This is a genomic window from Devosia sp. J20-27, from assembly GCF_055808595.1.
Map to the genome: position 1 here is coordinate 625,928 of NZ_CM147875.1, position 445,049 is coordinate 1,070,976.

Consider the following 445,049-nt stretch of genomic DNA (forward strand, 5'->3'; position numbering starts at 1 on the left):
CGCAGCAGCAGCACGGCGAACGGCACTGAGAACCCGATATAGGCGAGGATCAGCCCGGTATAGGTGTTCATCAGGCCTAGGCTCTGGATGAAGAAATAGATCGGGAAGACGCGGGTGATGCCGGGGATGAGATTGGTGAGCAGGATCAACACAAGGATGAACGTGGCGCCGGGAAAGCGAAAGCGAGCCAGCACATAGGCGGCCGATGCAGCGATGGCCGTCGAGATCACCGCAGCAGTGATTGAGACGAACAGCGAGTTTGCCAGATAGCGCCAGACCGGAATGAGCTTGTTGGCCGTGTCATAGGGGGTGAGTGTCGGGGCGACCGGGGCCCAGAGCGGCGGCACGGCGCGGATTTCCGGTGTCGGCTGGAAGGAGCTTTTGAGCATCCAGTAGACCGGCAGCAGAACGTAGACGAGGACCAGTGCCGACAGCACGAAGGCGACGAGACGCGTCATCATGTCGGCGGGCGACATGGAGCTGATGCGGCGGCGAAGACCGAGAATGGCGGACGTCATTTACTGGACTTTCTGGATCTGGCTGCGGATGTAGAAGACGCAGACCAGACCGGTCAGGATCAGGATCACGCCGCTTGCGGCCGAGGCGAGGTCGAAGCGGTAGAACGAGAAGGCCTGTTGGTAGGAATAGACCGCCATGATGTTGGTCAGGTTCTGTGGCCCGCCGCCGGTCATGATATAGTTGATCTCGAACGACCCCAGGCCGCCGATGATGAGCAGCGTGGTGAGGATCGCCAGCACGGGCTTGAGCATGGGCAGCGTGATGTACCAGAAGCGCTGTAGCAGCGAGGCGCCATCCATTTCGGCGGCCTCGTAGAGGCTCTTGGGGATCGACTGCAGGGCTGCGAGAATGAAGATAATGGCAAAGGGCAGGCCGTTCCAGACACGTACGGCGGCAATCGCCAGCATGGGGATGCTGATCGGTCCCCAGGTCGCGGTGTCGGTCAGGAATTTGATGTTGCCAGTGATCCAACCCATGTCGCGCAGCAGGAAGTTGATCGGGCTACGGTCGGTGTTGAGCAGCCACATCCAGATGGCGGAGGCCACCGCAGGCGGCACGAACCAGGGCACGCAGAACAGCATGCGCAGCGCCGTGCGCCCCCGGAAATTAGCATTGAGCAGCTGCGAGATAAGCAGTCCTATCGCGAGAACTGCGGCTACGGCAATGCCGGTAAAAAGCACCGTGTTGACCAGCGTCTGAACAAACTTGGGGTCGGCGAAGACGTGAATGTAATTGTCGAGGCCGACGAAAGGCGTGCCGAACTCCTGGATGCGGAGCAGGTCATATTCAACAAAGCCCATCCACAACGAGTAGACCATCGGATAAATGCCCAGCGCGATCGTCAGGATCAGGGCGGGCGTCAGCATGAGATAGCAGAACAGCAGTTTTTGACGGTTCATCCGGGCGATCCGTTGTCGGGATAGGCAAGGGATGGCCGGCACCGAGGCGCCGGCCATGCGATCTAGTTGGCGCTGCGGGCGCGGTCGAGTTCTTCCTGCAGGCGAGCCTGTGCCTTGACGACGGCGGCGTCGATGTCCTCGCGAGCGATGACGGTCGAGTAGACGAGGTCATAGAGCACCGCGCCCGGCTCGGGCGAGGCAAGTGCGCCCCAGACCGAGGTCGCATGCTGTGAGGTATGGCCATAGTTGAGGGTCTCGGCCACGGCCTGCTCCCACTGGGAGTCGGCCCAAGAGGCCGAGCTCATGACCGACCGACGCGGGCTTGCGGCGCCTGTGGATTCGCTCAGCAACTGCATGTTGTCTTCGCGCGACAGGAACTTGATCCAGGACACGCACTGCTCGACCTTGTCGGTGCCGCGCAACACGCCCCAGTAGCCGGCGCCGCTGTAGGAATCGCGGTTGACCGGGCCCTTGGCGTTGATGGCCATGGCCCATTTGCCGTCAAGTTCCGGATACTCGCGGCTGAGCTGTGCGGCCCAGGCATTGGGGGTGCTGCCGATCATGGCCACGGTGCCCGAGGCGAAGCTCTCCTGCGGATTGTAGCTCTTTTCAAAGATCTCGGGCGAGGTGATCTCGTGAACCCAGACAAGATCCTGCAGGAACTTCAGAGCCGTGCGCATCGCCTCGTTATCAATATTGGCCTGGGTGCCATCCTCGCTGAGGATCAGGCCGCCGGCCTGCCAGTAGTAGGGCAGCATGGCCTGGGCAGGGTTGTTCACGCCGGGAGCAAAGCCCCAACGCGTCACGTTGCCGTTGGCATCGCGAACCGTCAGCTTCTTACCCTGCTCGATAATCTCGTCCCAGGTGTCGGGCGGTGCGGCAATGCCGGCTTCGGCAAGGGCGTCGGTGTTGTACATGATCGGGCGGATATCGACGCGCCATGGAATGCCGTAGAAGTCCCCCTTCCACTGCACGTCCTGCAGGCTGCCGGTATAGAAGTCGTCTTCGAGCGTCGGCCACTGGTCGCGGTACTCGTTGATCGGCATGGGGCCGTATTTGTCGCCGCCAATGCCGGAATACGAATGCAGCCAGTACATTTCGGCGCAATCGGGTGCCGCGCCACCCTGGGCGACGGTCAGCCACGTGTTGAAGGCAACCGACCAGTTGATGATCTCGACGTTCACGTCGATACCGGACTCCTGCTTGAACTCACCGGCGAGCTTGGCCATCAGGTCCTGATAGGCGAGCAGTTCCCCTTGAGGCTGGCTCCAGAACGAAATGGACTCGGCCTGTGTGCTGGCACCGGCAAGCCCGACAAACGCCGTCGACAGCAGCGCAAGTTTCAAGCGACGCAGTCCATTGGCCGTGGCACCGGCCTTCGATGTAGAAATCATGTTTCCCTCCTCCTTGAGGCAGCCGTCTCGATGCAGGGGCTGACATCCACGCCTTTGCCTCGGCAGCACATGCGCACCCCATCCACCAATTAATGCATTCATTATAGCCTACGTCAACAGTCGTTTTTTAGGCGCGGTTTCTGCCGGTTTCGCTGAGATTTTATGCAAAAGGCAAAGGCATTCCGGCCTCTTTTTGCGAATTTCGGCAGGTCCTTGGGTGACTTGCGAAACAATATCTTTTCAATTATGCATGCGTTACAGCAGCCACAACCGGGATATCACGTGCTCCAGTCCAGTCTCACACAACTCCGCACCATGGGCTCTGACCTGAACCGGCCGGAATGCGTGCTCAGCCATGAGTCGGGCATGCTGTTCTGCTCGGACTGGCAGGGGACGGGTGGCGTGGCCGTGGTCTCGCCGACCGGCGTGGTGGGGCGCATCCAGATTGCCGACATCGAGGGCGGGTTGCGTCCCAACGGTATTGCGCTCGAGCCCGAGGGCAGCCTGCTGATGGCCCACCTGGGCCAGGAGACCGGCGGCATCTATCGGCTGTTCGCCGATGGCAGCACGCAGGCGGTCTGCACCGAGCTTGATGACCAACCCCTGCCCCCCTGCAATTTCGTCATCGCCGATCCCATGGGGCGAATCTGGTTCACGGTGTCGACGCGCAAGGTGCCGCGGGCGGACGACTACCGGCCGGATGCCGATAGCGGCTTTATCGGCCTGATCGAAGACGGCCGGGCCCGCATCGTCGCCGACCATCTGGGATATACCAATGAACTGGCGTTCTCGGCGGATGGCAGCCAGGCCTATGTCAACGAGACCTTTGCCCGGCGCGTGAGCCGCTTTGCCGTGGACCGCGATGGCACGCTCTCGGACAAGACGACGGTCGCCCAGCTGGGGAGCGGAGACTTCCCCGATGGCCTGGTACTCGACGAACTTGGCGGACTGTGGATCACAAGCATTGTCTCCAACCGGGTCATACGGGTGGACGGCCAGCAGCGCGACGTGCTGCTGGAGGAAAGCGATCCCGTACATCTGGCGGCGGTCGAAGCGGCCTTTTGGGAAAACCGGATGGCGCGCGAGCACCTCGATGGCTCACCTGCAACCACTCTGCGCAATATCTCCTCGCTGGCTTTTGGCGGGCCGGACATGAAGACTGTCTTCCTCGGTTGCCTGCTGGGTGACCGCATCATCGCAGCCGAAGCCCCGGTCAAAGGGCAGCGGCCGCTCCATTACGGGGCCGATATCGCCCCCCTACTTTCAGCGCTGGAATTGTAATGACGAGCAAGTCGCACTTTGAAATTGCGGTCCTCCCGGGCGACGGGATCGGTGTCGAGGTCATTGCGCCGACCGTCGACCTGCTGGGCAAGCTGCAGCAGCGGCTCGGCGGTTTCACCCTCAGCTTCAACCACTGCGATGCCGGCGCGCTGCATTATCAGAAGACCGGCGACGCGCTGCCGACCGAGACCATGGAAACCTGCCGGGCGTCGGACGCCATCCTGCTGGGCGCCATGGGATGGCCGGAGCTTCGCTACGAAGACGGCACCGAGATCGCGCCGCAACTCGACATCCGCACCGAATTCCAGCTCTTCGCCGGCGTGCGGCCGATCCGCTCGATACCTGGCGTACCCAGTGCATTGCGCGACCCGCGCGGCGAAAAGATCGACTTCGTGCTGATCCGCGAATCCGTCGAGGGACTCTTTGCCCTGCGCAATGAAGGCATGGTGGTCGACAATCGCGAAGCGCGCGACACGATGGTCATCACCCGAGAAATCAGCGAGCAACTGTTCGATTTTGCCTATAACTACACGCGGGATCGCAAGGCGAATGGCAGCCGCGGGCGCCTCACCTGCGTGGACAAGGCCAATGTGTTCGCCAGCCTCGCCTTCTTCCGCAAGATCTTCGAGGAACGCGGCGCCGCCTTCCCCGATATCATCGCCGACAGTGCCTATGTGGATGCTACGGCACTCAACCTCGTCAAGCGGCCCTGGGATTTCGACGTCATGGTCACCGAGAACATGTTCGGCGACATCCTCTCCGATCTCGGTGCCGGGCTGATGGGCGGCATGGGGTTTGCGCCGTCGGCCGATATCGGCATCGATCATGCGGTCTTCCAGCCCAGCCATGGCTCGGCACCCGATATTGCCGGCAAGGGCATGGCCAATCCGACGGCTGCCATCCTCTCGGGCGCGATGATGCTCGACTGGCTGGGTAGCCGGTATCAAAATCAGACGGCCCGTGACGCCAGCCGGCAGTTGAGCGCTGCGGTCGATCTTGCCTTCTCGCGCGGACTGGTGCCATTCGAGATCGGCGGCACGGATGGTACCGCCGCGATCACCGCCGCTGTAGACGCGGCACTGGAACACCAATACGCATGACCCCGGCCCTGCGCGTCGCCACTGTCGGAAACGGCTATTTCAGCCAGTTCCACCATCGTGCCTGGTGCCGCGTGCCCGACGTCCAGCTGATAGCCACCTGCGATCTCGATCTGGGGCGGGCGCGTGAGACCGCGGCCACTTACAACATCCCGTCTGCCTATGGTGACCTCGGGCGGATGCTGGACGAAACTCGGCCCGCGCTGCTCGACATCATCGCGCCGCCGGCAGCCCACCTGACGGCCATCGAGGCGGCCGCCAGCCGCGGCATCGACGTTATCTGCCAGAAACCGTTCTGCGGCGATCTCGCAACCGCGGAGTCGGCAGTTGCTCTTGCAGAAGCAGCGGGCATCCAGCTCTTCGTGCACGAGAATTTCCGCTTCCAGCCCTGGTATGGTGAGATCGCGCGGCTGCTGGCCAGCGGTGAACTGGGGGCGGTCTACGGCGCGACGTTTCGGCTGCGGCCGGGCGATGGCGGCGGGCCTGACGCCTATCTGGCGCGGCAACCCTATTTCCGCGGGATGCGCCGCTTCATGGTGAACGAGACCGGCATCCATTTCGTCGATGTCTTCCGCTACCTGTTCGGCGAGGTGCACTCGGTATCGGCCCGGCTGCGACGCCTGAACCCGGTGATCGCGGGCGAGGACGCCGGCATCGTGACGCTTGAAATGGACAATGGGGTTCTGGCCGTGTTGGACGCCAACCGGCTCGCCGATCATCCGGCCGAGAACCGGCGCCTGACGCTGGGCGAGATGCTCATCGAGGCCGAGAAGGGCAGCCTTTCGCTCTCCGGCAACGGCGAGATCCGCGTGCGCTATCTTGGGCAGAACGAACCGATAGACGTCGACTTCGATTGGCGAAACGAAGACTTTGGGGGAGACTGCGTGTATCGAACGCAGCAAGCCATTGTCGACGGGATCCTTGGCAGGACACCGCCGGTCAGTCTGGCGAGGCCATATCTCAACAACCTCCGGATTGAGGACGCCATCTATGAGTCAGACCATCAGCAAGGCCGAGCGATCGACATTGTCGCGGCCTGACGCTGCCTCAAAGACTGCCGATCGGGGGAGCCAGGCCGACCAGGCCTATGTTCAGCTCAAGCAGCTCATTCTCGATGGCACCCTGCCTGCCGGCGCGCAGATGCTCGAACTGGAGGCCGCCGCCCGTCTCAACATGAGCCGCACGCCGGTGCGCGAAGCCATGGTGCGGCTGCGCCAGGAAGGCATTGTCGAGATCCGCCCGCGCCACGGCATGCGCGTGCTGCCGATCTCGGCCGACGACATGCGCGACATCTACGAGATCATGACGGCGCTCGAAGGGACCGCTGCAGAGTCGGTGGCGCGGCGCGGCGTGACCGCGCGGCAGATTTCGTCCCTGCAGGGCGCCGTGCACGATATGGACAAGGCACTCGAGCAGCAGGACCTGCAGGCCTGGGCCACTGCCGATGAGCGCTTTCACCTGACTCTGGTTGAACTGAGCGGCAACCAGCGGCTGATCCAGATGGTCGCCCAGCTCTGGGACCAAGCGCACCGGGCCCGGTTGCTCACCTTGCGCCTCCGGCCGGCGCCAACCGACTCCAACCGCGACCACGAAGCCGTGGTTCAGGCCATCATCGACGGCAAACCCGACGAGGCGCGTCGCATTCATGAGAACCACCGACGGCGTGCCGGCAAGATGCTGGTCGAACTGGTCGAGCGCCTCGGACTGACGCAGATCTAGCCCTGACGCTCAGGCCGGGAACCGGCGCTGCAACTCGGCGACCTGCGCCGCATCCAGATGTCGCTGGGGCATGCCGCGCATCATGAAGACGAGCCTGGCCGTCTCTTCAAGTTCCTCGGCGGCGTAGACTGTCGCGGCCAGCGATTTTCCTGCCACGATCGGGCCGTGATTGGCCAGCAATACGGCGGCATGCTTGCCCTCGAGTGCGCGGATCAGGTTGCCCGACTGCGGATCGCCGGGTGGCACGTACTCCACCATCCGGACTTGGCCGACGCGCATCACCACATAGGGGGTAATGGAGGGGATGCAGTCGGCAGGGTCCGTTTCGGCCAGGCACGAGAGTGCCGTCGCGTAGGTCGAGTGCAGATGCACCACCGCGCCCGTCCCGGGCCGGCTGTCGTAGAAGGCGCGATGCAGGAACACCTCCTTGGAAGGGGCGTCGCCATCGACATGCCGCCAGTCGGCATCGAGATAGGAGATGGTCTCCGCCTGCAACCGGCCAAGGCAGCTGTTGGTCGGCGTCACCAGATAGCCGCCGTCCACAGCCACGCTGATATTGCCGGACGAGCCGACCGAGTAGCCGCGGTCGAACAATGATCGCGCGAGTTCGACAAGCTGTCGGCGCATTTCGGCCTGAGTCATGCGTCCATCATCTCCAGCGCGCGTGCGAAAAAGTCGTCGCCGCCAAAGTTTCCTGACTTGAGCGCCAGCGCAAGAGGTGGATCGCCCGGGGCGTAAAGAAGCGGCACGCCGGGAGCGATTTCGGGACCGATCCCCACGCTGCTCCTGCCGATTGCCGACGCAACGGCGCCCGAGGTTTCGCCTCCGGCCACCACAAGCCGGGTCACGCCATCCTCGATCAGCAGCCGGGCGGCATCGGCAAAGAAGCGGTCAAAGCGCTCGGCGAGGCGCGCCGCACCGAACCGGGCCTGCAGTTCGGCAAGCACTGCGGGCTCGACCGAGGAGTAGATCAGCGGCGCGTCCGGCGCGTGAAGGCGTGCGAAGGCGACGACGTCGTCCGGCGCGAGCTTGCCGCTCATGGTGTCGGTGGCATCGAGAAAGAGCGATGCATGTGCATTTTGATACGCAGCGATCTGACGCCGCGTGGCCGCCGAACAGCTGCCGGCCAGCACAATTGCTCGCCCTCCAACGCGCATAATCCGCGCCGTCGCGGGTCCACCGGCACCCGCTTCCAGAGCCAGCCCCGCCAGTCCTCCCGCTATGGCCGAGCCGCCGGTCACCAAGGGGGCCGCAACTGCCGCGCGCGCCAGTTGATCGAGATCGCCCTCATTGATCGCGTCGGCGATCACCAGCACCTCGCCCGCGGCGGCCGCCCGCTGCAGCGCCTCGGAAATGGCCGTTGCACCGCCAGCAACAGTCTGGTGCGGCACGAGACCCACCGGCGACCGCGTCTGCAGTGCCAGCCAGCGCGGCAGATACGCGTCGGTCATGGGGTTGAGCGGATGGTTTTCGAGGCCGGACTCGTTGAGCAGCCGGCCATTGACGAAGAGGTGACCCTGGTAGACCGTTCGGTCATTCGCCGGAAAGGATGGACAGGCCAGCACGCCCCTGGCGCCCAAAGCGGCCGCCAGTGCCTCACCGACCGGGCCGATATTGCCGGCCGGCGTCGAGTCGAATGTCGAGCAGTACTTGTAGATGATCTGCGTGGCGCCCTGCGCCTGCAACCAGGCGAGCGCCGCAAGGGCCTGGGCGACGGCATCCGCGGCCGGCACCGAGCGGAATTTCATCGACAGGACCGCGGCGTCGACGTCGGGCGCATCTCCGGCGGGAGGAAGGCCGAAATACTGTACGACGCGAAGCGCGCGGTCCTGAAGCGTGGCACGGGCAATGACATTGCCAATGTCGCTGGCACCGGTGAAGTCATCGGCGATGACGCCAAGCCGCATGACTAGGCCAATCCGCCCAGCCGCGTGGCCGTCGTGACGGTCTTGCTCAGCACCATGGTCGCCGTCGCGCGGTCAAACTCCAGGAAGTGCGGCGTGCGCAAGTGAGCGGCAAAGGCCTCAGCGCTATCATAGACCTCGTAGAGCAGGACCGCGGCGCTGTTGTCCCGGACCACGGACACATCGAACTGCCGACAGCCGGCCTCGTTACGCAACGAGGCCGCTGCATTGGCCTGCATCAACGGCAAGAACTCGTCCTTCCGTTCCGGTGCAACGCTCAGTTGCACCAGAACCACATGACCATCGGTCTGCGTCATTTGCCGGTGACCCGCTTGAGCAGCCCGAAGAAGCCCTTCTTGCGATCGGTTGAGATCGACCAGTCGACAGGCAGGGACTGGTAGCCGTACTCGTAGCCCTCGCGGCTCATGCGATAATCGAAATAGCCCCAGGATGCATGCATCTGGATGGCAGCCAGCATGTTGTTGTCGGGCATGTCGAAATCGAAGTGGTCGTCCTCGTTGAAGACCAGCGGCTGGCCGCGATAGGCGGGGTTGGCGCGGTAGCGCGTCACCAGCAGGCGGACGCTGTCGGGATGGTGAGTGGCATTGCCATGCAGAAGCAGGAAGTCGGCGCATTCCATCATTGCGTCGATCGGCTGGTTGGGGAACGCCAGGCTGGTGCTGACCAGCAGTCGCTTGCTCGGCGTCTCGAAGCGGCCTTCCGAACGCGACTGCGCCAGCTTGATCAGTTCGTCGCCGCGGGCAGCCTCGATGATGTCGAACGAGAACTTGAGATCGACTTCGTTGCCGATTTCCATGAGCACGTTGCGGGCACCCCGCTCGGCCAGCCAGTCGACGGTGTTGGTCACTGCATTCTTCACCGCATTCTCGTCAGCGAAGACGCGCGTCTGCTTCCAGTAGAAGAGGCCGAGAATGACGACCATGCCCAGTTCGTCACAGGCGGTAATGATCCGGTCGAGGCGCTCCAGCCATTCGGGCTTGATCGAGCCGTCGGCACGGAAGGCGCAGATTTCCCAGGGCTGGACCCAGCTGTAGCCCTGCGGACTGCCGCCCTGCATGTTGATGCAGACAGCATCGAGGCCATGGCGATGGTACTCGGGCAGTTGCGCGATGAACTCGCTGACATTGCGCTCGGCACTAAACGGACCATCCTTGTAAGCCCAGACGCCGCGCGTGGAGGGGTTCTCGTCGTCGGACATGGCGTTGGCCATGCGCGAATTGAACAGCAGACCCTCGATACTATGGCCGTTGTAGCTCTTGCCCTCGTGCAGGACCTTGCCATTGATCAGGAACTTCTCGCCCTCGATCGAGACGACCGTCTTCGTCATCGCCATTCGCATACCCTCCATTTATTGCTACATTAACGCATGCAATAAACGACGCGTTGAGCCGAGTCAACGTGTCCATCGTGCGGATCGAACGTGTTTTCGAAACTGCATTGGAGCGCTGCGGCCGACCCGGCCTGGAGACGTAGGGCGCCGGCCGTCGAAGCTCTGTCAGCCGGGCGTCGGGGCGTCCGGATCGATCAGCCCGGCAGTCCGCAGGTCGTCCCAGTAGGCGGCAGGAATGGGCTGCTGCAGGAAGCCGAGATTACTCGTCACTTCCTCCGGTCGGGCGCCGCCAGGGATGATCGACACCACTGCTGGATGGGCGAGCGGGAACTGCAGGGCGGCGGCCGGCAGGGCGACGCCGTGGGCGTGGCCGATCTCGTCGATGCGCCGGGTCTTCTGCATGATCTCGTCGGTCGCCGGCCGATAGCGATAGCGGGCGTTCTCCACTGCACCGGTGACCAGGATGCCGGAGGCGTAGGGCGCGCCGATGATGACGGAAATGTTTTCATCGACGCAGCGCTGCATGCCGCTGTGCAGCGCCTGCTGGTCGAGCAGCGTATAGGGCATGGCGACGATGCAGAAATCGAGCGGCACCAGCGGCGCGATCTCGGCGAGCGAGGCGGCGGCATTGAGCCCCATGCCGATGGCCTTGATCTGGCCTGAACGCTTGAGCTCCTCGAGGGCCCTGATGCCGCTGGCGGTAAGGTCGGCCAGGCTTGGCCCGCCCGGGCTTGCCGCCTGCTCGGGATCATGGATGAGCAGCGCATCGACCGTATCGAGACCGAGCCGCACGAGGCTCTGCTCATAGGCGCGCATGATGCCGTCATAGGAATAGTCCCAGACGATCTCCATGTTGAGCCCGCCCTGCCACGGGGTGCGGTCGAAGGTCGCCGGATCGGCCGGGCGGCGGAAATAGCGCCCGACCTTGGTGGTGATCAGAAACGCATCGCGCGGCCGGTCGATCAGGAAGTCGCCGACGCGGTGCTCGCTGAGACCGCGGCCGTAATAGGGCGCCGTATCGAAATAGCGGATGCCGCCATCCCAGGCCGCTTGCAGCGTGGCGTGCGCGATCTCGCCGGGCACCCGGCCGAACATGCCGCCCAGATGCGCTGCGCCGAAGCCGAAGGGCGGCAAGGCCAGTGTTGTCGCGCCCACCTGGCGCCGGTCGGAAAGCTGCAGAGGCATGAAGGTGCCCTTCGCATATCAGGAGGTCGGATCAGCCGCCGGCAGTGCCGGCCGGCATGAGCGTCAGATTGCCATCGCCTCGATGGCTTTCATCGACAGGCCATGGCCGAAGCCGGGCTCGTCGCTGACCACAACATTGCCGTTTTCGGGCACGGCCATGCCGGGATAGTTGTTGGTTTCCTTGAGCGGCTGGCCGGGTGCGCCGCCCACGAAGAACTCGCCCCACCGGCTATTGGTGGAAGCATAGGTGAAGTGCTGGCCATAGGGCGTGTTCATGCCGGCATGACAGATCAGTTCGAGCCCGGCCGAATCCGCGATCGCGGCGATCTTCTGGCAGGCGGTGAAGCCGCCGACCCAATGGATGTCGGCCTGGAAGATATCGACCACGCGATCCTTTGCCGCCTCGAAGAAGGTGTAGGGCGTGTACCAGTGCTCACCGGTCGCCAGCGTCTGCCACGGCAGGCGCTCGCGCAGCGCGCGATGCGAGGTGTGGTCTTCCGGGATGAGGCAGTCCTCGATCCACTTCAGATTGAACGGCCGCAGCCGGTGCGCCAGCCGCACCGCGAACTCGACATCGAAAGCCATCCAGCAGTCGAGCATCAGTTCGACATGCGGACCGATCAGTTCTCGGGCCTTGCCGACGAAGGCCTCGTTCTTGTCGAGCGCCTCAAGTCCGTCGGCGGTGCCGTAGGGACAGGCCAGCTTGGTCGCCTTGAACCCCAGTTCCATGTGCCAGTCGGTGTCATTGCCGGTGGCGTAGCAGAACTGGCTGTCGCGTGCGGCGCCGCCGGCCAGTTCGTAGACCGGCAGCTTGAGCACCCTGCCCTTGAGATCCCAGAGCGCCAGATCGATGCCCGAGATCGCATAGGAGGCGAGACCGGACGGCGAGTAGGGCGATGTGATGCGCATCATCATGTCGTAGAGTTTTTCGGTGGCGAGGGCGTTCTCGCCTTCCAGCAACGGCGCGATGTGATCGTTGATCAGGCTGATCGTCGGCTGGCCGTAACCGGTGGTGCCGAAACCCCATGAACCATCGTCGGCGGTGACAATGACGCCGACAGCCGGGAACTTGGCGTTCCAGCTGGCGCGCAGGGCCTTGTAGCGCGGATAGCGCGACATCGGATTGGCCACCTCGGCGTCCTTGGTCCAGGGCGGACGGCGCGCCGTGCCCCGCTGCTTGGCCTCCTCATAGGTGCCCCCGGCGATCGGGTTGGTAATGGCAAAGGCGCGGATGCTCTTGATCTTCACGACTGTCTCCCTCTGTCGTCGTCTGCTGCAGCGCTGGGGTCGGCCGCCATCGGTCGTGCACAAATCCCGGCCCGGGCGGAACAGCAGTTCCACCGGTGCGACCACCGTCCTCGCAACAATCCGCGCGGTGTTCCACATATGGAGTGATGTGTTCCAACAGTGATTTTGGTGACGCACCGAGTCAACGCCACCGTCGTTAGACTTTGGACGGCGTTGGCCACGACCTATGCGCCCGCAGGAACTGCACGTCGCAGGTCGCACCCAGCGCGGAGGGCCGACTGTCGATCAGGCAGCGGTGTCCTGCGCCAGGGCGAGCATCTGCTGGCGCAGAATGCCGAGACCCTCGCGGAGAATCTCGTCGGAGGCCGTCAGTGGCGCGAGGAAGCGGATGACATTGCCGCGCACACCGCACGAGAGGATGATCAGCCCGGCAGCGGCGCAACGATTGACCAGTGCCTTGGTAAAGGCCGCGGCGGGTCTCTCGGCGTCGCCACCTTCGACCAGTTCCATCGAGACCATGGCGCCCAGCCCGCGCACGTCGCCGATGGTCTGCCGCAACTCGTTGCTCTGCTGCATGTCGCGCAGCGCCGCAACCATCAGGTCACCCTGATGATTGGCGCGGGCGCAGAGCTCTTCGTCCTCGATGACGTCGAGCACCGCATGCGCCGCCGCGCAGCCCACCGGCGAACCACCATAGGTGCCGCCAAGCCCGCCCGGTTCGGCGGCGTCCATGATCGCCGCCTTGCCTGTCACCGCCGACAACGGGTAGCCACCGGCAAGGCTCTTGGCCAGCGTCATCAGGTCCGGCTCGATGTCGGCATGCTCGCTGGCGAACATCTTGCCGGTGCGGGCAAAGCCGGTCTGGATTTCGTCGGCAATCAGCAGGATGCCATGCTGGTCGCAGAGTGCGCGCAGCTGGCGCAGGAACTCGGGCGGCGCGATGTAGAAACCGCCCTCCCCCTGCACCGGTTCGATGATGATGGCCGCCACACTCGCCGGATCGATGTCGGCCTTGAACAGCGTGGCCAGCGCCGCCATCGACATCTCGGGCGTGACGCCGTGATACGCCACGGGAAACGGCAGGTGATAGACGGCGCCAGGGAACGGGCCGAAGCCGGTCTTGTATGGCGCCACCTTGCCGGTCAGCGCCATGCCCATCATGGTGCGGCCATGGAAGGCTCCCGAGAACGCGATGACCCCGGGACGCTTGGTGTGGGCCCGCGCGATCTTGATGGCGTTCTCGACCGCCTCGGCGCCGGTGGTGAGCAGGATGGTCTTCTTGGGCGTCCTGCCGGGCGCCAGTCGATTGAGCCGGTCGGCCAGGCGGACGTAGCTCTCGTAGGGCGTGATCTGGAACGCCGAGTGCGAGAAATTTTCCAGCTGCTCGCGCACCGCGGCGGTGACGCGCGGATGCATATGGCCGGTATTGAGCACGGCAATGCCGGAGCCGAAGTCGATGTAGCGCTTGCCTTCGACATCCCACAACTCGGCATTGCTGGCCCGCGCGGCGAACACCGGGAGCATGGTCGCCACGCCACGCGGCACGGCCGCCTCGCGCAGGGCCTGAAGGTCGGAATTGGTCACTTGATCCGTCATCGCCTGCACCTTGCGCGGTCAGAGGTCTCTGTTCGTCCGGAGGCTACTACAGGCAATCCGGCGCCGTCGATCAGATAGATTTGGCGCGCACTCGCGAACGCACAAGGATCGGCGCAAAGACCGCGACGAAGAGACCGAAGGCCAGCAGCCAGGATGCCCCACTGATCTCAAGCAACAGGTGATAGTGCGACGGAAACAGTTCGGCGAGTGGCCGTACGATGGCCGACAGCAACAGGATCAGCAAGGCAATCGACAGGGCCGGCGATGCCACCATCGGCCGGCCGGTATGGCCGAGGCTGGCGCGTGCCATGACCGTGAAGGTCATGTTGCCGATGGCGCCGACGACGAGGATATGCAGGGCCGAAGGGGCAGCGATCCAGTCGATGGCGGCCAGCGCGATGCCGAATAGGCCGAGCGGAATGAAACCATAGGCCAGATGCAGCGCCACCAGCAGCGGCTCCTCCAGCGTCTGCCAGCCCCGCCAGCGCCAGAGGCGGACGGCATTGAGACTGCCGGCAACGATGGTTAGCCCGGCTGTGACAATGCCGCTTGGCTCGGCCACCCAGGTGATCAGAGCAAAAAGCAGAAGCGACATCGCCACGATATCGAAGCGGTCGAAGGGCGCCGGCAGACTGACAGTGCCGTTGCCGCGCTTGACCAGCCAGTTGCGCGTAAAGCTTGGAATGATACGCCCGCCGACGAGGGCGATCAGCATGATGTAGACGGCGACGGCGGGGCGCGCCGCATCGCTGGCCGACCCCGTCAGTGCCATCATCACGGCGAACCAGACATTGGCCAGAGACAGTGCCGCCAGCCCGGCAAGAATCTTGAGGTTCTTCCAGTTCCGGCCGGCGGCGATCTCGATGCCGGCGATCAGGGCCAGCAATGGCAGGAAGCTCGCATCCACAAGCAGGCTCAGCGTTTCTCCAAGAATGTCGGGAAATGCCATCACCAGCCGGCCCGCCAGCCAGAGCAGCAGCAGCGCGAGCAGCGGGCGGCCCGATACCGGCAGGCGGCCGGTCCAGTTGGGAATGGCCGTCAGCATGAACCCGGCCAGTACCGCGCTGGCATAACCGAACAGCATCTCGTGGGCATGCCAGGCCAGCATGCCGGCCTCGCCGCCAAGGCTCCAGCCCATGCTCAGTGCGCCGATCCAGGTCGCCATGGCGACAAACGCGTAGAGAGCGGCGAGAAGGAAGAACGGGCGAAAGCCATAGGAGAGAAGTGCCGGTCCCGTCGTCGCGATGCCACGCGGAACCGGCTTGCGGGTGAGTGTTGTGAGTCCGACTTCGGTTTGCATGCTCAAGGCCTCCAATTGTGTGGACTGGCATGCCCGTTCGCTGCGCTTCCGTCTTTGCTGGTGCGCAAAGACCGCGTGACCTGGTGGCTCTAGGCTGGCCACACATCGGAGTGCTGGCCTTGCCAAAACCGGATCTGCTCGACCTCAGCATTGGTGAAATCATGGGCCGCTGGCCCTCGACCATCCGGCTGGTGATCGAGCATCACATGCACTGTGTCGGCTGCCCGATCTCGCCCTTTCACACTCTGGTCGAGGCAGCGGAGGAGCACGGACTGCCGGTCGACACACTGGTTGCTGAGGTCGCGGCAGTGGTGGCGGAGGACGAAGCGCGCGCTAAAGGTGGCCGGGCTTGAGGCCATCGGCGATCAGCAGCAACTGGTGGGCATCCTTGACCAGCAGCTTCTGTCGCCCGCCCTGCACCAGTTGGTGATGCTCCCAGGCCGTCAGGATGCGTGACACTGTGTGCAGTGTGGTGCCGGTCATCTCGGCGATGTCCTGCTTGGAAATCGGAAAATCGATCCGGATGCCGTCCGCTTCCTTGCGCCCGGCCTGGTTGGCGAGACGCAGCACGGCATGAGCGACGCGCCGCTCCACTTCCTCGGTCGAGAGTTCACGCAGGCGCTGCTGCGCCTCCAGCAGGCGACCGCCCATGGTCTGCATGGCGTTGACGGCCAAAGCCGGGTGGTTCGCCAGCAGACCGCTCCAGCTCGACATCGGCCAGGCGATGGCGACGCTCTCGGCGGCCGCGGTCGCCGTGCCGGGATAGGTGTCGCGCTGCAGGGCCTTGGCAATGCCGAAGAGATCGCCGGGATTGACCATGCGGATGACCACCTGCTGGCCCTCGCTGGTGACCTGGGTAACCCGCAGACGGCCGAACAGCAGCAGGAAGAACTGGTCGGCCGTCTGCCCCTGCTCGAACACCACATCACCCGACCCATAGCGCCGGCTCGCCGCCGTCAGCAGGACGTCGTCGATCTCGGCGGCATCCATGGCCTCAAACAGCGGCAGGTGCTGCACCGTCACCCGATTGATCTGAGATTGCATCTTTGCCCCATCCGCCGTCCCAGAGCCTGTGCTTTGTTCTGAACGAGACGCATGCATGCACCATGGCGGGGCATGGGCCTTTGACCAGGATCAAGCCCAGGGCTACCGCGATGCGGGCCGGGAAAGAGTGGCGAGAAGCAAGCGTAGATTTGTTTGCGCCGGATCAAAGTAGCGGCGTCCACTCCGCCCTAGTTACTGCAGCGAACCGGGACAACAGCTGTACCGGAGCATTGCGAGGACGGAAAATGGACGGCACCGAAGAGATCAACGTATCGCGGCGGGCACTGCTTGCGGGAGCGGCATTTGCGGGCGTAATCACGACAGTACTGGCGGCCACTCCGGGCCTTGCCCAGGAAGAAGCGCCGGAAATGGGCCCGGCCCCGGACCTCTCGGCGCTGCCGCGCCAGAAGGTGGAACTGGTTCCCCCGCCCTTCGTGCATGCGCACGACTATATTGCGGTCGGCGGCCCGAAAGTGGTCGAGTTCACGCTGACCATCGAGGAAAAGGAAATGGTGATCGACGAGTACGGCACGACCGTACAGGCGATGACCTTCAACGGCTCGGTCCCGGGCCCGCTGATGGTGGTGCACCAGGATGACTATGTCGAACTGACGCTGATCAACCCGGACACCAACTCGATGCAGCACAATATCGACTTCCACGCCTCGACCGGGGCGCTGGGCGGCGGCGCGCTGACCCTGATCAATCCGGGCGAGCAGGTGAAGCTGCGGTTCCGGGCGACCCGCACCGGCACCTTCGTCTATCACTGCGCACCCGGGGGCCCGATGATCCCCTGGCACGTGGTGTCGGGCATGAACGGCGCCATCATGGTGCTGCCGCGTGACGGGCTCAAGGACGGCAACGGCAAGCCGCTCAGCTACGACCGGGTCTACTATGTCGGCGAGCAGGACTACTACGTCCCGCGCGACGACGAGGGCAACTTCAAGACCTATGAATCGGCCGGCGACGGCTATGACGACATGCTCAAGGTGATGCGTACGCTGACTCCGAGCCACGTCGTGTTCAATGGCGCGGTCGGTGCCCTGACCGGCGAGAACGCCCTGACCGCCAAGGTCGGCGAAACCGTGCTGATCGTCCACTCGCAGGCCAACCGTGACACCCGCCCGCACCTGATCGGCGGACACGGGGACTATGTCTGGCAGAGCGGCAAGTTCGCCAACGCGCCTGACCTCGATCTCGAAACCTGGTTCGTGGCCGGCGGCTCGGCCGCATCGGCGCTCTACACGTTCCTGCAGCCGGGCATCTACGCCTACGTCAATCACAACCTCATTGAGGCGGTGGAACTTGGCGCGACCGCCCACTTCAAGGTCGAAGGCAACTGGGACGACGATCTGATGACCCAGGTTCAGGCCCCCACGCCGATCGGCGGCTAGGTCGGCCTGTTGCGGCGGCCCGACATGCACGGGCCGCCGAGTTCACCGCATTCCGGGAGGCCGTCGCAATGTCACACGCTGCTGTGCCAAAGACGCATCTGGCAAGCCTGTTGTTGCCGGCGGTACTCCTTGCCGGTCTGGTCGGCTACATGGGCGTCGAGACCGGTCTGGTGCACCTGCCGACCCCGCAGCCCGCAATTGCCGGGCCGGAGACCGTCACCATCGCGCCGCGCCGCTACAGCTATCGCGCCAGCGGCGAATATGTTCGCGGCACCACCAGCATTGACGGGCCGTTGATCACCGAGGATCACCCGACGCCCTTGCAGATCATGACCTACCAGGTCAGCGCCGCCGACTATGCCGACTGCGTTGCCGATGGCGCCTGCGAAAAGGCCGACCCCAAGCGCAGGGGCACAGGCAACGTGCCGGTCACCGGCGTGAGCTTTCGCGATGCGACCGACTATGCCGCCTGGCTCAGTCAGCGGACCGGCGCCACCTGGCGCCTGCCGACGATTGCCGAATGGACATTTGCCGCCGGCAGCAAGGCGGTCGATCAGGCCGTCGGTGTCGAAGGCAGCAATCCCGCCGATCGCTGGCTGGCCAATTATGAAAAGCAGGCCGCGCTGGGGAGCAATGCGCTGAGCACCCCCGGGCCGCTCGGGAGCTTCGGCGTCAACGAGTTCGGTGTCGCCGACCTCTCGGGCCCCGTATGGGAATGGACCAGCAGCTGTGGCGGACGGACCACGCTGGACGCGCAGGGCAATGTCACCTCACGGCTTGAATCGTGCGGGGTCCGCTATCTCGAGGGACAGCACCGCACGGCAATGAGCAGCTTTGTGCGCGATGCCGTCGGCGGCGGCTGTTCGGTTGGCGCGCCACCCGACAATCTCGGCTTCCGGCTGGTGCGCGAGTAGCGCGCTACCCTTAGTCGCGCGTCGGCCGCTCCGCCGACAGACCTTTCGCAATCGCACCGAAGAGCGGCGTTTCGGCGATCTCCTCGATCGGCAGGCGGAGTTTGCGCTGCCAGTTGGGGTAGCTCATGTAGGTCCCGGGCAGGTTGACCGGCTCGCGCTCGCCGCCCATGTCCTCGATCCGCGCTGCCAGCAGTCGCGACGGCGTCCGGGCGATGTAGCGGTGCAATCCGACAAGCAGATCGACGGGCAGGTCGCTGTCGGCGTCGCTGGCCAGCCGAAGCGCCGTGTCGGCGCTCGCCTGTGACAGCAGGTCCCCCGGCAGCAGCACGGCGAGGAGTTGCTCGCGCTCGTGCACGCGCTGCTCGAGCTGCCGGCCGGCCGAGTCCGGATCGATCAGATCGTGCTGCTGGCGCAGGCGGATGTCATCTCCTCGCCACCAGCCCTCGAACGTGGGCAGGTCGTGCGTCGAGATGCAGGCCATGGCATCGGCCGGGTAGTCCCAGGGTGCTGCAAAACCGCTATCGTGTCGCTCGAAATAGAGGATGCGGTACGAAAGGATCGCCGCGGCCGACATGGTGTCCCGGAAGCCCTCCGGCACATTGCCGAGGTCCTCACCGATCAGCACCGTCTGGCAATCATGCGAGACCGAAGCCAGTGCGCCAGCCATGCGCCCAATCGGATAGCGAACATAGGTGCCTTCCGCTGCCGGCCGGCCGGCCGGGATGAGAAAGAGCTGGCGCAGCCCCATGGCATGGTCGACGCGCAGGGCGCCGGCATAGCGCATCGACTCGCGCACGGTGGCGCGGTAGGCCTCGATGCCGTCTTCCATGAGCGCTGCCGGCGAGAGCGGCGCCAGCGCCCAGTCCTGACCCGTGGTGCTGAAATAGTCGGGCGGCGCACCGATATGGACGCCACGCATCGACAGCAGCGGCTCGCCCCAGGTGGCCGATCCATCCGGCGACTCTCCCACCGCGAAGTCGAGATAGAGGCCGATCCGCATTCGCGCCTCATGCCCCGCATCGCGCGCCGCCAGGAGCTGCACGCTGGCGAGCCACTGCAGCCACATGTGGAAGCGGATCTCGTCGGCGTGGTCGAGGGCGAACGCCTTCACCTCTGCGCTATCGGCCGAGCGGTATTTCTCCGGCCAGCTGTCCCAGTTGCTGTAGTAACCGTCGGCCACAAGCTGCAGCGACAGCACATCGAACAGCGCATGGCGCTGCAGTGCCTGCCCCTGCGCGTCGCAGAATGTCTGGAACGGCTCATGGGCATATTGGTAGGGCAGGTCGCCAGCTGCCTTCCACGTCGGCCAGAGCCGGCGCAATGCATCGAGCTTGAGCCGGGTGACGGCAGCATAGTCCACGAACTCGGTGTCACGCGCCGCGGCAATCGCATCGGCATCGGCCATCTCGGGGGTGAAGCCGGGGATGGCATCGACGGCGATATAGAGCGGATTGAGGAAGCGCCGGTTCGATGGCGAGAACGGGCTGCGGCGATCCGGCTCGGAGAGGAATGTCGCATGCAAGGGATTGGTGCCGATGAAGTCGGCGCCATGCGCAGCGGCCGTCCGCGTGAACGCGGCCAGATCGACGAAATCGCCGATGCCCCAGTTGCGGGCCGAACGCAGCGCGTAGAGCTGGATGGCGATGCCCCAGGTCCGCGCTTTCCCGAACCACTCCGGCTCGTAGCAGCGGATGCCGTGCATCTCGTCTTCACCCGCTGCCACTGGATGGACCACAGCCGCCAGACTGGCGACAATGGCGTCCTCGTCATGCGCCGGCACGTTCATGGCAGCGAGAATGCTGACCTTGGTCTCGTCGCTGACCTCGTGGAACTGGCCATCCAGGCCGTAATAGGACGTGGCGATGCCGTAGGCCTTGGCGAGTTGATCGAGCTTTTCGGACATTCAATGGAATCCTGGTCGTGGTAGTCTGCAGATGACAGCAGGCAGGACGGAAACACCAGTATCAGAATGGAGCTTTCCGACCGCCCCGCCGTTGAGGGGACAGTCAGGCAAAGGAACGGCAAGATGGTGCATGTGACGTATGAAGTGGTGCAGCACGACGGGGGATGGGCCTACAAGGTGGGCGACGTCTTCTCGGAGACCTTCGCAACCCATGAGGCGGCTCACGCTGCGGCGGCGGAGGCGGCGGCCCGGCAGCAGGTGGGCGGCGAGACCGATGCCATCGAGTACGAGGACCGGGACGGCACCTGGCACTCCGAACTGTCTCCCGGCGGCGACCGGCCAGAGACCAGCGTCGAGGACGACTGACGCGGTCACATCAAAGTCCCATGACGCGTTCGGAGACGGCGGAAGTTTTCTCACGCGTCACCCAAGCGCCATTGCTCCATTCGCGGACGGTCACCGAGATGCGGCCGTCGGCGATGTCGATGAGGTTGTAGGCATTGCTGTCGCCGCGCAGTCGCGTCGAGATGGTCGATGACGCCTGCGCCACGAGGATCGGCGCGCTTTGCGCCTGACGCAGGCCTTCGGGTGTGCCCTCGCTGATGCCGTGTTCGCGCACGTAGGACAGATGGAAATGTCCAGACAGCACCAGCCGCACGCCGAGCTTTGAAAACGTCTGCAACGCCAGATTGGCCCGCCTGACCAGCCGCATCGGCTTGAGGACGTCGCCATCGGGCTGCATCAGCGGATGGTGCGCCACCACGATGCGCAAGGCATCCTTGCTGGTGTTTTCAAGCCGCGCCTCTAGCCGCCGCAACTGCCCCCTGCTGATCGACCCGTGCGCCCAGTTGAGTTCGGCGCGGGCCCGCCGCGACGTGCGCAGGCCGGCCACAACGACGTCACCCAGATCGAGGAACGGTTCGAGGTCCTCGGCAATGTAGTGGCGGTAGAGCCCGTAGGGATTGATGAAGCGCTGCAGGAGATTGCGCGCCGGCATGTCGTGATTGCCGGGCACGGAGAACACCGGCGTCTGCAGGGTGTCGAGGAAGGCCCGTGCAGCGCGGAACTCGGTCTCTGTGCCCAGCTGCGTGAAATCGCCGCTGACAATGACGAGGTCCGGGTTCTGCGCCGTCACGTCATCGGCAAGCCCCTCTGCAAGGCTTTCGTCGTGATGACCGAAGTGCAGGTCGGAGAGATGGCAAATACGCATTATCAGTGGGTAGCGGCCTCTTTTTCGTCAGTTTCAGTCGCCGCTTCGGGCGGTGGCGGTGCCAGCACCCTAAGCGCCTGCGGCACGGAACGAAAGCCGAGCGGGCCGGGCAGCATTTCGACTTCGCCATCTAGCATCACCCGCACGTGCCGGCTGCGGGTACGAATGACCAATGAGTGAACGTTGCCGATCTCGAGAACCTCGTCCTGACGCCAGCGTCCCAACAGCATCTCCACGCCCAGCCTGAACGCATCCACGGCGCTGAGGTGGTGCAGCAGATAGACGCTGAGCGTGCCGCGATCGAGGCGCGAGCGCGAAAAGAAGCGGCCCGCTCCCTCGTCGTAGTCATTGTTGGCAACGGCGATCGACTGGACGCGCTCGATATGCGGCTCGCCATGACCGGGGGTGATTTCTGCCGCGAAGCGGCGCACCCGCGACATGCGGCGCACGAAATGCGCGAGGAAACCGATCTTGGCGCCGATATCCTTGCGGCCACGCAATTGTTCGCGCGCCGCCGCAATGCCCGGAATGGCCCCGATCACCACCTTGTGGAGAAACATGCGGCCATTGACCTCGCCGACATCGATCTTGCGGCTGACCAGCCCGTCATAGCTGGCGAACCAGTCGTCGAGCACGAGCGGGATCGCGAGGTCGCGCGCCAACAGGTTGGCGGTACCGAGCGGGATGATTGCAAGGGTCTTGCCGGACTGGATGGCGGCCTCGGCCAGGGCGGTGACCGTACCGTCGCCACCCGCGGCCACGAGAATGGGCGCGGCGCTTTCGCGAGCTGTCTGCAAGCGCTCGGCAAACGGCTTGCTGGAGTCGGCATCGATGCTCACGGTGTGACCGAGCCCGGCAAAGCGCTGCATCAGTTCGGCCGCGGTGACGCCCTTGTCGGCGGCCGTGCCGAAACTGGAGTTGAGCACGATATGATGAGATGTCTCGAGCACGATGGACGCCTTTCGCCTGTTGCAACGGCGGAAGGCGCAAAATGGTTACATTGGGCGGCGAACTTTGTTCCTGTCCGGTGCGTTAGGTCGCGAGGAGCGTCAACTCATGCCATTTCTGCCCGCCAATCGCCGCGTCCCCTATATCCTTGCCGGCATCACCGCCGTGTTGCTCTGGGGCTTCGCCTCGGTGGCCGACGAGGTGCTCGAGGGCGACACCCTCACCGTCGACAACCTGATCATCTCGTGGTTTCGCGAACCCGGTCAGCCGAACGAACTCTGGGGGCCGAGTTGGGTCGAGGAGACGGTCCGCGATCTGACCTCGCTGGGCAGCATCATCATCCTGAGCATCGTCGTCGTCGCCACGGTGCTGTTCCTCGTGTTCTCGGGAAAGCGACGCAGCGCCCTTTTCGTGCTCGCCTCGGTGATCGGCGGCACGATCCTCTCGACCGCGTTCAAGGCCCTGTTCGACCGGCCGCGTCCGGACTTCGCTGCGGCAGCGAGAGTATTCAGCGCCAGCTTTCCCAGCGGTCACGCGACCGTGTCCGCGGTGGTCTATCTGACCCTGGGCCTGCTGCTGGCCGAGGCGGCGGGGAAGCGGCGGCTCAAGGCCTATTTCATCGGGCTGGGCATCGTCCTCACCGTGGCCATTGGCATCTCCCGCATCTATCTGGGGGTACACTACCCCACCGACGTGCTGGCCGGCTGGTCGCTGGGCGCCGCCTGGGCCATCGCCTGCTGGATTGTCTACTCGATGTTCTTTGTCGACCAGAAGATCGACCGCTCCTCCACCCTCCAATAGACCCTTTGCGGAACCGGCGGTCGCGGCTAGCTTGGGGCCATGCCCTCCAAGCTCACCCCCTATCGCCAGAAGCGTGACTTCACCCGGACTGCCGAGCCCGCCGGCTCGGACGAGGCCGAGGGCGGCAGCCGCTTCGTCGTCCACAAGCACTCGGCCACCGCCGATCACTACGACCTGCGGCTCGAACTCGATGGCGTGCTCAAGAGCTGGGCGGTGCCGAAGGGTCCGTCGCTCAACCCGGCAGACAAGCGGTTCGCCGCCGCCACCGAAGACCATCCGATCGACTATATCGACTTCGAGGGGGTCATTCCCGAGGGAGAGTATGGCGGCGGGCCGATGATCGTCTGGGACACCGGCGACTGGGCCCCGATGGGTGACCCGCAGGCGGACCTCCGCAAGGGGGCCTTCAAGTTCAGGCTCTGGGGCGAAAAGCTGAAGGGCGGCTGGATGCTGACCCGGCTCAAGGGCAAGCCCGAGGATCGCGGCAAGGAAGGCTGGCTGCTGTTCAAGGAACACGACACGGCCATGGACACCGAGACCGACATTCTCGAGGCGCGTCCGGAAAGCGTCAAGAGCGGCCGTCGCATCGAGGACCTCGTCGCGCCGGTCGAGCCGGCCAAACCCGTGCGCGCCGTCAGGCTGCAGCCCGGCAGGCTCGCCGGCGCCGTCAAGGCTCCGATGCCGGACCGGATCGACCTGCAACTGGCCAGTCCGAGCACCGAGCCGCCGAAATCCGCCGGCTGGGTGCATGAGATCAAGTTCGATGGCTACCGCACCCTGGCGATGGTGGACGGCGGTGCAACGCGGCTCGTCACCCGCGGCGGACTGGACTGGACCAGGCGCTATGGCGACCTGCCGCAGGCCTTTGCCGACCTCAAGTGCCGCGAGGCGGTGATCGATGGCGAGATCGTCGTTCTCGACGCCAGGGGGATCAGTCGCTTTGCCGACCTGCAGGAGGCGCTCTCCAGCGGCGCTGGCAGCCGGCTGGTGTTCTACGCCTTCGACCTGCTGCATCTCGATGGCTATGACCTGCGGCAGGTGCCGCTGCTCAAGCGCAAGGACATGCTGTCGCGCCTGCTCGCCGGGCACCTGACCGGACGCTCGGCCATCCAGTTCAGCGATCATGTCGAGGGCGACGGCGATGCGCTCTACCAGCGCGCTTCGGAGATCGGACTCGAAGGCATCATTTCCAAGCGGGCGGACGGTGCCTATGTCGGCGGCCGCTCACAGGCGTGGCTGAAGTCCAAGTCGCTCAAGCTCGGCGACTTCGTGATCGCCGGCTATTCTGCCTCGCGGGCGGCAGGCGGCATCGGTGCCCTGGCCGTGGCCGAGTGGGTGGATGGCGAACTCGAGTATCGCGGCAAGGTGGGGACCGGCCTTGACGGCGCCACCATGGATGCGCTGCTGGAGCGGCTGGAGCAGCTGCGGATCGACGAGCGGATCGACGGGCTGCCCAAGGACATCCTGCCGGTGCGCCCGTCGCTTACCGCGCGCGTCCAGTATGCGACGCGCACCGCCGACAACGCGCTGCGCCACGCCGTTTTCAAGGGCCTGCGCGAAGCCGAGCTGTCGACGCCGCTCAAGACCCGGCGCAAGCGCCTGATTTCGGACGCCGATCTGGCCGGCATCTGGGTCACCAATCCGACGCGGCGGCTGTTCGGGCGGTCGGGCCCGACCAAGCTCGACATCGCCGTCTACTACGCGGCCATCGGCGACTACATGCTGCCGCATCTGTTCAACCGGCCGGTGTCGCTGTTCCGCTGCCCGACCGGCAAGCCGGCCGACTGCTTCTTCCAGCGCCACGCCTTTACCGGCATGCCGCCGACGCTGAAGGTCTTCGAAACGAAGAACTCGGACGAGGAGCTGAAGTCCTATCTGACGATCGAGGATGCCAAGGGCTTTCTGGCTCTGGCGCAGTTCGGCGTGGTCGAGTTCCACGCCTGGGGCACGCATGAGAGCCATCTCGACAAGCCCGACCGGGTGATCTTCGATCTCGACCCCGGTGAAGGCATGGAGTGGCGCGAGATCGTCACGGCCGCCGTACACCTCCGCACCGAACTGGAAGCCATGGGGCTGGTGCCCTTCGTCAAGACGACCGGCGGCAAGGGCCTCCACATCGTGGTGCCGATCAAACCCAGGCTGGTGTGGAAGCAGGTGCATGCCGCCACCTCGGCGATCGCCACAAAACTGGCCGCCACAGGGCGCGATACCTTTGTCACGGTGATGGGCGAGCAGAACCGCAAGAGGCGGATCTTCATCGATTTTCACCGCAATGCCCGCTCGGCGACGGCAGTTGCCGCCTACTCGCTGCGGGCCCGGCCGCACCTGCCGGCGTCAACCCCGGTGGCCTGGGCCGACCTTGAATCCATCGACTCTCCGGAGGATCTCAACTATTCTTCGCTTCCGGGTTTGTTAACCACGACGGGCGATCCGTGGGCAGAGATTAACCAGTCCGCACGGTTTCTTCCGGCATGATTTCCTGAGTTCTGTCAGTTGTTTCGCGCGTATGGAGGCGAATGTGGCCCCGAGGGCAAGTTGGAAGGGACATCTGCGGCTGAGCCTCGTGAGTTGTCCGGTGAAACTGTTTCCGGCAACGAGTTCGGCTGAGCGCATCAGCTTTAACCAGCTGCACAAGGATACGCACAACCGCATCAACATGAAGCCGGTCGACCCCGAGCTGGGTCTGGTCGAGCGCTCCGATCTGGTGCGCGGCTACCAGTACGAAGACAATCAGTACATTGTCATCGAGGACTCCGATCTCGAATCCGTCCGCATCGAGTCCAGCCACACGCTCAACATCGAAGCCTTTGTCGACGAAGACGAAGTCGACGTCATCTATCAGGACGCGCCCTATTACCTGGCGCCCGATGGCGCCATGGCCGAGGAAACCTTCGTGGTGCTGCGCGACGCGATGCGGGCGAGCGGCAAACTTGCCATTGCCCGTCTGGTGATGACCAGCCGCGAACGGGTCGTCACCATCGGCGCGCGCGACAAGGGCATGTTCGTCTGCACGTTGCGCAATCCCAGCGAAGTGCGCGGCACGGCCGAGTATTTCGACAATATCCCGGTCGGCAAGCCGGACCCGGAAATGCTCGACCTGGCGCAGAAACTGATCGAGCAGAAGGTCACTGCCTTCAATCCCAAGGATTACGAAGACCGCTACGAGCAGGCCCTGATGGCGATGATCAAGGAAAAGCTCAAGGGCCACCAGCCGATCATCGCGGCGGCGCCGGAACGCGGCAATGTCATCAACCTGATGGATGCGCTCAAGGCCTCGCTGGGCGACGCCAAGCCTGCGGCCAAGAGCAAGGCCAAGCCGGCGCCTGCCAAGGAGAGCGCGGCCAAGGTGTCGCTGAAGGCAGCCGTGGCGGCCTCCAAGGCAGCCAGCAGCAAGCCCGGCGCCAAGAAAAAGGCCTGAGCTGATCCATGCCCATCCGCGGCCAGAGCATCGGGGTGTTGGGAGCGCTCAGCGCCTTCCCGCTCCGGCTGGCCGTCAAGCGGGTTGCGGAAATGGGCGGTCGCCTGCATCGCGGCACGACGCGGCGCACCACCCAGGTGGTGCTCGGCCGGTCCCTGCTGGTCAAGCAGAGCGAGGCGCAGATCGAGGCCCGCGTCGAGGCGGCTCGCGCGGCCGATCTTCCCGTGCACAGCGAGGCCGGATTTCTGCGCCAGATCGACGGCACCACCGATGCCGGGCCGGCGGACATGCCGCGACAGGCCTTGGTCGAGCAGTCGCGGCTGGATGGCCGGACGCTCGATTACCTGGCGCTGTTCGATGCCTTCGAGCACGACCACGAGCCATTCTCGTTCCGTGATCTGATCCTGGCCCGCAAATATGCCGGGCTGGTGGCCAGCGGGGCCAGCTGGAGCGACATCGCCCGCTCGGTGCACGCCATCGGACCCGTCGCCTCGCTCACTGCCCTGACGTTGCAATCGTCCACACATGGCAGGATCGTCTCGCGCGATGCGCATTCGCTGGCCGAGCTCGACGGCCAGCGCATCCTTGCTCTCGACGATACCGGCGAGGACAGCGAAGACTATTTCGGCCTCGCCGAGGCGGCCGAGGATGCCGGCCTCTTCGCGGAGGCGGCAACGCTCTACCGGCAGTGCCTGGCGCTCGACCCGAGCGACGCGACCGCCGCCTTCAACCTGGGCAATTGCGAGCGGGCCGGCGGCGATCCCGACGCGGCCATCCACGCCTATTCCACCGCCATCAAGCGCGACCCCGAATTCGTCGAGGCGTGGTTCAACCTGGGCGGCCTGTTCCGCGACCTAGGGCGCACCGACGCCGCCCGCAAGCACCTCTCGCACGCCGTCGCACTCGATGGCGACTATGCCGATGCGATCTACAATCTGGGCGCGCTGGAATACGACGCCGGCGCGCTGCAGCCGGCCCGCGCCTGGTGGCTCCGCTATCTCGAGCTCGACGCCGGTTCCGAGTGGTCCAGACGGGCCAGAGCCGGCATCGCGGTGATTGACCGGCAGTTGCGGAAGTTCGTCGGCTGATGGCCACATCCTTTCTGTTCGACGGCCCGGACGACGCGCGCGGCACTGTGCTGCTTGCCCATGGCGCCGGTGCAGCCATGGACTCGCCGTCGATGACAGCGACTGCCAGGGCACTGGCTGCTGCAGGCTTTCGCGTCGCCCGCTTCGAGTTCGGCTACATGGCCAGCCGCCGGACTGCAGCGGGACGCCGGCCGCCGCCGCGGGCGGAGAAGGTGATGCCCGAATTCATCGCGGCGGTGGACGACCTCGGACCGACCAGCGGACCGCTGTTGATCGGCGGCAAGTCGATGGGCGGACGCGTCGCCAGCATGGTGGCCGACGCGCTGTTCGACGCCGGCCGCATCGCGGGGCTGATCTGCCTCGGCTATCCCTTCCATCCACCTGGCAAGCCGACACAGCTGCGCACCGCGCATCTTGCACATCTGCGGACGCCGGCGCTGATCTGCCACGGCACGCGCGACGAGTTCGGCTCCCCCGACGAAATCGCCGGCTACGAGCTGGCCGGAAGCATCGAACTGTTTTTCGTCGAGGATGGCGATCATGACCTCAAGCCGCGCAAGTCGGTGACCGGGCTCAACCAGGCGGGTGCACTCGAGGTGATTGCCGGCAAGGTCAGCGATTGGGCGGGACGGCTCGCGACCTGATGCGATGAAGATCGCGACCTTCAACATCAACGGCATCAATCGCCGTCTCGACACTCTCATGGCCTGGCTCGCCGATGCAGCGCCCGATGTCGTCTGCCTGCAGGAGCTCAAGGCCAGCGACCGGCAGTTCCCGGCGACCGCCCTGGCCGACGCCGGCTACGGCGCTGTGTGGTCGGGCGAGAGCAGCTGGAACGGTGTCGCCATCCTGGCGCGCGGCGCCGAACCGATCCTCACCCGCGATGCCCTGCCCGGCGCTGCCGACGACCGGCAGGCCCGCTACATTGAAGCGGCCGTCAACGGCGTGCTCATCGCCTCGCTCTATGCCCCCAACGGCAATCCGCGCCCGGGGCCGAAATTCGACTACAAGCTGGCCTGGACGGCCCGGCTCGTCGCGCATGCGGCAGACCTCTTCGGGGCCGGTGTGCCGGTGGTGCTGGCGGGCGACTACAATATCGTGCCCGAGCCGCGCGACATCTACGTCACCACCTCGTACCGCGACAATGCGCTGGTGCAACCGGAAAGCCGGGCGCTGTTCGCCGAGCTGCTGGCCCAGGGCTGGACCGATGCCGTGCGCAGGATCCATCCCGACGAGACTGTCTACACCTTCTGGGACTACATGCGGAACCGCTGGCCGCGCGATGCCGGGCTGCGCATCGATCATCTGCTGCTGAGCAAGCAATTGCGCCGCAAGCTGGTCGACGCCGGTGTGGATCGTGAAGTGCGCGGCGCGGCGGGCGCCAGCGATCACGCGCCGGTCTGGATCAGCCTCAAGACCTAGTCGGCGAAGCGTCCGACCGGAACGCCGCGCACTGGCGCGGGCAGCGCGATGACGGCGCCGCAGAGCGGATGCCGCTCGAGGTCGGCGGCCGAGACGCCCGAACTGAGGCTGGTGACATAGAGCGTCATCAGATCAGGCCCGCCAAAGCAGGGCATGGTGGGCCGGAACACCGGCAGGTCGATCCAGTCGAGCAGCTTGCCATCCGCCGAGAACCGGTTCAGCCGGCCGGCGGATATTCCGGCCGACCAATAGCAGCCTTCGACATCGCAGGCGCCACCGTCCGGCCGGCCCGTGGCTTCATCGAGGTCAATGAGGCGGCGGCGGTTCGTGGCGGTTCCCGTGGCAGGATCGAGATCGAGCGCATCCAGCCAGGGGCCGCGCGAGTCCGAGTGATACATCCGCCTGCCATCGGCACTGAACGCCAGTCCGTTCGAGACCCGCAGGCCGGTGGTGACACTCTCCACGCGGCCATCGGCGCTGACTCGGTAGAGCACGCCTTGCGGATCGTCGGCGCCGCTGCCGTCTCCCGACCCGACCCAGAAGGCGCCGTCCGGCCCGACCTTGCCGTCATTGAAGCGCATGCCGGATCTGCCGTGCGCGACGCTGGCAAGGGGCGAGCGCTGTCCGGTCTGGCGATCGAACAGCACCACGTCGCGGGTCAGGGCCACCACCAGCCGGCCGCTGTCGCAAAGCCCGAAGCAGCCCACCGGCTCGCCGAACGACCACTGCCGCAAGGCCCCGGTCTGTACGTCAAGTTCACGGATCTCGCCACGCGGAATATCAGTCCAGAGCAGGCAGCCGCTGCGATCGTCCCACACCGGGCCCTCGCCGACCTCGAAGCGCCCGGCGGCAATGACGGTGATCTCTGGTGTCTTCACTTCGGCAACTCCTGCGCCAGGCTCCATTCGCGATAGCGGCGGCGTCCGCCTTCGAGGTGCCGGCGCATGGCGGTCCGCGCCAGGTCGGGCTTGCGATCGCTGATGGCATCAAAGATCAGCCGGTGCTCGCGTTGAATGACGTCGAGAAACTCGTTCCTGCTCCTGTCATCGGCAAAACTGGCCCCCAGCGCCCGACGCGGGATCAGGCGCTCGCCCATCTCGTCGACGAAGAGCCGGAAGCGCGCGTTGTTGGTGGCGTCGGCGATGGCTCGGTGAAAGGCCCGGTCGGCATCGGAGGCGAGGCCGTTCTCGTCGAAGCTGCGGCCGAACAGCGTCATGGCCTGCTCCATGCGCACCAGGTTGGTTTCGGTGCGGCGCTCGGCGGCGAGCGCTGCGGCCTCGGTCTCGACGCTGATGCGGAACTCCATCAGATCGAGGACGTCGCCGATCTCCTGGGGCGCCGACATGAACAGCGACAGCCCGTTCAGCTTTGCGGAGGGCTCTTCCACATAGACGCCGCTGCCGCGCAGCGAGCGCAGGCGGCCTTCGGCCTTGAGGCTGGCAATCGCCTCGCGCACCACCGTGCGGCTGACCGAAAACAGTTCGCACAGCCGTTCGGCCGGCGGCAGCTTGTCGCCCGGCCGCAGGTTCTGGGCCTCCATGAACCGCACCAGATCGTGCTTGACCCGGTCGGTCAGTCCGGTTCCCTCGATTGTCGACATCGTTTGACGCTCTCTCCGTCGCTCAAGCACCAGCCATACCGCCTCGACCCCTGTCGCAGCCAGCGCCGATCCGGCCAAACCCCGACATTCACTTGCTCGCCGGCACAATCTATCATACTGCTTTCAAGAAGTCATAGAACACATCAGGGAGATGGGCCATGTATGTCGGCACGCAGATGGGCGGAAGCCAGTTGGTCAATGCCGGGGGAGACCGCTACCTGCGCCAGCTGGCACAGCTTGGCCTCAAGCATGTCTGCATCGATCCGGAAGGCAGCGCCTACGACTGGACGCGCGACAGCTTCGCCCGCCATATCGAGCGGATCGAGAAGGCCGGCCTCATCCTCGACATGATCCAGTTGCCGCTGGAGTCGTCGGGCATCGAGAGCAATCGCTCCAAGGGCATCATGATGGGCATTCCCGAGCAGCGCGACCGCGAGATCGAGGGGATCTGCAAGCTCATCGAGATGCTGGCCTCGCTGGGCGTCAAATCGGCCAAGTACAATCTCAACCTGGTGGGCATTCCGCGCACCACCTCCGAGCTGGGGCGCGGCGGCGCCGAGCTCTCCACCTTCCGGCATGACAAGACCACCGACGACGAGGTCATGACCATGGCCGGCCGCGTCGATGCCGACACGTTCTGGGAACGCATCACCTACTTCCTCGAGCGCGTCGTGCCGGTGGCCGAGGCCAACAAGTTCCGTCTCGCCTGTCACCCGCATGATCCGATCACCCGCCCCGGCTATCGCGGCGTCGATCGCGTTCTGGGCACCGTGGACGGGCTCAAGAAGTTCGTCTCGATTGCCGAGAGCCCCTATCACGGGCTCAACTTCTGCCAGGGCACGATCGCCGAAAGTCTCGAGAATCCGCGCGAGGAAATCGGTGACATCATCCGCTGGTTCGGCAGCCGCAAGAAGATCTTCAACGTCCACTTCCGCAACATCAAGGGCAAGAAGTTCTCGTTCACCGAGGTGTTCCCCGACGAGGGCGACATGAACATGGCCGAAGCCTTCAAGATCTATCACGAGGTCGGCTATGACGGGATGATCATGCCCGACCATGTGCCCCATATCGATGGCGGCGCACCGATGGAAACGGCGTTCTCGTTCTGCTTCGGCTACATCATCGCGCTGTTCCAGGCCAATGGCTGGGACCCGTACGGCGCCTGAGATTTTCACTCAATGAGAAAGGGCCCGGATCGCGAGATCCGGGCCCTTCTCTTTTGCGACTGGACGTAGCCTTCAGCTGTTGGCGTCGATCAGCGCCTTGAGCGTCGCGCGCTCGCTGGCATCGAGTTCGGTCAGCGGCGTGCGCACCTTGCCGGCCGAGCGGCCGACGAGGTCGGCACCGGCCTTGATCATCGAGACGGCATAGCCCTTCTTGCGATCGCGCAGGTCGATCAGCGGCAGGTAGAACGACTTCATCAGGGCGTTGATGGTCTGGGTGTCGTGCTCGCGCACGGCCTTGTAGAAGCGCAGCGCCAGCTCGGGTACGAAGTTGAAGACGGCAGACGAATAGGTGGTGACGCCCATTTCGAGATAGGGCTGGGCAAACACTTCGGCGGTGGGCAGGCCACCGATATGCACGAGGCGATCGCCAAGCCGGCTGGAGATGCGCTGCATCAGCTGCACGTCGCCGATACCGTCCTTGTAGCCGATGAAATTGGGGCAGGTCTCGGCCAGCTTCTCGAGGCCGGCAGGCGACAGCCTGGTGTTGTCGCGGGCGTAGTAGATGATGCCGATGCCGACCGCATTGCAGATCGCCGTCATATGGGCGAGCACACCGGCCTCTTCGGCAAACATCAGATAATGCGGCAGGACCAGAACCGCTGCGGCGCCGGCCGCCTCGGCGCGTTTGGCGAGGTCGACGGCCATGCGCGTGCCATAGCCGATACCGGCCAGCACCGGCACGTCGGCCGCGCTGTTCTCGACGGCGGTCCGGATGACGCGATCATATTCGTCATAGCCGATGGAGAAGAACTCGCCGGTACCGCCGGCGGCGAACAGGCCCGCCGCATCATAGGACGAGAGCCACTGCAGCCGCTTGGCGTAGGACGCTTCGTCGAACTCGCCATCGGCGGCGAAATCGGTGATCGGGAACGACAGCAGGCCTGAGCCGATCTTGCGCTTGATCTGTTCCAAGTCCATGGGCTGCAGCCTCCAAATTAGTATGACTACTTCGGCTACCACCCCGCGCCAGGCCTGTCAACGACGCCGGACGCGGCGTGGCCGGCATCGACACAGGGTTGGCCTGCGGCAGGAACCTGTCGCCGGGCGGCGAGTTGCTCTCTCGCGAGCGGGGAGATGCATGAAGACGTGCTGGTTCATAGTCATAAGGACGCCGTCGGCCTGGTGGGTCGACTGCGAGGGGAAGGCCTATGGCCCGTTCGTCTCCCGCAAGGAGGCGGCGGAGAATGCCGTGCATCTGGCCCAGGCCTTCGGCGACCCCGGTCGCCGGTCCGACGTCTACGTCCCCGACGATGACGGCACACAGATTCTGGCGTGGTCCTCCAGTCAGCCCACTCCCGGTCGCCAGACTTAAGTCGCTAGACTTAATAAGTGTTAGTGCGGCCACCGCGACGAGGCCTCACCCTGAGCGTAAACAAGCGTGGAGACTATGATGATGCCGGAATCCCCGCGGCGTCGGGCCATGCGCGCCGACGTCGCGCAGAAACGACAGGCCATTGCGGCCCTGGGTCCGATCAGCGAGCGGATCGGGCCGTGGCAGACCAAGACGGCACGTCTTCTCGCCCAGGCCCGGAAATTGCGGGCCAGCGGCGGCCATGAACCCGGACTGGTGCAGGAAGCCGAGGCGCTGAACAGCGCCGTCGCCCGGCATCAGGAGATGCTGCTGCAGATGATGCAGGAACTGCCGCCCGACGTGGCGGCCGATACGCGCGTGCTCGATACGGCACGGGCGCTGAATTCGCTGGCGGCAAGTCTGGACGAGGCGCTCGTCCTGATGCGGCAGCGGCTGCAGTAGGGACGGGCCGGCTGCTGCCGGCCCGAACCGATCAGGGCATTAACTGCCCGCCATTGACTTCCAGCGTCTGGCCGATGACGTAGCCGGAGAGCGCCTCGGAGGCGAGGAAGAGGAAGGCGCCGACGCAATCCTCGGAGACGCCGAGCCGTCCCTGCGGCACCTGGGCCAGCATGGCCTTGAGCTGGGCTTCGGTGGAATAGCGCTCATGGAACGGCGTATCGATGACGCCCGGTGCCACGGCGTTGACGCGGATGCCGAAGGGGATCAGTTCCTTGGCCATGCCGCGTGTCACGTTGCCGACAAAGGCTTTGGACGAGCCATAGAGCCCGGCGCCGCCACCGGCGCCGTTGCGGGCGGCGATCGAGGTGGTGTTGATGATGAAGCCGCCGCCGGCGCTTTTGAGGTGCGGGATGGCGGCATGCGAGGCGGCGAGCACCGACCGCGCATTGAGGTCCATCACCTGGTCGTAGAGCTCTTCGGTGTACTCCTGATAGGGCTGCCGGGCGACCATGCCGCCGGCGTTGTTGATCAGCCCGTCGAGCCGGCCGAAGGCCTTGACGGTCGCTTCCACGGCGGCGCGGATTTCATCCGACTTGGTCGCGTCGGCCTTGATCAGCGTCGCGGTGCCACCCGCATCGGCGATTTCCTTGGCAAGCTTTTCGGCGGCGTCCTTGCTCGAGTTGTAGTGGAGGCCGACCTTGGCCCCCTGTGCGGCAAAGGCGCGGGCGAGCGCGGCGCCGATGCCGGTCGATGCGCCGGTGATCAGGACAACCTTGTCCTTGAGATCGGGGATCACGAGATTGGCCACTTGTATTCCTCCAGTTGTTTCTTCGGCTTCGGGCCGATTATGCAGATCAGAAGCCGGTGACGACCAGCGGCTTGTAGGGCGCCTCGAGCTCTGCCACGTCGTCGGCACTCAGCTTGAGGTCGATCGAGGCGATGGCATCTTCAAGGTGCTGCAGCTTGCTGACGCCGACGATCGGCGAGGTGATGCCGGGCTTGGAGAGCAGCCAGGCCATGGCGACCTGCGCCATCGGCTTGCCCTTGGCCTTGGCGACAGCCTCGAGCGCGTCGACCACCGGCTTGGCACCGTCCTGGTTGTACATCTCCTTGCCCCAGCGATCGGTCTGGGCGCGGGCGCTGCCGGTTTCGCCCCACGGGCGGGTGAGCTTGCCGCCGCCCAGCGGGCTCCAGGGCAGCACGCCAATGCCGGTGTCGCGGCAGAGCGGCAGCATCTCGCGCTCTTCCTCGCGATAGACCAGACTGACCTGATCCTGCATCGACACGAACTGCGTCCAGCCATTGCGCTCGGCGGCATGCTGGTACTTGGCGAACTGCCAGGCCCACATCGACGAGGCGCCGATGTAGCGGGCCTTGCCGGCACGGACGACGTCGTGCAGCGCTTCCATGGTTTCCTCGACCGGCACGTTCGGGTCGAAGCGATGGATCTGGTAGAGGTCGAGATAGTCGGTGCCGAGGCGTTTGAGGCTGTTGTCGATCTCGGAGAGGATTGCCTTGCGTGACAGTCCCATGCCGTTCGGACCGGGGCGCATGCGGCCATTGACCTTGCTGGCCAGCACGATCTCGTCGCGCGGCGCCAGTTCCTTGATCAGGGTGCCGGTGATCTCCTCGCTGGTGCCCTCGGCATAGACATTGGCGGTATCGAAGAAGTTGATGCCGGCGTCCCAAGCGCGCCGGTACATCGGCCGCGCCTCTTCGAGACCCAGCACCCAGGGCCGGTTCTCGGTCGGCTTGCCGAACGACATACAGCCAAAGCAGATGCGGCTGACTTCAAGGCCGGTGCGGCCCAGGCGTAGATAATCCATCGATGCTCTCCTCGGAATTCCGTCAGGTCGTATTATCGATAAAGCGACCAGAGTCCAAACGAGCTCACGCCGCCGCAGTTCAAGGCTGAAAAAACAGAAGGCGGCCCCTGCGGACCGCCCTCTCGCATTCTATCGGCAGCGTCAGTTGACGCGATTGCCGTCCTTGCCGAACAGGTGGATCGTCGCCAGATCCGGCGTCACCTTGAGGGTTTCGCCCGGACGGGCCGCGATACGCTCGCGGAAGATGCCGACCACGGTCTGCTTGCCGATGCGCATCACCACCTGGGTTTCCGAGCCGGTCGGCTCGACCACCACGACGACGGCCGGGATGCCGTTCTCGGGATCGAGAATCAGGTGCTCGGGACGCACGCCGTAAGTGGTGGCGTCGACCTGATCCTTCTGCAGCGGCAGCATGATGCCGTCCGAGGTCTTGAAGCCATCGGGGCCGACTGCACCCTCGATGAAGTTCATCGAGGGCGAACCGATAAAGCCGGCGACGAAGGTGTTGACCGGACGATCGTAGAGATCGAGCGGCGAGCCCATCTGCTCGATGATGCCGTCGCGCATGACGACGATCTTGTCAGCCATGGTCATGGCTTCGATCTGGTCGTGCGTCACGTAAATGGTGGTGGTCTTGAGCCGCTGATGCAGTTCCTTGATTTCCGAGCGCATCTGCACGCGCAGCTTGGCGTCGAGGTTGGACAGCGGTTCGTCGAACAGGAACACCTGCGGGTCACGCACGATGGCGCGGCCCATGGCGACGCGCTGGCGCTGACCACCGGAGAGCTGACGCGGCTGACGGGCGAGCAGGCTCTCGAGCCCGAGGATCTCGGCGGCGCGGTTCACCTTCTCGTTGATCTCGGCCTTGGGCACGCCCTTAAGCTTGAGCGAGAAGGCCATGTTCTGCGCCACGGTCATGTGCGGATAGAGCGCGTAGTTCTGGAACACCATGGCGATGTCGCGTTCCTTGGGCGGCAGGTCGTTGACGACGCGGTCGCCGATCTCGATCTCGCCCGAGCTGATGTCTTCAAGGCCGGCAATCATGCGCAGCAGCGTGGACTTGCCGCAGCCCGAGGGGCCGACAAGGATGACGAACTCGCCGTCGGCGATGTCGAACGAAACGCCCTTGAGGGCCTCAAACGAGCCGTAGTGTTTGCCCGCCTTGTTGATGGTTACGCTGGCCAAGTGGTGTGTCTCCTCACTCCGGGCGGCACCTGCCACCCCTGTTGCCACGCACATTCGAGGCGATTGGCCTCGACGTCAATCCGCCCGCCTACAACTAAAGTATCAGAAAATACTCATACCAAAGTCGCATACGGCGGCGCGAGCCGGTTCAGCGTGCCGTCCAGCCGCCGTCGATCAGCAGGGTATGGCCGGTGATCATGGCCGCCGCCTCCGAGGCGAGGAACACCACGGCGCCGGACACTTCCTTGGGCTCGCCGACGCGATGCAAGGCGGCGATGCGCTCGATGACATCGGCCTTGAAGTCAGGATCGCCCAGGGCGGCGGCCGTGCCGTCGGTGCGGAAGAATGTCGGCGCGACGCAGTTCACCCGCACATTGGACTTGCCCCATTCGACGGCGAAGCACTTGGTCATATGGCTGACGGCAGCCTTGGCCAGGCAGTAGATCGCCTCCCCCGGCAGCGCCACGGCGCCGGCCTGCGATCCCATGTTGATGATGGTGCCCGATTTCCGAGCCAGCATGTGGCGCCCGACATATTGCGACACGAAGAAGGTCGATTTGACCGAGAAATCGATGGTCCAGTCGAACTCCTCCTCGGTGAAGTTTTCGACCGGCCCCTGGGTGCCGCCGCCGACATTGTTGACCAGGATGTCGAGCTGGCCGAACTCTGCAATCGCCTCGTCGATGGCCGCATAGGCCTGCTCGAGATCGAGAACGTCCATCTGCAGCTTGAGGGCGCGGCGGCCCATGGCCGTGATTTCTTCAGCCAGGCCGCCATCGGCATTGGTGTCACGCAGTCCCAGCGCCACGTCGGCGCCGGCATTGGCCAGCGCCAGAGCGATGGAGCGGCCGAGGCCGCGTCCGGTGCCGGTCACCAGTGCCGTCTTTCCGGCCAGCGAGAAACTCGATAGTTCGGTCATGTCTTCCTCTTGGTTTTGCAGGCCTACGGCCAATTGCTGATCTCACCCTAGCCGAATCCGACTGGCAGGCCGCCGCCTAAAGCGCTAGACGCTGACATGTTACCGAGTTTCGAAGGGGATGGAGCACATGAACCAGATTGATCTCAAGGACCAGGTCGCCGTCATTACCGGGGGCGCGCAAGGCATCGGCTTTGCTATCGCCAGACGCCTGGTCGCTTCCGGCGCCAAGGTCTGCCTCTGGGACATGAATGCCGAACTGCTCGAGAGCGCCAAGCGCGACCTGGGCGCCGCTGCCTCCTCCGTCGTGGTCAATGTCAGCAATTACGACCAGGTCGCCGCAGCAGTGGCCGAGACTGAAAAAAGCCTGGGCAGCCTCGACATCCTGGTGCATTCGGCCGGCATCGCCGGCAAGAACGCGCCGCTCGACGAATACGAGCTCGACGAATGGCGTCGGGTCATCGACATCGATCTCAATGGCGCCTTCTACGTCAATCGCGCCGTCCTGCCCGGCATGAAGGCGCGGAACTACGGACGCATCGTCAACATCGCCTCTATCGCCGGCAAGGAAGGCAATCCCAACGCAGCGGCCTATGCCGCGGCCAAGGCCGGCGTCATCGGCATGACCAAGGCCGTCGGCAAGGAATGCGCGAAATACGACATCGCCATCAACGCCATCACCCCGGCCACCGCCAAGACCCGCATTCTCGATGAGCTCAAGCCCGAATTCATCGACTACATGCTCTCGCGCATTCCGCGCGGCCGCTTCCTCGAGGTGGACGAGGCAGCAAATATGGTGGCCTGGCTGGTGTCGAAGGAAAACTCCTTCACCACCGCCTCGGTCTTCGACCTCTCCGGTGGACGGGCGACCTACTAGGCCGGACCTCGCCGCCTCGAACCACAAGGAAAGCCAGCGTGAGCATCCGCCACATCGTTCTGTGCAAGTTCAAGGCCTCGATCGATGAGGCGGAGCGGCAGGAGATCTTTGCCGCGCTCGCCTCGCTGCGCGGCCATCTGAGCGGCATTACCGACATGAGCTTTGGCCGCAGCGTCAGCCCCGAGGGGCTGGAGCAGGGCTTCATGCACGGGTTCACCATCGATTTTGCCGATGCGGCGGCGCGGGACGCCTATCTCGCAGACGAGGGACACAAGAAGGCCGGCGCGCGCTTCGTTGCCGCGCTAGAGGGCGGCTTCGACGGCCTCGTCGTCTGCGATATCGAGGTCTAGCTGAAGCGGCCGATCCCGTAGGCTGCAAAGGTCTCGTCGGCGGCGTCGCCGATGATGGCGGTGATCAGGCCCGCGGTCCGCGCCGAGAGGCTGAGGCCGTAGTGCCCGTGACCCACGGCGTAGAACACCGCCGGTGTCCTGCCGGACCGTGAGATCACCGGCACGGAATCGGGCATGGACGGCCGGTGCCCCATCCATTCACTGGCCGGCGCCCCCTGCAGGTCGGGCAACACGGCGTCGGTGATTTCCCGCATGCGCTTCCAGCGGCTCGGGTTGGGAGGCAACTCGGTGCCGCCCAGCTCGGTCCAGCCGCCCAGCCGCAGTCCCGGCTCAAGCGGCGAGACGACCACGCCGCGATCGGCCAGCACCAGCGGCCGTTCGATCAGTCCGGCGCGGCCGGGATAGGTGAGGTTGTAGCCACGCTCGGCTTCCACCGGCAGATAGTCGCCGAGACTGCGGGCCAGCTGTTTCGACCAGGCACCGGCGGCGATCAAGGCTGCATCGAAGGTGCGGGCCGTGCCGTTGGCGCTGACCGTCACCAGATCCCCATGCGGCGCCAATCCATCGACCCTGGCGCGTTCATGAACGACGCCGCGCGCGAGGGCTGCCTGGAACAGGCCGGTGACCACCTCGAACGGGTCGGTCACCACGCCGTATTCGTAGCTGATGACGCCGCGCGGAAAGATCGGTGCGAGGCCGGGTTCGAGTTCGCCAATGTCGCGCGCGTCGACATGGGTACATTGCAGCCCCACCTCGGCGCGCTTGTCCCAGTGGCCCACCGAGGCGCTGTAGCTTTGCTCGCTCTCATAAAGGTAGAGCGCCGGATCGCGCCGCAGCATGCGGCCGATGCCGGCCCGGGCCCAGAGCCGTTCAGCCTCGTCCACTGCGCCGCGACTGAGTTCGACCAGTGCGGCCACGCCGCGTTCATGGGCCGGCCGCTGGCCGGCCCGCCAGAAGCGCCAGAGCCAAGGTGCTATGGCGGCATAATAGGCGGGTGGAATCTTCAGCGGCGCGTCCGGATCGAGCAGCATCTTGAGTGCGGAAAAGCCGATGCCCGGTTCGGCCAGCGGGAAAATGCCGGAGCCCACGACATGACCGCCATTGCCACGCGAGGGTCCGGTCGAACCCGCCTGCGCACGATCATAGAGCGTCACCTTGAAGCCGCGTTCGGCGAGGGCGAAGGCCGCACTCGTGCCAATGATACCTGCACCGATCACCGCAATCGAAGATCCGCGGGGAAGAGGCCGATGCCTCGTCTGGTTTACGCTCACTGCCGCCGCTCCGCACTGGCCGCAACCTAGCGAAGCGCGCCAGTGTGCGCTAGGCTCAGTCTCGCGGCAGTTGGAAGAATGCCATCCGGGAGAAACTCATGGCCTGCGCGCGCCTTGTCATCGCCGTCCTTGCGTCGCTCACATCGATCTCCGCGGTCCTCGCCGATGCTGCCCCGATGGACATGGCCAGCGACAGTGCCTGCCGTCTCGACCGGGTCCGCGAAATCATCGCCGGCGCCGAAAAGAGCTCGGTCGATGCAGAAGAGGCGAACCGGCTGATTGTCGAGAATACGGCCGACTGGCTCCCCGACTACAATGGCTTCGCCACCAGCATGGAAGCGGCGGACCTCTCGACCGCCATTGCTGATCTCTCGGGCAAGCCATCGCGCGCGGCCTGCCGTCAGCTGCTGCCGTTCGCGGCTATCTCGGCCTCCGCGGCGAGAATCTCGCAGGCTGGCGGCGAGGTGACGCCAGGCGCCGTGCTCATCGAATGCGAGGGCGGTGACGGCCTCTGCGTCCCGCCGGCCACGCAGCACATCATCGATCAGTGCGGCGTCGCCCTGTTCAGTCTGCCGTTGCGCTCGACCTGCTGATCGTCTCGGTCAGCAGCGCCGCCATCCGCGTGCCCGGCACGCCCATATCGCGCATGATTGTCATGTGATCGAGGCCGGGCACGGTGATCCGCTCCATGGCCACGCCACGCCGCCGTGCGGCGAAGGCCAGATCCTGCGCCTGGAGATGGAAGGGCTCGGTCTCGTCCTTGCCGACCACGAGGGTCACTGCCGTATCCGGCGCGGGACTGGCTTCGAACGGCGACCATTCATTGACCTCCTCCTCGGTCAGACCCAGTTCGGGCTGCAGGAAGCTGCCGGTGATCGGCCGCAGGTCGTAGATGCCGCTCACCAGGAGCAGCGCCCCGGGACGGACGGGCGGCATGCCGTGCTCATGTGGCGCCAGCGCCGCCAGATACGATGCCAGATGCGCCCCGGCCGAATGCCCGCTCGCCGAAATCCGGGCCGGATCGCCGCCATGCTCGCCGATATGGGCGCCGACCCAGGCCGTCGCCTGACGTACCTCCGCCACCAGTTGCGCCATCCGCGCGCCAGGCATCAGCGTATACTCGACGATCACCGCGATCGCCCCTGCCGCGGCCACGGTCTCGGCGACGAAGTGATAGTTTTCGCGGTCATTGGCGCGCCAGTAGCCACCGTGAATGAAGATGTGAACCGGGGCCGGTTCGGTCATCGCCGGCGGAAAGAACAGGTCGAGCCGCTGCCGCGGCGCCGTACCATAGGCAATGTCGAGCGTATGCCGAAGCCGCTGCCGCGTCACGGTGCTCGCCTGCCGGTAGCCGCTGTTGACGGCATCGAAATCGGGCACGATGTCGCGAATCTTGAACGGATCAACGCTCATGTCGGTGTCCCCCTCCGGGCGATCCTAGCGGCTCGAACCGCGGGGCGCGAGAAAAAGCCTAGCCAAGGGGCAATTCCGACTGCGCCGGCACGGTATCGGCAATGGCACGCGCCATCGCGGTTTCCAGCAGTTTCAGGTCCTGCGGCCGCGAGAGCCGGTGATCGCCGTCGGGCACCAGGGTGAACGTTACCGGATCGACAAGCAGGTGCTGCGCCAGCCGCAGGGCATGTTCCTTGGGCACGTCCGGGTCGCGGCCGCCCTGCAGGATGGTGACGGGACAGCCGGTGTCGATGCCGCGTGCACCGAGCAGCAGATGGTTGCGCCCGTCCTCGATCAGGGCCCGGGTGATCGGATAGGGCTGGTCGGAATAAGCCGATGGCTGGTCGACGCGTCCGACGTCGGCCATGGCCCGCCGCTCGGCCTCTGTAAAACCGGCTTCCATGAGTTCGGAGGTCATGTCGACGGCCGGGGCAATCAGGATCAGCGCCTTGACCCGGTCGCTGCCGGCAAGGCGCAGGGCGCGATTGAGCAGCAAGGCCAGCCAGCCGCCCATCGACGAGCCGATGACGATCTGCGGTCCGGTCGTGGTGGCAAACACCGCCAGCGACTCATCGAGCCAGCGCGAGATCGTGCCGTCGAGGAAATCGCCGCCCGACTGTCCATGCCCGGAATAGTCGAAGCGGGTCACCGCCAACCCTCGCGCGGCGCCGAAGGCATGTATGGCGGAGGCCTTCGATCCGGTCATTTCCGATCGATAGCCGCCCATCCAGAACAGGCCCGGACTCATGCCGGGCCGGCGCAGCACGGCGATGTCGCGTGCCTCGGCGGCGGTTCCGACGCCAATCATTTCGGGCATATGTGACTTCCCTTGGTTTGCGCGGCCTTTTCATGCAATAATGGCTCTACGGTCGCAACCAGCCAGCAGATCGCAAGTTGAGTGCAATTCTAGCGAGTTGTGGCGCTTGTGCCTGTTGACTTATGGGCTGCCGGCCCCGATTTTATGTGACTTCCGCCACTTCGGTAACAATTGAAGGATCGTCTGCCATTCGTCGTCCCATGAGACCCGTTGCGCCCCAGAAAGATGGGCCGCAGTCCAATGAAGATATTTCCAGCCCTGACGTCCAGCTCATCGATGCTGAAGGCGAAAACAAGGGCGCCGTGCCCACGCGCGAGGCCATGAGCATGGCGAAGGAGCTTGGGCTCGACCTGGTGATCATCTCTCCCAATTCGAACCCGCCCGTCGCCAAGATCCTGGATCTGGGCCGCTTCAAGTTTGCCGCGCAGAAAAAAGCTGCCGAGGCGCGCAAGAAGCAGAAGGTCATCGAGGTCAAGGAAATCCAGCTGCGGCCGAATATCGACGACCACGACTACCAGACCAAGATGAAGGCCGTGCACCGGTTCCTCGACGATGGTGACCGGGTGAAGGTGACCATGCGTTTCCGCGGTCGCGAAATGGCGCACCAGGACATCGGCATGCAGCTGCTGATCAAGGTGCAGAACGAACTGGCCGAACGGGCGAAGGTGGAATCGTCGCCACGCTCGGAAGGCCGGCAGATGGTCATGGTGCTGGCGCCCAAGTAAGGCGCCACACTTTCACCGATCGACCAGGGGCGCCGCGAGGCGCCCTTTTCGTTTGAACTGCTCTACATCATTGTATTGTCTGCAGTCTTTACTGCCCGGCGCACAGCCTAATAGCAATAATAGAATGTTAAATCGGTGCCGCTACCCTACTTCACGAACACGTATGTTCGGGAGGATTGCTGATGTTGGCGCGGATGACCATTGCCCAGCGGATCTACGGGGCTTTCGCAGCGATGATCGCGCTGCTGATTTGTGTGGCGGCCGCAGGCTATCTCGGGGCCCAGTCAACACACGGAATCTTCGCCGATTACAAGGTTGCCGCCAACCAGACACTGGCGATCGGCGATATGGTCGGCAAGGTCTCGCACCTGCGCCTGATCGACACGCATTACCGCGCAGACGGCAGCGCCGATACAGCCGCCAAGTTCGAGCCGGCCGTTGCCGAGGCCATCGCCGCCAGCGACCTGGCAAAGGCGGCCTTTGCCTCAGATGCCCAGGCACTCGCCACCCTCGACACGCTGCGCCAGCATATTGACGGCTTCGGTGCCGCCCTTTCCCGCAGCACCGAACTGCATGAGCAGCGCACTGCCCTGCTGGCGAGCATGCTGGCGCATGCCAGCGCCGCTCGCGCCGCCGCCGAAGAGGTATTGTCGGCCTCCTCGACTGCCGGCCATACCGCATCGGTGGTGCAGGCCGGCCAGGCATCGGAAGCCATCCTGCAGATGCTGCTCAACGCCGAGCGCTATCGGGTCGACGGCAAGGAAGCCGACTTTGCCGAGATCGGCGTGCAGGGCAACAAGGCCATGGACGCGCTCAACGGACTGATTGCCGTACTCAACATGTTCCGGCCCGCACTGGCGGCAACCGCCGACAAGGCCGTGGCCGGCATCGCCCCCTATCTGGCAACCGCCGACGAGCTCAAGACCTCCACTATCGAACGCGCGGCACTGCGCAGCGACGAACTCGATGCCCGGGGCGACGAGATGGAAGCGCTGCTCGCGGACCTGCAGCGCGGCGTGGTGACCCGCCAGGAAGCAGCGGGCGACGCCGGCACCGCGCAGGTCGAGACCACCAGCGCCCTGGTGGTTGGCGCCGGCGCCGTGGCGGTCCTCCTGGGCCTCGCCGCTGCAGTGGTCATCGGTCGCGGCCTTTCCCGCGCCATCCGGCGCATGGTGGGCAGCATGCGCGAACTCTCCGAAGGCAATCTCGACCTCGCCATTGTCGGCGCCGAGCAGCGCAATGAACTGGGCCAGATGGCCAAGGCGCTCGAGGTGTTCCGCACCAATGGCCAGGCCGTGCGGGCGCTGGACGAGGAGAAATCGCATGCCGCCGCGGCCGAGGCCCAGCGCCGCGCCGTCAATGACGAGTTGCTCAGCGAAGTGCAGGCACTGGTGGCAGCGGCCGTGGACGGCGATTTCAGCCAGCGCATCACCCGCAGTTTCGACCTGCCCGAACTCCAGGCTTTCGCGTCCGGCATCAACGAGCTCGTCGCCACGGTCGACCGCGGCCTGGGCGAGACCGGGCATGTGCTTGGCGCCTTCGCCCGTGCCGACCTGACGCAGCGGATGAACGGCGACTACCGCGGGGCCTTCGGGGCGCTCAAGGACGATCTCAACCGCGCCGCCGACCGCTTCTCGGACATGGTCAGCCAGCTCAAGTCGACGTCGCGCGCACTGCGCTCGGCCACCGGCGAAATCCTCTCGGGCGCCAACGACCTGAGCGAGCGCACCACCCGGCAGGCCGCTACCATCGAGGAAACCAGCGCCGCCATCGAGCAACTCGCCAACACGGTGCGCACCAATGCGGCCAAGGCCGAAGAAGCCTCGACCAAGACCCGGGCCGCCTCCAGCATGGCCGATGAGGGTGGCCAGGCCATGACCGAAGCCACCCAGGCGATGAGCCGGATCACCGCCTCGTCGGACAAGATTTCCAACATCATCGGGCTGATCGACGATATCGCCTTCCAGACCAACCTCCTGGCCCTCAACGCCTCGGTGGAAGCGGCGCGGGCCGGCGAGGCGGGCAAGGGCTTTGCCGTAGTGGCCGTGGAGGTCCGTCGTCTGGCCCAGTCCGCCGCCGAGGCCTCAAGCGACGTGAAGGCGCTGATCGACCAGAGCGCCCAGGAGGTCAGCGGCGGCTCGCGGCTGGTGGAAACCGCCGCGGCCAAGCTTTCGGCGATCCTCGAAGCGGTGCGCGAGAACTCGTCGCTGATGCAGTCGATCTCGTCGGCCGGGCGCGACCAGGCGGAATCGATCGGCGAAGTCACCCTGGCAGTGCGGCAGATGGACGAAATGACCCAGCACAATGCCGCCCTGGTCGAGGAAACCAATGCCGCGATCGAGCAGACCGAGGCCCAGGCTGCCGACCTCGACCGCATCGTCGACAGCTTCCAGATCGATGAAACACCCCGCCGCCTGCCTGCGGCGGCGTAAACCATGCCAGTGAAATTCTTGCGTCATGGCGGCGCATTAGGACTAAATAAACCATCCTCAACGGTGGGTTCTGAAACGTGCAGACGGCTCTGCAAACGGCGAGCAGCTACCTTCGCGGCATTCTCGATCGCGAACGCGTCGACGATTCCGCGGATTCACCGCTGCGCCAGCTGACGCCGCGCGTCGAAAAGATCGCGAGGGCCTGGGCCGGCAAGCATCTGCTCGAGGTCGTCCCCTCGGGGGCGTTCGAGAAGGGCATGGCCAATGCCTCAGGGATGCGGATCGACTTCCTCGCCTCGATCAACCCGGCCGCGCCGTTCTCGTCGCGCGAGATCTACGAGTCGCTCTATCACTCGCTCGATAAGATGGGGCTCAGGCCGCAGGCGCGTAACGTTTCGATCGGCCTCAATGTCGGCGGGCTGACCATCGACATCATCCCGGCGCGCCGGGACAATCCGCAGACGGACGAGCACTGGCTCTATAGCGGGCTGAGCGGCAAGTCTTTCATCACCGACCTCAACCGGCATGTGCTCGATGCGATCAAGGCCAACCGCCGTGACGAGGTGCGCGTCCTCAAACTCTGGCGCGACAAGAACCGGCTGAGCTTTCCCAGCTTCTATCTCGAAATGACCGTCGTCGCGGCGCTGCGCAGCAAGGCGCGCGAGCTCTCGGACAATGTGTGGAGCGTCTTTGGCTATCTGGAGGATCACTTCGTGGCGCGCAGCGTCCTCGATCCGGCCAATGCCCACAACATCATCTCCGAAGAGCTCGACATCCGCGAGAAGGCTCGCATCCGCACCGTCGCCAAGATCACCCGGGCGAGCAAGTCCTGGCAGGACATCCTCGTCTGACGCCCGCCATTCCGGCGCAGCACACAACATGTTATGCTTGGCGGCATGTTCGACCACAAACAGACCCTGGCCTATGTCTCGGCCCATCTGGCTCGCATCCTTGCCAACCGCATGCGCGAGGCGCTGGCACCGCTTGGCCTGCTGCCGGCGCAGTTCACCGCCATTGCCGAGATCGCCCGCGACGAGGGCCAGACCCAGAAGCAATTGGTTGAAACCCTCGATCTCGAGCAGCCCGGGGTAGCCCGCACGCTGGCAACCCTCGAGAAGGAAGGCTGGATCGAGCGCCGTGCCAACGGCAACCAGCAGGGACTCTACCTCACCGAACGGGCCGAGACGGTGCTGCCGCGGGCCCTTGGCGCCATCCAGCACCTCAATGCCGATGCGCTGCGCGACACCAGCCGGACCGAGCGCGATCAGCTGATGGATGCGCTGGACGAGGCCATCGAGGCGGCGCGCAAGCGCTAGCGTCCTGCCATCGCCGCTAAAACCGCGCTGGCACGGGCAGTTTGGGGTTGCACTCGGCCCCTGCCCCTTGTATGTAACCGCCTTCCAAACCGCCCGGCCAAAAAGGCATGCCGTGGCGGTTTTTGATGCGCGGGCGCAAGCCCCCTTGAATATCGAAGGAAGCAAAATGCCAAAGATGAAGACTAAATCGGGCGCTAAGAAGCGCTTCAAGATGACTGCGAGCGGCCGCGTCAAAGCCGGCGTTGCAGGCAAGCGTCACCGGTTGTCCAGCCACGACGCAGACTACATCCGTTCCCACCGCGGCACCAAGGTGCTGTCGAAGGGGGATGAAGGTCTGGTCAAGTGGTATATGCCCTACAACCGTTAAGGAGCCGAGCTCATGGCACGCGTTAAAAGAGGCGTAACCGCTCACGCCCGTCACAAGAAAGTTCTGAAGCAGGCCGAAGGTTTTTACGGCCGCCGCAAGAATACCATCCGCACGGCCAAGGCCGCGGTGGACAAGGCCGGTCAGTATGCCTATCGCGACCGCCGCAACAAGAAGCGCAACTTCCGCGCCCTGTGGATCCAGCGTATCAATGCTGCCGTCCGCGAGCATGGCCTGACCTATGGTCGATTTATCGACGGCCTCAGCAAGGCTGAGATTGCCGTCGACCGTAAGGTGCTTTCCGATCTCGCGATCACCGAGCCCGCAGCGTTCGCTGCTCTCGTGGTGCAGTCGAAGAAGGCGCTGGACTATCTCGGGTCGGTCGAAAAGACCACGCACGAGCGCGTCACCGCCTAATCTCCCCAGCTTTGCTGAGGTCAAAATAGCGCCTTGCGCCGCCCTTTGGGCTGGCGCGGGGCGTTTTGTTTTGGTCTATAGCGGCCAATGCCACGACAACCCCGTGAGACCTCATGGTGAGCTTGTCGAACCACGAGGTCGGACGCGCCGAACGTGCCACGCCCTCGTCCTTCGACAGGCCCGCAATCAGGGCTACTCAAAGACGAGCGAAACCAGAATGTCCCTCGACGAACAGATCTCGACCCTGCGGACCGACCTCTCGGCAGCCATTGCGGCGGCGGACAGCGAACAGGCGCTCGACACCGTCCGCGTCGCGGCCCTTGGCAAGAAGGGTTCGGTCTCGGCCCTGCTCGCCTCGCTGGGCAGCATGGCCCCGGAAGACCGCAAGACCGCCGGCCCGGCAATCAATGGTCTCAAGCTCGAAATTGCCGGGCTGATCGAAGCCAGGGGCAGCGACCTGAAGCAGGCGGCGCTCGACGCCCGCCTCGCCGGCGAGCGCGTCGACATCACGCTGCCGCTGCGGCCGGCGCCGACCGCGGAAGGCCGTATCCATCCGGTCAGCCAGGTGATCGACGAAATCACCGCGATCTTCTCGGACATGGGGTTCTCGATCGCCGAAGGGCCCGACATCGAGACCGACTACTACAATTTCACCGCGCTGAATTTCCCCGAGGGACACCCGGCGCGTGAAATGCACGACACGTTCTTCATGGCGCCCTCGCCGGACGGGGTGAAGCGGGTGCTGCGCACGCATACCTCGCCGGTGCAGATCCGGGTGATGCAGCAGTCCAACGAGCCGCCCGCCGCCGGCTATCTGACGCAGCCGATCGAACCGCCGATCCGTGTCGTCATGCCGGGCCGCACCTACCGCCATGACTCGGACCAGACGCATACGCCGATGTTCCATCAGGTCGAAGGCCTCGTCATCGACAAGTCGAGCCATATCGGCCAGCTGCGCTGGGTGCTGGAGGAATTCCTCAAGGCGTTCTTCGAAGTCGACAACGTTACGCTGCGCTTCCGCCCGAGCTTTTTCCCGTTCACCGAACCGTCGATGGAAGTCGATGTGCAGTGCGATCGCTCCGGCGCCGAGGTGAAGATCGGCGAAGGCAGCGACTGGCTGGAAATCCTCGGCTGCGGCATGGTGCATCCCAACGTGCTGCGCAATTGCGGCCTCGACCCCGATGTCTATCAGGGCTTTGCCTGGGGCATGGGGATCGACCGGATCGCCATGCTCAAATACGGCATGAACGATCTGCGCGCCTTCTTTGACGCCGACAAGCGCTGGCTCGACCATTACGGCTTCCGGCCGCTGGACCTGCCGACCCTGTTTGGCGGCCTCTCGAGCTGACCGATACCGCTGCACTCTTCCTGATCCGAGAGGCCAAGGCCCGGATCGACCCGATCGAAAGCATGACGACATGAAGTTCACCCTCGACTGGCTCAAGGAACATCTGGAGACAACGGCCACGGCCGACGAGATCTCGCGGGCACTGACGATGATCGGCCTCGAGGTCGAAAGCGTCGAGGAACAGGGCAAGGCATTGCGGCCGTTCGTGGTGGCGCAGGTGGCGCATGCCGAACCGCATCCCAATTCCGACCACCTCAATCTCTGCAAGGTCGATGCCGGCACCGGCACGCTGATCGATGTGGTCTGCGGCGCGCCCAATGTCGTCACCGGCATGAAATCGGTCTTCGCGGCCCCGGGCACCTGGATTCCGGGCAAGGATTTCGAGCTCAAGGCCGGCGTGGTCATTCGCGGCGCGCCGTCCAACGGCATGCTCTGCTCGGCCGCCGAACTGGAGCTTTCCAACGACCATGACGGCATCATCCGGCTGCCCGACGATGCGCCGGTGGGTGTGCCCTATGTCGACTATGCCGGGATCAACGGCGTGGTCTTCGATATCTCGATCACCCCCAACCGCGGCGACGCCACGGGCGTCTATGGCGTGGCGCGCGATCTTGCCGCCTTCGGTCTCGGCACACTGAAAGCCACCGATATGTCGCCGGTCGCCTCCACCGGCCCGACGCCGATCGCGCCGCTGCCGCATCAGTTTGCCGCTGGCGAACCCAAGGCGATCCGCAAGTTTGCCGGGCGCTACATCAAGGGCATCAGGAATGGCCCGTCGCCCGACTGGCTGCAGCAGCGGCTGCGCGCCGTGGGCCTGCGCCCGATCAATACCGTGGTCGACATCACCAACCTCGTTTCGCTCGGCTGGGGCCGGCCGCTGCACGCCTATGATCCGGACAAGATCGTCGGCCAGCCGGTGCTGCGCAACGCCAGGCCCGGCGAAGAGTTCGATGCGCTCGACAACCGCGTCTACAAGCTCGACGACACCATGACGGTGATCGCCGACGACCAGGGCCCGCTCTGCATCGGCGGCATCATGGGCGGCATCCGCTCGGGCTGCACCGAGACGACGGTCAACGTCTTCATGGAATGCGCCAGCTGGGACCCCGACCTGATCGCCCAGACCGGCCGCAAGACCGGCATCGTCTCGGATGCCCGGTATCGCCTCGAGCGGTCCGTCGATCCGGCCCTGACCGAACCAGGACTCGAACTGGCGACCCGTCTCGTCCTCGAACTCTGCGGCGGCGAGCCGCTGGAGCGCTCGATCTCGGGCGAGGATGTTTTCCCCAACACCGTCGTCGATTTCCCGTTCGGCGAAGTCGAGCGCCTCACCGGCCTGCGCACGCCGACCCCGGAAGTCGAGCGTATCCTGAGCCAGCTCGGCTTCGTGCTCGAAGGCGTCACCGACACCCGTCGCGTCCTGGTGCCGTCCTGGCGTCCGGACGTCACACAGAAGGCCGATCTCGCCGAAGAAGTGATGCGCATGGTCGGCGTCGACAACGTGCCGGTCGAGCCGCTTCCGCGTCTCAGCCACGTGGCGCCGCGCATGCTGACCAGCATCCAGAACCGTCGTCGCCTGTCGCGCCGCGCCCTCGCTGCCAGGGGGCTCGACGAGGCCGTTAATTGGTCGTTCATCTCGGAGGCCGAAGCGCGGCTTTTTGGCGGCGGACAGGACGAGCTCAAGCTCGCCAACCCCATCGCTTCCGAGCTGACATCGATGCGTCCGTCGCTGCTGCCGGGCCTGCTCGGCGCGGCTCGTCGCAACGGCAATCGCGGCTTTGACGACCTCAAGCTGTTCGAAGTCGGTCAGGTCTTTCTCTCGGTCCAGCCGGACGGCCAGCACACCTACGCCAGCGGCATCCGCACCGGCACGGCCTCCGTGGCCGGCGCCGGCCGGCATTGGGAGAGTGCGGCCAGGAAGGCGGGCGTGTTCGACGCCAAGGCCGATATCGGCGCCCTGCTCGATGTCCTGGGCCTTGATATCGATAAGGTTCAGGTCATTGCCGAGCCGCCGTCATGGAGCCATCCGGGGCGCGGCGGCCGGCTGCAGCTCGGCCCGAAAGTCATCCTCGGCTGGTTCGGTGAAGTGCATCCGTCGGTGCTCGCAGCATTCGATCTGGACGGTCCGGTCGCCGCATTCGAGCTCGATCTCGATGCCCTGCCCGAGCCACGCAAGAAGGCGTCGAAGTCGAAGCCGGCTCTGATCCTCTCGGACCTGATGCCGGTGTCGCGCGACTTCGCTTTCGTCGTCGACCAGTCCGTTGCCGCCGCCACAATCCTCCGGGCCGCCAAAGGCGCCGAAAAATCCCTGATCACCTCCGTCGACGTCTTCGATGTCTTCGAAGGAACAGGGGTGGGCGAGGGCAAGAAATCGGTGGCCATCGAGGTCACGCTGCAGCCGCTGCAGAAGACGTTGACCGACGAGGACATCGAAAAGATTTCGTCGGCAATCGTCGGCGCAGTGAGCAAGGCGACCGGCGGGGTGCTGCGCACGTGACCGACCTGCCGGTCATCTGCTCGTTCTGGCACGGGCCGTTCGGCTGGCTTGAGCAGCTCTCGGTGCGCTCGTTTCTCCGCAACGGCCACCCGGTGCATGTCTACGCCTACGAGCCGATCGAGGGGCTGCCGGAGGGCGCCGAGTGGCGGGACCTCAATGAGCTGATCCCGCGCGAGCGGATGTTCTACTACAAGGGCAAGGGCACGGTCGGGGTGTTCTCCGACCTCGTGCGCATGACCCTGCTGCGCCACCAGCGCGGCATCTGGGCGGACTGCGATGTCTACTCGGTCCGGCCGATCCCGCGCACCGACGGCTATCTGATGGCCTATGAGCGGCCGGGCTCGGTCAACGGCGCCGTGCTGCACATCCAGCATGATGCACCGCTGCTCGACGACCTGCTCGGCATTTTCGAGGATGGCAAGCGCCCGCTGCTAGAGCCGCATCTGCCGCTCGGACGCCGTCTCGAAGTTGCCGCCAAGCGGCTGGCCGGCATCAAGGTGCCGGCCGAATACATGCAATATGGCGCCACCGGCCCGTTTGCCCTGACCCACTACGTCAAGAAGCATGATCTGCTCAGCCAGGTGCTGCCCAGCGAAGTCCTCTATCCGGTGCCCTATGAGCGCATTCCGGGGCTGATGAAGGCCGGCAGTTCGATCAACACGTCGATCACCGAGCGGACGCTTTGCGTCCACCTCTGGTCGAGCCAGCTCACGCGCCGCGGCCGCGAGGCGATGCAAGTGCCCGAGCCGGACAGTGCACTGGCGGCGCTCTGCGCCAGCGAAGGCGTGGCTATTTCCGGCCGATAAGCTTGTTCCAGCGCTTCAGCCAGAAGCGCTTCCAGCGATGCCGCATGTAGCGATAGAACAGCTCGTTGGTCATCACGTGCCGGTAGGAGCGGCGGTAGGCGACATTGGCGTAGATCAGCCACGGCCGCGCCCGGCCGGTATAGTGGAGGATGTAGGGATCCATCGCCTGATGCGCCACCTGCGGATCGGTGACGTTGAAGCGCCAGGGCAGCTTGGTCCAGTTGTCCTTGAAGATCAGGTTGAGCATGTCCTGATCGAAATAGAGCTTTTCCAGAATCCCGCGCGACCTGAATTCCTCGATCCGTCCCGGAATGTCGGCAGCAGCATATTTGGGCAGGTCGATCAGCATGACGCCGGAATTGAAATAGTCCTGCGCCGGATCGAAAATGCCGGTCTTGGTGCGAATGTCGCGGCCCAGCATGTTGAGCTGGCGGATCGGGTCGCTGACCCCGGCAACCGGCTTGCCGTGCATGTCCTGTTCGAACAGCTTCTCGATGGGTGAGACGGCAAAGGTGTCGCAGTCGAGATAGATCACGCGTTCGATGCCGGCGGGCAGGATGGCGTCGATCAGAAGGCGCGCGTACATGACCGTATGCAGGCGATTGTCGACCGGCAGGTTGCGGCAGACTTCGTTGAAACGGGCGTTCTCGGAGAGTTCGTAGTGGTTGACCGTGACGCCGAACTCGCTGCGCAGCTTGTCGAAATCGGCCAGCCGTTCCGGCTTCAATCCGTCATGCAGCAGGTGGAACACCAGATCGCGGCGCGTCGTGCAGAGGCAGATCGAGCGCGATACGGCAAAGGCCGGCGCCCAGAAATTGTCGTCAAAGGTCAGGACGATATGGATCGGGCCGGTCATACTCTGCCTGCAGTTGCTGCGATTGCCGGTCCTAGTAGCACAAGTCGGGCGACCCGCCAGCGCCTTGCGACACCTGCCCGCGATTTCGGCTGGCATGCCTGCGACGCGGCCGTTACACACTTGGGTTACAGCATCCAGAGCCGGGACCCATGAACAGCGTCACTCCTGCAAGCGTGCCGAACGTGATCGGCACCGGCCTCGTTTGGCTGGTGCTCATCCTCGAACTGGTGGTTTCCCCGACCCTCGGAAGTGCCAGCAGCGTGCTGGCACTGCTCCTCAGCCTGCCGCTCCTGGCGCTGCTCTGGCGCCCCGGCAGCCTGACGGCCCTGCGACAGGCGCCGGCGCAGCTGATCTTTGCCGGCGTGGTCCTCGTGCTGACGGCGCTCTACACCATCACCGCCCGCCAGCCCACCGATGTGCTGTTCTTTGCCAATTTCCTCGGCATGCTGCTGTCAGCGGTCGTCTACCTCATCGCCCTGCAGCAGCGAGGTCGCGATACGGCTATCCTGCTGCTGCGCCTTTGCGTCCTCGGAACGCTGGTCGGGCTGGGTTCGGCGCTGTTCGATGTCTTTGGTCTCGGGCTGACCCGGGCGCAGGGGCTGATCGGCAATCCCAACCTGATGCCGCGGATTGCCCTGCCCCTCGGCTTCGTCGCCCTCGCGGGCCTCTTCGTCGATAGCGGCTGGAAGCGCTGGATGTACCTGATCGCACCTGCGGCTGCGATCATGACCACCATTCTTTGCGCCTCCCGCGGGGCAGCGCTAGCCATTCCGGCAATGGCGCTCATTGCCGTAGTGTTTCTCTGGCAGGACCGGCAGGCGCGGCGGCTGGTTATCGCCGGCAGTGCCCTGCTCGTGGTCGGACTGGCAGCCGGGATTGCGCTTGAGGGGCCGGACCTGTTCGGCCGCTTTGGCAGCATCGTCGACACCATCAGCACCGTGATGCAGAGCGGCAATGCCGGCTCGGACGGCGCGACCCAGGACCGGCTCGACATGTACGAGGCGGGCCTTGCGGCCTTCCAGCAGTCGCCCTGGATCGGCTGGGGCTGGGCCAATCTGGGCAATGCAGCGGCCGAGATCAATCCGCCGAGGTTCGCGGATGCCGCGGGGACCGCGTTTCTCTTTCACAATGACTGGGTCAACTTTGGCGTTGCCGCCGGCATTATCGGCTTTGTCTGCCTCGCCGCCCTGCTGGTGGCGCCCATCGCCGGAGCTCTGGCCGCACCGCGCGACCGGTACTTTTCGGTGCGGCTCTATGCATGTCTCGTCCTGAGCGCCGGCTACGCCATCTTCGGGCTCACCGACTCGACCCTCGGCTATGATGCGCCGACCACGCTCTATGCCTATCTGACGGCACTGGTGATCGGCGCGCTTCGCGAGGCTTAGAATTTCGGCCGGTTATCCAGCAGACCATCCTTGGTAGCGGCATCTATGGCCTTGACCTCGGCCGGCGTCAGGCGCGGCGCGCCGACCGCCCCAAGGCAGTCCTTGAGCTGTTCGAGCGTCCGCACGCCGATCAGCGCTGAGGTCATCTCGGGACGGCGCAGCACCCAGGACAGCGCCAGTTGCACCATGGTCTGCTTACGCTTCTTGGCAATGGTGCCCAGCGCCTTGACCGCCTTGAGAACACGCGGTTCGATGTTCTTGGCCGACAGCGAGACATTCTCGGCGGCGCGGGTGCCGGTCAGGTCCGACTTTTCGAGCTTGTTGTACTTGCCCGACAGCATGCCTTGCGCCAGCGGCGAAAAGGCGATCACGCCAATGCCCAGGTCACCGCATGCCTCGATGGTCTTGTCGTCCTCAATCCAGCGATTGAGGATCGAGTAGCTCGGTTGATGGATGGTGCAGGGGACACCCATTTCCTTAAGGATGCGGTGCGCATCGCGCGTCTGCTGCTCGGGATAGGAAGAGATGCCGACATAGAGCGCCTTACCCTGCCGGTGTAGATGCGCCAGCGCGCCCATGGTCTCCTCGAGCGGCGTGTTCGGGTCATAGCGGTGCGAATAGAAAATATCGACATAGTCGAGGCCCATGCGCTTGAGGCTCTGGTCGCATGAGGCCAGCAGATACTTGCGACTGCCCCACTCGCCATAGGGGCCCTTCCACATGTTGTAGCCGGCCTTGGAGGAGATGATCATCTCGTCGCGATAGGGACGGAAGTCGCGGGCCATGATGTCGCCGAACAGCTCCTCGGCCGCGCCGGGCGGCGGGCCGTAATTGTTGGCCAGATCGAAATGCGTGACGCCGTGATCAAAGGCATAGGAGAGGATTTCGAGCGCCGACGGATAATCGCGCGTGCCGCCGAAATTCTGCCAGAGGCCGAGCGAGATGACCGGCAACTTCAGCCCGGAGCGGCCGCTATATCGATATTCCATGCTGTCATAGCGGGTGTCGCTCGCCCGGTAGGTCATGAGTGTTCTCCCAACATGTCGAAGTTGCCGGAGGCCGCTGAGCGGTGCTAAACCGCCGCCATGTCCGGCCCTGATGATGTCCTCGCCTCCAGTTTGCAGCAACGCTCCGATCCCTACAAGGTTCTGGCGTTCTACAAGTTTGCCGAGCTGCCCGATTGCGCCACCCTCAAGAGCGACCTGGCGCTGTTCTGCTGCGCGCGCGGCATCCGCGGCACATTCATCATCGCGCCCGAGGGGCTCAACGGCACCGTAGCCGGCAGCGAAGCGGCGATCGACGACTTGTCGGCCTATCTCTATTCCGGCCCGTTCGGGACGCGGCTGATCGGCGCCGAGGCCAAGATCTCGTGGGCGGCGCAGATGCCGTTCCTGCGCATGAAGGTCCGGCTCAAATCCGAGATCGTGACGCTGCGGGCGCCAGAAGCCAATCCCGCCCGGCTGGTCGGCACCTATGTCGATCCCGCTGACTGGAACGAGGTCATCGGCCAGGACGACGTGATGCTGATCGACACGCGCAATGACTATGAAGCAGCGATCGGCACGTTCGAGGGCGCCGTCGACCCAGGCACCAAGAGCTTCACCGAATTCAAGGACTACGTCGCGCAGCATCTCAACCCGACCCGGCAGAAGAAAGTGGCGATGTTCTGCACCGGCGGCATTCGCTGCGAGAAGGCCTCGAGCTACCTGCTGGCGCAAGGCTTCGAGGAAGTGTTTCACCTCAAGGGCGGCATCCTCAAATATCTCGAAATGGTGCCGGAAGCGCAGAGCCGGTTCCGCGGCGAATGCTTCGTCTTTGACGAGCGCGTCGCGGTCGGACACGGCCTGAAGCAGGGTGAGGCGCAGTTGTGCCGGGCCTGCCGTAATCCGCTGCAACCCCATGCGCTGATCGATGGCATCTGCGCCGATTGCCGCGCAACCGACCGGGCCGAAGGGGCGCTGGAACGCGACCGCCAGATGGCGCTGGCGCAGGCGCGCGGCGAGGCCCATCTGGGCGAGGATGCCTTGACGACAGCGGCCCGCAACAGGGCGCGCAAGCAGAAACTCCGGCAGCAGGGCGCCGGCTGAAGCTAGGCCATCAGGCCCGCCTCGCGCACTCTTTCGAGATAGCTGCGGCTGACAGGCAGACGCTTGCCGTCACGTGTCTCGACCAGCAACTTGCCATCGACGCGCACTGTCCGCGCCACGGCATCGAGCGCGACCCAATGTGATCGATGGATCTGCAAGCCCGGTGTGGGCCGCGCTTCCTTGATCGCATCGGACAGACGCATCAGCACGAGGGCGTGGCCCTTGGTCGTGGTGACATCGACATAGTGATCCTCGACCGACAGGCAGACGAGCGCCCCCCGCTGCGGCAAGGGAAGCCGTTCGAGCAATGCAGGCCGGCCATCCGGGGTGTCCTGCAGGGCTGGCCGAGGCGAGCGCTTGAGGATGATCGAGAACGTCATCACGCCCATGGCGACGAGGGTTGTATCCACCCAGAGGGTGAAGAGGTCGATGGCAGTCCAGCCTGCTGCCCCGAAGGCCAGGCGGTTGATCACCACGACGGCAGCGGTGACCGGCAGACCGCTCAGGCCGCCGAGCACCAGCACCCGCAGGGCCGGCTGACGCAAGCGATCGTAGATGGCATGGCCAAGCAGGACGCCGAAGGCAAAGCCGATGCCGTAGGTGGCAAGCACAATGGTCGCCCAATAGACAATTCGAGGTGCCGTCCCGAGAACCTCGAACGTGCCGAAGGGACCGGAGAGGCCGAGCAGCACGGCGACGATGGCCATGCCTGCAAGAACACGAGGATCCGAAAAGTGCCGGCGTATTTCACGAAGCGCGGATTGCAGTCGGCTGCTGTTCACGAAGTTTCTCCCCCTGCCGCGCACACGAACTTGAGGCAAGCCGGTCCGCAGACAAGCCTGTGGGGCAAGGCGCGTTGAGCGCCATCCACCATGTCCAAGGTTTCTACAGATGTCACTCGCTCCCATGCTCGCCGCCCCACTCGCCGTCCAGATCCATGCCATTTCTGCCATTCTGGCGGTGCTACTGGGCGCCATGGTGCTCTTCCGCCGCAAGGGGACACCCACGCACAAGTTTCTCGGACGTGTGTGGGCGCTGCTCATGCTGGTGGTCGCCACCAGCGCGATCTTTGTCAACGAGATCCGCATCATCGGCCCCTTCAGCCCGATCCACCTGTTCACGATCTTTACCTATGCCGGTATCGCACAGGGCATCTGGCAGATCCGCCAGGGCAATGTGCGCGGCCACCGGGCCGCCATGCGGGCCGTCTACTTCCAGGCCCTCGGCCTTGCCGGCGCCTTCACGCTACTGCCGGACCGCCGCCTGAACCAGATGCTCTTCGGCAGCAACGCCGGCTGGACGCCGTCGCTGATCGCGGTCGGCACGGTTCTGGCACTGGTCGGCTGGTTCTATATTCGCACCCGCCAGCCTATGCGCCGACGCGCCGCTGCGGCATAGTTTGCCAATGGACAATGCCACCATCGACCTGCAGCACGCCTTCTACGACATGCTCATGCAGAGCCAGTACTGGTCACCCGAGCGCATGCGCGACTATCAGCGCAGCCAGCTCACCCAGTTACTGCGGCACGCGAAAAAGAACGTGCCGTTCTACGAGAACCGCCTCGACGCCGTCATGCAGCCGAACGGCGACATCGACTGGGAGCGCTGGAACGAGATCCCGATCGTCAAGCGCAGCGACCTGATCGAGCACCGCGACGCCATGCAGGCAAGAGAGTTGCCGCCGGGGCATGGGCAGGTAAGTACCATCTCAAGTTCGGGGTCGACCGGCCTACCGGTCACTCTATCGTTCAACTCTCTAGGACCATTGGCCAATCAGGTTGCTGGCTGGCGTGCTCAAGTGTGGCACTCGATTGACTGGTCCCAGACTGCTTTTAGCTGGAAAGGCACTCGACCTGAGGCTGCCGGACCCACTGCGTGCAACTTTGGTGCGTGGGGTCCTCCATGGGTACAGGGCGGCGACACCTTTGAACTAAACTACCTCGTTCCAGTCTCCGCGGTGTTGCAGGAGCTGTCGCGGCTGGGCCCGAGATACCTCAAAACGACTCCCAAGAGCGCCTTCACGCTCGCCCTGGAGTTTGATCGCATGGGCGTCGATATTTCAATCGACACAATTATCTCTTTTGGAGCCAAGCCTGAGGAAAACGAAAAGAAGACAGCATTGCAGATCTTCGGATGCAGCTTCCTCGAACTCTACAGTTCTAAAGAGGGGCAGTATATGGCGCATCAGAATGCCACAGGCACGGGACTAAGTGTAAACGCTGAGTTGGTCTACCTTGAGATCGTTGATGATTTCGATCGTCAGTGCGGACTGGGCGACCAGGGTAGGGTGATTGCCACACCGTTCTACAACACTGCTCAGCCACTAGTTCGTTACGACACGGGCGACCTGGCACGTTGGAGCGGAGTGCCGGACAACCACAACCTATTGCCCGTTCTTTCGGGGGTGGAAGGGCGAGTGAGACATATGTTCTCGCATCCAGACGGTAGAAGAATCTCGAAGCAAATTCCTGAAAGCGCGCGAAATCTCATAGGGGCTCTGAAGTGGCAGTTTGCTCAGGTGGGCGAGAGGCAGTTTGAGGTTCGGTATGTACCGAGCTCTCACGTTCAACCCGACGAACATGCGTTCGCCGACATATTTCGACAATGGACATATTCGGATGCAACATTGCGTTTCAAGCAAGTTGCCGACCTACCTCTCAATGCTGAGGGCAAGTTCATAGAATATGTAAACGAGTTTGACTGAACGTCAGGATCACCCTCGCGATCTTACGATGATTCGACTGGAAGCGTTGGCGTCGTCGGCGTCGGTGCCGTCTTGTACAGCTGGCTCCCCGCAGCCCCGAAGAAATCGATGGCCCGATCGGGGGGATCGTCCTGGCGGTGGCGGTCCATGAGCGACTTGTCCGGGTCGCCGAAGTAGTGCTTGAGTCCGATGGTGGCGATCACGCTGCCGTCCTGGCCGAAGCGGCCCTCGCCGGTCACCGAGAACGGGAAGTCGAGGCTGGTGACCTGGTATTCGGCGGCGAGGCGCAGCTGGTTGAAACCGAGGACATGGCTGCCGCCGATGCTCAGGCGCAGGTCCGGATTGACGTAATAGGCGAGGTCGGCAATGGCAAAGACGCCTGTCGCGTCGCTCAGCAGCACGTCGTCGTAGTTGAGGTTGGCGACGCCAACCCAGGCCTCGAGCGTCACGTCGCCCATATAGAGTTCGGCTTCCGGGCCGATGCCCATCAGCGTTGCGCCGGGAACGCGCACGGCAGCGGCGGTAACGCCGAGCAGATAGGAACTGGGGTCACGGGTAAACGCATGGATGGCCCCGGACAGGCCAATTCCGGACGGTGTGTTGTAGAGCGCCAGATCGCCCTGCACGCCGAACCGGTCGGTGACCGGCAGACTGAGCGATCCGTTGACCCGCGCATGGCCGATGGTCGTGCCCGGGGTCCGCAGGAAGCCGCCGGCAACCTCGAGCTTGCCATTGATGCCGGATACGGCAGGCAGCATGAAGTCGGTGTTCTGCTCGGCGACCGGCTGGGGCGAATAGAGGATGAGGTCGGCAGCGCGCGCCGACAGGGCCAGAGGAAGCGTGAACACCGTGCCAAGCAGCAGCGATCGCAAGAAACGAACTTGACCCATGACGCACTTCCTCTTTTCCCAATGGCATTAGTGAATATGCATTTCTCCCATCAGGCGAGTCACATACGGGATATGTGCAAGAGTTTGTTAAGGAGTGTGACAAGCCGGTCACAGGCTTGCATTTCGGGCGTTTCCTGCCGTCAAGTCGCCTTGCAATTGATCCGGCGCGATCCATTTGCGCGCTCGAAACGTCCACTGCGATGCGTGATGGGAGTTGGAAGCACGTCCGATTAGTGGCAGATCGGCAGTTAATGGCATGGCGCGAGGCCTTGCTGAACTCTTGCGCGTCAAATGCGGCGGACCATGAATGCTGATCGAGACCGTTGATCTACCCGAACTTGTTGCCATCGGACTGCCGATCGAGGGCACCGCCGCCGAGCTGGAGCGCGACCTGCCGGTTGCGTGGCGCCGGCTGTTCGAGATGGACACTGGCGCGCGTGCCTTCCTGAAGATCGGCCTGCCGGCCGAAAACGACGTCGACCGTGCACTTGTCGGCTTTCTCGCGGCCCGCAAGACCGAGGTGCCGGCGGGCATGACCCGGATCATCGTGCCGGCGCAACGCTATCTGCGCGCCCTGCATGACGGCGCGCAAGCCGACATTCCTGAGAGCCTCGAACGCCTGCATGTGCACGCCGCCATGCATGGCCTCAAATCCACCGGATTCATGCTCGATTTCGGCTATCTGCCGGGTGAAACGGCCGGACGACACGAACTGCATCTGTCACTGGACACCACTACAGGGCTGCTCGGCCATGTATGAGACCGCACATTTTCGGGACGACGATTTGGCAGCACAGCAGGCGCTGATCATGGCCAGCCCGCTCGGGCTGCTGATCTCCGCGGGCCCCGATGGCCTTCTCGCCAATCCGATCCCGTTCCTGCTCTATGCCGATGAGGGCGCACGTGGCACCTTGCGCTGCCATGTGGCGAAGGCCAACGCGCAGTGGCAGGCCCTCACCGAGACGCCGGCGGCGCTGGTCGTCTTCCAGAGCAGCCAGAGCTATATTTCGCCGAACTGGTACGCCACCAAGGCCGAAACCGGCAAGGTGGTACCCACCTGGAACTATGCCATGGTGCAGGCGCGTGGCAGTGCGCGCGTCATCCACGATGCGGATTGGCTCCATGCCAATGTCACGGCGTTGACCGACCGACACGAGAGCCGGCAGCACAAACCCTGGGCAGTAACCGACGCCCCCGAACCGTTCATTGCCGCGCAGCTCAAGGGCATTGTCGGGATCGAAATCCCGATCGACACGATCTCGGGCAAGTTCAAGGCCAGCCAGAACCGGCCGATGGATGACCGGCTCGGCGTTGCCGCCGGGCTGGCGGCAGAAGGCGAAATGGAGATGCAGGCGCTGGTGCGCCAGCGGGGCGGCTTCTAGCCGACGTGCAGCGGTTCGATCTGCCGGCCTTTGCCGTCGAAGTTCGACGGGTCGAGCCAGCGCTCGAAGCCGGCCTTGCGGATCGGCCATTCGCTGTCGAGCATCGAGAACCAGGCGGTATCGCGGCTCGCGCCCTTGACGATCATGTGCTGGCGGAAGATGCCCTCGAAGGTGAAGCCGAAGCGTTCCGCCGCCCGCTTGCTGGGTGCGTTGCGATCATTGCACTTCCACTCGAAGCGGCGATAGCCGAGATCCTCGAAGACGTGGCGGGCAAGCAGGAACAAGGCCTCGGTCGCCAGCCGCGTCCGCGCCACTGCCGGCCCCCAGTAGACGTAGCCGACTTCGATGACGCCGTGCTGCGGCTCGATCCGCATCAGCTGCTGCCAGCCGCCTGCGCGGCCGCTGGCCGTGTCGACCACCGCGAAGACCAGCGGGTCGGCGACGCCCTGCTGCCCGGCGATCCAGTTTCGCACCACCTCGATCGAGGCCGGCGGGTCTGATGGCAGATAGGCAAAACGTTCGGTCGCGTCGGGCACGTTGGCAGCCGCAAAAAGGTCGGCCGCGTGCTGGGGCCCCAGAGGCTCGAGCCGCGTATATCGGCCCTCCAGCACCAGACGCGCGGGTGGGGAGGCAGGCTTGAGCGTCGTCATGCGTGCTGTCCGTGAATGGCGGCGAGGCCGTGGCGATAGGTGGGGTAGAGCAGATCGATGCCGAGCGCCTGCTTGATCGCCGCGTTGGAAACCCGCTTGTTGTCGGAATAGAAGCTGCGCGCCATGGCGGTCATCTCCGCCTCGGCAAACGGCACCTCGGGCGGCGGCGACACCCCCAGCATGGCGGCCGCATGGGTCACGAGGTCCTGCGGCGGCGCCGGCTCGTCGTCCGCCAGGTTGAAAGTGCCGGCAAGCTTGCGCATCGCCGCCAGCGCGGTCACCCGGCCGATATCCTCAACATGGATGCGGTTGAACACCTGGTTTGGCTTGACGATGCGCCGTGCCGTGCCATCGCGCAGCTTGTCGAAGGTTGACCGTCCGGGGCCATAGATGCCAGCCAGCCGCAGGATCAGCAGCGGAACGCCACGCGCCGCGGCGTAGTCGCGCCAGTGCTGTTCGACCTCGACGCGGTGCTGCGAACGCCGGTTGATCGGGTTGGTCGCAGCGGTCTCGTCGATCCACGCACCGTCGGCGTTGCCATAGACGCCCACCGTGGAAAAATAGCAGAGCCATTCCAGCCCCTGCGCCGCGTCCAGTTCCCGGCGGCAGAGATTGAGCACCGCATCACCCTGCTCCTCGGGCGGGATGGACTGGATGACATCCGTGGCCTTCGTCAGGTCTTGGCCCAGCGTCGGCCCGGCCGTCTCGCCGTCGAAGACATGGATATTGTAGGCGCTGTCGGCGAGCGGCGCGGCGCGCTCCTCGCTGCGGGTGGTTCCGGCAATCGGCACGGTGTTGCCGGCCAGCTGGTGGATGGCGCGGGCGCTGGCCATCGAGGAGTAGCCCATGCCGAAAAAGAAGACGTTCATGGCACCCCTAAGCTGCTGACGCAGGCTGGTTGTCCGCCTGCCATTCCGACCGGACGTCCATGTCCGCCTCGGCGTCCAAAAAGGCAAGCGCCAATGTCCTTGCGCGCTCGGCCGACACCAGTCGGCGCGTCGCCCAGACGGCGGCGCCGCGGATCAGCGGATCGGGATCGCGGAGACGGTCTTCGGCCAATGGCGCCAGCCTCGTATCGCCCGAATTGCCGAGGGCGATCAGGACATTGCGCAGGAAGCGCGGATGGCCAAGGCGCTTGACCGGCGAGCCGGCAAACAGCGCGCGGAAGCCCTGGTCATCGAGCTGCACCAGGTCGGCCAGCGAGGGCGAGCGCAGCTCGTCGCGGGCCTGCAGTTTCGTCTCGCGTGTCACGCTGGCAAACTTGTTCCACGGGCAGACCGCGAGGCAATCGTCGCAGCCATAGATGCGGTTGCCCATGGCGATGCGATACTCGTGCGGGATCGGACCCTTGTGCTCGATATTGAGATAGGCAAGGCATTTGCGCGCGTCGAGCTGGAACGGCGCCGGAAAGGCATTGGTGGGGCAGATATCGAGACAGCGCGTGCAGGTGCCGCAGCTCTCCTCATGTGGTGCGTCGGCGGGCAGGTCGGCATCTGTCAGGATGGCACCCAGGAACAGCCAGGAGCCAAAGGCACGACTCACCAGCACAGTGTGCTTGCCCTGCCAGCCGATCCCGGCGGCTTCCGCCAGCGGCTTTTCCATCAGCGGTGCGGTATCGACGAACACCTTGACCGCGGCGCCGCTGCGGCGCGACAGCAGTCCGGCCAGTTCCTTGAGCTTGCCCTTGATGATGTCGTGATAATCGCGGTTGCGGGCATAGACCGAGATATTGCCGATGCCGCGCTGCTCGAGCTGGGCCAGCGGGTCGGTATCCGGGCCGTAGTTGACGCCCAGCATGATCACCGACCGGGCCTCCGGCCAGAGCGCCGTCGGCGCGCCGCGTCTCTGGGCGGTCTCGGCCATCCAGTCCATGTCGCCATGCCAGCCCTGCGCCAGCGCAGCACTGAGCCTCTTGGGCAGGTCGGGGCGGGCGTCGGCGGCCGCAATGCCGAAGGCATCAAAGCCGAGGGCTTTGGCACGGCTGCGCAATTCGGCGATCAGGGTTTCGGGTTTCACCCTCCGACACTATCAAAAATCGAGGTCGGTGTAGCCCTTGGCGGCCGGCATGCCGGCAATCCGGTCGTTGAGCAGGGTGCGGAAGGCCGGGCGCGACTTGATCCGGGCGTACCACTGCCGGGTTTCGGCCGAGGTATCCCAGGCGACATCGCCAAGATAGTCGAGGCTGGAGAGGTGCGCGGCGAGCGCGAAATCGGCCAGCGTCAGCGAGTCGCCGGCCACCCAGTGCCGGGTGGCGAACAGCCAGTTGAAATAGAGCATGTGCTCGACGAGATTGGCCTTGGCCACCCGCAGCACGCCGGGCTCTGGTGTGGCGCCGCGCTTGTCGCGCTTGACAATCTTTTCCTCGATGACATAGCGCGTCACCTCGTCGTGGAACTTCATCAGCACCCATTCGAGCAGGCGCCACATCTCGGCGCGCTCGCGCGACTGGGCCGGGAACAGCCCGGCCACGGCAGTCGGCGCAAATCGCTCCTCGATGGCGTGGATGGCGCCCAGCACACCGACCACCGGCGCCTCGCCGGCATCGAGCAGGATGCAGCCGGTGGCGGCCGGATTGATCTCCAGCAGCGCGGGGTCGCGAGCCCAGGGTTTGATGTCATCGAGATCGAGCGGTACGCCATATTCGGCGCACATCAGGCGAACAAGTCTGGCGGCGGGGTCGAGGCGGTGTTGCAGCAGCCTGGGCATAAGAACGGTGATCCTTGGCGCGCTCCGGCAAATCGGTCTACAAGCGGCGCGCTTCATGACGTCAGAATTGACTAGGGGATCAGATGAACGCCGATCAAGGTCTTTTTGTGCATCTGCTCCTCGGGATTCTCGAGGGGGTTACCGAATTCCTCCCGGTATCGTCCACCGGCCACCTGCTTCTCGTCGAACACTTCCTCGGCTTTGACAGCCCGGGACGGGTATTCGAGGTGCTGATCCAGCTCGGCGCCATCCTCGCGATTGCCGTCATCTACTTCCAGCGGCTGGTCGGCATTGCCCGCGACGCCTTCGCCCGCAAGCCTGGGGCGCTACGCTTCATTCTCGGCGTCTTCCTCGCCTCGGCACCGGCCGCCTTGGCCGGCGTGCTGCTGCACGATTTCATCAAGACGGTGATCTACGAGACGCCGATCGTCATCTGCGTCATGCTGATCGTGGGCGGAATCATCCTGCTCTATGTCGACCAGCTCAAGCTCGAGCCCAAATATACCGACATCTACAACTACCCGCCGCTGCTCTGCCTCTATATCGGCCTGTTCCAGATGCTGGCCCTGGTGCCGGGCGTGTCACGTTCGGGCGCCACCATTGTGGGGTCGCTGCTGATGGGCACGGACAAGCGCTCGGCGGCGGAATTCACCTTCTTCATCGCCATGCCGATCATGGGCGGCGCCTTCGTCTACGATTTCTGGAAGAGCAAGGACCTGATCACCACCGAGCTGGGCCTCGGCATTGCCGTGGCCTTTGCAGCAGCCTTCATCACCGCCTTTTTCGTGGTGCGCTACCTGCTCGACTTCATCTCGCGCAACGGCTTTGCCATCTTCGCCTACTGGAGGATCTTCGTCGGCGCCCTCGGCCTCTGGGGCATCCTGCTGTTCAAGTAGGCCTGCGACCGCGGCAGCAGCGCCGCCGGCCCGCTATGCCGGCTGGCGGTCGAACTGGCCGTTCTTGCGGAAACGCCACATGTAGCCGGGCAGGATGGCCTCCATCGGCGTCGGCGTGACGCCGAAGGCGGCCAGCGTGCGCTTGTCCTTGATGGCCTCGTCCGACACCACATTGTCGGTCTGCAGCAGATCGACCTGGTCGCTGGTCAGCAGCGGCGGAAACGGCAGGATGGCGAATGGCAGGGCCATCAGCTTGGCAATGCCGGCCGGCAGCGGCAGCAGCGGATTGCTGCGCCGCGTCTCGTGCAGCACCCGCTCGAGAATCTCGCGATGCGTCACCACTTCCGGGCCGCCAAGCTCATAGATCCGACCCGGCTTGACCTTCCCCTCGATGGCCGCCACCAGCGCCTCGGCAACATCGCCGACATAGATCGGCTGGAAGCGGGTCTTGCCGCCGACCAGCGGCAGCACCGGCAGCATGCGGGCCAGCGAGCCATACATGTTGAAGAAATCATCGTCCGGTCCGAACATGACCGACGGCCGGACGATCACCGCCTGCGGGAAGGCGGCAAGGGTTTCCGCCTCGCCCAGCGCCTTGGTGCGGGCATAGGTGCTGACGCTCTGGTCGTCGGCGCCCAGCGCCGAGACCTGCACCAGGCTGGTGGCGCCGGCGCGTTGCGCGGCCTCGGCCACGGTGCGGGCGCCCATGGCGTGCACGGCGCGGAAGCGCTGGCGGCCGCGCTCGTAGCGGATGGCCACCAGATTGACGACGATCTGGCTGCCCTTGACGGCGCGCATCACCGAGTCGGCATTGCGGATATTGGCCTGGATCGGCTGGATCTGCCCGACGGCGCCGAGCGGCTTCAGATGCCCGGCCAGATCGGGGCGGCGCACGGCGACGCGGATGCGATAGCCTTGCCGCGCCAGCAACTGCACCAGCTGGGTCCCGAGGAACCCGGAGCCACCGAAAATTGTGACCAGTTTGTTGGTGCGATCCATGATGGGCGAGGCCTCCGAAATTCCATGCGCGGGAAGGAGTTTTGCTTCTAGCGTGCAGCCTCCCTGCTGTCGAGGCGTCCAAATGGCTCACCGCCCCGGCTTTTTGCCGATCTTCGGGCCCTTTGCCGGCCACCGGCCGGTCTGCCCGCGCCAGGACACTCCGCCCAGCCGGGTCGAACCGGCCGCAGGTCCGTCCCGCCCGATTTGGCCGTTGACAGGCCCGGGCCCATGCCCTAGGGAACGGCGCCCATCGGTTTGCCCTGGTGGCGGAATTGGTAGACGCGCACGGTTCAGGTCCGTGTGTTTAACGACGTGGAGGTTCGAGTCCTCTCCAGGGCACCATTTTTTCTGGACTACCAACCAGAAAGACCGAAGCGCACTTCCCACGACCCTACGCCAGAAAGCTCTGCCTGACGCCGTCGTTGGCCCGGGCTTACGCCGTCGTCATGTAGATCTCGGTCACCAGGTCCGCTTCGGCGGTGGTTTCCGGATCGCTGACGTAGACCTCCCAGGACATGGGGCCCATGGTCATCCCCTTGGCCTTGAAGTCGGCCTCGATTTCGCCGTAGGTGGCGCGGAGGTTTTCGTAGGAGCCCTTGTGGATCGTCTTGATGGCGGGGACCGCGGGGGTCTCGCCGGCGCGGATCGGGCCGGCTGCCTTGGCCAGGACGGCGGCCGGGACCGGGAAGCCGACATCCATGGTCATGCCCGCGGCGGAATAGTCGTGGTAGATGGCCAGCGGCGGTCCGGCGACATCGATGCCGTGCTCGTTGATAAAGGCACCCAGCGTCTGGAAGGCCTCGCCGATCTTCCGGCCGATCTCGCCGGACTCCATGCTGGTCTGGTGGCGCACGTAGATCATGGGCTGCGACTGCGTCTGGACGGTCTCGGTGTGCATGACGGTTCCTCGCTCTTGCCGAAAACCCAAGCCTATCCCGCGCATGGCGTCAGGATATTGATCCGCGTCAATCTGCTGGCCCGCCCTCCGGGCGCTTACCCTCGGGCAGCTGCTATTCGCAGAGCGCCTCCAGCGCATCGATATCGAGAATGTCGATATCGCTGACCGAATGCAGCCGGATCAGGCCGCGTTCGCGGAAGGTGCGCAGGATGCGCGAGACGGTCTCGAAAGTGATCCCCAGGTAGTCGGCGATGTCGTTGCGCTGCATCGGCAGATGCACGCGCTGGTCGTCGCCCTGGCGCTCGGCAAGGTCGAGCAGCAGCGAGGCGAAGCGTTCGCTGGCGGTGCGGCGGCCGAGCACCATCAGGTGCTGCTGGGTACGCGCGAGGCTCCTCAGCGCCAGCAGCAGCAGGCTGCCGGTCGGCTGCTCACCGGCTACCGGACGCAGCACCCTGACGCCGGCAGCATCGATGGCCTCGGCGCTGGAGCTGTGGAAGCCGTCGGCCTCGAAGCCGAAGACGTCGCCGGCGGTATGGAACGAGGTGATCTGGCGCCGTCCGTCAGCAGACACGCGGGCGATACGGATGGTGCCGAACTCGACCAGATAAAGCGGACCGGCAACGTCGCCGTCATTGTAGATGGTGGTGTCGGCAGCATAGAGGGTGATCGCCGTCGGGCGCATGGCCCCCAGCAGTGCCGAATTATCGCGATCGCTCTGGATGGCGCCGGTTTCGACAAGGCCGGCCCGGAAACTGGATTGAATATGCATCGCCTACATCCTCCATTCTGATGCTGAGAGGATGCCGCACGGCGGGCGGGCGGAAAATTCCGGTTCGCGCCTCAGGGACTCTACTTAGTGCGCTTGCGGGTCAGACGGCGACCGAGTGTCGCCCCGCCCCGCCCGAGAGGTAGGTATCGAAGGTCGCGGCGATGGAGCGCACGAAGGGTCGACCGCGCTCGGTCACGGCAAAGCTGTCGGCGCCCAGGCTCACCAGGTCGTCGCCATCGCAGAGCGCGGCATAGCGCATCTCCTCGATCACTGTCTCGGCGTCGACGCCGAACTCTTCCAGCATCTCGGCAATCGGAACGGAGAAATTGCACATCAGTTGCTCGATCACCCAGCCGCGCAGCCGGTCCTCGGCGTCGAGGGCAATGCCCCGTGCAATGGCCAGCGAATTGGCCGTGATGCCGCGGATATACTCGCCGGTGGCGGTGACGTTCTGCACATAGCCTTGCGGCAGGCGGCCGATGGCCGAGGCGCCAAAGCCGATCAGAGCGGGCGCGCGGTCGGTGGTGTAGCCCTGGAAATTCCGGTGCAGCCGTCCGCTGCCGGCGGCAATGGCCAGCGAATCGCCGGGCCGGGCGAAGTGGTCGATGCCGATGGCGACATAGCCGGCGGCGATGATGCGCTCGGCGGCGGCCTGCGACTGGCTGAACCGTTCGGCCACGCCCGGCAGCGCGGCCTCGTCGATCATCTTCTGGTGCGTCTTCATCCACGGCACGTGGGCATAGCCGAACAGCGCCAGCCGGTCGGGCTGCATGTCGAGCGCCAGATCGATGGTCCGGTTGATCGTCTCGATGGTCTGGTGCGGCAGGCCATAGAGGATGTCGAGGTTGACCGAGCCAACGCCGCGCGTCCGCATGCCCTCGACCACGGCACGGGTCAATTCCACGCTCTGCTCGCGATTGATGGCGCGCTGCACCTTGGGGTCGAAATCCTGCACACCGATGCTGATCCGGTTGACGCCCGCCGCGGCGAAGGCGTCGTAGCGGTCCTCGGTCATGTCATTGGGGTCGATCTCGATGCTGAACTCGAGATCGTCTCCTGTGCCGAAATTCTGACGCACGGCGGCGGCAATGGCCGCGAGGTCGTCGGGCTTGAGCATCGATGGCGAGCCGCCGCCCAGATGCAGCGCCGTCACCTGCCCGCGTCCGCCCAGATGCCCGGCCACGGTCTGCATTTCGCTGAGCACCGAGGGCAGATAGGCGGCGATCGGGTCGTAGCGCAGCACCTGCTTGGTGTGGCAGCCACAGAACCAGCACAGCCGATCGCAGAACGGCACGTGCAGATAGAGCGAGATCGGCGTGGCGGGCGGCAGTTCGGCCAGCCAGCCGGCATAGGTGGCGTTGTCCACCCCGGCATGGAAGTGCGGTGCAGTGGGGTAGCTGGTGTAGCGCGGCACCGGCTTGGCGTAACGGCGGATCAGTTCATCGGACATGGAGCGTGGGACCTTTCGTCTTCTCGATGGCAGCGTTCCAGTCCCGGCTCCTTGATCAGGATCAATTGTTGCGCCGAGCGCCATGCGAGAAGGGGCCAACTGCTTGCGGAGGTTAATCTTGAACGTTCTCAGCGTCGGGGCGGGGCTTCCCGTCGCCTGTACCGAGTGCCAGTCGCGCCGCCAGGGCATATGCTCCGTGCTGACGCCGGACGAGTTCGCCCAGCTGGCCGCCCACACCCGCCACACATTTCACGCGCCGGGCGAAGCTCTCACCCTGGAGGGCGACGAGGTCACCGGCTATGCCAACGTCATCGAGGGCGTCATCAAGCTGTCGCGCGTGCTGCGCGACGGGCGCCAGCAGCTGGTGGGGCTGCAGTTTGCGGCGGACCTGCTCGGCCGGCTGTTCGCCAGGGAAAGCCCGCTGACGGCCGAGGCGGTATCCGAGGTCGAACTCTGCCGCATGCCCAAGGTGCTGCTGGAAAATCTGGTCGGTGGCAGCGCAGCGCTCAAGCAACGGCTGCTCGATCAGTCGCTCGAGGATCTGGACCAGGCGCGGGAGTGGATGGTGACGCTGGGGCGCAAGACCGCCTCGGAGCGTATCGCCAGCCTGTTGCTGCTGCTCGCCATTCGCACGGTGGGCAGAGGCGAGGCGCTGAGCGGTCGGGTGGCATTCGAACTGCCGCTGGTGCGGGCCGACATGGCCGATTTCCTGGGGCTCACCATCGAGACGGTGTCGCGGCAGATCAGCAAGCTTCGGCACGAGGGAATCATCGAAGTCACGGGGCACCGCCACATCGAGGTGCCTGACATCGATTGTCTGCGGGCCCGCACCGGCTGAGCTCAGTCGTCCTCATCGAGGATGCGCTGGCTGGCGCCGTCCATATCCTCGTACTGCCCGGAGCGCAGGGCCCAGAGGAAGGTGACAAGCGCCAGCAGCCCCAGGGCTATGGCGATCGGAATCAGGACCAGCAGCCCGCTCACGCCGGTTTCTCCACATGCACTGCCTGAGGCTCGCCGGCACTGGCCCGACGCGTCCCGCCCAGCCGCAGGCGCATGGCGTTGAGCACCACCACCAGCGACGAGCTCGACATGGCGATGGCCGCGATCATCGGCGTCACGTGGCCCAGGACGGCCAGCGGCACGGCAATGGCATTATAGCCGATGGCGATGACAAGGTTTTCCCGCACGATGGCCGCTGCGCGCCGCGCGATGGAGAGCGTGAACGGCACACTGCCCAGGTCTTCACCGGTAAAGACGAAATCGGCGGCATTGCGCCCGATATCTGCGGCGGAGGTCGGTGCCATGGATACATAGGCGGCACGCAGGGCCGGAGCGTCATTGACGCCATCGCCCACCATCATGGTGTGGCCGGCGGAAACTGCAGCTACTTTCTGCTCCGGCAACAGTCCGCCCTGGGCGTCGACGATGCCGATGGCATCTGCCAGCTTCCGGACAACCTGCGGCCGGTCGCCCGAAAGCAGCGCCACGGGCAGGCCGAGGCGGCCGATCTCTGCGATGGTTGCTCCGGCATCGGTCCGCAGTTCGTCATCGAAGCGGTAGGAGGCTTGCACACGGCCATCGCGAGTCAGCCAGACCTCGGAATTGAGGGACGCCACGTCGGCAGGGACGCCGCACCAGGCGGCGCTGCCCAGCCGCCAGACGGTCTCGCCCGCCACACCCTCGATGCCCAACCCGGCGGTCTCGCGGATGGCACCGTCAAAGCTCCGTTCCGGCCCCAGGAACTCGGTCAGTGCCCGCGACAGCGGATGCGTACTGGCGGTGGCCAGTGCGGCAGCCACACGGCGGGCCGAAGCGTCGGCCTCGTGATGCGACACCACCCGCGGCCGGCCGAGGGTGAGGGTGCCGGTCTTGTCGAAGGCGACGCGATCGGCTTCGGCCGCGCGCTCGAGCGCTGCGCCATCCTTCATCAGGATGCCGCGCTCGAACAGCCGCCCGGCCGTCACCACGTGGACGATCGGCACGGCCAGCGCCAGGGCGCAGGGACAGGTGATGATCAGCACCGCAACCGCATTGAGCAATGCGGCGTGCCAGTCGCCGCTCAGCAAGCCCCAGCCCAGAAACGTCGCGATGGCGATGGTATGGACCAGCGGCGCATAGACCGCGGCGGCCTTGTCGGCGATACGGCGCGGCCTGGTGCGGGCGTTCTCGGCCGCCTCCATCATCGCCGCCATGCGCGACAGGAACGAATCGACCGAGGCCTTCTGCGCCCGGATCTGCAGCGGCCCGGAGAGATTGGCGGCGCCGGCGACAATGGCTTCGCCATCGGCGATCGAGTGCGGCGCGGCCTCGCCGGTGATGATCGAGTAGTCGAATACGGCCCCGGCACCCGTCAGCACGCTGTCGACCGGCACCCGCTCGCCGGCCTTCAATTCGAGCAGCATGCCCGGCGTGATCTCGTCGAGCGTCACATACTCGCGCCGGCCATCCTCGAGAATCTGCGTGGCGCCACGCGGCTGCAGTCGCGCCAGGTTGGTGATGGCGCTGCGCGCCCGTTCGCGCATCAGATGATCGAGGGTGCGCCCCGCCAGCAGGAAGAACAGCAACGTCGTGGAGGCATCGAAATAGGCATGCTCCCCCGACATCACCGTCTCGAACAGGCTTAGTGCAGTAGCCAGCAGGATGCCGATCGAGATCGGCACGTCCATGTTGGTCTTGCCCACTGACACCGCGCGCCAGGCCGACCGGAAGAACAGCCGGCCCGAATAGGCGATCGCCGGCAAAGCGATGATCGCCGAAAGCCAGTGGAAGAGGTCGCGGGTGGCGGCGTCGGCACCTGACCAAACCGAAACCGAAAACAGCATGATGTTGGCTGCGGCAAAGCCCGCCACACCTAGAGAGCGGACCAGTTCGGCCAGCACCGGATCACCGGTGTCGTCCTGACTGGGATCGAGAACATAGGTGTGATAGCCGGAGCGGCGGATGACAGGTGCGAGTTCGGCCGGTGCACCGCGCTCGGGATCAAAGACCACCCGCACGCGCCGCCGCGTGAGATTGACGCGCGCCGACCGCACCATGGGCAGGGCGGCGAGGCCGGATTCGATCGACCGGATGCAGGCGGCGCAGTGTGCATCGGGCACCGCGAACTCAAGCTGTCGGGTGCCGTCGCCCAGGCGCCGGCTCAGTGCCAGCAGCGCCTCGCTGTCGGCTTCGACGCTGTTGGCATCCACATCGACAATGGCATGCTCGCCCGGAACGCAGCAGGTCACCTCAGTCTCCCGTGGTGCTGAACCGCTCGTGCAGTTCATAGGGCCCCAGCTCGGTCGCAGGGGCGCTGAGCCGAGCCTCCCACACGCCGGACTTGAGGGCCAGCGGAACCCGGTAGGTGCCGTCAGCGCCGCGTTCCAGCACCAGGCGCTGGTCGTCATGGCCGCCCACCGGGCGGTTGATCATGAGGGTGACGGTGACAAGGTCGACCGGCCGGCCGGCCGCGTCGTCGACCCTGAGGGTGGCCAGTCCGTCCGCATGGGTGAACACCGAGGCCCATCCGGCGGCGCTCTGCGCCTCGCGGGCGAGGCGCTTGTCCTCGAACTCCTGGCTGGCGACGTAGGAGTTGGTGACCACCAGACCGGTCCAGCTGGTCGAGGAGACCACGGCCATGCCGATGTTGACCGCAAAGACCACGGCAAAGAAACTGAAGATCAGCACGAACATGTGCCGGCCGGTGAATTCACCCTGGGGTGTACGTGCGTTGCTCATTTGCCGCTCTCGGGGACTTCGAAGGTGGTCTCGGTGGAGGTCCGGCTGACACCGTCGGGGGTTGCGATGACGATATTGAACCGCGTCTTTTCCGTCGGCCGGCTGTCGGCATCGACGCGGATGTAGAGCCGCAGTGGCAGCACCTTGTCCGGTTGGAGATCGATGTCGAGGACCGGCGTGGTCGTATCGCCGCTGTCGGCCAGGGCCAGCTCTCCACCCGGCAGGCCGTCAAGGCTGAGCCGGACCGTGCGCGGGGCCGGGGTCATGTTCAGAATCTTGACGTCGTAGCCGTTGCGGATCGAGCCGTCGCGCAGCTCGACATAGAGCGGGTTGCGGTCATGCAGCACGTTCAGCGAGATCGGCGAACGCAGGGCGAGGACCGTGAGCATGGCCAGGCCGATCACGGCCCAGGCGAGAAAATAGGCGATCGTCCGGGGGCGGATAATCGATCGCCAGTTGGTGTGCTTGATGGCATCGACGAGCTTGCCGGTCACCCTGTCACGGACATTGGCCGGAGCCACGTTGCGACCGTCGCCGATGGCCAGGCGCATGTTGGAATTGTAATCGTTGAGCGTCGCATACGAGATCAGACCGCGCTCTTTTCCCAGTCTGGTCATGACGTCGTCGCAGGCGTCGATGCAGAGGGCGCAGGTGATGCACTCGAGCTGCTGCCCGTCGCGGATATCGATGCCCATCGGGCAGACCACCACGCAGGCATTGCAGTCGACGCAGTCGCCGACCTCCCTGCCTTCGGCTGCCGCTTTCTTGGCGTGCCGGTTGCGCGGCTCGCCCCGCCACTCGTTATAGGTGACGGTGAGGGAGTTCTCGTCGAGCATGGCGCCCTGGATACGCGGCCAGGGGCACATGTAGGTGCAGACCTGCTCCCGCATCAGACCGCCGAAGACATAGGTCGTGGCGGTGAGGAGCGCGATGGTGAAATAGGCGACGGCGGGAGCCTGGAAGGTGACGACGTCCAGCAGCAGCGACGGGGCATCGGCAAAATAGAAGATCCAGGCGCCGCCGGTGGCGATGCCGATCAGTATCCAGATGGCGTGCTTGCTGATGCGCTTGGCCAGCTTGCCGGCCGTATAGGGCGCAGCGTCGAGCTTGATGCGGGCGTTGCGGTCGCCCTCGATGGCGCGTTCGACCCAGAGATAGAGATCAACCCATACCGTCTGCGGGCAGGCATAGCCGCACCAGGCGCGCCCCACCGTCGAGGTCACGAGGAACAGTCCGATGCCGGCCATCACCAGCATGCCGGCGACGTAGTAGAATTCCTGCGGCCAGATCTCGATCATGAAGAAATAGAAGCGCCGGTTGGCGAGATCGACGAGCACGGCCTGGTCGGGCGCAAACGGGCCGCGATCCCAGCGGATCCACGGCGTGACGTAGTAGATCGCCAGGGTGATTGCCATCACCAGCCACTTGAACCGCCGGAAGCTGCCGCTGGCGCGCTTGGGGAAGATCTTCTTGCGCTTGGCGTAGAGCGGTTGTCGCGTCTTGGGGGAATTTACCGCCTCGACGTCAAATCTCTCGGTGTCGGAAGAGTCCGCAAGCATTGGCTGGTCCATAGGTCGTTCTGGAGCACTTGTGTCATGCCCCGGCGTCGCGGAGCTTGATCTGGGTCAAACCCCCTGGAGGGGAAAGGGGGGCGCTTGCGGTCGCCCCCCTGCCCCTCAGCGGCAGGCCGGCTTACTGGCCGCCACCAAGTCCGTGCACATAGACCGCCAGTTCCTTGACGGCGGTGTCGCCAAGCCGGTCTGCCCAGGCCGGCATGATGCCATGCCGCGGGGTGAGGAGCTGGGTCTTGATCGAGGCGAGCGTGCCTTCATAGAGCCAGACCTGATCGTTGAGCGAGGGACCGCCCAGCTCGATCAGGCCGCCACCGGTCTCGCCGTGACAGGCGGCGCAGTTCTCGCTGAAGATGCGCTGGCCTTCGCTGCTGGCGACTCCGCCCTCGATGCCCGAGAGCGAGGCCACCTGCTTGGCGACGGCGTCGAGTTCCTCCGGTGTCAGGACGCCGTCGGCAAAGCTCGGCATCATGTTGAAGCGCGTATCGGGGTCGGTGGGCGAGCGCGACCCATGCGCGATGGTGGTGTAGATCTGCTCGATCTCGCCCCCCCAGATCCACTCGTCGTCGTTGAGGTTGGGATAGCCAAGCGAGCCGGCCGCGCCCGTGCCGTGGCACTGCGAGCAATAGACCTTGAACAGCGACTTGCCGCCGGCCCGCGCGAAGCGGGTCAGGTCGTCGTCGCCGAGGATTTCACTGACCGGCGTGGCGGCCACCTTGGCGACTAGGTCGCCTTGGGCGGCCTTGGCAAGGACAAGGTCCTCATCGAGCGTGGCGCGGCTGGAATAGCCCAGCACGCCCGTGGTCGCCGACGACACCAGCGGCCAAGCCGGATAGAGCACCGTGTAGCCCAGGGCAAAGGCGATGCAGCCGTAGAACGTCCACAGCCACCAGCGCGGCAGCGGGGTGTTGAGTTCCTTGATGCCGTCCCACTCATGGCCGGTGGTTGCCGTGCCGGTGACCTCGTCGACGTGCTTTTCGCTATGCTTGTCGGTCATTTCCCATTCCTCCCGGGGAGCGGTTCGGCATCGTCGAGGGGGATGCGGGCGGCCTCCATGGCGCTATGCCTGGCGCCGGGCCGCAGCACCAGAAAGACCACCACGAGGAAGATCGTCATCATGTAGAGGAGGCCCCAGCTGTCGGCGAAGTGCCGGAGCATGTCGTAGAATGCAGTCTCCATCTCTGGGTCCTCAGCGGTAGTTGGCTTCGGCGTCGTAGGTCGAGAAATCGACCAGCGTGCCAAGCATCTGGAGGTAGGCGACGAGAGCATCCATCTCGGTGATCCGGGTCGGATCGCCGTCGAAATCCTCGGCCAGGGCATTGGGGTAGCGTTCGAGCAGGCCGGAGGTGTCGGCGTCCGGTGTGGCCTGGGCCACAACGTCCTGACGGGCCTTGGCAATGGCATCCTCGCTGTAGGGAACGCCGACCATGGCGTTGGCCTGCAGGTGCGCCGAGATGTTGTCGAAATCGAGCGCGGTCTGCGACAGGAAGCCGTAGCGCGGCATGATCAATTCCGGCACCAGCGCCTGCGGATGGGTCAGGTGCTCGACATGCCATTCGTCCGAGTAGCGGCCGCCGACACGGGCGAGGTCGGGACCTGTCCGCTTCGAGCCCCACTGGAACGGATGGTCGTACATCAACTCGGCGGCCAGCGAGTAATGGCCGTAGCGTTCGGTCTCGTCGCGGAACGGACGGATCATCTGGCTGTGGCAGACATAGCAGCCTTCGCGGATATAGATGTCGCGCCCGGCCAGTTCGAGCGGCGTGTAGGGCCGCATGCCCTCGACCTTTTCGATGGTGTTCTGGAAGTAGAACAGCGGCGCGATCTCGACGATGCCGCCGATGCACACGACCACCAGCGACAGCGTCAGGAGCAGGGTGGCGTTGCGTTCGACAACGCCATGTTTGTCTAGAAGTGCCATGGGTACTCTTGCTCCTATTCGGCAGGCTGCATGACGGCGGTGACGATCGGGCGTTCGTCCCGGACATTGCCGCGGATGGTCATCCAGATGTTGAAGGCCATCACCAGGCCGCCGGCGAGGTAGAGCAGCCCGCCCACCGCACGCGCGATGTAGTAGGGGTGCAGCGCGGCAACGGTTTCGGCAAACGAGTAGACCAGGAAGCCCTGCTCATCATACTCGCGCCACATCAGACCCTGGGTGATGCCCGAGACCCACATGACGGCGGCGTAGATGACGATACCGACGGTCGCCAGCCAGAAGTGCCAGTTGACCATGCGCAGCGAGTAGAGCTGCTTGCGATCCCAGAGCCGCGGCACCATGAAGTAGATGGCAGCGAACGAGATCATGCCGACCCAGCCGAGCGCACCCGAGTGCACGTGGCCGATGGTCCAGTCGGTGTAGTGGCTGAGCCCGTTGACCGACTTGATCGACATGACCGGACCTTCGAAGGTCGACATGCCGTAGAAGGCGACGGCCATGACCATCATGCGGATGATCGGATCGGTGCGCATCTTGTCCCAGGCGCCACGCAGCGTCATCAGGCCGTTGATCATGCCACCCCAGCTGGGCATCCAGAGCATGATCGAGAACACCATGCCGAGCGTCTGCGCCCAGTCGGGCAATGCGGTGTAGTGCAGATGGTGCGGACCGGCCCAGATGTAGAGGAAGATCAGCGACCAGAAGTGGATGATCGACAGCCGGTAGGAGTAGACGGGACGCTCGGCCTGCTTGGGCATGTAGTAGTACATCATGCCCAGGAAGCCGGCGGTCAGGAAGAAGCCCACGGCGTTGTGGCCGTACCACCACTGCGTCAGCGCGTCCTGTACGCCCGAGAACAGCGAATAGCTCTTGGACCCGAGGAAGCTGACCGGCATCGCCAGGTTGTTGACCACGTGCAGCATCGCAATGGTGACGATGAAGGACAGGTAGAACCAGTTGGCCACATAGATATGCGGCTCCTTGCGCTTGATGATCGTGCCAAGGAACAGCACCAGGTAGGCGACCCAGACCACCGTGAGGAAGAGGTCGGTGTACCATTCGGGCTCGGCATATTCCCGGCTCTCGGTGATGCCGAGCAGGTAGCCGGTGGCAGCCATGACGATGAAGAACTGGTAGCCCCAGAAGACGAACCAGGCGAGGCCATCGCTGATCAACCGCGCCCGGGAGGTGCGCTGGACGACGTAGAAGCTGGTCGTCATCAGCGCCGTGCCGCCGAAGGCGAAGACAACCGCAGAGGTATGCAGCGGTCGCATGCGGCCGAAGTTGAACCAGGGGCCGAAGTTGAGGTCAGGATAGGCGAGCTGCAGGGCAATCACGACGCCGACCAGAAAGCCGACGACGCCCCAGAACACCGTAAGAATCGAGCCGATCCGGATGGGCGCATCGAAATAGCCGGCCTTCTCGCCAGCTGCGACGAGCGTCGGCCTTTCCGGCAAGCGCGCGACGACGATCGCTGCCAGACCCAGGACGACGGTCAGCAGTCCCATATGCGTTCTGAACGGAGCGTCCTGACCAAGCGCGGCCAGCAGAAACGTGACGAACGCTCCCACGACCAGCACGATAAAACCTTTGAGATGTTGCAACCTTGGCCCCCATATCCAGCCCATTCAAGGCATGGAAAATGCTGACAAAGGGGACGGCGCGCCTTGATCCAGATCAAGGTGGCGCGATCTGTTCACAATCACTGTTCCGGTTCACCGGCATGGGAGACACCGGGAGCAGATGTCCACGCGCGTCATTTCGGCAGAGTTGCAGCGGGCCTTCACCATGCAGATGGAGCTGTGCGACGCACTCGAGCGCATTGCCGATTCGCTGCCGGACCGGCTGGACCGGCAGCAGTGCCTGCATGTCGCCCGGCTGATTGCCCCCCTCATCAAGCGCGCCCATGCCGCTGAGGAACTGCTGCTCTTCCCGTCTGTCGCCGGACGTCGGGGCGATGCCGATGACATGGTGGAAGCGCTGCGGCTCGAACATCTCGAGGACGAGTGCTTTGCCGAGGAAATCCAGTACGAACTGCTGCAGCTCGGTCAGGGCAGGCCAGTACTCGCTCCGGAGGCGACCGGCTACATGCTGCGCGGGTTCTTCGATGGCGTCCGACGACATATCCGGCACGAGCGCGAGTTGCTCCGCCTGATGGGCTGAGGTCAGGACGGTCGCCCCTCGCCCGGGCCACCGCCCGCCATGGCACTGGCGACGGCTGCGGCCAGCTGGTCGGCCGGAGCGGGCGTCTCGACGACCTGCGCCACCCACTCGATCAGCTCGGGGCGCGGCCGTGAGGCCAGCAGCACAACCGGGTGGGCCTTGATACAGAAAGCGATGTTCTGATAGCTCGCGCCGGTCAGGGCCTTCTGGTCGAGAACCGTGCAGCGGAAGCGATTTTCCTGCATCCAGGAAATGGTCGGCAGTACATCTGTGCTGGTGACGGCATAGCCATCCTCTTCCAGCGCGAATACCAGCGACTCACGAAAGCCACCGTCCGGCGCGACAACGAGTATGCTGCTCGGAGTCATCAAGACGAAATCCCTGAAATAGACGACCTGCGGACAGTAGCCCCGCCGAATTCAGAGGATTTGCGCTAGATCAAGCGGCTACGGCGAGGGGGTCAGTCTTTCTCGCCAAGGTCGACATCCAGGACCATGCGCACCAGGTCGGGCAGGCTCTGCGCCTGCATCTTTCCCATCAGGCTGGCGCGATAGACTTCCACCGTCCGGGGGCTGATCTCGAGCTCAAAGGCGATGGCCTTGTTGGGCTGGCCGGCCACAACGCCCTTGAGCACCTGCATCTCGCGCTCGCTCAGGGCCTTCAGGCGCTGCCGGGTCTGCTCGAGCGCGACGCTTGCCTCCACGCGACGGGCCGCATGACTGGCAGCGCGTCCGATGGACTCGATCAGCACATCGTCGCTGAACGGCTTTTCGATGAAGTCGATGGCGCCGTTCTTCATCGCCTCGACGGCCATCTGCACGTCGCCGTGCCCCGTCACCACAATGGTGGGCAGGCTGATATTGCCATCGCGCAACCGGCGCAGCAGTTCGACGCCGTCGATGTCGGGCATGCGCAGATCGGTGATCAGGCAGCCGTTCTTGATGGAGGGCGCGATCGCCAGAAAGGCGGCGGCACTTTCGTGCACCCGCACCGCGAAACCTGACGCCGACAACAGGAAGGCCAGCGAGTTGCGGACCGCCTCTTCATCATCGACGATGTGAATGACGGTGTCAGTGGTACTCAACGGATGCCTCGGTCAGTATCGGGAGGGTGAAAGAGAACGTGGCGCCGCCCGCGGCGTTGGGATGCATGCTCAGCTCGCCACCATGCGAACTCAATAATGCGTTTGGAAATCGAGAGGCCGATGCCCATTCCTCCCGGCTTGGTCGTGACGAACGGCTGGAACAATCGTACCAGAATTTCCTCGGAAATGCCCGGGCCGCTGTCTTCGACCTCCACCAGCATGCGTTCCCCCTCTACCGGACGGGTTCGCACGACGAGTTCGCGACGCGGGCTGTCCCGCATCGCCTCGATGGCATTGCGCATCAGGTTGATGAGCACCTGCTGGATCTGGACGGCATTGGCCACCACCAGGCCGCTGTCCTCGCCGAACTCGAAGACGGATTTGACGCCCCGTTCGCGCGAACCGACCAGCGCCAGTGCGCCGGCCTCCTCGACCAGATGCTTGATGTCCTCGGGCGCCTTGTCCGCCTCGCCACGGGTGACGAACTCGCGCAGGTGGCGAATGATGTCACCGGCCCGAATGGCCTGACGGGCCGTCTCGTCAAGGGCGCCGCGCAAGCGCTTGCCGTGCTCGTCGTCGTATTTCTCCACCATGCGGCGGCAACCCTGGACGTAGTTGGCAATCGCTGCCAGCGGCTGGTTGAGTTCGTGGGCCAGCGTTGACGCCATTTCGCCCAGTTCGTTCAGTCGGGCCAGCCGCGCCAGTTCGGTTCGCGCCTCCCCCAGCATGGCAGCAGATTCCTCCTGCTCGGTCAGATCGCGGATGAACCCGGTGAAATAGACCAGATCGCCGCGCCGCACTTCACCAACGGCCAGCTTCATCGGGAAGGTCGAACCGTCCTTGCGGCGACCCACAACCACGCGGTCGATGCCGATGATCTTCTTTTCGCCGGTGGCCAGATAGCGGCCAAGATAGGAATCGTGCTGGCGCCGATAGGGCTCGGGCATCAGCGCGCTGACATTCCTGCCGATGATCTCGTCGGCCCGATAGCCGAACTGACGGACGGCGGCAGCGTTGAAAGAGCGGATGGTGCCGTCGAATTCGATGACGATGGTGGCATCAATGACGGTGTCGAGAACCGATTTCAGGTGCTCATCGCGTTCATACAGGGTCTCCTTGGTCTGCTCGGCATCGCCGCGGAGCACAAGGATAGAGCGCAACAGCCAGAAGATGGCCGCCAGACCGGTCAGGGCGGCAAGCGCTGCGGCGACCACGCGCTGCTCCTCGGGCAGCACCTGTGCCGGCCCGAGGGCAATGCCGGCGGTCAGCAGCAGCGCAACCACCGCCACCAGCGCGACCACCAGGTCTTGCCGTCCGGGGGCGTGCGCCAGGGCACGGCGCATGTCCTGACCGGGCATTCGAGTGTCACCGCCTTCCACTTCAATTCTCATCGTATCACGACAAGCTCCGGTTCGTATGACGCTGCGACGCGTTGAACATCATCTGGCTTGCCGGTCCTTTGGCGGTCGAGGTTCGAGTTTGATCCAGGTCAATGAGCCGACCCCGGCAAAGCGCTTGTTTCTCTGGTGTCAACACGCCTACCGGAGGCCCATCATGCCAGCTGAAAGCATATTGTTCGTCGTCGCAACTGTCATCATGTTCGGGTGCGCCATCGCGGCACTCGCCTACGCTCAGTCAACCAACAGGACGCGGAAGGGCTGACCGGCAGAACCGGCCGGTCTCAGGCGGGCCGCGGCGCGAAGATCGAGGTGTAGTCGCGGTCCTCGCCCTTGAGCTTGCGCGTGCCCCGGTCGGCGCTGAAGCGCCGGCCCGACATCCATTGATTGATGATGAGGATGTGGTCGCGCAGGACGCCGGCGGCCTCATCCAGTTCACCGGCCTGCAGCAATTCAAGCATTTCCAGATGCTCGCGGAACGAGCGCTCGCGGAAATTGCCGGCCCCGCCCTGCAGGCGGACGCGCAGCGCCTCGAGCGTGCTCGCCGTCAGGTCATGCGCGTGCAGGATATAGGGGTTCCCGCACTCCTCGAGGAAAGCCATGTGATATTCGTTGTCGGCCTTGCGATAGCCGTCCCAGTCGCGAGCCGGAATGGCCCTGCGCATGCCGGCCACGGCGGTGATCAGCCGCCTGAACATCACGTCGGGCCGCAGCCGGTAGGCTTCGCGCAGGGCCTGTTCCTCCAGCAGGGCACGGAACTCGCTCATGGCGCGCACTTCGTCGGGCAATGGTGAGAACACATAGGTGCCCGATTGCGGCACGACGCTCACCAGCCCCTTGTCACGCAGCTCGATGAATGCCGCCCGCACCGGCGCCTTGCTCATGCCCAGCGCATTGGCAATGGCCGCCTCGGACAGATGCTCGCCCAGCTCCAGACCGCCGGACACAATGGCGTCGCGGATACGATCGAAAGCCTGCCGGGTCATCGACATAGGACGCATGCTCCTCAGTCCCGTCTGTTCAAATGCGGGACAGTTCTAGCACTGCCACCCCGGTGCATGGCTAGAGCCCCTGCTCGGCAAGCCACGCCATTTGTCGCCGGTCCTGGAATGTTCCGCCGCCCTCGTGGTTGTTGAACTGATAGATCTCGATCGCCTTGCTGCCGGCATAGGCATTGTAGGCGGCGTAAACGGTGGAGGCGGGGCAGATATCGTCGAACGAGGCCTACCGAGAACAGCGCAGGCGCCTTGGCCTGCGCCGCGAAGTTGACCCCGTCGAAATAACGCAGCGTCTCGAAGCTCGAGGCCACGCGGTCGCGATGGACGGCAAGGAACCGGGCGATTTCGCCATAGGGGTCGCGTCCGGCAATGGCCACTGCCCGGGGAAAGTCGCAGAGAAACGGCACGTCGGGCATGGCCACCTTCAGGTCGGGCACAAGCCCGGCCACGGCCAGCGTGATGCCGCCGCCCTGGCTGCCGCCGATCGCCGCGACCTTGCCGGCGTCGATCTCGGGCCGGCTGCGCAGCGCCGCTATGGCACGCACCGCGTCGGTGAAGACGCGCCGGTAGAAATAGGTCTGCGGACTGGCGATGCCCTTGGTCATGAAGCCGGCATGGGCGGGATCGGAGCCCACCGGATCGGGGGTTTCGCCGCGCGACCAGCCGCCGCCTTGCCCGCGCGTGTCCATGACCAGCACGGCACGCCCCGTCGCCGGCCAGAGCAGATGCTCATGCGGAAAGGCGCGGCCGCCATTGTAGCCGATGAATTTCGCGAGACCCGTCAGGCCGGACGTGGCGCCGCGCGGCTTGATGTACCACGCCTTGACCCGGTGCCCGCCATAGCCCGAAAAGCTCGTATCGAACACCTCGACCAGCGGCAGACCGGCGTCCACCGGCTCAAACCTGGGGTCGAGCGGCGTCCTAGCGGCATCGGCCAGCGTTTCTTCCCAGAAGGCGTCAAAATCGGCGGGTCTGGTGACACTGGATCGGTAGCGTTCGAGTTCGGGAAGCGGCAGATCGATAAAGGGCATGATGGTCTCGTAATGTAGAATACTGGCCGTAGCTTGCACAGTTTACACGCGCCGCCAAGCTAACATGTCAGTGCTTGCCACACGTACCTCAGTCGCACTAGTCTCACGCCTGCGCCAACTGAGGAGGGGATGATGGCCGGCAAGAAAATACTGATGCTGACAGGCGAGTTTACCGAAGAGTACGAGATCTTTGTCTTCCAGCAGGGCATGGAGGCAGTCGGACATACCGTCCATGTTGTCTGCCCCGACAAGAAAGCCGGCGACAAGATACAGACATCGCTGCACGATTTCGAAGGCCACCAGACCTACACCGAAAAGTACGGTCATTTCGCCGATATCAACAAGACCTTCTCGGAGGTCGATCCGGCGCAGTACGATGCCGTTTATTGCGCCGGCGGGCGTGGTCCGGAGTATATCCGCACCGACAAGCGGGTCCAGGCCTTCGTCCGTCACTTCCACGAAGCGAAGAAGCCGATCTTCACCATCTGCCATGGCGTGCAGATCCTCGTCGCCGTCGATGGCGTGGTGCGCGGCAAGAAGGTGGCGGCGCTGGGCGCCTGCGAGCCCGAGGTGATCCTCGCCGGCGGTACCTATATCGACGTCGGCCCGACCGAGGCCTATGTCGACGGCACGATGGTGTCGGCCAAGGGCTGGACCGGCCTTGCCGCCTTCATGCGGGAATGCCTCAAGGTTCTCGGCACCGAGATCCGTCACGGCGAGACGCTGCAGGCCGCGGCCTGACCGACCGACAGGGGCGCCTCGGGCGCCCCTAGTTCTGGATGAAACCGAACAGCTGCCGCCGAAGCGCGTCCTCGTCCTCGCGGTCGAGCGCGTCCTGCAGGCCTGCCAACGCGACATCCAGATCGCCGTCGGCCCGCTCGCCAACCGTCGAGCGCAGGATTTTCGGCTGCCGCGTGCGCGTGGCCTGACTGGGATCGTAGAACAGCTCCTCATAGAGCTTTTCGCCCGGCCGGCTGCCGGTCACCTTGATCTCGATGTCGCCATCGGGGGTTTCGGGCGTCACCAGCCGCAGGCCGGCCAACCGGATCATGTTCTCGGCCAGCGCGCGAATCCGCACCGGTTCGCCCATCTCGAGCAGGAACAGATCGCCGCCTTCCGACAGGGCGCCGGCCTGGACGATCAGTTCGGCAGCTTCATGGATCGACATGAAATAGCGCGTCATCGCCTCGTCGGTCAGGGTCACCGGGCCACCGGCGACGATCTGCTCGCGGAACAGCGGCACCACCGAACCGTTCGAGCCCAGCACATTGCCAAAGCGAACGGCGCAGAAGCGCTGTCCCGTCCCCGCTTGTGCGGCCGCCTCGGCACAGTGACGAACGATCAGTTCGGCCCAGCGCTTGGTGGCGCCCATGACATTGGTGGGGCGGACGGCCTTGTCGGTGGAGATCAGCACGAAGTTCTGCACGCCCGCCGCCAGCGCGGCCTCGGCAATCGCCTTCGTCCCCAATACGTTGTTGCGCACGCCTTCAAGCGGATTGGCCTCGACCAGCGGGACATGCTTGTGCGCCGCGGCGTGAAAGACCACCTGGACGCCATGCTTTTCGAGCGCCCGCCTGACCAGCCGGGCATCGCCGGCCGACCCCAGCACCGGCACGATCGGAAAGGCCTGCGGCTGCAGGCCGCGTTCGATTTCGTAGAGCGCAAACTCGTTCGCCTCGAGCAGGATCAGCTTGGCCGGCTGCCAGCGCACGATGATGCGGCAGAGTTCCGACCCGATCGAGCCGCCGGCCCCTGACACCAGGATCACACGGTCGGCGATCATCTGGCGGAGCAGATCGGGATCGGCAGGGACCGAGGAGCGGCCAAGCAGGTCGTCGATATCGATCTCGCGCAGCTGGCTGACGACATAGTTGCCGGTCGCCAGATCGGTGATGGCCGGCAGCGTGCGGATCTTGACCGGGAAACGGCTCAGCCGGGCATAGATCGCGGCGCGCTCGGCGGCACCGATGCCGGGCACCGAGATGATGACTTCCTTGATGCCATGGTCGGCGACGAGGCGCCCGAGATAGCCTGGCGCATAGACACGAATGCCCGAGACGTCGCGACCCTGCAGATTGACGTCGTCATCGAGGAAGGCGGCAACGAAACTGCCGCCCTGGGTGCGCAGCGCATTGGCCAGCTGGGTGCCCGCCTGACCGGCGCCATAGATGGCGACTTCCGGGATCCTGGGGCTGCCGCGGCCCGGCATCCAGAGCAGATACTTGGCGGCAAAACGGCTGCCACCGATGACGATGGTGCCGATCAGGAAATAGAAAATCGGCACCGTGCGCGGCAGGACGCCGAGGCGGGTGACTTCTGCCAGATAGAGCAGGAACACCCAGAGCAGCGTTGCCACCACCATGGCCTGCAGGATGGTCCACAGCGCCCGTTCGGGCAGATAGCGGATGACGGCGCGATAGAGCCCGAAACGCACGAAAACCGGAATGGCGACGATCGGCGCAGACGCCATCAGCAGGTGATGCACGCCCTCGCTGCGAAATGCCGGACCGAGCCGCAAGGAATAGCTGAGCCAGAGTACCAGTGCCAGAGACGTCGCGTCGAAGGCGATGAGAACCGCCTGCTTCCACCCGCGCGGCAGGCCATTGAGAACATTCCGGAGGGCTACGAACATCTACCGCTGCTTCGCTTTCTACTTGCGGTGTACTCAAGAGCCGATTGGGCGACAAAGTGCAAGGCAGGATTGAGCCTGTCGGCCGCGGCCTTTCCAACGACAAGATCGTGTGGCATCTAGGGCAATCGGCATTTGGCCGGCAATACTCACGACCAGGATCCACACATGACCGTTCGGCTGCACCGGGGCGACCTGCCCGACCTCTCGCGTTATACGAGGGAGGTGGCGATCGACACCGAGACCATGGGGCTCGATCCGCGTCGCGACCGGTTGTGCGTGGTGCAACTGTCGCCGGGCGACGGCAGCGCCGATGTGGTGCAGATTCCGGCCGATCTGACGCGCGCGCCCAATCTGGAAAAGCTGCTGGCCGATCCGGCCATCACCAAGATCTTTCACTATGCCCGTTTCGACATGGCCGTGCTCAAGCACCGCTTCGGTGTGGTGACCGGCCCGGTCTATTGCACCAAGATCGCCTCCAAGCTGGTGCGCACCTACACCGACCGCCACGGGCTCAAGGATCTGGCCCGCGAACTGCTCAATGTCGATCTCTCCAAGCAGCAGCAGAGTTCAGACTGGGGCGCTGAAAAGATCACCGATGCGCAGCTCGAATATGCGGCCTCCGATGTGCTCTACCTGCACGATCTGAAGCGACACCTGGATCGCATGCTGCGCCGCGAAGGCCGGACCGAGCTGGCAAACTCCTGCTTCCGCTTCCTGCCGTCGCGTATCGAACTTGACCTGCTCGGATGGGACGAGACCGACATCTTCGCCCACAGCTAGGGCCGGAATTGCCATGCTTGCCAGCGCGCAGAACGCAGAAGAGCGCAGCCAGATCTACGCGGCACTGGGACGCCGGAACCGGCTCGTCCGGATCTTGCGGGTCGGCCTGCCGGCGCTGGGCGCGGTTGTACTGGCCGGGCTGGTGCTGCAGCTGGTGATCGGCAGTCTGCTCAATGATTTCGGCATTTCCAATGTCCGCATCGACCGCGACAACCTGGTGGTCGATACGCCGTCCTATTCCAGCATGACGGCGGACGGCACCATGTACTCGGTCTCCTCGCAGGATGCCCGGGCCTCGCTGGGCGATACGGACCTGCTGCATCTGACAAGAGCGCAACTGACCGTGACCAAGCCGTCGGGTTCGACAATGGAGGCCAGGGCGAGGCAAGCGGAGATGCGGCTCTCGTCGCAGAACGTCTTCGTGCCGGACGAGATGGAGTTTTCCGACTCGCAGGGAACGACCGGCATCATCAGGGGTGTGCATGTCGATCTCTTGGCCGAGACCATGGTTTCGGATGGCCCGGCGCATATCGTCTATCACAACGGCACCCGGCTGGAGGCCGAGACCATGAGCTACAATGGCAACACGCAGACCTGGGTGTTCAATGGCGCCAGCCTGGTCGTGCCGGCGCCTGCATCCGTTGCCGCAGAAGACGTGACACCATGATCCGCCACCTGCTTGCCCTGATCCTTGTTCTCTTGGGGACCGCCGCCGCCCTGGCGCAGAGCGAAACCAAGGTAACCGGCGATACCTTCGTGATCGACGAGGCGCAGGGACAGGCGACGTTCACCGGCGACGTGGTGATCGTGCGCACGGGCCTCACCGTATGGGCACAGAAGGTCGTCATCGACTACGGCGCCGGCGGCCCCGAAGACGTCAAGACGTTCGTCGCCAGCGGGCGGGTCCGGCTCAAGACCAAGGACCAGGATGCGACCGGGGACCGTGCGGTGTTCGATCCCAAGAGCAACGTGCTGCGGATGACGGGCAATGTCGTGGTGGTCAACGCGACCGGCACGCTCAACGGTCCCGAACTGATCGTCAACCTCGCCGACAACAGCACCGTGTTCAACGGTGGCAAGGGCAAGGGAGGCCGGGTCACCGGCGTATTTTCTACGCAATGACCCGCGTTGACCAGACCGGCTGGCTGGTGGCCCACGGGCTAGCCAAGAGTTTTGGCAAGCGCGAGGTCGTGCACGACGTCTCGATCGCCGTGCGGCGCGGCGAGGCCGTGGGGCTGCTCGGCCCGAACGGCGCCGGAAAGACGACTGTCTTCACCATGATCATGGGCCTGATCAAACCCGACAAGGGCCAGATCCTGCTCGACGGCCGGTCGATCACGACGCTGCCGCTGTTCCAGCGCGGACGGCTTGGCATCGGCTATCTGCCGCAGGAACCGTCGATCTTCCGGGGCCTCAACGTGCGGGACAACATCCTCGCTGTGCTCGAGGGGCATGTGCGGGACGGCAAGGAGCGCAAGCGCCGCCTCGAGCAGTTGCTGGCCGAGTTCGACATCGAGCGCCTCGCCAACGCCAATGCCCTGGCCTTGTCGGGCGGCGAACGGCGGCGGGTCGAGATCGCCCGGGCGCTGGCCGCCGATCCGATCTTCATGCTGCTCGACGAGCCGTTCGCCGGCGTCGATCCGATTGCGGTGGCCGAGGTCAAGGCGCTGGTCAAACAGCTCACGACGCGCGGCATCGGCGTGCTGGTCACCGATCATTCGGTGCGCGAGACGCTGTCGCTGGTCGACCGAGCCTACCTGATCCACGGCGGCCGGGTGATGATCCAGGGCAAGCCCGAAACAATCGCGGCCGATCCCGAGGCGCGGCGGGTCTATCTGGGCGACACGTTCTCGGTCTAGGACCTCTCGACGCGGCAATGTGATAACTCCCGCGTCACGGCTGACGAGGTCGTGGCACAAAACTTGCCCTCTTTGTCGCAATGGGGCATGGTCGCCTCTGCGGGACGAGTTCGAGTGGGGAATTAGGCATGGCGATGTCGCCAAGGCTTGAGGTTCGGCAGGCGCAAAGCCTGACCCTGACGCCTCAGCTGATGCAGTCGATCAGACTGCTGCAATTGAGTCATCTTGAACTGAACGTCTTTGTGGAAACCGAGCTGCTGCGCAATCCGCTGCTGGAGCGCGAGGAGGGCGGCGACGCATCCGAAGGCGATGGCCCCGAGCGCCCCGAGGCTGTGGCTGAAATCAACGCCTACGAAGATACCGTGGACCATGGCGACCGCATCCAGTCGGCCGATTCCATCGCCAGCGGCTATGACACCGAAGTCGAGAACGTCTTTCCCGAGCAGTCGGCGCAGGATTCGCCGGATCTCTCCGGGCAGTGGTCGGAACGCAGCGGTTCGAGCGGTGGCGAGGCTCCCGATATCGACCAGTATGTCGCCAGCCGCCCGAGTCTGAGCGAACACCTGGCCGAACAGTTCAACCTGATCATCAAGGACCCGGCGGAACGGCTGATTGCCCGCTTCCTCACCGACAGCCTGAACGAAGCCGGCTATCTGGCCACGGAGATCGAAGCGATCGCCGAGCAGCTGGGCACCACGTCCGGCATGGTCGAAGCCGTGCTGCTCAAGCTGCAGGGTTGTGATCCGGTCGGCGTCTATGCCCGCGACGTGCGCGAGTGCCTCGCCATCCAGTTGCGGGAACTGGATCGGCTCGATCCGATGATGCAGCGCTTGCTGGACAATCTCGAGCTGATCGCGGCCCACGATCTGGCCGCGCTGGCGCGCGCGGTCGGCTGTGATCGCGAGGATCTGGCCGACATGCTGGGCGAACTGCGGCAGCTCGACCCCAAGCCGGGCCGGGCCTTCGAGGGCGGTCCGGTCGAGGCCGTGGTGCCCGATGTCTTTGTGCGGGTCGGCTCCGATGGCGGCTGGCAGATCGAGCTCAATGCCGACATCCTGCCGCGCGTGCTGGTCAATCGCACCTACTATGCCGCCGTCACCAGCAAGGCCCGCGACAGCGCCGAAAAGTCCTTCCTGACGGACTGCCTGCAGACCGCGAACTGGCTCACCAAGAGCCTCGACCAGCGGGCCCAGACCATCCTCAAGGTGGCTGCCGAGATCGTCAAGCAGCAGGACGGCTTCCTGGTGCACGGCATCACGCATCTGCGGCCGATGACCCTCAAGCTGGTGGCCGACGAGATCGACATGCACGAATCCACCGTAAGCCGCGTCACTTCGAACAAATATGTCGCCACGCCGCGCGGGCTGTTCGAGATGAAATATTTCTTCACCACTGCGCTCGGCTCATCGAACGGCGATGGTGGCGAGCACTCGGCCGAGACTGTGCGCCACCGCATCAGGCAGCTGATCGATGCGGAGGCTCCCGCCAGCATCCTCTCGGACGATACGATAGCCGACATGCTGGGCAAGGAACAGGGCATCGAGGTCGCCCGCCGGACGGTCGCCAAATACCGGGAAGGTATGGGAATTCCGTCTTCGGTCATCCGCCGCCGGCAGAAGCGCGCCATACTGGCCGCCCGCAGCGAAGCGTCCTAGACCGGGCTCTTTTCGGAAAATTGCCGCATTGTCCGGTCGCAGGATCGGAAAACGACGCTGCGAAGGTTAGTGCGCTGGCGCCCTGCTGTCACGCCAGCATTTGTCCGCTTTGCCCGAGTTGCACATTGCCGCACCCCCGACGGGGGTCTAGACTCTTTCAGCACGAGTGCCCAACTCAAAAAGGAGCCGTGCACTCGTCACGGTGAAACCCACACAAGAGGGACCCATGACCTTAAGAGTCTCAGGCAAGAACATGGACGTCGGCGACGCCCTGCGCGGCAGGGCGGAGGAGCGTTTCGACGCCGTCGTCAAGAAGTACTTCGATGGCGGCTATACGGGCCATCTGACGCTTGAGCCGGAAGGTTCCGGCTACTCAGCCATCTGCATGGTGCATCTGGATTCGGGCGCGATGCTGCAGTCGAGCGCCTATGGTGGCGACGCCACCTCGGCCTATGAAAGCATGGCCGACAATATCGAGAAGCGGCTGCGGCGCTACAATCGCAAGCTGAAGTCGCACCGGCGGCATTCCAATGGCGACGATTCGATCGAGGCGCAGTCCTATGTGCTCGGATCGTCCGATGCGCATGACGAGTTGCAGGAGGACTATTCGCCACCGGTGATCGCCGAAACCACCGCAACCCTGCGCCAGATGAGCGTCGGGGAAGCGGTCATGGAACTCGACCTGACACAAGGGGATGTGGTCATGTTCCGCCATGCTGGACATGGTGGGCTAAATGTGGTCTATCGCCGCGCCGACGGCAATATTGGCTGGATTGATCCGGCCCTGCGGGCCAACTAGCCCCTTCAGCGCGCACCGCAAGACGTACGAATAGATAGGCTGCTTTAATGGAACTTGCTGACATCCTCTCCGAGGGGTCCGTTGTTGTTTGTACAGGTGTGACGACCAAGCGCGAAGTGCTCGAACGACTTGCAGAACTGGCGGCCCGCGTCACCGGCCAGGAGGCGTCGGCGATCTACGAAGCGATCAATGCCCGCGAAGAACTGGGCTCGACCGGTCTCGGCAACGGCATTGCGATTCCGCACGGCAAGTTTGCCGGGCTGCCCGGCGTCACGGCCGTCTTTGCACGACTGTCGGACCCCATCGACTTCGATGCGGTCGATGACCAGCCGGTGGACCTGCTGATGATGTTGCTGGCGCCCGTCGGCGCCGGCGCGGACCATCTCAAGGCGTTGGCGCGTGTGGCGCGCATCCTGCGCATCGAGTCGGTGGTGGACGCCATCCGCCGGGCGCCAAGTGCCGAACGCATCTATGAGATCATCACCCAGCCGGTGGCCGTCACCCAGGCCGCCTGATCCTCACGGGCGATATCAAAACAGGAAAAGCCCGGCGATCAGCCGGGCTTTTTGCATAGCACGACGCCGGCGCTCAGTGCAGCGCGACGATGCCGTAGTTCTTGTCGCTCAGCCATTCGCCGACCGCTTCTTCGGTATCGCCCACCATGAGCGGCGAGCCGTCGGCGGAAACGACGAGATGGAATTCCTCATCGACGTCGAACTGGGGCTCGCTCATCAGCTCGGCAAGCTGGTCGCCCTTGATCGACTTCACATAGACCACTGCGTTGCCGCCCAAAGCCATGAACTGGGCCGGCGTGAGGTGGCGCAGGGGATTGTCGTTAGGTTGTTGTTCGCGCGTTTGCATCTTCATGTTCCCCTTTCCTAGGCAGAACGGATTTCGATACGCCGGGCCAGTCTGCTGGCCTTGGGCCGCACGACAGCGATGGTGAGCATGCCGTGCCTGAGCGTCGCCTCTCCGATCTCAACGCCGTCAGCGAGCAAAAAGCTGCGCTGAAACTGACGTGCCGCGATGCCGCGGTGCAGGAACTCGCGTTGGCCTTCGTCCTTCTGGCGGCCGCGCACGAGCAACTGGTTGTCTTCCGCAGTGATCTCGAGCTCGGTTTCATGGAACCCAGCCACCGCGATGGAGATGAGGAACCGTTCGGTGCCCTGGGCATCGACGGTCCTCTCGATATTGTAGGGCGGATAACCGTCTGCGGCCTTTGCCAACCGGTCGAACTCTTTCCTCCAGAGCTTCGAACCCCAGAAGGAAAGGCGCCGAGAACATCGAGACGCGTGACATAAAACCGTCCTATCGAAAGCAACGTTGAATCGCGGCCCGAGTTTCAGTGGCACCGCTTTCCTGCACGAGATATGGGACTATGCCCCCCGGGCTTCAAGACCTTTTCGGGGACATGAGGACTGCCGCATGAGCCAGACAATCGCCATCGTGACCCCCGCCTTCAAGGCCGAGACGCTCATCGCGGAGGCGGTGCGGAGCGTGCTGGCGCAGACCAATCCCGACTGGGAGCACTGGATCATCGCCGATGATCTGGTCGATTACGAAGCGCTTCTGGCCGATCAGGGGCTGGCCGACAGCCGGCAGCGCTTCCGCTCGACCGGCAAGCTGGGCGGCGGTTCGACACGCGCCCGGAACCAGCTGTTCGACGAGATCGCGGCGCCCTATGCGGCCATTCTGGACGCCGACGACCGGATGAAGCCGCGCAAGCTCGAACTGGCGCTCACAGCTCTCGAGCAGCAGCCCATCGTCTCGGTGGCGCTCGACGTCATGGACGACACCTACCGGCATCGCCGCTATGTCGGCGAGGGCGCCGATCGGGTGCTGGCGGCCGGGGACTACAAGTTCACCAGCTTTTCCATGGACTCGATGATCGTCTGGGACCGCCGGGTGTGCGACGGGCGCTACGATACCGCCTTGGCCAACATGACCGATCTCGACCTGCTGATGCAGCTCTGGCGCACCGCGGGCGGTACGTTTCATCTGGGCACGCCGCTGCATGACTACGTCAAGGTCAGCAGTTCGATGAGCAACGGCCCCGGAGCCACCGAACGGATGATCGCTGCCAAGACCACACTGCTCGGGCGGCTGGCGGCCGGCTCTTACCCGATGGCTGACCCGCGGGCCGCCGAAGGCCTGTCACACTTCCTCGAGATTTCGCTGAAGGCGGAGGCCGAGTTCGACGCCTATCTCGCACGCCAGCCCGACGGCCTGTTCGAGGACCATCTGGAGCCGCGGCTCAGAGCCTGACGTCGACCTCGTCGGCCGTCGGGATGGCCGGCTGCGCCCCGGGCTTCAGACAGGCAAGGCTGGCCGCGACGGCGGCCCGCTTCATGGCCGCCTCGAGATCGAGGCCGGCATCCAGTCCGGCGCCGAGATAGCCGCAAAAGGTATCTCCCGCCCCCACGGTGTCGACAGGTACCACAGGCATGGCTGGTACGGAGATCAGCGCGTCGGGCGTGGCGGCCCGCGCCCCGTCGGGGCCGAGCGTGACAATGATGGTCTGCTCATGCGCCCTGGCCCAGGCCGACATCAGCGTTTCCAGCGGCCCGGCATCGCCGGCGAGCAAGGCGAATTCGGTCTCGTTGGCGATCACGATCGAGGCCTTGGCGGCCAGCGCCGGCGTGCTTTCGAGAAATGGCGCGGTGTTGAGGATCGTGGTCACGCCCTGCGTGCGGGCAAGGTCCAGGGCCCGTTCAGTCGCGGCCTGCGGGATTTCCTGCTGCAGCAGCACCACATCGCCGTGGCCCAGCCCGGCCATTGCCGCATTGGCCTCGTCGATGCCCAATGTGCCATTGGCGCCGGGCAGGATGGCGATGACATTTTCGCCCTTCCTGTCGACAAAGATCATGGCCACGCCAGTGGCCGTGTCGGGGACCTGCCGCACGGCGGTCATGTCGACGCCGCCTTTGTTGAGTTCGGCGGTGGCCTCGCCGGCAAAGGCGTCACTGCCCACGGCGGCAAACATCCGCACCGCGGCACCAGCGCGGCGGGCGGCGAGGGCCTGGTTGGCACCCTTGCCGCCGGCGGCGGTCGAAAAGGTGTCCCCCGGCACGGTTTCGCCCGGCTGCGGGATGCGGCTGACGGTGCCGATGAGATCGAGATTGGCCGATCCGAGAACTGTAATCATGCACACACCTTGGGGATCGTGTTCCAGTTGCGCATCGTGGCAACCGTGCCCTTGTCGATCTGTCGGTCGAACTTGTCCAGCCCCGGTCCGTGCCGTCCATCGGGCTGGCGATAGCCGACGAGGTAGATCTCGCGAGCGTCGACCCGCACCACGTCGTAGTCACCTTCGATGCCGGTGAAGCTGGCGCCCGCTGGCAGCGGCCGGTCGAACAGCAGGACGTAGCGATGAAAGGGCCCGTTCTCGGGGTAGGCGGCGAAGGGGTCTGATGCCAGCATGGCGCTGATTTCCGCGTCCGAGCGGATGATCGCTTCGCTGGTCCAGCCCCAATGCGTCTCGATTGCCGCTTCCAGCACCTGCTTGGGATTGCCGGCGGCGTCGAACCGCACGTTGCCGCTGGCAAGGACCGTCCTGACGTTTTCGAAACCCAAGTCCTCGCACAGGCTCCTGAGCTCGGCCATCTTCATCTTGCGCTTGCCGACATTGACGGCACGCAGAAAGGCCACCCAGCCGGTCATTCCGTTTGCCCGCCCTTATCTCTCCGGCCCTGCGGGTAGATGGTCTCGCCCCGCTTGAGCATCTCGACGAACGCGGCAATCTTCCTGGTCCGGGCGGCCGCGGTTTTCAGGCTACTGGTCCGGAAGCTCAGCGCGAAGCGGTTCTGCGAACTGAGGGTGCGGTAGAACTCCGCGGCCTCAGGCTGGGCCTCGATGGCCGCGAGCAGATCCTCGGGCACCTGATTGTTGGAAATCGAGTAGGCCGCGTCCCAGCGTCCGTCAGCCTTTGCCCGGTCGACCTCGGCCTGTCCTGCCGGCTGCATCAGGCCGGCCTGGGTCAGTCGGACGACGTTGTCGCGGTTGATCTGGCTCCAGACGCTGGCTTTCCGGCGCGGCGTGTAGCGCTGCAGGAAGCTCTTGTCGTCAAAGCTCTTGCGGATGCCATCGACCCAACCCCAGCAAAGCTCGGCGTCGATCGCTTCCTTGGGGGTGATCGAGGGCAGTCCGGAGCCGGCCTTGTGGATCTTGATCCACACCTCGTCGGCGCTGTCGTGATGCTGCGCAAGCCAATCGTAAAAGTCCTGGAAGCCGGCAAACTCCCGAACCTTGTCGGGATCGACCCGAACCGGGGCCATCAGCTCTGGTCCTTGGCCAGCACCATCTCGAGAACCGGGTCGAGCCGTTCGGCCGACGGCAGATTGATACCGAAGCCGGTAGACAGCACCTCGCGCAGCTCGGCGACCGACTGCAGCGTCTGGATCTCGCTGTCGCCGTCCACCGGGGTGACGGTAAAGCGGGTATTCTTGAGGGCCAGCCGGCGACCCTTTTCCGACCGGGAGGCGATCAGGTTCTCGTGGAAGTAGCGGTCGGCGGAAACCAGATCGTTCATCGCCTGGTAGTCCTCGAAGGTCTTTTCGGCAACGTCGAAAATGTAGAGCAGCTTCCAGTCTTCGCCCACCTTGACCTCAACCCGCCAGATCGGATCGCCGCCCATCAGCCGGTAGAGGCCGTGCGGCGTCTTCTGCTCGGTCTCGGCGCGCAGGCGCAACGGCGCCGTCAGGGTCAGCCCGCCGAAGCCGACATCGGCGAGATAGGTGCTGCCGCCCAGCTCGACCAGCAGAACGACGTGGCTGAGCGGTCGCTCCTCATCCTCGGGGTGGTTCCAGTAGACGCGCGCCGCGAGCCCCTTGACGCTGTAGTCGAGCGAATCGAGCAAAGCCTTGAACAGCAGGTTGTGCTCGAGGCGAAAGCCGCCGCGCTTGTCGTAGAGCAGCTTCTGCTCGAGGTTCTTGAGCTCGAGCCGTACCGGCACGTCCAGCAACGGATCGAGGTTTTCGAACGGAATGGCTGCCGGATGCAGGGCATGGAGCTGCTGCAAGGTTTCAAGCGTCGGAGCAATTGACCCCGAAAAACTGATGCGCTCGAAATAGGCATCGATATTGACGTCGCTCATGCGAACCGATGGTCAGGTTTCATTTGTTCCGCCGCTCCCCGCAGAGAATTGGACCGGCATAATGATCAACTGCGCCCTGTTTGTCACCTGCGCCGTTGGGCAGTGATTCCGGGGGACGGTGCGATCCGGCGGTGGACCCCGTCACGCCATGCGCGTGAAATCCATGATCCAGTTGGTCTCCCAGTCCTCGCCATCCTCTGAAAAGGCCTGGCTCCAGCGCGCCCGCACCGGGCCGCGCTTTTCCCAGACGAATCTCACCTCGACCGGCCTGCCATCGTCCTCGTCGCTGCCGAAAAATTCGCCGCGATCTCCGGCGAAGCCGCCCTGTACCGGCGGAAACAAGGTCGCGCCCTGCGAATTGATCCAATAGATCGACCAGCGCCGCGTGGCGCGGTCGAACAGCCGCACGGTCAGGCCCGACCAGTCGAGCGCCGGAAAGCAGATCTCGTCGATATTGGCGGCGTGACCGAGCTTGGGCTCGCAGCGCGAGATGCCCAGAAATTCCTCCCAATCATCCGAGCCGATGCCCCGCCGCCTGAGTCGACGGTTGCGGACGCTCCAGTTGCCGAAGAGGAAGTTGAAATCATGAATGTCGCCGGCCGGAAGGCCGGTTATCCCGATGTGCTGCTGTTCGATCACGTCCGCGTCCCTCGATTGCCAGGCGCACACTCTAGGACTAGAACGCTGACATCGAATGTCAGCGTTTACTACGGGACTAGAATATCGTGCGCGCCAGCCGCCTGCTGACCATCATGATGCTGCTGCAGACGCGCGGCCGGATGAGCGCCGAGCAGCTCTCGGCCGAGCTCGAGGTTTCCGTCCGCACGATCTATCGCGACATCGACCAGCTCAGCGCCGCCGGCGTGCCGGTCTATGGCGATGTCGGCCGCAATGGCGGCTTTGCCCTGCTGGATGGCTGGCGGACGCGGCTGACCGGGCTCACCCCGCCGGAAGCGCAGGCAATGTTTCTGGCCGGCTTGCCCGGACCGGCGCGCGAACTGGGCCTCGGCGACAGCATGCAGCAGGCCGAGCTCAAGCTGCTCGCCGCCCTGCCGCCGGACTGGCAGGCGGAGGCGAGGCGGCTGAGTTCGCGTTTCCATCTCGACCCCGGCGGCTGGTTCCAGCCCGGCTACATCCACCAGCATCTGAAGGCGGTGGCCGAGGCGGTGTGGTCGGAAACCCGGCTGTCGATCCGCTACCAGAGCTGGACCCGGGTGTCGGACCGCGAGATCGAGCCGCTCGGCCTCGTGCTCAAGGGCGGTATCTGGTACGTCGTGGCGCAGACGGAACCGGGCAAGATCCGTACCTTCCGGCTCTCCGGCATCGTTGCCATGCTGGTCCTCGACGACCATTTCCAACGGCCGAAAAATTTCGATCTTTCAGCCTATTGGGCTGAATCAACGGCGCAATTCGAAAAGGACATCTACATCGCGACGGCCCGCGTGCGGGCCACCGAAACGGGCCTGCGGCGGCTCAGGGAGATCAGCCAGACGGTCAAGGATGCGGTCGAAGCAACACCGGCCACGTTCGATGCGGCTGGCTGGACCGAGCTGGTCATTCCCATCGAGGAAATCGGCTGGGCGACGCGCGAGATGCGCCGGATCGGCCCGGAGCTGGTGGTGCTCGAACCAGCGGAGCTGCGCAGTCGCATTGCCGAGGACGCGAGGAAACTTGCTGCCCTCTACGCCGACGGGGCTGGAACATAACTCGCGCGTCGGTTATGGACGGGCCATGCCACGCCCCAAACTTGCATCAGACGACGACGTCATCGACGCCACTCGACGCGTCATGCTGCGCGACGGCACCGAGCGCTTCACGCTGAGCGATGTGGCGAGGGAAGTGGGGCTCAGTCGCGCCGCCCTGATTCAGCGCTTCGACAACAAGGCGGGCCTGGCGCAGCGCGTGGCCCGGCGCGGGCTGGATGCGCTGCAGCAGCTCATCGCCGCCCATCCGGTCACCAACAAGGGTGCACACCAGGTTCTGGGGTTTCTCGAGGCGGTACTGGCGGGTCTCGAAGTCTCACTACTGACCGCGGACGCCGGCTGCGCCGAATGCCTGCGTCACGCCATCGTCGTGCGGCTGGACGAGCCATCGCGGCAACGCGCCGGCGAGATCGCCGATCTACTGATGACAGTGCTGCAGGGCGCCGCGGTGCAGGGCGACCGCGCCCATGTGGCGGCGCGGCTGCGGCTGGCGCTGAAGCTGGTCTATGCCGGACGGCCGCCCGAAGAGGCCTGAGGTCCGGCCGGGGCGCGTTCCCACAGGCGGTTGAGCTCGCTCAGAAGTGCGAAGGTGGCGCCATCATCGTCGGACGGCACGTCTGCCTCGTCGGCGCTGCTCTCGCCATCGCCACCATTGCGGATGGCTTCGAACACAGCGGCAATGCCGGCTTCCAGGCTCTCGTCGGTGGGATCGCGATCCACGCCGACAACGCCTTCCTCGTCGAATGCGGCTTCCGCCATCGTTTCCGGTGCATTGAGCCCGGCGCTAGGGACCCGGTCGTTTCTACCCATGTCATCGCCTCCGTTCTGGTCGCGGAGGTCAAGCCTAGGGGCGGCGCGGGTCCGTAGCGGGGCGAGAATGGGGTGATTTCGCGGCCAAGCCGCCCGCCCTCAGAACGGGGCGGGGCTGATGAAGGTCATTTCGCGACCGTCATCGGGATGAAAGAACGTCAGTTCCTGGGCGTGCAATTGCAGCCGGGGCGCCGCTTCCAGGGCCGCTCCGGTCGCATAGAACTGGTCGCCCAGGATAGGGTGGCCCAGCGCCAGCATATGCACGCGCAGTTGATGCGTGCGGCCGGTCAGCGGCTTCAGCTGCACGCGTGTCGCCGCGGTCTCACGCTCGAGCACGGTCCATTCGGTCTGGCTGGCGCGGCCGTTTTCCCAGTCGACGCGCTGGCGCGGCTTGTTTTCCCAGTCGGTCGCCAGCGGCATGTCGACCGTTCCGGCATCGCCCGCCAGCGCCCCCCAGACACGGGCCACATAGGTCTTGCGCGTGCGGCGCTTCTCGAACTGCTGGCCGAGGTCGCCGAGCGCCTTCTTGTCGAGCGCCATGAGCAGGATGCCGGAGGTGTCCTTGTCGAGCCGGTGCACCATCGTCGCGGCCGGCCACTTTTCGCGCACCCGGGCCTCGAGGCAATCCTTGAGCGAGGGGTCCTTGCCCGGCACGGTGAGCAGCCCGCTCGGCTTGTCGAGCACCAGCATGCGATCATCATGGTGCAGCACCGTCAGCCAGGGATCGGTGGGCGGCTCATAGACATAGGATGTGGGCACAGGCGAAAGCATGGGGCCCTATAGCAGGCGGCGGCGACATCACAAACCGATGCGTTACGTACCTCAGCCCCCTTGGCGGCCACGCCCTCCTTCTGCAATATGGCGGTCGGGAGATTCAGGCGCGCCCGGCCGGGCGCCGCCGCTCAGCACCATCGAGGAGAAGACCATGAGCGCTGCAAGGCGTGTGGGCGTTGGCATTATCGGCACGGGAAACATCTCGTCTGCCTACCTGAAGGCGATGAAAGGGTTCGAGGTTCTGGACATCCGCGGGGTCGCGGACATGAAGCAGGACCTCGCCGAAGCGCGCGCCGCCGAATTTGGCGTGCCGGCGGCCAAGTCGGTCGATGCCCTGTTCGCCGATCCGAGCGTCGAGATCATCGTCAACCTCACCATCCCGCGCGCCCATGTCGAGATCGGCCTGCGGGCGGTCGAGGCCGGCAAGCATGTCTATGGCGAGAAGCCGCTGGGGATCACCTTCGCCGAAGGCAAGACGCTGCTCGAGGCGGCCCGAGCCAGGGGCGTACGCGTCGGCTCGGCGCCCGACACCTTCCTCGGTGGCGGTCACCAGCAGGCTCGCGCCGTCGTCGACAGCGGCACGCTGGGTCAGATCATTGGCGGCACGGCGTTCTTTGCCTGTCCGGGCCACGAGTACTGGCATCCCGATCCGGCCTTCTACTATGACATTGGCGGCGGCCCGGTGCTCGACATGGGTCCCTATTATGTCACGGCACTGGTCAACCTGCTCGGCCCAGTGGAAAAGGTGCATGCCCTGAGCCTGACGCCGGCCCTCGAGCGCCCCATTCGCTCCGAGCCCAAGAAGGGCCAGATGATGCCGGTCAAGGTCGCCACCCATGTCACCGGCACCTTGATCTTTGCGTCGGGCGCCCTGATCCAGGTGACGTTCAGCTTTGACGTGCCCAAGCACAGCCACCTGCCCTACGAGCTGTTCGGCACCGAAGCGGCGATGCTGGTGCCCGATCCCAATGCCTTTGCCGGTCCGGTCAAGGTCGCCAAACCGCGCGCCGACTACGAAGACGTGCCGGTCACCCTGCCCTATGCCGATGGCAACTACCGTTCGCTGGGCGTTGCCGACATGGCCTACGGGATCGTCAACGACCGTCCGCACCGGGCGTCCGGCGATCTGGCGCTGCATGCGCTCGAAGTCATGGAAGCCTTCGACGTGTCCAGCCGGGAGAACCGCACAGTCGAGATCCAGACGCGTGTCGACCGTCCGGCGCCGATCACCGATACGCTGGCGAACGGCAAGCTCGCCTGAGCCACAGGCGGGGGAGGCGCGTGCCTTCCCCGCTGCGGCATTGCATCCCTTAACGCGGAGTTTCCGCGCTCTTTGTCTTCTGGTATGAGGGGCGCATGAACTTCCGCCGTCCCATTGCTATCGTCAGGATTGCCGCCGGCCTGCTGGCCGCGGCGGCCTTGTCTGCCTGCTCGGTCGCCGGCATGCCGAATTTTGCGATGCTCAAGGCCAGGTCAGCGCCGGTGCAGGTAGCCGCTGCGCCGGAAACGGCGCCGCCCGAAGCCGCGCCATTCGAACCGATGGCCTATGTGCAGCCGGCGCCGCAGTCCGGCAGTCTCGATGGCCTGATCAGCAAGTATGCGGCGCGGAACAACGTGCCGGAATCGCTGGTGCGGCGGGTCATCCAGCGCGAGAGCGGCTACAATCCGGCAGCGCGCAACGGCCCGCATCTCGGGCTGATGCAGATCCGGCACGATACGGCCCGGTCGATGGGCTATCGCGGCTCGCCCGATGGCCTGCTCGATGCCGAAACCAACCTCAAATACGCCGTGAAATATCTGGCCGGTGCCTATGTGGTCGGCGGCCGCAATCAGGACCAGGCGGTCCGCAACTACTCCCGCGGCTACTATTACGACGCCAAGCGTCAGGGCCTGCTCGAGGAAGTCGGCTTCCGCTAGCTGCAGGTCTCCACCTGAATTTGCACAGCCTTGTATCTCTCCCTCTTGCGCCAAGCATCAAGGTGTAGGAATGCAATGTCAGGCGGGGGACAACTGAAAATGTTTCGCAAGCTTTCGGCCGAATTCTTCGGAACCTTCTGGCTCGTCTTCGGCGGCTGTGGCAGCGCCATTCTGGCGGCGGGATTTCCTGAAGTCGGGATCGGCTTTGTTGGCGTGGCTCTGGCCTTCGGGCTGACCGTCCTGACCATGGCCTATGCCGTGGGCGGCATCTCGGGCGGCCATTTTAATCCGGCGGTGACGCTGGGGCTGGTCCTCGCCGGACGCACCGATGTGCGCGACCTCGTTCCCTACTGGATCGCCCAGTTGCTGGGCGGCGTTTTGGGGGCCGGCATTCTCTACGTCATAGCCTCCGGCACCGCCGGCTACCTGCCCGGCGGCTTTGCCTCGAACGGCTATGATGCGCTGTCGCCGGGCGGCTACAGCATGGTGTCGGCGCTGCTGATCGAGATCGTGCTGACCGGGTTCTTCCTCCTCGTCATCCTCGGCTCAACCAGCAAGTCGGCGCCACCCGGTTTTGCGCCACTGGCGATCGGCCTGTCGCTGACGCTCATCCATCTGATCTCGATCCCGGTGACCAACACGTCGGTCAATCCGGCCCGCTCCACCGCTGCGGCGATCTTTGCGCAGAACGGCGCCATCAGCCAGCTCTGGCTGTTCTGGCTGGCACCGCTGCTGGGTGCCGCCCTCGGCGCCGTGCTCTGGCGCTACATCCTCGCCCCCGGCGAGGCACCCGATCGCATCGGCAGGGTTTAGGCACGATCCTCACCCATCGCCGCCGTCACGGTCTTGCAGCACTGGCGTCTCATGCCTAGTTTTGAGACCAGAGCTATTTTTCGCGCGCCCTCGCCGGCGCGCCCAGCAAGGCAGATCAATGGACATAGACTCCAATCTCAGGTCCGTGGTGGCCGTCCGTGCCATCGTTCCGGAAGATGCATTTACCGCCAGCGGCCTGGGCACGCTGCGCGAAGGCAGCGGCGTGGTGATCAGCGATGACGGGCTGGTCCTGACCATCGGCTATCTCATCACCGAGGCCGAAGAGGTGTGGCTGACCACCCATGACGGCCGGGTGCTGGCCGCCCATCCGCTCGCCTATGACCAGGAAACCGGCTTCGGCATCGTCCAGGCGCTGGGCGACCTCGACCTGCCGGCCCTCGATTTCGGCTCTTCGGCGAAAGCCCGGCTGGGCGATGATGTGGTCTTTGCCGATGGCATCGGACATTCGATCCGCGCCACCATCGTCGCCAAGCAGGAATTTGCCGGCTACTGGGAGTATCTCCTCGACGAGGCGATCTTTACCGCGCCGGCGCATCCCTCCTGGGGCGGCGCGGCACTCATCGGCGCCGATGGCGATCTGCTCGGCATCGGCTCGCTGCGCCTGCAGATGATGCAGGACAACGAAGTGGCCGATATCAACATGGTGGTGCCGATCGACCTCTTGCCGCCCATCCTCGAAGATCTGCTAACCCGCGGTCAGGCCGACCGCCCGCCGCGGCCGTGGCTGGGCGTGTTCTCGGCCGAGAGCAATGGCGACGTGGTGGTAATGAGCGTTGCCGATGGCAGCCCGGCCGAACGGGCGGGGCTGCGCCGCGGCGACATCATCTCCGACGTCCGTGACAGCGAGGTCGAGGGCCTCGCCGACTTCTACCGCAAGGTATGGAGCAGCGGCGAGGCGGGTGCCGAACTGCCGATGCGCATCGTGCGTGACGGACGGGACAGCTGGCTGCGCATCAAGTCGGCCGACCGCAACTCCTTCCTCAGAAAGCCGCTGCTGCAATAGGGGTCGCAGACGGTTGCACTTGTCGCTAGTTTGCCGGCATGAGCGAGCGTGTGGACATTGCGAACGGGCTCAGCCTCGACCCGTCCGAGCTGGTGCTGAGCTATATCCGCGCCTCCGGCCCGGGCGGGCAGAACGTCAACAAGGTGTCCTCGGCGGCGCAACTGCGCTTCGATCTCGCCGGCTCGCCCTCGCTTCCCGGACCGGTGAAGGCGCGGGCGCGCAAGCTTGCCGGCAACCGGCTGACGACCGAAGGCGAGATCGTCCTGACCGCCGACCGCTTCCGCACCCAGGCGCTGAACCGCGACGATGCCATCGCGCGGCTGGTTGCCCTGCTGGCGCAGGCCGCCGTGCCCCCCAAGCCGCGCCGGGCCACACGGCCGACGCTGGCGTCGAAGCGTCGGCGCATGGACGAAAAGAGCAAACGCGGCGGCGTCAAGAAACTGCGCAGCGGCAAACCGACATTGGACTGACCTTGTCCCCGCCAGTTCACAAAGGTTAACAACAGGTTAACCGGATTTGCCGCTTTATGTCGTGAGCGTCACACCATGACACAAAAAAGACGGCGGGTGGCGCGGGGGTCTTGCCGCCACTAACATTTGTTGTACGCTCCTCAAATCACACGGGTCGACGGGGGTCGGTTCGGCCGGAGGGCAACCTCCGGGAGTGTGACCAGGGGTGAGATGAACAAGTGCTTGTTGGGGTTGGCAACTCTACTTGCCGGCCTATGTCTGGGGGCAGCGCACGCTGGCGCAGCAGACATCAATAGAACTGGGATGCATGCGCCGTTGATCATCAAGGGCATGACGAAGACGCCGATCGGCGCGCGTCAGTTCTGTGGCGATTATCCGGACGATTGCCGGCCGGCTGAAACAGCGGCCGGACCGGTGGTGCTCACCGAATCGCTGCTGCAGGATCTCGACGACATCAACCGGCAGTTCAACACGCAGGTCGCGCCCGTTACCGACCAGGTCTACTACCAGAAGCGGGAATTCTGGACCTATCCCGACGGCTATGGCGATTGCGAAGACTACGCCCTCGCCAAGCGCCGGGCACTGATCGAGCGCGGCTGGCCGGCAACGGCGCTGCTGATGACGCTGGTCCGGCAATCGGACGGCAATGCCCATGCGGTGCTGGTCGCAGTGACCGATGTCGGCGACCTGGTGCTCGACAATCTGGTCGGCGACATCCTCGACTGGGGAGAAACCTATTACCGCTTCATCAAGATGCAGACCCCGGCCAATATGGACGAATGGGTCGATGTCGAGGATGACCGCGTGCTCTGGGTCGCCAGCAACTAGCCTCCTCCGGTGCCGCCTGGCACCTTGCGGCAGACGGGTATTTGCGCACATGGTGCGCCGCGCGTCTTTGCGCCTCCGACCCTGAAAGACCGATGCCGACTTCACTCCTCGTCCGCGCCCTCGTAGTCCTTGCCACTCTCGCCGCCACCCTGCCGGCGCAAGCCCATGACCTGCGCCTGGCGCTGCAGGGCACCGGCACCGCCAAATGGGAACTGGTCGCCATGCAGGCGCTGGGCCTCGACCGGCAGCACGATCTCAACCTCGAGATCCGCGATGTCGCCGACAGCCGCGCCGGACAGATCGCGCTGCAGGCCGATGAGGCGGACGTCATCCTTTCCGACTTCGTCTGGGTGTCGCTGCAGCGGCACGCCGGCAGTGCCGTGACCATGGTGCCGCATTCGCTGAGCGTGGGCGGCCTGATGGTTGATCCGGCCGCCGGCATAGCCGGCCTTGCCGATCTCGAGGGCAAGACCATCGCCGTCTCGGGCAGTCCGGTGGACAAGAGCTTTGTGGTGCTCGCTGCCGCCTACAACCGGCAGACCGGCCGGGTGCTTGCCGACGATGCCAACCTGCGTTTCGGCGCACCGCCGCTGGTCAACGAGTTGCTCATCGGCGGGCAGGCGCAGGCCGGGCTCAATATCTGGAGCTGGAACGCCCGCGCGCAGGTCGCCGGCATGACCGAACTGGTCAGCATTCCGGCGCTGCTGGCAGAACTCGGCGTCACCCGGACGCCGCCCTTGCTCGGCTGGGCCTTCCTCGACGAGGCCGATGCGTCGGGCGCCATCACCGCCTTTCTCGATGCCTCGTTCGAGACCAAGGCGCGGCTGTTGACCGATGACGAGCTGTGGGACAGGATCCGCGACGCCATGAATGTCGGCGAGGACGACGCCCTCTTCATACGGTTGCGCGACAGCTACCGCGCCGGCATCATCACCAGCTACGGACCGGAGGATGTGGCGACGGCGGCGCAGTATTTCGCCGTCATTGCCAGCCATGGCGGGCTCGATGCGGTGGGCGGCGTTGCCGATCTGTCGCCCGGCACCTTCTGGCAGGGCTATACAAAATAGCGCCGCGCGCCGCCCTCATCCGGCGCCTGCCGCTCGAACTGCTGAGCGTCCTCCTTGTGCTGGCGCTCTGGCAGGTGCTGGCAATGGTATTTCCCAGCCGGCTGTTCCCGTCACCCGTCTCTGTCGTCGGCGAGATCTGGACTCTCACCGCATCGGGCCGGCTGCTGCCCGATCTGGGCAAGACGCTGCTGCGCGTCGGCATCGGCTTTGCTTTTGCCATGCTGATCGGCACGGCGATCGGCATCGGCGTCGGGCGCAATCGCCTCCTCGACCGGCTCACCGCGCCGTGGGTCGTGGTGGGACTCAACCTGCCGGCCATCGTCCTCGCCATCGCGCTCTACATCTGGCTCGGGCTCACCGAGTTCGCCCTGGGCCTGGCGGTCATCCTCAACAAGGTGCCGCTGGTGGTCGCCACTATTCGCGAGGGCGTGCGCAGCTTCTCGCCGGGCTATGACGAACTGGCGCTGGCCCACCGGCTGCCAGCGCTGCGCCGGCTGCGATTGATCTTCCTGCCGCAATTGCTGCCCTTTCTCGTCGCTGCAGCGCGCACGGGACTGGCGCTGATCTGGAAGATCGTCCTCGTCTTCGAGGTGCTGGGCAGCGATGGCGGCGTCGGCTTTCGAATCAGCCTCATGTTCCAGTTCTTCGACATCACCGGCATTCTCGCCATGACCACCAGCTTCGTGCTCGTGGTCATCGCCTTCGACAGCCTCGTGTTGCGCCCCCTCGACCAGCGGATGGACAGATGGCGACCGGCCCGCGCCTGACGATCGACATCGCCCACAAGCGCTATCCGGGTGCGCCGCAACCGCTGTTCGCGGGCTTCAAGCTCGTGGTTGAGCCGGGAACGACGCTGGCCATCGTCGGACCGTCCGGCATCGGCAAGTCGAGCCTGCTGCGCATGCTTGCCGGCATCGATAAAACCTATTCAGGCAGCATTCATGTCGGTGACGATTCTGCGGCAAAAGCCCCGCCGCCGGGCTTCGTCTTCCAGGACGCGCGCCTGCTGCCCTGGCTGACGGCGGTGCAGAACATCACCGAACTCAGCCCCGGCGTCAGCCGCGCAACGGCGCTGCACCTTCTTGATCGCGTTGGACTTTCAAGCGTATCGGAGGCTTATCCGCATCAGCTCTCGGGCGGCATGCAGCGCCGCGTCGCCCTCGCCCGGGCGCTGGCCGCCAGTTCCGGCCTGCTGCTGCTCGACGAACCCTTCGTCTCCCTCGACCGCGACCTCCTCCGCGACATGCAGCGGCTGGTCGGCAGCCTCATCGCCGAGAGCGGCGCAACCGCCGTGCTCGTCACGCATGTGATCGACGATGCGGTGCGGCTGGCCGATCGCGCCGTTACGCTGCAAGGCCGTCCGGCAATTCTGGGTGCCGATATCAGGTTTGATGTGCCGCCGGCCGAGCGCACCCAGGTCGATCTCGGACGCTACGCAGGTCTAATGGCCGAGGCCGATTGACCCCGTTCCCTCGGCGGACGCCTTGCGCTAGGTTCGCGCCGAATATCAGGTACGGGGATTGGTAGATGAGTTTTTCGAGCATTTTTGCGCGCATTGTGGCCTGGATCGGCGCCGGCATGATCCTGCTGCGGCGCTGGGACGGTCCGCAGCAGCAGCCGGTCTATGGCGCGGCGCCGTCCATCCCCAAGGCGGTACCGCAGAACATCCCGACGCTGAAGATGCCGACCGCCCGCGGCTGGCAGAACAATGAAACGCCGGTTGCGGCAGCGGGCCTCAAGGTCAACGCGTTTGCCCGCAACCTGCAGCATCCGCGCCAGGTCTATGTGCTGCCCAATGGCGACGTGCTGGCTTCGGAATCGCTGACCAAGGCCGGCGCCGTCAAGTCGGCCTTCGACTACGCCATCACCTCCACCATGCGCCGTGCCGGCGCAGTGGGCCCGAGCCCCAACCGCATCATGCTGCTGCGCGATGCCGATGGCGACGGCGTTGCCGAGATCGTCGAGCCATTCCTCACCGGGCTCAACCAGCCCTACGGCATGGCGCTCAAGGGTGACACGCTCTATGTCGGCAACACCGATGGCGTCGTGTCATTCCCCTATGAGGCGGGGCAGACCAAGATCACTGCGGCGCCGAGCCCGAAGCTGATGAGCACCAAGACCGACGGCCACTGGACGCGCAATGTGCTGCTCAGCAAGGACGGCAGCAAGCTCTACGTGGCGGTCGGCTCGAAGGGCAATATCGACGAAAATGGCACGGAAGCCGAAGCGGGTCGTGCCTGTATCTATGAACTCGATCTCGCCACCAAGCAGAGCCGCATCTATGGCGGCGGGCTGCGCAATCCCGTGGGCATGGCCTGGGAGCCGGTCAGCGGCAGTCTCTGGACCGTGGTCAACGAGCGCGACGGGCTGGGCGACGAAGTGCCGCCCGACTACCTGACCTCGGTGCAGGATGGCGGATTCTACGGCTGGCCCTATGCCTATTGGGGCATTGCCGATGATCGCGTGGCCCAGGATGCGGAAATGGCGGCAAAGTCGCTGGTTCCCGACTATGCGCTGGGCGGCCATACCGCCTCGCTCGGCCTCTGCTGGATGCCGGCCGGCACTCTACCCGGTTTCGGCGAAGGCATGGTCATCGGCCAGCATGGCTCATGGAACCGCTCCAAGCTCTCGGGCTACAAGCTGGTGTTCGTGGCCTTCGAGAACGGCAAGCCGACCGGCGCGCCGCCGCGCGAGATCCTCACCGGCTTCCTCGGGCCGGACGAGAAGTTCTCCTATGGCCGCCCGGTGGGCGTCACCGTGGGCGGCGACGGCAAGTCGCTGCTGATGGCTGACGACGTCGGCGATGTGATCTGGCGGGTGACGGGGGCCTGATCGCGGCCACCCGTCAGACGCAACCGAAACACGGTTTCGCCGTTATTGGGGATGGAAGCAGCCGCTGCGCTGCATCCATTCCTCACCGGCGAAGGCGCGACGCCCGAGCCCTCCAAGAAGGAGGCCGAATTGGCCCGCGCTCTCACTCTCTCCGCCCTCTACTTCATGGCACTCGGCACCATGTTCGGGGCCTACGCCCTGTCGCTTTAGCTCTTGCCGGCAGCGTAACAGGCGCTGCCATAGGCATCGGCAAAGATCAGCCCCCAGCTTCCGCCATAGCCACTGCGCATTGTGTCGGCCATCTCGCCATAGCCTTCCCAGTTGCTGTGGGTGAGCCGGACCGACGTGCGGCCGCGATCGAGCTCGGTGAACACCACCTCGACCTGACCGGACTGTTCCGGCGGCAGGCCCATGTGAAAATCCAGGCTGAGCAGGTCCGACGGTTCGAAGCGCCGGAACGTGCCCCAATGGTGCCGAACGCCATCCTCGCCGACTTCAACGATGGTGCCGCCAGCCTCGGCCTGCACCTCGAGCGCCTTCGGCTTGCTGCCTGAATAGAGCGACATGGCCCGCTTGGTCAGCGGCCACCATGTCGGCATCTGCTCGGCAAAGATGCTGAAGGCGGTGGGCTTGTCGCAGTCGACCTCGATGCTCACAACGACCGGTGGCAACATGGCAGTTCTCCCTCAGTTCCTGGTTTTTCGAAGGCTGACCTCGGCCGCAAACGCCCCGAGCACGTCGGACCAGTAGCTGTCGAGATAGGCGCGGAGGTCGCGCAGACCCTCGCGGCGGATCGAATAGATGCGGCGGTTGCCCTGCGCCTCCGCCTCGACCAGGCCGGCGGTCTCGAGCACCTTGAGATGCTGGGACACGGCCGGCCGGCTGACGGGCTGCAGCGCAGCCAGTTCGCCCACTGTCATCGGACGCGCACGCAGGCTTTCAAACACCCGACGTCGGGTGTGATCGGCCAGGGCATCGAGCGCAGTATCGTAAGTCATGGCTTACTGTAAGTTATGACTTACACACCTGTCAACCCGCATGGGGACGCTGCATTCGGTACCGTCCCGGTCTTTGTCAGGGCGCGCGCTTAGGCTAAGGTCCGCGCCGAACAAAACCGGAATCGTTTGATGCATCTGCTCCTCGTCGATGGCTCGGGATATATCTTCCGTGCCTTCCATGCCCTGCCCCCGCTCAATCGAAAGTCCGATGGCCTGCCCGTGGGCTGCGTGCAGGGCTTCTGCAACATGCTGTGGAAGCTGATGGAGGACCTCAAGGGCGAGGACGAGCCGACGCATATGGCGGTGATCTTCGACCACAAGGGCAAGACCTTCCGCGACGATTTCTATCCCGATTACAAGGCGCAGCGGCCGCCGGCGCCGCCCGAGCTGGTGCCGCAGTTTCCGCTCACCCGCGCCGCCACCCGCGCCTACAACATCCCCTCGATCGAGATGGAGGGCTGGGAGGCCGACGACATCATCGCCACCTATGCCTGCATGGCGCGCGACGCCGGCGGCAAGGTGACCATCGTCTCCTCGGACAAGGATCTGATGCAGCTGGTCGAGCCGGATGGCTCGATCCGGCTGCTCGACACCATCCCGCGCCCCGGCCAGCCGCCGCTGCGCTGGATCGGCGCCGACGAGGTGTTCACCAAGTTCGGCGTGACGCCGGACAAGGTGATCGACGTGCAGGCGTTGTGCGGCGACAGCGTCGACAACGTGCCGGGCGTGCCGGGCATCGGCGTCAAGACGGCGGCCGAGCTGATCAATACCTATGGCGACATCGAAAACATGCTCGCCCATGTCGACGACATCAAGCAGAACGCCCGCCGCGAAAAGCTGCGCGACAATGCCGAGCTGGCCCGCATCTCCAAGCGGCTGGTGACGCTGGCGCAGGACGTGCCGGTCGAACTCGACCTCGGCGCGCTGGCCCGGCAGCCGATGGAGCCGGGAAAGCTCTTCCCGTTTTTGAAGGCGATGGAATTCGCCACCATCACCAAGCGGCTCGCCGGGCTGCTCGGCGCCGATCCGGACGCCTGGGCGCCCGATCCGGAGCTGGCGGTGGAACCGGCATCGCCGGTCGGCTTCGACAACGCCGCGCGTGCCGAAGCCCGGGCCGGGCGCCTCGAGGCGGAAGGCCGCGCCGATGCCCCGGCGGTCGCCCATGCCGCCAAAATGCACGAGAAGATGAAGGCCATCCCGGTCGATCACGGCGCCTACGAGATCATCAGCGATGCCGCGCATTTGCAGCGCTGGATCGACGCCATTTACCTCACCGGCATTGTCGCCACCGACACCGAAACCACGGGCCTCGACAACCAGACGGCTGATCTGGTCGGCATTTCCTTCTCGACCGCGCCGGGCAATGGCGCCTATCTGCCGCTCGGCCACACCGAAGGCGAGGGCGACATCTTCGGCGGCGGCAAGGCCGAAGGCCAGATGGACATGCGCCAGGCCATCGACATGCTCAAGCCGCTGTTTGCCGACCGGTCGATCCTCAAGATCTTCCATAACGTCAAATATGATCTCGGCATCCTGGCGCGCTATGGCATCGAGGTGAATGCGGTCGATGACAACCTGCTGATGAGCTATGCGCTCGACGGGCCGCAGTTCAACACCATGGGCCAGCTGTCCGAGCACTGGCTGGGTCATGCCGGCCTTGCCATCAAGGACCTGATCGGCAGCGGCAAGACGCAGAAGACCTTTGCCCAGGTGCCGATCGCCGACGCGGCGAAATATGCCGCCGAGGATGCCGACCTCACCTTCCGGCTGTGGCACGTGCTGAAGCCCCGGCTCGCCGCCGAAAAGATGACGGTGCTCTACGAGACCATCGAGCGCCCGCTGGCGCCGGTGCTGGCCCGCATGGAGGGCCGCGGCATCACCGTCGACAGGCAGATCCTGTCGCGTCTCTCGGGCGATTTTGCGCAGCGCGCCGCAGCGCTCGAGGCGCAGGCCTATGAGCTGGCCGGTTCCAACTTCAACCTGGCCTCGCCCAAGCAGCTCGGCGAAATCCTCTTTGACCGCATGGGACTGCCCGGCGGTACCAAGACCAAGACCGGCGCCTGGTCGACCGGCGCCGATGTGCTCGAGGAGCTGGCGCTGCAGGGCATTCCGCTGGCCCGCACCATTGTCGACTGGCGACAGCTGACCAAGCTGATGGGTACCTATACCGATGCCCTGCCCAGCTACATCAACGCGCGCACCAAACGGGTCCACACCACCTATTCGCAGCATTCGGTGCTGACGGGCCGGCTGAGTTCCAACGATCCGAACCTGCAGAACATCCCGGTGCGCACCGAGGACGGCCGCAAGATCCGCACCGCCTTCGTGGCGGCGCCCGGCAAGACGCTGATCTCGGCCGATTACAGCCAGATCGAGCTGCGCGTCCTCGCCCACATCGCTGACATCCAGACGCTCAAGGACGCCTTCGAGGAAGGCCTCGACATTCACGCCATGACGGCGAGCGAAATGTTCAAGGTGCCGATCGAGGGCATGCCGTCCGACGTGCGGCGACGCGCCAAGGCCATCAACTTCGGCATCATCTACGGCATTTCCGCCTTCGGCCTCGCCAACCAGCTCTCCATTCCGCGCAGCGAGGCGGGCGACTACATCAAGACCTACTTTGAACGCTTTCCCGGCATCAAGGATTACATGGAAGAGCAGCGCCGCCGGGTGAAGGCCGACGGCTATGTGACGACGCTGTTCGGCCGCAAGATCAACTTCCCCAACGCCAACAGCTCACACGCCGCCGAGCGCAGCTTCGTCGAACGCGCCTCGATCAACGCCCCGATTCAGGGCTCTGCCGCCGACATCATCCGCCGCGCCATGATCCGCATGGAGCCGGCTTTGAAGTCTGCCGGCATCGCCGCCGACATGCTGCTGCAGGTGCATGACGAACTGATCTTCGAAGTGCCCGAAGGCACGGTGGAAACGGCCATGCCGGTGATCGTCGCAACGATGGAGAACGCGGCCGAACCGGCGGTGCATCTGACCGTGCCGATCAAGGTGGACGCGGCCGCAGCGCATGACTGGGACGGGGCGCATTAGGCACTTGCCCCGCACTCTCGTGTCTCTCCCTTCTCCCACAAGAGGAGAAGGGAAGCAGTGTCCTTCCCTCCCCGGAGCACGCCATGCTCGGCCACTGTCATCCGCGGCACCATGGTGGCGAATTTAGGGATAATGCCTGAGAAAGGACGGCCGGTGGCCGCCCTTTCTTGCTTATGCTGACGGAAAGTCGGCTGGCAAGCGTGTCGCTGCCGGAATGTCGGGGTACATGCGCCCCTTCATAACGTCAGCGATACGGCCCTGATTGATCTGAAAGTATGAAGCAATGCGCGCATAGTTATACTTCAGACTACGGGCCAGCTTGATTGTCGGAACCATATCTGGGGACACTTTACGGTCGTGCATGTCGTTGTTCTCTCGTTAGCTTTGATTGGACACGCCATTGGGCGTGCGCTAGCGTGAGAGGGGCGATGCAAATCGTCCCGTCTCGGAGCCAAATCCGATTCAGGGTCGCTACCTGCCTTTTGCAGGGGATTGGGTGGCGACCCTTCCTGTCTCGTTGTCGCCTCATTGCTCGGTCGGCAAACAAAGAGGCTCTAGACCCTCCTCATGACTACCCCTCCGTCACCATCGCCAACACAACATTGGCAATCTTGGTCGCTTCGGCCTTGGTCAAGTTGAACGGGATGCCGTCAATCTGGACCATAAGGTCAGAGCGGATGGGTATGGGTAGCGATAGGGTCTTGGGTATCGGCGACACAATGTCCGCCACAATATCCACAGACGGGATCGCCGTTGGCTTGGTGGCGGCTACCGTTCCCTTCGCCTTCTTAACAGTACCTCGCTTGCTGGGACGAAATCCCATGGGGTTCTGCTTCCAGGCAATGAAGTCCTCAATCGCCGACTTCACCCGGCTCTGATAGCTGGCCAAACTCTCTGGGCGGAAGCCAGACCCCGCCACGTTGATGAAACGGGACATCATGTCGCCTACATCGATAGTTCGCACATCTTCCCGCTCGGCGCTGTTAGCGATTTCGAAAACGCGCTCGACAGCAATCTTCTTCGCACTTGCGGTCGATTTGTTGAGCAAGCCCTTGCTCGCCCCATAGTCAAGAAATCCAGAGAGTGCATCGACCGAGTATTCGTTCATTTGCGGCGCTCCAATTCATCGGAATGCTGCCACAAACCCCGGAAGCAGTCAAGAGATAGGCGGAGCAGCGAGATGCCGTGCATGCTGTCGTACAGATGGCCCTGCTAAGCAAAATGGACGTACAACAAATTGGACGTAAAACTATATATATATATCAATGGGTTACTTGCCATTTGTATTCTGCCCGCCCCTGCATTTCTACCTGTAGATTCATATTTGATGGATCAGCCGACCGATTCTCAATGGTTAATGAATGCTTGATTCGCGGCGAGCCCGCTTACATTCTCGCACAAAGATCTCAACAGGAAGCCTGATTCTTCGAGTTTTTAGCCAGAACGTCTGGAGAGTTATACGACTCAGCTGTTAGCTCGTTTACAGCCTACCCACATGCCGTTGTATCGTCAGTCATGAGAGTGGGGCTATGGTGCTTGGACGCGGCGACTTACGTCCAGTCCGGTAGCCGATGCCCTTATAATCGATTATTGTGAGCCTCTGCCGCGTCGGAGCGATTTGGGCATCTGGCGCCACCCGCCCACCACAACGTCCCCGCTGAGACAGTTTTCACGTCGCCCGATGTCAAAAGCAGCCTCATGCTGAGCCCCGTCGAACCACGAGGCGTGCCCCCCCCCCCCCGCGCAACAGCAGTGCGCCCGGACCGCGTGGTTCGACAGGCTCACATGAGGTCCTAGGACGTTTTGGTGTTCGACCGCGCCAGCAGCGCCAGCCCTTCCCAATCCTGCGCCATCAGCGCTTCCTTCTTGGCGCGCGTCCAACCCTTGATCTGCCGCTCGCGCGCAAACCCCTCGGTCAGCCGTTCGAAGTATTCGGCATAAACCAGCACCACCGGCCGGCGCCCGTGGGTATAACCGGGCACGACGCCCTCGTTGTGCTGCCAAACCCGCGCCTCGGGCTCCTGCTTGGTGCTGCCGACGTAATACGAGCCGTCGGCACAGCGCAGGATGTAGACCCAGAGGTGCAACTCGTCGCTCATGGAGGGGATGGTGCGCCCGGACCTCGTGGTTCGACAAGCTCACCATGAGGTCCTCTGAGGGTGTCATGAGAACAGGGACTTCCCCGATCCCGCACCGCCCCATCAGTAACCCTCATCCTGAGCCTGTCGAAGGACGAGGGTGTGGCAGAGCCGCTCCCAGTAGCCCTGGGAAGAACTGGTCTTTGGCCGTGCCAGCAGCGCCAGGCCTTCCCAGCCCTGCTCCATCAGCGCGACCGTCTTGGCGGGCGTCCACCTTTGATCTGCCGCTCGCCAAACCCTCAGTCGGGTCACCGCCCCCCTTGCGGGGGAGGCAAGCGCAGCTTGGCTTGGCGCGCCGCGCCTAGCGCAGCTCGGAGGGGGGTGCGGGAGCCCGGTTCCGGCGTCCGAGACATCTGACACCACCCCAACATCACTGACCCATCCCTCCCCGCAAGGGGGAGGGTGCCTGAGAGATTGGGGCTCGCCCGTCCGGACCTCGTGGTGTTGCACTCGCAGCGCGGAACCCCTTCCCCCACCCCGCCGTTGCCGCACCATCCCTCCGGAGAGGCGAGCGACTGCACCACTGCACGTCCAAGGCGCCTCAATCCAGACAACCGAGACGCCTCGGCTCCTGCAATTCTCCCCCCTTCGAGGGGGAGACGCGAGAGTGTGAGCGCAGCGAACTACTCGCAGCAGAGAGGGGGCCTTCATTCTTCACCGGCAATTGCCTCGCGCCACCGCACCCCAAAACCATATCCGCGTTATACTCCCCCAAGGAGACCGCACATGCTCACCCATTTCCGCACCGCCCAGGACCCGATCTACGCCACTGTGCTCGCCGAACTGCGGCAGGGGGATAAGCGGACGCACTGGATGTGGTTCATCTTTCCGCAGTTGCGGGCGCTGGGGCGGTCGGAGACGGCGCGGCGGTTCGGGATTGCCGATCTCGCCGGGGCCGAACGTTATCTGGCCGATCCGGTGCTCGGTGCGCGGCTGCGCGACTGCGTCGCCACCGTGCTGGGGGTCGAGAATCGCACGGCGCACGAGATCTTCCATTCCCCGGACGATCTGAAATTCCGCTCCAGCCTGACGCTGTTCGAGGCTGCGGCCAAGGCTTCCGATCCGCAGCCCTTTGCCGATGCACTTGACCGCTTTTATGACGGCGTGCGCGATCCGAGGACGCTGGAGCTGCTAGCGAGCTAAACCGCGTCACCGGCCCGTCATGCCGTTCAAAACCGCGCGAGCCAATTCGGCTGGCAGTTGCGCCGGGCGGGTAGCCTGTCGTACCCCTCCGGCGTGGCCGAGGGGAATCGGTCGCAGTACCAGCCGGGAGTGGACGCTTTGGCAGGGTCGGGAAACCGTCACGAGACTGAACTGCAATCTGTCATTGCCGACAGACGCTCGGCCGAGCGTCTGCAAGCGCTGGCGCTGCTGGCCTTTGCGCCGGACGAGCTGGCCGCAATTCCGCCCGAGCACCGCAAGGTGCTCGACATGCTGCTTCGCCGGCTGCTGGAGCGCAGCCCGACCGAGCCCGATATCGCCGATTGCCTGCGCGTCCGGCAGCAGTTCGAGAGCTATTGCGACAACCAGACCGGCAGCTCCGCCGGCCTCCGCCTCGCAGCGCAGCTGCGCTAGGTCCTGGCTACTCGAGCAGCTTGCGCATTTCGGCGTCGCCACGCATGTAGCGGCCGGTGGATTCGCGCGGTGCGTTGAGGGCGCCGAGCACGATCCAGAGAGCGATCAGCCCCAGGCTGAGCAGTGCAATCTGGCCGAGCGGCAGGCGCCGGACGGCGCCGACGACACGCGCCGGCAAGAGCATGAAGCGGATCACCGGCAGCGCCAGGATCGCCAGCATCAGCAGCCATTCCATCGCTCTCTCCCCTTCGAGTTGTCCTTTCCGGACGTGCGACGACAGGTCTATGCTAGACCCGTATGGTAAACGATTGCTTGTCGGGGCGGACCGCACTATGACCCGCGCCGAGTGCTGGAGAGTTGTTCATGTGCCGGATTTTGACGTTCATCTTCATGGCGATTTTGGTGTTTCTGACGCCTGTGCAGGCGCAGACGCTTGAGGCGCTCGACGCTGCCGAGGCGCAGGTCAGCGCTGCCTGGGACGCCACGCCGCTGACGTTCCGCAAGACGCTGTTCGCCGAAAGCATCGACGCCTTCGGGGTGTACACAGAAAAGACCGGCACCGTGTTCGCCCCCGGCGAGCCGATCGTGGTCTATGCCGAACCGGTCGGCTATGGCTACAGAAACAACCCCGATGGCACCTATGCGTTCGGCTTCGATTTCGACCTCGTGGTCAAGACCGCCGACGGCGACATCGTCGCCGGCAAGGATGGCTTTGCGCATTTCGAGCTGGTCAGCAAGGCGCAGAACCGCGAGTTCCTGGTCAGCCTGACGCTGTCGCTGAACGAAGCGCCGGCAGGCAGATATGTGCTCGAATATTTGGCGCATGACATCGCCTCGGACGAGACCGCGACCATCTCGATGCCCTTCAGCATCGGCGAGTGAGGACTGGCGAAGCCGGGTGAATCTGGCTATATCGCGGCCATGACCTCCCTCAACCCGTTTCGCCCGGCGCCTTTCGAGGCCATCGTCTTTGATATGGACGGCACCCTGCTCGATACCGAGATGGTGTTCCGCGACATCGTCTATGACGTGGCCGGGACGCTGGGCTTCGAGATGACCGAGACCATCCATCTGGGGATGGTGGGGTCCAGCCATGAGGCGTCCAACGCCCTGCTGGTGGAAGCCTACGGGGTGACGTTCCCCTACGCGATCTTCGATCATCACTGCCGCATCAAGATGAAGGCACGGATGGAAGAGGCGGTGCCGGTGAAGGCCGGGGTGCACGAAATGCTCGGCGAGTTGAAGACGCGCGGCATTCCCGCGGCGGTCGCCACCTCGTCGCGGTCGCCGCATGCCATCAGCCACCTGGGCGCGGCCGGCCTGCTGGATGCGTTCGAGACCATCGTGACGCGGGACGACGTCACCCACCCCAAGCCGCATCCCGAACCCTATCTGACGGCGGCCGGCCGCCTCGGCATCGCGCCCGGCAATTGCCTGGCGGTCGAAGACTCGCATGCCGGTGTGCGCGCCGCGCATGCGGCGGGCATGCAGACCATCATGGTGCCCGATCTCGTGCATCCGTCGGACGAAATCCGCCAGCTTTGCGCCGCAGTGCTCGAGAGCCTGCACGACCTGCGCCACGCGGCCTTCCGGCCCTAGCCGCCCTTCGTCACTTCGGGCTGCAGTGCACCACACCAGTGTGGTGCAGCGGCAACGATTCGCATTTGAATTAACTTGCAGCCATCGCGACCCTGTTCGCGGCGGCAGGCATTCGCATGCATGTTCAATGTGTTAGCTGGACAATTGGCGCAATTAACTACAAATTAAGACGCTAACATTCATGGTTAAGTAACTGTAAATTTTGGGTTCCATCGGCCGAAGAGCTCGGCTAGGGTGCCGCCGGGTCACGGTTCCGTGTTGGCCCGGACGTTTAGACGATGCTGCCGCGGGGGTGGTATCGGGGGAAGGGTGGCAGATTGACGGCTCAGCCGTTGACCAGATTGGCGTGTCGCTTCAAGCACGTCGTGGCCTCGTGTGCCGCAGCCCTGTTGCTGGCTGGCGCCTTGTCGTCGGCCTCCGCCGAGGATGTTGCGGTTGTCGACGCGACGCTTTTTCCAGCCCCGATGACGCAAGCGGTTGCCGCCAAGCGTCAGCAGTATTTCGAAGCGACCCAGCCCAAGCTGACCCCTGAATTGCTGGCCGCCTATGTCGAGCGGCAGCGCAGCATCAAGAATTTCAACGGCTTCAACGTCACGCCGACCGGCGTCGAACTCACCGAAGCCGTGCTCTCGAGCTATATCGCCAAGCGCCGCAATGACGCCCTCGATGCCATCGAGAGTGTCGATACCAGCGGCCCGGCTCTGACGCCTGCCGTGCTGGTTGCCTATGCGGAAAAGCAGTACGTGCCGACCGTCAAGAAGGTGAAGCTGGCCGACAGCGAACGCCTTTGCCTGGCGCAGGCCATCTATCACGAGGCGCGCGGTGAATCGACGGATGGCCAGATGGCGGTCGCCAACGTCATCATCAACCGCGCCTTCTCCAAGAAGTACCCGTCGACGATCTGCGGCGTGGTGTTCCAGAACGCCGACAAGGGCAAATACAAGTGCCAGTTCACCTTCGCCTGCGACGGGCGGAGCGACATGGGCACCGAGCGCACGGCCTGGAACAATTCGGTCAAGATGGCGGAAAAGGCCTTCTCCGAGTTCCAGCAGGGCGAGCGCCCGGATGTGCTGCCGGGTTCGGCACTGTTCTACCACACCACCGCGGTGGCGCCGAAGTGGTCGCACAGCTTCCGCCGTGTGGCGGCCATCGGCTCTCACGTCTTCTACTCCTCGAACTGATCCGTCTCTGATCGGCTGATACGGCGTGGCACAAGCCGCGCCTTTTTTGCATGCCTTTCCGCCCGGCCGGCGTTGCCGCCTCCGGTTGGTGTGTGGTGGATCGGGCCCCGAGGCGCTTGCCGTCTCTGGGTATGATAATAACGAGACGGTAGCCGCCTCGGGGAACCGGGTTTTGTGGCATTGTCCCGCGCTTCGGGAGACTGGAGCCCGACTTGCCGCCCCTTTTCAACTCCGTGCACTTGGCCCAGGGGCGTGAGACGACTCCCTTCCCCCTCCCGGCAGTCCCCTCCGCAAGCGTTCGTCGCGCTTCCCGTCCGTCGCGGGGAGATGGGGGAAGATTACGCCGAGCGGAGAGGGCGGGGACAAGTTTTACGATGCGGCTGGATCATCCCGCGGCGTCAGTGGCTTGCAGCTGTCGTCCGCGCGAGTGACATCGGCGGGATGAATGACCCATCGTGGCTCTCGCCCCCCCACCCCGACCCTCCCCGCGAGGGAGAGGCTGACGGAGGGGCTGGCGAATAATGGAGGCGCTGGCGTCTACTGGGTCCCGGCGTGCGCCGGGATGACGCCGGTGGGGGGTGGCAAGTGAGGGGCTACCAACGGCAGAGAGACCTCATCCTGAGCCTGTCGAAGGATGAGGTCGGGTTGCGGAGCGTGCAAGCAGGTGGCGCAGCCGGTGCGGCCCCTCGTGGATCGACAGGCTCACCATGAGGAGGCGCACTATGAGGGGTGAGAGAGATGCGCGATGTGCAGTGGCGAAGGTGCGACAGCCGCAAAAGCCTCAAGCGTCTCCCTGCAGCGCAGCTTGGCAGGAGGGTTTGGCATGGCCGGATGGCGATGTGAGCCAGGGGAGAGGCAAACGCCTCTCCGGGTTCTTCAGCTACTCCGCGGCCTGGATGGCCGGCCCGTCGAACTTCCTGAAATTGTCGGTGAAGCGCTTGAGCAGGGCCTGGGCTGCCGTGTCATAGGCAGCGGGGTCGGGCCAGCATTGGCGCGGGTCGAGCAGGCGGGGGTCGACGCCGGGCACAGCGGTAGGGACATCGAGGCCGAAAACCGGGTCGCGGCGCATCGGGACGTTGTCGAGTTCACCGGACAGGGCAGCGTCGAGCAGGCGGCGGGTGGAGGCGATATCGATGCGCTGGCCGGTGCCATAGGCGCCGCCGGTCCAACCGGTGTTGAGCAGCCAGGTGCGGGCACCGCTGGTGCGGAGCCGCTCCTCGAGCAGACGGCCATAGACCTTGGGGTGGAGCGGCATGAAGGGCGCTCCGAAGCAGGCCGAAAACGTCGCGGCGGGCTCGGTCACGCCGCGTTCGGTGCCGGCGACCTTGGCGGTATAGCCGGAGAGAAAATGGTAGACCGCCTGTTCCGGGCTGAGGCGCGAAATCGGCGGCAGGACGCCAAAGGCATCGGCCGTCAGGAACACCACGGTGTTCGGCGTGCCGCCGACGCCGCCCGGGGCGATGGCCGGAAGCGTCTCGATCGGATAGGCGGCGCGGGTGTTTTCCGTCAACGACACGTCATCGTAGAGCGGCCGCCTGTCAGCGCCCAGCCTGAGGTTTTCCAGCACCGTGCCAAAGCTGCGGGTGGCCGCGAAGATCTCCGGTTCTGAGGTCGCGCTGAGCTTGACCGTCTTGGCGTAGCAGCCGCCCTCGAGGTTGAAAACACCGTCTATCGACCAGCCATGCTCATCGTCGCCGATCAGCGGACGGGCCGGATCGTTGGAGAGCGTCGTCTTGCCGGTACCCGAGAGGCCAAAGAACAGGGCCACGTCGCCCCTGGCACCGACATTGGCCGAGCAATGCATGGGCAGCACATCGGCCCGCGGCGCATGGAAGTTGAACAGCGAGAACACCGACTTCTTGATCTCGCCGGCATAGGCCGTGCCGGCGATCAGCACCAGCTTGCGGGTCATGTCGAGGGCGATGACGGTGTCGCTGCGCGTGCCGTGGCGCGCCGGGTCGGCCTTGAAGCTGGGCAGATGCAGGATGGTGACATCGGCGCCCGGCTGCGGCTTGTCCTGCCGGATCAGCAGATTGCGGATGAAGAGCGCGTGCCAGGCGGTTTCGGTGAAGACGGTTACACGCAGCTGGTGGCGCGGGTCGGCGCCGGCCAGCAGATGCTGACGATGCAAGCTCAGGCCATCGACGGCATTGAGCATGTCCTCGGCCAGAGCTTCGAACTGGGCGGGCCGCATCGCAGCGGAATTGTCCCACCACACGGTGTCGGCGGTGAGCGTGTCAGCGACAATGAACTTGTCCTTGACCGAACGCCCGGTGAAGACGCCGGTGGTCACCGCGAGGGCGCCGTCAGCGGTCAGTTGTCCCTCGTTGCGGACAAGTGCCTCGGTCATCAGGGCCGGAACGTCGGCGTCCCAGGTGACCGCTGCCGCCTGTTCGGCGATACGCAAATGCAGGTCGTCGTGGTCCAGAACAGTCATCTTGTCTGCCTCGCAACTCGCTGGGTCGGGCCAAGTGGTACGGGCAGTTCAGGTCCTCCGGCCATCCCCGAATCGGTCTTACGACCATAGTCTCAGCGGGGTGCTTCGCCTTACCTTTCCAGCTATTAACTGGTAACCGGAGAGAACCCGCCTTATTTATGCGTAAATGTGGCAGTCAACCTCTGCCACAATCCGGCATGCGTCGCGCCGGGGATTATAAGGAAGGGAACGAGATGCCCAAGATTGCCCTGGTGGACGATGACCGCAATATCCTGACCTCGGTGTCACTGACACTGGAGGCAGAAGGCTACAATGTCTCGACCTATACTGACGGCGCATCGGGGCTTGAGGGCCTCACCAATGACAGGCCGGATCTGGCCATCCTCGATATCAAGATGCCGCGCATGGACGGCATGGAACTGCTGCGCCGGCTGCGGCAGAAATCGGATCTGCCGGTGATTTTCCTCACTTCCAAGGACGAGGAAATCGACGAATTGTTCGGCCTTAAGATGGGCGCCGATGATTTCATCACCAAGCCATTCAGCCAGCGGTTGCTGGTCGAGCGGGTCAAATCGATCCTGCGCCGCGCCGCGCCGCGCGATCCGACCTCCACCACCGCCGGCAGCGAGCCGACGCCGGGCAAGGCGCTGATCGAGCGCGGCGCCCTGGTGATGGACGAGGAACGGCATACCTGCACCTGGAAAGGGCAGCGCGTCACGCTGACGGTAACCGAGTTCCTGATCCTGCAGGCCCTGGCGCTGCGGCCGGGCGTGGTCAAGTCGCGCAATGCCCTGATGGACGCGGCCTATGACGACCAGGTGTATGTCGACGACCGCACGATCGACAGCCACATCAAGCGGCTGCGCAAGAAGTTCAAGGCAACCGACGACGACTTCGAAATGATCGAGACGCTGTACGGCGTGGGCTATCGCTTCAAGGAACAGTAGGAGCGTCTGTGGCCGTTACCGGGCACGATCTGCAAGACGAGAAATCCGAGCCCGGTGGTGACGCGCAGCGCGGCGACGGCGGCGGTGCGTTTCTCCGACGCGTCCTCGGTGGCCTCAGCCGGGCCTGGCGAAGTGTCGGGCGCTTTATCGGCGCCACGATATTTTCCAGTCTGGCACAGCGCATCATCGTACTCAATCTGGCCGGGCTCGCCGTGCTGGTGCTGGGCATCCTGTTCCTCAACCAGTGGCGCACCGGGCTGATCGATGCGCGGTTGCAGAGCCTGCGCGTGCAGGGCGAGATCATTGCTTCAGCGATTGCGGCATCGGCGACGGTCGACAGCGACGTCATCACCGTCAATCCCGACCGGCTGCTGGAACTCAAGACCGGCGATGCCGTGTCGTCTCTCAGCTTTTTCGATCCGGCGCTGGATTTTCCGATCAATCCGGAGCGGATTGCACCGCTGCTGCGCAACCTGGTGACGCCGACGAGGACCCGGGCCCGGATCTACGACAGGGAAGGACTGCTGATCCTCGACAGCGCCAACCTCTATGCCCGCGGTGAAGTGCTGCGGTCGCTGAGCCGGCAGCAGGACGGCACCGGGTTTTTCCTGTTCGACTGGTGGAACACGCTGATGGCCTGGCTGCCGGGCGACGATTTTCCGCTGTATCAGGAATATGGCGCCGACGAAGGCACCCGCTATCCGGAGGTCGCGGCGGCGCTGACCGGGGCGGCAACGGCGATCGTCCGGGTGGATGCCAAGCACCAGCTGGTGGTGTCGGTGGCGGTGCCGGTGCAGCGCGTGCGCGCCACCGTGGGCGTGCTGCTGCTCTCGACCAATCCGGGGGAGATCGACCAGATCGATACCGCCGAGCGCTGGGGCATCCTGCGCATTGCGCTGGTGGCGGCAACGGTGACAATCATCCTCTCGCTGCTGCTGGCGGGCACGATTGCAGGGCCGTTGGGTCGGCTGGCGAGCGCGGCCGAACGGGTGCAGAGTTCGGCAACGATGCGGGCCGAAATCCCGGACTTTTCAGATCGCCCGGACGAAGTGGGACACCTGTCGCGGGCGCTACGCGCCATGACCTCGGCGCTCTACAACCGCATCGAGGCGATCGAGCGGTTTGCCGCCGACGTGGCACATGAGCTCAAGAACCCGCTGACCTCGCTGCGCTCGGCGGTCGAGACGCTGCCGCGGGCCAAGCGCGCGGAAGACCGCGAGAGACTGCACGCCATCATCCAGCACGACGTCAAGCGGCTCGACCGGCTGATCTCTGACATTTCCAACGCCAGCCGCCTCGACGCAGAACTGGCGCGGCAGAGCGTGGAAGTGGTGGACGTCGAAAAGCTGGTGGAGACCATGGTGTCGATCCAGACCGACCTCGCCTCGGGCCGCAACGTGACGGTGAAGCTCGACAAGCGGTCCGGAAAGCAGGCGGCCATGGCGCTCGGGCATGACAGCCGGCTGGCGCAGGTGTTCAACAACCTGATCGACAATGCGGTGTCGTTCTCGCCGCCGGGCGGCACGGTCAATGTTGCGGTATCGACGACGGAAACCCAGATCACCGTGACGGTGAGCGACGAGGGCCCCGGCATTCGAGGCGATATCAGCCGGATTTTCCAGCGCTTCTACACCGACCGGCCCGATGGCGAGCATTTCGGCGATCACTCGGGGCTCGGGCTGTCGATTTCCAAGCAGATCATCGAGGCCCACAAGGGTACGATCAAAGCCGAGAACCGCACCGATCGCAGCGGCGCGCGGTTCACCGTGACGCTGCGCCGGACGCCGACCGAGAAGGCCCGGAAATGAGTATCCCCGAGAATATCCATGCCACCGGGCTGCGGCTCGGTGGACTGGGTGTGATGCTGCGGGGGCCGTCCGGAGCCGGAAAGTCGCTGCTGGCACTGGAACTGTTCGACCAGTGGGAGGCGCGCGGACTCGAGGCATTGCTGGTGGGAGACGACCGGCTGGATCTGCTGGTCGATGGCGTGCGCCTGATGATGCACGGCCCCGAGAACATCGCGGGACTGATCGAGTTGCGCGGTCGGGGCATCGTGCGGCGTGCGTCGGTGGCGCGCTGCCAGGTGCATGTGGTGGTCGATCTGGTACCCCTGCTCGAGCGCATGGTCGAGGAGAGCGACCTGGTCACCGAGGTGATGGGGGTGCGGTTGCCGCGCTGCCCGGTTCCGCAGGCGGGAATCGTTGATGCGCGGCATCAGATCATGCTGATCCGGGAGGCTTTGCGGGAAGTCTCGGCCGGAAAGGGCCAGACGCGTCAAAAAGACACTTGAATCCGAAAGGATGAGGGGCAAAACTCCCCGGGGTGCCGCCTCCGGCATGCCGATTGGGGAATATGCATGATTGGCATGGTTCTGGTGACCCACGGGGCGCTGGCCATCGAGTTCAAAGCCGCACTGGAACATGTCGTCGGTCCACAGGAGTTTGTGGAAACGGTAGCCATTGGGCCCGACGACGACATGGAAGAGCGGCGGAACGATATTCTCGGTTGCGTCGATGCCGCCGACCAGGGTCAGGGCGTGGTCATCCTGACCGACATGTTCGGTGGTACGCCTTCGAACCTGGCGATTTCGGTGATGCAGAACCGTGGCGTCGAGGTCATCGCCGGGATGAACCTGCCGATGCTGGTCAAACTGGCGCGCGTCCGCGGCGAGCTCGACATCAAGGCAGCGGTGAGCATGGCGGCGGAAGCCGGGCGCAAATACATCAACGTGGCCAGCGATACGCTTGGCGGTTGAGCCGTTTTCCGGCACAATGGCTCGATGGATACTGCGGCAGGTTCAGATCGGGCGCTGGCTCAGCAATTGACGATCGTCAATCGCAAGGGTCTGCATGCGCGGGCGTCGGCGCGATTTGTGCGCACAGCCGAGTGTTTCGACGCCGAGATCAAGGTTGTCCGCGAGGGACAGTCGGTAGCCGGCAATTCCATCATGGGCCTGATGATGCTGGGGGCCGGTCCGGGCGCCACCATTCTGGTGCAGGTCACCGGCAAGCAGGCGCGCGAGGCGCTCGATGCGATCACCACGCTCGTCAATAACGGCTTTGACGAGGACAACGAGGGTGTCGAGGCCGATTGAGCGAGGCCGTGGAGCTCTGCGCCCCCGACCCTGGCTGGGCTGCTGCGTTTGTCCGTGAGCGTGCACTGATCGCGCCTATCCTCGGTGCCAGTGCCAAGCTGATCGAACATATGGGGTCGACGGCCATCCCCGGCCTGCCGGCCAAGCCGATCATCGACATCATCGTGCTGGTCGAGGATCTCGACGTGGCCAGGGCTGCCATCCCGGCGCTTGAGGCTACCGGCTACAGCTTCTGGGCCGATAATCCGGACAAGACACGGCTCTTTCTGGTCAGGGGCCTGCCGCCAGCACCCCGCCGGACGCATCACCTGCATATCCACGACGATGCCGACGAAGTGCAACGCCATCTCCTGTTTCGGGACCACCTGCGGAGCCACCCCGCTGTGCGAGACGCCTACCTTGCGCTCAAGACCGAGCTGGCGGCGCGCTATCGCGACGACCGGGAGACCTATTCGACGCAGAAGTCGGCGTTCATCGATGACCTGGTGCTGTCACTGGGCGGTCCGGCACGGCAGCATTGAACTCACGACCGCCCTGCGCCGTTGACTTGAGGCGAGGTTCGCCCCAGCTATCGGGACAGAGGAGGATCGTTGGTGCGCAGAGCTCTCAGCATTGTCGGCGGCCTGGCTCTCGGCGTCACGCTGAGCCAGTTTCCCGAATATGCCCAGCAATATACGCAGCGCCTCGGCGGGGCGGTCGACGAGTTGCGGATCATCACGGTGGAATTCGACACCGCCGCCGCCGCGGCCGGACTGACCCGCGACGACGCCATTGCCCGCTATTCGGCCACCGGCGACACCTTCATTGCAGGGCGCGGCCAGTCGGCGGCGCGAACATTTGCACGCTATGACGAACTTAGCGCGATGCTGGAGAGCATCCGGGGCGCCGATGCGGCGCAGCGCCTGATGCTGTTGCCGCAGTTCATGGACAGCGAGATCGGGGCGCGAGCGCTGGAGGATTTCGAGCCCGCCGTGCCGGTCAGCCTTGAAGGTATCGCCTATGCCGGCGGCGGCTTCCTGCTCGGCTATCTGCTGACGTCGGGGCTGACGTGGCTTGCCCTGCTGCCTCTTCGCCGCCGCCGCGAGGCCCGCCCATAAAGGGGATATAAAGAATCCTTTATGTCCTACGTTGATCCCGTGGCCCGGCTTGCGTATAAGCGGGCCAACAGCACAACGCGGAGCTTCAGCCACATGGCCACCAAGACCACCGACTACGCCGTCAAAGACATTTCGCTCGCCGACTATGGCCGCAAGGAACTCGATATCGCCGAGATCGAAATGCCCGGCCTGATGGCCATCCGCGAGGAATATGCCGCATCGCAGCCGCTCAAGGGCGCGCGCATTGCCGGCTCGCTGCACATGACCGTCCAGACGGCCGTGCTGATCGAGACGCTTGTCGCACTCGGCGCGGAAGTGCGCTGGGTCAGCTGCAACATCTTTTCGACCCAGGACCATGCCGCCGCGGCGATCGCCGCCGCCGGCATCCCGGTCTTCGCCCACAAGGGCGAGACGCTGGAAGAGTACTGGGCCTTTACCGACCGCATGATGGACTGGCCGGGCAGCACACCCAACATGATCCTCGACGATGGTGGCGACGCCACCATGTATATTCTGAACGGCGCCAAGGCCGAGGTTGATCCCTCCTTCCTTGAAAAGCCCACCAATGAAGAAGAAGAAATCTTCTTTGCCACCATCAAGCGCCGCCTGGCATCCAGCCCGGGCTTCTTCACCAAGATCCGCGACAGCATTCGCGGCGTGTCCGAAGAGACCACGACAGGTGTGATGCGTCTCTACCAGTTGCATGCCAAGGGCGAACTGCCGTTCCCGGCCATCAACGTCAATGACTCGGTCACCAAGTCCAAGTTCGACAACAAGTACGGCACGCGTGAATCGCTGGTCGACGCCATCCGCCGCGGCACCGACGTGATGCTGGCGGGCAAGGTGGCGATCGTTTGCGGTTTCGGCGATGTGGGCAAGGGCTCGGCGGAATCGCTGCGCGGCGCCGGCGCCCGCGTGCTGGTGACCGAAGTCGACCCGATCTGTGCGCTGCAGGCCGCCATGGAAGGCTTTGAGGTGGTGACCCTCGAGGAAGCCGCGCATCGCGCCGACGTGGTGGTCACCGCGACGGGCAACCGTGACGTGCTGATGGTTGACGACATGCGCAAGCTCAAGGACATGGCGATCGTCTGCAATATCGGGCACTTCGACAACGAGATCGACGTTCTCGGTCTGCGCAACTTCAAGTGGACCAATGTGAAGCCGCAGGTCGACATGATCGAGAAGCCCGATGGCAAGCGGCTGATCCTGCTGTCCGAAGGCCGTCTGGTGAACCTGGGCAATGCCACCGGTCACCCGAGCTTTGTGATGAGCGCCTCGTTCGCCAACCAGACGCTGGCGCAGATCGAGCTGTGGACCAACGGCAAGTCGCTCGAGAAGAAGGTGCACGTGCTGCCCAAGCACCTGGACGAGAAGGTTGCCGAACTGCATCTGGCCAAGCTGGGCGCCAAGCTGACCAAGCTGACCCAGAAGCAGGCCGACTATATTGGCGTCAGCCAGGCCGGCCCGTTCAAGTCGGGCGAGTACCGCTACTAAGATTATCGCCGTCTGTGGCTTTTAGGGCCCTATCCGTGCGCGGGTAGGGCTCTTTGTTTTTGCTAAAGAATCTTGTGATCCGGCGCGGGCGTTAACGAAGCGTTCACTGTTCGGACCGCGGTCAATGGCCTTTATGGGCATTTTGCCCGCTGTCCACACCCCTAAAGACTCTTTTTCGCGATTCCCCGGACCGCTATCTTGCAGTGATTCGGTGGTCTGGGGGCTCAGGCTGCAAGACGTAGTCGCTGGCGGAAACGTTGGCGGCGCTGGCGATTCGACGCGCATGCGCGTGACGGCCAGCCTCGCGTAACGAGTAAGCGTAGCATCGATCAATCGCGATCGGTGCATTGGCGGCGGTTCTTAGAATGAGGCAATGCATGAAGCCGGAGACAATCCGGAATGGTTGGGGATTCGCGGGTCTGTCCGCGTCCGTCCTGGCCCTCCTGAGTGCCAGTCCGGCTCTCGCGCAGGCGCAAAGCCAGGGCTTCAGCACCGGCGTTCTTTCAGGCGCCATGCCGCTGACCATTGCGCTGGGTGCGGGTGCGTTTGCGCTTCTGGCCATGACGCTGGTGCGCCGGCTGCTCAAGGATGCCAAGCAGGACAAGCGCCAGTCCAACCAGCAAATCGCCTCGCTTCGGGCACTGGTCGATGAATACGAGGCCCTGCTGTCAGGCACCGGTGAAGTCACCGTGCTCTGGACCGAGAACACCGGCGGGCCGAAATTTCTGGGTCAGACGTCGATCATCCTCCCCCCGGGGCGACGCCCCGAGGCGGTGCTGGAATTCGATCTCTGGCTGCGCGACGAAGAGGCCGATGCTCTGGCTCACGCGCTGGAGGCACTGAAAGTGCATGGGCGCGGCTTTGACCTGTCGCTGCGCACCCGCGACAACATGCTGATCCGCGCCTCGGGCTGGGTGCTGGGCAGCGGGACGGCGCTGAAGCTGCGCCGCGCGGCACAGCAGATCCCTGTCGACCCGGAGCTCGACTCCCGCAAGGCAAGCGCCGACTTTGCCGTGGCCAAGACCGTGCTGGCCGCCCTCGGTGTTCCCGCGTTCCTGCGCAATGGCGCGCAGAAGCTGGTCTTTGCCAATGCCGCCTATCACGAGCTGGCGCGGACGCTGGGCAAGCGCAGCTCGGATGCGCAGCCGGCCGAACTGCATGACCTGCAGGCCGCACAAAAGCAGTTGCTTGCCGCCCCGGCCGGAACGCGGCCACAGCCGGCTACCATCGTACTGCCCGAAGCCGGCACCTACGAACTGATGCAGTTCCACATCAATGACGGCACAGCAGGCTTCCTGCGGCCCCGCAAGGATCGCGCCCGCGAGGCCCGCGACGCCAATCTCAGCCATCTGTCGTCGGTGATCGATGCACTGGCGACGCCCATCGCCATCTTCAATGGCAATCGCGAGCTGGTGCAGTACAACAGCGCCTATTGCGCATTGTGGGGGCTCGACCCCAACTGGCTGCGGTTGGGGATGGACGAACGCGCCATCCTCGACAAGCTGCGGACCGACGGCAAGCTGCCGAACGAGCCCGACTACCAGGCATGGCGCGCCCGGCACCTGACCAGCTACGCCTTGAGCAAGCCACGCGAGAGCGACCCATGGCACCTGCCTGACGGCCGCACGGTGCAGGTGATCGCGGCACCGGCTGGCCCCAATGGCGGGGTGATCTATGTGTTCGAGGACATCACCGACCAGTTGCAGCTCAAGAGCCTGAACAAGGCGCTGACCGATGTGCAGCGCTCGACGCTCAATGCGCTGTCGGAAGGCGTGGCAGTGTTCGGCACCAATGGCCGGCTGACGCTCTACAACCCGCGCTTTTCGGTGCTGTGGAAGGTGTCGACGACGCTGCTCGACGAGAATCCGCATATCGACCAGATCGCGGCCGCCGTCGCGACGGCCATGCCGGAAGACGGACCATCGCTGTGGCGCGACCTGAAGCGCGGCATCATTGATCTCAACCCGACCCGCTCGGACCAGTCCGGCCGGTTGACCCGCGCGGACGGGCGCATGCTGGATTATGCGGTGGTCCGGTTGCCCGACGGGCAGACGATGATGACCTTCCTCGATGTCACCGACAGCGCCAAGTACTCGCTGATGCTGCGCGAACGCAACGAGGCACTGGTCACCGCCGACCGCCTGAAGGACGCCTTCGTGCAGAACGTGTCCTACGAATTGCGCTCGCCGCTGACCAATATCATCGGCTTCGCCGACCTGCTGTCATCCAAGGCCGCGGGCGACCTCAACGAACGCCAGCAGTCCTATACCGACTATATCCGGGCCTCGAGCGTCACCCTTGGCGTCCTGATCGACAACATTCTGGACCTGGCAACGGTGGATGCCGGCATTGCCGAGCTGCAGCCCGAGCCGCAGGATATCGGTGCCCTGGTCGACAAGGCCCGCGCCGGACTGGCCGCGACCTTCCCCGAGATCGACGGCGAAAATTCGATCAACCTTGTCGTCGAGATTGCGCCCGACCTGCCGCTGTTCGTGGCCGACGGGACGCGCGTGGTGCAGGTGCTCTACAATCTGCTGTCTTCGGCGGCTCGGTTCTCGGAACCCGGCGGCGAAGTGAAGCTGACAATCACCGGCCGCGGCGATCGCATGCTGTTCATCGTTGAAGACGAGGGCTCGGGGATGGGCGAGGAAATGCGCGCCGCCCTGCTGGAACGCAATGACACGCAGGCGATTGCCGGACGGCAGCGTGGCGCCGGGCTTGGCCTCGCCATCGTCCGGGCCTTCGTCAACCTGCATGGCGGTACCGTGACCGTTGAGAAGCGCGGCTCCCGCGGCAGCCGCGTCACCGTCAACCTGCCGGCCGATGCCTCGCTGCAGCAGGCCGGCGCCGCCGAATAGGCGATGACACGCCACCACCTTCGCGACGATGCTGCCACCGCCGCCTTCGGCACGCGCCTGGCGGCAGCACTGAAGCCGGGCGACCTGGTACTGCTCGATGGCGACCTTGGGGCCGGCAAGACCGCCCTCGCCCGTGCGGTGATCCGGCAGCTCGTCGGCGACCCGCGGCTCGACGTGCCGTCGCCAAGCTTTGCTCTGGTGCAGCCCTATGAGGCGAAGGGCGTGCCGGTGCTGCATGCCGATCTCTATCGGCTGGCAAGCGAGGCCGAAATCGATGAACTGGGGCTGTTCGACCGGGCCGGTGCCATTGTGCTGGTGGAGTGGCCCGAGCGTGCCCCGTCACTGGCGGGCCGCGCCGATGTGACCGTCGCCTTGTCGGTGCCTGCTGACGGGGCCGGACGAGACGTCGAGATCACGTTTGCCGATGGCCGGGGGCTGGACTGACTGGACAGGGGGGCTCGCCCTCGCTCAAATCCGGCATGGACCGATTCCCCGATGTGATGATCCTTGCAGCCGGCCTCGGCACGCGCATGCGGCCGCTGACGGAGGCGACGCCGAAGCCGCTGCTCAAGGTGGCAGGCGTGCCGCTGCTCGACCGGGTCGCCGCACTGGCGCAGGACGAGGGCGCCCGGCGCTTCGTGGTCAACGCGCATCATCATGCCGACCAAGTCGAGGCACATGTGGCGGCGATGAATGCCACTCCGGACGGAGGAGATTTCGTGCTGTCACCGGAGGCAAGCCTGCTCGATACCGGCGGCGGAGTGAAAGCGGCATTGGGGGCGCTGGAGACCGATCCGTTTCTCGTCATGAACGCGGACAGCCTGTGGCTGGCAGGCGACCGGCCGCTGCAGCGGATGCGGGCGGCCTATGACGGACGGATCGTGCTGCTCTGCGTGCACCCGATGCGAGCCTCCGGCTTTTCCCGCCGCAGCCATGATTTCTGCCTGGCGCCGGACGGGGAGATCACCAATGACCGCGGCGCGCCGGTGATCTATGCCGGGACCGCGCTGTTGCCGCGATCGATTTTCGAGGGCACGCCGGACGGACCGTTTTCGCTGTTCGACCTGTTCGAGGCGGCGCTGGAGCGCGGGGCGTTGCGGGGTGTCGCACTGGGCACCGACTGGCTGCATATCGGCGACCCGCAGGCGCTGGCGGCAGCCGAGGCGCGGCTTGCCCGATGAGCCGGGCGCAGAAGCTGTTCACCATCGCGCCGGATGCGCCGTTTCTGGCAACGCTGGCCGACCGGATCATCGACGGCACGCTGCTACAGGGCTGGCCACAGACCGGGCCGTTCTGGCTCAGCGATGTCACCATCGTGCTGCCGACGCGGCGGGCGCGGCTGAAGCTGGCGCAGGCGCTGATGGAGCGCGGGCAGACGCTGTTGCCCGATATCCGTACCTTTGGCGGGGAGGTGGCCGACGAGGAACCGTTCCTGCCGCCGTTCGACCTGCCGGCACTGCCGCAGGCAGCACCGCCGTTTGCGCGGACGCTGACGCTGGCGCGGCTGATCGACGCCTGGGCACGGACCACCGACGGTCAACGCGTGCTGGCCACGCCGCCCAATGCTGCGGAAGTGCTGGGACTGGCCAATTCGCTGGGCGGATTGCTCGATGACCTGGTGATCGAGGGCGTATCGGCGGACGCGGTGCTGGCGGTACCGGCCGAGAACCTGCCGGAGAACTGGCAGCAGGTGCTGGACTTCCTCAACATCGCGCTGCGGACATGGCCGGACATACTGGCGGCGAACGGCAGAGCCGACCCGCCGCAGCTGCGCAACGAGCGCCTGCGGCGCCAGGCCGCGACGGCGGGTTTGCTCTACGGGGACCGCCCGGTGATTGCGGCGGGCTCGACCGGCTCGATCCCGGCCACGGCGGAGTTGCTGCAGGCCGTCGCTGGTCTGCCGCGCGGTGCGGTTGTGCTGCCCGGACTTGATACCACGTTATCTTCGGAGCAACACGAGGCTCTGCTCGATCAGAGCGCGTCGCCTCATGGGCATGCACAGTACGGACTCTCTCAACTGCTGCGGCAGTTTGGCACGACACATGGCGAAGTGACCGAGCTTGCCGAAAAGCCCCAGCCGCGCACCCGCGTGGTTCGTACCGCGCTGGCTCTGGCGGCAGAAACCGAGGGCTGGGCCGGATTGCGCGCCGATTTGCATAGCACGTTATCTTCGGCGATGAACGGCGTGTCTGTTATCGCTGCGCGCACCCAGGATGAAGAGGCGCGCGCCGTGGTGCTGGCGGCACGGGAGGCCTTGGTGGCCGGCCAAAGTGTGGGCATCATCTCGCCGGACCAGTCCCTGTCACGGCGCATTGCCATGGAGTTCCGGCGCTTCGGCGTCGAGGTCGACGACGCGGCGGGCGTGCCGCTGTTCCAGTCGCCGGCGGGACGACTGGTGCGGATCGTCCTGGCCTGTGCGGCGTCCGGCTTTGCGCCGGTGGATCTGATGGCGTTGCTGCAGAACGGCGCGACGACGCTGGGACTGGAACGGGCCGAGGTGTCGCGCGTCGGGCAATTGATCGATCTGGGGCTGTTGCGCGGACAGCGTCCGGCAACCGGTCTCAGGGGATTGCGCGCCTTGCTGACGGCGAACCTCGATCGGCTCACCCGCCATCCGGCAAGGAAGCTGGAGCCGGAAGAGGGCGTTGCCATTGCCGAGCTCTTCGACCGGCTGTCGCGTGCCCTGCAGCCGCTCTGCGACCTGCTGGCCAGGGGCAGGTTCGGTGTCGCCGATCTGGCGACGCAACTGGCCACGACGATGGAGGCCGTGACCGACGGCAAGGACTTCCCGGGATTTGCAGAGTTCCGGCGCTGGGCCGAGGAGCTCGGGGCGCAGGCCGGCGAAGGTCCTGAAATCCCACCGGTGACACTCGACGCCGTGCTGGGAACGCTGATGGCCGGAATGACGGTGACGGCGCAGAAACCGGGACGCGACGACGTGATGATCTGGGGCCAGCTGGAAGCGCGGTTGCAGAACCCCGACCTGCTGATCCTCACCGGGCTCAACGAGGACGTGTGGCCGCGCGTCGCCGATCCGGGACCGTGGCTCAGCCGGGGCATGCGGCTGGCGGCGGGGCTGGAGCCGCCGGAACGCCAGCAGGGACAGGCGGCGCACGACTTCGAGATGGCGATGGGCAATGCGCAAGTGGTGCTGGCCTACGCCGAGCGGCGCGGCACGTCGCCGGCATTGCCGTCGCGCTTCCTGCAACGGCTCGAAGCCTTCCTGGGGGAAGCGGCCGGGCCGCTCAGGCAACGCGGGCAGCGCTGGATCGACATGGCGCGGCGGCTCGATGCCGTCGCGGCGCTTCCGGTGCCAGCGGTTCGACCTCTCCCCAGTCCGCCGGTGGCCCTGCGCCCGTCGAAGCTCTCGGTGACCGAGATCGAGACGCTGTTCCGCTCGCCCTACGACATCTACGCCAGGCATGTGCTGAAGCTCAGAAAATTGCCGGCGCTAGGCGATGAGCCGGATGCCCGCGAACGCGGATCGATGATCCATGACGTCTTCGACCGGTTTGTTTCAGGCGGGCACGACTTTGCCGCCCCCGATGCGCGGGCGCAGCTGATGGCGATGGCGGAGCAGGCCTTCTCAGGCCTCGATGCGATCGGCGAACGCCGTGATATCTGGCTGAAGCGGTTCGAGCGGGCCGCAGAAGAGTTTCTCGCCTATGAGCGGTCACGCGAGCCGGTCGTACGCCAGCGTCATGCCGAGATTTCCGGGGCATGGCACCTGCCGATCGGCTTTACGCTGACGGGCAAGGCCGACCGCATCGATGAACTGCATGACGGGACAGTGCAGATCATCGACTTCAAGACCGGCTCGATCCCGACGCCCAAATCGATGAAGGCGTTCGAAGCCCCGCAGTTGCTGCTGGAAGCGGCCATGGCGCAGGCCGGCGCCTTCGGGGGGGTGCCCGCGGCCGAGATTTCGGCCCTCACCTATATCAAGATCGGGCTGGGACCGGATGCTCTCTCGACGACGCCGTTCAAGGCGCGTGACGGACTCGACCTGCCGACGGCAACCGACGAGGTCGCGCGCCGGCTGCAGGGACATGTCGAGGCGCTGCTGATGAGCGACGCCCGGCCGCTGGCGGCGCGCATCCGTCCTGACATCACCCGGCGCTATCGCGGCGACTACGACCATCTGGCCCGCACCGACGAGTGGACCATCCAGGCGGGAGAGGACGAATGAGCGAGCGTCCGCTGTTCGACCCCCTGCCCCAGCACGTCACCGACCTGCAGCGGCAGGCTGCCGATCCGGGAAGTTCGACCTGGGTGGAGGCCAATGCCGGGTCCGGCAAGACGCGCGTGCTCACCGACCGCGTGCTGCGGCTGATGCTGGCCGGGGTGAAGCCGGACCAGATTCTCTGCCTTACCTACACCAAGGCGGCAGCCGCAGAGATGCGGCAGCGGCTCTCCGACCGGCTGGCCGAATGGACGCTGGCAGAAGAGGCCAGGCTGGTTGCCGAGCTGACGGACCTGCTTGGCGAGCGGCCGGCACCATCGACATTCGAACGGGCCCGGACGCTATTTGTCATCGCCCTGGAAACGCCGGGCGGACTGAAGATCCAGACCATCCATGCCTTTTGCGAAAGCGTGCTGCACCGCTTCCCGACAGAAGCGGGCGTGCCGTTCGACTTCAAGGTTGTCGACGACTACGAGCGCGAGACCATGGTGCTCGAGGCGCGGGAGCGGGTGATTGCCGCCGGAATCAATGGCGACCCCGAGCTGGAATTGCCGGTCGAGGTGCTGTTCGACGCGCTGAGCGACTTCGCCATCGCCAAGGCCATCGACCTGGCGCTGAGCGAGAACAGCAAGCTCAAGCAGGTGATCGCCGACAGGAGCGCAGCCAAGCGCCGGCTGCGACGACTGGTCGGACATGCCGAGAGCAGCCCCGGTTCGGGGGCCTTGCGCGATGCGATGGAGCATCAATCGCTGCTGCATCCCGACGATTGCCGCAAGCTGGTCGAGTTGCTGGGCGGCGATCCGCTGAAGACACGCGGCATTCGCTTTGCCGACGTACTGGCGCGGGCCACCCCCGACCGGCCGAGCGCCGATGAGCTGATGGCAGCATTCCTGACCGCCGATGGCGATCCACGCGGAACGCTGATGCCGGCCAAGGACGCCAGTGCACACCCCGAACTTCTGGCCCGGCTGGAGGCGGAGCGGGAGCGCATCCACCAGCTGTCGCGGGATATGGCGCGCGCGGCGCTGGTGGAGCGCTCGGAAGCGCTGCTCGACATTCTCGCTGCCATTTCGGCGCGATACGAGGCGGAAAAGCGCGCCCGCTCGCTGCTGGACTTCGACGATCTCGTCACCCGCATGGGCCGACTGCTGCGCGACCCGGCGCAGGGGCTCTGGGTGCGTTACAAGATCGACGGCGGCCTGACCCATATCCTGGTCGACGAGAGCCAGGACACCAATCCCGAGCAATGGGAAGTGATCGATGCGCTGGTCGAGGAATTCTTCGAGCCCGGCGGTATCGAGCGGCCGCGGACGCTGTTTGCCGTGGGTGACGGCAAACAATCGATCTATTCGTTCCAGGGTGCGGAACCGGCGCTGTTTCACGATTCCGGGGTCAAGTATGAATGGAAGGCGATGGGGGGCAAACTGCCGTTCCGCCGGGTGCGGCTGCGTACCAGCTTTCGCACTCTTCCCGGCGTGCTCGAAGCGGTCGACCTGACGTTCAGGGACGAGGAACGTCGCGATGCCGTGCTCGAGGAAATGGCGATCGTCCATGAAACGGCGCGACGTGACACCGGCGGTTCGGTGACACTGTGGCCGCCGATCCGCGACATCGACGACGAGACCGATCCCGACAAGTGGCCGCTCGAAATCCCCCGCGATGCGCGCAGCGCGGCGCGACAGGTGGCCGAGCGCATGGCCGGGGAGATTGCCACCTGGATCCGCGAGCACCGGCCGCTGGCAGCGCGCGGCCGCGCGGTGCGGCCCGATGATGTGCTGATCCTCGTGCAATCGCGCTCCAGCCTGTTTCATGAGGTCATCCGGGCGCTGCACCGGTTTGGCCTGCCGACGCCGGGCGCCGACCGGCTGGCGGTCACCGGGCATATCGCCGTCCTTGACCTGCTGGCACTCAGCGATGTGCTGCTCAATACGGCCGACCAGTTGCAGCTGGCGGCGCTGCTGCGATCGCCATTGTTCGGCCTCTCCGAAGAGGAGCTCTACGAGCTGGCGCAGCCGCGCCCCGGCGGACTCTGGCGCGCCCTGCGCGAGTCGACGCAACCGCGCGTCATGGCGGCCCACGAGAAGCTGCGTGCCTGGCGCGGTCGTCTGGATTTCGACCGGCCATACGGCTTTTTCGCCCAGGTGCTGCACGCCGAGGGCGGGTTGAAGCTCTTTCACGAGCGCTTCGGCCGCGAGGTCGACGATGTCTTCGCCGAGTTCCTGGAGCTGGCGCTGGCGCACGAGCAGACATCGCAGCCGTCGCTACAGGGCTTCCTGGCTGCGATGCGGTCGCGCGATGTGACCATCAAGCGCGAGCTCAACGAACGCGGCGGCGGCGTGCGGGTGATGACCGTGCACGGGGCCAAGGGGCTCGAAGCGCCAATCGTCATCCTTGCCGATGCGGCGAGCCGGCCCGATAGCCGGCAGACGTCGCGGCCGGTCTATCTGCCGGTGGCCACACCGGGTCCGCTGCTGCTGCATGCCTCGTCCAGATCGGACCACGTGCCGGAAACCCTGGCGCTGCGTGACCGCGAGAACGAGCGGCAGCAGGCCGAATACTGGCGCAAGCTCTACGTGGCGATGACACGGGCCGAGGACGAACTCTATGTCACAGGATCGCTGACCAAGCAGGCCAAGCTCGACGGCACCTGGTACGAGGCCATCGAAAGCTCGCTGCGTCCGGAGAGCGAGGCCATACTGGACGGTGATGGCAACGAGACAGCGCTGCTCTATCCGCGGCAGCGGCCGGTTCCGGCACCGGTGGGCGTTGCAGAGACTGCAACCGCAGCGCTGGCCGAACCGCTGAGCCTGCCGCCCCTCCCCGCGCCGGCGACGGTGCAGGTCGTCCGGCCCTCGTCGGCCTTCGTGCCGGCCGACCCGGTCAAGGTGTTCGAAACGGTTGCCGAGTCGCTACTCGACGCCGAAACGGCGCGGCAGCGCGGCATTGCCATTCATGCGCTGCTGCAGCATCTGGGCCGGGTACCGGTCGCCGATCGTGCGGCCGTGGCGAACAAGGCGCTGGCGACCTTGCTGCCAAGGGCGCCGGAACTGCACGCCGAAACCGCGCAGCGGGCGCTCTCGATCCTCGGCAATCCGGACTTTGCCGAGCTCTTCGGACCGCAGTCGCGCGCCGAGGTACCGTTCCTCACCGAGGCCCGGCGCAATGGGCAGGATATCAGGCTGGCCGGGCGTTTCGACCGGCTGGTGGTGACGGACACAAAGGTGCTGGTGGTGGACTTCAAATCCGATGCACTCGCCCCCGCCGACGCCGCCCAGGTGCCGGCCGCCTACCTCACCCAGCTCGGGCTCTATGCACTGGTTGCAAGGCAGCTTTACCCCGGTCTCCCCGTGCGGGCGGCCATCCTCTGGACGTCGTTGGAATCCCTGCTAGAATTGCCGGGCGAAGCACTGGCAGAGGCCAGCCGGGGCTTCACCATGCGGTGACAATCGTTGAAGTGTGACTGGACTCTCCCTAGGTTTTCCATCAAACAGACCGCCGCTTTCAACCCAAAGGCAAATGCAATGACAACTCAGGTTTCCGACGCCAATTTTGGCGAGGAAGTACTGTCTTCCAAAGAACCCGTCCTGGTCGACTTCTGGGCGGAATGGTGCGGCCCCTGCCGTGCAATCGGTCCGATTCTGGAAGAGCTTTCTTCTGAACTCGCGGGCAAGGTGAAAATCGTCAAGCTGAACGTCGACGAGAATCCCGACACCACCGTCAAGTATGGTGTGCGCTCGATCCCGACCATGATCCTTTTCAAGGGCGGCGAAGCTGCCGACATGAAGATCGGCGCGGGTACGCCCAAGGCCGGCCTTTCCAAGTGGCTTGAGGGTCACGCTGCCTGATCGGGCGCGCGTCTCGCCACTTCTGAACCCAAAAACGCCGCCGGACCTTCCGGCGGCGTTTTTCATTGTCGGGCCGCTCGGTGGAAACCTGTGCCTTCCCAGCGGCGCCGACTCGGCCTAGCCTTCATCGCAAGACACCGATGGAGACAAGAGATGGCCCAACTCGTTACCGACAGCACTTTCGATGCCGAGGTGCTCGGCGCCAGCGAACCGGTGCTGGTGGATTTCTGGGCGGAATGGTGCGGGCCCTGCAAGGCGATGGACCCCATCCTCGACGACCTCAGCCGCGACCTCGCCGGCAAGGTCAAGATCGTCAAGCTCAACGTCGAGGAGAACATCGACATCGTGACCCGCTACAACGTCCGCGCCATGCCGACGATGATCGTGTTTCGCGATGGTGAGCCGGTGGACGCGCGCGTCGGCTCCGGCCAGTCCCGGGTGCAACTGACCAAATGGCTGGACGAGTTCCAGGGCTAACCTGCGCAGTGCTCAGTGCGGCCGCCGGACGATATCGTCTGGCGGCTTTTTGTTGGCCGATCGGGTGCGGAAGAGGTGACCATATAGTCCAAGCAGGTATAGTCGCGCCGGCGCCAGGGTCTGCTTCGATCGCAGTCACCTGGCAAAGGGGAGGATGACTTGAAGAAGCTGATCAATAGCGTTCCGGATGTGGTGCGGGAGACACTGGCCGGACTGGTGGCGCTCAATCCGCAACTGGCGCTGCTGGGCGCCGAGGACACCGTGGTGCGCGCCGACCTCGCGGCGTTCCGCGCCAGCGGCAAGGTTGCCATTGTCACCGGCGGCGGCGCCGGCCACGAGCCGGCCCATGCCGGCTATGTCGGCCGGGGCATGCTGACGGCCGCCGTGAGCGGCGACGTCTTCGCCTCACCCAGCACCGATGCGGTATTTACTGCCATCAAGGCGGTGGGTGGTCCGGCGGGCGTCCTGATCATCGTCAAGAATTATACCGGCGACCGGCTGAACTTCGGCCTCGCCGCCGAGATGGCGCAGGCGGAAGGCATTCCGGTGGAACTGGTCGTCGTCGACGACGATGCGGCGCTGGGCAGCGCCGAACAGACCGCCGGGCGGCGCGGCATTGCCGGAACGATGCTGGTACACAAGATTGCCGGTGCGGCGGCCGAGGCTGGCCTGCCGCTGGCGGAAGTTGCGGCCGCGACCCGGCGCGCCATTGGACTGGTGGCATCGATGGGCGTGGCCCTGTCAGCCTGTACGGTGCCCGCCGCGGGCAAGGCCAATTTCACGCTGGGCGACACCGAGATGGAACTGGGCCTAGGCATCCATGGCGAGGCCGGGGTGCAGCGCGTCGCCGTTGCCGCAGCGCGTGAGGTGGTGGACCAGCTGATCGAAACCATTGTCGCCGACCGGGGACTGACAGCGGGTCAACGCGTGGTGCTGCTGGTCAACAATCTGGGCGCCACTCCAGTGATGGAACTCAACATCGTGGCAGGCGATGCGCTGGCGAGCCTGGCGGCGCGCGATCTCAAGGTGGAACGGGCCTATTGCGGCACCTTCCTGACCGCCATCGACATGGCCGGGATGTCGCTGAGCCTGCTGCCGGTGGACGATGCCATGCTGGCGGCGCTCGATGCACCGGTGGAGGCGCCGGCCTGGCCCGAGCGCGGGGGCAGATTGCCCGACGGGCCACAGGTGATCCCGGCGCCGGAGCAAATCGATTCGACGGTTGCCGGCAGCGGACCCGGGACCCCCGAGGCCTTCATCGACCGGCTGGCGGCAGCCTGCCACGCCATTGTGGCAGCGGAGCCGGAACTGACCGAAATGGACCGGCTGGTCGGCGATGGCGATATCGGCCACTCGCTGGCCGGCGGCGCGCGCGCCGTGCTTGCCGGGCTTGAGGCGCAGCGCGGGCGGCCGCTTGATGCAGTGCTGCACGAGATCGGGCTGACGCTGCGCCGCAGCGTTGGCGGCACTTCGGGGCCGCTCTACTCGATCTTTGCCATTGCTGCCGGACGCGAGCTCCAGGCGGGAGCGGCAGATGGTGCGGCGTTGCGGCGGGCCTTTGCCGCCGGCACCGAGGCGCTGACCCGGCTGGGCGGCGCTGCGGCAGGTGACCGGACCATGGCCGATGCCCTGCTGCCGGCCGTCGCCGCGATGGCAACTGCCGAGCCGGATGCCCTCACCCTGCTCAAGGTTGCGGCCGGTGCCGCACGGCGCGGCGCGGAACAGACATCGGCGATGCGACCGCGACGCGGGCGGTCGAGCTATATCGGCGACCGCGCGCTGGGGAACCCGGACCCCGGCGCCGTGGCCGTTGCGATATGGCTGGAGGCGGCCGCCGGAGCAGACGCGCCGTAGCTCAGGTGGGCGGCGTGCCGTTCTGGTGCAGCACGTGGCCGGCCAGATAAAGCGAGCCACAAAAGACGACGCGTGACGGCGGTCCGGCCGCCGCGCTCGCCAGCGCATTGAGGATCGAGCCGCCTTCGCTGGCCTCGAACCCTGAGGCGCGGGCTTCGGCAACGATGGTGGCGGCCGCGTGGGCATTGGGTTCGCCCGGGATGGTCAGCGCGTACACGTGCTCGACCTTGCCGGCAAATGCCGCGAGGAATTCGGCAGGCTTGCGGGTGTTCATGATGCCCATGATGAGCTTGAGCGGCAGCGGACGTCGGGCCTGCAGTTCGTCTATGGCGGCCGCCAGGGCGGCAGCGCCATGGGCATTGTGGCCACCGTCAACCCAGAGTTCGGAGCCGTCCGGCAAGAGGCCCCGCAGGGTACCGCGCAGCGGCTGCAGGCGGCCCGGCCACTGCACGGTCCGCAGCCCGGTGGCGATGTCGGCCTCGCTCACCGGCAGTCCGAAGTGACGTGCGGCCGCAATGGCGACCGTGGCGTTGTCGAACTGGTGCGGACCGGCCAATGCCGGCGGCGGCAGGTCGAGCAGGCCGGCTTCGTCGGAATAGACCAAACGGCCGTCTTCGCTGCGGCCGTCGAAATCCTCCCCGGCAATGATCGGCGTGATGCCCAGCCGGGCAGCGCGACGGACCAGCACGTCGCGGCCTTCGTCTCGTTGCCGGGCAAACACGGCCCTGGCGCCACGCTTGAGGATACCGGCCTTTTCACCCGCAATCTCGGTAATGGTGTTGCCGAGGAAGTTCTGGTGGTCATAGTCGACGGGCATGATGATGACGCCGAGCGGGTCATCGACAACATTGGAAGCGTCGAAGGTGCCACCCATGCCGGTTTCAAGCAGCAGATAATCGGCCTTGGTCTCGGAAAAGAGCATCATGGCCGCCACCGTGGTGATCTCGAAAAAGGTGATCGGCTCGCCGCCATTGGCCTCTTCACAGAGCTCGAGCGCCCGATTGAGCTTGCGGCTGGAGACCAGTTTGCCGGCCAGACGAATGCGTTCGTTGAAGCGCACCAGATGCGGTGATGTCAGGACGTGCACCGACTTGCCCGAAGCCTCGAGGAAGGCGCGCAGATAGGCAATGGTGGAGCCCTTGCCGTTGGTACCGGCCACATGAATGACGGGCGGCAAGTGACGTTCAGGATTGCCAAGCCGCTCGAGCAGCCTGTGCATGCGCGTCAGGCTGAGGTCGATGAGTTTCGGATGCAGCGCCAGCAGGCGCTTCAGGATAGCGTCGGTACGGGACACGGGGACGAGGTTCTCGAACAGCAGCACGGCGCGCTTCTAGCATCGGACAAAGCGGCAGGCGAGCCGCACCGACACTCTCCCACGGTGAAAGGGGGCCGGCGCCCCAGCGGCTCATTCGGCGTGCGCGGCTTCCGGCGGAGCCACGACGAGATCTTCGGCAGTATCGGACTTTGCCGGGGCCACCGATGGAGCCGGCACGGCACCCGCCAGTTCGGCCGGGGCCGGAGTCTTGGTGAGGATGGTCACCAGCTGACCGATGGTCGGGCGCAGGCTGTGACGGTGCACGACCATATCGACCATGCCGTGGTCATAGAGATATTCCGAGCGCTGGAAGCCCTTGGGGAGCTTTTCGCGAATGGTCTGCTCGATGACGCGCGGGCCGGCAAAGCAGATGAGCGCGCCGGGTTCGGCCAGATGCACATCGCCGAGCATGGCGTAGGATGCGGTGACGCCGCCGGTGGTCGGATTGGTGAAGACGACGATGAACGGCAGTCCGGCCTCGCGCAGGCGCAGCACCGCCACCGTGGTGCGCGGCATCTGCATGAGCGAGAGGATACCCTCCTGCATGCGGGCGCCGCCTGACGCGGCAAACAGCACGAAAGCCGTCTTGCGCCTGGCGGCCGTTTCGAGACCGGTGATGATCGCCTGACCGGCGGCCATGCCGAGCGACCCGCCCATAAAGTCGAAATCCTGCACGGCGGCAGTCACATCCACGCCGTAGAGCTTGCCGGTACCGACAAGTACGGCATCATCCATGCCGGTCTTGGTGCGGCTCTCGCGCAGGCGATCGACATATTTCTTGGAGTCACGGAATTTCAGCGGATCCTGCGGAACAGCCGGCAGCGGCACGGAGTCGTAGACGCCGCCGTCGAAGAAATTCTTCAGCCGGTCGGTCGCCTTGATCTTCATGTGGTAGCCCGAATTGGGCACCACCCACTGGTTCGCTTCAAGATCGCGATAGAACACCATCTCGCCGGACTCGGGGTCCTTGACCCAGAGATTCTCGGATCCGCTGTCCTTCGGCTTGAGGAAGGAGCGGATGCGCGGACGGACGACGTTATTGATCCAGTTCATCAGCCTTGACCTGTTGCTGGTCTCGTTATGCCGAGGCCTATATGGTGATTATGGCGAATGTTATCAGGTTTGGGCGGGGTGGTTAAGGCTTTCAGGCGGCTTAACCACGGGCGCGGCGCACACCCGATGCGAGGTCGGACACCAGAGCGGTGACGGCAGCCACCGTCGCGGGCGTGGCCCTGCCGTTGTCGAGCGAACCGCCGACCGCATTGCAGATGGCCGTACCGACGACGACGCCATCGGCGTCCCGGCCAAAGAGCGCCGCATCTTCCGCAGTCTTGATGCCAAAGCCGACGGCAACGGGCAGATCGGTGTGGCTCTTGATGCGCTTGACGGCAACGCCGACGGCAGCATTGCTCTTGATCGCGGCGCCGGTGATGCCGGTCATGGTGACATAATAGACGAAGCCCGAAGTGTTCTTCAGCACGGCCGGCAGGCGGCTGTCATCTGTGGTCGGGGTGGTGAGGCGGATGAAATTGAGGCCGGCTGCCAGCGCCGGCACGCAAAGCTCATCGTCTTCCTCGGGCGGCAGGTCGACGACGATCAGGCCATCGACGCCGGCAGCAACGGCGTCCTTGAGAAAGGCGTCGACGCCATAGATGTAGATGGGATTGTAGTAGCCCATCAACACAACCGGCGTGTTGGCATCCTTCTGACGGAAACGGGTAATCTGGGCCAGCGTCTTGCGCAGCGTCTGGCCACCGGCCAAAGCCCGCTGTCCGGCCATCTGCACGCCCGGACCGTCCGCCATCGGATCGGAAAACGGCATGCCGAACTCGATGATATCGGCTCCGGCGCCCGGCAGGGCGGCCAGGATCTGCTCGCTGGTTTCCGGGTCCGGGTCGCCAGACATCACGAAGGTGACGAGGGCGGGACGCCCCTGTTCGGCGCACAAGGCGAAACGCTCGGAAATGCGGGTGGACATGCGGCGGGCACCATCTCTGCCGGTGAGGGACATGTCGTTTAGGGGTAGGCTGCGACCGATGTCAACGACACCTTGAAGAATCACCGCTAGCTTTGCCGGTGTTGTCACCCGAGAGGAGAACTGCCCAGATGATCCGTACCGCGCTGTTTGCCGCAACCCTCATTGGTCTGAGCGCCGGCCCAGGCCTTGCCGATCGCGCTGACGAACGCGCCATGTTCGAGGGCCAGGTCGAGGCCTGCATCGCCGAGCACGGGACGATCGACAAGCTGGTTCTCGGCTGCATGGAGGAGAAGCAGAGCGCGGCCGAAGCCGAAATTGCGGCGGCACTGGAGGCGCTGGCGGCTGCCGAGCCGGAGCATGCGGTCGGGCTGCGGGCAGCGCAGGTGACGTGGGAGGCCTACCGGCTCACGCAATGCGCCTACCATGCCGAAGTGAAGCCGCGCGATGCCGACCCGCGGCGGCTGTTCTGTGCGATGCGGCTGGGCACCCAGCGGCTGGAACAGCTGCGCGAAGGGCTGGACTTTGCCGACTACGAAGTGCGCTGAGCCGGGCTACATCTCCAGCCCGAGATACTTGCCGACCGACTCCACATCCTTGTCGCCGCGACCCGAGAGGCAAAGGACGATGGTCTCGTCCTTGCCCATGGTGGGGGCAAGCTTGATCACCTGGGCGAGGCCGTGCGCGCTTTCGAGCGCCGGGATGATGCCTTCGAGCCGCGTGCAGAGCTGGAACGCCTCGAGCGCCTCGGTGTCGGTGATCGGCACATAGGTCACCCGCTTGGTGTCGTGCAGGAACGAGTGTTCCGGGCCGACGCCGGGATAGTCGAGGCCGGCCGAGATCGAGTGGCCTTCGAGAATCTGGCCATCCTGGTCCTGCAGCAGGTAGGTGCGGTTGCCGTGCAGCACACCGGGCCGGCCGCCGGTCATGGAGGCGGCGTGGCCGTTCTCGACGTCGATGCCGTGGCCGCCGGCCTCGGCGCCATAGATCCGGACATCGGCGTCATCGAGGAAGGGGTGGAAGGTGCCGATGGCATTCGAGCCGCCGCCGACACAGGCGACGAGGGCATCGGGCAGCCGCCCTTCGGCTTCCTGGTGCTGCGCCTTGATCTCCTCGCCGATGACGGACTGAAAGTCGCGGACCATTTCCGGATAGGGATGCGGGCCGGCAGCCGTGCCGATCAGATAATAGGTGTTCTCGACATTGGTGACCCAGTCGCGCAGCGCCTCGTTCATGGCGTCCTTGAGCGTTCCGGCGCCGGCAGTGACGGCGCGCACCTCGGCGCCGAGCATCTTCATGCGCCAGACATTGGGACGCTGGCGCTCCACGTCGGTGGCACCCATGAAGATGGTGCAGGGCAGACCGAAACGGGCGCATACCGTGGCCGTCGCCACGCCATGCTGGCCGGCGCCGGTCTCGGCGATGATGCGGGTCTTGCCCATGCGCCGGGCCAGCAGGATCTGGCCAATGCAGTTGTTGAGCTTGTGCGAGCCGGTGTGGTTGAGCTCTTCGCGCTTGAAGTAGACCTTGGCGCCGCCCAGGTGCTCGGTCAGGCGCTCGGCCAGATAGAGGGGCGACGGCCGGCCAGTGTAGTGCCTGCCGAGAAATTCCAGTTCCGCCTGGTAGTCGGGATCGTTCTGCGCCGCGCGATAGGCCTTCTCGAGGTCGAGGATCAGCGGCATCAGCGTTTCGGCGACGAAGCGGCCACCAAATATGCCGAAGCGACCCTGATCGTCCGGACCGTTTCGCAGCGAATTGGCGCCATCCGAGTGCATGACCTAAGTCTCCCGTTGCCCGGCGGACAGGCCCGCGCGGCGGGGCCCGTTATAGCGGAACGCCGTTCGAGGGCAAGACGACGTTCGGTCACGGTTTCTTGGCGCACCGCGCCGCGAAGCGGACCTCAGGCGGCTGCGCGGGCGGCCTCGATGAAGGCACGGATCAGTTTGCTGCTCTTGACCCCGGGCGCCGTTTCCACCCCGGAGGAGACATCCACACCCATCGGCCGCACGGCACGAATGGCGTCGGCCACGGTTTCGGGTTTCAGCCCGCCGGCCAGCAGATAGTCGACGCCGGGACCGAGTGCCTTGAGCAGGTCCCAGTCGAACGTCTCGCCCAGGCCACCGGGGCGATCGGCGCCCTTGGCCGGCTTGGCATCGAGCAGCAGGCGGTCGGCGACCTCGGCAAAGGCCGCGACACCGGCGACATCTTCGGCCGAGCCAATGGGGATCGCCTTCATGACGGCGATGCCCGCCTCGTCGCGAATGGCCTCGACGCGGTGCGGCGTCTCGGGACCGTGCAACTGGATCCAGGTCGGCGACAGGGCCGCCACTTCCATGACGCAGGAGTTGTCCGGATTGACCAGCACGACACAGGTTTCGATGCGACCGCGGGCCTGCGAGATCAGCTCCTGCAAGGTCTCGATATCGACGTGGCGCGGGCTGCGGGCGAAATGCATGAAACCGACCATATCGGCGCCAGCTTCGATTGCAGTCTCGAGGATGTCCGGGGTCTTGATGCCACAGATCTTGATAATGATGGGGTCAGCCATGTGATGTGATGGGTGTAAAGCCGGTCAATGTAGGTGAGCCAGGTCGTCCACATCGAGCAGGGCCTGATTGGCCGGAGCCCGCCGTGCTGCATCGAGCTCGCGATGCAGTCGTTCCGTTTCGCGGCGCCAGTGCCGCTCGTCGCGCCGATGCGTGCTCTGCGCGAACCATGTGGCTATCCCGCCCAGCACCACCCCGACAAGCAGGATCATGAAGATGACGAGAAACAGCGGCACACCGACGCGCGACACGGCCAGCTGGTCGGCCTGCGCGAAGGGATTGAAGTTGACGATAACCGGTTGGGTATTGGCTAAGGCGAAAATGACCAGTACCGCGCAGAGCGGCACCAGCACAAACCAGCCAACAAGGCGTTTAACCATCGATATTCCCTGGCGGCGCCCCGACCGAGCTAGCGGTTGAGACGCTCGCGGATTTCCTTACCGGCCTTGAACTGCGGGACGTATTTTTCACCCACATCCACCTGTTCGCCGGTGCGTGGATTGCGGCCAACACGGGCCGGGCGGTTCTTGACGGAGAAGGCGCCGAAGCCGCGCAACTCGACCCGGTCGCCGCGAGCCATCGCATCACCAACCTCATCGAGAATGGCATTCACGATGTTCTCGACATCACGCTGGAACAAATGCGGATTTTCGTCTGCAAGTTTCTGAACAAGCTCAGACTTTATCATACCGCCCTCCGGCGTTCCTCCACGAAGTCAAGTGGGCCCTTCACATCGAAGGCCCAACCTGCCAAAGCGAAACCAACCCGTCAAGCGCCATCGGTCGGGCGTCACTCAAACCCAGAATGTCGCGGGCGCTCTGGCCCAGCATGTCGCCGAGGTTGAACCAGGTCGTGCGGGGCAGCGGGTAGTAGGTATAGACCGGAAGGTCTTCGGCGACGGACTTCTCGGTCTCCAGCCAGGCAATGGCCTCGGCCTCGCCGCCGATGGCATCGATCAAGCCGGTCTCGACGCCCTGGCGACCGGTGAGGATGCGACCGTCAGCGAGCGCCAGGGTCTGCGGGCGGGCAAGGCCGCGGCGCTCCGACACGATGTCGACGAACCACTGGAAGCTGTCATCGATCAGCGACTGCAGCGAGGCCCGGACCTGCGGGGTCATCGGCTCGTCGAGGTCGGGTTCGGCCTTGAGGGGGCCGGTGGCCACCTTGTCGAAGTCGATGCCGATGGTCTCGAGCAGCTTGCTGGCGTCAACGTGCTGGTAGAGCACCCCGATCGAACCGACGATCGAGAGACGGCGGGCAAAGATCCGGTCGGTGGCAATGGCGGTCATATAGGCGGCCGAGGCACCGAGTTCGGCAATGACGGTGACGACCGGCTTTTTCTCGCGCAGGCGGGTCAGTGTCTCATAGAGCTCTTCACCGCCGGCAGTGGTGCCGCCCGGCGAATTGATGGCAACGATGACGGCCTTGACCGCCTCGTTGTCGGCGAGGTCGGCAATGGCCTTCAGGCGGGCGGGGTCGGTCGCGATGACGCCATCGACCCTGATGCGGGCGATCCGGTCGCCGCCCGACGCCGTGCTTTCGAGGGCAAAGCGCCCGACCAGCGCCAGCACAGCCACAGCGAGCGCGATGAAGAACAGCACACGCCAGAGCCGCCGCGACGAACGCAGCTTCGAGTTTGCAGGTATCAGATTGGCGGAGTCGCCGTTCAGGTCGGTCATGATTGCCTCGGGCCGCAACAGGTCAGCGCGAGGTACCCCTCCGGGACGGCAAATACAAGGCGCTGACGCTACAGCGCCTTGACCATATAGCTGGCGGCAGCCTCGTAGGTCTTGAGTTTGTCCGCCAATGCCGGGACATCGTCGACAGCAAAGCCCTGCTTTTCCCAGAAGCCCTGCGAGCCATTGACGGCGACCAGGTGCATGGTGGCAAAGCCCTGCGCCGCGGCGTGCTTGGAAAGTGCGTCGACTATATAGCCGGCGGCGCCGATGCGGCGGGTGACCGGCAGCAAGGCGAGGTCATGCAGGTAGTAGGTGTCGGCGTCGGCGGGGATTTCGCCGAGCTGGGTATTGAGCGCCGGCAGGTCGCCGCGGCGCCACGGATGACTGAGCACATAGCCGGTGGGTCGTTCGGCGATCTCGAGGACATAGCAGCCGTTGCGGTAGAGCTGCTGGCGTTCGGCCATCACTTCAATCGCTTCGAAGAAATCCGGGTGGACCTGGGCAGCGATCGCCTCGACCGCCGTCATGTCGAATGCCGTCATGGCCCGCCAGGCGACGTCCCGGTAGCGTGAATCCCTGGCCTGATCGGCCAAGAAGAAGGCTCGCGCTTTTGGCGCGAGCCTCGAACTTGGACCAGACGGGGGGGTGCCCGCGTCGGTCATTACTTCTTCTCGCGGTCCTTGAGCGCAGCGCCCAGGATGTCGCCGAGCGAGGCGCCCGAGTCCGACGAACCGAAGTTGGCCACGGCTTCCTTTTCCTCGGCGATTTCCAGCGCCTTGATCGACAGGGAGACCTTCTGGGTCTTCTTGTCATAGGAAACGACGCGGGCATCGACCTTTTCACCCTTGGAGAAGCGGTCGGGACGCTGGTCGTTGCGGTCGCGGCTGAGGTCGGCGCGACGGATGAAGGCCGTCATCTCGCTGTCGGCGAGCTGGACTTCGATACCGCCATCATTGACCTCGGTCACGGTGCCGGTGACCACCGAGCCCTTGCGGAGGCCTTCACCCGACGTATCAGCCACATCGCCAGTGGCGAGCTGCTTGATACCGAGCGAGATGCGCTCCTTGTCGACATCGACGTCGAGCACCTTGGCCTGCACCATGTCGCCACGGTTGTACTCTTCGAGAGCCAGTTCGCCCGGCTTCTGCCAGTCGAGGTCCGAGAGGTGGACCATGCCGTCGACATCGCCGTCGAGGCCGATGAACAGGCCGAACTCGGTCTTGTTCTTGACTTCGCCTTCGATGGTGGCGCCGATCGGGAACTTCTCGGCGAAGCTTTCCCACGGGTTCTGCAGGGTCTGCTTGAGACCGAGCGAGATACGACGCTTGTCCGGATCGACCTCGAGCACCATGACTTCCACTTCCTGCGAGGTGGAGACGATCTTGCCCGGGTGGACGTTCTTCTTGGTCCAGCTCATTTCGGAGACGTGGATCAGGCCTTCGATGCCCGGCTCCAGTTCCACGAACGCACCGTAGTCGGTGATGTTGGTGACGCGACCGGTGAACTTGGCCGAGACCGGATACTTGGCTTCGATGCCATCCCACGGATCGGCCTGCAGCTGCTTCATGCCCAGCGAGATACGATGGCTCTCGTGGTTGATGCGGACGATCTGGACCTTGATGGTCTCGCCGATCGACAGGACTTCGGTCGGGTGGTTGACACGACGCCAGGCGATGTCGGTGACGTGCAGCAGGCCGTCAATGCCGCCGAGATCAACGAACGCACCGTAATCGGTGATGTTCTTGACCACGCCGTCGACAACCTGGCCCTCTTCGAGCTGCTGGACGATTTCCGAACGCTGTTCGGCGCGCGACTCTTCGAGAATGGCACGACGCGAGACAACGATGTTGCCGCGGCGCTTGTCCATCTTGAGGATCTGGAAGGGCTGCGGCACGTTCATCAGCGGCGCGATATCGCGGATCGGACGAATGTCGACCTGCGACCGCGGCAGGAAGGCCACGGCACCTTCGAGGTCGACGGTGAAACCACCCTTGACCTGGTTGAAGATGATGCCTTCGACGCGCTCGTTCTTGGCATAAAGTTCTTCGAGCTTGACCCAGCTCTCTTCGCGGCGGGCCTTCTCACGGCTGAGGACAGCCTCGCCCATCGCGTTCTCGACGCGATCGACATAGACCTCGACCTCGGAACCGACCTTGAGGGTACCGTCGCGGCCAGCCGCGCCGAATTCCTTCATGGCGATGCGACCTTCGGTCTTCAGACCGACGTCGATGATCGCAAGGTCCTTCTCGATGGCAACGATCGTACCCTTGACGACGGTACCTTCGAGCGGCTCGTTCTCCATGAACGAGTCCATCAACAGGGCTTCAAAGTCTTCTTTGACTTCAGTTTGAATAGCCAAACTACATTTCTCCAGTGGCGCCGGCGGTTTGAGGTTGAAACACCAGATGGAACGGGGCCCGATCCACAAAGCGGGATCCGGCGCGCGAGCGCCCGTTCGGAAAGCTGATGGGTAGAGTTATCGCGTCCGGCTCTGGTATCGCCGACGGGGACCGCTAGCGGCTCGGTTGGATTAGGGGCTAGTGCCCCGCCTTGCCTGCTACGGCCGCGTCCACAATGGCAACGGCTGCGCGAAGTGCGGCTTCTATATCCAATTGGGTCGTGTCGAGCAAGTGCGCGTCACTGGCCTGATAGAAACCGCCATGCGGGTTCGCCATGTCACGGGCGTCCCGCTCTTCTATCTGGTGATAGAGGGCGTAGCGATCAACCGTCAGCCCCCTGGCCTCGAGCTGGCGGGCCCGGCGCTCCATCCGGGCCTTGGAATCGGCAACGATGAAAAGCTTGGCGTCGGCTTCCGGGCAGATGACAGTGCCGATGTCGCGGCCATCGAGGACGGCGCCGCCGGGCTGATGGGCAAAATCGCGCTGATATTGCCGCATGGCCGACCGCACATCGGCAATCACGGCAACGCGCGAGGCATAGACGCCGGCATTGGCGCTGGTGAGTGTTTCGGTGTCGATCAGGTCGGCCGCTTCGATCGCCCGGGCGGCAGCGATCGCCCTGGCCTCGAACCCGGGGGAGTCGATGACGTCGCGGACCGCCCAGCCGACTGCCCGGTAAAGCAGCCCGGTATCTAGGTGCGGCAGGCGGTAGTGGCGTGCCAGCCCCGCCGCCAGCGTGCCCTTGCCCGATGCGGCCGGTCCGTCGACAGCGATGATCATGTGCTCTCCCTCAGGTGTAGCGCACGAAACTGGCGCCGAGCTTTTCGAAATCCGAAATGAAGCCGGGGTAGATCTGGGCGATAGACGATTGATCGTCCACCGTCACCTGCTGATCGGCCGCCATCCCCAGAACCAGAAAGGCCATGGCAATGGCAGGATCGCCGAACGTCACGACACGACCACCGCCACGGATCGATCTGGTGCCGCTGACGGTCAGGCTGTCGCCATCGCGGCTTACGGCGACATGCGCGGCGGTCAAGCCCTTGAGAACGGCCTCGACCTGATCGCAATCCCGGTCCTGAAGAGCCGACAGACCGTGGATGATTGTCTCGCCCTCGGCGGCGGCGGCAGCTACGGCCAGCAGCGGAAACTCCTCGACCATCGCCGGCAGCCGCTCGGCCGGCACCGTGACGCCCCTGAGGGCAGATTGAATGACGCGCACGTCGGCCATGTCATCGCCTCCCGCCTTGCGCGGGCGCACCAGATCGATCTGCGCGCCCATTTCGCGCAGCGTGTCGATGAGGCCGGTGCGCATGGGACTCACCAGCACGTCCTCGACCAGCACCTCGGAATCGGGGACGATGAGGCCGGCGACGATGGCATGCGCGGCGGCCGAGGCGTCTCCGGCGATGGTGACGTGCTGGGCCCGGAGATTGGCGAGACCCTCGATTTCAATGCGGCGCCCGCCCTCGGGCGTGTCCTGGATATCCAGCCGGGCGCCGAAGGCCTTGAGCATGCGCTCGGTGTGGTCGCGGGTCGGCAACGGCTCGGTTATAGTGGTCACGCCCGGAATAGCGAGAGCGCCCAGGAGCATAGCCGATTTCAGCAGGGCCGATGGTGCGCTCATGGTGAAATCGGCCGGTGTGGCCAGTCGGGCTCCGCGCAGGCTGAAGGGCAGATGATCGCGGCTATTGCCGACGACACCGACGCCAAAATGCTGCAGCGCTTCGAGAATATGGGCCTGGGACCGCGTCATCAGGGCGTGGTCGCCGGTGAAATGCGACGTGAAGTCGTAGGCTCCGATCAGGCCCATGCAGAGCCGCAAGGCCACCGTCGAACTGGAAAAGTGCAGCACGTCCTCCGGCTCGAGAAAGCCGCCGACGCCGATGCCCATGATGTGCCAGCGATTCGTCCGCTTCTCGATGCGGGCGCCAAGGGACTGCATGGCGCGGCCGGTCGCGAACACGTCCGCACTCTCGTTCAGGCCCTCCACGGTGGTTTCGCCGCGGGCCATGGCGCCAAGGATCAGGGCGCGATGCGAAATGGCCCGATCACCGGGGACCTGCAATATGCCGCGCAGCCAGGGCGAGCGCTCGGTGGCAAGTGGTCGTGGCGCAGGTGAATGATGCGACATCGGTAACTAACTGGCACAATTACGGGATATCGGGCAACTGGACGGGCTTAGCACGGGCGGCAGGACGCGGACCAGAGCCACCGTCGCAAGTGCGTATCCCGCTGGCAGAGGAAAGCCCCGCATTTTGGGTTTGACAGACAGATTTTTTGCCCCTAACCGGACGACCAACGAGCGGGAGGCCCCGCCTTTTCAGTCTTGAGGAAGCAGCATTGGCCAAAGAAGACCGCGGCACCAAGCGTGAAGACCCCGAAACCGGCAAGAAGTTCTACGATCTGAACAAGGATCCGATCGTCTCGCCCTATACCGGCAAGTCCTATCCCCGATCCTATTTCGACTCGGTGACTGCCGTTCGGGCCAAGGCGGCACCGGAACGTGCCGTCAAGGATGACGACGAGGAAGAAGAAGAAGTCGAGGCGGAAGTCGAAGAGACGGTCGAGGACAGCTCTGCTCCCGAGATCGTGTCGCTTGAAGAGGCTGACGCCGAGGAAAGTGGCGAAGACGAAGAGATTCCCGACGTCGATGACGTCGAAGATGCCGAAGATCTCGGCGACGACGATGCCGACACCTTCCTTGAGGAAGATGACGACGATGACGACGATCTCGACTTCGACGTGAACACCAGCGACGAGCGTTAATCGTCGCACTCACGAAAAAGCCCCTTGCATGCTTGGGGCGTCGTGGGTAAGTACACCCGCGCTGCGACGGCATCCGCCGCAGCGCAGTTCCAGAGGCACGACGGCCAAGGCCATTCGTGCCACCTGACATGATCCGGTGGATCGTTGATGGGGCTTTAGCTCAGCTGGGAGAGCGCTTCCATGGCATGGAAGAGGTCAGCGGTTCGATCCCGCTAAGCTCCACCAAATCTTTTCAAGGTCTGGCCTCGCGGCTGGGCCTTTTGTTTTTTTTGCCGCCAACTCTCCCTAGAGACCCAGAGTCTGCATCAGTTCGCGCGCCGCCGCGGCGCCGGCACGGTTGGCGCCGATGGTAGAGGCTGATGGTCCGTAGCCGACGAGATGAATTCGCGGCTCGCGCGCCACTTGCGTCGCCAGCTTGCCGGTCATGGTGATGCCGCCAGAGGCTTCTTGCAGCAGCAGCGGGGCCAGATGATCGAGCGAGGATCGAAAACCGGTACACCAGAGGATTACATCCACGGGCTCCTCGCGTCCGTCAGGCCAGCGAATGCCCGTCGGCGTGATTTCGGCAAACATCGGCTGGCGGACGAGTACGCCCCGATCCTGCATGGCCTGGATGCGCGGCGTCATGCGCAGGCCGGTCACCGAGACCACCGAGTTGGGCGGCACTCCGCGCCGGACCCGGTCCTCAACCTGGGCGACCGCGGCGCGGCCAGCGTCCTGGTCGAAAGGGCCTTCGGTGAAGACCGGTTCGCGGCGGGTCACCCAGGTGGTGCGCGTGACCTGCGAGATTTCATCCAGCAGCTGGATGGCGGAGATGCCTCCGCCGACCACAACCACGTGCAGGCCGGCGAACTCGGCAGCGGTGCGATAGTCGCGGGTGTGGAGCTGTCGGCCAAGAAACGCTTCGCGACCCGGGTAATCGGGAATGAAGGGGGTTTCCCAGGTGCCGGTGGCGTTGATGATCCCGCGCGCCGAAAATGTGCTGTGATCGGTCTCGACACGGAAGCGATCATTGCGCTCGCAGACCACCCTGACTTCCACCGGCCGCAGGACCGGCAGTTCGAAGCGTTGCTCATAGGCGGCGAAGTAGCGCGGCACGGCCGTGGCGGCCTCGACCGTGTCGGCGCTGGTGTCGACCGCTTCGGCGAAGGCCATGCCCGGCAGATCGTGGATGCGGTTGACGGTCGAGAGTGTCAGCGAGGGCCAGCGAAACTGCCAGGCCCCGCCGGCCTGCGGCGATTGATCGAGGATGATCAGGCCGCGGCCGGACGTCAGCCCGCGCCGTTTGAGATGATAGGCAGCAGACAAGCCCGCCTGCCCCGCCCCAATCACCACGATATCGGTCTTGACCGCTATCTGCGGCGGCGTTGCGGCGATCGGGGGCGGCGTTGTCATGGCGGAGATGTAGGCGCTTGGGTGCCGACGGGCCAGAGGCAACGGTTCCGCTAGTCGCGCGGCGCGAAGCTCACGGCAGCCGGCTGGCCGCGATCGAGGTCATAGAAGCCGCCGGCCTGCAGGCCGTCCCACTCGCTGCGTGACCCGTCAGGCCAGATGACGGCGACTGTCGCGGACGTCTGGGCACCGAGGCCGAAATGCAGCCAACCCAATTGTCCGCCGGCATGGCCGCCGCCGATGGTCAGTTCGCGACGCATGACGGCGCCGCCACGGCTGACCTCTATCCAGCCACCAATGGCATTCCGGTTCGGCGCCGGCTGATGCACGGCAAGGGAAATCCAGTTGCCGGCGTCCTCGGTGCGGTTGCGCCAGAGCTGGGCCCCGGCATTGCGATTGACCACCACCAGGTCGAGCAGTCCGTCCATATTGAAATCGGCCAGCGCCGCGCCACGTGCAATGCCGTTGTTGGCGATGCCGGCCGCCTCGCCCTGCTCGACGAATTTTCCGTCCGGGGCCTGCAACAGCAGGTTGTCGGGATCGTGCATGGCGAAGTCGGGCATTTCAGCGACATTGCCCTTGGCAATGAAGAGATCGGCCAGGCCATCATTGTTCACGTCGTTGAATTCGGCGTGCCAGGCGGTGCTGGGGCGGAGATCGGTTCCAAAATAGGGGCGGTGGGCGGTGACGCGCCGATCGAAGGCGACATCCTTGTAATCCGGACGCGCGTCTTCCGCAGGGCTTGCCAAGGTCTGCAGCTTGTTGTCGGCCATGCTGGTGAGAAAATATTCCGGATAGCCATCGGAATCGAGATCGTGGCTGGCAATGCCCATGCCCCAGATGCGCAGGTTTTTCCAGCCATCGGCTTCGGTCAGCAAGGCAGGGGGAGCGCCTGGCGGCAGGCGCCACATCTGCTCCTGGCCGCCTTCGTAGTATTCACGGTCGTTGGAGACACGAAGGCCGGGCGTGCCCGAGCGGTTCCAGTCGGTAAAAAGCATGGACAGCGCGCAGTAGCTGGGCGTCAGCGCCAGGGGCGGCGCGAAGGCGGCGCCGGTGGCCGGGCGATGCAGCCAGTTGTCGGTGCACGAGCCCCAGGGAGAGAGTTCCTCCTCGCGGTCGATGTAATTTCCGATAGCGACACTGGGCCAGGCGGCGTCGTGTTCCCAGGTCACGGCCGCGGACGTGCTCCAGGCGTTGCCGCCGTCAAAGCCCCAGATCGCGTTGGCCCGTTCGAACCGGCAGTCGCCCAGACCGCGCATGACAAGGTTTTCGCCGACCCGCAGGACAATGAGATCGGTGATGCCGTCGCTGTCGATATCGGCCGGGTAGGCGCCGCTGACACTGTCGATCTCGAGGCCGCTTGACGTGGCTTCGAACCTGAGTGGTCCGCCCCGACTGCCGATGTTGCGGTAAAGGGTGGCCGGAGCGGTGCCACCGGGCAGCAGCATGTCGGCATAGCCGTCGGCATTGCAGTCAAAGACCGCGACGCCCCCGCCGACCATGAAGAACCACTCGCCATCATAGCTGGTGACGACGCCCGAACTGGCCGTCTCATCGACAAAGCTGGGGACAAGCAGGGCGTCCTGGGCCACTGCAGGGATCGCGAGAAAGAGGGTCAGGAGACCAGCGGCGAAGGGCCAGATACGGATCATTTCCGGGTCCTCAAGGCAACAGCGTAGGCGCCGATGCAGCGCCCCTGATCGAGGCCAAACGCGATGGCAGCCCGGAAGTGAATGCCACCGTAGAGACGGGAAATTCCGGCTTCGTTGGCGGCATCCCAGAAGCTGGCATAGCGCCGGGCCGCGCGGCCGTCCGGCGTGCCGGTGGCGTCCTCGAAGGCGAAGCTATCGCCGAAAAAGCCCGTCAGCACGGTCGCGGCTGCCGCCGAAACCGTACTGTGTCCGCTCGGATATTCCGGGAACGGCGGGGTGATGAGGACCGGCTCCCAGGCGGGGTCGATGAGCTTTCTGATATAGGTCACCGGCCGGATCAGATTGTGCTCGAACTTGTCGCGCCAGCAGCCGATGAAGGCGTCCGACATGGCCAGACCGAGGCGGGCGAGGAGATCGACCCGGTCCTCGAGCCGAAGCTGGTTCTGATCTGCGACCTTCAGCGCTATCGAGATCCAGTGCCCGGGCGGTGTAGTCGACAGCATCGGATCGTCGGACCAGAAGCGGGCAATGGTTGTCTGTTCAGCATCGAGCGCCTTGCTGGTGTCGTACACTTCCATGGCTTCGCGGTAGAATTCCGAGGTCTTGTCCTCGCTGAACGCCAGGGGCGGATGGGTGGGGCAGGCCTTTCCGCTCGGCATGGCGAAGGGGCGGTTATTGCCCCAGCCGGGCAGCAGGGGCATCTGCTGCTGCGCGATGCGACTGGTGGGCACCCACTTGCCATCGCCTTTGGCCAGATCGTATTCGAACGGAAACCCCATATTGGTGACGACGGACCCGCCGTCGGACTGCGACCAATCGAGAATGGCGTCGGCCACGGCCTGCCCGAATGCTTCGCTTCGCGCCACCACGTCGTCATCGACGCCCGCGCTGACTTCGGACCGCCACTTCTTGGAGGCAGCCTTGACGACCCGCTGGCCGGTCGGACCGGTATTGCTGAACAGGGTCTGCACGGCGGTGGCCATGGCCGAGTTGATGATCACGGCCTCATCGTAGGTGGCGCCGGCCTCGCGCTGCGGCACGGCATCGAGTTCGCGGAGCTGACCGGCAAGCGAAACCAGGTGCCCCGAGCCGCCGACAGCGGACTCGTATGCGGCAACACCCAGATAGCCGAAGGCACGGCTGGCAACTGGCGGCGAGTAGGTCGGGGTGTGCCGGACCAGCTCTAGCAGCAATCCATACCAGTTGTGCAGCGCCACCTCGGGCGTGGGCTGCGGACTTTCGGCGCGCGCCGCCAGCGAGGCGGCAAGCGTCAGCACCAGAACCACGCAAAGCGCTGCCAGTCGACGACCGCTCATGACTCCTCCCCTCCCTGCAGCCTGTTTTCGGCGGCTCAGGTTACGAGGTGCCACTTTCACTTGCAGCCGGGCCGGCGGTCAATGGGTGAGACCAACGTCTGACTTGACTGAACCAGACTTATATTTCTGTGCAAGATGACATCGCAATTGACAGCGCGCGCCAGTTGCTGCAGCGTTCGTGGCGCATTGATCGGGTCAAGTCGACACCCTAGCCGCGGAACTATTGTGCGGATTGCCCCAAGTAGAGGTCATGCGAAACATATTCCGCATGCAGTCTGGGAGGACTCCATAATGGTATTCAAGAAAATGGCCCTGCTCGCAGGGGCCGTAGTCGTGAGCTTTGCTCCGACGGCGGTGTTGGCCGAAGGCAAGACCATCGCCGTGTCCTGGAAAACGTTCCAGGAAGAGCGCTGGAAGACTGACGAATCCGCGATCAAGGCGGTCGTCGAGGGCGCGGGCAACACCTATGTGTCAACCGACGCGCAGGGTTCGGCACAGAAGCAGGCCGCCGACATCGAAAGCCTGATCTCGCAGAATGTCGACGTGATCCTCGTGGTCGCCTATGACTCCGACGCCATCCTGCCCTCGATCCAGAAGATCAACGACGCCGGGATCAAGTCGATTGCCTATGACGTGCAGTTCGAAGATCCGAGCGCGCTCTACATCACGTTCGACAACGTGGGTGTGGGTCGCATCATGGCCCAGGAGATGCTCAAGGCGAAGCCCGAGGGCCGCTATGCCTTCATCAAGGGCGACAAGGGTGATCCGAACGCGACCTTCCTGTTCCAGGGCATGATGGAAGTACTCAAGGACTCGCTCGACAGCGGCAAAATCACCAATGTCTGCGAGACCTTCACGGACGGCTGGAAGCCGGACAATGCCCAGAAGAACATGGAGCAGTGCCTGACCTCGACCAATAACGGCGTCGATGCCGTGCTGAGCGAGAACGACGGCATGGCTTCGGGCGTGGTCGCGGCCCTCGATGCGCAGGGTCTCGCCGGCACCGTGCCGGTCACCGGCCAGGACGGCGATCTCGCTGCCATCAACCGTGTTGCCCTGGGCACGCAGCTGGTGTCGGTGTGGAAGAACTCGATCGACCTCGGCACCGTGGCTGCCAATGCCGCGCTGGCTCTCGCCGATGGCACCGACCCGACTTCGATCGAAGGCGTCGGCAAGTTCAGCGGCGGCGCCAAGGGCGTCGAGATGAACTCGATCCTCTTGGCGCCAACGCCGATCACCAAGGACAACATCCAGGTGGCGATCGACGCTGGTCACATCACCAAGGATCAGGCCTGCGCCGGCGTCGCCGCCGGTACGGTTGCTGCCTGCAACTGACCGACCTGACCTGAACGTCTGACCGCGTCACCAGCAACGGGTGGCGCGGTCTTTCGTCAACACTCATAGACACCGACGGCGCGTGATCGCCGCACCGAATAGCGGCCGCAACGATCGGCCATGGGAGTGGGCATGGCCAGTGATACAAATGCCGGTGGGCCGGCGAATGCGAGCGAGAACATCGTGCAGCGGCTGATCCGGGCGGCCGAGATCGACACCCGCATGATCGGCATGCTGGCAGCACTGCTGTTCATCTGGTGCGGCTTCGATATCGCCAGCGGCATTCTGCGACCCGGAAGCGGCGGGCTGTTCGGCGGCTCGTTCCTGACGCCGCGCAACCTCTGGATCCTGCTGGTCCAGACTTCGACGATCGCCGTGATGACTACCGGCATGGTGCTGGTCATTGTCTTGCGTCAGATCGACCTCTCGGTAGGTTCGATGCTCAGCATCGTCGCCGTGGCCACCGGCGTGCTGCAGGTCTTCTATCTCGGCCCGCTGCTGGGCGTCGGCCATCCGGCGATCTGGATCATCGCCGTGGTGTTCGCCATAGGCCTTGGCGCAGCGATCGGCATGTTCAACGGCTTTCTGATTGCCTATGGCCAGATCCCGAGCTTCATCGTTACGCTGGGCGGCCTGATCGCCTTCAGCGGCGGTGCCTTCCTGATTGCCAGTGGCGTCACCGTGGCGCCGATGGACAAGACCTTCAAGCTTATCGGCGGCAACGGTCCGCTGGCCTCCATCGGCCCGACCTGGAGCTGGGTGCTTGCGGCAGTAGCCTGCGTTGCCATCGGTGCGGCCGTGCTCCTCAGCCGCCGCCGCCGGCTTACCTTCAACTTCGCACCCAAGCCGGTCTGGGCCGAAATCATGACCGCCGTGGTGGGCTGCGTCGCCGTGCTTGGCACGACCGCCATCGTCAACGCCTATCTGTGGCCGCCACGTGTGGCCGAGCGCTTTGCCCTTGAGAACAACATTCCGATCCCGGCCGGCGTCGAAGACCGCAGTGGCCAGGCCATCTGCATGGCCGGCGACAAGGTGGTCAACTGCATTGACGGGCTGAGTTTCCAGACCGGCTATCCGATCCCGGTGCTGATCACGCTGGCGGTCGGCCTGGTGATGACCTTCATCGCCCGACGGACGCGGTTCGGCCGCTATGTCTTTGCCACCGGCGGCAATCCCGAGGCGGCGGAGCTGGCCGGCGTGAATACCAAGCGGCTCACCGTCATGGTCTTCAGCCTGATGGGCGGCCTCGTCGGCATCTCGGCCGTTATCGCTTCGGCACGTCTCGATGCGGCGACAACGGCGCTCGGCACGCTCAGCGAACTCTATGTCATTGCTGCCGCGGTGATTGGCGGCACCTCGCTGGCGGGCGGCGTGGGCACCATTTACGGTGCCATCATCGGCGCCCTGCTGATGCAATCGCTGCAGTCGGGCATGGCGCTGCTCAATGTGGATTCCGCCTATACAAATATCGTCGTCGGCCTTGTGCTGGTGCTGGCCGTGTTCGTCGACCAGCTCTATCGGCGGCGGGTGAAGTAGGGAGGCACAGATGACAACCGAATCCATGCAGACACAGGCAGGTGCGCGCGGCGTGCCGCTTGTCGAAATGCGCGACGTGTCGATCGCCTTCGGCGGCATCAAAGCCGTCGACCATGCCTCGATTGATCTCTATCCCGGCGAGGTGGTGGGATTGCTCGGCCACAACGGCGCCGGCAAGTCGACGCTGATCAAGGTGCTGTCGGGCGCCTACCGGCGCGACTCCGGCAGCATCTTCGTCGACGGCAAGGAGGCCAGCATCGACAACCCGCGCGATGCCAAGGCGCTCGGCATCGAGACCATCTACCAGACACTGGCGCTGGCCGACAATGTGGATGCTGCTGCCAACCTCTATCTGGGCCGCGAACTCCGCACGCGCTGGGGGACGCTGGACGATATCGCCATGGAGGCGCAGTGCCGCGAAGTGATGGGGCGGCTCAATCCCAATTTCCGCCGCTTCAAGGATCCGGTGAAGTCACTGTCGGGCGGCCAGCGGCAATCGGTGGCAATTGCGCGCGCCATCCATTTCAATGCCCGTATCCTGATCATGGACGAGCCGACCGCGGCTCTGGGTCCGCAGGAGACGGCCCAGGTCGGCGAACTGATCAAGCAGCTCAAGGCACAGGGCATCGGCATCTTCCTGATCAGCCACGACATCCACGACGTGTTCGATCTCGCCGACCGCATCGCGGTGATGAAGAACGGTGTCGTCGTCGGCACTGCCGAAGTGGGCAAGGTGACCAAGGACGAAGTGCTCGGCATGATCATTCTGGGCAAGTGCCCGCCCGGCGCCGTTCCCGGCCCCGGCGCGATGTAGCCATGGCGCGGGCGCACAACTCGCCAGTCGACTGAACATAAGGAAGGGCCTGATCGCGTGCTACCGATCCTGCTTGTCGTCCAGGGCTGTGCCTTTCTGGTCTGGGCGGTGCTGGCTTTTCGCCTGCTGTTCGCATTGCGCGCCGAAGCCGTGGCCAGCTCAGGTCAAACACTGCCGAACATGAAGGCGCAGTTGCAGGCGTTTCGCGCGGGACTCTTCGAGCCGCGTTACCGGCGCGACCGCGTCCGGCTGCTACTTGCAACCCTTGTACTGGTCATCCTGTCAGCGCTCACGGCGCTGGTCATCACTTGACGTCGTAGGCGACGCGAAAGCCGGTATTGCTGGCGCAGGAATCTGCCGCGAGGGCGGAGCGCGCGGCGATCCTGTATCGATAGCAGTAGCTGATATGACAGAGGAACGAGCCGCCCTTCATCACGCGCTCGTTGGCCGACCGCGCATGCTCGTTGCGCAGTTTTGCCTGACGGCTCTGCGAGCGCACCCTGAAGGCGTCGTTCGTCCACTCCCAGACATTCCCCGCCATGCCATAGAGGCCCATCCCGTTGGGCGGAAACGCCGTGACTGGACTGGTGCCGAGATAGCCGTCGGTCATCAGGTTGGTGTGCGGGAACTGCCCCTGCCAGATATTGGCATAGACGGTGCTGTTATCGGGCTCCGCATCGCCCCACGGAAAGCGCGGATCCGGCAGCGAACCACGCGCCGCGTGTTCCCACTCCGCCTCGCCGGGCAGGCGACCGCCACACCAGGCCGCAAATGCCTTGGCGTCGGCCCAGGACACCTGCACGACGGGATGATCTTCCCGTCCCTCGATTGTGGTTCCGGGGCCCTCCGGCGCCGACCAGCAGGCACCATCCACCTTGACCCACCACGGGGTCTGACCGATCGATGGCGGCGGCGCCGTCTCGTCCAGCAAGCCGCGAAACACCGGCGACCACCCGTAGCGCTCGGCTTCGGTGGTGTAGCCGGTGGCCGCGACAAAAGATGCAAACCTTGCATTGGTCACGGTAGTGGCCTCGAGCCAGAAGGCGCCGAGGTTGACCTGTCGCTTCGGCCCCTCGCCATCCTGCGGGATCAGCGGATTGCTGGTGCCGACGAAGCTGCGGGTTGCCGGAAAAAGGATCCGCTCCCCTGCATCGCCGCGACCGGCGTCCGTATCAGCGCTGACCGGCAGGGGCGCTGACATCCCGCGACTGGGCGAGCAGCAAGACGACGACATGGTTCCTCCTCCGATCTGGCCACAGAGCAATGCCCGCCGGCACTGCCAGAGTCATCACCAAACGTTGCTTCACTTGAAGACGAGACGGTTGCGGGGATCAAGCACGCCAAGTTGTTTATCGCGTTGCTCGGGCCAAGCTGAGCCGCTGGAAGGCCTCGGGCGGCGCGTCGTTGGCCTGCATCAGACAGGTCATGGTTTCCGCCAGCCGTGTCTCAAGTTCGGGACTGTCGAGCGGCGTCGTCTGGAGCGGGTCTTCGAGCAGGTCGAACAGTCTTGTCTCGTGTTCGAGCAGGACACCGGGACCGTAGTGCCGGTTCATCGGCGAAGCGGGAATGGCAGGCACCTTCAGCACGGGCATGCCCATGGTGAAGCTGAAGGGAGGCGCCAGCGTGGCCTGCCGCAGCTCTTCGGCGGAAAAGAACGACATGATGTGCGTGGGCATCAGCGTATATTGGTAGAGGCCCGGCGCCATCACATCGCCGGGATAGCGGTGGTAGGTGTGGCGGCCGTCCGCCAGGTTCACCGCCCCGCCGAAGTAGCCAAACATCACCGCTTGCCGTGAGGCCTGCCCATCGCGCAGCGCAGCAAGCGACAGCGCCTGGCAGGTGTCGGGCGGCGCCGCGGCGTAGAGATCGTAGAGGGTGGCCGCCATATCCGGGGTCTGGCTGAGAGCGTCCGTTCGCGTTCCTCCGGCGGGCTGGCGCGGATCGTGGAAGAAGAGCGGGATGTGGGCCAGTTCGGCATACATCGTCATCCGGTTCTTGGCCCAGAAGTCGTGTTCGCCCAGCAGGAAGCCGTGATCGGTGGTGACGATCAGCGCCGTATCCGCCCACAGATTGTCGCGGTCGAAGCGGTCCAGCAAGCGGCCGAGCTGATCGTCGCACATGCGTACCAGCGCCTGATAGCTTTCGCGCAGTTCGGCCGACTCCTCCGCATCGGCCGCGTCGGCGCGACCATAGGGCGGCCAGTCGCGGATCCCGGAATTGGGGCGCGGCGCGGCGCGGAAGCGGTCAGCGTGCACAAAGGGCTCGTGCGGCGAGAACGTCTCGAGTTGCAGGATCCAGTTGTCCGCCTCTGCATTGGCGTCGAGAAAGCTCAGACCTGAATCGAAGCAGCGCACGGACGGGAAATCGGCTTCCGTGGTGATCCGGGTCCGGTTGAGGATGTTGTGCCGGTTGTAGCTCCGCTTGGCGCTGCCGCGCTGGCTGGGATGATAGCCCGCGGCCTGGGCGGTCCAGTCTGGGTCGACGAGGGGCACCCATGGATCGCCCTCCTGCCCGCGAAAGAACTCGTAGCTGTCATAGCGGTTGTGATAGGTGGCGCCGCCATCTTCCCAGTAGTGGAAATGATCGGTCACCAGATGGCTGTAGGTGCTCTTCTGCTGGTGCAGTTGGTCCGGCCAGGTCTGGTCGAAGGGCTCGAGCGGCCCCCAGCTGCGATGCAGGAAGGAAAGCCGCCCGCTCAGCATGTCGCGACGGGCGGGCATGCATGGCATAGACCCGACCCAGTGATTGTCATAGGTGACCGAGCGCGCCGCAAGCCTGTCGAAATTGGGCGTGGCAACCTTGCCGCCGTACGGTCCCAGAACATGGCGGTTCAGAGAATCGAACATCACAAGGACGGTCTTCACGGCAGGCTCCCGGTTCTGATTCACAGCTCGCGCCCAGTCACGCGATGCCGTCGAGGCAATCCATTATTGCGGTGACGGCCCGGTCAGGTGAGCCATGCGAGGGAGGACCAGACTCATGCCTCGGAGCCGGAGGCGCCAAGGCGCTCGGCAATCGTCAGAAACTCGCTGTCGTTGAGCGCCCTGTGCCGGGCAGCACCGTGGCGCCGGCAGGACATCAATATGGCTGCAGCCTGGTCAGCGCTGGCGGTCAGTCCATATTCGGCGAGTTTCTGCATTACCGCAGCCACGTCGCTCCACTTGCCGATGACAGCCTCTGCCACGCGGCCGATAATCTCGGGCTCGAAGGGGAACGCGTGGCGACGCTCTCCGGCTGCCGTGAAGGCCTCGATCGGTCCCCATTGCTCAAAGCGGAATGCGCCTTCGCCAACGATTGGCTTGAAGTAGCCATTGGCCAGACCGGTAATCGACTCGACGTGACGGCAGGTATCGACAAGCAGGTCGAGCCGGAGGCCGGTGTCGACGCCGTAGAGCACCTCCAGGGCCATGGCGACGGATTCAAGCGAGGCATTGCCGGCCCTGTAGCCGATGCCGTTGAGAGACACCTGCAGAACGTCGGCCCCCGCTTCGTAGGCAGCGAGGACGTTGGCAACTGCAAGCCCGAAGTCGTTGTGGCAATGAACCTCAACCTTGAGACCCGTGTTGGCCTTCAGGTGGCGCAACAGAAAGGCCATGGCCGCCGGCCGGGCGACACCCTGGGAATCGACGAGGGTGACGTAGCTGGCGCCGGCCTCCTCCGCGGCCCTGGCAGCGCGGGTGATGTGTCCGATGTCGGCCCGGGTCGATTCCGGCATGAACAGGTTGACGACGCCGCCGGCCCGCCGTGCAGCCTGGACCTGCTCGACCATGGTGTCGAAGAGTTCCGCCTCGGGCCGTTTGGACACGTGCTGCTGGAACGCCTCGCCGACGCGATACCAGACCATGGCGTGGCGGGCGCCGAGCTCAAATGCCTTTTCCACCTTGCCGGGCTGCCAGGTGACCCAGAGGTCAAGGCCGAGCTGCCTGCGGGTGATCTCGCGAATAACCTCCTGCCATCCCGGAACGGTCAGGAATATCTCGGTGCGCCGTATGCCGAGCCGGGCCAATGCCTCAGCCAGCATCACCTTGTCGGCAGTGGTGAAGGCAAGGTCGGCAGCTTCCTCGCCGTCGCGCAAGGTAAGGTCATGCAGTTCGACCGGGTGGACAGGAACGTCTACGCCCGGCGCGAAATTGTGCTGGCTCGCAACCCAGCGTTGCTCAGGCCTGTTACCCGACATCACTTCTCTCTCCCTCTAAACGTGCACGATCCTCGACCCCACGGGCGCAATGTCATCGACCGGCTGTGCCGAGATCGAAGATCATGTCCGTGGGCCGCCAAGACTGACTGAAGCACTCGCCGACAGCAAGCCGCCAGCGCTCCTCCGCTTCCCTGATCGTCGCGCTCGCCTCGGGCGCTTCACCTGGCAGGGCACGTTTGATCATGATCAGGACGTCGTTGAACCGGTAGATATCGGTTCCGTTACGGTCTCGGACTGTGTGTTCATAGCCCCTTTCGTTTCAGGCGCCGAACCACCCCTCCCTGAGGTAGCGCATGTACTCGAAGATCATGCCGTGCTTGCGCACGAACGCAACCTCGAGGAAATCGCCGACGATGAATGGCGGGATCAGTACCTCGACTCCATCGGCCTCCAGATGCGGCATGAGGTCCTTGACCCGGTAGGCGACGTGCGGGTTGTCGCGGACGGCGTCGGGCACCGTGCTGTCCTCGCGATAGCGCAGGAACTCGATGTGCTCGGGGTGATTGCGGGGATTTGTGACCCATATCCTGCTAGCCTCGACCCAGTCTTCCTGCGGTTGCGGCTGGGTTGTGGTGAGGCCGATATGGTCGAAGACGAAGTCGCTCATGGGATCCGCACCACTTCGCCGGTGCGCGCCGACTCTTCTGCCGCCAATGTCGCCTCAAGAGCGGCCGTGGCGTCTTCCGGTGTACCGATGGTCACGTCGCCACCGCTCAGCGCCGTGGCGGCGAAGTAGACGAACTCGTCGCGCAATGCGCCGCCCCGCGTGCCGTTGAACATGGGCCAGTAGGTCGTGTCGGGAGAATGCAGCTTGTTGCCATCGACCACTGCCAGGTTCGGGAACGTGTCCTGGACGTGGATGATACCCTCGGTGCCGATGATGGACATGCGCTCGTCGATGTCGAACGGCGTCTTGTCGGGCATGCACCAGACCGTCTCCAGCGTCGCCGTCGCGCCGCCCGCGAACCGGTACATGGTCTGGCCGATATCGGGATGTTTCAGGCCGCGCAGGTCAACCGTCTGGGCGTAGGTCGAGGCGATCCTGTCGCCGCTGAACCACAGCATGATGTCGGTGTCATGGATGGCATCGCCGACGATCGGCCCGATCTTGTCGAGGATGGACGGCGTCCACGCTGCCGGAATGTTACGCCGCGACGACATGGCCAGGATCTTGCCGATCCGGCCTTCATCGATCGCCTGCTTGGCCATGCGATAGCGCGGGTTGAAGCGAACCACGTGCCCGATGAACAGGATGCCCTTGGCGCCCTTGGAGGCGGAGGTGATCTTGCGCGCGTCGTCGACGGTCGAAGCGATGGGCTTTTCCAGGAAGACGTGCTTGCCGGCCTGCAGCGCCGCGATAGCCGGCTCGGTGTGCTGATCCCACATCGTGCAGATCGAGACCGCGTCGATGTCGGGGTCGGCGAGCATGTCGTGATAGTCGCGATAGAGCTTCTTCACCCCGAATTTCTCGCCCATCGCCTGCAGCCGGTCCGGCGTACGGGTACAGAGTGCGGCGAGCTCGAGATTGGCGACGCCGGCGATGGTTTCGGCATGGATTTCGCCGAACCACCCCAGGCCGATAATACCGATACGCAGCTTGTCCATGTCAGTTCTCCCCCTCAGAAGTCTTCCACCGTGAGTTCGCGGGCCATCACGATATTGCCCGATGTCAGCCCGCAATCGACGGGGATGGCGGCGCCGGTGACAGCGCTCGCCAGATCGGAAGCAAGGAAGGCGATGACGCGCGCCACTTCGTCCGGTTCGACGATGCGGCCGAGCGGATACCAGCGCTCGAGCGTCTTGAGCACATCCGGATCCTTGGCGAGGCGTTCGGTCCAGATGGGGGTGCGCACGGTACCCGGCAGCACGATATTGGCGCGGATACCGTAGCGGCCATATTCCTGCGCGATCGAGCGCGTCATCGAGATCATGCCGGCCTTGGCGGCGCTGTAGGCCGGATCTCCCAGCGCCGACAGACCATTGACCGAACCGACATTGACGATATTTCCGGCACGTCGCTCGACCATCTGCGGCAGCACGGCATGCGCACAGGCCCACGCGCCATTGAGATTGGCGTCCATGTCGGCCCGCCATGCGGTCGGGTCGGTCGCGGCCAGCGTTGGGTAGCGCGACACACCGGCATTGTTGATGAGGATATGGACCTCGCCGAGGCCGGCGAAGGCCCGCGCCACCGCGTCGCCATCGGCTATATCCGCTACTGCGGCCTTTGCCGTGATGCCTTGCTTGCCGAGCGTCGCCGGCAGCGCCAGGACCGCCTCGCTGCGGTCGAGCGCAGCGATCGTCGCGCCCTCCTCGCCAAAGAACTTGCACAGCCATTGGCCGATGCCACCGGCAGCGCCGGTGATGGCGATGGTCTTGCCCGAAAATGCCTTGCTCATGCGACCCTCTTAAGTGCGGCGGCGATCCAGTTCAGATTGGCCTGCCGCAGGTGGCCATAATTGTAGAAGGCCAGTTCGTCTACGCCGCCGGCGTGCAATGCCTCGACGGCCGCGATGAAGTCGCCCTCCGTCGCGAGGTCCGGGAATGACGGCCTGAGGATGCCGCGCAGTGTCACATCGGATCCGATGCGACGACGGATGTCGAAGAGGTCTGCCTTGATGCGGATGGGCGACGGTTCGTAGAAGCAGGCCTCGATGATTCCGGTGGCTTTGCCCAACGCGCTGAGGTCACTGCCCTCGTACCAGGCGCCGCCAGTTGGCCGCGCCACCGACGGGACCACGGAGACCTTGGCATCGGCGCGGACATCGGCCCGGATTTCCGCGACCAGCGATGTCACCACGCCGTTGCGGAAATCGAGATAGCGCCGCAGATCACCATCGGCGACGATATCGGCGCGCCAGAACGCCTCGGCCATGTCCGGGGGAAAGTCGATGTCGCTGTCGAGATAGGCGCCGATATCCCTGGCGACCTGTGACTTCAGCCGGCGGGCGTCGATCCCCTGCGCTTCGGCCCGCGCCACGCAATGGTCGCAGAAGCAGAGCCCGAGCAGGTTCTCAAGCCACGGGTTGCTGCGCAGCAGCGCAAACTCGTGATGATAGCCATGCGCGTAAGGCGTGAAGCCGGGCGCCTCCATGGAGATGCCGGCAACCGGATAGCTCTCGGTCACGTCCTTGGCGAGGCCCCTGGCATAGGCGCGGGCCTCCGGCGCCGATGGACAGAGGTTATAGACATAAGGATCGCCGAAAGCGTTGCGCACGACATTGTCGGGATGGCGCATGCCCTGGGCGCTGTTGTGCAGCAGCACCAGCCAGACATTGACCGCCATGCGCCCGTCGTCGACGAGCTCGCGGAGCACGTCCTGCCCGGCGAGCAGGCTGTTGGGCAGCGGCTTGATGGCGCCGTAGCGCATGGCATCAGTCTGGAAATAGGTCGTGCCGTCTTCGGGGAAGTAGACCTTGCCGGATTTGCCGTGCGGCCGCAGGAACTTGCCGGCATGATAACTGCCGGCAATGGTCACGGTGTCGAGGCCGAGGGCCTGGAACTCGTCGATGGCAGCACCGACGCCGGTTTCTGCAAGGTCCCAGGCGTAGCTGTAGATTGCCTTGTAGCTCATGACGCCATCCCGGAGGGTCCATGGCCATGCACGAGGAAGGCCTCTTCGAACGGCCGGCGACTGACTTCCATCTCGCCCCCTCCGAGATACACGGCCACGGGCTGGATCAGCGTGGACCCCTGCCGTCTGGTGCCAACCACATCCTCGAATACGTAGTTGCTGTCGAACTGCTTGAGCACGGTGATGTCCGCTGCTGCCCCGACACCCAGATGACCCAGTTCGGGGCGTCGGATGGCGAGGGCAGGCCGGCTCGTCGACATGTCGATCACCTCGGCCAGCGTCAGGCCGCAGTTGAGCAGCTTGCTCATGGTGTGCAGCAGGTCGTAGCCCGGCCCTTCGACCGCGACCACGTGCACATCCGAGGAGATGAGGTCGGGCTTGAAGCCGTCGCGCAATGCGGCCTCGGCCGTGTCATAGCCGAAGGCGCCCATGCCGTGAGCTATGTCGAACAGCACGCCGCGCTCACGCGCCTTCCACACAGCGTCGAGCACCTTGCCGTCCTCGCCGATCGCCGAGTTGGGGTCGGGACGGTAGCAATGGGTGAGAATGTCGCCGGGGCGGAGCATGTCCACCACCGCCGAGTAGCTCGGCGGTGGCGTGCCGATATGGGTCATCAGTGGCAGCCCGACCGCCTCGGCGGCCTCCAGCGCCAGTTCGAGTGCACCCAGCCCGAAGTCGCCGGTGACGATGCCGCCGATGCGCACCTTCACGCCGATGATGCGGTCACGGTTCTGCTCGATCTTTTCCACGCAGCGGTGCACCGGCAGCATGGAGCGCAGCGTCGCCTCACCGATCGACACATCCTTGTCAAAGCCGAAGATGCCGGGGAATGAAATGTTGAGGAAAGCGAAGATCCGGTAGGGCGACTGGGCCATGACATAGTCACGGAAGCCGTCATAGTTGCCGGCGCCTGAGCTACCGGCATCGACCAGCGTGGTGCAGGCGGAGCGCCGGGCGATCAGGCCCGGGTCGACGCTGAGCGATGTCGCCTTGTGGTAGACGTGGGTGTGGATGTCGATCAGGCCCGGGGCCACGACACAGCCTGCCACGTCGCGCACCTTGCTGGTACCGGCATCGATGCTGGTGGAGATGGCGGCAATGCGGCCGCCCTTGATGGCCACATCCATCGTGCCGTCAACACCGTTGCGCGGGTCAATGACGCGACCGCCCTTGAGCACGAGGTCGTAGTTCGATCTTTGTTCAGACACTGACACGTGGTGCCTCCGGGGTGCGCAATACCCTGCAACGGGGCCGCCCGGCTCCGTTGCAGCGACTCTGCGGCGTTGTTCGGTCAGGCCAGTTCGACGACCCGTTTCTCGTTGATGCTCTGCTCGGCGGCCAGCACGATGCGCAGGCTGTTGACTGCCGCATCCATGGAGTCCGAGAGGTCGATGTCCTCGTTGATCGCCTGGAGGAAGACGGCCTGTTCCCGGTCGCAGAGTTCCTGGTGATCGGGTTCGTCGGTCATGGTGAAGATCTCGTCCTTGTGGACGAAGCTCTTGTCACCTGGCGCCACTTCGGCGTGATGGTACTGGATGGCATCGGTCTTGGTGTGCTGGTCGATGTCCGACGAGTCCGAGACGCCATCCTTGTGCGCCTTGGGATTGGGGACGATCGAAACGGCGCCCTTGGGGCCGACCACATCCTTCACGAAATAGGCGACCTCGCTCATCATCGGACCCCAGCCGGCTTCGTACCAGCCGACCGAGCCATCATCGAACTCGACATGCAGGTGGCCGTAGTTCTGCTTGTCGGCCTCGGCCCAGAGCTTGGCGCCGATGCCGTGCACGCGCACCGGCTTGGCGCCCGTCATCTGGCACATCACGTCGACATAGTGCACGCCGCAGTCGACGATGGGGATCAGGGAGTCGATCAGGTTCTTGTGCCAGTCATAGGTCGGGCCGCCCGACTGCTGATTGAGGTTGAGGCGCATCACCAGCGGCTTGCCCAGTGTCTGTGCCAGTTCGGTAAATTTCATCCAGCTCGGATGCACGCGCAGGATGTAGCCCAGCACCAGCTTGCGGTTGGTGGCCCGTGCTGTCGCCACGACCTTCTCGGCATCTTCGACAGTGATCGCAATCGGCTTTTCCATGAAGACGTGGGCGCCGGCGTTCATGGCCTTGATGGCGTACTCGGCGTGCGTGTTCGGCCAGGAGTTGATCGACACCGCATCGGGTTTGGTCGCCGCCAGCGCCGTATCGAAGTCCTCAAACAGCGGATAGCCCTTGAGTTCGTCCGGCAGCGGTTTTGACGTGATCGTGCGGCTCATGATGCCCACGATTTCGAAGCCCGGGTTGCGATGATAGGCGCTCGCATGGGACTTGCCCATGTTTCCAAGCCCCACCACCAAGACACGCACCTTGTCGGCCATCCGGCCCTCCCATGCAATTGAGCAAGAACCGTGGGCGGCGCAGGGCCGCCCACGTCGTCATTCAGTTCACGCGATGGCCTGGTCGAACAGATGGGCCTTCACGGCCTCGATATCGACCGCGGCCAGGTCGGCCGGCAGTTCATAAGCGAGCGCGTCGGCCTTGACCTTTTCGTGGTCAAAGTCGTTGGCGGCCGCGATGCAGTCATTGGTGACCACGTCCTCTGCCTTGATCGGGTTGCTGATCTGGCCGAGCTCGTGGACCTTGTCGAAGAAGGTCTGCCAGGCAGCCATGTCGTGATCGCCCCAGCCCTTGCGCTTGGACATGTCGCCGCGCACGACGTTGAGGTTCTGCAGCATCGACATGGCGCCCTGCTCGGGGCCGTTGGCCTGGGCCACCGAGGGGAACTGTTCGAACACGGCATGCACCGCAGCCATGGGGTTGTGATAGGACGCCTCGAGACCCATCGACCAGGCGCGCAGGTAGTTGTCGAGGAAGGCCTTCTTGTCGGGATCCTCAAGATCGGCGGCACGCACCACGTAGGTGTTGGCGAACAACGGCGAGCGCTGCACGCCGAGCCAGTACTCGAAATCGAGACCGGTGGAGATCCACTCGGCACGCAGGCCTTCCCAGGCGAGGGCGGCGTCGCCCTGCCCGGCAGCGAGCGCCGTGCCCCAGGTCGGCCAACCGGCCTCGACGTACTTGATCTTGCTGATGTCGACGCCGTGCACAGCCAGCATCGGATCAACGATCGACTGCCACGCGGCGGAGCCGAGGAGGATGGTCTTGCCTTCGAGCGCCTTGAGGTCGTTGTTGCCTTCGCCCTTGCGGAAGGCAAGGCTGAAGGTATCCAGCGCGCCCCAGTGGAAGGCGGACTTCAGTTTCATGCCGTTCTCGAGCGCGAACGAGAAGATGCCGGGCGACGGGAAGCCCATGTCGGCCTGGCCGACATCGACGAATTTCACCGTCGCCGTGCCATCGGACGGGCCAGGCTGCATGTCCACCTGCACGCCGAGGTCGTCGAAATAGCCCAGCTTCTTGCCCATCCAGAAGCCGAAATCGTCGAGCACCTCGAGCGTGCCACGCGGCGAAAGCCAGGTGAACTTCGAATAGGGCGAAGCATGGGCACTGCCGATGCCGCCCAGGGCCGTGGCAGTCACCACGCCGGCTGCGGAAACCTGAAGGAAAGTGCGGCGGCTGAGGCCACCGGAAGTCAAGAAGCTGGTCATATTCTACCCCTGTATGACGGTTTGTTTTGGTAGTCTTTCGGGCCGTCGCCTCCCTTGACGACGGTGCAGTCTCAGGCCTCCCAACTGGCGAACTTCTTTCCCAGAAGGAAGAAGAGCACGTAGATGAGGATGCCCAGAATTGAGAGGATCAGCACCACAGCAAAGAACTGCGGCATCTGGATCATGGAGGAATAGGAGGTGAGCCGGTTGCCCAGCCCGAAGCCGCCGCCGACCATTTCGGCGCCAACTGCCGTGAGCAGGCCGAAGATCGATCCGACCATCAGCCCCACGAAGATCATTGGCAGCGCCATCGGCGCGCGAACCTTCCAGAAAATCTGCAGGGTGGAGGCACCGTAGGAGCGGGCCAGCGCGATCTTGCCGCTGTCGACGCGGCGGAAACCGGTGGCGGCATTGATCATCACCATCGGCCCCGAGGCGAGCGCCACGGCAATGATGCGCGGCTCGTAGCCGAAGCCGAAGCGCAGGATCAGCAGCGGCACCAGCGCCAGCATCGGCGTCGTCACCAGCAGCAGGATGTAGGGCGTGATGATCTTTTCGGCGAAGGGAAACTGGGTGATCACCGCCGCGAGGATCAGGCCGACGACAGCGCCGATGCCGAAGCCGGCAAACAGCTCGATCAGGGTATGACCAAGATGCGGCGCAATGAGCGGGAAGTCGGTGACCAGCGCCACGGCGATCTCGCTGGGCTTTGGCAGGACGTATTGCGGCACCGCAAACAGGTTCAGCAGCAGCTCGGTGCCGCCGACGATGAACACGGCAACCAGCACGATGGCCAGCGCTTCGCCCAGCGAGCGGATACCGGGGCCGGCGGCGAGCGCCGACATGCCGCCAGAAATGCCGACTTCACCGCTGGTTGCGCCTTTGCGTTTGAACTCGGGAATGGCGTCAGTCTCGCTCATGTCGTCCTCAAAGTGCGGGCTGGGCCACAGGGGCGTCGGAGGGTCGGGCGTAGCGGCTCTTCTGCTCGCCGACGATCTCCATCTTGATGATGTTGGTGAGGTCAAAGACCTCTCTCGTCGCCATGATCTCCAGCGAACGCGGCCGCGGGAACGGCACCTCGTGGATGCTGGCGACACGGCCCGGGCGCGGGCTCATCACCACGATACGGTCCGAAAGGAATATGGCTTCCTCGATCGAATGGGTGATGAGCACAATCGTGGTCGGCGCCGCCATCCAGATCTCTTCGACCAGCTGATTCATCTCTTCGCGGGTGAAGGCGTCGAGCGCACCGAATGGCTCATCCATCAGCAGCACGGAAGGCTTGAACGAGAGTGCGCGCACCAGCGCGGCGCGCTGCTGCATGCCGCCCGAGAGTTCGCGCGGGAAGCGGCCGCCGAAACCGCCCAGGCCGACACGACCCAACAGATCGTTGATCCAGGTGCGATCAGGTTTGGTGCCCTTGATCTCGAAAGGAAAATTGATGTTGGCATCGAGGTTGCGCCACGGGAGCAGGTTGGCGTCCTGGAAGACCATGCCGATCTCGGGACTGGGCCCGTCGATCGCCACACCATCGAGGAGCACTTCGCCGGCGCTGAGTTTGTGAAGCCCTGACATCGACCAGAGCAACGTCGTCTTGCCACAGCCGGAGGGGCCGACAATCGAGACGATTTCTCCGGCCCGCACGTCCAGCGAACAGCGGTCGATGGCGAGCAACTCGCCCGAGCGGGTGCTGTACGCCTTGGTCGCGTCGTTCACTCTCAGTTTTGGCTGATCTGCGGCAGTCATTGTCCCTCGCGACCCGGTGCCCGCCAGTGTCCCCGCGGCTGCTCCCCTCAGAGCGGCCGCCACCGGCCCGCCTAGTGTGTAACTAACCTACATTTTGAGTCAAGCGACCAAACGCTTCAGTGCGCGCCTACCTTACGAACGCCAGAATTGCTGACCTATTTTGCCCTTGCGGGTCTTGTAACTTTCCTACACGATCCGGAGGAATAACTTGCTTTTGCTGATGTCAGTCAGGCTGCCAAGAGAACAAGCCGTGTCAGAAAGCAGTGAAATTGCAGCGAGCGGTGTTATAGGAAGCACCGACAGCAACCTGCGGAAAGGCGCCGTAATGCGCACGCACGTATCCGCCGATCAGGGTGGCGACAGCTACTCAAAGCAGATTCCCGATATCCTCTCGATCATCAAGGATTCCTACGGCGAACTCCGACCGGCAGAACGCCGGGTCGCCGATGTCGTTCTGGCCGATGTCACATTTGCGGTGGACGCCTCGAACGCGGAGATCGCCCGCCGGGCCAATGCCAGCGAGCCCACCGTGACCCGGTTCTGCCGCGCCATCGGCTGCGATGGCGTCCGGGATTTCAAGCTGAAGCTGGCGCAGAGCGTCGTTGTCGGCCGCCTCTATCTCGCCCCTGGCGAACCCGTCCCGCAGACCACGGATGGATCGCCGCTCTGGAGCACGGTGTTCGGGGAGGCACGCAATGCCATCTCCGCCGTCGAGCGGAGCGTCGACCCGGGTGATATCCTCAAGGCCGCCGACCTGATCGCCAGCGCGCATCAGGTCCTGGTCTTCGGGTTGGGTGGCAGTTCGACGGCGCTGGCACAGGAAACCCAGAATCGTCTGTTCCGCTATGGCGTGGTCGCCATCGCGCATTCGGACCCCTATGTCCTCAAGATGACGGCCGCGGCGCTCAAGCCCAACGATGTGGTCATCGCCATTTCCGGCACCGGCCGTACGCGCGAAGTGATCGAGGTGGTGGAACTGGCCAAGCATTATCGGGCCAAGACCATCGGCATCACTGCGCCGGACTCCGAACTCTCTGCCGTCTGCGACGTCAAGCTCACCGTGGATATTCCGGAATATCCGGACCCGCTGAAGCCGACGGCGTCGCGCTACGCCTTCCTGCTGATCATCGACCTGCTGTCGACGGCCGTGGGATATCGCCTCGATCCCTCGGCTCGCGAGACGCTGCGGCGGATCAAGTACACCGTGCTCAACCACCGCAAGGGCAAGGTTCTCGAGCCGCTGGGCGACTGAGGACCGCAGGCGGCGTGACCGTCGGACCGCCTGCCCCGCGGTAATTGATCATCACTATCCAGGAATCCGTCATGTCCGGCAGCGAAACATTGCATCGCCAGCTCCAGTCACTCGTCTCCGAAAGCCGCAATCCGCGAACCACCGACATCGATCTGATGTCCAGCCTCGAGATCGTTTCCGCCATAAACGCCGAGGACCACGGGGTGGCGGAAGCGGTGGGGCGCACGCTGCCACAGGTTGCGCAGGCCGTGGACGCCATCGTCGCGGCGTTCAATGCCGGCGGCCGACTGGTCTATATCGGCGCCGGCACCAGTGGCCGTCTCGGAGTGCTGGACGCGTCCGAGTGCCCGCCGACCTTCGGGGTGTCCCCGACCATGGTTGTCGGCCTCATCGCCGGCGGGCTCAGCGCTCTGGTCAACGCCTCGGAAGGCGCCGAGGACCGCACCGCGGCAGGCGCGGCAGACCTTGCCGGCATCGGGCTCGAGCCGCGCGACGTCGTCGTCGGCATCGCGGTCAGCGGCCGCACACCCTATGTGATCGGCGCACTGGACTATGCCAGGTCGCTGGGCTGCACTGCCGTTGCGCTGACCTGCAACCCCGACTCTCCCGTCGCCACGATGGCCGACATCTCCATTGCACCGGTCGTCGGCCCGGAGGTGATCACCGGATCGACCCGTCTGAAATCGGGCACGGCGCAAAAGCTGGTGCTCAACATGCTGTCGACCGCCAGCATGGTGCGGATCGGGAAGACCTATGGCAACCTGATGGTCGACATGATCGCCAGCAATGGCAAGCTGGTGGCGCGGGCCGCCCGCATCGTCAGCGAGGCGACGGGCAGCACGCTCGACGAGGCCGAGGTGGCATTGGCGCGTGCTAGCAACGACAGCAAGCTCGCGATTCTGATGCTCCTCAGTGGCGAGGCCGCCGACGCGGCGCGCCAGAGTCTCGCCAAAGCCGGCGGCGTGCTGCGCCGCGCCCTCTCGGGCACGGCACAGTAATCGCTACTTCAATAGGCCGGGCGACACAGAGCCCTGCAGCTGGCGCTGGAAGATGATGTAAGTGACCAGCACCGGCAGCACCGTGATCACCACGGCGGCGAACAGCGCGCCGAAATTGACCGCGTAGCCCGCCTGCGAGGCGAAGGACGCCATGCCCTGGCTCAGCACGTAGTTGGCGGTGTTGGTATTGAGCGCGATCGGCAACAGGAACTGGTTCCAGAGGCCGAGGAAGTTGAAGATCGCCACCGATGCGATGCCCGGCTTGGCCATGGGCAGCATGATCGTGAAGAAGATGCGCCACGGACCGGCCCCATCGAGCATGGCCGCCTCGGCGACTTCCTGCGGCAAGGTCCGGAAGAAGGCGTAGAGGAAGAAGACCGTGAACGGCAGTGCAAAGGCGACATAAGTGAGGATGAGGCCCGGGAAGGTGTTGAGCAGCCCGAACCCCCTCAATGTCTGGAACAGCGGCACCACGGCGAGAAACACCGGGAAGGTCAGGCCTGCCAGCATGAGGTAGTAGATGATCTTGCTGCCCTTGAACTCGTAGCGCGCCAGATAGTACGCGCACATCGAGCCGAGCAGCATGACGATGACCAGTGCGCCGCCGACGACGATGATCGTATTGACGAAATAGGTGCCGATGCTCGCCGTGGTCCAGGCCGAGATGTAGTTGTCGAAGTTGAAGCTCGTCGGCAGCGAGAACGGTGACCCGAAGATCTGCGAGGTGGTCTTGAACGAACTCATCAGCACCCAGAGGAGCGGTGCGCAGATGACGATCACCCAGGCAATCAGCGCCACGTGCGAAATGCCGGCGACGGTCTTGTCGGTCCAGAACGGCTTGCGGGGCGCCGCCCGTTCGCTCCGGCTGGCTGGCGCTTTGGGTGTGCTTGCTGGGGTGACGGCGCGGGCGGCCGGTGCTGCAGTGGTGCCGGTGGTCGTCCATTTTGCCGGGCGGCCGGTCCACCAGAAGACCAGGAAGACGATGGCGGCGAAGGCCAGGGTGATGATCGCAAGCGTCGCGCCCATCGACGTCGCATAGCCAAACTTGCCCTTCTTGAAGGCCGTGTTCAGCAGATGCTGGGAGATAACCACGGTGGAGTTCGCCGGGCCGCCGGAGGGGTTGAGCGCCTGCATGTAGACGAAGGCATCGAGTGCCAGAATGCCGAGATAGATATAGGCGGTCCGGATGGTGTCCCGGATCATCGGCACGGTGATGCTGATCGCCGTGCGGAAGCGCCCCGCGCCATCGACACGCGCCGCCTCGTAGACGTCGGCAGGCACGCCTTTGATCGCCGCGATGAACAGCACCATGTAGAAGCCGACCATCGACCAGGCGATGACAAAGATCGAGGCGCCCATGGCCGTGCGCTCGTCACCCAGCCAGGCGAAGGATTTGAAGAATTCGAACCCCATTGCTGTCAGGATGCCGTTCAGCAGGCCGCTGGACGGATCATACATCTGCGCCCAGAGGATACCGATGACGATGGCGGGGACGGTGTAGGGGAAAAACGAGATGACGCGGTAGATGCCGGAGTGCTTGAGGCCCCGTACCTCGCCCTTGGTCACGCCGCCAACGGTCACCAGGGTGGCGAGCGTCAGCGAGAGAATGATGACAAGCGGCGGCAGGACCAGCACCAGGAAGATGCTGTTGTAGACGGCCTTGGTGAAGACCGGGTCGCTGAGCAAGGCGACGTAGTTGGCCAAGCCAACGAAATTCATGTTCTTGGAGAACCCCGACCAGTCGGTCAGGGAATAATAGAAGGCCTGCACGAATGGCGAGATCACGAAGACCACGTAGATCGCCAGAGGAATGCCGAGGAACACCAGCATGAAGCCGGTGTTCTCCAGGCTCGGTAATTTCCACCGGCGGTTCGCTGTGACCGGTGACCTCGCCATCGTGCCGTCCATTACTTCACTTCGACTTTCGTGACCGAAGCGTCGTTGTAGACTGCGTCCGTGATCTGCTGCAGGGCAGCAGTGAAGGCCGCCACGTCCAGCTTGCCATCGAGGAAGCTGTTCCAGGCGACGAGTTCATCCTGGTTCGTGCCGTAGAGGTCGAACGAGTTCCAGGTGAAGACGTCGTTGCCGGCTTCAGCCAGCAGCTTGCTCTGCGAGACAAGGGCGGTCGAACCGAAACCATCGGCCGGCACGGTGTCCTTGACGATCGTCGGGGCGAGCTTGCTCTTGGCAAAGTTCGTCGCGGCTTCCTTCGAGAGCATGGTGCGGAGCAGTTCCTTGCCACCGGCGAGGTTGAGCGCGCCGAGCGGGATGATGAAGGGTTCGCCCGCAGTGGCATGCAGTGCCGACTTGGGCAGAGCGCCATTGTCGGAGACGGAGAGTTCCGCCATGCCGGTCATGCGGAAACCTTCCTTGGTCGCCGGCTTCATCTCGTTCTCGATCCAGGAACCCGACGGATAGAGCAGGAAGGACTGGTCGTTCGACCACTGCGCCTGCGCAGCGGTGAACTGGGTACCAGCGCCGCCCGGCTTCATCATGCCGCCCTGGATGATCTCGTAGAGCGAGTTGAACACCGACTGGAAGGCCGGATGCGACCAGAAGCCCGGCGTGAAGTTCTCGACAGCGAGACGCACCTCGTCGCCGCCTTCCTTGATCGCCGAAGCGACTGCGGTCGTGCGGTAGTAGGTGGCGGCTTCCTTGCCCCAACCGAAGAGGTAGAGGCCCTTTTCCTTGGCGGCCTTGCCCAGTTCGATGGCTTCGGCCCAGGTGGTCGGCGGAGTCCAGCCATTGTCTTCGAACAGCTGGGCCGAGTACCAGATGCCGTAGACCGTCATCACGTAGTTGAGCGCGATGAACTTGTCGCCAAAGGTACCGGGCTTTTCGACGCCACCCACGAGAGTGTCGCGGATCGTGACGCCCTCAAGGCTGGGCGCGTCGAGCACCGAGTTCATGTCCTCGAGCTGGTCGATGATGGCGCTGAAGCCGATGGCCTGGGCACCGGAGTTGTCGATCAGATCCGGCGGGTTGCCACCGAGGAACCGCGGCTGCAGCTCCTGGGCGATCTGGGTCGACGGCGACACCTTGACCGTGACACTGGGGTGGTTCGCCTGCATCAGGTTCGCGGCGAACTCGACATAGTCGATGCCGTAGCCGCCGTTGAAGATCACGGCGTCAACGGTAGACCCCTCGGCCAGGCCGAACGGGTTGGCTGCGTCCTGCGCGAGAGCGCTGGTCGAGCCGAGCAGGCCACTGAATGGCGCAACCGCTGCCAAGGCGGTGGTGCCACGCAGGAACGTGCGGCGATCAAAAGACTTCTTCATGTCAGTCCCTTCCCTTGTAGATATTTGAAACTCATACAACCTCACGCCGGCCGGATCTGCAAGGCGCTTACGCTTCCCTGCGAATCCGGTCGCCGTAGAGATCTTCGAGAGCACGGTTGTGCTCATCCCCCTCCGGAATGTTGGCCGAAATATAGACCGGGGGTGTTTTCCCGCGCAGGCGGATCGTCTCGGCGACGCCGATGGTGATGCGCTGCGCAATAAAGGCGGCAGTGATCGAGGACACCGCACCGATACCGATGCCGCCCTCCAGTTTCATGGTGCTGTCGCCATATGGCGCCAGATTGTCGATGACGATATCGGCGACTTCGCTGAGACGCTTGCCGCTGGGGTGCTTGGGCTGAACCTTCATGGTGTGGTCGAGGCTGGTGACAGCGATCACCTTGTGGCCGCGCGACTTGGCGGCGAGCGCCACGCCGAGGATGGAGCCGTTGACGCCCGAGTTCGAGGCGATGATGAAGACGTCATTGGGCTGCACGTCGAACAGGGCCAGAAGGTTCTCGCCGATATTGGGGTCGCGCTCGAACTCGGCGCCGCCGAGTTCGGAGACTTTGCGGTCGCCGCGCAGCACCAGGGTGCGCAGCGCCATGCGGTTGGTCGCGATCAGGCCACCGGCCCGGCCGGCAATCTCCATGGCGAAGGCTTCGGAGTGACCGGTGCCGAACGCCTGCACCACACCATTGTTCTCCAGCGAGTTGGCGATCACCGAAATCGCCTCGTCGATGGCCGGATTGGGGCCGGCGAGACGCTCGAGGCGGGTCGAGACTTCTTTTAGGTATTGTGCATTCAGGTCAGTCATCGTTTCTCGGTCTTTCGGACTTCAGGCCGTCGCGGGACGGGTGTTGTGGTTGGCAAGGGCGGTGCCGCGGGCAGGGCGGCGGCGTGAGGCCACCGCAGCGCCGGAAGCGGCGAGCAGACGCGTGGTCCGTTCGAAATTGGCTTGCGCGATCAGCAGGTAGAGAAGATCGACGACGAACAGCTGACAGTGCCGCGCCGACAGGTCCGCCGGCTGCAGATAGCCATTCGGGGACGCCGCCGTCAGCACGTCGTCCGCCAGCTTGGCGAGCGGGGACTCCGGGTTGCCGGTGATCGCCACCGTGTACGCGCCGGTCGCCTTGGCGACGCTCAGCATGTGAATGGTTTCGTCGGTACGGCCGGTGTTTGAGATGCCGATCGCCACGCAGTTCTGGTCGAGAATGGCGGCGCTGGTCAGCCCGTTGTGCACTTCGGCCCAGGTATGGACATTGATGCCGATGCGGTAAAACCGGTGCTGCGTTTCGAGCGCCGTGAGCGAACTGCCGCCGACGCCGTAGACATCGACATGCCGGGCCTTGCCGATGGCATCGGCGACACGGACGGCGGCGTCGAGATCGAGCAGGCCGGCTGTCGTCTGCAGCGAAAGGGTGTGGGTATTGAGAAGCACCGTGCGGATCTGGTCGGGCGGATCGTCCGGGCCGAAGGAGCGGCCGATATCGGCGATCCAGGCAGCCTTGGAGCCGCCGCGGCCGACGTCCTCGGCAATGCCGACGCGCAGTTGTGCATAACCGGTATAGCCGATGGTGCGGCAGAAGCGGGTGACGCTGGCGGCGGAGGTGCCGGCGCGTTCGGCGAGATCGGTGATCGACAGGCTGAGTGGCGCCTTGGGATCGTCCATCAGCACAGCTGCGATTTTGGCCATCGTGGCTGGCATCTGGGACTGGTAAGTCTCGATGCGATCCAGCACACTGAAGGTCTTTGCGACAGCTGTCATATTTGTGCTACGCGCTCATGCCTGAAAATCACTCTCAAGACGGCCACCCGATGGATGAAAACAATTCTTATCCAGCAAGTCTGCATATGACAAGCGGTCGTATGACAGAATGACAACAGCGTTTCTGGCTATCGACGTCGGCGGCTCCACCTCACGCGCCACGCTTATCGATCGAGACGGCAACTGCCTCGGCGTGGGCCGGAACCGCGGCGGCAACCCGGGCTCCAACCCGCCGGAGCAGGCCGCAGCGGCCATCGTGACCGCCGCAGAGGGCGCAGCCGCCGACGCGGGGTTGCCGCTCGACATCAAGGTGGCGTTGCTCGCCATCGCCGGCCCCCGCAATGCTGAAGTCGAGCGGCGCCTGGACGAGGCCTTCCGGGCGCTGGGGCTGACGGGACCGCTGGTCATGACCGGCGACACGCATGCCATGTTGCCGTCGGTTACCGCAGCGACGGAGGGCTATTGCGTCTTCTGCGGCACCGGCTCGGGCGCGGTGCGCGTGCGCGGCGGCGAGATCGAGAGCGTGGTCGATGCGGCCGGCTATCTGCTCGGCGATCTCGGCTCGGGCTACTGGCTCGGACATCAGACGGCGATCGCGGTCGCCGCCGCGCTCGAAGACCGCGGCCCGAAGACAGCGCTGACGCAGGCGGTACTCGATCAGCTTGGCATTGCGCAATCGGACGATCGCGCGTTCGACGGGCGACCAATGCCGCTGCGGCAGTTCATCGACGTCATCTACAAGATGCGGCCGATCGAACTTGCCGGCTTCGCTCCGCTGGTGATCGCCAATCGCGACGATGCCGTGGCAAACGGCCTGCTGGTGCAGTCGGAGCACTACCTGCTCGCCGACTTCCGGCACGTCTTCGACCCCGGCATGCCCGGCCCGGTGGTGCTGGGTGGCAGCATCGCCGCACATCTGAGCGACCTGCCCCTGGCCATAGCCGACGCGGTGCGCGCCGCCGGCCACGAGCCGGACATCCGGCTCTCCGGCGATGGCACGGTCGGCGCAGCCGTGCTGGCGCTGCGACACCATGGCATTGCCGTCGACGAGCCGATGCTCAAGCACATCGCCGCCTCGTTGTCGGCACGCAATGCCGCTGCCCGGGCCCGAACAACCTAGGCGTCATGCATGCGCAGATCGAGCTGACGGGGCAACGGGTGCGCCACAAGGTCGGCGCGACGCTCCTCGGCGGTTGATGGCCGCCCCAGACTTGCCTCCAGCCGTCCTTGGCGGAGTTGCACCCAGAGGTCCGACAGCAGCGTCTCGCCCTCGCGGATCGACGCAAATTGCTGGCCGAGCAGCAGGCGTTCGAGTTCGTCATATGCCCCGTCATTGCCGGCCGCCACGGCGCGCGCGAGGATGATCCGTTCCTTGTTGCGCACATTGTCCGGCAGCGCACCGAGGAAGGTCTTCAGCTCCGCTGACCGTTCGTGGGCCATCAGGTACGTCGCAATCTCGACAGCCAGCTCCGGCGGCGCAGCACCCGTCGCCCAGGCTGCAAAGTAGCTGCGCACCGCCGCATCCACATCATCGGCGAGCAAAGCCGCCAGCCGGTGGGCCGGCCAGGTCGGTTTCAGGGCCAGCGATGCCGCGACATGTTTACCGGCTGACGCGCGATCGCCGCGATCGAGCGCTGCGGTGGCGAGGATCAGCTCGTGCAGCCAGCTGGTTCCCTGCGCCGCGGCACTGGCCTCGACCCTGTCGATCCAGGCCTTCGAGACCACGATCCCCTGCGGCACCGTTTCCAGCATTGCGGCAGAGATGACGCCATCCCGCGCCAGTTGATCCCAGACCTCGTCCGCTCCAGCGACGCTGAAATCGAGGCCTGCCGCCAGACTGGTGCCGAGCAACCTTTCCTGACGATCGCCCCAGCGGTCGCCAGTCGAGTGCCGGGTATCGAGTGGCAAGCGCGCCTGAGTGCGCAGCAGGGCATCGACGCGCTGCAACTCGTCGGCCGACACCAATCTGTCCAACGTGCCTGCAGCATGGGTCACGGCCGCCCGATAGTCAGTGTCATGCGCCTTGTCGGGATCGAGCTGGACCGGCATGTAAACCTCGGTCCATTCCAGTTCCTCACCGGGCTGCAGTTCGAAGCGCTGGTTCTGCGTCGGTGCGACGCCGCTCTGGATTTCGAGATAGGCGCCTTCACCGGGCCGGGCGAGAAAATCCATCCAGTTCTGCCCGCCGACGGCGCTGCCGAAATAGAAGAACTTGCGCCCCTGCAGCTCGGCCGTGCTGGTCTGCATCAGTCCGTAGCCGGCACTGTCCACCGAGGTGATGAAACGGCGCGGCGCGGCAGGCGCGCGGAAGAACACCGACGTCGCGTTCACCCAGTTGTCGGGGTAGGAGGTGTCGAGGTCGGCGCGTGGAAAGTCGCAGCGGCCCAGATTGTTGCCCGGCCAGATGTGCTCGATCGAGTAGTCGGCGGGGCTGAGCACGCGGGTGCCGGCGCTCATCGGCGCCGCAACGTTGGTCCACCAATAGGCCAGTCGCGGTTCGACCGACGGATTGACGATGCGGCCGTGGGCAAATAGCTGCGGCGAGTCGTGCGGCAGGAACAGATCGACCTGCCAGGTTGCCTCGACGATCCGGTCGAACTCGTAGATCCTGAGCAGCGGCCCTTCCGGCGTCTCGCGGACGCCGGCGAAGACCGGCGCACAGGTGAAGGGCGTGTGTCCTGGAATGAGGCCATTCCATTCGATGCCGCCAGAGAACCAGGCATTGAGGGCCGCGAGATTGGCCGGCTGGAATACCGGATTGCGAAATACCAGGTCACGACCGTTCCTCAGGTCCCTGAGCTCCAGCAACCGGCCGCCGAGCGCGGGCGCGACCACGGCCCGCAACCGACCGTTCTCGATGACCAGCACCTCGAGTTCACCCTGCTTGAGGTCGCGGCCATAGTCGTCCGACACCTGATAGGGCAGGATGGAATCCTCGCCCCAGCTGAAACCGTGGCGGCTTTCCTCTTCGGACAGCCCGAAATCTGGTGGCGTCTCCCGATCGGGCATCGGCTGCTGCCAGCGGAAGCGCGGCAGATTGCTGGGCTTGCCGAGGGGTGACATCGGCAGCGCCAGGCGTTCCTGGCGGATCGTGGTGGTCATTACTCGTCCCTCAGGATCAGTTCGACGACAGGCACCACCACGTCCGGGCGCTTGACCGGCAAGTCGAGGGTCAGCGTCGTTTCGCCGACCGGCGGCACAAAATGCGGGTCGGTGTGCGCCCCGACCCACTGCACCTCGCTCGCATCGTTCAGCAGTTGCGCGTACGTCACTCTGCCGGCGAGGCCGTCGAGATGCAGGTAGCGGTTGGGCCAGTTGTAGATGTGGAGATAGAGGCGGTTGCCCTTCTGGGTGAACCTGCAGCCGTCGGGCGCCGTGTAGCTCGAGCGCCCTGCGCCGTAGATGGCGCGGCTGTGGAGCCGCATCCACTTCGCGTAGGCCTCAAGCGCATCGATGGCGCGCTGGTCGAAGGTGCCGCGTGCTGTCGGTCCGACATTCATCAACAGATTGCCGCCGAGCGACACGCCGTCGATCAGGATCTGGATCAGCTGCTCGGCGCTCTTCCAGCTCTCCTCGTCGCGATAGTACCCCCACGAGCCGGAGAAGGTCTGGCACATCTCCCAGGTCAGCTCCTTGCCGTTGATCAGCGGCGGCGTGCGCGGCGTGTACTGCTCGGGCGTGATCATGTCCGGCGTATCGGTTTCCAGGTCGAGTCGATTGTTGACAATGATGTCGGGTGCCAACTGGCGTACCAGCTTGAGCAGTTCGAGGCTCTGCCAGTCGTCGCGCCCCTTGCCGGGCAGCCCCTTGTAGGTGCGCTCCGGATAGCTGAAGTCGAACCAGATGATGTCGATCCTGCCATAGCCGGTCAGCAGTTCCGTCACCTGCTGGCGCAGATAGGCGGCATAGCGGGCACCCTCGCGCGCCTTGTTCAGTTCGGCCGCATCCTCGCGGTTGCGCAGCGGATGGTACATGTCGATGCCGAAGTCCGGGTGGTGCCAGTCGGGCAGCGAATAGTAGAAGCCGATCTTCAACCCTTCGGCGCGGAACGCCTCGACGAACGGCCCGAGCAGGTCGCGGCCATAGGGGGTGTTGGTGGCCTTGTAGTCGGTCGCCTGGCTGTCCCAGAGACAGAAGCCGTCATGATGCTTGGCGGTCAGCACAACGTATTTCGTGCCCGCGTCACGCGCCCGGCGGGCCCATTCTCGCGGGTCGTAGAGATCGGGATCGAAGTTGTCGAAATACTTCTGGTACCCCGCATCGTCGATCTCTTCGCGGCTTTTCACCCACTCGTGCCGCGCCGCCAGCGCGTAGATGCCCCAGTGGATGAACATGCCGAACCGGTCATGTGTGAACCATGCCTTCTTCTCGTCGGGCAGAAAGAGGTCGGGGGGCAGTCTATCGGTCATGGCGGGGGATCCTGAGGCACTGGAGGCCCCGCCTTGGTAACATGCCAGCATGGCGTTTCAAGGCTGCTTCCGGCGCCGTCAGAAGCCGCGTCACTCCGCGTCACCACTTCCACGTCAGTGCAGAAGCAATCCGGCCGAGTGGCGGAACCATGGCCGAACCGAGGCGTTGGGGCGACGATGTCCCACCAAAGTCAGGAGCGTCCTTAATGGCTGACCTTCACCGCGGATCTGGCTACTGGGCCACTGTTTTTCTGGCCGGCGTGCTCGTCATCCTCGGCCTGCCAATTCTGGTCGGCGGAGTATGGCTCATCATGCTTGGCGGCTCCTGGTACTACGCCCCTGCCGGCCTCGGTGTCCTGCTCACGGCCTATTTCCTGTTTCGTCGGTCCATCGTCGGCGTTTGGATCTATTGCGCGGTGTTCGCTGCAACGGTGATCTGGGCGCTGTGGGAGGCGGGATTTGACGGTTGGGCCCAGGTGCCGCGGCTCGTTGCCCCCACACTGATCCTGCTGCTCGTGCTGGCCACCATCCCGGTGTTGCGCGGACGCCTGAGGATGCCCGGCGGCGCCATGGCCGGCGCTGCTGTGGGCATCGTTGCTGTCGGTGCGATCCTGGGCATGAGCCTCATGCGTGACCAGACGCTCTTCGCGCAGGAGACCCCGGCGCCCGCGGCCGAGGAGACGATTACGGACGATGCGGCGGCCCCTTCTGCAGAAGCCGCGCCCGCTCCCGAGGTCTCCCCAGACGAGACCGCTCCTGTTTCATCTGATGCGGCTCCGGCTGCGACCGACGCCCCCGCGGCTCCCGTGACGTACGCCCGGCTCGAAACCGGTGTCGACTGGCCTGCCTATGGCGGCACGCACGCCGCGACGCGCTACTCGCCGCTTACCCAGATCACGCCGGACAATGTCGGCCAGCTGGAAAAGATCTGGGAGTTCCGCACCGGCGACCTGCCCGAGAACGACGAACCGTTCGGCAACCAGAATACGCCGGTCAAGGTCGGGGATCGCCTCTACCTCTGCTCGGCGCTCAACAAGATCAGTGCCCTCGATGCCGCCACCGGCGCGGAGTTCTGGACCTACGACCCCGAGACCCCTGTCGATGCCATCGGCTATAACGCGTCCTGCCGTGGCCTTGTCTATTTCGAGAACACGGCCGCCGCTGCGACCGATCTCTGCGCGACGCGGGTCGTCAACCTGACGCACGACGCGCGCATGATTGCGCTCGACACCCAGACCGGCCAGCTCTGCCCGGATTTCGGCAATGGCGGCATCGTCAATCTGCTGGAAGGCATCGGCGATACGGCGCCGGGCTTCTATGCTCCCACATCTCCGCCGACGCTGGTGCGCGACGTGCTGGTGGTCGGCAGCCAAGTCAGCGACGGCCAGACCCGCGAGGCGCCCTCGGGTGTCATCCGCGGCTTCAATGCGGTCACCGGCGAGCTCGACTGGGCGTGGGACATGGGACGCCCCGGCGAAACCGGCCTGCCTCCGGAAGGCGAGATTTACACGCCCGGCACACCCAACAGCTGGACCATTGCGTCGGGCGACGACGACCTCGGCCTTGTCTATATCCCGATGGGCAACTCCGCCGTCGACTACTGGGGCGGCGACCGCTCCGAGGCGGAGAATACCTACTCGACGGCCATCGTGGCGCTGGATGTCGAGAGTGGCGAGGTGGCCTGGAGCTACCAGACCGTCCACTACGACATCTGGGATTACGACCTTGGTGCACAGGGCACGCTGGTGGATTTCCCCACCGCGGATGGCCCCGTGCCGGCCATCGTCATGCCTTCCAAGCAGGCGCAGTTCTATATTCTCAACCGCGAGACCGGCGAGCCGCTGGTCAATATCGAGGAGCGGCCCGCGCCGCAGGGCGGTGTGGAGCCGGAGCGGCTATCGCCGACCCAGCCCTACGTCACCGACTTCCCCAATCTGCTCAAGCCCGACCTGACCGAGGCCGACATGTGGGGCGCCACGCCGCTCGACCAGTTGTGGTGCCGCATCCAGTTCCGCCAGGCGAGCTACGAGGGCGTCTACACGCCGCCCACCGTCGACCGGCCGTGGATCCAGTTCCCCGGTTATAACGGCGGCACCGACTGGGGTGGCGTGGCGATCGACCCGGAAAAGGGCATCATGATCGCCAACTACAACAACATGCCCAATTACAACCAGCTGGTGCCGCGCGAGGAAGTGGACAGGCTCGGCATCCTGCCGATCACCGATCCGAACTACAACCCGGAAGCCGGTGGTGGTTCGCATGGCAGCATCAGCCCGCAGGCCCAATCGCCCTATGGTATCCGGGTCAATGCCGGCTGGCGCGTCCCCTTCACCGGGCTGCTGTGCAAGGAGCCGCCCTATGGCGGGATCGCCGCCATTGATCTCAACACGCGAGAAATCCTGTGGGATCGTCCCTTCGGCTCGGCCCGGCAGAATGGTCCGTTCGGTATCCCCTCCATGCTGCCGGTCACCATTGGCACGCCGAACAATGGCGGCGGCGTCATCACGGCCTCGGGTCTGTTCTTCATTTCCGCAGCCACCGACAACATCCTGCGGGCCATCGACATCGAGACCGGCGACGAAATCTGGCAGGTGACGCTGCCGGCCGGCGGCCAGGCCACACCGATGACCTATGAGGCAGAGGGCCAGCAGATCGTGGTGATCAATGCCGGCGGTCACGATTTCATGGAAACGCCGATTGGCGACTATTTCATCGCCTACGCCCTGCCGCGAAGCGAGTCACCCTAGGTCACGGCCAGCGTCAGGTCCCATGTCAGCGTCATTGCCCATCACCAGCTATTGCGGGCCACCGCCGCTCCCGGACGATCTCTGGGGGCGGTGGAATCTTGATCCCCTGCTGATCGCTCTCCTGGCTATGGCGGCGCTGACCGTGCTCGTCGGACGCAGTGTTACCTTGCGGGAGCGCTTCGCCTTTCTCTCCGGGCTGGGGGTGCTGGCCGTCATCTTCATCAGCCCGCTCTGTGCGCTGACAGTGGCGATCTTTTCGGCGCGGGTGGTGCACCACGTGCTGCTGGTGGCCGTGGCCGCGCCGCTGCTGGCCGTCTGGCTGAAGGGCCGCATTGAGGCCGGCACCGCCGATGGGCTGGGCCGCCTGCTGACACCGCTGGCAGCGCTGCATACGGTGATCTTCTGGTTGTGGCACGTGCCCGACGCCTATGCCCTGGCCCTGACCAGCACGCCGGTCTACTGGGCCATGCAGCTCAGCCTGCTGGGCAGCGCCACCCTGTTCTGGGCAGCGGTGCTGGTCGCATCGCCGGCCCGGGCCATTGCGGGGCTTGTGGCGATCACCGTGCAGATGGGCCTGCTGGGCGCGCTGCTGGTCTTTGCCGACCGGCCGCTCTACTGGCCGCACCTCACCACGACCACCGGCTTTGGTCTCGCGGCGCACACCGATCAGCAACTGGCCGGACTTATCATGTGGGTCCCCGCCAGCCTGCCCAATCTGCTGGTTGCCATGGTGAGACTGGCGCACTGGCTGCGGTCGGCCGAGGCCCGCCGGGCGTGACCGCCATCCTGCTCAAATTCGTGCATGTGCTGGCCATCTCTGGCTGGTCGGCCGGATTGCTCTGCCTGCCGTTTCTCTACCTGCAACGCCAGCGACTGAAAGACGACGCGCTGCATCGCCTGCATAACTTCACGCGCTTTCTCTATGTCGGCCTCGTGTCACCCGCGGCCTTCCTCGCCGTCGCTTCGGGGATTGTGCTGATCTTCGTGCAATCGACATACGAGCCGTGGTTCTCGGTCAAGCTGGCCTTCGTGGCGGCCTTGGTGCTGCTCCACGTCACCAGCGGCCTCGTGATCCTGCAGCTGTTCGCGCCGCGCCGGATCTATCGCGGCTGGGAGTTTGCAGTCTTTACCGGCCTCACCACCACGGTCATCGGCGCCATTCTCGTCACAGTGCTCGGCAAGCCGGACGGACTCCCCACCGGCTGGCTGGTTGATGTCTTCGCCCCCGGCGCACTCGGCGAGATGCTGGGCGACGCTACTGCTTGGTTGAGATGATGAGACCCACCCCATGATCAAAGACCAGCTTGCCGCCATGCCAACCCGCCAGTGCCGTAAGTCCGGCCGCCAGCAGCGACAGCAGCATGCCATGCGGCAGCACTGCATCGGGGAAGTTGATGCGCAGGCCGAAATTGGCGCCGACGACAGCCATCAGTGTCATGGCCGCAATGGCGTGGTTCCAGCTGGCAACGCGCACGCGGATGCCCGGCACGGCCAGCAGTTCGGCGGTGCCGGCCAGAGATGCAAGAATACCCGAGCCGAAGGCCACGCCCGCAGACCACAGGCCGACACGCAGCCAGAACGGATCGCCGGTCAGCCAGTAGAGGCCGTCAGCACCCAGCGTGCAGATCACCAGAGCGATGGGAAAGTGCACCAGCATGGCATGGATCGGGTGACCCGCCACGGCGATGGCCGAGCCGATATCCTTGTCGGCCACTTCGCGGATGCCGGGGTTGGGGTCGCTGCTGGTGGCCTCGGGCGGTGTTTCCTCGGCTTCGATTTCGGTCTGTTCAGTGTCCAGTTTGGCCAAGTTACCCTCCGCGCCATGCGCCTTGCTGCTGTGGCAGCAACGCCCGGAGTGCTGGCAGGTTGCGCTGCGCCGCTGTCGAGCCTTGATCCGGCCGGTCCATCCGCCGCCGGCATTGCCACCCTCTGGTGGGTGATGTTCTGGGGGGCGACGGCGCTCTTCATGCTGGTCATCGCCCTGCTGGCCGTCAGCTATCTGCGTCCAGCGGCCCTCGCCGGATTGCGCCCCGTGCACTGGATCGTTGGAGGCGGGCTGGTGATGCCGCTGCCGATCCTCCTCGCCCTGCTGATCACCGCGCTCGTCCTCGGCGAACAGTCACTGCCCAAACCGGGCGGCGAGGCGCCGTTGCGCATTGCCGCCCATGCCAGCCGGTGGCAGTGGCAGTTCAGCTATCCCGCAGCGAATGGCGCGACATCGAGCGATATCCTCCACCTGCCGGCCGGCGAACCGGTCGATATCGTGGTCACCGCTGCCGACGTCATTCACAGTTTCTGGGTGCCACGGCTCGGCGGCAAGATCGACGCGATCCCCGGCAAGACCAACGTCATCCGCCTGCAGGCCGACAAGCCGGGGACCTATCGCGGCATCTGCGCCGAATATTGCGGCGAGGGCCACGAAACCATGGGCTTTGTCGTCGAGGCGCATGTCGCCGCCGACTATGCTGCCGCCATCGGAGGCACACCATGAGCGCGCCGCTGTCTCCCATTGCCCTGCACAAGGCGCTGACCCGGATCTGGGGCACGCCGCCAGGTTGGGGCGGGCTCTCGGCCGTCAACCACAACATCCTCGGCAAGCGCTTCATGGTGCTGGCCCTTGTCTTCTTCACTATCGGCGGCACGTTGGCGATGCTGATCCGCGCCCAGCTGGCCACGCCGCACAGCGCCTTCATAGGTCCCGAGCTCTACAACCAGATCTTCACCATGCACGGCACGGTGATGATGTTCCTGTTCGCCATCCCGATGTTCGAGGGGCTGGCGATCTACATGCTGCCCAAGCTGCTGGGCGCGCGCGACCTCGCCTTTCCGCGCCTGACTGCCTACGGCTTCTGGTGCTACCTGTTCGGCGGCACCATCCTGATCGTGGCCATGGTGCTCGGCTACGCGCCCAATGCCGGCTGGTTCATGTATACGCCGCTCTCCTCCGGCACCTACACGCCCGGCATCAACGCCGATGTCTGGCTGCTCGGCATCACCTTCGTCGAGATTTCGGCGATCACCGCGGCAGTCGAGCTGATCGTCACCATCCTCAAGATGCGCGCGCCCGGGATGTCGCTGACGCGCATGCCGATCTTCGGCTGGTACATGCTGGTCACCGCCGGCATGATGCTGGTCGGCTTCCCGCCGCTGATCCTGGGGTCGATCCTGCTCGAGCTGGAGCGGGCCTTCGACCTGCCCTATTTCGACCCGACGCGAGGCGGCGACCCTCTGCTCTGGCAGCACCTCTTCTGGCTGTTCGGGCACCCCGAGGTCTACATCATCTTCCTGCCGGCGGCCGGTGTGCTCGCCACCATCATCCCGACCTTCGCGCGTCGCCCGCTGATCGGCTACAACGCCATCATCATTGCCATCGTCGCCATGGGCTTCCTCAGTTTCGGCCTCTGGGTGCACCACATGTTCACGGTGGGCATTCCGCATCTGGCGCTCGCCTTCTTTTCGGCGGCCAGTGCCCTGGTGGCGATCCCGACTGCGGTGCAGATCTTTGCCTGGATCGGGACACTCGCCTCGGGGCGACCGAAGTTCGACGTGCCGATGCTCTATGTCATCGGCTTTTTCATCGTCTTCGTCTGCGGTGGCCTGACGGGTGTGATGCTGGCCATGGTGCCGTTCAATACGCAGGCGCATGACAGCTATTTCGTGGTTGCCCACCTCCATTACGTGCTGGTCGGCGGCTTCGTCTTTCCGATGCTGGCGGCGCTCTATTACTGGCTGCCGCATTTTACCGGCCGCAGCAGCCTCTATCGCCTCTCCATCCCGGCCTTCTGGCTGATCATCATCGGCTTCAACCTCACCTTCTTCCTGATGCACCTGACCGGCCTGATGGGCATGCCGCGCCGCATCTCGACCTATCCCTCCAACCTGGGCTGGGACTGGCTGAACCTGCTGTCCTCGGTCGGCGGCTTCCTGATGACGATCGGCTTCGCACTGGTGCTGCTCGACATCATCCTGCAGTTCCGTTTCGGCATGCGTGGCGCGCGCAACCCGTGGGGGGCGCGGACGCTGGAATGGGCGACGCCGACGCCACCGCCGGCCTACAACTTTGCCGCACTGCCGCGGCTCGAGGCACGCGCCGACGATCTGGATGCGACCGCACTCGGCCGGGCGCTGGCTGCCGGGGGCGGCTATCTCGGCTTTGTCCGCGACGGTCGCCAGGAGACGCTGGGTGTCGACATGATGTCGGGCGAACCCGACCAGGTCATCATCCTGCCCGGACGGACCTATCTGCCCCTCTGGACCGCGCTGGCCACCGGGGCGTTCTTTCTCGGCCTGCTGTTCAAGGTCTACTGGCTGGTGCCGCTGGCAGCGATTGCGGTCGTCGCCCTGTTCCTGGTCTGGCCGCGCGGGCTGGGCGCCCGGCAGGACGCCGGGCCGATCGATATCGGCCAGGGAGAGGCTGTGCCGATCGATGCCGAAGTCACCGACAATGTCACCTGGTGGGCCGCCAGGGCCGCCGCAGCGGCCGACGCCACGCTCTATGCCTCACTGCTGTTCGGCGCGCTTTATCTGGCGCTCGTGGCATCGGGCTGGGACGGGCCGCCGCCAGCCACCAACTGGCTTCCGGCTCTCGGTCTCGTCACCGCGCTTGCCGGCAGTGTCGTGGTGCGACGGGCGCGACGGCGGAATGCACTGGGCACCTCGCCCTATCGCTGGCTGCTGGGCGCCGCCACGCTGTCCGCCCTCACCGCAATGGCCTGCATCTCGGGCATGCTGCTGGCGGGCGATGCGACCAGCCATGCCAATCTGGCGCTGCGGTTCGCTCTTTATGCCTACTGCGCCCTGCATGCCGGCCTTGCCATGCTGGTCGCCGGTCACGCGGCCTGGCGCTGGCGATCGGGCCATGTCTCGGCGCTACGTGCCACCGACCTTCGGCTTGCCGTGCTCTGGACCGATTATGCCGCCGCCGCACTCGTGCCTGCGCTCGCCCTGATGGTGCTGCTGGCCGGATCGGGTGGCGCCTGATGCTCCGCCCGCTGCGGCCGCTCCTCGTCGGCTTCGCGCTTTGGGCGCTGGCCTTCATTGCCGTCTACGGCCTGCAATATCTGGGCTGTCGCTTCGGCTGGGCGCCGGAACTGCACCGTGCCGTGCTCATCATCGCCTACGCGGTGGCCGTCGGCATGCTCGGCATTGCGCTGACGCTGCAACTGGGCCGCCGACGCCAGAACGACCCGACAGAACTGCGGCGCATGGGAGCGGTGACCACTCTCGCCGCTCTCGCTGCGACAGCGATCACCCTCGGCCCGACGCTGTTCGTCTCCAGCTGCCTGTAGCGACGCCTCGCGGCCGGCGACCAGTCCGACGGGCGGGACTGAACGGATGGCGCTGACCGAGGCTGCGGCCTGCGGTCCTGGTCAGGTGCGGTTTCAAGAATTGAGGAAGTGGTGGCGCACCCGACACGATTCGAACGTGTGGCCTCTGCCTTCGGAGGGCAGCGCTCTATCCAGCTGAGCTACGGGTGCAACGGTGGAACGGATAAGCGATTGAGCGGCGGAGTGCAAGCGTCTGCGCCGGTCCCTGGCATCGGGATCGCGCGCGGCGCGCGGTGGGCAGAGCGCGCTGGATGATGGCGCTGCACGCCGGCCGTTGCGCCGCCGGCCCGGGCGCCCGTATGGTGGCAGCGTCGCGGCGCTAATTCATCATACAACCTGCAAGCAGTTGTATGTTGACATCGGTGCCGCGTCTCAACTAGGACTCGGCCCGAGGAGACTACCAAGTGTTGCTGGACGACGATCGCCTGTTCGATGCAGAGCCGAATGCTCGTGGCATTGCCCGTGAACTCTATAACGAGATCAAGGGCTTGCCGCTGATTTCGCCGCACGGTCATACCGACCCGCGCTGGTATGCGGAGAACCTGCCCTTCCCCGATCCGGCGCAATTGCTGATTGTTCCGGACCACTACATTTTCCGCATGCTGTTCTCGCAGGGCATCCGGCTGCAGGACCTTGGCGTCCCGACGGCAGACGGTTCGGCAGTGGAAACGGATGGGCGCAAGATCTGGCGGCTGTTTGCCGAGAACTATTATCTGTTCCGCGGCACGCCGACGCGCATGTGGCTCGACCACACGCTGGAAAGCCTGTTCGGCATTTCCGAGCGCCTCAGCCCGGCCACGGCCGATGCCGCCTATGACCAGATCGCCGAGTGCCTGGGCAAGCCCGAGTACCTGCCGCGCGCCCTGTTCGAGCGCTTCAATATCGAGGCCATCTCGACGACCGACGGCGCGCTGGACGAACTGAACTGGCACCAGCAGATTCGCGACAGCGGCTGGAAGGGACGGGTGGTGCCGGCCTATCGCCCCGATGCCGTGGTCGATCCCGACTTTGCCGGCTTTCAGGCCAATGTCGACACGCTGGGCGACATCACCAATCTCGATACCGGTACCTGGGCCGGCTATCTCGATGCGCATCGGCTGCGCCGCGAGTACTTCAAGAGCTACGGCGCCACCTCGACCGATCACGGGCATCCGACCGCCGCCACGGCCGACCTGCGGCCCAAGCAGGCGGGCAAGCTGTTCGACAAGGTGCGCAGCGGCAAGGCCGACAGCGACGAGCGGGCGCTGTTCCGGGCGCAGATGCTGACCGAGATGGCGCGGATGAGCGCCGACGACGGGCTGGTCATGCAGATCCATCCGGGGTCGTGGCGCAACCACTCGCCCGGCATGATGCAGACCTTCGGCCGCGACAAGGGTTTCGATATCCCCACGCAGACCGACTATGTCGGCGCCCTGAAACCGCTGCTCGATGCGGTCGGCACCGATCCGAAGGTGACCGTGGTGCTCTTCACGCTCGACGAAACCAGCTACTCGCGCGAACTGGCGCCGCTGGCCGGCGTCTATCCGGCGCTGAAGCTGGGGCCGCCGTGGTGGTTCCATGACAGCCCGGAAGGCATGAAGCGGTTCCGCGAACTGGCGACGGAAACCGCCGGTTTCTACAATACGGTCGGCTTCAACGACGACACCCGCGCCTTTCCCTCTATCCCCGCACGTCACGATGTGGCGCGCCGGGTGGACTGCGCCTTCCTTGCCCGCCTCGTCACCGAGCATCGGCTCGGGCTCGACGAGGCGCACGAGGTGGCGCGCGACCTCGCCTATACGCTGGCCAAACGGGCGTACAGGCTCTGACGACTTCGCATCTGACATCATTCGGGAGGAAAAACATGTTTCAGATGACCAAACTGGCGGCTGCCGCGCTTCTTGCCACGGCCATGTCCGCCACCGCCGCGAGCGCGCAGACGGTGCTGCGCTCGTCCGATACCCATCCGGATGGCTATCCGACCGTGGAGGCGGTGAAGTATTTCGGCGACCTCATCGAGGAACGTACCGGCGGCCGCTACAAGGTGGAGGTATATCACTCCGCCCAGCTCGGCCAGGAGGCTGATACGATCGAGCAGGTCCGTTCGGGCGTGATCGACCTCAACCGCGTGTCCATGGGGCCGTTCAACGGCCTGGTGCCGGAGACGCAGATTCCGTCGCTGCCCTATGTGTTCCGTTCGCCCGAACACATGCGCAACGTCATGCTCGGCGAGATCGGCGACGAGATCGGCAAGGGCTTCGAGCAGCATGGCCTCGTCGTCCTCACCTACTACGATGGGGGCGCCCGCTCGTTCTACAACTCCAAGAAGGCGATTGCCTCGCCGGACGACCTGACGGGCATGAAGCTGCGCGTCATGCAGTCGGACATCTTCGTGGACATGGTGGCAGCCCTGGGCGGCACCGCCACGCCGATGCCCTATGGTGAAGTGTACTCGGCGATCCAGACCGGCGTGGTCGACGGTGCCGAGAACAACTTCCCCAGCTACGACACAGCCGGCCACTTCGAAGTGGCCAAGAACTACTCGCTCGACGAGCACCTGATCGTGCCGGAAGTCTTCGTCATGTCCAAGGCGTCGTGGGACAAGCTGACCCCCGAGGACCAGGCGATCTTCAAGACGGCCGCGCGTGAGAGCGCACAGAAGCAGTTCGAGCTGTGGGACGCCCAGGTGTCGGCCTCGCGTGCCAAGGTCGAGGCCGCCGGCTCGAGCATCAACACGCCCGACAAGCAGCCGTTCATCGATGCGATGAAGCCCGTCTACGACAAGTATGTCACCGATCCCAAGCTGCAGGATCTGGTCGCCCGGATCCAGGCGACCAAGTAAGCGACAAGTGGCGGCGGAGGCGCCATCGGCCCCTCCGCCGGTTCATTCCCGGGCGGCCTGCGCGGCTGCCCCAGCAGGGACTTGCCAATCGTGGTCGACCCCATCGCTCCCAACCAACCTTCCGGTCCGCGCCTGTCCCGGCTGGCCGGCATCCTGTCCAGGGTGTCCACCGCCGCGCTCTGGCTCGCCAGCATCGGCCTTGTGGCCATGACGGTGATCGTCGGATGGCAGGTTTTCACCCGCTATGTGCTGAACTGGTCCAATGCCTGGACCGAGCCGGCGGCCGTGCTGCTGATGAGCTGGTTCATCTTCCTGGGTGCGGCAGTGGGCATTCGCGAGAACTACCATCTCGGGTTTGACGTGCTGCTCTACGTGCTGCCCAAGAGTTCCAAGCGCGTGCTGCGCTCGATCTCGGATGTGGTGGTCATCACCTTTGCTGCCGGCATGATCTATTTCGGCCTGCAGCTGGTCGCCCTGGGCTGGCCGGCGCGGCTGCCCTCGCTGGGCATCCCGGAAGGGGTCAAGTACCTGCCGGTGGTGTTTGGCGGCGCCCTGATGATCCTGTTTGCCCTCGAGCGCCTGGTGTTGCGCTGGAACGGCGTGAACGTTGATACAGATATCGATTTCGAGGCCGTGCCTGAGGTCGACCAGACCGGCAAGGAGGCCTGAGCCGTGGCCGTTGTCATCCTGTTCGGCAGCCTTGCCGTGCTCATGCTGATCGGCACGCCGATCGCCTTCTGCCTCGGTGTCGCGAGCTTTGCGACCATCCTCTACATGGGATTGCCGCCGCTGGTGATCTTCCAGCAGATGAACTCCGGCATGAGCGTGTTCACGCTGCTCGCCATCCCGTTCTTCATCTATGCCGGCGACCTGATGGTGCGGGGCGGCATTGCCCAGCGCATCGTCAATTTCGCCGGGGCCCTCGTCGGCCACCTGCGCGGCGGCCTGGGTCAGGTCAATATCGCCGCCTCGACGCTGTTCGGTGGCATCTCCGGATCGGCCGTGGCCGAGGCGGCAGCCGTCGGCGGGCTGATGATCCCGCAGATGAAGGCACGCGGATACGGTGCCGACTATGCGGTGAACGTCACCTCGATGGCAGCGCTGATCGCCCTGCTGCTGCCGCCCAGCCACAACATGATCATCTATTCGATCGCCGGTGGCGGACGGATCTCGATTGCCGATCTGTTCACCGCCGGGGTGATCCCGGGCCTGCTGTTTGCCGGCGCGCTGATGCTGACGGCCTATGTCGTGGCCCGCAAGCGCGGCTATCCGGTCGAGGCTTTCCCCGGCTTCCGCCGCGCCCTGCAGCTGGGCGCCATCGCCGTGCCTGGCCTGCTGCTCATCGGCATCATCTTCGGCGGCGTCCGCTCGGGTGTCTTCACCGCCACCGAGAGCTCGTGCATTGCGGTGGTCTATGCCCTGCTGGTGACCGTCTTGGTATATCGCCAGATGGGCTGGAAGGAGTTCATCGACGCCACGTTCGGTGCCGTGCGGACCACGGCCATGGTGCTGCTGATCATCGGTACGGCGGCGGCCTTTTCCTGGTTGATGGCCTACCTGCGCATTCCCGCGCAGCTGGTGGAATGGCTGCAGGGTGTGTCGCAGGATCCGCTGGTGATCATGCTGCTGCTCAACGCCATCATGCTGGTGCTGGGCACGTTCATGGACATGGGCCCGACCATCATCATCACGACGCCGATCTTCCTGCCCATCGCCATTGCCTATGGCATCGATCCGGTACATTTCGGCGTCATCATGATCCTCAACTACGGCATCGGCCTGAACACCCCGCCCGTGGGGGCGGTGCAGTTCGTCGCCTGCGCCGTCGGCCGGATCACTGTCTGGCAGGCCATGCGCTCGATCTGGCCATTCTACCTCGCGGGGCTGATCGTGCTGGGACTCGTCACCTATGTGCCGGAAATTTCGCTCTGGCTGCCGCGCCTGTTCCGGGGAGGATGATAATGAGCCAGGCCAAGCCTGCACCGCGCGAAAAACTCTCGACGCGCGTTGTCTCGTCGCTGCGCACGAGGTTGCTGGCCGGCGAGATCCCGCCGGGCCGCAAGCTGCCGACAGAAGCACAGCTCGGCGAGCAGTTTGGCGTCAGCCGCACGGTGATCCGCGAGGCAATCGCGACGCTGGCCGCCGACGGGCTGGTGCAGTCGCGCCAGGGAGCGGGTGTCTTTGTCGTCAATCATCCCAGCTCGACCTTCGGCACGCTGGCCGCCGAGATGGGCAACCGCGTGTCGACAGCACTGAACGTGCTGGAGGTGCGCCTCGCCATCGAAGTCGAGAGCGCGGCGCTGGCCGCGATCCGTCGCAATCCCTCGCAGCAGGTCCGGATCGAGGAGACGTTCTTCGAATTCGAGCAATTGCTGCACCTGGGACAGCCGACAGGTCCGGCCGATTTCGCCTTCCATCGGGCCATCGCCGAGGCGACCGGCAATCCGTTCTATGTCGAGATGCTGGAGGCGCTGGGCAAGCGCGCCATCCCCTGCGACGTCAGTTCGCCGTGGAGCACCGAGCTGGTGCAGAGCGTGGAATACCAGCGCGGCCTGCAGGTGGAACACAAGGCCATTCTGGACGGCATCATCGCCGGAGACCCGGAAGCGGCGCGGGCCGCCATGCGGCTCCATCTGTCGCGCAGCCAGGCGCGCTATCAACTGCGCTCGCATGAACGCGCAGCGCATCACGCCATGACCAACCGGGACGAGTAGATGACCGACAGCCACACCGAATATGAGAGCCGCTGGGCCATCGACCCGGACGCCGCCTGCATGATGGGGACGGACGAGCTGCGTCAGAACTTTCTCATCGAAGACCTGTTCGTCCCGGGGCTCATCAAGCTGACCTATACCCATTACGACCGGATGATCGTGGGCGGCGCCTCGCCGACCACGGCACCGCTGTCACTCGGACCGATCAAGCCGACCGGAACGGCGGCCTTCCTCGACCGGCGCGAGATGATCGCCGTCAATATCGGTGGTCCCGGCAGCATCACTGCCGATGGCGAGAGCTTTGCCGTCGGCACGCGCGACATGGTCTATCTCGGCATGGGCCTGCAGTCGGTGGCATTTGCCTCCGTCGACAGCGCCAACCCTGCCAGGTTCTACCTGCTGTCGGCGCCGGCGCATCAGAGCCACAAGGCCATGCTGCTCAAGATCGACAGTGCCAAGCGGCTCGACCTGGGCGCCTCCGAGACCAGCAACCAGCGCTCGATCTTTCAGTTCATCCATCCCGACAGTCCGGCACGGACCTGCCAGCTGGTGGTCGGCATGACGACGTTTGCGCCGGGCTCGGTGTGGAACACCATGCCCTGCCACATTCACGACCGGCGGATGGAGGCCTATCTCTATTTCGACCTGCCCGAGACGGCGCGGGTGTTCCACATGATGGGCGAGCCGGACGAGACCCGGCACCTGGTGGTTGCCAACGAGCAGGCGATCCTGTCGCCCGGCTGGTCGATCCACGCGGGGGTCGGCACCGCCAGCTATGCCTTCATCTGGGCCATGGCGGGCGACAATGTCGACTATACCGATATCGACCCGGTGGCGATCGGAGACCTGCGTTGACGGATCTCTCGGCGTTCAGCCTGGAGGGCCGGGCCGTGATGGTCACCGGCGCCAATACCGGCATCGGCCAGGGCATTGCCCTGGCGGTGGCACGGGCCGGCGGCAAGGCGCTGCTGGTCGGCCGCTCGTCGATGGCGGAGACCGAACGCCAGGTGTCGCAGATCGGCGGCGTCAGCGCGTCGTATCGCTGCGATCTCAGCGACGCCGGGGCCGCAGTGACGATGCTGGAAGCGGCCTGGGCAGAGCACGGCCCCATTGCTGGCCTCGTCAACAATGCCGGGATCATCCGCCGGGCCGATGCCACCGAGCTCAGCGAGACCGACTGGGACGATGTGCTCGACACCAATCTCAAGTCGCTGTTCTTCCTGTCGCAGGCCTATGGCCGGCTGGTCTTTGCCGGTCCGGGGCGGGGCAAGATCGTCAACATCGCGTCGCTGCTGAGCTTCCAGGGCGGCATCCGGGTTGCATCCTACACGGCGTCCAAGCATGGCGTTGCGGGGATTACCCAGGTGCTGTGCAACGAGTGGGCGGCGAAGGGCCTCAACGTCAACGCCATCGCACCGGGCTATATCGAGAGCAACAATACCGAGGCGCTGCGCGCCGATCCCGACCGGTCCAGTGCCATTCTCGGCCGCATTCCGGCCGGTCGCTGGGGACAGCCGAGCGATATCGGCGATGCGACGGTCTTTCTTCTGTCCAATGCTTCCAATTACATGCATGGCGCTGTCGTCCCGGTGGACGGCGGCTGGCTGGCGAGGTGATCTGATGACCAAGTTTTTTGCGCAATCGACCGATGGCAAGGTGACACAGCTCGAAGGCTCCAGCCGCCGGGTCATTCTCGCATTGCCCGAACTGATGCTGGTCGAGTTCACCTTCGACAAGGGCGGTGTGGGGGCGCTGCACAGCCATCCGCATGTACAAACGAGCTATATTGCCGAGGGCGTGTTCGAAGTGACGATCGATGGTGTGACAGAGACGCTGTCGGCAGGCGGCGCCTATATCGTGCCGTCGGGCCTGGTGCATGGCGTCAAAGCCCTCGAGGCGGGCAAGCTGATCGACAGCTTCACCCCGGTCCGGGAGGATTTTCTCTGAGTCCGACTGGCTAAAACTTATATCAATACAAGCAGTTCCCGGTATCCACAGGCAGGGCCGAGCGGGCGATTTGCAGGTTCACTTTTGACCCCGCCACGCAGATGGTGTGCCCCTGCCGACTCGAATGGATTCTGCCACGGGGGCACTCTTGCAGCACGAATATCGCGGGCACCGCATCCAGCTGATCCATACGGAACAGTGGCGGGGCCGACTCGTCGAACTGGCCAGCGGGACCATGCTGCCGACACAGGTTGTCGGCCGGCCCGAAGAGTCGTTCCGCGAGGTCTGGCTGCGGGCCCGCGACCTCGTCGACAAATATCTCGATGCGATGCCGGAGGGCACACGGGTGCTGGGACCCGTGCGCCCGTGGCAGACTATTCGACAGTGAGTTCCGTGCGTTCGCCCGCAGCGATGGTGAACGGGGTCTCGGTCTTGTCGTCGCTGCCGTTCACGGTGGTGATGGCCACATAGTCACCGGCCGGCAGGGTCTTCTGCAGCGTGTCGCCATAGTCGTAGCCAAAGCTGACGCGGTTGCCCTGGATGTCCTTTTTGGCGCTGACGATTTCGGTGCCGTAGCCATTGGGCAGCGACAGGACGAAGACGCCGGCATTCAGCACGGTGTCGACACCCATCGAATCGCCGGCGGCGACCGAGAACGGGGTCTCCACCCGGGCAGCCTGCAACTCGGCGATGGCAACATAATCGCCGGCCGGCAGGTCGTAGGCGAGATCGGGACCATAGCCGTAGCCGAAGTCCTGCCGGTTGCCCTGGATGTCCTTTTTGGCCCCGACGACCTGGAAGGAAAGATTGCTTTCCTCGACGCGCATGCCCTCGACATAGAAGGCATTGAAGACGACGTGCCCGAGGCCCAGCACGATGTCGCGGCTGACCAATTCACCGGCCGGCACATTGACCGACTCGGTCGCTGCGCCGCTGCCAATGGTGACGGTGACATCGACCGTGCCGGCGGGGACGAAGCGGGAGACCTCGCCATAGTTGGTGGTCTGGTCGCCACGGGCAAAGGCGAACTGCACGGCGGCCCCGGAATTGACCGGTTCACCTGCGGCCGCAAACGGGCGGATGGTCAGCTTGCCGGCGTTCAGCACCAGCAGCGGCGTGGCCAGCCGGTCGGCGGTGATGCTGACCGGGACGGTGACGCTGGCGTCATCGACGCCGGCCGTCAGCAGGTAGTCACCCGGTTCGACAAAGGCCTTCCAGTCGACACCGTATTCGGTGCGGACATAGTCGCCCTCAGTGCCATCGGCCTTGGCCTGGTGCAGCACCCAGCTGACGGATACATCGCTGTCGGTGGGCTCGTCGGCGCCCTCGGCGAGAATGAATTCGGGGTCGAGATTGACGTCGAGGGCGGCAGGCGCGGGCGCCGGTGCGGGTTCTTCGGCCGCGGCCTGGGCGACGGTGGTGCGCAGCGCATCGCTCAGTGCATCGGCATCGCTGGCCTGGATGTAGGTGCCGCCGGTGTTTTCAGCGAGGCAGGCGACCTGGTGGCCTTCTTCCTCGGTGAGACCGAAACCGACGACATGAGTGGTGAAATCGACGCCGCTCTGTTCCAGTTCACTGGCGAGGGCGCAGGGGTCGGCTTCGCAGGTCTCCAGACCATCGGTGATCAGAATGACTGTCGCCTTTTCCTCGGTGTAGCGCAGGTCCTCGGCGGCCATGCGGACGGCGGCTGAGAGGGGTGTCTTGCCCTTGGGGCTGATGCCGGCGGCGGCGTCGGAGATGGCGGCAGCCGTGCCGGAGGCCGGCTCGACCAGCATCTGGATGTCGTCGCAGGCGCCTTTCTGGCGGTGGCCGTAGCTCATCAGGCCCAGTTCAAGGTCGTCGGGAACGGCCTGCAGCACGTCGTCGAGTGTCTTGCGGGCAATGGAAATCCGGGCTTCACCGGCGATCTGGGCCCACATCGAGCCCGAACCGTCGAGAATGATGATGGCGCGGTCCGCGGCCGCAGCGGGCAGGCTGAAAACGGCAACAAGTATGAGGCTGATGAGCCAACGCATGATGGGAGTCCCTCTCCGGTGAAATGTAACAACGCCACCTTTCTGCCCCATGGATGAACGCTGCCTGAACACTAGATGACGGCCTGAATTCTTGCGATGCGGGTCGCGATATCGGCCGGCTCGATGTATTCGAGCTGGTATCCGTGGCGCCGATAGACGGCCTCGTGCAGCGCTTCGAAACGCAGCGAGTCGGCGTAGCTGATGCGACGCGCCGCGGTCGGGGTGATGAAGCCGAGCAGGTGGACGAAGAACACGCGGTTGTCGAACTGCGGCCGGGAGGCGTCGATGGCGCGTTCGAGGCTGGCGGGAACGGGAAAGCCGAGATACTCGGCGAGGGCGACGGTGCAGAGCAGCGAGCGATCGTGAAACTGCACGGCGCCGGTGGCCGGGGCCGCGAGGCGCTGCATCTGCAGGGCGGCGATGCTGTCGACGAAGCCGGGCTGTTCCCACGGCCGGTCGATGCCGCGAGCCTGTTCGAGGGCGATGACGTCGGTCGCCGCCTCCCTGACAATGGCATGGCCAAGGCGCTCGAGCGCCTTGATGAGGACGGTCTTGCCGGCACCCGGGGCGCCGGTGAGGATGAAACGCTGCATGATCCTGTCCTGACGGGAAATGCCGCGCAGGCGGAATGCCGCACGGCGAGCGGTATTTTCGAAGGGGGAGATGGATTGGCGGCCCCGCGTGGGGGCGGCGGACGAATGGCGGACTTGCGCAACCGTCACCGGAGCGTAGCCAGCAGGCAGCCCGAAGGTCAAGCCGTCAGTGCGGCACGCGTCAGGCGAACTTGCGCGCGGCGTCGAGGGCGAGGCCGAGGCCGACGCTGCCGAACGCATCGGTGGCGACGGGGCGGGCGTTGGGCAGACGTTCGCGAATGCGCGCGGCAATGGCGGGCACCTGGGTGGAGCCGCCCGTCAGGATCAGCGTGTCGATGGCGTCGGCGGTGACGTCGGCGCTGATCAGCGCATCGCGAATGGTGCGATCGATGCGATCAACCGAATCCTCGAGCGCCGCGGTCAGATCGCCACGGCTGATCGTCGTCTCGATGCCGGTGCCGGTGGCGGCAAATTCGAAGTGCGTCTCGTCATGGTCGGTGAGGGCGATCTTGGCCTCCTCGACGCGGCCCGCGAGACGATGGCCGAGCCGCTCGGCCACGATGGCGATCATCTTGTCGACGCGTTCGGGATGAGCGGCCTCGCGCTCGGTGGAGCGCAGCTCGAGCATGGTCTTCTGGTTGTAGAGCCGGTTGATGCGATGCCAGGTGGCCAGATCGTAATAGGGGGCCGAGGGCAGCGGGCGCTTGCCGTCGGCGGTTTCGGTGCGGTAGCCGAGCAGCGGCATGACCTTCCTGAGCGACAGCAGGCGGTCGAAATCGGTGCCGCCAATATGGACGCCGGCAGTCGAGAGAATGTCGGCCCGACGGTCGGAGGCGCGAGCGCGTTCCGGCGAGACGCGGATCACCGAGAAGTCGGAGGTGCCGCCGCCGATATCGATGACCAGACCGAGCTCCTCGCGGGTGACCTGCTGCTCATAGTCGAGAGCGGCGGCAATCGGTTCGAACTGGAACTCGACGTGCTGGAAGCCCTGGGTGCGGGCGGCGCTTTCGAGCTGGTTCTGCGCTTCGGCATCGGCATCGTCGTCGTCATCGACGAAGCGCACCGGGCGGCCGAGCACCACCGAGCCGATATCGTGCTCGAGCTGGGCCCCTGCCCGGTCGCGCATCTCGCCGATGAAGGTACCGAGGATTTCCGAAAACGCCACGGCGCGGCGCTTGATACGGGTGGTATCGGAAAACAGGCTGGTGCCGAGCACGCTCTTGAGCGAGCGCATCAGGCGGCCATCGGCGCCGGTGACATATTCGGAGACGGCCGAGCGGCCGAAGAACACGGCATCTTCCTCGAAGGAAAAGAAGATCACCGAGGGCAGCGTGACGCTATCGCCTTCGAGCGGCAGGAGCCGTGGCGGCATGTTGCCGCCGGCAACGGCGAAGGTCGAATTGGAAGTGCCGAAGTCCATGCCGCACTGAAGCTGCGTCATCGTCCGTCTCGCTGAAAATCGCTGAAACCGTGGCCGGGCACATGGGCGGCCATCGGGTTGGGCGGCTCCCTTCGGAGATTTTCGCGGACGAGTCAAGCATCACGGCAGCGCCGGATGGCTCAGCCGACCAGCTCCCTGGCAGAGAGCAGCCGACGGAGCAGGGCGCCGGCGCCGGCGATATCGCCAGCGACGATCAACCCGGGCAAGCTGCGGAGTGCGGCGAGGTCGAGGCCAGTAATGACGCGATCGAGCGCAGCCGGATCGTCGGCCAGCAGATTGCCCAGGCTCGACTCGACCAGCGAGGCGAGAAAGCGATTGTCGCTGGCGCGCGCGATCTCCAGCAGGACGGCGCCGAAGGCATGGCGGCGTGTGTCGGCATCGACCGCGCCATCAAGCGCCGCGATGGCATCGGCAAGTCGGCCCGAGCGACGCTGCGCCGCCGCGGCCTCGGCGAGCGCGGGCTGGGTCAGGGCAATGGCCCCCCACAGTTCCTCGCTGACGCGGGCCGAACCGGCGCGGCGCGACCAGGCGATGACCTCGGCGTCGAGCATGTTCCAGCGGCTGCGGTCGAGCACCAGGGTGCCGCGCTTGCGCCGGGTTTCCACCAGACCCTTCGAGACCAGCCCCTTGATCGCTTCCCGCAGGGCGGTCCGGCTGACGCCGAGATCGCTGGCAAGCTGGTGCTCATTGGGCAGGATGCTGCCAACGGCAAAACGGCCCGAAACGATGGCATGGAAGATTTCGCGGGCGACGACCCGGTTGAGGTCGTCCGGCTCGGTGCGCACGACGCCGATGGCAGTCGCGGCAGGCGACGCCGATGATCGCCGAAGCGGGATCGGATCTGGACGGCGGTAGACGGTCACGCTTTGTCAGCTCCCGATGCGGGCATGATGCACACCCGATTGCAATTGCTGTTATGTAGGACTTATACCTCACCCCATGCCCGTGAAGCAACTGCTTCGCGACAGGAGGGGGACCAATTGCATCATGCCTACCATTGTCTGTTTCGGTGATTCCAACACCTGGGGCTGCCCGCCCTTTGCCAATATCGCCCAGACGCCCGACCGGATCGTGCCGGAGCGACGCTGGGCCAATGTCATGGGCCGCACCATCGGCGACGGGGCATGGGTGGTGGAAGAAGGGCTGTCGGGTCGCACGACGGTTTTCGACGATCCGATCGAAGGCCTGCACAAGAACGGCTCGCGCACGCTGATCGCACTGCTCGAATCGCACGCGCCGATGGATGTGCTGATCGTCATGCTGGGAACCAATGATTTCAAGGATCAGCTGCGGATCAGCGCCTATAATTCGTCGCGCGGTATGCTGACGCTGATCCTGATGATCAAGGGCCACTACGCCATGGTGGACAATCCGCCCGAGGTGCTGATCGTCACCCCGCCGTCGATCACCGAAGAGGCCGAACCGGCCATCTGGGGTGAAGGCTACCGCCGCTGTCGCGACCATGCGCACTATCTCGAGCAGGTGGCACAGCGCACCGACTGCTTCCATTTCGACGCCAACAAGGTGGTGCGGGCCGGCATGGACGGCATCCATCTCGACGAGGCCGCGCATGACGTGCTGGGGCAGGCGCTGGCGAAAGAGGTGGCGGCCATTCTCGCCATGCGAGGCGCGCGTTGAGCCTCTTTACATAATACATATGATCTAATAACGATGATGAAAGGCGCCGCAGGGTGCCGGGGCAGGATGCGTGTCGGGAGGATGCGCACTGCCTGCAATAGGAGGGATCGCATGAATTTCAGGAAGCTGAGCGCGCTTGCGCTTGCGGCAATCATGGCAGCTGCGCCGGTGGCGGCAACTGCGCAGGAAGACATCATCATCATGCTGGGCGGACCGAGCTCGGACCCGTTCTGGGGGGCGGTGCAGCAGGGCTTCGACCAGGCCACCAAGGATTACGGCATCAAGACGCAGTGGACGGCACCAGCCGACTTCAACGACATCGTGCCCGTCTATACGCGGATGTTCGAGGCGGCCATTGCGCGCAAGCCGGCCGCCATTGCCGTGGGCAACTTCTTTCCCGAGCCGACCGAACCACTGATCCGCCAGGCCGCCGCCGAGGGCATCCCGGTGATCATCATCAATTCGGGCGGGGCCAACTACAAGGAACTGGGTGCCATCGGCTTTATCGGCGAAGACAGCTACCAGATGGGTTATCAGGGCGGCAGGATTGCTGCTGACAAGGGCGTCAAGAACGGCCTCTGCATCAACCAGATCGCGGCCAACCCGGTGCTCGAGCAGCGCTGCCAGGGCTATATCGACGCAGTCACCGAGGCCGGCGGCACAGCCAGAATGGTGATCCTGGCGTCCGAGGATATCGGCAACAGCCAGAAGGTGCAGGCCGCCGTCAGCGCCCTGCTGATGCAGGACCAGTCGATCGACGGCGTGGTGACGCTGGGCGTCGCGGTGGGCGTGGATGCGCTCGAATCGATCAAGCAGGTGCGTTCCACCGGCCGCTCGGTCGACCTGGGCACCATGGACCTGGGCAACAGCGTGCTGGAGGCGATTTCGGCGGGCGAGATGAGCTTTGCCTCCGACCAGCAGCCGTTCCTGCAGGGCTATTACGGCGTGCAGATCCCGTACCTGTTCAACAAGTACAAGATGGCGCCGGCCAAGGAGATCTGGGTCGGACCGTTCATGGTCACCCAGGACAACGCTGCCGACGTGCTGGCGGTGAACAAGGACATCCCGGGGTCGCGCGGCGCCAACTAGCAAACGTGGCGGGCGGAACGGGACGCGCCGCCCGCCACAGCTGTGCCTAGCCGGTGCACGGGAGCAAATGGGCCTCGTGCACCCCAGGAGACCGCGATAGCATCGCCGACCGGGTTCACGAGACATGTCGACCACCATGGATAGCACCACCGCCGAGCCGAACACGCGCCGGCCCTACAATTTCGGCGAACGCCTGCTGCGCATCGTCTGGATCGGACCGGCCATCGCGGCGCTGGCGATCTACCTCTTCTTTGTCGCCTTTGGCGGCGCCTCGGGTTTCGCCTCGCTTGCGGGCACCGCCGGCTGGATGAACGCGGCGGCGGAGCTGGGCATCATCGCCATCCCCATCGGGCTGCTGATGATTGCCGGCGAGTTCGATCTGTCGACCGGGTCGGTGGTGGGTGGCGCGGCCATCATCGTGGCGCTGGGCACCGGGTTCTACGGACTGCCGGTGGAGCTGACCATTGCCATGGCACTGGCCATGGGCGTCGGCGTGGGCTGCTTCAATGCCCTGCTGGTCAATGCCACCAAGCTGCCGAGCTTTATCGTGACGCTGGCCTCGAACTTCATCCTCGCCGGCACCACCCTGGGCCTGTCGCGGCTGATCTCGGGATCGTCCAACGTCTCGCTCAAGGATGCGGGCTGGGCCGAAGTGGTGCTGGGCACCAAGTGGATGTTCTTCAACATCTCGGTGCTCTGGTATGGCGTGGCCATCGTGCTGGCCGCCTGGGTGCTGCGGCAGACGCCGTTCGGCAACTGGATCTTTGCGACCGGCGGCAATCCCGATGCGGCGCGACGGGCCGGCGTGCCGGTGTCGCGCGTCAAGCTGATCCTCTTCATCTGGACCGCCGTGTCATCGGCCTTTGTCGGCATCATGTCGGCGGTGATGTACAACCAGGGCAATGCCGCGCAGGGCCAGGGCTATGTGTTCCAGACCGCGATTGCGGCGGTGATCGGCGGCGTGCTGCTGCAGGGCGGCTTCGGCTCGGTGACCGGCATTGTGCTGGGCACCTTCATCTACGGCATTGTCAGCCTGGGGCTGTTCTATACCGGCTGGCCGACGGACTGGCTGGCGACCTTCATCGGCGGGCTGCTGGTGATTGCGGTGCTGACCAACAATTTCGTCCGCGAACTGGCTCTCAAGCAGGGAAAGAAATCCTGATGACCGCCCTGATGACCCTCGACAGCGTATCGCGCAGCTTCGGCAACAACCTGGCGCTCGACGATGTGAGCCTCAAGGCCCATGCGGGCGAGGTGCATTGCCTGCTGGGCGACAACGGCGCCGGCAAGTCGACACTGATCAAGATCATGTCGGGGGTGACCCCGCCTTCGGTCGGCCGGCTGACCTTCGACGGCCGCGACGTGGTCTTCAGGTCGCCGCGCGATGCGCAGGCCTATGGCATCGGCACCGTGCACCAGGACGTGGGCTCGATTCCGCTGATTTCGGTGGCGCGCAATTTCTTTCTCGGCAACGAGCCGACCAAGGGCTGGGGGCCGCTGCGGCGGCTGGACCATGCGACCGCCAATCGCATTGCGCTCGAACAGATCCACGAAATGGGGATCCGCCGGATCAGCGATGCCGAACAGCTGGTCGGCACCATGTCGGGCGGCGAGCGGCAGGCGCTGGCGATTGCCCGGGCGCTGTATTTCGGCGCCCGGCTGCTGATCCTCGACGAGCCGACGGCGGCGCTCGGGGTCAAGGAAAGCAAGATCGTTATCGACCTGATCGCCAAGGCGCGCGCGCAGGGGATTGCCCTGGTGTTCATCACCCACAACGCGACGCATGCGCTGCAGGTGGGCGACCGTTTCACGGTGCTGATCCAGGGCCGGGTGGCCAGCCAGTTCAAGCGCGGCGAGAAGACGCGCGAGGAAGTGCTCAACCTGATGGCCGGCGGCGAGGCCTTCGACGCCACCAGCCACGGCGACTGAACCGGCCGGCAACCTGGCGCCTGGCGAACCTAGACGCCGTAGAACTGGCGATACCACTCGACGAAGCGGCGAACGCCTTCGACCACCGGCGTGCCGGGGGTGTAGCCGGTGGCAGCCTGCAGGGTGGTGACGTCGGCAAAGGTACTGGGCACGTCGCCGGGCTGCAGCGGCAGGAATTCGCGGATGGCCGTTTTGCCCAGCGCCGCTTCGATGGCATCGACATAGGCGGTCAGTTCAGTGGGGTCGTTGTTGCCGATATTGTAGAGCCGGAACGGGGCGTTGCTGGTGGCCGGATCGGGATCGGCGCTGTCCCAGGCGGGGTCCGGCGGGGCGATCCGGTCGCTGGCGCGAATGACGCCCTCGGCAATGTCATCGACATAGGTGAAGTCGCGGACGTGATTGCCGTGGTTGAAGAGCTGGATCGGTTCGCCGGCGAGAATGGCTTTGGTGAACGAGAACAGCGCCATGTCGGGCCGCCCCCAAGGACCATAGACGGTGAAGAAGCGCAGGCCTGTCGTCGGCAGGCGGAAGAGGTGGCTGTAGCTATGGGCCATCAGCTCGTTGGCGCGCTTGGTGGCGGCGTAGAACTGCAGCGGGTGGTCGACGCCGTCATGCTCGGAAAACGGCATTTTGGTATTGGCGCCATAGACGCTGGAGGTACTGGCATAGGTCAAGTGGTCGACCCTGGCGTGGCGGCAGGCCTCGAGCATGTTGGTGAAGGCAACGAGATTGCTTTCCACATAGGCATGCGGGTTTTCGAGGCTGTAGCGCACGCCGGCCTGGGCGGCGAGGTGGATCACCCGGTCGAAGCTATGGTCGGCAAAGCAGCGCTCGACGGCGGCACGATCGGCGAGGTTGTCGCGGATGAAGCTGAAATCGCCGTTGCTGCCGTGCAGCAGCTCGAGCCGGGCTTCCTTGATGGCCGGATCGTAATAGTCGTTGACCACGTCGAAGCCGACGACACTGTCGCCGCGGGCCAGCAGGCGCTGGCTGACGTGAAAGCCGATGAAGCCGGCGGCGCCGGTAACCAGAACGCGCATCGAAAAACCCTCCGCGCTGACTTGGTAGGGCCTCGCGCGGCCGGCTGCAACTTGCCGATCAGTCGTTAATTCTCGTTAACCCGAATCCGCGATGATGCGCGCAACCGGCCCCAAGGGCCGGAGGAGAGGCGTTTGGCCACAGACGTGCAGATCGCCCTCCAGCCGCAGGCTGGACAGGACCCCGCAGCAGCGCTGGCCGCCGCGGCGGGCAAGCTCGTCCGCGCCAGCCTCGACATGCTGATCCAGCAGGCCGGGCAGGCGATCACCGGCAAGGTGCTGGCGCCGCCACCCAATTTTCCCGCCGGGCTAGCCCAGATTGCGGTGAATGACCAGGTCCTGACGCTCAAGCTGTCATCACCGCTGCCGGCCGGCACGGTGGTGCGGATCGATGTGCAGGCCGGTGCCAATGGCGCGCCGGCCGTGACGGTGCAGCCGACGCGCACGCAACAAGGCCAGCCCGTCCCGGCACAGGCGGTGCGGGCGCAGGCAGCGGTCCCGCCGCCGTCGCCGCAACCGGGCAACCAGGCTGCAGCCGCTGCGCCCGTGAGCCGTGTGTCCGCCGCAGCGGCACAGCCGCAGGGCAGTGCAGCGGTTTTGCCTGGCGCGCCGAACAGCGGGCCGATGAGTGGCGCGTCGGTGACTGCGCCAGGTGTGGCCGCTCCAACGACGGCACCTGCCGCGACGGCCGCGACGCCGACCTCAATGGCGCCGACGCCCGGAGTGGTTTCGCAATCGCCGCAGGCGCCGGCACCGGTGTCGATGACGCCAGCGTCCGCGCAAGTGATGCCCACTGGTCCGGCTGCAGCGCAGCCGCAAACGGTGACACCCCCAGCCATGCCGCCTCCACCACAGCAGACCCCGGCAGCGGCGGCCGTGCAGACCCAACCAGCGCCGGTCACTCCGGCGCAGCCCGCGGTAACCGCTGCGCCGCCCGCCGCCCCCGCCGCACAGGCACAGGCGCCAGCGGCGGGGACAGCCCCTGCTCCGACACCCGTTGCGACACCGCCGGTTGCAGCGCCTACGACCGCGCCCGTGACTGGAGCACCACTCCAGGCCCAGCCGGTTGCGCCAGCACCGATGAGCGTGGCGCCTGCTCCCGTACCGTCGGCATCTGCCCCCGCAGCCGGGACGCCGGCCGCACCAGCGCCCGCACCGGCGGCGGCACCATCCGTCAGCATGCCACCGAGCGCGGCACCGGCAGCGCCGGTGAGCACGCCGCAGTCGCTGTTGCAGCGGCTGACGCAGGCTTTTGCGCCGCCACCGGCCGCGACCTCCCCTGCCCCGCCACCGGGCAGTCCGGCGCAGCTGGTGATTGCCGCAACGACACAGGCCGCGGCGCAGCAGCAGAGTGCGGCGCCATTGCTGCAGGCACTGGCGGCGCGGCTGCCGCAATTGCCGCCGCAGGTGGGCGAGGCGGCCGCGCGGGTACTGGCCAGTCGCATCAGCCTCGATCGCGGCGCACCGACGGGCGAGACGCTGAAGCAGGCCGTGCTGCGCTCGGGCGTCTTTGTCGATGCGCCGGCCAAGGCAGGTGCACCGGCCGATACCCGGCAGGCGCTGACGCAGTTGCGAGCGGCGCTGCTGGGGTTTCTGGGCGGGGAGATCGCGCCGGTCGATCCGGTGTCGCGCCGCCCGCCGCCGCCACCGGGGCAAGGGGCCATGCCGCGCGGGCAGACGCCCGAACTGCCGCAGCCGCCCGAGGGCAGCGCGAAAGACGCTGCACGATCCCTGCTCAGCCAGACCGACGGCGCGCTATCGCGCATCCGGCTGATGCAGTTGAGCACGCACGGCGCCGAGGCCGCGCGTCCCGGCGGACCGATGGCGGTGCCGACCGAATGGAACCTCGAGCTGCCGATGATGATCGGGCACGAACTGACGATGGCGCAGCTGCAGATTGCGCGCGACGGCAAGGGCAAATCCGAGGCCAGGGACAGGGCCTGGCGACTGCGCTTTGCGCTGAAATTCTCGGTGCTGGGCGAGGTCGGTGCGCAGGTGGCGCTGGTGGGGCGCAAGGCCAGCGTGGCGCTCTGGGCCGAAGACGAACTGACGGCGGAGACGCTGGAAAGCATGTTGCCCGAACTGGCGCCGGCGCTGGCCGCCAAGGGACTGGAACTGGCAGCGCTCAGCGTGCGGCGCGGCGTGCCGCGCGAGGCGGCGCGGCCGGCCGGCCGGCTGATGGACAGCTCGCGATGAGCGACTTGCCGGTCAATCCGCAGAAGCTTGCCGTGGCGCTCGAATATGAGAAGGGCAGCCGCGAGGCGCCGCGCGTGGTTGCCAAGGGCCGCGGCATCATTGCCGAGCGGATCATTGCGCTGGCCGAAGAAAACGACATCGTCATCGAGGCCAATCCGGCGCTGGCCAAGGCGCTGAGCGGGGCCGAACTCGACGAGGAAGTCCCCGTCGAGCTGTTCGAGGCGGTGGCCGAGGTGATCGGCTTTGTGCTGCGGGCCCGCGACAGGCGGCTCTAGGTTCTGTACCCATAAAGGGGATTCCCTTTGAGTACGAAGGCTGATTCAACCTCCTGAATGGAGGTGGCGATGGCTCGATTTGATCTCAGCGATGCGGAGTGGCGGATCATTCTGCCCCTCCTGCCCAACAAGCCGCGCGGAGTGCCGCGCACCGATGACCGACGGGTGATCAACGCCATCTTCTATGTGCTGCGCACCGGCTCGCCCTGGCGCGACCTGCCGGAGCGCTACGGCCCCTATACGACCGCCTATAACCGGTACAACCGGTGGGCCAAGGCCGGGGTGTGGCTCGGGATATTCGAAGCCCTCGCCGAGCGCTCGCCGCAGTCGATGGCGCTGATCGACAGTTCGATCATCCGGGCACACCAGCACGCCGCGGGCGGAAAAAAGGGGGCCCGGATCACGCCATCGGTCGGTCTCGTGGAGGACTGAGCACCAAAATCAATGCCGTGGTCGATGGGACCGGCCTGCCGATCCGCATCATGCTCACTCCCGGCCAAGCCTCCGACAAGCAGGCCGCCGCCGTCCTCATCGAGAGCCTTACACGCACCCGCGACCTTGTTGCCGACCGCGGCTATGACGCTCGCGTCCTCATCGACCTGGCTGCGGCACGGGGAGCCCGTGCCCACATCCCCACACAGAAAGACCGCAGGGTCCAGCGCAGCATTGACCGGGGCCTCTATCGCGAACGCAATCTGGTCGAGCGCTTCTTCTGCAAACTCAAACACTTCCGTCGCGTCGCCACACGATTCGACAAGCTCGCCCGCAACTTCCTCGCCAGCGTTCTGCTCGCCTCAATCCGACTCTGGACCAGAAGTTATGAGTCCAAGACCTAGGCGGCGTCGTAGATGATGACGCCCTGCACCTGCGAGCCATTGGCGAAGTGGGCATTGGTGAGAGGCGAGGACGAGCCGCCGGCCGAAGCGTAGAAAGCGAGCGTCGTGCCGCCGCCGGCGACCGTCCCCTGCATGGCGCCCGAAACGGCGATGACGGCGCTGGCCCAGCCGATACTGATCGCGCCGGGCACCGGCGAGGCAAGCGCCGCGAAAGGCAGACCGGTGAGCGCCGCGGCGCCAGAAGAAGAACCCTTGCTGGTCAGCTGCAGGAAGAAACTGGCGATGACCAGCCGGCCGATGCGGGTATAGCGGCCGGCATTGGCGGCACCATAGGTGATGCCCACTGCGGCGCCGCCAAAGCTGAGGCCGGGGGTCCAGGCCTGTTCGTCGTAATCGTCGAGCGTGCGCGGATCAGCGGACGGATTGGGGGTGAGCGGAAAGGCCAGTTGGCCGGACGGCAGGCCGACAGTTCCCGTAGCCGCATCGACCTGCAGGGCCTCGTGCCAGGTGGCGCCGTCGGGCGAGACCCTGATGTGCAGGTCATCGTTGCCGGTGAGACCGATCTCGGCGCGGCCGGATGCTGCCGTCTGGAAAATCTGGCTGGCGGTGTCGCCGGTGGTGGCCTTGTCGATGACGAGGCGATGGTCGCTGCCGTCATGGGTGAAGCGGCTGCCGTCGGCGGCGACGACGAGGCGATTGCCGAGGTCGGCCGTGGCGTTGATGCCGAGCTTTGCATAGCTGCTGCCGACGGCGCTCCAGCTGCCCGACTGGCGCTGGATGAACTCGCCATCGTCCTCGACGAACAGCAGCCAGCCGTCCAGCGGCGTGCGGAACATCCAGGCGCCATCGATATAACTGGCTATCCTGCCGCTCTGCCCGGCCCAGCCATCGGTGGCATCCGCCGCAATGAGCCAGGCGTCGCCCTCGGCCGGGGCGGACGGCGGCGTGGCGAGGGTGCGGCTCTTGACGACTGGCTGGACAAGCATGTCGAGCGCCCGCATAGCCTCGTTGTAGGTGACTTGCTTTTGCGCCTGCTGGGGCGCGATGTAGGGCAAACTGAGCCGGGGCGTCGTATCCATGAGGTAGCGCATGCTCCGCGATTGAAAAGCTGCCGCCCAGTCTACGGGCCTGAACGCGGCACGAGGATAACTGGAGAGTTGCGATGAGCCGTTCGATTGCCGACCTTGAGACGCCCTGCGTGGTGATCGACCTTGACCGGGTGGAGACCAACCTGGCGCGGGCACAGGCTCATGCCGACACCAATGGCTATGCGCTGCGGCCGCACACCAAGACCCACAAGCTGCCGCGCTTCGCCCAGCGGCAGATCGAGCTGGGCGCCAAGGGCATCACCGTGCAGAAGCTCGGCGAAGCCGAAGTGATGGCGGCAGCGGGGATCACCGATATCTTCCTGCCCTACAATATCCTGGGCGCGACAAAGCTGGCGCGGCTCAAGGCGCTCAACGACAAGGTGAGCATTGCCGTGACCGCCGACAGCCCGGACACGGTGGCCGGCTACGCGCAGACATTCGCCACCGGCAAGCCGCTGACCGTGCTGGTCGAATGCGATACCGGCAGCATGCGTTGCGGGGTGCAGACACCGGCCCAGGCGCTGGCGCTGGCGCGGCAGATCGACATGGCGCCGGGACTGACATTCGGCGGGCTGATGACCTATCCGCCGGGCGGCAAGCTCGACGCGACGGAGGCCTGGCTGCGCGAAGCGACGGACCTCTTCGCCCAGGCCGGCATTGCGGTGCCCAGGGTGACCAGCGGCAATACGCCCGACATGTGGCGGACCGGGCAGAGCGTGGTCACCGAGCGGCGGCCCGGCACCTATATCTACTATGACCGGATGCAGGTGGCGGCCGGTGCGGCGAGCCTCGACGACTGCGCCCTGACAGTGCTGGCGACAGTGGTCAGCCGGCCGACGGCGACGCGCATCGTGCTCGATTCCGGATCGAAGGCGCTGTCGAGCGACATCGGCAATTTGCAGGGCTTCGGCCTGCTGATGGGTACCGACATCACCATCAAATATCTCAACGAAGAGCATGGCGTCATCGAGCTGGCGGCGCCCTCGGATACGCCGCGCATCGGCGACCGGGTGCGGATCATCCCCAACCACGCGTGCGTGGTGTCGAACCTGTTCGACGAGGTCCACCTGATCTCGGGAGACAGCGTGATCGAGACGGTGCCCGTTGCGGCACGGGGCAGAGTCGACTAACCAGAGGCGGCACAGCGGAGTGGTATTAAAATGGTCGCCAACTGGTATGACGGGTTTGAGCTGTCGAGCGTGTGGGACGAGGCGCAGAGCCGCCTGCGGCTGACCCTCACCAATCACGGCAGCGAGGCCATCGGCGAGTTCATCCTCGGCTTTTCCGGGCCGGCGCGGGTGAGCGACGACGCCGAGATCGCGGGCGGCAAGATGGTCCGCCAGCTCTCGAACTATTGCGAGATCGCGCCGGATGCCGGGTTCGTGCTGGCGGCAGGCGCCAGCTGGACCATCGATATCGCGAAGCTCGATACCCCGATCCGGCACTGGACCGACGGCACGACCGGCAGCTTCGTGATCACCGCCGACGGGGAGACCCATGTCGCCCTGACGCAGCCGACCACGCTCGCCGGATCGACGACCCGGCGCAAGCGCGGCACCATGGCCATGCCGGTGCCGGATGCGCCGCCGGTGCAGGTTTCGGTGGTGCCGTGGCCGAAGTCGGTCGAGGTGTCGGGTCGCCGCACGGCGCCGACCGGCCTTGCCATCATGGGCGACGGCGAAGCCACCGAGACGGTCGCCGACAATTTCACGGCGCTGACACAGTTCCTGTTTCCCGGCGAGGGCATTGTCCGCGACGATGGCGAGGGCGGCTATCCGGTGGATATCCGGTTCGACCGCGAGCTCGACGAGGACGCCTATGTCATCAGCTTTTCGCCCGAGGGCGCCGAGGTGGCCGGTGGCGCCTATACCGGGCTGCTCTACGGCCTCGTGACGCTGGGGCAGATCCAGCGCGGGGCGCGTCTGCATCCGCAGAGCTTTGCCTTCCCCACCGGGGGCCGCATCGAGGACGCGCCGCAGATGCGCTGGCGCGGCTGCCATCTCGACGTGGCGCGGCGCTTCTATTCGAGCGAAGAGATCAAGCAGTTCATCGCCATCCTGGCGTGGAACAAGCTCAACATCTTCCACTGGCACCTGTCGGACGACGAAGCGTGGCGGGTGGAGATCGACGCCTATCCCGAGCTGGTCGAGCGCGGCGCGTGGCGCGGCCACGGCCTCGACATCCCGCCCCTGCTGGGCTCCGGTCCGGAGATGACGGGCGGCTACTACACCAAGGATGCCATTCGCGACATCGTCGCGGTGGGCGAGGACTTCGGCGTCGAGATCGTGCCCGAGATCGACGTACCGGGCCATTGCTACGCCCTGCTCGCAGCGCTGCCGCACCTCAGGGATGCCGGCGAGAATGGCCTCTACCATTCGATCCAGTCGTTCCCCAACAATTGCCTCAACCCGGCGGTCGAAGCGGTCTACGACGTCGTCGAGACGATCTTTGGCGAAATGATCGAGCTCTTTCCCTCGGCCTTCTTCCATGTCGGCGCCGATGAAGTGCCGGCCGAGGCCTGGGCCACGTCGCCCAAGGCCAATGCCATGCGCAAGGCGCTGGGCGGCGAAGGCGTGGCGCCGTTGCAGGCGGCTTTCCTGCAGCGGCTGCAGGCCTGGCTGACCGATCAGGGCAAGATCACCGGCGCCTGGGAAGAAGCGGCGCATGGCGGCGGCATCGACAAGGAAAACTGCTACCTCGTGGGCTGGCGGACCAAGGAATCGAGCCAGCAACTGGCGGCCGAGGGCTATCAGGTCGTGGTGTCGCCGGGGCAGGCCTATTATCTCGACATGGCCAACAGCCCGGACTGGCACGAGTGCGGCGCCGCCTGGGCGGGCTGGTCATCGCCGGAAACGGCCTACAACTATGCCCCCAATGCCGACTGGAGCGCGGCGGAGACCGAGCGGCTGCTGGGTGTGCAGGCCTGCATCTGGTCCGAGCCGATGACCGACAAGGGGGCTTTCGACCGGCTGGTGTTCCCGCGGCTGTCGGCGATTGCCGAGACTGGCTGGACGGCGCCGGAGCGGCGCGACTACCAGCGCTTTTCGGCCCTGGTCGGGCTGATGCCCAATCTCTACGGTATTGCCGAGGAAGCCTGATGTCCGATCTCCTGGTGCGCCTTTATGACCTGCCGCAGTTCGATGCCGAGGCGAAAGTCGCCGCCGCCGGTATTGTGGTGCGCCGCGCCATTCCGCCGGAACGGCACGTGGTGCTCGACTGGGTGCGTGCGCAGTTCGACGAGGTGTGGGCCAGCGAGGTCGCGGTCGCCATCGGCAGCCTGCCGGTCACCTGCTGGATTGCCGTCAGGGATGGCGAGTTGCTGGGCTTTGCCTGCCATGACGCGACGGCCAAGGGCTTTTTCGGGCCGACCGGCGTGCTGGAAAGTGCGCGTGGGCGGGGCATCGGCGAGGCGCTGCTGATGGCGACGCTCAAGGGCATGCGGGAGGCCGGCTACGGCTATTGCGTGATCGGCGATCCGGGTCCGGTGGGCTTTTACCAGAAGCGGCTCGATGCGCTGGAAATCCCCAAATCCAGCCCGGGCATCTATGCCGGCATGCTGCGCAGCGCGCCGTCGGAAACCAATCACTAACCCTATCTTTACTGCGACTGCCTAGTCTCGACGACCGGAAGTGCCCGCAGGCCTTGGGGCGCCGGAGCCGTTGTCATGTGCAGAATGCACGCCCATCGCCAAGCCGATCGCCCGCGCCCCCGCGGGACCGGGCAGCCATGAGCGCGGCAGGCGAGCCGGCCGAGGCGGTGCTGACCGCCAGGCTGCGCCAGACGCAGCGCCTGCTGCGGCGGCAGACAGCGCGCTTTGCCGCCATGGTGGATGCCGTCGGCCACGGCTTTGCCATGTTCGACAACCGCAAGCGGCTGATTGCCTGCAACCCCGCCTTTCTCACCACATTCGGGCTGCCGGTGAGCTGCGCCCGCACCGGCACCAGCCTCGAACGCATTCTGGATGCCCGCATTGCGGCTGGAACGCAGGTGGGCGTCGACGAGGCCAGCTTCATTTCCGAGACCATGGCGCTGGCCGAGACGGCGCATGCCATCAGCCGCCTGCAGCAGCTGCAGTCGGGCGACAGCATTGCCGTGAGCTTCCGGCCGATGCCGGATGGCGGCTTTGTGTGGACGCAGCACCCGGCAGCAGAGCAGGCGGCCCCGCCGTCCCTGCAGCCACCGCTGGTCGAAGCGGCTGCGGCAGGCGCTGAGGTCACGGCAGCCGATATCGGCCTCGCGCTGCTCGATGGCCTCGAACCGCCGGAATTGCCCGTCACCGACGACCCGGACAGCGACGCCACCGAAGATGCCGATGATCTGATGGCCGGATTTGCGGCGATTGCCGACGATCTGGAGCAGGCACCCGCCGAGGATGCGGATATAGGCGAAGACCCGGCCGGCGAGCCGGTCGAGGACATTGCGGCTCTGGTGGCCGAGGCGGAAGAATTGCTCGAGGCGGGGCCCGGCGCTGCCGCGGTGGCAGAGCCGGATGCAGAGGATGCAGCGCCCCAAGGCGATGCGGTTTTGCCCGGCGACGCGATCGGCGATGATCCGATGATGGGGCTCGACGGCGCCATCGGACCGGAGCTGCCGGACGAGACCGTCGTCTGGGCCGAAGACCTCGCCAGCGAGGATGCCGGGCTGGATGACGACGCTGCGCCCGTCGCGGCAGACGCCGAGATGGCGCCCGAGGCGTCGCCGCTCTTTGCCAGTCTGGCGGCGCTGGAAGACGACATGCGGCAGGGGCTCGCCGACGGCCAGTTCAGCCTCCAGTATCAGCCGATCCTCGACATGGCCTCGCAGCAGATAGCCGGGTTCGAGGCGCTGTTGCGCTGGGCGCACCCGGCACATGGGGACCTGGCGCCGGGCGACTACCTGGAGCTGGCCGAAGCGGGCAGCGCGATTGCCGAGCTCAATGCCTGGGTGATGCGCACGGCGCTGGCCGAGGCTGCGCATTGGCCGGCGCGCTATCGCGTGGCCGTCAATGTATCGCCGGCGCAGTTCAAGCTGGGTGATCTGCCGGGGCTCATCCCGGACCTTCTGGGTGAGAGCGGCGTGGCGGCAGAACGGCTGGAGCTGGAGTTCACCGACTCGCTGTTCCTCGCCGATGCCGAAGCCAGTCTCGAGACGCTGAAGGCACTGCGGGCGCTGGGCGTCAAGCTGACGCTCGACGATTTCTGCGCCGGCCAGTCCTCGATCCGCGACGTGCTGGCCTTCGATTTCGATCGCATCAAGATTGATGGCGAGTTCATCCGGCTGGCCGACGGCAAGGCACCGGCCGTGGTGCGGGCTTTTGTCGAACTGGGCGAGTGGCTCGCTGTGCCGGTCACCGCCGAGGGCATCGAGACTGCCGAGCAGCTGCGGGCGGTGCACGGGCTGGGCTATGCCGAGGCGCAGGGTTTCCTGATTGCCCGGCCGGTGCCGCGCGCGGCGCTGGCGGGGTTGATCGGCGACGGCTACGGCGCGGCCGTGCCGGACTTGAAGGCCACCGGCTGAGCATAGAGAAAAGGGGCGGAATTGCTTCCGCCCCTGTCGCTTCAGTCTTCGATCCTTAGTGGATGAAGAAGACGATGATGATGATCAGCCAGATCGGCACGCCGAGAAGCCAGAGTCCAATTCCACGAAACATGGTGTTTTCCTTTCGGCTTACCAGCGGCGGAACATGGCGGGGAAAGCCGTGTTCCGGTCGCGATGATTGCCGCCCTTCTGGGCTGCCCAATAGGCACCGACGGCGCTGACGAGCAGCGAGGCGGCAGTAATGAAGGCTGCAAGCACGGTCATCTTGCGCGCAGCTTCGGCGGCCTCGGCAGCCTTGGCCTTGGCGTCTTCGATGCTGGCTACGACCTGATCGACGCGGGCTTCCGCCTCGGTCTGGCTGAGACCGGTATTGGCAGCCACGGCCTGGGCCAGATAGGCCCGATCATCGGCCGGCAGATCGCCACTGACGGCACTCTGGGCAAAGATACGGCCAGCTTCGGCACGCACCGCAGTGGTGTCGGCAGGAACGTCCGTTGCGGTTGCCGTGGACGGGGCTATGGCCTGCGTCGTGGTGGCAGCGGGTGCGGCCGGCGTGGTGGCCGTGTCAGTGCCTGCGGCCGGCGCCGGGGTGATGGTGGCGTCCGGCGTAGCCGGTGCCGCCGCCGTATCGCCTGCCGGAGCCGGACGGAACAGCATATCGGTGAAGTAGGCGTCCGGATTGCTGGCCGCACCGTCGGCGGCGCCGCCGGCAACGTTGGACGCTGCATTGGTCACCGCACCGGCAACATTGCCGACAGTGGTGGCCGCAGCACCAAGACCGCTCACCGCAATGAAGGCGCCGAGGATCAGCGCTCCGGCCCAGACCAGCAGGCCGTGGGCGCCGTCGCGCATGTCGCTTTCGTCTTCATTGGCATCACCGTGCCGCTTGCGCAGCCGCCCGGTGACGTAGCCGCCGGCCATGAAGCTGGAGATCTGCACCCAGAGCAGCCAGCTGGCGGCGGCAATGGCAATCCAGATCACCGGGACATCATCGGCGGCGTTGAAGTTGGTGAAGCTCAGACCGATCGCCGAGCCGAAGGTCAGCAGGACGATGGAGATCGCGGTGGCGATGGCGATGCCGGCGATGATCGCCGGCCAATCGACATAGCCACGGTCAGCGGTTTCGGCCGGACCGGGTCCGACCACGACATCGACTTCGGATGGAAGTGTCATCTTCTCGTTCTCCTTGTTGGGGCGGCTGCTCAGCGCAGGCCGAAGAACGACAGGACGGCAAGGATCACGACGACGAGGCCGACGAGGTAAATGATGCCATTCATGGGGAGTGCCCTTCTTTGACGCGTTTCGATTGCGACTCAATTGCGGCGAGGGCTTTTGGTTGCGACAATAACGCCTAAAAATTGAGCATGATGTCAGGGAACTTTCCGGGGGCTTTGTCGTTCGCGCGACGGCAAAAAAAAGGCGGGGTTGCCCCCGCCTTTCGCAAATCACGCCGCTCTGAGGCTTACTTCAGCGCGTCGGTGACGACGGTGGAGTATGCGCCCTCGGGCTGGGCGGTGATGATCTTCTGGTCGAGCAGCGCCTTGACCGTACGGTCATAAGTGGTCATGTCCAGCGCCGGGTCGGTGGCATCGACAAGCTTGCTGACTTCGCCGACCATGTACTTCTGGTGGGCGAGTTCGGCGGCGCCGGTGTCATCGCTGTCGACGACGATCTGGGCGGCCTCGTCGGGATTGTCGAGCGCATACTGCCAGCCCATCATGGAGGCCTTCACGAAGCGGGTGTAGGCGTCGACCTTGGCCGGGTCGGCCAGAGTATCTTCCATCACATAGAGACCGTCTTCGAGCAGGTCGTTGTCCATCTCGGTGTAGTTGAAGATGGTCAGGTTGTCGGGGCCGTAGCCGGCGTCGAGGGCCTGGCCGTACTCGTTATAGGTCATGACCGAGATGCAGTCGGCCTGCTTCTGGATCATCGGCTGGATGTCGAAGCTCTGCTGCAGAACCTTGACGTCGCCGCCTTCCTCGGTGGAGAGGCCGAGCTTGTTCATCCATGCGAAGAACGGATATTCGTTACCGAAGAACCAGACGCCGAGCGTCTTGCCCTTGAAGTCGGCTTCCGAAGTGATGCCGGTTTCCTTGGGGCAGATCATCATCAGGCCGGACTTCTTGAACGGCTGGGCGATATTGACCAGAGGCACGCCCTTTTCGCGCGCCGACAGGGCACCGCCCATCCAGTCGACGATGATGTCAGCACCACCACCGGCGATCACCTGCTCGGGCGCCACGTTGGGGCCGCCGGGAGCAATGGTGACGTCGAGGTTCTCGTCGCTGTAGAAGCCCTTGGCCTTGGCGACGATATAGCCCGCGAACTGTGCCTGGGTGACCCACTTGAGCTGCAGCGTCAGCTTGTCCTGCGCCATTGCGGCCGATGCGGTCAGCGCCATCGCGCCTGCGGCCATTGCCAGTAGAAGTTTTTTCATGTGTTTCGTCCCTTACCCCTGTTACGTACGTCCACCACGGACGGACGGATGCCAGAACGTGACTGCCCGTTCGATAAGGGCAATCACCCCATAAAAGGCAGATCCCGCGACCGCCGCCATTGCGATCTCTACCCAGACCAGGTCGATGTTGAGTCTGCCGACCTCGGTCGATATCCGGAAGCCCATTCCCACAATGGGCGTCCCGAAGAATTCCGCTACGATTGCGCCGATCAAAGCCAGAGTCGAGTTGATCTTGAGGGCGTTGAAGATGAAGGGCGCCGCTGCCGGCAACCGCAGCTTGAACAGCGTCTGCCAGTACCCGGCCGCATAGGTGCGCATCAGGTCGCGCTCGATGACCGAGGCGGTGTTGAGACCGGCGACGGTGTTGACCAGCATGGGGAAGAAGGTCATGGCGACGACGACCGCGGCCTTGCTGGGCCAGTCGAAGCCGAACCACATCACCATGATCGGAGCGATACCGATGATGGGCAGCGCCGAGACGAAATTGCCGATCGGCAGGAGGCCGCGCTTGAGAAAGGGCGAGCGGTCGACAAGGATAGCGACGGCAAAGCCCGATAGACATCCCATGGCGTAGCCGGCCAGCACGGCCTTGAGGAAGGTCTGCTGGAAGTCGGCGATCAAAGTGGGGATCGAGTCGATCAGCCGCACCCAGATCTGGCTGGGAGCCGGCAGCAGAACCTGGGGCACATTGGCGCCGCGGGTGACGATCTCCCACACAAACAGCAGCGACAGGCCGAAGATCACCGGGATCAGGATGCCGAACATCCGGCCCGACACCTGGCCGAGGCGGATGGCCTGCGACAGGCGTTCGACAAACAGCCAGGCAAAGCCCCAGCAGGCAACGAGAGCGATCCAGAAGAACGGCGGCTCCTCGGCATAGACCGGCAGCGTCAGCAAGAGCCCGACGGCGCCGAGCAGCGCCAGCGGGCCGTCGAACCAGAACGGAAGCGGCCGGCGGAAGCGCAGCAGCGAGACCGTGCCGAGGGTGACAAAGAGCAGCAGTACGATCGGCGCGTCGCCGGCCGCCAGCGCCATGCCCAGCGCCAGGGCGCTGAGGATGCCGGCGAGCCAGGCGAGGGTTTTCTGCAGGGAGCTCATGCGCGGGCCCCCATCCTGGCATTGGCCAGTCTTTCGGCAAAGCCGACGAGAATGACGAGCACGGCCGCGAGGGCCGCGGCAAGGAACAGCGCCGCCCAGATCTGCACGGTCTGGCCGTTATAGGACCCGGTCAGCAGCCGGACGCCAAGACCACCGCCGGCGCTGTTGGAGAGCTCGCCGACGACGGCGCCGATGAGCGAAATGGCGATACCGACTTTCATGGAGGCAAAGAGGAACGGCACAGCGGAGGGCCAGCGAAGCTTGGCAAAGACCTGCCAGGGCGTGGCGCTGTAGGTGCGCATCAGGTCGAGTTGAATGCCTTCGGGCGTGCGCAGGCCTTTGACCATGCCGACGACGACGGGGAAGAAGCTCAGATACATCGAGATCAGCGCCTTGGGCAGCAGGCCGGTGACGCCGACAGCGCCGAGACCGACCACCACCATGGGCGCGATGGCGAGGATGGGCACGGTCTGGCTGGCGATGATCCAGGGCATCAGCGAGCGGTCCGAGGCGTCGTTGTGAACGATGACCACGGCGAGGCCGATGCCGAGCAGGGTGCCCAGCGCAAAGCCGAACAATGTCGCCGAAAGGGTGATCGAGGCATGGTAGGCGAGCGAGCGTTTGGAGCTGATATCGGTGCCGATGGTGGCATTCCAGATTTCGCCGATCACCTGATGCGGCGCCGGCAGCAGCGGCTTGTCCTGCGCCCAGGTCTGCAGCGCGAACTCGGTGAACGGCACATTGGCGAGTTCGGCCCGCGCGTTGAGCGTCTCCTGCCACGGCGTGTTCATCCAGACGGCGGCGGCATACCAGACCAGCACGATGGCCGTGAGCACGATGAGGATGGGGCCGAGACTGGACTCGCGGAACATGCGGGTGGCATCGGTCATCGCGGACGCTTCCAGGAGACGGCCAGTCGCTGCTTGACGGCGGTGATGACGGCCTGGGCCTCGGCCTGGCTGATGCCGTGGGCGAAGCGCAGATTGCGCGGGTTGCCGACAATCTCGAACGAGGTCTGCGGAATGCGGCGACCGTTGACCGTGTAGGTGCGCGTGAGATCGTCGGGCACGAAGCGCAGGTCGGCGATCTGCGCGGCGGGCAGGTGCGTGGGGAAAGCCAGCAGCAGGAACCGCCGTACCAGGGTCACGCCGTCGGAGCGGATGACCAGCGTCTCGGTGGTGAAGGCGCGCGCGGCCAGGGTAGCGATGAATGCGAAGCCGCCCAGCCCCCACGCGGTGAGCCAGATGTAGAAGAATGCCGGTTCATTGCTGGTGGCGGCCAGCATGATCAGGGCAAAACCGCCGCCGAACACCCAGATGGCGATGGCCGGCAGCAGCATCAGGACCCGCTTCCAGCGGCCGGGGCGGCGCAGGCGGACGCCGGTATAGCCCTGCCCGTGGTCGAACTCGGCCCTGATCTGCGACACGCCCCCCGTCAGCATGGCCTACTCCTCGTACGAGTGGCCGGCGCGCAGGCCGTCGCGAACCCGCGCGGCAAGGCGCAGGAATTCCGGGGTCTCGCGGATGTCGAGCGGCCGTTCGGCAGGAAGATCGCTCTCGATGATGTCGGTGACCCGGCCGGGGCGCGGGCTCATCACCACGATCTTGGTGGAGAGATAGACCGCCTCGGGGATCGAGTGGGTGACAAAGGCGATGGTCTTCCGGGTGCGGGCCCAGAGCTTCAGGAGTTCCGAATTGAGATGGTCGCGGACGATTTCGTCCAGCGCCCCGAAGGGCTCATCCATCAGCAGCAGATCGGCATCAAAGCTCAGGGCGCGGGCGATGGAGGCGCGCTGCTGCATGCCACCCGAGAGCTGCCAGGGATACTTCTTCTCGAAGCCCTTGAGATTGACCAGGTCGAGCGTCCGGCTGATGCGCGCCTCGCGATCACTGAGCCCCATGATCTCGAGCGGCAGCGCCACGTTCTGCTCGATGGTGCGCCACGGGTAGAGGGCCGGGGCCTGAAAGACATAGCCATAGGCGCGGTTGACCCGGGCATCGGTGGGCGTGGTGCCGTTGACGGTGATGCTGCCAGAGGTCGGCCGCTCGAGATCGGCGATGACACGCAGGAAGGTGGTCTTGCCGCAACCCGACGGGCCGATGAAGGAGACGAACTCGCCGCGTTCGATTTCGAGATTGACGTCGCTGAGAGCGACCACGTCGCCGTCATTGGTGTGGAAGGTAAGGCCGAGATTTTGGGCGGAGACGACTGCGGTCATGCGTTATTCGGCCTGATCACGTACATTGATCCTCGTATCGAGCACTTTTTCCACTATCCGGCGCAACTCCTCGAGCCCCCCAGCGCGCTTTTCTATCTCCGCCCGAAGCTTCTGATCGTGGCCGGGTAGAAAGCGGCCACCCTTAGTCGGCTGACCACAGCCGCAGTTGCACTCGGTGGTCATGTCATCACACCCCGGTCGCCGGAATGCCGGTGCGTTCGACCTTGCGTGGCGCGACGACATCTTTCCACTGGCTGAGAGCCTTGTTGACGGGATTTTTGGCTTCGCGGGCGACGAACTTGCCGTGGCCCGGCTCGGCCTTGACCTCGTTCTCGATCACCGAGACCTTGCCGCGGCTCATGACGAAGCGCGGCAGACCGGTGACCTCGAAGCCCTCGAAGACGTTGTAGTCGATGGCCGATTGCTGCGTGGCAGCCGAGATGGTCTTCTTGCGGCCCGGATCCCAGACGATGAGATCGGCATCGGCGCCGACCAGCACGGCGCCCTTTTTGGGGTAGAGGTTGAGGATCTTGGCGATGTTGGTCGAGGTGACGGCGACGAACTCGTTCATGGTCAGCCGGCCGGTATTGACGCCGCGGCTCCAGAGCACCGCCAGCCGATCCTCGAGGCCGCCGGTGCCGTTGGGGATCTTGGAGAAGTCGCCGATGCCGTTGCGCTTCTGCTCCGTGGTGAAGGCGCAGTGGTCGGTGGCGACCACCGAGAGCGAGCCCGACTGCAGGCCGGCCCAGAGCGAATCCTGATGCAGCTTGTTGCGGAAGGGCGGCGACATGACGCGCCGCGCCGCGTGATCCCAGTCGGGATTGGCATATTCGCTGTCGTCGAGGGTCAGGTGCTGCACCAGCGGCTCGCCATAGACGCGCATGCCCTGCTGGCGGGCGCGGCGGATGGCTTCATGCGCCTGCTCGCTGGAGACATGCACCACATAGAGCGGCACGCCGGCCATGTCGGCGATCATGATGGCGCGGTTGGTGGCCTCGCCCTCGACTTCAGGGGGGCGCGAGTAGGCGTGGGCCTCGGGGCCGTTATTGCCTTGGGCCAGCAGCTTCTGCGTCATGGCGGCGACGACGTCGCCGTTTTCGGCATGCACCAGCGGCAGCGCACCCAGTTCGGCACAGCGCGAGAACGAGGCGAACATCTCGTCGTCGTTGACCATCAGCGCGCCCTTGTAGGCCATGAAGTGCTTGAAGCTGGTGATGCCGCGATCGACGACATCGGCCATTTCGTTGAACACCTGCTCGCCCCACCAGGTGACGGCCATGTGGAACGAGTAGTCGCAGCTGGCCTTGCCGGACTTGTTGTCCCACATCTGCAGCGCCTCGAGCAGCGACTGGTTGGGACTGGGCAGGCAGAAATCGACCACCATGGTGGTGCCGCCCGAGAGCGCGGCGCGGGTGCCGGATTCGAAATCGTCGGCCGAATAGGTGCCCATGAAGGGCATTTCGAGATGGGTATGCGGATCGATGCCGCCCGGCATGATGTAGCAGCCCGTCGCATCCATGGTCTCGCCGCCGGAGAGGTTCGGCCCGATCTCGGTGATGATGCCGTTCTCGACCCGCACATCGGCCTTGTAGGTGAGGTCGGCGGTGACGACGGTCCCGTTCTTGATGACTTTGCTCATGATCGTGCCCCTTGATGTGATGTGGCCTCCGTCACCTCTCCCTGGGGGGAGAGGTCGGGCGTCGCGAAGCGGCGTCCGGGTGAGGGGGCCTTTTCCAGTCTGGCGGCAATCTCGGTGAGAACGCCATCCAAATTGCTCATGACGTCGTGGTTCCAGAACCGAAGCACGTCATAGCCATGTTCGGCTAGTACCGCTGTGCGCGACGCATCGTCCCTGCGGGCGTTCGCCTGGGCATGCTGGCCACCGTCAAGCTCAACCAGCAGATCGGCGTCGCGACAGGCAAAGTCCGCAATGAATGGTCCGACCGGTTGCTGGCGCACGAACTTGAAGCCCAGCAGCCGACGGTTGCGCAAGTGAGCCCAGAGTCTGCGTTCAGCATCGGTCGAGTTGGCCCGCAGCGTCTTGGCTGCCTGCGCGGCAAAGCGGGTCTTGAGTACACTCATCGAAGGCCCCCTCACCCGCCGCTGCGCGGCGACCTCTCCCCCAAAGGGAGAGGTGAGTAGCGCCTGTCGGAAGCAACTTGCCTCACGCCACGATCTCCGCGGTTTCCAGCGTGGCGTGCAGCAGGACGTCGGCGCCGGCGGTGGCCCATTCCTTGGAGATGTCTTCGGCCTCGTTGTGGCTGAGGCCATCGACGCAGGGACACATGATCATCACCGATGGCGCCAAGCGGTTGGCCCAGCAGGCGTCGTGGCCGGCGCCGGAAATGATGTCCATGTGGCTGTAGCCGAGGGTTTCGGCAGCGTCGCGGACGCGCTTGACCAGCGTCGGGTCGAAGGTCACCGGATCGAAGTGGCCGACCGGCTCGACGGCGCAGCCGACGCCGAGCTCGGCGCAGATCTTCGGGGCCTCGGCCTCGATGCGGGCGCGCATGCCGTCGAGCTTGGCCTGATCGGGCGAGCGGATGTCGACGGTGAACACCACCTTGCCGGGCAGCACGTTGCGCGAATTGGGCGAGAAGAACATCTGGCCGACGCCGCCGACGGCGCCCGGCTGCGCCTCCATGGCGACGGTCTGCACCATTTCGAGAATGCGGGCCATGGCGAGGCCGGCATTGACGCGCATGGCCATCGGCGTCGAGCCCGTATGGGCCTCCTTGCCGGTCAGCGTGAATTCCAGCCACCACAGGCCCTGACCGTGGGTGACGACGCCGATCTGCTTGTTTTCAGCTTCGAGAATGGGGCCCTGCTCGATGTGATATTCGAGATAGGCGTGCATCTTGCGGGCGCCGACCGGTTCGTCGCCGAGCCAGCCGATGCGCTTGAGCTCATCGCCGAACGTCTTGCCGTCGGGGTCCTTGCGGCCATAGGCATAGTCGAGGGTATGGATGCCGGCGAAGACGCCGGAGGCCAGCATGGCCGGCGCGAACCGCGCCCCCTCCTCGTTGGTCCAGTTGACGATGACGATCGGGTGTTTCGTCCTGATGCCGAGATCGTTCATCGAGCGGACCACTTCGAGCCCGGCCAGCACACCGAGCACGCCGTCATAGCGGCCGCCGGTCGGTTGGGTGTCGAGATGGCTGCCGACATAGACCGGCAGGGCATCGGGATCAGTGCCCGGGCGGGTCATGAACATGGTGCCCATCTGGTCGACGCCCATGCTCATGCCGGCGTCCTCGCACCACTTCTGAAAGAGAGCCCGGCCTTTGGCGTCATGGTCGGTCAGCGTCTGCCGGTTGGAGCCGCCGGCAATGCCGGGCCCGATTTCCGCCAGCTCGTGAATGGAGTCCCAGAGACGATCAGGATTGATCCGAAGATTTTCGCCGGGCGCGGACATGGGGCTACTCCTTGGACAGTCTGGGAAGATAGGCGGTCAGCCGGTAACTGCGCTGACGACTGGTCGCTGCACTGGCTCCTCTCAACCCTCGTCCCTCAGGGGAGAGGGTGGCCGGCGCGTAGCGCTGGCCGGATGAGGGGTGCCCCGCTATCGCCGCCAGAATGTTCTCAGCAACGCCTTCGCCGTGACTGCCCCTCACCCTGGCCCACTCCCCGGCGGGGAGAGGGTATTGCAGCACCGAGTCTGCCTCATCGCCCCCTCTCCCCCCAAGGGAGAGGGTCGGGGAGAGGGGCTGACCCGGAACTGGGTGAGGGGATGGCACCATTACTTCTGGCTCGGGAAGCTGAACTCGGCGCCGGATTTGATGCCCGCCGGCCAGCGCGTGGTGACGGTCTTGAGGCGGGTGTAGAAATGCACGCCTTCCGGCCCATAGATGGAATGATCGCCGAACAGCGAGCGCTTCCAGCCGCCGAAGGAGTGGTAGGCGACCGGCACCGGGATGGGCACGTTGATGCCGACCATGCCGACCTCGATCTTGTCGGCGAACTCGCGGGCGGCGTCGCCGTCGCGGGTGAAGATGGCGGTGCCATTGGCATATTCGTGGCCGTGGATGAGGTCGACGGCGTCCTGGTAGGTGCCGGCGCGGACAACCGAGAGCACCGGCCCGAAGATTTCCTCGCGGTAGATCTTCATGTCGGGCTTGACGTGGTCGAACAGCGTGCCGCCGACATAGTAGCCGTTCTCATAGCCCTGCAGCTTGAAGCCGCGGCCGTCGACAACGAGCTCGGCGCCCTGCTCGACGCCGGAATCGATATAGCCGAGGATCTTGTCGCGGTGTGCGGCCGAGACGACCGGACCCATCTCGGCATCCTTGTCGGTGGCCGGGCCGATCTTGAGGCTTTCGACGCGGGGTTTCAGCACCTCGATCAGGCGGTCGGCGGTCTTTTCGCCCACCGGCACGGCCACCGAGATGGCCATGCAGCGCTCGCCAGCCGAACCGTAGCCGGCGCCCATCAGGGCATCGGCGACCTGGGTCATGTCGGCATCGGGCATGACGATCATGTGGTTCTTGGCGCCGCCCAGGGCCTGCACGCGCTTGCCGGCCCTGGTGCCGCGCTGGTAGACATATTCGGCAATCGGGGTGGAGCCGACAAAGCTCACCGCCTTGACGTCGGGATGGTCGAGCAGCGTATCGACCGCTTCCTTGTCGCCGTGGATGACGTTGAGCACGCCCTCGGGCAGCCCGGCTTCCATGAACAGCTTCCAGGCCAGCATCGGCGCCGACGGGTCGCGCTCGGAGGGCTTGAGGATGAAGGTGTTCCCGCAGGCAATGGCGATGGGATACATCCACATCGGCACCATGGCCGGGAAGTTGAACGGCGTGATGCCGGCCACGACACCGAGCGCCTGGCGGTCGGAATAGCTGTCGATCGAGGGGCCGACATTGCGCGAGAACTCGCCCTTGAGCAGTTGCGGAATGCCGCAGGCAAAATCGACGCAGTCGATGCCGCGGGCGACCTCGCCCAGCGCATCGTCATGCACCTTGCCGTGCTCGCGCGAGATTTCACGCGCCAGGTCGTCGGCATACTGGTCAAGCAGCGCCTTGAACTTGAACATGACGCGGGCCCGCTTCATCGGCGGGGTATTGGACCAGGCCGGGAACGCCGCCTTGGCCGAGGCCACGGCGGCATTGATCTCATCGACGCTCGACAGCGGCAGGGTGGCCGACTGTTCGCCGGTGGCCGGATTGAAGACCGGCTGGGTGCGGGGGCTCGTCGAGGTGACGAGCTTGCCGCCGATGGCATTCTGAATGGTGGTCATCACGAAATCTCCGCTTGGGTGTCCGGCTTAGAACATGCATTCCATTTGTTCTGCAACAGAACGTTTGTTCCAGCTTACTCCAGCGTCTTCAGGATATCTGCCAGGGTGCCGATCAGGGTATCGATATGGCTCTTCTCGATGATCAGCGGCGGCGACATGGCGATGATGTCACCGGTGGTGCGGATCAGAATGCCGGCCTCGTAGGCTTTGACGAAGGCCGAGAAGGCGCGCTTGGTCGGCGAACCGGCGATCGGCTCGAGTTCGACGGCGCCGATGAGCCCGAGATTGCGGATGTCGATGACGTGCGGCAGGCCCTTGAGCGAATGCAGTGCCTCTTCCCAGTAGGGCGCCAGTTCGGCGCCGCGGGTCAGCAGGCCTTCCTCGCGGTAGGTTTCGAGCGTGGCGAGGCCGGCGGCGGAGGCCACCGGATTCCCCGAATAGGTGTAGCCGTGGAAGAACTCGATGGCGTGCTCGGGACCCTGCATGAAGGCATCGTGGATTTCCGAGGTGACCAGCACGGCGCCCATCGGAATGGTGCCGTTGGTCAGCCCCTTAGCGCAGACGATCATGTCCGGCGTGACGCCGAAATAGTCGGCTGCGAAGGGCGTGCCGACACGGCCGAAGCCGGTGATCACTTCGTCAAAGATCAGCAGGATGCCGTGCTTCTTGGTGATCTCGCGCAGTTTCTTGAGGTAACCCTTGGGCGGGATAAGCACGCCGGTGGAGCCGGCGACCGGCTCGACGATGACGGCGGCGATGGTCGAGGCATCGTGCAGGGTGACGATACGCTCGAGTTCGGCCAGCAGGTCGTCGGCGCCCTCCTCGCGTTCGCCGCGGGTGAACTGGTTCTTGCCCGGCGTATGGGTGTGGGGCATGTGGTCGACGCCGGTGAGCAGCGTGCCGAACATCTTGCGGTTGGTGACGATGCCACCCACCGAGATGCCGCCGAAGTTGACGCCGTGATAGCCGCGCTCGCGGCCGATCAGGCGGAAGCGGGCGCCCTCGCCCTTCACCCGCTGATAGGCCAGCGCCACCTTGAGCGCGGTCTCGACCGATTCCGAGCCGGAATTGGTGTAGAGCACGTGATTGAGACCCTCGGGGGCGATGCCGACGAGCGCATTGGCCAGTTCGAAGGCCTTGGGGTGCCCCATCTGGAAGGCGGGAGCATAGTCCATCTCGGCCGCCTGCTCGGCGATGGCCTCGACGATCCTGGGCCGGCAATGGCCGGCATTGACGCACCAGAGGCCGGCCGTGCCATCAAGCACCTGACGACCATCGGAGGTGGTGTAGTGCATGTCCTTGGCGCGCACGAACATGCGCGGCGCCTTCTTGAACTGGCGATTGGCAGTGAAAGGCATCCAGAAGGCGCTAAGGTCGTTTGGTGTGACGTTCAGGCGATTGGACACCTTCAGGCTCCCGGTCGTATTATTGTTGATATTTTTGGTCACATTTATTGTGGCTTGACGTTACGTCATGTTATCCAGAAATTTGACCAGTTGGAAAAATGTTAGCACTCTCATGCCGCCGATCAAGATGAAAATGCTCGGCGGCCGGCACAGTGCAGAGGGGTAAGCCGTGACGGTGACCGTCAAGCCGGAGAAAGCCGCGCGCAAGCCGGCCGGCAAGGTCGGGCGACCGCTGACGCGCATCCAGCGCGAGAAGCAGGACATCATCCTCGATGCCGCGCTCGACATTTTCTCGGTGCAGGGGTTTCGCGGCGCGACGATCGACCAGATCGCCGAGGCCGCCGGCATGAGCAAGCCGAACCTGCTCTACTATTTTCCGCGCAAGGAAGAGATCCACAAGCGGCTGATCGCCGAGATGCTCGATATCTGGCTGGCGCCGCTGCGGGAGTTCTCGGCCGATGGCGACCCGGTGCCCGAGATCCGCTCCTATATCCGGCGCAAGCTGGAAATGAGCCGCGACTTTCCGCGGCAGAGCCGGCTGTTCGCCAATGAAATGCTGCAGGGCGCACCGCGCACCATCGACATGCTGGCGGGCGATCTCAAGCAACTGGTCGACGAGAAGGCGCAGATCCTCGAGACCTGGATGGCGCAGGGCAAGTTGCAGCGCACCGACCCCTACCACCTGATCTTTTCGATCTGGGCGACGACGCAGCACTATGCCGATTTCGACGCGCAGGTGCGGGCGGTCCTCGGCCCGGAGCGCGGCGGCGAAGGCCGCTTCGAGGATGCGGCGCGCTATCTCGAGACGCTGTTCCTGCACGGGCTGTTGCCCAAGAAGGGGTAAACACAAGCGCTAAAACTGCGGGGGCGGCGCAAACCTCTGCTGAACGGATAGGAGCGCATGGTGCGCCACCTCTCCGGAGACCACCATGCGCATTCCGCTCGCTGTTCTGATCGACGCCGAAAACGTCTCCTCGGCGCTGTTCGAAGCGCTGCATGCGCCGGTCCAGGCGCTGGGCAACCCGATCGTCTGGCAATTGCATGGCGACTTCTTCTCCTGGCCGCATCCGGGCTGGCAGGAGGTGGCGCAGCGCGAGAGCATCGAACTCCGGCACCAGTTCCATGGCGGCAAGAACTCGGCCGATATCGCCATGACCATTGCGGCCATGGACCTGCTGCATGCCGGCCGGGTCAAGGGTTTCTGCATCGTCTCCAGCGACAGCGACTTCACGCCGCTGGTGCGCCGGCTGCGCAGCGACAATGTCGCGGTGTTCGGCTTTGGTGAAGACAAGACCGGCCAGAGCTTTCGCAAGGCATGCACGGAATTTCATGTGCTGCGCACGCCGCTGCCGCTGCTGCCGGCGGCGGTGGAACGGGGGCTGGACCAGCTCGACATCCGGCGCTTGCACGAATTGCTGCACTCGGTCTGCCGCGAGCGCGGCGCCAAGGGGCGCGTGCTGACGTCGACGGCAGCCACCTACATCAAGGAAAAGGCGCCTGACCTCGCGGCGCGGGTCGGCGGTGCCGGCAAGTTCCTCAATTCGCTCAAAGCGCTCGACCTCGTGGCCATCCACGAAGACGGGCCGCAGCGCTATATCAGCGTCAAGTTCGGCAAGCCGGCAGTGGTCAACGCGCCCTGAGCCGGCGCTCGTCCGGCACCAGCGCCAGCACGACCAGCCCCAGCACGGTGACGAGGGCGCCGATGACGACGCTCAGCGACGTCCAGCCATGCCCGGCGAGGCCCTCGAAGACGATGACGAAAGCCGGCGTCAGGTAGCCATAGGCGATGACCTTGGCGGCCGGCAGGTGCCTTGAGGCGAACTGGATCAGGAAAAAGCAGATCGCGGTCGGCGCCACCGCCAGATAGAGCAGCACCCACCAGACGATGGCCGGCAAATGCAGCCAGTCAACGGCGAGAATCTCCGGGAGACCATAGAGGGTGATCCAGAACGCCGTGGCCAGCAGCGTCCAGAAGCTGAGCACCATGGCCGGCTCGCCGCGCTGGAACTTGCGCAGCAGCGGCGTGTAGACGGCATAGGCGACGCAGCCGACGAAATAAATCAGCTCGCCGGTGCCGATATCAAAGCGCAGCAGCGCATCGAGATCGCCGCGGAAGATCACCCAGATGGCGCCCAGACCGGCGACAAAGAGGCTGAGCAGCACCGGCGGGCCGGAGCGCTGGCCGACGAGGAACCAGGCGGTCACCGCGGTCATGATCGGCACCAGCGTATAGACGGCGCTGGTGGCCACCGGCTGCGTCATGGTCAGCGCGACGAACATGGTGACGAAGTAGATGGCCGTCAGGAAGCCGGTGATGCCGAAGCGCCAGAGGGCGCCGGGTAGCGCAAACCGCTGCCGGGCGAAACCGAAGGCGGCGGCGCCCATCAGCAGGGCGGCGAGGATGAAGCGGATGGCATTGAGCGGGGCCGGCGCCAGATAGGGCACCACCAGCGCGCCCGTGGTGAACGAGCCGGCGATGAAGGCCGAGAACAGCAGCATGCCCAGATGGGCGAGAAGGCGGGGCGACATGGCGCCGGGCGTAGAGCCCGGCAGGTCAAATGTCCAGCGGACTGATGCGGGGCTCAGGCGGCGCGGTTGCGCCGTTCCGACACGTCCTCGGCGAAGGCGAATGCCAGTCCCTCGGCGGCCTTGGCGCGATAGAGCGCCGCGTCGGCGGCCGCCACCAGATCATTGACGCTCATGGTGTCGGTGCGCATGGCGATGCCGATGCTGAGCCCGACGCTGGCCTGCGCCTCGGCCAGGCCATAGGGCAGGGTGACACGGGCATGGATGCCGGCCGCCAGTTCGTGCAATTCGGCGCGGGTCGCCGGGCCGCGGCGCAGGATGACGAACTCGTCGCCGCCAATTCGCGCCACCAGATCGCCCGGGCCGACGCCGTTGATGAGGCGCTGGGCCACGCTCTGCAGCATCTGGTCGCCGGCGGCATGGCCGTGGTTGTCGTTGACCAGTTTGAAGCCGTCGAGATCGAGATAGAGCAGCGAGAGCGGCGCGCCGGAGTCGAAACTGGCATCCAGCACCTCGGCAAAGCCGCGGCGGTTGGCAAGGCCGGTCAGCGGATCGCTGGTGGCCAGTTCGCGGGCGGCGCGGCGCCGGGCCTCGAGGTCGCGCGCCAGGTTGAAGAGCCGGAACAGGATGAAGATGACGGCAGCCAGCACCAGCAGGGCGGCGCCGATGCGGAAGGGGGCAATCTCGACAAAGGTTTCGGTGCCGATACGGCGTGGCGTCCAGGCAAAGATCAGCGTGCTGCCGGCGAGCGGCATCGACACCTCGTTGGCCTGCAACTGACCGGCCCTGGCGAGGCGGACATCGTGCAGCGCATAGTCGCGGCCGATTTTCTGGATCGTCGGGCTGTCGAGGGCAATGCCGGCCTGCTGGGCCAGCCCGATGGCGATGGTGGCGCGCTCGCGCTCGACCTCGATCGACTTGGTGTCGATGATCCTGACGGCGCCCAGAGTGGCGATCATGAAGAAGGACAGCAGGAAGATGACGCCGAAAACGCCGGTCAGGATCAACCGGTTGGGCGAGGACAGGAACTCGGAGATGGCGCCGCGCGTACTGGCGTTCTTCTTGCCGAAACGTGCCTGCCGCGCCCCGGCCGTGGCCGTCTCCAGGAGATAATGCTGTGCCAAATTCTACGCGCCCCGCCCCAATTACAGCGAGGCTACAGGGTAGCGCGTTCCCTATTCCTTACCGGCGAAGCGGGCATTGGGGCGATGGTTAAGGGAGAGTTCGGCGAGCTGTCAAACCTCTGCGGCCCGCAGTGACCATCGCGAGAGAATTGATCTGCGTCATGGCAACGGTGGTGCGCCGCCAATAGCGTCGCAGTACCAATGACGAGGAGAAGGCCATGCTGCTTTCACCTGTGACCCGCAGACTGGGCCTGTTCAGCGCTGTGGTCTTTGTCGCCCTTTCAGTGCTCTACGCAACCGTCACCGTCATCGGCCTGCTAACGCTTCGCACACCGGACGATCCGATTGCCGATCCATGGTTCACCGCCATGGAGGTGCTGATCCTGCTGCTGATGCCGGTACTGGTCGCACTAGTGGTCGCCGTACACGAGGCTGCCCGGTCGCAGTTGCCATCGGTCGCGCTTGCAGCGCTGGCGTTCGCCGGCATGCTCGGCGGGCTCACCAGCGCGGTGCACTTTTCGGTGCTGGTGCTGAGCCGCAGCCCGCAGTTCAGCAACCAGCCGATGGCGGCGTTGCTGGTGTCGTTTCGCTGGCCCTCACTGGCCTATGTGCTCGACATTCTCGCATGGGATGTCTTCTTTCCGCTGCTGGCCTTTTGCCTTGCGGCGCTTTTCGGCGGCGACCGGCTGGGCCGGGCGATCCGGCTGCTGCTGGTGGTGAGCGGACTGCTCGCTCTTGCCGGGCTGTCCGGCATTCCCGGGGGAAATATGCAACTGCGCAATATCGGAATTGTCGGCTATGCCGTGATATTTCCCGGCGCCACAGCGCTGATGGCGCTGTGGTTCGCTCGGCGACAGATAGGATGAGGCGCTACTCGGCGGGCTCGACTGCCTTGGCTGACGGGTTGTTGGGGTGGGTGGTCCAGTTGGCGTAGTCGCCCGACACCACCTTGCCGGTGCGTTCATCGAGCATGCCGGGGGCGAGCGCCTCCATGGTGATGCAGTCCTCGACCGGGCAGACATTGACGCAGAGGTTGCAGCCGACGCACTCGTCGTCCATGACCTCGAAGTGACGCTTGCCGTCCTTTTCCTTCATGATCGCCTGGTGCGAGGTGTCCTCGCAGGCAATATGGCAGCGGCCGCAGGAGATGCAGAGATCCTGGTTGATCCTGGCCTTGGTGACGTAGTTGAGGTTGAGATACTGCCAGTCGGAGACGTTGCGCACGGCGCGGCCGGCGAAATCGTCCAGCGTGGCGTGACCCTTTTCGTCCATCCAGTTGGAGAGGCCCGAGATCATCTCCTCGACGATCTTGAAGCCATAGACCATGGCGGCGGTGCAGACCTGCACATTGCCGGCGCCCAGCGCCATGAATTCGGCCGCATCGCGCCAGGTGGTGACGCCGCCGATGCCGGAGATCGGCAGGCCGGCAGTTTCGGGATCGCGGGCGATCTCGGCCACCATGTGCAGGGCGATCGGCTTGGCGGCGGGGCCGCAATAGCCGCCGTGGCTGCCCTTGCCATCGATCGAGGGCTCCGGCGAGAAGGTATCGAGATTGACCGCGGTGATCGAATTGATGGTGTTGATCAGGCTCACTGCGTCGGTGCCGCCCTTGTGGGCCGCGCGGGCCGGCCGGCGGACGTCGGTGACGTTGGGCGTCAGCTTGGTGATCACCGGCATGCGCGAATACTGCTTGCACCAGCGCACGACCATTTCGACATATTCGGGCACCTGACCGACGGCGGCGCCCATGCCGCGCTCGCTCATGCCGTGCGGGCAACCGAAATTGAGCTCGATGCCGTCGACGCCGGTTTCCTCGACCAGCGGCAGGATGGCCTTCCAGGCGTCCTCCTCGCAGGGGACCATGATGGAGGCGATGACGGCCCGGTCCGGCCAGTTCATCTTCACCTGCTTCATTTCCTGCAGGTTGATCTGCAGCGAGCGATCGGTGATCAGCTCGATATTGTTGAAGCCGAGCAGGCGGCGGTCGGCGCCCCAGATGGCGCCATAGCGCGGGCCATTGACGTTGACGACCGGCGGGCCTTCCTCGCCCAGTGTCTTCCACACCACGCCGCCCCAGCCCGCCTTGAAGGCGCGCTCGACATTATAGGCCTTGTCGGTGGGCGGCGCGGACGCCAGCCAGAACGGATTGGGCGATTTGATGCCGACGAAGTTGTTGCGGATATCAGCCATGAAAGATCCCCTTCGTGGAAAGACGGTTGGCCAAAGCAGTACACATGGCGCTCAGGCCCGCATCAGATAGCGATTGATGCTTTCGGCGGCGTCGCGGCCTTCGGCGACGGCGGTCACGGTCAGATCGTCGCCGCCGGTGGCGCAGTCGCCGCCGGCCCAGACCTTGGGCAGCGTGGTGTGGCCTTCGCCGTCGACCTCGATGCGGCCGCCGGCCAGCGCCACGCCTTCGCCGTCAGTGGCGAGGGTCTGGCCGATGGCCTTGAAGATCTGGTCGCAGGCGATGGTGGTGGTCTCGCCGGTCGGCTTGAGGGCGCCGGACTCGTCGAGGGCCATATAGCTCAGCTCGATGCCGCTGACCTTGCCGTCGGTGACCAGCACGCGCCTGGGCGCCAGCCAATGACGGATGGTGACTCCCTTGGCGGCCGCCAGGTCCTGCTCGAATTCGGAGGCGTTCATCTGTGCCTTGCCGCGGCGATAGACCATGGTCACCTCCTCGGCGCCGAGGAGCCTCGACTGCACGGCCGCATCCACCGCGGTCATGCCGCCGCCGATGACCACAACCCGGCGGCCGATGGGCAGCGACGCGAGATCGCTGGCCTGGCGCAGTTCGCCGATGAAGTTGATGGCATCATCGACGCCCGGAGCGTCCTCGCCCTCGGCGCGCAGCGCGTTGACGCCGCCAAGCCCCATGCCGAGGAAGACGGCGTCATACCTGGCGGTGAGGTCGCTGAGGGAGAAATGCTCGCCCAGCACCTTGCCGGTTTCGATGCTGATGCCACCGATGGCGGTGACGTAGTCGACTTCGTGCTGGGCAAAGCCATCGGGTGTCTTGTAACTGGCAATGCCGTATTCGTTGAGGCCGCCGGCCTTGGGGCGCGCGTCAAAGATGGTGACGGTGTGACCGTGCATGGAGAGGCGGTGGGCGCAGGCGAGGCCGGCCGGCCCGGCGCCGACAATGGCGACCTGCTTGCCGGTTTCGGCACCGCGGGTGAAGAACTGCCTGTCCTCGTCCATGGCGATATCGGTGGCGTAGCGCTGCAGGAGGCCGATCTTGACCGGCTTGCCCTCGGCCTCTTCCCGCACGCAGGCCTCTTCGCACAGTTGCTCGGTGGGACAGACGCGGGCGCACATGCCGCCGAGGATGTTCTGTTCGAAAATGGTTTCGGCGGCGCCGAGCGGATTGCCGGTGGAGATTTCGCGGATGAACAGCGGAATGTCGATGGAGGTCGGACAGGCGTTCATGCACGGCGCGTCGTAGCAGAAGTAGCAGCGGTCGGCCTCGACGAAGGCCTCATGCCGGTCCAGCGGCGGATGCAGGTCCGAGAAATTCTCGGCATATTGCTCCGGCGCCAGACGCGCCGCAGCGATACCCTGTTTGAGCAGATCAGTTTGCTTGAGCAGATCGTGCACCATGGACCGCGCTCCCTCCTTGGACCAATCGAGAGAGGGAGGCTAACCCCGCTCGTAAATTTTATCAATTGGTCAAAATTAGGCAATCGCGCCGGTCACGAGGTCGCCCCTGCACAGGGCTCAATCGGCCGAAACGGTCAGCGCAGCGCGGCCGTCTGGAACAGCGTCACGCGGGTGCCGCCATGCAGCACCGGCGGGCCCGGCGGCAGGAAGGGCAAGGTGGTCTGCTTGGCCAGCCCGGCCTCGGTGGTGATGATGCCGACGCGCCAGCCCTTGAATCGGGCCCTCAATGTCTTACCCAGCGCCGCATAAAGTCCCTGCACATCGCGTCGGTCGCCCAGTCGCAGGCCATAGGGCGGGTTGGCGATCACCAGGCCCGGCGGCCCGTCCGGTGGCGACAGATCGACGATGTCGACCTGCCGGAATTCGGTGATGGCACTGACCCCCGAGCGCTCGGCATTGGCCCGGCTCATCTCGATCGCCCCGGCGTCCCGGTCGCTGCCGTGAAATCGCAGGCCTGTCGCTGTGGTTGCATCGGCCACCAGTCGCAGCCCGCTCCATGCCGCCGCATCAAATCGGGCGAACTGCTCGAAGGCAAAAGCGCGGCTCCGTCCCGGCTTGAGGCCCATGGCCATCTCCGCCGCCTCGATCACGAACGTGCCCGAGCCACACATCGGGTCGAGCACCGGCTCGGTCCCGGCAAAGCCGCATTGCCGCAGGAACATGGCCGCCATGGTCTCGCGCATCGGCGCCCGGTTCACCGCCTCCTTGTGGCCGCGCTTGTGCAGCGACTCGCCGGAGGTATCGAGGCTGATGGTGCAGAGGTCGTCGTCGATCCGCACCATGACGCGCACCGTGGCATCGTCGGCCTGCGGCGCTCCCAGCGCTTCGCGGATCGCCGTCGCCACCCGCTGCTCGGCCGCTCCGGCATGGTAGATTTTGGAGCGCCTGCACGCCGCCTCGACGCGAAACGGCACATCGGCCCGCAGGTACTCGGCCCAGGGCAGCTTGCGGGCCCGCTTGTCGAGCTGGGCCAGATGCATGGCCCGGAAACTGGCAATCCGCACCAGCACCCGCGTCGCCCCGCGCAGTTCCAGATTGGCCTTCCAGATCTCGGCCCAGCCGCCATGCAGCAGCACGCCGCCATCGACAACTGCCGCGTCGGCAAAGCCGCAGGCCAGCGCCTCGGCGCAAAGCGTCTGTTCCAGCCCTGGTGCGGTGACGAGGAAGATCTCAAAACTGGGTTCGCTGTTCATGCCGCCTGCTTATCCCTGCCGCGCCTCCGCCGCGACTGCTTTCTCGCACCTGCCGGCTCGTGCAGGTTGCGTCGGGCGCGAGGCAGGACTAGCTAGAAGCGTTCTGTTGCATCCCAAGGATTTCCATGCGCGGCGTTGGTGGCCGGAAGCTCGAACCCCCGGCATCTCTGCCCTTTGATCGCGGTGAGCGCCTGAAAACGCTGCGCAATCTGGGCAAGCTGTTCACCCAGATCTGGAGTACCAGTCCGGCGCTGACCTCGGCCAGCATCGGCCTGCGCCTGATCGTGGGCGTCATTCCGCCGCTTGCCCTGCTGTTTACCAAGCTCATCATCGACGAAGTCGTGCGCCAGTCGGCGCTGCCAAGTCCCGGCCCCGACCTGTCCGACTGGCTCGCCAGCGGCCGCCTCGAGCCGCTGCTCCTGCTGCTGGCCGGCGAGTTCGTGCTGGTGTTCGGCCGCGACCTCCTCAATCGCGCCATCGGCCTCGTCGATGCACTCCTCGGCGAAAAGCATTCCAACCGCATCAGCCTCGATCTGATGCGCCATGCCGCCAATCTCGATCTGCAGCATTTCGAGCAGGCCGAATATCAGGACCGGCTCGAACGGGCCCGTCGTCAGGCTGCCAGCCGGTCGACCGTGCTCAATCAGGTGTTCTCGCAAGGCCAAACCGTCCTGACTGCCGTCAGCTTCGCTATCGGTCTGCTGGTCTATGCCCCGGTGCTGATCCTCCTGCTGTTCATCGCCCTGCTGCCCGCCGTCTGGGGCGAGACCCGCTTCAACAGGCTGGCCTACTGGATCAGCCGCGAGCGTTCGCCGGAGCGCCGGCAGATGGAGTATCTGCGCCAGATCGGCGCCAGCGCCGACAGCGCCAAGGAGATCAAGCTCTTCAGCCTCGGCGATTTCCTCTTCGGCCGCTTCAAGACGCTGTCCGAGCAGATCTTTGTCGAGAATCGCAAGCTGCAGACCGAGCGCACCGTGTGGGGCGGGCTACTCGGCGCCATCTCGACGCTCACCTATTACGGCGCCTATGCCTATATCGTCTGGCGCACCCTGCATGGCGACTTTACCATCGGCGATCTGGTGTTCCTCGCCACATCCTTTGCCCAGCTCAACGGCTACCTGCAGCAGATCCTGCTCGGCTTCACCCAGATCGCCGGGCAAAGCCTCTATCTCGATGATCTCTTCTCGTTCTTCGACATCAGCCCCACCATTCTGGAACCGTCCACGCCGGTCGCGTTCCCGGCCCCGCTGCGCCAGGGCATCACCTTCGAGAATGTCGGCTTCCGCTATCCGGGGTCGGACATCTGGGCGGTCCGCAACCTGAGCTTTACCGCTCCCGCCGGCGAAACGCTGGCGCTGGTGGGTGAGAACGGCGCCGGCAAGACCACCATCGTCAAGCTCATGACCCGGCTCTACGACCCGGACGAGGGCCGCATCCTGGTCGACGGCATCGATCTGAAATCCTTCGCAACGCCCGACCTGCGCCAGCATATCGGCGTCATCTTTCAGGACTTTCTGCGCTACAGCTTCACCGCTGCCGAAAACATCGCCGTGGGCCGCATCGATGCCTCCGCCGACCGCGCACGCATCGTGCACAGCGCCGAACAGAGTCTCGCCGATCCGGTGATCCGCAAGCTGCCCGAGGCCTATGACCAGATGCTCGGCCGGGTGTTTGCCAAGGGTCAGGATCTCTCGGGCGGCGAATGGCAGAAGATCGCCATCGCCCGCGCCTATATGCGCAATGCCGAAGTCATCATTCTCGACGAGCCCACGGCGGCCCTCGACGCCCGCGCCGAGGCTGAAGTGTTCCAGCGTTTCAAGAACCTTGCCGAGGGCACCACAGCGGTGCTGATCTCGCACCGCTTCTCGACGGTGCGCATGGCCGATCGCATCGTCGTCCTCGCCGATGGCAAGGTCGCCGAGTCCGGCACGCATGCCGAACTCATCGCCGAGGGCGGCCGCTATGCCGAACTCTTCGAACTGCAGGCCGCCGGCTACCGCTAGGCCTGTTCAGACGGCGTTCATCTCTGTGGCCCTGGTGCGGCGTCAGCTCGTCACGACCACCTTCGTACCCGTCGGCACGCGGTTGTAGAGATCGATAATATCCTGATTTATCAATCTGATACACCCGGACGACACCTGCTGCCCGATGGTGTAGGGCTCCAGCGTCCCGTGCAGCCGAAAATGCGTATCCTTGCCATTCCGGTAGAGATACAGCGCCCGCGGCCCGAGCGGATTATTGGTGCCGCCGGGCAGGCCGGACGCCACCGGGCCATAGCGCGCCGGCTGTGTCCGGATCATGTTGGCGGTCGGCGTCCAGCGCGGCCATTCGGCCTTGCGCGCAATCACTGCCGTGCCGCGAAAGTTCAGTCCCTCATCGCGACCCACGCCCACGCCATAGCGCATTGCCATGCCGTTCGGCTCGATCAGGTAGAGGAAGCGCTCGGTCGTGTTGACCACGATGGTGCCCGGCGCATAGGCGCTCGCGTAGGGGACGTGCTGTCGCCAGAACTGTCTGGGCACCCGGCGCACATCGATTGCCGGCACCGGAAAGGGTTCATCGGTCTTGGCGGCATAATAGGTCGCCCATGGCTCGTCCACATCGATCACGACGCGGCCGTCGCCGAGTGAGCGGGGGCCGGTCGACGAGCAGGCCGTCAGGGTCAAGGCAGACAGTCCGAGGAGGAAAAGGCGGCGGCTGGTCAAGGCATACTCACACGGCGAGGACAGGGCACGAACCAACGCCGTCTGCCGGCCTCCGTTGCACCGCCGCGATCACATTCGTGCCATCGGTCGGGCAGTGTGACCGAATGGCCACGCTGACGCGAGCACCTCGACGCCCGGCACATGGTGATCTAGGTTCCCGCCGCACCTTTGGGAGGAGTTCGCCATGAAGACGTTGGGACGGATGCTGTCGGGCGCTGCGATGGCGGTAGCCCTTTGCGTGACCGGCGCCGCGGCACAGGGCGAAGACGCATCACTCACCCAGAGCGGCGCGCTTTTTCATTTCGACTCGGCCGGGCATCGCTTCGCCTTTCCGCTGCCCGACTGGCTGACCGCCGCCGAACGGCTCAACGCCGACGTTGCCGCCCTCGTGCAGCACAACACCTACGCCGACGACAGGCAGGCCTTTGTCGAGTTCTTTCCGGCCGGACAGAGCTTTGACGACTGGACCACGACCTATGCAGCCCGCATCACGCTCGACACCACGCGCACCCTCACCGACTACCGCAATGCCACCATTTTCGGCTATTCCAAGCCCTGCAATCCCAAATTGACCGGCTATTTCGTGCTTGGCGAGGAAACCCCCGACGACTTCCCGCCCCTGGTCTTTATCTGCGGCGCCTATCTCGATGCCATCAAGACCCTCAAGGGCCAGGGCGAGGTCATGGTCTCGGTGTTCCGCAAGACCGACAAGGGCGTGGGCGTCGTCTACCAGGAGTGGAAGGGCCCGGTCTTCGACCCGTCCGACCCCGGGACCTGGCCGGTGAGCCGCGCCGATCTCGAGGCCCGGGCCGCAGAACTCCAGCAGCAGTCCAGCCTCATCCTCCGCTCCGGCACCTGACACGCGCCACGTTGACGGCGGACCGCCAAGCGCCTAACTCGGGCATATGAAGAAAGACAATCACAAGCCCACCGGGCCTTCGCAGCGCATGCTGCGCGTCGGCGAACTGGTGCGCCACTCGCTGGCCGCCGTGTTCGCGCGCGGCGATGTGGAGGACGAGGTGCTGACCGGTGCCGTGATCACCGTGCCCGAAGTGCGCATGAGCAATGACCTCAAGCTGGCCAGCGCCTATGTCATGCCGCTGGGCGGGCAGCGCGCCGAGGAGATCGTCGAGGCCCTCAACCGCCATCGCAAGTTCATCCGCGGCCGCATCGCGCCCGAACTCAACCTGAAGTTCGCGCCCGAAGTGCGCTTTTTCGTCGATACTACCTTTGACGAGTTCAGCCGCATCGACGCCCTGCTGCGCACCGATCGCGTGCAGCGCGACCTGAACACTGACGACCAACAGGACGACTGAGTCTCCTTGACCGCAAAATCCTCCAAACGTGACGTGTCGGGCTGGCTCGTGCTCGACAAGCCCTATGACATGACCTCCACCCAGGCGGTGGGCAAGGTGCGATGGCTCTTCAGCGCCAAAAAGGGCGGCCACGCCGGCACCCTCGATCCCCTGGCCACCGGCATCCTGCCGATCGCGCTCGGCGAGGCCACCAAGACGGTGCCGGTCATCCAGGATGGCAAGAAGGTCTATCGCTTCACCATTCTGTGGGGCAGTTCGACCACTACCGATGACGCCGAGGGCGAAGTCGTTGCCACCTCCGACCACCGCCCCGACCAGGCGGCGGTCGAGGCCGCGCTCGGCGCTTTCACCGGCGAGATCATGCAGACCCCGCCCGCGTTTTCAGCCATCAAGGTGGATGGCGAGCGCGCCTACGATCTGGCGCGCGCCGGCGAAACCGTCAGGCTCGAACCGCGGCCGGTCGTCATCGACAGCCTCAGCCTGCTCGTGCATGGCGAAACCTCGTCCGATTTCGAGATGACTTGCGAAAAGGGCACTTATGTCCGGGCCCTGGCGCGCGATCTGGCCAAGGCGCTCGGCACGTTCGGCCATGTCGTCCGCCTGCACCGCGCGGCCGTCGGCCCCTTCACCGATGCGCGTTCGGTCACGCTCGAGGCGCTCGAAGCCGCTACCGACCGCGATGCGCTGCTGCTGCCTGTCTCGGCCGGGCTGTCGCAGCTGCCCGAACTGCGGATGGGGCCCGATCAGGCCACCGCCATCCGGCACGGCAATCCGGTGCTGCTGACCGGCGCCGGCGCGCCGCTCTGGCTCGACAGCGCCTGGGCGAGCCTCGCCGGCAAGGCCATTGCCCTGGGCAAAGTCGAGGCGGGCCATTTCAAGCCTGAACGCGTCATTCTCTAGCGGAACCTTTCGCACGTCGCCGCGTTTACGACAGCTCGGTTTGATTTCGGGGATCCATGGCGGACGTCAAAAGTGATGCGCATACTGCAGCCAAACGCACTGGTTTTCAGCGCGTTCCGCGCCCTATAGCGGTCTACCTGCTGCTGCTCGCGCTGGTTGCCCTGGTCCCGACATTCGTGTTTTCGGCCATCTTGCTGCAGCGCAACAACGAGGCACAGGAACGTATTGTCCAGGAGCTGATCAACGGCACCACCCGCTCGATTGTGCAGGCGGTGGAGCGCGAACTGACGGCCAACATCACCACCCTCAAGGTGCTGGCCACCACGCCATCGCTGCTGAACCGCGATTTTGCCGCCTTCCATGACCGCGCCAAGGCGGGCCTGCAGGGTACCAATACCTCTGCCTATCTGCTCGATGACCAGATGACGGCCATCCTTAATTCCAACATTCCCTATCCCTCGCCCATGGGCCCGATCAACGACCCCGTCTCGGGTCGCAAGGCGCTGGACCAGGGCAGCGTCGTCGTTTCGGACCTGGTTCTGGGCAGCGTTTCCAAACGCTACGTCTACAATATCCTGCAGCCCGTCTATCCGCTCACCGGGCCGCCCCTCGTGCTCGGCATGAGCCGTGACGGCCAGGCCCTTGCAGCGACGCTGCTGGCCGACAAACTGCCCGAAGGCTGGCGGGTGTCGCTGGTTGACGGCAAGGGACGGGTGATCGCCGGCTCCGAGTCGGCAACGGCCACCGGTACGGTGTTCAGCCTCGCCAGCCTGGAGCAGTTGCAGGCCTCCAAGAGCTGGATCAAGATTGAGGCCAATGGCGCTCCCGCCGTGGCTGTGGTGCAGCGGTCCGTCCTCACCGGCTGGGCCCTTGTCGCCTGGGCGCCGAGCGAAATCGTCGCCCGGCCGCTCTCGGACGCCATGTGGTCGCTGATCGTCGGCGGCCTGCTGCTGGCCACCACCGCCATCCTTGCCATCTACTGGGTCAGCCTGCAGATCGGCCGCTCGGTACACCGCATCGAGGACGATGCCGAACTGCTCGGTGCCGGCGAGCTGGTGCCGCCGCGCAACTATCCCATCACCGAGATCGCCAACGTCGCCGCTGCCCTCAGCGAGGCGTCGCGCCGCCGCCGTGCCGCCGATGTCGAAGTCCGGTTCCTGATGCGCGAGCTGGCGCACCGCTCCAAGAACCAGATGACCGTCATCGCCGCCATGGCCAAGCAGACCGCCAGGGGCGCCGACTCGGTGCCCGATTTCGTCTCCAGCTTCGAAAAGCGCATCTTCGGCCTCGCCCGCTCCACCGACCTGCTGCTCGCCAATGGCGCGGCGGGCGTCGATCTCGAGGAACTGCTGCACCGCCAGATCGAGCCCTTCTGCACCGTCGACAATGTGCGCGTGGCCCTCTCCGGCCCGCCGGTCCGGCTCAATATCCAGGCCGCCCAGATCCTCGGCATGGCGGCCCACGAGCTGGCCACCAATGCTGTCAAATATGGTGCCTTTTCCAGCGATGCCGGCACGCTGCGCGTCGCCTGGAGCCGGACGGACGATCGCGTCGAGGTGCTGTGGCGGGAACGCGTGCCGGTGATGGGCCGGCTTCCCGACCGCAGGGGTTTTGGCACCACCGTGCTCGAAAACATGGTCGGCCGGGCGCTCGGCGCCGATGTCGAACGCACGCTGCATGCCGATGGCATCGAGTGGAGCTTTTCCATTCCCGTCGACGCCCTCGATCCCGGCCGCGGCCCGCAGGTCGAAACCGAGGTCGAGCCGAAGGTCGAACCGAAGGGCGAACGCCCCGGCGACTAGGCCTTCCGGGCCGCTGGCCGCTGCCCTGCCGGGCAAAAAGAACTGGCACTTGGCGGCGACTTCGCCTATAGGAGCCGCGAGTGGTGGACCGGGTGCAGATCCGGTGCCCCGTTCAATTGCGGCTCCGCCTGGACGACATCCCGGGCGCGAGCGTCCCACAATCTTCTTTTTTGAAAGGATGTACGATGTCGATTACCCCTGAGCGCAAAGCTGCCCTGATTCAGGAATACGCCACCAAGACCGATGATACGGGTTCGCCCGAGGTCCAGGTTGCGATCCTCTCCGAGCGCATTGCCAACCTCACCGAACACTTCAAGACCCACAACAAGGATAACCATTCCCGTCGTGGTCTGCTGAAGATGGTTTCGACCCGCCGCAGCCTGCTGGACTATGTCCGCAAGCTCGACGAGTCGCGGTACAAGTCGCTCATCGAGCGTCTCGGCCTGCGCCGCTAGGCTGCAGCCACACGAACCGGATCGCGAGGCACGCCTCGCGTCCAGCCCGGCCATACGGGCAAGTCCAGCGTAGACCGGCAAAATCTACGCGGAGCATGGCGAGATCATCGGCCGCTCGGTGCGCATGGCGCAGATACGGAGCGGCTCATCGTCTTGTCCATGTTCCGTCCCCCTCACGGGTCGCCGGCGGAAAACAGTGCCGATTTTGGGCCGGTCCAGCACATGGGGTGCCTTGGACCAGCTGGCACAGCGGATGGGTTCGCGGGTTCCTACGCCCCGCGTTTCCGCCTATCCGGCAGAATGGAAAGACAGATCATGTCCATTAATTTCGATCATCATAAAGTCGAGCTCAACTGGGGCGGCCAGCCGCTGACCCTCGAGACCGGCAAGATTGCCCGCCAGGCCGATGGCGCCGTGCTCGCCACGCTCGGTGAAACCGTGCTGCTGGCCACCGTTGTCAGCGCCAAGAAGGCCAAGCCCGGCCAGGATTTCTTCCCCCTGACCGTCAACTATCAGGAAAAGTACTTCGCCGCGGGCAAGATCCCCGGCGGCTACTTCAAGCGCGAAGGTCGCCCGAGCGAGAACGAGACCCTGGTGTCGCGTCTCATCGACCGTCCGATCCGCCCGCTGTTCCCCGATGGCTACAAGAACGAGACCCAGGTGGTCATCACCGTTCTCCAGCATGACATGGAGAACAACCCCGACGTGCTCGCCATGGTCGCGGCTTCCGCCGCCCTGACCATTTCCGGCGTGCCGTTCATGGGCCCGATCGGCGCTGCCCGCGTCGGCTATGTCGATGGCGAGTATGTGCTCAACCTCGACGTCAACCGTCGCTCCGAGAGCAAGCTCGACCTGATCATGGCCGGCACCATGGATGCCGTGCTGATGGTGGAATCGGAAGCTCAGGAGCTTTCCGAAGAGATCATGCTCGGCGCCGTGATGTTCGGCCATGCCGCATCGGTCAAGGTCATCGAGGCGATCATCAAGCTCGCCGAACTGGCCGCCAAGGACCCCCGCGATTTCACCCCGCCCGATTACTCGGCGCTGGAAAAGGACGTGCTGGCCGTTGCCGAGGCCGACCTGCGGGCCGCCTACAAGATCACCGACAAGGCCCAGCGCTACGCTGCGGTCGATGCCGCCAATACCAAGGTCAAGGAGCACTTCGCTGCCCAGATCGAGGCCGGCGAGGTCTCGTCCGAGGCGCTGGGCGAAGTCGTCCACAACCTGCAGGCCAAGATCGTCCGCTGGAACATCCTCGACACCAAGACCCGTATCGACGGTCGTGACCTCTCCACGGTCCGCCCGATCCAGGCGGAAGTCGGCGTGCTGCCGCGTACCCATGGTTCGGCCATCTTCACGCGTGGCGAAACCCAGGCGCTGGTCGTTGCCACGCTGGGCACCGGCGATGACGAGCAGTACATCGACTCGCTCGAAGGCACCCGCAAGGAAACCTTCCTGCTGCACTACAACTTCCCTCCCTACTCGGTGGGTGAAGCGGGCCGCATGGGCTCCCCCGGCCGTCGCGAGATCGGTCACGGCAAGCTCGCCTGGCGCGCCATCAACCCGATCCGCCCCAAGGCCGAAGAGTTCCCCTACACGATCCGCGTGGTCTCCGAGATCACCGAGTCGAACGGCTCCTCGTCCATGGCCACCGTCTGCGGCACGTCGCTGGCGCTGATGGATGCGGGCGTGCCGATGAAGAAGCCGGTGGCGGGTATCGCCATGGGCCTCATCCTCGAAGGCGACCGCTACGCCGTGCTGTCCGACATCCTGGGTGACGAAGATCACCTGGGCGACATGGACTTCAAGGTGGCCGGTACTGCCGATGGCGTGACCTCGCTGCAGATGGACATCAAGATCGCCGGCATCACCGAGGAGATCATGAAGGTCGCCCTCGATCAGGCCAAGGGCGGTCGCGAGCACATCCTGGGCGAAATGTCCAAGGCCCTCACCGCCGCGCGCGGTCAGGTCGGCGAGTTCGCCCCGCGTATCGAGACGATCACCATCCCGACCGACAAGATCCGTGAAGTCATCGGTTCGGGCGGCAAGGTCATCCGCGAGATCGTCGAAAAGACCGGCGCCAAGGTCGACATCAACGACGACGGCACCGTCAAGGTCTCGTCCTCGGACGGCAAGGCCATTGACGCCGCCATCAAGTGGATCAAGTCGATCACCGACGAGCCGGAAGTCAACGCCATCTACCAGGGCACGGTCGTCAAGACCGCCGACTTCGGCGCCTTCGTCAACTTCTTCGGTGCCAAGGACGGTCTGGTGCACATCAGCCAGCTGGCCGACCAGCGCGTGCAGAAGACCACCGACGTCGTCAAGGAAGGCGACAAGGTCTGGGTCAAGCTGCTGGGCTTTGACGAACGCGGCAAGGTCCGCCTGTCCATGAAGGTCGTCGACCAGGAGACCGGCAAGGAACTGAAGGCCGACGGCGCGGAAGCCGCCGCCGAGTAATCGGTCACACCGCTACATGAGAAAGGCCCGGGAGCAATCCCGGGCCTTTTTTGTGTCTAGATCGCCTGATCGGGCGGCGTCTCGTCCTCGTCATCCTCGCCGGCGGGCGGTTCCTTGCGGACCACCTCGAGTTTGACCCGCGTCACCAGTCCGGCAACGCCGGCAATGATCGCCAGCCACGGCGCCGACAGGGCCACCAGGCCGCCGGCCAGCACGCCGCCGGTCAGCGGGATTGACAGAAACACCTCGTCATCGGCCGACTTGACGTTCAGCTTGTGAACATTGCCCTCGGCGATCAGCCGGTTGATCTCGTTCAGCAACTGCTGGCCGGACACCTCGATCTCCTCGGTAAACGTCTTCCAGCCGCTCTTGTTCTGGTCGCTCATGCAAGTCTCCTTGTCTGGTCCTGATCATTACATGGGAAGTCATGGCCCCATGGTCCAGCGCCAGTTCAACATCAGTTGTGGTCACCGCGCATTGTTGCGCCGCAATTGAGCGCCCATATTCGTGCCATGCGCATCATCCTGGCACTGCTTCTGACCACCCTCTCCCTGCCGGCAGCTTCGGCGGCCTGCCGCAGCCTGCCCGATGGCAAGGACACGGCCTATATCGAGAATCAGGCGGCCCTCGCCCTTTGCCAGCAGCAGGAGATTGCGGCGGGGATCCGGCTGCAGCAGCAGGCCAGCTCGTTCGATTTCGAACTCCAGCACCTGCAGACGCAGATCGACCTCAGCCGGCAGGCCGACCGCGCCCGGCAGGCCATGCCGCAATTCTGATGCATGCCGCCGAAACCGCGCGTGCCCGTCTGGCGCAATGGCCACAGGGCTATTTCACCGCCACCTTCCGCGGTCGCCGCTACGGCGTCTCCAACACCAGACATGTCGGCGGCAGGAGCCTGAAACTCTATGCCGAGGAACTGGGTGGCCCCGACGTCATCAGCCTCAACCTCTACAGCTCCGCCCAGGCCGCCCCGACCCTCCGCCCCTGCGAGATGCCGCTCGAGAAGGTCATGAGCTTCATCGCCGAAGCGATCCTCGAGACGACCTGACGCTCCGATACCGACCAAGCCGCTGTCGCCACGCGAACGGCTGAGGATTCTGGCGACGTCGCACCACTGCCCCACCATTCACACATCTCTCACCCCTCATGGTGAGCCTCCTCATGGTGAGCCTGTCGAACCACGAGGGGCTGCACCGGGGCCCGACCCTGCGGCGCACCCGACCTCGTCCTTCGACAGGCTCAGGATGAGGTCTCTCTGCTAAGGTTGCACATGGTCTACCCCCCACCGCCGTCATCCCGGCGCAGGCCGGGACCCAGTATCCGCCGGCGCCAGCGGCACCCCACCAGCCCCTCCGTCACCCTCCCCCTTGCGGGGAGGGCCGGGGTGGGGGGCGAGAGCCACGATGGGTCATTCATCCCACCGATATCACTCGCGCGCCGACGACACCTCCAAGCCACTGACGCAGCACGATGATCCAGCCCCGTCATAAAACTTGTCCCCGCCGTCACCGCTCGGCGTAATCTCCTCCCATCTCCCCGCGACGGACGGGAAGCGCGACGAACGCTTGCGGAGGGGACTGCCGGGAGGGGGAAGGGAGTCGTCTCACGCCCCTGGGCCAGGCGCACGGAGTTGAAAAGGGGCGGCAAGTCGGGCTCCAGTCTCCCGAAGCGCGGGACAATGCCACAAAACCCGGTTCCCCGAGGCGGCTACCGTCTCGTTATTATCATACCCAGAGACGGCAAGCGCCTCGGGGCCCGATCCAACTTCAGCAACCGGAGGCGACAACGCCGGCCGGGCGACAAGCATGTGTCCGACATTCGGCTGATGGCCGGCCTTTCGGCTTGCGTGTTCAAAAAACCACCCTAGGCTGCCGCGCAAAATGGAGGAAAATCATGTCGCTCAACGTCCTTTTCGTCGGTGGAACCGGCCAGATCTCATTGCCCTGCGTCGAACTGGCGGTTGCCGCCGGTCACAAGGTGTCGGTGTTCAACCGCGGCCAGCGTGATGCCGGACTGCCCGCCGGAGTGACCTCAATTGTCGGCGACATGCAGGACGCGCAGAGCTACGCGCAGCTTGGGCAGCAGAGCTGGGACGTCGTCGCCCAGTTCATGGTGTTCACGCCCGAGCAGATGCAGCGCGACATCGAGACATTCACCGGCAAGACCGGCCAGTACATCTTCATCTCCTCGGCCTCGGTCTACCAGAAGCACCCCTATGCCTACATGACCTCTGAGGCGACCACGCCCGCCATCAATCCCTACTGGCCCTACAGCCAGGCCAAGATCGCCTGCGAGGAGTTGATGAAGGCCTCGGAGCTGCCGTGGACCAATGTGCGCCCCAGCCACACGACGCGCACCGGTCTGCCCACCATGCTCAATGAAGGTGACAGCGTTGCCCTGCGCATGCTGGCCGGCAAGCCGGTGATCGTGGCCGGCGACGGCACGGCGATCTGGACCGTCACCCGGTCCGAGGATTTCGCCAAGCCCTTCGTCAAGCTCTTCGGCAACCAGGCTGCGCTCAAGGAAGACTTCCACATCACCGGCGATGTCGGCTTCACCTGGGACGCCATCTACATGTCGATCGCCAAGGCCCTCGGGGTTGAGGCCAATATCTGCCACGTCCCCACCGATACACTGATCCGCTACAAGCCGGACTGGATCGGCCCGCTGCTCGGCGACAAGACCTGGACCACGCTGTTCGACAATTCCAAGATCAAGCGCGTCGCCGGCGACTTCACCTGCGAGACCGACCTCGACAAGATCCTCTCGCAGTCGGTGGGCTTCCTCAAGCAGCGCCTCGACGCCAAGGCGCCCGTCAACCAGGACCTCGATCCGCTGATCGACCGCATCACATCCGAGCAGGCGGCCCTCGGCGCCTGATCAGTTACGGATTTGCCGGGTCAGGGTGTGGCATCCTGTCCCGGCTCCTCTCCCGGGCCCTTGACAGAATTGCCGCGGCTCCTGACTTAAGGACATGCTTAACCAACAGTCGCCCGCTTCGCTCGATCTGATGTTCCAGGCGCTGGCCGATCCGACGCGCCGCACCATGGTCGATCGCCTGAGCCAGGGGCCGGCATCGGTCAGTGAACTGGCGAGCCCCTTCGACATGTCGCTGCCGGCGGTCGTGCAGCACCTGCAGGTGCTCGAGAATGCGGGACTCGTCCGCACGCAGAAGCTGGGCCGCGTCCGCACCTGCACACTCGACACCGGCGCCCTCAGCGCTGCCGAGCAATGGATCAATGACCGCCGCCTCGCCTGGCAGCAGCGACTCGACCGGCTCGGCGAATTCCTGGAAAGCACGGACACGTCCGACTGATGCCGACCACGGCCTATTCTGCCGCGGCCAGCGTCATGACCTCGGCACTGGCGGCATCACCCACCTGTCGCTCGGTCTCGGAGCGATGGCTGCGGATCGGTGCTTTCCACACCTGGTTGCGGCCGTTCTGCTTGGCCTTGTAGAGCGCCGCATCCGCCGCCGCCAGCAGATCGGTAATGCCGCCCGAGGTGCTGGGGATCGAGGCGACGCCAAACGACGCCGAAATCGCCGCACCATGCGTCTGGCCGAGCGCCTCGATGCGGCCGCGCAGCAGCTCGGCCTTGTCGGCCGCCCGCTCGACATTGCAGTCGGGCAGGATCACCACGATCTCCTCGCCGCCATAGCGGCAGACGACATCGGTCTCGCGCAACGACGACACGATCGCGTGCGCCGCATCGCGCAGCACCTGATCGCCAAAGCCGTGGCCGCGTTCGTCGTTCAGCCGCTTGAAATGGTCGAGATCGACCATCACCAGCGACACCTCCCGGTCCTCCCGGTCCGCCAGCCGGACGAAGCGCTGCAGCGTGTCCTCCATGAAGCGGCGATTGTAGAGCCCGGTCAGCGGATCGCGCAGCGCCTGGTTCCGCAGCTTTTCCCGCAACGCCATATTGGCCAGCGCCAGGCTCATGCCGTCGGCCAGCGCACAGCCGAGTTCGGCCACCGTGCCCAGCCGTTCTTCGGCGCGCGCGCCATCGGCATAGAGCTGCAGCAGGCCGACAATCTCGCCCCGGGCAATCATCGGGATTTCCAGCAGCGCCTCGTCTGCCTGGTGATGCTCGCAGCAGAGCTTGTCGCCATCGGCACGATTGAGATGCGGCTTGCCGCGTTTGAGCGCCCAGCATGCGGCCGGACTGATCGTCTCGGGCTGGGCGTCGTCGTCGCGCCCCCATGCCGTCGACAGCACCAGCCGGTCCCGCGAATTGTTGAAGACATAGAGGGCGCCCGAAAACCCGGGCACCAGTTCCGCTGCCGTGGCCTTGAGCACCGCATTGGCATCGCCGTGATCGGCGGCGCTCTGCAGCACGTCGGCCATCTCGAAGAGCCGCGCCACCTGCTCGCGCGACGAATCGGCGGACGCCGCCGCGGCAACGCGTGCCTCGGCATCGGTGGCGCTGGCGCGGAATGCATAGATCAGCGCCGCGATGGCCAGGATCCCGCCGCCCACCTGCAGCAGCAGCACGACCAGCGTGCCGATGGTGATGTCGCGTTCATGCGCCGCGATCCTGTCATTGTTGCCTTCGATCAGCGCCTCCACCGCATCGCCGACGCTGCTCACCAGCGGCCCGGTGCTGCGCGAGCTCAGCAGGCTGCCGGCTTCGGTGCCACGCCCGGCGGCCGTCAGATCGATGGCCCTTGTCCAGATCGCCAGCAGCGCGTCGATGGTGTCCGCTGTCGTCCGCGCCACCTGGCCGTCGCCCAGCGGCACTGCCGTCAACCGGTCCAGCGTCGTCCCGCGCCAGGCCTTCATGGTGTCGACCGAACGGAAATAGGCCGACAGGTCGCCGCCGTCGGCGAGTACATGGCGATGCACCTCGGCGTCGGCCTGCGTCAGCGCCTGATGCACGGCCCGCATCTCTTCACTCGATTGCCGCAGCGATATCAACGCCTGCTGCTGCGCCGTGACATGCGTAAACCCGACAATGGCGTTCGCCATCATGGCGAACACCAGGATGATGATCGTCAGCGACAGCAGGCGTGTCCGGACGCTCAGCGTTGGCAGGATGCGCTCGGTCAAGGTCGTGGCGATCGTTGTCATGGCGTGAAGTTGTCCGCCCTCAGAACAGAGCGTTCATTATGCCAGCCACGGCACTGCTTTTGGCGGCAATGCCCAATCGCCCTTACCGGGGAGTGAAACGGGATGGTTAGGTCAGGCTCTCGAAAAACCCTGCAATTGCGCCGATCAGGCGAGGCGCGACGAGCGTCCCTCGGGCAGCACGCGGTGCGGCGGCTGGTGACCGTCGACCCAGGCGCGGATATTGACGATCACTGTCTCGCCCATCTCGACGCGCGCCTCCAGCGTCGCCGAGGCCATGTGGGCGGTCAGCACCACCTTGTGCACCCGCGCCAGCTGCAGCAGACGCTCGGAAATGCCATGCCGGTTCTCGAAGACATCGAGCGCCGCCCCCGACAGCTGTCCGCTTTCGATGCAGGACACCAGCGCATCCTCATCGATGAGTTCGGGCCGGGAGACATTGACCACGAAGGCGTCGCGACGCATCCGGCCGAGGCGCTCCGCGTTGAGGATGTGAAAGGTATCCCGGGTGTGCGGCATATGCAGCGAAACGATATCGACTTCACTGATCATCGCGTCCAGCGATGGCCAGTAGGTGGCCTCGAGCTTTTCCTCGACGGCCGGCGGCCGCCGGTTGCGCGAGTAATAGTGGATCTGCAGGCCGAAGGTCCTGGCGCGGCTGGCGACTGCTGTCCCGATCCGTCCCATGCCGACAATGCCCAGCGCCTTGCCGCGCAGCCGGCGGCCCAGCATCCAGGTGGGCGACCAGCCCGGCCAGGTGCCATCGCGCGGCAGCACTCCGGCGCCTTCCACCAGCCGGCGCGGCAGCGCCAGCATCAGCATCATCGCCATGTCCGCCGTGTCTTCGGTAAGGACGCTGGGGGTATTGGTCACCGTCACGCCACGCCCGTAAGCCGCGTCGATGTCGATATTGTCGAAGCCGTTGCCGAACTGGGCAATCAGCTTGACGCTGTCGGGCAGGCGGTGGATCAGGTCCGCATCGAGCCGGTCGGTGATCGAGGATACCAGCACGTCCTGGCCGGCGAGCTGGTCGACCAGGTCATTGGCCGACAGCGGCGCGTCCGTGGGATTGAACCGGGCATCAAAAAGCGTCGCCATACGCGCCTCGACTTGCGCGGGCAGGCGTCGTGTCACAAGGATTTTCGGCTTTCCAACCGACAAGCCGTTTCCCTTTCAGTGCCCATTAAGGTCTGTGCCCTAGTGATAGGTAAAATAGCTTCGCTCTGCAAAGCCATGTTTGGACCAGTACCCTTTTCGATCACCTCAAAAACGCTTCGCACGCTGCTTTGCGCCCTCGCTCTGGGCGCTGTCGGCCTGCCTGAAATGCCGGTCGTGGCGGCCGAAGGACCCAGTGGCCTGCCGCTGCCCCGATTCGCCACCACGCGCTCCACGCCGATCAATGTCCGCATCGGGCCCGGCACCAAGTATGGGGTCGCCTGGGTGTACGTGAAATCCGGCACACCGGTGGAAATCGTCCAGGAATTCGACACCTGGCGCAAGATCCGCGACGTCGACGGATCCGAGGGCTGGATTCATCAGAACCTGCTGTCGGGCAAACGCGCCGGCGTGGTCGAACCACCAGCCGGCGAAAGCCAGGTCATCCTCCTGGCCAACCGCCAAAACGATAGTGACGTCCGCGCCTATCTCGGCTCAGGCTATCGCGTCGACATCTCGAAATGCGACGGCTCATGGTGCGAAGTGAGCGCCACCTATGCCCCGACCGAGACCAGCCATGCCAGCATTTCGGGCTTTGTGCCGCAAGACAGGCTCTGGGGCGTCTACCAGAACGAAGAGTTCGACTGAACCGGCTGCGACGCTCTCAGGGCACGTTGGGGTACCCGGCGGCTTCAGCGTGCGCGCTTGACCCGTACCACAACGTCCACGTGGGTGATGCTGGTGCCCTTGGGGGGCTCGGGCAGGTTCTGGATGACGATGGCCGACGAGGGAATGTCGATCACCCGCTGCTCGTCCTCGAGATAGAAGTGGTGATGGTCGGATGTGTCGGTGTCGAAATACGACCGGGACGCATCCACCGCGACTTCGCGCAACAGGCCGGCCTCGCGGAACTGGTGCAGGCTGTTGTAGATTGTTGCCAGCGACACATTGACCCGCGACTGCAGGGCTTCATCGTGCAACTGCTCGGCACTCACATGCCGGTGCTGGCCACCGAACAGCAGTTCGGCGAGCGCCACGCGCTGCCGTGTCGGTCGCAATCCAGCCATGCGCAATACCGCCGTAAGGCAGGGTTTGCGGGACGGAAGCGGGCGGCTGACAAGACTGCGATCGGTCATATCGGTCCAGTTACGCGGGAAATACACCGCGATCTTATATCTTTGAGGGGTCTGTCATACAAGCGTTGCACCCCGGGCGGGCTGACGCAGGCAATGGCCGATGCCGACGAAAGGAGCGGGGATGCCGCTCTTAAGCCATATTGACCCCTATACCCGCCCCCTCTACTAACGGACTTAATCAATTCAACTGGGGCCTGGTATATGGCGGATCGCCAGAACGCTTATGGTTATGACGATCTCATTCGCAGCGGGAAGGGCGAACTGTTCGGCCCGGGCTACGCTCAGCTGCCGGCGCCGCCGATGCTGATGTTCGATCGCATCACCCATATCGACGACACGGGCGGCGAGCATGGCAAAGGCCAGGTCCGCGCCGAGCTCAAGGTCAATCCGGAGCTGTGGTTCTTCAAGTGCCACTTCATCGGCGACCCGGTCATGCCGGGCTGCCTCGGGCTCGATGCCCTCTGGCAGATGCTGGGATTTTTCCTGTGCTGGGGCGGTTCGCCGGGCAAGGGACGCGCCCTGGGTGGAGAGGTGAAGTTCTCCGGTCAGGTCACCGATGACGTGCAGCTGGTTGAGTATGGAATAGATCTGCGTCGCGTCATGCGTTCCAAGCTGGCGCTGGGCATCGCCGATGGCTGGGTCAAGGCCGACGGCAAGGTCATCTATGAAGCCAAGGACCTCCGGGTCGGCCTTTTCACCTAAACCGACCGGGCGAGAAGTCGGGTTCAAAGGAGTCTTGCAGTGAGGCGAGTCGTCGTCACGGGTATGGGCATCGTGTCCTCAATCGGCAACAACATTGCCGAGGTGCTGGACAGCCTGCGCGCCGCTACACCTGGAATCGTGTTTGCCAAGGACTATGCGGACCTTGGCTTCCGCTGCCATGTTCACGGCGCTCCCAAGCTCGACCCGTTCGAGGTTCTGGATCGTCGTACCACCCGCTTCATGGGCAAGGGCGCCGCCTGGAACTACATCGCCATGCAGGAAGCGATTGCGCAGTCCGGCCTCGAAGAGTCCGACATCCAGAATCCGCGCACCGGCATCATCATGGGCTCGGGTGGTCCGTCGACGCGTACCGTCGTCGAGGCCGCCGACATCACCCGCGAAAAGGGTCCCAAGCGTATCGGGCCGCTGGCCGTGCCCAAGGCCATGAGCTCGACGGCCTCGGCCACGCTGGCGACGCCATTCGGCATCAAGGGCGTCAACTACACCATCAGTTCCGCCTGCGCGACCTCCAAGCACTGCATCGGCAACGCCTACGAGCAGATCCAGATGGGCAAGCAGGACATCGTCTTTGCCGGTGGCCACGAGGATCTCGACTGGACGCTGTCGAACCTGTTCGACGCCATGGGCGCCATGTCCACCGACTTCAACGAAACGCCGTCAGTTGCTTCTCGCGCCTATGACGTGGCGCGCGACGGCTTTGTCATTGCCGGTGGTGCCGGCGTCCTCGTGCTCGAGGAGTTCGAGCATGCCAAGGCCCGCGGCGCCAAGATCCTGGCCGAACTGGTCGGCTATGGCGCGACGTCCGACGGGTACGACATGGTCGCCCCCTCCGGCGAGGGCGCCGAGCGCTGCATGCGTCTGGCCCTCGAGACGGTCAAGGGCAAGGTCGACTATCTCAATCCGCACGCCACTTCGACCCCGGTGGGCGACGCGCGCGAGATGGATGCCATCCGCGCCGTCTTCGGCACCGGCGACAAGGCGCCACCGATGTCGGCGACCAAGTCGCTCACCGGTCATTCGCTCGGTGCCACCGGCGTGCAGGAATCGATCTACTGCATCCTGATGATGCAGAACCGCTTCATGTGCGAGAGCGCCAATATCGAGACGCTCGATCCGGCGTTCGAGGACATGCCGATCCTCCTGCAGCGCCGCGACAATGTCGATATCGGCATTGCCCTCTCGAACTCCTTCGGCTTCGGCGGCACCAATGCCACGCTGGTCTTCCAGCACCCGGATGTTCAGTAGGCCAGTTCGGTAAAGCGTGCTGCCCGGCCGTCATAGAGCAGCAGGCGTCCGATCAGCGGTTCGCCCAGTCCGACAATCAGCTTGATGGCCTCCATGGCCATCAGCGTGCCGATCACCCCGGTGACGGCACCGAGCACCCCCACCACCTCGCACGCCGGCAGATCGTCGGCGTCCGGGTCCTGCGGATAGAGGTCGGCAAACTGCGGGCCGCCCGGTGCGAACACCGTCACCTGCCCGTCGAACATCGATACCGCACCCGATACCAGCGGCTTGCCGGCTGCCCGGCAGGCATCGGCCACGAGCTTGCGGGTCGGAAAATTGTCAGTGCCGTCAACCACCAAGTCGTAATCACCGACCAGGCTGCCGGCTGCATCCGCATCGAGACGGCGTTCATGCGGCACGATCTCGACAAAGGGGTTGAGTGCCGCAGCAAAATTCTGCGCCGACGTGACCTTGGGTGTGCCCTGTCCGGCACTGGTGTGAATGATCTGCCGCTGCAGGTTGGAGAGGCCGACAGTATCGTCGTCGACCACGCCGATGGTGCCCAGGCCGGCCGCTGTCAGATAGGCGATGACCGGGCTGCCCAGCCCGCCGGCGCCGACCACCAGGACACGGGCTGCCTTCAGCTTCTGCTGGCCGTCGCCGCCGATGCCCTTGAGCACGACGTGACGGGCGTAGCGGCGGCTCTCTTCGGGCGACAGTGCCATCAGTTACCGAGCGGCACGGCGAGGAAACGCCGGTCGGGCCCCTCGAAGCCGAACGGATAATAGGCGATGATGGCCACATCCATGCCCGGATTGCTGTTGAAGTCGGCCGGGCTGATCACAGCGTAGACCCGGTAGTCCATCGCACAGCCGCGCGATTTCGGCAGTGTGCCGCTGTCGCGCATGATCTCTTCGCCATCCAGCCGCAGCACCATCCCCTTGGTTAAATCATCGATGATGGCGCAATCGGCATTGGAGGGCAGGTCGATGACTTCCAGATCCAGCAGGTGCTCATCGATCACGGCCGACAGGCCATAGCCGGGCCGGCCATAGCGCAGCCCGTAGGCCGCCGCATCCGGTTCGCCGTCGCCGTTCATGGCGATGATCGATGCCGGGTAGGAAATCTTGTATTCCTTCAGCCGCCCGGCGACTTCGTCGGCGGCCAGCTGCCGCAGCTCTTCGATGGAGACGCTCTCGTCATTGTGCCGGACGCGTACCGGTGTGCCGATCGCCCATTTGTCGGCCGGCAGATCCACAATGTAGGTGGTCGAGAAGGGAAACCCCGACCCGTCCTGCACGCCGAACTCCTCGAAGGCGAAGTAGCGCCCGTCGTCGGAATAGCCCAGCGGATTGAACTGCGCCCGGTCGCCGGCCAGCGCCGGAGCGGCGAGCAGCAGGCTAGCGCCCAGTAGAACCGTGACCCTTGTCGCCGCGTGCCGTGTCATCGAGCGTCTCCAGTTCCAGGAAGGATACAGCCGTCACCGACGCCACAACCATTTGCGCGATACGGTCGCCACGGCGCACCGTGAACGGTTCGTGTCCGTGATTGATGAGCATCACCTTGATCTCACCCCGATAGTCGGCGTCCACCGTGCCGGGCGCGTTGAGCACCGTGACGCCATGCTTGGCGGCGAGGCCCGAGCGCGGCCGGATCTGCGCCTCATAGCCTTCCGGCAGGGCGATCGCCAGCCCGGTCGGCACCAGCGAACTGTGCCCCGGAGCAATCTCGAGCAGGTCATCGGGGCTGAGCGCGGCCGGGAGATCCACTCCCGCCGCGCCGGCCGTTTGTTGCCGCGGGACGTCGAGCCCCTTGCCGTGCTCGAGCCAGCGAAAGCCGATGCTGACCCGTTCGGTCATGGCTCAGTTCACCTTGACGGTGGCGAACAGCTCGTCAGGCAGCTTGGCCGTGCCGTTGATCAGGTCGAGGAACGGGATCACGATTTCGGCGCTGTTGCCCGACCTGGTCATGTTGGTGTCGAGGATTTCCTTGCCCTTGACGCGAATGGTGATGGCGCGGCCCTCGAAGAACTGCTGCATCATGGCCTTGGTCTCTTCGTCCTGGCCATCGCCGGCGACTTCGTTCTTCATGTCGGCGGTCGAGAACGACACCTTCACTACGCCCGGCGACACCACTTCGAACTTGGCGCCGTCATCCCCGCTTTCGGCGCCCTTCAGCGCCGCAAACTCGCCTTCCGTGACCAGTGTGCAAGTGGCTGAGCCATCTGCGTTTTCGACGAGGCTCGCGCCCTCTTCGCGGCAGAAGCCGTCGCTCGAGTCGTCGCTCTTGGCGCTGGCCTTGACCATCGAATAGATGTCGGCGCCCATGACGGAGGTGGTGGTGGCTTTGCCGGTGGTTTCGGACTGGACGTCGATTTCCATGGTGACGTCCATGCAGCCGGCGAGGCCGGCAGCCAGCAGGACGACGCCGGCAAGCCGGCTCAACAGTTTGAAAGTCATATGAATTCTCCCATTGCGGTGCCCCACCGCTTTGCCCTTGCACCGCAATCTATGGGGAGGTCCCGGAGACGGCAAGCGCGTCCTGCCTCGGTACGGCCGTGTTGATGAACGATACCTGAACGGGTTTTCAGGCGAGAATGCGCCACAGCAGCAGCACGCCGACCAGCGCCAGCAGCCAGATCCACCACATCGACCGCGGCCGCTTGCGCTCGGCGTGAAAATCGTCGAGTGCCGCCTCCGCCTTGTCGAGAATGGCGGGCAGCCGGCCGAGCGCCGTGGCGCCGCGCCGCAGGTGTTCGCCAAGATCCTCCAGCCGGCCCAGCGGCCCGGCCTCGCGACGGACGAACGCGCCCACCACCGGCTCGCTGACGGTCCAGATGTCGAGTTCGGGATCGAGGGCCCGCGACACGCCTTCGACCAGCACCATGGATTTTTGCAGCAGCACCAGCTCGGGGCGGGTCTGCATCTCGAACAGCTCGGTGGTGGCAAAGAGCTGGCCGAGCACCCTGGCCATGGAGATATCGCGCGCCGTGCGGCCCTGCAGCGGTTCGCCGATGGAGCGCAGTGCCAGCGCGAAATCGTCGACCGACTGGTGCCGCGGCACATAGCCGATATCGAAATGCCGCTGCGCGATCATCCGGTAGTTGCGGGTGATGAAGCCATAGAGGATTTCGGCGAGGAAGCGCCGCTCGGCCCGGGTGATGCGCCCCATGATGCCGAAATCGACGGCGATGATGTCGCCCGTTTTCGGATCGGCAAAGAGATTGCCCGGATGCATGTCGGCATGGAAGAAGCCGTCGCGGATGGCGTGCCGCAGAAAACTCTGCAGCAGCTTGCGCGCCAGCTCCTTGCGATCGAGCCCGGCGGCATCGAGCGCCGCATGGTCGCGGATCGGGATGCCGTCGACCCAGGTGGTGGTCAGCACGGTTTCGGCGGTGTGATCCCAGCTGACATCGGGAACCACAAAGCCCTCGTCCCCGGCGGTGTTCTGCTTGAACTCGGAGATCGAGGCCGCTTCCAGCCGCAGGTCGAGTTCGAGCCGGGCGGAGCGATCGAGCGTGCGCACCACATCGGTCGGGCGCAGGCGACGCAGGCGCGGCGCCAGCCGCTCGGCCAGCAGCGCCCCGGCATAATAGCTTTCGATATCGTCACGGAAGCGCTGCTTGACCCCGGGCCGCAGGATTTTGACCGCGACCTGGCGCCGGCCGTTGGCATCGTCGAGCACGGCCTTGTGCACCTGGGCGATGGAGGCGGCGGCGATGGGCGCCGAGAGCTCCTTGAGATCGGCGGCGCGCTCCTGCAGCGCCTCGACCAGCAGGCCCGGCACAATGGCCGGATCGAAGGCATCCATGCGGTCCTGCAGCCCGGAAAGCTCTGCCGCCACCTCGATGCCGACGACGTCGGGGCGGGTGGCGAGGCTCTGGCCGAGTTTGACATAGGTCGGCCCGAGCGTGTTGAGCGCCCGCGTCAGCCGCTCCAATTTGCCGGTGCGCTTGACCGCCGGACGTTCGAACAGCCGGCCGATGGCCACACCGGCGCGCAGCGACGGGGGCAGTGCGGCATTGTCGGCAATCGAGAAGGCGCCTTCGCGGGCCAGCACGTAGCCGGCGCGGGCAAGGCGGAAATAGGCCCCCAGTCCCATCGTCTCAGAGCTTCCAGGCGGTGTGCAGCGCCGCCACATTGCCGGTAAAGGCGGTGTGGCTGACGCGCTTGAAGCCGGCCGTCGCGATCATCTGGCTGAAGCGCTCGGGCGGCGGGAACTTGCGGATCGAATTCCACCAGATACTGGTAGGGCTGCGCGTCGCCGGTGACCCATTTGCCCATCGGCGGGATGACACGGTCGGAAAACAGCCGGTAGGCCTCGTCCAGCACCGGCATGTCGACCTGGCTGAATTCGAGGCAGAGGAACTTGCCGCCGCGCCTCAGCACCCGGTGTGCCTCGGCCAGCGCCTTGTCGATGCGGGGCACATTGCGGATGCCGAAGGCGATGGTATAGGCGTCAAAGCTGGCGTCCTCGAACGGCAGCTCCTCGGCATTGGCCTCGACAAACCTGACCTGGTCGGGGAAACGCCACTTCTTCGCTCGTTCGGCGCCCACCCGCAGCATGTCGGAATTGATGTCCGACACCGTCACCTCGGCATAGCCGACCGAGGCATTGATGATCCGCTCGGCGATGTCGCCGGTGCCGCCGGCCATGTCGAGCACCCGATAGGGCAGCTTGCCGGTCTTGGGCGGCCCCAGCCGCGCCACCATGGCGTCTTTCCAGAGCCGGTGCACGCCACCGCTCATCAGATCGTTCATCAGGTCGTAGCGGTCGGCTACGGCGTGGAACACCTGGTTGACCATGCCCTGCTTGGCCTCGAGCGGCACGGTCTGCTCGCCGAAATGGGTGGTTTCGCTCATCTGTGTCTCGCTCTGGGCGGTCCGGAGTTGCGGGCCTTATAGCCGAGCCGGCAGGGAGTGGCTATCGGCCAAAGGCGCGCATGGTTGAAGCCGGGTGCCACTGCCGCCGCTTGCCCCGCCGCACCGGCATGCTACCAGTGCGACCTGCAGCTGTGGGGAGGGAACCAGATGACGCACAACGCCAGACCCGGGACTGAAGGTCCCGCGCTCTCCGACCAGAAGCTCGATCCGGCGCAGCAATCGCTGACGCTGTGCGACCTCGGCCGTCCCGACGCGCCGCTGATCTACGTCAACAAGGGGTTCGAGCGGATGACCGGCTATACCCCCGACGAAACCATCGGCCGCAACTGCCGCTTCCTGCAGGGCCCGGACACCGACCGCGGAACGGTCGAGCTGATCCGGACCAGCATCGCCGCCGGTCAGCCGCTGATCGTCGACCTGCTCAACTACCGCAAGGACGGCTCACCGTTCTGGAACCGCCTCTCCCTTCGCCCCATCCGCAGCGCCACCGGCACCCTGACGCATTATGTCGGCATCCAGAGCGACATCACGAAGATGCGCGAACTGGAGGACAGGCTGGCGGATATGGCGATGGAGCTGGGGAGGTTGGCGGGGGAGTAGGGGGCTAGTCGTTAGAGCAAGATGCGACTTTCTGCCAGGAGCCGACACTTCACGGTGCGGTCACTTTCCTTATTTCGCAACTACTGAGGTGCGCTCGACGAGCATTGACCTCGGTCACGTGCAAATGTTGTTTGTAGTTCTTGGCTGACCCAGCAAGACCCTGGTGGCCGCGGCTCGCCGGCGTAGACGACGGGCTCTGCGAAGACGCGGTTTGGGAGACGAGATGCCGACACTCCAGAAAATCATCGACATCCAGAAAGTCGGCCGCTTTGAAAAGTTAACCGCGCCCGGAAGCCTGCGCTTCTCCCAAGTCGTGCTCATCTTCGGCGAGAATGGCTGGGGCAAGTCCACGCTGGCGGATATCCTGCGCTCGCTGACGCGCAACCATCCCGACATCGTCAAAGGCCGCGAGACGCTTGCGACCGGTGGTCGGCAGAAGGTCCTGCTGCTCTTTGACGGACAGCAATGCGTCTTTGACGGGGTGGCCTGGACGGGCATACGCCCGCGCATCGCCGTATTCGATCAGGCCTTCATCAACGAGAATGTCTTCTCCGGCGATTCCGTCTCGCTTGATCACATGAAGCGCCAGTACGGTCTTGTCGTCGGCGCAGAAGGGGTCGCGCTGATCGAGCAGGCCATCGAGATTGACCGGCAGCTGAAGGAAGCCGGTCAGGTGCTGAAAGAAAAGGACCAGTACCTCACTGCAACCGCCGCCGCCTTCGGCCTCCGTATGGCGGCCGCCGCCTTCGCGGACCTTGCCGCCCTCGAAGCGGCGGATGACTTCATTGCCGCGAAGGAAGTCGAAGTCCGCCGCGCCACCGAGAAAGAGCAGATCAGGACGGCGGCGCTGCCGCAGGCTCTCCCTGTTCCTACAGCAGCCGCCGACCTGACGGCCGTGCTCGGCCAGACCATCAGCGATGTGGCCCCCGACCTGCACCGCCGGCTGCAGGAACACATTGCACGGCACGTTCCTAGTCGCCCTTCGTCAGTCGCGCACGAGACATGGCTCGAATCCGGCCTTACGTTCGATGCCGCGCACGACTGCCCCTATTGTGGACAGGAGCTGCGCGACCGTAGCCTGCTCGACCTCTATGGCGCCTATTTTGGTGATGCCTACAAGAGCCTTGCCGCCTCCGTAAAGCAGCGCCGGCAGATACTTGAACGCTACGGGCGCGGTGATTTCCGGCAGGCGCTCGCCGACAAGGCGGATGGCAACCGCGCGGCGATCGCCAACCTCAAGACGCTCACCGGCGAGGGCAGCGACGCTGGGCTCGACGTAGCACAGATCGCCGCCCGCATGGAGGACGCTGCCGCTGGCCTTGATCGGGCTTTCCAGAACAAGCAGGAGGACCTTGTCTCGCCTATCGAGGAGGGCGTCTACGGGGCGCTGGCGCGCCAGTGGGACGAAGGGCGGGCAGCCGTCGTCGACTATAATGACGAGGTCGCCGCCTTCGGCCGCCGCATCGAAGATGTCCGACGCGCACAGGCGAGTGCCGACCTCGACTCTCTGAAGAACGAGTTGGCCGTGCTACAGGCGCGACGCAAGCGGCATGAGGCGGCCGTGGCTGCGATCGTCAACGAGCGGAAGAAGCTTCTGGGCAGACAGGAAAACCTGAAAGCGCAGAAGGAGGAGCTGCGCGACAAACTGACTGCTCACACCAACCGCGTGACCTCCACGCTCGGGACCACGATCAACGCCTATCTCGACCGGCTCGGGGCCGGGTTCCAGATCGACTATCAGCCGCCCAACTATAAGGGGAAGGAACCGGCCGCCGCCTATTCGATCCTGATCAATCGCACCGCCGTGCCCCCGCGCGCCGACGACATCGCTGGGCCGAGCTTCAGGAACACCCTTTCGAGTGGTGATAAGTCCGTGCTTGCGCTTGCGCTGTTCCTCGCGACCGTCAACTCCGACGTGCATCTTGCCGAGACCATCGTCGTACTCGACGACCCATTCACCAGCATGGACGAGTTCCGCCGGACCTTCACCGCCAACGAGATCAACAAACTGACCGACCGCGCTGCACAGGTGATCGTGCTTTCCCACGAACTGGGCTTCCTGCGTCTTCTATGGGATCGCATCGACCGGACGAAGATCTCATCCTGCGCCATCCAGACGGGAGCGCCGGGTATCGCGAGCCTTGCCGCCTTCGATCTCGAGAAAGCAACCCGGCCTCGCAATGAGACCGAACGGATGAAGATGATCAAATTCATCGACGCCACCGAAGGCGAGCCGGGAGAAATCCGGGCGCTGCTGCGTAAAGTGCTGGAGCATTTCTACCGCAATGGCGATCCTGAGGTATTCGCGCCGGATGAAATGCTGGACGGGATTGTCCGCAAGCTGGAGACAGCGCCTGCTGACCATCGTTATAGGGGCGCGCTAGACGACCTAAGGGACATTAACTTCTACACGCGCAATTTCCACCATGCGCCAGTGGCCGGCAGCGTTACCGAGAGTACGCCCGTCGAAGAACTGAAGACCTATTGCCGACGCGTCCGCGAGCTAACCCGCGGCAGCCCCTAAAGACGGTGATCCGGGCAGGTGTCGCTTTCGCCTGACGTCCCCGGAGGGTCGCGGGGTGAGTACGTTGAGTCATGTGTCCCCGGGTCAAGCCCGGGGATGACGGTGGCTGGGGGAGGGATGTGGTTCATCTCCGGGTTTGCGGGGCCCGCCTCGTGGTTCGACAGGCTCACATAAGGCTCATTTCGGCCAGAGAGGACGCCGGTGCGGTGGGGTGGTCGACTCATGGTCAGACAAGCCCAGCATGAGGGGCACGCCCCCTCCACCACGCTGCGCGTGGTCCCCCTCCCCCGTAAACGGGGGAGGAGTCGCTGTGGCACGGTCGGGGTGTTCGGCCGGCGGTCGGCGATTGGATGTGCACCGGCCGGGCAATCCCCTCTCCACTGAGGGGAGAGGGTCAGGGTGAGGGGTTCAGCGTCGCGCTATCGGCCAGCTCAACCAACCGCCCGGTCTACGCTGGATAAAGTCCGGGCAACGTCAACCGCGCAGAATCGGTGAATGCGGGAGCCGTCGGGATTGGGTAGGCTGACGGCCAACCAATGGGTTCGCAATTCGCGAGGAGTTCTACGGGTGAGTATCTACCAAGACCTGGGCATCAAGCCGATCATCAATGCGTCGGCAACACTCACCAAGCTTGGTGGATCGCGCATGCCAGAGGAAGTTCTCGAGGCCATGCAGGAGGCGGCCGGCGCGTTTATCGATCTGCCGCTCCTTCAAACGCGGGTCGGCGACCGGATCGCGGAACTCACCCGGAATGATGCCGCATTGGTTTCTTCAGGGGCGGCCGGCGGGATCGTGCTCGCGGTCGCAACTCTGATGGCAGCGCCGGACGAACCCGATCCGATGGCCTATCCCATGCTCAAGGGCATCACGAGGACCGAAGCCATCGTGTTCACGTCGCAGCGCAACGGCTATGACTTCGCCATACTGCAGACCGGCGCCTCCATCGTTGAATGCGACGACAGCCTCGAGTCGTTTGAGGCGGCCATCACCGGGCGGACAGCGTGCCTCGTCTGGTTTGCCGGGGCGCTGGCAGCGAAATCGCCGCCGCTCGAGGAGGTCATCGCGATCGCGAGGAAACACCGTGTTCCGGTGCTGGTTGACGCCGCTGCGCAGATTCCACCGGTTTCGAGTTTCTGGCACTACACAAAGGTGCTCGGCTGCGAGGGGGTGGTGTTCAGCGGCGGCAAGGGTATCCGCGGGCCGCAATCTGCCGGTCTGGTGCTCGGGACCAGGGAATTGATCGCCGGCTGCCGCCGACTCGCATCGCCAACGCAGGGCATCGGTCGACCTCTGAAAGTCGGAAAGGAAGAGCTCGCCGGCATGCTCGCCGCCGTGCAGTACACGCTGGATCAGGACGAGGAGGCGCTTCTCGAAGGTTACGAGGTGATCGTGCAGAACTGGATCAAGCACCTGGGCGGGATTGCGGGCGTGACGACGGAGCGCGGCTTCCCCAGTGAAGCTGGTCAGCCGCACGCCCGCGCCATCGTTCATCTCGATGCCGGCTTCAGGAAGACGCGCGACCAGGTGGTTGACGAACTCAAAACCGGCGAGGTCTGGATCGAGGTCGCGGCACCAGCCGATGCACCGCATACCATCGCCTTGAACCCGCAGACGCTGACGCGCGAAGAGGCCGACATCGTCGCTGACCGACTGCGACAGGTTCTGACCAACTAATCCAGTTTCAAGGAAGAGTATCAATGGCATTCAATGTGCGGAAGCGCGGCAAGCTCACCTATTACTACGAAGGCGATCGGCCTGTTCTCTCGGCGCTGGTTACCGAGGAACAGGCGGATGGCGACCTCAAGATCCATTTTGCTGGTCTGACGGGTGGCTACTCAGCCAAGGGCGTCCTGGGACTCGACAAACTGGTGTCGATGGATCCCCATCAGGAAGTCGCCCTGGTCTTCAGGTGCTGGGAGAAGTGGGTGGTGGAGGCGGGGATCTGCTCGTCCTTGCAGGATATCGATTTCGTGGAGATGCATGCGTTCGGCGCTCAGCCGAAGACCCCGAACATCCTCGCCGACCCCGCCGGATATGCCGCCGAGCAGGATCGCCTCCGCAAGGCCTATGCCGAGGCGTATTCCTCCTTCTTCGCCGACAACCTTCCCGAAAATGGCGTTCCCTGCCGCTTCACCGTTCATCTGATCGATTTCCCGGACAAGGCGGCCTCGTACGAGTTCTATTCAACCGCGCTCCTGCAGCGGGCATTGCAGAAGGGTTAGCCAGCGGTCGGGGGTTGCGGCGTTGTCCGGGCGGGCCGCAGGCTCGCCCGGACGGTGGCTGAAAAGAGCCGGTTACTTGTACTTTTCGGCCAGCTTTTCGATCTCGGCCTGGGCCCAGCCCACGGCTTCCTCGACGGACGCTCCGTCGACGACGACCTTCTGGAAGGACTGGGTGACGATCTTGGCGACGTTCACTTCGGCGTTGAGGGCCGAGGGCGGCCCCTTGAAGCCGTCGACAATGCCGTTTCCGGCCATGGCGCCGAAATTGGCAAAGGCCGGCGTATCCTTGAACAGCGGCATGCTGGCGGTCAGGCTCGGATAGATCGGCACCCAACGGCCGCCGACGGTATCGATGAGCGTTTCGTAGCGGCTCGGCTCGAAGAAATAGGAGAGCCAGGCCTTGGCTTCCTCAGGGTGCTTGGTCGCCTTGGAGACGATCCACACCCAGGAGCCAGCGCTCGCGCCGGAGCGACCGGCCTCGCCGGGGCCCTTGGGAACCGCGATCAGGTCGGTGTTGGCCAGCAGTTCAGCATCGTTGTCGACCATCCAGGAATAGATCGAGGGTGGATTGATGGCGAAGGCCGCACGACCGGACTGATAGGCCGTGTTGTTGCCGGCATCGTCCCAGCTCAGGGTGGAGCGGGGAATGGTCCCCTCGGCGAACATGTCGGCGAGGAACTGGTAGGCGGCGCGCGTTTCGGGAGAGTCCCAGGTCACGGTGATGCCGTCTTCGGCGAACATGGCGCCGCCGAATGACCAGACGACCTGCTTGATATTGCCTTCGGCGTCGTTCGAGGTGCTGGTGGGAATGGCAAATGCCGTCAGGGTCCGATCGGCCGCGAGGAGTTTCTGCGATGCGGTGCGCAGCTCTTCCCAGGTAGTGGGCACGGAGAGACCCTGCGCCTCAAGCAGATCGCGGCGGGCATACATCGGCACGACGTCGACCTCGAGCGGCACGCCGTGGACTTCGCCATTGTAGATGGCCTGCGAGACCATACCTTCGTAGATACCACCCTCGACCGCACGCATCTCCTCGAGGACTTCCGGAATCGGCAGCGTCAGACCGAGCGCGGGGTAGTACTGCGCCTGCGCGCCCACCTGCATGAACACGTCAGGGGGCGACCCGCCTTCGAAAGCGGCGGCGAGCCGCTCGTTGAGGACGTTGGCCGGCACCACCACATATTCGGCGGTGATGCCGCGCTCGGCGGCGAAGGCTTTGACGGTATCGCCGATATAGGCGTCGGCCTGCTCGTTGAAGGCCTGCAGTCCCCAGATCGTGAGGTCTTGAGCCTGCGCGGCATCGGCCATCAATATGGCTGATGTGGCCAGCAGCGCCTGTGTAAACGACTTCATGGTTTCCTCCTTTTTGGAGCTCTCCCCGAGCTCCTTCGAGTGCCTGTTCCGGTCACCCCTTCACACTGCCGGCGGCGAGGCCTTCGACAATGTATCTCTGTGCAACGATGTAGATGATGAGGATGGGGATGATGGCGATGACCGAACTCGCCATCAGCTGACCCCAGATGAACGTGTCGCCCATCATCAGGCCCGTCAGGCCCGTCGTGAGCGTCTTGGAATCGGTGGAATAGACATAGACCAGGGCATAGAGAAACTCGTTCCATGCGTTGGTGAAGGCGAACAGCGCCACCACGGCGAGGCCGGGCGTGGCAATTGGCAGGATGACCTTGGTGAGCACCTGGAAGCGGTTGGCGCCATCGACCACGGCGGCTTCATCGAGCTCGGGCGGGATGGTCTTGAAATAGCCGATCAGCATCCACGTGCAGAACGGCACCGTGAATGTCAGGTAGGCAACGATCAGGCCGAGCTTGCTGTCGATCAGGCCCATGCGCTGCAGGATCAGGAACAGCGGAATGAACAGCAGGGATGGCGGCAGCAGATAGGCCAGGACGATCGCCCTTGCCGTCAGTGACTGGCCGGCAAAGCGCATGCGGGCGATCGGATAGGCGGCGAGTGCACCGATGATGCCGGCGATCACGGTAACGGCCACCGCCACATAGGCGGAGTTGTAGACAAAGCGCGGGAACTCGGAGCGGAACAGGGCCTTGTCGAAGTTCTCCAGAGTGGGCAGTTCCGGGAAGAGCGTCGGGACAGCGCCGTAGATCTCCTTGGAGGTCTTGAAGGCCGTGACCGTCACCCAGTAGATCGGAGCAAGTGCCCAGAGCAGGGCAATCGTCAGCCCGACTATGGTGGCGACGCGTTTGACGATGCGGGTGGTGCGACCTTCAACCATTGCTAGTCCCTTTCCGCACGCAACATGCGCTGGGTCAGTACGTAGATCAGTACGAGGAAAATCGGGATCACCGAGACGAGCACTGCTGCGCCCAGACCCAGCTGACTGCGGACGACGCCGTACTCGAATGCCAGCGTCGGCAGGATCTGCGTCCTGTTGGCCGGGCCACCCTGGGTCAGTACGTAGACCATGTGGAAGGAGTTGAAGGTCCAGATGGTCGACAGCATCACGGTGATGGCGATGACGTTGCGCATCTGAGGCAGCGTGATCGAGAAGAACCGGCGGATCGGCCCGGCGCCGTCAATGGCGCCAGCCTCGGTGAGTTCGCTCGGGATCGATGTCAGGGCAGCCAGGAACATCATCGTGTAGAAGGGCAGGCCGTGCCAGACCATGGCCACGCCCACCGAGATCAAACCCAGCTTGGGGTCGGAAAGCCAGTAGGTTGGCGTATCCGAGAAGCCCAGCGCCAATGAGAGATAGGTGAGGATACCCACCTGCTCGTCGTAGATCCACTTCCAGGCAAGGCCGGCGATGAGACCGGGCACAGCCCAGGGCAGGAACACCAGGGCGCGGAACAGGCCCCGGAACGGCATCGGCTGGGCAAGCACCAGCGCAAAGCACATGCCCAGCACAGCCTTGATCAGCACGACCCAGAACGTCAGCCAGAAGGAGTTGGATGCGGCGCGAATGAACACCTCGTCATCGAGCAGCTTCAGGAAATTGTCGAAGCCGATGAACTGGCCGCCGCGGGCGATCACACGATCGGTGAACGCCGTGCCGATGCCGTCAAAGAGCGGATAGATGATCAGTCCGCCAAAAATGACGAATGCCGGCATCAAGAACAGGTAGGCCGTCAGCGCGCTGGGTCTTCTGGCCTTGGGGCGGACCGGCGGGGGCGGGGCGCGGAAGCCCCTTGGCAGGCGGCGGTCGAGCGTGTCCGGATCAGCAGACATGGGCCAGCTGCCGTTTCCGTTCGCGGCAGTGTGCCATCAGAACGCGTCGGTCACAGATCTGAAAACAGCGGACACTGACCAAGTGCCGCTCGCCACATGTCATGGCTCGCAGCATACGCCTCTCCTCCCTACCCGGACACGTTGGCCCGGACTCCAAATCTGAAGCGTTCAGATTTCGAACGGTCAAAATAGAGCGGGTGCCTCCGGGGTGGTCAACTTAGCCATAGGGTCTACGCCGTCGCCGTGGGGGTTTGCGCCCCCTCCACCACGCTGCGCGTGGTCCCCCTCCCCCGTGAACGGGGGAGGATCCGTTGTAGCACGGTCGGGGTTTGCGGCCGTCCTGCGACACCGCGGCCTGCGCGATGACGCATCGGTCCGCCACGCTTTGCCTGCCACTACGGAGCCAGTAACACTTGGCGCATGACCAGCGCCTCGATTCTTGCCATCGCCTATGCGGTCGCCTGCTCGGGCGTCATCGGATTCCAGTTCGCGCTGATCGCCGGGGCGCCGTGGGGGCGGCTGACGCAGGGCGGACGGCATGCCGGCCCGCTGCCGGCACCGGGCCGCGTCGCGGCGGCCATCTCGGTGCTGCTGCTGGCCGCCATGGCGCTTTCCATCATCTCCGCCGCCGGCCTCTGGCCCGGCTGGCCGGCCTGGACCGGCTGGGCCGCCCTCGCGGTGCAGGCGCTGTCCGCCCTGCTGAACTGGATCACGCCCTCGGTCGCCGAACGACGGCTCTGGGGGCCGATCACCACCCTCATGCTGGCGCTGGCGGCCGCGGTGATGCTGATGCGGTGAGGGTCTCCAGCCTCGCCTTCCGCCCTTGCGTCCATCCGCCCGAACCACTCACATAGGACTGACGAGCGGTTGACCGGAGCGGCGAGGAGGGCAGGCATGGGATGGGACGCGCTCGGGCACTGGGGCAGCAAGGCGGTGCGGCTTGAACGGCTGACCGGTGGCACCGTCAATGACGTCTGGAGCGTGCGCCTCGATGGGCAGCTCGCCGTAGCCCGGCTGGGGACACGGAGCGAGGCCGACCTGGCGTGGGAGACCGGGCTGCTGCAGCACCTCGACCGGCAGGGGATGACCGTGCCGGTGCCGATTCCGACACTGGATGGCCGGCTGTTCGCCGACGGGCTCGTGGTGATGGCCTATATGGAGGGCGGCCCGCCCGGAACGGCGGCCGACTGGCGCCGCGTCGCGGATACGCTGCGTCAGCTGCACCGGCTGACGCAAGGCTGGCCACAGCGCCCGGGCTGGCGCGGCGCCACAGACCTGCTCGAGGCCCGAAGCGGAACACGGATCGATCTCGATGCGATGCCGGCCGAGGCGGTGGCACGCTGCCGGGCGGCCTGGGCGCGGCTCGCCGGGCGGCCGACCTGCGTGGTGCACGGCAATCCCGCCAATCCCGGCAATATCCGCATGACGGCCGACCGGGTGGCGCTGATCGACTGGGACGAGGCGCATGTCGATGTGCCCGAGCTTGATCTGGCGCTGCCCCACAATGGAGCCGGTCTCGAGCCCGGCGCCCACGATGTTGCGGCGCAGGCCGCGGCGGCCTGGGAGGCTGCCGTCTGCTGGCGCGACGACTATGCCGAGCGGCGGCTGGCCGAAGTGCGTGCCGTGTCCTTGCCTCCGGCGGCGGGACCGCGCACATAGAGATATTGCCGCCAGAAGGATCGCCATGCCCGAATTGCCAGAGGTCGAAACCGTGCGCCGCGGCCTGGCGCCGCTGCTCGAGGGGGCGCGCATCACACAGGTGACGCTCAACCGCAAGGATCTGCGTTTTCCGTTTCCCGCGGGCTTTGCCGCGGCGCTGGAAGGCGCCACCATCGAGACGGCCGGCCGCCGTGCCAAATACCTGCTGTTCCGCCTCTCGACCGGCAGGACCTGGCTCAGCCACCTGGGCATGACCGGCAGCTTCCGCTTTGCCGAGCTGCGCTACAAGGAGCCGAGCCGCTATTACGAGCCGGCGGTGGACGAAAAGCACGACCACGTGCTGATCGATCTCGAGACGGTCCGCGAGGGGCCGCTGCGGCTCATCTATTCCGATGCCCGGCGCTTCGGCTTCATGGACATCTTTACCGACGAGGCGGCGTGTCCGTTTCTGGCCGGGCTCGGGCCCGAGCCGCTGGGCAACAGTTTCAACGCCGCCGAGATGGCCGAGCGCTTCAGGGGCAAGAAGGCGCCGATGAAGGCCGCACTGCTCGATCAGCGGGTGGTGGCGGGACTGGGCAATATCTATGTCAGCGAGGCGCTGCACCGCGCCCATATCCTGCCGACGCTGCCGGCGGCGCGGCTGGTGCTCAAGTCGGGCAAGCCGTCGCAGCGCCTCGAGCTGCTGGCCGACGGCGTGCGCACGGTGCTGATCGAGGCCGTCGAGGCGGGCGGCTCCACCTTGCGCGACTTTCGCGCCACCGATGGCAGTTCGGGCTATTTCCAGCACCGCTTTGCCGTCTATGACCGGGAAGGCGGACCCTGCCCGACCCCGCTCTGCCGCGGCATTGTCAAACGGATCGTGCAGTCCGGCCGGTCGACCTTCTATTGCCCGGTCTGCCAGCACTAGCGCGCATGGCCGCCTTGCCGGAATCCTGTTGACGCACGGGGCCTGTCACACTATACAGCGCCCAACTTGGCGGCCCGTATTGCCGCCGATTTCATTTCATGCCCGATCGATTGCGCCGCACAAAGGCGGTGAGATCGGTTGAAGCAAAGAGGACTGACATGGCCAACACTCCCTCGGCGAAAAAGGCAACGCGCAAGATCGCTGCCCGCACCGAAGTCAACAAGTCGCGCCGTTCGCGCATGCGCAGCTTCGTCCGCAAGGTCGAGGAAGCCATTGCTGCCGGCGACCAGAAGGTTGCAACCGAGGCCCTGCGGGCCGCTCAGCCCGAGATCGCCCGTGCCTCCCAGAAGGGCATCGTGCACGCCAATGTGGCAGCCCGGAAGGTGAGCCGCCTGAACCACCGCATCAAGGCCATCGGCGCCACTGCCTGAGGGTAGACCGGACGTCGATCGCTGCACTGCCGAAGGCCCCTTTCGGGGCCTTTTTCTTTGGCCTGGCGCGGGCCCTGTGTGACAGTCTGATGTCGCCGAGTGTGACCGCTTTGTAACAGTGTCGCGACAGCCAAATTGGACGCGCCCACTTCACTGAATTTTTCGCGTTGTGCTGCGATATCAATGGGATGCCGGGTTTCATATAGGCTTTTCCGGTCCCCGAGGCGGGAAAGAATTCTCCCGAACGGCCATTGCTGCGGCTCCGCGGCGAGACTCTCTGTGACGGTCCGGATGCCGATTCAGCCATGAGTCTCAGCGCCTTATTTTGGCGCCTCCGGTCGGGCCCGTCTGGAAGGTTTTTGCGAACTGACGAGTCAATAGGGATTCAGTAAATAACCCCCGTTGCCGTTCAAAAATCCTCTCACTAAGATACTTTCATCAGCCAAGCGCACGGGGCAAAAAGAACCCCCGACCAAGGCTGGCACAGTAGGTTGCGAGAGCATCGGGATCAAACGTGCGGAGTGGCATGGACGCTGCCGCCGGACCCTGAAGGACGAACACTACAAAGTACAAAATGCGGTCTGAGTAATCGTCCTTCCCGGGCATATTGGGGCAGGACTCGTCCGGGTGTTAAGAGGCCGGATTCAACAGAAGTAGAGGAGTAAAATCTGCAGCGCCAGCTGCGGAACGGAGTGGTTTGTCCCAATTTCCGGGACAGGCCTTGGAACAGAATGGCAAATGGCCCCGAGAACAGGGGCCGGCCGAGGCGGCAACGGGGCACTATAGGAATGGCGAGAAACGCGGCGGCGGGTCGTGCTTGGGCTGATAGCGAAAACCATCAGCAGGAAGAAGTCGGGGGCAACAAAGGAACGATGATGATCATGGGCAAGGACGGCAAGCCCGTGATGAGCACCGATGTATTTGCCCGGGTCCGGGCACGGTTGAAGGCGGCTGTCGGCGAGGACGTCTACAGTTCCTGGTTCGCCCGCATGGAGGTCGAGGAGATCGTCGAGGATCTGGCGCACCTGTCGGTGCCGACCCGCTTCCTCTGCTCCTGGGTCCAGTCCAATTACGCCGAGAAGATTCTCGAGGCTTTCCAGGCCGAGACGCCCGATATTGCGCGCCTGCACTTTACCGTACGCGTCAATGGCCAGGCCAGGCCGCGGCTGACACCGGTGATCGAGCCGATCGCCAGCGTGCCGCTCGAGCCCACCCAGCTGTCGGTGCCGGCGGCGCCGCGCCAGCTGCGCGATATCCAGCCACCGCGGGGCGACGCCCTGTCGGGATCGGCCATCGACTCCAAGATGACCTTCGACAGCTTCGTGCCCGGGGCGCCCAACGAGATGGCGCTGCAGGTGGCCAAACAGGTGGCGCATGCCGCCGCCAACAACACCGTGACCTTCAACCCGGTCTATATCCACTCCACCGTCGGGCTGGGGAAGTCGCACCTGCTCAACGCTATTGCCTGGGCCGCCGGCGCCTCCGACAGCTCACGCAATATCGTCTACCTGACCGCCGACCACTTCATGTACCACTTCATCACCGCGGTGCAGCGCCAGTCGGCACTGGCCTTCAAGGAGTGGCTGCGCCGGGTCGACCTGCTGCTGATCGATGACATGCAGTTCCTGCAGGGCAAGTCGGCCACCGAATTCGGCCACACGCTGGGCACGCTGCTCACCGGCGCCAAACAGGTGGTGGTTGCCGGCGATGCGCCGCCCCGCGATCTCGAGATGCTCGACGAACGGGTGCGTTCGCGCCTCTCCGGCGGACTGGTGGTGCCGATCACCACTTTCGACTCCGACCTGCGCAAGGCCATCGTGCAGCGCCGCGCCGACCAGTCGACCGCCCGCTTTGCCGGGGTGCATTTCCCGCCGGCGGTGATCGACTACATCGCCCGCGTCGTGGTCAGCCACGGCCGCGACCTGGACGGGGCCGTCAATCGCCTCGTCGCTGCCAATCAACTAACGCACGAGCCGATCACGGTCACCCTGGCCGAACGTACGCTGGCCGATCTGGTCCGTTCGCGCGACACAAGGCGGGTCCGCATCGAGGACATCCTCCGCATCGTCTCGCGCCACTACAAGGTGCCGCGCAACGACCTGCTGTCCTCGCGCCGCTCGCGCGACGTGGTGCGGCCGCGGCAGATTGCCATGTATCTCGCCAAATCCCTGACCTCGCGCTCGCTGCCCGAGATCGGACGCCGCTTCGGCGGACGGGACCACACGACGGTCCTGCATTCGGTCCGCAAGGTCGAAGCCATGATGAAGGACGACGGCGACCTGTGTCAGGAAATCGAACTGCTCAAGCGGATGCTTGAGGAATAATTCCAGTCGGGGCGCCACCCGGCGCCCCTTGTTGCGTGTGAGTTGGTCAGTCAGTGCGTAAGGTAAGTCCACGTCTGTTGGTGCGACTGCGCAAGTCGCTCAAGCATCTCGAACTGCGGCCTGCGCCCGTGGTCGAGCGGCATTCGGCCGAGCCCGAATGGCACGCCATGCTGCAGCGGATCGAGCGCGAGGAACGCGAGCGGCGGCTGGCGGCGGCCGAGGCGGCGCTCAACCGGCTGAACTGACGCCGATAGGTCTGGATAAAGCCGCTTCCGGGCCGCCTGCGGCGCCGTCCGCCCTTGCCTTTTGATCCTCAGCTTGCAAATGTCGCAGCCCCGGTTCGCCGGGGGTTTTTGCCGTGAGTTTGGCATCAGGGAAGTAGAGCATGAAAGTCACTCTGGAGCGCAACCATCTCCTCAAGTCGCTGGGGCATGTGCACCGCGTGGTGGAGCGCCGCAACACCTATCCGATCCTCGCCAACGTCCTGATGAAGGTCGCCGACGGATCGCTCGACCTGCGCGCCACCGATCTCGACATTGAAGTCACCGAAAGCGTGCCGGCCATGGTCGCCACGCCCGGCACCACCACCGTGCCGGCGCATACGCTCTACGAGATCGTCCGCAAGCTCGGCGACGGCGCTGAAGTGCGGCTCGAGACCGAGGGCGGCGAGCAGATGCTGCTCACCTCCGGCCGCTCGCGCTTTCACCTCGCCTGCCTGTCGCCCGACAGTTTCCCGGACCTCAAGTCAGGCAGCTTCACCCACGAATTCACGATCCCCGCGCCGGCCTTGCGCGAACTGATCGAACGCACCCAGTTCGCCATCTCCAACGAGGAGACGCGCTACTACCTCAACGGCATCTATCTGCACGCCATCGAGCAGGGCAGTGAAACCATGCTGCGCGCCGTCGCCACCGACGGCCACCGCATGGCCCGCGCCGAGACCGAGGCTCCCGAGGGCTGCAAGGGCATGCCGGGCATCATCGTGCCGAAAAAGACCGTGGGCGAAGTACAGAAGCTGCTCGACGGCGCCGATGGCGAGGTCAAGGTCGAGGTGTCCGACACCAAGATCCGCTTCACCCTGGGCAGCGTCGTGCTGCTGAGCAAGCTCATCGAGGGCACCTTCCCCGATTACGAGCGCGTCACGCCCAAGAACAACGACAAGCAGATGAATGTCGACAAGACGAGCTTTGCCGTCGCCGTCGATCGCGTCTCCACCATCGCCTCCGAACGCGGCGGCAAGGCGGTGAAGCTGTCGGTCAAGGATGGCCAGCTCGAACTCTCGGTCACCAATCCCGACCACGGCACCGCGAGCGAGGAACTGGCGGTGGAGTTCGAGCCCGAGAGCTTCGAGATCGGCTTCAACGCCCGCTACCTCCTCGACATCATCGGCCAGATCCGCTCAGACAATGCCGTCTTCATGTTCAACGACGCGGGCTCGCCCACGCTGGTGAAAGAGGATGGCGACGCCAAGGCGCTCTACGTGCTGATGCCGATGCGGGTGTAGCATCGGGGGCATGACCTCCCGCTACATCTCCCGCCTGCGCCTGAGCCACTTCCGCAACTATCAGTCGGCGGCGCTCGACCTCGATCACCGTCATGTCGTGCTGGTCGGCCCCAATGGCGCCGGCAAGACCAACCTGCTCGAGGCGCTGTCGTTGCTGGGCCCGGACCGCGGCCTGCGCCGCGCCCCGTTCGACGAACTTGCGGCCCTGGGCTCGGACGGGGCCTGGGCGGTGGCCGCCACCATCGAGACGCAGGACGGCCCGGTCGATATCGGCACCGGCAGTTCGCCCGGCGAAAGCGGCCGCCGCGTCCGCATCAATGGCGCCAATGCCCGCTCCGTCGAGGAGATGAGCGACTACCTGCGGCTGCTCTGGCTGACGCCGTCCATGGACGGGCTGTTCACCGGCCCGGCCGGCGACCGCCGCCGCTTCCTCGACCGGCTGGTGACGGTGCTGATCCCCGGCCATTCATCCTCGGTCTCCGATTTCGAGAAAGCCATGCGCCAGCGCAACCGGCTGCTCGAGGACAATGGCGAGGCGCGCTGGCTGGCGGCCGTCGAGGCGCAGATGGCCGAGCATGCCGCCGCCATGCATTTTGCCCGTGCCGACAGCCTGCTGCACCTGCAGGAGCTGATCCTCGAAGGCGTCGACGAGGAGAGTTTTCCGGCCGCCCGGCTGGCGCTGACGCCGCTCTTCGAGGATGGCCACGAGCCGGTCTCGTCCTCGGCGCTGGAAGCCGAGCTCAAGGCGCGCTGGCAGGACAATCGCCGCCTCGACCGCGCGGCCGGCCGTACCCTGCTGGGACCGCACCGCGTCGATTTCGAGGTGATGCACGCCCAAAAGCAGATGCCGGCCGCCCTCGGCTCCACCGGCGAGCAGAAGGCCCTGCTGGTCGGCCTGATCCTCGCTCATGCCCGGCTGGTCAGCCGCATGGCCGGCATCACGCCGTTCCTGCTGCTGGACGAGATTGCCGCCCATCTCGACCCGGGCCGCCGCGCCGCCCTGTTTGCGGCGCTCGATGGCCTCGGGACGCAATGCTTCATGACCGGCACCGACCCGCTGCTGTTCGAGGCGCTGGGCGCGCGAGCGCAGGTCTACACCGTGAAGGATGGACGGTTGAGCTAGGGTCGCAGCGGTTGGTCGGTGAGGCCGTTGCGGCGGATCTGATCGAGTTCGGTGGGGGTAAACAGGCCAGCACGGTAGAGCGCGAGGTACTCGTCGGTGACGCCGATGCCGAACATCAGCGCATCGTCGGTGTTGACCGTGACGATGACGCCGGCGTCGAACAGTTTGCGGATCGGATGCATGGCCATGCTCTCGACGCGGCCCAGCATGAGGTTGGATGTGGGACAGATGTTAAGCCGGATCTTGTTGTCGGCGAGGAAACGCATGACCTGCGGCGAGTCGGCCGCCGCGATGCCATGCTGAACTTCGTCGAGTTCGAGTGTCTCGACCGCCTGCCAGACATCGTCGGCCGTGCCCCATTCTCCCGCATGGGCCCGGAGGCGCAAGCCTTTCGCCTTGGCGATGCGGTAGATCGGCCTGAACACCTCGATCGGCTGGGCGAACTCGTCCGCGTAGAGGTCGACGGACTTGTAGACGTCGAGGTCGAAGAACGGCTCGCTCCATTCCAGCAGATACTGGATCGGGCAATGTCGAGACAGGCCCATCTGCGGCAGCCATTCGATCTCGGGCGCCACCCGCGCATGGATCTCCTGTAGCGTCCGGGTGAGGCGCGCGACGTCGCGGTCCTCCCAGAGCGTCATCGCCCAGACATCCTCACCGCCATCGAGCCGCGTCACGCCGTGGAGCCTCGCCTGGACAAAGCTCGCCTCGATCCCCATCATCCGTCCAAGCGCTCCCTTGAACGCCGTGCCGGTATGCTTGGCGGCCCACTCGTGCATCTCGTCCATGGAGTTGAGCACATGGTCGATCGGTGCGATGTCCATACCGGTCTTCTCGCGCACGAAATCGCGGTTACCCCCGCCGATGAAGTGGTTGTGGAGGTCGGCCTTGGGGATGGCGCGGAGCGCTGCAACATCGCCCGCGACCAGCGCAGCTTCAAACTCCGATGCCATGAGCCCCCTCACTTCTTGCGGAAGACTGCCATGGGTGGACGCCGAGCGGCTAGCGCGCCGCCGCCACAGCGCAGGTCAAATGAAACCGGTCGCCAGTCGAGTTGGACAGTGACCATGCGACTGGCCAATTCAAGGCCCGGCTCGGAAAAGCATCAAACCGGGCGTCCAAATCCGGGTGTAAGCATTGAAAACCGGGCTTAAAATAGCCATTTGTCTTGGGTATGGCAGCCCCATCCGCTAGACCGATAGCAGCGGATTTTTCACTGATTCGGGATATCTTTTGAGCACCTCCGAAACCCCGTTCGACCCTGACGACTATGGCGCCGACTCCATCCGGGTCCTCAAGGGCCTCGATGCGGTGCGCAAGCGCCCCGGCATGTATATCGGCGACACCGATGACGGCTCGGGCCTGCATCACATGGTCTACGAAGTGGTCGACAATGCCATCGACGAGGCGCTGGCCGGGCATGCGGACCTGGTAACCGTCACGCTCAACGCCGACGGTTCCGTCACCGTCATCGACAATGGCCGCGGCATTCCCACCGACATCCACAAGGAAGAGGGGGTTTCGGCCGCCGAGGTCATCATGACCCAGCTGCATGCCGGCGGCAAGTTCGACCAGAATTCCTACAAGGTGTCGGGCGGCCTGCATGGCGTCGGCGTCTCGGTGGTGAATGCGCTGTCGGTGGCGCTCAAGCTCAAGATCCGCCGCGATGGCAAGATCTTCGAGATGAGCTTTACCCACGGCAATGCCGATGGCCCGCTCGAGCAGACCGGCACCTATGTGTCCAGCAAAACCCCCGGCACCTATGAAGGCCGCAGCGGCACCCAGGTCACCTTCACGCCCTCGGCCCAGACCTTCACCATGGTGGAGTTCGACTTCAAGACGCTCGAGCATCGCCTGCGCGAGCTGGCCTTCCTCAATTCCGGCGTCCGCATCTTCCTCAAGGACAACCGCCACCCCGAGCCCGTCGAGACGGAGCTCTTCTACGAAGGCGGCCTCGAGGCGTTCGTGCGTTATCTCGATGTGGCCAAGTCGCCGCTGATCGGCGCCCCCATCATGCTCAAGTCCGAAAAGGACGGCATGACGGTCGAGGTCGCCATGTGGTGGAACGACAGCTACCACGAGAACGTGCTGTGCTTTACCAACAACATCCCGCAGCGCGACGGCGGCACGCATCTGGCCGGCTTCCGCGCCGCGCTGACGCGGCAGGTGACCAATTACGCCGAAGTTTCCGGCATCACCAAGCGCGAGAAGGTGACGCTGACGGGCGACGACACCCGCGAAGGCCTGACGGCGGTGCTGTCGGTCAAGGTGCCGGACCCGAAATTTTCCAGCCAGACCAAGGACAAGCTGGTTTCGTCCGAAGTTCGTCCGGTGGTCGAAAACGGCGTCAACGACAAGCTGCAGCAGTGGTTCGAGGAGCATCCGGCCGAGGCCAAGCAGGTCGTGGGCAAGGTTGCCGAGGCCGCCATGGCCCGCGAGGCCGCCCGCAAGGCGCGTGAACTGACGCGGCGCAAGTCGGCGCTGGACGTCAACTTCCTCGCCGGCAAGCTCAAGGACTGCTCGGAAAAGGACCCGGCCAAGTCCGAGATCTTCCTCGTCGAGGGTGACTCGGCCGGCGGCTCCGCCTCGCAGGGCCGCGACCGCTATACGCAGGCCGTGCTGCCGTTGCGCGGCAAGATCCTCAATGTCGAGCGCGCCCGCTTCGATCGCATGCTCGGCTCCGAGCAGATCGGCAACCTGGTGATGGCGCTGGGCACCTCGATCGGCCGCGAGGAGTTCAATCCGGACAAGCTGCGCTACCACAAGATCATCATCATGACGGACGCCGATGTCGACGGCGCCCATATCCGCACGCTGCTGCTGACCTTCTTTTACCGGCAGATGCGCGAACTGATCGACCGCGGCCACGTCTATATCGCGCAGCCGCCGCTCTACAAGATTAAGCGCGGTTCGTCCGAGCAGTATCTCAAGGATGAGCGCTCGCTCGAGGATTACCTGCTCAATGCCGGTACCGAGGACGCGGTCCTCACCACCTCCACCGGCACGACCCATGCCGGCGAGGACCTGCTGCAGATCGCCCGGCAGGCGCGCGAGTTCGTACATGCCATCAATGCGCTCAACACCCGCTACAACCGCACCATCATCGAGCACACGGCCATTGCCGGCGGTCTCGATCCCGACGTGCTGACCAGCCGCGAAGCGGCGCAGGTCGTCGCCGACCGGGTCGCCGTGCGGCTTGATCGCGTCTCCGACGAAGTCGAGCGCGGCTGGATCGGCGAGGCTGACGGACAGGGGGGCATCAGCTTCTCGCGCACCGTTCGCGGCGTCACCGAGACCCACCTGATGGATGCCCAGCTGCTGGCCAGCGCCGATGCGCGCAAGATCCGCCAGCTCGTCGAGCGGCTAGACAATGTCTACGAGGGCACTGCCCGGCTGGCCCGCAAGGACCAGACCTTTGATATCTTCGGTCCGGTGTCGCTGTTCGAATCCGTTTCGGCTGCCGGCCGCAAGGGCATTTCCCTGCAGCGCTACAAGGGTCTGGGTGAAATGAACCCGAGCCAGCTCTGGGAAACCACGCTCGACCCGAACGTGCGCTCGCTGCTGCAGGTGCAGATCAAGGAAAGCTCCGACGCGGACCTGCTGTTCACCCAGCTGATGGGCGATCTCGTCGAACCGCGCCGCGACTTCATTCAGGACAATGCCCTGAACGTCGCCAATCTCGACGTCTAGCCCCGCACAGACCGTCCGGCTGGCCGGCCTGCGGGCCGGCCTTGTCGCGTGCGTCGTGGCCGTCGCGGCCCCTGCCTGGTCCGCCGACCGGCTGCCTGACGGGGGCACGGCGCGGAGCGCCGGCAGCGGCATTGTCGAGGCGTGGTACGAGCAACCCACCGATCGTTACGATCACGGCATCCTTGGCGATACCGTCGAGGCGGGCACTCTGGTCGGTATCGACGCCGGTGGCAGGCGCTACGAGCTGGTGCTGCCGGAGCGCTATGTCTACGAGGACATCACGCCGCGCCTCGCCGATCTCGATGGCGACGGCGCCAGCGAAATTGTTACGATCCGCACCGATCTCGGTGCCGGCGCTGCCGTGGCCGTCTATGGCCTTGTCGATGGCAAACTGGTCGAGCGCGACGCCACCGCGCCGATCGGCATGCCGCACCGCTGGCTATCGATCGCTGCCATCGCTGATTTCTCCACCGCACCCGGCCTCGAGATCGCCATCGTCAAGACCCCGCATATCGGCGGCAGGCTGGAGCTGCTGTCGCTGCAGGGCCCGGATCTGGTCGCCCTTGGTGCGCCGCTTACCGGCGTTTCCACGCATTTCATGGGCTCGCGCGACCTCAGCCTGGCCGACAGCCGGGATGTCGACGGCGATGGCCATGCGGAACTGGCACTGCCCTCGCAGGACCGGCGCCAGGTGATCGTCGTCACGTTTGTGCCGGACACCCGCGTTATCCGTACACTGCCTGTCGCGACGCAGATCACCACGCCGATCACAGGGGCCATGTGGGACTGACAGTCTCGTGGCCACCTCCGCCGAGCGCGTCGCCTGTCAGGGATTACCGGCGCCTCTCTTGCCTTCTGCCGTGCAGACGACCAGAAGCAGACATAGACCCAGGAAAGGGACCCCAATGGCACGCAAGCCGAACTACGATTTCGAGCGCAGAGAGCGTGATCGCCTCAAGCAGCTCAAGAACGCTGCACGGGCCGAAGCCAAGCTCAAGGCCAAGGAGGGTGACGCCACCGACACGCCGGACTCGACGACCGGGGATGACCCGGTTCGCGACGAATGACGCCGGGCGGGCGTGATGCAGATGGCCGGGAGTAGCCTGAACTGAGCGCCACGGCCGCCGCCTTGACCAGCCTGGGCTGGTCCGAGTTCTTTGCTGATCAGGTCGGGCCCGACGAGACCGACCTGCAGCCCGTCCGCATCGTCTCGGTGCATCGCGCCCGTCTCAGCGGCATAACGGGCGATGCGCCCGTCGCTCTTGTGCTGCCGCCGCGCACCAATACCGGCGCGTTTGCCGTGGGCGACTGGGTCCTGGCGGAACCTCATACTCACCTGCTGGTCCGTCGAACTCGATCGCAGCACCCTGCTCGAGCGCCGGCTTGGCGACGGCAGCGTGCAGCTGGGTGGCGCCAATATCGATACGCTGTTCATCGTCACCTCGTGCAATGCCGATTTCAGCATTGCCCGGCTGGAGCGCTATCTGGCGCTGGCCAACCAGGCCGGCACACGGCCGGTCATCGTCCTAACCAAGGCCGACCAGGCCGACGACGCCGCGCGGTATATCGAAGAGGCCAGCGCGCTGCAGCGCGATCTCGATGTGGTCATCGTCGACCCCCGGACTGCCCGGGCCGCTACCGATCTGGCTGCCTGGTGCGGGGCCGGGCAGACGGTAGCGGTTGTCGGCTCCTCAGGCGTGGGCAAGTCGACCCTGGTCAACACGCTGGTCGGTTCGGGCGCCGAAACACCCCAGCTGACCGGCGGCATACGCGAAAGTGATGCCAAGGGTCGGCACACCACCACGGCGCGCTCGCTGCATCCCGTCGCCGGCGGCGGCTGGGTCATCGATACGCCCGGCATCCGCACCCTGCACGTCAGTGAAATGGCCGAGGGCCTCGACACCGTCTTTGCCGAGATCACCGAGCTGGCGCCGCAATGCCGCTTCCGCGACTGTACCCATGTGCACGAGCCGGGCTGCGCCATTCAGGCCGCTGTCGCGGCCGGCACGCTCGACCCCGAACGCGTCGCCCGCTGGCGCAAGCTGCAGGACGAGAACGCCTCCAACCGCCCCACCGTCGATGGCGCCCGCAACGCGCCGCAGGGCCGCCGCGGCAGGCGTTGAGCACGCCTCCGGTGCTGTCGGTCGCCCCACGCCTGTGCCCTATGCGTCACAGCCATTGACCCGGCAGCTTAAACTCACATAAACCGGCCACAATTGGCCTCGATAGCCCTAGGGGACCGCGCGGCGGAGGACTGGACAGTCCGGCGCCGCGAGACGGTTGGATTGCTGCGGCGTCCCGGTTCCGTTCGAGGCAGACTCACGGAGGGGTACCGACGCCATGCGCAAGAAAGATGCCGGGGCCCTCTTCATGGATTTTCACGTTTCGCCTGAGGACCGGGTCGGGGCCACCCCCAAGAAGGCCCGTGGCAAGGCCAGGCCGCAGCCGGCAGGCAAGAAGACGCCGAAAACGCCGCGCGCCTCCAAGAACGCCCGCGTCGAGCCGCGTCTCGGCAGCGTCGACAACGTCTATTCGGACGGCTACGACGACGGTTACGACGAGCCCGCTCCCGCTCGTGGGCGGCGCCAGAAGGTCAAGAAGACCCGCGGCCGCCGCGAGCGCAAGCCGCTGACCTTCGGCCGCATCGTCTGGAAGCTGTTCACCTGGCTGCTGGTGCTGGGCCTCTGGGGTGGCATCGCCCTGGCCGGCGTGGCCGTCTACTTCTTCATGCAGATGCCGGCTGCCGACAGCTGGGCCATCCCCGACCGTCCGGCCAATATCCGCATCGTCACGGCGGACGGACAGCTGATGTCCAACCGCGGCAAGACCGGCGGCGAAGCCATCTCGCTGCGCGAAATGCCCTATTATGTGCCGGCCGCCTTCGTGGCGATCGAGGATCGCCGCTTCTACGAGCATTTCGGCATCGATCTGATCGGCCTCGCCTCGGTGGCGCTCGAAAGCGTTCGCGCCGGCGAAGTCACCCGCGGCGCCTCCACGCTGACCCAGCAGCTTGCCAAGAACCTCTTCCTGACCCGCGACCAGACCATCGAGCGCAAGGCCCAGGAAGCCATGCTCGCCCTCTGGCTCGAGCAGAACTATTCCAAGGACGACATTATCGAGCTCTACCTCAACCGGGTGTTCTTCGGGCACAACTCAACCGGTATCGAGGCGGCATCGCAAACCTATTTCGGCAAGTCGGCCCGCAACCTGTCGCTCGGCGAGGCCGCCATGCTGGCCGGCACTGTGCAGCGCCCATCCAGCGTCAATCCCAAGACCAACCCGGAAGCTGCCGCCGCGCGCGCCCGGCTCGTGCTGCAATCGATGGCCAAGGAAGGCTATATCTCGGACGCCGAGGCCAAGGCCGCCGCCATCGATCCCAACCAGCGCATCCGCACCAAGGTCACCGGCTCGGAATCCTATGTCGCGGACTGGGTCGAGACGCTGATGCAGGCCTATATCGGCGACGTCACCGAAGACGTGGTGGTCTCCACCACCATCAACTGGGACCTGCAGAAATCGGCCGAGAACATCGTCCGGACCGCCGTCGAGACGCATGGCGCCGAGCGCGGTTTCACCCAGGGCGCCCTGGTCGCCATGGATGTCGACGGCACGGTGCGGGCGCTGGTCGGCGGCGTCGACTATGCCCAGAGCCAGTTCAACCGCGCCGTCACCTCGCGCCGGCAGCCGGGTTCGGCCTTCAAACCCTTCGTCTATCTGGCCGCCATGGAAAAGGGCTACACCCCCGATACCGTCGCCGATGACGCGCCGTTCGACTACAATGGCTGGAGTCCCTCGAACGCCTCCAACAAATATGCCGGTCCGGTGTCGCTGCGGCAGGGCCTTGCCTACTCGCTCAACACCATTGCGGCCCGGCTGGCCATCGATGTGACACCGCAGGTGGTGATCGACACTGCCACCCGGCTCGGCATTTCCTCGCCTATGCAGGCCGTGCCCTCGATTGCGCTGGGGACGCAGGAAGTATCGCTGCTCGAGCTGACCGGCGCCTATGCGCCGTTTGCCAATGGCGGCATCGGCGTCATTCCCAATGTCATCACCCGCATCGAGACCGCCTCGGGCAAGGTGCTTTACGAGCAGATCCCGGCCGGCCCCGGTCAGGTGATCGAACCGCGCGTCGTGGGCGAGATGAACGACATGATGACCACGGCGCTCGAAATCGGCACCGGCAAGAAGGCGCATCTCAATGGCTGGCCGATCGCCGGCAAGACCGGCACCAGCCAGAAGGCGCGTGATGCGCTGTTTGTTGGCTATACATCGCGCATGGTCACCGGCGTGTGGCTGGGCAATGACGATGACACCGGCACCAAGCTGTCGGGCGGCAATGTGCCGGTCGAGATCTGGTCCGAGTTCATGACCGTTGCCCATAACGGCCTGCCGGTCGCCGACCTGCCGGGCGGCTTCACTCCGGCCGATCCGCTCGACCCCAACCTGCAGCCGATGGAGCAGGCGCCGACCGTCAGCGGCGATTTCCAGCAGGACCAGCAGTTCCAGACGCAGCGACCAAGGCGGAACCTGATGGACGCGCTGGGCGATATCTTCGGCGGCGGCTGAGGCCCCGCCGGAGCCTATTCATCGATGCCGTAGACCATCAGCTGGCGGCCATGCGCCTTGAGCCAGGCACGCCCCTTGTCCATGCTCGGCAGGGTACGGGCCACGGTGGCCCAGAAGGCATCCGAGTGGTTCATTTCCACCAGATGCGCCACTTCATGGGCGGCGACATAATCCAGCACAAAGGGTGGCGCGAGGATCAGCCGCCAGTTGAAATTGAGCCGCCCGTTGCTCGAGCACGAGCCCCAGCGCGTCGCCTGCGAGCGCATGGACACCGATTTGTAGGTCACGTCGAGCCGCCTGGCGTGTACCGCCACCCGCTTTTCCAGCGCCAGCTGCGCTTCGGCCTTCAGCCAGTCGGTCAGCCGGCGCGAGCGGTGCGCCACTTCACCGGGCACCTGCAGTGTCATTTCGCCATCGACTTCGAGCACTTCCACGCGGCCGCGCACCTTGCCGGTGGCGATGATGCGGTGGTCCACCCCGCGCAGCGGGATCACCGCGCCGCGCTTGAACGACACCGGCTTGGCTGCCCGCTCCAGCCGGGCGCCCAGCCAGGCACGCTGGCGGTCGAGAAAGGCTTGCGCTTCCTGCCAGCGCCCGTGATGCGGCACGGTGAGCACCGGGCCCCCGGCATGGGGCAGCGACAGCCGATAGTTGCGCGCCCGCACGCTGACGCGCACGGCGACCTCCACCATCCGGCCGTCGACCTCGGTTTCGGTGACGGTCGGCCATTTCTTCTGCATGAGGGCAATCATAGTTGTTTCATTTGAGCAGATTCTTGGCGGCGTCAACATGACAAAAAAGGCGCCCCGCGAACGGAGCGCCAGTTGCGAGCAGGAAGGTGCCCGCGTCAGGAGAGTTTTCGACCGTCAGCTCAGTCGTGCGAGCCGCCGTTTTCGGACGTCGGGCCGCCATAGCCCTGACGCGACCCGTTGCGATCGCGCATGAAGCGGTCGAATTCTTCGCGGTCCTTGGCCTTGCGCAGGTTGGCCATGTACTCGTGGAAGGCATTGATCTCTTCGTCGAGACGATTGCGTTCCTCTTCGAGGCGGCGGAGCTGCTCGGCGCGGTAGTCGTCGAAGGCGGCATTGCCGCTGCTGTTGTGGAAGCCCTGGTGGCGCCACTGGCCACGCGGGCCGCAGTTCTGCGCAAAGGCCCTGCCCTTGTGCATGAAGCGCTGGGCCTTTTCGGCGGAGCCGCCGAAATTCTCGCCCCAGACGATATAGGCCAGGACGACGAGGCCAAGCGGCCACCAGAGGATGAAGCCGAGGACCATCAGGGCGATGGTCAGCGGACCCCATTGCGGTTTGATGATTGCAGTGTTCATTTCAATTCTCCCAGTCACGAACTATTGGGATGTGGCCCCGATGCCGGCAGGATCAAGCAGGTTCGAGCCGAATATTGCTCTTGAAATCCTCCGCGCCCTCACTAGACCGGCGGCCACGGAACGAATTTGCGAGGTTTTTCATGAGTGCGGCGGTTGCGACGCAGGATTATACGTCGGGCACCTGGCGTCCGCTGCGCCTCGGCACCTTTGTCGGCCTGCGCTGGCTGGCCATTGTCGGGCAGGCGATCGGGGTGCTGTTCGTCGATTTCGGCCTCGGGTTTCCGCTGCCGCTGGCCGAATGCCTGCTGCTGATCGCCCTCTCGGTCGGCCTCAATCTCTGGCTGCTGCTGCGCTTTGGCGCGGCAACCCGCGCCAGCGCCACGCTCTCGACTGTGCAGCTCGCCTATGACTGCCTGCAGCTGGGTGGCCTCCTGGCGCTGACCGGTGGCCTGCAGAACCCGTTCTCGCTGCTGCTGCTGGCGCCGGTTTCGGTCTCGGCCACCAGCTTGCCGCAACGTTCCACCCTGCTGCTGGCGGGACTGGCCATTGCCATCGCGTCGCTGCTCTCGATCTTGCACTACGACCTGCCCTGGAACCCGTCCGAGCGCATCGTCTTCGACCGCGTCTATATCATCGGCATCTGGGTCAGCATCCTCTGCGGCACCGTGTTCATCGCCGCCTATACCAACCGCGTCGCCCATGAAGCGCGGCAGCTGGCCAACGCGCTGGCCGCCACCGAGCTGCAGCTCTCCCGCCGAGAGCAGCTGGCCTCGCTTGATGGCCTGGCGGCGGCGGCGGCACACGAACTGGGCACGCCGCTCTCCACCATCGCGCTGGCGGCCAAGGAAATGCGCACCGATGTCGCCGATGGGCCGCTGCGCGAGGACATAGAGCTCATCATCAGCCAGACGGCGCGCTGCCGCGATATCCTGGCCAAGCTGCGCAATCTGGGGGCGGATGGCGGCGACCCGTTCGCCGCAGTGCCGCTCACCGAACTGGTGGCCGAAGTGGTCAAGCCGCACGAACTCGACGGCAAGACCATTGCCATCAGCCAGGAAACGGCTGCCGGCCCTGCCCCGGTATTCCTGCGCAATGTCGGCCTGCTCTACGGACTGGGCAACCTGGTAGAGAACGCCGTGCATTTCGCCCGCGACCGTGTCGATATCGAATGCGCCTGGGACAGGACCTCGGTCAGCGTCACCATTACCGATGACGGTCCGGGCTTTGCGCCCGAGCTGCTGGCCCGCATGGGCGAGCCCTATATCTCGACCCGCGGCATCGGCTCGGATGGCGGCGGGCTGGGGCTGGGTGTGTTCATCGCCAAGACGCTGCTGGAGCGCACCGGCGCCCGCATCGCGTTCGAGAACGGCAATGACAAGGGCCACGCCCGGGTCCGCGTCGTCTGGCCGCGCAAGCTGATCGAGACGGACTAGGAGGCTGGCGGCCGCCGTGACGCCATGGGAGCGCGACACTGCACCCCGCGCGATGCCGCGTGATTGATCGCGGTCTGCTTTGACCTTTTGGCGCGGACGCCCTACATCAGACGGCGATGAGCACAGTTGATGACCTTCTTGCGGCCGACCGATCGCTGCTTCTTGTCGATGACGACAAGGCCTTCCTGACGCGCCTCGAACGGGCGATGCAGAAGCGCGGCTTTGATGTCCGCATCGCCGATACCGTTGCCGGGGCCATTGCCGCCGTCAACGAGGCCGCTCCGGCCTATGCGGTGGTGGATCTCAGGCTCGAGGACGGCAATGGCCTGGATGTCATCAATGCCCTGCATCTCAAGCGTGAAAATGCCCGAGCGGTGGTGCTGACCGGATATGGCAACATCGCCACGGCCGTCACCGCGGTGAAACTGGGTGCGGTCGATTATCTCTCCAAGCCGGCCGACGCCGACGACGTGATCAACGCCCTGCTGGCCTCCGGCGACCAGCCGCCGGAGCCGCCGGAAAACCCGATGTCGGCCGATCGCGTGCGCTGGGAGCATATCCAGCGCGTCTATGAGCTCTGCGACCGCAATGTCTCGGAGACCGCCCGCCGGCTCAACATGCATCGGCGCACCCTGCAGCGCATCCTCGCCAAGCGGGCGCCAAAATAACCTGTTATAGTTAGTCGGGAGAGAGCCATGACCGTCACGTTGAACTTTCACGGGGCGGCGGGGACCGTCACCGGCTCCTGCTATCGCGTCGTGCATCCGGGCGGCCAGTTCCTGGTCGATTGCGGCATGTTCCAGGGCAACCGCTCGGTGCGCGATCTCAACTACAAGCCGCTGCCCTTCGACGCCAAGGCGATCGATTTCGTTCTGCTCACCCATGCCCATATCGATCACGCCGGGTTGCTGCCCAAGCTGACGCGCCACGGCTATCGCAAGGCCATCTTCGCCACGAGCCCAACCAACGGCCTGCTGGAATATATGCTGCCCGACAGCGCCGGCATTCAGGAAAGCGAGGCGGAGCGCGAGACGCGCAAGCGTTCGCGCCGGGCCGAGGCGCCGGTCGAACCGCTTTACACGACCGAACACGCGCAGCAGACGCTCAAGCTCTGCCAGGGTGTGGAGTACGGCAAGTGGATCGAACCCGGTCCCGGCGTACGCGCCCGCTACTGGAACGCCGGCCACATCCTCGGCTCGGCCTCCATCGAGGTCGAGGTCAAGAACGGCGATGGCGAAGCCATCACCATCCTGTTCTCGGGCGATCTGGGACCCGACGAGAAGGTATTCTACAAGGAGCCCAACGCCCCGCAGGGTTTCGACTACATCCTCTGCGAGTCCACCTATGGCGGCCGCGAGCGCGATCCCTATACGCTCGAGCAGCGGCGCGAGGCCCTGAAGACCGAAATCAACGATGCCATGGGGCGCGGCGGCAATCTGGTGATCCCGGCCTTCGCCGTGGAGCGCAGCCAGGAGCTGCTGCACGACATCGGCACGCTGATCAAGAGCGGCGAGATCGACCCCAAGCTGGTGTTCCTCGACAGCCCGCTCGCCTCGCGGGTGACTGCTGTCTACAAGAAATACGACTCCATGTTCGAGGACGTGGAGCTATCGGCCAGCGAACTCTTCAACGATCCGCGCTTCCGCATCGTCGAAACGGTCGACGAGAGCAAGGCCATCAACCAGATCCGCGGCGGCGCCATCATCATCTCGGCCTCGGGCATGGCCGATGCCGGGCGCATCAAGCACCACCTGCGCAACAACCTGCCGCGCTCGAACTGCGCCGTGCTGTTCGTCGGCTACCAGGCGCCGGGCACCCTAGGCCAGATCATCAAGTCGGGCGCCAAGGAAGTGCGCATCCACTCCACCCTGGTGCCGGTCCGGGCCCAGGTACACAGCGTCGGCAATTATTCCGCCCATGCCGATGACAGCGAGCTGCGCGCCTGGATCAAGGAGCGCCTGCCGGCCCACGGCGCGGTCTTCCTGACCCATGGCGAGGACGACGAGCGGAACGCGCTGCGCACCGAGATCGTGCGCGAGGATGGCCTGTCCGGCGACCAGGTCATCCTGCCCATGCTCGATGACGCCTTCGAGCTGCGGCCCAGCGGCATCACCGGCGTGCAGAAGCCGGCAGAGATGCGCATCGACCCCAAGCAGATCAGCTCGGACTGGCACAATGCCTATGCCAGCTTCATCATCGATCTGAGCCACCAGCTGCAGAACGCCAAGACCGACCGGCAGCGGCTGGAACTGATGAATGCGCTGCGCCTCCGCCTCGACGCCACAGGCGTTTCCTCGGCCGCCACGGGCAAGCCTTTGCCGCTGGCCGGGCAGCCCCGCGAGGAGCGCGGCGAGTAGTTACTCGCCCGCCGGCGCGGCGCTGACGACGGGCCGCGGCGCGAGGTATCGCGCCAGGTAGATCGCGAGGATCACCACCGGCACGATGACGATGTAGATGCTGCGGATGCCGAAGCTGGCGGCCAGCCAACCGAGCAGGGCCGGCGTTCCGAGCAGCGTGATCTGCGTCGTCATGGTCAGTGCCGCCACGTTTTCCGAGGCCGGACGGTCGCCCAGCCGGGCCGCGGCCGAGGTGGAGAGCGGGAACGAGACGCAGACGCCGATGCCGATGACAAAGAACCCGAGCAGGGCCCAGACCGGGCTGGGCGCGACCACGACCAGCGCCAGCCCCACCAGCGCGATGCCGCCCAGCGCCCGGGCGAAGGGCGTGGCGCCGAAACGCGAGATCAGCCGGTCGGCGAGCAGCCGTCCGCCCACGGTGGCGCCGATGAAGGCCGGCAGGGTCAGCGTTTCCACCCATTCGGGCACGACGAAACTGTCGCGCATGAAGATCACCGACCAGTTGCGCACCGAGCCCTCGAGGATGGCGCCGCCAATGGCGTAGCCGACCAGCAGCAGGGTTGCGACGGTCGGCAGGGTGAGCCGCTTCTGCGGCCCGGTGCGCGTGTGGGCCCGCGCCGGCGCGCCGCGCATCGGCAGGATCAGCAGCACGCTGGCGACGAGGATGGCCGGCACGATCAGACTGAAATGCCAGGCGGCCGGCACGCCATAGCCGCGCAGCACTGCGCCGGCGGTCACCGTCACCAGCTGCCCGATGCTCCAGATGCCGTGGCAGGAATTCATCAGCCGCTTGCCGGTCTCCGCCTCGACCCGATCGGCCTCGACATTCATGGCCACATTGGTCAGCGCGAACATCACGCCGAACACGGCAAACGCCAGGAACAGCAGGAGCGGTGTCGGTGCCAGCGCCAATCCGGCGACAGTCGCCGCCGCCAGTGGGATGCCCCACAGCAATACCGTGCGCGTGCCCACCGATTCCACCAGCCGGCTCGACAGCAGGAAGGTGAGGATGGCACCCACCGGCTGGCCCAGCAGGCAGAGCCCGAGCACACCCTCGTTGATGCCGAGGCCGGACTGGATATCGGGGATGCGGGTGAACATCGATCCGGTCGCCAGTGCCTGGCAGAGGAAGACGAGGCGGATGGTCATGCGGGCGTTGAGGTTCACGGAAAGCTGCCGGTCTCTGGATCCATCAGGGTGTGGATGCGGTCGGCACCCAAGCGTGTCAGCTTGAGCGTCAGCGCCTTGCGCCGGGCCGCCGGCAACGGGGTCTCGTCGGCCATGCGCAGGATGGCCGCATCGTGCCCGTCTCCCACCATCAGCCCCTCGGAAGCCGGAAAGATGTCCGGGTCGAGCTCGGGCGGCTTGGCAAAAAAGAAGCGGTCGCAGAAATCCTTGTAGTGCGGCCATTTCTGGTCGACCTGGAAATCGATCAGCGAACTCTTGATCTCGATGATCCAGATTTCGCCTTTCGGCCCGACGGCCAGGAGGTCGGCACGCCGGCCATTGGCCAGCGGCACTTCCGAATAGCAGCAGAAATCATGGGCACCGCGCAGGAAGCGCATGATCCCCCGCTGCACCCGCAACGCCGTCGGCGACTGCCGCAGGTCGACGATGGGCGGCAGATCGGGGGACGGCGGCTCAGCCATGCGGGGTGACAGGCTCCGGTTCCGAGCTCAGGGGGACCGGCCGCGCCGCCAGCGCCCGGATCACCAGCAGCGCTGCAATGATCAGCGGCACGATGACGAAGTAGGAGAAGCGGATGCCGAAGGTCTGTGCCACGAAGCCGAGCAGCGGCGGCCCGGCAAAGAACACCACGAACGTCATCTGCCCCAGCGATGCGACATTGACCGAAGCCGGCCGGTCGGTGCGCTGCGCCGCCGCCGATACCGCCAGCGGGTAGACCGACGAGCAGCCCAGCCCCATCAGCGTGAAGCCGAACAGCGCCACATAGGGGTGCGGGGCAAGGCCGACAATGATCAGGCCGAGCGCCGCGATGGCCAGCAGCGTGCCGGCGACGAGGCGTGGCGAGAAGCGGTCGACCACCGGGTCCATGTAGATACGCGCCAGCGCCATGAACAGCGCAAACACCGTGATCGACATGCCGCCGATGAACGGCTCGACCGCAAACACGTCGCGCATGTAGATCGCCGACCAGTCGATGCCGCCTCCCTCTACCAGCAGCGGCGCGGCGCCGATCAGGCAGAGCGGCAGCAGACCTATGGTGGGGAAGGCGATCAGCGGCATCTTGCCGGCATGGCTCTCCTTGCGGGAGGGCGCATTCTCGATGCCCGAGAAGACGAAATAGCCGGCAATCGCCGCCACCAGGGTGGCCCCGAGGATATGCAGCTGCGGCGAGATCCCCAGCTGGCGCACGCCCGCCGAGACGAAAGCGGTGACGAAGAAGCCGAGGCTCCACATGCCATGCGCACGGCTCATGATCCGATAGCCCAGCACCGCCTCGTGCCGGTCGGTCTCGAGGTTGACGTTGATCTCCAGCGCTCCGGCGAAGATGCCGGCGATGAAAAAGAACGGCGCCACCAGCAGGGCATTGGGCATCCACGGAATGATGACATAGCAGGCCGACGCCCCGAAGACGGTGACGAAGGCCGTCTTGCGCGCCCCGTATTTCTCGATCAGCGGGCTCGAGATCGTCAGCCCGACCAGTGCCCCCACCGACATCGAGAGCAGCAGCAGGCCGAGCTGGCCCTCGCTGAGCCCCAGCGACAGCTGCAGGTCGGGCAGCCGCGCCAGCAGCGCCCCCATGGTCAGCGCGAAGATGAAGAAGATGCCGAAGATGCGGTGATGCGGCTTCATGCGGCACCCCCGCGCCCGATGCCTCTGCCATCGCAATGGACGCGGAAACCGCCAAAGACCCGGTAACGGGGCGGAAGGTCGAGGCCGAATCTCATGGAAAATACCTGCTGCAAGAACAGCGGCAACCTAGTGAACTTGGCCCATCGGCACAAGGCGATGCATCCGGCGGCGGTGATCGCGGGCGCGCCTCAGGCGGCGCGCGCATCCTTGAGAATGCTGACCCCGGCGCCGATGGTCCGGGCGATCTCGAACCGCCGTACCCGGCCGGGATGAGCGCGCCGTTCGCTCGGAGCGGCGTCATCCTGGCGGCGCCGGTCGGGGCCGAAATAGTCCGGTGTTTCGACGAAGCTGAAGCTGCGGTTGAGCTGCCGGGTCAGCCGGTCGACCACCCGCTCGCGCGTGAAGGGCAATGTCAGCACGTCATCGAAGCCCATGTTCGCGCAGGCGCGGATGGCGTCGGGCGACGGACTCTCGGAGAAATAGATCAGCGGCGAGAACCGCATCAAGCGGCGCGAGCAGAAGCGGATGGCGTCGGCATTGAGCTTGAGGCTCGCCACGTCGTCAACGGCCGCAAAGAGGAAGAACAGCAAGGGGGTCCGCGCCAGCTGCTGCTCGGCCAGCGCGGCGCCGGCAAAGGGCAGCACGGCATCGAACCGCAGCCCCCGGGCCAGATCCATCAGCGCGGCACCGGGGCCATCGGCCGGTCCCACGATATAGGCTGTTGCCTTGAACAAAGCTCCGTCCCGTCCTTGCTTGCATTCCCGGCCGGGACCTTGCCCCGTTATGGTTGCCGTCGCGTTAATCCGGCGGCCGTCGCAGCTCGCCGCGGAACAGGGCCGCATGGGTCCGCATCAGCGCCGTGATCCGCTCGGCGACACGGCGCACCTCGGGGCGGTGCCGTTCCTCGTGGTGGGAGACCAGCCACTGCTCGGTTTCCAGTTCGCCAATCGCATTCGCCACCCGCACCAGCCGCGCGTCGCTGTCGCCGACGAAGCAGGGCAGCACCGTGAGTCCGGCGCCGGCCGCCGCCAGTTCGCGCACCGTGTGCACGTCATTGCCGCGCACGCCGATGCGGTCGCCATGATGGGCCATGAGCCAGCGTGCCGACGCGATGTTGGCGGCTTCGCCGGTGGTGCCCACGAACATGCCGGCCTCCACGCCATTGATGAACTGCCGGCCGCCGAACAGCGCGTGCGCCACCGTGCCGATCCTGCGGCCTGCGAGGTTGGGTTCGGTCGGCCGGGCCGAGCGAATGCCGATATCGGCGGCCCGTCGGCCGATATCGACCTTCTCGTAGGCGGTGACCAGCTCGACGCGGATGCCGTCATCGACCTGCCAGACCTCGCCGATATGGGCGGAGATGAAGGCCGAGGTCCAGGCGCCGGCCGACACCCGCACGATCCGGTCGCCGACATTGCCGTCGCGCCAGCGCAGCAGGTCCCGCATGGCGCTCTCGACATCCTCGGCCCGGCGCAACAGTTCGGTCCCTGCCCCGGTGAGTTGGTAGCCGCTTTGGCTGCGCACAAAGAGCGGCTCGCCGATCTGTGCCTCCAGCGCTGACACCCGTCGCCCCAGCGTTGCCGCCGACAGGCCGGTGGTGGCCGTGGCAGCCGTGAGGCCACCCAGTCGCGCCACATCGAGGAACAACCGCAGATCGTCCCAGGAGATGTCAGCGAGAGCTGTGGCCATGGTTTTTCATTTCTGAAAGATACGTTGCGATCTTCGATGTAGCTGCATTGCAAGGCAAAGCGCAACTATCGGGCGTTCGCTGCGACGCGACGTCGTCGTCGATTTTCATGAGCGCAGCGACCCCGACCCCCTGTGCAGGCGGATCCATCGTGCTTGGGCGCGACTGGCGAAGCCTTGCGTTAATGAAAGGATACGAGATGCTTGCCAGTCTCTCTCGGCGCATTGGCGAATGGATCAGAACCGAGTCCGACATCAAGCGACTGCGGTCGTTCGACGAGCGCCTGCTGGGCGATATGGGTATCGAGCGCCGCCACATCCGCAATCTCGTCAGTGGCCGCCCGGTGCCGCCCCGGGAGACGCCGGTTGCCGAGACCGACGCAAAGAAAAAGGGCCACCCGCATGCATCGGGTGACCCTCAGGTTCTGTGGGACGCGAAACGCGCCTAGACTCGTTCGATGCAGACCTTGGTGTGGCCCGCATTCTTGAAACCGAGTTTGGTGGCTGCCGCCTTCGAAAGGTCGATGATCCGACCCCTGATGAAGGGGCCGCGATCGTTCACGGTGACCTGCACGGCCTTGCCGCTACGCTGGTCGACGACCCGAAGTTTGGTGCCGAAGGGGAGGGTCTTGTGAGCCGCCGTCATGGCGTTCTGGTTGAAGGTCTGACCCGATGCGGATTTTTTTCCATGAAAGCCAGGACCGTACCAGGATGCTCCGCCGCATTGATCGCCAGCATACGCCCCGGTGGTAGAAGTCAACGCCATCACCAGGCCGGCGATCACAACGATTTTCTTATTCAAGCTACTGTCTCACTAAAGTTACCAACGGCGGCCACATGCGGGGCAGATTGGGCCGCATTGTGAACGTGGGCTGAATTTTGGACTTTCAACTGGAGCTGTTGCCCATGTGCACCACCGGAGAGCGCCAGAAACTGCCGGATTCTGCGAGACACTGATCTCGTTACCGCGTCATCCGGACTGCGACGTCTTCTGCCCCGAGGGAAGAAGGGGAGAGGGTGAAATGAAAAGGGCGCCCGCAGAGGGGCGCCCTTGGCAGACATGGATTGGATCGGGCGCGCTAGAGCGTGCGGGTGATCTGTTCGACGCGGAAGCATTCGATGACGTCGCCGGCACGGATGTCTTCGTAGTTTTCGAAGGCCATGCCGCATTCCTGGCCGACGGCCACTTCCTTGACTTCGTCCTTGAAGCGCTTGAGCGTCTTGAGCTTGCCTTCGTGGATCACGACGTTGTCGCGCAGCAGGCGGACGCCCGCACCACGTTCGACAATGCCCTCGGTGACGCGGCAGCCCGCCACCTTGCCGACCTTGGTGATCTGGAAGACCTCCAGGATCTCGGCGTAGCCGATGAAGGTCTCGCGGCGTTCCGGCTTGAGCAGGCCCGACATGGCGTTCCGCACGTCATCGACCAGATCGTAGATGATGTTGTAGTAGCGGATTTCGATGCCGTCGCGGCGGGCCAGATCATTGGCCTGAGAGTTGGCGCGGACGTTGAAGCCGATGATGATGGCGTTGGACGCCTGGGCCAGCGTCACGTCGGACTCGGTGATGCCGCCGACGCCGCTCATCAGGATCTGGGCCGAGACTTCCTCGGTCGAGAGCTTGTTGAGTGATGCGTTGATGGCTTCGACAGACCCCTGCACGTCGCCCTTGATGATCAGCGGGAACTTGGCAATGCCAGAGGCCTTGAGCTGGTTCATCATCTGCTCGAGGCTGGTGGCGCCGCCACCTTCGACCTTTTCGCGGATGGCGCGCTGGCGATAGTCGGTGACTTCCCGGGCACGGGCTTCGGTCTCGACCACCGAGAAGCGGTCGCCGGCGCTCGGCACGCCGGTAAAGCCGAGCACTTCCACCGGGGTGGAGGGGCCGGCATCCTTGACCTGGTTGCCCTTGTCGTCGATCAGTGCGCGGACGCGGGCGAACTCGGTACCAGCGACGAGAATGTCACCGATGGCGAGGGTACCGCGCTGCACCAGCACGGTCGCCACGGCACCGCGGCCGCGATCGAGCTTGGCTTCGATAACCAGACCTTCGGCGCGACCGTCACGGGCGACCCGCAGTTCGAGCACTTCGGCCTGCAGCTGGATGGTCTCGAGGAGCTTGTCGAGGCCGGCATGGGTCTTGGCCGACACTTCGACGTCGAGCACGTCGCCGCCCATCGATTCGACGAACACTTCATGCTGCAGCAGCTCGGTGCGGACCCGCAGCGGATCGGCCTCGGGCTTGTCCATCTTGTTGATGGCGACGATGATCGGAACCCCGGCCGCCTTGGCGTGCTTGATGGATTCGATGGTCTGCGGCATGACGCCGTCATCGGCCGCAACCACCAGCACCGCGATATCGGTGGCCTGGGCGCCGCGGGCACGCATGGCGGTGAACGCCTCGTGGCCCGGGGTGTCGAGGAAGGTGATCTTGTTGCCGTTCTTTTCGACCTGATAGGCGCCGATATGCTGGGTGATGCCGCCAGCCTCGCCCGAAACCACACTGGCTTCGCGGATGGCGTCGAGCAGCGAGGTCTTGCCGTGATCGACATGGCCCATGATGGTGACAACCGGGGCGCGATCGGTGAGATCCTCGGCCTTGTCGTCGGAGGGCAGATCGAACAGACCGGCTTCCACGTCGGCGTCGGAGACGCGACGGACGGTATGGCCCAGTTCGGTGGCGATCAATTCGGCGGTATCGGCATCGAGGATGTCGTTGATCTTGACCATCTGACCCTGGGTCATGAGGATCTTGATCACTTCCACGGCGCGTTCGGCCATGCGGTTGGCCAGTTCCTGCACCGTGATGGCTTCCGGAATGGTCACTTCACGGCTGAGCTTGGGCTGCTGCTGCTGGTTGCGGCCCATCTTCTTGTCGCGCCGGCGGCGCATGGCGGCCAGCGACGGACCGCGATCGCGATCGCTTTCCGAACCGGCATTGGTGACGGTCAGGCGGCCACGGTTGAAGGCGTCAGCCCCGGTCTTGCGGGTCGGACGCTCGAGCGTGGCACGGGCGGCACCGCCGCGACGGGCGTTCTCGAGCTCGGTGGCGTTGACCATCGGACGATTGCCGGCAGGCGGAATGGTGCGCGTCTTGCGGCCATCGGCCTCGGAAGGCGGCGGCGGCGGCGCATTGGGAATGGGTGCAGAACCGCGACCACCAGGGGCCGGGCGGGCGCCGGGACGGGCAGCCGGACGCGGACGGGAGGCCGGCGCACCGGCAGCAGCCGGAGCGTCCGACGGCGCAGAGGCAGCCGGCTCGGCACTGGCGGGCCGAGCCGCCTCGGCGGCTTCGGCAGCCTTGCGTTCTTCTTCGCGCTGGGCCTCGTCACGGATGGCCTGGCGGCGGGCATCTTCCTGGGCACGGCGCTCGTCATCGGCGCGGCGCTGTTCAGCCTCATCAGCCTGACGGGCAGCGGCTTCGCGCAGGGCGCGCTGGCGAGCCTCGGCTTCCGTGCTCGACAGACCGCCACCGATGCGCGGCGCGCCCGAGGAGGAACCCGACCGCAGCGGCTGGCGCGGCGGCTGGCCCGAAGGCTGGCTGGAATGGGGACGCGGCGCACCGCCGGGAGCACCCGGTCCGCGCTGCGGCACCACACGAGTGCGCTTCTCGACAACGACGGTAGAGCGCGACGAGCGTGCCATGCCGGGGCGGCCCCCGAGATTGGGAGCGCCCTTCAGAGTCAGGGTCTTCTTGCCGCCAGCGCCATCTTCACGCTTGTCGTCGTTATCAGCCATACGTCTCTATCTCTCTTCTGACGCCAGGAAACGAGCCAGTCTGAGGCCCCTTGCCAACGCCGATTGGGCTGCCGCCCCTTTGGTGAGCGCAGCATGTATCACATTTTCAAGCCCGAGTGCCAAACCCATTTGGGCCGAATCGAGCAATTCCAAATGGGGGACGGAAACCCCCTCGAGACCAGCTTCTTCAGCGGCTTTCCCGTAGCCCTTGAGTGAACCGGCCATCTTCTTGCGACCGTCTTCGGCCGCGTCGCTGGCGGTCAGCAGGGCGATGGCATCGCCCGTTTCGATCGCCGCCTTCACCTTGGTCCCGCCGGTCAGGATCTGCCCGGCCTTGCGGGTCATCGAGAGGGCGCTCAGAAAGCGGGCCTCCAGATGCTGCTGCGTGAGCCCGGCAAGATCGTCGGGCACCGTCACATTGGTCTTGAGGCTCTTGGCGAAAGCCTTCTTCTTTACTGCTTCTGCGACCTCTTTATGACCAAGCGTCACCCAGACGCCCCGTCCCTCCGCTTTCGCGTCGATATCGGGCATCAGGACGCCGTCTGGCGAGACGACGAAGCGGACGAGGTCCGCTACGGGTTTCGTCTCACGCGTCAGTGCGCATTCGCGCGTCTGGTCTGGGCTCCGGGGCACCGGGCGGGGTAACTGCCCGCATTACGCGGGCGCCCCCTCTTCTGCCGGAGCCGCGTCCTCGTCCTGCGCCGCGAGATCCGCCTCGGTGATCCAGCCGGCCTTGAGACGGGCCTGCAGGATCATCTCCTCGGCTTCCTCGCGGGAAACCGGGAAGTCCTTGAAGGTGCCGTCGAAGCGCTTGACGTCGCCGTCCTTGCGTTCGGTCCAGCCGACGAGATCGTCGCTGGCGCAACCGGCGAAGTCGTCGACGGTCTTGATGTCTTCCCTGCCCAGCGCCACCAGCATGGCGGCAGTGAGGCCGGGGATCTCGTAGAGCTCGTCCTCGACGCCGAGCGTCTTGCGCTCCTCGTCGAAGGCCCGCTCGATGGCGGCCAGATATTCGGCCGCGCGGTTCTGGATTTCGCCGGCCGTCTCTTCGTCAAAGCCCTGAATGGAGGCGATTTCGGAGAGATCGATATAGGCCAGTTCCTCGACCGAGGAGAAGCCTTCGGAGGCCAGCAGCTGGGCCAGCGTCTCGTCCACGTCGAGGGCTTCCATGAACAGCGCGGAGCGTTCGGTGAATTCCTTGGTGCGGCGCTCGGACTCTTCGGCCTCGGTCAGGATGTCGATATCCCAGCCGATGAGCTGGCTGGCGAGGCGGACGTTCTGGCCACGGCGGCCGATGGCGAGCGAGAGCTGCTCGTCGGGCACCACCACTTCGATGCGCTCGGCCTGCTCGTCGAGCACGACCTTGGCGACATCGGCCGGCTGCAGGGCCGAGACCACGAGGTCGGCAATGGAGTCGGTCCAGGGAATGATGTCGATCTTTTCGCCCTGCAGTTCGCCAACCACGGCCTGCACGCGCGAACCACGCATACCGACGCATGCGCCGACCGGATCGATCGAGCTGTCATTGGAGGTGACGGCGATCTTGGCGCGGCTGCCCGGATCGCGGGCGATCGAGCGGATGGTGATGATGCCGTCATAGATTTCCGGCACTTCCTGCATGAACAGCTTGGCCATGAACTGCGGATGGGTGCGGCTGAGGAAGATCTGCGGGCCGCGCTGCTCGCGGCGGACGTCGTAGATATAGGCGCGGACGCGATCGCCGTAGCGATACATTTCGCGCGGGATCAGCTCGTCGCGGCGGATGATGGCTTCGCCCCGACCGAGGTCGACGATGACATTGCCGTATTCGACGCGCTTGACCGAACCGTTGACGATCTCGCCGATGCGATTGATGTACTCGTCGTACATGCGGTCGCGCTCGGCATCGCGCACCTTCTGCACGATGACCTGCTTGGCCGACTGGGCGGCGATGCGGCCGAACTCGATGGGCGGCAGCGGCTCGGTGACGAAATCGCCGAGCTTGGCGGCCTCGTTGCGGGCCTTGGCGTCCTTGAGACCGATCTGGCGGCCGTATTCTTCGACATTCTCGACCACTTCGAGCAACCGCCACAGGCGCAGCTCGCCGGACTTGGGGTTGATCTCGGCGCGGACATTGGTTTCGGCGCCGTAACGGGTCTTGGCCGCTTTCTCGATCGCGTCCTGCATGGACTCGATGACGATCATGCGGTCGATCGACTTTTCACGGGCAACGGCATCGGCGATCTGGAGCAACTCCAGTCGGTTCGCGCTGACGGCCATTTATTCGGTCTCCTCTAGAGAGTTCAGTAGAGTCAGTGTCGTCGGAATCGGCATCATCGGCCATTTCGACGGTTTCGATCTCGTCGTCCTCGTCGATGGGATGGGCTTCCTGGTCCTTGCGGGCCTTGGCCATGAGGGCGTCGGTCATGATCAGCTTGGCGTCGGCCAGGAGGGCCAGCGGCAGCCGGACATTGGGGTCGTCGCCCTTGGGCGCATCGGGCAGGCGCAGGATCAGCTCATCGCCCTCGACGGCGACGATGAAGCCGCGGAAGCGCTTGCGACCATCGAGCAGGTCGGTGAGCTCGAGCTTGATCTCGTGATCGACATAGTTGGCGAAATCGCGGGCCCGTACGAGCGGCCGGTCGATACCGGGCGAGGAGACTTCGAGGTGATACTCGCGATCGATCGGATCCTCGACATCGAGAACCGGCGACAGATCCTTGCTGAGGCGCTCGCAGTCGGCAATCGTGAAGCGGCCATTGCCGTCCTCGGCCATGATCTGCAGCGTGCAGCCGTTCTCCTGCGTGACCTTGACGCGAACGAGGCTGTAGCCAAGATCGATGGCAACGGGCTCGACGATGCGCGCAATGCGGGCCTCGGTGCCGGTTTCCTTGATGTATCGCCGCTCGGCGAGATCAAAACTCATCAGAGCCTTCGGTAATAAAAAAGAGCGGGGCCGGGAGGCTCCCACTCTGCAAAATGCCAGAGATGTTGTCCCGCTATATAGCGCCGTTGTCGGGCTGGTGCAAGGGAGGGCTGAAACCCCGGCTCAGCCCACGCCCAGCGCCGCCGCGACCTCGGACCTAGCAATGCCGCCCGGGGCCAGCCGTTCGGCGACGATCCGCTGCCCGAGACGGGCCAGGTAGTGGTTGACCGGCGTCGGCACGCCGTGCAGCCGGCCCAGCAGGGCGATTTCGCCGTTGAGATAGTCGGTCTCGATGCTGCCGACGCCGCGCTGCAGACTTTGCGTGGAGGAGCCACCGAAGCGGGTGGCACCGGCGACGAGGCGCATTTCGGAGACGCCCTTGCGGCGCGGATCGTCGAAGGCAGCGTCGGTCCAGCTGATGCCGGCCGCCCGATAGACTGCTTCGCCCTCGGCACGGGCCAGTTCGGCGAAGGGCTTGCTGTCGACGCCGCGCCCCAGCGCCGCCTCAAGGACGTTGTTGAGGTTCTGCAGCAGCTTGCCGTACTTGGAGCGCATCACCTCGTCGAGTACGAAGACGGCAAAGCCGGCGGCATTGAGATGGCCGGCAATGGCCTCGGTGACCGAGTCGGTGCCGTGCGGATAGCGGCCGAAATCGAGCAGCCCGAATTTGGGGGCGCCATAGCAATTGACCTCGCCGGGCTCGGTGTATTCGGCCGGCAGCATGACGGTCATGCCGTAGACATTGGGGAAGAGCCGCAACGCCATGCGTTCGTTGTCGGTGCCGTTCTGTGCACAGATCACCGGCTGGTCCGCGCAGCCGGCATCGCGCAGCTGCTGCAGTGCGGCGTGGGTATCCTGCGATTTCATGGTCAGCAGCACGACGTCGTCGGGCCGAAAGGTGATATCGGCGGGCGAGGCGACGCAGGGAAATGTCACCCGCTGCTCGCCATCGGGGCTGCGGAACAGCAGGCCATTGGCCTGCAGCGCGTCGAGCATCCTGCCGCGGGCAATGCCGACGACGTCGCGCCCGGCCAGAGTGAGGGCAGCGGCCATGGTGCCGCCGATGGCGCCGACGCCGTAGATGATGAACCGCATCCTGCTCTCCTTCGACTATGGGAGCGGTCAGATGGACCGCCCGGGGGCGCCGGGTCAACTCCCGGGGTGGATGGATGTTGCGGGCTGCGACCCGATCGGGCGGCAATGACCCTTGATCGCGGGCAGTGAAACTGGTTCGTTTCCGGCACCCCTCCAGTATGAGACAGCGATTGCCAAACCTTCCGATTCTCCTCATTCCCGGCCTCAACTGCACCGCCGCGGTGTTCCGCGACGTTATCCCGGCGCTGTGGCCGAGCGGCCCGGTGACGGTGGCCAGCCAGCTGGAGGGCGAGGGCATCAGCGGCATGGCTGCCGCGATCCTGCGGGACGCGCCGCCGCGCTTTGCGCTGCTGGGCTTTTCGATGGGCGGCTACCTGGCTTTCGAGATCCTGCGGCAGGCGCCCGAGCGGGTGCTGCGGCTCTGCCTGCTCGACACATCGGCACGGGCCGATGCGCCAGAGGCGACAGCGATCCGGCGCGACAAGATGGAAAAGGCGCGGGCGGGGCGATTCGAGGAAACACTGGACGAGGCGTTCGAGACGGCGGTGCATCCGGCACATCGCGGCGACACGGCGCTGCGTGAACTCTGCAAGGCGATGTCGCGCGACAACGGTCCGGACGTGTTTGTGCGGCACCAGGCGGCCATCATTGCCCGTCCCGATTCGCGTCCGCTGCTGGCGCGGATCAATGTGCCGACGAGGGTGATTGTCGGGGACGCCGATACAATCACGCCGCGCGATGCAGCCAGGGAAATGGCCGAGGGGATCGCCGGGGCCCGGCTCGTCATTATTGAACGGGCCGGACATATGGCGGTGATCGAGCAGCCCGCGGCGGTCAGCGCGGCGATTGCCGGCTGGGCGCAGGGCTGAGGGGCTCTCCCCGCCCGATACTTCCCAGGCTATTTCTCCCAGGTCATGGCCTCGGTGCTGGCGCCGAGGCTGCCGAGCGTGTCGCGCAGTTCGGCGACCATCTTGTCGGGCCCGCAAAGATAGAAGTGCTGCGAGAAATCGGTGATCGTCTCCCTGAGGAAGGCGGCATTGATGCGGTCGTGGCGGACGCCGTCGGCATCGGGCTCGCCGGTGACCGTCCAGATGGTTTCGAGTCCCTCCATGGCCTCGAATTCCTCGCGCAGGATGATGTCGGCGACGGTCTGGTGCGAGGCAATGAGCCGGTGACCGGCGAGTTTTCCCTGGCGGGCCAGATCGCGCAGGATGGCGATGAAGGGGGTGACGCCGGCGCCGCCGGCAATGAAGGTGCCGGGCCCCTTGTAGGTGATGGTGCCCCACGGCTCGCGCAGGATGAGACGCTGGCCGGGTTCATAGCCGTAGAGCCGCTCGGTCATGCCGTCGCCACCGGTGTTGAAATAGCTCTTGATGGTGAACTCGAGATCGGGCGCGTCGGGCAGCGCGGTGAAGGTGAAGGGATGCTTGCTATCGCGCCAGCCATCCTCGTCGAGCGACAGTTCCGTCGCCTGGCCGGGTTCGAAATCATAGCCCTCGGGACGCTGCAGGCGGTAGCTGCGGACGTTATGGGTGACCTTACCGATGTTTAATATCGCGACCGATTGAGACATTTGCGGGTTCTCCTGCTCGTGAAGATGATGCGCGAGACGGCCCTGCAGTTCCAGATGGGCGGCAGATTTCTGTGATCGGAATCGTCCAGAACACCATGAAACGCAGTTGGTTTCGTTTTCGAAACCGGGTTCCCACAGTCCAACCAAGTATCCACCGCGTGGCTGGATTTCGTTTCCGAAACAGTGATGATTAACTTTGGTAATTCAAGGCATTAATTCGGTTTTTCTGTGCTTGTCAAGCGCAGCAGGAGAGCACATCTCTGGGGTGTTCAACGAAAGGAACATCCAAATGAACAAGCTCTTTACTTCTGCTCTCGTCGCCTTTGCCCTGACCGCCGGTGTTGCGGCACCTGCCCTCGCCAGCGACTTCGGGAGCTTTGATGAATCGTACCAGCTGCAGCGCCTGCAGGATGCCGGCATCAATGCCGTGAACGCTGCCGAGGATACCTCGAGCACGATGCGCGTGACGGTCAAGCTCGACGACGGCAGCCAGGTCTTTGCCTTCTACAACCAGGACGACCTGCAGCAGATCGGCCAGTCGGGCGGCGCAGCGACCCGCGTGCTGTCCAAGCTGGACGTGAGCCGCACGGCTCCGGTGGTGTCGCTCAACTCGCTGACCCACGACAGCTGGGACGACTAATGCCCCATCCTAGAGTTGCCGGGCCGCAGTGCCCGGCACCTCCAGGTCCGTCTAGCGCCCGGCGCGACGGATGACGACATCGACCGACCGGGGCGCCTCGCCCTGGGACTTGTCAAAGCGCTGGCGGGATTCCAGGACACGGCCCCAGTGGCGCTGCGAGAAATCCTCCCAGGCTTCAAATATCCGCAGCACTTCGTTGCCCAGATCGGTCAGCTCGTAATCGACGCGCGGCGGAATGGTGGCAAACGAGGTGCGCAGGACAAAGCCGTCGCGCTCCAGCGCGCGCAGGGTCTCGGTGAGGGCCTTCTGGGAGATGCCGGGAATACTGCGTCTGAGCTCGGAGAAGCGCTGCTTGTCGGCCCGCAGTTGCATGACCACCGACATGGTCCATTTGCCGCGTTTGACAGTGAGAAATTCAGCGAGGGGATCGGCCGAAACGGCCTGACGCAAGGTATTCGGCAAGGCAATTCTCCGTGCATGGCGCACGGTCACCCGACGCCTTCACATCGGCCGCATATGGGGCGCCAGACGAAGAACTACCAGAGGCAAGCGCGTGCAACCGTGAGATGCACAGATGCAAGTTACCGGTTTGCCGGGGCCTTACCGGCGCATGAAATTGAGGTAATGGCTGACGAGGCGCCCTTCCCGGCGGGCCTTCTGCTCGTAACGGGTCGGCTCCCAGCCGGGAAATGGCTGCAACCAGCTGCCCGGCCCTTCGGGGGCGAAGACGAAATCGGGCGAGCGCAGCACGTGGGCCAGCGTCCAGTTGGCATAATCCTCGATATCGCTGGCGAAACGAAAGAGCGCGCCCGGTTTGAGGACGCGCGCCAGTTCACCCAGCGTCACCGGCGAGACGAAGCGGCGCTTGTGATGGCGCGTTTTCGGCCACGGATCGGGATAGAGCAGGAAGGCCTCGTCGATCGAGGCGGGCGGCAGCTTGAGCAGCAGCTTGAGGGCATCGTCGGTGAAGAGCCGGACATTGCCGAGGTCCTGCTCGTCGATGTGCTGAAGGAGCTTGGCGATGCCGCCGGAAAACACCTCGCAACCGATAAAGCCGGTCTGCGGATTCTGCCGGGCCTGGCGCGCCAGGTGCTCGCCGCCGCCATAGCCGATCTCGAGCGCGATGCGCCCGGCGTTGCCGGCAAACAGCGCTGCCGGATCGAGTTCGCCGTCATCAAGGGTGATCGACAGCTCAGGCAGCATGCCGGCGAACAGCTGATCCTGGCCCTTGTGCAGCCGCTTGCCGGAGCGGCGACCGAAAAAGGCGCGCTGCTCGCCGGCTTCGTTGAGCGGATGGGAGGGCTTGGTCAGGTCCTAGCCCTTCACTGCGGCCTTGAGGGCGCTGACCAGATCGGTCTTTTCCCAGGAGAAGCTGCCGTCGCGGCCCGGCTTGCGGCCGAAATGGCCATAGGCCGAGGTCCGGGCGTAGATGGGCTTGTTGAGCTGCAGGTGCTCGCGGATGCCGCGCGGCGACAGGTCGAGCACGGTGCCGAGCACGGATTCCAGCCTGGCCTCATCGACCTTGCCGGTGCCGTGCAGATCGACATAGATCGACAGCGGCTTGGCGACGCCGATGGCATAGCTGAGCTGGATGGTGGCGCGATCGGCGAGCCCGGCCGCCACGACGTTCTTGGCGAGGTAGCGTGCGGCATAGGCGGCCGAGCGATCGACCTTGGTGGGATCCTTGCCCGAGAAGGCGCCGCCGCCATGCGGGGCGGCACCGCCATAGGTATCGACAATGATCTTGCGGCCAGTGAGGCCGGCATCGCCATCAGGGCCGCCGACGACGAACTTGCCGGTCGGGTTGACGTGCCAGACGGTGTCCTTGCCGACCCAGCCCTCGGGCAGGGCCTTGAGCACGTAGGGCTCGATGATGCGGCGCACGTCGGCAGAGGTGAGGCTGCCGTCGAGATGCTGGGTGGAGACGACGATCTGCGTGACGGCGACGGGCTTGCCGTCCTCGTAGCGAACGGTGACCTGGCTCTTGGCATCGGGGCCGAGCTTGGCCGCCTCGCCTTCGCCGGCCTTGCGGGCGTCGGTCAGGGTCTCGAGGATCTTGTGGGCGTAGTAGATGGGCGCGGGCAGCAGTTCGGGGGTCTCGCGGCTGGCATAGCCAAACATGATGCCCTGGTCGCCGGCGCCCACATCCTTGTTGCCCTTTTCATCGACACCGACAGCAATATCGGCCGACTGGCCATGCAGCAGCACATCGATACGGGCGGTCTTCCAGTGGAAGCCTGCCTGTTCGTAGCCGATGGCCTTGATGGCCTTGCGGGCAGCGGACTTGAACTTGGCAGGATTGACCACCGGGTTACCGGCGGCATCGAGCAGGATGTTGCCGTCCTTGCCCTTCTTGAGCAGCGTCTCGGGGACGCGGACCTCGCCGGCGATGACGACGCGATTGGTCGTCGCCAGTGTCTCGCAGGCGATGCGGACATTGGCCGGATCCATGCCGGCTTTCTTGGCTTCGCGGAACACCAGATCCACGATCTCGTCGGAGATACGGTCACAAACCTTGTCCGGATGACCTTCGGAAACCGACTCGGACGTGAACAGGTAGGAAGAGCGTGCCAAAGCGAAACCCCGCAATTATGCCCCTGGAAGCGCAAAAATGCGCAAGTTGGGGGCGTTTCTGCCATCGCGAGGTGCTGCGGTCAAGGTGAATATAAAGAAAGCTTTATATCCGCATATCCGCAGTTGGCCAAATCTAGGTGCGCGCACGCCGCTCGCGCCGATAGGCCCCGACGCCGAGCAGGACCGACAGCAACGTGGCGCCCCAGAACGGCCAGTCGCCCAGAGTGGTGAAGAGCGTCGGACCGGCGAGCCGGTGGTGCGGCGCGATATCGACGGCGGCGACCTGCTGCTCGGCGAGGCGGGCGGTGATGCGACCAAGCGGATCGGTAACGATGGTGGTGCCGGAATTGGAGGCGCGCAGCATGGGCAGACCGGTTTCGACGCTGCGCAGACGGGCCATGTGGGCGTGCTGGGCGGGGCCGACGGAGCCATCGAACCAGGCGTCGTTGGTGATGTTGAGGATGAACTCGGCACTGGTGACGTCGCCGATGTCGTTGGGGAACACAGCCTCGTAGCAGACCAGAGCCAGGAAGGCGGGGGTATCGGGGACCTGCATGAGGCGGCGACCATCGCCGGCGGCCCAGCCATTGGTGCCGGGGACGAACTGGCGGATGCCGAACAGCCTCCAGAAATCGGAGAACGGCAGATACTCGCCGAACGGCACCAGATGGGACTTGTCGTAACTGCCGACAATCTCGCCATCGGTGTTGATGGCGAGGATGGCGTTGTAGCCGGGATTTTCGGTGTCCCGGGCCAGCTCGTCGGCGACCGGGGCACGCGGCGCGCCGGTCAGCAGAGTGGTGCCGGGGGGCAGCATGCGGGCAATGCGGGCCAAGGCCTCAGGATAATCCTGGAGGAAAAACGGGAACACCGATTCGGGCCAGACCAGGTGGGTAATGCCCGTGAGACCGGTGCCGCTCTCGGAGAGCGAGATCAGCCGGTCCATGACATTGGCCGGATCGGCGACGTCCCAATCGGCGTGATCGAGAATCATCGGCTGGGCCAGCCGCACCTTCATGTCGGTGCGCTGGGTGACCTCGGTATTGTCGAGCCGCCAGCTGCCGTAGCCGATCTGGGCGGCGATGACGCCGATGGCGAGAAAGAAGGGCACCAGGCGGCGGACGATGCCGCGCTCGTCGGCAGGCCAGATCAGCGCGATGGTCATCGCAGTGAGGGCGGCGAGGAAGGTGAGGCCGTAGACGCCGATGACCGAGGCCAGCTGCATCATCTCGTCATTGGCGGTGAGCGCATAGCCCAGCAGATCGAACGGGAAGCCGGAAAACAGGTGGCCGCGCGCATATTCGGCCAGCGCGAGCGCGCCGGCCAGCAGCACGACACGCAGGGCGCCGCCGGACCAGGCCAGATGGGCCAGCGCCGTGGCAAGGGCCCAGAACAGCGCCAGAACGGCGGCGAGACCGAGAATGGCAAATGGCATCAGCAGCAGAAAGATGCCGCCCTCCTGCAGGAAGGCGGCGCCCAGCCAATGCAGGGCGGCCGCAAAATAGCCGAGACCGAAGGCAAAGCCGATGCGGAAGGCCGGACCGAACAGCCGCCGCCAGCCGCGCAGGCGCTCGGCGCCATCAAGGCACCAGACGAGGATGGGCATGGCGAGAAACAGCGCCGGCAGAAAGAACAGCGGCGCTGCGCTGGTGGCGGCGATGATGCCGGCGATGAAAAGCAACAGGGCGCGCCGCCAGCCGTAGCTCAGCATGGCGCTTTCAGCGATCCAGGTCATCGGGAAAGGCGCGAATCAAGCATGCCGGGCAGCCTCGCGGCGGGCGCGATGGCGGTCAAGTGCGGCGCGTTACTGCGCCGCCTCCTGCTGGCTGCCATCGCCGGCCTTGGCGGGCGGCGCCGGCGGCTTGCGCGGGGCGCGCTGCTTGATGCGCTTGATCTTGATGCGCTTGATCTGGCGGCTGTCGGACTGCAGCACTTCGAACTCGAAGCCCTTGATGCCACCGATGACCTCGCCCTTCTGCGGCACGCGGCCGGCCAGATCGAACACCAGGCCGCCCAGCGTATCGACATCGTCGACATGGCTGCCCAGATCGAAATCGTCGCCGATCACGGCGCGCACCTCGGAGAGTTCGGCACGGGCACTGGCAATAAAATTGGCCGAGTTGACGCGGCGGACCAGCGCGACGTTCTCGTCGTGCTCGTCCTCGATCTCGCCGACAACGGCCTCGAGCAGATCCTCGATGGTGACGACGCCGTCGGTGCCGCCGAATTCGTCGATGACGATAGCCATATGGACGCGCTGCAGCTGCATCTGCTGGAGCAGATCGCCCACCGGCATCAGCGGCGGCACAAAGAGCACGGTGCGGGCAATCTCGAGCTTGCCCAGCTTCTGGCGCAGGGGCGGCGAAACGAGTTTGACCGGCACGTCCTTTTCCGGATCGGTGACCGGCTCGGTGACCCGGCGCATGGCATCCTTGATGTGGATGAAGCCGGTGATGTTGTCGAGATTGTCGACATAGACCGGCATGCGCGAGTGGCCGACCTGGCGGAACCGGGCAATCAGCACGCCGAGCGTATCGTCGGCATCGACGGCCTCGATATCGGCGCGCGGCACCATGACGTCCTCGACGCGCTTTTCGCCCAGTTCGAGCACGTTCTTGAGAATGGTGCGCTCGGACGGGGTGAAGTCGGCGGACTCGCCGTTCTTTTCGGATTCGAGCGCAACCTCGAGATCGTCACGAAGTGACTGGGTGCGCAGGGCCAGCAGGCCTTTCAGCCGGGTCCAGAGAGATGGCCCCCGCGGTTGGGCGGAGGCGGTGCTAGAAGGCGGCTCGGCTGCGGGTTTGGTGTCTTGCGCCTGTCGTTCCGGGCGCGGTGCGGTCTCTTGATCGCTCATCATGTCGGCCGCGATTGGCGCGGCGGTCCTTCAGTTATAGGGGTCGGCAATACCCAATGTCGAAAGGATCTGGGTTTCCAGTCCTTCCATGACAAGGGCCTGCTCTTCTTCAAGGTGATCATATCCCAGAATGTGCAGAAAGCCATGCACGACCAAATGGGTAAAGTGATCGGTAAAACTGACGCCCAGATCGGCGGCTTCGCGCTCCAGCGTTTCGCGGGCGAGCGTGATGTCGCCGAGCAGACCGACGACCGGCGTAAACGGCTCGATCTGCGGGAAACTGAGGACGTTGGTCGGCTTGTCGATCTGGCGCCATTGCTGGTTCAGCACGCGTTGCTCTGCATCATCCATAAGGACGACGGAGAGTTCGGCGACGCCGGCGACTTTTGCCCTGGACTGGCGCAAAGCCTCAAGGATCCCCGTGGTGGCGATCGCTTCAAGTCCATCGGGCCAGCCTTCCAATTCGACCGAGAAGGCGATTTCGAGCGGGATGCGGGGCGGACTCAGCGGGCCTTGTCCTCTTTGGACGTCGCGCCCTCGTAGGCACGGACGATACGGCCGACCAGAGCGTGACGGACGACGTCCTTGTCGGAGAAACGGGTGATGTGCACGCCCTCGATACCATCGAGCAGATGCAGCGCCTCGACGAGACCGGACTTCTGGCCGGGCGGCAGATCGACCTGGGTCGGATCGCCGGTGACGATCATCTTGGAGCCCTCGCCCAGACGGGTGAGGAACATCTTCATCTGCATCGAGGTGGTGTTCTGCGCCTCGTCGAGGATGACGACGGCATTGGAGAGAGTGCGGCCGCGCATGAAGGCGAGCGGCGCCACCTCGATCATGCCCGAGGTGATGCAGCGCTCGACGTGCTCGGGGCGCATCATGTCGTAGAGGGCGTCATAGAGCGGACGCAGATAGGGATCGACCTTGTCCTTCATGTCGCCGGGCAGGAAGCCGAGGCGTTCGCCGGCCTCGACGGCCGGACGGCTGAGGATGATGCGGTTGATGTCGCCGCGCTCGAGCAGGCTCGCGGCATGGGCGACGGCGAGATAGGTCTTGCCGGTACCGGCGGGGCCGCAGCCGAAGACCAGCTCCGCCCGGTCCATGGCGCGCATATAGGCGTCCTGGGCCGGGGTACGGGCGACGATGGTGGCCTTGCGGGTGGCGATCTGCGCCATGCGGACCTTGCCCTTGCGCTCCATGGTGGGGAGCGTGAGCTGGCTGTCCTCGGTCTGCACCATGCGGATCATGGTATCGACATTGGCGATCTCGATGGCCTGGCCCTCTTCGAGCAGACCATAGAGCGACTCGAGGACGCGACGCGCCTGGTCGACACCGGAGGCGGGGCCCTTGAGCATGACGTGGTTGCCGCGCGGCGTGGCCTGCACGGCCAGGCGCTGTTCGATCAGCGCCAGGTTCTGGTCGAAATCACCGTAGAGCTGGGACGCCAGCCGGTTGTCTTCGAAGGCGAGTTCAAGTTGGGAGGAAAGGGCGTTCTCGGCGGTCGGAGACAAATGCCTGCTCAAATCCGGTGGGCTCCTTAGAGGGCCCGATCAACCTCAACCCATGTGGGCTCAGGCCTGGGCCATCGCTGCGTGAGACTCAATCACGCTAGCAGATTTCGGTTCCGCCACTGTGACAATCTTGCCAGTCAGTGAATTATTTCCGGCAGCGACGATCTCGACGGGCTGGATGGTGCCGATCAGGCGTTCCGGGCCATCCATGTGCACGGCCTGCAGGTAGGGCGAGCGACCGCCGACCTGGCCGGGCATGCGGCCCTTCTTTTCGATCAGCACCGGCAGCACGCGGCCGACGACGGAGACGCCGAAATCGCGCATCTGGCCCGTCATCTGGTCGTTGAGGCGCTGCAGCCGTTCGGTCTTGACCGCTTCGGGCACCTGATCGTCCATGGTGGCGCCGGGGGTGCCGGGGCGGATGGAGTATTTGAAGGTATAGGCCGAGGCGTAGCCAACCTCTCTGGCGATATCGAGGGTGGCCTCGAAATCGGCGTCCGTCTCGCCGGGGAAGCCGACGATGAAATCGCCCGAGAGGGCGAGATCGGGCCGCGCGGCGCGGATGCGCTCGATGACGGCCATGTACTCGGCGCGGGTGTGGCGGCGGTTCATGGCCTTGAGAATCCTGTCCGAGCCCGACTGCACCGGCAGGTGCAGATAGGGCATCAGGGCCGGCAGGTCGCGATGCGCCGCGATCAGCTCGTCGCTCATGTCGAGCGGATGGCTGGTGGTGTAGCGGATGCGCGACAGACCCTCGATCTCGGCGAGGCGATAGCAGAGTTCACCGAGACCGACGGTGCGGCCGCCGGCGTCGAGGCCATGATAGGCGTTGACGTTCTGGCCGAGCAGGGTCAGTTCGCGCACTCCGGCTTCGGCGAGGTTGCGGGCCTCGGCCAGGACCTGCTCAAGCGGGCGCGAGACTTCGGCGCCGCGGGTATAGGGGACGACGCAGAACGAGCAGAACTTGTCGCAGCCTTCCTGCACGGTGAGGAAGGCGGTGAGGCCGCGGGCCAGCGTCACTTCGCGGCGGGCGGGGGGCAGGTGCTCGAACTTGTCTTCCTCGGGGAAGTCGGTTTCGACGACGGTGGCGCCATTATGGGCGCGTTTGATGAGATCAGGCAGGCGATGGTAGCTTTGCGGCCCGAAGACCAGATCGACGCTGCCTTTGGCGCGACGGACGATCTCGTCGCCCTCGGCCTGCGCGACGCAGCCGGCCACCCCGATCATGAAGCCGGCGCCGCCGGCGGCGCGCGCCTCGTCACGCACCTCACGCAGGCGGCCGAGTTCGGAAAACACTTTCTCGGAAGCCTTCTCGCGGATGTGGCAGGTGTTGAGCACCACCAGGTCGGCCTCTTCCATCACCTGCGTCGGCTGATAGCCGTGCGGCGCCAGTGCGTCGGCCATACGATCGGAATCGTAGACGTTCATCTGGCAGCCGTAGGTCTTGATGAAGAGCTTTTTCGGGGTCTCGGTCATGGCGGGGGTCATTACACCCAACGGACGGCGAATCCAAGGAAGACCCGCCGAAGCCGCAAGCGGCGGACTGCTAGGTGCGGATGGTGGCGGGCACCTGCTGGCCGCGGTTGAGCGCCACGAGGGCGCGCCGCACCTCGAGCTCGGCGGCACGGGTGACCGCCTTGCGGTCGGAGCCAGCCGCCAGCGGGATGGGCGAACCGAAGGCCAGGGTGACCTCCTTGACGCCGCCGGTGAGGATTTCCCGGATGTTCTGGCCGACCGACTTGGACTTGATCCAGGCAATCAGCGAGCGTTCGTTGCGCGACACCGGCAGGCCCTGCAGACGGGTATAGGAAATGGTCAGCGGCTGGATCAGCATTTCGCGGGCGCCGCCCTGCAGCATGGCCTGCTGCGCGGCGCCGACAAGGGCGGTGCGGAAGGGCAGCACGTGGGTGCCGATATCGGACTGGCCTTCGGCAAACAGCAGCACGGCGCCGCCATCGGCCATGCGCTGCGCCATTTCGCCGGTGGTGCGCTTGGCGTCACTGGGGCGGTTGCGATCCACGAACAGGGTACGCTGCAGGCCGGCCATGAAGTTGACGAAGAACCACTTCTCGATCTCCTTCTTGGCGACGAAGGTGACATTGGCGGCCGAACCGACGGCGATGATGTCGGTCCAGGAGATATGATTGGAGACCATCAGCACCGGCCGGCCAGTGACCGGCTGACCGATGACGGTGACCTTGAGGCCGATGAATATGGCGCCGAGGCGGTGGAAGATGCGCGGGATGATGGTCCAGCCCGGCGCGCCCAGCTTGGCCCAGACCCACTGGATGGGGCAGAAAACCAGCAGGAAGGGCAGATAGACAAACAGGAAAAACAGCACGCGGAAGATCATGATGTCGGCTCGTCCTTCTTGAGCGGCACGGCATAGAGTTCGAGGCGGTGATCGACCAGCTTGTAGCCAAGCCGTTTGGCGATGAGTTCCTGGATGGCCTCGATCTCTTCGTTGCGGAATTCGATGACCTTGCCCGAGCGGATATCGATCAGGTGGTCGTGGTGCTCGTCGGGGATGGGCTCGAAGCGGGCGCGCCCGTCCTTGAAGTCATGCTTGGTGACGAGCCCGGCTTCCTCGAAGAGATTGAGGGTGCGGTAGACGGTGGAGAGCGAGATGCGGGGATCGACGCCACTGGCGCGGCGATAGAGTTCCTCGACATCGGGATGATCGAAGGCCTGCTCCATTACCTGGGCGATGACGCGACGCTGGTCAGTCATGCGCATGCCCTTGCGGGAACACTGCTCTTCGAGCGTTTCGACAGGCTTGCTCATGAGGGCATCCCGTGCCTGGCCGTTGTTGTCCGGCTTAGCCAAGATCGCGGCTCATGACAATGGCGGTGGCGGGCTCGCCGTTGTCGCGCGGGTAGTAGCCGGTGCGTTCGGAGATCTTTTCAAAGCCCAGTTTGCGATAGAGCCGGATGGCAGCGACGTTGTCCTCGGCGACCTCGAGGAAGAGCTTGGTGGCCGGCGACATCAGGAGGTCGCTGAAGACGGCGCGCAGCAGGGCGACGCCGACACCCTTCTTGCGCCAGCGCGGATCGACGGCGATGGTGATCAGTTCGGCCTCGTCGGCGGCAATGCGGATCATGGCGAAGCCGGCAATCCTCCGCCTGGCGTCGCAAGCGACATAGACCGGGGTATCGCGGCCGGCGATGTAGGCGGCGAAGTCCTCGCGCGGCCAGCCACGGTAGAAGCCCTGGGCATGCAGGCGCGCGCAGGTTTCGGCGTCGGCGGTTTCGGCCGGTTCGATGTGCAGGCCGCCGGGGGCCATCCAGATCTTTTCAATGCTCATTGGCGGGCCACCCGGAATTTGGTCTGCGGCTTGGCGTCGGCGTCGCGGACATAGGCGGCCTCGGGCGAGGTTGCGGCAGGTGCGGTGGCCGCGTAGCGGGCAACCAGAGCAATATCGACAAACGATGTACTGACGACAGGCACACCGGCGGGGATCCGCGCCTGCGCATCGTCCATGGCAAGCACGCTGGGCCCGCTATCGTCGGGAAAGAGCTGGAAATAAGCCTCGCCGCGGCGGGCATCGAGCAGCACGGCCACCGGGCCGGACGCGCCCAGCGACAGCGCGAGGAGCGTCGGCACGCCGATCACCGGAATATCGAGGGCGAGGCCAAGGCCGCGGGCGGCGCTCAGCCCGATGCGCAGGCCGGTGAAGCTGCCGGGGCCGGTGGTGACGGCGATGCGGCTCAGATCGGCATAGGTGACGCCATTGCGGGCCAGCAGATCGTTGATGCGGGGAAAGATCAGCTCGGCATGGCCCTGGGCGATGTCGTCCACCGAAGTGTCGAGGCTGCCATCGGCGCGCAACAGGGCCAGTTGCAGGCGCGGCGCGACGGTATCGATGGCGAGGAGAATGCCCATGGCCGAGAAATAGTGGGACGGAAGGAGAATGTCATCCTTGTTGACGTGAGTGGGCGGGATTTGCTGGCCGCCTGCGGAGGGGACAGGGGCTGTGGCACCCCTCACCCTAGCCCTCTCCCCTGAGGGGAGAGAGGAGGCGGCCCGCCACTCAAGGGGACGAAAACAAGAACGCCCGGCAGGGCCGGGCGGTGGAGAGGAATTGACTGGCGCGATTTGCCCCCGAGGGGTCGCGGTCAGACCTGCTGGACGGACTCGACGCCGGGGACGAAGTGGCGAAGCAGGTTTTCGATGCCGGACTTGAGGGTGGCGGTCGAGGAGGGGCAGCCGGAGCAGGCGCCCTGCATGTGCAGGTAGACGGTGCCTTCCCGGAAGCCCTTGAAGGTGATGTCGCCGCCATCCATGGCGACCGCCGGGCGGACGCGGGTGGCGAGCAGTTCCTTGATCACCTCGACGGTTTCGGTATCGCCGGCCTCGAAGAACTCGCCCTCTTCGGTATCGACTGCCTCGGTGCCATCGGCGATGACGGGCTTGCCCGAGAGGAAGTGCTCCATGATGACGCCGAGAATGGCCGGCTTGATGTGGTTCCACTCGGTGATGTCCTTGGTGACCGAGATGAAATCGGAGCCGAGGAAGACGCCGGTGACGCCGGGCACGCTGAACAGCGCCATGGCCAGCGGCGAGATGGAGGCGGCAGCCTCGTTGCGGAAATCGCGCGGCTCGCCGGCCACAACTTCGCGGCCCGGAAGGAATTTCAGGGTGGCGGGATTGGGCGTGGCTTCGGTCTGGATGAACATCGCGGGCTTCCGATTAACGGTTAGAACGTTTCTAAAATAGAGTTTTGAAGCCCGTTTCGCAAGGGGGATCAGGCCAGCGCTATGATCTGCTCGTCGGTCATCGAGCCGGGAACGATGCTGATCAGGATGGGCAGCGCAGCCGAACCGCTGCGGCTCGAGAAGGCCGTAACAAGCGGGCCAGGCCCCTCCTTGGAGACGCTGGCGGCCAGCACCATGATGGCGATGCCGGGATCCTCGGCGATCAGCCGTTCGATGGCCTTGATGGGATCGCCTTCGCGGATCACCGTCTCGGTCCGCACATTGCCGATATCGGCAATGCGGGCGACGCGCTGGTCGATGAGGCGCTCGGCATTTTCCCGCGCCTCGGCCCGCATGACCTCCTCGACGCCGATGAACTGCTGGAAATCAGCGGTTTCGATGACCGTCAGCAGCACCACCGTGCCGCCGGTCCGGTTGACGCGATGCGCCGCGAAGGTGACGGCCCGGTCGCATTCGGGCGTGTCGTCGATGAGAACGAGAAATTTGCGCTTGTATTCAGCTTCGAGCATGCCGCACCCCTTGCTCAGATCGCGTCATTGTCCCACCGCTGGAGGCGGCGGGCAAGTTCTGTCGCTGGCGCGTCGATTTCAGCGCACGAAGCCGACGATCCTGCGGATCTCGTCCATGTGCGGAACCGCAATGGCCCGGGCCCGGTCGGCACCGTCGCGCAGGATGCGGTCCATCTCGCCGCGATCGCCCACCAGCCGCCGCATCTCGTCGGCGACCGGGGCGAGCACCGAGACCGCGAGCTCGGCGAGGGCGGGCTTGAACTTGCCCCAGCCGTGGCCGCCATATTCGGCGAGCACGGCATCAACCGGCAGATCGGCGAGCGCGGCGTAGATGGCGACCAGGTTGGCGGCCTCGGGGCGGTTGTCGAGACCGGCGGCCTCGGTCGGCAGCGCCTCGGGGTCGGTGGTCGCCTTCTTGATCTTCTTGGCGATCGTGTCGGCATTATCCATCATGTAGACGGTGGACATGTCCGAAGCATCGGACTTGGACATCTTCTTCTTGCCGTCGCGCAGGCTCATCACCCGCATGGCCGGGCCGGTGGAGAGCGTCTCGGTGATCGGGAAATAATCCGCCTCGAAGCCGAGGCTTTTGATCTGCTTGCGGAAATCGTGGTTGAACTTCTTGGCGATGTCGCGTGTCAGTTCGAGATGCTGGCGCTGGTCATCGCCGACCGGCACGCCGGTCGACTTGTAGAGCAGGATGTCGGCGGCCATCAGCGATGGGTAGGCGAAGAGGCCGAGCGACACCTGCTCGGAATTTTCACCGGCCTTGTCCTTGAACTGGGTCATGCGCGACATCCAGCCCATGCGCGCCACGCAGTTGAAGATCCAGCTCAGTTCGGCGTGCTCGACGACCTGGGACTGGTTGAAAATGATCGACCGCGTGGGATCGAGACCGGCGGCGATGTAGGCCGCGGCAATCTCGTAGGTCCAGCGGCGCAGGTCTTCGGGCTCCTGCCAGACAGTGATGGCGTGCATGTCGACGACGCAATAGATCGTCTCATGGGTCTGCTGCAGCGGCACGAAGCGCCGGATGGCGCCCAGATAGTTGCCCAGATGCAGATCGCCGGACGGCTTGATGCCCGAAAAGACGCGCGGAGTGAAGGTCATGGCCCTGTCCCGTTGGTTCCGGACGTGCCTCTAGCGCCTCAGTCCGGGCTTCGCAAGGCTCAGGGCATGCAGGGCCGGATCGGACGCCTGGCACGAACCGGCTGAAGGGCGCGCGAATCAGGCGCCCGGGCAGCGTTCCAGCAGGGCGGCGGCGGCGGCATCGAGTTCAGCGAGAGTCAGCGAGGTGCCGATGGGCGAGGACTTGCCGCCATCCTGACGCGCCCCGTCGGGCTCGATGGCCTCGACCATGTTGTCCGGCCCCTCGAGCACGACCCGGTAGCGCGTCAGCCCGCCATCGATGGGTTGCGGATCGTCGAAGCGCACCGATTCGATGCTGGCCATGTTGATGCCGATGGAAAAGATGCCGCCATCGAACTCGAAGGTGCCGAGGAAATTGCAGGTTTCGGGCTCGGTGACGGTGAACGAGAAGGCGACCTCGCCCTCGCCGCCGCTGAACTCGCCCGGTCCGCTGCGCACGATATCGACCACCTGATCGGCGGCAACTGTCGCCTTGCCGCCGGCGGAAAAGCCGATGAAGGTCGCGGCCACCAGATCGAGCGATGATGCATCCTCGGCCAATGCGGGCTGGCAGGCGAGCCCGATGAGTAGGGCTGCAGACAGGGTGCGGGCGAACATGGGACTCTCCTTGCAGGGTGCAGCCTCGACGCTATCCCAGTTTGACGCGGGTCGCGACCGGAAGCTTGGAGCGAAGCGGCAGAGACCTACCACTCGAGGACGATCTTGCCCTTCTCGCCGCCGGCGGCCAGCCGGAAGGCCTCGGCATAATCGGCGGCCGGCATGCGGCGGGTGATGACCTTGCGCACGTCGAGGCCGCTTTCGAGCATGGCCAGCATCTTGTGCCAGGTCTCGAACATTTCCCGGCCGTAGATGCCGCGCAGCGTGATCATGCGGAAGACGATCTTGCCCAGATCGAAGATGAAGGGCCGCGCCGGCACGCCGAGCAGGGCGATGCGGCCGCCCATGACCATGTGGTCGATCATCTGGTCGAGGGCGGCCGGCGCGCCGCTCATTTCGAGACCGACATCGAACCCTTCCTTCATGCCGAGGCGGGTCATGACGTCGCGCAGGTTTTCGGTGGCGACATTGACCGGCACGACGTCGGCGACCTCGGCGGCGAGGGCCAGCCGGTCGGGGTTCATGTCGGTGATAACAACGTGGCGGGCGCCGACATGGCGGGCGACGGCGGCGCCCATGATGCCGATGGGGCCGGCGCCGGTGATCAGCACGTCCTCGCCGACAATGTTGAAGGCCAGCGCGGTATGCACGGCATTGCCGAGCGGATCGAGGATGGCGCCGAGCTCGTCATCGATGCTGTCGGGCAGCGGGATGATGTTGAAGGCCGGGATCTTGACGAATTCGGCAAAGGCGCCGGGCAGATTGACGCCGATGCCCTTGGTGTCGGGATCGAGATGGAACTTGCCGGCGCGGCTGGCGCGGCTCTTCATGCCGACGACATGACCTTCGCCGGAGACGCGCTGGCCGAGGCTGAGGTTTTTCACCTCGGCGCCAAGGGCGACGATCTCGCCCGCATATTCATGGCCGGTGATCATCGGCACCGGCACAGTGCGGGCGGCCCATTCGTCCCACTTGTAGATGTGGATGTCGGTGCCGCAGATGCCGGTTTTGCTGACCTTGACCAGCACGTCTTCGGGGCCGATTTCGGGGACCGGGCGATCCTCCATCCAGATGCCGGGCTCGGCGCGGGCTTTGACGAGGGCTTTCATGCGGCTACTCCGGCTGCACGACCTCGTGGTTCGACAGGCTCACCATGAGGTCTACTGAACAATGAGGCCCTCATCCTGAGCCTGTCGAAGGACGAGGGCCGGGCGACCCGGCGGTCAGATGATCCCCAGCTCCCGGCCGGCCTCGGTGAAGGCGCCGATGGCAAAGTCGATGTCGGCATCCTCGAGGGCGGCGGACATCTGGGTGCGGATGCGGGCCTTGCCCTTGGGCACGACAGGAAAGAAGAAGCCGGCGACATAGACACCGCGCCGGTCGAGCGCGGCCGCGAGGTCCTGGGCGCGGCTGGCCTCGCCGAGCATGACCGGAATGATCGGGGTTTCGCCGGGCAACAGTTCGAAGCCGGCGGCGGTGAGACCGGCGCGGAAGCGGCCTGTGTGGCGCATCAGGGTGGCGCGACGATCGTCGGCGGCCTCGGCGATCTCGAGCGCCTTCAGCGATCCAGCAGCAACGGCAGGGGCGAGGGCGTTGGAAAAGAGATAGGGGCGGGCGCGCTGGCGCAGCAGGTCGATGACCGGCTGGGCGGCAGCGATGAAGCCGCCCATGGCGCCGCCAAGGGTCTTGCCGAAGGTGCCGGTGACGATGTCGATCTCGGTATTGGTGAGTGCCCCGGTGCCGCGACCCTGCGGCCCGAGATGGCCGGTGGCGTGGCAGTCGTCGACGGCAATTATGGCGCCATACTTGTCGGCCAGCGCCCGGATTTCCGGGAGCTTGGCGACGTAGCCATCCATCGAGAAGACGCCGTCGGTAACGATCATGCGGAAGCGGGCACCGTCGGTGACGGCCTGCCTGAGCTGGGCTTCGAGATCGTCCATGTCGCTGGTGGCATAGCGGTAGCGTCTGGCCTTGCTCAGGCGCACGCCATCGATGATGGAGGCGTGGTTGAGGGCGTCCGAGATGATGGCGTCCTCGGGCCCGAGCAGGGTTTCAAAGAGGCCGCCATTGGCGTCGAAACAGGCGGCAAAGAGGATGGAATCGTCCTTGCCGAGATAGCGCGCGGTGGCCTGTTCGAGCTCGCGGTGGAGGTCCTGGGTGCCGCAGATGAAGCGCACCGAGGCCATGCCGAAGCCATATTGATGAATGGCTTTTTCGGCCTGATGAACGATGTCGGGATGGTTGGCGAGACCGAGATAGTTGTTGGCGCAGAGATTGACCATGGAGCGGCCGCCGACGGTGATGCGGCCGCCCTGCGGACCGGTGATCAACCGCTCGCGCTTGAGCAGGCCGGCCGCCTCGATATCGGTGAGCTGGTGGCGCAGGTGGTCGAGAAACTGGGATTGCATCGGACATTCCTCCGTGATGGAGGAAATTCCGCTATAACGGACACTATGTCAAGGTATCACGGAATTTCCTTGGCGACGCTGGCATCGGGCGCTAGGCTTGACCCAAACCATGAGGATTGCATGACGGAAGCGCCCGATATCGGACCGGTGATCCAGCGCGAGCGCAAGGCGCGGCACCTGACGCTGGAACGGCTGGCGCAGCTGTCGGGCGTGTCGCGCTCGATGCTCAGCCAGATCGAGCGCGGCGAGTCGAACCCGACCTTTGCGGTGCTGTGGGGGCTGACGCAGGCGCTCAAGATCGACCTGGCAGACCTGATTGCCGGCGGCGTGGCGCATCGACAGGCCAACCCGGTCGATATTGTGACGGTGCCGCTGACGCCGGAAATCAAGAGCCCGGAGGGCTGGTGGCGGCTGCGCATCCTGAGCCCGCCGGCGATGTCGGGCCGCGTTGAATGGTATGAGGTGGAGGTGGCGCCGGGCGGCCGGCTGGCGAGTGCGCCGCACGCGGCCGGCACGTTCGAGCACCTGACGGCGCAGACGGCCGGGCTGCGGGTCAAGACGACGCTGGGCGAGCAGGCGCTGGCCGAGGGCGAGACGGCGCGCTACCGCGCCGATGTCGAGCACGAGATTGCCAATGCCGGCACGACGCCAGCCAGGGCGCTGCTGGTGGTGGTCTACGAGTAGACATCCATCGGAAAGCCTAGTGGTTCGACAAGCTCACCATGAGGCTACCGGGGATCAGGCGCGTCGGCGCAACCGGGCCAACAGGGCACCGAGCTTCTGCACGCCGGTGAGGTGCACCAGCGCGAAATAGGCGCCAGCCCCGAAGAGGCAGAGCGCCAGCAGGGCGAAGCCCTGCAGCAGGAAGTTGTATCCCGGATCGAACACCGGGCCGAGCAGCCAGACGAGGCCCCAGAGCGTGCCGCCGAGCACGAGGCTGAGCAGCAGGATCAGGCCCTGCTGGCGCCACTCGGCGGCAGCGAGGCGGAAATGGCCGCGGCGGGCGAGAAAGAGCGCCAGCAGCAGCACGTTGACCCAGGCCGCGACCGAGGTGGCGAGCGCGATGCCGATATGCTTGAGGCTGGAAAACAGCAGCAGCGACAGCACGACATTGATGACCAGCGAGACGGCGGCAAAGATGGTTGGCGTGCCTGTATCCTGACGCGAGAAGAAGCCCGGCTGCAGTACGCGGATGAGCACGAAGGCGGGCAGGCCGACGGCGAAGGCGACGAGCGCCTCGGAGACGGTGACCGAATCCTGCGGCCCGAAGGCGCCACGCTCGAAGAGGACGCGGACGATGGGCAAAGCGAGGCCGATCAGCGCTGCGGCGGCGGGCATCGACAGCAGCATGGAGAGAAACAGCGACTGGCCCTGGCTCTGGCGCGCCTCGAGGTCGCGACCGGCGCTGAGATGGCGGCTGAGTTCGGGCAGCAGCACGGTGCCGATGGCGATGCCGATGATGCCGAGCGGCAATTGGTAGAGCCGGTCGGCATTGTAGATGATCGACATCACCTCGTCGGCGCCCGAGGCAATGACGGTGCCCACGAAGATGTTGATCTGGGTGATGCCGCCGGCGACGATGGCCGGCACGGCGAGCACCCAGAAGCGACGCACATCGGCATCGAGGCGGGGCAGGCGGATGCGCGGCACGATGCCGGTGCGGCGAACCGCAGCATAGACCAGCGCCAGCTGGGCGATGCCGCCCAGCATGGTGGCGATGGCGACCCAGAAGGCGGTGTCGGGCGCCTCGAGCGTCAGGATGGCGAGCGGGATCAGTGCCGAGATGTTGACGAGGTTGAGGACCACCGGGGCGAAAGCGGCGGCAAAGAAGCGGTCCATCGAATTGAGGATGGCCGCATAGGCCGCCATCAGCGACATGCAGGCCAGATAGGGGAACATGATCCGCGTCAGGAAGACGGTGAGCTCGAACTTGGCCGGATCATTGAGGAAGCCGGGAACGAACGGCACCATGACGGCTTCGGCAAAGATCTCGACCAGAATGGTGACGACGAGGATCACCGCCACCAGCCAGCTCATGATGCGGGAGGCGAGTTCACGGGCACCCTCGCGGCCCTGGGTTTCGAGCGCCCCCGAGAACATCGGCACAAAGGCGGTGTTGAAGGCCCCTTCGGCAAACAGGCGGCGGAACAGGTTGGGGAAGCGGAACGCGGCGTTGAAGGCGTCCGAGACCGGCGAGATGCCGAGCACGGCGGCCATCAGTGCGTCGCGGAAAAAGCCGAAGACGCGGGAGACCAGTGTCAGGCCGCCAACGGAGAGAATATTGCGGTAAAGGCTCATGCCGGGATCGCGGCGCGGCGCAGGGTCCGGGCGGACCTAGCCATTGGCCACCTTCTTTTCCGGCTTCTCGGACTTTTCGGGTTTCTCGGCCTTTTCGGCTTTGTCGGTCTTGTCGCGCGGCGGGCTGAAGACGGCGAGCAGGCGATTGCGGATTTTGACCTGACGGGACTTGGAGTCGATCTTATGGCCGGTGAGGTCGGTGACGTAGAAGACGTCGACGGCCTTTTCGCCATAGGTGCCGATATGGGCCGAGCCGATGGTGAGGTTGAGATCGGAGATTTCACGGGTCAGCTGATGCAGCAGGCCGGTACGATCGAGGCCCGAGGCCTCGATGACGGTGAATTTCTCCGAGATGGAATTGGAGATCTGCACTTCGGCGGGCAGCGAGAAGGGCTTGAGGCGCTTGTTGAGCTTGCTCTCCTTGCCCAGGTCGATGAGGATCTGGCGCTTGCCCTGCAGCAGCTGCTTGACGGTATCGATGATGCGGGTGGCGCGGACCTTTTCATCCTCGTCGGAGGTGAAGGCGCGGCGCAGCCGGAAGGTATCGAGAGCGCGACCATCGCGGGTGCCGAAGATCTGGGCGCCGATGATGGAGGCCTCGCACATGGTGCAGGCGCCGGCGATCAGCGACAGCAGGCGCGGATGGTCCGGGGTGTAGAAGCTGACCTCGGTGATCGACTCGAAGGCCTGGATGCGGATCGACCCGGCAAAGACGTTGCCGGCCAGATCGGCATTGCGGATCATGCGGGCGTGCTCGACCTGCAGTTCAGGCTCGGCGCGCAGCCAGTAGTGATCGTAGTGGCGGCCCAGATAGGTCTTGATATCGGCCTCGGGCCAGCCCTGCAGCTGCTCGCCGAGCACCGTCTTGGCAGTTTCGATGCGGTCGCGCTGGGTGAGCTGGGTATGGCCGCCGGAGAGCAGCGGCTCGGTGGCGAAGTAGAGGGCGCGCAGCAGCGAGCCCTTCCAGCCGGTCCAGACCCCCGGGCCGACCGCCCGGATGTCGCAGGCGGTGAGGATCATGAGCAGCGCCAGGCGTTGCGGCGACTGCACGATATCGGCAAAGGACTTGGCGGTTTCGGGATCCTGGATGTCGCGGGCCTGGGCGATCTCGCTCATGAGCAGGTGATATTGCACCAGCCAGGAGACGGTATCGGTTTCGGCCGGGGAGAGGCCGAGGCGCGGACAGAACTTCCTGGCGAACCTGGCGCCGGCCTCGGAATGGTCCTCGGGGCGGCCCTTGGCGATGTCGTGGATGAAGAGGGCGACGTAGAGCAGCCGGGTATCGTTGAGGTGGGGCAGCAGCTCGTGGGTGAGCGGCAGTTCGGCCTTGAGGCCGCCATTGTCGATTTCGGCCATGACGCCGACGGCGCGGATCAGGTGCTCGTCCACCGTATAGTGGTGGTACATGTTGAACTGCATGAGCGCGACGATCTTGCCGAACTCGCGGACGAAGCGGCCGAGCACGCCGGACTCGTTCATCTGCCGGAGGATGCGTTCGACGGTCCTGGGATTGGTCAGGATCTCGAGGAACCAGGCATTGGCCAGCTTGTCGCTGCGCAGGTCGGGTCCGATCAGCCGCAGCGAGCGGGTGATTTCCTTGATGGCGTCGGGATGGAACAGCAGGTCCTTGCGACTGGCGATCAGGAAGCAGCGGATGAGGTTTTTCGGGTCCTTGTCGAAGACGCCGGGCTCAATGACGTTGAGGCGGCCGCTGTCGATGACGAAATCGGCCTCGCCCTTGATGGCGCGGCGGCCGCGACGGAACGGCGCCAGGGCACGGCCGACCATGTCGAGCGGCTTGCCGTGGTTGAACTCGAGGCTGGTGGCAAAGATACGGGTGAGGTCGCCGACATCCTTGGCGACAAGGAAGTAGCGCTTCATCAGCCGTTCGACGGCCAGCATGCCGGCGCGATCGGAAAAGCCGAGACGGGCGGCAAGATCGGGCTGCAGATCGAAGGTCAGCTTTTCGTCGGCGCGGCCGGTGAGGAAATGCAGGTTGCAGCGGATGGCCCAGAGGAAATCCTCGGCGCGCTGGAACAGGCGATGCTCCTGGGCCGAGAGGACGCCCTTGCCGACCAGCTCGGCGCCGGTCTTGACCTTGAAGAAGTACTTGCCGATCCAGAACAGGGTGTTGAGATCGCGCAGGCCGCCCTTGCCGTCCTTGACGTTTGGCTCGACCACATAGCGCGTATTGCCCATCTGCCGGTGGCGTTCCTTGCGCTCGGCCATCTTGGCGGCGATGAATTCGGGGCCGGTGCGCGGCATGATCTCGTTTTCGAAGCGATCGATCAGCTGGGCGTAGAGCTTCTTGTCGCCGGTGAGGTAGCGCGCCTCGAGCGTGGCGGTGCGCACGGTCATGTCGGCGCGCGACATGCGGATGCATTCGTCGACCGAACGAACGGCATGACCGACCTTCTGGCCAAGGTCCCAGAGCATGTAGAGGATGTATTCGGTGACCTGCTCGCCCCAGGGGGTCTGCTTGTAGGGCAGGATGAAGAGCAGATCGATATCGGAGCCGGGGGCCAGCGTGCCGCGGCCATAGCCGCCGACCGCCGCCAGGGACACCGACTCGGCGCCGGAGGGATTGTCGACCGGATAGACCTCGCGCACGGCAAAGCTGTGAATGGCGCGGATGATCTCGTCCTCGGCGTGGGAGAGATTCTGGGCGCAACGGATGCCCTTGCCGGTTTCCAGCAACTCGGCCTCGGCCGACGTCCTGGCATCGGCCAGCACCGCCTTGAACACGCCCAGAGCGGCGGCCCGGGCCTGACTGGAGCGCACCGACTGGCTGCCGATCGCCACTTTGATATCGGCAAGGATATCGGCAGCGGACTTCAGCTGGAACGCAGGTTTGCGCGGGCGGATTTCAGCTTCGACGAGCGGCATCACGGATTTTCTTTAGCTCATAGACGAGGTCGATGGCCTGTCTGGGTGTCAATTCGTCGGGGCGAACCTGATCGAGCATCTCATGAAGGGGATTAACGCTAGCCTTCGGCGGCGGCGGTGGAGCGTGGGCAAACAGCGGGAGATCGTCTAGCACGGCCCCCTTGGCGCCGGAAGAGCGCTGTTCGAGCAGGGTGAGCACCTGGCGGGCGCGGGCCAGCACCGGTTCGGGCAGCCCGGCGAGCCTGGCCACCTGGATGCCGTAGCTGCGATCGGCGGCACCGGCCGCCACTTCGTGCAGAAACACGACTTCGCCCTCCCACTCGCGCACCTTCATGGTGACGTTGGAGACCCGCGCAAGGCTCTTGGAGAGCGACGTCATCTCATGGAAATGCGTCGCGAACAGGGCCCGGCAGCCGGTCTGGTCGTGCAGCGCCTCGACGGCGGCCCAGGCAATCGAGAGGCCATCGAAGGTCGCTGTGCCGCGGCCGATCTCGTCGAGCACGACGAGCGAGGCGCGGGTGGCGCGATTGAGGATGGCGGCGGTCTCGACCATTTCGACCATGAAGGTCGAGCGGCCGCCGCCAATGTCGTCGGAAGCGCCGACACGCGAGAACACTCTATCCACCACACCAATATGGGCACGGCTGGCGGGCACGAAACTGCCCATCTGGGCAAGGATGGCGATCAGCGCGTTCTGGCGCAGAAAGGTGGACTTGCCGCCCATGTTGGGACCGGTGACGAGCCAGAGGGCGCCATCGGAGAGCTCGCAGTCATTGGCGATGAAGGGCTGGCCGCCGGCTTTCACATTGGCCTCGACCACCGGATGGCGCCCCCCCTCGATGGAGAAGGCAAGCGAGGTGTCGATCTCGGGCCGGCAGTAGTTGCGGGTGGCGGCGAGGTGGGCGAGGGCGGCAGTGACGTCGAGCCCGGCCAGCGCATCGGCAGTGGCGCGCAATGGCCCGGTTTGCGCGAGGACGGCGGCGTGCAGGCGGCCGAAGATGGCCTGTTCGATGACCAGCGCGGCGTCATGGGCGCGGGCGATGCGGCCTTCGAGTTCGGCCAGTTCGGCGGTGGTGAAGCGCATGGCGTTGGCCATGGTCTGGCGATGGATGAAGGTCTGCCGGTGCGGCTCCTCGAGCAGGCGGCCGCCATGGCCGGCGGGGACCTCGACGAAATAGCCGAGGACGCCATTGTGGCGGATCTTGAGGGCCTTGACGTCGGTCTCGGCAATCAGCCGGGCCTGCAGGGCGGCGACCACTTCGCGCGTCTCTGAGGCAAGGGCGCGCTCGGCGTCGAGCTTTTCGTCATAGCCCTTGCGGACGAAGCCGCCGTCGCGGGCGAGCAGCGGCGGTTCGTCGGAAATGGCGGCCAGCAGTTCGGCAGCCAGCGCGGCGGGCGCCTCGGCCAGCGTCGTGCGGCAGGCGGCAAGCTCGCGGTCGTCGATGCCGGCGAGGTCGGCGGCAAGGCGACGGGCCCCGTCGACGGCGCCGGCAATGGCGCGCAGGTCGCGCGGGCCGCCACGCTCCAGCGTCAACCGGGTGAGGGCGCGGGTGATGTCGGGGACGGACTTGAGGCCGGCACGGAGTTTCGTGATGCGCTGGGTATCGCCGGCGAGGGTGCCGACGGCGTCGAGGCGGGCATTGATGGCCGCGGCGTCGCAGAGCGGCGCGGCAAGGCGGCGGGCCAGCAGGCGCGAGCCAGGCGGGGTGACGCAGAGATCGATCTGGCTGCGCAGCGCGCCTTTTTCCTCGCCGCGCTGGGTGACCAGCAATTCCAGCGACAGGCGGGTGGCGGCATCGATGGCCATGTGAGCGGAGACGCGTTCGGCGGCGGGCGGGCGGAGGGCGAGGGCACCGCCCTTCTGGCTGTCGAGCACATAGCCGATGAGCGCGCCGAGGGCAGCGCGGCCGCCACGCGAGAAGGCGGTGGGATCGACGGCGTCGGCAAAATTCCGGCGGATGATGCCGGCGCCGGCCTCGCTGTCGAAATGGTCATCGGGCAGGGTGGCGATGGCGGCCTGCGGCAGCACGACGTGGGCGGCCTGCAGGGCGGCGCGGGTGGCATCGGAGAGCAGCAGTTCGGCCGGATCGATGCGGGCCAGCTCGTCGGCGATCAGTTCGGCGCCCAGATCGATGACGGCCGTATCGCCGGTGGAGATATCGGCCCAGGCAAGGGAGAAATCGGTGTCGCCGTGGCGGACCATGGCGAGGGCGGCGAGATAGTTGGAGCCGCGGGCGGGCAGCAGATCATCTTCAGTGATGGTGCCGCGGGTGACGAGGCGGACGACCTCGCGGCGCACCGGCGACTTGCCGCCACGCTTCTTGGCTTCGGCGGGATCTTCCATCTGCTCGCAGATGGCGACGCGGTGGCCCAGCCCGATGAGCTTTTTGAGATAGTCCTGGGCGGCGTGGATGGGGACACCGCACATCGGGATGTCATTGCCCTGGTGCTTGCCGCGCTTGGTCAGGACGATGCCGAGTGCCTGACTGGCAATCTCGGCGTCCTCGAAGAACATCTCGTAGAAATCGCCCATGCGGTAGAACAGCAGATAGCCCGGATTGATCGCCTTGATCTCCAGGAACTGGCTCATCATCGGCGTTACGGGCGCATCCGCCGCGGGGCTCGTCTGGTCTGGCGCGTGGTCCAAGAAATCTATGCTGCCAAGATGCGGAAGCCGCAGACCTTAGGGGCTGCGGCGCAAAATACAACAGCGGCACCCGAGTTTGCCCCGCCTTAGCTTCCGGCGTCAGGCGGAGGCGTCGGGATCAGCCTTGGCGCGACGGGCCTTGAGGGCGGTCCAGGTGAAGAGCAGGGCGACAGCGAGGGTGATCAGGCCGCCAATGCCGAAGACGGCGCGGCAGAGGGTGGGATCGGCGGCGCTGTCGAGGCCGGCGCCGGCAAGCGCAATGCCGACCGAGCAGCCCCCCGAATCGCCATCGAACAGCATCCAGAGGCCGGGGACGGCGAGGAGATAGACCACGGCCAGGCTGGCGATGCGGCTGAGCAGAGGAACGCCGAGGGCCTGGGCGATGACGCTGATCCCGGCAAAAAAGAAAGCGCCGGCAGCGGCCTCGACGACAAAGACCGGGGCGTTGGCGCCATCGGGCGCCAGATGCACCATCAGATAGATGCCCAGACCCATGGCGGCGAACAGGGCGCCGAACAGCACACCGGGGTTTTTCGGGTTCATCGGCCGTCTCCCTTTGCGAGACAGCCTAGCGCCAGGAGGTTGACGACGGCCTACCGGGCCGCCGGCATTTGTCGCCAGGGCGCTACTGGCCGAGGACGCGCCGCCAGGTCCATTGCGGATCGTAGCCGATCAGGCTGCGGGCCTTGTCGATGGAGATCAGCGTATCGTGGTCGCCGGTGCCGGGCTTGATCACGCAGCCGGGGAAGGCCGCGGCCACGAGTTCGGTATTGGTCTGGCGCATGACGGTGTCGGGGGCGGCGATGGTGGCCACATCGGCGCCGTCGAACTCGACCTCGAGACCCTTGACGCAGGCCTGGGCGACGTCGCGGCTATCGACATAGCCCCAGAGGTTGAAGCGGCGCGACAGCGGATCGTCCCAGAAGGCCGGGATCTTTTCGTAGCCGGTGACGTGGCCGGGGGTGTCGTAGAAGATGTTGGAAAAGCGCAGGCCGATGAAGCTGGTGCCATAGCGGCGGTGCATGTGGCGGGCGAGGTCCTCGGTGACGGCCTTGGAGATGCCGTAGGAGGAGGTGGGGATCGGGGCATCGTCATCGCTGGTGGGCAGGACGTGCGGCGGCACCTGATCGAAGGGGAAGCCGAGCACGGTTTCGGACGAGGCCCAGACGACGCGCCGCATGCCGAGGAAGCACGCGGCCTGAAAGACGTTGTAGGCGATCAGGGTGTTGACGTGAAAGCGCGCGGCGCCGCTCAGGTGATCCCAGTCGGGTTCGCCGTTGGCAGCGAGCTGGACGACCGCATCATGGCCGTGCAGGGCGGCGAAGGTGGCGCCGTAATCGGTGAGATCGACCTTGATGAAGCCGCGCGACTCGATGCCGCCGGGCACGGCGCGATCGAGGTTGGTGACCTCGTGGCCGGCCGCTTCCAGCGCCGCGATGACGACGGGACCGACGCCGCGGTCCCAGGACCCGGTGCCTCCGGTGACGGCGACTTTCATGATGCAACCTCGTAGCGGTCGGTGGCGTCGTGCACCGGACGATAGGTGAAATAGTCGAAATCGGCCGGCAGGGCGGTGCCGTTCAGATCGGAGGCGGCGACGCCGACAAAGGCGCCGGTGAAGCTGCCATGGGCCTGGTGGCCGCCGCACTCGTCCGAGAGGATCGAGGCATCGAGCACCGGACCGATGGGCTGCAGCTCCTCGCCCTCGAGGGCATAGAAAAACTGCAGTTTTGCACCGCGGATGGTGAGGGCGAGCCGGACCTTGCCGGTATTGGGGATCTGCACGGGCTCGGCCGGGTAGCGCAGATTGCCATCGGGCCAGGAGATCTCCGAACTCATCAGCAGCAGTTCGCGCTGCCCGTCGGAATGGGCGGTGACGGTGAGATAGAAGAAGTTGTAACGCGAGTAATAGGCGGTGAGCCCGGCGAACTGGCGCTCGTCGGCAGGGGAGAAATCGATGACGGTTTCGGCGTCATAGGAGAAGTGGGTCTGGCGGCGGGCAACCAGCGCCTGCTCGAACCACGAACCGATGGACTCGCGGCCGAAGAGCCGGAGCTTGCCGCTGTCGGTGGAGAAGATGCGCTCGAGCTCGGGGGTGCGCAGCCACTGGAAGTCGATGGGCAGGCCCTTGTCGAAGCTGTAGCGCTTTTCGGTCCAGTAGGAATTGTCGTCACGGCTGCCGGGGACCTCGACATGCAGCGAGGGGACCGGGCCGTTCTTGACATAGAGCCAGTCGTCGTCGCCCCAGAAGACCTCCTGAATGGCGGTTTCGCGGCCGAGAACGCAGCGGCGCTCCTGGGTGGTGGGGCGACCGGTGAGGTGGACCAGATAGGTCTTGCCCTCGGGCGTCTCGACCAGATCGCCATGGCCGGCGCGCTGCAGGGCGGCAAAGGGCGCGTCCTTGGAGGTCAGGATGTGCTGCTGCGGATGGGTTTCGTACTGGCCGTCGATGGTGCGCGACCGGGCGAAGGTGCAGGCATGGTCATAAGCGGTGCCGCCCTCGGCGGTCAGCAGGTAGTACCAGCCATTACGCTTGTAGAGGTGCGGACCCTCGACGAGCTTCAGATCCGTACCCTGGTAGATATTGGTGCGAGGACCGACGAGCTTACCCTGCTTGGGATCGAATTCCTGGAGCGCAATGCCGGCGAACAGCAGGGGCCGACGGCGGTGGTCCCACATCATATTGACGAACCACTTCTTGCCGTCGTCGTCGTGGAACAGCGAGGGGTCGAAGCCCGAGGAGTTGATGTAGATGGGGTCGGACCACGGGCCCTCGATGGTGTCGGACCAGACGATGTAGTTGTGCGCGTCCTTGAACGAGCCGTCCTTGCGCTTGACGTCGGTATAGACCAGCCAGAACCTCTCGCCGTCATGGCTGAGGCAGGGCGCCCAGATGCCACAGCTGTCGGGGTCGCCGCGCATGTCGAGCTGCGCCTTGCGGTTGAGCGGCCGGGTGATGAGGTCCCAGTTGGCCAGATCCCTGGAGTGATGAATCTGCACGCCGGGGAACCACTCGAAGGTGGAGGTGGCGATGTAATAGTCATCGCCGACGCGGAGGATCGAGGGGTCCGGATTGAAGCCGGGAAGAATGGGATTGGTGATCTGGGGCATGACCAAGTCTTTCAGTCGGGCGCCCTTCTCCCCCTGCGGGAGAAGGTGGATCGGCCAAAGGCCGAGACGGATGAGGGGTATCTCTCAACGATCACGGATGGGGCGGCAGACCCCTCATCCGCCCTCCGGGCACCTTCTCCCGCAAGGGGAGAAGGGCACCGCGGATGGACCGGTGATCAGACGAAGCGGTTGACGAGGTTTTCGAGATATTCCTGCTGGCCGGATCTGGGCTGCGGGTTGATGTTGTCCCGTTCGACGCGCGCGGCGATGTCGGCGAGGCTTTCGGAAGTCAGCATCTTTTTGGCAGACTCGGTGTTCCAGCCGGCATAGCGGGCATCGACCGCCTTGTCATAGGTGCCGTCGGCGATCATGGCCGCGGCGCCCTTGAGGCCGCGGGCCAGCACATCGAGGCCGCCAATATGGCCGTGCAGCAAGTCGGCCGGGTCGAGCGACTGGCGACGCACCTTGGCGTCGAAGTTGAAGCCGCCATTGCCCAGACCGCCATTCTTGAGGATCTCGTAGAAGGCCAGGGTCATTTCGCCCGGGTTGTTGGGGAACTGGTCGGTATCCCAGCCGGACTGCAGATCGTTGCGGTTGGCATCGACGCTGCCGAGGATGCCGAGCGAGCGAGCGAGGTGCAGCTCGTGCTCGAAGGAGTGGCCGGCGAGGAAGGCATGGCCGACCTCGATATTGACCTTCACCTCCTTTTCGAGACCGTAGGCCTTGAGGAAACCGTAGACCGTGGCCACGTCGTAGTCGTACTGGTGCTTGGACGGCTCCTGCGGCTTGGGTTCGATCAGGATGGTGCCCTTGAAGCCGATTTTCTTGGCGTGCTCGACGACCAGGTTGAGGAAGCGGCCCATGTGGTCGAGCTCGTCCTTCATGCGGGTGTTGAGCAGCGTCTCGTAGCCTTCGCGACCGCCCCAGAGGACATAGTTGGCGCCGCCCAGCTCATGGGTGATCTCGAGCATGGTCTTCACCTGGCCGGCGGCATAGGCGAACACATCGGGATCGGGATTGGTCGAGGCGCCCGCCATGTAGCGGCGGTTGGAGAACATGTTGGCCGTGCCCCAGAGCAGCTTGGTACGCGAGCTCTGCATCTTCTTGGCGAAGATGTCGGTGATGGTGCGCAGGTTCCTGTTGCTCTCTGCGAGGCTGTCGCCCTCTGGCGCCACATCGGCATCGTGGAAGCAGAAGAAGGGCGCATCGAGCAGATCGAAGAACTCGAAGGCGACATCGGCCTTGAGCTTGGCGCCTTCCATCGGGCTGCCGGCATACCAGGGACGATCGAAGGACCGGCCGCCGAAGGGGTCGCCGCCTTCCCAGGCAAAGGTGTGCCAGTAGGCGACGGCCGGACGGATGTGATCCTCCATGCGCTTGCCGGCGACGATCTCGTCCTTGTTGTAGTGGCGATAGGCCAGCGGGTTGCTGCTCTCGGGCCCCTCATATTTGACCTGCGAGAGTCCTTTAAAGAAATCAGTCACTGACGTGCCTCCTCGATGGCGGGGTAGAGCGCGCGATAGCGCGCGTATTGATCGTTGTAGGCGGAGCGGAGCGATGCATCCGGTCCGATGACTTTGGCGATGCCGGGCATGGTCATGACGTCGCGCGGGTCGGCGCCCTCGGCAGCGCAGAGGCCAAGGCGGGCCGCGCCGAGGGCACCGCCGAAATCACCGTCCTCGGGAAGGGAGATTTCGGCGTCGAGATTGGCGGCGATCATTTTCAGCCAGGTTTCCGAGCGCGAGCCGCCGCCGACGGCGAGCAGCCGGCTGATGCTGGTGCCGGCATCGGTGAGGACGCGCTGACAGTCGCGGACGGCAAAGGCGACACCCTCCATCACCGCCTGGGCAAGCCGGGCGGGATCGGAGAGGTGGGACAGGCCGACAAAGCTGCCGCGGGCGCCGGCATTGTTGTGCGGCGTGCGCTCGCCCGAGAGGTAGGGCAGGAAGATTTCCTCGCCGGGGCCGGAGAAACCGTCTGCCACCTGTGCGGAAAGCTTTGCGGCGTCCTGTCCGGTGACCCTTGCCAGCCAGTTGAGGCTGTCGGTGGCCGAGAGGATGACGCCCATCTGGTGCCAGGTGTCGGGAATGGCGTGGCAGAAGGCGTGCACGGCGCCTTCGGTGTTGGGGCGGAAGCGGTCGTTGGAGACGAACAGCACACCCGAAGTGCCGAGCGAGACGAAGCCTTCGCCGGGGCGGATGGCGCCGATACCGCAGCCGGAGGCGGCGTTATCGCCGGCGCCGCCGGCCACGACCACCGGGCCGGTCATGCCCCAGCGAGCCGCCAGATCGGGCTTCAGGTTGCCCGAAGGGGCCGAGCCTTCGACGAGGCGCGGCATGTGCGAGCGGTTGAGACCGGTGACGGCCAGCAGTTCATCGGACCAGTCGCGCTTGCCGACATCGAGCCAGAGCGTGCCGGCGGCGTCGGACATGTCCTCGACGTGCTCGCCGGTGAGCAGCAGGCGGACATAGGCCTTGGGCAGCAGGACCTTGGCGATCCTGGCAAAGATGTCGGGCTCGTGCTTGCGCACCCAGGCGATCTTGGGAGCGGTAAAGCCCGGCATGGCGATGTTGCCGGCGAGTTGCCGCAGGGTGGGCAGGGCCGCTTCCATCTCCCTGCATTCGAGGGCGGAACGGCCATCGTTCCAGAGGATGCAGGGGCGCAGCACCTCGTCATTGGCGCCCAGCAGGGTGGCGCCGTGCATATGACCGGAAAGGCCGATGCCGCGCGCGGCGGCAACAGCCTCGGGATGCTGTTTGGACAGCTTGTCGACGGCCTCGAGCGTGGCGGCCCACCAATCGGCCGGCTGCTGCTCGGACCAGCCGGGGTGCGGACGGACCGGTTCGACGGATCTGGCCGAGGCCTCGCCCAGCGGTTTGCCGGCGCGATCGATGAGGAATGCCTTGACGCCGGAGGTGCCGACGTCGATGCCGAGATAGCTCATGAGGCACGTACCTCAAAGCCGGGTGTCGTCGCTTGCAAGTCTGGCCTCCCTGCCGGCTTGTGCCGGTCGATGATGCTGTAATTCCCTCAGCGCAGATTGTCGCGCAGAAAGATGCCGATTTCAATGGGCTCGGCATGGGCGTCGGCGGGCTGCCCGAGCGCCAGGGCGCGGGCACCGGCGACAGCGGCCCGAATCTCGCCATCCGGGTTCTGGTCGAGCACGACATCGATGGCGCCGCTGCGCAGGCCGGCATGGGTCGGCTCGGAGAGCTCATGGGCAATCACGCGCACGTCGCCGGTGCGGCCGGCGGCCTCAAGCGCGGCAATCAGGCCGGCATTGCCGGCGCCCAGATTGTAGATGCCGCGCAGATCGGGGTGATCGCGCAGCAGACCGGTGGCGAAGCTCTCGGTTTCGCCGCGATCGTCATGGGCTTCGAACGGACCGATCAGCGACAGGGCCGGAAACTCGCGGGCCAGAACCTCGCGAAAGCCCGCGAGCCGATCCTGATGGTCGCGCAGGCCGAGCGAGCCGGCGATGAGCGCCACCTTGCCGGTGTGGCAGAAGCGGCCCATCAGCGACGCAGCGGTGCGGCCGGCGGCGACATTGTCGATGCCGATGAACATCTTGCGGGCCGAGTTGGGCAGATCGGACACCAGCGTCATGACCGAGATACCCTTGCGGGCCAGCGCGTCGACCGCCTTGCGCACTTCCGCGTCGTCGGTAGCGACGATCACCGCGCAATCGCAGGATTTCGGATCGAGCTGGGCGAGACGGGCGGCAAGGGCGCCGGGATCCATGGCGCGGACCCGCGCCACTTCGAGATGCAGGCGCTCGGCGGCGCCGCTGCGGCCGCGACGCAAGACGGCATCGGCGAGGTTGGCCATGAACTCGTTGCGGCCATCGGGCAGCACGAACTGGATGCGCAGATCGCGGGCCCGGGCCAGCAGCGAGGCCGAAAGATCGCGGCGGAAATCGAGAGCGGCAATGGCCTCCTCGACCTTTTCGGCGGTGGCGGGCCGTACGCCGGGGCGGCCGTTGAGGACGCGATCGACCGTGGCCAGCGAAACGCCGGCCTGCCGGGCCACGTCATGCACGGTGGCGCGCCGCGCCAGACCTCTCTCGTTCAAATGCGAACCCCCGAACTGCTCGGTGCAGAGTTGAAGGCTCGTTCGCCCTACGTCAACGTTTTTCCCTTTGCCGCCCCGTCAGGCAGGGTGAGGTGGACGGTGAAGCGGGTGGAAGGGCTTGGCGGGGTGCCGCGGCCGGGCTATCACCCGGGCGCAGACGCCGGAGGAGGCGAGGGGGACACAATGGGTATCGTGAAGACGGCTTTCGGCACGCTCGACGGCAGGACCGTCAGCCAGTATGCGCTGACATCGGACACCGGGGTGGAGGTCGACCTGATCGAGTACGGCGCGGTGGTGCGCGACTGGCGGGTGCCGGTCAAAGGCGGCAAACGCTCGGTGGTGCTCGGCTTTGACAATTTTCCCGCCTATCCGGAGCACTCGCCCTATTTCGGTGCGATTGCCGGCAGGGTGGCCAACCGCATTGCCGGCGGCCGGTTCGAGATGGATGGCAGGAGCTACGAGCTGCCGGTCAACGAAAACGGCCACATGCTGCATGGCGGTGCCGAAGGACTGGGGCGGGTGCTGTGGACGGCAACGATGGACGAGGCCGCCAATGCGGTGACGTTCACGCATCGCAGTGCCGACGGCCATATGGGCTTTCCGGGCAATGTCACGTTCAAGGCGGTCTACGCGCTCAAGGGCAACCGGCTGCGGCTGGAGCTGTCGGCGACGACCGACCGGAAGACGCCGATCAGCGTGGTGCAGCACCAGTATTTCAACCTGGGCGAAGGCCCCGACGTGCTCGACCACCGCTTCCAGATCAAGGCCAGCGCCTATACCGCGACGGACAAGGACCTGATCCCGACCGGCGCCATCCTGCCGGTGGACGGCACGCAATATGACCTGCGGACGCCGCGGACACTGCGCGACGGAACAGGCCAGCCGGTCAGGTACGACACCAATCTGGTGCTGGAGCGGACCCGCGACCTCAAGGACCCGGTGGCCATCGTTACTTCGCCGGAGGGCGACCTGACCCTGAGGCTCTGGACCGATCGCGAAGGCGTGCAGTTCTACAACGCCGTCTATACCGACGTCGCGGTGCCGGGACTTAACGGCGGGCATTACGGCGCGCATTCGGGCTTCTGCCTGGAAGACCAGGACTTTCCCGACGCGGTGCATCACGCCCATTTCCCCTCGATCTGGTGCACGCCGGAACGGCCCTACGCGCACTGGTGCGAGATCGAGATCGGCTGAAAGCAAGCCGCCGGCCTGCAGGGCAGACCGGCGGCTGCGAGGCGAGACTGATCAGGCGGCCTTGAGATCGACCTCGTGGGCTTTGCGGATGAGGTCGGAATAGGGGCAGATATCGTGCGCCGCCTTCATGGTGGCGTCGATATCGTCCTTGCTCCAGCCCGGCACCTTGGCCTCCAGGGCGGCGACAATGGTGAAGCCGACGCCGTCCTCGCGATCGGCAAAGCTGACGGCAGCGGTGACGGTGGCATCTTCCGGCAGGGCCTTGCCGGCCTTTTTCGCTGCGCCCTTCATGGCGCCGAGGAAGCAGGCGGAATAGCCCATGGCGAAGAGCTGCTCGGGATTGGTGCCCGGACCGTCATCACCGCCCATGGCCTTGGGGGTGGAGAGCTTGACGGCGACCTTGCCATCATCGGTGGCAACGTTGCCGGTGCCGCGGCCGCCGTGCTCGGCGGTGGCGTGGGCGGTGTACTTGATCTGCATTTTCAGCTCCTCTGGGGTGGCGATGGCAGTACATAGCGCCGATTTTGTTTGTGTGCAATTCAATTGTGCGCTATCGAATTATGACGGAAGGATGAAACCCGATGAGCGAGAACGTCAAGGATCTGAGACTGGGGCAGCAGCTCTGCTTTGCGGTGTATTCGGCGGCGCATGCGTTCAACCGGTTCTACAAGCCGCTGCTGGCCGAGCTCGGGGTGACCTATCCGCAATATCTCGTCCTTCTGGTGCTGTGGGAACGCGACAGGTTGAGCGTTTCGGAGATCGGCGCGCAGTTGCTGCTCGACTCGGGGACGTTGACGCCCATGCTCAAGCGCATGGAGGCGATGGGGCTTGTGGTGCGCCAGCGTGACACGACCGACGAACGGCTGGTGCGCGTGGCGCTGACCGACACGGCAAGAGCAATGAAACGGACCGCCGAAGGGTTCCCGCTGCAGATCCTTGAGGCCAGCGATTGCACTGCCGGGGAGTTCGACATGCTGCGCCGCACGCTGTCCGGACTGCGCGACAGCCTCGATACGGCTGCCTAGCCGAAGGCCGGCAGGTCCCACAGGTCGAGGATCAGCGTGGCGAGAAGGGCGAAATGTAGCACGGTGATCAGGACCGTCTGCAGGGCGAAGCCGGGCTTGGAGATCTTGTGGCGGAGCAGCGCCTGGGAGGTCAGGCCGCCGACAATGCCGCCGATCAGATCGAAAAAGTGCAGGGTGTTTTCGCTGACACGCCAGACGTCGGCTTCGGCGGCGGATTTATCCCGCCAGTAGAAGACACCAGAGATGATGCCCATCACCAGATAGAACGAGATCAGGACCGCCGGGGCGCGTCCGGCCGAGACGGCGACGACAGCCAGCGCCAGGAGAACGGCGGCAAGGATCAGCCGCGTCGCCTGCTTGCCACCGAAGCGGGGCGGCCGCGGCGGCGGCAGACCGCGACGTTCGGCGTCGCGCTGGCGCGGGTTGGCGCCGGCAATGACGACCTCGCGGGCCGCCACGCGACCATCCTGGCCTTCGCCGAGCACGAAGGTGAGTCGATCACCGACGCGGGGCCGGGTGGCGATTTCGGCGATGGCCTTGATGTGGACGAAGATGCGCTCACGGGTGCCGTGCAACTCGATGAAGCCGAAGCCGCGATCGTCGTTCCAGCTGGCCAGAACCCCCTCGAGCCGCCTCACCGCATCAACTCCGTCTCGCTCCAGCCAAGGGCGGCGAGATCGGGCGCGCGGGCGGCCACATCGGCCGGACCACCGGTGATGAACTCATCGAGTTGCGGCGGCGGCACCGAAGTGCCGGAGAGCATGGCGTGGACCTGGCCGCGATGATGGGTCTGGTGCATGAACAGGTGGAGCAGCAGATCGTCGGTGCGCTCGACCTGGATGCGGCCGGTGCGATGCACGCTGGTGGTCTGGCTCAAGCGCCAGTCGTTAAGGCCGGTACAGAACGCCAGCAACCGCTCATCGACCTCGGCCTGGCCCGCCGCCAAGGGTGCTATGGCGTCATAGGGTTCCTCAATGGCCCATGCCTTGGGGCCGAGGCTGCCGCCCTCGAGCGCGTCGACATAGAACCAGTCGATGGTGATGATGTGGTTGAGGGTGGCCTTGATCGAGGGGAAGAAGCCGCTGCGCGCGGCCTCGAACTCGCCCGGGGCGAGGCGCTTGCAGGCTTCGTGCAGGCGGAAATTGGCGAGGCGGTTGTTCTGCGCCAGCTTGCGGTAGGTCCTGACGGTCATGGTCTGGTCTCGCTGCGACGGCCGGGCGCTTCGAACCGGGTTCGGTAGTCGCGCGGCGTCATCCCCTTTAGCGCCTTGAACTGGCGGTTGAAATTGGCCAGCGAGTCGTAGCCGACATCGCTGGCGATATGGGCGATCGGGCGGCTGGTGGCCGACAGCAGGGCACAGGCCTCGCCGACTCGCAGACGCATCACATACCCGGAGACCGTTTGCTGGGCGTGACGTTTGAACAGCCGGTGCAGGCCGGATGGCGACAGCGCAGCGATTTCGGCGAGAGCGGGGATGGAGATGCCCTCGGCATAATGGAGGTGGATGTGATCGAGAACACGATCGATGCGGGTCCGGCTGCCGCCTGAGGTTTCGGCAAGGCGCGGGCTGGCAAGCGGCGTGGCCGGGTCATGCGCCAGCAGGCGGAGGACGTCGAGCAGGCCGCTCAGCCGATCCGCGGCGGGGCGGGAGAAGACCGCCTCGATGAGGGGTCGCGCTATGACGGCGGCAGCCGGCGAGAACTGCAGGCCGCCGCGGGCGCGGGCGAGCAGATCGCCGACAGGACGAAGTTCGCTGAGGTGATCGACGAGCGGCGCCGCCCAATCGGGGTGGAACCACATGACCAGGGCGCGGTGCGGCGAGCCGGGATCGGGCCGCTCGCGGCTGACCCAGGTGTGGGGCAGGTTGGGCCCCACGAGCACCAGGTCGCCATCGTCATAGCTGCCGATGGCATCACCGATGAAGCGCTGGCCGCGCGAATTGAGCGTCAAGGTGAGTTCGTATTCCGGATGATGGTGCCACTGGAAGGGGATGCCGTCATCGAGACGTCGGTCGAGCCAGGCCCAGGAGGCGCCATCGGCCGGGCGGACTTTCTCGAGAAGCGGCCTCATTGTGTCCTCCGCCACGTACCAATTGCCACAATAGTATCAGAATTGGCCATTCGGCGGCAACATGACGACGAGCGCGGGGCTAGGCTGGGTGCATCGAAGACGACTCCCGAGGGGAGACTGCAATGGAGGATTTCTATGTCGATGGCACAAGGTATGGCGCAGGGCATGGCGCCCGGGATCAAGCGGGACTCGCACCAGACGACAAAGCGCGTCTCGACGCAGCTCAAGGACATCAAGAAGACGCTGCCGCTGCGGGTGCTGAGCGAGGCGGACTTCGAACAATGGCAGTCGAAGGGCTATGTGATTGTTCGAAATGCGGTGCCGCAGGAAAATGTCGAGCGGCTGAAGGCTTTGCTCTGGGAATTTGAGGAGAAGGATCCCGAGGACGCCTCGACCTGGTACACGCCGCAGCGGCGCGACCACATCATGAAGGAGCTGAACGGCACCGGCATGGTGGAGATCTACAACCATCAGTATCTCTGGGATAACCGGCAGGAGCAGCGGGTCTACGACGCGTTTGTCGATATCTGGGACATCGAGGACCTCTGGGTGTCGATCGATCGCGCCAATCTCAACCCGCCCAAGCAGGTCAAGGGCGCCAACCAGAACGGCTTCATTCACTGGGACAGCGATACCTCGCTGCGGCCGCTGCCGATCGGCGTGCAGGGCGTGCTCAGCCTCGTCAAGCAGGATGGCGATATCGGCGGCTTCCAGTGCATTCCGGAGCTGTTCTACGATTTCGACACCTGGGTGAAGACGCAGCCGGAGGACCGCGATCCGATGCATCCGGACTGGAGCGGCTATACCATCACCAATATCGAGATGGAGCCGGGCGACCTGATGATCTTCAACACGCTGCTGGCGCACGGCGTGCGGCCCAACCATTCGGACGGGCGGGTGCGGATGGCGCAGTATATCTCGATGTTCCCGGCCAATCCCGAAGACGAGGCGGACAGGAACGAGCGCATCCGGCTATGGCGCGAACTGGACCACCCCAAGCGCGACGCCTTCCCCGGCGATCCGCGCGACTGGGAGAAACAGCACGCCAGCACGGCCAGACTGTCGCCACTGGGCGAAAAGCTGCTGGGGCTGAAAAGCTGGTAGCCTTTGTCTCTTTCCGACGACCCCCGGACCTGATGTCCGGGGGTTTTCTTTTGCGGGTGACCCCGTGGTAGCAAGAAGGAAACGACAAAGGGGAGACCAATGGCAAAGCAGCTGTGGACGACGCTGGGGCCGATGACGGCGGATCAGCTCGGCATGATCCTGCCGCATGAGCACGTGTTCGTGGACCTGAGGACGCCCGACCAGCCGGGCTATGCGGAGGCCGAGGCGGCCGACGTGGTGGCGCTGATGGCGCCGCAGATCGAGGCGGCGAAGGCGCTGGGAGTGACGGCACTGGTCGAATGCACCACTGGCGGAGTGGGACGGCGGGCCGATCTCGACCTTGCCGTATCGCAGGCCACCGGATTCCCGATTGTGGTGCCGACCGGCAATTACCGCGAGCCGTGGATTCCCGAGTGGGTGAGCACGGCCAGCGAGGCTGCGCTCGAAGCCTGGATGGTGCGCGAACTGGAGGAGCGCTTCGACGAGGCGGACTTCCGTGCGGCGTGGATCAAGATTTCGGCCGGCGACGACGGCATCACGCCGCTGGAGGCGAAAATCCTGCGGGCGGCGGCACGGGCCGGACAGCGCACCGGGGCGGTGATCGGCAGCCACACGATCAAGGGGCGGGTGGTGCTGGACCAGCTCGACATCATCGAGGCCGAGGGCTATCGCGCCGACCGCTTCATCTCCATCCACAGCCAGGAGGAAAAGGATTTTGGCCTCAACCTGGCGGTGGCCGAGCGCGGCGCATGGATCGAGTATGACCATGTCGGCCGGGCGCCCGACGACGCGGTACTGGCGCTGATCGAGAAGGCGCTGGCGGCCGGCAAGGAGAATCAGCTGCTGCTCAGCCATGACCTGGGCTGGTTCGACCCGGCGCAGCCGGGCGGCGGCACGCCACGGCCCTATACGCATCTGTCGGCCGTCCTGCTGCCCAGGTTGCGGGAACGAGGTGTGTCCGAGGCGACGCTGACCCGGATCACGCATGCCAATCCGTTCGAGGCGTTTGCCCGGTAGGACGTTGGGGCCCGAGGAGGACCGGCCATGGACCAGCTCTACGACGATGCCGATCTTTATGACCTGGTGGCGCCGGTCGATCGGGAGATGGAGCGGTTCTATGTCGGCAAGGCCGGCGGACCGGGGCGGCGGGTGCTGGAACTGGCCTGCGGGTCGGGCCGCATCAGCGTGCCGCTGGCGGAAAGCGGCGCGACCGTCACCGGCGTGGACCTCTCGGCGGTCATGCTGGAGCGCGCGCGGGAAAAGGCTGCCGAATGCGGTGTGGCGATAGACCTCCGCGAACTCGACATGCGCGCGCTGGCGCTGCAGCAGCCGTTCGATGCGGTGGTGATCGCCGGCAATTCGCTGCTGCATCTGCACAGCACCAAGGATTTCGGCCGTGTGTTCACTGCGATCCGGCAGCATCTGGCGCCGGGCGGAACGCTCTATTTCGACGTGTTCGTGCCCAACCCGAGGCTGCTCAGCCTGCCGACGGGACAGCGCGAGTCACTGGGCACGTTCGCGCATGCGCATCTGGGCGATGTGACGGTGGAGGAAACCATCTGCTACGACCCGGTGAGCCAGATCAGCCGCGCCGACTGGTACTGGTCGACGGCGGCCCATCGGGACTTCCGCCACACGCCACTGGAACTGCGGCAGATCTACCCGCAGGAACTGCCCTTGCTGCTGGCGCTGGGCGGACTGGAGCTCAAGGCCCGCTACGGTGATTTCGACGGCAGCGCGCTGACCGCAAGAAGTCCGAGGCAGGTCTGCGTCGCAATCGACAGCAGGGGTCGCTAGGCGGCGCAGCCGATGCCGGGTTCTGCTTGCTGCGGCGAGGGCTTTGCTTTTGCCCTATTGCGGGTCTAGAGTTATGTGTCGTGTGAGTTCAGACGATGACTGACAGCCCCAGACGATATTTCTCAACTATCCTCGAAAAATCGGGGATCACCATTGGCGGGACGCAGCCCTGGGACATCCGGGTGCATGACCAGCGCACCTATGGACGGGCGCTGGCCTATGGCACGCTGGGCTTCGGCGAGGCCTATATGGACGGCTGGTGGGACGCCGACGCCATCGACCAGATGATCATGCGGCTGCTCGAGAACAATATCTGGGCCTATCTCAAACCCGACCTCGGACTTGTGGTGTCGGCGGTGCGCGGCAGGCTGCTGAACCTGCAGCGGCTGAAGGTCACCGAGGTGGGCGAGAAACACTATGATATCGGCAATGACCTCTATGAGGCGATGCTGGACAGCCGGATGATCTATTCGTGCGGCTACTGGCAGGGCGGCGCTGAAACGCTGGATGCAGCGCAAGAAGCCAAGCTCGACCTGATCTGCCGCAAGATCGGCCTCGAACCGGGCATGAAGGTGCTCGATATCGGCTCGGGCTGGGGCGGTTTCCTGCGGTTTGCGGCGGAACGCTACGGCATCGAGGGAATTGGCGTGACGATTTCGCGCGAACAGGCGGCCTATGCCGAGGCGCGCAAGGGCGCGCTGCCGATCGAGACGCGGCTCACCGATTACATGGCGCTGGAGGGCAAGTTTGACCGCGTGGTGTCGATCGGCATGTTCGAGCATGTGGGCTGGAAGAACTATCGCCGCTACCTGGCCAAGGTGCGCGAGCTCTGCGCCGAGGACGGGCTGTTCCTGCTGCACACGATCGGCAACAACCACACCAGCACGCATGGGGACCCGTGGACGGAAAAATACATCTTTCCCAACGGCGTCCTGCCCTCGGCCAAGCAGATCACCACGGCCGGCGAAGGCCTGTTCGTGATGGAGGACTGGCACAATTTTGGCGCCGACTATGACCGCACGCTGATGGCCTGGTGGGCGCGGTTCGATGCGGCGTGGCCGCAGCTGAGCGAGCGCTACGGCGAGCGCTTCTACCGGATGTGGAAGTTCTACCTGCAGGTGTTCGCGGCAATGTTCCGGGCGCGGAACATCCAGCTCTGGCAGCTGGTGCTGAGCCCGAACGGCGTTCCCGGCGGCTATGCCAGCGTGCGCTGAGACGGATTCACGTGAAACACTTGTGCACAGGATTATGCACAGGCGGGCCGACGGGCCATTTGGCCGTGCCACGGACCGACCTTGGTCGCCAGCAACGGATCTCCGCCAAGGACATTTTCCAGACTGCGCAATCTCGACGCGCTTAGAAGGCGCCGGTCGGATGTCCCCATAGGCCGGCGCCTCCTTTCTGGAAAGGACGCCTCATGTCAGGTTCTCGCGTTGTCGCCATGGCGAAGTATTTTGGATCGATCCTCGGTGGATTCGGAATCACTGCCCTGAGCGTGATGATGCTGCTGGAAGCCCCGGGACAGCCGCAGAGCGCGATGGCTGCCACTGTCACCCCGATCGCAAAGCCGCGGGAGCCGCTGCCTATCCTGAACGCCTCCGCCTTCGACATTTCAAAGACGGTCGCCGTCAACATCACCGGCAAACCCGGGACCACCGGCGAATCCGCGGCTGTGGCAATTTCGTCGCCGTCGGCAGAAGAGGCAGCTCCGACCGCCACCACAACGTCTTCGGGCGGCGCCACGATGATGGTGGCCGATGCCGTCAACATGCGACTGGGGCCCGACAAGACCAGCAAACGTATTGACGTGGCCCGGCCGGGCACCATGGTGAGCGTCTTGCAGAGCGAACGAGGATGGAGCCTCGTCGCCACCGATGATGGCCGCAAGGGCTGGCTGGCGACCAAGTTCCTCCAATCCGCACAGTGAAGCCGGGCGCGGTGGGCGGCCAGCCCGTCGACCGCTCAGACCCGTCGGATCACGCCATTCCCAGATTGATGCGGTAGCTCAAGGCCTCGGCGATATGCGGGCGGCCGACCCTTTCGGTGCCGGCAAGGTCGGCGAGGGTGCGGGCGACTTTGAGGACGCGGTGATAGGCGCGGGCCGAGAGCGAGAAGCGTTCAGCGGCCTGCAAAAGCAGCGTCTGGCTCTCCTTGTCCGGATTGACCACCTGCTCGATCAGCGTCGGGCCGGCGGCGGCATTGGTATAGATGCCGGGATGACCGCGTTCGAGAAACCGCTGGCGCTGGATGTCACGGGCCTTTTCGACGCGCGCAGCAACAGCGCTGGACGGCTCGGCTTCGGCCGGGCCGATCATGTCGGCGGCGGAGACGGCTGGGACGTCGATGCGCAGATCGATGCGATCGAGGAACGGCCCGGAGACGCGACCCTGATAGTCGGCGGCGCAGGCGGCGCCGCGCCGGCAGGTATGGCCGGGCGTGCCGGCGAGGCCGCATTTGCAGGGATTCATGGCAGCGATCAGCTGGAAGCGGGCCGGGAAGGTGACGCGGGCATTGGCGCGGGCGATCACCGTCTCGCCGGCCTCCAGCGGCTGGCGCAGGCTGTCGAGCACGGCGGGCGCGAATTCGGGCAGTTCATCGAGAAAGAGGATGCCGTTATGAGCGAGGCTGACCTCGCCGGGGCGCACCTTCAGGCCACCACCGACCAAAGCGGCCATCGACGCCGAATGATGCGGGGCGCGGAACGGCCGGCGATCGGACAGGGCACCATCGGCCAGTTCGCCGGCGATGGACTGGATCATCGACACGTCGAGCAGTTCGCGCGGGCTGAGCGGCGGCAGGATGGAGGGCAGGCGCGACGCCAGCATGGACTTGCCGGCGCCGGGCGGCCCGACCATCAACAGGTTGTGGCCGCCGGCGGCGGCGACCTCGAGGGCGCGGCGCGCCACCTCCTGACCGCGGACCTCGGACAGATCGGGCAGGACGCGGCCATCAGTGCGACGACGCGGCTGCGGCCGGGTGCAGAGCTGGTAGCCGGCGAGGTGGTTGACCAGCGCCAGCAGGCTTTCCGGCGCGATGATGTCGATCTCCTCGCCGGCCCAGGCGGCCTCAGGGCCGGAGGCCTGGGCGCAGATGATGCCGAGATCGCGACCGGCCGCGGCGATGGCGGCCGGCAGCACGCCCGGCGTCGGGGCGAGACGACCGTCGAGCCCGAGTTCGCCCAGCGCCATGTGGCCCGACAGGGCATCTGAAGGGATGGCGCCGATGGCCGCCATCAGGCCGAGGGCGATCGGCAGATCGTAGTGGCTGCCTTCCTTGGGCAGGTCGGCGGGGGCGAGATTGACGGTGATGCGCTTGGGCGGCAGGCTGAGGCCGGAGGCGTAGAGCGCCGCATGGACGCGCTCGCTGGATTCCTTGACTGCCTTGTCGGGCAGGCCAACCAAAAGGAATTTAGGCAGGCCCGGTGCAATCTGCACCTGCACATCGACCGGCACGGCCTCGATGCCCTGGAATGCTACTGTCTGGACACGCGTGACCATACGCACAATCCCCAATGCGCGGCGACGCTAGCAGCCTCTTGGGTTGATCGGGGATTATATACTTGACGAACCCAACGCAAAGACGTACTAGTTAGGACAAGGAGTTAAGCCCATGTCCGTTCTGTCCAAGCCGTATTTTCACAATGAGGAAGCCGCATTCGCCCACGTAGAGGCGATGCTCTGGGCCGATGGCCCGGTTTGCCCGCATTGCGGCGGACTAGAGCGAGTCTATGACCTTGGCAAGACGCGCATTGGCCTCAAGAAGTGCGGCCATTGCCGCAAGCAGTTCACGGTTCGCGTCGGCACCATCTTTGAGGATAGCCATCTGCCCCTGCACAAGTGGTTGCAGGCTATCCATCTGGTCTGCTCTTCCAAGAAGGGCATCAGCGCCCACCAGCTGCACCGCACTCTGGAAGTGACCTACAAGACGGCTTGGTTCCTGATGCACCGCATCCGCGAAGCAATGCGCTCTGGCGACCTGTCCCCGATGGGCGGCGCGGGCGGCATCGTGGAAGTGGACGAAACCTACATCGGCAAGGGCGACAACATCCCGCACCGGTTCATGAAGAAGCCCGGTCGCGGCGTTCTTGGCTACAAGAACATCGTCTTGACGCTGGTGGAGCGCGGCGGTCGTGCCCGTAGCTTCCATATCGACGCAACGACCGTGAACACCATTGCCCCCATCGTGAACGCCAACCTTGCCAAGGAAAGCCGCCTCATGACGGACGAAGGCTCTTGGTATCGCAGCATCGGCAAGCAGTTCGCCTCGCATGAAACCGTGGTTCACCGTCGCGACGAATACGTGCGCGGTCAGGTGTCAACGAACACGGTGGAAGGCTACTACTCCATCTTCAAGCGCGGCATGAAAGGCGTCTACCAGCATTGCTCGGAAAAGCACCTGCACCGCTATCTGGCAGAGTTTGATTTCCGTTATTCGAACCGCTCCGCGCTTGGCTGCGAAGATCAGGAACGTGCGGCCCGCGCTCTAGAAGGCGTGAAGGGAAAGCGCCTAACTTATCGGCGGACTGGTGGACACGCCACTGCGTGAGATTCGATTAAATGAGTCGCGTCAAAGACTTAGGTACAATAGGCCTAAGTCTCTGCCGCAGCTTGACTTTTTCATCATTTGGGACGATATTTAGGTTGGGTAGCGGGATATGCCGGAACTACCTTCAGCCCATGTGGCTTTGCAGCATGGGCAGTCAGTTGGACGATTGCCATAGGAGGCAATCTACTCGCCACTGATGGGACGAAGGCCGGAGCCCGCTACTCCAAGAATCTGAAGCAATAGTTATATCCCTCAAACAGCATCTTCTGCTGCGTCGTCAGCCTTGTCGTTCGAAAGAACGACGGCTGGAGCGCCACGGAGTAGTCGTGCCACCACCCTCCCTCTTTGGCCATCATCGGCTTTAGAGCCAAGGCCGGGTTCACATTCCATCGCGGGCCATGGGCATCAGCCGCACAGTGCAGTGCACTTGTGACGATGTCTGCCGTTTGGCAGCCTGCGTTTAGGTTATGGGGGATAACTTCAATCTGCGACAGATCAATTACGCTTGGCTTTATGTCTCGCTTATCCAAGACGAGATTATTGCTACGGCTCTGAATGACCAGTACCTCGATATAATCTCGCAGCCAGTCGTACGCCACGCCCCCGCGTTCGCTGAATACGATCTTGATAGGACGTGTCTCGCCAAAGCAGGCTAGCATCTCTCTTTGCGCAAAATCGGTCACTCGCTCTAGCAGCAAGCGCACGATCCAGTTGTAGAACCAACCCCTAGGGCTGGTGAAAAGACGCTCCGCTGCTGGATTGCGATAGCCTTGCATGTTTGGCTTGTGGGATAATACGGCGAAGCCCCGCGCCCGCTGCATTGCGAGTTCCTGGCAGGCGACAAGTTTCTTGCTGTCTGAGAGCTTACGAAAATGCAGGTCTGGCGTTCTGACGTTTATCAGTTTGCGAACGCTTCCGACAAACGGGACTATTGCTGGTTCATCTTCGTAATGGAACAGCGAGGCACCTAGTGTAAGCCACTCGCTTGCACCATTTGGTTCTTGTGGTTTGACGCGCGTTAGGCCGGGGTCTCCCGCTTCATCGATGTAAACGACATAGAATGGCTCACCAACCACCGAAAGTGTTCGCATATGGCCAGTAACCCTCACAGCGACGACAAGAGTCAACTAGACAAGTTCAAGGAAGCCGCCAAAGAGGTGGAAACAGACGACCGGGAGGAGACCTTCGACCGGGCGCTAAAGCGCATCGCCGCATCGAAACCACAGAAATCCAACGGCAAGACTTGAATAAGTCGGTTCCGAAGTTTTCCCCCTAATCCACTTACGCTATATTAGCGCTGTCCGGCTCGGTGAGTCGGTCACCCCGGGGACATCCCGGATGGCAGTCCGGGACTCGCTCGCAGGCTCAATAGGTTAGTGGGTCATCTCAGAGGGGCTAGGTGAAAACCTAGCTCCTCACCTCCAAGCCATCGTATCCAATGGCTACAATTCTGATACCCCTATTCGCGGTTCCGGTCTAGCCTGATTATGCGGGCAAGCGTCCGAAAATAACACGGTATACGAGATACTGCGGTATTTGCATACCGCAGCGAAGCGGTATATAGATACCGCATGATCGAATGCTCAGATGGTTCTGTCCTAGATCTGGCAGTTTATGACTTGCATAGCTTCGTCGCCACGTTTGTAGCCTCTACGGGGCGCTTCGGACTGTTCGTCGGTGATGTTGGCCGCGAATGCTTCATCGAGCCTGAGCAGCTTCCACCCGACAGGATTGCGGCTATTGCTACCGCCGCGAACCTGCCAGACGCGCATAATGTCGTTGCCCTCTTGGGTGATCCCGACAGCGTGGACTTCCACAACGCGCGCGTAGCCGTCATAGCGCAACTCAAGTCGCTTACCCTCTCGCAGGGCATCACAAGCTACAGACTTCCACATGCTGACGCTCCTATTTCAGAGCGCCACGTTACCCCGATTCTGGTGGGTGTGTGAAGTATATAATCCCCGGTTGATCACAAGAACATTTGGGGAACACACCGGGGGCAATGGTCGCTCAGCCGAGCAGGTGCCGCATGGTGCGCTGCGACAGGGCGGCATTTTCGAGCAGCGGGGTGAGGTCGGTCACCTGGTCAAGCGCGCCCAGAACCGGCAGTTGCCTGATCCGGGGATCGGCGATGGCGGCGACCGTGCTGGCCACCGCGTCGTCGGCGTTGATGGTGGTGAAGGGCCGGTCATGATAGGGGCCGATGACCGGTGTGAAGCTGGCAATGTTCAGGGCGTTCTGCCGGTGTGCCAGCTCGAGGTAGGCGGCGGCCAAGGCGTCGCCCCGCTCCACCCAGTGGTTCGCGGCCAGGGCACGCTGGAGGTGGGGCGAGAGTGCTCCGGCAATCGGCAGCGCTGCAAAACCGCTGCCAAGCCACTTTGCATAGGGCGCGTAGCGGCGTTCGAGCAGGAAGCCCATGCGCATGACATCGCGCACGAGCCGGGCGGCGATCACGCGCGACCCCAGGTCGTCGCCCACCTGGCCGGCGCGTCCGACGAAGGCCTGTTCCTCGGCGATACGCCTCCACTGACAGGCGATCCTATGGAGCCATACATCATCGGGAAAGTAACCTACGCGCCGGCGGGCCTGCTGCAGCCGGCCATCGTCGTCGCGGAACACGGCGCCCGCCGTGAAGGCGAGCAGCTTCTGCTCTGCGAATGCAAGCCACTGCATGGCGCTCAGGTCTTCGACGGAGCGCAGGCCGAAGTGACTTTCCAGCGTGGCCTCAAGCGTATGGAACTCGAGCCCGTGCTCGATTGTCCCGGCCGACTCCGGACCGTCGGGCGGCGCATGGGGCCGGCTGCGCCAGCCCACCGGTTCCCCACAAAAGTTCGCAGGAGCCGCCTTGCCGAAGGCGAGCAGCAGTTGCCGAGCATGGACGGCAAAATCATCGCGGCTGAGGAAGACAAGAACCCGCGGACCCCAATTGTGATCGCGGGAGGTGTCGTCGTCAAAACCGAGCAGTTCCGAACCATAGCCGATCAACGCGGCGGCGTAGCGGAGGCCGGGCGCGCTCCGGCTCAGCCAGGGCCCGACGACCTCGCTATGGAACCGGCGCGAAAGCTCGATGCCCTGCATGGTTTGCCCCCCTGTCCGAGCCACCCATAGCGGCCCTGACGCCGGTTTGGAACAGGGGCCGGGGACAGGCGCCCGATCGATGGACTTCAGCGCGGCTGCGGGGCGGGTGGCACAGGTTTCGCCACGGCGTTAACCATGCTGGAATTCCAAAGGGTTAGCGCAAGGTTTCATTAATGCGGCCGTGTTGAATCAAAGGCTTCTGATCCAGTTGCCTGCGAGTGTTTTGACTATGATTGCTGCCACCACCCGCCCCTTGTCCGTTGTCGCGAAAGCACTGCTGCTGGTGACGCTCGTGGCGGTGCTGGCGGCCTGTGGCCGGAGCCCGACCGGCCGCACGGCGATCCCCGGCGACAACGATCCGCATCCGGGGGTGAACCGCGCCCGGGCGCTGCCGATCCAGGGGCTGGACATTGCGCGCTACCAGGGCCGCATCGACTTTGCCGCGGCGCGGCAGGGCGGTACTCATTTCGTCTATATGAAATCGACCGAGGGCCGCGACTATATCGACCCCAATTTCCGGGTGAACTGGCAGCATGCGCGCGAGGCCGGGGTGGCACGCGGCGCCTACCATTTCATGACCTGGTGCTCGCTGGCATCGGAGCAGGCGGCGTGGTTCGTGCGCAATGTGCCCAACGATCCCGATGCGCTGCCGCCGGTGCTCGACCTCGAGTGGAACAATCACTCGTCGTGCAAGAACAAGCACAACCGCGAGGACATTCTCGAAAAGGTCCGCGTCATGCTGGCGGCGATGGAAGCCCATACCGGCAAGGTGCCGGTGATCTATACCGACATCAACTTCCACCGTGACGTGCTGGCGGGCGAGCATTTCGACAATGCGTTCTGGCTGCGCTCGACCGCCGCCGAGCCGCATCACAAGTACCATGGGCGCGACTGGATGATCTGGCAGTGGACGCAGACCGGCACGATGTCGGGCGTGCGCACGGAAGTGGACCGCAATGCCTTCTACGGCGGGCCGGACGAGTGGACGCAGTTCCTGCTGACCGGCTGCGACCCGCGCCGCATTCATATCCTTGGGCCGCAGGGCCGGTGCGGTGCAAAATAGCAGCGCGGACGGTGTGCGCTGCCTTGTCTCCGCCACGCCGAAATTCTAGCCTCTGCCGGTGATTTGCTGGCCGACCGCGCCGGCAGGAAAGGAAGAGCAAATGGCTAAAGGTCAAATCCGCTCAAACAAGGAAGCCAAGAAACCCAAAAAGGAAAAGCCGAAAGTGCTGGCAACGGCCGGCCTGCAGAGCGGCACCGCTCCGGCTCCAGCCAAGAAGAAGTAGGTTCTGGTTCTTGAAGACTTCGAAAGGCCGTGGCGCAAGCTGCGGCCTTTGCCTTTACCCGGCCACGGCGCCGACCAGGCCGCTGCCCTTGATGCCGTCGATGAGGAACTGCATCGACAGCGCCGCCAGCAGCACGCCGATGACGCGCGACACCACTGCAAGGCCAGTCAGCCCGAGCATGCGCTGGATCGGCACGGCGAGCCGCATGGAGACGTAGCTCAGCAGGAGGATGGCGACGAGGGCGAGGACAACGGCCAGCCACTCGAGATTGAAGCCACCGGTGCCGGTGGTCAGCAGGATTACCGCGCTGATCGAGCCCGGTCCGGCGATCAGCGGCATGGCAAGGGGAAAGACCGAGATGTCGTCGCGGGTTTCGGCCTCGTTTTCTTCCTCGGGCGTGGTGCCGGTGCCGCCGGAATGGCGGGCAAAGACCATGTCGATGGAGATCAGCAGCAGCAGGATGCCGCCGGCGATGCGCAGCGCCGGCAGGGTAATGCCGAAGAGCCGCAGCATGATGTCGCCGAAAAGGGCGAAGAACAGCAGGATGCCGCCAGCGACGAGAATGCCGCGCAGCGCCATGGTCCGGCGCTCGACGGGCGTGTTCTTGCGGGTGAGCGCGGCATAGACCAGCAACAGATCCGCCGGCCCGATGGTGGCGAAAAACGTGGTCAGGGCGACAAGGGCGGTATCGACTGGCATGGGTCCCACCTTGCCCGAATGCAGGCCGCTTGGCGAGAGTATGCCTCGCAAACGGCACAATGGGCATGGTAATGGCTGAGCCCATGCGCGACCTCATGCCAGAGCCGATGCTGCGCGACCCGCCCGGGCGCCAGCGGCCGATGTTCTGGACCCTGGCCGTGTCGCTGATGCTGCATGCGGGACTGCTGGCGCTGCTGCTGCTGCCGCCGCTGCGCGACAGCCTGGAGGCGCCGCAGCCACCCGCCATCGACGTCGAACTGGTGCCGCCGCCGGAGGCCAAGCCCGCCGCATCGGCGACGGAGGAGCCGGCATCGGACGAGCCGCAATCTGCAAGCGAGACCGAAGCGCCGGCGGCCGAGTCTGTGACCGAGGCGACGTCGTCGCCGGCAGACGCACCGGCGGAGCCTGCCGCCGCGGAGGAGGAGCCGGCCGAGGCGTCCGCGGACGAACCTGCGTCTGCGGCAGCACCCGAGGCCAGCGCGACAGCGCAACCGACAGCGGAGGCGCCGTCGACTGAAGCGGCGACACCGCAGCCGAGTGCGGAAGCCCCGCAAATAATCGCGCCGGTACCCCTGTCGCGACCCAGTGTCAGGGGTCTGACGGCGCCAGCGAGCGATCCGGAAGACGGCGTGGCCGCTCTCGCCGACGGCGGCGAACTGACCGAGGGGGCGGCCGCGTCCGCGGCGACGGCGGAGCCGGATGTCGCGACACTCGAGCTTGGCCCGCTGCGCAGCGCCGAGCGCTTCTATCTCGAGGCCATGCTGGGCTCGCCAGGCATGGAGCGGGCGCGCGACGCGCTGCAGACCCTGCCACCCGACAAGCGGCTGGCGCAGACCTGCAATATCGAGGCGCTGGCGCAGATCGGCTATGCCGGGGCCGGCTTTGCCCCGGACGTGGTGATGACCGAGGCCTACGCCATGTCGGAAGTGGCGGGAACACAGCTCCGGGCACCGGGCGCCATCTTCCGCTCGGACGACAAATGGTACGGTCTCGCCTTCGAGTGCACCCTCAGCGACGACCTCACGCAAGTCACCGCCTTCACCTACCGGCTCGGGGCGGACGTCACGGACGCGGTGCTGGTGCGGCTGAACGCGGACTAGTCGCGCCACCGGATGTGGTGAAGCCCCAATGGTAGTTGCCGCAATGCCCGGCGGGTCCACCGGCTGCTAGCCTTGCTGGGAAGCAGGAGGTGGATGTGAGCATCTTCTCGTCGGACAAAGCGCCCTATATCCTGGCCCTTCTCGTGGGGGTGGTCGGATGGTTCTTCACCACCGCCGTTACCGAGACCAAGGGCCGGGTGTTCCTGCACCATGACCTGAAGGTCGACCGGAGCGATCCGGACGCCAATTTTGCCGAACTGGCGCTCTACAACCAGTCGCTGGAAAAGGTGTTCGAGAGGGTCGAGGTGGTGCTGCGCTGCGAGGGCGGCGCGCCGTGTTTTCGCAGCCCCTCGAACGGCGCCATCAATGACTACATGACCGTGGTGGCAACGCCGCCATGGGCCATAGATGTGGTGGCCGACGGTACCGATGCTGCCCAGAGCATGATGCCGCGCATCCCGGCGGGGGCCTCGCTCGTCGTGCGGGTGAACCTCAAGACCGATGCGCCGCCGCCCGAACTCTTCTTCAGGGTGCCCGATACCGTCTCCGTCATCCCGGAGCTGAGCACAGGCTTTTCGATCTACGGCCTCGTGCTCCGGAACTACCTGCTGATCCTGGTGGTGGGCGGTGGGTTGGGGACGCTGGTGTTCATCATCTGGGCCTGGGGCGACCGCCCGAAGAATGGCGCTGCCAAGGTCGAAGCCGAAAAGCCCAGAGACGAGCTCAAGACTGCAGCGAGCGGAGGGGCGAGATGAGACGGACAGGATTGATCCTGGCACTGGTGGTGGCTTTGCCGCTGACGGCAGCGGGGCAGGATGGCGCGGCAGCGAGAAATGCGCTGTCGATCTCGATCATCGGTGTCGAGTGGGGATCGGGAAATGCAGTCCCGATCCGAGTCACGCGCAAGAAGGGCGAAGAGAGAACGGTGATCCCCGCTCTCGACGACTCGCCGGGGATGGTGCAGTTCGATGAGACCGACTGTTCGTACGCCGTGACCTATGTGGCACAGCCCGTGCCATCGATCCTCTACAACAGCGTGCAGCCGCAAATCTTCCGGGCGGACCGGCGCGAGTACCGCTTCACCTTTTTCCGCCAGGCTGAGCCGAGCAGCCTGACGGCCGATTTTGCCTATGGTTTCTTCACAGGACTCGAACCGGCGAGCTACGGACAGGCCCCGGAAATCATCCGGAACTTTGCCAATTCCGGGGACTGGGGCAGCGCGGCTTTCGTCAGTACCGAGGTGGCCGCCGCGCTGCGCGCACAAGGCGACTATCAGGGCGCGGCGAGTTTTCAGTCCGTGGCCGTGGCAGCGGGACTGCAGGCGGTGGAGATCGCGACGATTGGCCCCTCCGGGCCGTCGGATGACATAACACCGGAAAGGATTCTTGCGCCCTTGCTGACCGTCGGCCAGTCATCGCTGGTTCCAACGGGCGCCGGTGAAAACGCGATCACCCTATACCAGGAGGCGAACAAGCTGCCTGTCACCGGTAAACTCGACTGGTCGACCCTGCGGTCAACTTCGATACTCGCAAGTAAGAACATCGAGGCACTGGGGCAGTCCAAGCTCGAGGCGATTACCTCGCTCGACTTTTAGGCGGCACCTACGCCCGCCGTTTCTCGATGGCGTTCCAGATGGCGACGGCGATGTCGGGGCCGCCGAAGCGCTTGATTTCGCGGATGCCGGTGGGGGAGGTGACGTTGATTTCGGTGAGGTAGTCGCCGATGACGTCGATGCCGACAAAGATCATGTCGCGCTCCTTCAGCGCCGGGCCGATGGCGGCGCAGATCTCGCGTTCGTGGGCCGTCAGTTCGCTCAGCTCCGGGCGGCCGCCGACATGCATGTTGGAACGCGCCTCGCCATCGGATGGAATGCGGTTGAGGCCGGCGACCGGCTCGCCATCGATCAGGATGATGCGCTTGTCGCCCTTGCGGACGTCGGGCAGGTAGCGCTGGATCATGAAGGGTTCGCGATAGTTCTGCTCGAACAGTTCGAGCAGCGAGGCGAGGTTATGGTCGCCTTCCTGGATGAAGAAGACGCCGGCGCCGCCATTGCCGTAGAGCGGCTTGACGATGATGTTGCCGTGTTCCCGGCGGAAGGCGTAGATCAGCTCGCGGTCGCGGGTGACCAGCGTGGGCGGCATCAGTTCGGGGAAATCGGTGACAAGGATCTTTTCGGGCGCGTTGCGCACCGTGGCCGGCGGATTGACCACATAGGTTTTCGGGTGGATGCGCTCGAGCATGTGGGTGAGGGTGATGTAGTTCATGTCGAACGGCGGATCCTGCCGCATCAGCAGCACGTCATAGGCCGAGAGATCGGTGCGGGCGGCATCGCCGAGCGTGAAGTGCTCGCCCTTGGGGCGGTCGAAGACCTCGACCGGCGCGACCTTGGCCGTCACCACATTGTCGCGCAGCGCCAGCGAGTCGGGGGTGTAATAGGCCAGCTGATGGCCACGCGACTGCGCTTCGAGCATCATGGCGAAGGTGGAATCGCCAAGCGGGTTGATGCTGGCGATGGGATCCATCTGCACGGCGACTTTGAGCTTCATGGTTGGTCTTTCCCGGTCGTTGTCGTCCCGAGCCTGACGGAACGGGAGGGCGTGGCAGTGCCAGCGTTCCGCCCGCGTGGCACGGGGTCAGAGGAGGCCGCCCCGAGGCGACCCTTCAGCTGGCGTCGAAGGCATTCCTGACATGGCGCGGCCATCGGCGGGGCGCAAGAAAAATCACGTCGAAACGCAACGGGGTGGCGGCGAGGGCGGGGTGGCGGGAGAGGTAGTGCGCCGCGGCGCGGCTGATGCGGTGCTGGTTGACCGCCAGCAGGGCGTCGCGCTCGTGCCGGCCCGTAGCACGGCTCTTGACCTCGACAAAGACCGTGGTGCCGAAGCGACGCGCGATCAGATCGATCTCGCCGACGGGGGTCTTTTCGCGCATGGAAACGATGCGGTAGCCCTTGAGGCGGAGATACCAGGCCGCCAGCGTCTCGCCGCGGCGGCCATAGGTTTCGGCGCCCTGGCGGCGCTCACTTTTCGGCTTTGAGGGCGAGGGCGGCATCGTAGACCTCCTTGCGCTTGAGGCCGAAGCGCATGGTTACCTCGTCGACAGCGGCGCGCAGCGGCTGATCGGCGAGGGCAGCGCCGAGCGCCGCCTGCCAGTCCTCGGCAGCAATTTCCACCGCGGCGGCGCCAGCCACCAGAATCACCGCCTCGCCGCGCGTTTCCTCGGCGGCGAAGGCCGCGGCGAGCTCGGCGAGCGGACCGCGATGCAGGCGCTCGAAGCGCTTGGTGAGTTCGAGGGCGACGGCTGCCGGCCGCTCAGGGCCGAAGGCGTCGGCCATGGCGGCGAGCGCCGGAGCGAGGCGTCGCGGTGATTCGTAGAACACCAGTGTTTCACGTGAATCCCGAAGCCGGGCCAGCGCGTTGGCGCGCGCCCCGGCCTTGGGCGGCAGAAAACCGTGGAAGGCGAAGGCATCGGTCGGCAGGCCGGCGGTGGCGAGGGCGGCGAGCAGGGCGGACGGGCCGGGCACGGCAAACACCGGCAGGTCGGCCTCGCGCACGGCGCGCACCAGCGGAAAGCCCGGATCGGAGAGCAGCGGCGTGCCGGCATCGGAGATCAGCGCCACCTTGCCGCCACGGCGCAAATCGTCGAGCACGGCATCGATGCGGGCCCGTTCATTGTGCTCGTGCAGCGGCTTGCGCGGGGTGCGGATGCCGTAGTGATCGAGCAGGCGGGCGGACATGCGGGTGTCCTCGCAGTAGATCACATCAGCGGCGACAAGGGTTTCGAGGGCGCGGATGGTGATGTCGCGCAGGTTGCCGATCGGCGTGGCGACGACGTAGAGCCCGGGTGCCAGCGGCGGCGCATCGAGCGTCGCCCCGCCTACGAAATACTGGGTCGGCTTGCCTTCGATCTGCGTCACCTGCTGCCGGTCCTCATGATTAACAAAGAGTAGCGCCTTGCCTTTATGAGGCTGGCCGTCTCCTGTATACGCGAAAGAGCCCGTGTGCGGCGGGGAAGGTGCAGACGAATATCGAGGGGCAGCAAGTGAAATCTCGCGACGGGCAGCGCAAGGCCAGAGCGCTGAGTTGGTTCGGGCTGGGTGCTGCCACGCTGTTTGTCCTGGCGGCCTGTTCGCCGGGCGGGTTCGATATCTCGCGCGGTTTCGGGCCGCAGGCCAATATCGGCGAGAGCACGCTGCCGCTGGCGGCGGGACAGAGCTTCGGCAAGGGGCCGGTGCGGGTGGCGCTGCTGCTGCCGCTGACCGGCGACCCGGCGCTGGCGAGCGTCGGCGTGTCGATGGCCAATGCCAGCCGGCTGGCCATCGACTTCATCGAAGCCAGCGACACCATTGCCGACAACATCACCGTGGTGCTCAAGGATACCGGGGCGACCGCCGCCGGCGCGGCGCAGGCCGCCAGCCAGGCGGTGCAGGAAGGCGCCAGCATCATCCTCGGGCCGCTGAAGGCCGACCAGGTGACCGCGGCGGGCAGCGTGGCCCGCGCCGCCGGGCTGACGGTGATCGGCTTTTCCAACAATTCCGGCGCCGCGTCGCCGGGGGTCTACCTGCTCAACGTGCTGCCGGAAAGCGAAGTGCGGCGCTCGATGAGCTATGCCAAGGGCCTGGGCAAGAAGGCCTATGCCGGGATCTTTCCCAATACCGATTTCGGCCGCATCCAGGAGGGCGCGTTCCGGCAGGCGACGGCCGACCTCGCGCTCAATGCCCGGGCAATCTACAATTTCTCCACCGAAGCGGAAGCGCGAACGGTGATCCAGCAGCTGGCGCCGGCGCTGCAGGCCGGCCAGATCGATGCGCTGTTCATCCCCGACCGGGCGACGGCGCCGAGCTTTGGCGTGCTGCTGCTCGAGGCGGGCGTGCCGCTGGGCAAGGTGCAGCTCATCGGCTCGGCCGACTGGAACGGCGACACCGCCATTGCCAGCACGCCCTATCTCGTCGGCGCCGTCTATCCGGCGGTGGACGAGACCGGTTACCAGGCGCTGGCACCCGAGTATGCCGCCAAGTTCGGCGGCACGCCGCATCCGCTGGCCACCATCGCCTATACGGCCACCATTCTCGCCAATGTCTCGACGCTGTCGATGTCGACGCCGAAATATGACCGGGCGCAGCTGACGCTGCCCGGCGGCTTCAACGGCCGCGACGGCGTGTTCCGCTTCCTGGCGGACGGGCGCTGCGAATATGCGCTGGTGATGAAGGCGGTGACGCCGGGTGGCTCGACGCTGGCCGACGGCCCCAAACTGTAGCTGGCGCTTAAGCTTGTCTGAACCGTCAGCGGCTAGACTGGCCGCATGTCGTTCGAGAAGACAGCAGCATTGGCCAGTCCTGCCGCCGCGCCCCGCGCGGATGCGCCGGTATCGACGCTGCCTTATCGCGATGGTTATGCCGGCCTGATCGGGCTCTGCGCGGCGTGGCTGCTGGTGATGGCGGTGCGCCCGCACCCGCTGATCGGCACGTGGATCGTGCTGCTGGCCACGGCGCTGCCGATGCTGGCTTGCGAACTGCACCGCACCAAGCCAGGCACACGACGACGGCAGGGATTTGCGCCGCTGGCCTGGGGCATCGGCTTTGTGCTGGCGACGCTGCCGTTTGCCGTCTTTCACGCGCAGGGCGGCGGACTGGATGGCTGGCAGATCGTCTGGCTGATCGTGGCGCCGGGCTTCGTGCTGCGCTGGATGGCCGAGTTTGCGCGCAACGGGACGGTCTCGGGCGGCTTTCCGCTGCTGCTGGGGCAGGCACTGCTGCCGCCCGACCGGCAGAAGCTGCGGGCGCTGGCCGGGCCGGCACGGCTCTGGGCGCTCAAGGCGATTTTCATTCCGCTCTATGGGGCCAGCCTGTTTGCGCTGGTCAACCTCGGACTGACCACGGACATGGCAGCACCGCTGGGCTGGCTGATGCTGATCGTGGTGTTTGCCTATACCGTCGACCTGACCTTTGGCCTGACCGGCTATCTGTTTGCCTCCAACGATCTGGCCCCGACCATGCGCTCGACGCAACCGCTGGTGATCGGATGGATCGTCTGCCTGGCCTGCTATGGCCCGGTGTTTGCGCACTGGCCGGCTTTCGAGGCGGTGGTGCACGCCGAAATCGGCTGGCCGGAACAGCTGGTGGCCGGCCCGGTGACGATTGCGGCGGCCATCGCCCTTTTGGCGCTGCTGGCGCTCTACGCCTCGGCCAGCGTGCATTTCGGCCTGCGGTTCTCCAACCTGTCCAACCGCGGTGTGGTGGCGGCCGGCCCCTACAGGCTGATGAAGCATCCGGCCTATTTCGCCCATGCCGCCAACGCCTGGCTGATCGCGCTGGTGCTGATGCCGGCGGGCGGCATCGAGCTGGGCCTGTCGCAATGGCTGGTGCCGGTAGCGTTCACGGCGCTCTACTGGGCTCGCGCCCGGACCGAAGAGATGCATATGCGGGAAGACCCCGCCTATGTCGCCTATGCCGACTGGATCGACCGGCACGGCCTGCTGGCGCGGCTGCTGCAGACGCTCGGGCGGCGGCCCCCGGCTTAACGTCAAATTATCGCTGCCGGGGCTTATGTCGGCGAGCCGCGACAACGTGGCGAAGGACGGTTGGGCGATGGCAAAGCTGTTTGCGCTGGGCGCGTATTTCTATCAGGCGGCGCTGGCGTTCGGGCTGCTGATCGTGGTGGCGCGCATCCTGCCGGCGCATGACTATGCCAGCTATTCGATCTTTGTGGCGACCAGCCAGTTCACCGCCATCAGTTTTTTCGAGTGGATCCGCTTTGCCTGCTCGCGCTTCTATCCCGGCCAGACGGCCGACAGCGAAGCGGCGCAACGCGCGACAATGACAGTGGAGGCGGGCGCCGCGGCACTGGCCTGCGCGCTGGCGGGGCTGGTCGCGGCGCTGCTGGGGCTGCCGCTCGAGCTGGCGCTGATGGGTGTGGGCGTTGCCGTTCTGCAGGGTGGCACTGACCTGCATCTGACGCTGGTGCGGTTTCGGCGGCAGTTCCGGATGTTCTCGCGGCTGCAGGGATTGCGAGCCAGCCTGCTGGCCGCCGGAACCATCGGCGGCGCGCTGCTGCTGCCGAGCTTGACCGGGGCGGCGCTGGGCCTGCTCGGCGCCTATGCGATCTATGCCGCCATCGGCACCGTGGCGACGCAGCGGGAGCAGCTGCCGCGCGGACAGTGGGATGCGGCGCTGGCGCGGGAGCATCTGAGCTATGGCAGCGTGTCGGCGGGGGCCTCGATGCTGGGCCTGCTGGCACCGCTCGGGCTGCGGCTGATTCTTGCCAATACGCTCGGAACGCAGGCGGCGGCCGGGGCATTGCTGGCGGTGGACCTCTTGCAGCGGCCGTTCGTGCTGATGGTTTCGGCCCTGCAGGCGGTGCAGTATCCCGATGTGGTGAGCGCCTATGATGCACCGGACCGGCAGGGGTTGCGGCGGCATCTGGGGCAGTATTACGCGCTGCTGGTGACGCTCTGCGTGCTGACTGGGGCGGGGATTCTCGCCATTCTCGTGCCGGTGGCCGAACTGGCGGTGGCGCCGGACCTGCGGACTGGTTTCTTCGAGGTGGCGCCGCTGCTGGTGCTGCTCTTTCTGTTGCGCAGCCTGACGCAGAACCTGTCGACGACCCCGGCGCATCTGCGCAAGAACCTGATGCAGATGCTGGTGCTGGCGCTGATCGACTGCCTCGGGCTGACACTGCTGGCCGGACTGGGCGCGCTGCTGCCGGGGGCCGGCGGCCTGCTGGTGATTGCCGGCGCGGCGGCCGGGACGGTAATTGCCGGACTGGTGGGGCTCAAAATCCTGCTGTCGCTGCCGTTCGAGATATTTGGCCAGCCGATGCTGGTCGCGGCGCTGGCTCTAGTACCGCCATTGCTGCTGCTGGCCTGGCCGGTCGGCGGGCCGGTGGTGGCGACGCTGGGCAGCATCGGCAGTGTCGGTGTTTTGAGCCTGGCGGCGCTCTACGCGCTCTATCGGGCGATGCGGCCGAGGGACGGGAGTTTGGCATGAGCGCGGTGACGATGAATGCACGCGTGCTGAAGGTACCGTCGAACGGGCAACGCCGGGTGGCCGACGAGATCAACCGCCGGCTCGGGCTGGCGACGCTGGCGCCGCCGGACTGGATGGCCTCGGGGCTCAAGGGGCATGGCTGGGAGCAGACGCTGCTGCCGCTGCTGATGGGCGGGCGGCCGCTCTGGAGTCCGTCGACCTCGGCCCCGGTGTTCTATCGCAACCAGGTGGTGACGGTGCACGACATCGGCTTTGTCGATGTGCCGCAATATTATGCGCCGCGCTTTGCCGCCACCTATCGGGCCATCGTCAGGCAATTGGCCGGCCGGGTGCGGCACATCGTGACGGTCTCGGAATTTTCACGGGCCCGCATCTGCGCGGAATACGGGCTGGGTGCGGATGAGGTGACGGCGATCCCGCTGGGGGTGGCCGCAGCGTTCCGGCAGCGCGATGCAGCCGAGATCGCGGCGATGCGGGCCGCGCATGGGCTGGGTGACGCACCTTATCTCGTGGCGTTTTCCGGGGCCGATCCGCGCAAGAATACCGAGGGCATATTGCGCGCCTGGGCGGCGCTCGACGGAGAGCGCGGCGACGGGCAACTGGTGCTGTTCGGGCGGGTGTCGAACAGCGCGGTGTTCGGGCAGGCGGCGACAGCGCAGGCGCTGCCGGGCGTGGTGCGGGTCGGCGGGGTGTCGGACGACGATCTGGCGCGGCTTTATGGCGGATCGAACGGACTGGTGTTTCCGAGCTTTTATGAGGGCTTCGGGCTGCCGATCATCGAGGCGGCCGCTAGCGGCGCGCCGGTGATCACCAGCCGGGGCGGGGCGATGGAGGAGGTGGCGCCGACGGACGCCATGCTCATCGACCCGGCGCAGACGGACGAGCTGGCCGCGGCCATGCTGAGGGCCTTGCGGTCGCAGCCGAGTGCGGCGGAACGCGAGCATGGCGCCCTCGCGACACGGCGTTTTTCCTGGGATGCGGCGGCGGCGAGCTATGCCGCGATCTTTTCGAGGGTCTTTGGCTGAACCGACAGCCGGGCGCCGAGCCAGTGCGTCAGACGGCGCTCGACCAGCAGATAGACGAGAACGGCGACGCCCAGGGCGCCGAGCAATACCGCTGGCAACATGACCCAGCCGGACAGGCCGACGCGCCGCAGCAATAGCGCCGCGGCATTGATGGCAAAGGGATGCGACAGATAGAGCGCATAAGACGCATCGCCGCCCAAGGCGAGGAAGCGGCCCGGGCGCGTTGCGGCGTCGAACGGCATGAAGGCAAAGCCGAGAACGATCAGCGCGGCGGGGAGGCCGGCCGAGATAAAGCGGGCGTCGCCGGGGCTGCCGAAAAGCGGCTCGATCGTCAGCAGAAGCGCTGCACCGCTGGCTGCCAGCGCCCAGCAGAGCACCGGAGAGAGGGTGACGCCACGGCGCCTGAAGGCGGCGATGCCGATGCCGAACAGGAACTCGATGATGATCGGATCGGTCCAGAAGCGGAGCTGGGTGGCGGCGGGGTCGACCAGCGGATGGGCAATCGCCAGCAGGGTGAATACGGCCAGCAGCGCCGGCAGGCCGGCGCGCCGCGGCAGCAGCAGGGCCAGTGCGAACAGCACGTAGAAGAACATTTCGTAGTTCAGCGTCCAGCCGAGCCCCAGAACCGGATGCGGCAATCCGGACGAATCGAGCCACGGTATGAAGGCAAAGGATGCCGCGACATGGGCAGCATCCAGGGTGCTGTGCGAAAGCACGCTGGCGAACAGCAGGGTCGCGACCAGCATGGCGATGGTGAACAGCCAGTAGATCGGCACGAGGCGGATGAAGCGCTTGGCAAGAAAGCGGCCGGAGGCGCCGGGGACACCGAACTCGGTGCCGGCAATATGGAACATGATGAAGCCGCTGATGACGAAGAAGACGTCGACGCCGTTGCCCCAGGGCAGGCGAGCGAGCGGCGCGAATGTCGCGGCATCCAGAAAACCCAGATCGATCCCTTCGGTCAGGCTATGACCGAACAGCACCGAGAGGGCCGCAAAAAAGCGCAGCGCCTGCAGGGCATGAAGGCGATCGGCGGAGGGCGAGGAACGCAAGGGTTCGGACATGCCGCGAGGCTAGCGGAAGATCGCTAAAACGGCGTCAATGACGGCCCCTGCATTTGTCGGTTCAAGGCATGAAGAAGGGGCCCGCGAACGGGCCCCCTGGGGATCAGGCAGGTTTGAGATCAGGCCGCCTTGAGGTTGGCCTGCGACTGGCCGAGCTGGGACAGCTTCTGGTCGGTGGCGGACTCTTCCTGCAGGGTCTGGTCGAGCAGCTTGACGGCATCTTTCATGCCGAGCTGGTTGGCCCAGGACTTGAGCGTGCCGTAGCGGGCCATCTCGTAATGTTCGACGGCCTGGGCGGCGGAGATCAGACCGGCATCGAGGGCAGCGGTGCCCTTGTACTCGTCCATGATTTCCTTGCCTTCCTCGATGATGCCGAGGATGGCGTCGCAGGTCTTGCCGCGAGCCGGCTTGCCGAGCAGTTCGAAGATCTGCTCGAGGCGATCGACGTGACCTTCGGTCTCGTCCCGGTGGGTCTCGAAGCCAGCCTTGAGCTCGTCCGACTGAGCAGCCTTGGCCATCTTGGGCAGGGCCTTGAGGATCTGCTTTTCAGCGAAATAGATATCCTTGAGGGTATCAAGGAAGAGGTCGTCGAGGGTCTTTTCAGAAGCCACTTGTACTCTCCATCGGTGAGCGCCGGAATTGGCGTTGCCAGATGAAGTTCGAAGCGGCGAGTTGGTTGCAGACTGGCTCAGGCGGCGAGATCGGCGACCACGGCGTCGAGCACCGGCCAGCCCTTGTCGGTGACGCGAATGAAACCGTTGGGCAGGGTTTCGACAAAGCCGATGGACTTGAGCTCGTTGATCTGGCGATCCGAGATGGCCCGGCCCGAGAGCCTGGTGAAGCGGCTCGGATCGATGCCTTCACGCAGGCGGAGGCCCATGACCAGCAGTTCGTCGCCCTCTTCTTCCCAGGTCAGGATGTCGTCGGTGACGAGGCCATGGCCGCGCTGGGCAACCCTGGCCTGCCAGTCGAAGGGCATTTTCTCGGCGGCGGTGGCATGGCGCTGGTTGTCGATCAGCAGGCGGCCATGGGCGCCGGGGCCGATGCCGACATATTCGCCATAGCGCCAGTAGAGCAGATTGTGGCGGCTTTCCTGGCCGGGACGGGCGTGATTGGAAATCTCGTAGGCCGGCAGGCCGGCTTTGGCAGTGAGTTCCTGGGTCAGCTCGTAGAAGTCGGCGCTGAGGTCCTCGTCCGGCATCTTCAGCTTGCCGGCATTGAACAGGTCATAGTAGCGCGTGCCCATCTCGATAGTAAGCTGATAGAGCGACAGGTGGCCCTGGGCCAGCCAGAGCGCCTCGGTCAGCTCGTCCTGCCATTCGTCGAGGGTCTGGCGCGGGCGGGCATAGATCAGATCAAAGCTCGAGCGCGGGAAAATCGACTGCGCCAGCCGGACGGCGGCGACCGCCTCGTCGACGCTGTGGCGGCGGCCGAGTTCGGCCAGCGGGCCTTCGCGCAGCGACTGCACGCCGAGCGAGACGCGATTGACGCCGGCGGCGCGATAGCCGCGGAAGCGGTCGGCCTCGACCGAGGTCGGGTTGGCCTCGAGGGTGATCTCGACGTTCTTGTCGACTTCCCAATGGGCGCCGATGGCATCGAGAATGGCGCCGACCGAGCGCGGGTCCATCAGCGACGGGGTGCCGCCACCGAAGAACACCGAGTTCACCTTGCGGCCGGGGACCAGCCGCGCAAAGTGGGCGATTTCAGCGGCATAGCTCGCCACATAACCTGATTCATCGAAGGCGCCGCGATGCACGTGCGAGTTGAAATCGCAGTACGGGCACTTGGCTGCGCAGAACGGCCAATGCACGTAAATGCCGAACAGGCCGTTGCCGCGGCCTTCGTTGCTCTGCCGGAAGTCGACGGCGCCAGGGCTAATTGTCAACAATGCCTCCGAGTGCGTCGTCGACGAATAGGGAGAAGGCACGGGCGCGGTGGCTGAGGCCGGTCTGGCCGCGCACGAAACCGTTCTTGGTGGATGACGGCATTTCGCCAAAGGTGATGTCGAAGCCGTCGGGCATGAAGACCGGGTCGAAGCCGTGACCCATATCGCCGCGCGGCGGCCAGACGATGGTGCCATCAACCTTGCCGACATAGAGCTGGTCACGCCCGTCAGGATGGGCGAGGCAGAGCGTGGCGTTGAAAGCACCCTTGCGCTCGGCCGGGCTCTGCGCCCCGGCGGCCTGCAGCGCATCCTCGACGCGGCGCATGCCGACAGCGAAATCGCGACCGTTGGAGGTTTCCGCCCAGTTGGCAGTGTAGACGCCCGGCTGTCCGCCGATGGCGTCGACGGTGAGGCCCGAATCATCGGCCAGCGACATGCAGTTGGCGGCGCTGGCGCAGGCGTGCGCCTTTATGCGGGCGTTCTCGATGAAGGTGGTGCCGGTTTCGTCGGGCTCGGGCAGGCCAAGTTCGCCGGCCGACACGATGTCGAGCCCGAAGGGCGCCAGCAGCGCCTGGAATTCGACGAGCTTGCCGGCATTGTGGGTCGCCAGCACCAGCCGGTCGCCGCGCCGCAATGTCAGCTTGCCGGCCATCAGGCGAGTGCCGCCTGCTGGATGGCCGTCAGTTCGCCAATGCCCTTTTCGGCCAGCGCCATGAGCTGGTTGAGCTCGTCGCGGCTGAACGGCACCTGTTCGGCAGTGCCCTGGATCTCGACGAACTTGCCCGAGCCGGTGATGACGAAATTGGCATCTGTATGGGCCTCGACGTCCTCGAGGTAGTCGAGATCGAGCACCGGGCTGCCACGGAAGATGCCGCAGGAGACGGCGGCAAGCGAATCACGCAGCGGTTCGCCCTTGGTGAGGTTGCGGGCCTTGAGCCAGGCGATGGCATCGGCCAGCGCGATATAGGCGCCGGTGATCGAGGCCGTGCGGGTGCCGCCATCGGCCTCGAGCACGTCGCAGTCGATGGTGATCTGGTTTTCGCCGAGTGCCTGCATGTCGACGACGGCGCGCAGCGAGCGGCCGATGAGGCGCTGGATTTCCTGGGTGCGGCCAGACTGCTTGCCGGCTGTGGCCTCGCGCCGGGTGCGCGAACCGGTGGCCCGCGGCAGCATGCCGTATTCGGCGGTGACCCAGCCCAGGCCCTGGCCGCGGCGCCACGGCGGCAGGCTGGTTTCGACCGATGCCGTCACGAAGACCTTGGTGGAGCCGAAGCAGACGAGGCACGAGCCTTCTGCCTTCGGGGCCACGTTGCGTTCGAGCGTGACCGCCCGCATCTCGTCTAGTGCCCGTCCGGAAGGCCGCATAAAATACTCGCTTTCTTGCTGTTAACCGCCTCTTAACCTTAGTCGGACGCACGAACAATGCCGCAGCGCTATCGCCAACCGCCGTTTTTGCCTAAATGGTGAAGATGAGCGGCGCCATCTCGGCGCCATGCCGATGAATGACAGATGAACAAGGTACCAGAGGACTTTCTCGCGGTTCTCAACAGCCGCAGCCAGGATATCTTCAAGCGACTGGTGGAGCGCTATATCGAAACCGGCTCGCCGGTGGGCTCGCGCGACCTGAGCCGCATGCTGTCGGTGGGGCTGTCGCCGGCCTCGGTGCGCAACGTGATGGCCGATCTCGAGGACCTCGGACTGATCGCGGCGCCGCACACCTCAGCGGGGCGGGCACCGACGCAGGAAGGGCTGCGGTTCTTCGTCGATGCGATGCTGGAAGTCGGCGGCGTCGACGAGCGCGAGCGGCAGGCGATCGAAAAGCAGATCCAGGGGCCGGCGCGCGAAGGCAAGGTCGAGGACGTGCTGACCGAGGCGAGCCAGCTGCTCTCCGGGCTCAGCCATGGCGCCGGCGTGGTGATCGCCCACAAGTCGGACCTGATGCTGCGGCATATCGAATTCGTGCGGCTGGATGCGCAATCGGCGATGGTGGTGCTGGTGGGGCAGGACGGATCGGTGGAAAACCGTATCGTCGAACTGCCGCCGGGGCTGACCTCGAGCGCGCTGACCCAGGCGGGCAACTACCTGGCGCATCTGGCGACGGGCAAGACGCTGGCCGAGGCGCGGCTGGCGCTGCAGAACCAGCGCGCCGAGCAACTGGCCGAGCTCGACGACCTGACCCGCAAGCTGGTCGAGGCCGGCATGGCGCAGCTGTCGGACAACGGCAAGACGGCGCCGACCCTGATCGTGCGCGGCCGCGCCAATCTGATCAACGATGCCATGGCCTCGGAAGACCTGGGCCGCATGCGGCAGCTGTTCGACGAGCTGGAAAGCAAGGAAGGGCTGATCGAGCTCCTGGGAGACGCCGAAAAGGCGCAGGGCGTGAAGATCTTCATCGGCTCGGAGAACAAGCTGTTCTCGCTCTCGGGATCGTCGGTCATCCTGTCGCCGTACAAGGATGCCAACGAGAAGGTGGTGGGCGTGCTGGGCGTCATCGGGCCGACGCGGCTCAACTATGCGCGCATCGTGCCGGTGGTCGACTACACCGCCAATGTCATCAGTGCGATGATGTCGCGAAAGTCCGGACAGGACCGCAAGGCTTGAATCTTGCGGCGCGTTGGCCGATATGCGGGGCAATTGCGAACAACAGGTTGCGAAACGACAATGATGAGTGACGAGACTGCCGCCGGTACAGACACCCAGGATGACGTGACGCCGGCCGAAGGTGCCGCCACCGACGCTTCGGCCACGCCCGAGGCGGATCCGATCGAGGCGCTGCGCGCCGAGAACGCCGACATGCGCGACCGGCTGCTGCGCGCCGTGGCCGAGATGGAAAACCTGCGCAAGCGGACGGAACGCGAAGTGGCCGACACCCGGTCCTATGCGATTGCCGGTTTTGCCCGCGACATGCTGACGGCCACCGATTCGCTGAGCCGGGCGCTGACGATGCTGCCGGCCGAGGCGCGCGAAACCGCCGACGGCACCACCAAATCGCTGATCGACGGCATCGAGATGACCGAACGCGAGATGCAGCGGCTGCTGGCCAAGCACGGCGTCAAGCCGATCGAGGCGGAAGGGCAGAAGTTCGACCCGCATCGCCACCAGGCCATGTTCGAAGTGCCCGATCCGACGCATCCGGAGGGCACCGTGGTGCAGGTGGTGCAGGCCGGCTTCGCCATTGGCGACCGGGTGCTGCGCCCGGCCATGGTGGGCGTCGCCAAGGGCGCCCCGACCGCGACCGAACACGCCCAGGACGGTGGCATCGACAAGCAGGTCTGATTTTTCAGGACCGGCCAGAACGTGAGGGCGCCGCAAGGCGCCCTTTTTCATGGCCCGACGGTCAGCCGTGGAGCAGGGCCTCGCAGCTTTCGACGGGGTAGCTGGCGGCGGGGGTTTCGAGCTGGATGTAGACCGCGTCGTCATAGGACTGGATGATCGAGGAGATGCGATCGTCGGTGACGCGGTCGGCGCGCAGCAGGGCGATGCCTTTTTTGGTCAGGATGGCGGCGAGCCGGTCGTAGAGCTCGGTTTCCTCGTTGTCGCTCTGTTCGGAGGCGTCATTGGCAAGCTGCGCGTAGGCGCTGGCGCACCAGAGGACGTGGTCGGTCTCGTGCGAAATCGCCTGCGCGGCGGCAGGCGCAGCGGCAAGGGTCAGGAGTGCGGAGAGGGCGAACAGTCTTTGCATATCAGGATATATCTTGTGAGGTGATCCGACGGACGCCGGCCTTGGTCATGTCGGACCATGCCGCCGCCAGCGAGCCGTTTGTATCGATGGCTCGTGTCAAATCTTCGACCACAAATGTCTCAAACCCGGCGGCGCGGGCGTCCAGTGCCGTCCAATTGACACAAAAGTCGGTGGCGAGGCCGGCGAGAAACAGCCGTTTGAAGCCGCGTTCGCGCAGATAGCCTTCGAGACCGGTCTTGGTCTTGCGGTCGGCCTCCTGGAAGCCGGAATAGGAATCGACGACCTCGTTGTAGCCCTTGCGGATGATCATCTCGCAATGCGGGATGTCGATCTCGCGCGAGAACTGGGCGCCGCGCGTGTTCCAGACGCAGTGATCGGGCCAGAGCACCTGCGGCCCGTAGGGCAGTTCCATGATCTGGAAGGGCTCGCTGCCCGCGTGGTTGGAGGCGAATGAAATATGGTCTTGCGGGTGCCAGTCCTGGGTCATGACCACGTGGTTGAACTTGCGGGCCAGTTCATTGATGGGCTGGACGATCTCGTCACCGCCGGTCACGGCGAGGCTGCCGCCGGGCAGAAAGTCATGTTGCAGGTCGACAACGATGAAGATGTCGTCGGGACGGATGGAAATCCACATGGATGGGCAAACCTCAGAGGTCGAGCAGAGCGGCGCAATCCTCGAAACTATAGGGGGGAGCGACAGCCGGATCGGTGCTCGCCAGCTGGGCGGCGATGTCGGTCTCGGTCTGGGCGTGCAGGGTCTCGAAATCCTCTTCGGTGTAGCCGGACTCGAGATAGCTGGCCTTGGCGCGGCCGATCAGACGCTGGGCGCCCTGCTTGTAGGGGTCGGTGACGGTGCGCACTTCGGGTGCCGCATCGGCCGGAACGTCGCGGGCTGCCAGATCGAAGGCGACGCCGCACCAGAAATCCTTGCTGGTCGCCTCGGCAATCTCCTGCGCCGCGATGGGAGTGGCAAGGAGCGAGAGGGCGGCAAGAACGAGCAGGCGGCGCATCGGGCACTTTCGGGTAAGGCGACGGGTCTTTTAGACCATACAATGGCTGCCAAAGCTATGCCGTGGCGGGGCGCGGGCCAAGCCCCGGCGCAGAAGCAGAGGCGGGACGGGCTTTTCCCCGCGGGCGCGACGGAAAGTGCCTTATTTCCTGTTTCGGGCCGCTTGCAGGGGGGGTAGCCCCCCCCTATATAGCGCTCTGAGGCCCGGCGACGGGCGTTAATCCAGAAGAGGAACCCGGCCCGCCCAGGGCAAAGGAACCGCCAGCGAGGGGTTCCAACCGGGTTCGCCAGGAAAGAGGCTCAGAAGTCATGGCTAAAGTTATCGGAATCGATCTGGGGACCACCAACAGCTGCGTTGCAGTGATGGACGGCTCGAATCCCAAGGTTATCGAAAATGCAGAAGGCGCGCGGACCACGCCGTCGATGGTGGCGTTCTCCAAGGACGGCGAGCGCCTTGTCGGCCAGCCAGCCAAGCGTCAGGCCGTCACCAATCCGGAAGGCACGCTGTTCGCGGTCAAGCGCCTGATCGGCCGCCGCTACGATGATCCCATGGTCAGCAAGGACAAGGGCCTGGTGCCCTACAAGATCGTCAACAGCGACAATGGCGACGCCTGGGTGGAGATCGAGAACAAGAAATATTCTCCGTCCGAAGTGTCGGCGATGATCCTCACCAAGATGAAGGAAACCGCCGAATCGTTCCTCGGCGAGACCGTCACGCAGGCGGTGATCACGGTGCCGGCCTATTTCAACGACAGCCAGCGTCAGGCCACCAAGGACGCCGGCAAGATTGCCGGCCTCGAAGTGCTGCGCATCATCAACGAGCCGACGGCCGCTGCACTGGCCTATGGCCTCGACAAGAAGAACACCGGCCTGATCGCGGTCTATGACCTGGGCGGCGGCACGTTCGACGTCTCGGTGCTCGAGATCGGCGACGGCGTGTTCGAGGTGAAGTCGACCAATGGCGACACCTTCCTCGGCGGCGAAGACTTCGACATGCGTCTGGTCGACTACTTCTCGGACGAGTTCAAGAAAGAGCAGGGCATCGACCTGCGCAAGGACAAGCTGGCACTGCAGCGCCTGAAGGAAGCAGCGGAAAAGGCCAAGATCGAACTCTCGAGCTCGACCCAGACCGAAATCAACCTGCCCTTCATCACTGCCGATGCCTCGGGTCCGAAGCACCTGACGCTCAAGCTCAGCCGCTCCAAGTTCGAGCAGCTGGTCGACGACCTGGTGCAGAAGACCATCGAGCCCTGCAAGCAGGCGCTCAAGGATGCCGGCGTGTCTGCCGCGCAGATCGACGAAGTGGTGCTGGTGGGCGGCATGAGCCGCATGCCCAAGGTCCAGGAAGTGGTCAAGCAGCTGTTCGGCAAGGAGCCGCACAAGGGCGTCAACCCGGATGAAGTGGTCGCCATGGGCGCTGCCATCCAGGCCGGCGTGCTGCAGGGCGACGTCAAGGACGTGCTGCTGCTCGACGTGACGCCGCTGTCGCTCGGCATCGAGACGCTGGGTGGCGTGTTCACCCGCCTGATCGACCGCAACACGACGATCCCGACCAAGAAGAGCCAGACCTTCTCGACGGCCGAGGACAATCAGTCGGCCGTGACCATCCGGGTGTTCCAGGGTGAGCGCGAGATGGCAGCCAACAACAAGCTGCTCGGCAATTTCGATCTCGCCGGTATCCCGCCCGCGCCGCGCGGCGTGCCGCAGGTCGAGGTCACCTTCGACATCGACGCCAACGGCATCGTGAACGTGTCGGCCAAGGACAAGGGCACCGGCAAGGAGCAGCAGATCCGCATCCAGGCCTCGGGTGGTCTGAGCGACGCCGACATCGAGCGCATGGTGGCGGAAGCCGAAGCCAATGCCGAGGGCGACAAGAAGCGCCGCGAGGCGGTGGAGGCCAAGAACCAGGCCGAATCGCTGATCCACTCGACTGAAAAGTCGCTCAAGGATTACGGCGACAAGGTCACGGCCGACGAGAAGGGCGCCATCGAGACGGCTATTGCCGACCTCAAGGGCGTGATCGACGGCGACGACGCCGACGCCATCAAGGAAAAGACCGGCGTCCTGGCCGAAGCTTCGATGAAGCTGGGCGAGGCCATGTACAAGGCCAGCCAGGCAGAGGCCGAGGCCAAGGCCGAAGGTTCGGATCAGGCGGATGACGCGGACGATGACGTCGTTGATGCCGAGTTCGAAGAGGTCAAGGACGACGACAACCAGAAGTCGGCCTAAGCCGCTTCAGGTTGACCATCAGGGGTCCGGCGCAAGCCGGGCCCCTTTTTGTTTGTTCCACGTGAATCATTGCGGCTCGGACGGGTCCGCCGCGTCCTGCAGGGTGACCTGCAGCCGGCGAATCACCACGCCGTCGCCGTCCAGCGATTCATCGAGCAGCAGCAGCCCCTCGGACGTCACCTGCGCGGTGCTGATGTCACCCAGTTCGGTGCCTGCCGGGTCCGTTCCGTCCTTGAGACCGGGCAGGTGGTTGCCCGCAAGCGTGTAGAACCGCTGCTCGCGATCAAACTCGAACAGCAGGTTGGCCGCAAAGGTGACAAGGTCGCCGCTGGCCGCGATGGCGAGCGGTACGCCATGGAAGCCCTTGAAGGTCTCGGTACCGGTCATCTCACCGGACCGGGGATCGACCTTGATGGCGACCCATGCCGCTTCGAAACCGAGCTTTGCCTTACCGCTGCTCAGGAACAGGTAGATCTCGCCGGACGGCGCCAGCATGACGCGCGCCTGTTCGACGTCGAGCCGGTCCAGCACCTCGGTGGTCCATTCGCCATCGAGCCGCCGCGCGGCGGCGATCACGTAGCGCTCTTCCAGCTGCGGCAGCGATTCGCGCATGAGGACGAAGAAGATGTCGGGCGACAGCGCGGCGATATTGACCAGTTCGAGATCCTTGCCGCCCTCGATCGCATAGTCCTCGGCGTCGACGACCAGTTCCAGAGCGCCCGGCGTACCGTAGCGCAGGGTGAGGGTGCTGGCCTCGGCGTCATAGACAAGGTCGGCGACGCGCAGCGTGCCGGACGGATCGAAGCTGGGGGCGTAGGTGCCGGGACCCTGGGTGTACCTGCCGACCGGCCGGAGGTCGGGGAGAGTTTCCAGCGTCGACAGCGCGTAGGTCCTTGTGGGGACATAGGGAAAGGACGCCATGAACGTCGCCTGATGCGGCAGCAGGTGCTGCCTGGCCGTTTCCGCCAGGGTCGGCAGATCGGCGCCGGTCAGCAGGCGCTGCCGCTCGAAGAATGCCGAGGCGTAGGGTTGCAGGGTCTCCGGCGTCGGCTGCGCGACCGAGATGATCTTGCAGTCGGCATCGAGCGCGGCAAGGCTCTCGATGTGGTAGCGATCGGCTGGTGCGATGGCGGCGTTCATCGAGGCCATGAGGCGAATGTAGTCGGCCAGCAACGTCGCCGTGGTCGCATCGGCGTCGGCCAGGTCCTGCAGCGCCGCGTCGGCCAGCCGGTCGGCATAATACTCGCGGCAATTGATGTCGTAGTCGTGCCGCTCCAGATGGTCGAAATCGTAGCGGAAGGTGACGGCGTGACCGGCCTCGTGCAGCGCCAGCACCAGCTGGTTGAAGGCCGCCAGAGCGCCGGCCTGCGCATCATCGGTGAAGAAATCCGATGCGACCCAGGCGCCGCCGGTCAGCACCTGGCTCCAGTTCGACCAGTAGCCGGCGACCTGATCGGGCAGGGGAATGGAGCCCAAGGTGATCTCGATGACCCACGGATCGTAGAAATTGAAGGTGTGGTCAAAGCCCTCGTATTTCCAGCGCAGGCGGTCGTTCCAGGAGATCCCGGCCTCGGCATAGACCTGCTCGACCAGCCGGCCCATCGCCGGCGTATCACCCCTTGCGAGCGCTGAATGCAGGGCGGCAAAATCGAGGGCAGAGGCGGCGGACGTCGAGGCGAGCAGAACTGCCGCAGCAGCGACGGCGAGGCGCATGGATCACTTCTCCTATTGACCGGATGCAGGTGAGACGTTAGCGCCGGCACGATCCTTGGGCCAGAGAGACAGCGTCCAGGACGAGATTGTGCCCCAGAGATACCTCCGGATTGCCCCAATCTCTTCACAGCAGCCGTTCACTAGGGCGTGAGGTACCTCCTGGCGACCGTCCAGCAGGCGGTGGAGGACCATGATCGTCAGACCGGGCATTGGCCGGACTCAGGGGCAAAGTCGATGTCATCAATTACCGTGCGCAATTTTGCGGAAAACCGGAACCTCTATGCGCCCGAGGGCGGCGACCGGCGGATCGATGCCGACATGGCGCATCTGCTGCGGCTGCTCGAGGCCATGGAGCCGAAGCGGCTCGAGACGCTGACGGTGCCCGAAGCGCGGGCGCAACCGACACTCCGAAACGCGCTCGGCCGCATTCTCCGCAACCCCACCGATGACCTGGGGGTGGATATGGAGATGCGGATGATCACCGGCAGCAATGGCGAGATCCGCGCCCGCATCTACACGCCGCACGTGCTCAATGCGCTGTTCAGTGCCCCGATCGTGCTCTACCTGCATGGCGGCGGCTTCGTCATCGGCGATCTGGAGAGCCATGACGCGGCACCGCGGGCACTGGCCAAGCGGCTCGGCGCCATCGTGGTGTCGGCGCATTACCGGCAGGCCCCCGAATTCGTGTTTCCCGCGGCGCATGAAGATGCGCTGGCGGCGTGGCGCTGGACCATCGACAATGCCGAGGCGCTGGGTGCTGATCCGGACCTGCCGGCGATCGTCGGCGACGGGGCAGGCGGCAACCTGGCGGTCAATGTCTGTCTCGATGCGCGCCAGGCCGGACTGCCGGTGCCGCGGCACCTGGCCCTGATCTCGCCGATGACGGGCACCGATTTCGGGCTCAGTTCCTATGTCGAGAACCGGGCAACGGTGCCGCTCAATGCGGCGACGGTGGAGTGGTTCTACTCCAAGTATGCCCGCGACGCGGCGGACCTGAAGACCCCGCAGCTCAACCTGATCGACCGCGCCGACCTTGGCCGGCTGCCGGCGACCACCATCGTCCTGCCTGAACTCGATCCGCTGCGCACCGAGGGGGAGCAGTTCGCCCAGGCCTTGCGGCGTTCGGGCGTGTGGGTCGACTGCACCGTCTATGACGGGGTGACCCACGAGTTCTTCAACCTGGCGCAGGCGGTCAACAAGGCCATGTTCGCGCAAAGCCAGGTCACCCGGAACATCAACGGCAGTTTCGGCCGCAACTAGCCCAAAGCAGCCACTTGGGGCGCCGCACCACTTGTCTGCTCGTCCTGCTATGGTAAGAGCGGGACTGCATACCTATGTAGTGCGCTTGGTGTAGGGCGTTCGGGCGCAGCGCTCTCTTTTTGCGGCTTGTATTCAGGAAAAGGCCGGATTGGCAAAACGCGATTTTTACGAAGTGCTCGGCGTAGCCAAGGGCTCCGACGAAGCAGCGCTGAAAAGCGCCTACCGCAAGCTGGCGATGCAGTACCACCCGGACCGCAATCCGGGGAATGCTGACGCCGAGCAGCAGTTCAAGGAAGTGTCGGAAGCCTACGATACGCTCAAGGACCCGCAGAAGCGGGCGGCCTATGACCGTTTCGGGCACGCCGCCTTCGAGAACGGCGGTGGCCGTGGTCCTGCGGGCTTTGGTCCGGAATTCTCGTCGTCGATGTCCGATATCTTCGAAGATATCTTCGGCGATTTCATGGGTGGCCGTGGTCCCGGTCGCGGCGGCCAGTCGCGGCTGCGCGGCTCCGACCTCAGGTACAATCTCGAAATATCGCTGGAAGAGAGCTTCCAGGGCCGCACCGTCGAGATCGACGTGCCGACACTGGTCGGCTGCACCACCTGCGAGGGCTCGGGCGCCAAGCCGGGCACCGGCATGTCCACCTGCCGGCAGTGCAATGGCCACGGCAAGGTACGCGCCGCGCAGGGCTTTTTCACCATCGAGCGGACCTGCCCGATCTGCCAGGGGCGCGGCCAGATTCTGGAGCAGCCCTGCACCGATTGCGGCGGCCAGGGGCGCCGGCAGGAAAACCGCACGCTGAGCGTCGACATTCCCAAGGGGATCGAGGACGGCACGCGCATCCGGCTCTCGGACGAGGGCGAGGCGGGACTGCGCGGCGGACCGCCGGGCGATCTCTACATCTTCATTTCCATCAAGCCGCATGACCTGTTCCAGCGCGACGGCGCCGATCTTTACGCCCGGGTGCCCATCGCCATGACCACGGCGGCACTGGGCGGCGAGTTCGAAGTGCCGACGCTCGACGGGGCGCGGGCCAAGGTAAAGGTATCTGCCGGCACCCAGCCGGGGCAGCGCGTGCGCCTCAAAGGCAAGGGCATGCCGGTGCTGCGCACCAAGGACTTTGGCGACCTCTATGTGCAGATGGACGTCGAAACCCCGCAGAACCTGACCAAGCGGCAGCGCGAGCTGCTGGAAGAGTTCGACCGCGAGTCCAAGGACAATTCGCCGACCAGCGACGGGTTCTTCGACAAGCTCAAGAAGATGTTTGACGCGTAGGGGCGGACGCCCCCTCGCCGCTCTTTTCCCCCTCGGCTCGGCCGCCGCACATTCCCACGCACCGTCATCCTCGGGCCTGACCCGAGGAACCATGCTTCCCGCCCCGCGAAGGTGGCGAGTTGGATCCTCGGGTCAAGCCCGAGGATGACGGCCGGTGGAGGGTTTCACAGTAGGGATGACTGAGGGCTCGCAAGTCGGTGGGGGTTGGTGGTGGCCTGCACGAGCTGTACCGCATGCCACAGACCGCCTCCCCGACAACGGCAGCATTTCCCCCAAAGGCGAAATCCGGTAACGGTGCCGCAGCTTTGCAACGGAGATGCCGGCTTTGACGGACCAGCCCCAGAAGACTGCCATCACGCTCTGCGGGTCGATCCGCAAAGGCTCGGTGAACGAAATTCTCCGCCAGCACATGTCGAGGAAGCTCACTGAAGCCGGCGTCGCGGTCACCGATCTCAGCCTTGCCGATTTCGAGATGCCGATCTTCAACGAGGATCTGGAGCCCGACCATGTGCCGGAAAGCGCCGGGCGACTTGCCGAGGCGTTTCGCAGCCATGACATCGTGCTGCTGATCACCCCCGAATATAATGGCGGGTTGCCGCCGCTGGTGGTCAACACCATCGCCTGGCTCAGCCGGCAGAAGCCGAGTCCGTTCCGGCATGCGGTGTTCGGCATTGGCGGGGTCAGTTCTGGAAAGTATGGCACCATATGGGCCCAGTCGCACCTGCGTGACAGCCTCTCCAAGATCGGCACGCTGGTGGTGCCGACGCTGCTCGGCGTCGGGCCCGACAGCCAGGCCTTCGACGATGCCGGCGCGCCGGTGGAATCGGCCATCCAGTACAAGGTCGGGCAGATGGTGAAAGAGCTGACGCATTTCTCGCGCGGTGGGATCTGAGCCTTGGCCTATGCGCTCTATATCAGCCACCCGCAGGTGCGGGTCGATGCGGCGGTACCGGTCCCCGAGTGGAGCCTGACGGCGCGCGGCCGCGAACGGACCAGCGGCTTTGCGCAAGCCGGGCTGGTGCAGGGCCTCACGCGGCTGGTATCGAGCCGGGAGGTGAAGGCGCAGGAAACGGCCGCCATACTCGGCGCGGCCCTCGGCGTCGCGGTCGAGCATCTCGACGGCTTCGGGGAGATCGACCGCTCGGTGCCCGGCTATGTGCCGGCCGACCGCTTCGAGCAGCTGGCCGACCTCTGTTTTGCGCATCCCGAGGCGTCGGCGGAAGGCTGGGAGCGGGCGGTGGACGCGCAAGCGCGGATTGTTGCAGCCTTCGAGCGGGTGCTGGCCGACCATGACCCGAGCCAGCCCATCGGCTTTGTCGGCCATGGCGGCGTCGGCACACTGCTCAAGAGCCATCTCGGCAAGACCGGAATAACGCGCGCCGGCGACCAGCCGCTGGGTGGCGGCAATGCCTATATGGTGCGGCTGCCCGACGGGCTGCTGCTGGGCGAGTGGATGCCGTTCGAGCGCTTCACGGGCTTCGGCACTGCCTGAGATTCAGTCAGCGGCAGGATCTTTCCTGCCTTCCAGCCACGGGCCGAGACCGAAAAGGTCGATGGCATCCTCGAAAGCCGCCGCGAGCCGGTCGAGACGGGCCGGGTCGTGATTGACCTCGCGCAGGCGCACGGCACCGGCCAGCGGCGCCGCCGCAACGATCGCCGCGCCCTCCGGAGTAATCGAGATATCGCGGGCCCGGCGGTCGTCGGGGTTGCGGCGCACCAGGCAGAGACCTTTGCGGCGCAGGCCATCGATCGCCTGGCCGAGCGTTGCGGGGTGGCTGACCAGCGCCTTGCGCAAGGCCGCCAACGGCAGTTGCGGCCGTTCACCGAGGATGCGGAGCACATCGAGTTGCAGCCCGGTGATGCCGTGACGCTGCCTGAGTTCGGCGTTGAACAGTTCGACGGCACGCTCGAGTCTGACCCAGGCGACGATGGCGGAAAGCGCTTGCTGCTGCATGAACACTCGGTGAGTCGGGGATGCTATGGCGACGGAATACCGTGTGGCGTGATGGTATGGCAACATAGGATCACAGCCGAGCCGGCGGTGATCACAGAAACGCAGTGGCATCGCTTTCTTGCCCTCGGCCCCGACTCGTGCGAGGACGCAGCAAATGGAGGGTGCCATGAGCGAAGTGATCGTCGCACTGGATTTCGACAGCCAGGCGGAAGCCGAGGCGTTGATCGGACGGCTGGGTGACAAGGCCGGTTTCTACAAGATCGGCTATCAGCTGTTTTATGGCGGCGACGGCTTTGCCCTCGGCAAGGACCTGCTCAAGGCCGGCAAGAAGGTGTTTTTCGACCTCAAGCTGCTCGATATCGACAACACCGTGGAAAAGGGCGTGGCCGCGATCGCCGCCACCGGCGCCACCCTGCTGACGGTGCATGCCTATCCCAAGGCCATGCGCGCCGCGATGCGGGGCGCCGCGGGCAGCGACCTCAGCGTACTGGGCGTTACCGTTCTGACCTCGATGGATGACAGCGACGTGCACGACGCCGGCTACGAGCGCGATGCAGCCGGTCTTGTGCAATTGCGGGCGCGGCAGGCCAGGGACATCGGCATCGGCGGCGTCGTCTGTTCGCCGCACGAGGCCCGTATGGTACGCGACGTGGTGGGGCCGAAACTGGCCATCGTGACGCCGGGCGTGCGTCCGGCAGGTTCGGCAATGGGCGACCAGAAGCGGGTGATGGGGCCGCGCGCGGCGCTGGATGCCGGTGCCTCGCATCTGGTGATCGGCCGGCCGATCACCGCAGCAGCCGATCCGGCGGCCGCCTATGACGCCATTCTCACCGAAATCGCCGGGCTGACCCGCGTAGCCTGAGGCGCCGGGGCCTGCTAGAAACGGCAGGCTGTTTCGGGAGTTTTTCGTGTCTGACCTCAAGATTGCCATTGCCGGGGCCGCTGGCCGGATGGGCGCCGCCAATATCAAGGCCGTGGCGCAGGCGCCGGGGCTGGCCGTACATGCCGCGTTCGACCGCGCCGGATCACCGGCCACCGGCAAGGATGCCGGCGAGATCGCCGGGATCGACCGGCTGGGCGTTTCGATCGTCGACGATGTCGAGACGGCGCTCGAGGGCGCCGAGGCGATCATCGATTTCACCATTCCGGCGGCGAGCATGGCACTGGCGAAGATCGCCGGGGCGCGCGGGCTGGTGCATATCATCGGCACCACCGGCTGCTCGGACGAGGACGAGGCGGCGATCCGCGCGGCCGCCGCAGCGGGCGCCCGGATCGTCAAGACCGGCAATTTCTCGCTCGGCGTCAACCTGCTGGCGGGTCTGGTGCGCAAGGCGGCGGCAGAGCTGCCCGGATTCGATATCGAGGTGCTCGAGATGCACCATAACCGCAAGGTCGACGCACCCTCGGGCACGGCGCTGATGCTGGGCGCGGCGGCGGCGGAGGGTCGCGGCATCGATCTGGCGTCGCATTCGGTGCGGTCGCGCGATGGCCATACCGGCCCCCGCGAAGCCGGGACGATCGGCTTTGCGACGCTGCGCGGCGGCAACGTGATCGGCGATCACAGCGTGATCTTTGCCGGCAGCGCTGAGCGCATCGAACTGACGCACCGGGCCGACAACCGGGCGCTGTTTGCCGAAGGCGCGGCGCGCGCGGCGCTCTGGGCCAGGGACCAGAAGCCCGGATTTTACAACATGGCCGACGTGCTCGGCTTCAGCCAATAGGGAAGACCACAATGACCGGCACGCTGATCCTCGTCCGCCACGGGCAGAGCGAGTGGAACCTCAAGAACCTGTTTACCGGCTGGCGCAACCCGGACCTGACGGCCAAGGGCATCGAGGAAGCACGCGAAACCGGCAAGAAGCTGAAAGCGGCCGGGCTGGTGCCTGATGTCTATTTCACCTCGGCACTGCGCCGGGCCCAGCATACGCTGGACCTGATCCTCGAGGAGCTGGGCGTGGTCGATGTGGTGATCACCCGCAATCACAAGCTCAACGAGCGCGACTATGGCGACCTCAGCGGCCTCAACAAGGACGACGCGCGCGAGAAGTGGGGCGAGGAGCAGGTGCATATCTGGCGCCGGTCCTATGACGTGCCGCCGCCGGGCGGCGAAAGCCTGAAGGATACCGCGGCGCGGGCGCTGCCCTATTACGAGGCCGAGATCCAGCCGCTGGCGGCGGCCGGCAAGACGGTGCTGGTGGCGGCGCATGGCAATTCGCTGCGCGCCATGGTTATGGCCATTGAAGGGCTGACGCCCGAGGAAATCCTCAAGCGCGAGATCGGGACCGGCGAGCCGGTGATCTACAAGATCGGCGCCGACGGCAAGCTGGCCGAGACGGTGTCGCTCTAGCCGCCGGCCGCCACGCCGCATTCCCAGCCGAGAATGGCGCGCTTGCGCGGCAGGCCCCAGTGGTAGCCGGTGAGCGCGCCCGAACTGCCGACGACGCGGTGGCAGGGCACGACGAAGGAAATCGGGTTCTTGCCGACGGCGGCCCCCACGGCGCGCGCCGCGGTGGGGCGGCCGATGCTGGTGGCCACGCTCTGGTAGGTGGTGGCCTTGCCCACCGGGATCTTCAGCAGGGTCTCCCAGACACTGATCTCGAAATCGGTGCCGATCAGCACGACGCGCACCGGCCGGGACGGGTCCCAGCGTGCCGGGTCGAAGACCCGGGCAGCCACCGGGGCGACTTTTGCGTCGTCGCGGCTGTAGCTGGCATTGGGCCAGCGGTCGCGCAGATCCTCGAACGCCTGCTGGACGGAGACGTCGCCATCGGCAAAGCCGATGCCGGCCAGGCCATATTCGGTCAGCACCAGCACGGCAGTGCCGAACGGGCAGGGGGCGGCGCCCCAGGTCATGGCGAGACCTTCGCCGCGATTGCGCCAGGCACCGGGCGGCATGGCCTCGTGGGTGACAAAAAGATCGTGCAGGCGTGAGGTCGACGAGAGCCCGACCTCGAAGGTGGTATCGAGCACTGTCTGGCGTTCAGCGAGCAGGCGCTTGGCGTGATCGAGCGCCACCGCCTGGGCAAAGCTCTTGGGCGTCAGCCCGCACCAGCGGCGGAAGAGATCGGTCAGCTGCCGCTCGGTATAGCCAAGGGCACGGGCAAAGGCGGGGACATCCGCCTCGTCCGGGCCGTTATCGGAAAGAAAGCCGATGGCGGCGCGAACCGCCTCGTAGTCGGATGCCGGGGTGATGCTGTGTTGCTGGGTCATGATGGCGGGACGATAGGCCCTCGCCGCGGGCGACGCGACCCGGTTTTGACGCTCAGCTGCGGGCCTTCTTGAGCGCCGTGCCGAACACCCGGGCGAAGCTGGTCTTGTCGTCAGGGTTGAGGAAGGCGCCAATGACGAGATCCGCGTCGCGGCCCCGCAGATGCAGGCCGGTAATGCGCTCGTTGAAATCGCGATCGATCACCAGCTTGACGAAGAACGGGTTGAAGCGGCTGATCTCGGCCTTGCCGGCGGAGGACACCTGCTTGACCTCGAGCTCGTCGGGCCAGAGCGTGATCTCCTCGAACTGCTTGCCCGATTGCATGGAGGCGGCGAGGGCCCAGCCAATGGCGAGGACGTCGAGGCCGAGAAAACCGATGATGGGCCAGGCGCCGAGCGAAAAGAAGACGATGCCGGGGATGGTCGCCATGACGCAGACCAGCGCAATGACGTAGCGATAGCCACGCCGCGTCAGCGAGCGGTGCGGTGTCAGGGTGGCCGCGAACAATGGCCGTGCTTGCGTCTTGGTGGTCATGACCGCTCTAGTATAGACCGCAAGTGGAGACGAACAAATATGGCAAACACACGTGTGAAGCGCCTGCCCAGGCAAGATGTCGAGGCCATCTTTGGCGCTTTTGCGGCAGCGAACCCGGAACCGACCGGCGAACTGGAATATGTGAACCCGTTCACGCTGCTGGTGGCGGTGGTGCTGTCGGCGCAGGCCACCGATGCCGGCGTCAACAAGGCGACGCGCGGCCTGTTTGCCATTGCCGATACGCCCGAGAAGATGGCGGCGCTCGGCGTCGAGGGGATTGAAGAGCGAATCAAGACCATCGGGCTGTTCCGCGGCAAGGCGAAGAACGTGCATGCGCTCAGCCAGATGCTGATCGAAAAACACGGGTCGGAGGTGCCGCAGACGCGCGAAGCGCTGGAGGCACTGCCGGGAGTTGGCCGGAAGACCGCCAATGTGGTGCTCAACATTGCCTTCCGGCAGCCGACCATCGCCGTCGACACGCACCTTTTCCGGGTGGGCAACCGCACCGGACTGGCGCCGGGCAAGACGCCGCTGGAGGTGGAACTCAACCTCCTCAAGGTGGTGCCGGAGCACTTCCTGCTGCATGCGCATCACTGGCTGATCCTGCACGGCCGCTATGTGTGCAAGGCGCGCAAGCCGGAATGCTGGCACTGCGTGATCGCCGAGTGGTGCCGCTTCGAACCGAAGACACCACCGCCGAATGGGTGGGAAGCCGATCACACTGATCTCTGACCTCCTCCCCCCTTTGAGGGGGAGGTCGGGAGGGGGGTGGCGCAGTAACTCGCCGATGGACCCCCGCCCCCAACCCCTCCCCTCAAGGGGGAGGGGAGCTCGGCCGGATGTTCTTGCTACCTAAATCCCGTAAATCTGCGGGATCATCGCCGCGAACACAGGGATCAGCAGCAGCACTGCCGCCTCAATGTGAACGAATCGCCGCATGCGGGCGACTTCGGTCTCGACCGGCACGAAGCCGGGATCGGCCTTCATGCTGCGGTTCCAGCGCGCCAGGCGCATCGTCGGCTGGATCGACAGCAGGCCGACGGCGACGAAGGCCGCCATCTTCGCCCAGAAGGCCCAGTTGCCGACATAGAACTCCCAGCCGGCATTGCCGAAGATGACCCGCAGCACGCCGATAACGATCACGAGCCCGGCGACGCCGCCATAGGCACGGTCGAGCCGCGCCAGTTGGGCGATGCGCCGACCGTCGAGACCGGGGCGCAACAGGGCGAATTCGGCGGCGAAGATGCCGACCAGCGAGAAGACGGCGAGGTGGTGGGCAATGGCGAGGATGAGGTCGGTCATCTTGTGCTCCGCGGTTACTATGTTAACAGTGTTTGCACGTTCGATTTTTCCCTAGACCTACATGTGAACAATGTCAACATCTGAGTCCGACGCCGGCTATCACCATGGCGATCTGAAGCGGGCGCTGCTCGATGCGGCGCTGGAAATGCTCGACGGCGAGGGGGCCGACGGCATCGGTCTGCGCGAGCTGGCCCGCAAGGTCGGGGTGTCGCCCGCCGCCCCATACAGGCACTTTCGCAGCCGCCAGGTGCTGCTCGAGGCGGTTGCCACCGAAGGGTTCCGGCGGTTCTCGGCGATGATGGACGCCAAGGAGAAGGACTATCCGGAAAGCCAGCAGCTGGCAGCGATGGCGGAGGCCTATGTGCGGTTCGCGCTGGTGCAGCCGGCGCTGTTCCGGCTGATGTTCTCGCGGCAGATCGACAAGCAGGGCAACAAGAGCCTGCGGCTGGCGGCGGTCGACGCCTATGGCTCGCTGGCGCGGGCGGCGGCGCGGGAAGTGCCGGATGCGCCGAGCGAGGGCGCGGTGATCGCCTGGTCGTTCGTGCACGGGCTCTCGATGCTGCTGCTCGACGAGCAGATTCTCGGCGTCCTGCCGCAGAATTCGGACAGCCTTGTGCGCAACCTGGCGCAGCGCTTCGTCCGGGGGTTGCGCGCCGGAGTTGCGCCGGCCCCGTAAGTCCGATAAGTCCCGGCCGGTTCTGCAAAACGACACAAAGGACGGCCGATGGCTGAGACCCGGTTCGATGTTCTCACCATCGGGAACGCCATTGTCGACATCCTCGCCCCGATCGATCGGGATTTCCTCGCCCGCGAGGAGATGAGCGAAGGCATCATGCATCTGATCGATGCCGAGCGCTCCGCCTATCTCTATGACCGCATGCCCGCCGACAAGCGCGAGATTTCCGGCGGCTCGGCAGCCAATACGGCGGCCGGCGTGGCCTCGCTGGGCGGCAAGGCGTCGTTCATCGGCAAGGTCGCCGACGACGATCTCGGCGACATCTTTGCCGAGGACCTGCATCACATCGGCGTCCACTACGGCGTCAAGCGGCTGACCAACGGGCCGGCCACGGCGCGCTCGATGATCCTGATCTCGCCCGGCGGCGAGCGGACGATGAACACCTATCTCGGCGCCTGCCAGCAGCTGACCACTGCCGATATCCACGAAGACGAGATCGGCGCGGCGACGCTCACCTATATGGAGGGCTATCTGTGGGACCCGGCCGAGGCCAAGAAGGCCTTCGTTACTGCCGCCCACTATGCCCACAAGCACGAGCGGGCGACGGCGTTCACGCTGTCGGATCCGTTCTGCGTCAACCGCTATCGCGACGAGTTCCTCGACCTGATGCGGTCCAAGACCATCGACTATGTCTTTGCCAATATTGAAGAGCTGAAGTCGCTCTACCAGACGCAGGACCTGGGCGCCGCGGTGCAGCAGATCGCCAAGGATTGCGAGCTGGCCGCCATCACCATGGGCGCCGACGGCGCAATGGTAGTCTACGAGGGCGAAATCGTCACTGTGCCGGCCTATCCGGTGGCTAACGTGGTCGACGCGACCGGGGCGGGTGACCTCTTTGCCTCGGGTTTCCTGCTGGCCGCGGCGCGCGGGCAGGACCTGAAAGTGGCCCTGCAGGCCGGCTGCCTCGCCGCCTCCGAGGTCATCTCGCATATCGGCGCCCGGCCAGTCCGCGATCTCGAGCAGATGGCGATCGAGCACAACGTGTCGCTGGCACGGATGACCGACGCCTGAAGGGCAAACGCCCGATCGCGTTCATCGACAGGCGCAGGATGGGGCCTTTGCCGGCCTCTTAGACCTTGCGCAGCTCGACGACGTCGATGGTGTGGCCGGGGCCCTTGGTGAGCACCAGGTCGGCGCGGCCACGGGTGGGAACGATGTTTTCCACCAGATTGGGGACGTTGATCGCCTCCCAGGCCCAGAGGCCGAATTTCTCCGCTTCCTCGAGACTCATGCTGGCAAAGCGGTGAAAGAAGCTTTTCGGATCGGCGAAGGCCGTCTCGCGCAGGCGACGGAAACGCTCCATGAACCACTGCCGCAAATCGCTGATATCGGCATCGATATAGATCGAGAAATCGAGGAAATCGGAGGCGAAGAGGATCGGCTTGCCGCTCTTGGGCAATTCGCCCGGCTGCAGGATGTTGAGGCCCTCGACGATGAGGATATCCGGCCGGTCGATCAGCGTCTGCTCGCCCGGCACCACGTCGTAGACGAGGTGCGAGTAGACCGGCACCGCGACATTGGGCTTGCCCGACTTGATATCGGCAAGGAACGAGACGAAGCGGGCGCGGTCGTAGCTTTCGGGAAAGCCCTTGCGATCCATCAGCCCGCGCTCTTCGAGCACGGCATTGGGGAGCAGGAAGCCGTCGGTGGTCACCAGGTCCACCTTGGGCGAGCTTTTCCAGCGCTGCAGCATGGCCCGCAGGATGCGCGAGGTGGTGGACTTGCCGACCGCCACCGAACCGGCGACGCCGATGACGAAGGGCACGCGGTGACCATCGGCGCCGAGGAACTTGGTGGAGACATTGTGCAACTGCTGCGTCGCCTCGACATAGAGCGAGATCAGCCGGCTCAGCGGCAGGTAGATCTCCTCGGCCTCCTCGAAGGAAATCGGATCGGTGAGGGCGCGCAGGCGGCGGATGTCGTCGGCGGTGAGCGTCATCGGCTCGTCGGCCCGCAGCCGGCCCCATTCGGCCCGGCTGAAACGGTGGTAGGGCTCAAGCTTGCTGCGGGGCGCCATCAGCTGTTCCCGCGCGAGGCTTTTTCGGCGAGCCCGGATTGCGCCGTGCGGCTTTCGAGCTCGGCCATGACCTCGTCGAGCGGCACGTCGGCGGCGCGCAGCAGCACCAGCAGGTGGTAGAGCACGTCGCCAGCCTCACCCACCAGACCGGGATGATCGCGGCCGACGGCGGCGATGACTGCCTCGGTGGCTTCCTCGCCCAGCTTCTGGGAACATTTCTCGATGCCGCGCGACAGCAGCCGCGCCGTGTAGCTCTCGTCCGGCGATGCCTTGGCGCGCACCGCGATGCGCTGGTTCAGCTCTTCGAGTGTGAAGGCCATCAATAGTCCCCCCGGTCGTGGCGCATGGGCACGCCGTGTTCCTCAAGATACGCCTTGGCCTGGCCGATGGTGTAGGTGCCAAAATGGAAAATCGACGCGGCCAGCACGGCAGAGGCGTGGCCCTGCTTGACCCCCTCGACCAGATGATCGAGCGAGCCGACGCCGCCCGAGGCGATGACCGGCACATGCACGGCATCGGCCACGGCGCGGGTCAGCTCGAGGTCGAAGCCCGACTTGGTGCCGTCGCGATCCATCGAGGTCACCAGCAGCTCGCCGGCGCCGCGCTCGACCATGCGGGCCGCGAATTCGACGGCGTCCAGCCCGGTGGGGTTGCGGCCGCCATGGGTGAAGATTTCCCACTCGTCGACATTGTCGCGGCCAGGCGCCCGGGTCTGGCGGCGGCGGGCATCGACTGAGACGACAATGCACTGGTCGCCAAACTTGTCGGCGGCGCGGGCGATGAAATCGGGATCATTCACGGCGGCAGAGTTGATCGACACCTTGTCGGCACCCGCCAGCAGGAGCTTGCGGATATCCTCGACCTTGCGGATTCCGCCGCCCACGGTGACCGGCATGAAGCAATGCTCGGCGGTGCGGGCGACGACATCGAAAATGGTGTCGCGGCCATCGGCCGAGGCGGTGATGTCGAGAAAGGTCAGTTCGTCGGCACCGGCCGCGTCATAGGCAATGGCGGCCTGCACCGGATCGCCGGCATCGATCAGGTCGACAAACTGCACACCCTTGACGACGCGGCCGTCCTTGACGTCGAGACAGGGGATGAGGCGGGTCTTGAGGGTCACTGGCGTGGCTCCCGGGGCGGTTTGCGGAACAGCGAATAGACGGCAAAAAACAGCGAAAACACCCAGAAGATCAGAAAAAAGAAGGCGCCCAGCCCGAAATAGAAGGGCAGGTAGCCATAGGCCGAGGCGAGGAAGACAAGGATGATCGGCGCCAGCGCCAGCGGGTAGAACCACCAGTTGATGCGCTTGACCAGCAGCTCGCGGGCGGGCTGTCTCATCTCAGCTCCTCACGCTGCGGCCTGCCGCAGCAGGGCAATTGCTTCACGTGAATCAATGCGGCCGTCATAGAGGGCGCGGCCGGTGATGGCACCCTCGAGCACCTGTGCATCGGGCTGCGTCATGCGGCGGATGTCGTCCATAGAGGCGAGACCGCCCGAGGCGATGACCGGGATCGAGACGGCGCGCGCCAGCTCCAGCGTCGAGTCCCAGTTGATGCCGGTGAGGATGCCGTCGCGATCGATGTCGGTGTAGATGATGGCGGCAACGCCGGCGCCCTCGAAGCGTCTGGCGAGATCGATAACCGAGAGTTCCGAGGTTTCGGCCCAGCCCTCGACCGCCACCTTGCCGCCCTTGGCGTCGATGCCGACGGCGACCTGGCCGGGGAATGCGGCAGCGGCCGCCCTCACCAGATCAGGGTCGCGCACCGCGACGGTGCCGAGGATGACGCGGGCGAGGCCCTTTTCGACCCAGGCCTCGATATGGGCCAGCGTGCGAATGCCGCCGCCCAGCTGCACCGGGAAGTTCACCGTCCTCAGAATGTCCTCGACCGCGGCGCCGTTGACGCTCTCGCCGGCAAAGGCGCCGTTGAGGTCGACCACATGCAGGTACTCAAAACCCTGGTCCTCAAAACTCTTCGCCTGGGCAGCCGGGGAGTCGTTGAAGACGGTGGCCTGGTTCATGTCGCCCAGCTTCAGGCGCACGCACTGGCCGTCTTTCAGGTCGATGGCGGGGAAAAGGATCATGCTGCAATAACCTGCTGATGGCACGACCCCCACCCTCGGTCCCTCCCCTCAAAGGGGAGGGAAGCCGCCAGGGCACGGACAGTGCGCGCCCCTCCCCCCTGAGGGGAGGGGGTGGGGGTGGGGGTCCATCGGCTGCACTGCACCATCACGGCGCCCACTCCAGGAAATTGCCGATGAGCTTGAGACCGAAGGTCTGGCTCTTTTCGGGGTGGAACTGGGTGCCGAAAATGTTGTCGCGGCCGACGGCGGCGGTGACGGTCTGGCCGTATTGCGCCGTGGCGATCAGGGTCTCCGGCACGCTGGTGGCGAAGTGATAGGAGTGGACGAAATAGGCGTGCAGGCCGTGTTCGCCATCCTTGATGCCGGCGAGCAAGGGATGCCGCTGGTGAAAGGTCAGGGTGTTCCAGCCCATGTGCGGGACCTTGAGATCGCCGGCCGGCTCGATGCGGACGACGGCGCCGGGAATCCAGCCCAACCCCCTGGTGATAGCCTTTTCGCGGCCTTCTTCGGCCAGCAGCTGCATGCCGACGCAGATGCCGAGAAATGGCACCCCGCCGCGGATCACCCGCTCCTCCAGCACCTCGACCATGCCGGTCACGGCATCGAGGCCGGCACGGCAGTCGGCGAAGGCACCAACGCCGGGCAGCACAATGCGGTCGGCCTTGCGCACCAGTTCGGGGTCGGCGGTGACGATGATCGCGGCCCCGGCGTCGACCTCGCGGGCGGCGCGTTCGAAGGCCTTGGCGGCCGAGCGGAGATTGCCCGAACCGTAATCGATGATAGCGACGGTCTGGGTCATACCGGGCTCCGCAGGCGCAGCCAGTCACGCTGGGCGAGATCCTCGCCGGCGGCGACGATGTCGCTGCGATAGGTCCAGCCCCGTGCCTTCAGGGCCCGACGGCGGAAGGCCGGCGCCTCAAAGCCGATCAGGGCGGCGACGAGCACATAGAGCCAGAAGGCGGCTTCGGCGCCGACGAGGGCGCTGCCGAAGACCAGCGCCACGACGATGGCGACAAAGACCAGGAGGCCGAGCCAGAGGCCGTGAACCAGCGCATAGACCGGCGGCAGCAGGGCCGCGAACCAGGAGAACTTCTCGGCAATGACGGCGGGCGCCATCGCATTGGGGCGCTCGAAAACGGAATAGACGGTCACGGCTTTCCTCGTCCAAATCCTTTGATAAGGTAGCTGCGGTTGGCCTTAGACCAAAACCCGCCGGGTTGGAAGCGGAGGAACGGATGTCCGTTCCGCGGCGCATTCCAGACAAAGGCATGGAGGAGACTGACAATGGCTGCTGGTGAAACCGACCCGCATGGCGACGGCACGATGGGCTCGACGCCCTCGCAAGGGATTTTCGTGGGCGGGCTGGCCCTCGGGCTGCTCGGCTTCATGGCCCTGTTCGTGCTGTTCGTGTTCGCCGCGGCGATGATGGGCGGCTGACGTCAAACCGGCATGGACAAAGCCATCGCCATTCGCCGCATTGCGGCTGATGAACTGCCGGTCGTCCAGCAACTGGCCGAAGCGATCTGGCCGCATGCCTTTGACGGTGTGATCGCCCGGCATCAGATCGAGATCATGCTGGGCGACATCTACGCCCTGGAATCGCTCGAGAACGACATGGCAGCGCTTGGCCACGTGTTCTGGGTGGCCAGGTATCGCGGCGAGGATGCCGCCTTCATCTCATCCTACAAGGATGGCGACGTCACCTGGATCAAGAAGCTCTATGTGCTGCCGGCCCTGCAGGGGAAGGGGCTGGGCAAGGCGCTGATGCAGACGGCGCTGACGCATTTCGCCCCGTCGCGGGCGCTGTCGCTCAACGTCAATACCGGCAACACGCGCGCCATCGAGTTCTACAAGCATGCCGGGTTCGAGATTGAAAAGGAGGTCCCGGTGAAGATGGGGCCGTTCGACTTTTCCGACTATGTGATGACGCGCGCGCTGTGACGGGGCTGGCTGCGGCGGTGTTCCAGCCGCGACGCAGATGCCTCCCCATCCACCGTCATCCTCGGGCTCGACCCGAGGACCCAGCTTGCAGCGCACTCAATGCCGCCCATCCCTGCCCGGGCGGGAAGGGGGCATGGCTCCTCGGGTCAAGCCCGAGGATGACGGTGCGGAGGGGAGAACCGGGACACAGGCCAGGCCGGCCCAAGAGGTGTGGGCGGAGCTCAGTAGTGCCACCTACGCTGGACGCACTTTTGCTCCGACTACGGCGACGGCCACTCAAACGCCGTCGCCAGCAGCCTTACAGCGTACCCTTGGTGCTCGGGATGGTGTCCCTGGCGCGGGGGTCGATCTCGACGGCGCGGCGCAGGGCGCGGGCCAGCGCCTTGAACGCCGATTCGGCGATGTGATGGTTGTTGTCGCCATAGAAGGTCTCGACATGCAGCGTGATGCCGGCGTTCATGGCGAAGGCCTGGAACCATTCGCGGAAGAGCTCGGTGTCCATCTCGCCCACCTTGGGCTGGGTGAACTCCACCTTCCAGACAAGGAAGGGCCGGCCGGAGACATCGAGCGCCACCCGGGTCAGGGTGCCGTCCATGGGCAGGTCGGCGCTGGCATAGCGGCCGATACCCTTCTTGTCGCCGAGCGCTTTTTTCACCGCTTCGCCGAGAGCGATGCCGACATCCTCGGCGGTGTGGTGAAAATCGATATGCAGGTCGCCCTTGGCGCGCACCGTGATGTCGCAAAGCGAGTGCTTGGCCAGCTGGTCGAGCATGTGGTCGAGAAAACCGATGCCGGTCTGGATGTCATGCACGCCGGTGCCGTCGAGATTGACCTTGACGGTAATCTCGGTCTCGTTGGTCTTGCGCGCGATTTCGGCGGTCCGCATGGCAGGTCTCCAGATTGCACCGGGTCCTTATCACTTAGCGCCAAAGGGATGAAGAGGCGGTAACCTTGGTGACACCACCCAAAAGGGCAGACCGCCCCGTGCATTGCATTGCCCGGCCCAGCGCCTAAATAGGTCAAGACGGATTATGACTGCGGGTCCGGGCGCCGGAGCCTGATGTTTCGCCCCCCGACCGCAGCAGTATGGAGTATCGCATGTCGGACAACGAATTCCCCGGCTGGCACGGGACCACGATCGTCGCAGTGCGCAAGGGCAACAAGATTGTCGTGGCGGGTGACGGTCAGGTCTCGGTCGGCAATACGGTGATGAAGCATCACGCCCGCAAGGTGCGGCCGCTGGCCGGCGGCAAGGTGATCGGCGGCTTTGCCGGCGCCACGGCCGATGCGTTCACGCTGTTCGAGCGGCTGGAAAGCAAGCTCGAGCAGTATCCCGACCAGCTGATGCGCGCCGCGGTGGAACTGGCCAAGGACTGGCGGACCGACCGCTATCTGCGCCGGCTGGAGGCGATGATGATCGTTGCCGACAAGACCGACACGCTGGTGCTGACCGGCACCGGGGACGTGCTGACGCCGGACCACCCGGTGATCGCCATCGGCTCGGGCGGCAACTATGCCTATTCGGCGGCGCTGGCGCTGAGCGAGAATACCGAGCTGGATGCCGAGCAGATCGCCCGCAAGGCGATGAAGATCGCCGCCGAGGTCTGCATCTACACCAATGAGAACGTCACGCTCGAAAGCATCGATGCGGACGAGAACAAGCCGCTGCAGGCCTAAGCGCTGCAGCTGGGCGCGCCGTCCGGGCGCCTGGAAGGATACCGATGACCGATAGCAATTTTTCGCCGCGCGAGATCGTTTCCGAGCTCGACCGCAATATCGTGGGCCAGCAGGACGCCAAGCGCGCCGTTGCCGTGGCGCTGCGCAACCGCTGGCGCCGCCAACAGCTGCCCGAGGCGCTGCGCCAAGAGGTGACGCCCAAGAACATCCTGATGATCGGGCCGACCGGCGTGGGCAAGACCGAGATCTCGCGCCGCCTCGCCAAGCTGGCACAGGCGCCGTTCATCAAGGTGGAGGCCACCAAGTTCACCGAGGTCGGCTATGTCGGGCGCGACGTCGAGCAGATCATCCGCGACCTGGTGGAAGCCGGCATCTCGCTGCTGCGCGACAAGCGCCGCGCCGATGTCGACGCGCAGGCCCATCACAATGCCGAGGAGCGGGTGATCGACGCGCTGGTCGGCACCTCGGCGGCGCCGTCGACGCGCGATTCGTTCCGCCGCAAGCTGCGCGACAACGAGCTGGACGACAAGGAAATCGAGATCGAGGTCACGGCGCAGGCCGGCGGCCCCGGCATGTTCGAGATTCCGGGCGCCAATGTCGGGATGATCAATATCCAGGACATGCTCGGCAAGGCGTTCGGCGGCCGCGGCGTCAAGCGCAAGGTCAAGGTCAAGGACAGCCACGCGCTGCTGGTGGCCGAAGAGGCCGACAAGCTGCTCGACCAGGACCAGCTGACGCGCGACGCGGTGGACCTCGTCGAGAACAACGGCATCGTCTTCCTCGACGAAATCGACAAAATCACCAATTCGGGCAATTACGGTGGCGGGGTGTCACGCGAAGGCGTGCAGCGCGACCTGCTGCCGCTGATCGAGGGCACCACGGTCTCGACCAAGTATGGACCGGTCAAGACCGACCATGTGCTGTTCATCGCCTCGGGCGCCTTCCATGTGGCCAAGCCCTCGGACCTGCTGCCCGAGCTGCAGGGCCGCCTGCCGATCCGGGTCGAGCTCAAGGCGCTGACGCGGGACGACCTGATCCGCATTCTCAACGACACCGACGCCAGCCTGATCAAGCAGTACACGGCCCTGATGGCGACCGAGGGCCTGACCCTCGATTTCACCCAGGACGCCATCGAGGCGGTGGCCGATGCGGCGGTGAAGGTCAATTCGACGGTCGAGAATATCGGCGCCCGCCGGCTGCAGACGATCATGGAACGGCTGGTCGAGGACATCTCGTTCGATGCACCCGACAAATCCGGCGAGACCATCCGGATCGATGCCGGCTATGTGCGCGAACGCATCGGCAAGATGGCCGACGACGCCGACCTCAGCCGCTTCGTGCTGTAGGCCGAGAACCGATCAGACAGACCGATCAGACAGAAGGGCCGGCAGGACTGCCGGCCTTTTTTCATATCTCAAATCTTTTCCACCGGCAGACCGGCGGCGAGGAGATCGGCGGCTCTCTGCCGGCGGCGCTCGAAATGGGCATTGATGGCGACCGCCGCACCGGCCGCGGCGACCATGGCAATGCCGATGAGCGACCAGCTGTCGGGGATATGGGCAAAGACCAGCCAGCCAAGACCGCCGGCCCAGACCAGATGCAGGTAGTTGACCGGCGCCAGCAATGAGGCCGGCGCTTCCCGGTAGGCGGCGGTGAACAGCAGGTGGCCGAGCATGGCGAGGCCGCCGAGCAGCGCCAGCAGCGCCATGTCGAGCGGTGGCGGGCTGAACGTCGCCAGATCGGGGAGCGCCAGCGCCGCAAACAGTGCAGCACCCAGCCAGGCCGTGTGGAACAGCATGGAGATCATGGTTTCGGTCTGGCCCAGCCAGCGGGTCAGCAGGTGGTAGGCTGTGGCAAAGCCGGCATTGACCACGGCAAACAGCACGCCCAGCGGATCGAGGCCACCGCCGGGCCGGGCAATCAGCAGCACGCCGACAAAGCCGAAGGCCACGCCGGCCCAGCCGAGCGGGCTGACCTTCTCGCCCAGCAACGGCACGGCCAGCAGCATCACCGCAAAGGGGGCGATGTAGATGATGGCGACAGTCTCGCCGACGGGCATCAGCTGCAATGCCCAACCCATGGTCAGCGAAGCGGCGGCGAGGCAGAGGCCGCGCAGCAGCACCAGCCAGAGGCGGCTGGTCCGCCACAGCGCGGCGCGGTGCCTCGGCCAGAAGATTGCCGCCAGCAGCAGGAGATTGACGAGGTAGCGGAAGGCGATCACCACCGGCACCGGATAGAGCATGGCGAGATGCTTGGTGACCACGTCCGAGAGCGCGAAGGCGAGCGTCGCCAGCACCACCAGCAGGATGCCGAGCAGCGGCCGGTTCGATGCCGGTGCGGCGGGCGGGCTCACCGCTCCGCCCCTGGCGACATATGTTCCACGTGAATCCTTTCAGCGCGGCAGCGCCGGGGAGGCAGGGGCGGGAGCGGCGGGGTGGATGAGGCCGGCGTCGCGCAGGTCCGACCAGAGGGCGGGCGGGATATCGGCCTGCAGGTGGGCCAGGTTCTGATGCATGTGCTCGAGTTGCGACAGGCCAGGCAACATGGCCGCGACCTGCGGGTGGCCAAGCGGAAAATTCAGCGCCGCCCGCAGGAGCGGCACATCATGACGCCTGCAGACCGCCTCGATCCGGCGGGTCTTTTCGAGAATCTCCTCGCTGGCCGGCGCATAGTCGAAGGAGGCGCCGGGCACCGGGCCGGTCAACAGGATGCCGGTGTTGAGCGGGGCGCCGGCGACGATGGCGACCCCCTCGCGCGCGCAGCGCGGCAGGAGATGGTCGAGCACGGCCTGGTCGAGCAGCGTGTAGCGATTGGCCAGCAGGAACACGTCCCAGCGCCCGTGATCCATCAGCAGGTCGAGGATCGGCCATTCGTTGACGCCGGCGCCGATGGCCCTGACCACACCCGTGGCACGCAGTTCCTGCAGGGCGCGGATGCCGCCACCGAGGGCCTGGGCGAGGGTGGCGTCGTAATTGTCGCGCTGCGACATCCGCCCCAGGTCGTGCAACAGGAGGATATCGATGCGCTCGAGCCCGAGCCGCTGCAGCGACTGCGCGAAGCTTTTTATCACCCCCTCATAGGTGAAGTCGAAGACGGGCCGGAACGGCATGGCGGCAGGCGTGCCGAAGCGCTGCACGGCCCAGTCGCGGTCCGGTACCAGCAGCCGGCCGACCTTGGTGGAGAGCACGTAGTCGTCGCGCGGCTTGTCACGGAGAAAGTCGCCGATGCGGTGCTCGGACATGCCGCTGCCGTAGAAGGGCGCCGTGTCGAAATAGCGGATGCCGGCGTCCCAGGCGCCCTGCAGGAGCCGGGCAGCATCGGCATGCGAGGGGGCCTGACGCAGATCGCCGATCGGCGCGCCGCCAAAGCCGATGCGGGTGAGTTCGAGACCGGTGCTGCCGATCGGGCGGGTCGCGATCATCTGGCGGCCCACATGAGGCCGCGGGCCAGGATGGTGGCGATTTCCGGCTTGTCGAGTTCGGCCGGGACGTGGCCCAGGGCCGTGTAGAACACCCGGCCGGCGCCAAAGACGCTCTTGTACACGACGGGCATCCGCACGCCCTTCTTCCAGTAGGCGTGCTCGCCGGAAAAGGTGGTGGTGGCCAACACCTCGACCGAGGGGTCGACATGCATGAAATACTGTTCGGAGGTGTGCTCGAAGCTGGAAATGCCGGCCATGACCGGATCGTCGGTCTTCAGCGGGTCGACCCGATAGGTGATGATGTCGCCCGGATGGGTGGCAAAGGTGCAGCCGGCAAGGAAGCGGAACCGCGCATTGCCGGGAAAGCTGGTGGCCATGCCGTGGTGAAAGGCGGCCAGTCCGGTGCCCTTCTCGATGGCTGACGAGAGGCGGATCGAGGCGTCGCGGGAGAGCTCGCCGCCGGTGACCTGTGGCACCACGAGGTCAAAGCTCTCGATATCGGCACGGCCGAGGTCTTCGGCATCGCCACTGATGGTGACGGCGAAACCGGCCTTTTCCAGCATGGTGCCGACGATTTTGGCGCCGGCCTCCGGCTGATGCAGTTCCAGTCCGCCCCAGACGATCAATGCGGTCTTCAATATAGTCTCCCTCAAATAATTCTATCGAAGCCGGCGAGCGACCTCGTTGCTCAGAAATTTCAGATCTTCCGGGGCCAGCCGGCCGATGTCCCGGGCCAGCCGGTTGGCCAGTTCGGTTGCTTCGGGCGACATGCCGCCGGTATCCACCGTCACCTTGGGGTCGCTGATCTCCGCCAGCCGCTGCAGGTCCTCGGCCTCGTCCCAGATGACATTGAAATAGGTGATGATGCGCTGCAACAGGATCCAGGTCGGCTTGCCGCGACGGCCGTGCTCGAGCGCCGACAGATAGGCGCTGGAGACGCGGAGCGCCTTGGCCATGTCCTTGAGCGACACGCCGCGCTCCTCGCGCAGGGCTCGCAGTCTGGCGCCAAGCGGGGTCATCAGCGGCGCTCCGAACGGCGCAGCCGCACATACCAGGCGCCTTCGCCGCCGTGCCCCTGGGCAGCCACATCCCAGCCGGCGATCAGCGGCGCCAGCGCCGGCTCACTCAGCCAAATGGGCAGCATGGAGCGCAGCACGCCGCGCTCGACAATGACACTGGCGTCGCCGTCGACTTTCTTGAGGCCCTTGCCGGTGATCACCAGCAGGGTGCGGTCGCCGCGTGCCACGCGAGCATGAACGAAGCGGCTGAGCGCCGCGTGGGCCTCGACCTGGCGCATGCCATGCAGGTCGAGCGTGCCGTCGATCTCGATATGGCCGCGGGTCAGCTTGCGCTTGAGCTTGGGTTCGATCGCCTGATTGGCGGCGCGTCCCGGCTTGCCGCTCGGCTGGTAGCTGGGCATGGCGGGCGGCAGCTTGACCGGCTTGTGCCGGGGCGGCGGCGGGGTCCGGGGGAGGGGCAGCGCCTCGGCCGACAGTTGCAGCCGCTGGCGCCTCAGGGTGCGCTGCAGCGGACTGACGGTCTGGGCCACTTCGGCCCAGAGGTGCCAATCCGGCAGCGCTGGCTTGTCCCGTCTGGCCATCGAACCATCTGCCTTCCGGGCCCGGGCCGTCGATCAGGCGAGCTGATTGGTGGCGACCAGCTTCCAGTTGGGGTCGCGCGACTTCGGATTGCGGGCAAAGGTCCACTCGTCCGAAATGGTCTGGACCTGGTCGGCATTGCCTTCGATCAGTTCGCCGTCCTTGTTACGCGTCGCCTGCACCACTTCGGCGTCGAAATGGATAGTCACATTGGCGTTGCGCTTGTCGAGTTCGGCGTCGGTGATCTCCACCTTGGGCAGGCCGACAAAGGTAAAATCGACACTGTGGCCAGCGGCCTCGCGATCCTTGATGGCACGCTCGAAGCCGTCATAGACGTCCTTTTCGAGCAGGTTCTTGAGTGTCTGGCGGTCGTCCTGGGCAAAGGCGGTGACGATCATCTCGTAGGCCTGCTTGGCGCCCTCGACGAAAACCTTGGGGCCGAAGCTCGGATCGGCCGCGGCGATGGCCTTGAGTCCCTCGGCGATACCGGCGTCGCCATGCGACATCTGCTCGACCTCGGTGGCGAGCTTGCGGGCCCGGCGCTCGCCGTCGTCGTCGGCGGGGTCGACCTGACGCGGGCGCATCTGCACCACCGTATCATCATCAGATTTCGGCGCCTTGGCCGCGTCACGCTGCCGTTCGGCCGGCGGTCGTTCCGTACCGGTCCGGGTGCCGAGCACCGAGCGCAGCCGATACAGCACAAAGATCGCGAGACCGATGACGATGAGGGTGGGAATGTCGAAAAATTCGTCCATAGGTCATTTGCACCGGTTCAGGATCTGGAAGCGCCTCGAAAGCGCTGGGCGGTTTCCTATATATAGGGAAAGCCTCACCTCGAAACCAGTTCACGATTGGTGGAGATTTTGTCGCAACGACAATGGGGGCAAGGGAGAGACGTATGGGTTTTGGACGCATCCTGTTCCTGGTGTTCATGATCGTGCCGCTGATCGAGATCGCTTTCTTCGTTTTGATCGGCAACGCCATCGGGCTGTGGCCGACGCTGGCGGGCGTGCTGGTGACGGCAATCGTCGGCTCGCTGGTGCTGCGCTACCAGGGCATGGCGGTCTTCAACACCATCCGCAGCCAGATGTCGCGCGGCGAGGTGCCGGCCCGCTCGATGGCCGACGCGGCGATGATCGGCGCGGGCGGGCTGATGCTGCTGCTGCCGGGGTATTTTTCCGACCTCATCGGTATCCTGCTGCTGCTGCCGCCGACGCGGGCTGCCGTCTACAGCTTCTTCAAGAACCGCATCCAGGTGGTGTCGATGAGCGGCTTTGCCGCCCAGACGCGTTCGCCGCCGCCGGACGAGCCTGGCACCATCGACCTCGACGACGACCACTGGCGCCCGCGCTAATGCCGGGGCTTGGCTTGTCCAGCCCCCCTGAAAATGTTAGCCAGCGGACCGAAAACGAAAGAGGACGTTCCATGGCCGACGAAACAGCGACCGCCCCGGCTGGCGCTCAGACCGCACCGAGCTTCACTCTGGTGGGTCAGTACATCCGCGATCTGAGCTTCGAGAATCCGGGCGCGCCCGGTTCGATGCTGCAGGGCGGCGGCGGTGGCCCGGCCGGCCTCAATATCTCGGTGGGCGTCAAGAAGCAGGCCGACGAGATCTATGCGGTCGAGATCACCATGAACGCCAAGGCCGAGCGCGAAAAGGTCGTGCTGTTCAATGTCGAGCTGGTCTATGGCGGCGTGTTCCGGGTCAAGAACGTTCCCGAAGCGCAGCTGCCGCTGCTGCTGATGGTTGAAGGCCCGCGGCTGATCTTCCCGTTCGCCCGCCAGGTACTGGCCAATGTCACCCAGCAGGGCGGCTTCGCGCCGCTGATGGTGGAGCCGGTGGACTTCATGCGCCTCTACCAGCAGAACGCGGCCAATCTCGCCGGCAGCAATGGCGATGCAGCCCCGAGCGACAAGCCGAACTGACCGCATAACGCGATTCAGCGCAGCTTTCCGGGCGGCTTCGGCCGCCCTTTGCATTTCTGGATAACGTGATTCACGCCTATTCGGCGGCGTCCGACGTCTCGGCGTAATAGGCCCAGAGGGCACTGTCGCCCATCTTGCCAACGAGGGCCGCGTGCGCATCGCGCTCGGCCTCGGTCAGGCGGGACGCCAGTGGCACCGGACGCGGCCGGGCCGGTGTGGGCGTGATCTCGATAGCGATATGGCGGGTTTCCTCGACCAGCGCCAGGCCGACCTGGCGGCCGCCGATCAGCTCGAGATAGACCTCGGCAAGGATTTCGGCGTCGAGCAGGGCGCCGTGCAGGGTGCGGCGCGAGTTATCGATGCCGTAGTGCTTGCAGAGCGCGTCGAGACTGACGCGGGCGCCGGGATGGCGTTCGCGCGCCACCATCACCGTATCGATCACCCGATTGCTCAGGCTGGGCCGGCGGATCCGTTCGAGTTCGGCATTGAGAAAGCCCATGTCGAAGGGCGCATTGTGGATGACCAGTGGCGAGTCTTCGATGAAGTCGACAAAGGCCCCGGCCGATTCAATGAATTTCGGCTTGTCGCGCAGGAATTCCTCGGACAGCCCGTGCACGCGGAAGGCCTCCTCGGGCATCGAGCGCTCGGGGTTGAGATAGAGGTGCAGGTGCCTGCCGGTGGGAATGTGATTGATCAGCTCGACGCAGCCGATCTCGACAATGCGATCGCCCGTCGCCGGCGACAGTCCGGTGGTTTCGGTATCGAGAACGATCTCGCGATTCATCACCGTCCCTTAGCAGAATTTCGCAGCTCGCGCACGAGCGCCCGCACATCCTCACGCGTCTGCGCCAGGGGTTTCGACGTGTCGATGATGGCGTCGGCACGGCGTTCCTTTTCGGCCTGTGGCAGCTGCCGGGCAAGAATCGCCTGCAGCTTTTCCACCGTCATCCCCGGGCGCGCCAGCGCCCGGCGTTGCTGTTCGGCCGCATTGACCACGGTGACGATGACCCGGTCGAGCCCCCAGTCGTGACCGCCTTCAAAGAGCAGCGGGATATCGACGACAGCGATCTCCGCACCGGCCGTTGCGGCTTGCTCGAGGAACTCGGCGATGCGCCGGCGCACCATGGGGTGCACCACGGCCTCGAGCGCCTGCAGCTTGTCGGGTGCGGCCAGCAGGCGGCGGCTGAGTTCGGTCCGGTCGATGACACCAGAGGCACCAACGCCCGGAAACAGCGCATCCACCGGCGCCACGGCAGCGCCGGCATAGAGTTCATGCACGGCCGCATCGGAGGAAAAGGTCGGGATGCCCTCGTCGGCGAGGAACTGCAGCACCGTGGATTTTCCGGTGGCGATGGAACCGGTGAGCCCGACTTTCAGCATCAGAGCGTCGCCTCGATCCTGGCCCGCAGTTCCGGCGTCACCTCGGGTCGCACCCCGAACCAGGCTTCAAAGCCCGGTACCGCCTGGTGCAGCAGCATGCCCAGGCCGTCGACCGTGCGGAGGCCGAGGGCCCGGGCATCGGCGAGCAGCGGGGTCACCAGCGGCACATAGACGATATCGGTGACGATCGCCGTGGGTGGCAGCAACTCGATGGGCAGCGTCTCGAAGCGCGAGGACTGCATGCCCACCGAGGTGGTGTTGACGAGAAGGCCCGCCGAAGGGGCCAGCGCCAGGCAGTCTGCAATGGCACCGGGAACGAACGGGCCGCCCAGTTCCTTCGCCAGCGCCTCGGCCTTTTCGGGGGTGCGGTTGAGGACGTGGATGGTCTTCAGCCCCCGATGCTGCAGCGCCACCAGCACTGCGCGCGCCGCGCCACCGGCGCCCAGCACGATGGCGGTGTCGAGGCCTTCGCTCCAGCCCGGGGCGTTCTGGTCGAGATTGCCCAGAAAGCCCATGAAGTCGGTATTGCTGCCGTGCACCTTGCCATCCGCGGCGACCAGCGTATTGACCGCGCCGATGGTCTGGGCCAGCGGATCGATGCTGTCGCAAAGGTCGAACACGGCCTCCTTGTGCGGAATGGTGACATTGCCGCCGGCGAACTCGCCGCTGCGCAGCCGGGTGAACAGCGCCGGCAGTTCGGCAGAGGCAACGTCGATGGCCTCGTAGCGGCCGTCGATGCCGTAGGCCTCCAGCCAGGTGCCATGGATGAGCGGCGAGCGGGAATGCTTGATCGGGTGGCCGATGACAAAGGCGCGTTTCACGTGAATCCCTCTAGGGTATCTGGCGCATGGCGGCGCAGCGCGTCGAGCAGTGGTAGCAAGGGCAGGCCGAGAATGGTGAAATAGTCGCCATCGATGCGCTCGAACAGCCGGATGGATGGCCCCTCTAGCCGGTAGGCACCAACCGAGCCGAGCACCGCATCGCCTTCCTCGGCCAGCACCGCATCGCGTTCGGCATCGGAAAAAGCCCGCATGGTCAGCTCGGCTACGGAGGTATGGGACCATAAGACCACGCCGTCGCGGACGAGAGCGAGGCCTGCCGTCAGGCGATGGGCATTGCCGCGCAGCCGGTCCAGCTGCTGGCGTGCGGCAGCCAGGTCAGCCGGCTTGTGAAACAGTTCGGGCCCCAGCGACAGCACCTGATCGCCGCCGATGACGATTGCGCCGGGTCGCTGTCGGGAGATGGCAAGGGCTTTTGCGCTCGCCAGATGCTCGGCCACCGCCGCGGGACCTTTCCCCAGGGCAGCGGCCTCTTCGGCGCGCTCGTCGATTTGGGCTGGACTCGACTCGAAACGCAAACCGGCCCCAGCAAGCAGGGCCTTTCGTGCAGCGCTGGTGCTTGCAAGGATCAGCATGTGCCATCGTTTTCCACACTGTCCTTGCTGGCTCAAGCCCCGCCGGGGTCGGAGCGGTCAGCGGAGTGCCGGGAAGCGAGTTATCCCTGCTGAGACGAATTTCATCCCCAGCCTGGCCCCGGGTGACGGTTAACAGAGTGTTAAGAACATCTCTGGGGAAACGCCTGTGCACAGCGACAGCGTCTGTCCACAGCCGCGTTAACAGTTCATTCACCATAGGACCGCCCACAAACCTCAACAACGCCCGGCGAGTCCGGAGAGTGCCGCTGCAAATCCCGATGCGGCGTTAACAGCTTGTTAACCGACCCGCTGCGCCCCCATGCCGCGACGGGCCGCGATTGTGGGCAAACCGGAATTCATGCAAAACACCGCCATGATAATAATGATTAAGAATCTAGAACTCTTTCTCTGGAACCCGACTGTGAGCACCGTGCCTGCGGCAAAACCGCTTTTGAGAACAGTCCTGGGGGAACGCCAGGAGCGTCCGCCCGTCTGGATCATGCGCCAGGCCGGGCGCTATCTGCCAGAGTATCGCGCCGTGCGCGAGAAGGCCGGCAGCTTCCTCGAGCTCTGCTACAACCCTGCATTGGCGACGGAAGTGACGCTGCAGCCGCTGCGACGCTTCGATCTCGACGCGGCAATCCTCTTTTCCGACATCCTCGTCATTCCCGATGCACTTGGCCAGAAGGTAACCTTCGAGATCGGGGAGGGACCAAGGCTGGAGCCGATTGATCCGGAAGGGCTGGGGAAGCTTGATCCGGATGGCTTTCTCGACCGCCTGAGCCCGGTACTGGAAACACTCGGACGCATCCGGTCGAACCTGGCCGCCGACAAGACGCTGATCGGCTTTTGCGGCTCACCCTGGACGGTGGCCACCTACATGATCGGCGGACGGGGTTCGCCGGATCAGGCCGCCGCGCGGCTGTTTGCCCTGCGCCATCCCGAGGCCTTTGCGCAGCTCATGGATATCCTCGTGGAGGCCAGTGTGCGCTACCTGGTGGCGCAGTTCCGCGCCGGCGCCGATGTGGTACAGCTGTTCGAGAGCTGGGCCCTCAATCTCGACGAGGTGGCGTTTGCCGGCCAGGTGATCGAACCCAATCGCCGGATTGTCGAAGGCGTTCGCAAAGAGATCCCCGATGCCCCGATCATCGGCTTTCCGCGTGGGGCCGCCGGGATGATTGCGAAATATGCCGAGGCGACGAAAGTGAATGTCGTCGGGCTCGACTACGCCACGCCGCTCGGCTTTGCCGATTCGATGCTACCCAAGACGCTCGGCGTGCAGGGCAATCTCGATCCGCTGCGACTGGTGGCGGGCGGGGCGCAGATGGAGCGGCGGGCCGAGGAGATCATCGCGGCCTTCGCCGGCCGGCCGCATATCTTCAATCTGGGACATGGCATTGTGCCGGAAACGCCGATCGAGCATGTCGAGCTGCTGGTGGCGACGGTCAAGGGGGTCTAGGCGATGGAATGGGTCAAGGCCTTGCACGTGATTTCGGTGCTCGCCTGGATGGCGGGCCTGATGTACCTGCCGCGGCTTTTCGTCTACCACGCCGGCGCCGAGGCCGGGTCGGACAAGTCCGAGACGTTCAAGGTGATGGAGCGCCGGCTCTATCGGGGAATCACCACCCCCGCGATGCTGGCCACCTGGGTCTTCGGGCTGTGGCTGGCGTTCGGTTTCGGCATCGTCGATTTTTCGCAGGGCTGGATGTGGCTGAAGGCGCTGCTGGTGATCGCGCTCACCGGCGTACACGGTTTCTATGGCCGGCTGCAGCGCGATTTCGCCAATGATCGCAACGTCCGGACGGATAAATTCTACCGGCTGATCAACGAGATTCCCTTTGTCCTCGGCATCGGCATCGTCATCGCGGTCATCGTCAAGCCGTTCTGATTGCGCCGGTCGAGAGCGGTTGTTTCAGCGCAATTGCGTTCAAACTTGAATATGGCACGGGTTCACGCTATGCAGTGCCCATCGCGCCAGCGCTTACCGGTGTCTCCCCGACGCTGAAGTGGTGCAACTCCCCACCGACTTGCCTTTCGATTCCCCAAAGGGTTTCCCGCATGGAAAATATGAAGCTCAGTGAGCTCAAGGCCAAATCCCCGGCCGAACTTCTGGTTTTTGCCGAAGAGTACGAGGTCGAAAACGCCTCGACCATGCGCAAGCAGGAGTTGATGTTCGCGATCCTCAAGGAGCTGGCGGCGCGCGAAGTCGAGATCACGGGCGAAGGCGTGGTGGAAGTGCTGCCGGACGGCTTCGGCTTCCTGCGCTCACCCGACGCCAACTACCTGCCCGGCCCGGACGATATCTACGTATCGCCCAGCCAGATCCGCCGCTTCTCGCTGCGCACCGGCGATACGGTCGAGGGCGAGATTCGCTCTCCCAAGGAAGGCGAACGCTATTTCGCGCTGCTCAAGGTCTCGACGATCAATTTCGAGAACCCCGAGAATGTGCGCCACAAGGTCAATTTCGACAATCTGACGCCGCTCTATCCCGATGAGCGGCTGAAGCTGGAACTGCCCGATCCCACCAACAAGGACAAGAGCGCCCGGGTCATGGACCTGGTGGCGCCGCTCGGCAAGGGCCAGCGTGCCCTGATTGTTGCCCCGCCGCGTACCGGCAAGACCGTGCTGTTGCAGAATATCGCACAGTCGATCGCGATCAATCACCCCGAGTGCTACCTCATCGTGCTGCTCATCGACGAGCGCCCCGAGGAAGTCACCGACATGCAGCGTTCGGTGAAGGGCGAGGTGATTTCCTCGACTTTCGACGAGCCGGCCTCGCGCCACGTCCAGGTCGCCGAGATGGTGATCGAAAAAGCCAAGCGGCTGGTCGAACACAAGCGCGACGTGGTGATCCTGCTCGATTCCATCACCCGCCTCGGCCGGGCCTACAACACCGTGGTGCCCAGCTCGGGCAAGGTGCTGACCGGCGGTGTGGACGCCAATGCGCTGCAGCGCCCGAAACGCTTCTTCGGCGCCGCCCGCAATATCGAGGATGGCGGCTCGCTGACCATCATCTCGACGGCACTGATCGATACCGGCAGCCGCATGGACGAAGTCATCTTCGAAGAGTTCAAGGGCACCGGTAACTCGGAAATTGTCCTCGACCGCAAGGTCTCTGACAAGCGCATCTTCCCGGCGATGGACGTCACCAAGTCTGGCACCCGAAAGGAAGAACTGCTGGTCGAGCCCGATATCCTGCGCAAGATGTACGTGCTGCGCCGGATCCTAAATCCGATGGGGACGGTCGACGCGATGGAGTTCCTCATGGACAAGATTCGCCAGACCAAGACCAATTCGGATTTCTTCGACTCGATGAACACCTAACGCCTTGCGCGTCGGCGATACGATCGTTGCCCTGTCGTCTGGCGCGCTGCCATCCGGGGTGGCGATCATTCGCCTGTCGGGCCCGGGCTGCAGGCCTCTGGCGCAGCTGCTGCTGCCCGGCGCGCTGCGGCCTCGCCGCCTGACCCTGGCCGATATTCGCCTCGGTGGTGAAGTCCTTGACCACGGGCTGGTGGCCTGGATGCCCGGACCGCAAAGTTTTACCGGCGAGGACTGCCTTGAGCTCCAGGTGCACGGGTCGCCCGCCAGCGTGCGGACCATTCTGCGCGAGATAACACGATTCCCCAAGACCCGGCTGGCGGAAGCCGGCGAGTTCACCCGTCGGGCCTTCGAGAACGGCAAGCTCGATCTGACCGAAGTCGAAGGCCTCGGCGATCTGCTGAAAGCCGAAACCGAAGGGCAGCGACGGCAGGCCCTGGCGCGGGCCGGCGGCGTGTTGTCGCGGCAACTGGAGAGCTGGCGCAACCGGCTGCTCGACGCCCGGGCTGAAGTCGAGGTGCGACTGGATTTCTCCGACGAAGGAGATGTCGATGCAGATATTCCTGAGTCGCTGCATGTAGCCCTACGGGCGCTGCAGCAGGAATTTCGTGCGGCGGCACAATCTGTCACCGAGGGGCGGATCGTTCGCGAGGGCTTTCGCGTGGCTCTGGCGGGCCGGCCCAACGCCGGGAAATCAAGCCTGCTGAACGCCCTGGCCAAGTCGGACGTTGCTATCGTCACCGACGAGGCTGGCACCACGCGCGACCTCAAGGAGGTGCCGCTGGATCTTGGCGGGCAGTTGGTCATCCTCACCGATATGGCTGGACTCCGTGACACTGACAGCAAGGCCGAGGCTGAAGGTGTGCGGCGCGCGCGGGCGGCCATTGCGGGCGCCGATCTGGTGCTGTGGCTCTTGCCCGTCAGCGACATCATTCTAGATAACATGATTCCGGAGGGCGCCTGGGTCGTGCGGACCAAGGCTGACCTTGTGGGAGGCGCACCTGATGCGGTCTCCAGCGTGACGGGGCAGGGTGTCGCCGAATTGCTGGAACGAATTCGCAGCGCAGCAGAGTCACGCATCACGTCGGCGGAAGCACCTCTCGTCAGCCGCGAGCGCGACCGGCTGGCGCTGGAGCAGGCGGCGGAGGCCGTCGGCCGCGCCGTGCGGGACCTTGGCGATGAGGAACTGGCCGCAGAAGGCTTGCGCCAGGCCTCGCAGGCGCTGGAACGGCTGCTCGGCCGGATGGATGCCGAATCGGTGCTGGATCGACTCTTTCTGGCCTTCTGCATCGGGAAGTAGTATAGCGCGGTTCTTCCGAGCCGGCGCGATAGTTCCCTCGGCTGATTCACGTGAAACACGGACCGGACATGACCGATTTCGGTGTCATCATTGTCGGCGGTGGCCATGCGGGCAGCGAAGCGGCGGCGGCCGCGGCGCGCCTTGGTGTGCCAACCGCGCTGGTGACCCACAAATTCACAACCATCGGCGAGATGAGCTGCAATCCGGCCATTGGCGGGCTCGGCAAGGGTCACCTGGTGCGCGAGATCGACGCTCTGGACGGGTTGATGGGCCGCGTCGCTGACGCCGCCGGCATCCAGTTTCGCGTCCTCAACCGCCGCAAGGGCCCGGCCGTGCGTGGTCCGCGGGCCCAGGCCGACCGCAAGCTCTATCGCGAGGCTATGCAGGCGGCCATCCAGGCGCAGCCGAACCTCGAAGTGGTCGAAGGCGAGGTCGATGACCTGATCGTCACCGATGGTCACGTTGCCGGCGTGGTACTGCTCGATGGCCGCCGTATCACCGCCAAGGCCGTGGTCCTGACCACCGGCACCTTCCTGCGCGGTCTGATCCACCGTGGCGAGGAGACGGTGCCGGCCGGCCGTGTCGGCGAAAAGCCGGTGCTCGGCCTCTCGACGCGGCTCGAAGCACTCGGCCTGCAGCTTGGCCGCCTGAAGACCGGTACACCGGCGCGTCTCAACGGCAAGACCATTGATTTCAGCGTGCTTGAGGAGCAGCCGGGCGACGATGTGCCCGAGCCGTTCTCCATGCTGACTTCGGCCATCACGACGCCGCAGGTGAGCTGCTTTATCACGCGCACCACCGCCGAGACGCACCGGATCATTGCGGCCAATATCCATCGCTCCGCCATGTATTCCGGCCGCATCCAGAGTCGCGGCCCGCGCTACTGCCCGTCGATCGAGGACAAGATCGTCCGTTTTGCCGACCGGGACAGCCACCAGATCTTCCTGGAGCCGGAAGGCCTCGACGATTCAACCATTTATCCCAATGGCCTGTCGACATCTCTTCCCGCAGAGGTTCAGGAAACATTCCTCAAATCGATGCCGGGTCTGGGCAATGTCGAAATCGTCCGCCCGGGCTACGCCATCGAGTATGACTATGTCGATCCGAGGGAACTTAGGGCCTCGCTGGAACTGAAGCGCCTGCCCGGGCTGTATCTGGCGGGCCAGATCAACGGCACCACCGGCTATGAGGAGGCGGGCGCCCAGGGGCTGCTGGCCGGTGCCAATGCTGGTCTGGCGGCGCAAGGCCAAGCCCCGATCATCCTGTCCCGCACCGAGAGCTATCTGGGAGTAATGGTGGACGATCTGGTGACCAGAGGCGTCAGCGAGCCCTATCGCATGTTCACCTCGCGCGCCGAGTTCCGGCTGCATCTGCGGTCGGACAATGCGGACCAGCGATTGACCACGCTGGGGATCGCGCACGGCCTCGTGCGGCCCCAACGCACTGAATTGTTTAATGAAAAGCGTGCGGCTCTCGAGAGTGGCCGTGCCTTGCTGAATCGGCTGGTGACCAGCCCGACCGCGGCGCGCAAGGCCGGCATTGCGGTCAATGCCGACGGGAACGCTCGCTCCGCCTTCGACATTCTGTCCTATCCGGATGTCACACCAGCTGATGTGGCCCGCCTTTGGCCGGAGGTGGACAGCATTCCCGCAGCCATCCTGCAACAATTGACGATTGACGCGCAGTACGCAGTCTATCTCGACCGGCAGAAGGCCGATATCGACGCCGTGCGCCGGGATGAACAGCGGGAAATCCCGGCCTGGCTCGACTATGCCGCCATTCCCGGCTTGTCGATGGAAGTGCGACAGAAACTGGAAGCGCATCGGCCCGCTACCTTGGCACAGGCACAGGCAATCGACGGGGTGACCCCGGCGGCGGTGACGCTCTTGCTGTCAGTGATCCGGCGCGGAAGCCTGCGCAAGGCGAGCTGATGGCCGGAACGCAGGCCCTGGCGGTAGCAGCCGCCTATGCGGATCATTTGTCTCGGCCCATCGATGCCGTAGCACAGGATCTGGAATCCTTTTCTGCGCTGCTGACCAAATGGCAGAAGGTGCAGAATCTTGTTTCACGTGAAACACTGGCCGATGTATGGCGCCGCCACCTGGCGGACAGCCTGCAGGCTCTGAAACTGCTATCGCCCGCAGATAACCTGATTCTCGACCTGGGCAGTGGCGGCGGATTGCCCGCCATCCCCATGGCCATCGGTTCGAAGAGCTCTGACCGCTGCTTCGTGCTGGTAGAGCCGAATGGCCGAAAGGTAAGCTTTCTCAGGACGGTAGCTCGCGAGCTCGCATTGCCCGTCACGGTCATCGACAAGCGCACCGAAGACATTGATTCACGTGAAACAGGCGTGCCCGACGTCATTACGTCGCGCGCCCTGGCGTCGCTGCCGCAGCTTTGCGCCATGGCGGCGCCGTTCTTTGGGCCCACAACCCGGGCAATTTTTCACAAAGGACGGGAACATGTTGAAGAACTGGTGGAATCGGGTGCGGTCTGGCACCATGACGTGGTACTAACAGTCAGCGACACAGACCCTCAGGGCGTGCTTCTAGAGCTCAAGAATTTGAGTTTGAAAAACAGGTAGTTAGCGGCAAACCAACGGGAGGCCGGCTTTGGCTCCTCGCATCCTTACTCTCGCCAATCAAAAGGGCGGGGTGGGCAAGACCACCACTGCAATCAACCTCGCGACCGCTCTCGCAGCGATCGGCGAGCGCGTGCTGATCATCGACCTCGACCCGCAGGGCAACGCCTCGACCGGTCTTGGCATCGATCGCGCTTCGCGTGACGTCTCGAGCTACGACCTGCTGATCGGCGAGGCCAATATTGCGCAGGCGTCGATCATGACCAGCGTGCCGAACGTGGCCATTGTCCCGTCGACGCTGGATTTGCTCGGTGTCGAGCTGACCATTGCGCAGCAGGCGGACCGGGCGTTCCGGTTGCGCGAGGCGCTCAAGGCCATCGACAACCTCCGCATCAACGAGCGGCCGGTCACCTATGTGCTGATCGACTGCCCGCCGTCACTCAACCTTCTGACCATCAACTCGCTGGTAGCGGCCGACGCCGTTCTGGTGCCGTTGCAATGCGAGTTTTTTGCGCTCGAGGGTCTCAGTCAGCTGCTGCAGACCATCGAAGGCATCCGCACCACGCTCAATCCGCGCCTCTCCATCCAGGGCGTGGTGATGACGATGTTCGACAAGCGCAATAATCTCAGCGAGCAAGTGCTGGCCGACGTGCGCAGCGAAATGGGCGACCTGGTTTATGATACGGTGATCCCGCGCAATGTGCGGCTCAGCGAAGCGCCGTCCTACGGCAAGCCGGCACTGCTCTATGATCTCAAATGCGCCGGGAGCCAGGCCTATCTGCGGCTTGCAACCGAAGTGATCCGCCGGGAACGGCGGCTGGCGGCGGCATAAGGATATGAATATGAACGAGAAACCCTCCCGCCTCGGACGCGGCCTCGCAGCACTCATCGGCGACATGACGCCGATCGAAGGGGCGCGGATGGCCGACAACAGCGCCGGCAGCAAGCGTCTGCCGGTGGAGTTCGTTATTGCCAACCGCGCCAATCCGCGCCGCGACTTCGATCCCGGCCAGCTGGATGAACTGACCAGCTCCATCCGGGAAAAGGGCGTGATGCAGCCGTTGCTGGTGCGCCCCACCGAAGATCCGAACATTTTCGAGATCATTGCCGGCGAGCGCCGCTGGCGGGCGGCGCAACGAGCAGGTCTGCACGACGTGCCGGTGATCGTGCGCGATGTCGACGACAAGGAAGCGCTCGAGCTCGCCATCATCGAGAACGTACAGCGTGTCGACCTCAACCCGCTTGAAGAGGCGCAGGGTTACGGACAGCTGATCGAGCAGTTCGACTATACCCAGCAGGACCTGGCGCAGGTGATCGGAAAGAGCCGCTCACATGTGGCTAACACCTTGCGATTGCTGAAGCTTCCGCAGGATGTGCGGGACATGCTGGCGCGCGGCGAACTGACCGCCGGGCACGCCCGGACGCTGATCACGGCCGACGATCCGGCGCATCTGGCGCGCGAGATCGTCAATGGCGGTCTCTCGGTGCGCGAGGCGGAAGTCTTGAGCCAGCAGCGGCTGGCGCCGGAGAAGAAGTCGCCATCCCGTGGCGCGCCGGAGCGAGACGCCGACACCGTGGCGCTGGAAAAGCGCCTGTCAGACGTGCTTGGGCTGTCGGTCGCCATCAACCACAATGACAATGGCGGCAAGCTCGAGATTCGCTACCGGACGCTGGAACAGCTCGACGGCATCTGCCTCAAGCTCACCGGATACAGCAATTAAGCCGCTGATGTTTCACGGGAAACATTGCTTTCCCGGTGCCTTGCAGACCTCATCCTGAGCCTGTCGAAGGACGAGTTCGGGTCCTCTGCGTAGCCTCTTGGTTCGACACGCTCACCATGAGGCATGACGGAGCGGTGGGTTCGGCATGGCTACCGCTCGGCGGCCATCATGCACACAGCCAGCAGAGCCCGGCGGACGATCATGTCCTGCAGGGCGTAGCGCTTGCGCGAATCGGCGGTGGCCAGGTGCAGCCGTTCGGCCGCCGCGCCAATGGCGTCATCGGACCAGAGGCGCAATTGCTGCTCCAGCGATGCCTTGCGGGAGAAATGCGGACGTGGCCGGGCGCCATCGAGCACATCGCGCGGCGATTTTCCGAGATCGACCTCCGCCCGCCAGCGTCGCAGCGTGGCGAAATGCAGTTGCGTGGCGCCGAGCAGTTGCTGCGGATTGATGGCGGCGGCAATGGCGCGCGCCAGGGCCTCCTCGAGCCGCGCCGCGTGTCCGGTGCCGATGGCGTCAATGACTTCGTCGAGCGCCATGGCAGCGTTGTCAGCGCATAATACGAGAACATCATTGCGCGTCAGCACCTTGGAATGGGCCGAAAATAGAACAAGTTTCTCCAGTTCGCGCCGTGTGACTTCGCGATCATTGCCGAGATTTTCGCGCAGGGTCGTCGCCACATCGGCCTCGGCACGGATGCCGGCCTTGGAGAATGTTTCGTTGATGAGCTTGATCAGGGTCTCGTCGCTGTCCGGATAGCAGGGCAGGGCGCGGCCGAGCTTCTTGCCTTCGACCAAAGCGCGCAGCGCGTCCTTGGGGGCGAGGTTGCCGGCCTCCAGCACCACGGCTGCGCCGCCCGGATCATCGAGCAGTTCGGTCAGCACCATGACCAGCGACTTGCCGGCATTGCGGATGCGCAGCACGCGCTTTTCGCCAAACAGCGACGCGGTCCTCGCTTCCACGGCGAGACGGCCGGGGTCGGCATCGAGTTCGCTGCCCTCCAGCGTCATCAGGTTCATCGATCCCGGGTCGCTGCCGGCGAACTGCCGGGTCAGGCGATGGGCGCTCTCACGCACCAGCCCGGCGTCGGGGCCATAGACGAGGAAAACGCCCTCGGCAATGTCGGGCCGCAGCAGAAAACGCTCGACCTCGTGGGCCTTCAGCGCCGTCATTGGCCCTGGGCTGGGGTCGCCAGGGCGCCGAGAATGGCGAGGCGCAGGGCCTCTGCGACTGCCTTGGCGGCGCGTTCGCTGGCTTCGTTGGCAGCTTCGGTGTCAGCCAGCACCTGGCCGACGGTCTCATACTGTGCCGTGGCATTGCGCGAACCGGCAAAGACCTGGCGACCGTCCGAGGTGGTCAACACGGCCGTGGCCGTGACGGTCGTGGCATATTGGGTGGCCGGCTTGGTGACGCTGGTGGTGGTCAGGGCGCGGCTCGAACTGGTGGTGGACACGCTGAGGCGCGGCGCGTTCGGGCTCAGCGAGCGGCCGAAGCGCAGCACGAATTCCTGGTAGACGATCTGGTCGAGGCGGGACGCCGGCTTGGCGTAGCTCAGCTCCATGCGCTCGCTGGCAATGCCGTTTTCGCCATAGACCGGGCGAAAGGACGAGCAGCCGGCCAGTCCCACGACGCCGGAAAGCACGAGTAAAACCAAGCCCTTGCGCGCGAACGCGCTAAATGACGACATTAACGATCCTGTCCGGGACAATGATGATCTTCCTCGGCGTCTTGCCCTCCAGCATGCGGGCAACCGCCTCCAGAGACAAGGCCTCTTTCTCGACCAGATCCTTGGCTGCGCCGACCGGCATGGTGATCTCGCCACGACGCTTGCCGTTGACCTGCACGGCCAGGGTAACGGCCGAATCGACCAGCAGCGACTGGTCCACCGTGGGCCAGGGCGCGTCGGCAACCATGCCGGGCTGGCCCAGCGCATCCCAGCAGGTTTCGGCCAGATGCGGCATCATCGGGGCGACAAGTTGCACCAGCCGCTCGACACCGTCCCTGAGCGCGTCAAACTGGGCGGCAGATACGCCGCCCTCGACGCCCTGCACGAACCTGGCGAGCGTATTGGTCAGCTCGTAGATCTGGGCAACGGCGCGGTTGAAGCGGATGCTCTCGATATCGTTGGCGACATTGGCGACGGCGCGGTGGGCGATCTTGCGCAGATCCTCGATGCCGGCCGTGCTGTCGCCCGAGAACCCGCCCTCGGAGAGGCCGATCGTGTCCTGCACCAGCTTCCAGATGCGCTGCTGGAACCGGCCGGCGCCCTCGACCCCGGATTCGGTCCATTCGACATCCCGTTCCGGCGGCGAATCCGAGAGGATGAACCAGCGGGCCGCGTCGGCGCCGTAGACCTTGAGGATATCGTCGGGGTCGGTGCCGTTACGCTTGGATTTGGAGATCTTCTCCACCGGTCCGATATGCACCGGCTGGTTCGTCGCGATGTCAAAGGCGCGGCGCTCGCCGGCGACGGTCTCGAAGCGGACTTCCTCGGGAGAGAGCCAGCGGCCGTCCCCGGATTTGTAGGTCTCGTGCGTGACCATGCCCTGGGTGAACATGCCCTTGAATGGCTCATCGAGCCCGACATGGCCGGTTGCCTTCATGGCGCGCGTGAAGAAGCGCGAGTAGAGCAGGTGCAGAATGGCGTGTTCGACACCGCCGATATACTGGTCCACCGGCAGCCAGGCATCGGCGACGGCCGGGATGGTCGGCGTCTCGGCGTGCGGGGCCGTGAAACGCGCAAAGTACCAGGACGAATCCACGAAGGTATCCATGGTGTCGGTTTCGCGCCGGGCCGAGGCGCCGCACTGCGGACAGTGTACATGCTTCCAGGTCGGATGGTGATCGAGCGCATTGCCGGGCTTGTCGAACGTCGCGTCGGCGGGCAACACCACCGGCAGATCCTTCTTGGGCACCGGCAGCGTGCCGCAGACCTCGCAATGGATCACCGGGATCGGGCAGCCCCAGTAGCGCTGCCGCGACAGGCCCCAGTCGCGCAGGCGATAGTTGACCTCGATCTGTCCCTGCGGCTGGCCGTCGACCTTCCTGTCGGCAAAATGGCGCGCCGCTGCTGCCTTGGCGTCATCGATCGAGAGGCCATCGAGGAAGCCGGAATTGAAGATGGTGCCGGCGTCCGTGAAGGCGGTATCGGCCACGGCAAAACTGCCGGCGTCGGCGTCCGACGGCAGCACCACCGGCTTGACCGGCAGGTCGTATTTGCGGGCGAAATCGAGGTCGCGCTGGTCATGCGCCGGGCAGCCGAAAATGGCACCGGTGCCATAGTCCATCAGCACGAAATTGGCGACATAGACCGGCAGCGTTTCCCCTTTGAGCACGGGGTGCTTCACGGTCAGCCCGGTGCGATAGCCACGCTTTTCGGCCGTTTCGATAGCCTCCGTGGCCGTGCCGATATGGTGGCACTCGGCCACGAACTCGGCCAGTTCGGCATCGCCTTCGGCCAGCGCCGTGGTCAGCGGGTGGTCGGGTGACAGGGCGATGAACGAGGCGCCGAAAATCGTGTCAGGCCGGGTGGTGAACACTTCGATGCTGCTGACGTCCGCCGCATTGGGCAAAAGCTCGAAGCGCAGCCGCAGGCCTTCCGACTTGCCGATCCAGTTGCGCTGCATGGTGCGCACTTTTTCCGGCCAGTGGGTCAGCCCGTTGATGGCTTCCAGCAGTTCCTCGGCATAGTCCGAGATCTTGAAGAACCATTGCGTCAGCTCGCGCTGCTCCACCGGCGCACCGGAGCGCCAGCCCTTGCCGTCAATGACCTGCTCGTTGGCGAGCACGGTCATGTCCACCGGGTCCCAGTTCACCTTGGATTTCTTGCGCGTGATCAGCCCGGCCTGCAGCATGTCGATGAACATCGCCTGCTGGTGGCGGTAATAGTCCGGCTCGCAGGTGGCGACCTCGCGGGTCCAGTCGATCGACAGACCCATCGACTTGAGCTGGGATTTCATCGCGCTGATGTTCTGGCGCGTCCAACTGCCGGGGTTCATGCCGCGCTCGATGGCAGCGTTCTCGGCCGGCAGTCCGAAGGCATCCCAGCCCATGGGATGGAGCACGTTCTTGCCCATGGCGCGCTGGAAGCGGGCGACCACGTCGCCGAGCGTATAGTTGCGCACGTGGCCCATATGGATGCGTCCCGACGGGTACGGGAACATCTCGAGGACGTAGTAGCGCTCGCGGCTGTCGTCGTCCCTGACGACGAAGCTCTGGCGTTCATCCCACTGCTTCTGCCAGCGGGGTTCTTCAACGCGCGGGTTATAGCGCTCGATAGTCCTGGTCACTTCGGCTCTCTCACGACGCAGACGATTGCGTTTCCGGGGGATTTTGGATAGCGGACCATCATCAGAAAAGCCAATAGTGGTCAACAGGTAGAGGGCAGGTCGCAGGCATGAGCGAACACGCCGCCAATGCCGCCGAGCGGCTCGACATCATCCGGACACGGATCGAGCGCGCCCGCCGCCGCTTCGGACCGCCGCCCGACACGGTCGAACTGATTGCCGTCAGCAAGACCTTTTCGGCCGAGGAGATCGTGCCGTTCCTCGACGCCGGCCAGCGGCTGTTCGGCGAGAACCGGGTGCAGGAGGCCAAGGCCAAATGGCCCGGATTGCGGGGCTCTTATGACGGCATAGAATTGCATCTGATCGGCCCGCTGCAAACCAACAAGGCACGCGAGGCAGTGGCGCTGTTCGATGTCATCCAGACCCTCGACCGGGAGAAACTGGCGACCGTGCTGCGCGCCGAATTCGACCGCGCCGGCAAGTCGCTGCCGGTCTATGTGCAGGTCAATATCGGGCTTGAGCCGCAAAAGGCCGGAATCGCACCCGACGAGGCCGTGGCGTTCGTGCAGCGCTGCCGCGAGGTGCACAAGCTCGAGGTGGCGGGGCTGATGTGCATTCCGCCCGACGGGGTGCCGCCGGGCGGCTTTTTCGCGCATCTGGCGAGCCTCGGGCGCGAAGCGGGGGTGGCCAACCTCTCGATGGGGATGAGCGGCGATTTCGAAACGGCGGTCGCCATGGGCGCCACCCATGTGCGGGTCGGCAGCGCGCTGTTCGGCAGCCGCCCGAAGGCTGTCGACGCGTCCGCCTGAAGGCCTCCGTCTAGAACGGTCCTATGGCGGCATAGGATATCGCGACCTCGGGAGTCGGTGCGGTTTTCGCAATTGCGTTAACGCGCTGAAAACTCCGGCAGCAGAGCGGGCTTGCCCTCGCCCCCGGAAACCCGGAGGCTTCGTGCTGGTCTCGCGCCGTCAGCCCCGCTGGCGGCGTTGATCCGAGCGAGGTCTGGATGCTGCACGATCTGGTTGATCAATTCGCCCATCTCTGGAGCGCTCCCGACGCATCGATCGTGTCGGAGCTCGATGCTGCGCTCGCCCGCCAGGCTTCAGTCGATCACAGCGGCCCGGAAGCGGCGTTTCGCGCCCGTTTCATCGAGCTGGCCCGCACGCGTCAACGCCAGCATGGCAAGCTCGTGGCCGGCCTCGTCACCATCGTCTGGCCCGGATCGCGGCTGGAGGCGCTGGGCGGCAACTATCGCGACTTCAAGCTGCTCACCGTCATGGCCACCGAGGCGGTGCTCGAACAGATGGCAGCGCCGCCCGATTTCTTCATCCAGCACGACAGCAATAACTTCCTTCTGTGCTTCGGCTCGGCCAACCGGGCCGTCGCCGACTTGCGGACCCTGATGATGTGCCATGCGCTCGCGGCGGCGCTGGCGCAGCGCGTCCCCGGCCTGCCGGGGCGAATCCGGGTCGAGCACGTGGTGACGGCTTTCGATCCGGTCGAGCCGGTCGCCAGGGGCGCCCAGGTGTCGACCAGCATGGTCGATCTGCTGTTCCGGGCGCGGGACCGCGCGGTCTTCGGCGCGCCACAGCTGCTGACACAGGCCCAGGCCGCCTAGACTATCGCGGCCTTTGCCGGGCCATCTTCACCAGTCGTAAACCCTGCTGATCACTCTGCCGGCTGCGGCAGGAACTGCGGCAACGCGGGGGCATTGGACCTCTGACCCCTCGTCTGCCCGGTCGTGCCGGGCCAACCGGACTACCAGCATCATGCTCAAATCCATTGTCAGATCGCTTTATTCGCTGTTGACCCTGCCCGATGATCTCGACCTGCCGCCGGCCGCGTCCTCCGCGCCGGCCGGCGTGCCCGTTCCGGCCGCGGTCGCGTGTCGCCTCGCCAGCGGAACGGACCGGCTGACGGCCGGCGCCGTGTCGATCGTCGGGTTGCGCGAGGTGCGCCACGCCATCGGTACGGACTGGCCGCAGGTCGAGGCCGACATCATGGCCGTGACCCGGCGGGTGCTGGAGCAGATGATCGCCCCGCCTGACCACTTCACCCAGTATGACGGCGAAACCGTCCTGATCTGTTATGCCGATCCCGACAAGGACGCCGCGCAGCGGCACACGGAAAGCGTGGCCAATGTGCTGCAAGTGGCGCTGGAGAACGAAATCCCCTCGCTGGTCCGGCAGATCGCCACCGATCATGTCGTGGGCGACGTGCCGGTCACCGAGGTGATGCTGCGGGGCGATGCGGCGACGGAAGCGCTCAAGGGGCTGCGGCAGATCGAGGAAGAGGAGCGGGCCTCCACCCGGGCGGAGGCCGCGGCCTGGATGCGCGGGGCGCGATTGCTGTTCAGCCGGTCTGGGAGCCGCGCAGCCTCAGGACCGGCGCCAATCGCTGCGTCCTCGAGTTTTCGACGCAGTCGGCCTCGCTGGCGCAACAGGAAGACAGCCTCGACGCCGGTGCCGTGGGCGATGCCACGGCGCGTCTCGACTTCGCGGTCTTTGCCAAGGCCGTCGAGGTGCTGCACGGCGCCAATGACCGCCGGCAGGGCGCGCTGATCATCCCGTTGCACTTCCAGACGATGACCCAGCCGCGCTGGCGCAGCGACTATATCAAGATGTGCTCGGCGGTGCCGGAGCGCTACAAGCGCCTGATCCAGCTCGAACTGCAGGCCGTTCCACGGGAAACGACGGCCGAGGAGTTCGCCAGCGTGACCCGGATGCTGGGGCAGGCGACGCGCACGCTGCTGTGGAACCTGTCGCTGGCCGTGCCGCAGCCGCGGATTCTGCAGTCTGCCCGGCTGGCCGGGCTGACCTTCGACTTCTCGGAACTAGTCAGCCTGCGGGACATGCGCGAACCGGTGCGCGGGCTGGTCCAGTATGCTCGCAATTATGGCCTCGAGCCGCATGCCGTTGGGGTCAATACCATCGGCCAGGCCCAAGCCGCCCGTGACGCGGACTTCGTCTCGATCGGCGGCACGGCCATTCATTCGATGATCGACGAGCCCCGCACGGTCACCCGTTTCTCGCCTTTGCCGCACAAGTCGTCGGTGCGCTGGTCGAGCCATTTGTCGACCGCCTAGCGCGCGATCGACCCTGCTGCTCCGGGGCGGAATGCAAATCCCGGACGAAGCGTGAAACTCCGCAATGTCAAATCACGTTACTCTCCTTGTCACGCCGTTTTGATTGGTGGGCGCCGACATCGCGACTTAACTGATAGCCAAGGCGGAGATTTTGCTATGAATAAGAGACGCATAGTTCTGGTCGATGACGATACTGAGCTCCGCAAGACGCTGGTCGACCAGCTTTCACAATATCGCGAGTTCGATCTGGCCGAAGGCGGTACTGCCGCCGAGGCGCTCGAGCGCGTGGCCGAGGGCCATGTCGACCTGATGCTGCTCGATGTCGGCCTGCCCGACATGGATGGCCGCGAGGCGGTGAAAATCCTGCGCCGCGAGGGTTTCAAGAGCCCGATCATCATGCTGACCGCCCAGGACAGCGACGCCGACGAAATTCTCGGGCTCGAATCGGGCGCCAATGACTATGTGACCAAGCCGTTCCGGTTTTCGGTGCTGCTGGCGCGCATCCGCGCCGCCCTGCGCCAGCACGACCAGAGCGAGGACGTGGTGTTCACCATCGGGCCCTACAGCTTCCAGCCGGCCGCCAAGATGCTCGAGGCGACCGACGGCAACAAGGTGCGGCTGACCGACAAGGAAACCTCGATCCTCAAGTATCTCTACCGGCAGGGGCCCAAGACCATCACCCGTGATGTGCTGCTCAAGGAAGTCTGGGGCTATAATAACCGGGTGACGACCCACACGCTGGAAACCCACATCTACCGGCTGCGCCAGAAGATCGAGCGTGACCCCTCCAATGCCCGCCTGCTGGTCACTGAAGACGGGGGCTATCGCCTCGTGCCGTAGCGGTTCGGGGGCGTTCTTAAGCTTCCGCGTAAACCACGCTACCTATGCACAAGTGGCAAAATGCTTTCCGCTGCCTTAACGGAAATGCTCTATAGGACATGTTGAGGGTATACCCGGCTTCCCGGCCGTGGTGTGCCGGACGCGGGAACCGGGCAAGGGCATGCAACTAGACGACGCGGCGACAATTCTTGGGCGCGCGGACTTCTTCGAAGTCTGCGACGCCGAGCAGCGTCGCCTGCTGGCCTTTGCCAGCGAGCGCAAGAAATTCCGGCCGGGCACTGTGATCTACAAGAGTGGCGACACTCCGGAGGGTGCACATGTGCTGGTTTCCGGCACCGTGGCGACGACGCGCGACGGTGGCGAGGATAACCCCTTTCTGATCCACGATGCCGGTTCGGTGCTGGGGGCGATGGCGCTTGTGGTGTCCAAGCCCCGCCCGGTGACGCTCAAGGCCGTCGATGCCGTGGAGACGCTTTTTGTGCCGCGCTCGGCGTTCATGAAGCTGGCGCAGCAATATCCCGATCTGGCGCAGCGCGCCGCGGACCGCATCCGCCGTGAGCTCACCGGCTATCTGGGCGCCATCGAAAACCTCAAGCCGCGCATCGCCAAGTCCTGAGCCGCAAGCCGGGACGCCCGGCTAGAGCAGCGCCTCGGCCTCGATTTCCACCAGCCAGTCCGGATCGACGAAGGCGCTGACCTGCATCAGCGTGGTCACCGGCCGGATGTCGCCGAAGGCTTCGGCGTGAGCGCGGGCCGCCTCTTTCCAGAGGCTGATATCGGTGAGGATGATGCGGGTGCGGGTGACATTGGCCAGCGCCCCGCCGGCATCGACAATTGCCCGCTCGACAATTTCGAGACAGCGCCTGGTCTGGCCATAGACGTCGCCGATGGCGGCCGTGCCACCCTCGGCCCGGATCGGTGCGGTGCCGCCGACGACAATCATGTTGCCGACGCGTACGGCGCGCGAAAACCCGATGACGGGCTCCAGGTAAGACCCTGAAGAGACAAGCATTCTGTCCGACATAACGCGATTCCTAGTCGAAGCGGGCGATCACCGGCACATGGTCGGACGGCTTGTCGGTCCAGCCCCGGGCGGCGCGAACGATATCGTAGCCTGTCGCATGGGCGGCGACGTCGCTGGTGGCCCAGATATGGTCGAGGCGGCGCCCCTTGTCGGCGCTGTCCCAGTCGCGGGCGCGGTAGCTCCACCAGGAGTAGAGCTTCTGGTCGTGCGGCACGTGCTTGCGGATCAGGTCGACCCAGCCATGGCCGCCGGTGAGCAGCTCCTGCAGCGCTTCGGTCTCGACCGGGGTATGGCTCACCACCTTGAGCAGCTGCTTGTGGCTCCAGACGTCGTGCTCGAGCGGGGCAATGTTGAAATCGCCGCAGATCAGCTGGCTGCGCGAAAAGCTCTGGTCGCCGAACCAGCTCTTGAGCTCGGCGAGAAAACCGAGCTTGTGCCGGAACTTCGGATTGATCTCGGGATCGGCCTCGTCGCCGCCGGCGGGGATATAGAAGCTGTGCACGGTGAGCGGGCCCTTGCCCAGGTCGAGCACGGCCGAGACGTGGCGGCTTTCCTCGATTTCGCAGAAGACGCGGCTGGAAATATCGGTCAGAGGCACTTTCGAGACGATGGCGACGCCATGATAGCCCTTCTGGCCGTGCACGGCGTGATAGGGGTAGCCGGCAGCGATGAATTCCTTACGCGGGAACTGCTCGTTGAGGCACTTGATCTCCTGCAGGCAGAGCACATCGGGCTGATACTGGCGCAGGAAATCGAGCACCATCGGCAGGCGCAGCCGCACCGAATTGATGTTCCAGGTCGCTATGGAGGTGGGCATGGATCACGCGCTTCCGTTGGGGGCGCGCTCTTATGGCCCCCGGCCGGAGATGCGTAAAGCCGATTAAGCCCGCATTTGGCCTACTTGCCGGTGCTCGGGTCGATATTGCGGTAGGTGGCATCGATGGAAAAGAAGGTGCGCGGGATCTCGACGTTCATTTCGACGTCGTAGAGCGAGAAGGTCAGCTGCGCGCCGGACGGCTCGGTCAGCACCCATTGCCGGAGATCGTAGGTTTCCCTGTCGAACACCAGATCCACGGTGACCAGCCCGGCGGGCGTATCGTCCTGCAGGCTGAGCGTCAGGTAGTCGCTGGAATGGTCGATGGCGACGATGTTGGAGCGCAGCAGGTTGATCTCTGATTCGAGGAACTCGCGCAGCGGCACCTTGTCCTGCGGATAGGCGTACTGGGTCTTTTCCTTGCGGTCGACGACGTAAAAGCCGCGGCCGATGGAGACGATCTGCTCGTAGGAGGGCGGGTTGTAGCGGAACAGCACCTTGCCGGGACGTTCGATAAAGAACGTGCCCTCGATCTTCTGGCCCTGCGTGTCGATCTGCAGAAAGCGCCCGACCATGGTCTTGACCCCGGAATTGTGGGCGCTGATGGCGTTGATCAGGTCGATCTCCTCCTGCGTCAGCTGCCGCGGCTCCTGCGCCATGGCGGGCAGGGCGGCGGCGATGCCGAGGGCAGCGACGAGGGCAAGCAGGGTCCGGCGAATCATAGCGTGGCGTGTCCTTGGGCGGATCTGTGTCTGAGCTTGGCTGAACCAGCCCTAGTGCGCAATTGCGGCAAGAGGTGGAAGGTTCCGGGGGAGGGTCAGTCGCCGCGCTGTTTCTTGCCACGGGCGATTTCCGTGGCGAGGGCATCGAGCTTGTGAGTCCAGAAGACCCGGAACTGGGCCAGCCAGTCGTCGACATCGCGCATCGGCGTGATATCGAGCTGGTAGTAGCGGCGGGTGCCCTCCGGCCGAACCTGCGCGAAGCCCGATTCGCGGAGGACCTTCAGGTGCTGGCTGACGGCGGCCTGGGTAATGCCGAACTCGGCGGCAATCACTTCGACGACCTCTCCAGAGGCCTGCTCGCGCTCGGCGAGCAGTTCCAGGATGCGGCGGCGAACCGGATCGCCGAGGACGTCGAAGGCATGCATCAAACGGCCTCGGGTGGCTCGCCGGAATAGAAGCGGCGGGTCGCTTCGGCCGCCTTGCGGGCATGGGCAGGATCCTCGCCGGCGGCGATGTCGGCATGTCCCCAGCCCTCGCTGGAAGCCCGGACCAACGCCTTGGCCTCGTCAGAGGTTTCCCAGCCTTTGCCCTCCGTTCTGACGTCGGAATCGGGCGCCGCCAGATGGGCCGAGAGGCCGAGCATGCCGAGTTCCCAGCCGACGCCGACCGCGCCGGGGCCGAACTGGTCCCAGTGCGGCGACAGCGGGGCAATGTGGCGCAGTACGAGCAGTGTCCCGTCGCCTTCGGCCGCCAGATCGATCTCGATCCACGAGACGGCGCCGGCGAATTCCCACGTGCCCGCCAGATGCCGCGGCGCAGCGCAGGCGGTGATGGTGCCCGAGGCATTGTTCTGGACGTGGAAGCGGCCGCCGAGCGACAGATCGCCGTCCACCTGGGCGAACCAGCGCGGCAGACGATCGGGATTGGTGAGGGCGTCCCAGAGGTCGGCCATATCGGTGTCATAGACACGGCTGGCGACCACCGCCTTGGCCGGCTGGCCATCGCGCTCGAGGTTTTCGACGGTGCGGATCATGGCGCCCAGATGGGCGGCGATATCGAATGTCATCCCTGGTCCCCTTATATCGGTGAGGCCTTATATAAGACCACACTTATATCGAGTCCAGAGGGTATTTGCGGGACCGGATGATTGGCGGTCCCTGTTGCTGTCTGCCTGGCGATGTCGAGGGGACGAGGCCCCCTCGCTACGTAGCCTAGTGATCGCTCAGTACCCGTCGGCGTTGTTGCCGACGAGGATCTCGCGCTTGCCGGCATGGTTGGCCTGGCTGATGACGCCTTCCTGCTCCATGCGCTCGATCAGCGTGGCGGCCTTGTTGTAGCCGATGGCGAGGCGGCGCTGGATATAGGAGGTCGAGACCTTCTTGTCGGTGAGCACGACGTGCACGGCCTTGTCGTAAAGGTCGTCGCCCGAGCCCCCACCCTCCGATGCCAGGGCCGATTCGGGATCGAACTCCTCTTCCTCGGCGGTGATCGAGTCGAGATAGTCTGGCGCGCCCTGCGACTTGAGGTGGGTGACGATGGCCTCGACCTCGGTATCGGAGACGAACGGCCCGTGCAGGCGGCGGATGCGGCCGCCACCGGCCATGTAGAGCATGTCGCCATTGCCCAGCAGCTGCTCGGCGCCCTGTTCGCCCAGGATGGTGCGCGAATCGATCTTGGAGGTCACCTGGAAGGAGATGCGGGTGGGGAAGTTGGCCTTGATGGTGCCGGTGATGACGTCCACCGAGGGGCGCTGGGTGGCGGTGATGACATGGATGCCGGCGGCACGGGCCATCTGCGCCAGGCGCTGCACCGAGCCTTCGATCTCCTTGCCGGCGACCATCATCAGGTCGGCCATCTCGTCGATGATGACGACGATGAAGGGCAGCGGCTCGAGCTCGAACTGCTCGCTCTCGAAGATGGCCTCGCCGGTTTCCTTGTCGAAGCCGGTCTGCACGGTGCGGGTGATCACCTCGCCCTTGCGGTTGGCCTCGGTGACGCGCTGGTTGAAGCCGTCGATGTTGCGGACGCCGATCTTGCTCATCTTGCGATAGCGGTCCTCCATCTCGCGGACCGCCCATTTGAGCGCCACCACGGCCTTGGCCGGGTCGGTGACGACCGGCGTCAGCAGATGCGGGATGCCGTCATAGATCGAGAGTTCCAGCATCTTGGGGTCGATCATGATGAGCCGGCACTTTTCCGGGGTCATCTGATAGAGCAGCGACAGGATGAAGGTGTTGATGCCGACGGACTTGCCCGAACCGGTGGTGCCGGCGATCAGCAGATGCGGCATGCGCGCCAGGTCGGCGATGATCGGCTCTCCGCCAATGGTCTTGCCCAGGCAGATCGGCAACTTGCCCTTCATCTTCTCGAAATCGGACGAGGCCAGCATTTCGCGCAGATAGACGGTCTCGCGCGTCTCGTTGGGCAGCTCGATGCCGATGGCATTGCGGCCGGGCACCACGGCGACGCGCACCGAGATGGCGCTCATCGAGCGGGCAATATCGTCGGCCAGCGAGATGACGCGGCTCGACTTGATGCCGGGCGCCGGCTCGAGCTCATAGAGCGTGACCACGGGGCCGGGGCGGACGTTGATGATGTCGCCCTTGACGCCAAAATCCTGCAGCACGCCTTCGAGGCGGCGGGCCATGGCTTCCAGCCGTTCGGGCGCGTGCTCGGGGCTGGGGCCCTTGTGCCGGGGTTCGGCCAGCAGACTCAGCTCGGGCAGCTCGAAGCCGTTATGCTCGTCGAGCAGGCTGCCCTGGGCCTCGCGCTGGGCCCTTGTGCCGGGCTGCGGCCGGGGCGCGGGCGCCGTCACGCGCGGTGCGGATGCTGCAGCTGCAGGAGGCTGGGGCTGGCCGATGCGGGCGGCCGGGCCACGCGTCGGGCGCGGCGGCGCCTCATACATGAGGTCGGCGTCGTCGGGCTCGAAGGCGGGCTCGTCCACATAGTCGGCCTCGTCGTCATAATCGTCCTGGCCGCCAATGGTGATGGCGCGGCGCTCGGTGCCCAGCGTCGGTTCCTGCCGGCCGGCCGGGGCGGCGGGGGCCTGGCCTGCGAGGCTCGGCTCGATGGCGCCGGCCTCGCGCCACTGGGCGTGCTCGGTCTCGGCGGCGCGCTTTTCGCGCAGATTGCTGCGGGCCCGGCGGAAGGCGGTGCGGGCGGAATAGCCCAGATGCATCATGGCGCCGAAGGCGACGTCGAACAGCGAGTTGCGCTCGGGCTCGATATCGTCCTCGTCGTCGGTCAGGCGGGCGCCGGCAGGCGCAGCCTTGGCCGGCTTGGCCGACTTGGGCGGCAGCTGCGGCATGGAGACCTTCCCCAGACCCATGGCGATCCAGAGCAGCGCCAGCGTCGGGGTGGCAATGATGATGGCAAAGAGAATGGCCGTCACCGGCTGCGGGTTCTCGCCCGTCGCCAGCACGGCGAGATTGGTGAACATGGTGCCGGCGAGGCCGCCCAGGCCGGTCGGCAGCGGCCAGCTCTGGGGCGCGGCAATGAAGGCGAACACGCCGCAGGTCAGCACGCTGGCGGCAATCCAGGCGAGGACGCGCAGGCCCATGCGCGAGGGGACGCGCAGCCGCACCAGGCTCCAGGCCCACAAAGCGGGGGGCACCAGCACGGCGAACATGCCGATGCCGAATACCTGGAAGCTCATGTCGGCGATCACCGCGCCGGGGAAGCCGAGCCAGTTCTGCGGTGCCTTGCTGGTGGCATAGGAGAAGCTGGGGTCGTCCACCGACCAGCTGGCCAGCGAGATCATGACCACCGCCACCAGCCCGAGAACGATCAGGCCGACGAGCCGCACGGGGATGCGAATCGCTATCGCCGGAGCGGGTGCGGTGGAACGGGCGTCTTCAAGCAGGGGCTGTGCCGGCATCGTCTTCTTACACTTACTAGCTGGAACTCACTGGCCGGAGCGACTTGCCGGCCCATCCTGCATGCTAGGGGTCCATGGTTAATTGCGACCTAACCATGGACCCGGTGCGTGACGATTCACGTGCAAGCGCGATCAGAACTCGCGTTCGGGCTCCGAACCGATCGAGTGGATGGCGAGATCGGCGCCCCGGCGCTGCTGTTCGTCGCTCAAGCGGATCGGCATGGCGCGTGAGGTGACGAAGTAGAGCAGGTAGCCGGCGCCCAGCGCATAGGCCGAGACGGCAAGGCTGCCGATCAGCTGGGAGAAGATGGACACACCGCCCATGCCGCCAAGGGCTTCCAGCCCGAAAATGCCGGCGGCGATGCCGCCCCAGAGGCCGCAGAGGCCGTGCAGCGGCCAGACGCCGAGGACGTCGTCGATCTTCAGCCGCTCCTGGGTCCAGGTGAAACCCTTGACGAAGATGAAGCCGGCAATGCCGCCGACCAGCAGGGCGCCGACCGGATGGAAGAGGTCGGAGCCGGCGCAGACCGCCACCAGTCCTGCCAGCGCGCCGTTGTGCACGAAGCCGGGGTCGGCTCTGGACACCAGCGCGGCGGTGACGATGCCGCCAACCATGGCCATCAGCGAATTGAGCGCCACCAGACCCGACACGGCGGCCACGGACTGGGCCGACATGACGTTGAAGCCGAACCAGCCGACGCAGAGCAGCCAGGTGCCGAGGGCCAGCCACGGGATCGAGGACGGGGCGAAGGGGCGTCCATGCGGACCGTAGCGGCCGGCGCGGGCCCCCAGCCGCAATACGGCCGCCAGCGCCAGCCAGCCGCCCAGCGCGTGCACCACGATCGAGCCGGCGAAATCATGCAGCGGGGCGCCGAAGCTGGCTTCCAGCCAGCCCTGCAGGCCGAAATTGCCGTTCCAGACGATGCCCTCGGTGAAGGGATAGATCAGGCCGACAATGATCGAGGCGGCGATGACCTGCGGCCAGAACTGCGCCCGTTCGGCAATGCCGCCGGAAATGATGGCGGGGACCGCCGCCGCAAAGGTGGCGAGGAAGAAGAACTTGACCAGCGACACGCCCTGCGGCCCGAAGCCGCCGCCGGCCCCGGAGAGGGTCGCGGCGCTCTGCAGGAAGGTGACGCCATAGGCGACGGTGTAGCCGATCAGGAAATAGGCCAGCGTCGAAAAGGCGAAATCGACGATGATCTTGACCAGGGCGTTGACCTGGTTCTTGCCGCGCACCGAGCCGACCTCGAGAAACGCGAAGCCGCCATGCATGGCGAACACCAGAATGGCACCCAGCAACAGGAAAAAGACGTCGAAACCGACGTTGGACGTATCCATCAGAAGCCTCCCACTCGAACAGGCGCTGCGCACCTGCTCTCCTTATTGAGCCGGCCAACCCGCCTCCGGGGCCGGCCAGGGACCTCGACTCGCAATCGAGGTGATCCATGCGGCAATCAGAGCAACTGCCGTGCCACTTGCAGCGGCAGAAATTCGTCAATGATTTCAGGGAAGAGTAGCAAGGCTGGGCAGGAAGGCCGCACGCTGCCCATAAAATGGGCGATCAATCGCCGTGCCGCGCCTAACAAATAGGCAGCAGGGGAACCGCGAAGCGGCGGTTGATCGGGGTGTGCAGCCCAAGTGGTTTGCGAGTGGGAAGCCTCTGTGGCGGGCCAAGAGGTACCTGAGCTGCACGCCGCGACCAACGGAAGGACACCGGGGGTCGGGGCGGAGGACCGGACCGCAGCCCGGCCCTCCAGTTCCGATTGCGGCAGCGGCGGTGATCCGCTGCCGCAAGAGGCTTAGTTGTAGGCGCGTTCGCCGTGGCTGGTGATGTCGAGGCCATCGGACTCGGCCGACTCGGAGACACGGGCGCCACGGAACAGGGCCTTGACGATCAGCATGGCAATGACGGTCACCACACCCGACCAGACAACGGCGATGACAACAGCGATGAGCTGGGTCATGAACTGACCGCCCATGGTGTAGCCGTCGAGGGCATAGCCGCCCAGTTCCGGCGCGGCGACGATGGCCGTGCCGAGCGCACCGACGATACCGCCGACACCGTGGACGCCGAACACGTCAAGCGCGTCGTCGTACTTGAGCATCGGCTTGAGGGTGACGACGGCCCACAGGCAGACCACACCGGCAACGGCGCCGAGCACGATCGCACCCATCGAACCGGCAAAGCCGGCGGCAGGGGTGATGGCGACGAGACCGGCAACGGCACCCGAAGCAGCACCGAGCAGCGAAGCATGGCCGCGGGTGAACTTTTCGGCGACGGCCCAGGCGAGGGCAGCAGCGGCCGGAGCGGTGATGGTGTTGAGCACGGCCTGGGCAGCAAGGCCGGTCGATTCGAGGTTGGAACCGGCATTGAAGCCGAACCAGCCAACCCACAGCAGACAGGCACCGATATAGGTGAAGGTCAGGTTGTGCGGGGGAATCGGCTCCTTGAGGAATTCCTTGCGGCTGCCGAGCATGATGGCAGCGACGAGGCCGGCCACACCGGCATTGATGTGCACCACGGTGCCGCCGGCGAAGTCATAGGCGCCCATGTTGAACAGCAGGCCGCCACCGCCCCACACCATGTGGGCGATCGGCAGGTAGGAGAAGGTGAACCAGATGGCGAGGAAGGCCATCAGGGCACCGAACTTCATGCGCTCGGCAATCGCGCCGACGATCAGCGCCGGGGTAATGGCGGCGAAGGTCAGCTGGAAGACGATGAAGCTGAGTTCCGGGATCTCGACGCCTTCGGTGAAGGTTGCAGCGGTCGAGTCCGGGGTCACGCCGGCGAGGAAGAGTTTTGAGAAGTCGCCGATGAAGGCCGAGAGGCCGCCTTCGGTCGGACCGTTGAAGGCCAGCGAATAGCCGTAGATCACCCAGAGCAGGGCCATCATCGAGAAGCCGGCCAGAACCTGCATCAGGACCGAGAGCATGTTCTTGGCGCGCACCAGGCCGCCGTAGAACAGGGCGAGGCCGGGAATGGTCATGGCGATCACGAGGATGGTCGAGATGAGCATCCAGGTGGTGTCACCCTTGTCGATCGTGGCGGCGACGGCTTCGGTTACCACTTCGGTGGCAGCTGCTGCCGCATCGGCTGCCGGGGCGGCCGCATCCTGGGCGAAGGCCGGGAGGGCCACTGCGAGCGAGGCCAGGGCCACCGCTCCTATGAGTTTTGACGTCTTGAGTGCTGTCATTATGGTTTCCCCAAAGAGATGTGGCATCAGAGCGCGGCCGCGCCGGTTTCACCGGTGCGGATGCGGGTCACAGCCATGAGATCGAGGACGAAGATCTTGCCGTCGCCAATGCGGCCGGTCTGGGCGCTCTCGCGGATGGCCGAGACGATGGCATCGGACTGCGCGTCATCGACGGCGATCTCGATCTTGAGCTTGGGCAGGAAATGCACGGCATATTCGGTGCCGCGGTAAATCTCGGAATGCCCCTTCTGGCGGCCATATCCCTTGACTTCGGTCACGGTCATGCCGTGGACGTCCAGCGAGTTGAGGGCCTGACGGACCTCTTCCAGGCGTGACGGTTTGATGATTGCTATCACCAGTTTCATGGATGCCCCTTTCGATAGCTGTTTTTGGACGATCTCCAATGCCCAACCAGACTCAAGTGCCGTGCCAAAGCTTCACCACTCCGCTCAAGATTATGATTTCGTTAGGTATTTGAGCCGTGGCCGGGCGGCTTCTGTCACTTTGCCGGCTGTCTAGGTCAGGTTTCTGCACAATGATTGTGCAATCGGAACATTGTTGATGCTCAAATGAGCAGCGTCGCAGCTGCGGCAGCGCGGCGCTTGCACCGGCGGGGCAGAGGGCCGAAATAGATGGCAGCGGCCGGAGCGGCCCAAGCGACAGGTGAAGCGATGCAGGACGAGCAATTCGATGTGGTCATCGTCGGCGGCGGGCCCTCGGGCCTGGCCATGGCCCTGGCGCTGACGCGCTTTCTCGACGATGTCAAAGTGGCGCTGGTCGACCGGCGACCCTTCACCGTTCCTGACGACCAGCGGGCTTTCGCCATCGCTGCCGGGGTGCGCCGGGTGTTCGAGCAGCTGGGCGTCTGGAGCGCGATGGCGCCATCAGCTTCGCCGGTCCGGCAGATGAAGCTCAGCGATTCGGGCCGCGGCGACATTTCACGACCATTGTTCCTGCAGTTCGAGGGCGACGTGGCGCCGGGCGAACCCTTCGCCCACCTGGTGCCCAACAAGGCGATGGTGGCGGCGCTGCTGGCGGCGGTCGAAGGGCAGGTTACCTTCATCACCCCGGTGGAGATCACCGGCCTGGCGCCGGGCCGGCTCAGCCTCAAGGATGGCCGCACTCTCAAGGCGCCACTGGTCATCGCCTCGGACGGCGGCAATTCCACGCTGCGGCAGATGGCCGGCATCGACGTGGTGACGCATGACTACCGGCAGGCCGGCATTGTCACCACCATCGGCCACGAGCTCGATCACGAGGGCACGGCCTACGAGCATTTCCGCCCCAACGGGCCGTTTGCCAGCCTGCCGCTGCTCGATGCCGAGGGCAAAGGACTGCGTTCTTCGCTGGTGTGGACCGAGACAATGGACGAGGCGGCGCGCATCAAGACGCTGCCGCCTGCAGACATTGCGCTCGAGATCGAGGCCGCGATGGGGTCGAGCCTCGGGGCGGTGACGCTGGAGGACAGGCCGCAGAGCTTTCCGCTCAGCCTGAAACTGGCGCGCGCGTTCATCGCGCCGCGGCTGGCGCTGATCGGCGATGCCGCGCATGTGGTGCATCCCATCGCCGGGCAGGGGCTCAATCTGGGGCTCAAGGATGTGGCGGCGCTGGCCGAGGTGGTGATCGAGGCCATGCGGATGGGGCTCGATCACGGCAGCGAGGACGTGCTGGAGCGCTATCAGCGCTGGCGGCGGCTCGATACGTCGCTGATGGCGCTGGTCACCGACGGCATGAACCGGCTGTTCTCCAACGACGTGGCGCCGGTGCGGGCGCTGCGCGATTTCGGGCTGGGGGTGGTCGACCGGCTGCCGGTGGTCAAGGACGCGCTGATCGCGCAGGCGGCCGGTATCGGCCGCAGCGGGCCGCGGCTGCTCAGCGGATACCCAATCTGATCCGCTCCTGCGGGTCGTCGGGATCGATCTGGCGGGCCTCGTCGAGGCTGAGCATCGGCACGCCGTCGCGGATCGGGAAGGCGAGGCGCGCCACCACCGATACCAGTTCGCTGCCGTCGGGGGTCAGCGACAGGCGGGTCTTGGTCAGCGGGCAGACCAGCATTTCGAGAGTGCGGGGGTCGAGAACGAAGCGCGGATTGGCCGGCGGCGCGGCCGCCGACACGTCATCGCTCAATTGAGCGGCGCCGTGGCGTTGTCGCCCTTGGCCATTTCGTACTCGGCCATGGCGATCAGCGTCTCGGCGCGATCCTCGAGCGAGCGGGCTTCCAGCAACACCTGCTTTTCGGCGGCGCCATAGGGCGACACCATGCAGCAGAAATTGACGAGGTCGGCGGTGCCGGTCTTCTTGATCTCGTCCCAGTTCAGCTCGAACTCGGCAAACTCGGCATAGTCGCGCATCATCTTGAGGAAGCGCTGGCGGTCGACGGCTTCCTCGCCGTGCAGCCGGTCGAAATCGAGGGCAAAGCGCTCGGCGGCGATGCGGAACTGACGGTACGGCTTGCGCATCGTCACCTCCTGGATCGCCTCGAAGCGGGTGATGCCCTCGAGAATGATGAAATAGCGGCCCTCGCCGTTTTCCTCGAAATGCGTGATGCGGCCCAGGCAGCCGACCGATTGCAGCGGCTCGCGGCCCTTGGGGCTTTCTTCAGAGGAATCCTGCGGCTGGATCAGGCCGATCAGCCGGTCGCCGGCCAGCGCCGCATCGACCATATCGATGTAGCGCGGCTCGAAGATATTGAGCGGCCGGTGCGAGAACGGCAGCAGCAAGGCACCCGTCAGCGGGAACACCGGGACGATTTCGGGCAGGTCGGCGGATGAGGCAGGACGCTTGGGCATAGAGCTATCTTAGGAGAAAAGCAGCGCCGAGAGGAGTCTGCGGCCTCTTATAGTTGCCGGATCCTTGGGACCCCAGGCCTCGAACAGTTCGAGCAGCTTCTTGCGGGCGCCATCCTCGTTCCATTCGCGGTCGCGCTTCATCAGCGCCACCAGCGCCTCGGCCGCCTCGACGCGCTGGCCCTGGGCGTTGCGCACCACGGCCAGATCGAAGCGCGTCTGGTGGTCGTCGGGGTTGGCGGCAAGCTTCTGTTCGAGCTCGTCGGCCTCCGAGAGTTCCGAAGCCTCGAGCAGCAGCTTGATCGCCGCACTGGCCGACGCGTAGGCCTCGCCCTTGCGCTCGGCTTCGGGCACCATGGCCAGCGTCGCCTGAGCCTGTTCGAGGTCGCCGACGCCGAGGAAGAGCTTGGTCATGGCCAGCAGGGCCTCGACGTTCTCGGGCTGGTACTGCAGCACCTGGCCGTAGATCTGGGCGGCGCGATTGATGTCGCCAGCCGTCATCGCCTCGCTGGCATCGGCCAGCGCGGTCTTGATTTCTTCCTCGATGCTGCCGGGCTGCGGCGCGCCGGCGGGTGCCGCGGCGATCACCTTCTCGGCAAACTTGCGCACTTCGCTCTCGGGCAGCGCGCCCATGAAGGCATCGACCGGCCGGCCGCCGGCAAAGGCAAACACCGCCGGGATCGACTGGATGCCGAGCTGGCCGGCAATGGCGGGGTTCTCGTCGATGTTGATCTTGACCAGCCGGATCTTGCCCTGCTTTTCGCCGATCACCTTTTCCAGGTTCGGCGTCAGCTGCCGGCAGGGGCCGCACCAGGGGGCCCAGAAATCGACCAGGACCGGCGCCTCCAGCGAGGCGTCGATGACATCCTCCTTGAAGGCCCGATCGGTCGAGTCCTTGATATGGGCCGCCGCGGGCCCGGGTGTGCCTGCGCTGCTCGCCGCCAGATTGATGTCCATATGTGCCGATCCTCGTCTCTGTCCGGGGCTTCGCAAAACCGTCAAAACTTACTGTTGCAAACCCGCTTTCGATTAGGCATATAGGCGCCCGTCGACGCGGTGCCAAGCCATCGGTGTCCGGCGATGGAGTGCGGGTGTAGCTCAGGGGTAGAGCATAACCTTGCCAAGGTTAGGGTCGAGGGTTCGAATCCCTTCGCCCGCTCCAAAACTTCCCACGGTTGGCAAGCCACGGGAAACAAAGGCGCCTTCGGGCGCCTTTTTGTTTGTCCGGGGTGCGGCCCGGCCAATGCCATGCGTTGTCGAGGTCCGTTGCGAACTCTTCCAATCATGTGTATTTATACACACATGAAGAGCGCCGAGGTGTTGAGGCGATTGGCGGCGGACGGATGGTACGAGGTTGCTCGTCGGGGAAGTCATGTCCAGCTCAAGCACCCGACCAAACCAGGTCGAGTCACCTGCCCCCACCCGAAGCGCGATATTCCCGTCGGCACGCTCCGAAGTATCGAAAAGCAGTCCGGCGTGATGATGAGGTGACCATATGCGGCAGTTTATCGGGTTGATTCACAAGGACGAAGACAGCGATTTCGGTGTGTCGTTTCCGGATTTTCCGGGCGTTGTCACCGCCGGGACCGATCTGGACGATGCCCGGGCCATGGCAGAGGAAGCTCTGGCCCTGCATGTCGATGGCCTGTTGGAGGACGGTGAGGCTATCCCCGAGGCGTCATCGCTGACCGAGGTGATGTCGATCGCCGAAAACCGGGACGCCGTGGCCATGCTCGTCAGCCTCAGGGCAGATGCCCGAAAGGCCGTCCGGGTGAATGTGACACTGCCGGCGGCCGTGCTCGAAGACATCGACAGCTATGCGGAACAGCACGGCTACACCCGCTCCGGCTTCCTCGCCGCCGCCGCGGAGAACGCGATGCGCTCCGGCACACCTCCGGTTCGGCGTCGCTCCGGCCGCTAGGCTCCCTCTCCCACCCCCCTGCGACATCATCGCCCCTCCCGCCATAAACCGGGTGTTAAGCAAGAGCCGTGAGAATGGCAGGGCGGGGGTCGATTGGTCCTGGCTCGCGGGCGCAAGCCGGGCATGCGGGTCACGGGTCCACTCACTTCCAGGTGCATTACGCAAGACGAGGTCCGTTCGACCTTTCGACTAGAAGTCCTTCGCACCGCAGGGGTGGGCGACAGACTGCCGGGATTTGTCCGGCCCTGAGTGAGTGAGTAACCAGTTCGATGCGTCTGATCGTTGGAATTCTGTGTGTGATGCTGTGCGTCTTCGGCGGTTACGCCGCGATGGGCGGCCATCTCGAAGTGCTGTTTCAGCCGTGGGAATTCGTGATCATCCTGGGCGCCGCCATCGGCGCCTTCATCATCGGCAATCCGGGCTCCATCCTCAAGGGCATGACCGGCGTGATGGGCACGCTGATGAAGGGCGCCAAGTACAACAAGGCCTCCTATGTCGAGCTGCTGGGGCTGCAGTTCAGCCTCTACAAGCTGGTACAGTCCAAGGGCCTGCTGGCGCTCGAGCCGCATATCGAAAACCCGCACGACTCGGCCATCTTCAAGAATTTCCCGAGCTTTTCCAAGGATCACCACGCGGTCGAGTTCATGTGCGACTACCTGCGCATGGTGACGCTGGGCACCAATGTGGTGCACGAGATGGAAGCGCTCATGGATGAAGAGCTGGAAACGCACCATCAGGAAAACGAGCGCATGATCAGCGCCGTGCAGTCGCTGGCCGACGGCACTCCGGCGCTGGGCATCGTTGCCGCCGTGCTGGGCGTCATCAAGACCATGGGCGCCATTTCCGAGCCGCCCGAAGTGCTGGGCCACCTGATCGGCGGCGCTCTGGTGGGGACGTTCTTCGGCGTCTTCGTGGCCTACGGCTTCTTTGCGCCGATGGCGCAGTCGCTGAAAAATACCTACGAGGCGGAGTCGAAATACCTGCTGTCGATCAAGGTCGGCCTGCTGGCCCATATGTCGGGCTATGCACCGGCGATCGCCGTGGAGTTCGCGCGCAAGGCGCTGATGTCCGATGTCCGGCCGACCTTTGCCGAGGTCGACGAGGCAACGTCCAACCTGCCCGCCCTGACCTGATCCGGGCCGGCAGCACAGCACCATGCGGAACGACCAGCCCATCATCATCAAGAAGATCAAGAAGGGCGGCCATGCCCACCATGGCGGCGCCTGGAAGATTGCCTATGCCGACTTCGTGACGGCGATGATGGCGTTCTTCCTCCTGATGTGGCTGATCTCGATGGCGACGCCCGAGCAGAAGCAGGGCCTTGCCGACTATTTCGCGCCGCCCAATGTCAGCGAGTCGACCAGCGGCGCCGGCGGCGTCATGGGTGGCAATTCGCTCGACAGCACCGGCGCCAAGATGGCCGGTTCGGCCAGCGATTCCTACAAGGCGGCGATCAACACGCCCGAGGACGACACCGGCGAGGACGACGCAGCCATTGGCGGCCAGGCCGGCACCGACGGCAGCGTCGAGGATGCCAGCCAGTCGTCGCGCACCGATCTTGCTGCCAGCGAGGACCAGGTGTTCCACAGTGCCGCCGCCAGCATTCGCCAGGCCTGGCAGGCCATGCCCGACATCACCCAGGTGCGCGACAACCTGGTGGTGGAAGAGACCAAGGAAGGCCTCAATATCGAACTGGTCAATCAGGAAGGCCGGCCGATGTTTCCCGAGGGCTCGAAATATCCCTATGAGGCAACGCGCAAGGCGCTGGCCGCGGTGGCGCCCATCCTGCAGCAATTGCCCAACCAGATCTCGATTTCCGGTCACACCGCTGCCGGCAGCCGCTACGAGAACCCGCGCTACGGCGCCTGGGAGCTGTCGAGCGACCGCGCCAATGTGGTGCGTGGCATCTTGAGCGAGTTCGGCCTCAAGGACGAGCGGTTCAACGCCGTCATGGGGCGTGCCGTGGCCGAGCCCTATTTCCCCAATGACCCCTATCTGGCCGCCAACGAGCGCATCAAGATCACGCTGATCTACGAGTCGCCGCCGGTGCCCGCGGGCATGCGTCCGTAGCGGGCAACGCCCTCGCCGGGTCGCCCCGGCAGTCGCCCGACATGGCTGGTCTGCCGGCCAGCCTCTTCCGCCGTGCCGGGCGGTGTGCTTAGCCTAGGAACGTCAACAGCGGGAATCGCCGCCGTTTGCGTCCGCGGCGACTCCCCCCAGCTACGGGGATTGTGAAGTGCCCAACAAAGCGAAAGCCCAGCCGGCCGCGCCGAGCGAGGACGCGCTCCGCACGCGCGCCTATCTGCTGTGGGAGGCCGATGGTCGTCCCGAAGGCATGGCGGACCACTACTGGATCAAGGCGCATGAACTGGACCAGGCCGTGCAGGCCGACGTCCATAAGACGGCCGAAAAGACCGCCATGGCGATGAAGGCCGGCAAGGGTCCGAAAGCCGACAAGAGTCCGAAGCCGCCCAAGGCCCAGACGGTGAAGGCTCAATCGGTGAAGGCCGAGCCTGTGAAGGCCGAGACGGCGAAAGCCAAGTCGGTCAAGACCAAGGTCGTCGAGCCGGCCAAGGCACGGCTCAAGGCCGCCGCCTCCAAGGTCGCGGCGCTGGCGGTCAAGGCAAAGCCCGCCGCCAAGGCGCCGAAAAAGCTCTAGTCGAGGGCGGCGACGGCCGTCATCTCGACGCGCAGATTGGGATCTGCGAGGCGCGTTTCCACGGTGGCGCGCACCGGCTGGTTCGCCATGTCGACCCACTTGTCGAAGGCCGCGTTCATGGCGTCGAAGTCGGTGATGTGGGCGAGGTAGACGTTGACGGCCAGCAGGTTGGCCTTGCTGCCGCCGGCCTCGGCCACCAGCGCGTCGATCTTGGCCAGCACTTCGGCGGTCTGCACCTCGATCGATCCGGTCAGCGTGTCGGCGACCTGGCCGGCAATGTAGAGTGTGTCGTTGTGGCGAACGGCAGCGGCGAAGCGCTTGCCCGGCTTGATACGGGTGATGGTCACAGGAGTTTTCCTTACTGGCTGGATGGGTCGCCCCCGGCATAGTTTGCGACGGCCAGCGAGGCAAGCCGACTTTCCGCGGGGGTGCTGTCGAAAGTGGCGCGGCCGGTTCGTCTATATGGCAGGCAACGGGAGTTGGTGGTCATGAGCAGTGCACAGGGCACAAAGCAGGGCATGAATTACGGTTGGGTGATCGTCGCGGCGGGGGCTGTCATCACCTGTCTCGCCATGGGGTCGATGTTCGCCCTGCCGGTCTATTTGCAGCCCATTGCCGAGGAGACCGGCTGGACGCGGGCCGGGATTTCCTCGGCCATGACCGTCGGTTTCATCGTCATGGGCGTCGCCGGTTTCGGCTGGGGCACGCTGAGCGACCGGATCGGTGCCCGGCCGGTGGTGCTGATGGCGGTGGCGCTGCTCGGCTCCGGCCTCGTGCTCGCCAGCCAGACGCGCGATCTCCTGGTGTTCCAGTTCGCCTATGGCGGGCTGGTCGGTGCCTCGGGCGGTGCCTTCTTCGCGCCGATCATGGCGGCAACGGTGGGCTGGTTCGACAAGCACCGCAGCCTTGCCGTGTCGCTGGTTTCGGTGGGCGCCGGCGTGGCGCCGATGGTGATCACGCCCTTTGCCAGCCTGATGATCGAAACCTATGGCTGGCGCGCGGCGATGCTGGGCATTGCCCTCGGCGCGATGGTGCCCATGGTGCCTGCCGCGTTGCTCATTCGCCGGGCTCCCGACGCAGACGATGTGCCACCGGCGGCGGCGGCGACCGGCCAGGCGACGGCTCCTGCGCGCGTGCCGTCGGCGGGTCTGGCGGCGCTGCGGACGCCGCAGTTCATCGTGCTGGCAACGACGTTCTTTCTCTGCTGTGCCGCCCATTCCGGACCGATCTTCCACACCGTCAGCTACGCCATGATCTGCGGCGCCTCGGCGCTCT

General features: G+C 65.1%; 450 protein-coding genes, 4 tRNA genes and 4 pseudogenes (2 of these 458 running past the window's edge). 219 read left to right on the top strand and 239 right to left on the bottom strand.

The features are described from left to right. The 3 genes from AC0L4C_RS02980 to AC0L4C_RS02990 form a co-directional block, all read right to left on the bottom strand. On the bottom strand, positions 1-518 hold the 5' portion of the coding sequence (locus AC0L4C_RS02980) for a carbohydrate ABC transporter permease (protein WP_473402038.1). The gene continues 367 nt to the left of window position 1, outside the view; the window shows 518 of its 885 coding nt (coding positions 1-518); the start codon lies at positions 516-518; its stop codon lies beyond the left edge, outside the window. Then, entirely contained in the window at positions 519-1,418 is a 900-nt protein-coding gene (locus AC0L4C_RS02985) for a carbohydrate ABC transporter permease (protein ID WP_473402039.1), read from the bottom strand. A gap of 62 nt (positions 1,419-1,480) precedes the next feature. Beyond that, positions 1,481-2,812, bottom strand: a complete 1,332-nt coding sequence (locus AC0L4C_RS02990; RefSeq protein ID WP_473402041.1) for an extracellular solute-binding protein — start codon at positions 2,810-2,812, stop codon at positions 1,481-1,483. 315 nt (positions 2,813-3,127) lie between these two features. Here AC0L4C_RS02990 and AC0L4C_RS02995 point away from each other — a divergent pair, with 315 nt between their 5' ends. Genes AC0L4C_RS02995 through AC0L4C_RS03010 form a run of 4 tightly spaced genes read left to right on the top strand, consistent with a single transcriptional unit; the run spans position 3,128 to position 6,909 of the window. After that, complete coding sequence (locus tag AC0L4C_RS02995) at positions 3,128-4,093, top strand: SMP-30/gluconolactonase/LRE family protein (protein ID WP_473402042.1); 966 nt, start codon at positions 3,128-3,130, stop codon at positions 4,091-4,093. Continuing rightward, positions 4,093-5,193 (top strand): isocitrate/isopropylmalate dehydrogenase family protein, encoded by a 1,101-nt coding sequence (locus tag AC0L4C_RS03000; RefSeq protein ID WP_473402043.1) that lies wholly within the window; start codon positions 4,093-4,095, stop codon positions 5,191-5,193. The genes AC0L4C_RS02995 and AC0L4C_RS03000 overlap by 1 nt, the downstream gene beginning before the upstream one ends. Next, positions 5,190-6,230 (top strand): Gfo/Idh/MocA family protein, encoded by a 1,041-nt coding sequence (locus AC0L4C_RS03005; protein WP_473402044.1) that lies wholly within the window; start codon positions 5,190-5,192, stop codon positions 6,228-6,230. Before AC0L4C_RS03000 ends, AC0L4C_RS03005 begins: the two co-directional genes overlap by 4 nt. Then, positions 6,181-6,909: a GntR family transcriptional regulator gene (locus AC0L4C_RS03010; protein WP_473402045.1), complete on the top strand. Its 729-nt coding sequence runs from the start codon at positions 6,181-6,183 to the stop codon at positions 6,907-6,909. The genes AC0L4C_RS03005 and AC0L4C_RS03010 overlap by 50 nt, the downstream gene beginning before the upstream one ends. Positions 6,910-6,918: 9 nt before the next feature. Here the strand turns inward: AC0L4C_RS03010 and otnC are convergent, their stop codons facing one another. The 8 genes from otnC to AC0L4C_RS03050 all read right to left on the bottom strand — a co-directional run bounded on the left by otnC (position 6,919) and on the right by AC0L4C_RS03050 (position 15,493). Further along, positions 6,919-7,551 carry a 3-oxo-tetronate 4-phosphate decarboxylase gene (gene otnC, locus AC0L4C_RS03015; protein WP_473402046.1) on the bottom strand — a complete coding sequence of 211 codons (633 nt, stop codon included), beginning with the start codon at positions 7,549-7,551 and terminating at the stop codon, positions 6,919-6,921. Then, complete coding sequence (gene otnK / locus AC0L4C_RS03020; protein WP_473402047.1) at positions 7,548-8,816, bottom strand: 3-oxo-tetronate kinase; 1,269 nt, start codon at positions 8,814-8,816, stop codon at positions 7,548-7,550. The genes otnC and otnK overlap by 4 nt, the downstream gene beginning before the upstream one ends. Before the next feature lie 2 nt (positions 8,817-8,818). Next, positions 8,819-9,130 carry a putative quinol monooxygenase gene (locus AC0L4C_RS03025; RefSeq protein WP_473402048.1) on the bottom strand — a complete coding sequence of 104 codons (312 nt, stop codon included), beginning with the start codon at positions 9,128-9,130 and terminating at the stop codon, positions 8,819-8,821. After that, a complete protein-coding gene (locus AC0L4C_RS03030; protein WP_473402049.1) occupies positions 9,127-10,167 on the bottom strand; it encodes a hypothetical protein in 1,041 nt (346 codons plus the stop codon). The genes AC0L4C_RS03025 and AC0L4C_RS03030 overlap by 4 nt, the downstream gene beginning before the upstream one ends. A 162-nt stretch (positions 10,168-10,329) precedes the next feature. Continuing rightward, a complete protein-coding gene (locus tag AC0L4C_RS03035; protein ID WP_473402050.1) occupies positions 10,330-11,349 on the bottom strand; it encodes an aldo/keto reductase in 1,020 nt (339 codons plus the stop codon). A gap of 63 nt (positions 11,350-11,412) precedes the next feature. Beyond that, positions 11,413-12,597 carry an enolase C-terminal domain-like protein gene (locus AC0L4C_RS03040; protein ID WP_473402051.1) on the bottom strand — a complete coding sequence of 395 codons (1,185 nt, stop codon included), beginning with the start codon at positions 12,595-12,597 and terminating at the stop codon, positions 11,413-11,415. A gap of 285 nt (positions 12,598-12,882) precedes the next feature. Beyond that, positions 12,883-14,193 (bottom strand): 4-aminobutyrate--2-oxoglutarate transaminase, encoded by a 1,311-nt coding sequence (gene gabT / locus AC0L4C_RS03045; RefSeq protein WP_473402052.1) that lies wholly within the window; start codon positions 14,191-14,193, stop codon positions 12,883-12,885. Between the two features lie 70 nt (positions 14,194-14,263). Beyond that, complete coding sequence (locus AC0L4C_RS03050; protein ID WP_473402053.1) at positions 14,264-15,493, bottom strand: NnrS family protein; 1,230 nt, start codon at positions 15,491-15,493, stop codon at positions 14,264-14,266. 119 nt (positions 15,494-15,612) lie between these two features. On the opposite strand from AC0L4C_RS03050, the gene AC0L4C_RS03055 reads away from it, so the two are divergent. Continuing rightward, on the top strand, positions 15,613-15,846 hold the full coding sequence (locus tag AC0L4C_RS03055; protein WP_473402055.1) for a DUF1858 domain-containing protein: 234 nt from the start codon (positions 15,613-15,615) through the stop codon (positions 15,844-15,846). Here the strand turns inward: AC0L4C_RS03055 and AC0L4C_RS03060 are convergent. Continuing rightward, a complete protein-coding gene (locus tag AC0L4C_RS03060; RefSeq protein ID WP_473402056.1) occupies positions 15,827-16,537 on the bottom strand; it encodes a Crp/Fnr family transcriptional regulator in 711 nt (236 codons plus the stop codon). The two genes, AC0L4C_RS03055 and AC0L4C_RS03060, sit on opposite strands and share 20 nt — an antisense overlap. A 245-nt stretch (positions 16,538-16,782) precedes the next feature. On the opposite strand from AC0L4C_RS03060, the gene nirK reads away from it, so the two are divergent. Further along, complete coding sequence (gene nirK, locus AC0L4C_RS03065; RefSeq protein ID WP_473402058.1) at positions 16,783-17,931, top strand: copper-containing nitrite reductase; 1,149 nt, start codon at positions 16,783-16,785, stop codon at positions 17,929-17,931. Positions 17,932-17,999: 68 nt separating this feature from the next. Beyond that, the gene (locus tag AC0L4C_RS03070) at positions 18,000-18,845 is read left to right on the top strand and encodes an SUMF1/EgtB/PvdO family nonheme iron enzyme (protein ID WP_473402059.1); all 846 of its coding nucleotides are present in this window, start codon (positions 18,000-18,002) and stop codon (positions 18,843-18,845) included. A 10-nt stretch (positions 18,846-18,855) separates the two neighbouring features. Here AC0L4C_RS03070 and malQ read toward each other — a convergent pair whose 3' ends face one another. Then, entirely contained in the window at positions 18,856-20,748 is a 1,893-nt protein-coding gene (malQ, locus tag AC0L4C_RS03075; protein WP_473402060.1) for a 4-alpha-glucanotransferase, read from the bottom strand. A 123-nt stretch (positions 20,749-20,871) separates the two neighbouring features. Between malQ and AC0L4C_RS03080 the strand changes: the two genes are divergently transcribed. Beyond that, entirely contained in the window at positions 20,872-21,114 is a 243-nt protein-coding gene (locus tag AC0L4C_RS03080; RefSeq protein ID WP_473402061.1) for a DUF2188 domain-containing protein, read from the top strand. A gap of 10 nt (positions 21,115-21,124) precedes the next feature. On the opposite strand, the gene AC0L4C_RS03085 is transcribed toward AC0L4C_RS03080, so the two are convergent. After that, a complete protein-coding gene (locus AC0L4C_RS03085) occupies positions 21,125-21,958 on the bottom strand; it encodes a metallophosphoesterase family protein (RefSeq protein ID WP_473402062.1) in 834 nt (277 codons plus the stop codon). 2 nt (positions 21,959-21,960) lie between these two features. Continuing rightward, a complete protein-coding gene (locus tag AC0L4C_RS03090) occupies positions 21,961-22,908 on the bottom strand; it encodes a diacylglycerol/lipid kinase family protein (RefSeq protein WP_473402063.1) in 948 nt (315 codons plus the stop codon). A gap of 106 nt (positions 22,909-23,014) precedes the next feature. On the opposite strand from AC0L4C_RS03090, the gene AC0L4C_RS03095 reads away from it, so the two are divergent. From AC0L4C_RS03095 to AC0L4C_RS03120, 6 genes are read left to right on the top strand one after another with little or no spacing between them, the layout of a single operon-like run. Further along, the gene (locus AC0L4C_RS03095) at positions 23,015-23,707 is read left to right on the top strand and encodes a phosphatase PAP2 family protein (RefSeq protein ID WP_473402064.1); all 693 of its coding nucleotides are present in this window, start codon (positions 23,015-23,017) and stop codon (positions 23,705-23,707) included. A gap of 39 nt (positions 23,708-23,746) precedes the next feature. Continuing rightward, complete coding sequence (ligD, locus tag AC0L4C_RS03100; RefSeq protein WP_473402065.1) at positions 23,747-26,182, top strand: DNA ligase D; 2,436 nt, start codon at positions 23,747-23,749, stop codon at positions 26,180-26,182. Positions 26,183-26,225: 43 nt separating this feature from the next. Next, on the top strand, positions 26,226-27,125 hold the full coding sequence (gene ku, locus AC0L4C_RS03105; RefSeq protein ID WP_473402066.1) for a non-homologous end joining protein Ku: 900 nt from the start codon (positions 26,226-26,228) through the stop codon (positions 27,123-27,125). Positions 27,126-27,133: 8 nt separating this feature from the next. Further along, complete coding sequence (locus AC0L4C_RS03110; RefSeq protein WP_473402067.1) at positions 27,134-28,213, top strand: tetratricopeptide repeat protein; 1,080 nt, start codon at positions 27,134-27,136, stop codon at positions 28,211-28,213. Further along, on the top strand, positions 28,213-28,857 hold the full coding sequence (locus tag AC0L4C_RS03115; RefSeq protein ID WP_473402068.1) for an alpha/beta hydrolase family protein: 645 nt from the start codon (positions 28,213-28,215) through the stop codon (positions 28,855-28,857). The genes AC0L4C_RS03110 and AC0L4C_RS03115 overlap by 1 nt, the downstream gene beginning before the upstream one ends. 4 nt (positions 28,858-28,861) lie before the next feature. Then, positions 28,862-29,635 carry an exodeoxyribonuclease III gene (locus AC0L4C_RS03120; protein WP_473402069.1) on the top strand — a complete coding sequence of 258 codons (774 nt, stop codon included), beginning with the start codon at positions 28,862-28,864 and terminating at the stop codon, positions 29,633-29,635. On the opposite strand, the gene AC0L4C_RS03125 is transcribed toward AC0L4C_RS03120, so the two are convergent. After that, positions 29,632-30,513, bottom strand: a complete 882-nt coding sequence (locus AC0L4C_RS03125; RefSeq protein WP_473402070.1) for an SMP-30/gluconolactonase/LRE family protein — start codon at positions 30,511-30,513, stop codon at positions 29,632-29,634. The two genes, AC0L4C_RS03120 and AC0L4C_RS03125, sit on opposite strands and share 4 nt — an antisense overlap. Continuing rightward, positions 30,510-31,235, bottom strand: a complete 726-nt coding sequence (locus AC0L4C_RS03130) for a FadR/GntR family transcriptional regulator (protein ID WP_473402071.1) — start codon at positions 31,233-31,235, stop codon at positions 30,510-30,512. The genes AC0L4C_RS03125 and AC0L4C_RS03130 overlap by 4 nt, the downstream gene beginning before the upstream one ends. A gap of 158 nt (positions 31,236-31,393) precedes the next feature. Between AC0L4C_RS03130 and AC0L4C_RS03135 the strand changes: the two genes are divergently transcribed. Next, positions 31,394-32,401 (top strand): mannonate dehydratase, encoded by a 1,008-nt coding sequence (locus tag AC0L4C_RS03135; protein WP_473402072.1) that lies wholly within the window; start codon positions 31,394-31,396, stop codon positions 32,399-32,401. 72 nt (positions 32,402-32,473) lie between these two features. Here AC0L4C_RS03135 and kdgD read toward each other — a convergent pair whose 3' ends face one another. After that, entirely contained in the window at positions 32,474-33,388 is a 915-nt protein-coding gene (gene kdgD / locus AC0L4C_RS03140) for a 5-dehydro-4-deoxyglucarate dehydratase (protein ID WP_473403439.1), read from the bottom strand. A gap of 151 nt (positions 33,389-33,539) precedes the next feature. On the opposite strand from kdgD, the gene AC0L4C_RS03145 reads away from it, so the two are divergent. Together AC0L4C_RS03145 and AC0L4C_RS03150 are read left to right on the top strand one after the other, a co-directional pair. Then, on the top strand, positions 33,540-33,773 hold the full coding sequence (locus tag AC0L4C_RS03145) for a hypothetical protein (protein ID WP_473402073.1): 234 nt from the start codon (positions 33,540-33,542) through the stop codon (positions 33,771-33,773). A 78-nt stretch (positions 33,774-33,851) separates the two neighbouring features. Beyond that, a complete protein-coding gene (locus tag AC0L4C_RS03150; RefSeq protein ID WP_473402074.1) occupies positions 33,852-34,214 on the top strand; it encodes a hypothetical protein in 363 nt (120 codons plus the stop codon). A 31-nt stretch (positions 34,215-34,245) separates the two neighbouring features. Here the strand turns inward: AC0L4C_RS03150 and AC0L4C_RS03155 are convergent, their stop codons facing one another. The 4 genes from AC0L4C_RS03155 to AC0L4C_RS03170 all read right to left on the bottom strand — a co-directional run bounded on the left by AC0L4C_RS03155 (position 34,246) and on the right by AC0L4C_RS03170 (position 38,144). Then, on the bottom strand, positions 34,246-35,022 hold the full coding sequence (locus AC0L4C_RS03155) for an SDR family NAD(P)-dependent oxidoreductase (RefSeq protein ID WP_473402075.1): 777 nt from the start codon (positions 35,020-35,022) through the stop codon (positions 34,246-34,248). A 46-nt stretch (positions 35,023-35,068) separates the two neighbouring features. Beyond that, positions 35,069-36,040 (bottom strand): aldo/keto reductase, encoded by a 972-nt coding sequence (locus AC0L4C_RS03160; RefSeq protein ID WP_473402076.1) that lies wholly within the window; start codon positions 36,038-36,040, stop codon positions 35,069-35,071. 141 nt (positions 36,041-36,181) lie between these two features. Next, entirely contained in the window at positions 36,182-37,225 is a 1,044-nt protein-coding gene (locus AC0L4C_RS03165) for an ABC transporter ATP-binding protein (protein ID WP_473402077.1), read from the bottom strand. Between the two features lie 148 nt (positions 37,226-37,373). Continuing rightward, complete coding sequence (locus tag AC0L4C_RS03170; RefSeq protein WP_473402078.1) at positions 37,374-38,144, bottom strand: SDR family NAD(P)-dependent oxidoreductase; 771 nt, start codon at positions 38,142-38,144, stop codon at positions 37,374-37,376. A 127-nt stretch (positions 38,145-38,271) separates the two neighbouring features. Between AC0L4C_RS03170 and AC0L4C_RS03175 the strand changes: the two genes are divergently transcribed. After that, a complete protein-coding gene (locus tag AC0L4C_RS03175) occupies positions 38,272-39,018 on the top strand; it encodes an SDR family NAD(P)-dependent oxidoreductase (protein ID WP_473402079.1) in 747 nt (248 codons plus the stop codon). A gap of 38 nt (positions 39,019-39,056) precedes the next feature. Continuing rightward, positions 39,057-39,368 carry a Dabb family protein gene (locus AC0L4C_RS03180; RefSeq protein ID WP_473402080.1) on the top strand — a complete coding sequence of 104 codons (312 nt, stop codon included), beginning with the start codon at positions 39,057-39,059 and terminating at the stop codon, positions 39,366-39,368. Here AC0L4C_RS03180 and AC0L4C_RS03185 read toward each other — a convergent pair. Then, positions 39,365-40,585, bottom strand: coding sequence for an NAD(P)/FAD-dependent oxidoreductase (locus AC0L4C_RS03185; protein ID WP_473402081.1), 1,221 nt, complete (start codon positions 40,583-40,585; stop codon positions 39,365-39,367). The genes AC0L4C_RS03180 and AC0L4C_RS03185 overlap by 4 nt on opposite strands. A gap of 152 nt (positions 40,586-40,737) precedes the next feature. On the opposite strand from AC0L4C_RS03185, the gene AC0L4C_RS03190 reads away from it, so the two are divergent. Further along, complete coding sequence (locus AC0L4C_RS03190; RefSeq protein WP_473402082.1) at positions 40,738-41,232, top strand: hypothetical protein; 495 nt, start codon at positions 40,738-40,740, stop codon at positions 41,230-41,232. Here AC0L4C_RS03190 and AC0L4C_RS03195 read toward each other — a convergent pair. Both AC0L4C_RS03195 and AC0L4C_RS03200 read right to left on the bottom strand, forming a co-directional pair. After that, positions 41,204-42,052 carry an alpha/beta hydrolase gene (locus tag AC0L4C_RS03195; protein WP_473402083.1) on the bottom strand — a complete coding sequence of 283 codons (849 nt, stop codon included), beginning with the start codon at positions 42,050-42,052 and terminating at the stop codon, positions 41,204-41,206. The genes AC0L4C_RS03190 and AC0L4C_RS03195 overlap by 29 nt on opposite strands. A 58-nt stretch (positions 42,053-42,110) precedes the next feature. Beyond that, the gene (locus AC0L4C_RS03200) at positions 42,111-42,908 is read right to left on the bottom strand and encodes an alpha/beta hydrolase (protein WP_473402084.1); all 798 of its coding nucleotides are present in this window, start codon (positions 42,906-42,908) and stop codon (positions 42,111-42,113) included. 188 nt (positions 42,909-43,096) lie between these two features. Between AC0L4C_RS03200 and infC the strand changes: the two genes are divergently transcribed. From infC to AC0L4C_RS03245, 9 genes are all read left to right on the top strand, one after another. Then, complete coding sequence (infC, locus tag AC0L4C_RS03205; protein WP_473403440.1) at positions 43,097-43,633, top strand: translation initiation factor IF-3; 537 nt, start codon at positions 43,097-43,099, stop codon at positions 43,631-43,633. Positions 43,634-43,815: 182 nt separating this feature from the next. After that, positions 43,816-46,065 carry a methyl-accepting chemotaxis protein gene (locus AC0L4C_RS03210; protein ID WP_473402085.1) on the top strand — a complete coding sequence of 750 codons (2,250 nt, stop codon included), beginning with the start codon at positions 43,816-43,818 and terminating at the stop codon, positions 46,063-46,065. A 77-nt stretch (positions 46,066-46,142) separates the two neighbouring features. Beyond that, positions 46,143-46,916, top strand: coding sequence for a hypothetical protein (locus AC0L4C_RS03215; RefSeq protein WP_473402086.1), 774 nt, complete (start codon positions 46,143-46,145; stop codon positions 46,914-46,916). A 45-nt stretch (positions 46,917-46,961) separates the two neighbouring features. Continuing rightward, complete coding sequence (locus AC0L4C_RS03220) at positions 46,962-47,381, top strand: MarR family winged helix-turn-helix transcriptional regulator (protein WP_473402087.1); 420 nt, start codon at positions 46,962-46,964, stop codon at positions 47,379-47,381. A 166-nt stretch (positions 47,382-47,547) separates the two neighbouring features. Continuing rightward, a complete protein-coding gene (rpmI, locus tag AC0L4C_RS03225) occupies positions 47,548-47,748 on the top strand; it encodes a 50S ribosomal protein L35 (RefSeq protein WP_473403441.1) in 201 nt (66 codons plus the stop codon). Positions 47,749-47,760: 12 nt separating this feature from the next. Continuing rightward, a complete protein-coding gene (gene rplT / locus AC0L4C_RS03230; protein ID WP_473402088.1) occupies positions 47,761-48,162 on the top strand; it encodes a 50S ribosomal protein L20 in 402 nt (133 codons plus the stop codon). Between the two features lie 217 nt (positions 48,163-48,379). Then, on the top strand, positions 48,380-49,510 hold the full coding sequence (gene pheS, locus AC0L4C_RS03235) for a phenylalanine--tRNA ligase subunit alpha (protein ID WP_473402089.1): 1,131 nt from the start codon (positions 48,380-48,382) through the stop codon (positions 49,508-49,510). Between the two features lie 70 nt (positions 49,511-49,580). Next, complete coding sequence (gene pheT, locus AC0L4C_RS03240) at positions 49,581-52,007, top strand: phenylalanine--tRNA ligase subunit beta (RefSeq protein ID WP_473402090.1); 2,427 nt, start codon at positions 49,581-49,583, stop codon at positions 52,005-52,007. Further along, entirely contained in the window at positions 52,004-52,813 is an 810-nt protein-coding gene (locus AC0L4C_RS03245; protein ID WP_473402091.1) for a hypothetical protein, read from the top strand. The genes pheT and AC0L4C_RS03245 overlap by 4 nt, the downstream gene beginning before the upstream one ends. On the opposite strand, the gene AC0L4C_RS03250 is transcribed toward AC0L4C_RS03245, so the two are convergent. Continuing rightward, positions 52,797-53,669 (bottom strand): glycosyltransferase family 8 protein, encoded by an 873-nt coding sequence (locus AC0L4C_RS03250; RefSeq protein WP_473402092.1) that lies wholly within the window; start codon positions 53,667-53,669, stop codon positions 52,797-52,799. The genes AC0L4C_RS03245 and AC0L4C_RS03250 overlap by 17 nt on opposite strands. A 149-nt stretch (positions 53,670-53,818) precedes the next feature. Between AC0L4C_RS03250 and AC0L4C_RS03255 the strand changes: the two genes are divergently transcribed. Beyond that, positions 53,819-55,054: an O-antigen ligase family protein gene (locus tag AC0L4C_RS03255; RefSeq protein WP_473402093.1), complete on the top strand. Its 1,236-nt coding sequence runs from the start codon at positions 53,819-53,821 to the stop codon at positions 55,052-55,054. Here AC0L4C_RS03255 and AC0L4C_RS03260 read toward each other — a convergent pair. After that, positions 55,051-56,079, bottom strand: coding sequence for an aldo/keto reductase (locus tag AC0L4C_RS03260; protein ID WP_473402094.1), 1,029 nt, complete (start codon positions 56,077-56,079; stop codon positions 55,051-55,053). The genes AC0L4C_RS03255 and AC0L4C_RS03260 overlap by 4 nt on opposite strands. A gap of 60 nt (positions 56,080-56,139) precedes the next feature. Here AC0L4C_RS03260 and trhO point away from each other — a divergent pair, with 60 nt between their 5' ends. Further along, on the top strand, positions 56,140-57,141 hold the full coding sequence (gene trhO, locus AC0L4C_RS03265; protein WP_473402095.1) for an oxygen-dependent tRNA uridine(34) hydroxylase TrhO: 1,002 nt from the start codon (positions 56,140-56,142) through the stop codon (positions 57,139-57,141). Between the two features lie 2 nt (positions 57,142-57,143). Here trhO and AC0L4C_RS03270 read toward each other — a convergent pair whose 3' ends face one another. Next, positions 57,144-57,848 carry a LytTR family DNA-binding domain-containing protein gene (locus tag AC0L4C_RS03270; protein ID WP_473402096.1) on the bottom strand — a complete coding sequence of 235 codons (705 nt, stop codon included), beginning with the start codon at positions 57,846-57,848 and terminating at the stop codon, positions 57,144-57,146. Positions 57,849-58,032: 184 nt separating this feature from the next. Between AC0L4C_RS03270 and AC0L4C_RS03275 the strand changes: the two genes are divergently transcribed. Together AC0L4C_RS03275 and AC0L4C_RS03280 are read left to right on the top strand one after the other, a co-directional pair. Continuing rightward, on the top strand, positions 58,033-58,539 hold the full coding sequence (locus AC0L4C_RS03275; protein WP_473402097.1) for a DUF2306 domain-containing protein: 507 nt from the start codon (positions 58,033-58,035) through the stop codon (positions 58,537-58,539). 7 nt (positions 58,540-58,546) lie between these two features. Next, the gene (locus AC0L4C_RS03280; protein WP_473402098.1) at positions 58,547-59,845 is read left to right on the top strand and encodes a phenylacetate--CoA ligase family protein; all 1,299 of its coding nucleotides are present in this window, start codon (positions 58,547-58,549) and stop codon (positions 59,843-59,845) included. 23 nt (positions 59,846-59,868) lie between these two features. On the opposite strand, the gene AC0L4C_RS03285 is transcribed toward AC0L4C_RS03280, so the two are convergent. Beyond that, a complete protein-coding gene (locus AC0L4C_RS03285) occupies positions 59,869-60,735 on the bottom strand; it encodes a hypothetical protein (protein ID WP_473402099.1) in 867 nt (288 codons plus the stop codon). Between the two features lie 307 nt (positions 60,736-61,042). Here AC0L4C_RS03285 and AC0L4C_RS03290 point away from each other — a divergent pair, with 307 nt between their 5' ends. Beyond that, positions 61,043-61,495 carry a GyrI-like domain-containing protein gene (locus tag AC0L4C_RS03290; RefSeq protein ID WP_473402100.1) on the top strand — a complete coding sequence of 151 codons (453 nt, stop codon included), beginning with the start codon at positions 61,043-61,045 and terminating at the stop codon, positions 61,493-61,495. After that, positions 61,488-62,117, top strand: a complete 630-nt coding sequence (locus tag AC0L4C_RS03295; RefSeq protein WP_473402101.1) for an FMN-binding negative transcriptional regulator — start codon at positions 61,488-61,490, stop codon at positions 62,115-62,117. The genes AC0L4C_RS03290 and AC0L4C_RS03295 overlap by 8 nt, the downstream gene beginning before the upstream one ends. Here AC0L4C_RS03295 and AC0L4C_RS03300 read toward each other — a convergent pair. The 4 genes from AC0L4C_RS03300 to AC0L4C_RS03315 are packed head-to-tail and all read right to left on the bottom strand — an operon-like array spanning position 62,114 to position 65,473. Beyond that, entirely contained in the window at positions 62,114-62,767 is a 654-nt protein-coding gene (locus AC0L4C_RS03300) for a GNAT family N-acetyltransferase (protein WP_473402102.1), read from the bottom strand. The two genes, AC0L4C_RS03295 and AC0L4C_RS03300, sit on opposite strands and share 4 nt — an antisense overlap. Next, entirely contained in the window at positions 62,764-63,636 is an 873-nt protein-coding gene (locus tag AC0L4C_RS03305) for an SDR family oxidoreductase (protein WP_473402103.1), read from the bottom strand. Before AC0L4C_RS03305 ends, AC0L4C_RS03300 begins: the two co-directional genes overlap by 4 nt. 7 nt (positions 63,637-63,643) lie before the next feature. Then, positions 63,644-64,783, bottom strand: a complete 1,140-nt coding sequence (queG, locus tag AC0L4C_RS03310; protein ID WP_473402104.1) for a tRNA epoxyqueuosine(34) reductase QueG — start codon at positions 64,781-64,783, stop codon at positions 63,644-63,646. Between the two features lie 12 nt (positions 64,784-64,795). Continuing rightward, positions 64,796-65,473, bottom strand: coding sequence for a glutathione S-transferase family protein (locus tag AC0L4C_RS03315; protein WP_473402105.1), 678 nt, complete (start codon positions 65,471-65,473; stop codon positions 64,796-64,798). A gap of 83 nt (positions 65,474-65,556) precedes the next feature. Here AC0L4C_RS03315 and AC0L4C_RS03320 point away from each other — a divergent pair, with 83 nt between their 5' ends. Next, entirely contained in the window at positions 65,557-66,369 is an 813-nt protein-coding gene (locus tag AC0L4C_RS03320; RefSeq protein ID WP_473402106.1) for an undecaprenyl-diphosphate phosphatase, read from the top strand. Between the two features lie 33 nt (positions 66,370-66,402). Here the strand turns inward: AC0L4C_RS03320 and AC0L4C_RS03325 are convergent, their stop codons facing one another. Next, positions 66,403-67,368, bottom strand: a complete 966-nt coding sequence (locus tag AC0L4C_RS03325; RefSeq protein WP_473402107.1) for a complex I NDUFA9 subunit family protein — start codon at positions 67,366-67,368, stop codon at positions 66,403-66,405. 257 nt (positions 67,369-67,625) lie between these two features. On the opposite strand from AC0L4C_RS03325, the gene AC0L4C_RS03330 reads away from it, so the two are divergent. After that, positions 67,626-67,710 (top strand) — tRNA-Leu (locus AC0L4C_RS03330). A 91-nt stretch (positions 67,711-67,801) separates the two neighbouring features. Here the strand turns inward: AC0L4C_RS03330 and AC0L4C_RS03335 are convergent. The 3 genes from AC0L4C_RS03335 to hemN form a co-directional block, all read right to left on the bottom strand. Beyond that, complete coding sequence (locus AC0L4C_RS03335; protein WP_473402108.1) at positions 67,802-68,266, bottom strand: GyrI-like domain-containing protein; 465 nt, start codon at positions 68,264-68,266, stop codon at positions 67,802-67,804. A 112-nt stretch (positions 68,267-68,378) separates the two neighbouring features. Further along, entirely contained in the window at positions 68,379-69,035 is a 657-nt protein-coding gene (locus tag AC0L4C_RS03340) for a helix-turn-helix domain-containing protein (protein WP_473402109.1), read from the bottom strand. 100 nt (positions 69,036-69,135) lie between these two features. Further along, positions 69,136-70,485: an oxygen-independent coproporphyrinogen III oxidase gene (hemN, locus tag AC0L4C_RS03345; RefSeq protein ID WP_473402110.1), complete on the bottom strand. Its 1,350-nt coding sequence runs from the start codon at positions 70,483-70,485 to the stop codon at positions 69,136-69,138. A gap of 118 nt (positions 70,486-70,603) precedes the next feature. On the opposite strand from hemN, the gene AC0L4C_RS03350 reads away from it, so the two are divergent. After that, positions 70,604-71,323 carry a Crp/Fnr family transcriptional regulator gene (locus AC0L4C_RS03350; protein WP_473402111.1) on the top strand — a complete coding sequence of 240 codons (720 nt, stop codon included), beginning with the start codon at positions 70,604-70,606 and terminating at the stop codon, positions 71,321-71,323. 2 nt (positions 71,324-71,325) lie between these two features. Here the strand turns inward: AC0L4C_RS03350 and ccoS are convergent, their stop codons facing one another. From ccoS to ccoN, 8 genes are all read right to left on the bottom strand, one after another. Further along, positions 71,326-71,466 (bottom strand): cbb3-type cytochrome oxidase assembly protein CcoS, encoded by a 141-nt coding sequence (gene ccoS, locus AC0L4C_RS03355; RefSeq protein ID WP_473402112.1) that lies wholly within the window; start codon positions 71,464-71,466, stop codon positions 71,326-71,328. Continuing rightward, a complete protein-coding gene (locus AC0L4C_RS03360; RefSeq protein WP_473402113.1) occupies positions 71,463-73,712 on the bottom strand; it encodes a heavy metal translocating P-type ATPase in 2,250 nt (749 codons plus the stop codon). Before AC0L4C_RS03360 ends, ccoS begins: the two co-directional genes overlap by 4 nt. A 1-nt stretch (position 73,713) precedes the next feature. Then, on the bottom strand, positions 73,714-74,202 hold the full coding sequence (locus AC0L4C_RS03365) for a FixH family protein (protein ID WP_473402114.1): 489 nt from the start codon (positions 74,200-74,202) through the stop codon (positions 73,714-73,716). Next, positions 74,199-75,761, bottom strand: coding sequence for a cytochrome c oxidase accessory protein CcoG (gene ccoG, locus AC0L4C_RS03370; RefSeq protein WP_473402115.1), 1,563 nt, complete (start codon positions 75,759-75,761; stop codon positions 74,199-74,201). The genes AC0L4C_RS03365 and ccoG overlap by 4 nt, the downstream gene beginning before the upstream one ends. Positions 75,762-75,894: 133 nt before the next feature. Beyond that, the gene (gene ccoP, locus AC0L4C_RS03375) at positions 75,895-76,770 is read right to left on the bottom strand and encodes a cytochrome-c oxidase, cbb3-type subunit III (protein WP_473402116.1); all 876 of its coding nucleotides are present in this window, start codon (positions 76,768-76,770) and stop codon (positions 75,895-75,897) included. After that, positions 76,767-76,952, bottom strand: a complete 186-nt coding sequence (locus AC0L4C_RS03380; protein ID WP_473402117.1) for a cbb3-type cytochrome c oxidase subunit 3 — start codon at positions 76,950-76,952, stop codon at positions 76,767-76,769. The genes ccoP and AC0L4C_RS03380 overlap by 4 nt, the downstream gene beginning before the upstream one ends. 10 nt (positions 76,953-76,962) lie before the next feature. Beyond that, positions 76,963-77,694, bottom strand: coding sequence for a cytochrome-c oxidase, cbb3-type subunit II (gene ccoO, locus AC0L4C_RS03385; protein WP_473402118.1), 732 nt, complete (start codon positions 77,692-77,694; stop codon positions 76,963-76,965). Between the two features lie 14 nt (positions 77,695-77,708). Further along, positions 77,709-79,316, bottom strand: coding sequence for a cytochrome-c oxidase, cbb3-type subunit I (ccoN, locus tag AC0L4C_RS03390; protein WP_473402119.1), 1,608 nt, complete (start codon positions 79,314-79,316; stop codon positions 77,709-77,711). A 139-nt stretch (positions 79,317-79,455) separates the two neighbouring features. On the opposite strand from ccoN, the gene AC0L4C_RS03395 reads away from it, so the two are divergent. Beyond that, entirely contained in the window at positions 79,456-79,875 is a 420-nt protein-coding gene (locus tag AC0L4C_RS03395; RefSeq protein ID WP_473402120.1) for a hemerythrin domain-containing protein, read from the top strand. Positions 79,876-79,877: 2 nt separating this feature from the next. Here AC0L4C_RS03395 and AC0L4C_RS03400 read toward each other — a convergent pair whose 3' ends face one another. From AC0L4C_RS03400 to AC0L4C_RS03420, 5 genes are all read right to left on the bottom strand, one after another. Next, a complete protein-coding gene (locus tag AC0L4C_RS03400; protein WP_473402121.1) occupies positions 79,878-80,243 on the bottom strand; it encodes an ANTAR domain-containing protein in 366 nt (121 codons plus the stop codon). Between the two features lie 92 nt (positions 80,244-80,335). Next, positions 80,336-80,959 (bottom strand): response regulator FixJ, encoded by a 624-nt coding sequence (fixJ, locus tag AC0L4C_RS03405; RefSeq protein ID WP_473402122.1) that lies wholly within the window; start codon positions 80,957-80,959, stop codon positions 80,336-80,338. Continuing rightward, positions 80,956-82,317, bottom strand: a complete 1,362-nt coding sequence (locus tag AC0L4C_RS03410; RefSeq protein ID WP_473402123.1) for a PAS domain-containing sensor histidine kinase — start codon at positions 82,315-82,317, stop codon at positions 80,956-80,958. The genes fixJ and AC0L4C_RS03410 overlap by 4 nt, the downstream gene beginning before the upstream one ends. A 323-nt stretch (positions 82,318-82,640) precedes the next feature. Continuing rightward, complete coding sequence (locus AC0L4C_RS03415; RefSeq protein WP_473402124.1) at positions 82,641-83,348, bottom strand: GntR family transcriptional regulator; 708 nt, start codon at positions 83,346-83,348, stop codon at positions 82,641-82,643. Between the two features lie 14 nt (positions 83,349-83,362). After that, the gene (locus AC0L4C_RS03420) at positions 83,363-84,385 is read right to left on the bottom strand and encodes an acetylxylan esterase (RefSeq protein WP_473402125.1); all 1,023 of its coding nucleotides are present in this window, start codon (positions 84,383-84,385) and stop codon (positions 83,363-83,365) included. A 132-nt stretch (positions 84,386-84,517) separates the two neighbouring features. Between AC0L4C_RS03420 and AC0L4C_RS03425 the strand changes: the two genes are divergently transcribed. Next, a complete protein-coding gene (locus AC0L4C_RS03425) occupies positions 84,518-85,126 on the top strand; it encodes a DJ-1/PfpI family protein (RefSeq protein ID WP_473402126.1) in 609 nt (202 codons plus the stop codon). Positions 85,127-85,154: 28 nt separating this feature from the next. Here the strand turns inward: AC0L4C_RS03425 and AC0L4C_RS03430 are convergent, their stop codons facing one another. Then, positions 85,155-87,017, bottom strand: coding sequence for a polysaccharide biosynthesis protein (locus tag AC0L4C_RS03430; protein ID WP_473402127.1), 1,863 nt, complete (start codon positions 87,015-87,017; stop codon positions 85,155-85,157). 165 nt (positions 87,018-87,182) lie between these two features. Between AC0L4C_RS03430 and AC0L4C_RS03435 the strand changes: the two genes are divergently transcribed. From AC0L4C_RS03435 to ptsN, 7 genes are all read left to right on the top strand, one after another. Beyond that, positions 87,183-87,797 carry a ribonuclease D gene (locus AC0L4C_RS03435; RefSeq protein WP_473402128.1) on the top strand — a complete coding sequence of 205 codons (615 nt, stop codon included), beginning with the start codon at positions 87,183-87,185 and terminating at the stop codon, positions 87,795-87,797. Positions 87,798-87,810: 13 nt separating this feature from the next. Then, positions 87,811-88,464: a hypothetical protein gene (locus AC0L4C_RS03440; protein WP_473402129.1), complete on the top strand. Its 654-nt coding sequence runs from the start codon at positions 87,811-87,813 to the stop codon at positions 88,462-88,464. After that, entirely contained in the window at positions 88,461-88,919 is a 459-nt protein-coding gene (locus AC0L4C_RS03445; protein ID WP_473402130.1) for an LptA/OstA family protein, read from the top strand. Before AC0L4C_RS03440 ends, AC0L4C_RS03445 begins: the two co-directional genes overlap by 4 nt. Next, entirely contained in the window at positions 88,916-89,656 is a 741-nt protein-coding gene (lptB, locus tag AC0L4C_RS03450; protein WP_473402131.1) for an LPS export ABC transporter ATP-binding protein, read from the top strand. The genes AC0L4C_RS03445 and lptB overlap by 4 nt, the downstream gene beginning before the upstream one ends. Before the next feature lie 128 nt (positions 89,657-89,784). Next, complete coding sequence (gene rpoN / locus AC0L4C_RS03455) at positions 89,785-91,311, top strand: RNA polymerase factor sigma-54 (RefSeq protein WP_473402132.1); 1,527 nt, start codon at positions 89,785-89,787, stop codon at positions 91,309-91,311. Between the two features lie 226 nt (positions 91,312-91,537). Continuing rightward, positions 91,538-92,110: a ribosome hibernation-promoting factor, HPF/YfiA family gene (hpf, locus tag AC0L4C_RS03460; RefSeq protein ID WP_473402133.1), complete on the top strand. Its 573-nt coding sequence runs from the start codon at positions 91,538-91,540 to the stop codon at positions 92,108-92,110. Between the two features lie 47 nt (positions 92,111-92,157). Further along, on the top strand, positions 92,158-92,625 hold the full coding sequence (gene ptsN / locus AC0L4C_RS03465) for a PTS IIA-like nitrogen regulatory protein PtsN (protein WP_473402134.1): 468 nt from the start codon (positions 92,158-92,160) through the stop codon (positions 92,623-92,625). Between the two features lie 73 nt (positions 92,626-92,698). Here ptsN and AC0L4C_RS03470 read toward each other — a convergent pair whose 3' ends face one another. After that, a complete protein-coding gene (locus AC0L4C_RS03470; RefSeq protein WP_473402135.1) occupies positions 92,699-92,977 on the bottom strand; it encodes a DUF1150 family protein in 279 nt (92 codons plus the stop codon). Positions 92,978-92,988: 11 nt separating this feature from the next. After that, a pseudogene (locus AC0L4C_RS03475) lies at positions 92,989-93,409 on the bottom strand (Hsp20 family protein). A 126-nt stretch (positions 93,410-93,535) separates the two neighbouring features. Between AC0L4C_RS03475 and AC0L4C_RS03480 the strand changes: the two are divergent. Beyond that, positions 93,536-94,375: a glycosyltransferase family 2 protein gene (locus AC0L4C_RS03480; protein ID WP_473402136.1), complete on the top strand. Its 840-nt coding sequence runs from the start codon at positions 93,536-93,538 to the stop codon at positions 94,373-94,375. On the opposite strand, the gene AC0L4C_RS03485 is transcribed toward AC0L4C_RS03480, so the two are convergent. From AC0L4C_RS03485 to AC0L4C_RS03505, 5 genes are all read right to left on the bottom strand, one after another. Continuing rightward, positions 94,365-95,255, bottom strand: a complete 891-nt coding sequence (locus AC0L4C_RS03485) for a ribokinase (protein ID WP_473402137.1) — start codon at positions 95,253-95,255, stop codon at positions 94,365-94,367. The genes AC0L4C_RS03480 and AC0L4C_RS03485 overlap by 11 nt on opposite strands. Continuing rightward, positions 95,252-95,770 carry a DUF1697 domain-containing protein gene (locus AC0L4C_RS03490; RefSeq protein ID WP_473402138.1) on the bottom strand — a complete coding sequence of 173 codons (519 nt, stop codon included), beginning with the start codon at positions 95,768-95,770 and terminating at the stop codon, positions 95,252-95,254. Before AC0L4C_RS03490 ends, AC0L4C_RS03485 begins: the two co-directional genes overlap by 4 nt. Further along, the gene (locus AC0L4C_RS03495; protein ID WP_473402139.1) at positions 95,767-96,384 is read right to left on the bottom strand and encodes a YdeI/OmpD-associated family protein; all 618 of its coding nucleotides are present in this window, start codon (positions 96,382-96,384) and stop codon (positions 95,767-95,769) included. The genes AC0L4C_RS03490 and AC0L4C_RS03495 overlap by 4 nt, the downstream gene beginning before the upstream one ends. Then, positions 96,384-97,202, bottom strand: coding sequence for an arylamine N-acetyltransferase family protein (locus AC0L4C_RS03500; RefSeq protein WP_473402140.1), 819 nt, complete (start codon positions 97,200-97,202; stop codon positions 96,384-96,386). Before AC0L4C_RS03500 ends, AC0L4C_RS03495 begins: the two co-directional genes overlap by 1 nt. A 141-nt stretch (positions 97,203-97,343) precedes the next feature. Then, positions 97,344-97,841: a DUF1579 domain-containing protein gene (locus AC0L4C_RS03505; protein ID WP_473402141.1), complete on the bottom strand. Its 498-nt coding sequence runs from the start codon at positions 97,839-97,841 to the stop codon at positions 97,344-97,346. 86 nt (positions 97,842-97,927) lie between these two features. On the opposite strand from AC0L4C_RS03505, the gene AC0L4C_RS03510 reads away from it, so the two are divergent. Then, positions 97,928-98,908 carry a helix-turn-helix transcriptional regulator gene (locus AC0L4C_RS03510; protein WP_473402142.1) on the top strand — a complete coding sequence of 327 codons (981 nt, stop codon included), beginning with the start codon at positions 97,928-97,930 and terminating at the stop codon, positions 98,906-98,908. 25 nt (positions 98,909-98,933) lie between these two features. After that, positions 98,934-99,440: a TetR/AcrR family transcriptional regulator gene (locus tag AC0L4C_RS03515; protein ID WP_473402143.1), complete on the top strand. Its 507-nt coding sequence runs from the start codon at positions 98,934-98,936 to the stop codon at positions 99,438-99,440. Here the strand turns inward: AC0L4C_RS03515 and AC0L4C_RS03520 are convergent. Together AC0L4C_RS03520 and AC0L4C_RS03525 are read right to left on the bottom strand one after the other, a co-directional pair. Next, positions 99,410-99,715, bottom strand: coding sequence for a hypothetical protein (locus AC0L4C_RS03520; RefSeq protein ID WP_473402144.1), 306 nt, complete (start codon positions 99,713-99,715; stop codon positions 99,410-99,412). The two genes, AC0L4C_RS03515 and AC0L4C_RS03520, sit on opposite strands and share 31 nt — an antisense overlap. 99 nt (positions 99,716-99,814) lie before the next feature. Next, a complete protein-coding gene (locus AC0L4C_RS03525) occupies positions 99,815-100,486 on the bottom strand; it encodes an RluA family pseudouridine synthase (RefSeq protein ID WP_473402145.1) in 672 nt (223 codons plus the stop codon). Between the two features lie 154 nt (positions 100,487-100,640). On the opposite strand from AC0L4C_RS03525, the gene AC0L4C_RS03530 reads away from it, so the two are divergent. From AC0L4C_RS03530 to AC0L4C_RS03580, 11 genes and pseudogenes are all read left to right on the top strand, one after another. Then, positions 100,641-101,750, top strand: a complete 1,110-nt coding sequence (locus AC0L4C_RS03530; RefSeq protein ID WP_473402146.1) for a Gfo/Idh/MocA family protein — start codon at positions 100,641-100,643, stop codon at positions 101,748-101,750. 314 nt (positions 101,751-102,064) lie between these two features. Further along, a pseudogene (locus tag AC0L4C_RS03535) lies at positions 102,065-102,406 on the top strand (transglycosylase SLT domain-containing protein); the annotation flags it as partial. A gap of 99 nt (positions 102,407-102,505) precedes the next feature. After that, positions 102,506-103,219 (top strand): aquaporin Z, encoded by a 714-nt coding sequence (aqpZ, locus tag AC0L4C_RS03540; protein ID WP_473402147.1) that lies wholly within the window; start codon positions 102,506-102,508, stop codon positions 103,217-103,219. Positions 103,220-103,337: 118 nt separating this feature from the next. Beyond that, on the top strand, positions 103,338-104,243 hold the full coding sequence (locus tag AC0L4C_RS03545) for a S1C family serine protease (RefSeq protein ID WP_473402148.1): 906 nt from the start codon (positions 103,338-103,340) through the stop codon (positions 104,241-104,243). Between the two features lie 38 nt (positions 104,244-104,281). Beyond that, positions 104,282-104,713: an alternative ribosome rescue aminoacyl-tRNA hydrolase ArfB gene (gene arfB, locus AC0L4C_RS03550; protein ID WP_473402149.1), complete on the top strand. Its 432-nt coding sequence runs from the start codon at positions 104,282-104,284 to the stop codon at positions 104,711-104,713. 303 nt (positions 104,714-105,016) lie between these two features. Further along, entirely contained in the window at positions 105,017-105,541 is a 525-nt protein-coding gene (locus tag AC0L4C_RS03555) for a transglutaminase-like cysteine peptidase (protein WP_473402150.1), read from the top strand. Positions 105,542-105,633: 92 nt separating this feature from the next. Continuing rightward, positions 105,634-106,608: an ABC transporter substrate-binding protein gene (locus AC0L4C_RS03560; protein ID WP_473402151.1), complete on the top strand. Its 975-nt coding sequence runs from the start codon at positions 105,634-105,636 to the stop codon at positions 106,606-106,608. An 83-nt stretch (positions 106,609-106,691) separates the two neighbouring features. Beyond that, positions 106,692-107,375, top strand: coding sequence for an ABC transporter permease (locus AC0L4C_RS03565; RefSeq protein WP_473402152.1), 684 nt, complete (start codon positions 106,692-106,694; stop codon positions 107,373-107,375). Then, the gene (locus AC0L4C_RS03570; RefSeq protein WP_473402153.1) at positions 107,354-108,070 is read left to right on the top strand and encodes an ATP-binding cassette domain-containing protein; all 717 of its coding nucleotides are present in this window, start codon (positions 107,354-107,356) and stop codon (positions 108,068-108,070) included. Before AC0L4C_RS03565 ends, AC0L4C_RS03570 begins: the two co-directional genes overlap by 22 nt. Before the next feature lie 65 nt (positions 108,071-108,135). Next, positions 108,136-109,440 carry a PQQ-dependent sugar dehydrogenase gene (locus AC0L4C_RS03575; RefSeq protein WP_473402154.1) on the top strand — a complete coding sequence of 435 codons (1,305 nt, stop codon included), beginning with the start codon at positions 108,136-108,138 and terminating at the stop codon, positions 109,438-109,440. Positions 109,441-109,491: 51 nt separating this feature from the next. Then, on the top strand, positions 109,492-109,650 hold the full coding sequence (locus AC0L4C_RS03580) for a hypothetical protein (RefSeq protein WP_473402155.1): 159 nt from the start codon (positions 109,492-109,494) through the stop codon (positions 109,648-109,650). On the opposite strand, the gene AC0L4C_RS03585 is transcribed toward AC0L4C_RS03580, so the two are convergent. Next, entirely contained in the window at positions 109,647-110,114 is a 468-nt protein-coding gene (locus AC0L4C_RS03585) for an SRPBCC domain-containing protein (RefSeq protein ID WP_473402156.1), read from the bottom strand. The two genes, AC0L4C_RS03580 and AC0L4C_RS03585, sit on opposite strands and share 4 nt — an antisense overlap. A 12-nt stretch (positions 110,115-110,126) precedes the next feature. Then, entirely contained in the window at positions 110,127-110,438 is a 312-nt protein-coding gene (locus AC0L4C_RS03590) for an ArsR/SmtB family transcription factor (protein WP_473402157.1), read from the bottom strand. A gap of 129 nt (positions 110,439-110,567) precedes the next feature. Between AC0L4C_RS03590 and polA the strand changes: the two genes are divergently transcribed. Continuing rightward, a complete protein-coding gene (polA, locus tag AC0L4C_RS03595) occupies positions 110,568-113,483 on the top strand; it encodes a DNA polymerase I (protein WP_473402158.1) in 2,916 nt (971 codons plus the stop codon). A 571-nt stretch (positions 113,484-114,054) separates the two neighbouring features. Here polA and AC0L4C_RS03600 read toward each other — a convergent pair. Together AC0L4C_RS03600 and AC0L4C_RS03605 are read right to left on the bottom strand one after the other, a co-directional pair. Further along, on the bottom strand, positions 114,055-114,591 hold the full coding sequence (locus AC0L4C_RS03600; protein ID WP_473402159.1) for a hypothetical protein: 537 nt from the start codon (positions 114,589-114,591) through the stop codon (positions 114,055-114,057). 685 nt (positions 114,592-115,276) lie between these two features. Beyond that, positions 115,277-115,570 carry a GIY-YIG nuclease family protein gene (locus tag AC0L4C_RS03605; RefSeq protein WP_473403442.1) on the bottom strand — a complete coding sequence of 98 codons (294 nt, stop codon included), beginning with the start codon at positions 115,568-115,570 and terminating at the stop codon, positions 115,277-115,279. Between the two features lie 777 nt (positions 115,571-116,347). Here AC0L4C_RS03605 and AC0L4C_RS03610 point away from each other — a divergent pair. Next, the gene (locus AC0L4C_RS03610) at positions 116,348-116,764 is read left to right on the top strand and encodes a DUF1810 domain-containing protein (RefSeq protein WP_473402160.1); all 417 of its coding nucleotides are present in this window, start codon (positions 116,348-116,350) and stop codon (positions 116,762-116,764) included. 138 nt (positions 116,765-116,902) lie between these two features. Then, on the top strand, positions 116,903-117,196 hold the full coding sequence (locus tag AC0L4C_RS03615) for a hypothetical protein (RefSeq protein WP_473402161.1): 294 nt from the start codon (positions 116,903-116,905) through the stop codon (positions 117,194-117,196). A 7-nt stretch (positions 117,197-117,203) separates the two neighbouring features. On the opposite strand, the gene AC0L4C_RS03620 is transcribed toward AC0L4C_RS03615, so the two are convergent. Further along, positions 117,204-117,431 carry a hypothetical protein gene (locus AC0L4C_RS03620; protein WP_473402162.1) on the bottom strand — a complete coding sequence of 76 codons (228 nt, stop codon included), beginning with the start codon at positions 117,429-117,431 and terminating at the stop codon, positions 117,204-117,206. Between the two features lie 128 nt (positions 117,432-117,559). On the opposite strand from AC0L4C_RS03620, the gene AC0L4C_RS03625 reads away from it, so the two are divergent. The 3 genes from AC0L4C_RS03625 to AC0L4C_RS03635 all read left to right on the top strand — a co-directional run bounded on the left by AC0L4C_RS03625 (position 117,560) and on the right by AC0L4C_RS03635 (position 119,976). Then, positions 117,560-118,078, top strand: coding sequence for a hypothetical protein (locus AC0L4C_RS03625; RefSeq protein ID WP_473402163.1), 519 nt, complete (start codon positions 117,560-117,562; stop codon positions 118,076-118,078). 39 nt (positions 118,079-118,117) lie between these two features. After that, complete coding sequence (locus tag AC0L4C_RS03630) at positions 118,118-118,795, top strand: HAD family hydrolase (RefSeq protein WP_473402164.1); 678 nt, start codon at positions 118,118-118,120, stop codon at positions 118,793-118,795. Positions 118,796-119,127: 332 nt separating this feature from the next. Further along, positions 119,128-119,976, top strand: a complete 849-nt coding sequence (locus AC0L4C_RS03635) for a cell wall hydrolase (RefSeq protein WP_473402165.1) — start codon at positions 119,128-119,130, stop codon at positions 119,974-119,976. 880 nt (positions 119,977-120,856) lie between these two features. On the opposite strand, the gene pckA is transcribed toward AC0L4C_RS03635, so the two are convergent. Next, entirely contained in the window at positions 120,857-122,413 is a 1,557-nt protein-coding gene (gene pckA / locus AC0L4C_RS03640; protein ID WP_473402166.1) for a phosphoenolpyruvate carboxykinase (ATP), read from the bottom strand. Between the two features lie 233 nt (positions 122,414-122,646). On the opposite strand from pckA, the gene AC0L4C_RS03645 reads away from it, so the two are divergent. The 16 genes from AC0L4C_RS03645 to AC0L4C_RS03720 all read left to right on the top strand — a co-directional run bounded on the left by AC0L4C_RS03645 (position 122,647) and on the right by AC0L4C_RS03720 (position 142,262). Further along, positions 122,647-123,360: a response regulator transcription factor gene (locus tag AC0L4C_RS03645; RefSeq protein ID WP_473402167.1), complete on the top strand. Its 714-nt coding sequence runs from the start codon at positions 122,647-122,649 to the stop codon at positions 123,358-123,360. 8 nt (positions 123,361-123,368) lie between these two features. After that, the gene (locus AC0L4C_RS03650; RefSeq protein WP_473402168.1) at positions 123,369-125,168 is read left to right on the top strand and encodes a stimulus-sensing domain-containing protein; all 1,800 of its coding nucleotides are present in this window, start codon (positions 123,369-123,371) and stop codon (positions 125,166-125,168) included. Continuing rightward, a complete protein-coding gene (locus tag AC0L4C_RS03655; RefSeq protein ID WP_473402169.1) occupies positions 125,165-125,650 on the top strand; it encodes an HPr kinase/phosphorylase in 486 nt (161 codons plus the stop codon). The genes AC0L4C_RS03650 and AC0L4C_RS03655 overlap by 4 nt, the downstream gene beginning before the upstream one ends. Positions 125,651-125,716: 66 nt before the next feature. Further along, positions 125,717-126,115 (top strand): PTS sugar transporter subunit IIA, encoded by a 399-nt coding sequence (locus AC0L4C_RS03660; RefSeq protein ID WP_473402170.1) that lies wholly within the window; start codon positions 125,717-125,719, stop codon positions 126,113-126,115. A gap of 24 nt (positions 126,116-126,139) precedes the next feature. Further along, positions 126,140-126,454 (top strand): HPr family phosphocarrier protein, encoded by a 315-nt coding sequence (locus AC0L4C_RS03665; RefSeq protein WP_473402171.1) that lies wholly within the window; start codon positions 126,140-126,142, stop codon positions 126,452-126,454. After that, a complete protein-coding gene (locus AC0L4C_RS03670) occupies positions 126,451-126,975 on the top strand; it encodes a GrpB family protein (RefSeq protein WP_473402172.1) in 525 nt (174 codons plus the stop codon). The genes AC0L4C_RS03665 and AC0L4C_RS03670 overlap by 4 nt, the downstream gene beginning before the upstream one ends. A 72-nt stretch (positions 126,976-127,047) precedes the next feature. After that, positions 127,048-127,551, top strand: coding sequence for a DUF2937 family protein (locus AC0L4C_RS03675; RefSeq protein ID WP_473402173.1), 504 nt, complete (start codon positions 127,048-127,050; stop codon positions 127,549-127,551). 93 nt (positions 127,552-127,644) lie between these two features. Next, on the top strand, positions 127,645-129,045 hold the full coding sequence (gene ahcY, locus AC0L4C_RS03680) for an adenosylhomocysteinase (protein ID WP_473402174.1): 1,401 nt from the start codon (positions 127,645-127,647) through the stop codon (positions 129,043-129,045). Positions 129,046-129,422: 377 nt separating this feature from the next. Continuing rightward, on the top strand, positions 129,423-131,903 hold the full coding sequence (locus tag AC0L4C_RS03685) for a sensor histidine kinase (RefSeq protein ID WP_473402175.1): 2,481 nt from the start codon (positions 129,423-129,425) through the stop codon (positions 131,901-131,903). A 3-nt stretch (positions 131,904-131,906) separates the two neighbouring features. Beyond that, positions 131,907-132,347, top strand: a complete 441-nt coding sequence (gene tsaE / locus AC0L4C_RS03690; RefSeq protein WP_473402176.1) for a tRNA (adenosine(37)-N6)-threonylcarbamoyltransferase complex ATPase subunit type 1 TsaE — start codon at positions 131,907-131,909, stop codon at positions 132,345-132,347. Positions 132,348-132,382: 35 nt separating this feature from the next. After that, positions 132,383-133,084 (top strand): nucleotidyltransferase family protein, encoded by a 702-nt coding sequence (locus AC0L4C_RS03695; RefSeq protein WP_473402177.1) that lies wholly within the window; start codon positions 132,383-132,385, stop codon positions 133,082-133,084. Continuing rightward, a complete protein-coding gene (gene addB, locus AC0L4C_RS03700) occupies positions 133,081-136,092 on the top strand; it encodes a double-strand break repair protein AddB (RefSeq protein WP_473402178.1) in 3,012 nt (1,003 codons plus the stop codon). The genes AC0L4C_RS03695 and addB overlap by 4 nt, the downstream gene beginning before the upstream one ends. Next, entirely contained in the window at positions 136,089-139,529 is a 3,441-nt protein-coding gene (addA, locus tag AC0L4C_RS03705; protein WP_473402179.1) for a double-strand break repair helicase AddA, read from the top strand. Before addB ends, addA begins: the two co-directional genes overlap by 4 nt. Positions 139,530-139,607: 78 nt before the next feature. After that, positions 139,608-139,931, top strand: a complete 324-nt coding sequence (gene trxA, locus AC0L4C_RS03710) for a thioredoxin (RefSeq protein WP_473402181.1) — start codon at positions 139,608-139,610, stop codon at positions 139,929-139,931. Between the two features lie 153 nt (positions 139,932-140,084). Then, on the top strand, positions 140,085-140,408 hold the full coding sequence (trxA, locus tag AC0L4C_RS03715) for a thioredoxin (RefSeq protein WP_473402182.1): 324 nt from the start codon (positions 140,085-140,087) through the stop codon (positions 140,406-140,408). 159 nt (positions 140,409-140,567) lie between these two features. Beyond that, positions 140,568-142,262, top strand: coding sequence for a dihydroxyacetone kinase family protein (locus AC0L4C_RS03720; RefSeq protein ID WP_473402183.1), 1,695 nt, complete (start codon positions 140,568-140,570; stop codon positions 142,260-142,262). A gap of 1 nt (position 142,263) precedes the next feature. Here the strand turns inward: AC0L4C_RS03720 and AC0L4C_RS03725 are convergent, their stop codons facing one another. The 3 genes from AC0L4C_RS03725 to trpA all read right to left on the bottom strand — a co-directional run bounded on the left by AC0L4C_RS03725 (position 142,264) and on the right by trpA (position 145,555). Next, on the bottom strand, positions 142,264-143,556 hold the full coding sequence (locus AC0L4C_RS03725) for a bifunctional folylpolyglutamate synthase/dihydrofolate synthase (protein WP_473403443.1): 1,293 nt from the start codon (positions 143,554-143,556) through the stop codon (positions 142,264-142,266). Positions 143,557-143,667: 111 nt separating this feature from the next. After that, complete coding sequence (gene accD / locus AC0L4C_RS03730; RefSeq protein ID WP_473402184.1) at positions 143,668-144,630, bottom strand: acetyl-CoA carboxylase, carboxyltransferase subunit beta; 963 nt, start codon at positions 144,628-144,630, stop codon at positions 143,668-143,670. A 100-nt stretch (positions 144,631-144,730) separates the two neighbouring features. Next, the gene (gene trpA, locus AC0L4C_RS03735) at positions 144,731-145,555 is read right to left on the bottom strand and encodes a tryptophan synthase subunit alpha (RefSeq protein ID WP_473402185.1); all 825 of its coding nucleotides are present in this window, start codon (positions 145,553-145,555) and stop codon (positions 144,731-144,733) included. A gap of 128 nt (positions 145,556-145,683) precedes the next feature. On the opposite strand from trpA, the gene AC0L4C_RS03740 reads away from it, so the two are divergent. Next, complete coding sequence (locus tag AC0L4C_RS03740; RefSeq protein WP_473402186.1) at positions 145,684-146,100, top strand: lysozyme inhibitor LprI family protein; 417 nt, start codon at positions 145,684-145,686, stop codon at positions 146,098-146,100. A gap of 6 nt (positions 146,101-146,106) precedes the next feature. Here the strand turns inward: AC0L4C_RS03740 and trpB are convergent, their stop codons facing one another. From trpB to aroA, 9 genes are all read right to left on the bottom strand, one after another. Further along, on the bottom strand, positions 146,107-147,327 hold the full coding sequence (trpB, locus tag AC0L4C_RS03745; RefSeq protein ID WP_473402187.1) for a tryptophan synthase subunit beta: 1,221 nt from the start codon (positions 147,325-147,327) through the stop codon (positions 146,107-146,109). 125 nt (positions 147,328-147,452) lie between these two features. After that, entirely contained in the window at positions 147,453-148,100 is a 648-nt protein-coding gene (locus AC0L4C_RS03750) for a phosphoribosylanthranilate isomerase (RefSeq protein WP_473402188.1), read from the bottom strand. A gap of 24 nt (positions 148,101-148,124) precedes the next feature. Continuing rightward, positions 148,125-148,478: a LapA family protein gene (locus tag AC0L4C_RS03755; protein WP_473402189.1), complete on the bottom strand. Its 354-nt coding sequence runs from the start codon at positions 148,476-148,478 to the stop codon at positions 148,125-148,127. Between the two features lie 29 nt (positions 148,479-148,507). Continuing rightward, entirely contained in the window at positions 148,508-148,786 is a 279-nt protein-coding gene (locus AC0L4C_RS03760; RefSeq protein ID WP_473402190.1) for an integration host factor subunit beta, read from the bottom strand. Between the two features lie 40 nt (positions 148,787-148,826). Then, the gene (gene sppA / locus AC0L4C_RS03765; RefSeq protein ID WP_473402191.1) at positions 148,827-149,777 is read right to left on the bottom strand and encodes a signal peptide peptidase SppA; all 951 of its coding nucleotides are present in this window, start codon (positions 149,775-149,777) and stop codon (positions 148,827-148,829) included. A 68-nt stretch (positions 149,778-149,845) separates the two neighbouring features. Beyond that, entirely contained in the window at positions 149,846-150,319 is a 474-nt protein-coding gene (locus AC0L4C_RS03770; protein ID WP_473403444.1) for a GNAT family N-acetyltransferase, read from the bottom strand. A 119-nt stretch (positions 150,320-150,438) separates the two neighbouring features. Continuing rightward, positions 150,439-152,136, bottom strand: a complete 1,698-nt coding sequence (rpsA, locus tag AC0L4C_RS03775; protein WP_473402192.1) for a 30S ribosomal protein S1 — start codon at positions 152,134-152,136, stop codon at positions 150,439-150,441. A 178-nt stretch (positions 152,137-152,314) separates the two neighbouring features. Further along, entirely contained in the window at positions 152,315-152,956 is a 642-nt protein-coding gene (locus AC0L4C_RS03780; RefSeq protein WP_473402194.1) for a (d)CMP kinase, read from the bottom strand. A gap of 10 nt (positions 152,957-152,966) precedes the next feature. Continuing rightward, positions 152,967-154,310: a 3-phosphoshikimate 1-carboxyvinyltransferase gene (gene aroA, locus AC0L4C_RS03785; protein WP_473402195.1), complete on the bottom strand. Its 1,344-nt coding sequence runs from the start codon at positions 154,308-154,310 to the stop codon at positions 152,967-152,969. Between the two features lie 209 nt (positions 154,311-154,519). On the opposite strand from aroA, the gene AC0L4C_RS03790 reads away from it, so the two are divergent. Continuing rightward, positions 154,520-154,945 carry a TIGR02300 family protein gene (locus tag AC0L4C_RS03790; protein ID WP_473402196.1) on the top strand — a complete coding sequence of 142 codons (426 nt, stop codon included), beginning with the start codon at positions 154,520-154,522 and terminating at the stop codon, positions 154,943-154,945. A 149-nt stretch (positions 154,946-155,094) separates the two neighbouring features. Next, positions 155,095-155,170 (top strand) — tRNA-Ala (locus AC0L4C_RS03795). Positions 155,171-155,230: 60 nt separating this feature from the next. On the opposite strand, the gene AC0L4C_RS03800 is transcribed toward AC0L4C_RS03795, so the two are convergent. Genes AC0L4C_RS03800 through AC0L4C_RS03810 form a run of 3 tightly spaced genes read right to left on the bottom strand, consistent with a single transcriptional unit; the run spans position 155,231 to position 159,305 of the window. After that, a complete protein-coding gene (locus tag AC0L4C_RS03800; protein WP_473402197.1) occupies positions 155,231-156,340 on the bottom strand; it encodes an NAD(P)-binding domain-containing protein in 1,110 nt (369 codons plus the stop codon). 50 nt (positions 156,341-156,390) lie between these two features. After that, on the bottom strand, positions 156,391-157,989 hold the full coding sequence (locus AC0L4C_RS03805) for a CRTAC1 family protein (protein WP_473402198.1): 1,599 nt from the start codon (positions 157,987-157,989) through the stop codon (positions 156,391-156,393). Then, positions 157,986-159,305 (bottom strand): vanadium-dependent haloperoxidase, encoded by a 1,320-nt coding sequence (locus AC0L4C_RS03810; RefSeq protein WP_473402199.1) that lies wholly within the window; start codon positions 159,303-159,305, stop codon positions 157,986-157,988. The genes AC0L4C_RS03805 and AC0L4C_RS03810 overlap by 4 nt, the downstream gene beginning before the upstream one ends. Before the next feature lie 291 nt (positions 159,306-159,596). Here AC0L4C_RS03810 and AC0L4C_RS03815 point away from each other — a divergent pair, with 291 nt between their 5' ends. The 4 genes from AC0L4C_RS03815 to AC0L4C_RS03830 all read left to right on the top strand — a co-directional run bounded on the left by AC0L4C_RS03815 (position 159,597) and on the right by AC0L4C_RS03830 (position 163,302). Then, positions 159,597-160,640, top strand: a complete 1,044-nt coding sequence (locus AC0L4C_RS03815) for a substrate-binding domain-containing protein (RefSeq protein WP_473402200.1) — start codon at positions 159,597-159,599, stop codon at positions 160,638-160,640. Between the two features lie 132 nt (positions 160,641-160,772). Beyond that, on the top strand, positions 160,773-162,176 hold the full coding sequence (locus AC0L4C_RS03820) for a sugar ABC transporter permease (protein WP_473402201.1): 1,404 nt from the start codon (positions 160,773-160,775) through the stop codon (positions 162,174-162,176). A gap of 10 nt (positions 162,177-162,186) precedes the next feature. Next, a complete protein-coding gene (locus tag AC0L4C_RS03825) occupies positions 162,187-162,990 on the top strand; it encodes an ATP-binding cassette domain-containing protein (protein WP_473402202.1) in 804 nt (267 codons plus the stop codon). A gap of 57 nt (positions 162,991-163,047) precedes the next feature. Then, positions 163,048-163,302 carry a hypothetical protein gene (locus AC0L4C_RS03830; RefSeq protein WP_473402203.1) on the top strand — a complete coding sequence of 85 codons (255 nt, stop codon included), beginning with the start codon at positions 163,048-163,050 and terminating at the stop codon, positions 163,300-163,302. Here the strand turns inward: AC0L4C_RS03830 and AC0L4C_RS03835 are convergent. The 13 genes from AC0L4C_RS03835 to AC0L4C_RS03895 all read right to left on the bottom strand — a co-directional run bounded on the left by AC0L4C_RS03835 (position 163,295) and on the right by AC0L4C_RS03895 (position 176,106). Further along, complete coding sequence (locus AC0L4C_RS03835) at positions 163,295-164,191, bottom strand: formylglycine-generating enzyme family protein (protein WP_473402204.1); 897 nt, start codon at positions 164,189-164,191, stop codon at positions 163,295-163,297. The two genes, AC0L4C_RS03830 and AC0L4C_RS03835, sit on opposite strands and share 8 nt — an antisense overlap. A 148-nt stretch (positions 164,192-164,339) precedes the next feature. Continuing rightward, entirely contained in the window at positions 164,340-165,854 is a 1,515-nt protein-coding gene (locus tag AC0L4C_RS03840; RefSeq protein WP_473402205.1) for a sulfatase, read from the bottom strand. Positions 165,855-165,967: 113 nt separating this feature from the next. Further along, the gene (locus AC0L4C_RS03845) at positions 165,968-167,167 is read right to left on the bottom strand and encodes a hypothetical protein (RefSeq protein ID WP_473402206.1); all 1,200 of its coding nucleotides are present in this window, start codon (positions 167,165-167,167) and stop codon (positions 165,968-165,970) included. A 52-nt stretch (positions 167,168-167,219) separates the two neighbouring features. Next, positions 167,220-167,372, bottom strand: coding sequence for a hypothetical protein (locus AC0L4C_RS03850; protein ID WP_473402207.1), 153 nt, complete (start codon positions 167,370-167,372; stop codon positions 167,220-167,222). 75 nt (positions 167,373-167,447) lie between these two features. Further along, on the bottom strand, positions 167,448-167,795 hold the full coding sequence (locus tag AC0L4C_RS03855; RefSeq protein ID WP_473402208.1) for a hypothetical protein: 348 nt from the start codon (positions 167,793-167,795) through the stop codon (positions 167,448-167,450). After that, positions 167,792-168,793: a Gfo/Idh/MocA family protein gene (locus AC0L4C_RS03860; protein WP_473402209.1), complete on the bottom strand. Its 1,002-nt coding sequence runs from the start codon at positions 168,791-168,793 to the stop codon at positions 167,792-167,794. The genes AC0L4C_RS03855 and AC0L4C_RS03860 overlap by 4 nt, the downstream gene beginning before the upstream one ends. 14 nt (positions 168,794-168,807) lie before the next feature. Continuing rightward, positions 168,808-169,587, bottom strand: coding sequence for an SDR family oxidoreductase (locus AC0L4C_RS03865; protein WP_473402210.1), 780 nt, complete (start codon positions 169,585-169,587; stop codon positions 168,808-168,810). Further along, positions 169,584-170,762 (bottom strand): hypothetical protein, encoded by a 1,179-nt coding sequence (locus AC0L4C_RS03870; protein WP_473402211.1) that lies wholly within the window; start codon positions 170,760-170,762, stop codon positions 169,584-169,586. Before AC0L4C_RS03870 ends, AC0L4C_RS03865 begins: the two co-directional genes overlap by 4 nt. Continuing rightward, entirely contained in the window at positions 170,759-171,976 is a 1,218-nt protein-coding gene (locus AC0L4C_RS03875) for an amidohydrolase/deacetylase family metallohydrolase (RefSeq protein ID WP_473402212.1), read from the bottom strand. Before AC0L4C_RS03875 ends, AC0L4C_RS03870 begins: the two co-directional genes overlap by 4 nt. Before the next feature lie 77 nt (positions 171,977-172,053). After that, positions 172,054-173,133, bottom strand: coding sequence for a Gfo/Idh/MocA family protein (locus tag AC0L4C_RS03880; RefSeq protein WP_473402213.1), 1,080 nt, complete (start codon positions 173,131-173,133; stop codon positions 172,054-172,056). Between the two features lie 66 nt (positions 173,134-173,199). Further along, positions 173,200-174,360 (bottom strand): ABC transporter substrate-binding protein, encoded by a 1,161-nt coding sequence (locus AC0L4C_RS03885; protein ID WP_473402214.1) that lies wholly within the window; start codon positions 174,358-174,360, stop codon positions 173,200-173,202. Positions 174,361-174,431: 71 nt separating this feature from the next. Next, complete coding sequence (locus tag AC0L4C_RS03890; RefSeq protein ID WP_473402215.1) at positions 174,432-175,280, bottom strand: ABC transporter permease; 849 nt, start codon at positions 175,278-175,280, stop codon at positions 174,432-174,434. Positions 175,281-175,287: 7 nt separating this feature from the next. Next, complete coding sequence (locus tag AC0L4C_RS03895) at positions 175,288-176,106, bottom strand: ABC transporter ATP-binding protein (RefSeq protein ID WP_473402216.1); 819 nt, start codon at positions 176,104-176,106, stop codon at positions 175,288-175,290. 325 nt (positions 176,107-176,431) lie between these two features. On the opposite strand from AC0L4C_RS03895, the gene AC0L4C_RS03900 reads away from it, so the two are divergent. After that, positions 176,432-177,358 (top strand): MurR/RpiR family transcriptional regulator, encoded by a 927-nt coding sequence (locus tag AC0L4C_RS03900; protein ID WP_473402217.1) that lies wholly within the window; start codon positions 176,432-176,434, stop codon positions 177,356-177,358. A 71-nt stretch (positions 177,359-177,429) separates the two neighbouring features. Next, positions 177,430-178,356 (top strand): N-acetylmuramic acid 6-phosphate etherase, encoded by a 927-nt coding sequence (gene murQ / locus AC0L4C_RS03905; RefSeq protein WP_473402218.1) that lies wholly within the window; start codon positions 177,430-177,432, stop codon positions 178,354-178,356. Positions 178,357-178,359: 3 nt separating this feature from the next. Here the strand turns inward: murQ and AC0L4C_RS03910 are convergent, their stop codons facing one another. The 4 genes from AC0L4C_RS03910 to AC0L4C_RS03925 form a co-directional block, all read right to left on the bottom strand. Further along, a complete protein-coding gene (locus AC0L4C_RS03910; RefSeq protein ID WP_473402220.1) occupies positions 178,360-180,252 on the bottom strand; it encodes an ABC transporter permease in 1,893 nt (630 codons plus the stop codon). Between the two features lie 11 nt (positions 180,253-180,263). After that, positions 180,264-181,634, bottom strand: coding sequence for an N-acetylglucosamine/diacetylchitobiose ABC transporter substrate-binding protein (ngcE, locus tag AC0L4C_RS03915; RefSeq protein WP_473402221.1), 1,371 nt, complete (start codon positions 181,632-181,634; stop codon positions 180,264-180,266). A 67-nt stretch (positions 181,635-181,701) separates the two neighbouring features. Further along, positions 181,702-182,451, bottom strand: coding sequence for a sugar isomerase domain-containing protein (locus AC0L4C_RS03920; RefSeq protein WP_473402222.1), 750 nt, complete (start codon positions 182,449-182,451; stop codon positions 181,702-181,704). A 21-nt stretch (positions 182,452-182,472) separates the two neighbouring features. Beyond that, on the bottom strand, positions 182,473-183,402 hold the full coding sequence (locus tag AC0L4C_RS03925; protein ID WP_473402223.1) for a MurR/RpiR family transcriptional regulator: 930 nt from the start codon (positions 183,400-183,402) through the stop codon (positions 182,473-182,475). Between the two features lie 109 nt (positions 183,403-183,511). Between AC0L4C_RS03925 and AC0L4C_RS03930 the strand changes: the two genes are divergently transcribed. Continuing rightward, positions 183,512-184,522, top strand: a complete 1,011-nt coding sequence (locus AC0L4C_RS03930) for an N-acetylglucosamine kinase (RefSeq protein ID WP_473402224.1) — start codon at positions 183,512-183,514, stop codon at positions 184,520-184,522. Here the strand turns inward: AC0L4C_RS03930 and AC0L4C_RS03935 are convergent. Next, entirely contained in the window at positions 184,519-186,504 is a 1,986-nt protein-coding gene (locus AC0L4C_RS03935) for a DUF5107 domain-containing protein (RefSeq protein WP_473402225.1), read from the bottom strand. The two genes, AC0L4C_RS03930 and AC0L4C_RS03935, sit on opposite strands and share 4 nt — an antisense overlap. Then, on the bottom strand, positions 186,504-187,811 hold the full coding sequence (locus tag AC0L4C_RS03940) for an alpha-L-fucosidase (protein WP_473402226.1): 1,308 nt from the start codon (positions 187,809-187,811) through the stop codon (positions 186,504-186,506). Before AC0L4C_RS03940 ends, AC0L4C_RS03935 begins: the two co-directional genes overlap by 1 nt. A 206-nt stretch (positions 187,812-188,017) precedes the next feature. Between AC0L4C_RS03940 and AC0L4C_RS03945 the strand changes: the two genes are divergently transcribed. Genes AC0L4C_RS03945 through AC0L4C_RS03955 form a run of 3 tightly spaced genes read left to right on the top strand, consistent with a single transcriptional unit; the run spans position 188,018 to position 191,833 of the window. After that, complete coding sequence (locus AC0L4C_RS03945; protein WP_473402227.1) at positions 188,018-190,558, top strand: membrane-bound PQQ-dependent dehydrogenase, glucose/quinate/shikimate family; 2,541 nt, start codon at positions 188,018-188,020, stop codon at positions 190,556-190,558. 22 nt (positions 190,559-190,580) lie between these two features. Then, on the top strand, positions 190,581-191,336 hold the full coding sequence (locus AC0L4C_RS03950; RefSeq protein ID WP_473402228.1) for a cytochrome c oxidase assembly protein: 756 nt from the start codon (positions 190,581-190,583) through the stop codon (positions 191,334-191,336). Further along, positions 191,333-191,833 (top strand): CopD family protein, encoded by a 501-nt coding sequence (locus AC0L4C_RS03955; protein ID WP_473402229.1) that lies wholly within the window; start codon positions 191,333-191,335, stop codon positions 191,831-191,833. The genes AC0L4C_RS03950 and AC0L4C_RS03955 overlap by 4 nt, the downstream gene beginning before the upstream one ends. Here AC0L4C_RS03955 and AC0L4C_RS03960 read toward each other — a convergent pair. Beyond that, complete coding sequence (locus AC0L4C_RS03960) at positions 191,814-192,356, bottom strand: DUF2231 domain-containing protein (protein ID WP_473403445.1); 543 nt, start codon at positions 192,354-192,356, stop codon at positions 191,814-191,816. The genes AC0L4C_RS03955 and AC0L4C_RS03960 overlap by 20 nt on opposite strands. 24 nt (positions 192,357-192,380) lie before the next feature. On the opposite strand from AC0L4C_RS03960, the gene coxB reads away from it, so the two are divergent. From coxB to AC0L4C_RS03975, 3 genes are read left to right on the top strand one after another with little or no spacing between them, the layout of a single operon-like run. Next, positions 192,381-193,049 carry a cytochrome c oxidase subunit II gene (coxB, locus tag AC0L4C_RS03965; RefSeq protein WP_473402230.1) on the top strand — a complete coding sequence of 223 codons (669 nt, stop codon included), beginning with the start codon at positions 192,381-192,383 and terminating at the stop codon, positions 193,047-193,049. After that, complete coding sequence (ctaD, locus tag AC0L4C_RS03970; protein ID WP_473402231.1) at positions 193,046-195,538, top strand: cytochrome c oxidase subunit I; 2,493 nt, start codon at positions 193,046-193,048, stop codon at positions 195,536-195,538. The genes coxB and ctaD overlap by 4 nt, the downstream gene beginning before the upstream one ends. Continuing rightward, positions 195,538-195,846: a hypothetical protein gene (locus AC0L4C_RS03975; RefSeq protein ID WP_473402232.1), complete on the top strand. Its 309-nt coding sequence runs from the start codon at positions 195,538-195,540 to the stop codon at positions 195,844-195,846. The genes ctaD and AC0L4C_RS03975 overlap by 1 nt, the downstream gene beginning before the upstream one ends. A 112-nt stretch (positions 195,847-195,958) precedes the next feature. Here AC0L4C_RS03975 and AC0L4C_RS03980 read toward each other — a convergent pair. Continuing rightward, positions 195,959-196,035, bottom strand: a tRNA-Arg gene (locus AC0L4C_RS03980). 254 nt (positions 196,036-196,289) lie between these two features. Between AC0L4C_RS03980 and uxaC the strand changes: the two genes are divergently transcribed. From uxaC to AC0L4C_RS04025, 9 genes are all read left to right on the top strand, one after another. After that, on the top strand, positions 196,290-197,693 hold the full coding sequence (gene uxaC / locus AC0L4C_RS03985) for a glucuronate isomerase (protein WP_473402233.1): 1,404 nt from the start codon (positions 196,290-196,292) through the stop codon (positions 197,691-197,693). 35 nt (positions 197,694-197,728) lie between these two features. Continuing rightward, entirely contained in the window at positions 197,729-198,706 is a 978-nt protein-coding gene (locus AC0L4C_RS03990; RefSeq protein WP_473402234.1) for a TRAP transporter substrate-binding protein, read from the top strand. 90 nt (positions 198,707-198,796) lie between these two features. Beyond that, on the top strand, positions 198,797-199,375 hold the full coding sequence (locus AC0L4C_RS03995; protein WP_473402235.1) for a TRAP transporter small permease: 579 nt from the start codon (positions 198,797-198,799) through the stop codon (positions 199,373-199,375). Between the two features lie 3 nt (positions 199,376-199,378). Continuing rightward, complete coding sequence (locus tag AC0L4C_RS04000) at positions 199,379-200,665, top strand: TRAP transporter large permease (protein ID WP_473402236.1); 1,287 nt, start codon at positions 199,379-199,381, stop codon at positions 200,663-200,665. Then, positions 200,662-201,420 (top strand): FadR/GntR family transcriptional regulator, encoded by a 759-nt coding sequence (locus tag AC0L4C_RS04005; RefSeq protein WP_473402237.1) that lies wholly within the window; start codon positions 200,662-200,664, stop codon positions 201,418-201,420. Before AC0L4C_RS04000 ends, AC0L4C_RS04005 begins: the two co-directional genes overlap by 4 nt. Further along, positions 201,421-202,275: a 5-dehydro-4-deoxy-D-glucuronate isomerase gene (gene kduI / locus AC0L4C_RS04010; protein WP_473402238.1), complete on the top strand. Its 855-nt coding sequence runs from the start codon at positions 201,421-201,423 to the stop codon at positions 202,273-202,275. 38 nt (positions 202,276-202,313) lie between these two features. Next, entirely contained in the window at positions 202,314-203,036 is a 723-nt protein-coding gene (gene kduD / locus AC0L4C_RS04015) for a 2-dehydro-3-deoxy-D-gluconate 5-dehydrogenase KduD (RefSeq protein WP_473403446.1), read from the top strand. 4 nt (positions 203,037-203,040) lie between these two features. Further along, positions 203,041-203,367: a cupin domain-containing protein gene (locus tag AC0L4C_RS04020; protein WP_473402239.1), complete on the top strand. Its 327-nt coding sequence runs from the start codon at positions 203,041-203,043 to the stop codon at positions 203,365-203,367. A gap of 124 nt (positions 203,368-203,491) precedes the next feature. Then, positions 203,492-203,755, top strand: a complete 264-nt coding sequence (locus AC0L4C_RS04025; RefSeq protein WP_473402240.1) for a hypothetical protein — start codon at positions 203,492-203,494, stop codon at positions 203,753-203,755. On the opposite strand, the gene AC0L4C_RS04030 is transcribed toward AC0L4C_RS04025, so the two are convergent. From AC0L4C_RS04030 to AC0L4C_RS04045, 4 genes are all read right to left on the bottom strand, one after another. Continuing rightward, positions 203,742-205,382, bottom strand: a complete 1,641-nt coding sequence (locus tag AC0L4C_RS04030; protein ID WP_473402241.1) for a vWA domain-containing protein — start codon at positions 205,380-205,382, stop codon at positions 203,742-203,744. The two genes, AC0L4C_RS04025 and AC0L4C_RS04030, sit on opposite strands and share 14 nt — an antisense overlap. Positions 205,383-205,453: 71 nt before the next feature. Then, entirely contained in the window at positions 205,454-205,975 is a 522-nt protein-coding gene (locus tag AC0L4C_RS04035) for an AAA family ATPase (RefSeq protein ID WP_473402242.1), read from the bottom strand. Positions 205,976-206,156: 181 nt separating this feature from the next. Then, complete coding sequence (locus AC0L4C_RS04040; RefSeq protein WP_473402243.1) at positions 206,157-207,416, bottom strand: Hsp70 family protein; 1,260 nt, start codon at positions 207,414-207,416, stop codon at positions 206,157-206,159. A gap of 119 nt (positions 207,417-207,535) precedes the next feature. Next, positions 207,536-208,279: a FadR/GntR family transcriptional regulator gene (locus tag AC0L4C_RS04045; RefSeq protein ID WP_473402244.1), complete on the bottom strand. Its 744-nt coding sequence runs from the start codon at positions 208,277-208,279 to the stop codon at positions 207,536-207,538. Between the two features lie 124 nt (positions 208,280-208,403). On the opposite strand from AC0L4C_RS04045, the gene AC0L4C_RS04050 reads away from it, so the two are divergent. The 4 genes from AC0L4C_RS04050 (at position 208,404) to AC0L4C_RS04065 (ending at position 212,072) form a co-directional block, all read left to right on the top strand. Further along, complete coding sequence (locus AC0L4C_RS04050) at positions 208,404-209,054, top strand: GDSL-type esterase/lipase family protein (RefSeq protein ID WP_473402245.1); 651 nt, start codon at positions 208,404-208,406, stop codon at positions 209,052-209,054. A gap of 111 nt (positions 209,055-209,165) precedes the next feature. Further along, entirely contained in the window at positions 209,166-210,143 is a 978-nt protein-coding gene (locus AC0L4C_RS04055) for a sugar ABC transporter substrate-binding protein (protein WP_473402246.1), read from the top strand. A 124-nt stretch (positions 210,144-210,267) separates the two neighbouring features. Next, positions 210,268-211,305, top strand: coding sequence for an ABC transporter permease (locus AC0L4C_RS04060; protein WP_473402247.1), 1,038 nt, complete (start codon positions 210,268-210,270; stop codon positions 211,303-211,305). Continuing rightward, complete coding sequence (locus AC0L4C_RS04065) at positions 211,305-212,072, top strand: ATP-binding cassette domain-containing protein (protein ID WP_473402249.1); 768 nt, start codon at positions 211,305-211,307, stop codon at positions 212,070-212,072. Before AC0L4C_RS04060 ends, AC0L4C_RS04065 begins: the two co-directional genes overlap by 1 nt. Positions 212,073-212,101: 29 nt before the next feature. Here the strand turns inward: AC0L4C_RS04065 and AC0L4C_RS04070 are convergent, their stop codons facing one another. After that, on the bottom strand, positions 212,102-213,112 hold the full coding sequence (locus tag AC0L4C_RS04070) for an NAD-dependent epimerase (protein WP_473402250.1): 1,011 nt from the start codon (positions 213,110-213,112) through the stop codon (positions 212,102-212,104). Between the two features lie 132 nt (positions 213,113-213,244). On the opposite strand from AC0L4C_RS04070, the gene fliK reads away from it, so the two are divergent. The 3 genes from fliK to AC0L4C_RS04085 all read left to right on the top strand — a co-directional run bounded on the left by fliK (position 213,245) and on the right by AC0L4C_RS04085 (position 216,416). Beyond that, positions 213,245-215,305: a flagellar hook-length control protein FliK gene (gene fliK / locus AC0L4C_RS04075; protein WP_473402251.1), complete on the top strand. Its 2,061-nt coding sequence runs from the start codon at positions 213,245-213,247 to the stop codon at positions 215,303-215,305. Continuing rightward, on the top strand, positions 215,302-215,580 hold the full coding sequence (locus AC0L4C_RS04080; protein WP_473402253.1) for an EscU/YscU/HrcU family type III secretion system export apparatus switch protein: 279 nt from the start codon (positions 215,302-215,304) through the stop codon (positions 215,578-215,580). The genes fliK and AC0L4C_RS04080 overlap by 4 nt, the downstream gene beginning before the upstream one ends. A 69-nt stretch (positions 215,581-215,649) precedes the next feature. After that, positions 215,650-216,416, top strand: a protein-coding gene (locus tag AC0L4C_RS04085; RefSeq protein ID WP_473400093.1) for an IS5 family transposase whose coding sequence is annotated in 2 segments (ribosomal slippage) — positions 215,650-215,959 and positions 215,959-216,416 — 768 coding nt in all. Because the reading frame shifts where the segments join, the coding sequence is not laid out codon by codon here. Here the strand turns inward: AC0L4C_RS04085 and AC0L4C_RS04090 are convergent. Next, positions 216,413-217,495, bottom strand: a complete 1,083-nt coding sequence (locus AC0L4C_RS04090) for a DUF2793 domain-containing protein (RefSeq protein ID WP_473402254.1) — start codon at positions 217,493-217,495, stop codon at positions 216,413-216,415. The genes AC0L4C_RS04085 and AC0L4C_RS04090 overlap by 4 nt on opposite strands. An 83-nt stretch (positions 217,496-217,578) precedes the next feature. Here AC0L4C_RS04090 and AC0L4C_RS04095 point away from each other — a divergent pair, with 83 nt between their 5' ends. The 4 genes from AC0L4C_RS04095 (at position 217,579) to AC0L4C_RS04110 (ending at position 223,000) form a co-directional block, all read left to right on the top strand. Beyond that, positions 217,579-218,634, top strand: coding sequence for a D-TA family PLP-dependent enzyme (locus AC0L4C_RS04095; RefSeq protein WP_473402255.1), 1,056 nt, complete (start codon positions 217,579-217,581; stop codon positions 218,632-218,634). A 30-nt stretch (positions 218,635-218,664) separates the two neighbouring features. Further along, positions 218,665-220,602, top strand: a complete 1,938-nt coding sequence (locus tag AC0L4C_RS04100; RefSeq protein ID WP_473402257.1) for a beta-N-acetylhexosaminidase — start codon at positions 218,665-218,667, stop codon at positions 220,600-220,602. After that, complete coding sequence (locus tag AC0L4C_RS04105; protein ID WP_473402258.1) at positions 220,602-221,093, top strand: GNAT family N-acetyltransferase; 492 nt, start codon at positions 220,602-220,604, stop codon at positions 221,091-221,093. The genes AC0L4C_RS04100 and AC0L4C_RS04105 overlap by 1 nt, the downstream gene beginning before the upstream one ends. Positions 221,094-221,230: 137 nt before the next feature. Beyond that, entirely contained in the window at positions 221,231-223,000 is a 1,770-nt protein-coding gene (locus tag AC0L4C_RS04110) for an EAL domain-containing protein (protein ID WP_473402259.1), read from the top strand. Between the two features lie 150 nt (positions 223,001-223,150). Here AC0L4C_RS04110 and AC0L4C_RS04115 read toward each other — a convergent pair whose 3' ends face one another. From AC0L4C_RS04115 to aptA, 11 genes are all read right to left on the bottom strand, one after another. Beyond that, positions 223,151-224,194, bottom strand: coding sequence for a hypothetical protein (locus tag AC0L4C_RS04115; RefSeq protein ID WP_473402261.1), 1,044 nt, complete (start codon positions 224,192-224,194; stop codon positions 223,151-223,153). 289 nt (positions 224,195-224,483) lie between these two features. Continuing rightward, a complete protein-coding gene (locus AC0L4C_RS04120) occupies positions 224,484-225,458 on the bottom strand; it encodes an ABC transporter substrate-binding protein (protein ID WP_473402262.1) in 975 nt (324 codons plus the stop codon). Positions 225,459-225,479: 21 nt separating this feature from the next. Beyond that, positions 225,480-226,577, bottom strand: a complete 1,098-nt coding sequence (locus AC0L4C_RS04125) for an ABC transporter permease (RefSeq protein WP_473402263.1) — start codon at positions 226,575-226,577, stop codon at positions 225,480-225,482. Further along, positions 226,574-227,467 carry an ABC transporter permease gene (locus tag AC0L4C_RS04130; RefSeq protein WP_473402265.1) on the bottom strand — a complete coding sequence of 298 codons (894 nt, stop codon included), beginning with the start codon at positions 227,465-227,467 and terminating at the stop codon, positions 226,574-226,576. Before AC0L4C_RS04130 ends, AC0L4C_RS04125 begins: the two co-directional genes overlap by 4 nt. After that, positions 227,464-228,018 (bottom strand): hypothetical protein, encoded by a 555-nt coding sequence (locus tag AC0L4C_RS04135; protein WP_473402266.1) that lies wholly within the window; start codon positions 228,016-228,018, stop codon positions 227,464-227,466. Before AC0L4C_RS04135 ends, AC0L4C_RS04130 begins: the two co-directional genes overlap by 4 nt. A 3-nt stretch (positions 228,019-228,021) precedes the next feature. Continuing rightward, positions 228,022-228,795 carry an ABC transporter ATP-binding protein gene (locus AC0L4C_RS04140; protein WP_473402267.1) on the bottom strand — a complete coding sequence of 258 codons (774 nt, stop codon included), beginning with the start codon at positions 228,793-228,795 and terminating at the stop codon, positions 228,022-228,024. A gap of 187 nt (positions 228,796-228,982) precedes the next feature. Next, on the bottom strand, positions 228,983-230,434 hold the full coding sequence (gene hydA, locus AC0L4C_RS04145; protein WP_473402269.1) for a dihydropyrimidinase: 1,452 nt from the start codon (positions 230,432-230,434) through the stop codon (positions 228,983-228,985). Continuing rightward, a complete protein-coding gene (locus AC0L4C_RS04150; protein ID WP_473402270.1) occupies positions 230,431-230,877 on the bottom strand; it encodes an endonuclease domain-containing protein in 447 nt (148 codons plus the stop codon). Before AC0L4C_RS04150 ends, hydA begins: the two co-directional genes overlap by 4 nt. 82 nt (positions 230,878-230,959) lie before the next feature. Further along, positions 230,960-232,210, bottom strand: a complete 1,251-nt coding sequence (locus AC0L4C_RS04155) for a Zn-dependent hydrolase (RefSeq protein WP_473402271.1) — start codon at positions 232,208-232,210, stop codon at positions 230,960-230,962. A 324-nt stretch (positions 232,211-232,534) separates the two neighbouring features. Next, positions 232,535-234,031, bottom strand: coding sequence for a CoA-acylating methylmalonate-semialdehyde dehydrogenase (locus AC0L4C_RS04160; protein WP_473402273.1), 1,497 nt, complete (start codon positions 234,029-234,031; stop codon positions 232,535-232,537). 74 nt (positions 234,032-234,105) lie between these two features. Continuing rightward, complete coding sequence (gene aptA / locus AC0L4C_RS04165; protein WP_473402274.1) at positions 234,106-235,437, bottom strand: omega-aminotransferase AptA; 1,332 nt, start codon at positions 235,435-235,437, stop codon at positions 234,106-234,108. 175 nt (positions 235,438-235,612) lie between these two features. Here aptA and AC0L4C_RS04170 point away from each other — a divergent pair, with 175 nt between their 5' ends. Then, a complete protein-coding gene (locus AC0L4C_RS04170; protein WP_473403447.1) occupies positions 235,613-236,281 on the top strand; it encodes a TetR family transcriptional regulator C-terminal domain-containing protein in 669 nt (222 codons plus the stop codon). 85 nt (positions 236,282-236,366) lie between these two features. Continuing rightward, positions 236,367-237,077, top strand: a complete 711-nt coding sequence (locus tag AC0L4C_RS04175) for an NYN domain-containing protein (RefSeq protein ID WP_473402275.1) — start codon at positions 236,367-236,369, stop codon at positions 237,075-237,077. On the opposite strand, the gene AC0L4C_RS04180 is transcribed toward AC0L4C_RS04175, so the two are convergent. Both AC0L4C_RS04180 and AC0L4C_RS04185 read right to left on the bottom strand, forming a co-directional pair. Next, entirely contained in the window at positions 237,064-237,966 is a 903-nt protein-coding gene (locus AC0L4C_RS04180) for a DMT family transporter (protein WP_473402277.1), read from the bottom strand. The two genes, AC0L4C_RS04175 and AC0L4C_RS04180, sit on opposite strands and share 14 nt — an antisense overlap. A gap of 53 nt (positions 237,967-238,019) precedes the next feature. Further along, positions 238,020-239,087: a GGDEF domain-containing protein gene (locus tag AC0L4C_RS04185; RefSeq protein WP_473402278.1), complete on the bottom strand. Its 1,068-nt coding sequence runs from the start codon at positions 239,085-239,087 to the stop codon at positions 238,020-238,022. Positions 239,088-239,305: 218 nt separating this feature from the next. Between AC0L4C_RS04185 and AC0L4C_RS04190 the strand changes: the two genes are divergently transcribed. Then, complete coding sequence (locus AC0L4C_RS04190; protein ID WP_473402280.1) at positions 239,306-239,953, top strand: hypothetical protein; 648 nt, start codon at positions 239,306-239,308, stop codon at positions 239,951-239,953. A gap of 4 nt (positions 239,954-239,957) precedes the next feature. Here the strand turns inward: AC0L4C_RS04190 and preA are convergent, their stop codons facing one another. The 3 genes from preA to AC0L4C_RS04205 form a co-directional block, all read right to left on the bottom strand. Further along, positions 239,958-241,277 (bottom strand): NAD-dependent dihydropyrimidine dehydrogenase subunit PreA, encoded by a 1,320-nt coding sequence (gene preA, locus AC0L4C_RS04195; RefSeq protein WP_473402281.1) that lies wholly within the window; start codon positions 241,275-241,277, stop codon positions 239,958-239,960. Positions 241,278-241,328: 51 nt separating this feature from the next. Next, a complete protein-coding gene (locus AC0L4C_RS04200) occupies positions 241,329-242,690 on the bottom strand; it encodes an NAD(P)-dependent oxidoreductase (RefSeq protein WP_473402282.1) in 1,362 nt (453 codons plus the stop codon). Between the two features lie 134 nt (positions 242,691-242,824). Further along, complete coding sequence (locus AC0L4C_RS04205; protein ID WP_473402284.1) at positions 242,825-243,943, bottom strand: THUMP domain-containing class I SAM-dependent RNA methyltransferase; 1,119 nt, start codon at positions 243,941-243,943, stop codon at positions 242,825-242,827. A 125-nt stretch (positions 243,944-244,068) separates the two neighbouring features. On the opposite strand from AC0L4C_RS04205, the gene AC0L4C_RS04210 reads away from it, so the two are divergent. Then, complete coding sequence (locus AC0L4C_RS04210; RefSeq protein ID WP_473402285.1) at positions 244,069-245,946, top strand: ABC transporter ATP-binding protein; 1,878 nt, start codon at positions 244,069-244,071, stop codon at positions 245,944-245,946. Between the two features lie 42 nt (positions 245,947-245,988). Here AC0L4C_RS04210 and AC0L4C_RS04215 read toward each other — a convergent pair whose 3' ends face one another. Beyond that, the gene (locus tag AC0L4C_RS04215) at positions 245,989-246,648 is read right to left on the bottom strand and encodes a L,D-transpeptidase (RefSeq protein ID WP_473402287.1); all 660 of its coding nucleotides are present in this window, start codon (positions 246,646-246,648) and stop codon (positions 245,989-245,991) included. A gap of 184 nt (positions 246,649-246,832) precedes the next feature. Between AC0L4C_RS04215 and AC0L4C_RS04220 the strand changes: the two genes are divergently transcribed. The 6 genes from AC0L4C_RS04220 to pnp all read left to right on the top strand — a co-directional run bounded on the left by AC0L4C_RS04220 (position 246,833) and on the right by pnp (position 253,581). After that, positions 246,833-247,507 (top strand): hypothetical protein, encoded by a 675-nt coding sequence (locus tag AC0L4C_RS04220; RefSeq protein ID WP_473402288.1) that lies wholly within the window; start codon positions 246,833-246,835, stop codon positions 247,505-247,507. A gap of 46 nt (positions 247,508-247,553) precedes the next feature. After that, positions 247,554-247,964 carry a 30S ribosome-binding factor RbfA gene (gene rbfA / locus AC0L4C_RS04225; protein WP_473402290.1) on the top strand — a complete coding sequence of 137 codons (411 nt, stop codon included), beginning with the start codon at positions 247,554-247,556 and terminating at the stop codon, positions 247,962-247,964. Positions 247,965-247,970: 6 nt separating this feature from the next. Beyond that, positions 247,971-248,864, top strand: coding sequence for a tRNA pseudouridine(55) synthase TruB (truB, locus tag AC0L4C_RS04230; RefSeq protein ID WP_473402291.1), 894 nt, complete (start codon positions 247,971-247,973; stop codon positions 248,862-248,864). 56 nt (positions 248,865-248,920) lie between these two features. Continuing rightward, positions 248,921-250,666, top strand: coding sequence for a sensor histidine kinase (locus AC0L4C_RS04235; RefSeq protein WP_473402293.1), 1,746 nt, complete (start codon positions 248,921-248,923; stop codon positions 250,664-250,666). Between the two features lie 185 nt (positions 250,667-250,851). Then, positions 250,852-251,121, top strand: a complete 270-nt coding sequence (gene rpsO, locus AC0L4C_RS04240; protein WP_473402294.1) for a 30S ribosomal protein S15 — start codon at positions 250,852-250,854, stop codon at positions 251,119-251,121. Positions 251,122-251,436: 315 nt separating this feature from the next. Next, complete coding sequence (gene pnp / locus AC0L4C_RS04245; RefSeq protein WP_473402295.1) at positions 251,437-253,581, top strand: polyribonucleotide nucleotidyltransferase; 2,145 nt, start codon at positions 251,437-251,439, stop codon at positions 253,579-253,581. A 56-nt stretch (positions 253,582-253,637) separates the two neighbouring features. On the opposite strand, the gene AC0L4C_RS04250 is transcribed toward pnp, so the two are convergent. Next, positions 253,638-253,967 carry a DUF4342 domain-containing protein gene (locus AC0L4C_RS04250; RefSeq protein ID WP_473402297.1) on the bottom strand — a complete coding sequence of 110 codons (330 nt, stop codon included), beginning with the start codon at positions 253,965-253,967 and terminating at the stop codon, positions 253,638-253,640. A gap of 105 nt (positions 253,968-254,072) precedes the next feature. Between AC0L4C_RS04250 and AC0L4C_RS04255 the strand changes: the two genes are divergently transcribed. The 4 genes from AC0L4C_RS04255 to AC0L4C_RS04270 all read left to right on the top strand — a co-directional run bounded on the left by AC0L4C_RS04255 (position 254,073) and on the right by AC0L4C_RS04270 (position 256,897). Beyond that, positions 254,073-254,357 (top strand): hypothetical protein, encoded by a 285-nt coding sequence (locus AC0L4C_RS04255; protein ID WP_473402298.1) that lies wholly within the window; start codon positions 254,073-254,075, stop codon positions 254,355-254,357. Continuing rightward, positions 254,357-254,629 (top strand): hypothetical protein, encoded by a 273-nt coding sequence (locus AC0L4C_RS04260; RefSeq protein WP_473402300.1) that lies wholly within the window; start codon positions 254,357-254,359, stop codon positions 254,627-254,629. The genes AC0L4C_RS04255 and AC0L4C_RS04260 overlap by 1 nt, the downstream gene beginning before the upstream one ends. A gap of 845 nt (positions 254,630-255,474) precedes the next feature. After that, a complete protein-coding gene (locus AC0L4C_RS04265) occupies positions 255,475-256,461 on the top strand; it encodes an NAD-dependent epimerase/dehydratase family protein (RefSeq protein ID WP_473402301.1) in 987 nt (328 codons plus the stop codon). A 94-nt stretch (positions 256,462-256,555) separates the two neighbouring features. Next, the gene (locus AC0L4C_RS04270) at positions 256,556-256,897 is read left to right on the top strand and encodes an ArsR/SmtB family transcription factor (protein WP_473402302.1); all 342 of its coding nucleotides are present in this window, start codon (positions 256,556-256,558) and stop codon (positions 256,895-256,897) included. Positions 256,898-256,910: 13 nt separating this feature from the next. Here the strand turns inward: AC0L4C_RS04270 and AC0L4C_RS04275 are convergent, their stop codons facing one another. Beyond that, positions 256,911-258,653, bottom strand: coding sequence for a sensor domain-containing diguanylate cyclase (locus AC0L4C_RS04275; RefSeq protein ID WP_473402304.1), 1,743 nt, complete (start codon positions 258,651-258,653; stop codon positions 256,911-256,913). Between the two features lie 144 nt (positions 258,654-258,797). After that, positions 258,798-259,748, bottom strand: coding sequence for a 2-hydroxyacid dehydrogenase (locus AC0L4C_RS04280; RefSeq protein ID WP_473402305.1), 951 nt, complete (start codon positions 259,746-259,748; stop codon positions 258,798-258,800). 135 nt (positions 259,749-259,883) lie between these two features. On the opposite strand from AC0L4C_RS04280, the gene AC0L4C_RS04285 reads away from it, so the two are divergent. Continuing rightward, positions 259,884-260,453: an SH3 domain-containing protein gene (locus AC0L4C_RS04285; RefSeq protein WP_473402306.1), complete on the top strand. Its 570-nt coding sequence runs from the start codon at positions 259,884-259,886 to the stop codon at positions 260,451-260,453. 44 nt (positions 260,454-260,497) lie between these two features. On the opposite strand, the gene irrA is transcribed toward AC0L4C_RS04285, so the two are convergent. Beyond that, entirely contained in the window at positions 260,498-260,941 is a 444-nt protein-coding gene (gene irrA, locus AC0L4C_RS04290; RefSeq protein ID WP_473402307.1) for an iron response transcriptional regulator IrrA, read from the bottom strand. A 201-nt stretch (positions 260,942-261,142) separates the two neighbouring features. Between irrA and fabA the strand changes: the two genes are divergently transcribed. Together fabA and fabB are read left to right on the top strand one after the other, a co-directional pair. Continuing rightward, on the top strand, positions 261,143-261,643 hold the full coding sequence (gene fabA, locus AC0L4C_RS04295) for a 3-hydroxyacyl-[acyl-carrier-protein] dehydratase FabA (protein WP_473402309.1): 501 nt from the start codon (positions 261,143-261,145) through the stop codon (positions 261,641-261,643). A 39-nt stretch (positions 261,644-261,682) separates the two neighbouring features. Next, a complete protein-coding gene (gene fabB / locus AC0L4C_RS04300; protein ID WP_473402310.1) occupies positions 261,683-262,909 on the top strand; it encodes a beta-ketoacyl-ACP synthase I in 1,227 nt (408 codons plus the stop codon). Here fabB and AC0L4C_RS04305 read toward each other — a convergent pair. The 6 genes and pseudogenes from AC0L4C_RS04305 to ubiE form a co-directional block, all read right to left on the bottom strand. Beyond that, the gene (locus AC0L4C_RS04305) at positions 262,903-263,616 is read right to left on the bottom strand and encodes a HesA/MoeB/ThiF family protein (protein ID WP_473402311.1); all 714 of its coding nucleotides are present in this window, start codon (positions 263,614-263,616) and stop codon (positions 262,903-262,905) included. The genes fabB and AC0L4C_RS04305 overlap by 7 nt on opposite strands. Next, positions 263,616-264,338: a DUF2259 domain-containing protein gene (locus AC0L4C_RS04310; RefSeq protein WP_473402312.1), complete on the bottom strand. Its 723-nt coding sequence runs from the start codon at positions 264,336-264,338 to the stop codon at positions 263,616-263,618. The genes AC0L4C_RS04305 and AC0L4C_RS04310 overlap by 1 nt, the downstream gene beginning before the upstream one ends. Then, entirely contained in the window at positions 264,292-264,750 is a 459-nt protein-coding gene (gene dut / locus AC0L4C_RS04315; protein WP_473402313.1) for a dUTP diphosphatase, read from the bottom strand. Before dut ends, AC0L4C_RS04310 begins: the two co-directional genes overlap by 47 nt. A gap of 3 nt (positions 264,751-264,753) precedes the next feature. After that, positions 264,754-265,350: a hypothetical protein gene (locus AC0L4C_RS04320; protein WP_473402314.1), complete on the bottom strand. Its 597-nt coding sequence runs from the start codon at positions 265,348-265,350 to the stop codon at positions 264,754-264,756. Between the two features lie 127 nt (positions 265,351-265,477). After that, the gene (ubiB, locus tag AC0L4C_RS04325; protein ID WP_473402316.1) at positions 265,478-266,992 is read right to left on the bottom strand and encodes a 2-polyprenylphenol 6-hydroxylase; all 1,515 of its coding nucleotides are present in this window, start codon (positions 266,990-266,992) and stop codon (positions 265,478-265,480) included. Positions 266,993-266,996: 4 nt separating this feature from the next. Next, positions 266,997-267,753 (bottom strand): annotated as a pseudogene (ubiE, locus tag AC0L4C_RS04330) (bifunctional demethylmenaquinone methyltransferase/2-methoxy-6-polyprenyl-1,4-benzoquinol methylase UbiE). A gap of 168 nt (positions 267,754-267,921) precedes the next feature. Here ubiE and AC0L4C_RS04335 point away from each other — a divergent pair. From AC0L4C_RS04335 to AC0L4C_RS04350, 4 genes are all read left to right on the top strand, one after another. Then, a complete protein-coding gene (locus AC0L4C_RS04335) occupies positions 267,922-268,374 on the top strand; it encodes a PAS domain-containing protein (RefSeq protein ID WP_473402317.1) in 453 nt (150 codons plus the stop codon). A gap of 223 nt (positions 268,375-268,597) precedes the next feature. Next, on the top strand, positions 268,598-270,898 hold the full coding sequence (locus tag AC0L4C_RS04340; RefSeq protein ID WP_473402318.1) for an AAA family ATPase: 2,301 nt from the start codon (positions 268,598-268,600) through the stop codon (positions 270,896-270,898). 567 nt (positions 270,899-271,465) lie between these two features. Continuing rightward, positions 271,466-272,572: a hypothetical protein gene (locus tag AC0L4C_RS04345; protein ID WP_473402320.1), complete on the top strand. Its 1,107-nt coding sequence runs from the start codon at positions 271,466-271,468 to the stop codon at positions 272,570-272,572. Between the two features lie 23 nt (positions 272,573-272,595). Then, positions 272,596-273,120 carry a hypothetical protein gene (locus tag AC0L4C_RS04350; RefSeq protein WP_473402321.1) on the top strand — a complete coding sequence of 175 codons (525 nt, stop codon included), beginning with the start codon at positions 272,596-272,598 and terminating at the stop codon, positions 273,118-273,120. Between the two features lie 72 nt (positions 273,121-273,192). Here the strand turns inward: AC0L4C_RS04350 and AC0L4C_RS04355 are convergent, their stop codons facing one another. The 3 genes from AC0L4C_RS04355 to AC0L4C_RS04365 are packed head-to-tail and all read right to left on the bottom strand — an operon-like array spanning position 273,193 to position 276,321. Then, positions 273,193-274,473 carry an ABC transporter substrate-binding protein gene (locus tag AC0L4C_RS04355; protein WP_473402322.1) on the bottom strand — a complete coding sequence of 427 codons (1,281 nt, stop codon included), beginning with the start codon at positions 274,471-274,473 and terminating at the stop codon, positions 273,193-273,195. Between the two features lie 52 nt (positions 274,474-274,525). Beyond that, entirely contained in the window at positions 274,526-275,368 is an 843-nt protein-coding gene (locus AC0L4C_RS04360) for a carbohydrate ABC transporter permease (protein ID WP_473402324.1), read from the bottom strand. A 2-nt stretch (positions 275,369-275,370) separates the two neighbouring features. Further along, positions 275,371-276,321 (bottom strand): carbohydrate ABC transporter permease, encoded by a 951-nt coding sequence (locus tag AC0L4C_RS04365; protein ID WP_473402325.1) that lies wholly within the window; start codon positions 276,319-276,321, stop codon positions 275,371-275,373. A 420-nt stretch (positions 276,322-276,741) separates the two neighbouring features. Between AC0L4C_RS04365 and AC0L4C_RS04370 the strand changes: the two genes are divergently transcribed. The 8 genes from AC0L4C_RS04370 to recF all read left to right on the top strand — a co-directional run bounded on the left by AC0L4C_RS04370 (position 276,742) and on the right by recF (position 284,269). Next, a complete protein-coding gene (locus tag AC0L4C_RS04370; protein ID WP_473402327.1) occupies positions 276,742-277,119 on the top strand; it encodes a hypothetical protein in 378 nt (125 codons plus the stop codon). A gap of 96 nt (positions 277,120-277,215) precedes the next feature. Then, positions 277,216-277,980, top strand: a complete 765-nt coding sequence (locus tag AC0L4C_RS04375) for a phosphotransferase enzyme family protein (protein ID WP_473402328.1) — start codon at positions 277,216-277,218, stop codon at positions 277,978-277,980. Positions 277,981-278,005: 25 nt separating this feature from the next. Beyond that, positions 278,006-278,887: a bifunctional DNA-formamidopyrimidine glycosylase/DNA-(apurinic or apyrimidinic site) lyase gene (gene mutM / locus AC0L4C_RS04380; protein WP_473402329.1), complete on the top strand. Its 882-nt coding sequence runs from the start codon at positions 278,006-278,008 to the stop codon at positions 278,885-278,887. Positions 278,888-279,045: 158 nt separating this feature from the next. Continuing rightward, the gene (gene rpsT, locus AC0L4C_RS04385; protein ID WP_473402331.1) at positions 279,046-279,318 is read left to right on the top strand and encodes a 30S ribosomal protein S20; all 273 of its coding nucleotides are present in this window, start codon (positions 279,046-279,048) and stop codon (positions 279,316-279,318) included. A 905-nt stretch (positions 279,319-280,223) separates the two neighbouring features. Then, the gene (dnaA, locus tag AC0L4C_RS04390) at positions 280,224-281,642 is read left to right on the top strand and encodes a chromosomal replication initiator protein DnaA (protein ID WP_473403448.1); all 1,419 of its coding nucleotides are present in this window, start codon (positions 280,224-280,226) and stop codon (positions 281,640-281,642) included. 77 nt (positions 281,643-281,719) lie between these two features. Then, a complete protein-coding gene (locus AC0L4C_RS04395; protein WP_473402332.1) occupies positions 281,720-281,887 on the top strand; it encodes a hypothetical protein in 168 nt (55 codons plus the stop codon). Between the two features lie 140 nt (positions 281,888-282,027). Beyond that, positions 282,028-283,146, top strand: a complete 1,119-nt coding sequence (gene dnaN / locus AC0L4C_RS04400) for a DNA polymerase III subunit beta (protein WP_473402334.1) — start codon at positions 282,028-282,030, stop codon at positions 283,144-283,146. A gap of 10 nt (positions 283,147-283,156) precedes the next feature. Then, on the top strand, positions 283,157-284,269 hold the full coding sequence (gene recF, locus AC0L4C_RS04405; RefSeq protein WP_473402335.1) for a DNA replication/repair protein RecF: 1,113 nt from the start codon (positions 283,157-283,159) through the stop codon (positions 284,267-284,269). On the opposite strand, the gene AC0L4C_RS04410 is transcribed toward recF, so the two are convergent. Continuing rightward, positions 284,266-285,222, bottom strand: a complete 957-nt coding sequence (locus AC0L4C_RS04410; RefSeq protein WP_473402337.1) for an amidohydrolase family protein — start codon at positions 285,220-285,222, stop codon at positions 284,266-284,268. The genes recF and AC0L4C_RS04410 overlap by 4 nt on opposite strands. A 280-nt stretch (positions 285,223-285,502) precedes the next feature. Here AC0L4C_RS04410 and gyrB point away from each other — a divergent pair, with 280 nt between their 5' ends. From gyrB to AC0L4C_RS04435, 5 genes and pseudogenes are all read left to right on the top strand, one after another. Continuing rightward, complete coding sequence (gyrB, locus tag AC0L4C_RS04415; RefSeq protein ID WP_473402338.1) at positions 285,503-287,959, top strand: DNA topoisomerase (ATP-hydrolyzing) subunit B; 2,457 nt, start codon at positions 285,503-285,505, stop codon at positions 287,957-287,959. 55 nt (positions 287,960-288,014) lie between these two features. Beyond that, on the top strand, positions 288,015-288,749 hold the full coding sequence (locus AC0L4C_RS04420; RefSeq protein WP_473402339.1) for a hypothetical protein: 735 nt from the start codon (positions 288,015-288,017) through the stop codon (positions 288,747-288,749). 115 nt (positions 288,750-288,864) lie between these two features. Then, a complete protein-coding gene (locus AC0L4C_RS04425) occupies positions 288,865-289,026 on the top strand; it encodes a hypothetical protein (RefSeq protein ID WP_473402341.1) in 162 nt (53 codons plus the stop codon). Positions 289,027-289,067: 41 nt separating this feature from the next. Continuing rightward, positions 289,068-290,082, top strand: a pseudogene (gene rsgA / locus AC0L4C_RS04430) (ribosome small subunit-dependent GTPase A). 217 nt (positions 290,083-290,299) lie between these two features. After that, complete coding sequence (locus AC0L4C_RS04435; RefSeq protein WP_473402342.1) at positions 290,300-292,528, top strand: transglycosylase domain-containing protein; 2,229 nt, start codon at positions 290,300-290,302, stop codon at positions 292,526-292,528. A 14-nt stretch (positions 292,529-292,542) separates the two neighbouring features. Here the strand turns inward: AC0L4C_RS04435 and AC0L4C_RS04440 are convergent, their stop codons facing one another. Together AC0L4C_RS04440 and AC0L4C_RS04445 are read right to left on the bottom strand one after the other, a co-directional pair. Further along, the gene (locus tag AC0L4C_RS04440; RefSeq protein ID WP_473402344.1) at positions 292,543-293,280 is read right to left on the bottom strand and encodes a M48 family metallopeptidase; all 738 of its coding nucleotides are present in this window, start codon (positions 293,278-293,280) and stop codon (positions 292,543-292,545) included. Positions 293,281-293,399: 119 nt separating this feature from the next. Next, positions 293,400-293,852 carry a DUF2852 domain-containing protein gene (locus tag AC0L4C_RS04445; RefSeq protein ID WP_473402345.1) on the bottom strand — a complete coding sequence of 151 codons (453 nt, stop codon included), beginning with the start codon at positions 293,850-293,852 and terminating at the stop codon, positions 293,400-293,402. 140 nt (positions 293,853-293,992) lie between these two features. On the opposite strand from AC0L4C_RS04445, the gene AC0L4C_RS04450 reads away from it, so the two are divergent. From AC0L4C_RS04450 to AC0L4C_RS04460, 3 genes are all read left to right on the top strand, one after another. Further along, positions 293,993-295,285, top strand: coding sequence for an ActS/PrrB/RegB family redox-sensitive histidine kinase (locus AC0L4C_RS04450; protein WP_473402346.1), 1,293 nt, complete (start codon positions 293,993-293,995; stop codon positions 295,283-295,285). Positions 295,286-295,401: 116 nt separating this feature from the next. Further along, the gene (locus AC0L4C_RS04455) at positions 295,402-295,953 is read left to right on the top strand and encodes an ActR/PrrA/RegA family redox response regulator transcription factor (RefSeq protein ID WP_473402348.1); all 552 of its coding nucleotides are present in this window, start codon (positions 295,402-295,404) and stop codon (positions 295,951-295,953) included. Between the two features lie 27 nt (positions 295,954-295,980). Next, positions 295,981-297,642, top strand: a complete 1,662-nt coding sequence (locus AC0L4C_RS04460; RefSeq protein ID WP_473402349.1) for an MBL fold metallo-hydrolase RNA specificity domain-containing protein — start codon at positions 295,981-295,983, stop codon at positions 297,640-297,642. Here AC0L4C_RS04460 and AC0L4C_RS04465 read toward each other — a convergent pair whose 3' ends face one another. The 5 genes from AC0L4C_RS04465 to AC0L4C_RS04485 all read right to left on the bottom strand — a co-directional run bounded on the left by AC0L4C_RS04465 (position 297,643) and on the right by AC0L4C_RS04485 (position 302,148). Further along, the gene (locus AC0L4C_RS04465) at positions 297,643-298,809 is read right to left on the bottom strand and encodes an MFS transporter (protein WP_473402351.1); all 1,167 of its coding nucleotides are present in this window, start codon (positions 298,807-298,809) and stop codon (positions 297,643-297,645) included. Continuing rightward, on the bottom strand, positions 298,806-299,291 hold the full coding sequence (locus AC0L4C_RS04470; RefSeq protein WP_473402352.1) for an MmcB family DNA repair protein: 486 nt from the start codon (positions 299,289-299,291) through the stop codon (positions 298,806-298,808). Before AC0L4C_RS04470 ends, AC0L4C_RS04465 begins: the two co-directional genes overlap by 4 nt. Further along, positions 299,284-300,459: an MFS transporter gene (locus AC0L4C_RS04475; protein WP_473402353.1), complete on the bottom strand. Its 1,176-nt coding sequence runs from the start codon at positions 300,457-300,459 to the stop codon at positions 299,284-299,286. The genes AC0L4C_RS04470 and AC0L4C_RS04475 overlap by 8 nt, the downstream gene beginning before the upstream one ends. A 188-nt stretch (positions 300,460-300,647) precedes the next feature. Further along, positions 300,648-301,193, bottom strand: a complete 546-nt coding sequence (locus tag AC0L4C_RS04480; protein WP_473402355.1) for a hypothetical protein — start codon at positions 301,191-301,193, stop codon at positions 300,648-300,650. Between the two features lie 64 nt (positions 301,194-301,257). Next, positions 301,258-302,148, bottom strand: a complete 891-nt coding sequence (locus AC0L4C_RS04485) for a LysR family transcriptional regulator (protein ID WP_473402356.1) — start codon at positions 302,146-302,148, stop codon at positions 301,258-301,260. Positions 302,149-302,345: 197 nt separating this feature from the next. Here AC0L4C_RS04485 and AC0L4C_RS04490 point away from each other — a divergent pair, with 197 nt between their 5' ends. Next, a complete protein-coding gene (locus AC0L4C_RS04490) occupies positions 302,346-302,594 on the top strand; it encodes a hypothetical protein (RefSeq protein ID WP_473402357.1) in 249 nt (82 codons plus the stop codon). Here AC0L4C_RS04490 and AC0L4C_RS04495 read toward each other — a convergent pair. From AC0L4C_RS04495 to AC0L4C_RS04520, 6 genes are all read right to left on the bottom strand, one after another. Then, positions 302,591-302,911, bottom strand: coding sequence for a septal ring lytic transglycosylase RlpA family protein (locus AC0L4C_RS04495; RefSeq protein WP_473403449.1), 321 nt, complete (start codon positions 302,909-302,911; stop codon positions 302,591-302,593). The two genes, AC0L4C_RS04490 and AC0L4C_RS04495, sit on opposite strands and share 4 nt — an antisense overlap. 313 nt (positions 302,912-303,224) lie before the next feature. Continuing rightward, positions 303,225-305,882 carry a translation initiation factor IF-2 gene (gene infB / locus AC0L4C_RS04500; RefSeq protein WP_473402359.1) on the bottom strand — a complete coding sequence of 886 codons (2,658 nt, stop codon included), beginning with the start codon at positions 305,880-305,882 and terminating at the stop codon, positions 303,225-303,227. A gap of 6 nt (positions 305,883-305,888) precedes the next feature. Next, positions 305,889-306,515: an RNA-binding protein gene (locus AC0L4C_RS04505; RefSeq protein WP_473402360.1), complete on the bottom strand. Its 627-nt coding sequence runs from the start codon at positions 306,513-306,515 to the stop codon at positions 305,889-305,891. Between the two features lie 21 nt (positions 306,516-306,536). Next, positions 306,537-308,141, bottom strand: a complete 1,605-nt coding sequence (nusA, locus tag AC0L4C_RS04510) for a transcription termination factor NusA (protein WP_473402362.1) — start codon at positions 308,139-308,141, stop codon at positions 306,537-306,539. Further along, on the bottom strand, positions 308,083-308,787 hold the full coding sequence (gene rimP, locus AC0L4C_RS04515) for a ribosome maturation factor RimP (RefSeq protein ID WP_473402363.1): 705 nt from the start codon (positions 308,785-308,787) through the stop codon (positions 308,083-308,085). Before rimP ends, nusA begins: the two co-directional genes overlap by 59 nt. 123 nt (positions 308,788-308,910) lie before the next feature. Continuing rightward, on the bottom strand, positions 308,911-309,882 hold the full coding sequence (locus tag AC0L4C_RS04520; protein ID WP_473402364.1) for a ketopantoate reductase family protein: 972 nt from the start codon (positions 309,880-309,882) through the stop codon (positions 308,911-308,913). Between the two features lie 170 nt (positions 309,883-310,052). Between AC0L4C_RS04520 and AC0L4C_RS04525 the strand changes: the two genes are divergently transcribed. After that, positions 310,053-310,751 carry an alpha/beta fold hydrolase gene (locus AC0L4C_RS04525; protein WP_473402366.1) on the top strand — a complete coding sequence of 233 codons (699 nt, stop codon included), beginning with the start codon at positions 310,053-310,055 and terminating at the stop codon, positions 310,749-310,751. Positions 310,752-310,780: 29 nt separating this feature from the next. Here AC0L4C_RS04525 and AC0L4C_RS04530 read toward each other — a convergent pair whose 3' ends face one another. Continuing rightward, the gene (locus AC0L4C_RS04530) at positions 310,781-311,455 is read right to left on the bottom strand and encodes a ferredoxin reductase domain-containing protein (protein ID WP_473402367.1); all 675 of its coding nucleotides are present in this window, start codon (positions 311,453-311,455) and stop codon (positions 310,781-310,783) included. Positions 311,456-311,744: 289 nt separating this feature from the next. On the opposite strand from AC0L4C_RS04530, the gene AC0L4C_RS04535 reads away from it, so the two are divergent. Continuing rightward, positions 311,745-312,095 carry a hypothetical protein gene (locus AC0L4C_RS04535; RefSeq protein WP_473402368.1) on the top strand — a complete coding sequence of 117 codons (351 nt, stop codon included), beginning with the start codon at positions 311,745-311,747 and terminating at the stop codon, positions 312,093-312,095. A gap of 51 nt (positions 312,096-312,146) precedes the next feature. On the opposite strand, the gene AC0L4C_RS04540 is transcribed toward AC0L4C_RS04535, so the two are convergent. The 18 genes from AC0L4C_RS04540 to AC0L4C_RS04625 all read right to left on the bottom strand — a co-directional run bounded on the left by AC0L4C_RS04540 (position 312,147) and on the right by AC0L4C_RS04625 (position 328,415). Beyond that, the gene (locus tag AC0L4C_RS04540; RefSeq protein ID WP_473402370.1) at positions 312,147-312,557 is read right to left on the bottom strand and encodes a winged helix-turn-helix transcriptional regulator; all 411 of its coding nucleotides are present in this window, start codon (positions 312,555-312,557) and stop codon (positions 312,147-312,149) included. A gap of 138 nt (positions 312,558-312,695) precedes the next feature. Then, the gene (gene trmB / locus AC0L4C_RS04545) at positions 312,696-313,298 is read right to left on the bottom strand and encodes a tRNA (guanosine(46)-N7)-methyltransferase TrmB (RefSeq protein WP_473402371.1); all 603 of its coding nucleotides are present in this window, start codon (positions 313,296-313,298) and stop codon (positions 312,696-312,698) included. 111 nt (positions 313,299-313,409) lie between these two features. Beyond that, positions 313,410-314,669, bottom strand: coding sequence for a methionine adenosyltransferase (metK, locus tag AC0L4C_RS04550; protein WP_473402372.1), 1,260 nt, complete (start codon positions 314,667-314,669; stop codon positions 313,410-313,412). 133 nt (positions 314,670-314,802) lie between these two features. After that, a complete protein-coding gene (lnt, locus tag AC0L4C_RS04555) occupies positions 314,803-316,404 on the bottom strand; it encodes an apolipoprotein N-acyltransferase (RefSeq protein ID WP_473402373.1) in 1,602 nt (533 codons plus the stop codon). Between the two features lie 69 nt (positions 316,405-316,473). Then, positions 316,474-317,526, bottom strand: a complete 1,053-nt coding sequence (locus AC0L4C_RS04560; RefSeq protein WP_473402374.1) for a hemolysin family protein — start codon at positions 317,524-317,526, stop codon at positions 316,474-316,476. Positions 317,527-317,553: 27 nt separating this feature from the next. Then, positions 317,554-317,985: an rRNA maturation RNase YbeY gene (gene ybeY, locus AC0L4C_RS04565; protein WP_473402376.1), complete on the bottom strand. Its 432-nt coding sequence runs from the start codon at positions 317,983-317,985 to the stop codon at positions 317,554-317,556. Between the two features lie 41 nt (positions 317,986-318,026). Continuing rightward, positions 318,027-319,049: a PhoH family protein gene (locus tag AC0L4C_RS04570; protein ID WP_473402377.1), complete on the bottom strand. Its 1,023-nt coding sequence runs from the start codon at positions 319,047-319,049 to the stop codon at positions 318,027-318,029. Positions 319,050-319,097: 48 nt separating this feature from the next. Further along, on the bottom strand, positions 319,098-320,513 hold the full coding sequence (gene miaB, locus AC0L4C_RS04575; RefSeq protein WP_473402378.1) for a tRNA (N6-isopentenyl adenosine(37)-C2)-methylthiotransferase MiaB: 1,416 nt from the start codon (positions 320,511-320,513) through the stop codon (positions 319,098-319,100). Positions 320,514-320,583: 70 nt separating this feature from the next. Further along, positions 320,584-321,390 (bottom strand): lysophospholipid acyltransferase family protein, encoded by an 807-nt coding sequence (locus AC0L4C_RS04580; RefSeq protein WP_473402380.1) that lies wholly within the window; start codon positions 321,388-321,390, stop codon positions 320,584-320,586. Continuing rightward, a complete protein-coding gene (locus AC0L4C_RS04585) occupies positions 321,387-321,821 on the bottom strand; it encodes a Fur family transcriptional regulator (protein WP_473402381.1) in 435 nt (144 codons plus the stop codon). The genes AC0L4C_RS04580 and AC0L4C_RS04585 overlap by 4 nt, the downstream gene beginning before the upstream one ends. A 34-nt stretch (positions 321,822-321,855) precedes the next feature. After that, positions 321,856-322,341: a ribosomal protein S18-alanine N-acetyltransferase gene (rimI, locus tag AC0L4C_RS04590; RefSeq protein WP_473402383.1), complete on the bottom strand. Its 486-nt coding sequence runs from the start codon at positions 322,339-322,341 to the stop codon at positions 321,856-321,858. Continuing rightward, positions 322,338-322,919 carry a tRNA (adenosine(37)-N6)-threonylcarbamoyltransferase complex dimerization subunit type 1 TsaB gene (gene tsaB, locus AC0L4C_RS04595; protein ID WP_473402384.1) on the bottom strand — a complete coding sequence of 194 codons (582 nt, stop codon included), beginning with the start codon at positions 322,917-322,919 and terminating at the stop codon, positions 322,338-322,340. The genes rimI and tsaB overlap by 4 nt, the downstream gene beginning before the upstream one ends. Positions 322,920-323,152: 233 nt before the next feature. Continuing rightward, entirely contained in the window at positions 323,153-323,713 is a 561-nt protein-coding gene (locus AC0L4C_RS04600; RefSeq protein ID WP_473402385.1) for a NifU family protein, read from the bottom strand. A 68-nt stretch (positions 323,714-323,781) separates the two neighbouring features. Next, positions 323,782-324,261, bottom strand: coding sequence for a universal stress protein (locus tag AC0L4C_RS04605; protein ID WP_473402387.1), 480 nt, complete (start codon positions 324,259-324,261; stop codon positions 323,782-323,784). A 78-nt stretch (positions 324,262-324,339) separates the two neighbouring features. Beyond that, positions 324,340-325,371, bottom strand: coding sequence for a tryptophan--tRNA ligase (trpS, locus tag AC0L4C_RS04610; RefSeq protein WP_473402388.1), 1,032 nt, complete (start codon positions 325,369-325,371; stop codon positions 324,340-324,342). Positions 325,372-325,488: 117 nt separating this feature from the next. Further along, positions 325,489-326,007, bottom strand: coding sequence for a hypothetical protein (locus AC0L4C_RS04615; RefSeq protein WP_473402389.1), 519 nt, complete (start codon positions 326,005-326,007; stop codon positions 325,489-325,491). An 86-nt stretch (positions 326,008-326,093) separates the two neighbouring features. Then, positions 326,094-327,116, bottom strand: coding sequence for an L-threonine 3-dehydrogenase (tdh, locus tag AC0L4C_RS04620; RefSeq protein ID WP_473402391.1), 1,023 nt, complete (start codon positions 327,114-327,116; stop codon positions 326,094-326,096). A gap of 114 nt (positions 327,117-327,230) precedes the next feature. Next, positions 327,231-328,415 (bottom strand): glycine C-acetyltransferase, encoded by a 1,185-nt coding sequence (locus AC0L4C_RS04625; RefSeq protein ID WP_473402392.1) that lies wholly within the window; start codon positions 328,413-328,415, stop codon positions 327,231-327,233. 120 nt (positions 328,416-328,535) lie between these two features. Here AC0L4C_RS04625 and AC0L4C_RS04630 point away from each other — a divergent pair, with 120 nt between their 5' ends. Beyond that, on the top strand, positions 328,536-329,099 hold the full coding sequence (locus AC0L4C_RS04630; protein ID WP_473402393.1) for a helix-turn-helix domain-containing protein: 564 nt from the start codon (positions 328,536-328,538) through the stop codon (positions 329,097-329,099). Positions 329,100-329,153: 54 nt separating this feature from the next. Here the strand turns inward: AC0L4C_RS04630 and murJ are convergent, their stop codons facing one another. The 9 genes from murJ to AC0L4C_RS04675 all read right to left on the bottom strand — a co-directional run bounded on the left by murJ (position 329,154) and on the right by AC0L4C_RS04675 (position 343,428). Next, the gene (murJ, locus tag AC0L4C_RS04635) at positions 329,154-330,713 is read right to left on the bottom strand and encodes a murein biosynthesis integral membrane protein MurJ (protein ID WP_473402395.1); all 1,560 of its coding nucleotides are present in this window, start codon (positions 330,711-330,713) and stop codon (positions 329,154-329,156) included. 36 nt (positions 330,714-330,749) lie between these two features. After that, a complete protein-coding gene (locus AC0L4C_RS04640; RefSeq protein WP_473402396.1) occupies positions 330,750-333,599 on the bottom strand; it encodes a [protein-PII] uridylyltransferase in 2,850 nt (949 codons plus the stop codon). Then, on the bottom strand, positions 333,580-336,246 hold the full coding sequence (gene mutS / locus AC0L4C_RS04645; protein ID WP_473402397.1) for a DNA mismatch repair protein MutS: 2,667 nt from the start codon (positions 336,244-336,246) through the stop codon (positions 333,580-333,582). The genes AC0L4C_RS04640 and mutS overlap by 20 nt, the downstream gene beginning before the upstream one ends. A 99-nt stretch (positions 336,247-336,345) precedes the next feature. Next, positions 336,346-336,789, bottom strand: coding sequence for a hypothetical protein (locus AC0L4C_RS04650; protein ID WP_473402399.1), 444 nt, complete (start codon positions 336,787-336,789; stop codon positions 336,346-336,348). An 82-nt stretch (positions 336,790-336,871) separates the two neighbouring features. Next, positions 336,872-337,744, bottom strand: a complete 873-nt coding sequence (locus tag AC0L4C_RS04655; protein ID WP_473402400.1) for an NAD-dependent epimerase/dehydratase family protein — start codon at positions 337,742-337,744, stop codon at positions 336,872-336,874. Then, entirely contained in the window at positions 337,741-339,357 is a 1,617-nt protein-coding gene (locus tag AC0L4C_RS04660) for a glycoside hydrolase family 43 protein (RefSeq protein ID WP_473402401.1), read from the bottom strand. The genes AC0L4C_RS04655 and AC0L4C_RS04660 overlap by 4 nt, the downstream gene beginning before the upstream one ends. 176 nt (positions 339,358-339,533) lie before the next feature. Next, positions 339,534-340,841 (bottom strand): xylose isomerase, encoded by a 1,308-nt coding sequence (gene xylA, locus AC0L4C_RS04665; protein WP_473402403.1) that lies wholly within the window; start codon positions 340,839-340,841, stop codon positions 339,534-339,536. After that, complete coding sequence (xylB, locus tag AC0L4C_RS04670; protein WP_473402404.1) at positions 340,838-342,301, bottom strand: xylulokinase; 1,464 nt, start codon at positions 342,299-342,301, stop codon at positions 340,838-340,840. Before xylB ends, xylA begins: the two co-directional genes overlap by 4 nt. Positions 342,302-342,387: 86 nt before the next feature. Further along, positions 342,388-343,428: a LacI family DNA-binding transcriptional regulator gene (locus AC0L4C_RS04675; protein WP_473402405.1), complete on the bottom strand. Its 1,041-nt coding sequence runs from the start codon at positions 343,426-343,428 to the stop codon at positions 342,388-342,390. Positions 343,429-343,611: 183 nt separating this feature from the next. Between AC0L4C_RS04675 and AC0L4C_RS04680 the strand changes: the two genes are divergently transcribed. Further along, positions 343,612-344,622: an aldose epimerase family protein gene (locus AC0L4C_RS04680; protein WP_473402407.1), complete on the top strand. Its 1,011-nt coding sequence runs from the start codon at positions 343,612-343,614 to the stop codon at positions 344,620-344,622. A gap of 51 nt (positions 344,623-344,673) precedes the next feature. On the opposite strand, the gene AC0L4C_RS04685 is transcribed toward AC0L4C_RS04680, so the two are convergent. After that, a complete protein-coding gene (locus AC0L4C_RS04685; protein WP_473402408.1) occupies positions 344,674-345,102 on the bottom strand; it encodes an Ohr family peroxiredoxin in 429 nt (142 codons plus the stop codon). Between the two features lie 101 nt (positions 345,103-345,203). Between AC0L4C_RS04685 and AC0L4C_RS04690 the strand changes: the two genes are divergently transcribed. Then, positions 345,204-345,647, top strand: coding sequence for a MarR family winged helix-turn-helix transcriptional regulator (locus AC0L4C_RS04690; protein ID WP_473402410.1), 444 nt, complete (start codon positions 345,204-345,206; stop codon positions 345,645-345,647). Here the strand turns inward: AC0L4C_RS04690 and AC0L4C_RS04695 are convergent. From AC0L4C_RS04695 to AC0L4C_RS04705, 3 genes are read right to left on the bottom strand one after another with little or no spacing between them, the layout of a single operon-like run. Next, on the bottom strand, positions 345,644-346,285 hold the full coding sequence (locus tag AC0L4C_RS04695) for a DUF1294 domain-containing protein (protein ID WP_473402411.1): 642 nt from the start codon (positions 346,283-346,285) through the stop codon (positions 345,644-345,646). The two genes, AC0L4C_RS04690 and AC0L4C_RS04695, sit on opposite strands and share 4 nt — an antisense overlap. Continuing rightward, complete coding sequence (locus AC0L4C_RS04700) at positions 346,282-346,839, bottom strand: DinB family protein (RefSeq protein WP_473402413.1); 558 nt, start codon at positions 346,837-346,839, stop codon at positions 346,282-346,284. The genes AC0L4C_RS04695 and AC0L4C_RS04700 overlap by 4 nt, the downstream gene beginning before the upstream one ends. Continuing rightward, positions 346,836-347,717, bottom strand: coding sequence for a helix-turn-helix domain-containing protein (locus AC0L4C_RS04705; RefSeq protein WP_473402414.1), 882 nt, complete (start codon positions 347,715-347,717; stop codon positions 346,836-346,838). Before AC0L4C_RS04705 ends, AC0L4C_RS04700 begins: the two co-directional genes overlap by 4 nt. Positions 347,718-347,882: 165 nt before the next feature. Between AC0L4C_RS04705 and AC0L4C_RS04710 the strand changes: the two genes are divergently transcribed. The 5 genes from AC0L4C_RS04710 (at position 347,883) to AC0L4C_RS04730 (ending at position 352,545) form a co-directional block, all read left to right on the top strand. Then, positions 347,883-348,821, top strand: coding sequence for a phytanoyl-CoA dioxygenase family protein (locus AC0L4C_RS04710; RefSeq protein WP_473403450.1), 939 nt, complete (start codon positions 347,883-347,885; stop codon positions 348,819-348,821). A gap of 99 nt (positions 348,822-348,920) precedes the next feature. Then, the gene (locus tag AC0L4C_RS04715; protein WP_473402415.1) at positions 348,921-349,838 is read left to right on the top strand and encodes a phosphotriesterase family protein; all 918 of its coding nucleotides are present in this window, start codon (positions 348,921-348,923) and stop codon (positions 349,836-349,838) included. 27 nt (positions 349,839-349,865) lie between these two features. After that, positions 349,866-350,618: a class I SAM-dependent methyltransferase gene (locus AC0L4C_RS04720; protein WP_473402417.1), complete on the top strand. Its 753-nt coding sequence runs from the start codon at positions 349,866-349,868 to the stop codon at positions 350,616-350,618. Positions 350,619-350,713: 95 nt separating this feature from the next. Next, positions 350,714-351,832: a cyclopropane fatty acyl phospholipid synthase gene (cfa, locus tag AC0L4C_RS04725; protein WP_473402418.1), complete on the top strand. Its 1,119-nt coding sequence runs from the start codon at positions 350,714-350,716 to the stop codon at positions 351,830-351,832. A 227-nt stretch (positions 351,833-352,059) separates the two neighbouring features. After that, positions 352,060-352,545, top strand: coding sequence for an SH3 domain-containing protein (locus AC0L4C_RS04730; protein WP_473402419.1), 486 nt, complete (start codon positions 352,060-352,062; stop codon positions 352,543-352,545). A gap of 49 nt (positions 352,546-352,594) precedes the next feature. Here AC0L4C_RS04730 and AC0L4C_RS04735 read toward each other — a convergent pair whose 3' ends face one another. Beyond that, positions 352,595-354,115: a YifB family Mg chelatase-like AAA ATPase gene (locus tag AC0L4C_RS04735; protein ID WP_473402420.1), complete on the bottom strand. Its 1,521-nt coding sequence runs from the start codon at positions 354,113-354,115 to the stop codon at positions 352,595-352,597. A gap of 112 nt (positions 354,116-354,227) precedes the next feature. Here AC0L4C_RS04735 and AC0L4C_RS04740 point away from each other — a divergent pair, with 112 nt between their 5' ends. Next, positions 354,228-355,163, top strand: a complete 936-nt coding sequence (locus tag AC0L4C_RS04740; RefSeq protein WP_473402422.1) for an IS1595 family transposase — start codon at positions 354,228-354,230, stop codon at positions 355,161-355,163. 218 nt (positions 355,164-355,381) lie between these two features. Here AC0L4C_RS04740 and AC0L4C_RS04745 read toward each other — a convergent pair whose 3' ends face one another. After that, complete coding sequence (locus AC0L4C_RS04745; RefSeq protein WP_473402423.1) at positions 355,382-356,254, bottom strand: DUF3800 domain-containing protein; 873 nt, start codon at positions 356,252-356,254, stop codon at positions 355,382-355,384. Here AC0L4C_RS04745 and AC0L4C_RS04750 point away from each other — a divergent pair, their 5' ends adjacent. Further along, positions 356,255-356,410, top strand: coding sequence for a hypothetical protein (locus AC0L4C_RS04750; RefSeq protein ID WP_473402424.1), 156 nt, complete (start codon positions 356,255-356,257; stop codon positions 356,408-356,410). It begins immediately after the preceding gene. 351 nt (positions 356,411-356,761) lie between these two features. Here AC0L4C_RS04750 and AC0L4C_RS04755 read toward each other — a convergent pair whose 3' ends face one another. Beyond that, a complete protein-coding gene (locus AC0L4C_RS04755; RefSeq protein ID WP_473402425.1) occupies positions 356,762-357,058 on the bottom strand; it encodes a hypothetical protein in 297 nt (98 codons plus the stop codon). Between the two features lie 115 nt (positions 357,059-357,173). Then, on the bottom strand, positions 357,174-358,241 hold the full coding sequence (locus AC0L4C_RS04760; RefSeq protein WP_473402426.1) for a DUF4037 domain-containing protein: 1,068 nt from the start codon (positions 358,239-358,241) through the stop codon (positions 357,174-357,176). Positions 358,242-358,470: 229 nt separating this feature from the next. On the opposite strand from AC0L4C_RS04760, the gene AC0L4C_RS04765 reads away from it, so the two are divergent. Together AC0L4C_RS04765 and AC0L4C_RS04770 are read left to right on the top strand one after the other, a co-directional pair. Beyond that, complete coding sequence (locus tag AC0L4C_RS04765; protein WP_473402428.1) at positions 358,471-359,304, top strand: glycoside hydrolase family 25 protein; 834 nt, start codon at positions 358,471-358,473, stop codon at positions 359,302-359,304. Between the two features lie 100 nt (positions 359,305-359,404). After that, positions 359,405-359,527 carry a hypothetical protein gene (locus tag AC0L4C_RS04770; protein ID WP_473402429.1) on the top strand — a complete coding sequence of 41 codons (123 nt, stop codon included), beginning with the start codon at positions 359,405-359,407 and terminating at the stop codon, positions 359,525-359,527. A 54-nt stretch (positions 359,528-359,581) separates the two neighbouring features. Here the strand turns inward: AC0L4C_RS04770 and AC0L4C_RS04775 are convergent, their stop codons facing one another. Beyond that, positions 359,582-360,226 carry a MarC family protein gene (locus tag AC0L4C_RS04775; protein ID WP_473402431.1) on the bottom strand — a complete coding sequence of 215 codons (645 nt, stop codon included), beginning with the start codon at positions 360,224-360,226 and terminating at the stop codon, positions 359,582-359,584. A 71-nt stretch (positions 360,227-360,297) separates the two neighbouring features. Here AC0L4C_RS04775 and AC0L4C_RS04780 point away from each other — a divergent pair, with 71 nt between their 5' ends. The 3 genes from AC0L4C_RS04780 to AC0L4C_RS04790 all read left to right on the top strand — a co-directional run bounded on the left by AC0L4C_RS04780 (position 360,298) and on the right by AC0L4C_RS04790 (position 362,920). Next, positions 360,298-361,326: a DUF930 domain-containing protein gene (locus tag AC0L4C_RS04780; RefSeq protein WP_473402432.1), complete on the top strand. Its 1,029-nt coding sequence runs from the start codon at positions 360,298-360,300 to the stop codon at positions 361,324-361,326. Positions 361,327-361,421: 95 nt separating this feature from the next. Then, positions 361,422-362,081 carry a hypothetical protein gene (locus tag AC0L4C_RS04785; RefSeq protein ID WP_473402433.1) on the top strand — a complete coding sequence of 220 codons (660 nt, stop codon included), beginning with the start codon at positions 361,422-361,424 and terminating at the stop codon, positions 362,079-362,081. Positions 362,082-362,092: 11 nt separating this feature from the next. Next, positions 362,093-362,920 (top strand): hypothetical protein, encoded by an 828-nt coding sequence (locus AC0L4C_RS04790; RefSeq protein ID WP_473402435.1) that lies wholly within the window; start codon positions 362,093-362,095, stop codon positions 362,918-362,920. Positions 362,921-362,927: 7 nt separating this feature from the next. Here AC0L4C_RS04790 and gshB read toward each other — a convergent pair whose 3' ends face one another. The 3 genes from gshB to rsmI all read right to left on the bottom strand — a co-directional run bounded on the left by gshB (position 362,928) and on the right by rsmI (position 365,239). Further along, positions 362,928-363,872 (bottom strand): glutathione synthase, encoded by a 945-nt coding sequence (gene gshB / locus AC0L4C_RS04795; protein WP_473402436.1) that lies wholly within the window; start codon positions 363,870-363,872, stop codon positions 362,928-362,930. A gap of 115 nt (positions 363,873-363,987) precedes the next feature. Then, a complete protein-coding gene (locus AC0L4C_RS04800) occupies positions 363,988-364,374 on the bottom strand; it encodes a YraN family protein (RefSeq protein WP_473402437.1) in 387 nt (128 codons plus the stop codon). Continuing rightward, the gene (gene rsmI / locus AC0L4C_RS04805; protein WP_473402439.1) at positions 364,343-365,239 is read right to left on the bottom strand and encodes a 16S rRNA (cytidine(1402)-2'-O)-methyltransferase; all 897 of its coding nucleotides are present in this window, start codon (positions 365,237-365,239) and stop codon (positions 364,343-364,345) included. The genes AC0L4C_RS04800 and rsmI overlap by 32 nt, the downstream gene beginning before the upstream one ends. A gap of 125 nt (positions 365,240-365,364) precedes the next feature. On the opposite strand from rsmI, the gene AC0L4C_RS04810 reads away from it, so the two are divergent. The 4 genes from AC0L4C_RS04810 to AC0L4C_RS04825 all read left to right on the top strand — a co-directional run bounded on the left by AC0L4C_RS04810 (position 365,365) and on the right by AC0L4C_RS04825 (position 370,332). Continuing rightward, complete coding sequence (locus AC0L4C_RS04810) at positions 365,365-366,579, top strand: penicillin-binding protein activator (RefSeq protein WP_473402440.1); 1,215 nt, start codon at positions 365,365-365,367, stop codon at positions 366,577-366,579. A 69-nt stretch (positions 366,580-366,648) separates the two neighbouring features. Continuing rightward, positions 366,649-367,842 carry an isoprenylcysteine carboxylmethyltransferase family protein gene (locus tag AC0L4C_RS04815; RefSeq protein WP_473402441.1) on the top strand — a complete coding sequence of 398 codons (1,194 nt, stop codon included), beginning with the start codon at positions 366,649-366,651 and terminating at the stop codon, positions 367,840-367,842. A 67-nt stretch (positions 367,843-367,909) separates the two neighbouring features. Further along, positions 367,910-369,307, top strand: coding sequence for a hypothetical protein (locus AC0L4C_RS04820; RefSeq protein WP_473402442.1), 1,398 nt, complete (start codon positions 367,910-367,912; stop codon positions 369,305-369,307). Continuing rightward, the gene (locus AC0L4C_RS04825) at positions 369,304-370,332 is read left to right on the top strand and encodes a glycosyltransferase family 4 protein (protein ID WP_473402443.1); all 1,029 of its coding nucleotides are present in this window, start codon (positions 369,304-369,306) and stop codon (positions 370,330-370,332) included. Before AC0L4C_RS04820 ends, AC0L4C_RS04825 begins: the two co-directional genes overlap by 4 nt. On the opposite strand, the gene AC0L4C_RS04830 is transcribed toward AC0L4C_RS04825, so the two are convergent. From AC0L4C_RS04830 to rph, 5 genes are all read right to left on the bottom strand, one after another. Continuing rightward, positions 370,299-371,396 (bottom strand): acyltransferase family protein, encoded by a 1,098-nt coding sequence (locus tag AC0L4C_RS04830; protein WP_473402445.1) that lies wholly within the window; start codon positions 371,394-371,396, stop codon positions 370,299-370,301. The genes AC0L4C_RS04825 and AC0L4C_RS04830 overlap by 34 nt on opposite strands. 119 nt (positions 371,397-371,515) lie before the next feature. Beyond that, positions 371,516-372,007 carry a YciE/YciF ferroxidase family protein gene (locus AC0L4C_RS04835; RefSeq protein ID WP_473402446.1) on the bottom strand — a complete coding sequence of 164 codons (492 nt, stop codon included), beginning with the start codon at positions 372,005-372,007 and terminating at the stop codon, positions 371,516-371,518. Between the two features lie 77 nt (positions 372,008-372,084). Then, complete coding sequence (gene hemW / locus AC0L4C_RS04840; protein ID WP_473403451.1) at positions 372,085-373,275, bottom strand: radical SAM family heme chaperone HemW; 1,191 nt, start codon at positions 373,273-373,275, stop codon at positions 372,085-372,087. Further along, on the bottom strand, positions 373,271-373,933 hold the full coding sequence (locus AC0L4C_RS04845; protein WP_473402448.1) for a non-canonical purine NTP pyrophosphatase: 663 nt from the start codon (positions 373,931-373,933) through the stop codon (positions 373,271-373,273). Before AC0L4C_RS04845 ends, hemW begins: the two co-directional genes overlap by 5 nt. Further along, entirely contained in the window at positions 373,933-374,646 is a 714-nt protein-coding gene (rph, locus tag AC0L4C_RS04850) for a ribonuclease PH (protein WP_473402449.1), read from the bottom strand. The genes AC0L4C_RS04845 and rph overlap by 1 nt, the downstream gene beginning before the upstream one ends. 144 nt (positions 374,647-374,790) lie before the next feature. On the opposite strand from rph, the gene hrcA reads away from it, so the two are divergent. Both hrcA and grpE read left to right on the top strand, forming a co-directional pair. Further along, complete coding sequence (gene hrcA / locus AC0L4C_RS04855) at positions 374,791-375,882, top strand: heat-inducible transcriptional repressor HrcA (protein ID WP_473402450.1); 1,092 nt, start codon at positions 374,791-374,793, stop codon at positions 375,880-375,882. 60 nt (positions 375,883-375,942) lie between these two features. Then, the gene (grpE, locus tag AC0L4C_RS04860) at positions 375,943-376,557 is read left to right on the top strand and encodes a nucleotide exchange factor GrpE (protein WP_473402452.1); all 615 of its coding nucleotides are present in this window, start codon (positions 375,943-375,945) and stop codon (positions 376,555-376,557) included. A gap of 61 nt (positions 376,558-376,618) precedes the next feature. On the opposite strand, the gene AC0L4C_RS04865 is transcribed toward grpE, so the two are convergent. From AC0L4C_RS04865 to AC0L4C_RS04875, 3 genes are read right to left on the bottom strand one after another with little or no spacing between them, the layout of a single operon-like run. After that, positions 376,619-376,963 carry a hypothetical protein gene (locus AC0L4C_RS04865; protein ID WP_473402453.1) on the bottom strand — a complete coding sequence of 115 codons (345 nt, stop codon included), beginning with the start codon at positions 376,961-376,963 and terminating at the stop codon, positions 376,619-376,621. A gap of 1 nt (position 376,964) precedes the next feature. Then, a complete protein-coding gene (gene pncA / locus AC0L4C_RS04870; protein ID WP_473402454.1) occupies positions 376,965-377,597 on the bottom strand; it encodes a bifunctional nicotinamidase/pyrazinamidase in 633 nt (210 codons plus the stop codon). A gap of 13 nt (positions 377,598-377,610) precedes the next feature. After that, positions 377,611-377,973, bottom strand: coding sequence for a hypothetical protein (locus tag AC0L4C_RS04875; RefSeq protein ID WP_473402456.1), 363 nt, complete (start codon positions 377,971-377,973; stop codon positions 377,611-377,613). A 308-nt stretch (positions 377,974-378,281) separates the two neighbouring features. Here AC0L4C_RS04875 and dnaK point away from each other — a divergent pair, with 308 nt between their 5' ends. Continuing rightward, positions 378,282-380,201: a molecular chaperone DnaK gene (gene dnaK, locus AC0L4C_RS04880; protein ID WP_473402457.1), complete on the top strand. Its 1,920-nt coding sequence runs from the start codon at positions 378,282-378,284 to the stop codon at positions 380,199-380,201. A 66-nt stretch (positions 380,202-380,267) separates the two neighbouring features. Here dnaK and AC0L4C_RS04885 read toward each other — a convergent pair whose 3' ends face one another. Beyond that, positions 380,268-381,914 (bottom strand): hypothetical protein, encoded by a 1,647-nt coding sequence (locus tag AC0L4C_RS04885; protein ID WP_473402458.1) that lies wholly within the window; start codon positions 381,912-381,914, stop codon positions 380,268-380,270. 234 nt (positions 381,915-382,148) lie between these two features. Here AC0L4C_RS04885 and AC0L4C_RS04890 point away from each other — a divergent pair, with 234 nt between their 5' ends. The 4 genes from AC0L4C_RS04890 to AC0L4C_RS04905 all read left to right on the top strand — a co-directional run bounded on the left by AC0L4C_RS04890 (position 382,149) and on the right by AC0L4C_RS04905 (position 385,942). Further along, on the top strand, positions 382,149-383,174 hold the full coding sequence (locus tag AC0L4C_RS04890) for an alpha/beta hydrolase (protein WP_473402459.1): 1,026 nt from the start codon (positions 382,149-382,151) through the stop codon (positions 383,172-383,174). 148 nt (positions 383,175-383,322) lie between these two features. After that, a complete protein-coding gene (gene dnaJ / locus AC0L4C_RS04895) occupies positions 383,323-384,450 on the top strand; it encodes a molecular chaperone DnaJ (protein ID WP_473402461.1) in 1,128 nt (375 codons plus the stop codon). A 325-nt stretch (positions 384,451-384,775) separates the two neighbouring features. Next, on the top strand, positions 384,776-385,342 hold the full coding sequence (locus AC0L4C_RS04900; protein WP_473402463.1) for an NADPH-dependent FMN reductase: 567 nt from the start codon (positions 384,776-384,778) through the stop codon (positions 385,340-385,342). A gap of 3 nt (positions 385,343-385,345) precedes the next feature. After that, the gene (locus AC0L4C_RS04905; protein WP_473402464.1) at positions 385,346-385,942 is read left to right on the top strand and encodes a histidine phosphatase family protein; all 597 of its coding nucleotides are present in this window, start codon (positions 385,346-385,348) and stop codon (positions 385,940-385,942) included. A 3-nt stretch (positions 385,943-385,945) separates the two neighbouring features. Here the strand turns inward: AC0L4C_RS04905 and AC0L4C_RS04910 are convergent, their stop codons facing one another. Continuing rightward, a complete protein-coding gene (locus tag AC0L4C_RS04910; RefSeq protein WP_473402465.1) occupies positions 385,946-386,404 on the bottom strand; it encodes a MarR family transcriptional regulator in 459 nt (152 codons plus the stop codon). A gap of 154 nt (positions 386,405-386,558) precedes the next feature. On the opposite strand from AC0L4C_RS04910, the gene pyrF reads away from it, so the two are divergent. From pyrF to AC0L4C_RS04925, 3 genes are read left to right on the top strand one after another with little or no spacing between them, the layout of a single operon-like run. Then, entirely contained in the window at positions 386,559-387,266 is a 708-nt protein-coding gene (gene pyrF, locus AC0L4C_RS04915; protein WP_473402467.1) for an orotidine-5'-phosphate decarboxylase, read from the top strand. A gap of 46 nt (positions 387,267-387,312) precedes the next feature. After that, complete coding sequence (gene dapB, locus AC0L4C_RS04920; protein WP_473402468.1) at positions 387,313-388,125, top strand: 4-hydroxy-tetrahydrodipicolinate reductase; 813 nt, start codon at positions 387,313-387,315, stop codon at positions 388,123-388,125. An 11-nt stretch (positions 388,126-388,136) separates the two neighbouring features. Continuing rightward, complete coding sequence (locus AC0L4C_RS04925; protein WP_473402470.1) at positions 388,137-388,751, top strand: 2,3-bisphosphoglycerate-dependent phosphoglycerate mutase; 615 nt, start codon at positions 388,137-388,139, stop codon at positions 388,749-388,751. Here the strand turns inward: AC0L4C_RS04925 and AC0L4C_RS04930 are convergent. After that, complete coding sequence (locus AC0L4C_RS04930; protein ID WP_473402471.1) at positions 388,748-389,614, bottom strand: methylated-DNA--[protein]-cysteine S-methyltransferase; 867 nt, start codon at positions 389,612-389,614, stop codon at positions 388,748-388,750. The two genes, AC0L4C_RS04925 and AC0L4C_RS04930, sit on opposite strands and share 4 nt — an antisense overlap. 52 nt (positions 389,615-389,666) lie before the next feature. After that, positions 389,667-390,146 (bottom strand): DUF2244 domain-containing protein, encoded by a 480-nt coding sequence (locus AC0L4C_RS04935; RefSeq protein WP_473402472.1) that lies wholly within the window; start codon positions 390,144-390,146, stop codon positions 389,667-389,669. 39 nt (positions 390,147-390,185) lie between these two features. Between AC0L4C_RS04935 and nth the strand changes: the two genes are divergently transcribed. Next, positions 390,186-390,878 carry an endonuclease III gene (nth, locus tag AC0L4C_RS04940; RefSeq protein WP_473402474.1) on the top strand — a complete coding sequence of 231 codons (693 nt, stop codon included), beginning with the start codon at positions 390,186-390,188 and terminating at the stop codon, positions 390,876-390,878. Positions 390,879-390,998: 120 nt separating this feature from the next. On the opposite strand, the gene AC0L4C_RS04945 is transcribed toward nth, so the two are convergent. Continuing rightward, positions 390,999-391,448 carry a DUF2214 family protein gene (locus AC0L4C_RS04945; protein ID WP_473402475.1) on the bottom strand — a complete coding sequence of 150 codons (450 nt, stop codon included), beginning with the start codon at positions 391,446-391,448 and terminating at the stop codon, positions 390,999-391,001. A gap of 70 nt (positions 391,449-391,518) precedes the next feature. Between AC0L4C_RS04945 and AC0L4C_RS04950 the strand changes: the two genes are divergently transcribed. Both AC0L4C_RS04950 and AC0L4C_RS04955 read left to right on the top strand, forming a co-directional pair. Beyond that, on the top strand, positions 391,519-392,124 hold the full coding sequence (locus AC0L4C_RS04950; protein ID WP_473402477.1) for a TetR/AcrR family transcriptional regulator: 606 nt from the start codon (positions 391,519-391,521) through the stop codon (positions 392,122-392,124). A gap of 48 nt (positions 392,125-392,172) precedes the next feature. After that, entirely contained in the window at positions 392,173-393,195 is a 1,023-nt protein-coding gene (locus AC0L4C_RS04955; protein ID WP_473402478.1) for an adenosine kinase, read from the top strand. Positions 393,196-393,253: 58 nt separating this feature from the next. On the opposite strand, the gene coaA is transcribed toward AC0L4C_RS04955, so the two are convergent. The 7 genes from coaA to AC0L4C_RS04990 form a co-directional block, all read right to left on the bottom strand. Then, on the bottom strand, positions 393,254-394,201 hold the full coding sequence (gene coaA, locus AC0L4C_RS04960) for a type I pantothenate kinase (protein WP_473402479.1): 948 nt from the start codon (positions 394,199-394,201) through the stop codon (positions 393,254-393,256). Beyond that, on the bottom strand, positions 394,201-394,524 hold the full coding sequence (locus tag AC0L4C_RS04965; protein ID WP_473402481.1) for a phosphoribosyl-ATP diphosphatase: 324 nt from the start codon (positions 394,522-394,524) through the stop codon (positions 394,201-394,203). Before AC0L4C_RS04965 ends, coaA begins: the two co-directional genes overlap by 1 nt. After that, positions 394,521-395,321, bottom strand: coding sequence for an imidazole glycerol phosphate synthase subunit HisF (gene hisF / locus AC0L4C_RS04970; RefSeq protein ID WP_473402483.1), 801 nt, complete (start codon positions 395,319-395,321; stop codon positions 394,521-394,523). The genes AC0L4C_RS04965 and hisF overlap by 4 nt, the downstream gene beginning before the upstream one ends. Beyond that, positions 395,318-395,539, bottom strand: coding sequence for a hypothetical protein (locus tag AC0L4C_RS04975; RefSeq protein WP_473402484.1), 222 nt, complete (start codon positions 395,537-395,539; stop codon positions 395,318-395,320). The genes hisF and AC0L4C_RS04975 overlap by 4 nt, the downstream gene beginning before the upstream one ends. Positions 395,540-395,548: 9 nt before the next feature. Then, positions 395,549-396,283: a 1-(5-phosphoribosyl)-5-[(5-phosphoribosylamino)methylideneamino]imidazole-4-carboxamide isomerase gene (gene hisA, locus AC0L4C_RS04980; RefSeq protein ID WP_473402486.1), complete on the bottom strand. Its 735-nt coding sequence runs from the start codon at positions 396,281-396,283 to the stop codon at positions 395,549-395,551. Between the two features lie 145 nt (positions 396,284-396,428). Continuing rightward, entirely contained in the window at positions 396,429-397,082 is a 654-nt protein-coding gene (gene hisH / locus AC0L4C_RS04985; RefSeq protein ID WP_473402487.1) for an imidazole glycerol phosphate synthase subunit HisH, read from the bottom strand. Further along, positions 397,079-397,435: a DUF2628 domain-containing protein gene (locus AC0L4C_RS04990; protein ID WP_473402489.1), complete on the bottom strand. Its 357-nt coding sequence runs from the start codon at positions 397,433-397,435 to the stop codon at positions 397,079-397,081. Before AC0L4C_RS04990 ends, hisH begins: the two co-directional genes overlap by 4 nt. A 132-nt stretch (positions 397,436-397,567) precedes the next feature. Here AC0L4C_RS04990 and AC0L4C_RS04995 point away from each other — a divergent pair, with 132 nt between their 5' ends. Together AC0L4C_RS04995 and AC0L4C_RS05000 are read left to right on the top strand one after the other, a co-directional pair. Further along, the gene (locus tag AC0L4C_RS04995) at positions 397,568-397,720 is read left to right on the top strand and encodes a hypothetical protein (protein WP_473402490.1); all 153 of its coding nucleotides are present in this window, start codon (positions 397,568-397,570) and stop codon (positions 397,718-397,720) included. Positions 397,721-397,732: 12 nt separating this feature from the next. Further along, positions 397,733-398,224: a GNAT family N-acetyltransferase gene (locus tag AC0L4C_RS05000; RefSeq protein WP_473402491.1), complete on the top strand. Its 492-nt coding sequence runs from the start codon at positions 397,733-397,735 to the stop codon at positions 398,222-398,224. Between the two features lie 298 nt (positions 398,225-398,522). Here AC0L4C_RS05000 and hisB read toward each other — a convergent pair whose 3' ends face one another. After that, positions 398,523-399,110, bottom strand: coding sequence for an imidazoleglycerol-phosphate dehydratase HisB (gene hisB, locus AC0L4C_RS05005; RefSeq protein ID WP_473402493.1), 588 nt, complete (start codon positions 399,108-399,110; stop codon positions 398,523-398,525). Between the two features lie 212 nt (positions 399,111-399,322). On the opposite strand from hisB, the gene hslV reads away from it, so the two are divergent. Further along, the gene (gene hslV, locus AC0L4C_RS05010) at positions 399,323-399,901 is read left to right on the top strand and encodes an ATP-dependent protease subunit HslV (RefSeq protein WP_473402494.1); all 579 of its coding nucleotides are present in this window, start codon (positions 399,323-399,325) and stop codon (positions 399,899-399,901) included. A 44-nt stretch (positions 399,902-399,945) separates the two neighbouring features. Then, positions 399,946-401,247, top strand: a complete 1,302-nt coding sequence (gene hslU / locus AC0L4C_RS05015) for an ATP-dependent protease ATPase subunit HslU (RefSeq protein ID WP_473402496.1) — start codon at positions 399,946-399,948, stop codon at positions 401,245-401,247. Positions 401,248-401,315: 68 nt separating this feature from the next. Here hslU and AC0L4C_RS05020 read toward each other — a convergent pair whose 3' ends face one another. From AC0L4C_RS05020 to AC0L4C_RS05045, 6 genes are read right to left on the bottom strand one after another with little or no spacing between them, the layout of a single operon-like run. Next, complete coding sequence (locus AC0L4C_RS05020; protein WP_473402497.1) at positions 401,316-402,254, bottom strand: DMT family transporter; 939 nt, start codon at positions 402,252-402,254, stop codon at positions 401,316-401,318. 39 nt (positions 402,255-402,293) lie between these two features. Continuing rightward, the gene (locus AC0L4C_RS05025; RefSeq protein ID WP_473402499.1) at positions 402,294-403,322 is read right to left on the bottom strand and encodes an aldo/keto reductase; all 1,029 of its coding nucleotides are present in this window, start codon (positions 403,320-403,322) and stop codon (positions 402,294-402,296) included. Continuing rightward, positions 403,319-403,960, bottom strand: a complete 642-nt coding sequence (locus AC0L4C_RS05030) for a ThuA domain-containing protein (protein WP_473402500.1) — start codon at positions 403,958-403,960, stop codon at positions 403,319-403,321. The genes AC0L4C_RS05025 and AC0L4C_RS05030 overlap by 4 nt, the downstream gene beginning before the upstream one ends. 21 nt (positions 403,961-403,981) lie before the next feature. Next, the gene (locus AC0L4C_RS05035; RefSeq protein WP_473402502.1) at positions 403,982-404,341 is read right to left on the bottom strand and encodes a helix-turn-helix domain-containing protein; all 360 of its coding nucleotides are present in this window, start codon (positions 404,339-404,341) and stop codon (positions 403,982-403,984) included. Further along, positions 404,341-404,922 carry a Smr/MutS family protein gene (locus AC0L4C_RS05040; protein ID WP_473402503.1) on the bottom strand — a complete coding sequence of 194 codons (582 nt, stop codon included), beginning with the start codon at positions 404,920-404,922 and terminating at the stop codon, positions 404,341-404,343. Before AC0L4C_RS05040 ends, AC0L4C_RS05035 begins: the two co-directional genes overlap by 1 nt. A gap of 33 nt (positions 404,923-404,955) precedes the next feature. Next, complete coding sequence (locus AC0L4C_RS05045) at positions 404,956-405,675, bottom strand: Tim44/TimA family putative adaptor protein (RefSeq protein WP_473402505.1); 720 nt, start codon at positions 405,673-405,675, stop codon at positions 404,956-404,958. Positions 405,676-405,818: 143 nt separating this feature from the next. Here AC0L4C_RS05045 and AC0L4C_RS05050 point away from each other — a divergent pair, with 143 nt between their 5' ends. Both AC0L4C_RS05050 and secB read left to right on the top strand, forming a co-directional pair. Then, positions 405,819-406,274, top strand: a complete 456-nt coding sequence (locus tag AC0L4C_RS05050) for an FxsA family protein (protein ID WP_473402506.1) — start codon at positions 405,819-405,821, stop codon at positions 406,272-406,274. A gap of 71 nt (positions 406,275-406,345) precedes the next feature. Then, the gene (secB, locus tag AC0L4C_RS05055) at positions 406,346-406,846 is read left to right on the top strand and encodes a protein-export chaperone SecB (protein ID WP_473402507.1); all 501 of its coding nucleotides are present in this window, start codon (positions 406,346-406,348) and stop codon (positions 406,844-406,846) included. A 76-nt stretch (positions 406,847-406,922) separates the two neighbouring features. On the opposite strand, the gene dnaQ is transcribed toward secB, so the two are convergent. The 4 genes from dnaQ to AC0L4C_RS05075 are packed head-to-tail and all read right to left on the bottom strand — an operon-like array spanning position 406,923 to position 409,640. After that, complete coding sequence (gene dnaQ / locus AC0L4C_RS05060) at positions 406,923-407,630, bottom strand: DNA polymerase III subunit epsilon (RefSeq protein ID WP_473402508.1); 708 nt, start codon at positions 407,628-407,630, stop codon at positions 406,923-406,925. Continuing rightward, entirely contained in the window at positions 407,630-408,226 is a 597-nt protein-coding gene (gene coaE, locus AC0L4C_RS05065; protein WP_473402510.1) for a dephospho-CoA kinase, read from the bottom strand. The genes dnaQ and coaE overlap by 1 nt, the downstream gene beginning before the upstream one ends. Beyond that, positions 408,226-409,047 (bottom strand): shikimate dehydrogenase, encoded by an 822-nt coding sequence (locus AC0L4C_RS05070; protein WP_473402511.1) that lies wholly within the window; start codon positions 409,045-409,047, stop codon positions 408,226-408,228. Before AC0L4C_RS05070 ends, coaE begins: the two co-directional genes overlap by 1 nt. Next, complete coding sequence (locus AC0L4C_RS05075; RefSeq protein ID WP_473402513.1) at positions 409,044-409,640, bottom strand: Maf family protein; 597 nt, start codon at positions 409,638-409,640, stop codon at positions 409,044-409,046. Before AC0L4C_RS05075 ends, AC0L4C_RS05070 begins: the two co-directional genes overlap by 4 nt. Before the next feature lie 382 nt (positions 409,641-410,022). Between AC0L4C_RS05075 and hemE the strand changes: the two genes are divergently transcribed. From hemE to AC0L4C_RS05115, 8 genes are all read left to right on the top strand, one after another. Further along, positions 410,023-411,099 carry a uroporphyrinogen decarboxylase gene (gene hemE / locus AC0L4C_RS05080; protein ID WP_473402514.1) on the top strand — a complete coding sequence of 359 codons (1,077 nt, stop codon included), beginning with the start codon at positions 410,023-410,025 and terminating at the stop codon, positions 411,097-411,099. A gap of 3 nt (positions 411,100-411,102) precedes the next feature. Next, the gene (hemJ, locus tag AC0L4C_RS05085; protein WP_473402516.1) at positions 411,103-411,528 is read left to right on the top strand and encodes a protoporphyrinogen oxidase HemJ; all 426 of its coding nucleotides are present in this window, start codon (positions 411,103-411,105) and stop codon (positions 411,526-411,528) included. 170 nt (positions 411,529-411,698) lie between these two features. After that, positions 411,699-412,964, top strand: coding sequence for a transcription termination factor Rho (gene rho, locus AC0L4C_RS05090; protein WP_473402517.1), 1,266 nt, complete (start codon positions 411,699-411,701; stop codon positions 412,962-412,964). 4 nt (positions 412,965-412,968) lie between these two features. Beyond that, complete coding sequence (gene mnmE / locus AC0L4C_RS05095; RefSeq protein WP_473402518.1) at positions 412,969-414,261, top strand: tRNA uridine-5-carboxymethylaminomethyl(34) synthesis GTPase MnmE; 1,293 nt, start codon at positions 412,969-412,971, stop codon at positions 414,259-414,261. Between the two features lie 68 nt (positions 414,262-414,329). Next, on the top strand, positions 414,330-416,192 hold the full coding sequence (gene mnmG, locus AC0L4C_RS05100) for a tRNA uridine-5-carboxymethylaminomethyl(34) synthesis enzyme MnmG (RefSeq protein WP_473402520.1): 1,863 nt from the start codon (positions 414,330-414,332) through the stop codon (positions 416,190-416,192). After that, positions 416,192-416,845: a 16S rRNA (guanine(527)-N(7))-methyltransferase RsmG gene (rsmG, locus tag AC0L4C_RS05105; RefSeq protein WP_473402521.1), complete on the top strand. Its 654-nt coding sequence runs from the start codon at positions 416,192-416,194 to the stop codon at positions 416,843-416,845. The genes mnmG and rsmG overlap by 1 nt, the downstream gene beginning before the upstream one ends. A 28-nt stretch (positions 416,846-416,873) precedes the next feature. Next, complete coding sequence (locus AC0L4C_RS05110) at positions 416,874-417,674, top strand: ParA family protein (protein ID WP_473402523.1); 801 nt, start codon at positions 416,874-416,876, stop codon at positions 417,672-417,674. Between the two features lie 10 nt (positions 417,675-417,684). Next, positions 417,685-418,563, top strand: coding sequence for a ParB/RepB/Spo0J family partition protein (locus tag AC0L4C_RS05115; protein WP_473402524.1), 879 nt, complete (start codon positions 417,685-417,687; stop codon positions 418,561-418,563). Between the two features lie 149 nt (positions 418,564-418,712). Here AC0L4C_RS05115 and holA read toward each other — a convergent pair whose 3' ends face one another. Genes holA through leuS form a run of 3 tightly spaced genes read right to left on the bottom strand, consistent with a single transcriptional unit; the run spans position 418,713 to position 422,852 of the window. Then, the gene (holA, locus tag AC0L4C_RS05120) at positions 418,713-419,735 is read right to left on the bottom strand and encodes a DNA polymerase III subunit delta (protein WP_473402526.1); all 1,023 of its coding nucleotides are present in this window, start codon (positions 419,733-419,735) and stop codon (positions 418,713-418,715) included. Next, entirely contained in the window at positions 419,732-420,205 is a 474-nt protein-coding gene (locus tag AC0L4C_RS05125; RefSeq protein WP_473402527.1) for a hypothetical protein, read from the bottom strand. The genes holA and AC0L4C_RS05125 overlap by 4 nt, the downstream gene beginning before the upstream one ends. Before the next feature lie 31 nt (positions 420,206-420,236). After that, a complete protein-coding gene (leuS, locus tag AC0L4C_RS05130) occupies positions 420,237-422,852 on the bottom strand; it encodes a leucine--tRNA ligase (RefSeq protein WP_473402528.1) in 2,616 nt (871 codons plus the stop codon). 107 nt (positions 422,853-422,959) lie between these two features. Here leuS and AC0L4C_RS05135 point away from each other — a divergent pair, with 107 nt between their 5' ends. The 6 genes from AC0L4C_RS05135 (at position 422,960) to AC0L4C_RS05160 (ending at position 427,390) form a co-directional block, all read left to right on the top strand. Beyond that, positions 422,960-423,658: a YggS family pyridoxal phosphate-dependent enzyme gene (locus AC0L4C_RS05135; RefSeq protein WP_473402530.1), complete on the top strand. Its 699-nt coding sequence runs from the start codon at positions 422,960-422,962 to the stop codon at positions 423,656-423,658. A 197-nt stretch (positions 423,659-423,855) separates the two neighbouring features. Continuing rightward, positions 423,856-424,467, top strand: coding sequence for a hypothetical protein (locus AC0L4C_RS05140; RefSeq protein ID WP_473402531.1), 612 nt, complete (start codon positions 423,856-423,858; stop codon positions 424,465-424,467). Positions 424,468-424,618: 151 nt separating this feature from the next. Further along, positions 424,619-425,410: a hypothetical protein gene (locus AC0L4C_RS05145; protein ID WP_473402532.1), complete on the top strand. Its 792-nt coding sequence runs from the start codon at positions 424,619-424,621 to the stop codon at positions 425,408-425,410. After that, on the top strand, positions 425,317-425,934 hold the full coding sequence (locus tag AC0L4C_RS05150; RefSeq protein WP_473402534.1) for a hypothetical protein: 618 nt from the start codon (positions 425,317-425,319) through the stop codon (positions 425,932-425,934). The genes AC0L4C_RS05145 and AC0L4C_RS05150 overlap by 94 nt, the downstream gene beginning before the upstream one ends. A 156-nt stretch (positions 425,935-426,090) precedes the next feature. After that, positions 426,091-426,774: a response regulator transcription factor gene (locus tag AC0L4C_RS05155; RefSeq protein ID WP_473402535.1), complete on the top strand. Its 684-nt coding sequence runs from the start codon at positions 426,091-426,093 to the stop codon at positions 426,772-426,774. A gap of 160 nt (positions 426,775-426,934) precedes the next feature. Then, the gene (locus tag AC0L4C_RS05160) at positions 426,935-427,390 is read left to right on the top strand and encodes a cyclic nucleotide-binding domain-containing protein (protein WP_473402536.1); all 456 of its coding nucleotides are present in this window, start codon (positions 426,935-426,937) and stop codon (positions 427,388-427,390) included. Between the two features lie 21 nt (positions 427,391-427,411). Here the strand turns inward: AC0L4C_RS05160 and AC0L4C_RS05165 are convergent, their stop codons facing one another. The 9 genes from AC0L4C_RS05165 to AC0L4C_RS05205 all read right to left on the bottom strand — a co-directional run bounded on the left by AC0L4C_RS05165 (position 427,412) and on the right by AC0L4C_RS05205 (position 436,773). Next, positions 427,412-427,798 (bottom strand): RidA family protein, encoded by a 387-nt coding sequence (locus AC0L4C_RS05165; RefSeq protein ID WP_473402538.1) that lies wholly within the window; start codon positions 427,796-427,798, stop codon positions 427,412-427,414. Between the two features lie 10 nt (positions 427,799-427,808). After that, the gene (xth, locus tag AC0L4C_RS05170) at positions 427,809-428,615 is read right to left on the bottom strand and encodes an exodeoxyribonuclease III (protein ID WP_473402539.1); all 807 of its coding nucleotides are present in this window, start codon (positions 428,613-428,615) and stop codon (positions 427,809-427,811) included. Between the two features lie 80 nt (positions 428,616-428,695). Further along, a complete protein-coding gene (locus AC0L4C_RS05175) occupies positions 428,696-429,334 on the bottom strand; it encodes a LolA family protein (RefSeq protein WP_473402540.1) in 639 nt (212 codons plus the stop codon). A 95-nt stretch (positions 429,335-429,429) separates the two neighbouring features. Beyond that, positions 429,430-429,759, bottom strand: coding sequence for an ArsR/SmtB family transcription factor (locus tag AC0L4C_RS05180; RefSeq protein WP_473402542.1), 330 nt, complete (start codon positions 429,757-429,759; stop codon positions 429,430-429,432). Next, on the bottom strand, positions 429,759-430,400 hold the full coding sequence (locus AC0L4C_RS05185) for an SRPBCC family protein (RefSeq protein WP_473402543.1): 642 nt from the start codon (positions 430,398-430,400) through the stop codon (positions 429,759-429,761). The genes AC0L4C_RS05180 and AC0L4C_RS05185 overlap by 1 nt, the downstream gene beginning before the upstream one ends. A gap of 156 nt (positions 430,401-430,556) precedes the next feature. After that, positions 430,557-433,211: a DNA translocase FtsK gene (locus AC0L4C_RS05190; RefSeq protein ID WP_473402544.1), complete on the bottom strand. Its 2,655-nt coding sequence runs from the start codon at positions 433,209-433,211 to the stop codon at positions 430,557-430,559. Between the two features lie 132 nt (positions 433,212-433,343). Further along, the gene (locus AC0L4C_RS05195) at positions 433,344-434,552 is read right to left on the bottom strand and encodes an ammonium transporter (RefSeq protein ID WP_473402546.1); all 1,209 of its coding nucleotides are present in this window, start codon (positions 434,550-434,552) and stop codon (positions 433,344-433,346) included. Positions 434,553-435,013: 461 nt separating this feature from the next. Further along, positions 435,014-436,408, bottom strand: coding sequence for an ammonium transporter (locus tag AC0L4C_RS05200; protein WP_473402547.1), 1,395 nt, complete (start codon positions 436,406-436,408; stop codon positions 435,014-435,016). 26 nt (positions 436,409-436,434) lie between these two features. Then, the gene (locus AC0L4C_RS05205; RefSeq protein ID WP_473402549.1) at positions 436,435-436,773 is read right to left on the bottom strand and encodes a P-II family nitrogen regulator; all 339 of its coding nucleotides are present in this window, start codon (positions 436,771-436,773) and stop codon (positions 436,435-436,437) included. 306 nt (positions 436,774-437,079) lie between these two features. Between AC0L4C_RS05205 and AC0L4C_RS05210 the strand changes: the two genes are divergently transcribed. Continuing rightward, positions 437,080-438,300, top strand: coding sequence for an FAD-dependent monooxygenase (locus tag AC0L4C_RS05210; protein WP_473402550.1), 1,221 nt, complete (start codon positions 437,080-437,082; stop codon positions 438,298-438,300). Here AC0L4C_RS05210 and AC0L4C_RS05215 read toward each other — a convergent pair. From AC0L4C_RS05215 to AC0L4C_RS05225, 3 genes are read right to left on the bottom strand one after another with little or no spacing between them, the layout of a single operon-like run. After that, entirely contained in the window at positions 438,281-438,523 is a 243-nt protein-coding gene (locus AC0L4C_RS05215; RefSeq protein WP_473403452.1) for a Trm112 family protein, read from the bottom strand. The two genes, AC0L4C_RS05210 and AC0L4C_RS05215, sit on opposite strands and share 20 nt — an antisense overlap. Positions 438,524-438,531: 8 nt before the next feature. Next, entirely contained in the window at positions 438,532-439,197 is a 666-nt protein-coding gene (locus tag AC0L4C_RS05220) for an LON peptidase substrate-binding domain-containing protein (RefSeq protein WP_473402551.1), read from the bottom strand. Between the two features lie 9 nt (positions 439,198-439,206). Next, on the bottom strand, positions 439,207-440,151 hold the full coding sequence (locus AC0L4C_RS05225; RefSeq protein WP_473402553.1) for a tetratricopeptide repeat protein: 945 nt from the start codon (positions 440,149-440,151) through the stop codon (positions 439,207-439,209). Positions 440,152-440,281: 130 nt separating this feature from the next. On the opposite strand from AC0L4C_RS05225, the gene AC0L4C_RS05230 reads away from it, so the two are divergent. The 6 genes from AC0L4C_RS05230 to AC0L4C_RS05255 all read left to right on the top strand — a co-directional run bounded on the left by AC0L4C_RS05230 (position 440,282) and on the right by AC0L4C_RS05255 (position 443,774). Further along, positions 440,282-440,356 (top strand) — tRNA-Gly (locus tag AC0L4C_RS05230). 140 nt (positions 440,357-440,496) lie between these two features. Next, positions 440,497-440,685: a type II toxin-antitoxin system HicA family toxin gene (locus AC0L4C_RS05235; protein ID WP_473402554.1), complete on the top strand. Its 189-nt coding sequence runs from the start codon at positions 440,497-440,499 to the stop codon at positions 440,683-440,685. 4 nt (positions 440,686-440,689) lie between these two features. Next, positions 440,690-441,115 carry a type II toxin-antitoxin system HicB family antitoxin gene (locus AC0L4C_RS05240; RefSeq protein ID WP_473402555.1) on the top strand — a complete coding sequence of 142 codons (426 nt, stop codon included), beginning with the start codon at positions 440,690-440,692 and terminating at the stop codon, positions 441,113-441,115. Positions 441,116-441,384: 269 nt separating this feature from the next. Next, a complete protein-coding gene (gene motA, locus AC0L4C_RS05245; RefSeq protein WP_473402557.1) occupies positions 441,385-442,248 on the top strand; it encodes a flagellar motor stator protein MotA in 864 nt (287 codons plus the stop codon). A 22-nt stretch (positions 442,249-442,270) separates the two neighbouring features. Beyond that, positions 442,271-443,185, top strand: a complete 915-nt coding sequence (locus AC0L4C_RS05250) for a flagellar motor protein MotB (RefSeq protein ID WP_473402558.1) — start codon at positions 442,271-442,273, stop codon at positions 443,183-443,185. Between the two features lie 166 nt (positions 443,186-443,351). Continuing rightward, positions 443,352-443,774 carry a DUF2934 domain-containing protein gene (locus AC0L4C_RS05255; RefSeq protein ID WP_473402560.1) on the top strand — a complete coding sequence of 141 codons (423 nt, stop codon included), beginning with the start codon at positions 443,352-443,354 and terminating at the stop codon, positions 443,772-443,774. On the opposite strand, the gene AC0L4C_RS05260 is transcribed toward AC0L4C_RS05255, so the two are convergent. Then, the gene (locus AC0L4C_RS05260) at positions 443,771-444,121 is read right to left on the bottom strand and encodes a RidA family protein (RefSeq protein WP_473402561.1); all 351 of its coding nucleotides are present in this window, start codon (positions 444,119-444,121) and stop codon (positions 443,771-443,773) included. The two genes, AC0L4C_RS05255 and AC0L4C_RS05260, sit on opposite strands and share 4 nt — an antisense overlap. Before the next feature lie 141 nt (positions 444,122-444,262). Here AC0L4C_RS05260 and AC0L4C_RS05265 point away from each other — a divergent pair, with 141 nt between their 5' ends. Continuing rightward, positions 444,263-445,049, top strand: the 5' portion of a protein-coding gene (locus tag AC0L4C_RS05265) for an MFS transporter (RefSeq protein WP_473402563.1). Its footprint extends 473 nt past the window's final position; only the first 787 of its 1,260 coding nucleotides appear in the window; it begins with the start codon at positions 444,263-444,265; the stop codon falls past the right edge of the window.

What these genes read in the sequence shown, in the direction of transcription:
- AC0L4C_RS02985 (WP_473402039.1), bottom strand. Translation starts at nt 1,418, where the DNA reads ATGAACCGTCAAAAACTGCTGTTCTGCTATCTCATGCTGACGCCCGCC.
- AC0L4C_RS02990 (WP_473402041.1), bottom strand. Translation starts at nt 2,812, where the DNA reads ATGATTTCTACATCGAAGGCCGGTGCCACGGCCAATGGACTGCGTCGC.
- AC0L4C_RS02995 (WP_473402042.1), top strand. Translation starts at nt 3,128, where the DNA reads ATGGGCTCTGACCTGAACCGGCCGGAATGCGTGCTCAGCCATGAGTCG.
- AC0L4C_RS03000 (WP_473402043.1), top strand. Translation starts at nt 4,093, where the DNA reads ATGACGAGCAAGTCGCACTTTGAAATTGCGGTCCTCCCGGGCGACGGG.
- AC0L4C_RS03005 (WP_473402044.1), top strand. Translation starts at nt 5,190, where the DNA reads ATGACCCCGGCCCTGCGCGTCGCCACTGTCGGAAACGGCTATTTCAGC.
- AC0L4C_RS03010 (WP_473402045.1), top strand. Translation starts at nt 6,181, where the DNA reads ATGAGTCAGACCATCAGCAAGGCCGAGCGATCGACATTGTCGCGGCCT.
- otnC (WP_473402046.1), bottom strand. Translation starts at nt 7,551, where the DNA reads ATGACTCAGGCCGAAATGCGCCGACAGCTTGTCGAACTCGCGCGATCA.
- otnK (WP_473402047.1), bottom strand. Translation starts at nt 8,816, where the DNA reads ATGCGGCTTGGCGTCATCGCCGATGACTTCACCGGTGCCAGCGACATT.
- AC0L4C_RS03025 (WP_473402048.1), bottom strand. Translation starts at nt 9,130, where the DNA reads ATGACGCAGACCGATGGTCATGTGGTTCTGGTGCAACTGAGCGTTGCA.
- AC0L4C_RS03030 (WP_473402049.1), bottom strand. Translation starts at nt 10,167, where the DNA reads ATGGCGATGACGAAGACGGTCGTCTCGATCGAGGGCGAGAAGTTCCTG.
- AC0L4C_RS03035 (WP_473402050.1), bottom strand. Translation starts at nt 11,349, where the DNA reads ATGCCTCTGCAGCTTTCCGACCGGCGCCAGGTGGGCGCGACAACACTG.
- gabT (WP_473402052.1), bottom strand. Translation starts at nt 14,193, where the DNA reads ATGACGGATCAAGTGACCAATTCCGACCTTCAGGCCCTGCGCGAGGCG.
- AC0L4C_RS03050 (WP_473402053.1), bottom strand. Translation starts at nt 15,493, where the DNA reads ATGCAAACCGAAGTCGGACTCACAACACTCACCCGCAAGCCGGTTCCG.
- AC0L4C_RS03060 (WP_473402056.1), bottom strand. Translation starts at nt 16,537, where the DNA reads ATGCAATCTCAGATCAATCGGGTGACGGTGCAGCACCTGCCGCTGTTT.
- nirK (WP_473402058.1), top strand. Translation starts at nt 16,783, where the DNA reads ATGGACGGCACCGAAGAGATCAACGTATCGCGGCGGGCACTGCTTGCG.
- AC0L4C_RS03070 (WP_473402059.1), top strand. Translation starts at nt 18,000, where the DNA reads ATGTCACACGCTGCTGTGCCAAAGACGCATCTGGCAAGCCTGTTGTTG.
- malQ (WP_473402060.1), bottom strand. Translation starts at nt 20,748, where the DNA reads ATGTCCGAAAAGCTCGATCAACTCGCCAAGGCCTACGGCATCGCCACG.
- AC0L4C_RS03080 (WP_473402061.1), top strand. Translation starts at nt 20,872, where the DNA reads ATGGTGCATGTGACGTATGAAGTGGTGCAGCACGACGGGGGATGGGCC.
- AC0L4C_RS03085 (WP_473402062.1), bottom strand. Translation starts at nt 21,958, where the DNA reads ATGCGTATTTGCCATCTCTCCGACCTGCACTTCGGTCATCACGACGAA.
- AC0L4C_RS03095 (WP_473402064.1), top strand. Translation starts at nt 23,015, where the DNA reads ATGCCATTTCTGCCCGCCAATCGCCGCGTCCCCTATATCCTTGCCGGC.
- ligD (WP_473402065.1), top strand. Translation starts at nt 23,747, where the DNA reads ATGCCCTCCAAGCTCACCCCCTATCGCCAGAAGCGTGACTTCACCCGG.
- AC0L4C_RS03110 (WP_473402067.1), top strand. Translation starts at nt 27,134, where the DNA reads ATGCCCATCCGCGGCCAGAGCATCGGGGTGTTGGGAGCGCTCAGCGCC.
- AC0L4C_RS03115 (WP_473402068.1), top strand. Translation starts at nt 28,213, where the DNA reads ATGGCCACATCCTTTCTGTTCGACGGCCCGGACGACGCGCGCGGCACT.
- AC0L4C_RS03120 (WP_473402069.1), top strand. Translation starts at nt 28,862, where the DNA reads ATGAAGATCGCGACCTTCAACATCAACGGCATCAATCGCCGTCTCGAC.
- AC0L4C_RS03130 (WP_473402071.1), bottom strand. Translation starts at nt 31,235, where the DNA reads ATGTCGACAATCGAGGGAACCGGACTGACCGACCGGGTCAAGCACGAT.
- AC0L4C_RS03135 (WP_473402072.1), top strand. Translation starts at nt 31,394, where the DNA reads ATGTATGTCGGCACGCAGATGGGCGGAAGCCAGTTGGTCAATGCCGGG.
- AC0L4C_RS03145 (WP_473402073.1), top strand. Translation starts at nt 33,540, where the DNA reads ATGAAGACGTGCTGGTTCATAGTCATAAGGACGCCGTCGGCCTGGTGG.
- AC0L4C_RS03150 (WP_473402074.1), top strand. Translation starts at nt 33,852, where the DNA reads ATGATGCCGGAATCCCCGCGGCGTCGGGCCATGCGCGCCGACGTCGCG.
- AC0L4C_RS03160 (WP_473402076.1), bottom strand. Translation starts at nt 36,040, where the DNA reads ATGGATTATCTACGCCTGGGCCGCACCGGCCTTGAAGTCAGCCGCATC.
- AC0L4C_RS03170 (WP_473402078.1), bottom strand. Translation starts at nt 38,144, where the DNA reads ATGACCGAACTATCGAGTTTCTCGCTGGCCGGAAAGACGGCACTGGTG.
- AC0L4C_RS03175 (WP_473402079.1), top strand. Translation starts at nt 38,272, where the DNA reads ATGAACCAGATTGATCTCAAGGACCAGGTCGCCGTCATTACCGGGGGC.
- AC0L4C_RS03190 (WP_473402082.1), top strand. Translation starts at nt 40,738, where the DNA reads ATGGCCTGCGCGCGCCTTGTCATCGCCGTCCTTGCGTCGCTCACATCG.
- AC0L4C_RS03195 (WP_473402083.1), bottom strand. Translation starts at nt 42,052, where the DNA reads ATGAGCGTTGATCCGTTCAAGATTCGCGACATCGTGCCCGATTTCGAT.
- AC0L4C_RS03200 (WP_473402084.1), bottom strand. Translation starts at nt 42,908, where the DNA reads ATGCCCGAAATGATTGGCGTCGGAACCGCCGCCGAGGCACGCGACATC.
- AC0L4C_RS03210 (WP_473402085.1), top strand. Translation starts at nt 43,816, where the DNA reads ATGTTGGCGCGGATGACCATTGCCCAGCGGATCTACGGGGCTTTCGCA.
- AC0L4C_RS03220 (WP_473402087.1), top strand. Translation starts at nt 46,962, where the DNA reads ATGTTCGACCACAAACAGACCCTGGCCTATGTCTCGGCCCATCTGGCT.
- rpmI (WP_473403441.1), top strand. Translation starts at nt 47,548, where the DNA reads ATGCCAAAGATGAAGACTAAATCGGGCGCTAAGAAGCGCTTCAAGATG.
- rplT (WP_473402088.1), top strand. Translation starts at nt 47,761, where the DNA reads ATGGCACGCGTTAAAAGAGGCGTAACCGCTCACGCCCGTCACAAGAAA.
- pheS (WP_473402089.1), top strand. Translation starts at nt 48,380, where the DNA reads ATGTCCCTCGACGAACAGATCTCGACCCTGCGGACCGACCTCTCGGCA.
- pheT (WP_473402090.1), top strand. Translation starts at nt 49,581, where the DNA reads ATGAAGTTCACCCTCGACTGGCTCAAGGAACATCTGGAGACAACGGCC.
- AC0L4C_RS03250 (WP_473402092.1), bottom strand. Translation starts at nt 53,669, where the DNA reads ATGACCGGCCCGATCCATATCGTCCTGACCTTTGACGACAATTTCTGG.
- AC0L4C_RS03255 (WP_473402093.1), top strand. Translation starts at nt 53,819, where the DNA reads ATGAACAGCGTCACTCCTGCAAGCGTGCCGAACGTGATCGGCACCGGC.
- AC0L4C_RS03260 (WP_473402094.1), bottom strand. Translation starts at nt 56,079, where the DNA reads ATGACCTACCGGGCGAGCGACACCCGCTATGACAGCATGGAATATCGA.
- trhO (WP_473402095.1), top strand. Translation starts at nt 56,140, where the DNA reads ATGTCCGGCCCTGATGATGTCCTCGCCTCCAGTTTGCAGCAACGCTCC.
- AC0L4C_RS03270 (WP_473402096.1), bottom strand. Translation starts at nt 57,848, where the DNA reads ATGGCCATCGTCGCCGTGCTGCTCGGCCTCTCCGGTCCCTTCGGCACG.
- AC0L4C_RS03275 (WP_473402097.1), top strand. Translation starts at nt 58,033, where the DNA reads ATGTCACTCGCTCCCATGCTCGCCGCCCCACTCGCCGTCCAGATCCAT.
- AC0L4C_RS03280 (WP_473402098.1), top strand. Translation starts at nt 58,547, where the DNA reads ATGGACAATGCCACCATCGACCTGCAGCACGCCTTCTACGACATGCTC.
- AC0L4C_RS03285 (WP_473402099.1), bottom strand. Translation starts at nt 60,735, where the DNA reads ATGGGTCAAGTTCGTTTCTTGCGATCGCTGCTGCTTGGCACGGTGTTC.
- AC0L4C_RS03290 (WP_473402100.1), top strand. Translation starts at nt 61,043, where the DNA reads ATGCTGATCGAGACCGTTGATCTACCCGAACTTGTTGCCATCGGACTG.
- AC0L4C_RS03295 (WP_473402101.1), top strand. Translation starts at nt 61,488, where the DNA reads ATGTATGAGACCGCACATTTTCGGGACGACGATTTGGCAGCACAGCAG.
- AC0L4C_RS03300 (WP_473402102.1), bottom strand. Translation starts at nt 62,767, where the DNA reads ATGACGACGCTCAAGCCTGCCTCCCCACCCGCGCGTCTGGTGCTGGAG.
- AC0L4C_RS03305 (WP_473402103.1), bottom strand. Translation starts at nt 63,636, where the DNA reads ATGAACGTCTTCTTTTTCGGCATGGGCTACTCCTCGATGGCCAGCGCC.
- AC0L4C_RS03315 (WP_473402105.1), bottom strand. Translation starts at nt 65,473, where the DNA reads ATGCCCAGGCTGCTGCAACACCGCCTCGACCCCGCCGCCAGACTTGTT.
- AC0L4C_RS03320 (WP_473402106.1), top strand. Translation starts at nt 65,557, where the DNA reads ATGAACGCCGATCAAGGTCTTTTTGTGCATCTGCTCCTCGGGATTCTC.
- AC0L4C_RS03325 (WP_473402107.1), bottom strand. Translation starts at nt 67,368, where the DNA reads ATGGATCGCACCAACAAACTGGTCACAATTTTCGGTGGCTCCGGGTTC.
- AC0L4C_RS03335 (WP_473402108.1), bottom strand. Translation starts at nt 68,266, where the DNA reads ATGCACACCGAGACCGTCCAGACGCAGTCGCAGCCCATGATCTACGTG.
- AC0L4C_RS03340 (WP_473402109.1), bottom strand. Translation starts at nt 69,035, where the DNA reads ATGCATATTCAATCCAGTTTCCGGGCCGGCCTTGTCGAAACCGGCGCC.
- hemN (WP_473402110.1), bottom strand. Translation starts at nt 70,485, where the DNA reads ATGTCCGATGAACTGATCCGCCGTTACGCCAAGCCGGTGCCGCGCTAC.
- AC0L4C_RS03365 (WP_473402114.1), bottom strand. Translation starts at nt 74,202, where the DNA reads ATGAGCAACGCACGTACACCCCAGGGTGAATTCACCGGCCGGCACATG.
- ccoG (WP_473402115.1), bottom strand. Translation starts at nt 75,761, where the DNA reads ATGCTTGCGGACTCTTCCGACACCGAGAGATTTGACGTCGAGGCGGTA.
- ccoP (WP_473402116.1), bottom strand. Translation starts at nt 76,770, where the DNA reads ATGACCGACAAGCATAGCGAAAAGCACGTCGACGAGGTCACCGGCACG.
- AC0L4C_RS03380 (WP_473402117.1), bottom strand. Translation starts at nt 76,952, where the DNA reads ATGGAGACTGCATTCTACGACATGCTCCGGCACTTCGCCGACAGCTGG.
- ccoO (WP_473402118.1), bottom strand. Translation starts at nt 77,694, where the DNA reads ATGGCACTTCTAGACAAACATGGCGTTGTCGAACGCAACGCCACCCTG.
- AC0L4C_RS03395 (WP_473402120.1), top strand. Translation starts at nt 79,456, where the DNA reads ATGTCCACGCGCGTCATTTCGGCAGAGTTGCAGCGGGCCTTCACCATG.
- AC0L4C_RS03400 (WP_473402121.1), bottom strand. Translation starts at nt 80,243, where the DNA reads ATGACTCCGAGCAGCATACTCGTTGTCGCGCCGGACGGTGGCTTTCGT.
- AC0L4C_RS03410 (WP_473402123.1), bottom strand. Translation starts at nt 82,317, where the DNA reads ATGCCCGGTCAGGACATGCGCCGTGCCCTGGCGCACGCCCCCGGACGG.
- AC0L4C_RS03415 (WP_473402124.1), bottom strand. Translation starts at nt 83,348, where the DNA reads ATGTCGATGACCCGGCAGGCTTTCGATCGTATCCGCGACGCCATTGTG.
- AC0L4C_RS03420 (WP_473402125.1), bottom strand. Translation starts at nt 84,385, where the DNA reads ATGCCCTTTATCGATCTGCCGCTTCCCGAACTCGAACGCTACCGATCC.
- AC0L4C_RS03425 (WP_473402126.1), top strand. Translation starts at nt 84,518, where the DNA reads ATGGCCGGCAAGAAAATACTGATGCTGACAGGCGAGTTTACCGAAGAG.
- AC0L4C_RS03430 (WP_473402127.1), bottom strand. Translation starts at nt 87,017, where the DNA reads ATGTTCGTAGCCCTCCGGAATGTTCTCAATGGCCTGCCGCGCGGGTGG.
- AC0L4C_RS03435 (WP_473402128.1), top strand. Translation starts at nt 87,183, where the DNA reads ATGACCGTTCGGCTGCACCGGGGCGACCTGCCCGACCTCTCGCGTTAT.
- AC0L4C_RS03440 (WP_473402129.1), top strand. Translation starts at nt 87,811, where the DNA reads ATGCTTGCCAGCGCGCAGAACGCAGAAGAGCGCAGCCAGATCTACGCG.
- AC0L4C_RS03445 (WP_473402130.1), top strand. Translation starts at nt 88,461, where the DNA reads ATGATCCGCCACCTGCTTGCCCTGATCCTTGTTCTCTTGGGGACCGCC.
- lptB (WP_473402131.1), top strand. Translation starts at nt 88,916, where the DNA reads ATGACCCGCGTTGACCAGACCGGCTGGCTGGTGGCCCACGGGCTAGCC.
- rpoN (WP_473402132.1), top strand. Translation starts at nt 89,785, where the DNA reads ATGGCGATGTCGCCAAGGCTTGAGGTTCGGCAGGCGCAAAGCCTGACC.
- hpf (WP_473402133.1), top strand. Translation starts at nt 91,538, where the DNA reads ATGACCTTAAGAGTCTCAGGCAAGAACATGGACGTCGGCGACGCCCTG.
- ptsN (WP_473402134.1), top strand. Translation starts at nt 92,158, where the DNA reads ATGGAACTTGCTGACATCCTCTCCGAGGGGTCCGTTGTTGTTTGTACA.
- AC0L4C_RS03470 (WP_473402135.1), bottom strand. Translation starts at nt 92,977, where the DNA reads ATGAAGATGCAAACGCGCGAACAACAACCTAACGACAATCCCCTGCGC.
- AC0L4C_RS03480 (WP_473402136.1), top strand. Translation starts at nt 93,536, where the DNA reads ATGAGCCAGACAATCGCCATCGTGACCCCCGCCTTCAAGGCCGAGACG.
- AC0L4C_RS03485 (WP_473402137.1), bottom strand. Translation starts at nt 95,255, where the DNA reads ATGATTACAGTTCTCGGATCGGCCAATCTCGATCTCATCGGCACCGTC.
- AC0L4C_RS03490 (WP_473402138.1), bottom strand. Translation starts at nt 95,770, where the DNA reads ATGACCGGCTGGGTGGCCTTTCTGCGTGCCGTCAATGTCGGCAAGCGC.
- AC0L4C_RS03495 (WP_473402139.1), bottom strand. Translation starts at nt 96,384, where the DNA reads ATGGCCCCGGTTCGGGTCGATCCCGACAAGGTTCGGGAGTTTGCCGGC.
- AC0L4C_RS03500 (WP_473402140.1), bottom strand. Translation starts at nt 97,202, where the DNA reads ATGAGCGACGTCAATATCGATGCCTATTTCGAGCGCATCAGTTTTTCG.
- AC0L4C_RS03515 (WP_473402143.1), top strand. Translation starts at nt 98,934, where the DNA reads ATGCCACGCCCCAAACTTGCATCAGACGACGACGTCATCGACGCCACT.
- AC0L4C_RS03520 (WP_473402144.1), bottom strand. Translation starts at nt 99,715, where the DNA reads ATGGGTAGAAACGACCGGGTCCCTAGCGCCGGGCTCAATGCACCGGAA.
- AC0L4C_RS03525 (WP_473402145.1), bottom strand. Translation starts at nt 100,486, where the DNA reads ATGCTTTCGCCTGTGCCCACATCCTATGTCTATGAGCCGCCCACCGAT.
- AC0L4C_RS03530 (WP_473402146.1), top strand. Translation starts at nt 100,641, where the DNA reads ATGAGCGCTGCAAGGCGTGTGGGCGTTGGCATTATCGGCACGGGAAAC.
- aqpZ (WP_473402147.1), top strand. Translation starts at nt 102,506, where the DNA reads ATGTTTCGCAAGCTTTCGGCCGAATTCTTCGGAACCTTCTGGCTCGTC.
- AC0L4C_RS03545 (WP_473402148.1), top strand. Translation starts at nt 103,338, where the DNA reads ATGGACATAGACTCCAATCTCAGGTCCGTGGTGGCCGTCCGTGCCATC.
- arfB (WP_473402149.1), top strand. Translation starts at nt 104,282, where the DNA reads ATGAGCGAGCGTGTGGACATTGCGAACGGGCTCAGCCTCGACCCGTCC.
- AC0L4C_RS03555 (WP_473402150.1), top strand. Translation starts at nt 105,017, where the DNA reads ATGCATGCGCCGTTGATCATCAAGGGCATGACGAAGACGCCGATCGGC.
- AC0L4C_RS03560 (WP_473402151.1), top strand. Translation starts at nt 105,634, where the DNA reads ATGCCGACTTCACTCCTCGTCCGCGCCCTCGTAGTCCTTGCCACTCTC.
- AC0L4C_RS03565 (WP_473402152.1), top strand. Translation starts at nt 106,692, where the DNA reads ATGGTATTTCCCAGCCGGCTGTTCCCGTCACCCGTCTCTGTCGTCGGC.
- AC0L4C_RS03570 (WP_473402153.1), top strand. Translation starts at nt 107,354, where the DNA reads ATGGCGACCGGCCCGCGCCTGACGATCGACATCGCCCACAAGCGCTAT.
- AC0L4C_RS03575 (WP_473402154.1), top strand. Translation starts at nt 108,136, where the DNA reads ATGAGTTTTTCGAGCATTTTTGCGCGCATTGTGGCCTGGATCGGCGCC.
- AC0L4C_RS03580 (WP_473402155.1), top strand. Translation starts at nt 109,492, where the DNA reads ATGGAAGCAGCCGCTGCGCTGCATCCATTCCTCACCGGCGAAGGCGCG.
- AC0L4C_RS03585 (WP_473402156.1), bottom strand. Translation starts at nt 110,114, where the DNA reads ATGTTGCCACCGGTCGTTGTGAGCATCGAGGTCGACTGCGACAAGCCC.
- AC0L4C_RS03590 (WP_473402157.1), bottom strand. Translation starts at nt 110,438, where the DNA reads ATGACTTACGATACTGCGCTCGATGCCCTGGCCGATCACACCCGACGT.
- polA (WP_473402158.1), top strand. Translation starts at nt 110,568, where the DNA reads ATGCATCTGCTCCTCGTCGATGGCTCGGGATATATCTTCCGTGCCTTC.
- AC0L4C_RS03600 (WP_473402159.1), bottom strand. Translation starts at nt 114,591, where the DNA reads ATGAACGAATACTCGGTCGATGCACTCTCTGGATTTCTTGACTATGGG.
- AC0L4C_RS03610 (WP_473402160.1), top strand. Translation starts at nt 116,348, where the DNA reads ATGCTCACCCATTTCCGCACCGCCCAGGACCCGATCTACGCCACTGTG.
- AC0L4C_RS03620 (WP_473402162.1), bottom strand. Translation starts at nt 117,431, where the DNA reads ATGGAATGGCTGCTGATGCTGGCGATCCTGGCGCTGCCGGTGATCCGC.
- AC0L4C_RS03625 (WP_473402163.1), top strand. Translation starts at nt 117,560, where the DNA reads ATGTGCCGGATTTTGACGTTCATCTTCATGGCGATTTTGGTGTTTCTG.
- AC0L4C_RS03630 (WP_473402164.1), top strand. Translation starts at nt 118,118, where the DNA reads ATGACCTCCCTCAACCCGTTTCGCCCGGCGCCTTTCGAGGCCATCGTC.
- pckA (WP_473402166.1), bottom strand. Translation starts at nt 122,413, where the DNA reads ATGACTGTTCTGGACCACGACGACCTGCATTTGCGTATCGCCGAACAG.
- AC0L4C_RS03645 (WP_473402167.1), top strand. Translation starts at nt 122,647, where the DNA reads ATGCCCAAGATTGCCCTGGTGGACGATGACCGCAATATCCTGACCTCG.
- AC0L4C_RS03655 (WP_473402169.1), top strand. Translation starts at nt 125,165, where the DNA reads ATGAGTATCCCCGAGAATATCCATGCCACCGGGCTGCGGCTCGGTGGA.
- AC0L4C_RS03660 (WP_473402170.1), top strand. Translation starts at nt 125,717, where the DNA reads ATGATTGGCATGGTTCTGGTGACCCACGGGGCGCTGGCCATCGAGTTC.
- AC0L4C_RS03665 (WP_473402171.1), top strand. Translation starts at nt 126,140, where the DNA reads ATGGATACTGCGGCAGGTTCAGATCGGGCGCTGGCTCAGCAATTGACG.
- ahcY (WP_473402174.1), top strand. Translation starts at nt 127,645, where the DNA reads ATGGCCACCAAGACCACCGACTACGCCGTCAAAGACATTTCGCTCGCC.
- AC0L4C_RS03685 (WP_473402175.1), top strand. Translation starts at nt 129,423, where the DNA reads ATGAAGCCGGAGACAATCCGGAATGGTTGGGGATTCGCGGGTCTGTCC.
- tsaE (WP_473402176.1), top strand. Translation starts at nt 131,907, where the DNA reads ATGACACGCCACCACCTTCGCGACGATGCTGCCACCGCCGCCTTCGGC.
- AC0L4C_RS03695 (WP_473402177.1), top strand. Translation starts at nt 132,383, where the DNA reads ATGGACCGATTCCCCGATGTGATGATCCTTGCAGCCGGCCTCGGCACG.
- addB (WP_473402178.1), top strand. Translation starts at nt 133,081, where the DNA reads ATGAGCCGGGCGCAGAAGCTGTTCACCATCGCGCCGGATGCGCCGTTT.
- addA (WP_473402179.1), top strand. Translation starts at nt 136,089, where the DNA reads ATGAGCGAGCGTCCGCTGTTCGACCCCCTGCCCCAGCACGTCACCGAC.
- trxA (WP_473402181.1), top strand. Translation starts at nt 139,608, where the DNA reads ATGACAACTCAGGTTTCCGACGCCAATTTTGGCGAGGAAGTACTGTCT.
- trxA (WP_473402182.1), top strand. Translation starts at nt 140,085, where the DNA reads ATGGCCCAACTCGTTACCGACAGCACTTTCGATGCCGAGGTGCTCGGC.
- accD (WP_473402184.1), bottom strand. Translation starts at nt 144,630, where the DNA reads ATGAACTGGATCAATAACGTCGTCCGTCCGCGCATCCGCTCCTTCCTC.
- trpA (WP_473402185.1), bottom strand. Translation starts at nt 145,555, where the DNA reads ATGTCCACCCGCATTTCCGAGCGTTTCGCCTTGTGCGCCGAACAGGGG.
- AC0L4C_RS03740 (WP_473402186.1), top strand. Translation starts at nt 145,684, where the DNA reads ATGATCCGTACCGCGCTGTTTGCCGCAACCCTCATTGGTCTGAGCGCC.
- trpB (WP_473402187.1), bottom strand. Translation starts at nt 147,327, where the DNA reads ATGCACTCGGATGGCGCCAATTCGCTGCGAAACGGTCCGGACGATCAG.
- AC0L4C_RS03750 (WP_473402188.1), bottom strand. Translation starts at nt 148,100, where the DNA reads ATGGCTGACCCCATCATTATCAAGATCTGTGGCATCAAGACCCCGGAC.
- AC0L4C_RS03755 (WP_473402189.1), bottom strand. Translation starts at nt 148,478, where the DNA reads ATGGTTAAACGCCTTGTTGGCTGGTTTGTGCTGGTGCCGCTCTGCGCG.
- AC0L4C_RS03760 (WP_473402190.1), bottom strand. Translation starts at nt 148,786, where the DNA reads ATGATAAAGTCTGAGCTTGTTCAGAAACTTGCAGACGAAAATCCGCAT.
- sppA (WP_473402191.1), bottom strand. Translation starts at nt 149,777, where the DNA reads ATGACCGACCTGAACGGCGACTCCGCCAATCTGATACCTGCAAACTCG.
- AC0L4C_RS03770 (WP_473403444.1), bottom strand. Translation starts at nt 150,319, where the DNA reads ATGACGGCATTCGACATGACGGCGGTCGAGGCGATCGCTGCCCAGGTC.
- AC0L4C_RS03780 (WP_473402194.1), bottom strand. Translation starts at nt 152,956, where the DNA reads ATGATCATCGCTGTCGACGGACCGGCCGCATCGGGCAAGGGCACGCTG.
- aroA (WP_473402195.1), bottom strand. Translation starts at nt 154,310, where the DNA reads ATGTCGCATCATTCACCTGCGCCACGACCACTTGCCACCGAGCGCTCG.
- AC0L4C_RS03800 (WP_473402197.1), bottom strand. Translation starts at nt 156,340, where the DNA reads ATGACAACGCCGCCCCCGATCGCCGCAACGCCGCCGCAGATAGCGGTC.
- AC0L4C_RS03805 (WP_473402198.1), bottom strand. Translation starts at nt 157,989, where the DNA reads ATGATCCGTATCTGGCCCTTCGCCGCTGGTCTCCTGACCCTCTTTCTC.
- AC0L4C_RS03810 (WP_473402199.1), bottom strand. Translation starts at nt 159,305, where the DNA reads ATGAGCGGTCGTCGACTGGCAGCGCTTTGCGTGGTTCTGGTGCTGACG.
- AC0L4C_RS03815 (WP_473402200.1), top strand. Translation starts at nt 159,597, where the DNA reads ATGGTATTCAAGAAAATGGCCCTGCTCGCAGGGGCCGTAGTCGTGAGC.
- AC0L4C_RS03820 (WP_473402201.1), top strand. Translation starts at nt 160,773, where the DNA reads ATGGCCAGTGATACAAATGCCGGTGGGCCGGCGAATGCGAGCGAGAAC.
- AC0L4C_RS03825 (WP_473402202.1), top strand. Translation starts at nt 162,187, where the DNA reads ATGACAACCGAATCCATGCAGACACAGGCAGGTGCGCGCGGCGTGCCG.
- AC0L4C_RS03835 (WP_473402204.1), bottom strand. Translation starts at nt 164,191, where the DNA reads ATGTCAGCGCCCCTGCCGGTCAGCGCTGATACGGACGCCGGTCGCGGC.
- AC0L4C_RS03845 (WP_473402206.1), bottom strand. Translation starts at nt 167,167, where the DNA reads ATGTCGGGTAACAGGCCTGAGCAACGCTGGGTTGCGAGCCAGCACAAT.
- AC0L4C_RS03850 (WP_473402207.1), bottom strand. Translation starts at nt 167,372, where the DNA reads ATGATCAAACGTGCCCTGCCAGGTGAAGCGCCCGAGGCGAGCGCGACG.
- AC0L4C_RS03855 (WP_473402208.1), bottom strand. Translation starts at nt 167,795, where the DNA reads ATGAGCGACTTCGTCTTCGACCATATCGGCCTCACCACAACCCAGCCG.
- AC0L4C_RS03860 (WP_473402209.1), bottom strand. Translation starts at nt 168,793, where the DNA reads ATGGACAAGCTGCGTATCGGTATTATCGGCCTGGGGTGGTTCGGCGAA.
- AC0L4C_RS03865 (WP_473402210.1), bottom strand. Translation starts at nt 169,587, where the DNA reads ATGAGCAAGGCATTTTCGGGCAAGACCATCGCCATCACCGGCGCTGCC.
- AC0L4C_RS03870 (WP_473402211.1), bottom strand. Translation starts at nt 170,762, where the DNA reads ATGAGCTACAAGGCAATCTACAGCTACGCCTGGGACCTTGCAGAAACC.
- AC0L4C_RS03880 (WP_473402213.1), bottom strand. Translation starts at nt 173,133, where the DNA reads ATGGCCGACAAGGTGCGTGTCTTGGTGGTGGGGCTTGGAAACATGGGC.
- AC0L4C_RS03885 (WP_473402214.1), bottom strand. Translation starts at nt 174,360, where the DNA reads ATGACCAGCTTCTTGACTTCCGGTGGCCTCAGCCGCCGCACTTTCCTT.
- AC0L4C_RS03890 (WP_473402215.1), bottom strand. Translation starts at nt 175,280, where the DNA reads ATGAGCGAGACTGACGCCATTCCCGAGTTCAAACGCAAAGGCGCAACC.
- AC0L4C_RS03895 (WP_473402216.1), bottom strand. Translation starts at nt 176,106, where the DNA reads ATGACTGCCGCAGATCAGCCAAAACTGAGAGTGAACGACGCGACCAAG.
- AC0L4C_RS03900 (WP_473402217.1), top strand. Translation starts at nt 176,432, where the DNA reads ATGCGCACGCACGTATCCGCCGATCAGGGTGGCGACAGCTACTCAAAG.
- murQ (WP_473402218.1), top strand. Translation starts at nt 177,430, where the DNA reads ATGTCCGGCAGCGAAACATTGCATCGCCAGCTCCAGTCACTCGTCTCC.
- AC0L4C_RS03910 (WP_473402220.1), bottom strand. Translation starts at nt 180,252, where the DNA reads ATGGCGAGGTCACCGGTCACAGCGAACCGCCGGTGGAAATTACCGAGC.
- ngcE (WP_473402221.1), bottom strand. Translation starts at nt 181,634, where the DNA reads ATGAAGAAGTCTTTTGATCGCCGCACGTTCCTGCGTGGCACCACCGCC.
- AC0L4C_RS03920 (WP_473402222.1), bottom strand. Translation starts at nt 182,451, where the DNA reads ATGACTGACCTGAATGCACAATACCTAAAAGAAGTCTCGACCCGCCTC.
- AC0L4C_RS03925 (WP_473402223.1), bottom strand. Translation starts at nt 183,402, where the DNA reads ATGACAGCTGTCGCAAAGACCTTCAGTGTGCTGGATCGCATCGAGACT.
- AC0L4C_RS03930 (WP_473402224.1), top strand. Translation starts at nt 183,512, where the DNA reads ATGACAACAGCGTTTCTGGCTATCGACGTCGGCGGCTCCACCTCACGC.
- AC0L4C_RS03935 (WP_473402225.1), bottom strand. Translation starts at nt 186,504, where the DNA reads ATGACCACCACGATCCGCCAGGAACGCCTGGCGCTGCCGATGTCACCC.
- AC0L4C_RS03940 (WP_473402226.1), bottom strand. Translation starts at nt 187,811, where the DNA reads ATGACCGATAGACTGCCCCCCGACCTCTTTCTGCCCGACGAGAAGAAG.
- AC0L4C_RS03945 (WP_473402227.1), top strand. Translation starts at nt 188,018, where the DNA reads ATGGCTGACCTTCACCGCGGATCTGGCTACTGGGCCACTGTTTTTCTG.
- AC0L4C_RS03950 (WP_473402228.1), top strand. Translation starts at nt 190,581, where the DNA reads ATGTCAGCGTCATTGCCCATCACCAGCTATTGCGGGCCACCGCCGCTC.
- coxB (WP_473402230.1), top strand. Translation starts at nt 192,381, where the DNA reads ATGCGCCTTGCTGCTGTGGCAGCAACGCCCGGAGTGCTGGCAGGTTGC.
- ctaD (WP_473402231.1), top strand. Translation starts at nt 193,046, where the DNA reads ATGAGCGCGCCGCTGTCTCCCATTGCCCTGCACAAGGCGCTGACCCGG.
- AC0L4C_RS03975 (WP_473402232.1), top strand. Translation starts at nt 195,538, where the DNA reads ATGCTCCGCCCGCTGCGGCCGCTCCTCGTCGGCTTCGCGCTTTGGGCG.
- AC0L4C_RS03990 (WP_473402234.1), top strand. Translation starts at nt 197,729, where the DNA reads ATGTTTCAGATGACCAAACTGGCGGCTGCCGCGCTTCTTGCCACGGCC.
- AC0L4C_RS04005 (WP_473402237.1), top strand. Translation starts at nt 200,662, where the DNA reads ATGATAATGAGCCAGGCCAAGCCTGCACCGCGCGAAAAACTCTCGACG.
- kduI (WP_473402238.1), top strand. Translation starts at nt 201,421, where the DNA reads ATGACCGACAGCCACACCGAATATGAGAGCCGCTGGGCCATCGACCCG.
- kduD (WP_473403446.1), top strand. Translation starts at nt 202,314, where the DNA reads ATGGTCACCGGCGCCAATACCGGCATCGGCCAGGGCATTGCCCTGGCG.
- AC0L4C_RS04020 (WP_473402239.1), top strand. Translation starts at nt 203,041, where the DNA reads ATGACCAAGTTTTTTGCGCAATCGACCGATGGCAAGGTGACACAGCTC.
- AC0L4C_RS04025 (WP_473402240.1), top strand. Translation starts at nt 203,492, where the DNA reads ATGGATTCTGCCACGGGGGCACTCTTGCAGCACGAATATCGCGGGCAC.
- AC0L4C_RS04030 (WP_473402241.1), bottom strand. Translation starts at nt 205,382, where the DNA reads ATGCGTTGGCTCATCAGCCTCATACTTGTTGCCGTTTTCAGCCTGCCC.
- AC0L4C_RS04035 (WP_473402242.1), bottom strand. Translation starts at nt 205,975, where the DNA reads ATGCAGCGTTTCATCCTCACCGGCGCCCCGGGTGCCGGCAAGACCGTC.
- AC0L4C_RS04040 (WP_473402243.1), bottom strand. Translation starts at nt 207,416, where the DNA reads ATGACGCAGCTTCAGTGCGGCATGGACTTCGGCACTTCCAATTCGACC.
- AC0L4C_RS04050 (WP_473402245.1), top strand. Translation starts at nt 208,404, where the DNA reads ATGCCTACCATTGTCTGTTTCGGTGATTCCAACACCTGGGGCTGCCCG.
- AC0L4C_RS04055 (WP_473402246.1), top strand. Translation starts at nt 209,166, where the DNA reads ATGAATTTCAGGAAGCTGAGCGCGCTTGCGCTTGCGGCAATCATGGCA.
- AC0L4C_RS04060 (WP_473402247.1), top strand. Translation starts at nt 210,268, where the DNA reads ATGTCGACCACCATGGATAGCACCACCGCCGAGCCGAACACGCGCCGG.
- AC0L4C_RS04065 (WP_473402249.1), top strand. Translation starts at nt 211,305, where the DNA reads ATGACCGCCCTGATGACCCTCGACAGCGTATCGCGCAGCTTCGGCAAC.
- AC0L4C_RS04070 (WP_473402250.1), bottom strand. Translation starts at nt 213,112, where the DNA reads ATGCGCGTTCTGGTTACCGGCGCCGCCGGCTTCATCGGCTTTCACGTC.
- AC0L4C_RS04080 (WP_473402253.1), top strand. Translation starts at nt 215,302, where the DNA reads ATGAGCGACTTGCCGGTCAATCCGCAGAAGCTTGCCGTGGCGCTCGAA.
- AC0L4C_RS04090 (WP_473402254.1), bottom strand. Translation starts at nt 217,495, where the DNA reads ATGGATACGACGCCCCGGCTCAGTTTGCCCTACATCGCGCCCCAGCAG.
- AC0L4C_RS04095 (WP_473402255.1), top strand. Translation starts at nt 217,579, where the DNA reads ATGAGCCGTTCGATTGCCGACCTTGAGACGCCCTGCGTGGTGATCGAC.
- AC0L4C_RS04100 (WP_473402257.1), top strand. Translation starts at nt 218,665, where the DNA reads ATGGTCGCCAACTGGTATGACGGGTTTGAGCTGTCGAGCGTGTGGGAC.
- AC0L4C_RS04105 (WP_473402258.1), top strand. Translation starts at nt 220,602, where the DNA reads ATGTCCGATCTCCTGGTGCGCCTTTATGACCTGCCGCAGTTCGATGCC.
- AC0L4C_RS04110 (WP_473402259.1), top strand. Translation starts at nt 221,231, where the DNA reads ATGAGCGCGGCAGGCGAGCCGGCCGAGGCGGTGCTGACCGCCAGGCTG.
- AC0L4C_RS04115 (WP_473402261.1), bottom strand. Translation starts at nt 224,194, where the DNA reads ATGACACTTCCATCCGAAGTCGATGTCGTGGTCGGACCCGGTCCGGCC.
- AC0L4C_RS04120 (WP_473402262.1), bottom strand. Translation starts at nt 225,458, where the DNA reads ATGAAAAAACTTCTACTGGCAATGGCCGCAGGCGCGATGGCGCTGACC.
- AC0L4C_RS04125 (WP_473402263.1), bottom strand. Translation starts at nt 226,577, where the DNA reads ATGAGCTCCCTGCAGAAAACCCTCGCCTGGCTCGCCGGCATCCTCAGC.
- AC0L4C_RS04130 (WP_473402265.1), bottom strand. Translation starts at nt 227,467, where the DNA reads ATGACCGATGCCACCCGCATGTTCCGCGAGTCCAGTCTCGGCCCCATC.
- AC0L4C_RS04135 (WP_473402266.1), bottom strand. Translation starts at nt 228,018, where the DNA reads ATGCTGACGGGGGGCGTGTCGCAGATCAGGGCCGAGTTCGACCACGGG.
- AC0L4C_RS04140 (WP_473402267.1), bottom strand. Translation starts at nt 228,795, where the DNA reads ATGACCGCAGTCGTCTCCGCCCAAAATCTCGGCCTTACCTTCCACACC.
- hydA (WP_473402269.1), bottom strand. Translation starts at nt 230,434, where the DNA reads ATGAGCAAAGTCATCAAGAACGGGACCGTCGTCACCGCCGACCTCACC.
- AC0L4C_RS04150 (WP_473402270.1), bottom strand. Translation starts at nt 230,877, where the DNA reads ATGAGTGTACTCAAGACCCGCTTTGCCGCGCAGGCAGCCAAGACGCTG.
- AC0L4C_RS04155 (WP_473402271.1), bottom strand. Translation starts at nt 232,210, where the DNA reads ATGTCCGCGCCCGGCGAAAATCTTCGGATCAATCCTGATCGTCTCTGG.
- AC0L4C_RS04160 (WP_473402273.1), bottom strand. Translation starts at nt 234,031, where the DNA reads ATGACCACCATTCAGAATGCCATCGGCGGCAAGCTCGTCACCTCGACG.
- AC0L4C_RS04175 (WP_473402275.1), top strand. Translation starts at nt 236,367, where the DNA reads ATGCGCATTCCGCTCGCTGTTCTGATCGACGCCGAAAACGTCTCCTCG.
- AC0L4C_RS04180 (WP_473402277.1), bottom strand. Translation starts at nt 237,966, where the DNA reads ATGTCGCCCCGCCTTCTCGCCCATCTGGGCATGCTGCTGTTCTCGGCC.
- AC0L4C_RS04190 (WP_473402280.1), top strand. Translation starts at nt 239,306, where the DNA reads ATGCTGCTTTCACCTGTGACCCGCAGACTGGGCCTGTTCAGCGCTGTG.
- preA (WP_473402281.1), bottom strand. Translation starts at nt 241,277, where the DNA reads ATGGCTGATATCCGCAACAACTTCGTCGGCATCAAATCGCCCAATCCG.
- AC0L4C_RS04200 (WP_473402282.1), bottom strand. Translation starts at nt 242,690, where the DNA reads ATGGTGCACGATCTGCTCAAGCAAACTGATCTGCTCAAACAGGGTATC.
- AC0L4C_RS04205 (WP_473402284.1), bottom strand. Translation starts at nt 243,943, where the DNA reads ATGAACAGCGAACCCAGTTTTGAGATCTTCCTCGTCACCGCACCAGGG.
- AC0L4C_RS04210 (WP_473402285.1), top strand. Translation starts at nt 244,069, where the DNA reads ATGCGCGGCGTTGGTGGCCGGAAGCTCGAACCCCCGGCATCTCTGCCC.
- AC0L4C_RS04220 (WP_473402288.1), top strand. Translation starts at nt 246,833, where the DNA reads ATGAAGACGTTGGGACGGATGCTGTCGGGCGCTGCGATGGCGGTAGCC.
- rbfA (WP_473402290.1), top strand. Translation starts at nt 247,554, where the DNA reads ATGAAGAAAGACAATCACAAGCCCACCGGGCCTTCGCAGCGCATGCTG.
- AC0L4C_RS04235 (WP_473402293.1), top strand. Translation starts at nt 248,921, where the DNA reads ATGGCGGACGTCAAAAGTGATGCGCATACTGCAGCCAAACGCACTGGT.
- rpsO (WP_473402294.1), top strand. Translation starts at nt 250,852, where the DNA reads ATGTCGATTACCCCTGAGCGCAAAGCTGCCCTGATTCAGGAATACGCC.
- pnp (WP_473402295.1), top strand. Translation starts at nt 251,437, where the DNA reads ATGTCCATTAATTTCGATCATCATAAAGTCGAGCTCAACTGGGGCGGC.
- AC0L4C_RS04250 (WP_473402297.1), bottom strand. Translation starts at nt 253,967, where the DNA reads ATGAGCGACCAGAACAAGAGCGGCTGGAAGACGTTTACCGAGGAGATC.
- AC0L4C_RS04260 (WP_473402300.1), top strand. Translation starts at nt 254,357, where the DNA reads ATGCATGCCGCCGAAACCGCGCGTGCCCGTCTGGCGCAATGGCCACAG.
- AC0L4C_RS04265 (WP_473402301.1), top strand. Translation starts at nt 255,475, where the DNA reads ATGTCGCTCAACGTCCTTTTCGTCGGTGGAACCGGCCAGATCTCATTG.
- AC0L4C_RS04270 (WP_473402302.1), top strand. Translation starts at nt 256,556, where the DNA reads ATGCTTAACCAACAGTCGCCCGCTTCGCTCGATCTGATGTTCCAGGCG.
- AC0L4C_RS04275 (WP_473402304.1), bottom strand. Translation starts at nt 258,653, where the DNA reads ATGACAACGATCGCCACGACCTTGACCGAGCGCATCCTGCCAACGCTG.
- AC0L4C_RS04280 (WP_473402305.1), bottom strand. Translation starts at nt 259,748, where the DNA reads ATGGCGACGCTTTTTGATGCCCGGTTCAATCCCACGGACGCGCCGCTG.
- AC0L4C_RS04285 (WP_473402306.1), top strand. Translation starts at nt 259,884, where the DNA reads ATGTTTGGACCAGTACCCTTTTCGATCACCTCAAAAACGCTTCGCACG.
- irrA (WP_473402307.1), bottom strand. Translation starts at nt 260,941, where the DNA reads ATGACCGATCGCAGTCTTGTCAGCCGCCCGCTTCCGTCCCGCAAACCC.
- fabA (WP_473402309.1), top strand. Translation starts at nt 261,143, where the DNA reads ATGGCGGATCGCCAGAACGCTTATGGTTATGACGATCTCATTCGCAGC.
- AC0L4C_RS04305 (WP_473402311.1), bottom strand. Translation starts at nt 263,616, where the DNA reads ATGGCACTGTCGCCCGAAGAGAGCCGCCGCTACGCCCGTCACGTCGTG.
- AC0L4C_RS04310 (WP_473402312.1), bottom strand. Translation starts at nt 264,338, where the DNA reads ATGACACGGCACGCGGCGACAAGGGTCACGGTTCTACTGGGCGCTAGC.
- dut (WP_473402313.1), bottom strand. Translation starts at nt 264,750, where the DNA reads ATGACCGAACGGGTCAGCATCGGCTTTCGCTGGCTCGAGCACGGCAAG.
- AC0L4C_RS04320 (WP_473402314.1), bottom strand. Translation starts at nt 265,350, where the DNA reads ATGACTTTCAAACTGTTGAGCCGGCTTGCCGGCGTCGTCCTGCTGGCT.
- ubiB (WP_473402316.1), bottom strand. Translation starts at nt 266,992, where the DNA reads ATGGGACTGGGGGCCTATTTCCGCCTTGCCCGCGCCGGCTACGTGCTG.
- AC0L4C_RS04335 (WP_473402317.1), top strand. Translation starts at nt 267,922, where the DNA reads ATGACGCACAACGCCAGACCCGGGACTGAAGGTCCCGCGCTCTCCGAC.
- AC0L4C_RS04340 (WP_473402318.1), top strand. Translation starts at nt 268,598, where the DNA reads ATGCCGACACTCCAGAAAATCATCGACATCCAGAAAGTCGGCCGCTTT.
- AC0L4C_RS04350 (WP_473402321.1), top strand. Translation starts at nt 272,596, where the DNA reads ATGGCATTCAATGTGCGGAAGCGCGGCAAGCTCACCTATTACTACGAA.
- AC0L4C_RS04355 (WP_473402322.1), bottom strand. Translation starts at nt 274,473, where the DNA reads ATGAAGTCGTTTACACAGGCGCTGCTGGCCACATCAGCCATATTGATG.
- AC0L4C_RS04360 (WP_473402324.1), bottom strand. Translation starts at nt 275,368, where the DNA reads ATGGTTGAAGGTCGCACCACCCGCATCGTCAAACGCGTCGCCACCATA.
- AC0L4C_RS04365 (WP_473402325.1), bottom strand. Translation starts at nt 276,321, where the DNA reads ATGTCTGCTGATCCGGACACGCTCGACCGCCGCCTGCCAAGGGGCTTC.
- AC0L4C_RS04370 (WP_473402327.1), top strand. Translation starts at nt 276,742, where the DNA reads ATGACCAGCGCCTCGATTCTTGCCATCGCCTATGCGGTCGCCTGCTCG.
- AC0L4C_RS04375 (WP_473402328.1), top strand. Translation starts at nt 277,216, where the DNA reads ATGGGATGGGACGCGCTCGGGCACTGGGGCAGCAAGGCGGTGCGGCTT.
- mutM (WP_473402329.1), top strand. Translation starts at nt 278,006, where the DNA reads ATGCCCGAATTGCCAGAGGTCGAAACCGTGCGCCGCGGCCTGGCGCCG.
- rpsT (WP_473402331.1), top strand. Translation starts at nt 279,046, where the DNA reads ATGGCCAACACTCCCTCGGCGAAAAAGGCAACGCGCAAGATCGCTGCC.
- dnaA (WP_473403448.1), top strand. Translation starts at nt 280,224, where the DNA reads ATGAGCACCGATGTATTTGCCCGGGTCCGGGCACGGTTGAAGGCGGCT.
- dnaN (WP_473402334.1), top strand. Translation starts at nt 282,028, where the DNA reads ATGAAAGTCACTCTGGAGCGCAACCATCTCCTCAAGTCGCTGGGGCAT.
- recF (WP_473402335.1), top strand. Translation starts at nt 283,157, where the DNA reads ATGACCTCCCGCTACATCTCCCGCCTGCGCCTGAGCCACTTCCGCAAC.
- AC0L4C_RS04410 (WP_473402337.1), bottom strand. Translation starts at nt 285,222, where the DNA reads ATGGCATCGGAGTTTGAAGCTGCGCTGGTCGCGGGCGATGTTGCAGCG.
- AC0L4C_RS04425 (WP_473402341.1), top strand. Translation starts at nt 288,865, where the DNA reads ATGGCACGCAAGCCGAACTACGATTTCGAGCGCAGAGAGCGTGATCGC.
- AC0L4C_RS04435 (WP_473402342.1), top strand. Translation starts at nt 290,300, where the DNA reads ATGCGCAAGAAAGATGCCGGGGCCCTCTTCATGGATTTTCACGTTTCG.
- AC0L4C_RS04440 (WP_473402344.1), bottom strand. Translation starts at nt 293,280, where the DNA reads ATGATTGCCCTCATGCAGAAGAAATGGCCGACCGTCACCGAAACCGAG.
- AC0L4C_RS04445 (WP_473402345.1), bottom strand. Translation starts at nt 293,852, where the DNA reads ATGAACACTGCAATCATCAAACCGCAATGGGGTCCGCTGACCATCGCC.
- AC0L4C_RS04450 (WP_473402346.1), top strand. Translation starts at nt 293,993, where the DNA reads ATGAGTGCGGCGGTTGCGACGCAGGATTATACGTCGGGCACCTGGCGT.
- AC0L4C_RS04455 (WP_473402348.1), top strand. Translation starts at nt 295,402, where the DNA reads ATGAGCACAGTTGATGACCTTCTTGCGGCCGACCGATCGCTGCTTCTT.
- AC0L4C_RS04460 (WP_473402349.1), top strand. Translation starts at nt 295,981, where the DNA reads ATGACCGTCACGTTGAACTTTCACGGGGCGGCGGGGACCGTCACCGGC.
- AC0L4C_RS04470 (WP_473402352.1), bottom strand. Translation starts at nt 299,291, where the DNA reads ATGGCTGAGCCGCCGTCCCCCGATCTGCCGCCCATCGTCGACCTGCGG.
- AC0L4C_RS04475 (WP_473402353.1), bottom strand. Translation starts at nt 300,459, where the DNA reads ATGAAGCCGCATCACCGCATCTTCGGCATCTTCTTCATCTTCGCGCTG.
- AC0L4C_RS04485 (WP_473402356.1), bottom strand. Translation starts at nt 302,148, where the DNA reads ATGGCCACAGCTCTCGCTGACATCTCCTGGGACGATCTGCGGTTGTTC.
- AC0L4C_RS04490 (WP_473402357.1), top strand. Translation starts at nt 302,346, where the DNA reads ATGCTTGCCAGTCTCTCTCGGCGCATTGGCGAATGGATCAGAACCGAG.
- AC0L4C_RS04495 (WP_473403449.1), bottom strand. Translation starts at nt 302,911, where the DNA reads ATGGCGTTGACTTCTACCACCGGGGCGTATGCTGGCGATCAATGCGGC.
- infB (WP_473402359.1), bottom strand. Translation starts at nt 305,882, where the DNA reads ATGGCTGATAACGACGACAAGCGTGAAGATGGCGCTGGCGGCAAGAAG.
- nusA (WP_473402362.1), bottom strand. Translation starts at nt 308,141, where the DNA reads ATGGCCGTCAGCGCGAACCGACTGGAGTTGCTCCAGATCGCCGATGCC.
- rimP (WP_473402363.1), bottom strand. Translation starts at nt 308,787, where the DNA reads ATGAGTTTTGATCTCGCCGAGCGGCGATACATCAAGGAAACCGGCACC.
- AC0L4C_RS04520 (WP_473402364.1), bottom strand. Translation starts at nt 309,882, where the DNA reads ATGCGGTTCATCATCTACGGCGTCGGCGCCATCGGCGGCACCATGGCC.
- AC0L4C_RS04530 (WP_473402367.1), bottom strand. Translation starts at nt 311,455, where the DNA reads ATGTCTCAATCGGTCGCGATATTAAACATCGGTAAGGTCACCCATAAC.
- AC0L4C_RS04535 (WP_473402368.1), top strand. Translation starts at nt 311,745, where the DNA reads ATGAACAAGCTCTTTACTTCTGCTCTCGTCGCCTTTGCCCTGACCGCC.
- trmB (WP_473402371.1), bottom strand. Translation starts at nt 313,298, where the DNA reads ATGCTGCCTGAGCTGTCGATCACCCTTGATGACGGCGAACTCGATCCG.
- lnt (WP_473402373.1), bottom strand. Translation starts at nt 316,404, where the DNA reads ATGACCTGGATCGCTGAAAGCGCCATGCTGAGCTACGGCTGGCGGCGC.
- AC0L4C_RS04560 (WP_473402374.1), bottom strand. Translation starts at nt 317,526, where the DNA reads ATGATGAGCGATCAAGAGACCGCACCGCGCCCGGAACGACAGGCGCAA.
- miaB (WP_473402378.1), bottom strand. Translation starts at nt 320,513, where the DNA reads ATGACCGAGACCCCGAAAAAGCTCTTCATCAAGACCTACGGCTGCCAG.
- AC0L4C_RS04580 (WP_473402380.1), bottom strand. Translation starts at nt 321,390, where the DNA reads ATGATCTTCCGCGTGCTGTTTTTCCTGTTTGTCTATCTGCCCTTCCTG.
- AC0L4C_RS04585 (WP_473402381.1), bottom strand. Translation starts at nt 321,821, where the DNA reads ATGAGCAAGCCTGTCGAAACGCTCGAAGAGCAGTGTTCCCGCAAGGGC.
- rimI (WP_473402383.1), bottom strand. Translation starts at nt 322,341, where the DNA reads ATGAGCATTGAAAAGATCTGGATGGCCCCCGGCGGCCTGCACATCGAA.
- tsaB (WP_473402384.1), bottom strand. Translation starts at nt 322,919, where the DNA reads ATGGGCATTCTCCTCGCCATCGATACCGTCGCGCCGCGCCTGCAACTG.
- AC0L4C_RS04600 (WP_473402385.1), bottom strand. Translation starts at nt 323,713, where the DNA reads ATGTTCATCCAGACCGAAGCCACGCCCAATCCCGCCACCCTGAAATTC.
- AC0L4C_RS04605 (WP_473402387.1), bottom strand. Translation starts at nt 324,261, where the DNA reads ATGCTCGAAGCTGAATACAAGCGCAAATTTCTCGTTCTCATCGACGAC.
- trpS (WP_473402388.1), bottom strand. Translation starts at nt 325,371, where the DNA reads ATGACCTTCACTCCGCGCGTCTTTTCGGGCATCAAGCCGTCCGGCGAT.
- AC0L4C_RS04615 (WP_473402389.1), bottom strand. Translation starts at nt 326,007, where the DNA reads ATGTTCGCCCGCACCCTGTCTGCAGCCCTACTCATCGGGCTCGCCTGC.
- tdh (WP_473402391.1), bottom strand. Translation starts at nt 327,116, where the DNA reads ATGAAAGCCCTCGTCAAAGCCCGCGCCGAGCCCGGCATCTGGATGGAG.
- AC0L4C_RS04625 (WP_473402392.1), bottom strand. Translation starts at nt 328,415, where the DNA reads ATGCAATCCCAGTTTCTCGACCACCTGCGCCACCAGCTCACCGATATC.
- AC0L4C_RS04630 (WP_473402393.1), top strand. Translation starts at nt 328,536, where the DNA reads ATGACGGAAGCGCCCGATATCGGACCGGTGATCCAGCGCGAGCGCAAG.
- murJ (WP_473402395.1), bottom strand. Translation starts at nt 330,713, where the DNA reads ATGAGCCTTTACCGCAATATTCTCTCCGTTGGCGGCCTGACACTGGTC.
- AC0L4C_RS04640 (WP_473402396.1), bottom strand. Translation starts at nt 333,599, where the DNA reads ATGCCGCTCGTCGAAGCTGAAATCCGCCCGCGCAAACCTGCGTTCCAG.
- AC0L4C_RS04650 (WP_473402399.1), bottom strand. Translation starts at nt 336,789, where the DNA reads ATGAACCCGAAAAACCCCGGTGTGCTGTTCGGCGCCCTGTTCGCCGCC.
- AC0L4C_RS04655 (WP_473402400.1), bottom strand. Translation starts at nt 337,744, where the DNA reads ATGAAAGTCGCCGTCACCGGAGGCACCGGGTCCTGGGACCGCGGCGTC.
- AC0L4C_RS04660 (WP_473402401.1), bottom strand. Translation starts at nt 339,357, where the DNA reads ATGCCCCAGATCACCAATCCCATTCTTCCCGGCTTCAATCCGGACCCC.
- xylB (WP_473402404.1), bottom strand. Translation starts at nt 342,301, where the DNA reads ATGAGCTATCTCGGCATCGACGTCGGCACCTCCGGCGTCAAGGCATTC.
- AC0L4C_RS04680 (WP_473402407.1), top strand. Translation starts at nt 343,612, where the DNA reads ATGGGTATCGTGAAGACGGCTTTCGGCACGCTCGACGGCAGGACCGTC.
- AC0L4C_RS04685 (WP_473402408.1), bottom strand. Translation starts at nt 345,102, where the DNA reads ATGCAGATCAAGTACACCGCCCACGCCACCGCCGAGCACGGCGGCCGC.
- AC0L4C_RS04690 (WP_473402410.1), top strand. Translation starts at nt 345,204, where the DNA reads ATGAGCGAGAACGTCAAGGATCTGAGACTGGGGCAGCAGCTCTGCTTT.
- AC0L4C_RS04700 (WP_473402413.1), bottom strand. Translation starts at nt 346,839, where the DNA reads ATGACCGTCAGGACCTACCGCAAGCTGGCGCAGAACAACCGCCTCGCC.
- AC0L4C_RS04705 (WP_473402414.1), bottom strand. Translation starts at nt 347,717, where the DNA reads ATGAGGCCGCTTCTCGAGAAAGTCCGCCCGGCCGATGGCGCCTCCTGG.
- AC0L4C_RS04710 (WP_473403450.1), top strand. Translation starts at nt 347,883, where the DNA reads ATGGCGCCCGGGATCAAGCGGGACTCGCACCAGACGACAAAGCGCGTC.
- AC0L4C_RS04715 (WP_473402415.1), top strand. Translation starts at nt 348,921, where the DNA reads ATGGCAAAGCAGCTGTGGACGACGCTGGGGCCGATGACGGCGGATCAG.
- AC0L4C_RS04720 (WP_473402417.1), top strand. Translation starts at nt 349,866, where the DNA reads ATGGACCAGCTCTACGACGATGCCGATCTTTATGACCTGGTGGCGCCG.
- cfa (WP_473402418.1), top strand. Translation starts at nt 350,714, where the DNA reads ATGACTGACAGCCCCAGACGATATTTCTCAACTATCCTCGAAAAATCG.
- AC0L4C_RS04730 (WP_473402419.1), top strand. Translation starts at nt 352,060, where the DNA reads ATGGCGAAGTATTTTGGATCGATCCTCGGTGGATTCGGAATCACTGCC.
- AC0L4C_RS04735 (WP_473402420.1), bottom strand. Translation starts at nt 354,115, where the DNA reads ATGGTCACGCGTGTCCAGACAGTAGCATTCCAGGGCATCGAGGCCGTG.
- AC0L4C_RS04740 (WP_473402422.1), top strand. Translation starts at nt 354,228, where the DNA reads ATGTCCGTTCTGTCCAAGCCGTATTTTCACAATGAGGAAGCCGCATTC.
- AC0L4C_RS04745 (WP_473402423.1), bottom strand. Translation starts at nt 356,254, where the DNA reads ATGCGAACACTTTCGGTGGTTGGTGAGCCATTCTATGTCGTTTACATC.
- AC0L4C_RS04750 (WP_473402424.1), top strand. Translation starts at nt 356,255, where the DNA reads ATGGCCAGTAACCCTCACAGCGACGACAAGAGTCAACTAGACAAGTTC.
- AC0L4C_RS04755 (WP_473402425.1), bottom strand. Translation starts at nt 357,058, where the DNA reads ATGTGGAAGTCTGTAGCTTGTGATGCCCTGCGAGAGGGTAAGCGACTT.
- AC0L4C_RS04760 (WP_473402426.1), bottom strand. Translation starts at nt 358,241, where the DNA reads ATGCAGGGCATCGAGCTTTCGCGCCGGTTCCATAGCGAGGTCGTCGGG.
- AC0L4C_RS04765 (WP_473402428.1), top strand. Translation starts at nt 358,471, where the DNA reads ATGATTGCTGCCACCACCCGCCCCTTGTCCGTTGTCGCGAAAGCACTG.
- AC0L4C_RS04770 (WP_473402429.1), top strand. Translation starts at nt 359,405, where the DNA reads ATGGCTAAAGGTCAAATCCGCTCAAACAAGGAAGCCAAGAAACCCAAA.
- AC0L4C_RS04775 (WP_473402431.1), bottom strand. Translation starts at nt 360,226, where the DNA reads ATGCCAGTCGATACCGCCCTTGTCGCCCTGACCACGTTTTTCGCCACC.
- AC0L4C_RS04780 (WP_473402432.1), top strand. Translation starts at nt 360,298, where the DNA reads ATGGCTGAGCCCATGCGCGACCTCATGCCAGAGCCGATGCTGCGCGAC.
- gshB (WP_473402436.1), bottom strand. Translation starts at nt 363,872, where the DNA reads ATGAAGCTCAAAGTCGCCGTGCAGATGGATCCCATCGCCAGCATCAAC.
- AC0L4C_RS04800 (WP_473402437.1), bottom strand. Translation starts at nt 364,374, where the DNA reads ATGCCGCCCTCGCCCTCAAAGCCGAAAAGTGAGCGCCGCCAGGGCGCC.
- AC0L4C_RS04820 (WP_473402442.1), top strand. Translation starts at nt 367,910, where the DNA reads ATGGCAAAGCTGTTTGCGCTGGGCGCGTATTTCTATCAGGCGGCGCTG.
- AC0L4C_RS04825 (WP_473402443.1), top strand. Translation starts at nt 369,304, where the DNA reads ATGAGCGCGGTGACGATGAATGCACGCGTGCTGAAGGTACCGTCGAAC.
- AC0L4C_RS04830 (WP_473402445.1), bottom strand. Translation starts at nt 371,396, where the DNA reads ATGTCCGAACCCTTGCGTTCCTCGCCCTCCGCCGATCGCCTTCATGCC.
- AC0L4C_RS04845 (WP_473402448.1), bottom strand. Translation starts at nt 373,933, where the DNA reads ATGGCCGGCAAGCTGACATTGCGGCGCGGCGACCGGCTGGTGCTGGCG.
- rph (WP_473402449.1), bottom strand. Translation starts at nt 374,646, where the DNA reads ATGCGGCCTTCCGGACGGGCACTAGACGAGATGCGGGCGGTCACGCTC.
- hrcA (WP_473402450.1), top strand. Translation starts at nt 374,791, where the DNA reads ATGAACAAGGTACCAGAGGACTTTCTCGCGGTTCTCAACAGCCGCAGC.
- grpE (WP_473402452.1), top strand. Translation starts at nt 375,943, where the DNA reads ATGATGAGTGACGAGACTGCCGCCGGTACAGACACCCAGGATGACGTG.
- AC0L4C_RS04865 (WP_473402453.1), bottom strand. Translation starts at nt 376,963, where the DNA reads ATGCAAAGACTGTTCGCCCTCTCCGCACTCCTGACCCTTGCCGCTGCG.
- pncA (WP_473402454.1), bottom strand. Translation starts at nt 377,597, where the DNA reads ATGTGGATTTCCATCCGTCCCGACGACATCTTCATCGTTGTCGACCTG.
- AC0L4C_RS04875 (WP_473402456.1), bottom strand. Translation starts at nt 377,973, where the DNA reads ATGCGCCGCCTGCTCGTTCTTGCCGCCCTCTCGCTCCTTGCCACTCCC.
- dnaK (WP_473402457.1), top strand. Translation starts at nt 378,282, where the DNA reads ATGGCTAAAGTTATCGGAATCGATCTGGGGACCACCAACAGCTGCGTT.
- AC0L4C_RS04885 (WP_473402458.1), bottom strand. Translation starts at nt 381,914, where the DNA reads ATGCGCCTCGCCGTCGCTGCTGCGGCAGTTCTGCTCGCCTCGACGTCC.
- AC0L4C_RS04890 (WP_473402459.1), top strand. Translation starts at nt 382,149, where the DNA reads ATGTCATCAATTACCGTGCGCAATTTTGCGGAAAACCGGAACCTCTAT.
- AC0L4C_RS04910 (WP_473402465.1), bottom strand. Translation starts at nt 386,404, where the DNA reads ATGCAGCAGCAAGCGCTTTCCGCCATCGTCGCCTGGGTCAGACTCGAG.
- pyrF (WP_473402467.1), top strand. Translation starts at nt 386,559, where the DNA reads ATGGAGGGTGCCATGAGCGAAGTGATCGTCGCACTGGATTTCGACAGC.
- AC0L4C_RS04925 (WP_473402470.1), top strand. Translation starts at nt 388,137, where the DNA reads ATGACCGGCACGCTGATCCTCGTCCGCCACGGGCAGAGCGAGTGGAAC.
- AC0L4C_RS04930 (WP_473402471.1), bottom strand. Translation starts at nt 389,614, where the DNA reads ATGACCCAGCAACACAGCATCACCCCGGCATCCGACTACGAGGCGGTT.
- AC0L4C_RS04935 (WP_473402472.1), bottom strand. Translation starts at nt 390,146, where the DNA reads ATGACCACCAAGACGCAAGCACGGCCATTGTTCGCGGCCACCCTGACA.
- nth (WP_473402474.1), top strand. Translation starts at nt 390,186, where the DNA reads ATGGCAAACACACGTGTGAAGCGCCTGCCCAGGCAAGATGTCGAGGCC.
- AC0L4C_RS04945 (WP_473402475.1), bottom strand. Translation starts at nt 391,448, where the DNA reads ATGACCGACCTCATCCTCGCCATTGCCCACCACCTCGCCGTCTTCTCG.
- AC0L4C_RS04950 (WP_473402477.1), top strand. Translation starts at nt 391,519, where the DNA reads ATGTCAACATCTGAGTCCGACGCCGGCTATCACCATGGCGATCTGAAG.
- AC0L4C_RS04955 (WP_473402478.1), top strand. Translation starts at nt 392,173, where the DNA reads ATGGCTGAGACCCGGTTCGATGTTCTCACCATCGGGAACGCCATTGTC.
- coaA (WP_473402479.1), bottom strand. Translation starts at nt 394,201, where the DNA reads ATGGCGCCCCGCAGCAAGCTTGAGCCCTACCACCGTTTCAGCCGGGCC.
- AC0L4C_RS04975 (WP_473402484.1), bottom strand. Translation starts at nt 395,539, where the DNA reads ATGAGACAGCCCGCCCGCGAGCTGCTGGTCAAGCGCATCAACTGGTGG.
- hisA (WP_473402486.1), bottom strand. Translation starts at nt 396,283, where the DNA reads ATGATCCTTTTCCCCGCCATCGACCTGAAAGACGGCCAGTGCGTGCGC.
- hisH (WP_473402487.1), bottom strand. Translation starts at nt 397,082, where the DNA reads ATGACCCAGACCGTCGCTATCATCGATTACGGTTCGGGCAATCTCCGC.
- AC0L4C_RS04995 (WP_473402490.1), top strand. Translation starts at nt 397,568, where the DNA reads ATGGCTGCTGGTGAAACCGACCCGCATGGCGACGGCACGATGGGCTCG.
- AC0L4C_RS05000 (WP_473402491.1), top strand. Translation starts at nt 397,733, where the DNA reads ATGGACAAAGCCATCGCCATTCGCCGCATTGCGGCTGATGAACTGCCG.
- hisB (WP_473402493.1), bottom strand. Translation starts at nt 399,110, where the DNA reads ATGCGGACCGCCGAAATCGCGCGCAAGACCAACGAGACCGAGATTACC.
- hslV (WP_473402494.1), top strand. Translation starts at nt 399,323, where the DNA reads ATGTCGGACAACGAATTCCCCGGCTGGCACGGGACCACGATCGTCGCA.
- hslU (WP_473402496.1), top strand. Translation starts at nt 399,946, where the DNA reads ATGACCGATAGCAATTTTTCGCCGCGCGAGATCGTTTCCGAGCTCGAC.
- AC0L4C_RS05025 (WP_473402499.1), bottom strand. Translation starts at nt 403,322, where the DNA reads ATGATCGCGACCCGCCCGATCGGCAGCACCGGTCTCGAACTCACCCGC.
- AC0L4C_RS05035 (WP_473402502.1), bottom strand. Translation starts at nt 404,341, where the DNA reads ATGACCCCGCTTGGCGCCAGACTGCGAGCCCTGCGCGAGGAGCGCGGC.
- AC0L4C_RS05040 (WP_473402503.1), bottom strand. Translation starts at nt 404,922, where the DNA reads ATGGCCAGACGGGACAAGCCAGCGCTGCCGGATTGGCACCTCTGGGCC.
- AC0L4C_RS05045 (WP_473402505.1), bottom strand. Translation starts at nt 405,675, where the DNA reads ATGGACGAATTTTTCGACATTCCCACCCTCATCGTCATCGGTCTCGCG.
- AC0L4C_RS05050 (WP_473402506.1), top strand. Translation starts at nt 405,819, where the DNA reads ATGGGTTTTGGACGCATCCTGTTCCTGGTGTTCATGATCGTGCCGCTG.
- secB (WP_473402507.1), top strand. Translation starts at nt 406,346, where the DNA reads ATGGCCGACGAAACAGCGACCGCCCCGGCTGGCGCTCAGACCGCACCG.
- dnaQ (WP_473402508.1), bottom strand. Translation starts at nt 407,630, where the DNA reads ATGAATCGCGAGATCGTTCTCGATACCGAAACCACCGGACTGTCGCCG.
- coaE (WP_473402510.1), bottom strand. Translation starts at nt 408,226, where the DNA reads ATGCTGAAAGTCGGGCTCACCGGTTCCATCGCCACCGGAAAATCCACG.
- AC0L4C_RS05075 (WP_473402513.1), bottom strand. Translation starts at nt 409,640, where the DNA reads ATGCTGATCCTTGCAAGCACCAGCGCTGCACGAAAGGCCCTGCTTGCT.
- hemE (WP_473402514.1), top strand. Translation starts at nt 410,023, where the DNA reads ATGATTAAGAATCTAGAACTCTTTCTCTGGAACCCGACTGTGAGCACC.
- hemJ (WP_473402516.1), top strand. Translation starts at nt 411,103, where the DNA reads ATGGAATGGGTCAAGGCCTTGCACGTGATTTCGGTGCTCGCCTGGATG.
- rho (WP_473402517.1), top strand. Translation starts at nt 411,699, where the DNA reads ATGGAAAATATGAAGCTCAGTGAGCTCAAGGCCAAATCCCCGGCCGAA.
- mnmG (WP_473402520.1), top strand. Translation starts at nt 414,330, where the DNA reads ATGACCGATTTCGGTGTCATCATTGTCGGCGGTGGCCATGCGGGCAGC.
- rsmG (WP_473402521.1), top strand. Translation starts at nt 416,192, where the DNA reads ATGGCCGGAACGCAGGCCCTGGCGGTAGCAGCCGCCTATGCGGATCAT.
- AC0L4C_RS05115 (WP_473402524.1), top strand. Translation starts at nt 417,685, where the DNA reads ATGAACGAGAAACCCTCCCGCCTCGGACGCGGCCTCGCAGCACTCATC.
- holA (WP_473402526.1), bottom strand. Translation starts at nt 419,735, where the DNA reads ATGACGGCGCTGAAGGCCCACGAGGTCGAGCGTTTTCTGCTGCGGCCC.
- AC0L4C_RS05135 (WP_473402530.1), top strand. Translation starts at nt 422,960, where the DNA reads ATGAGCGAACACGCCGCCAATGCCGCCGAGCGGCTCGACATCATCCGG.
- AC0L4C_RS05140 (WP_473402531.1), top strand. Translation starts at nt 423,856, where the DNA reads ATGCTGCACGATCTGGTTGATCAATTCGCCCATCTCTGGAGCGCTCCC.
- AC0L4C_RS05145 (WP_473402532.1), top strand. Translation starts at nt 424,619, where the DNA reads ATGCTCAAATCCATTGTCAGATCGCTTTATTCGCTGTTGACCCTGCCC.
- AC0L4C_RS05155 (WP_473402535.1), top strand. Translation starts at nt 426,091, where the DNA reads ATGAATAAGAGACGCATAGTTCTGGTCGATGACGATACTGAGCTCCGC.
- AC0L4C_RS05160 (WP_473402536.1), top strand. Translation starts at nt 426,935, where the DNA reads ATGCAACTAGACGACGCGGCGACAATTCTTGGGCGCGCGGACTTCTTC.
- AC0L4C_RS05165 (WP_473402538.1), bottom strand. Translation starts at nt 427,798, where the DNA reads ATGTCGGACAGAATGCTTGTCTCTTCAGGGTCTTACCTGGAGCCCGTC.
- xth (WP_473402539.1), bottom strand. Translation starts at nt 428,615, where the DNA reads ATGCCCACCTCCATAGCGACCTGGAACATCAATTCGGTGCGGCTGCGC.
- AC0L4C_RS05175 (WP_473402540.1), bottom strand. Translation starts at nt 429,334, where the DNA reads ATGATTCGCCGGACCCTGCTTGCCCTCGTCGCTGCCCTCGGCATCGCC.
- AC0L4C_RS05180 (WP_473402542.1), bottom strand. Translation starts at nt 429,759, where the DNA reads ATGCATGCCTTCGACGTCCTCGGCGATCCGGTTCGCCGCCGCATCCTG.
- AC0L4C_RS05185 (WP_473402543.1), bottom strand. Translation starts at nt 430,400, where the DNA reads ATGACATTCGATATCGCCGCCCATCTGGGCGCCATGATCCGCACCGTC.
- AC0L4C_RS05190 (WP_473402544.1), bottom strand. Translation starts at nt 433,211, where the DNA reads ATGCCGGCACAGCCCCTGCTTGAAGACGCCCGTTCCACCGCACCCGCT.
- AC0L4C_RS05195 (WP_473402546.1), bottom strand. Translation starts at nt 434,552, where the DNA reads ATGGATACGTCCAACGTCGGTTTCGACGTCTTTTTCCTGTTGCTGGGT.
- AC0L4C_RS05200 (WP_473402547.1), bottom strand. Translation starts at nt 436,408, where the DNA reads ATGACAGCACTCAAGACGTCAAAACTCATAGGAGCGGTGGCCCTGGCC.
- AC0L4C_RS05205 (WP_473402549.1), bottom strand. Translation starts at nt 436,773, where the DNA reads ATGAAACTGGTGATAGCAATCATCAAACCGTCACGCCTGGAAGAGGTC.
- AC0L4C_RS05210 (WP_473402550.1), top strand. Translation starts at nt 437,080, where the DNA reads ATGCAGGACGAGCAATTCGATGTGGTCATCGTCGGCGGCGGGCCCTCG.
- AC0L4C_RS05220 (WP_473402551.1), bottom strand. Translation starts at nt 439,197, where the DNA reads ATGCCCAAGCGTCCTGCCTCATCCGCCGACCTGCCCGAAATCGTCCCG.
- AC0L4C_RS05225 (WP_473402553.1), bottom strand. Translation starts at nt 440,151, where the DNA reads ATGGACATCAATCTGGCGGCGAGCAGCGCAGGCACACCCGGGCCCGCG.
- AC0L4C_RS05235 (WP_473402554.1), top strand. Translation starts at nt 440,497, where the DNA reads ATGAAGAGCGCCGAGGTGTTGAGGCGATTGGCGGCGGACGGATGGTAC.
- AC0L4C_RS05240 (WP_473402555.1), top strand. Translation starts at nt 440,690, where the DNA reads ATGCGGCAGTTTATCGGGTTGATTCACAAGGACGAAGACAGCGATTTC.
- motA (WP_473402557.1), top strand. Translation starts at nt 441,385, where the DNA reads ATGCGTCTGATCGTTGGAATTCTGTGTGTGATGCTGTGCGTCTTCGGC.
- AC0L4C_RS05250 (WP_473402558.1), top strand. Translation starts at nt 442,271, where the DNA reads ATGCGGAACGACCAGCCCATCATCATCAAGAAGATCAAGAAGGGCGGC.